This window comes from Candidatus Arsenophonus phytopathogenicus (assembly GCF_056113345.1).
The window spans coordinates 57,672-519,044 of the sequence record NZ_JBUIOB010000019.1 but is presented as its reverse complement, the minus strand read 5'-3'; the positions used below and the strand labels follow the sequence as shown (position 1 = coordinate 519,044).

Genomic DNA, 461,373 nt, shown 5'->3' with positions numbered 1-461,373 from the left:
GTTACTTCTGGTTTAATTAAGGACACATTGCGCCATGCTATTACCTTGGCTAATATTTCTCCCCTTCATCGGTGGTGTCTTATGTTGGCTGTCCGAACGATTCAATAAATGGGCACCACGCTATTTGGCACTGCTTGTGATGGGGTTAACACTGCTCCTCTCTGTATTACTTTGGTTGCAGGGAAATTATTCGTTGCCTGATACGTTGGCATTACCCCAATGGCAGGCGATCTTTTTCATGCCATGGATCACTCCATTAGGTATTAATATTGCCCTAGCCATTGATGGTTTATCATTACTAATGATAGTGCTAACGGCTATTATGGGGATTTTTTCCATATTGAGTTCGTGGAGTGAAAATCAACCTAATCAGGGTGCTTATCACTTCCATTTGATGTGGATTTTAGCCAGCGTGATGGGAATTTTCATGGCGGTGGATCTGTTTTTGTTTTTTTTCTTCTGGGAAATGATCCCGATCCCGATGTATTTCCTAATTACTAATTGGGGGCATAAAAGCTCAGAAGAACGTGCACATGTTAATGCTGCAACTAAATTTTTTATTTATACCCAAGCAAGTGGCTTGATTATGTTGCTGGCGATTGTGGCATTGGCATTGATTCATTATCAATCATCGGGTCATTGGTCATTTGCCTATCACGATCTGTTAAATACCAAAATGCCAGCGCTGACACAGTATTTATTAATGCTGGGTTTTTTTATTGCCTTTGCGGTAAAAATGCCTTTGGTACCTTTTCATGGATGGATGGCAGACGCGCAGGAACAATCCCCAACGGCCGGCTCCGTTGATATTGCAGGTATCATGCTGAAAACGGCCGCTTATGGTTTATTGCGTTTCACTTTACCGCTATTTCCTGAAGCATCGATTCAATTTACCCCTATCGCCATGACGTTAGGTGTGATCAGTATATTTTATGGTGCATGGTTAGCATTTAAACAGACAGATATCAAACGTCTGGTGGCTTATAGTAGTTTGTCGCATATGGGGTTTGTTACCGTCGCCATTTATGCAGGCACCATTCTTGCTTACCAAGGAGCTGTGTTACAGATGATAGCCAATGGCTTATCAGGTGCGGCTTTGATCATTATTAGTGGTCAACTTTATGAACGCGCTGGAACACGTGATATGCGCATGATGGGCGGATTATGGAAACGGATCATGTGGCTGCCTGCGCTATCACTATATTTTGCGGTTGCAACCTTAGGAATGCCGGGTACCGGAAATTTTGTCGGTGAGTTTATGATCCTATTTGGTACTTTTGGCCAATTTAAATTGGTGACCATTATTATGGTATTCGGTGTGGTATTTGCATCTATTTATGCACTTTGGATGATGCAAAAAGTTTATTATGGTACTGCAAAATCGGAAAAAGCACTGCCTGCTTTAAATGGTCGCGAGGTGTTGGTTTTATTGACATTAGCACTGTTATTAGTGGTATTAGGTTTTTGTCCGCAACCGGTGTTAGATACTTCAAAAAATGTGATGGAATCACTCCACAGTTTATATTCCATTTCATTTTCAACATTAAGGCCATAATTCGTCATGACCATAACTTTTGAACAATTTATCGCATTGTCACCACTTTTGATCGTTGGGCTATTAGTGGTGATTGTGATGTTATCCATTGCCTGGCAACGCCATCATTTAATCAATGTCACATTAACAATAACCGGTTTTATTATTGCCCTGCTATCTTGCTTGTTAATTGGAGATAGGTTGCCGATTGAAGTGACGCCATTAATCTATGTTGATAAATATTCACTTTTCTATAGCACACTGATTTTGATTGCCGGTATTGGCACAGCAATTTATGCCTATCGATGGCTTGCAGGGTATCCGGATAATAAAGAAGAGTTTTATTTATTACTAAGTATTGCGGTAACGGGCGGGATCCTGTTATCAATGGCTAATCATTTAGCAATCTTATTTATTGGTATTGAATTGATTTCATTGCCATTATTTGGCTTGGTTGGTTATGCCTTTACTCAGAAGCGTTCATTAGAAGCTAGCATTAAATATATGTTACTATCTGCCGCCGCTTCTGCATTTTTATTGTTCGGTATGGCATTACTTTATGCTGAATCAGGCAGTTTAGCCTTTGCCAAATTAGGTTCAAGCCTAAATGAGCATATTATTCACTATCCAGTCCTTATGGTTGGTTTAGGCATCATGTTGGTTGGTATAGGTTTTAAACTCTCTTTTGTCCCATTTCAATTATGGACGCCGGATGTTTATCAAGGTGCGCCTGCACCAGCTGCGACATTTTTGGCAACTGCCAGCAAGATTGCTATTTTTGCGGTTTTAATGCGTCTACTGATGACATCACCCCTAGCAGAAAGTAAGGCATTATTGTCAGTACTCAGCGTTATTGCTATTGCTTCTATGCTGTTTGGTAATTTGATGGCTATTTCACAACAGAGTATTAAGCGTCTGTTAGGCTACTCATCTATTGCCCATATGGGATATTTGCTACTACCGTTAATTGCTTTACAGACTGATAGTGTTGCAGCACAAATTACAGTGTCAATCTACTTTATTGGCTATTTATTTGCTAGTTTAGGGGCTTTTGGCGTGGTAAGTATTCTATCTAGTCCTTATTGTGGCGATGATAAAGACGATATTAGTGCTTATCGGGGATTATATTGGCGCCAACCGGTTCTAGCGATTATTTTGACTATCATGATGTTGTCGTTAGCTGGCATACCGATTACTTTAGGTTTTATTGGTAAATTTTATCTCATCATTAGCGCTATTAATGCTGAGCTGTGGTGGCTAACGGCTGCCGTTATTATCGGTAGTGCGATGGGTTTATGCTATTATTTACGTTTTATGGTTAGTCTATATAGCCGTCAGCCAGTAGCAAATAATCAATCTGACAAACAGTCAAATGTTAATTTAGCAACTTTATTTGCGCTATTGTGTGCTGTTATTACAATTTTATTGGGATCATGGCCACAACCATTGTTTGAGATTGCGGTTGCTGCCTTGGCGGCATAAATATCAGTATACGTTAATAACCCAGCGCTAATATCGCTGGGTTTTTTACGCTCAATGTTATTAAAAGTGAAAAAACTAACAAATCAAATGGTTTGCTAAAGATACAAATAGCAGAATAAATACGAGGTTAGCCAATTGGCTTGATAAAATGATTTATTGGATGGTAAGTCAAGAGGATAGTAATAGTGGTTAATATTACCGAGTTTCTGGCAAGTGTTCATCAATTTTTATCTGAACAACAAATCGATGCTGGAAGTGTGCGACAATATGCATTCCTTTTACCTGCTGATATCACATTTCCTGCTTTGGATTGGTTAGCCAGTCAGCAATTTTATCCTCAATTTTATTGGTATCATCGCGATGGTCATGAAGAAGCGCTTTTACTCGGTGAGGTAAAATATTTTAGAAACATTGCTGATGCTGAACAATTTTTACAGCAACAAACAGCAATACCAACCATGCGGATCTGGGGATTGAACGCTTGGCAGCCACTGCCGGATAATGAATATTATGCCGATTTTGTTGGTAATGATAGCTATTTGTTTTTACCACGAATTGAGTTTAGTCATTGTCAGAAAAAGTGGATATTGGCTATCAATATTATTGATCAACAAGATCTGCGACATGCCCTGCAATTTTTATCCAAATTGCAATCAGTTAAACCCATCTTGCCGATTAATAGCCGTATTAAGCGAATTCAACATCTTCCTGAATATCAAAAATGGCACGATTTAACCACTCAGGCAGTAGTACTGATCAATAGTGGGGTTATGGATAAAGTTGTGATTGCTCGTCAAACGGATATTCAATTAAGCAAACCGTTAAATCCGGCAATTCTACTGTCGGCAAGTAAAGGGGTTAATGGTCAATGTTATCATTTTATGATGTCCTTTAACGCTCAACATACCTTTTTATCATCAACCCCGGAGTGACTTTATTATCTTAAATTTCAACAACTTTACACTGAAGCATTAGATGGAACAGTAGTTAATTCATCAGACCCCATAGTCAGAAAAGCCAATTCCGATTGGTTAATGCATGATGATAAAAATCAACATGAAAATTTACTGGTGGTGGAGGATATTTGCCAAAGATTGCACAATAATAGTGAAAAAATTGATGTTTCCCCACCTGATATTATTTTATTACGTAAAATTCAGCATTTACGTCGTCTTATCCATGTCACTTTACATCATGCTAGCGATAGCGACTGTCTATACCGTTTACAGCCAACCGCTGCGGTTGCCGGTGTACCGAGAAAAATAGCCAAGCATTTTTTACAGAAAAATGGGCCTATTTGCCGCGGTTGGTACGTAGGTAGTGCCGGTTATTTATCACTAAATCAAAGTGAATTTGTGGTTTCTTTGCGTTGTGCGCATATCAATTATGATCATCTTCGGCTTTATGCCGGCGCCGGGATTGTTAAGGATTCAGACCCGCGGCAAGAATGGCTTGAAGTTGAAAATAAGGCCGCAGGTTTACAAGCATTGCTAAATAGAAAGATATTTTGTTGTGAAAGTTGATATTAACAACAAAAATAATTTTTTAGCGGCATTTTATTGAACTGGAATAAGGAAAATCACGTAATTTTACTTAAAATTGCTATTATTTTATTTCTTATTTCTGCTTTGAGTAATATATGTCGCATAGTGTTTTTAACCGTCAATGGGCGGAAGTCATTTTGGAAGCATTAACCAGACATGGTTTAAGTCATGTTTGTATTGCGCCAGGTTCTCGCTCTACGCCATTGACATTGGCAGCTGCGGCACATAGTAAATTAATTTGCCATACTCACTATGATGAGAGAGGGTTGGGCTATGTTGCTTTAGGCTTGGCTAAAGTTATTAGTAAACCGGTGGCGGTTATTGTCACTTCTGGTACCGCAGTAGCTAACTTATATCCTGCTTTAATAGAAGCCGGCTTGACCGGTGAAAATATCATTTTTTTTAACCGTCGAAAGACCTGCTGAGTTAATTGATTGTGGTGCTAATCAAACTATCCGACAAACGGCTATTTTTGCTGATTATCCGGCACAAACATTAGCATTACCTAGCCCAACACAAGCTATCAATGCACAATGGTTGGTGAGCACTATTGACAATGCGATGAATAATCTTTCTCACGGCACTTTGCATATCAATTGCCCATTTGCTGAACCTTTATATGGTGACAGCTCAGCACAAATTGACTGGCTAGATGGTGGCAATCTTCGACACCCTGGTTGATAGGTTCCAGATCCAGCTCACTAGCATTAGTGGTTGATTGGCATGTTTGGCGACAAAAAAAAGGTCTCGTGATTGCGGGCAGAATGCGGCCTGATGAGGGAGAAAAAGTTGCCCAGTGGGCAGAAATGCTAGGCTGGCCAGTTATTAGTGATGTTTTATCACAAACTGGGCAACCTTTACCATGCGTTGATCTCTGGCTATCCGTAACAGAGGTAAAAAACATTCTGCAAAATGTAGAGCTAGTCGTCCAGTTTGGCTCAAGTTTGACCAGTAAACGTTTATTAGAATGGCAAGCACAATGCCAACCAGAGGAATATTGGATTATTGATAGCATTCCCAGTCGTTTAGATCCGATGCATCATCGTGGTAGTCGGTTGGTTAGTACCGTATCTGACTGGTTAATTGCGCATCCGCCAATTAGCTGTTTGCCTTGGGCACATGCATTAACAGAAATTGTTAATAACGTTCATCGCACGGTCCGTAAACAGTTTGCACAACAATTTTCAGAGGCCGCTATTGCTCATCAACTTGCACATTTGTTACCGACAGATAGGCAACTTTTTGTTGGTAATAGTTTGATTGTCAGATTAATTGATGCCCTCGGCCAATTACCGACCAGTTATCCAATCTATAGCAATCGTGGAGCGAGTGGTATTGATGGTTTGATTGCTACGCTAGCCGGTGTGCAAGCTGCCAATGCAAAACCCACATTGGGGATTATCGGCGATATTTCGGCGCTTTATGACTTAAATAGTCTAAATTTATTAAGTGCTTGCGTGGCGCTCATGGTGTTGATTGTGGTGAATAATAATGGTGGCCAAATATTCTCTATGTTACCTACTCCTGAGATGGAAAGAGAACGTTTTTATTGCCTGCCTCATTATCTGCAATTTAAGCATGCGGCCGCTATGTTTGGACTATCTTACTCCTCACCATCAAATTGGCTTCAGTTGAAAGATACCATCAGCAATTATTGGCAGCAGGGCGGCAGGGCGTTGATGATCGAATTGTTAGTAGCCGGTGATGAAGGTGCGAGAATACTCAATCAGCTTGTTAACCAGATGATGGAATTATAATGCTATATACGTGAAGATATCATGAAAAATGTGCTGGAACATGGTTAGTTTGGTTACATGGTCTACTTGGCAACAGCAGTGAATGGCTACCTATTATAGAAAAATGCGTTAATCGTCCGTCACTTGCAATTGACTTACCGGGACATGGACGTTCACCTCACATTCAATTAACCGATTTTTCTCACGTAAGTCGGCTAATTGAGAAAGCTATTGGGGCTAATCAAATTGATAGTTACTATCTAATTGGCTATTCGTTGGGTGGCAGAATTGCTATGTATTACGCCTGTCAGTTTCAACCCACTAAATTAAAAGGCTTGATTGTTGAGGGGATTAATGTTGGTTTAACACAGCCAACGGATCGCCTGCTACGTATAAAGAATGATCGAGTCTTGGGCAAAACGCTTTCGATGCGAGCCAATGGATAGTGTCTTATCTGACTGGTATCAGCAAGCCGTTTTTGATGATTTATCTGTCGAGCAACGGCAATAATTAATTACTGAACGCGGCAATAACCGTGGTGAATATGTTGCTCATTTATTGGAAACTACTTCACTAGGTAAACAACCTTTTTTAGTCAATAAATTATTACAGCGAAACTACCCTTTCAGCTACCTCTGTGGTGAGTATGACGAAAAATTTTGCTCTATCTCACAACAATTTTCGTTACCGCTTATCCGGATACCTGGAGCTGGGCATAATCCCCATCGTAGTAATCCAGTCGCTTATGCTACAGCAGTGGAGTGTTTTTTAGCATTTTCTGACGGAAGGAATTGAATATGCAATGTCTGAATGAAGAACAACTTTATGCTGCTGCTCAATGACATGATTATTCAGCCCAATTTGAAGATATTCTTTATCATAAAAGCAAAGATGGGATTGCTAAAATTACAATCAATCGTCCACATGTTCGTAATGCATTTCGGCCACAAACCGTCAAAGAGATGATCCAGGCGTTATCCGACGCCCGTTAAGATAATGCGATAGGTTGTCATTTTAACCGGCCAGGGTGGGAAAGCCTTTTGTGCCGGTGGTGATCAGAAAATTCGTGGTGATTATGGTGGTTATCGAGATGATAATGGCATTCACCACTTAAATATTTTAGATTTTCAACGGCAAATTAGGACCTGTCCAAAGCCTATTGTTGCTATGGTTGTCGGTTATGCGATTGGCGGTGGGCATGTATTACATATGATGTGTGATTTAACCATTGCTGCTGACAATGTCATATTTGGTCAAACGGGGCCTAAGGTTGGCTCATTTGATGGCGGTTGGGGAGAGTCCTATATGGCATGCATCGTTGGACAAAAAAAAGCACGCGAAATTTGGTTCTTATGTCGTCAATATGATGCCCGGTCAGCACTAGAGATGGGATTGGTAAATCAAGTTGTGCCTTATGCTGAATTGGAGCGTGAAACGGTAGGCTGGTGTCGTGAGATATTAAAAAATAGCCCAATGGCCCTACGAGCGCTGAATGCGGATTGTGACGGCCAGGCCGGTTTACAAGAGTTAGCCGGTAATGCAACCATGTTATTTTACATGACCGAAGAAGGGTAGGAAGGGAGAAAGGCTTTCAATGAAAAACGGCAACCTGATTTTTTAAGCTTTGAGCGTAATCCATAATGCGCGTAAGGCGGCAATATATCAATTTAGTCTACCTATGGAAGCAGGGATCGTATTAAGCAACAGCGATTAAAAACCCGTGATGGTTTTCTTATTCATTTACAGGAAAATGACTCCCAAGGTTGGGGTGAAATTTCACCTTTACCCGAGTTTAGTGTCGAAACACTGGAAATGGTCAGGCAATCATTGCAAACAGGCTTACATAACTGGTGCCAGGGTGCAACAGTTAAAACGTGCCATATTCCATCATTGGCTTTTGGGCTCAGTTGTGCGCTGGCTGAATTACCTGAAATAAACCATTATCCAAAAGCTCCCCTTTGCACCGGTGATCTGGATGCGCTTATTTTACAATTAAACGGTGCTAGCAGTGAAAAAGTGGCTAAGGTTGGTCTTTATGAGTCAGTGCGGGATGGGATGGTGGTTAATTTGCTACTTGATGCGGTTCCTTTATTGCGTTTACGGTTGGATGCTAATCGAAGCTGGAACCAATCACAAGCCGCCGCGTTTGCCAAGTATATTAAAGCCAGCCAATCGCAGTAGGATTGATTTTATTGAAGAGCCTTGTAAAACCATGCTTGACTCATTAGCGTTTGCTCAACAAACGGGGATCGCTATTGCTTGGGATGAAAGTGTGCGCGAACCTAATTTTAAACTTGAAAAACAGCCAGGTGTTAGAGCCATTGTTATTAAACCTACCTTACTGGGTAGCTTAAATCACTGTAAGCAACTTATTGATGACGGCAGGGCTTTGGGATTAAATACTGTAATTAGTTCAAGTCTTGACAGTAGTTTTGGTCTAACACAATTAGCCAGAATAGCAAGCTGGTTAACACCAGAAACCGTTCCCGGATTAGATACCTTGTCTTTGTTTCAGACTCAACTGGTTCGTCAATGGCCTGAAAGTTCATTGCCATTAATCGGATTAAATGAATTAGAACTAATATGGCAAAATGAATGATATTTAATCAATGGCCTTGGATCTATTGGGCAGAAAAATCGCCTGCTGACATTGCACTGATAACCGAGAATAGACAATATAATTGGCGGCAATTGGTAGCAAAAATTAATTGCGTTGCCGACAATCTCTACCGTCAGTTGCTTGCTCTCAAGCCGATGATTGTCATGCTAAGAGGAAAAAATAGTTTTTCTATGCTGTTATGTCAGCCGGTATTACTGCAGTTGGGGGCGCGTATTTTACCCCTCAATCCACAACTGCCAGAGAGCACAGTAGTAGAATTAATTGGCAGTTTGTCGGTTGATTATATGATTGATTTTACTGATCAATCGTTGTTTTTGCCGAAGGTAAAATTGTTAGACTATCGCGCAGTAATAGCAAAATCGGTTAATCATCAACATGGTGTTACTGGCCCGGTACCTTTTATGCCATTGCTGCCGGCAACATTAATATTAACTTCGGGTTCAACCGGAATGGCGAAAGCAGTGGTGCATAATATTACCGCTCATCTCAATAGCGCTAAAGGTGTGCTTTCGTTATTACCATTTGAACGTGAGGATTGTTGGTTACTTTCTTTACCGCTTTTTCACGTCTCAGGTCAGGGGATTGCTTGGCGGTGGCTATATCTAGGAGCAAGATTGGCAATAAAAGCAAACTATTTCATTACCACATGCATTACAGCAATTCAGCCACGCTTCTTTAGTACCCACTCAATTATGGCGTTTATTGAAGATAAAAGAGGTTGAGCAAAAATTCAGTTTACAAAATGAGTTATTAGGCGGTGCGATGATCCCGCATGAACTAGTCACTACGGCTAAGCAGCATGGCATCCGCTGTTGGCTCGGCTATGGTATGACAGAAACAGCCTCCACGGTTTGCGCGAAACAAGCAGATAGTACTCTAGGCGTTGGTTTACCTTTAATCGGCAAGTCTCTCCGCTTAGTGAATAATGAAATTCATATTCAGGCTGATAGTTTGGCATTAGGCTATTGCTGGCAAGGTAAAATCTTACCCTTAGCATTAGTTAATGGTTGGTTTGCTAGCCGTGATAAAGGTACTTTTGCGAGTGGAGAATGGCGGATCTTAGGTCGATTGGATAATCAATTTTTTAGTGGCGGATAAGGTATTCAACCCGAAGATATCGAATCGATATTGAATAGTCATCCTGATATTAAACAGAGTTTTGTCATTCCAATAGCTGATAAAGAATTTGATCACCGTCCAGTTGCGGTCATTGAGTCTGATAATCAACAATTGGTAACCAGCTTAAGTCAGTGGTTAAATCATCGATTAGCGGCCTTTCAACGACCTATGGCTTATTATTTATTGCCTAGCATGTTAATCGATAATGCCGGCATTAAGCTTTCACGTCGCAATATAAAGCAATGGCTTTTGCAGCATCATAATGATAAGCAAGTGGATTAAGATAATCTGGTGCTGGCTTTAAGGCGATAATAGATAGTAACCATACTTTGGTCAAATCAAATCGGTTGTAAGGCAATTTAGCGGCATCGGCTTCAGGCATCACTTGGATTTGCAATTTCCAACGTGGATAATTTTGGCTGTTAATGGCATTAAACAGATCACGTTGTGAACTTTCACGATCTTTAGCGATAATTTGTTCCGTTTCGTCATCCATCATATTTTCAATACCTTGTTGGCAACAAAAATGAAATTTAATTCAGAATCGCTGATTTTTTTCATTAATAAAACTATAGGTATGACTACCGAAACCGTGCATATGACGGTAGGATTTAGGTATACCTCGGTCACTCATATCAATAGTTAATTGATGAAGAGATTCAGGCAAATGCGAGAAAAAATCCCATTTATAAGCAGGGTTACGTAAATTAGTGTGCGGATCACGTTTTACCACATGATTAAGATCAGGAAATTTTAATGGATCACGTAAATAAAAAAACCGGTGTATTGTTACCCACTAAATTCCAATTACCTTCTTCGGTGTAAAACTTTAAGGCAAAGCCACGAATATCTCGCTCTGCATCAGCAACTCCCCGTTCACCAGCCACGGTAACGGATAAACCATTTGGTTTCCTTGCCTATTTCAGAGAAGATTTTTGCCCGTGTATATTGGCTAATATCATGGGTAACGGTAAAAGTACCAAATGCCCCAGAGCCCTTGGCATGCATACGGCGTTCAGGAATAACTTCACGATCAAAGTGAGCCAATTTTTCTAAAAACCAAACATCTTGTAATAACATCGGGCCTCTAGGGCCTGCGGTGATAACATTATTATCAACGACGGGTGAGCCTGCAGCGGTAGTAAGACCTTCTTTTTTCTTCATTACTCATCTCCAGTTTTAGTTGAAATAGATAGAAAATGTAGTTAAAAACAATTAGCAGGTGTTACATAATTTTTATTAATCTTATTAAAGTCATATCAAATAGATTATCTAAGCTAATAAAGCATATAGCCAATCAAAAATACCTATTGCTGCGATATATTAGAGCAAAAAATGTTTTTTATAAAAAAATAATAATTCGAAAGAAAATAAAATATATTGTTGATATTTTAGTAACCAGAATAATTAGTAGCTTAGGATAACTATTTTAATGAAAAAATTTTTATTACCGGTAACAGTTGGATGTTTTTTATTCTCAGGTCATTCTAATGCCGCTTCTGTCAGTGCACAAGTAGGAAAAGATTTTACTGAACTAGCGGCTGGCATTGGCAGCAAAGGGGCAGGGTTAGGCATAAATGGCAATTGGGCACGTAGCGATCATGATGGTCAGGTAGTTAGCTTAGGGGCAAATTTTGGCTTACCTTTAGGGCCGTTTAGCGCTTATATTGGTGGAAAAGCTTATTATTTATCACCACAAGATAATAATAACGGTTTTGCCTTTGCGGCTGGTGTTGGTGCTAAGTGGCAAATTATGACATCGTTGGCTTTATATGGGGAAATTTATGGCTCACCGCGTGATTTCACTTCGGGCAATTATGCTTATCAGGAAGCGGATGTGGGCATTAAATATGAAGTGATGAAACCATTAGCGATTAATTTTGGTTATCGTTTTATTAAACTGCAAGGCAAGAGTCAGCATCCTAACAATATCATTGCAGATGGTTTTTATCTTGGTGCAGGCGTCAGTTTCTAGCAGCTTAATTGTTCGCACCATATGAATTATGGTGCTTTACTTTTTCTTTATGTTAAAAGTGTTATCCAACAGCAGGTAACATGCCACTAACAATACCAATTTGAATTAAAATCACGGCAACACCACAAATTAGCACTATTAGTAATGCGGGTGTTCCACCTTTAACCTGATAACGATTGGTTTTATTTGCTTCGATTTTTCTGACGCGCATCACCAACAAAGTTGGCAGAATGAGTGCTAAAATCGATAAAGCAACGGCTGCATAGGTTAAGGCTTGAACAAAACTACTGAAAAATAGCGCGCAAACCAGTGGTGGCAGGAAGGTTAATAATCCACTCTGTAAGCGACCGAATGGCGTATTTTTACGTTTAAATATATCGGCCAAATAGTCAAACAAACCCAGCGTAACACCTAAAAAAGAGGTCGCTAACGCGAGATCCATAAATAGGTTAACAGCAATATTTACTTGTGAAGTGGCGACGATATCATTAATTGCACTCAGTAATCCGTTTAAACCCGACTGGTTGGCTAATATACCGATAAAGTTGGTTTGTGGGATAGCCCCTAAGGTGGCTATCTGCCATAAAATATAAGCGAATAGTGGGATAGCACTACCAATAATAAAAATTTTGCGTAATTTATTGATATTACCATCCATATAGCTTACCAGGCTTGGAATACTACCGTGAAAGCCAAATGAAGTAAAAATGACTGGGATCGCTGATAAGACTAATCCTTTTTCTACTGGCATAGCGGTAAGATTAATATTTTCCACGTGGGGCATCATGACGATTAGCATGATGAGCAGAAAAACAATTTTTGCGATAAACAAAATGCGATTTATCAAATCGACTGAATGAGTGCCAATACAGACAATCGTACCGCCAATGATGGTGAATAAAATAATTGCAGAATTGATGCTAATATTTATACCTGTCCAAGATAAAAGGCTATTAGTGATCAAAACCCCTGCACCACCGATATAAGCGGTCGCTAATGCATACATCAGTAGTAGCATGCTTAAACTGGTTATCGCTCTTCCAGGTAAACCAAGATAACGTTTAGCAATAAAGCCTAAACCTAAATGTGCGGGGTTGTATTGATATACTTCGACCAATAATAGCGCGGTATAACTCATTAAAGCCCATAACCCAATTAGCATAAGAGCAATCATGGGAAAACCAACGCCTGATGCGGCAAGTGGCATTGCCAACATACCGGCACCGATTGTTGTGCCAGCAACAATTAAAATACTACCCAGTGTGAGATTTTTCACAAGTAATTCTGAGCCTTATAGCGCTAAATTTAATATGGGGGCAGAGTAAATGATTGATTATTACGTGTCAAATTAATATTACATTTTATGGAATTTTATGTTTACATTATCAGTTTGAACAGTAGTTAATTGAATGATAATCAGGCATAATATAAAAATTCGATTAGAGAGTGATAGTTAAGCTAGTTATATACCAATCCTTGGAATTTAGTTATGAAAGAGAATATTTACGATCAGGATGATTTTTTTATTGCCTATAGCCAGTTTCCTCGTTCTGTTGATGGATTAAATGCCGTTGGTGAATGGCCAGCATTACAAAGTTTATTACCTAATTTTCAAGGTAAATTAGTATTAGACTTGGGCTGTGGTTACGGTTGGCATTGTTTATATGCAGCAGAGCATGGCGCGATAAAAGTGATTGGTACAGATATTTCGCAGAAAATGTTAAAGGTAGCAAAAGAAAAAAATCGCTTTCCTGATATCATTGAATATCGGCAACAAGCGATAGAGGATATTCAGTTTGCTAATGCTAGCTTTGATCTGGTTGTCAGTTCGCTAGCATTACATTATATCGCTGATTTTGCTTAAGTATGCCATAAAATCTACGCTTGTTTAACTGAGAAAGGCCAGTTGATAACTATTTTAACGAAAGTGCGTGTCAGGCAGAATTTCTCGGTCACAAAGTGACTAAGTATCATAAAACCTTAACAACTATATTTAACCAGTTTATTAACAGCTGGATTTTCTATTGAGCGACTCATTGAGCCTCAGCCGGCTGATTATTTGTTAGATAAAATTGATGGGATGAGAGATGAGCTGCGACGCCCGATGATGTTGCTGGTGGTTGCTGAAAAAGCGTAAATAGTCTTACTGTTTGCGCCCGCTGGTGTTATTGGTTGATATCAATATCAATATCGGTGATAGGCCGGCAACTACAGGCTAATATCTCATCTTTATCAATGAAAGCTATTGGTTTATGACGATATGCCACTTTTCCTTTTCGCAGACGAACCCGGCAGGCACCACAAAAGCCTTCCCGACATTGAAATTCAATTTGAATTTTACTCTGTTCCAGAGCATCAAGTAGACTAGTATGTTGTTCGGGATGAAAAGGGATCAGTATGCCCTGCGCGTTGCGCAGGGTAATTTTATAGCTTGCCATAACGGTTATAATTCAAAGTTGCCCAATTCATCGGTATCGACCTGAGCATCAATTTGCCCTACCAAGTAAGAGCTCACTTCTACTTCCTGTGGGGCCACCTGAACGTTATCAGAAACTAGCCAGGCGTTGATCCATGGGATTGGATTAGAACGCGTTTTGAAGGGTAATTTTAATCCAACCGCTTGCATGCGAATATTGGTAATATATTCGATGTATTGACATAAAATATCTTTATTAAGACCGATCATAAAACCATTCGAGAAGAGATATTCTGCCCACTCCTTTTCCTGTTCGGCGGCTTGTACAAACAATTTGTAACACGCTTCTTCACACTCTTTGGCAATGATGGCCATTTCAGGATCATCTTGACCATAACGCATCAGGTTTAACATATGTTGGGTGCCGGTGAGATGCAAAGCTTCATCACGGGCAATCAATTTAATAATTTTAGCGTTTCCTTCCATCAATTCACGTTCAGCAAAGGCAAATGAGCAAGCGAAGCTGACATAAAAACGAATAGCTTCTAATGCATTAATGCTCATCAAACATAAATAGAGCTGCGTTTTCAAATCGTGTAAAGAAATAATGACATTTTTGCCATTAATTGTATGATTGCCCTCACCTAACATATGGTAATAGCTGGTCATCTCAATTAAATCGTCATAATAAGTAGAAATATCTTTTGCCCGCTTTAAAATTTCGTCATTAGTTACGATATCGTCAAAAATAATTGATGGGTCATTAACAATATTACGAATAATATGAGTATAAGAGCGCGAATGAATAGTTTCTGAAAATGACCAGGTTTCTATCCACGTTTCAAGTTCAGGAATTGAAATAAGGGGCAGTAGTGCCACGTTAGGGCTACGTCCTTGAATAGAATCTAATAGTGTTTGATATTTTAAGTTACTGATAAAAATGTGTTTTTCATATTCAGGTAGCGCTTGATAATCAATACGATCACGAGAAACATCAATTTCTTCTGGGCGCCAGAAAAAAGAGAGTTGTTTTTCAATTAGCTGCTCGAAAATAGGATATTTTTGCTGATCATAACGGGCAACGTTGACAGGCTGTCCAAAGAACATCGGTTCTTGCAATTGATCGTTTTTGGTTTGCGAAAATGTTGTATATTGGTATTCCATACGTCCTCACGTTAAATCTTACAAGCGCCGCCATCACAATCGCTGTCAGCTGATTCAATCATCTCTTCAAGATCGGCTTGGCTATCCTCTGCACCATCACGGGTATTATGGTAATAAAGCGTTTTTAACCCATATTTATAAGCGAGTAACAAATCTTTCAGTAATTGATTCATTGGAACTTTATTATTTGGGAAGCGGGTTGGATCATAATTCGTATTAGCAGAAATTGATTGATCAATAAATTTTTGCATAATACCAACCAACTGCAAATAACCGTCATTGTTGGGCATTTGCCATAACAGTTCATAATCATCTTTCAAGCGTTCGTATTCAGGTACAACTTGACGCAAAATACCATCTTTGGATGCTTTAATACTGATATAGCCTCGCGGTGGTTCAATACCATTGGTGGCATTGGATATTTGCGAAGAAGTTTCTGATGGCATCAAGGCGGAAAGTGTTGAGTTACGCAAACCATATTGCTTGATATCTTTGCGTAAAGTTTGCCAATCATAATGTAGCGGTTCAGATGTTAGTGCATCTAATGATTTTTTATAACTATCAATCGGTAAAATACCTTTTGCATAAGTGGTTTCGTTAAACCATGGGCAGGCACCTTGCTCCTTTGCCAGTTCATTGGATGCTTTCAATAAATAATATTGGATCGCTTCAAAGGTTTTGTGGGTCAGATTATTGGCACTACCATCAGAGTAGTGAACGCCATGTTTAGCTAAATAATGAGCATAATTTATGACGCCAATGCCTAAAGTACGACGACCCATAGAACCTTTTTGCGCTGCAACAATCGGATAGTTTTGATAATCGAGCAGTGAATCTAATGCGCGTACCGCTAATACCGCCAACTCTTCCAATTCATCCAATGAGGTAATGGCACCCAAATTAAAGGCGGAAAGAGTACAGAGAGCAATTTCACCATTTTCGTCGTTAACATCATTTAAAGGCCGGGTTGGCAAGGCGATTTCCAGACAGAGGTTTGATTGACGAATTGGCGCAACTTTAGCATCAAATGGACTATGGGTGTTACAGTGATCGACATTTTGAATATAAATACGCCCGGTTGACGCTCGCTCTTGCATCATGAGTGAAAATAGATCGAGCGCTTTAACGCGTTTTTGGCGTATGTTTGCGTCTTGTTCATATTTTAAATATAAACGTTCAAATTCGCTTTGATCAGCAAAAAATGCTTCATATAAGCCGGGCACATCAGAAGGGCTAAAGAGGGTAATGTCTTTACCTTTGATAAGGCGTTCATACATCAGTTTGTTAATTTGTACGCCATAGTCCAGGTGACGAACACGATTACCTTCAACGCCACGGTTATTTTTCAATACTAATAGGCTTTCAACCTCTAAATGCCAGAGCGGATAAAATAGCGTAGCGGCACCACCACGTACGCCACCTTGAGAACAAGATTTTACGGCAGTTTGGAAATGTTTATAGAACGGGATACAGCCTGTATGAAACGCTTCACCTCCGCGAATAGGACTACCTAGTCCGCGAATATGGCCGGCATTAATACCAATACCGGCACGCTGAGAAACATATTTTATAATCGCGCTGGAAGTGGCATTAATTGAATCAAGGCTATCGCCACATTCAATTAATACGCAAGAACTAAATTGGCGGGTTGGGGTGCGTACCCCCGCCATAATCGGGGTTGGTAGTGAAATTTTGAAAGTTGAGATTGCATCATAAAAACAATGAATATAGTTTAACCGCGTCTCTTTTGGATAGCGTGAAAAAAGGCAAGCAGCAACAAGAATATAGAGAAACTGTGCACTTTCATAAATTTCACCGCTCACCCGGTTTTGCACTAAGTATTTGCCTTCTAATTGTTTAACTGCCACATAGGAAAAATTTATGTCACGCCAGTGATCCAGAAAACTATCCATCTGCTCGAATTCTTCAGCTGTATAATCTTTCAGCAGATGCTTATCATATTTACCTATTTTAACCATATGCAAAACATGCTGATATAGTGCTGGTGGTTCAAATTGGCCATATGCTTTTTTGCGTAGATGGAAAATAGCTAATCGAGCTGCAAGATATTGGTAATCGGGTGTATCAGCTGAAATAAGATCTGCCGCCGCTTTGATCATAGTTTCGTGAATATCGGACGTTTTGATGCCATCATAAAACTGGATCTGAGAACGTAGCTCTACTTGTGAAACAGATACATCTTTTAGGCCTTCAGCCGCCCAGGTAATGACTTTATGGATTTTATCAATATCAATGCGCTCTTTATGTCCATCACGTTTAGTGACTAACAGACTTTGGTTCATGGGTAGATACACCTAAAGTTAACTAGCTAAATATTTATCGATCACTGTACTCAATGGTTAATAATAAAATACAAAACGGTGGGCTGTTAATAGCATATTATGTTTGTATTTTGAACTAAAACGGAGAGCAGTAAACACAATATATAGTGTTTGATTGCGTTTATACTAACAAGATAATGGTATTTACTACTTTTATCAAGTCTATAAAAAATGGGGTTTTTAACCATAATCGAGCGCTAAATTTTGTTAATTGACCGATAACTCTGTGTGATAATAGAAGAATATTATAATTTATCTTACCGGCAATGGTGAAAAATAAATTTAATAATGACCTACTGACTGCTGCTTTCTTCAGCAAATGTTAACAATTATTTGTATTTGACAAGTGCAACATATAATTAACATCAACATTCGAGCCTAACGAAAATTTGTCGCTGATCGGATTATAATGTAATCCGATCATATGCTGTTCTTGTAAAGAGGTTTTATCTATCCAACTGAGTAGCTCTGAAGGTCGAATAAATTTTTTTACATCATGAGTACCTTTGGGAACTATTTTTAAAATATGCTCAGCGGCAATAATTGCCAATAACCAGGCTTTTTTATTACGATTAATAGTAGAAAAAAATACATGACCGCCCGGTTTGACTAATTTTGCGCATGATTGAACAACAGACTCAGGATCGGGCACATGTTCCAGCATTTCCATACAGGTAACGATATCATAAGTTTTAAGGTATTTTTCGGCATGAATCTCAGCGGTTTCCTGTAGATAGTTGATCTGCATATTGCTTTCTAATACATGGAGCTTTGCGACTTCCAGCGGCTCTGCCGCCATATCAATTCCTGTCACCAGGGCGCCTTCTTTAGCCATACTTTCTGATAAAATTCCGCCACCGCAGCCAATATCGAGTACTTTTTTACCAAACAGACCATTAGCCTGTTGCAGGATATAGTTTAAACGTAATGGATTAATCCGATGAAGAGGTTGGAATTCGCTCGTTTCATCCCACCAACGAGTCGCAACAGAGCTAAATTTGTCGATTTCAGCTAGATCAATATTTGCCTGGCTGAGCGAATTCTTGTTATTCATCAGAAAATTTACTCCTTAATTTTTTTATTAACATAGACTGTATAATGGCATTAGGTCATTATACATGTTTTATTGATCATTATGTGTTTCCTGTTTTTATAAAATGGCGATTTTGTGGTATAATTTTACTCCTTAATGAATAAGGAGTATGAGGGACAGTGGCTCCATGAGTGACATAGCAAGAGAAATTAGCCCGGTCAATATCGAAGAGGAGCTGAAAAGCTCTTATTTGGATTATGCGATGTCTGTAATTGTTGGACGCGCCCTTCCAGATGTACGAGATGGATTAAAGCCGGTTCACCGTCGCGTATTATATGCGATGAATGTGTTGGGCAATGATTGGAATAAACCGTACAAAAAATCAGCCCGTGTAGTCGGTGACGTCATTGGTAAATACCATCCTCATGGCGATAGTGCTGTTTATGATGCGATAGTACGTCTGGCACAACCTTTTTCAATGCGTTATATGCTAGTTGATGGGCAAGGTAATTTTGGCTCTGTTGATGGCGACTCTGCTGCGGCTATGCGTTATACCGAAGTACGCATGGCCAAAATTGCCCATGAATTGTTGGAAGATTTAGATAAAGAAACCGTTGATTTTATTGCTAACTATGATGGTACAGAGCAGATCCCTGATGTTATGCCAACGCGAGTGCCAAACTTGCTGGTTAATGGCTCTTCAGGTATCGCTGTTGGTATGGCTACCAATATTCCACCTCATAACCTTAGTGAAGTCATTGATGGCTGTCTGGCTTATATCAATGATGAAAATATTAGTATTGAAGGATTACTGGAGTATATTCCAGGTCCTGATTTTCCAACCGCTGCAATTATTAATGGTCGCCGCGGTATCATCGACGCATATCGGACGGGACGTGGTAAAGTCTATATCCGTGCACGTGCTAACATTGAAGTTGATGATAAAAGTGGTCGTGAAACAATTATTGTCAATGAGATCCCTTATCAGGTTAATAAAGCTCGTTTAATTGAAAAAATTGCAGAATTGGTTAAAGATAAGCGTGTTGAGGGGATTAGCGCATTACGTGATGAATCTGATAAAGATGGCATGCGTATTGTTATTGAAGTAAAACGAGATGCAGTGGCGGAAGTGGTACTGAATAATTTGTATTCCCTCACTCAACTTCAAGTCTCATTTGGCATTAATATGGTTGCCTTATGTGATGGCCAGCCTAGACTTTTAAACTTAAAAGAAATTCTTGAAGCTTTTGTTCGCCATCGTAGAGAAGTGGTCACTCGACGGACTATTTTTGAATTGCGTAAAGCGCGTGAACGGGCTCATATATTGGAAGCCCTCGCCGTCGCATTAGCAAATATTGATCCGATAATTGAACTTATCCGCCAAGCATCAACGCCTCATGAAGCGAAATTGGCTTTGATTGCTTGTCCTTGGCAATTAGGTAATGTTTCTGCCATCATGTTAGCCAGTTCAGGTGATAACACAGCTCGTCCTGAATGGCTTGAACCCCAATACGGTGTGCGCGATGGTCAATATTATTTGACTGAACCGCAAGCTCAGGCAATTCTTGATTTGCGTTTGCAAAAATTAACTAGCTTAGAACATGACAAAATATTGGATGAATATAGTGAGCTGCTAAAACTGATTGCCGCATTGCTATATATATTAACCAGCCCAGAACGGTTAATGGAAGTTATCCGTGAAGAGCTCGAAGCTGTTAAAGATCAATATCGTGATGTTCGTCGCACGGAAATTACTGAAAATAGCGCAGATATTAATATCGAAGATTTAATTACCCAGGAAGATGTGGTCGTCACCTTATCACATCAGGGGTATGTTAAATATCAGCCACTATCTGATTACGAAGCACAGCGACGTGGGGGAAAAGGTAAGTCGGCAGCGCATATTAAAGAAGAAGATTTTATTGAGCGTTTGTTAGTTGCCAATACTCATGACACAATTCTATGCTACTCTAGCCGTGGCCGTCTCTATTGGATGAAAGTTTACCAATTGCCCGAAGCTAGCCGTGGCGCACGTGGACGACCAATAGTCAATTTATTACCGTTAGAACAAAATGAACGTATTACCGCAATTTTGCCGGTACGTGAATTTGATGATGGTCATTATGTATTTATGGCAACCGCGAGTGGTACGGTTAAAAAGACATCACTAAAAGATTTTAGTCGTCCCAGAAACGCCGGCATCATTGCAGTTAATCTTAATGATGGCGATGAGCTGATTGGCGTTGATTTGACTGCTGGTAAAAATGAGGTAATGCTTTTCTCTGCTGGTGGTAAAGTTGTTCGTTTTGCGGAAAATGCGGTTCGTCCTATGGGACGTACAGCAACGGGTGTTCGAGGTATTAAGTTACAAGCTGGCGATAAGGTCGTTTCGCTGATTGTACCCCGTGGTGAAGGTGATATTTTAACCGTTACAGAAAATGGTTATGGTAAACGAACCGAGCAGAGTGAATACCCGACAAAATCTCGTGCTACTCAAGGTGTTATTTCCATTAAGGTTAGCGAACGTAATGGTAATGTGGTCGGAGCAATTCAGGTAGAAAAAACTGATCAAATCATGATGATCACGGATGCTGGTACCTTGGTGCGTACCCGAGTTGCAGAGGTTAGCATTGTCGGTAGAAATACTCAGGGTGTCACTTTGATTCGTACTGCTAAAGATGAAAAAGTAGTTGGTTTACAACGCGTTGTTGATCCTGAAGAAGAGGAAGATGATAACCAAACGTTAACAAAAGATACAATCAGCGTAAAAGTAGAGCCTGATATCAATAACGTAGAAAATCTTTCGCTTAATGAGTGATCGATTAGTTTTGTCTGAGCGGGCACAGTAGGTGCCCGTTTTTACACTTTATGTCAATTCATTATTAGTGATAACTTTTTATTATTCCGCTTATCGTATATGCTTTACCATTGATAAACTTCTTTTATAGTTAGGACAGTGTTTGAGATATCTATTTTCATTTAGAACGTCATTGAAAATTTCTCGCTATTTGTGCCGTACTCTAGGCGTTATGCTGTGGGCAATGGGAGCTGTAATCACACTTTTTTATCTATTTAATATCTTTAATGAAGTTAAATCTGATATACATCAACAGTATTCATCTACTTATGACAGTATGGTTGAATATGTGCATTATACGGATAAAATCCTGCGATCAATCCAATATATGGTAGATAGCCATATCGAAAAATTAGCGCAAGATCCTAATTATACGTCTGTCTTGCCAAAACAACTTAATTTCACCTACTTACCCCTAACGGCAGATGCTGATTGTAGAAAATTGCATGAAATATCAAATATTTACATAGTCTCATTTAATCAATTATTCTCTTTTTGGCGAAATAATATTGTGCCACCACAAGGTTTAAAAACGGTTTTTATTGTTGACCCAGAAAGTAATTGCATGATTGATTTGGCTATCCGAAACAGTACTACCAGTCTTCAATCGTTAAAAAAAATAATCCATGAAAATATGCGGACTTATATGAGCTTGAGGGCACAAGGCAGAGAGCAAAATATTTACTGGATCACACCAGCGTCAGGAACTGATAATGGATCTTTCTACATATTAGCGCCTATTTATGATAAAGGGACTTTGATTGGTCTAATTGGTCTAGAACGTTCAATACGCTTGGAGCAATTTAATTTACGCTATGAAAGGTCAATTAGTACCTTCGTTTTAAATGCAAATAATAGATTAGTATTACATTTTCCGTATGATAGTAATTTAAGATCTGATGATTATGTTTATCAGTTAGAAAACTTTCATTTTGGCTATGATAATGATTTTAGTCGATTAATTTATAAAAATCGCTTACTACCTTCGTTATTAAGTGTTGTTTTTTCTGTACCTATTAGTGATATTCTTAATGAATTTAAGCTGTCAATTATAAACTGCATTCTGTTAAATATAATCTCATTTATTTTAATCACTTTTTTGATCTGGCTATTAGAAAGGAAGATGTTATTACCGGCAGAAGATAATGCCATTCGTTTAGAAGAACATGAGCAATTTCATCATAAAATAGTGGCGTCGGCACCGGTTGGTATCATTATTTTACGCCTTGTTGATGGTGTTAATATATTGAGTAATGAACTGGCCCATGATTATTTTCGATTATTAAGCCATGATGATAAAACCCGCATCCTATCAATTATTCAAGATAAATCTAGTAGCTATATTGATGTTGTTACTACCAGTCATACCCATTTACAAATAAGTTATGTTATTTCTCGTTATCAAAATAAGGAAGTGGCCATTTGTGTTTTGGTTGATATTAGTGCCCGTGTTCAGATGGAAAAATCTTTACATAATATGGCGCAGGCATCAGAGCAGGCTAACCAAGCCAAATCTATGTTTTTAGCAACCGTTAGCCATGAATTACGAACACCACTTTATGGCATCATTGGTAATTTAGAGTTATTGCAATCTTATGAATTACCCATTCAAGCTGATCGCCTTTTGACGACAATGGATCACTCTTCATCATTATTATTAAAAATAATTAATGATATTTTAGATTTTTCAAAAATTGAATCTAAGCAACTTAATATTGATCCAGCACCGTTTAATTGTCGTGAAGTTTTCTCATTTATTATTTCTAATTATATTCCGCTGATAGGTAAAAAGGGTCTTTCGATTTATTACTATATTGATCCTAATGTGCCCGATATTATTAATGCCGATTCGGTTCGAGTACAGCAAATTGTTTCTAATATTCTCAGTAATGCGATTAAATTTACAAAAACTGGTTTTATTCTGTTAAATATTTTTATAAGAGATTTTTATATTTATATTGAAATTAGGGATACGGGGATTGGTATGCCTGATAATATATTAATGCAACTTTTTGATCCTTTCTTTCAGATTAAAGTTAATAATGAGAGTTTTTTCCAGGGCACTGGTTTGGGGTTACCTATTTGTGAAAAATTAATTAACTTAATGGATGGCGATATTGAAGTTAACAGCCAGGTTGGTATAGGTAGTAGTTTTACCGTTAGGCTGCCTTTGTTTGATAGTGAATATTTGGTTTGTCGCCACCCAGAATATCGGCAAAATTTTCGTATCGGTCTGTATTTTTTTAATCATCACCTGCGAGATTATCTACAAACTTATTTAGACTACAATGGCTTTAAGATAACGACAGTTTGCAATGAACACAGTAAAGATAAAATATATGATTTGATTATTACTGATTATGAAGGCTTGGTGGCTGAAAGCAAATTTACACTTAGGCTATTTTCAACTTTTATCGGTGAACCCCAGGAAAATGCGAAAAATGATTGGTTTCATAATACTTACCAACTTGATAAATTAGATGGTTTTATTGATCAATTAGTGATGGAAAATGGTGAGCAAGAGGTTGTTAATCCATCTTCAATAATGTCGCTACCAGATAAAAAATTATGTTTTCTAACGGTATTGATTGTTGATGATCATCCAATTAATCGGAGTTTACTGGCTGATCAGCTGAAATCAATAGGCTTTAATATAGTACTTGCTGAAGATGGGCTAATCGCTTTGGATTATGTTCGACAAAATAATATAGATATCGTTTTGACAGATGTAAATATGCCTAATCTCGATGGCTATGGTTTGACAAAGTTAATTAGAGAAGAAGGTTATGCGATACCCATTGTTGCTTTAACGGCTAATGCCATGGCAGAAGAAAAGCAGCGTTGCTTAAGTGTAGGAATGGATGACTGTCTATCCAAACCGGTTACATTAAAAAAATTAAAGCAATCGCTATTGAAGTGTTGCGATGTTAGTATATTAGCAACACAAGAAAATAATAATTAAATACTATTTTAATATTCAAATGATTATTAATTTATAAAAACAGGATGGAAGACCGATTAACCTTATTCATTGCCCATAAGATTAGGATCAATCAGTTTTTTATTTGTATCATATTTAGTTAATTTCTTTCTCAATAGTGACTGAAGAAAGATAATTTAATAATGCTATATCATTTTCAACACCGAGTTTTAACATAGCCGACTTTTTTTGGCTACTAATTGTTTTAATACTTCGATTAAGTTTTTTTGCAATTTTGGTGACTAAAAAACCTTCCGCAAATAGGCGCAACACTTCACTTTCTTTTGGCGATAAACGTTTATCGCCAAAACCATTCGCATTAACTTTCTCCAATAATTTCGATACATTTTCAGGAGTGAATTTTTTTCCTTTTTGTAAAGCTGATAATGCCTTTGGTAAGTCAGCCGGAGCGCCTTGTTTCAATACGATGCCTTCGATATCTAAATCTAACACAGCACTGAGTATTGCGGGATTATTATTCATGGTAAGGACAATTATTGATAGGTTAGGGTAGTGGCGTTTAATGTATTTAATTAGTGTAATTCCATCACCGTATTTATCACCGGGCATCGAAGAATCAGTAATTAGAATATCTGCTTTAAGTTTGGCTATATTATTGATAAGAGATGTGGAATCTTCAAATTGACCAACCAAATTAATTCCCTCGATTTGCTCAAGAGATTTTCGTATACCAAATAGTACAATAGGATGATCATCAGAGATAATGACATTAAGGTTATTCATTTTATTGGTTGCCCTTTGGCATTAGTTTTTTGATAAAGATATCAATATCTCTAATGCTATTTAAAATCTCAAATTCATTATTATCTGCTATGTGTTGTTCTAATTGCTCACATGCTTTTTTAAGAAGCTCAAAGTTCAGCATAGCAAAAACACCTTTTAGTCTATGTGCTATATCTTTTAGTTTTTTTAAGTTACCTTTTTCTTGGTTAGTATACAGCTTATTAATATCTATAGGTACTGTAGTAAGGAATAAATTACGATAGTCACTATTAGAAAGCTCTTTTTTATAATCCTCAAGGATTATAAGGTTTGAATTATTGTTGTGATTGATGATAGTAAAAATTGATTTATCGGTTGATTCTTGCTCCGCAATCAAATTATTTTCGATTAAGATGGAAATTGCATTAATAAGTTCATCATTAAAATTGAAATTACATTTTATCAAATTTTGTTTTACTACTCTATAACTAATAATATTATCAACAAGGTAAATTGTCGGTTTATTATATTCTGTTTTATGATCAGTTATAAATAAATCATAGGATGAATGACAATTATTTTTAGCCATATCAGAATAATTTGCTCCATAAGTCATTAAATGCTGCTGGATAATTTTATGAATTTCAGGATTTCTAATATCAAGAAGTATATTAATACCATCAAGAAGTGGTAATGACTTGGAACTTTGTTCATGTTCTAATTCTAAGGGCAATGTCACTGTATAATGAGAACCGATTCCAACTTTACTTTTTATGAAAAATTCACCTTTCATACGGTAACATAGCTGATGACATAGATAAAATGTCATTCCTGAATTGGATAGGGTTCCGTCATTATTTGTTGAACTAGCAAAAGGCATGTGGATATTTGCCAGATCCATAGCATTAAGCCCTATACCGCTATCAATGATCTCAAGGGATAGACGTTTATTTACATAGTTTACTATGACAGTAATTTTGCCAAAATTAGTTGTATTGATTGAATAACTCAATAGAAGTGAAATTATTTTAAATAAAGCGTTATTATTTGTGGTGATGTGTTGTTCATAATTTAAATTATTATGATAGTAAAGTGAAAGACCTTTGTTGATAAGCAGTGATATTTTTTCTTTTAGTATTTTATTCATCATTTCAGCGATTGAGATAGGTTTAAATTCATTTGGTTGCTCTAATTTCCATTCACCAGATTCAATGGTATTAAGTAAAGCAATATTATCTATCCAGTTAACAATATAATGTGTTCTAATTAATGATTCATTAATTAAATATTTTATGTTGTGCTCATCAGAGGTTTCTTTGATTTGGTTAATAAGACTATTAATTTCTATAATGGGAGTATGGATCTCTTTACACATGTTAGACAACATCGAGCGTCGGACTTGAATATTTTTTTCATGCTCATGTTTAGCCATTAGTAATTTTTTATTTGTTAGTGCTTCTTTATCTTGATCATGAATAAAAAACATATAAGTATTATCTAATAATTGATTATTAAGTAATTTTATTTCATAAATAGTATTTTCAATTGAAATTTGAATAGCCCCATGATGCTGGATTGCCATGTCACGAATACGTATCAAGTCCATATGGGGTAAAAGTAATTCAGCTATTCCATTACTCATAATTTTGCGATTTGTTGTGAAATTATAAAGTAGAAAACCAATAGGAATATTTGAAATAATATAGTTGCTAATTGTGTTTGTAATTTGTATTTCGTGAAACATATTTTGGTTAGGGGCAATAAAACGTGTCCTGATATACAAGCTGCCAACAATAGAAATAGTTGTAAAAAAACAAATGGCGATTATGTCCCACAAATTATTATATAAAAGATCCCACAAGATATCTTTAATTGGTAATTGATATACTAGCCGGTAAGTTGTTCCGGGAATGGGTTGGGTAAATTGTAGTGAGAGACCATTAAGTTCAATATCAACTAGGTTTCCATTGTTGTGTATTATGTCATTTGAAAAGGTAATTGATAAATATTCAGGATTAATATTTTTTGAGAGTAATAAATTTATCGGTAATTCAAAAGTTATAATGGTAGTTAATTGGCCTGGTGAGTTGAACATCGTGCGATAAGTATAATAGTATGAATTATCAGGCCGTGTACGATGAATATTTGACAAGCTTTCTCGTTTGTCTATAGCTGATGATAATGTCAACATCTCAGAGCGTTTTTCTTCTGCTGTTAAAGTTAAATAACTCTCTTTATAGCGAATTTCTGGTTTTAGTATCGAATGGGTAGTTACCAGCAAAAGTATATTATCAGGACCATTGAGATAGTACATCGAGCTGTATTCATTTTTAGCGCCCCAGATTATGCCCATATAGTTAGATAGTTTATAGGCCAGATTAATATTAGTATTATTTTGTCGACCAAAAATAATGGCATCGACATGACGCTCGTAGTTATTGATCCAAAAAATATCAGGGCGCAATTTTATAGGTAATGGGGTATCGCTCTTAGTTTCATCTTTGCCATCGTTTGCAATGTAATAGAGTTGACTTGCGTAATAACGGTAATCTTCAATTTCATATTCAAGTTGTTTAGTGATGTTACTGAGCGCATTTTGACTATTATTGATCCAATTATGAAAGTAATTGTAGGCAAATAGAAATAACAATAATATAAGCGAGCTGATAAACATTATAAAAAAGCGGGTTAGCGATGAAAGTTGTAAGGTTGGTTGTTTATAATCCATTGGTAGAAGAGGCGCCTTTTTATTAAACATGAAGGAAAAAATTAGTATGTTGATTACTATTTAAACAATTCTGTCTTATTATTTTAACAGGTAATTTCAGATAGTATAATTTTAATGATCAAACTTTGAGCAAATGATGAAAAAAATAGTATTTTTTTATATTAAGGTCTAGACAAGGTCATCACATTTCGCCATAATTCCGCGCCATGGAAGGATGGCCGAGCGGTCGAAGGCAGCGGTCTTGAAAACCGCCGATGGGAAACCATCCTAGAGTTCGAATCTCTATCCTTCCGCCAAATTCGCCGGCTTAGCTCAGTTGGTAGAGCAACTGACTTGTAATCAGTAGGTCACCAGTTCGACTCCGGTAGCCGGCACCAATTAAGTCAAAAGCTACTCGGTTTCTCCCACAGTGCCTTTTGGTAAGTGGGATATTTCTTGGGGGCTTTTATAGCATAAGTTCCTATTTATTGCCGCTGTTCTATTTAGTAAACAGACATACCTGTCAAACATTTGGTTTGATTTCAATTTAATCCACATTAGTAAAAATAGTATTTGCTGTCTAAAATAGCTGATCAATCTCTTAAAATCATGTAAATGAAATTTTTTAATATTTAAATTTGATTTTAGGAAGCATATTAAACAATTCTCATTTTTAACCTTGTCACAATAGCGGTATGTTCAAAAGTAATATTGTTATGGTTAATTGTGGTTATTTCACTGTTTGTTTTAGTGCGTAGCTATGATATTTAAATCCTCGCTATCGACAATACCATTTTCATCAAAACATAACTTTTCTCCAATCTTGCTATCATAATGACATACTGTAAGCTGGCCATTTTTGTTATATATATTCATCCGCGACTTTATCGTTAGTACTCCCATTAGCAAAAGAATATGATTGAATAAGAGAGAGACAAATAATGGATAAAATCTTCACGCGATTTTTCATTTTTTTCCTTTTGTTTTAGCCTAACAATAAACAACACATCTCTATCAATAATAAATTATGCATGCCGATTAATTTTAGATTATTTTATTGCTCTTATCTATAAGATAGTTTGCGTTGATTATTTTCTTGTAATTTAAATATCTTACAGAGTGAGATTAATCAAGTTTTATATTTAATATAGTTGATATTGGCAGTGTAAATATTATTGAATAAATTCATGGTAATATACAGTATAGTATTAGAAGTGGGAGCTTAATTTAGAAATCGAATGTGGATTTTTATCGATAAAGGCAAAAGATTAATATAATTAAATAGTTGTATATTTCTAATTTAGTTGGTTTAATTAAAAATAAAAATAAAAATAAAAATAAAAATAAAAATAAAAATAAAAATAAAAATAAAAATAAAAATAAAAATAAAAATAAAAATAAAAATAAAAATAAAAATAAAAATAAAAATAAAAATAAAAAATTTCTTATGTTTGTTAATGTAAAAATAGATGTAAAATATATTTTAGGTTATTTAATTTAATTTTTTAGAAAAATTTTTAAAAATTAATTTATTTTTTTAATTCTAATGGTTTATAGTATTTCTTATGTTAATTTTTTATAATATTATAACCTATGATACTGATTTTTACTCTTAAGGTAAGCCATTCATACGATTTTTATATTTTTGCTACTCATTTTATAATTAATTTTGGTGTTTCTTTTTTCTTCTTCTTTTGCTGCTGAATTATTGACACTATTATAGAGTTTAAAATCAAACTAAGAGATATTTTTATTTGGTTCTTCTTTTTCGTTTGGATTGGATAATCCGCTGATAATGCCAATATAAACCTTTTTTGAAGAGAGGTTTATTAATACTGGACGCTTAGGTGTTGACTCAAGAGCATCAAGTAACATGCAGTCAATAGTACCATTCGATAATGTTTTTCTCAGTACTCTCGCATTTTTAGCTTGGCATATATTATTGTAAGTCGCTAAATGTTTTTTACTGTAAAAATAGCCAAGTATATAGTTTTTTACCCAAACAAAAAAAAACGTATATCCATGAAAATAAAATTGATGTGACTGATAATAATGTTAACAATGCATAGATATGATCATTTTTTTATCACCAGTAAGGGTAAAATTTTTTGCAATCAAATCTATCAGATGAAAGTTTGGTAACAAAAATTTAATTAATACGCGAATTATCGTAGCGCAAAAAAGGCAAAAAGTACCATAAGTAGCTACTTTTAAGTATAAAAGTTGTCCTTCGTGCCTATGTAATCTAAAGTAGTGGTAGGGATTTAGGACTATCATAATATAGCCGCTAACTAAAATGGGAATAAGTAGTAATGCTAACAAGCTATTTCCTTGTACTGGTTCTTTTCTGTTTTACAATCAAGCTAGCCATCTTTTGCATTTCTTTTACTTCGGGTAATGCGGCAATTTCATTAGAGGGGATATAAGCGGCACCGCTTTTGTCAACACGTACAAATGCGGAAATTTTATCATTTTGTCTTTTGCTCATTTTTTGATGATCACTCGGAAAGTATTTGGCAATCCAATTCCGTAATGTTGACATAATAACCACCTATGAACCCAGACTGTTTATCAGTTAATTGATTACTTGTTTGATGGTTTAAGCATCAAACAGTATTATTATACTTTTTGCCGTTAATTTGTATACCGTCCAGTCATGACGGTTAAATTTATAGCAACTTATTAACTCCTGCCGTATTAATAATGATTTGGTGTATTAAATAAAATACTGCAAACAACATATATAATTTTATTGCTGATTGCATAGTAGGATACAGCTAGCAGCAATTGAGTAAAATACGTTGGATTGTTTTGCTTATTAAAATAGCTTGTTAAAACTATCAGATTTGGCAGGGCGTTATTATAAAGCTTTTTCAGTCATAATTTTTCATTTAGCTATTAGTAGGGTGACGATGTTTTTAGTAGCTAATTTATTGCTTTAGCGTTGTTTAATCATGAAATGAGGGGTTGGTTGGCTAAATGGTTAAATGAATAATTTGCTTATGTCGATTAGGTAAGTGGTCTGGTCCAGCAAGTTACTGAAAAGGGCAGAAAATTATTTTCTATATCCATTTTTCGTTTGTTATTTATTGTTTGTCATTAGATCAAATCAATTACATTTTTGTAATTTAGATTATTAAGCTGTGATGGATATCATACTAATTAGTTTTCAGATCAATATTTAAGCAAATTTGTGTTATGTTTCGTTTCTCTCAGCAATTGATTGACTTTATATTTTAGATATTTGTCTTAAATCATTATTTTTTTCCTGTTTGTTTTGGCCAGCTTAGCTGGCTTTTTTTTAATTTCTGTCTTGCAATGGTGGTAGTTTATTTATGGCAATCAAATAAAATAGACCATAAATTAAAACGACTATTCAGCTGGTTATTAACGACTCAGCAGGATTGTCTGAATCAAAATTATTGGTCATTCACTAGCAAGTGAATTTTTTGTCAATTTTATCCTAATTTTACCCATATAAATTTCAGGCACAAAAATCCAATCATAACTAATTGGTTTTATTAGTAAATTATGGTCGGTATTAGAGGATTTAAACCTCCGAATAAATCCTCTGCACAGGTTATATACCATGCTTATTTAAAATTATTTTATTAAAATAAAAAGAAATTAAGGTCTGCTAGCGTGTATTATACATTCAGTAAGTCTTTGAGGATTACTGAATAATACTTCATGGCTTCCTGGTAATTCAGTAAAACGATAAATATTCAGACGATTGCTAAATTTAGGGTGCCAGCCATACTCACCAACAGGAAGATCATTATCTGTTGACGCATATATTATGCTACGAGGAATTGATAGTGATTCAAATGTTTTTAGCGGTACTTTATCGTAATGACTTGCAGCACAACATGGGGACCAAAAATTATCATAAACTTCCTTTGCTTTTTCTAATTCAACATGACTAATAAATCACTCTCTAAAAATCTCAAAAGGGAGCATTATTTTATTATCAATGGTTATTTTTTCCCATATTTCGTGAAAAATAGGTAATAGGTGGGTACATATCATAAAGTGATTCTCCATCACGTAAAATAAATGCATTATGAAAGATCAAACGCTTTATACGAGATGATTCTATTTCTGCTAGCCGTGTTGTACAATAGTTCCACCAAAACTGTGTCCTAAGACAACTAGATTTTTTAAATTGTGCTGTCTTACATATTCAACGATAGAATCGACACAATCAGCAAGGCTTGCTCTATAATCAGCGTGTGCTCCATGTCCTGCTATGGTTGTGGTATGAACATCTAAACCTTGATTACGTAATATTTTTGCAACATCATTCCACGCCCGCCCATCATGCTAAGAACCGTGTATTAAAAGATAAGTATATTGCATAATTTATTACTCCTAAAACTTAAAATCGAATGTGATTAATAATTTTAAATTCAAAAATTCTTTATGTGGATGTAGCAAATGTTTCTATTATGCTAAAAAAAAAATTTTATTGGCGAAGATACTTTATTTAATTATTTTTTATAAATAAAAAGCGGTTAACTAACAGCATTATCATCACTTGCTTGGCAAGTGTGACAATAGATAACCGCTGGGTGGTACGGCATAGAAAATTAACTAACAAACAGCATTTTATTTTTGTGAGATGACTCCACACGGTTATTAGTACTGCTTTTAATCACATCAGGCGAGGTGGTTCTTTAGTTACCATCGCCAAATGAAAAGGATTTATTAATGACTGATAAAAGAGCTGTGACAGAAAGTGTTTCAGAGTAAAAGTATATGCCTGCAAAGGTTGTTAGGCCAACAGAACAAAATGAATTATCCACATCAAAAAACTCACAGAGTGATAATAAAAGTAAGGATTAATAGCGATGAAGCGAGAAGAGCTTACAAACAGAATTCTTTATAGTAATTTTCGGTTCAGCCATTGTGATATCATGTAATCTTTTCTTCTTTGCTGTATTGATAGCTATTCTTTGCGCTATTCAGGTTCAGTGTCTAAATTGCTTTTCCATAAATGAAAGCCAGATACTACTAATGAACAATAGGGACCAACAATTTAATTGAACACTGAAGAAAAATAGGTAACTTGGGCATAACTAGTGGTCCCGTCAGCTTTGGTAATTCCCTTTATATCAGTTTTTGATTAGCTGAATAAGAAAACAAAGAAGCCCCCACAAGGAAAAATGTTATCTTTTTCATTTTATTCTCAAATTAAGCGGTATTAATTTAAACGTTATTTTATTTAATTATAAATTTTGAAAATTGATTTATATGAAGTCTTTGATGCGATCGACCAATGGAAGAGCAGAAAACCACCAATAATTATCGATCATTTTACTCCAATTTTACCATTGGTGAATTTCAGGCACAAAAAACAATCATAACTGATTATTTTTATTAGTAAATATTGGTCGGCATGAGAGGATTTGAACCTCCGCCCCCCGACACCCCATGACGGTGCGCTACCAGGCTGCGCTACATGCCGATATAGGCTCGCTATGCTACCGTTTTTTTGGTTAAAATCAATAGCAAGTACTACGACCGCTTTATTTTTAAGCATTAATTAGTATTAAAACGGGTAGATTCGGCAAAAGCTCTTAGCAGTTGAGTTAAATCAGGTTTTTCATCTGTTATTTTATTGCCTTTATCATCAAAGATATAAACCTTTCCATTTTGATTAAGGTAAAGCGTTTTATTAGTAAAGTTAATAATTAGTACTTGTTCATCACCTGATAAAACCCAGGGTTGGTTATGTTTAGGGGTAAAAAGATCTTCGCCTTGAGAATAGTCTTCTGGTGAATTATCAACATAAAGTAAACGCTGCATTAAGGTGGTCATAATATCTTGATGACTGGTTAGCTGATTAATTTGCTGTTGCGGGGTATTAGGCCAATATACCCATAAAGGTACCTTCATTTGTTTAAGATTAAATTTACCGTTAGTGAGGCATTTTGTTGTTTCATGAGTTTCTGGATTGCTACTATGGTTTGCCGTAATGACGACAACGGTATTGTTTAACATATTTTTTTGTTTTAGCTCATCAATTATACGTTTAATCTCATGATCCAATTGTAACTTATTGTCACTTTTCGATTTATGATTATCAAAACCATTAAGATTGAGAAAAGAAAACCACCGAGTCTGGTTTTCTATGCTATCTAACCATTTTATCCATTCATTGGTAGTTTGATAATCATTACCGGCAGTATTTTCGGGTAACGAATAATCTGCCAGAATTGCATGACGGAATAATGGTGAACTAAAACCATTCGATGAAAACAGACCAAATTGATAGTTTTGATATTTTAATGCTTCAATTAGGGCGGAAGGTTTTCTGCTATTAAGTATACTATCTAAATAACTAGGCGATAAACCGTAGAATAGGCTAAATAGCGCCGGTTGGTTTTGGATACCTGTACTGAGATGTTGATTAAATTGCGTACTGATTGATTTTACAGTATTCAATGCTGGCATACCTTCAGTGGTATCTTGATAGTTAAGATTATTAACGACCAGTAGTAATAAATTATACTTTGGTTCTTGTTTTTGATAGCTAAGTGGTTTGAGTGGATATTCAATAGACAGTGCTGAAGGGTTGCCTTCTTGTTGTATCTTGCGTTGATATTCCACTTGATCGAGATAACCATAACGTTCAAGAAATTTTCTCGCTGTCATTGGATGAGATAGGGGATAATTAGCTCGTTGCATAGTTATTGGGCGATAAAAATTTGCATCAGCCCAAATATACATTAAATGTGAAGCAACAAATGCTGTGATGAAGATACCTGCCAAGGGTTTAGTAAATCGTTGACGGTTTAGACTGCGTAATTTTTGCCAACTCCAGGTAGCAAATAACATCTCAATTAAAAAAATGATTGGCACACAAATAAACATCAACTGCCATTCTCGTGCCATTTCGCCGTTTTTAGGATTTATTAATAACTCCCACAGTAGTGGTGTTATATGGAGATTATAGCGCGAAAAAAATGCAATATCAAAAATGAGAAAAGTCAGTATGGTGGTGGTAAGGATGGTGTATAGAAATCTTAGCAGTCGCTGTGAACCAATAATGAAAGTAATAGGAAAGATGATTAAAAGATAACAGGCAAAAATAACAAAGCTAAAATGCCCAAGCCAGCTAACAATAGCATAAATACGGCCGAATAACGTACCCGGCCAATCAAAAACAAACAGATATCGGCTACTTAATACTAAACTGAGTACTATATTGAATAACGTAAACCAGTGTCCCCAGCTTATCATTTGGGAGACTTTTTCACGATAGTTTCGAGAGTTGGTCACCATGTAATATTTTATCTGCTAAATTAGTGAATTTTTTCTTCATTAACAGAAGCAAGTAACGCCTGAGCGAAAGATTCTGCAATAGTTTTACGCTGAGTCAGTGTAACAGTTGTATTAATTAAGTTTGTCACAATGTTACCTAATACTATCAATGATAGATCAGTTGGAGCTTTATATTTTTCTAATACCTTGACTAATTCTAGGAGTAGATGTTCAATTTGCTCATCACTATAACGGGATGATTGTGGCATAATAAAAATCCTGAATGAATAAAGCTTTATATTTTAGCGTATTATTGTGTTTTTTGCTGTAGCTGTTTTGTCTAATTTAACTGGATAATTTCATTTAGTAACATTTTAAATTGACCGGTTTCCATAAGTTACAAATCTTATTATATGCCCATAATACAAAAATGTTATATCAATAGATATCAATTTTAGTCGCCGGAAAAAGTTATCGATGTTTGAATACCATTGATCTTTATGCCATAAAGAAAATAAGGAGTAAATGATGAGTCTGGATATTTGCCAGATTGCTTTACATCAGTTGATCAAACGTTATGAACAAACACTAGAGGTTGTGCTGCGTGATTCTTTATTAGGCACGGATAATATAGTGCAAGAAATGATGGCAGAATTGCATCGAATTTATGGCGCTAAAAGTAAAGCCTTTGCCACTTTTAATCAAGCGAGCGAATTAGCTGAAGCATTAGTGGCTTTGAGAAAAGGAGATGAAAACTTTTTGGGATTTAGCCGTGCGGCTACTATTCGTTTGCGGGATGAATTGGCAAAATATCCGTTTGCAGAAGGTGGGGTGGTACTGTTTTGTCAATATCGTTATTTGGCGGTAGATTACTTATTGATAGCTGTATTAAATAGCTGTAATAGTATGTTTGTTAATGATAATCTGGAATTGAATACTACTCATTATCTTGATATTCCGCATGTTGATATTGTTGCTCGCATAGATTTGATAGAATGGGAAAGAAATCCTGCTTCTGAACGTTATTTAACTTTTTTAAAGGGTCGCGTCGGGCGTAAAGTATCTGATTTTTTTATGGATTTTCTGTCAGCTAGCGAAGGCATGAATGCTAAAATACAGAATAAAGAATTACTGCAAGCCGTGAATGATTATTGTGATTCGTCTGAGTTAAACCAGGCAGCCACACAAGAATATCGCCAGCAAGTTTATCGCTATTGTAATGAGCAACAACAGGCCGGAGAAGAAATTGAATTAAAGTGTTTATCAAAAGCGTTACCCGCTTTAGGAGAGCAAAATTTTGCTGAATTTACGCAACAAAATGGTTATCAATTGGCAGAAAGTTTTCCACCAGATCGTACGACTCTCAAACAATTAACCAAATATTCAGGTAGTGGTGGTGGCTTGACCATTAATTTTGATGCTTTGTTATTTGATGAGCGTGTTTTTTGGGATCCGGCAACGGATACTTTAACAATTAAAGGTACACCACCAAACTTACGTGAGCAATTAGAGCGTGGCAAGAAAAGGCCTTGATGATGGTAAAAACAAATAACGCCGCAAAAGCGGCGTTATTGATAATGGGCTTGGTAAAAAAGCGCAACTTTGCGTAATTAAACCCGCAAGAAATCGATATCGGTTAGTTTAGGCTTAAACGGATGACGTTGAACTGCTTGTACTTTAACTTTGGTTTTTTTCCCATCAACCACCAGTGTTAATACTTCATAAAACTCTGGCTTGCTTTCTTGGTTGATAATTTCATCATGGTTGAGTTCAATAGAAACGGGTTCCTGATCACCACCATAGACGATAGCCGGTAATTTGTTATTTTTACGCAGGCGGCGGCTCGCACCCTTACCCTGCTCTTTGCGGATTTTTGCATTAATCGTTAGCATGATTTGTTCTCATAATATAAAAAGACTCTGCGACAGGCGACCCAGTGGCAGATCCGATAATAAAAACTTGTTAGTGATTGCTAATCAAGCGGGCGGCATTTTAGCGAAAAAAATGCTCTACAGCAATGAAAAAGATGTCCTAATTTTAGGGCATTGATATTCATTTCAGCAAAAACAGCGATATAGTAAATACAAATGGAAATCATGTTGTTAATAGAGGTCGTCAGCCAGACGATACTTTCCTTGGTAGTTAAAAATTTTTTCTCTTATTTGCCAAAACTGGCTTTTTTTGCGAGCGATAACAAAGTTAGGATGACGTAATGATTCCTTTTGACGTAGAATATCGGCTGCAGTTTGCCATTGGAAGGGAAGGCCTGGAGCTCGCTGGTGGAGCAATAGAAAACGTTGTTCAAATACTTTGCGCTGAGCTGGGGTTGTTAATCGAAACAGTTCTGAGACGCTGCTACCATCTTCATCATAGTAAGATTGCTTAATATTTTTATATTATATATCAATCAATTACATTTATCATATCACTATAATGACTGTTAATTCACTATAAATTATACTTCAATCCATCCTTTGTTTCTATCATCCTGATATTTAGCTGTCATTTCGGCTGATTTATGACCTAGTAATTTGCGGGTAAATTCACTTCCATGTTTTTCCGTATACAATCTTGCAGATAGACTTCTTATTTCATGAAATGATGGTGATGTACCTTCCCATGTTAAATCTGTTTTATTCCTTAATTTTTTAAATCCTCTCGATATTTTTTCTACTGAAACTTTTTTACCTGCATTATTAACAACATATTCTGAATTGTTTTTTCTGAACTCTAATATCGTTGATAGTGGAATATTTGCTATTTCTATATTTAAAGGAATAGCTATTTTTGTTTCGGTTTTTTGTTGAACAATCCATAATTTCCCATCATGAATATCTTCCCATTTTAATTTAGCAATATCAGACACTCTCTGACCGGTGACTAAAGCTAATTTCATTGCTATTGTTAACCAATGTGATTTATCTCCTATTGATTTCAGAATTAAATTAAAATCCTCCAAAGATAACCTTGTTCTTTGTATCTTAACTTTCGGGGATTTTATAGGTAAAGCAGGGTTACTGTTTATGATGCCTAAACAGAATGCTTCATTGAATATATCTTTTAGCGTTATTCTGAAAATTCTTGCTGAGGCAGTTTTGCCATCAATTATGTATGTATGAATAAAGTCTGTAATCATTTTGGTAGAAATATTTTCTATTGGTGCGTCAAGAATTCCTTTTCTTATCGCTAATACTTTACTTTTATAATCTTTTAATGTTTTTTCTCTTAATCCTCTTGTTTTCAATATTTCTTCATATCTATCTAAAAACTCATGGAAATAGACAGTTCCTTGTCCATCAATCCTTTCTGTTAGAGGTTTTACTTTCTCTGTATTGAGTAATAACTGATTAGCACTGATAGCCTCGTTAATTGCATAGGCTTTGTTTCTACCCAAACCGTATTCTTTCCGTGTACGCGGGTCTCTATAGGAATAATACCCGTTTCTTTTGTACAGGTTAGGGGGCAAATCCCGATTTTTTATTTTTCTGGTTCTGGTCATGACCTATCCTTCGTAATAACAAACTCTGATGGCTAATTTCGTTAAGACTGTTGACTTTGACGGCGTATTCTTCGACAAGGTATTCTCTACCGTCCTTGATGGGTGGGGGCTGAATTAGTCCATTTCTTGCCCAAATTCTGACGGTATCCATTCGGCGTGGCCTGTCCCTTCGAGCGTTCCATTCCGCTAAAGTAATCATGTTTATTTATCCTCATTCAAAAACTCACACTATTCTCAGGCGCTTCATTGCCCCACAAAAACAGATAGCCTAAGCACTAATGGTTATATTCGTTCTTTGTTAGGTGAGGGGCATGATTTGGAGGGAGTGCTAGGATTTATTTGCTGCGCCGTTTGATGCTTTGTTTTGGTATTGCCAGGGTGGGTCTGGGAGTATCAGGTCATACTTCACTTCATCTCCTAAACATACCAGCTTTTACTTTTATGCAAGTCGTCTATTTTTTCTAATACAGTGATTTTATTGCCGCCTTTTCCGGTTAATGTTTTACTTTCTCCATCGGTATCAAATTGATATATCAACCCCTTGTTTGTTAATTTTTTCTCCTTCAATCTAATTATTTTCATCATCTCACCATGATAAATAACCTGTATACCAGCTTTTACATGATGTAACGTTGTTCGGTATTGATGGACGTTATTCATAGGATTTCTCCGGTTATTGATTACATGAATGTAAATGTTGATTAAAACATTATTATTTATAAGGTTATTTGTGATAGCATTGTTTCCGTTGTGTGTTGGTTAACAGCAACATTTTCCCTGGTGTTGGCCAGCCTTGCGCTGGTCTTTTTTAATAGTTAAAGGCTTACCTTTCGAATGGTATCGGCATGCGAAAGATGTCCAACTATCAATTCGAAGGCGAACGCTGCACTGATAAATACTAATGTTGTGATTAATAGTTTGATGATGTTAAGTTTCATTGCTTAACCTCCGGTATAATTAGCGTCTAGAAAGGTATGTCTTCGTCTTCAAAATCAGTTTGATGAATAGCGTTACTGTTTGGCTGGTTAGTGGTTGGCAGATTCGGTCTACTTTGACTTTCCTGCGGTTTTCTTTCCTTCCGGTTGCTCAAAATTTCAATGTCATTGACTAAAAATTCGGGGGATATCCTTTGCTGACCGGATTTGTCTGTCCATTTATTTTCCTTGTAGGAGGCAGTGACACGAACAAATGTGCCTTTTTGTGCATAATTATTGATATATTCGGCTATTTGCTTAAATGCCTTGCAATTTATCCATGTGGTGTCATCAATCCATTGGCCTCTGTCATCTTTCCTTGATTTACTGATAGCGAGAGAGAATACGGTGATGGGAATTTTATCCTGGGTATAGCGGACTTCTAATTTTCCGATGCGTCCGGTAAAGTGACACTGATTCTGGTTTGCCATGATGCCTCCACTTTTTGATTAATTCTGTTGATTTCTGATTTCAGCTTTTCGATAAATGCTTGAACGGCCTGTTCAATCTCGTTAACTAAATCATCATCCTTGATAATTCGGGTTTTATAGTAAGCAAGGTTGGGGGGAAGTCTGTCATCATAGCTGACAAAATCGCACCAGTTTCTGCCTGTGCACATCATTTGGCCGTGCATTTGTAACAGGTATTCGTATTTAGGTTTTCCTGTAATAATGGTTTCAATGTGGGTAGTGGTGTTGGGGCATTTAATTTCGATAAGTCCATCATCATTAACCAGGCCGTCAGGACTTGCGCCAAATAGCGCAATAGTCGGGTGGGGAATAAAGCCAACTTCGGTGACCGTGACATCAAACTCATTGAGGCAATATCGTGCTCTGGCTTGAGGTTCAAGGGCAATGCCTCGTTCAATCGCCTGACTGGTTTTAATTTCTTCTCGTCGCCCGGTCAGGGTTTCACAGACTAACTGCATGAGGTAGTTTCGTTGTGTTGTCCCCTTGCCTTTGGATAACACCTTGTGTAAATTGCTGGCGGTGACTTTCCCCAGTCTTGCCTGAAACCACTCGTCCGTTTTCTGCTTCATGATGAGCCTCATTTTTCATTGCAATATTGCGATAAATCGCCATTTTGTTTTCTTCGCCAATAATTTCTTTCTCTTCTAGTGTTAACTGTTGCCAATGGGTTTTCATCGACTCAACACCCCCTTTTGCTGCGGTTTTTAATTCCTTGATTAATTGCTCGTAACGGGCTTTTTGTTGTGCCTGTTCTTGTTGTATCACGACTTTTTCCTGCTCAGGTAAATCTTCACCGGCATAGATATAAAACCCTAATCCAAACATTGAAATGGCTTTAGTGAGGCAACGCATCAGCGCTTTGTTGATATTAATGGCGTTAGGGTTAGAAATCGCCTGATTCCGGTAATCCATAACGGGTAACCACATTTTGCGGGGAAATTCGTTATCACCCTGTTTAATGGTGAGGGTTAATGACACCATGGCACTGCCATCATCGTTATAGTTGATGGGTTCAATGACATAGTAAGATTCTGGGTAGTGCGCCATTAATACGCCCCACGCCCATGCCCATGAGAGATAAGAAAGTCCGTTTTTCTTTTCTATTTTTTCGTTAACATTAATGGCAGAAAGCGTTTCCCAAACTTGCTGTTGAAAACTTTTTTCTTTTTCGGTATGTTGTATTTCGCTCATAGATATTTCCTCTTAGGCGCTCGAATTGCTTTGTATCGATGAATGTGCTCATTTTTGAAATGGTCAAACAGCGCCTGCCAGATATCGTCAAAATCCTCATTACTGAGTTTTCTCATGACGGAGGAAGGTAGGCAGTCATAAACAGGCTGGACAAGTTCGCTGATTTCGTCGTCCAGTCTGTCTTCCCAATAAGCAATTTCTTGCTGTTGTTCGTACCCGTAATCTTGCATAGCGTAAGGGTTCATTTGACCTCCTTGAGCTGGAATAGCATCCTGTTTTTTCTGGCTTTAATCTCTGCGAGTAATAACTCGACTTCATTTTGTGAAAAGGATGAATCCAGTAGCAGGGTGATAATTTTTTCTTTAAGATGGCGTTTTTTCGCCTTTTCAGATTTAAGTGGCATGATGATTTTTCCCATAAGCTTTTAGTTGCAGTGATAAAGCGATTAGCCATATATCTTGTCGTTGGGTATCAATCGCTAACTTTGCTGCCTGTCTTGCCAGTACTAACAGGCTTTTGTCTTTGTACATGGTTCCCCCTTATGCCACCTGATGATATTTGTCGTGAGTGAATTCACCGTTCCAGTCTTTTTTCATGGGTAGCTTACCTTTGAGGTATTGGTGATATAGCCATGAAGCCCCCTTTTTAGCAGAACGATTTTGTAACACTGACGTTGCCCGTAATCGTTTGTCATGATGAAGGGGGATTCGGTTAGATAGGTATCTCTCGCATAGGAATGCACACGCCAGACATGAGATTTGCTGATATCCTTTTCTGCATCGTAGAGAAAATGGCGCGATTCGAGAAAAAGGTTGACCTGGTTAATGTTTACGCTATTAAGTTGTTTGCAAAACTGGACAGGTGACATGCCAACCTGGAATAGATTTTTTAGGCTATCGATTTCGGTTTCAAGTTGTTGAACCTGTATATCTAACAGTTGAACCTTTTTATGTTGCTCAGCCCATGCAATTGCGGATTCAGCAGGGTCAAGGAAATTAGGTAAGCCTAAAGTTGTTGGGTCATTAGATAATTTCGGCTGTAAAATCCGTCTTTCACATTCAATAAAGTACTGTCTAGCCTGTTTCCCTTTTTCGTTACGCTCAACCATTGATAGCTCTTTGGCCATATCGAGGGAAATGTGGTAGTCGATTATAGTAGCGTTGTTGGCTTCCATTTTTTTGTGGAGGCGAATAAAGTCTTTATTTTCAACAAATCCATAATCTGAAATTCGTTTCTTCATCCATGTAGAAAAATCTTGCTTACTTTCCAAAAACGCATGTAAATCACGGGCATTAACCGTCTGGATTAATTCACCACTAAAGTTTTTTGTTTCAATATTGATTAAATTTTGCATAAGGGTATCTCTCAATAGTTAAATTGATGAATGAATGTTGATGTTTGTTAATGTGATGCACGTCTCCGTTTGGAACGGAAGCGTGATAAAGGAAAAATCAGTTATTCAGAGAGTTTTTTGATTAATGCATCTTTATGAATAATCATATAACCAGCTCGAGGGCCAATTTCGAAGAGTGACTCAAGTGAGGCAACATATTCGTTGTCGTGAATAACACGGGCGCTATCTACTTTGCCATTTGGTAGCAGGGTGAGAAGAATTTTGTTGGTATTACCTGTTACGGTAACAGCATTGTGTAATTGTGCTTCCATGCGATTGAATTCAGCAATGTAGGCTTCTTTAAATTGCGCTGCTTTTTTACCTGTAAAACTCATGACTAAAAATACGAAACCATCTTTGGTCATTTCGTAGGTTTTAGAATCACGTTGATTGAAACCCGCTTGAACTTTTACTACGACGGCCGAAAAATTGGCCGTCATAAATTCTCTAGAACAATCAAGGGATTCTATTTTTGCTAAAACATGTTTGTGTTGTTTACCAAAATAATCAGCAACGTCTTGAGATGCAGTAATAGCTTTGCCATTATGAACTGTAACTTTCGGATTAATAGTAGATAATTGAGTAGTCATAGTAATGATTACCTGTTTAGTTAAGAGGATAATCACCACCGAGAGACGCTAACCTCTGATTGGTGGCGAACTGAATGGAGTTAGCGTTACCGGCTAAACAGGACCCGGCGAGCCTTTCGGCTCCCCCATCCAGCCCACCATTGATTCTTTGATATGGCAGACTAACGCATAAAAAAACACGCTCTCGGCGTGCTATGCGCCTGTTTAGTTACAGCGGAACGCTAATCCCGACACCTGATTTATCAGATGCAAATAAACTATAGCGCATAATTTCTTCTTCCGTCAATGGGTATTTAAAATGTCAATGTTTTTATTATGCTGCTGCAATCCCGTTCATCATGACACCTAACAGCCTAGGGAACTGGTTATCATAGAAATGAGGCTGAGTCTGCCGGGGATGATTTGGGTCAGTCAGATTTTTACCAAACTGTAGCCCTTTCTCTGTCAATGACCAAAATAGTTTTTCCTTGTCAGGATGTTTACTGCTAGGGCGCGATTTACGCTCAGCAAGTCCTAGCAGTTGTAGCCGCCGATAACCAGATTGTGCCGTATAGGGTTTGCCATGAAGCAATAAAAGCTCCGTGAAAGAATGCGTCACTTCGCTTGAACCCGTTAAACTCCCTTCTGGTGCATCAACAGCGTAAGCGGGTAATATATCCGGCATACCAAGGGAAGATTGCAGTTTTTTCATTGAGCCAAGTAGACCAGAAGGGGCGATACGTAACTCTTGTTTGTAAAACGCGATCATTGCCAAGCCAGCTTGTACTTTTTCGACCAGTACGCCGTTATTGCTTTTTACTGAATCTCTAAATCGCTCGTAAACCTGAACTTCAAAAGCAGGGTCTATCCATGCTGCATATCGGATGGCGATAATTTCAACTGCCCAGCTGCCAGATTCAAGGCCTCCTTTGATGATATTGACCGAAGCACTCTGCGATGCTTCGCTTACTTTTTGTGCAAAAGTGCTGATACCTTCGCTTCTGAGAAACACAGAAGGCCGTTGCGACTCTGTCGCTTTACCTTGTGCAACGGCGGTACGGTGTAAATCATTAAGACAATAACGCTCGAAAACATCTTGACGAACAATGGTATTTTCGATAACAATTAATTTAGACATAAAAATTTCTCCGTAATTAAACGAATTAAGTTATACATGTGATAGATTTTGCGGATTGAGCCCTAAACCTGTTATACTTACAAAAACAGGAGGATTATCCCTATGGGTCAGGTTGCATTTGATACACTACAGGCATCAGAAGAACTAGAAAGTGCTGGTATTTCGAGAGAACAGGCTAGAGCTATTTCACTTATCGTACGTAAGTCACATGAGGTTGCTGATGTAGCGACTAAAGCTGATATTGCAGAAGTTAAACGTGATATTGCTGATGTCTGCAAAGACTTATCGGCTGAAATCTCAGAAGTTCGTAAGGATATGATTAATCTCTTCGATAAAACTGATTCTAAAATATCAGATGTCCGCAAAGATAAAGATATGGAAATAACCCGTAAAGACCTGCAACTTGAGATGTCAGGAATTCGGGCTGAACAAAAGTTAATGCGCTGGATGTTAGGTGCGGGTATTTTAGGTATTCTTTCTCTAGTGGTGAAAGCCTTTTTGATGCCTGCGTTATAATAAATATTGTGTGTTATTAGCTCAATTCACATGTTAAGGCTATGAAAAATATGAAAACTAGTCATGTACGAACTAATCATCTTATCTCGTGTATGGAAAAACAGAAAGATTATTGGGATATAAAAAGTACTGAATTACGTTTTGTCTATGCTAATAAAGCTGCCTTTGATATTTCTTGTTTGCCAATGAATTTCGATATTGAAGGAAGACTAGCCTCTGAGTGCCCAATATCATGGAGTGAATATGCTGACACAATTGATAGCCACGAACAAATTGTTCACCAATATGGTAAGTCAATATTTTCTATTATTACTCACATCACAGGAACAGAAAAAACATTACAAACTTTTTTAACTGAAACAATCCCGTATTACAGTCAGAATAAAGTTGCCGGGACTATTTGTCACGCGAGAAAAATCCCTCCCGTATTATTGTCAACATATTTCTTTAAAAATCCTACTGTCTCTTCTTTTTTAACAAATCATCCACCGAATAATTTATTTACGACTGAAGAACTTAATGTGCTATTTTTCGCGATGAAACTTATGAGTAATCAAGAAATCGCATTGCGGTTAGGTACCTATTCTTGTGTTGTAGAGCAAATAATACAACAGATATATAAAAAGATTGATATTTACACCCGAAAACAACTGAGAGATTATGGTATCGCTGAAGGTTTTGATAATTACTTTCCACCATTTTTGTTAAAGGGCTTACTATAACAAATATTGTGGATTATTAGCTCAGTTGGTAAAGCAGTGGACTCTTAATCCCTCGGTTGCAGGTTCAAGTCCTGCACAGCCCGCCAATTTCACGATATATCCTCATGAGTCTGCGATTTTCTCTTTTTAGACAATCATTTTCTTTTTTTAAGCACTGTATGATTGTTTTAAAAGTGCGTGTCTCCATGTCGTCGTCATTCCATATATCAATACTGCTTAAGTATCTTGAATCGTTCAAATCACGACTGCCGTTAGTCACCCCAACCAGATTGCCCATATTGGGGTGCTTTGCCGTTATAATGAGTGGATTGTCTAGTTTCATGATGTATATTCCTCCTAAATACAAATAAGTTTTAGTGATGTGTGCTGGGTGCCTCCCAGTGTCCGATTACAGTCATGACGGACGGGTAAATACAATCAAACTACTATATCTAGCTAAAAGTTAGATTACTATATAGCGGTGACTGTCCCACGAGCACAGAGCCGCATTCACACATCTTGAAACTGACTATGGGTTAAAGTAATTTGGCACACAAGAGGGTGTTTCCCAGCTTTGAAGGACGGGGAGGATGTCAAATATGGTAATTAAATTCTCGTTGGCATGATAATAACGGATGCGTTTTCGTCTAACTCGACGATTGAGGTACTGTTATTACCGTTAGGTTTAATTTTTATCTACTGTCAAAATCATTTTTAACACCTTTTAACATTAGCGGTTACTCCAAAACTGGATTTAGGTTTACTGTTAAAAAGTGAGGAGCTATACAAAGCCGCTTTTGGCAGACAGCAATTATCAAATGAGTCATAAACTTTAGTAGGGCGAATTGATATTGCTTTTTCTACACGACTCATCACCTTTCTTTTCAGAGAAAGGAGAGGGCGCTTGGTGTTTGGTGTTGTTTGTTGCTGAGAGGGTTTACTTGGATTTAACGCTGCTTTCAATGCCATATTAAGTGCTTTGTTATAGTTATAAGCTGCTTGCCTGGCTCTTCTACGCTCATGTCGACGACTACGAGCATTATCATAACCATGAAAGTCACACATATTACCTCCTACAATGGGTTTTGGTGGTGTGTGCCGGAGGTATCCGGATTATATTTACAGTCATATTGGTAGTTCCCTGGTGTTGGTTTTTAACTTAATGACTGTATTTTGGTTATTTCACACACCCCAAACCGACTGTTTGGGTGTTTTATGGTTCGCTTTTTTAGCGAAAGGGTGTTAAAGAGCGGTACTGCTTAAGTGTCGTCACTTGCCTTCATGTTCATATGCCTCAGGCTGGCTACTTAGCAACGTTTCAGATAACTCGTGGTATTGTCTGGCGTTTGCCTGTTGCAGTGAGTTGATGGAATATAATCTACAAATTAAAATTTAAATTGTCAATAAATTTTATAATTTAATTTGTAATTATGGGCGTGTGAATTTGATTTGTTTATAAATAAAATTTAAAAAAGAGGGGATGAAAGAGTTTAGACTATATTCTTTTTTGTTTTAAAAGTTCTGCTATTTTCTTTTCATAAAAACTTTTTTTCATTTCTAGTTCTTTTAGAATCAAATCAACATCACTTTCAGGAAGGGATTCAAATAATTGTAATATCATCTTTTGCTTTTCCGTAAGTGCGTTTTTTTTCATAGAAAAAGTTTCATGACTTTTATTTTCTTGATTTGTTAATTTATCGGAGAAGAACCAATCTACAGGTCTTCTTGTTACTTCAGATAATTTCTTAAGCTTATCCATTCTGGGTATTACATTTTTTAACCAACCTTGAACAGATTGGGGCTTAACTCCCATTCTACGGGCCAGTTCTGATTGATTCCAGCCTAGCTCATCTAACACTTGCTGAAGTCTTTTAGGAAAACTCATACTTTTATCCATTAAATAATTATTACTATTAAAGCATACAAAATTTTTTTGGTATTAACATTGCAAATATAATTTTAAATTTAAAATTAAATATGTAATATCATAAAAGCTAATTGGAGGAGTTCGTATGGATATAGATCTACAAAATAAAATATTTGCTATCACGACTCAGTCTGAGTTAGGTCGTAAATTGGGTAAACGTCCTCAGACAATTAGTATTTGGTTTAAAAATCGTGTTCCTGCTGAATGCGTTTTTTCAATGGCTAAAGTTTTAGAGTGGCAGATCACTCCCCACGAGTTACGCCCTGACATTTACCCAAACCCAACAGATGGCATCCCTGCTGATAAGCAAAATGCCATCTAAGTAACCCCCGTTCTTTTACATTTTGACTCGCTCTGAATAAGCGTTAGAGCCACCACAACCTCATAGGAATATCGAGGTAGGGAATTTTATTACTTAAGGATTATAAACATGGAATATTCAAATACTATCAAAATCACCTGCAAACCTGAGCATTTAGAATCTTACTTCTACCAGAAGATAGCTTCGGAAGGCGGTAATAACGGGTTTGCCAAATCACTAGGGATTCACCCCTCAACAGCGAGTCGGGATAAAACCAGAATATTTAAATTAGCCTGTCAGGTTGTTTCAGAATACGGCTTGCCAAGGCATGTGGTGAATGTGCCTGATTCATCGACACAGGAAGTTGTTATTACAAATATCTCAGGTGAAGAAATACGCAAGCTGATTGATATGTTGGAGCATTTGAGATTGCCAAAAAAAGAAGCTCCAGAGTTCAAAAACAATGGAGCCTGCAAATATCATATCGAACTTTGAGTTTAGTTAGTATTTCAAGGAGAAGGGAAACAGAGAATTTCCCTTTTTTCTTTCAGTTTCAACGAAGTCATTATGCCAAAAAAGCGGCGGTTTATCAATAAAAACCATCAAGAAAAAGCCCATCCAGATAGTCCTGATGGGTTATTGGTTGCTGCATCAAAAAATAAAGATTTTGCACGTCGGTTAGTATCAGAATTCAGAAAGTTACAAGGAGTTAAAAATGGCTGCAACAGTCACCCGTCTTGATGATTACAGAGTTAAAAACGAAGTCAGGGAGAATGCCGTGGCTGATATTGAAAATGGGTATACCAGAATAGCCAATGAGTTACTTGAAGCGATAGCTGGCTCTAATTTAACTAAACGTCAATTTAAAGTCGTTTTAGCTATTGTTCGGTTAACCTATGGTTGGCAGAAAAAACAAGATAGAATTTCAAATTCTCAACTCGCTGAAATTACAAATCTTCCTATCAAAAGAGTGAGTGAAACACGAGTTCAATTGATTGAAATAAATATTGTAAGTTCAAAAGGAAAATTAATTGGTATCAATAAAAATATCAATGAATGGGAAGTCCCTCAAAATGAGGGAAAATCCCCTAAAACAGGGGTTTATACCCAAAACGGGGGATGGCTATCCCTCAAAACAGGGGAACACCAAAGATATTATTCCAAATATAATTAAATATAATAATACACCCCTTACCCCTCACGAGGGGGATGATGAGAAATTAATTTCTAACAACCGAAAAACCAAAATCCCCTATCAGGAAATCCTACAAGTTTATAACGAGACGGTAGGTGACAGATTACCCAATGCAGAATCACTGAATGACAAACGTAAACGGGCTATTGGGGTAAATTCTGGAAAGAATTCAAAAATCCTTCGGTTGATGCTGCTAGAAATTATTTTGAAGTATTTGTTGAAACCGCTAATCCTTGGTATTTCGGTGAAAATGACCGAGGCTGGAGAGCAAGTTTTGATTATCTGCTAAGACCTGACACGGTAACCAAAACAAGGGAAGGGGCGTTATGAGTTATCAAGTAGTAATTCAGTCAAGGAGGGCAGAGCGAATGACCGAAGTTAAAATTTAGAATTTTTACCTCAGATTTAAAATTCAATCTCAATTTACCATTCAAATACCCCTTAAAGCGCTCTGTAATCCACCCTAAGCCGTTTTCTAGATTTAAATGTTTATGTACCGCTAAAATTTTATCGTCGCTCAGAATGCGATACGGCGAGTTTTAGATTTAAGGAATGACCCAATGAGATATAGTGTTAATCAAGTACCCAATAACATCGCTGCTGAGCAAAGTGTTATCGGCGGCTTGCTGATAGACCCAATGAGCGAAAATGCCTTGAAGGTATTTTCACTGCTAAGCCCCGATGATTTTTATGCTACGCACCACCGATTGATTTATGCAGAAATGCGCGCGATGAGCCGGAAACGTCAGGCAATCGATATAATCACGGTGGATGAAGCATTATCTAAATCAGGGATGACTCAAAAGGCGGGTGGCTTTGCCTATCTTGCTGAGATAGCCAAAAATATCCCGAGTGCCGCAAACATGGTCAGTTACGCAAAAAGTATCAAAGAGTGCGCGGCAGGACGCTACACGGTTGAGAAAGCCATTGAGATACAAAAACTGTTTATTCAGTCTAATGCGCTAGGATTTACTGATAAAATCGACATGGCGCAACGTCTGATTGATGAAGCGGCAAAGTTTGGCAAAGCGGGTTACAATGCAGGGCTTGGTCGGGTTGATGATGTGTTGGACAATATGTTTACAGAGATTTGTGACCGTCAGGATAATCCTGAGAAATACTGTGGACTCAAAACGGGGTTTAGGGACTTTGACGACTTGCTTAAACCTAAACAAATCGTTAATGGTTCGCTGTTTGTGATTGGCGCACGCCCCAAGGTGGGTAAAACGACAATACTTACTGAAATGGCGAAAAATGTGTCAAATCAAGGGAAAGCGGTGCTGTTGTTTAGTATGGAAATGACGGATAGCCAGTTAGCCGAGCGCATGTTAAGTCAGCAATCGAATCTCAACTCTAATCGGTTTTATGAGAAACTGGAAGAGCATGAATGGGATCAACTGCGTAATGCGATTGCGCGACTCAAGCAATACCCCAATATTTGGATTGATGATACGCCAGCCATGAGCTTACAGCACATTCAGTCAGAATGTCGTAAAATAAAACGTAAAATAAGGGATATTGGATTTATCGGTGTTGATTATTTAACACTGATGCAGACTGAAAAAGCGGATAGAAACGATTTAGCCTACGGAAATATCACCAAAGGGTTAAAAGTTTTGGCAAAAGAACTTAATACTGTTGTCGTGTTACTAACACAATTAAACCGAAGTTTAGAACAGCGCACCAACAAAAGACCCATGCCCAGTGACAGCCGTGATACGGGTCAGATTGAGCAGGATTGCGATTATTGGTTAGGGATTCATCGAGAATCGGTTTATGACCCTGACGCAGATAAAACGCTAACAGAACTCATATTACGGTTAAATCGACATGGTAAAACAGGCACGGTTTACGTTGACCAGAAAGGACTAAGTATTTTCCCTGTTGACCAGCATGTAGCCGCAGCAAAAATCCAACCTCAAAAAGAACCTAAGCGTTATTCAGACAAACAGTTTTAATCAGGACACCCCCAATGAAATACCTCATCGAAGCAACCATTATTAAGGATGGTGGCGCACCAGTGTATTGGCAGCGCTATAGTGGCAAAGAGCTATCAATACAGGATTGCTTGAAAATGTTATCCCAGCCGTCGATGTTCAAAATGCAATTTAGAGAGCTGGATTATTACTGGACTGTTGACAGTGGAAAGGCTGGAGAACGTGACAGCCTGCCAAAAGTGTCAATAGAAAATTTCACCTGTACTCCGCTAAATCCCACCAAATAAAAATAAAATAGGCAAAAATATGAAAATTCAAAGCATGACAAATAGTCCTGAGGGATACTTTTGTGCCCAAAGTGAGGACTTCAATATATTTAACCTCCGAAAAGCGGTTATTTCGGGGAACTGGTCAGTCATTAACAACGGTATCTGTACATTAACGGATTTAGGACTGAGGCACGATGGTAATGGGTTAGTGTGGCTTAATTCGGGGATTTCCGTTCATGAGGCAGATAGTGATACCGGATTCACCGGAGGATATAAAAAATCTTATGAATATCAAGCATCGTTATGCCCAGATAGGCCATTGGAAAATAAGGTTTTTTCACGTGGCGTGCATTCACATAAAGTTGATGATTACTGTCTTTTGATACTTAACCGCTCTGATTCATGGGTTGAATATTGGAATCGTAAAAATGGAAAAGCGTTAAGAACTTTTGCAGTGCAGATATTAACAAATGAAAGACAAGACGCTTTCGATAATTGGGTTATCTATCGACATCCTAGACAACATGATAAATATACAGTAATTAACATTGAACACAATAAGGCATTGGTCAAAGAGTATGCTCGTCATGGCTGGTTATGTGAATCAACCTATGAACTTTCTTTGTTGGTAAAAAGTAATAATGAGTTTAGTCGATTAATGGCACGGCTTGGTTATATTAAAGTTCGTACACGTAAAATTACGGGCCATAAAGAAACATTCTGGGTATACCGAGGTGCAGAGAAGGAAATTAAAGAATCCAAAGCAAGAAAAACGTTATGTCCATCTAATGGATTGATATATAAAGATAATAATAAATTTGTGCAGTATGCAAAACAACCAATGAAAGCGTTTAAGCACATCCTCGTCGACGGAGAATATCGTTATGTTTATGAAGACCATATTCATTTTTTGACGAAAAAGCGTCAACGGATAGCCGGTAAACAGTTAACCGGTTATACCGCTAAAGGGGTGGAGATGAGGGAGGTTAGCTGATGGAAGACAAACTACTCTTCCACGAATCAACGAAACAATCCGTCTGGCAAACACTAAAAGCCATCCTCGCAACAAACCAACCGCATCAACTCATCATTAAGCCTTACCGAAAAACTCGCTCACTCTCTCAAAATTCACTTTTTCATTTGTGGACATCTGAGATAAGTAAATATCTGTGTGCAAATAACGCTAATTTTACACCAGAGCAGGTTAAAGAGATGCTCAAGCACACTTTTCTTGGTTATGAAGTAGTAGAGCGTATTGATGTAACAACACAGGAACCAGAGCGCGTCAGAACGCTCAGGAGGACATCAAAGCTTGATACGGGGGAAATGCATGTCTTTATGCAAAAAGTGGAATGCTGGGCGATTGGCATCGGTTTTTTCGTGACAATACCGGAAAGCTCGGAGTATATGAAATTAAAACAGGAACAAGAGAATTAAATGGCACTAAAAAGAGATAAATACGATGCTGTGTTCTCTGAATTAGTCCGCGAAAGAACCAACTGGATATGCGATTATTGCGGACGATATTTTCAGCATGAACGCGCTAAATTACACTGCTCACACTTCAAATCAAGACGACATAAAGCCACCCGTTATCACCCCTGTAATAGTTTTTCGCACTGCATAGGCTGTCATCGCAAGTTAGGCGAAGACCCTTATGAATTTACTGCGCATGCAGAAATAACGTATGGCGAGATGACCATTGCCAAAATAGCGATGCTGGCTAACACCACTATCAGACTTAAGACGGGTGAGATGGATGAAATCTACTATCAGATGAAAAGCGAACTCAAACGAATGAAAACGATGCGACTTGATGGATTTACAGGGCGCATTGAATTTTTCTTACCGGATTGGTATCAGGCAGGCATTACCTTTCGAATGGGCGAAGAAAAAGCTTACACACTTTAAACCACCATTAGACATTCAACGCAGGGCATTAAGACCATGCCTCTATTCACATTTTGCCGGAGGGGAGATGAGCAGGCACGTAAAAGATTTACTGGAAGCATGGGGAAACTGGAGCATGACCCGCATTGGAACCGAGTACAAAGGTATGTCTACCATTGCTCCTGTTAAATTCGACGATGACGGACCTTGGCTAAGCGATGAGGAAGGCGAAATAGTTGATAAGGCCGTAGCAGGATTAAAGAAATATGACATCGATGGGTATAATATCATTTGCTTACATTATCAGCACCATATTTCATGCCGGATGATAGCTAAAAACTGGAAGAAAAGACCGGATTATATCACCGCTTACATGGGAAGGGCTGAATCCTACATAGCGGGCACGGTTCACACACTCCTTAAAGCAACAAATTGACAACACCGTATAGACTATCGTATGCTGACCGTACTGAACTAATGTGCGGCAACCCGCACCCGATAGCCATCCAGAAGCAAGAGAATTACTAACCGCAGATGACACCTCACATCTTTCTCGTTTAATCTGGACAATGGCCAACGGCTTCCGATTTGAGCGTTCGTGGACACAAGGTATCTGGTATGCGCTACGTCATGCAACGGGGGTAGAGTCACCTCAAAACTTTGACGTTAACCAGATCACGATAATCGCAAAAGAGTGCGAAAAGATTTATAACTTCACCAATGGTGTTAAAGAAGCTATCTATGAGGCTGAGAAACAGGCCGTAAGAAGAGTGCTACGCAAACGTGAGGACGCAGACAAGGTGTTAGCTGAGATGAAACAATTACTTGAAGAGAGTAATCAGGAGCATACCTTTGTTTTGACCGATACATTAGCACGCTGGCAACAAGCAGAGATACAGCAATTTTTACAGCGACGTTAAATACTGATCAAATCATCAGTAAAATGCTTGACTGTCCGTACATTCGTACAGTATTATATGCTATAATAGAGCAGAACTATTGAGTTAGCGCTTAAACATATATTAGAGCCTCGCTTTTTGCGGGGTTTTTATTTTTTGTGCTATTTTGAAATAGATTGATAGCCGTGATTATATGACTCAAAAGCATCTTTATGGCGAACAGCGCCAGCTTGACTATCTGAAATGTTGGCTAATACTGAGTCGTCATAAGCCTTTTGTGCTCCAGTAAGCGCATGTCACAATCAGTCCTGTATATAAACAGGGCTTTACACAGATCACCAAGTGAAATAAACTAAATGGGTGATCACATGTAAAACCTTGTCGTTTTATCTTCTGTCCCTGATAGTTGTCGCTATCAGGGATTCCTATATATATATAGTGTTTAGTATTCAAAATATACACTATATTCTTGAGCAAAAAAGATCAACGAAAAGATCGACTTACGAATTTTTAATCATGTATTATTTATAGGCTGGTTATTCAGCTAAATATTAATGCATGAGGTATTTATGAAGGATGGAATTTATTACGTTACATTTAAAAGTAACATGCAAGATTTTGGGAACGGAACAGTCGTAGCAAAAAGTAATACAGTTAACGGAGGTGACTTTGCTTACTCCTACAAGGGTCATTTTAATAGTAATTCCGTATCATTAACTATTAAGCGACATGATAGCTCAGCAACGTCAGTGTTCGGTAATCTGGATAACTTCAATCTTGATTTATCTATTAAAGAGTCGGCAAAGGGTTATTTATTATCCGGCAATATTGAAGGTATGCCGCAAATGAAAATAACGATTGATGCAAAATACATCGGAGACTTGATAAGTTAAGTTTCTGGGATAAATAATAAAGTCACTTAATGTGGCTTTTTTTTGGAAAATTATCATGAAAAATCTATTCATTACTATTTGTATGAAAATTTCGGGCAAAACCCAAAAAGAGCTATCCAGAGATTGGGCACTCCAATATTTTATGACGCGCTCAAGAATAAGGGCGTATTGGCGAGCCGTTTTTTGTTAATCTTATCGTAAATCCTCATGCAAACATTTGCGATAATCGCGCCTAAGGTGGAGTTGCGCCCACCATCACTTGTCGGTTGAAGATAAAATAGAATTTATCTTCTAGATAGCAGGCTCTCTTGAAAATTTCTACCAATCACAAAAACGAGGTCGCTCAGGCGGCTTTTTTTATGGCTTAAAAAGGGGGCACACATGCACTGGAAAGAGAGACGGGAAAGTGAGCAGGTAGAAGACCGGCGGAATACCGCCGAAGCACAGGAAGCGGATACCCGTCGGGAAGAAGCCTTGAAGCGCCGGAAGAAAAAGGCAAAGAAAAAGAGAAAACCGAAATATAAACCGCTGTTAGCAGAAGGTTTTGTGTTTTCACACTGGCGTGGATGGGCCTGGCTGGCTGTTATCCTGGTGTTGTTACTGGGTGGCTATCGTTGGGCTTTTGCGGCATCTGAACAGGTGAGCGCGCCGTCATCGGTCAATCGTTTTGTGGATGAGAACGAGGCCGCTAAGTTCACCTCTGTCATTCTGGCATCAACTGAAGATGCCTGGCGGAAGATTTTTGCTGAGGGAGGCGGTCATTACCGATTGCCGAAACTGGTGATATATCGGGGAGAGACAGAGACAGGCTGCGGCACGGGCTATACCCTGATAGGGCCCTTTTATTGCCCTGCTGACCGCACTATCTATATCGACCTGTCATTTTATGACGAGATGAAAAACAGACTGGGGGCAGACGGTAAATTTGCCTTTGGTTATGTGATAGCCCATGAAGTGGGGCATCATATCCAACACCTGCGGGATGTCTTGAAAAAAGTAGACCTGGCACAGGCGAATATGTCAAGAAAATCGGCCAATAAGTTATCGGTAAAGCTGGAATTGCAGGCGGACTGCTACGCGGGGGTATGGGGGCATTTTGTGCAGCAGGCAGGCTGGCTGGAGATGGGCGATTTGGATGACGCGCTCAATGCGGCCAAAGCGATTGGGGATGACCGGCTACAGAGGGAAGGTCATGGACGGGTGGTTCCCGAGACGTTCACGCACGGGACATCGGCACAGCGTCATGACTGGTTTAAGCGGGGTTTTGATAGCGGTGACCCAAAACAATGTAATACCTTCAAGGAGATACGATGATTATCAGACAACATTGGGTAATCGGTATCCTGTGCTTGTTGAGTGTGTTAAGCACACCCGCTCAGGCGACTAAGCCGGTTAATACCCCGAAGAGTTTCAGTGAAGCGAAATGGGTTTCCCGTCAGGCCGTTTACCACGACCTCAATCAGGGTGCAGGTGGCACCCTCTATTGTGGCTGTGACTGGCAGTGGACAGGAAAAAACGGGGGGCGAATTGACCTTGAAAGTTGTGGTCAGGCGGTCAGACGGGAAGTTCACCGTCATCGTGCACAGCGGATTGAGTGGGAGCATATCGTGCCGGCGTCGGTATTCGGTCAGGCGTTTGGCTGTAAAGAAAAAGGTGGCCGAAAAGGCTGCCGTCAAGAAGACCCGGAATTTCGAAAAGCGGAAGGCGATTTGCACAATCTGGCACCGGAGTCAGGTGAAGTGAATAACGACCGGGGAAATATGCCCTATGGCGAAGCCGGGCAGGTCCCTTTTGTTTACGGGCAGTGTCAGAGCCGTCCGGATTTTAAACAGCGGGTTTTTGAACCGCGCGATGACGTCAAGGGACTCGTCGCCCGGGTCTGGTTTTATATGTCAGACCGGTATGGTTTTGTGATACCCCCTGAGCAGCAGGCGATTTTGATGCAGTGGGACAGGCAATACCCACCGGATGCGCGCGAACGTGAACGTGACCGGCGTATTGCGGCGATTACCGGTGTGCACAATCCGTTTGTGACGGGTGAAAAGGTATGGGAAAAACATTAATGGACAAACTAACCGGGCCATGGGAGAGCGTTTGCGCTTTCCTGGCGTCGATTAAAGAGCAGGGCGTGGGCGCAACGCTGGCGTTTCTGATGGCGTGGCTGCGCGGGCGATATCAGGAGAAGAAATGGCGCAAGACCCTGATTGATGCCACGATATGCGCGATTATTGCGTGGTTTGCGCGTGACCTGCTGGCGCTTTTCGGGTTAAGTGCGGGTCTGGTCTATCTGGCCAGTGTCTTCATCGGTTACCTTGGCACTGATTTTCTGGGGGAGGCATTAACGGACTCACTGCCTTTTCGGGGGTTGAGGTTGTCGGTCAAAAAACCGGACACAAGGAAGAAAAATGACAACCAGCAATGAATTTACGCTCTGGGTTTATGCGGACGGAAAAGAACGCCCGGGTCTGGTCAGGCGCCGAGCGATTGAACGGTCGGTGTTTTTGTCATGATGCGGGGAACAGTGATGACGTTGCTGGTCGTGATAACGGTGCTGTCTGTTGGCTTGATGCATTATCGCGCAGAGGCCAAGCTCTGGGAAATGAAAGCCGGGCAGGCTCGCCAGCAGGTGGAGAAGACCGAACAGCAGTTACAGACACAAAAAATCCAGTTTGATCAACTGGCTGAGATGAACAGACAGCATTATCAGAGGTTAACCGATGCGAAACAGACGATTGAGGCACTCAGGCTGGATGTTGTTCGGGGTTTTAAGCGGTTGCGGGTCAACGCCACCTGCCCCGAAGAGTCCGGTGCCGCCGCCCCCCGCCGGCGTGGATGATGGCACCGCCCCCCGACTTACAGCAGACGCTGAACAGGCTTATTACACCTTACGAGAACAGATTGCTACAGTCACCGCCCAAACCTTAGGGCTTCAGGGTTACGTCAACACACAGTGTCATTGAATCGGTCATTGGCACATCAAATGACCCAGGTGGTCAACTTGACCTCTTGTAATAAAAACAATGAGTTAAATATATTTATAAGTAATAACAGAATATTTGATAGCAAGAAATCATCAAGTACTCCTTAAAATTAAGGAGTCATCTTATTTCACTGCGTCCTCACCGCGCATCTAAATAAACCCGAGACAATTCACAAAATAGACCTCAGAGAACGTCAGTCAATCATGATGCGTTCGGGGTCTGTACGTTCTGTGTGAGCTGAGGTCTCTTTTTTGAAAGGTTAGCATCATGAAATATCCAAAAGTAAATATTTATGGTATTCCTGTTAGAGTCGATGAAGAAGGACGCTATAGTCTTAATGATTTGCATGCAGCGGCAGTAATAAAAGGCGAAGCCACAGAATCTCAAAAGCCAAGCAAATTTATGAGAAGTTCTCAGATTAAAAAATTTGTTCAAGTATTAAGCGCGGGACAAAATTGTCCTGCGGTGGTTGTAAATAATGGTGGATGTTCCCATGGTGTGTGGGGACTGGAACTTGTTGCTATTCGCTATGCTGCATGGATAAAACCAGAATTTGAAATACAGGTTTATAATACTTTTCGTCACATGGTGATGAATGGATTTGATGCAATGTATAGACTTAATCAACTTGATCTAACAATTAATTCAGAAAGCAAAGAGATTAGTCAATGCGCGAGTAAAATGGGCAAGTGGGGATCTGGAGGAAGAAAAAGGTTGCTAATGACAGCCAGAGAAAAAATGATTGAAGAAGTTCAACCGTTTTTACCTGGAGTAGAGTAATGAAACATTCATTAGTGACACACCCACCACTAAATCAAAATCGGAGGCAGAGGGATTAACGTTTCCATGTAAAAAATATCGCAAGTTACAGCACAATGATTTTTTGAAGAAAGTACGCCTGTTGCCCGTGCGCAAAAGTCAATCCAAAAGGGGAAAGAAGCTTTACTCCTTTTCCAGTAAACCTGGCGAGTAAATTATGGTGAGTAAAAAGAAAATTGGACGCCCAAGTAAATTAGCCGTCAGTCTTGAAAAAGCTAAACACTATTTAAATGGTGAATATAAAACGGTAGGCGATGTGGTACCCAGCGTAGCTGGCCTAGCCTGTTACTTAGGTATTAGCAGGTCTACCGCACAGGAATATGCTAAAGAAAATAAAGAATTTTCAGGTGAGTTTAACCCAACGATTGTTAAATTAATGTTATCCAATCATGGCTACGCAGAAAAACAAGAAACTGCCCTCACAGGTAAAGATGGCGGCGCAATTGAAACGGACAACAAAATTAGTATTGAATTTATAGGAATGACTATAAGTGAAGGTGCAAATTAGTGAAAAGTTCGCGCCAATGTTTAAACCGAAACGCATAAAAGTTTACTTTGGTGGTCGTGGCGGCATGAAAACGGTTTCTTTTGCTAAGATAGCATTAATAACAGCATCGATTAATAGGCGCAGATTTTTGTGTTTGCGTGAATTTATGAATTCTATAGAAGATTCTGTACACGCTGTTTTACAAGCAGAGGTAGAAACGCTGAGGTTACAAAATCGGTTTCGTATTCTTGATAATTGCATTAAAGGTATCAATGACTCTCTTTTCAAATACGGACAGTTAGCACGTAATATTGCTTCTATCAAGTCAAAGCACGACTTTGATGTTGCATGGGTAGAAGAGGCTGAAACAGTATCTGAAAAAAGTCTTGATATACTTATTCCAACCATCCGTAAGTCAGGTTCTGAGCTGTGGTTTTCATTTAATCCGGCAGAAGAAGATGGCGCTGTATATAAGCGTTTCGTTAAGCCTTACAAGGAAAGGATTGATGATCAAGGCTATTACGAAGACGATGAAATATATGTCGGTAAAGTGAGCTATCTGGATAACCCTTGGTTACCAGAAGAACTAAAAAATGATGCTGAGAAGATGAAACGTGAAAACTATAAAAAATGGCTTCATATTTACGGTGGAGAGTGTGATGCTAATTATGATGATGCATTAATTCAGCCTGAGTGGGTAGATGCTGCGATCGATGCACACATCAAGTTAGGACTTAGGCCAAGAGGCATTCGTGTTGTTACCTTTGATCCTGCCGATTCTGGTCAGGATGAAAAAGCATTATCAAAACGCTATGGCGTTCTTGTTGAGGATTGTGTGAGTTGGTCAGAAGGTGATGTGGCAGATGCAACTATTAGGGCTTTTGATGAAGCCTTTGACTATCGAGCTGATGATTTTATTTATGACAACATTGGTTTAGGTGCGGGTACAGTAAAAACCCATCTAAGACATAGCAATGATGGTAATAAGATGGTTGTGACTGGCTTTGGCGCTGGTGATTCTCCCGATTATCCTAATGAAATATATGTTCCAGGGAACGGAGAATATATCCCATCTTTAAATAATGATGACAGAACTAACCGCGATACGTTTAGAAATAAACGCGCTCAATATTGGGTTTATTTGGCAGACAGATTTTATAAAACATGGTGTGCAGTTGAAAAGGGAGAATATATTGATCCTGAAGAACTGATAAGTCTATCATCAAAAATAGAGAAGTTATCACAACTTAAATCTGAATTGGTTAAACAACAACGAAAACGTACACCGGGTAATCGATTAATTCAATTGAGAAGCAAAGAGGAAATGAGATCAAAAGGGATAAAGTCGCCCAATATGGCTGATACCCTCATAATGTCATTTGCTAATCCCATCCGCTTAAAAGAAGACACTGAAATATTCGTCCCCTCATCTTCTAGTTGGTAATTATGGCTGAAACATTACATAAAAGACATGAGCAAATTATGCTCAGATTTGACCGTGCGCATTCATCGCAAGAAGAAGTAAGAAGTAAATGTATTGAGGCGACAAGATTTGCGCGCGTTCCTGGTGGGCAATGGGAAGGCGCAACGGTCGCTGGCTCTGAAGTAAAAAAATATTTTGCGAAATATCCCAAATTTGAAATCAATAAAATATCTAATGAATTAAACAGAATAATTAGCGAATATCGCAATAATCGAATTACGGTGAAATTTAGGCCTGGTGACAAGGAAGCTAGCGAAGAATTAGCCAATAAATTAAATGGTTTATTTCGTGCTGATTACGAAGAAACTGACGGTGGTGAGGCATGTGATAATGCATTCGATGATGCCGCGACAGGTGGATTTGGTTGTTTCAGGCTGACGACAAATTTAGTCAATGAACTTGAACCCATGGACGAAAGACAGCGTATTTGCTTGGAGCCAATATACGATCCTGCCCGCTCCGTTTGGTTTGATCCTGACGCCAAGAAATATGATAAATCTGATGCACAGTGGGCTTTCTGTATGTATTCACTGTCAGTTGATAAATACAAAGCACAATACAATAAAGATCCGGCGACGTTAGATGGCAGAATTGAGAAAACTTGGGATTATGACTGGTTTGATAATGATATTGTTTATATTGCCAAGTATTATGAAGTAAAAAAAGAATCCGTCGATGTTATTAGTTTTAGAAATCCCTTCACTAATGAAACAGTCACCTATGACAGTGATCAACTTCAACTTGTTCAGGATGATCTTGAAGACATAGGCTTTATTGAGGAAGCTCGGCGAACTATAAAGCGCAAACGTGTTTATGTCTCAGTGATTGATGGTGATGGATTCCTCGAGAAAGCTCAACGAATACCAGGTGATCATATTCCGTTAATTCCAGTCTATGGTAAGCGGTGGTTTATCGATGATATTGAGCGAGTTGAGGGGCATATAGCAAAAGCCATGGATGCACAACGGTTGTATAACTTACAAGTGTCGATGCTGGCAGATTCTGCGACTCAGGATACGGGTTCGATTCCGATTGTTGGTAAAAGTCAGATAAAAAAACTGGAGAAATATTGGGAAACCAGGAATAAGGACAGACCCGCTTTTTTACCATTAAATGAGATTGTTGACAAACAAGGCAATATTATTGCTCCACCAACGCCAATAGGATACACCCAACCGCAGCCACTCAATCAGGCAATGGCGGCATTATTACAACAAACCAGTAGTGATATTCAAGAAGTAACCGGTTCAAGTCAGGCCCTGCAGCAGATGCCGAGTAATATAGCAAAAGAAACCGTCAATAATCTGATGCATCGATCAGATATGTCTTCATTTATCTATTTAGATAACATGGCTAAAAGCCTCAAAAGGGCGGGTGAAGTTTGGTTATCGATGGCCAGAGAAGTTTATGGTTCAGACAGAGAAGTCCGTATTATTAATGATGATGGCACTGATGATATAGCGTTAATGTCGGTGGCCATCAAAGATAAGCAGACAGGACAAGTGGTTGCGATGAATGACTTATCGACGGGTCGTTATGATGTCACCGTTGATGTGGGGCCATCTTATACCGCGAGACGTGATGCTACTGTTTCAGTTCTGACTAATCTGTTGGCTGGAATGTTACCGCAAGACCCAATGCGTGCAGTTGTTCAGGGGATTATTCTAGATAATATGGACGGGGAAGGGCTCGACGAGTTCAAAGATTACAATCGCAAGCAGTTATTAACTCAAGGCGTTGTTAAGCCTCGTAATGCAGAAGAAGCCCAAGTTGTTGATCAGGCTCAACAGCAAGCCCAACAACCTAATGCTGAACTTGTCGCCGCTCAAGGGGTATTAATGCAAGGGCAAGCTGAAGTTCAGAAAGCGAAGAACGAAGAGTTGTCTATTCAGGTTAAAGCTTTTCAGGCTCAGACTGAGGCTAGAGTAGCAGAAGCTAAAGTGGTTCAACTTCTTGCCTCTGCTGACAGTACAAAGCGCTCTGAAATTAGAGAAGCGCTAAAAATGTTACATCAATTCCAGAAAGAACAAGGCGACTCATCACGAGCGGATGCCGAGTTAATCCTAAAAGCAACCGATACGCAGCATAAAAAAAATAGGGATGTGGAGAAAACCCTTCAATCTCAACCTAACCTAAAGTCACCTGCGGATCTCTCGCAGCGTTAAGGGGTAGTAGAAAAATGGAAAATGAACTGATTATTGATGGTCAGGCGGTACCTATGTCTGAAAATCAGAAACCACAACAGCTAGAAACAACAGAACAAACAAAACAAGTTAGTGAGAGTAACACCACTGACAATGCAGAAATTGTCAATGGTGAATCATCTGATGAAGAAAAACCAGATCAGAACGTCGATCAGGAGCAAGATTACGCCTTGCAGATCGGCGATGAAGAAATCGCTTTGAGTAATGATTCTGACGAAGATAAGGCTGCCCCAAAATGGGTAAGAGATCTTCGTAGAGGGTTTGAAAAGATACAGAAAGAAAATAGCGAATTGAAACGACAGCTTGAGGAATCAACAGCCAAGCAGTCTCATCAATCGCCAGTTGATCATGATAACGTTATTCCGGCTAAACCCACCTTGGAATCGTGTGATTATGATGAAGAAGTCTATGAAAAAGCACTGACAGATTGGCATGAGAAAAAAAGCCATGCCGAACAAAAGAAACAAGTGCAGCAAAGGCAGCAACAAGAAGTTCAGGAGCGGTTTATTCAACGTTTACAATCTCATCAACAGCGCGCCGCTAAATTGCCCGTAAAAGATTATACGGCGATGGAAGAAGTTGTGCGAGCAGAGGTACCTATATTGCAGCCGGAAATTTTAATTCATGCTGCTGATGAGGGAACGGAACTTATCGCCTATGCACTTGGAAAAAACAAAGCATTACGCCAGCGGCTGACCGCTGAGAATGATCCTATCCGAGCCGCGTTTCTGTTAGGTCAAATTAGCCAGAAAGTAAAACTGGCACCCAAACCTAAAAAAACACCGAAGCCTGAACCTGATCTAAAAGGTGGCGCCGGAAACGTGAAATCTGATGAGTTTAACAAATTGTGCCCAGGTGCAATTATTGAATAAGAGTAAACAAAATGGCAAATAATCTAGACTCAAATATTAGTCAAATCGTTTTAAAAAAATTCTTGCCTGGTTTTATGTCGGATATTGTTTTGTGCAAAACCGTTGACAGGCAATTATTATCGGGGGAGATAAACTCAAACACTGGCGACAGTGTGAGCTTTAAGCGTCCACATCAATTCAAGTCTGAAAGAACAGAAACAGGTGACATTACGGGGAAAGATAAAAATGGTCTTATCTCTGGCAAAGCGACAGGCAAAGTCGGTAAATACATCACGGTGGCTGTTGAATGGCCACAAATTGAAGAAGCGTTAAAGCTTAATCAGCTTGAACAAATTCTATCACCGATTCATGAGCGTATGGTGACTGATTTAGAAACAGAATTAGCCCATTTCATGATGAACAATGGTGCACTATCGCTAGGCTCACCGAATACACCGATAAAGAAATGGTCAGATGTGGCTCAAACGTCCTCATTTATAAAAGATATTGGCATTAAAACCAGTGAAAACTACGCCGTCATGGATCCGTGGTCAGCCCAACGGCTTGCTGATGCACAAACGACTATCTCCGCTGAACCTTTAGTGCGTTCAGCTTGGGAAAACGCGCAAATAACAGGTAATTTTGGGGGGATCCGTGCATTAATGTCTAATGGTCTTGCATCAAGAGAGCAAGGTGATTTTGGCGGAACAATCACAGTGAAAACAGCGCCTAATGTTGATTATCTTTTTGTTAAGGATTCCTACCAGTTTACGATAACATTAACTGGAGCAAAACCCAGTAAGACAGGGTTCTTGAAAGCCGGTGATCAGCTTAAATTTACGTCTACTCACTGGTTAAATCAGCAAAGTAAGCAAACGTTATATAACGGATCGACAGCAATCAGTTTTACAGCAACAGTGCTGGAAGAGACTGACTCTACATCTACTGGTGATGTTACCGTCAAATTATCGGGTGTTCCGATTTATGATGAAAAAAATGCCCAATACAATGCCGTTGATGCAAAAGTTAAGGCAGGAGATGCCGTTTCTATCATAGGAACTGCAAAACAACAGATGAAACCTAATCTTTTTTTCAATAAGTTTTTCTGTGGGTTAGGAACCATCCCCTTGCCAAAATTACATAGCATTGACTCAGCAGTTGCAAGTTATGAAGGTTTCTCTATCCGTGTACACAAATATGCTGATGGTGATGCAAACAAGCAGATGATGCGTTTTGACTTATTACCTGCGTATGTCTGTTTTAACCCACATATGGGTGGCCAATTTTTTGGCAACACTTAATTAGCTTTGTACCAATATGGGAGCGTTGGCTCCCTTTTTTATTTGAGGTTAAGATGGAAAGAAAAAGCGTTTTCGCCTGGTCGGATAATAAAGCTGGATTTGTTCAGGCAGTTATTGTTGCAGCGGATTTCCCTGCCTTCAAAAAAATGGGCTTTGTTTCATCTCTTGATGAAGTAAAGGAACCTAAAAAAACACCTGAAAAATCTAATGAGCCTAAAAAAGAGAAGGGCACTAAAGATGACAAAACCGCTAACTAAAGGTGAGATTGCTCTGTTTGTTTTGCGCAAGGCGGGTATTGACTCAGTTGCCACTAACACAGAGTTAGCACCCCAATCGCTTGAAGATAGTATTACTGACCTTGAAGACTTAATGGCAGAGTTACAAATTACATTTGGGGATTTGGGCTATCAGTTTTCATTAGATGAACAACCCGCACCGGATGATGCAACAGGCCTTCCTCGCAAATATAAGCATGCCATTGGTTATCAATTGATGCTGCGAATGTTATCGGATTATGGCATTGAGCCTACCCCGAGACAAGAAGCGTCGGCCGCCGCATCCTATGATGCGCTTCTTATTGACACGCTCAGTGTTCCATCAATAGAAAGGCGGGGTGATATGCCTGTTGGTCAAGGTAATAAATACTCCTCGTTAGGAGCTGATAGCTATTATGCTGAGAGGGGATTCCATGCCAAAAATGCAGATTCCGCTCGCTAAAGGATTAGCTAAAGATATCAAGACAGCCGATTATATTGATGCCTTACCCGTGAATATGCTGGCAACACCTAAAGAGGTACTTAATGCTGCGGGTTACTTAAGATCATTCCCTGGTATTGAAAAAAACAGGAAGTGAACGGCATATCACGTGGTGTGCAATTTAATACAAAAAACAACACGCTCTATCGAGTCTGTGGTAACAAGCTTTATCTTAATGGCATTCAAATTGCTAATATACCTGGAACTGATCGGGTTTCACTTTCTCATTCAGGAAACAGTCAGGCCGTTTGTTTTGGCGGTAAACTAAAGTTCTATCGATATAACGGAACAGAGAAGGAATTATCAAACTGGCCAAAGGATAAATACCCGCAATATGATTTAGGCGAAGTGATTGATGTCTGCCGCAATCGGGGACGTTACATCTGGCTACAAAAAGGCGGTGAACGATTTGGTGTAACTGATCTGGAGGATGAATCTAAACCGGATAGATATAGACCCTTCTATCGTGCCGAATCTCAGCCCGATGGTATCGTTTCCGTCGACTCATGGCGAGATATGATTATTTGTTTTGGTTCATCAAGCATAGAGTATTTTACCTTGACTGGATCGGATGAAGCTTCTCAACCCATCTATCAGGCTCAGCCAGCTTATATGATTCCGTCGGGTATTGCCGGTCGTGATTGCAAATGTCGTTATCAGGATAAATACGCCATCCTAAGCCAACAATCAACCGGACAACCTGCTATTTATATTATCGGCGCGGGTGAAAAAAACAAAATATCAACCGCTACCATTGATAAAATCATCAGTCATTATTCTGCTGAAGAATTATCTACATCAGTGATGGAGTCCATTAAATTTGATAACCATGAATTATTAATCCTTCACCTGCCTAAACACACACTTTGCTTTGATGCTTCGGCAAATAATCAATGGTCAATCCTCAAAACAGGTTTTTATGACGATCCCTATCGTGCGATTGATTTTATGTTCTATGGAAATCAAATCACAGCGGGTGACAAGAAAGAAGGCATTATCGGTCATTTAGTTTTCGACGCATCAAGTCAATATGAACAATCGACAGAGCACCTTCTTTATACACCCATGATAAAAGCTGACAATGCAAGATTATTTGATTTTGAACTGGAAGCCTCAACGGGTGTTGCCCAAATTGCTGACAAACTATTTCTATCTGCAACAACAGACGGTATCAATTATGGCAGAGAGCAATTGATAGAGCAAAACTCACCCTTTCGTTATGACCAGCGAATTATTTGGCGAAGAATTGGCAGAGTGAGAAAAAACATTGGTTTTAAGATACGTATTATCACTCAATCACCCGTAACATTATCTGACCTGTCAGTAAGGATGGAATAATGCCTAATCAGTCTTATGCCAACTCACGACTGGAAAATCCAATCAGTGTACAAGGTGCCTATATTGCTCCCGATATCCTGCCTCAAAATTTTAGTGAAACCTACCGTCGAATAGTATTAAGCGGTGCTGAGGATATAGGCAAGGTGGTTAATAGGGCTAATGATGCGGGCTATGAAGCCTATTCAGCCCAAATTAAAAATGAAGAGCAGGATATTATTCTTGGTCATCACGAAGAAAGAATAACAAAAACTGAGGAAGGTTTAGCAAGTCTTGAAGTTAGAGTGCTTAATATTGAAAATGATGTAAATGGACTAAAGATAAAGATACAGGATCTTGATGGTAAAGTATCTGAAATCATCGTTGATTACGTCTCGTTGAGTCGAGTCACTCAGCAAAATTTATCATCATCCCTCAATGTCAACACTGCTTATTCTGTTAACGGCACAAAAGTGGTTGGTCAGCGTGTTATGGGATTTACGCCAGCTATCGGTACGCCCTTGAAGAAAAATTTTGATGCCGATCAATCCTTCTCAATTGGAAAAGATTATGACAAAGATGAAATTGATGCATTGGCTAATGCGTTAATCGCATCTCGCCAGCGAATAAAGGCATTAGAAGACGCGTTAAGATCGCACGGGTTGATTGACTGATGAAAATTAAAATTATTGACAATATCCAACAATTCCAGCGGTTCTTTACAGATAAAAGCAAGATTGGTTATGCCATGGAAAATAACGGGGATTATCAATTAAAGAACAATCAGCTTTATGTGGGTGTTTATGAAGGGTTAATGCTGGTTGGTTTTTTTTCAATAGAATTTATTCGCAACCAGTTAATTGAAATTCATCCCGTGTTTGATCCGGGTTTTCGGGGCAAATATGCATTGATAGCAACGAGAAATTTTTCAACATGGTTGGTGGATAATCTCAATTTTTCCACCGTTATTACCTATGTTCCTGAAAAAACGCCGTGGGGGAAAGTTATCTGTAAATTAATGAATATGCGAAGAGTCGGTGTGATTGACAATGCATTAACCGCGGGTAATCAACAAATCAATATGACAATGTACCAGGTCACCAAAGAGGAATTAAAAGATGGGTGGAGGCAGTGGAGATAACGGCGCTAGCGAACAGGTCAGAGCGTCACGTGAAGCAATAGACTTGCAAAGAGAGCAATGGAATCAGGTTATGCAAAATCTGGCACCTTATATGAAAGTTGGCACTCCTGCATTAGGTGAATTGCAGAATCTGACGACATTAGATGGTCAGGGACAGGCATTAAACAAATTTTACCATTCGCAACAGTTTAATGATTTAGCCAATCAAGCGCGATATCAAAGTTTAAATGCCGCCGAAGCGACAGGCGGTTTAGGTTCGACGGCAACCGGTAATCAATTGGCATCTATCGCTCCAGCATTAGGTCAAAACTGGTTGTCTGGACAGATGCAAAATTTCGGTAACTTAGTGGGGATTGGTATGAATGCCACTACTGGACAAGCATCTGCTGGACAAAATTACGCGAATAATGTGGGGCAGTTGTTACAGAATATCGGTGCTGCTAATGCCGCTTCTGCGAGTCGTCCTTCTGGATTTCAACGCGCGTTAGGCGGGGGGATAAACGGCGCAATAGCGGGTGCACAAATTGGTGGCCCCTGGGGAGCGGCAGCTGGGGGTGGCTTAGGTGCATTAGGCAGTTTATTTTAATCTGGAGTTTTTATGGCAACGTTTCAACTGGCTGGATTGCCCAATCTGCAAATAGAAAATCAAACGGCAGGGGGCTTAGGTTTACCCACCGTCCCACAATACGCAGAAAGGCCTAATACAGGAGTGATGTTAGCGCAGGGTTTAGGGGCTATTTCTGAGCGATTAGAGGCGAACAAACAACAGCAGACAGAAGCGGATTTTATGAAATCATTTGGTCAAGCTTATGCGGCTAATGATCGTGATGGAATGAAGCAACTCGCAGCGGCGCACCCTGAACAAATCGAACGCATTCAAAAAGGGATGGGTTTTATTGACCAGGACAGAAATCAGGTTATTGGACAAGCAGCCATGGATCTACGTCTTGCGGCGAAAAGGGGTGATCAATCACTAATGGCATCACTGCAGAAAAATGCACCCCTATTAGGTCAATTCGGTTTGACACCCGAGGAGGCTTTTTCATCCTACAAACAAGACCCTCAGCAGTTTGATAAAATGACCGATTTAATTCATTTTCACGCTGACCCCAATAGCTATTTCGACGTTCAGGATAAACAGGAAGGGCGGGACATTGACAGAGATAAACTGGCGGTAACAGTTCGTGGTCAGAATATTTCTGCTCAGAATGCTGCTTTAGATAGAGAAATAAGGAAAGCAGAACTCGAGAATAAAAAACTGGATCGACAAGCTCAGAATGCAACTGACGACTTACGCAAAGCAGCATTAACGCAACAAATAGCGGCTAATAAACAAAAAATAAATGAAGCAAATGAGAAAAAAAACCAATCCCAAACACAAGCTAAATTAGCTTTAGATAATGGTGTTCAGCAACTAGATAGATTAGCACAAGAAGCTAAAGCTATAAGAGATAATCCGAGCTTATGGAGAACGACAGGCGTTCCTGGGAGATTTTATAACTTTCCTGGCAGTGCAGCTGATGATATTGATGCTCAACTTGCGTCACTAAGATCACAAACGGGTTTTGCTGTTTTGCAGGCAATGCGAGATGCTTCAAAAACGGGTGGTGCTTTAGGTAATGTTAGCAATTTTGAAGTACAACAATTGCAGGCTAATCTGGGTAATATTTCAGGGAAACAATCAACGGAAGTCATGCGTAAAAATCTAGATAAAATAATAAATTATGCACAAGGTGCTAAGAAAAGAGTTAATGATGCCTTTAAAAGGAATTATCCTGATTTTAAACCAGTAGAGACAACTGAAAACAATAATATTGATAGTTCAAATATATCAGATGATGATTTATTAAACAAATATTTATCGAGGTAATCATGGCTATCAATGATTATTCAGAAGAGCAGCTTTTTACTGCTTTAAGGAATGCGGATTCAGCAGGTGATAAGACTGGCGCTCAACGAATTGCTGGATTAATTCAACAAAGACGATCTACTCAAAACCAAGAGAGTAATCCTATTACTGAGGCAGGAAAAGGACTTCTTCAAGCAGGAGTTAATGTAGCGAATATTGCCCCTGAAATCGCAGATGCTTTTATGTCTGGAGCTTCATGGGCGGGTAATCAGTTAGGCATTGGTGATGGGACTTATACGCCATCACCGCGATTGGAATTACCTGATAATTTAACGCCACAAGATCCGTATGCAAAATTGGGTGCTGAAATTGTCCCTTATCTTATTCCTGGTGTTGGAGCAGGAAGAAGAGCGGCCGCGTTGGCTTCTGTTGCTAACGCGGGAAGACTGGAGCGTGGTGCAACTAAATTAGCGGATATGGTGGGTGAAAATATTGTAGGTGCATTAGCGCAGAATAGTCAGGAAAATAATGCAAAAAGTTTAGCGACTGATTTGGGTATTGGGGTTGCTGGTAGTGGATTAGCAAGAGCGATTACTCCGCTATTAGGTAAGGCTTATAATACGGTGGCCGGTAAGTTATCAGGAAATATAGAGCACACTGTATCTGAAGCAAGTATCCCAAGAACCAATAATGAGATAGTTAACGCTGCCAGAACTTCATCGGGTCGTGAGGCGTTAAATAGTGCGTTTTCAGAAGTAAGCCCCTCTGTAGATGATGCTGCCAAGTTAGCAGGCGTAGATATAAACGCATTAACTCCAGGGCAGAGAAGTGGAAATCCAGGACTGCAAGATGTTGAAGGTGTCTTATCTTCTGTTGCTGGTCCTGTTCGTGATGCTCAAGAAAAAGGATTAAAAGAAATAACCGATAGGCTTCAAGCCGATTTAAAAAGACTTGGAGCGGAGAGAGGGGCATCATCAGAAAAAACAGCGTCAATCAGAAATAGAGTTGTTGGTAGTCTAAATACTATTGATAAGCAACAGAAAGATGCATGGAAGGCGCTGAGTAATACCTCCAACCCACTAGCAAAAGAAAAGGCCGCTAATGCTAGGGCGCAAATGCTTGCCGATAATGCTATCTCAAGGGTGGATGATTCATCAGTGAAGAAGTTCTTGGTGGAATCAAAAAAACCGATGACGTTCGAGCAGATGAAGGAGTGGAGAGGTGAGTTATCTGACTCAATAGGCACCGCAATACGTGCAGGGAAAGACAATCGAGCAAGGAAAATTACGTTAGTCAAGGAAGCGCTAACGGAAGATATGAGGATTATGTCTAGTAAGTATGGTTTTTTGGATGATTGGGAAAAGGCAAACGACTTATCCAAGCAATACTTTTCTATGAGGGACTCCGCTAGGGAAGCTTTCGGGAAATCGCTAGATAACGATCAGCTCGTTAAAAACCTAAATTCCGCATTGAGAAATTCATCTGAAAATGGATTAACGCCGGTGCACAAAATAATTAGGTCATTACCCGAGAAAGAAAGAGGAATAATGCTTGCCTCAGCATTAAGCCGTGGAGTTGAGAAAGGTTCTAAAGGAGGAGAATCATTAGGCGCAGGGGCTAAAAATATGGGTGAGATATTGACTCCTCAAAATATTTCAGCTATCCGTCAATATTTACCAAAAGAAGCCGAATTGCTTTCTGCTTATGGAACGTTAGCTAGAAATGCAAGTGCGTATCTTAAAAAAGTAGAGCAAACGGGTAGGACAGCCTCATCGTTAAAGGAGTTGGAGTCTGGGGTTAGTGGTGTGGCTGGTCAGATATTAAAGGCCTCCGCAAATAGAGGTCTTGACCTGTTCATTGGTGTTTCGGCTGCTTCTACGGCAGGAATTGGCGGTGCTGCCATAGCCTCTGGTAAATACTTGCTCAGTAGGCTCATAGAGAAATCTATTGAGAAAAGAAGTGTTAAGTATGTAGTTGAAAAGTCGCTGCAAGAAGGCGTGAAGGCTGTACGGGCTGGAGGGTCAGAAGCAGCAATAACAGCGGCTGAAAAACGTTTAACGTCCAATCCTACTATTAGCAAGATATTAAGACAGGAACTAACACCTGCTGAATATCAAGCTATTAAATCTGCTGGAATCATAGCTATTCTAACTGGGATGAAGGACGATGAAGAAGGGAAGTAGCCCTTCTATCAATCAATTTGAACTGTTACTTACATTTCATATAAAAATTTTAACAATACACCAGTATAACGGGTTAGATTAATCTCATCTGGAGAAAAAATGTCAGATATTATGCCTAATGTTGTCGTGAGTATGCCAAGCCAATTCTTCTCCTTGAGAAGAAAGTTTGCTGCTGCAAGCAATGGTAAAGTTTATATCGGTAAAATCGATATGGATCCCACCATCCCAGAAAACCAGATTCAGGTATATCTTGAAAATGAAGACGGATCACATGTTCCAGTTGCACAACCTATTAGCATCAATCAAGCTGGATATCCAGTCTACAATGGTCAAATTGCCAAGTTTGTCACAGTAGCAGGTCATTCGATGGTCGTGTATGACAGCTATGGTGCGCAACAGTTCTATTTTTCAAATATTCTAAAGTATGATCCTGACCAATTTGCCCAGAGATTTAAAAAAGAACGCCTTTTCACGAACAGGCTATCTGGGCTATCGCTGACTGATATTGTCTCTGTCAAGGATTTTGGCGCCAAAGGTGATGGTGTAACGGATGATTTTGCCGCATTGCAAAAAGTGGCATCATTGGGTTGTGCTATTTATTTTCCGAAAGGAAAATACTTGTCAAAGAAAGAATTATACATAACTTCTGAAAATTGTACCTTCTATTCAGAAGGTGATGCAGAAATGATATTTGATGTTGATATTGACCATGAAGAAGGATGTATCAACGTTCAAGAAAATAACTTTAATTTTTTATGCCTTTCAGTAAAAGCAACAAAAAGGGTGGTTGGCATACAGGTGAAATCTAATTCAGGGATAAGTGATTTAAACGTGTTCGGGTCAACTTTTAAAGGCTTGTTTTACGCGATAAGAGCAATACCAATAAGCAAAGAAGGTATATCCGTCAAAAATATTGTAATAAAATCATGTAAATCCTACGCGCCTGATAAAGTTAATGCGGGTCATTTCTTCGTTATAAATGGCGATGGAGTAAGATACTGTGATAATGAGACATTTTTGGGATTAAACACGTCTGCTTATGGCATCACCTCTTCAAAAAACATCATTATAACAGGAAACAGAGAAAATGGCGTTGCCGATACTATCACGGATGTTGAGGCGGGGATACAGATCGAAGATAGTGAAGAATCGAATGCTATTGTAGCTAATAATATTTGTTCTCATGACATTTGGTGTCGGTGTGGCTTTAGCATTAACGGCTTTGGAAGCAGCCAGTGGGGCAACAGCCATTATTTCTGGTGCTTTGGAAGAAAAAAATCCACAAGCATCAGAGCAGTATGGCTGGGCTTCATTAGGGTTAGGTTCACCTTCTGCAGTAATGGGAATATTTTCATTAGGCAAAGGCGCCGCAAAAGGTATCAGTGTGTTAAAAAGTGCGCCAATCAAATTGGGTGGCAAAATGAGGGAACTGGTTGGTAATGGTTCACAACTGGTTATCAAAATGGCAGGCGGCTTCCGCAATATGGATGTTGATGAATGAGTTAGCATTCTAAAGTCTGAACGTTATAATTTTGATAATTATAGTAATATTAGAACATTAGCCTGCTATTCAGGGGTATGAGAAGAAAATTCTTTTGGTTATAGGCTTGGTCAACAGATGAAAAAGGATGTAAAAAGTTATATTGGACCGATGGCCGGTAATTTTACTCCAGAAGGGGTGTCTGATATTTTTAAAGATGCGGAAAGAATAAAATCTTATGATGCAATGCATAAAATATATAAAGAAAAGTTTTCCTTTACGGTTCATAAAGAAAATCCATATAGCATCTTTCTTAATCCAATAGATTATCTTTCATGGAAATATGAACCGATCAAATTTAAATATAATCAAAAATATTAATAAGCAGTTATAACAAAATGTTATTTCAAAATAATATTACTGGTTAACTGCAACCCATTTGGTTCTGTTGAATCATCACAGAACCAAAATGGAATCAGGTCGGTAATAATTTATTATCAGCTATACTATATTTATTATTGCATAAAAAGGGTAAAATTTTGCTAAAACTTATTTGACTAGATAAAATGATCTGTTCTATTTATCAGCTGGATTTTAAGTAGCATTACTATTAGGAAGTATAAATTTAATTGATATAAGAAATTGTACGTTCATATAATTAATAAAAAATTGAAATATGAAAATAAATTTTATTATTTTAGCTAGTTGATTTTCTTTGTTGTTGCATTAAAGTAAATAAGAATAATTCTGCTCATGAATATTATTACTAATATCACGATATTGAATTCCACTATTAATAATAAGCTATTATCTATGTGTAATCTCAAATTTCCTTCATTAACTAAATGTATTAACTTGTTTTTTGTAGCAATTCTTTGATTGTCATTTCAATAGCATGTTTGATTGCAGGATTGCCTTGTATTAGTATGGTTCCGTTCTTATATAAATAGATGCTTACTCCCTGCGGTAGTAGATAACAAAAGCAATATCCTTTTGAAATTAATTCTATTTCACCTAAACCACATCTCGTTAAAAAATTAGTAAAAGTATCAAGGCTATATGGGTATTTTAACATTATTTTTACTTCCTAATAGAATAATCTAATTTACAAAATAAATTATCATCTGAAGCATGTTATGATAATGAAATGTTAATTTTATGTATTAAATAAATAATATTTTTTTGAGCTAGCTAGATCTAATTGATAAATTGTTAATTAGCTGAACTAGATTATTGTTTATCTAATTCTAACATTATTGTTATTAATTTTATAAGGATCTACTGTAATTAGCTTTTTTTGTTGCATATCGATATTAACTGATAGCGAGAATTTCAATATATGGTATAGATGCTTTTATATTATTTAATAAGATAAAAATTATAAACGGTGATAAAAATAGACGTTTATCACCGTCAACGTTATGTTATTAACTACGTTATTATATTTTGTAAACAATAAAATTAAGCAATGGTTATTTTTTTATTTAAATAAACATCTTGCACGGCATTGATAAAAACTATACCTTCTTTCATCGATTTTTTTAAATGCTTTTCTACCGAGAATTAATCCCATACCACTAGCACGTTTATTGATCACTGCAGTACGAACTGACTCTTTTAAGTCATTTGAACCAGCAGCACCGCCTGAATTAATTAATCCAGCACGACCCATATATCAATTTGCTAATTGATATCTAACTAAATCAATCGGATGATCGGTTGTTAATTGGTTATATACCCGCTCATCCGTATAACCAAAACCAACAGCCTTGTAGCCACCATTATTTTCAGCCATTTTTTGTTTAATAATGTCAGCACCAATCGTTGCCGCCAAATGGTTTGCTTGGCCAGTAAGATCGGCACTAGCATGATAGTCAGTTTTTCCTTTCTGAAAAGCTGAATTGCGTAAATATGCCCATAATACTGTCACCATACCCAATTCGTGGGCACGTTCAAAGGCAGCGGCAATTTCTTCAATCTGACGGCGGGACTCCAATGAACCATAATAAATGGTAGCTCCAACTGCTACCGCTCCCATTTCAAAAGCTTGCTCAACACTGGCATAAAGCGTTTGATCATATTGAGTTGGATAGCTAAGTGTTTCATTGTGATTCAGTTTTACTAAAAAGGGTATTTTGGGTGCATAACGACGTGAAACTGCGGCTAAAACGCCGTAGGTGGAAGCGACACAGTTACAGCCGGCTTCAATAGCCAATTCGACAATATTTTTAGGATCGAAATAAAGTGGATTAGCCGCGAATGAGGCAGCAGCCGAATGTTCTACGCCTTGATCTACTGGAAGAATTGAAAGGTAGCCACTACCTGCGAGTCTGCCGTGATCAAATAGGGTTTGCATCGAGCGTAAAACTGGGTTTGGACGGTTATTATCTATCATAACGCGATCAATAAAATCGGTGCCGGGTAGGTATAATTTTTCTTGGGCGATGGTTTGGCAGCGATGCTGTAATAGATTGTTAGCTTCCGCGCCTAGCAATGTCTCGATATCGGTCATAATTTACTCCCGTTTATTGACGTGGTGATTGATTGTTATCCATTATAGTGTGAAAAACAAGCTAGATTGCTTTAGTTAAGTGAGGTGGATCGCTTCAGTTTAATGTCAGTTTTAGCGTTGGTTAAAGTGATGGATACTATTTTATTAACTATTTATGGTTATTTATTAACAATAGTTTCTGATAAGAAGAGCGGAATTTTATCGGCCATAAAAAGAAAAAGCTAACTCAAGGGAGATTGAGTTAGCAAAGAAGGTGGTTCCTAGTCTTACTATTAATTTTTAGTTCTACATTTTTCACTAACTATCTTATGATAATGAATATTATATTGCTGTGATCTAATACATAAAAATGGAATTTTTCTTTAAATTATGTATTGTTATTATCCCTACTTAAGGTCACTAAAATTGCTTATAACTAAAGCAAACATATTACTGTTTACTTTAGTTTTTGAACTTACTTTATCGTTTGAATTTGTTGTTTGTTATGAGGGTTTCTGGTCGTTGTACCTGCCAAATTGCGAATTAATAGCGCAAACTGCAGATCAACATCCTCAGGGATCGGGAGATAAACTTTATAGCCATTACCTGGTGCAACTTGAATAGGTAGGTTTTTTTTATCAAATAAGTCAGTTAAGGTAAATTGAATATTCCCTGCTGGTGTCATTAACTCTAAATTATCACCCAGACTGAATTTATTTTTCACGTCCACTTCTGCGAGCCCATCTTTGCGTTGGCCGGTGAATTCACCAACAAATTGTTGGCTATCCGAAACAGAATAACCATATTCATAGGTTTGGTACGCATCATGGTTATGCCGACGTAAAAAACCTTCGGTATAACCTCGGTGAGCTAAGCCTTCTAGTGTGGTTAGCAATGAGGGATCGAAAGGTTTACCCGCAACGGCATCGTCAATCGCCCGACGATAAATCTGAGCAGTTCGAGCACAGTAGTAGAAGGATTTGGTGCGACCTTCAATTTTTAAAGAATGAACACCAATTTGAGTTAAGCGTTCAACATGTTCGATTGCCCGTAGATCTTTCGAATTCATAATATAGGTGCCATGCTCATCTTCAAAAGCGGTCATATATTCACCAGGACGTTTGCTTTCTTCAATTAAAAAAACTTTGTCGGTAGGCTGTCCATTACCTAATGTCGGCTGAATATTTTTTATCTTAATCGGTTGATGATGATGAACAATATTACCGATTGCGTCTTCTTTTCCTTCTTGTGCTTTATATTCCCAACGGCAAGCGTTGGTGCAGGTGCCTTGATTGGGATCGCGCTTATTAATATAACCAGATAGTAAGCAACGACCAGAATAGGCCATACAAAGTGCACCGTGAACAAAAATTTCTAATTCAATATCAGGTACCTGTTGACGAATTTCGGCAATTTCTTCAATAGAGAGCTCACGAGACAAAATAATTCTGCTTAATCCTATTTGTTGCCAAAATTTTACTGTTGCCCAGTTAACAGCGTTTGCCTGGACAGAAAGATGGATCTCCATTGCTGGAAATGTTTTTCTCACTAGCATAATTAGCCCAGGATCGGACATAATTAAGGCATCTGGTTGCATTTCGATGACCGGAGTAAGATCACGAATAAAGGTTTTTAATTTAGCATTATGTGGTGCAATATTAACCACCACGTAGAAACGTTTTCCCATTTCATGGGCTTCTTTAATGCCTTTAGCTAAATTTTCATGATTGAATTCGTTATTACGAACACGTAGGCTGTAGCGCGGTTGTCCTGCATAAACAGCGTCCGCGCCATAGGCAAAAGCATAACGCATGTTTTTCAGGGAACCTGCGGGAGAAAGTAATTCTGGCGTAAACATATAATTTCTCAATCTAATAACAAGTCAGTACTTATTCTTAATCGGATAAGTTTTAAGTAGCTAATTCTAACGCCTTATGTGATGAAATCCAAATCAACCGGCGAGCGGATTAGCAAAATTTTAATTAAACTAATTCCCAACGATAACTTAAACTGTATACTGAGCGGATAAATTGCCGCTCTTTATCTAATTGTTGCAGCTTGCGGCGCAAGTTTTTTATATGGCTATCAATGGTGCGATCAGTAACAATTCGATAATCATCATAGAGGTTATTCAATAGTTTATCACGGGAAAAAACTTTACCCGGATGTTGGGATAAATATTTTAATAATCGAAATTCCGCCGGTGTTAATTCAATGTTTTGATTTTGATAATGTATCTGATAGGTGCTTTCATCAATAATTAGCTTAAAGTCACTATTTTCTGCTGTAGTTTGTTGATAGCAAGTGATCATTTAGGACCCCTTGATTTTAAGGAGTCCTCTTACATCAATAAGCAAAATAATGAATAAGTAATTGGCACATTCAAATCTTAATAATCATTGCGTCCCACATGCGTAATTAATTCAAACATCGAGCCCGTTATTTAGGTAATGATCCTTTGAGGTTATCAGTTTTGCTGATGTCACTTCGATGGGCTGATTTCCTATGTGGCAAAGGTTCATTACCTAAGTAAGGATGACATCATGAATAGTGTATTAACATTTAAAACCCACAATATGGTTCCCTTTAATAATGGAGACGGAAAAATCTGGTTTACTGGTCAGCATATGGCCGAATTACTTGAATATGCAGATGTTAAGTCAGTTAACAGGCTATACAACAGAAATAAAAATGAGTTCAGTCCTGAAATGACCCAGGTGGTCAATTTGACCTCTTGTAATAAAAACAATGATATACAGTACAATAGAGTGAGGATTTTTTCACTTAGAGGCGCTCATCTACTTGGGATGTTGGCAGATACAAAAGTGGCTAAATCACTCCGTAAGTGGTTACTGGATTTAGCGGAAAAAAAAAGCCAACCAGCAAATCTTGCTCTGTTAGATATGGAAGGATTGAAATCATTAACGATTGGCGAAATGCAAAACAGGTTGGTTGCTGCGAATAAATGGTCTTTTGACAATTTTGGTAGAAAAGCTAGTGACTTAATGAATTTACGTAAGCGTCATCTGAATAAGATACGTAAAGCAGAAAAAACAATTATGGCACTTTCTCAATTAAGACTACCAGGATTTGATGAGACGCCAAGTGGAGAAAGTCAAGCATGACCCCCGAACAATTCATCGAAACCAATGTGAAGGCCGAGTTAATCAAGCTCGGCTTTTCTTCATCAATAGCAGCAATGGCAATAAGTGAAGCGATCCGCTATTACCGCAAACAGCCAGCGAGTAAACGCGGCAAGATGATAGCGGATTGTCTCAATCAGGCTAAACGCTGGGCGAAGAGTGCGGCTAAACATAAACATTAATTTGAAACAGGTGAAATGATGAAAGAAATAACCGCAGAACAACAAATGCGCCTTGATATTTTAAGGTTGGTATTACTCGATACGGCAGCAGCACAAATCACCATCGATTTTGTGAAAGACGAGAAGTTGAAATTTGAGATATTTAAGGATTTATGGTACGAGTCCGGCGCCGACGAACAATCCCATAATGCCGTAATAACTACTTAATGTTAAAAATGAAATAGCCAAAGCCGGTGATAGTATGGAATAGAAATAGCTGGCACTGATGATAAGGCCGCTATAGGCTACTAACATGGTGAGACGGGAGCCAATTTTATCACTTAAGTAACCCCAAAAAATACAGCCAACGGTTAACATCAACACTGCAAAGCAATTGGCTTGTAAGGCGCTATTCCGATCGATATGGTAGATGCCGCGTAAAATAACGTCAGGCGTCATTAAAATGATCACGATAATTGAGGTCGATAGAGACCAGGTTAGTACCGCGGTGATCAAACAACCCTGCTTATGTGATGTTAAACTGTCTTAACTGGCAACTCATTACAAAGCGCTCTTTGTGCCACTAACTCTTTGAATATTGCGGTTTCCTGTAAAAAGCGTCGCAAATAAACAGTAATAAAGCCAAATAACCCGCCGATAATAAACGGAATGTGCCAGGCGAAATCGACAATTTGTTGTTCGGTAAAGTGATATTCAATGGTAATGGCAATAATCGAGCCGAGAAAAATACCACCAGTAATGCCTGAAGTCAGCGCCCCAATAGTTAAACCATAACGCTGTTTTGGCGTGTGTTCAGCGATAAACGCCCAGGCACCTGCATTTCTCCGCCAATTACCGCTCCCTGCATAATACGCATCAAAAGTAATGACAGTGGCGCAGCAATACCAATCGTGGCATAAGTTGGCAATGCTCCTATAACTAAAGTGGGCAGGGCCATCATAAAGATACTCAAACTGAACATGCGCTTACGGCCTATTTTATCGCCTTAGTGTGCCATAATAATGTCACCTAATGGACGAGCTAGATAACCGGCAGCAAATAACCCAAGGGTTGCTATCAGAGCGAGAAATTGATTACCAGCCGGAAAAAAAGTAGCGAGATGGTTTTGGCATAAAAGACAAAAATAACAAAATCGTAAAACTCAAGTGTACCACCTAACGAAGATAGACCCAGCGTTTTATAATCTTGCCGATTTAGTGGCCTGGCAACAGGCTGACTTTGCGTATTGGTTAGAGATGGCATGTTTTTTAAATCCTTTTTATTAATAGGCAAAATAGTGTATTAATTCGCTGAATAAATCATTCAAACAATAGGTGCAATTTGTTAATTGATTTTATTTTTTAATAATAAAAAATAATGAAATAACAATGATATCTTGATTTAGCGATAATAATTATCTGTTTATCATCAGGCAGTTATAACCAATAATCTGGTTTTTTTCGTCATTGTCTATATAAACATGAAAAGCGGATATTATTTTATCCTACTCTGGATAACCTTTAAACCGGAGAAATATTGGGTTATTTGTTTTTAATTAAATCAATGGTTAGCTAAATCAAGGATGGAATTTAAATAGTAATGCATTCTATTTTAACCATATAAATATATTATAATCTGCTATTTTTCAATTGATAGATAGAGAAAAATTAGGCTATTAATTTAAATATATTAGATAGCAAAGAGGTTTAATAAGTTTTGTTTTAAGGCGCTATTCTAATGTTGCCATGATAGATTAGCGCTGACGATTTAAATTAGAAAAAGAGTGGCTAAACCTAAGAAAATAAAGAAGCCGCCGATATCAGTAATGGCGGTTATCATCACACTTGAGCCAATGGCCGGATCTCGACCCAGTTTGACCATAATTAATGGGATAATCACGCCCATTAATGCGGCCATCATTAAGTTCAATATCATAGCTAAAGTCATCACCGCTCCCATCTCGAGGTTACCATAGAGTAAATAGGTGACGATGCCCATGATCCCGCCCCAGACAATACCATTGATCAGAGCGACGCCTAATTCTCTCAGTAACAGAAATGAGAAATGACCAGTTTGGATTTGATGCAAAGCAATTGCTCGAACAATCATAGTGATAGTTTGGTTGCCGGTATTACCACCAATGCCGGCGACAATAGGCATTAGTGTTGCCAGTGCGACCAGTTGTGAAATGGTATTTTCGAACACGCCAATCACCCGTGAGGTAATGAAAGCGGTACAGAGGTTAACGGCAAGCCAGGTCCAGCGAGTTTTTACTGCTTGCCCAACGGGGGCAAAAACATCTTCTTCAGGACTTAATCCTCCCATGCGCCGGATGTTGCTATCACTCTCTTCATTAAGATTATCAACTATATCTTCAACGGTTAAGCGTCCCATTAATAAACCATTATTATCAACCACAGCAGCTGAAATTAAATCGTATCGTTCAAAAGCACTCGCAGCGTCTTCTGCTTTTTCGTCAGGCAAGAAACTCATCGTGGCAGTTTTCATCACATCAGCCACTATTTTTGTTGGTGATGAGGTTAAAATCGTCGTTAATGGCAATTCTCCTTGCAAGCGTTTTTGTATATCGACAATAAAAATTTTATCGGTTGCTTCAGGGATATTACCGCGCTGGCGTAGATAGCGTTGAACAGTTTTCAGGCTAATGTTAGGTCTAATGGTAATAAATTCAAAATCCATCATTTGGCCAACGCTATCTTTAGGGTATTGCAGTACTTCACGGATCTGATTACGTAAACTGGGATCAAGGTAAGTCAGTAAACGACGCATTGTGTCGCGCGGTAAGTGTTCGGCAATATAGGCTTGGTCATCAACATGTAGATTAGCAACAGCGCGTAGCAACTCTCTATCTGACATGTTCTTGAGTAAACTTTCCCAGACCGAGGTTGAGGCTTCGACTAAAACCTGACCGCGTTTATTATTATTATCAATTAAATACCATAGCGATGAGCGTTCATCATAAGGCAACATTTCTAAAAGATCAGCAATATCGGCTGTATGTAAGGCATGTAATAGTGATTTAATTTGGATGATATTTTTATCGTGCTTTACGATCGATAAGGCTTGTTGTTTGTCATGTTGGGTGGCTAATATTTTAATCGTTTCTTCATTTTCCATGAAAAACGTCAAAATATCTTGCCTAATTTGTGCCAGCTTTTGTGAATGTGGATTAATCAGTGAGGTAATATTCGATGAAAAGGCTGGTTGAGACATGGTTATCCTTAAATACTAATAGTCGTAACCTATTATCAGGTATTATCATTTTTAATGACTTTCGATTAAATGCACACATTATTTAAACAACTACTATCAGCAGCAGGATAGATAAGTTATTGAATATAAAACAATCAGTTAAGTTAGATTTATGGTTGCTAGATTTTATTTTTTATCATACCAAAATATCAAGCAAATTCCTCTTTAATTTTTAGTTTCCAGCTAGGAACATCTTGCCAATATTTTTGTTCTTTTTCTAAATTTAGCAGCATTAACGCATTTTGCTGTAAATAGTGGGGAGGAAAATAGAGTGTCCAATGATTTTGATCGGTTTTCAAACGTAGTGAGTTTGGAGTGGTTGTCGATTGACGTTGATTATTAAGTAGTGTAGCTAACCATAATAGTTGGATCATGGGTAATTTTTCTTAAATAGATTTAACTTAGGAAACTCATCAGCTTTGATATTTTTTTTATGATACCTGACCAATGTTGCCAATAATAACTGTTGCTCTTGGTTAAATTCTGGCAGATTGGTGTTGCATAAAATATAGGCAGAATGACGATGTAAGCCATTATGATTGATATTTAATCCAACCTAATGCAGCATAGCGGCCCAGATAAGTAGCACTTCCAATTGTGGGTTAACCAACTTGGGATTTTGTTTTGCCCATTGTTGATAAAGGATTTCGATGGTTTTTGATACTCGCTGTGTCTGTTCTCGGTCAATATTATAGTGTTCAGCTAAACTTAATGCGGTGCGTTGGCGAATGTTTTGATGACGAAAACGTCCTTCCATTTCATAGAGAACCCCTTCACGTAAAGCACCGTCAGAGAGCGTTAATTGCTTGATTTGCAGACAATCAAATATGCCACATAAAATGGCTAATCCCGGAACAAAAACGTGAGCACGCTCTGCCGATAAACCGGGTAGATCGAGTGACTTAAAATTTTTATACTTTAGTACTAATTTTTTAGTTTAACTAAGCGCTCATGGGTGATGATGCCATCTGAATCACCCAACTGGCAAAGTACTTCATGAATTGCTTTTATGGTTCCTGAAGCACCAAAGGCATATTCCCAACCTTGCATTTGATATTGGCAAGCAAGATTTTCCAGTTTTTGTCGGCTAGCAAAATAGGCGCGCGCAAAATTAGTTTCATTAATTAGATTATTAGCAAAAAATTGGCTGGCATAGCTGATGCAGCCCATTTTACGGCTTTACATTAATAGAGGCTTAAAATCTTCACCAATAATAAGTTCTGTAGAGCCACCGCCAACATCAATCACCAACTTCCGGCCTTTTTCTGACTGGGTATGCTTTAGCCCCATAAAAGTCAGTCGCGCTTCTTCTTGGCCTGAAATAATTTGAATTGGGTAGGGTATAATGGCTTTAGCTCGTTGAAGAAACTCTTTGACGTTAACCGCCTCTCGTAAGGCATGAGTTCCAACTATGCAAACATTATCATCGGTAACCCCTTGTAAACGTACAGAAAAAATCGCTAAGCAGGTCAAGGCACGCTGAATTTATTTTTCCTTAATTTGTTATGTTCATCTAAACCGTCAGCCAAATGAACACGTTTTTTAATGCGGGTTAAAATCTGTAAGGCACCATTAACTATTCGCGCAACAATCATATGAAAGCTATTAGAGCCAAGATCTATGGCAGCAATTTCCATCGGCCTCGATGCTGAAGGTTTTATTAATGGCATAGTGTTAAGCTCTTGTTTCTGGATGTTCTAGTGATTTTAGATAATCGTAGACAGCAAGCTGTGCCTGGATCTTGCGTTTATTACCGCGTGGTACATAACGATTGGTTAACTCTTTATCGATATAACGTGCTTTAACGGTATCATTAAATTGTAATTCAAGAATGTCGAGCACGCGTTGCTTCAGTTGTTGGTCAACCAATTTAACAGCCACTTCAATACGAAAATCGATATTGCGGGTCATCCAGTCAGCTGATGAGATAAAGACTTCTTCGTTGCCATTATTACTAAATACATAAACTCTGTCATGCTCTAGAAAACGGTCGACAATGCTAGTAACTTGAATATTTTCACTAAAATTAGCTTGGCCGGGAACCAGCGAACACATGCCGCGGATCAGCAGACGAATTTTTACGCCAGCATTGGAGGCATCATATAGACGATTAATTAACTCTTTGTCGTCTAAGTTATTAATCTTTAGCAAGATAGCGGCCGCTTTTCCCGTTTGAACGTTGCTAATTTCCCGATCGATCAGTTGCGTCAGCCGAGTGCGTGAATTTTGCGGCGAAACTATTAGATTTTCAAAATTAACAGGTCGGTAAGGGTTTTCAATAAAGTTAAATACCCGCCTTACTTCATTGGTAATTTGTTGATTTGCCGTTAATAAGGAATAATCGGTATAAAGGCGAGCGGTTTTTTCGTTAAAATTTCCGGTGCCAATATGAGCATAACGAATAATTTCACCTTGTTGGAGACGAGAAATAATAAAAAGTTTAGCGTGGATCTTAAGGCCAGGTGCAGAGAAAATGACATGTACTCCGGCTTCGGTAAGATGCTTAGCCCAATGAATATTGGCTTCTTCATCAAATCTCGCTTGTAATTCAACCACCACGGTGACTTTTTTACCGTTGTGCGCGGCATGGATCATCGATTCAATAATGCGCGAATCCTTGGCTACACGATAAATATTGATTTTGATTGTCAATACGTTGGGATCAAAAGAGGCTTGGCGTAATAATTCTATCGTATGCTCAAAAGTGTAATAGGGATAATAGAGGAGAACATCTTTTTCTCTGATCGCATCAAAGCCATTACGGAAGTTATCAAAACGGCGATGACGTAAACGCGGTAGTGGTTTATTCAGTAAATTTTTATTACCTTCGTTTGGAAATTTAATGAAATCTTTAAAGTTATGATAACGGCCACCGGCAATGACTGAATCATCACTTGATAGTCCGAGTTTTTTTCTCAGTAGTTCTACCATTTCATCAGGCATATTACGTTGATAAACAAAACGAACCGGTTCGGCATTAAGACGTTGTTTTAAACTGGATGACATCAACTCTAGCATGCTGGATTCCATCTCAGTAGTTAAATCATATTCCGCATCGCGCGTCATTTTCATCGCGTAGGCGTTTAATTGGTCATAGTCAAAAAAGCCTTTAAATATTTCGTCTAGACAATAACGCAAAATATTATCTAGCAGGATCATTGATTTCCTGCGTTTTGGCATTTCAGGCGGTAAATGAACAAATCGAGGTTGTTTGCCCGCTGGAATTTCTAGTAAGGCATATTGAATATTTTGTCCCTTGATAATTTCAACGGCTAAATAGGTATAATCATCTTTTAAAAATTCAACTAAATCAGTTTCCGGCGTGATCAGGATAGGCGTAATATGTTGACGAAGTTGTTGGCGAAAAAATTGTCGTAACCAAATTTGTTGATTTGGCGAAATTTGCCGTTCATTAATTAGGAAAATTTGGTTACGCGCCATTTCAAGTAATAACTCGTTATATAATGAGTCAAATTCTTGATCCAGTTTGGCAACTTTGCTTTCAATTCGCTTTAATAGCTGGCGTGAACTGGATGCGGTTCCTCGTTCTTCATTAATTAATATACGTCGCTTAACATCAGCAAATCTAATTTTATAAAATTCTTCAAGGTTATTGGAATAAATGCCTAAAAATCGCATGCGTTCAATCAGTGGATTGCGTTTATCTGCTGCTTCTTGCAAAACTCGCTCATTGAATGATAACCAACTGATCTCTTTTTCAGTATAGAGCCGATCTTGAGACATCTTTACTCCATAACCAATATTGTTATTTAGTAATACAGGATATTGATACTTAACAGCTTATCTGATTACTGATGACTTTTCAGGTGTTTTATTGGCCTCTGGTGAGAGTTTTTTTCTCATTTCACTGTATTGATGTTGAAAAATACTCATCCGAATGACGGTACGATATTTACCATTAATGAAAAATTCATCAACCAAATCGCCTTCAATATGAAAGCCTAATTTTTTATAAATATGCAGCGCTTTGGTATTTTCTTTATCCACAATCAAGTAGACTTTATAGAGATTTAACACTGAAAATGCATAATCCATTGCTAGGTTGGTGGCTTTGGCGGCATATCCTTTACCTTGAAAGGCCGGATCGATAATAATGCCAATTTCAGCTCGACGATGAATATAATTTATTTCTACTAATTCAATTAATCCAATTTTAGTGCCTTCATTTTCAATAATAAATCGACGCTCTAACTGATCATGAATGTGTTTGTCATACAGATCACTTAATTCAACAAAAGCTTCATAAGGCTCTTCGAACCAATAACGCATAACACTGGCGTTATTATCTAATTGATGGATAAATGGGAGATCTTCACGTTCTAAAGGTCGTAGTGTAATTGACTCATTTTTTTTGCCAGTCGGCATTGTATACCTCGATTGGGAGTAAAACTTAGCATATTAAAACAGTTACTATGGATGTTCTGTATTTTTAGTCGGTTTGGTTAGTAAAGAATAGCAGAATCAAGCTGAGTGATAAATGAGAGCAATTATATTTTAGCAATAAACTCAGTTTTCGATAACTAATTAGTCAAGTATTGGTTGATTATTACTACAAAATTATCAATTAGAATTTGTATCAATATGGGTTAGCATCAGTATACAAAATTGTGATGCCAATGGCATCACATAGGGACAGATACTGCTAATCTTCATTAGTATAACCGTATTCAGGTAGTTTACAGCCATCCAGGAAGGCTGAATTATTAACCATAGCTAAGCGGCCTTTAACAAACCAATTAATAACTAATGGATAAATACGATGCTCTTGTGTTTGAACGCGCGCAATAATATCTTGCGGTTGATCTCCAGCAAAGATAGGCACTTTAGCTTGTAAAATAATTGGACCTGAATCCAATTTCTCAGTGACAAAGTGAATCGAAGTACCGTGCTCTTTATCTCCGTTTGCTAGCGCTTTACGGTGAGTATCTAATCCGGGATACTTAGGTAATAAGGAAGGGTGAATATTAATTATTTTACCTAAATAATGGCTGACAAAGCGTGGCTTGAGAATGCGCATGTAACCTGCCAGCACGATCAGATCTGGCTTATATCGTGCTATTTCGGTCATCAGTGAAGCATCATAAGCATGGTTATCCGCGTAATCCGTTTTTTGCATCACGACAGTTGGGATCGCGGCTTGCTTGGCCCGTTCTAAACCATAAGCAGTTGGATTATCACTGAAAACTGCACTAATTTTTGCGGCAATACTTTGTTTTTGGCAAGCATCAATAATGGCTTGTAAATTACTGCCATTGCCAGAAATTAATACTATAAAATTTTTCATTAGCTGATTGTTACCTGCGGTTCATCCGCGTTAATCTCGACAATTTTACCAATTTGCCAGGCTTTTTCACCCAGTTGATTGAGTAGTTGTAATGTATCAGAGACTTCTTCTGCGGGTAAAACAATTAACATGGCAACACCACAATTGAAGGTGTGGTACATTTCATGGGTCGATACATTACCGGTTTGTTGTAACCAACTAAATATCGCCGGCCATTGCCAGCTAGCGCTATCGATCTGCGCTTGGGTATTGGCGGGTAAAACCCGTGGAATATTTTCCCAAAAGCCACCACCGGTTATATGGGCAATGGCATGAATATTCTGTTTTTCAATCAACGCTAGAATATTTTTAACATAGATGCGTGTTGGGGCTAATAAATGATCAGCCAGTGACTTATTTTCTAGTTGTACTGTGGCTGGATCTATTTGGTTTAACTGTAAAATTTTTCTAATTAATGAATAACCATTGGAATGGGGGCCACTAGAGCCTAACGCAATTAGGGCATCGCCAGCTTTAACTTTGCTACCATCAATAATTTTTGTTTTTTCGACCACGCCAACACAAAAACCTGCTATATCATAATCTTCACCATGATACATACCAGGCATCTCTGCTGTTTCACCGCCGACTAGGGCACAGCCTGATTGTTTACAGCCTGCTGCAATGCTTTTGATCACGCTGGTCGCTGTATCGACGGCTAGCTTACCGGTGGCGTAATAATCGAGAAAAAAGAGTGGCTCGGCACCTTGAACAATCAAATCATTAACGCACATAGCAACTAAATCAATGCCAATTGTATCATGGCGTTTTAAGTCCATTGCTAATCGTAGTTTTGTTCCGACACCATCTGTGCCTGAAACTAAGATTGGCTCACGATATTTTTGTGGTAAGGCACACAGTGCGCCAAAGCCGCCTAATCCTCCCATTACTTCTGGGCGGCGGGTTTCTTTAACAGCACCTTTAATACGTTCTACCAGTGTATTACCTGCATCGATATTGACACCAGCATCTTTATAGCTGAGAGAAATTTTATCTGTCACAGCAGGCTCCCAAGGCGATTGCATTTAGTAAAATAGATGGAAACAGAAATAATTCTACCAGCCTAAGCAAACGTTTGCGAGATACTTATTTTGGTTTTCATAATAAAACTCAAGAGCCAGCAAAAGTGAATTCCCTGCAAGAAAAACCTTAATATATCAGTGGAACAGCTCTGAAAAAGCGCTATAATCTGATAATTTTTTATTTGTAGATGGTTTGTACTGAAGGAGAGGAGAGTAGCGTGAAAATCGTTGAGGTAAAACACCCGTTAGTTAAACATAAATTAGGCTTATTGCGGGATAAAGATATTAGCACTAAACGTTTTCGTGAATTAGCCTCAGAAGTGGGCAGTCTGTTAACTTATGAAGCAACAGCAAATTTAGAAACAGAAACAATTGCAATAGAAGGATGGTGTAGGCAGGTAAACATCGAGCAAATTAAGGGAAAAAAGTTACTGTCGTGCCAATTTTACGTGCTGGATTGGGAATGATGGATGGGGTGCTGGAAAATATTCCCAGTGCCTGTATAAGTGTTGTGGGTGTTTATCGTGATGAAAAGACGCTGGAGCCTATTCCATATTTTCAAAAGCTGGCTTCAAATATGAATGAATGGATGGCATTGGTTGTTGATCCGATGTTGGCAGCAGGCGGCTCAATGATTGCCACGATAGATTTACTTAAAAAAGAGGGCTGTCATGCTATCAAAATATTGGTACTAGTTGCCGCGCCGGAAGCGATTAAGGCACTGGAAGCTGCTCATCGCGATGTTGAACTTTATACCGCATCTATTGATGATCATTTGGATGAACATGGTTATATTGTTCCTGGTTTGGGTGATGCGGGCGATAAGATATTTGGTACCAAGTGACATTTATTGTTTATGTTATTTTTTATTAATTATAGTTATTGAGAGCTAATAAGATTGGATAGAGATACCAATCTTATTAAGTTTGAATATTATTTTAAATTTAGTCCGTTAATTTTTTCGGCGTTTTTTTCACTCTATTTTTATCTAACCAATGTTTTAGTCCTGCATAGGTTTTATTTAATTCAACTTTGGCATTTTCTACCGTTAGTTTGTTGTGAACAAAAACAAACTGTTGAGTGACATAATTAAAACTATAGCCGGAAGCGGGATTAGAATAGAGACTGTAATAGAATAATTTGGCTTGATCATCTGCTTTTATGATAGGGGTAATAAATTGAATAAAATTATGATCCTCTTCATTAAATTTTACAAAATCTGTTAGATGAGTTGTTAATTCATGGATTAAACTAGCGCGCTCATTATTGTCAATAAATTTATGCGTGGCAATAATGTGTTCAGCTAATTGCTGTGGGTTGGGAGTTTTGAAACCACTTGAACGATTATTAAAATTTGAAATATAGTTACAGTTTCTAATTTGATAAAGATACTCTAGGTAGTTCCGTAAATAAAGCGATGCATTATCTAATGAATTAGTTGGTGCCCATTTTGATTCATCACGGATATTGGTTATAATTGTAGTATCAAAATTTGTCGGTGAAGCTGCCAGTTTCTTGGCATTTGTGTCTAAATCGTTATTTTTATTCCTTTGATTATCATCTTGAATGGCTTTTTCTTTGTCTTGATCAAATATTTCAGCACAGCCTAATAAATGGTTAATATTTTCACCACTATATTTTGACGCATCAATAAAATTATCAATATCATTAAATTTATTTGTATTTATCATAAATATGCCTTGAATTAAAATAATTCATTTTATAATTTATTCAATTTAATTTTTATTAAAAATTTTTGCATTCACTAATTTAAAATATATCGTTATAATTTTATTAAATAAAATCGTAACGAATTTATTTTTAAATATTGACTAAATCACTGTATTGTTATTTAATTTTAATACATCATGTATAATTGCTTGGGATGTAAGAAAAATTATTAGTATTTTTTTATTTTATAATCTGAGTAGTAAAGTGTATTAATTAAAGCACAGCAAATAGTTATTATTTTCTACTTTAGTATTATTTTGTTTTAACCAATCAGAAAGTAGCGTAAATTCAACTTGAAAAAGACTTTTTATATCATCAGATGATAAGTTAAAATCCATAAAGTGAAGTGTTAATCTTGATAAATTAATTTCAAAATTATATTCTTCATCAGGTTTATTTTTTTCTGTTTCTTTATCGAAGCTAAAAGTTACTTTTGAGGAGTAAAGTTGTAGTTTAACTATATTTTTTCTTGAACTTAAAATAGTATGTGTAAATAAAATTGTGGTATTATCTTCATTAACTTTAGCTAAAGAGTTTTTGATTAATTTTTTAGTGATGAATAAATTTCTTGATATTCTTTTTGAGAAGTATATGAATAAAAATCAGTTATTTTTTCAAGTAATTGTTGATAATTATTAGCTTCGTAATTGACTTTGCTGCTAGCGTATTCATCAGTGGCAAACATGTTTGTTTCTTGTAGAGCAGCAATATATTCATAATATTTTTTTCATTGCCTTCATTATCAGGTTCATCAGGCGCCCAACCGCTATAGTCTTTGGCTATGGTTAATAAACAAGTTACCACATGTTGTGGGTAGTCAAGTAATTTTGTAGCAAGATTAACATCATTATATCGATACATATCTTTTAATAGGGATTCTGCCGCTAATGCTTTTTCGATATCGTCCCCCAAGGTCAAAGCGCCACTGGTTACTAACTTTGCTTGCTGGTTAGTATCTTGATTTTTAATATTATTAATAACCTCATATTTTTATTATAGGCTTTATTTAGTAGCAAATATAGCATTTTATTTTTTTTTTGACATAATTTAATTCCTTTGATTATAAATATTATTAATGTAATTTGTCTTATTAAGCCCTAATGATGAATAATTATTATTTTTCTAAACAGGTTACCCAATCATCTTTATTTCCTTTATTTGGTGTTTTTACCCGACATAACAAGCATTTTAGGTCGTTTCTTGTTTCACCAACGATCATTTTTGCCATTTCTATATCCAACATATAAGTATGAAAAGTCATAACCAGGTTATTTAGTTGTACACGTAATTTATATTTATCTGCTGGTGCATTTTTACCGTTTCCGCCACTGTTTCTTGCTAATTCGATATTAGAGGTATTAATATAAAAATTTAAGTCATTTTTACTTTTGGAATCAATGACACCCTGGGTAAATGTAGTATCAGTATTTTTCAGTTCTGCGTGGGATAGTGCTGCCTTGGTCAGATCAGTTACTGATTTTTTAATTTTATTTTTATCAAATCCGGAAATCCCCTCAAATACATTAACGACCTTATCAATCAAATCATTATAATTCCCGTATTGATAATTAACGCCGATAGATCTATCTGATGAAATCATCAAAAAAGGATTCTCTCTCATCAGGTTAGTATAATTAGCATAAGCATGAACATTACCTATTAGGTTGGGTTTTGTCGCATTGTATCCAGCACTCGTCATTGTCATTGTACTCATCATTGCTAGTGCATTAGCGGGTGATTTTACTAATTCTTCTGAGGTTTTATCAGATGAAGCACCGCTACTGTTCATTTCGTAAAGAAGAGCAGAAACGACTACGTCAGAATCTTGCTGTGCGCCAATAATTTCTCCGCTAGAAGCGATAATCTTTGAATAATTATAACCTGTGAATGTTGGTGCTGGTATTGCTTTTAAGCATTTTGAACCAATTAGCAAGTTTTTCATATTCTGTATTCATGTCTATCGTTATTCATAATATTCCTTATTTAAAGTTTAAATATCATTCAAATTAACTTAATTAGAAATGCCGCCGTTAAGAGAAACCATTCCATTCAGTTTTTCAACATCTGTTTACTATGTATGGGGCGACAGTATTAGTCCCCATTTTATTTCACATCAATCCTACAAACGTTCTATTGTTTAATGGTATTGGTACACTACTCTATTTGATCATTTGTCGGGGGCGTATTCCTGCTTATCTGGGCTCAAGTTTTGCTTTTATTTCACCAGTTTTATTGTTATTACCGCTAGGTTATGAGTTAGCATTGGGCGGATTTATTAGTTGTGGGCTACTTTTTTGTTTAGTCGCACTGATTGTAAAAATAGCAGGTAGAAATTGGATCAATATTATTTTTCCCCCTGCGGCAATGGGCGCGATTGTTGCGGTTATTGGTCTGGAATTAGCGCAAAGGGCGGCTGGCATGGCAGGGCTTTTACCTAAAGCGGATATTCCGGTTGATTCAAGCAGTTTGATTATTTCAGTGGTGACGTTGATCGTGACCATTCTTGTTCGGTAGTTTTTCGTAGCTTCTTAGCGATTATTCCTATTTTGCTTGGTGTGATTGTCGGCTATTTACTTGCATTTTTAATGGGAAAAGTGGATTTAACTCCAGTTATTACCGCTCCATGGTTTTAATTACCGACATTTTATTCTCCACGATTTGAGTGGTTTGCTATTTTGACTGCAGCGCTAGTTGTTATTGCGGAACATGTAGGTCACTTGGTTGTGACCGCAAATATTGTTGGGCGTGATTTATTAAAAGATCCTGGTTTATACTGTTCAATGTTTGCTAATGGTTTATCAACTACCATTTCAGGATTTTTTGGTTCAACACCGAATACTACCTATGGTGAAAACATCGGTGTAATGGCGATAACTAAAGTATATAGCACCTGGGTAATTGGTGGTGCGGCAATTTTAGCTATCTTGCTTTCCTGTGTTGGTAAATTAGCGGCGGCAATTCAGCTTATTCCTGTTCCTGTTCCTGTTCCTGTTCCTGTGATGGAGGGGCGTTTCGCTATTACTTTATGGTGTTATAGCGGCATCAGGTATCCGAGTGTTAATTGATTCTCGGGTAGATTATAATAAATCACAAAATCTAATATTGACTTCCGTTATTCTGATTATTGGGGTAAGTGGTGCGACTATCAATATTGGTGCTGCTGAGTTGAAGGGGGATGGCGCTTGCTACCATTATCGGTATTATTATGTCGTTAGTTTTTCGCCTGATTAATATTATTCGTCCGGAAAAAACTTATATAACTACTAAGCTTGAGTCGGTAGAGACGATTAAAAAATAGCTAATTTTTACTGGAATAATAGGTAAATTATTAGTTCCATCGGATGATATTGTTTAAGTTCATCTAATTACAACTTTTGTGTTAAGCTGTATGTGTTTTCTTATCTATTCTATACAGAAAGAGGTGCTTCTGAATACGCCGTCGCAGCTTTCATTACCTTTATCCACGCCTGATGATGAAACCTTTGCCAGTTTTATTACTGGCGAAAATGGTATTTTATTAGCGGCTATCAAATCTGCTATTAATCAATCCCATAGCAGCTATATTTATTTTTGGTCTCAGCAAGAAGGTAGTGGAAAAAGTCATTTATTACACGCTGCATGTAGTGTATTGTCACAAAAAGGCGAGGCAGTTGGTTATGTTCCTCTGGATAAACGTAGCTATTTTGTCCCTGATGTTTTAGACGGTATGGAACATTTAGCTCTGGTTTGCATTGATAATGCTCATTGTATTGCCGATGATGAAGAGTGGGAAATAGCACTTTTTAATTTATATAATCGTATCTTGGAAAACGGCAAAAGCTGTTTATTGATAACCGGTGATAGGCCGCCTAGGTTGATTGATTTAGCATTACCTGATTTAGCATCCAGACTTGATTGGGGGCAAATCTATAAACTTCATCCACTTAGTGATGAAGATAAGATCCAGGCACTGCAATTACGCGCTAAATTACGCGGTTTCGAGTTATCTGAAGAGGTTAGTCGTTTTGTATTAAAGCGTTTGGATAGGAAAACCCGCACATTATTTACTATGTTAGATGAGTTAGATCATGCTTCGATTGTTGCTCAACGTAAATTGACTATTCCCTTTGTTAAGGATATTCTTAAACTTTAATTTAAGAGGTAAACTTATTTTAGCTCTTAAGGATACAGGGTTATTTAAATAACTTTTTTACTTGTTCTGGTGGACGTCCTAGCTGAGCATGGTTATCAACGACAACGATAGGTCGCTCAATCAATATTGGGTTATCATGCATTGCTTGCAGTAATATATCATCTGATAACGAGCTGTCAGATAAATTAAGTGTTTGATAAATTGTTTCGTTGCTTCTCATTAATTGACGCGGTTTAGTGAAACCCAGTTGTGAAAGTAAAGTTTTCAAGTTATTGATACTTGGTGGTGTTTTAAGATATTTAATGATGAGTGGTTTAACCCCCATATCTTCTAAAAGCTGTAGGGTTTGTCGACTTTTTGAACAACTAGGGTTATGGTAAATTGTCACTTGTTGAGACATAAGGTAATTTCCTTAGCGTTTTTGTAATTGTTTATCACGTGTTTGTAACTGGCTTAGTGTATCAATACGGGCATCATATCTTACTTGATCATAACTACCGGTTTTTGTTAGCCGACTGGCATCGGTAAGATATTGAATGGCAGTACCATAATTACCACGCAAAGCCATATCTTCTGCATGAGCTGCTAACTGTTCACTACGCTTGCCTTGCTTAGCTGAAACTTCTGCCAACAAAGTCCAACCATTTAAGTCATTGGGGTTATCGAAGGTGTATTTACGCAATAATTGACTGCCTTGATCATACTGATTATTAGCAATATAGGCATTTGCCAGATTAATTTGTAGAATTGGGTCATTTGGTGTTTTGGTTAGTGCATTTTGTAAACGAGAAATAGCCTTTAGTGGCTGATTTAATCCTATATCTATATCGGTCATTAGATCAATAAACCAGGTATTAGCAGGTTGCTTAGCCAAAAGTAAGCGCACAATGTTGCCAGCAGCCTGATATTTTTTATCTTCATTAAGTTGTAGCGCATGACCATAATCAGCCGCCATTCTTTCTTTAGTATCACCTTGGCTATACTGAGATAAAATTTGTTCAAGGATCGGTTTTTGCCCGTCTGTATACATGGCAAGAATGCGTACCCGAGCTAGCATAAAATCCAATGATGGTGGGAGATCCACTTTCGGATATTGATTTGAACGATTTAGTGCATCCGCTAAACGACTATTTGGTAATGGATGGGTTAATAGCATCTCAGGTGGTTTTGACATATAATGGCTCTGATCGGCTAAAATTTGCATAAAATCAGACATGGCGCGCGGATCGAATCCGGAGCGACGTAAAGTCTGCATACCAATTCGGTCAGCTTCTTGTTCGTTAGATTGAGTAAAGCTTATTATACCTTGTTGCACACCAGCTAATGTTCCTGTCAGTGCCGCAATACCTGCTTGTGGATTAGCCATCACTAACAGTGCTGAACTAATGGCGCCTATCCAGGCCAATGGTGCATTCCGTTCACGATCTTCTAGCATACGGGCAAGATGTCTTTGTGTTACATGAGAAATTTCATGGGCGATCACTGAGGCCAGCTGACTTTCATTTTGGCTATAACGAAACAGGGCAGAATGGAGAACGACGTTGCCACCAAAATAAGCGTAAGCATTAATATTAGGATTATTTATCAGGTAAAAATGGAACGGAGTTTTTACTGAGTGGGCATTTTTTACTAAGCGCATGCCAAGATGATTAATATATTTATTTAACAAGGGATCGTAAATAAGTGGTGTGCTAGCACGTAATTGGCGTGTTAGTGCGTCACCAATAATGATCTCTTGATTAATAGTTAGTGTACCACCTGCTGTGGTACCAATATCGGGCAAATTATCTTCAATAGCGGTATAAATAGGCTTCATAGGAACTGCTAACATTATTGTTATTACAAGAGTAATGAGTGGTTTAGTAAATTTTGTATTCATAAACCGGAAGTATCCCTTACGATTGATTATATTGTTAAATGATATTTTTTATGATAGCAAAGCTTACTGGATAATCTGTCAATTGGTATAATTTCGTGGATTAAAAGACTAATTTACCACATTCAGGAGTGAATATATGCTGGAGATGTTTTTGCAATGGTATCGTCGAAGATTTTCAAATCCTCAGGTCGTTGCATTGTTTATCAGCCTGATTATCGGTTTTTGTATCATATTCTTTTTTCATGATATTTTAGCTCCTTTATTAGTTGCTATCGTGTTGGCTTATTTACTTGAATGGCCAACTCAACAACTGGGTAAGTTAGGTTTATCAAGGCTAATGGCGGCGTCCATTGTACTGACAATATTTATGGGTATTAGTGCCATGGTTTTTTTAATTATTGTGCCCATTGTCTGGCAGCAAGGAATGAATTTATTATTTGATTTACCTTCAATGGTAAATAGCTTTAATGAATATGCCAAGGCATTGCCTGAATGCTATCCCGCTTTAGTTGATGCCGGTATTATTGATATGATAGCGGAGTAATTTACGCGGTCGCTTATCGACTTTAGGTGAATCTGTGGTTAAGTCTTCTGTTGCTTCGCTTATTGGTATTATTACCATAGCAATATATCTGGTTTTAGTACCGCTAATGGTATTTTTTCTACTGAAAGATAAGACTAAAATAATACGGGTTTACAACGTATTTTACCCCGTGATCGGTTATTGGTCGGATAAGTTTGGCAGGAAATGAACCAACAGATCACTAACTATATCCGGGGTAAAGTTATTGAAATGGTTATTGTTGGTATATGTACTTATATCGCCTTTGTTTTTTAGGTTTGCGCTACTCGCTATTTTTGTCAGTAATAGTCGGTATTTCTGTCTTGATCCCCTATATTGGTGCGGTGGTGGTTACCATCCCAGTAGTTTTAGTTGCTCTTTTTCAATGGGGTATTGGACCTGACTTTTGGACTTTACTAATCGCTTATTTAATTGTTCAAGGGCTTGATGGCAATTTATTGGTGCCCATTTTATTCTCTGAAGCGGTTAATTTGCATCCGTTAGTTATTATTTTATCTGTCGTAGTATTTGGTGGGCTTTGGGTTTTTTTGGGTATTTTTTGCCATTCCATTGGCAACTTTAATTAAAGCCGTTATGCATGTGTGGCCGGAAGATAATCTCGTAACTGAAAAATAATTTTTTAATTGTTAATTGCCACCAAAACAGGCAGGGGCAATTAACAATCGATTTTAATCACGGATGAGTATTAAGATGATTTAGTACAATTTGGTGATGATCGCTAGTTTTAAATGTGTCAAACACATGTTCAATCTCACCTTTTGCATTAATCAGAAAACTGATGCGATGAATGCCATCAAACGTTTTTCCCATAAATTGCTTTGCTCCCCATACACCGAATTTTTCCGCTACCTCATGCTTGTGATCCGATAGTAATGTAAAATTTAGCATCTCTTTTTCAGTGAAACGTAATAACTTTTCTGCTTTATCAGTACTTATACCAAAAACTTCAACACCCATTTGTTTTAGTTTATCCATTTCGTCACGTAATCCACAAGCTTGTATTGTACAGCCAGGAGTCATTGCTTTAGGATAAAAATAAATCAAAATTCGTTGACCAAGATAATCAGATAAATTGATTATTTCGCCATCTTGGTCAGGAAGGCTAAATTGGGGGGCCTTATCACCGGCTTTCAATGGGCTCATTAGATTTTCTCCGTTTAATTCTATATGTTATTGCGATTTGCTGATAATGCTAATTGTACATTGGACATTTAATTTTGTGCACAATTGTTTAAATCTATTTTTGTTAATTCACTCATTATTACCAATAAAACTTTGGGCATTCATATCAATTTCAAGTTGTTGATCATATTTGTTTGTCGCTGGTTGTATTTTTGCAACCAGTTTGGCTAGGTTGAAGTTATGAATGATAAATAAACAAGTAAATTGTTCAACTATAGCGGGAGCGACATTAACAATAACATTGGCAATTATTATTGAAAAATATTCTTTATAAACGCCAGAAGTGGTTTTTTGCATAGTAGATAATAATTTTAATTCAGTATCATGCTTAAGCAACATTGCTTTTATTAAAGAAATTGATTGCCTGCTATCTGATAACATCATAATAAAGAAGAATTGTTTGCCAAATATAGCGATAAAGCTATCTTCAATATTACATTGACATTTGTTGACCAGTTGGATACCGGTATTAATCTTACCGGGATAATCTGCCACAAGTACAATAATGATTGATTGTTCACTATGTGACAAGTCGTTTTCCTTATAAATTTATGATTTCTGAATATCTTATGGTAACCATAAAAAAAAGCTCCTGCCAAGATAAAAAAAAATATATCAATATAATAAGTTTACATACTTAGTAGTGATAAAATGATATTTGATGGAATGAAATGGTTACATTTTTGCTGATTTTATAATTATAAAAGATTAATTTGCTGATATAATAAATTGAGCGAGAAAAATAAACTGGAAATAGGATGATAATCATTATGTATTTTTCTTAAAACAGAGTGGTTATTAATAAATTTCATTAAATTTTGTGTATAAGAAGGTTTTTTTCTTTAGACTGAAAAAGTACCATAATTTTAATGTCTCATTTAGGAAAAAGGTTATGGTTAATAATTCTATTAAATATCGGAATTTTTTGCGTGGCAGTCTTGCTGCGATTGTTACCCCAATGGATATAAAAGGGCAAATAGATAAATCCAGTCTGAAAAAACTGATTGATTATCATGTTAATAATGGCACAACTGCGATTGTATCTGTTGGCACTACTGGAGAATCAGCAACACTTGATCATAGCGAGCACTTGGATGTGGTATTGACGACATTAGAGTATGCTGATGGCAGAATTCCGATTATTGTAGGCAGTGGCGCAAATGCTACCAAACAAGCTATTGCATTAACTAAATCTTTGGAAAAAACGGGGGTTGTTGCCTGTTTGGCGGTAACGCCATACTATAACAACCCTTCACAGGAAGGACTTTATCAGCATTTTAAATCCATTGCCGAACAGACAGATTTACCGCAAATCTTATACAATGTCCCTTCGCGCACTGGTTGTGATTTATTGCCCGAGACAGTTGCCAGATTAGCAAAGTTAGGTAATATTGTTGCCCTTAAGGAAGCTAGTGGTGATTTAAGTCGTGTGAATCGTATTCGCAGATTAATTAATGATGAAAATTTTATTTTGCTTAGCGGTGATGATGCAACTGCGTTAGAATTTATGCAATTAGGTGGGCAAGGGGTAATTTCAGTAACAGCCAATATTGCCGCCAAATTAATGGCTGAAATATGCAAATTAGCATTATCAGAAAAGTATGTCGAAGCGCATAAGTTAAATTATCGACTAAGTGAATTGCATCATCAATTATTTATTGAGCCTAATCCGATTCCAGTTAAATGGGCTTGCTATCAGTTAGGACTTATTAATTCTGATACATTGCGCTTACCGATGACACCATTAACACTGACCGGTCAGATAGCGGTACAAAAGGCGCTAAAGATCGCTGATTTACAAAAAATTTAGGGAAATTTAATGGCAACAATATTGCACAAATCAAAGGCTATTAAGCTCGCAGGGCTGTCACTCGCTATATTTTTGGTAGCCTGCACGAGCAATCAACATTATAAGCGTCAAGTCAGTGGTGACGAATCATATTTGAATACACCTCCGTTAAAAAATTTGACGATCCCTCAAGGTATATCTTTACCGTTACAAAACGGTGAATATGATATTCCGCCAGCTAATCAAAATGGTGCTGTAGGTAAAGCATTAGATATTCGTCCTCCTATTCAAACACTTTCGTTACTTAGTGATATCCATACCGAAAATAGCCTAACCGCGAGTCGCTTATTTTTAACTAATACAGCTGAAAACAGCGCCCTTTGGTCGCAAATTAACGCTATTTTGCAACAAAAAATGATTAAAGTTAGGCAAAAAAATGATCCTGACCACTCTTTAATTACCGATTGGATTACCTGGCCGCGCGGAGATGAAGATATTGCGATACAAACCCGACAGAAAATTCAGCTGAACCCACAAAATAATCAAATAGTCATCACGGTAACTAATGAAGGTATAAAGCAGGGTGAAGAGAACATCACCGATCAGGCAGGATTACAGCGCTATAATATTTTAATGTTAAATGAGTTGATTGATTCAATAAATAAGCTGCGCAGTACCGCAACCAGTTCCGGTGCCCAAGGTGGTTATGCCATTATTGATGTGCAAACGGGTAGTGATAGCAGTGGTTTACCTCAAATAATTGTGCGTGCGCCTTATGATGTTGTTTGGGATAGATTACCCTCTGTGCTTGAAAGCATTGGTATGCAAGTTGGTGATCGTAGTCGTTCGACCGGATCAATTACCCTCACTTTTAATGGTATGAGTGATAGTGATTGGAAAGCGATTGGCGTCGATAACCCAACCATGACAAAAGGGGATTATAAATTACAAGTTGGCAATATGAATAATCGTAGTAGTCTGCAATTTATGGCTGTAAAAGGGACAACCTTAACACAAAAACAAAATGATGAAATGGTCTCGGCATTAAAAGCGGCGTTTAGTAAAGTGAGTAGTAATTAGTTAATAAAACTGGGTTTATTACGATTAGCTATAACATTGCTTATATAAATGATGGATGGTTGGTAGTGATTTATTCACTATGGATCATCTGTTTTTTTGTTTTGCTCGGTCAGTTTTTAGGCTAATTAAAATGTTTCCAGTAAAGTAATTTAATTAACATAAATAACCGCTAATCTGTTATTCTCCTTTTCCTAACAAAGTAAACGTTTGCGTCTTTCGTTAAAGCCATACTTAAGCGTTTTTTTTATTAAAATGATCAAATTTCGGAGTAAATAAAATGCAGAAAAAAGCTGGGTTGTATCGTGGAAAAGCGAAAACCGTATATTTTACGGATGATCCTAATTTATTAGTATTAGAATTCCGCAATGATACATCGGCACTAGATGGTGAGCGTATAGAGCAGTTTGAATGTAAAGGAATGATAAATAATAAATTTAATCATTTCATTATGCAAAAACTGGAGCAAGCCGGCATTCCAACCCAAATGGAACGATTACTGTCAGATACTGAATCATTAGTAAAAAAATTAAACATGATCCCGGTTGAATGCGTTATTCGTAATCGAGCAGCAGGTTCTTTAGTTAAACGGCTTGGTATCGAAGAAGGTACGTTGCTTGAGCCACCTATCTTTGATCTGTTTTTGAAAAATGATGCGCAGCATGATCCCATGATTAATGAATCTTACTGTGAAACTTTTGGTTGGGTTAGTAGAACGCATCTAAGCGAAATGAAACGATTAAGTTATAAAGCGAACGAAGTATTGAATGCGCTTTTTGATAAAGCGGAGTTGATTTTGGTCGATTTTAAACTGGAGTTTGGTTTATTTAATGATCAAGTTGTTTTGGGTGATGAATTTTCGCCAGATGGCAGTCGCTTATGGGATAAAAAAACCAAGGATAAATTAGATAAAGATCGTTTTCGCCAGAGTCTAGGAGGATTAATTGAAGCTTATGAAGAGGTTGCTAAGCGCATAGGTGTTTGCTTGGATTAAAAAAAGCTTTTTGTTAGCAAAAGATGTTGAGTAAAGATTGGATTAGAAAAACTTTATTTTATTATCATTAGTTATTAACTTACTTTTATTAAAGGATACCTAAGAGTAGCTTAAATATTAATTAGCCACTCACACAATTTTATTAAATTAAGTCGCTAAACAGACTATATTGTGAATTACTATAGTAAAATTTTGATCTTATTTTATAAAGATGAAATAAAAACAGTTGAATTACATTAATTAAATTCGATTAAGTGAAGTAGATGGTTAATTGTTAAACATATAAAATAATTTTAATATTAAATTATTAACTAAAATACTGGCAGAATTAAATGGCTATTAGATAACTAGATAGTTAATTATGTATACAATAGTTATGAAAAAATGACTTTAACCGATTTGGCTATGATATCGATTGGTTACAATATGATGGCCGCTACAAGAGTGATTATACGGATAATCAATAGAATCGTAGCATTAATCTTTACTGCTTCGCTGTGGCCTGCCAGCGATTTTTGCTAGTTTTTTCTTATAACTATTTTCTATTTAATCAGTAGCATTGAAATGAATTTATTAAATTTTATCACCACTGTGAGTTAATAATTACACCCGAATGACGATGATTCGCTATAATCCCATCAAGGGCTAATGATTCATGTCATATTGGGAGGTTATTATGCGCTGGCGGGATCATCGCAAAAGGGATAATATTGAAGACAGACGGAATCAATCGGGTAGAATGGGATCACCTTTTGGTGGCGGTGGTATGCGATTGCCGTTACGTGGGAAAAGTGGTTTATTCATTTTAGTGGTTGTTCTCGTTGCCGGCTATTATGGTATCGATTTAACCAGCTTTATCACCGGCGGATCCAGCATTAACTCCTCTCACCAAGTAAATTACCAACCGATTAGTGCTAAAGATCAACAATTAGCTGATTTTACCTCAATTATATTAGCGTCAACTGAAGACGTCTGGCAAAAAGAGTTTAGTCGCTCGGGGTGTAGTTATACTTATCCTAAATTAGTGCTTTATCGAGGTTATACTACCACGGCTTGTGGTACTGGTCAGGCAATTATGGGGCCATTTTATTGTCCTGCCGATTAAAAAGTTTATATTGATCTGTCATTTTATGAAGAGATGAAAAATAAGCTTGGGGCAGGTGGTGATTTTGCCCAAGGCTATGTTGTGGCATATGAAGTAGGTCATTATGCTCAACATTTATTAGGCATTGATCAGAAAGTTAGAGAGGCTCAACAAAGTATGAGTCGTACTGACACGAATAAACTTTCGGTTAAGCTTGAATTGCAAGCTGACTGTTTTGCTGGTTTATGGGGCAATAAAATGGATGAGCAAGGTCTGCTAGAAGAAGGCGATTTACAACAAGCATTAGCGGTGGCCCAGGCAATCGGTGATGATCGCTTACAGCAACAAAGCCAATGTACCCGATAGTTTTACTCATGGTACCTCTGAGCAGCGTTATACTTGGTTTAAAAAAGGCTATGATAGCGGGGATTTTAAAAATTGTAATACTTTTGGCGCACTATAGCGCGATAAAAGTTGCCTCGAGTTAGCATAATTTTAGCAGCTAATAGGATCTATTATTTATTTTGATCAGTCATGATTTATTGATAGAATAAATTAATTATATATTTTTATTGGTAAATAATTTTATGGGTAATTTTGATCCAACATTACTTATTTTATTAGTGTTGGCTGGCTTAGGAATAATTAGTCATAACATGACGGTGGCATTGGCAATGCTATTTTTGTTAGTTGTTCGCATTACACCGCTTAATAATTTTTTCCCTTGGGTTGAAAAATATGGCTTAACCATCGGTATTTTGATTTTAACTATTGGTGTAATGGCCCCTATCGCCAGTGGCAAGATCTCTCCGCAAGATGTTATTAACTCTTTTTTAAACTGGAAATCGTTGTTGGCGATTGTGATTGGCATTTTGGTCTCTTGGCTTGGCAGTAGAGGCGTCTCTTTGATGTCTAATCAACCGTCAACAGTTGCCGGATTATTGGTTGGTACATTGATAGGCGTTGCTGTTTTCCGTGGTGTTCCAGTTGGTCCATTAATAGCAGCAGGTCTTCTCTCGTTACTAATTGGCAAGTTTTAGTGACTATTGCAAGCCTGATTAATTTACAATCTCAGTTACGCATTCAGGGGCAACGCCGCTTACTCGTGCTAAGCGGTAATAGCAACTGGATCATTGAACAGCTAATTGCACTTAGGCAGGGGATAATTGGCGATTGGCCAACCATTTCACCACATTGGCCTGATGCTATACCACCACAAAATGCAGTGTCACTATTAGGACAAGAGTTCTTACATGGCGTTTTTGATGCCACTAAGGGTTTTCATACTGAAGGATTGCTGATGTTGGCAGGGACATTAAAAGCGGGTAGTTATCTCATTCTTTGCCTGCCTGAGTGGGGGACTTGGTCTCAACAGCCGGATCAAGATAGTCAACGCTGGAATGAAGTGGCGTCGACAATAGCAGTACCAAATTTTGTCTGTTGGTTAAAGTATCATCTACAACATGATGCTAATGTTTTGCTGTGGTGTGAAGGTAAACCTTTTACGGCTGATAAGCTACCACAATTAACTGCCTGGTATCAGCCGAATGGACAACCAACGATTGAACAACAAAAAATTTTGCAGCGCCTGCTGACTGGTAAGGTGGGAGTTTGGGCATTAGTTGCCCCGCGTGGCCGTGGAAAATCTGCGTTAGCAGGTATGTTAATTGAACGTTGGCAGGGGGAATGTTGGGTTTGTGCGCCGGCAAAATCAGCGTCAATGGTATTAACACACTATACCGACAAAAAAATTCGCTATTGGTCAATTGACCATTTATTGGCTGATTGTCGATTACAAAAACCACGCAAGGTTGATTGGTTAATTATTGATGAAGCGGCGATGATCCCGATTACACAACTAAATCAATTAACGCACTATTTCCCTGGTTTACTCTTTACTACCACTGTTGATGGCTATGAAGGTACAGGGCGCGGATTTTTGCTAAAACTTTGTGCGCAATTAGCTCAATGTCACATTCTAACTTTAACCACGCCAATCCGCTGGGCATCAAATGATCCGTTGGAGTATTGGTTAAATAATAGCTTGTTATTAAAAGAATATTTACCAAAATCTACGATGCTAGCTAAATTAAATAACCATCACATGGCGTTGTTACCTATTTCACAGTCTTTATTAATTGAAAAACCAAAATTATTATCAGCAATATATGGTTTGCTGACTAATGCACATTATCGTACCTCACCGCTTGATTTAAGACGATTATTGGATGCGCAAGGGATGCATTTATTGGTTGCACAGCAAAAGGAAAATTTGTTAGCTGTGTTATGGTTAGTGGATGAAGGTGGATTATCTGTGTCGCTTACACATGAGGTATGGGCTGGACGGCGTCGACCTAAAGGTAATTTAGTTGCTCAATCTGTAGCAGCACATAGCTATTTTCCGCAAGCGGCACAAATGAATTCTCAGCGAATCAGCCGTATAACCGTTGCTGCAGCTTTTCGTCGTAAGGGTGTGGCAACAAAATTACTCAGTTTTTATAAGCAGCAGGCGATGGAAGAGGGGAAAGATTTTCTTTCTGTCAGCTTTGGTTATTGTGAGCAGTTGCAGTCATTATGGCAGCAAAATGGTTTTCATTTGGTCAGAGTTGGCAGCCGTAAAGACGCGACCAGTGGATATTATACCGCTATGGCGGTATTGCCTTTATCAACAGCGGCTAAACAATTGGTGTCACGGGCGCAATATTTGTTAAAGCGAGACGCTTTTTATATAAATCAGCTAACCGGTTTAGCACTAACAGCAATTAGCGATGATCAATTAAATGATGAAGATTGGCAGGTTTTGGCAGGTTTTGCTTATGGTAATAGAAGTTTTTCAGCTAGCTATGCAGCAATCCGACGGTTATTAATGCAGTCGTCACTGGTTTTAACAGCGACTAGAATTCACTGTGAACATAATTTATCTATTGATATATGCTGTCAGCAGTTAAAATTGACAGGTCAACAAATGTGGTTAAAACAAGTACGCAACGATATTGCTGCGGCATTATCAGAATTGGACTGGCAGCGAGCAGAAAAACTTAAATCATGGGTTAATGCTTCTTTTGCTTAGGCCAGTCATCTTCATCATCCCATTTGTCGTTAAAATCACGGTGAGGAGGAAGTTTGGGTTTGTTATCTAAAAAACGTTTAGGATCGATTTTTTGCATCTGTTTGACGGCACTCCAAATGATACCAATCAGAAGCAAAATAATAATCCACCAGTAATCCAATGCATAGCTGTTTTTCCATTAGGAAATGTAGTAAATAAAGTATACTCTTTTTTCCTTTTATAGTATAACTATTATAGATTTAAGTATGCGTTTACAACGAATTTTACTCATTATTGTCGGCTGGTTTAGTATTATCTTAGCGATATTTGGTATACTTTTGTCATTATTACCCACTACCCCTTTTTTGCTATTAGCCGCCTGGTGTTTTTCTCGCTCATCACCACGTTTTCATTACTGGTTACTTCATAACTCATGGTTTGGTAAATATATTCGTCATTGGCAACAACATAAAGCGCTGCCTAAAGGGGTTAAAATTAAGATGATTGTTATTATTTTATTTAGTTTTATTTTTTCGCTTTGGTTTGTAGAAAGTTGGTGGATCAGGGGGCACTCTTCATTATCTTAGCGATATTGCTCTCTTATCTATTAAGGTTGCCACAAATCAATGAGGGAAAAAATTAACCCAATTTATTATTTAGCTAATGATATAGCTAGTGAATTTAAATTTTGGGGTCATAATAATATTTTTTGCATAATTTCCTGATAAACGAGACTTAATTTCTGAAGATCAGCAACACTAACACATTCATCAACTTTATGAATAGTTGCGTTTAAAGGGCCTAATTCAACAATTTGAGCCCCCATTTTAGCAATAAAACGGCCATCAGATGTTCCTCCATCAGTTGACAACTGAGGTTGATAGCCGCAATATTGTTCTATCACCTGGCTGACAATATTAATTAATTTACCTTTTTCTGTTAAAAATGGATGGCCGGATAATGACCACTCAATTTTATAATCGAGTTGATATTTTTCTAGTATTGCTTCAACTTGGTGGCGAATTTGTTGCTTGGTGAGTTCGTTGCTAAAGCGAAAATTGAATTGTATGACTAACTCGCCAGGAATAATATTGTTGCTACCAGTACCAGCATGAATATTGGAAATCTGCATGCTGGTGGAAGGAAAATAAGTATTGCCCGCATCCCATTTTTTATTAACTAGTTCATGTAAAAAAGCTAATGAACTATGTATTGGATTATTGGCTAAATGGGGGTAGGCAATGTGCCCTTGCGTTCCTTCGATGGTCAGTTTGGCGGTGAGTGATCCTCGACGACCATTTTTGATAATATCACCAATTTTAATCTGGCTAGATGGTTCACCAACTATGCAATAATCAATTTGTTCATTGCGTATCATTAATTCATCAACCACTTTTACCGTTCCGTTAGTGGCTTTAGCCTCTTCGTCAGAGGTAATTAAGAAGGCCAATCGGCCAGAATGGTTGGGAAAATCGCTAATAAATCTTTCGGCGCCAATAATCATTGCCGCAAGGGAACCTTTCATATCGGCTGCTCCTCGGCCATAGAGCAGTCCGTTATTTAATGTTGGTGTAAAGGGAGGATAACGCCAATTGTCAGTTGCACCTGGCGGAACAACATCGGTATGTCCAGCAAAAGCTAGCGTTTCACCTTGTTCGCCATGATATGCCCATAGATTGGTGGTATCGTCAAAGGGCATGACTTCAATTGAAAAACCAAGTTTTTTCAACCGATTAATTAAAATTGTTTGACAGCCATTATCATCGGGGCTAACAGAGGGTTGTTGAATAAGTTGTTGCGCAAGCTTAAGAACAGGACAAATCATAGTTAGCCTCTGTGATGAATAAATTGTTGGTATTGGTCTATAGAAAAACCGAGTAGATAATGGCTACCAGTAGTTGTTAATAATGGGCGTTTAATAATTGCTGGATATTTTAACATTAACTCTTTAGCACTAGCGACATCAATAATATTCGCTTTTTGCTCATTGGACAATTTTTTCCAGGTTGTACCACGTTTATTGATCAAGGCTTCCCAGCCTAAGTATTGAATAAAAATTTCGAGTAATTCAATTGATATCCCATCCGTGCGATAATCATGGAATTGATAGATTATATGATGATTATCCAGCCACTGACGTGCCTTTTTAATAGTATCACAATTTTTTATACCATAAAGTATGTAACTTGCTGAAGTTGACATTATAATTTCCTTTTTTGATATGTAGCAAAGATCTCTATAATGCTGCAAAATGCGATAATAATCTATATAAGGCTACTATTAAGTAGAATACTTATTAAATTTATTAGAAATCGATTATAAAAAAATTCAATAAAATATATTCTACATCACATAAAATGATGTGTTAATTAAGCAATGCATATAAATATACTATGTGTTAGATGATGATGTTTTAATAAATCATTTCTTCATCCTTTAATGATATTTTATCTATGTTAAGTTTATTTATAGCGCATATAAACTAGGTTGGCTTCCAAGCGAGAACGCACATTAAGTTTTTTCAGCAAATTACGAATATGTACTTTGACTGTTTCTTCAGAAATAAAAAGAGATTTAGATATTTCTCTATTTTTTAATCCATTAGCAATTTTACGTAATACTTAAAATTCACGTTTGGTTAATGAAGAAAGTGGATCTTGATATCTTGATATTGATGACGATTATTTAAATACTGATGAATTTGATTGCTAAAAACGGGTAAACCATTTTCGGCGCTTTTCAGGCTATTAAGTAACATATCTAATTCGAAAATTTTTAATAAATAACCATTGGCACCAGCATCGATAGCGTTATAAACATCAATTCTATTAGCGGAAAAAGAAAGCATTAATATATAAGATTTAATCCCCTCTTTTCTAATTTGACGAATAACTTCAGGGCCATACATGTTAGATATATTAATATCCATCATAATAATATCTGGCTTTAATTGATTGGCTATATTAATAACATCAACGCCATTACTTACTTCACCGGCGACACTAAATTCATCTGCAGTTTTAATGAGTTTTTTTAAACTATGACGTATTAGGGGATATTCATCAACCAACATTATTGAATGATTAGACATAGTATATTCCTTTTTAAATGCCTGTAGAAATAAATGGGTTTTTACAACTGATTTTCATTATTAGTCTTTAAAGTTTTTTGAAAAAATAAAACATTGCAAAAATATAAGAAAAACAATATTAATGAAATAACCAAAAGGTAATTATCTTAAATAAAAAACACATTGAATTTTATAATTTTAAATTCAATAGTATTAAATTTTATGATTATAAAAAAAATTAATAATATAAAGGTCACCAGTTTTATATTTTAATTTCAATATTATTTGGTTATATTGATTTCGTTGATAGAATGTTCAAGTTTAGCTAGTTTCTGCCGAAATTGTTGTATATGTCATGATTTCATTGATAGAGATTACTATAATGGGGATGTTATTTCTAATAAAAATTCTCTAAGGACACACAATGGATGAAAAATTAAAACAAAGTGCGCTAGATTTTCATGAGTTTCCCCAACCAGGTAAAATTGAAGTTACACCTACTAAGCCATTAACGGCACAACGAGATCTGGCCCTCGCATATTCTCCCGGTGTTGCTTATCCTTGTCTTGAAATTGCAGCTGATCCTCTGACCGCTTACAAATATACAGCTAAGGCTAATTTAGTGGCCGTAGTTTCTAATGGTACCGCAGTGTTAGGACTGGGAAATATTGGTGCTTTGGCTGGTAAACCGGTTATGGAAGGAAAAGGTGTTTTATTTAAAAAATTTTCCGGTATTGATGTATTTGATATCGAAATAGACGAATGCAACCCGGATAAACTGATCGATGTTATTGCCGCATTGGAGCCAACCTTTGGCGGAATCAATTTGGAAGATATTAAAGCACCAGAATGTTTCTATATTGAGAAAAAACTGCGTGAAAAAATGCAAATCCCTGTTTTCCATGATGATCAGCATGGTACTGCCATTATTTCAACCGCCGCAATCTTGAATGGTTTACGCATTGTTAATAAAAAAATTGACCAGGTTCGCTTAGTTGTTTCAGGTGCAGGTGCTGCTTCTATCGCCTGCATGAATTTATTGGTTGCATTAGGTCTTAATCGTAGCAATATTATTGTCTGTGACTCAAAAGGCGTTATTTATCGTGGCCGCGATGAAGTGATGGATGAAACTAAAGGCGCTTATGCAATTGAAGATAATGGTTTACGTACTCTAGCGGATGTTATCCCAGGCGCGGATATTTTCTTAGGCTGCTCAGCGCCGGGTGTGTTGACTGCGGAAATGGTAAAATCGATGGCTAATGCACCGCTTATCTTAGCATTAGCCAATCCGGAACCTGAAATTCTTCCTTCAATAGCAAAAGCAGCACGGCCTGATGCTATTATCTGCACTGGGCGTTCTGACTATCCTAATCAGGTAAACAATGTACTCTGTTTTCCTTTTATCTTTCGCGGCGCGCTTGATGTTGGTGCAACCACGATTAATGAAGAGGTGAAGCTAGCCTGTGTTCAGGCAATTGCTGATTTGGCATTAGCCGAGCAGAATGACGTTGTTGTCTCCGCTTACGGTGATCAGGAGTTAAAATTTGGTGCTGATTATATTATTCCAAAACCTTTTGATCCGCGCTTAATTGTTAAAATTGCGCCAGCAGTCGCTAAAGCGGCAATGGAATCTGGTGTAGCAACACGACCAATTACAGATTTTGATTCTTATATAGAAAAACTTAATGAGTTTGTCTATAGCACCCACCTATTTATGAAGCCGATTTTTTCTCTGGCCCGCAAAGAAAAAAAACGGATTGTATTAGCGGAAGGAGAGGAAGAACGAATGTTGCATGCAACCCAAGAATTAATATCCTTAGGTTTGGCTTATCCGATTTTAATTGGTCGACCCAGTGTGATTGAAAAGCGAATTGAAAAGCTTGGGTTACAAATTAAAATTGGTGAAGATTTTGAGTTGATTAACAATGAAAATGATCCGCGTTTTAAAACCTATTGGCAACAATATTATCAATTAATGAAACGCCATGGTGTTTCGCAGGAAATGGCGCGTAGAGAAGTGATCAATAACCCAACCTTAATTGGTGCGTTGATGATCCGCCAATGTGAAGCCGATGGCATGATTTGTGGTACTGTTGGTAGTTATAATCAACATTTTACCATTATAAAAAATGTGCTTGGCTTCCGGCAGAATAGTTCAGTAGCGGGTGCAATGAATGCCCTGATGTTGCCAACTGGCAATACTTTTATTGCAGATACCTATGTGAATGATAATCCAACCCCTGAGGAGCTGGCGGAACTTACCTTAATGGCGGCACAGGCGGTAAAGCGTTTTGGTATTGAGCCTAAAGTGGCGCTATTATCTCGTTCAAGTTTTGGTTCTTCAGACTGTCCATCAGCACAAAAAATGCGTAAAACATTGGAATTAGTCAAACGTGCCGATCCTGAGTTGGAAATTGATGGGGAAATGCATGGCGATGCAGCATTAGTTGAAAACATTCGGCGAGATATTATTCCGGATAGTACATTAAAAGGATCGGCTAATTTGCTGATTATGCCTAATATGGAAGCTGCGCGTATTAGTTATAACTTACTTCGTGTTACCAGTTCTAATGGCGTCACTGTGGGGCCGGTATTAATGGGAGTAGCAAAACCAGTACATATATTAACACCGATTGTATCGGTACGACGTATTGTTAATATGGTTGCGCTAGCTGCAGCGGAAGCACAAAATCAACTATTGTAGAATAAAATTAACCACAAATTTGGGCCTCTGTTACTCACGACAACAGAGGTTTTTTATATTATGGAAAGATAAAATATAGCCGTTAATTTTGTTGATTCATTGTTTAAATATTTATTTATTAATTTTGTGTTATTAAATAACTAAAAATTTGCCAACAGGATGTTCTAATAAATATGCAATTAACTCAGCGCTTTTTCTATCGACATTTTAACATTATACTATTGATATTATTATTAAATATGATTGCGTTTACCAGTTTGGCAGGAGAAAAAATGATAATTCCAATGGCAGAAAAGCAACCACACAAAATGGTTTTACATGGTGATAGCCGCATTGATAATTATTATTGGCTACATGATGATACGAGAAAAATAAAAAAAAAATTATCAAATAGTTGACTGATGAAAATCAATATATCAATGCGGTATTAAAGTCTGGCATCGTATTAAGAGAGCAATTATTTGACGAGATGGTCGCTCGTATGGAGCAGCAAGATCAATCGGTGCCTTATACCTATAATGGTTATATTTATCGTACCCTTTATCAAGAAGGTAAAGATTATCCTGTTTATCAACGTAAACCTGTAAACCAAAATAGTGATTGGCAGATATTAGTTGATGGTAATGAACGTGCTAAGGGGCATCAATTTTATACCTTGGGTGGTATTGCTGTTTCTGAAGATAGTAATCGTTTGGCAATTGTCGAAGATTTTCAAGGTCGTCGTCAGCTTGAGGTTTCATTTAGACAGTTAGCCAGTAAAAAATGGCAGAATGCAGTAATTAAAAAATACCTCTGGTAATATTGTATGGTCTAATGATAATCAAACTCTCTATTATATTCGTAACCACCCACAAACATTATTACCTTATCAAGTATATTGTCATCAATATGGATTAGAGGGGGGGGGGTGAAGATAAAAAAGTTTATCAAGAGAATCATGACCGATTTTACTTGAGCATGACAAAAAGTAGCTTAAAAGCGTATATTCTACTAGCGATTAGTAGTACAGAAACATCTGAATATCGATTAATCGATGCTAATAACCCCGCTGAATCACTTAAAATATTTTCCCCTCGCCAAACGGGACGTGAGTACGATTTAGATCATTTTCGTGATAATTTCTATATTCGCTCTAACCATCAATGGGAGTAATTTGGGTTATATGCTACTCAATTAATCGACCCGCCATGGCAAACAATTACTGCACCAAATAAAGAGACTGATTTAGAAAATTTTGCACTTTTTAACCGTTGGTTGTTGAAGAGCGTCATAATGGCTTAGTGAATATTCGACAGATAGATTGGTAGACAAAACAGCAAAAAATAGTTCAATTTGATGAAGCGGTATATAGTGCCTGGATTGATTATAACCCAGAGCCTGATAGCTAGACGTTACGTTATGGTTATTCTTCACTAACTACCCCAATATCTGTTATGCAGATAAATATGCTAACTGGGCAGCGTGAATTGCTAAAACAACAACAAGTCAATGGATTTGATAAATCACTTTATACCAGTGAACGTATCTGGGTTCAGGTAAAAGATGGGACAAAAGTGCCAGTTTCGTTGGTATATCGTAAAGATCGATGGCAAAAAAGTAAAAATCCGATTTTGATTTATGGCTATGGTGCTTATGGTATCAATGTGGATCCGGTTTTTAGTTCACCGCGTTTGAGTTTATTGGATAGGGGATTTATCTATGCAATAGTGCATGTTCGTGGTGGTGGCGATTTAGGCAAAGCCTGGTATCAACAAGGGAAGGTTGAAAATAAAGATAATAGTTTTAGTGATTTTATTGATGCAACCAAAATATTGATTGCAAAGAGGTATGGTGATCCCAAACGGGTATATGCAATGGGTGGTAGCGCTGGTGGTTTATTGATGGCGGCGGTAATTAACCAGGCACCGGAGCTCTATCGAGGCGTTGTCGCTCAAGTTCCTTTTGTCGATGTTGTGACAACCATGCTTGATCCTTCTATTCCATTAACAACTGGTGAATATGATGAATGGGGTGATCCCGCTGCGCAAGACGCTTATTTTCGACTAAAATCTTACAGTCCCTATGACAATATTAAAATCTCAACGTTACCCCAATTTATTGGTTACGACGGGGTTATATGATTCACAAGTCCAATATTGGGAGCCAGCCAAATGGGTGGTTAAACTAAGAGAGTATAAAGTGGATAATACGCTCTTATTGCTGGAAACAAATATGAAAGCCGGGCATGGTGGTAAATCGGGTCGATTTAATCGTCTAAAAGATACAGCATTGGAATATGCTTTTATTTTGATGCTAGATGATAATAAAAAATATTTCCTTGATTTTGATGTTCAATATAAATTTTTGTCGCCTTATATGATAATTAATATAAGGCTAATAAATCATATTTATAGATGATAATTTGTTTGGATTAAGCAATTTTATCGATCGATAAGATTTTACTTTCAAGCCAACCGTCTTGTAAGCGAGTTTTTAATGTTTCTCCAATATGTATTTGTTGTGTTTTGGTTAAAACCTGGCCATTAGGTGATTCGCTGATACTATAACCACGGGCTAATGTTGCTAATGGACTTACTGCTTCAAGGCGGGAGCAACTGACACTAAATTTTTCACGATATTGGCTTAGTATTTGAGTAATTAATTGTTTTAATTGAAATTGCTGCTGACTATAATGTTGGCGACAATTTTGTAGTTGTGGCCGCGGATCACATAGTATTAAACGTTGTTCAAGGTTATATTGCTGACGATTTATTTGCTGCAAATATTGTTGTGTGGCGTTAACAAGTTTTTGTTGTAATTGGATCAGATAATTGTGTTGGCGCGTTATCCGTAGTTCAGGATGTTGCTGCTGTAATTGATGTTGTAATTGACCAAAGATACGTAGTTTACGCGCGATGAAATAGTCCATCGCCATTTCTAATCGCTGTTTTTGTTCAAGTAACTGACGGAGTAATTCTTGTTGATTGCGACTCACTAATTCTGCCGCAGCTGAGGGTGTTGGGGCTCGTAAATCGGCAACAAAATCAGCAATAGTTACATCGGTTTCATGACCAACCGCTGCAATAATTGGTAACTGACTAGCAAAAATTGCTCTGGCGACCCTTTCATCGTTAAAAGCCCATAAATCTTCCAATGAACCACCACCTCGGCCGACAATCAGGACATAACACTCTCGGCGATGATTGGCCAACTCAATAGCACGAATAATTTGTTGTGGTGCATCTTCTCCTTGCACGGCGGTGGGATAAATAATGACCGGTAATGAAGGATCGCGGCGTTTTAAGATATTTAAAATATCATATAATGCAGCGCCTGTTGCGGAGGTAATAACACCCAAGCGTTTGGCCGGCATTGGTAGTGCTTGTTTGTAATGTTGTGCGAATAGTCCTTCAGCTGAAAGTTTCTGTTTCAATATTTCAAATTGTTGTTGTAATAATCCATCACCCGCAGGTTGCATATTTTCGATAATTAATTGGTATTCTCCTCTTGGCTCGTACATGGTAACAGTCGCTCGAACTAACACTTGTTGACCATTTTGTGGTCGAAAATTGACGCGAATATTTTGGCCGCTAAACATCGCAGCACGTAGCTGCGCTTTTTCATCTTTTAAGGTGAAATACCAGTGGCCGGAAGATGGCTGAGAAAAATTAGAGATTTCTGCATTAAGCCAAATTCTGCCAATTTGAAGTTCAAGTAATTGCCGAACCGATTGATTAAGTTGGCTAACCGAATAAATTCCACTATTTTCTGAAGTTAACATGTTAAGTTAGTAACACCTTGTAAATAAAATTAATGGCTAAATATTAGCAGCGATTATTTCTATTATACATAGAATCAAAATAGAGCGTATAAGTGATTATCCCGTTCATGTTGTTCAATATTGGAGGTCTTCATTCGAACAGTTAAACTTCTCATTATGGTCAATATAGGTGATAATAAATTCTGTTTTTGGCCAGAATAAGACTTCTTGCTGATCATCTTTTAATAAATCGGAAATATTGGCAACTACTAGAGATTCGGTATGGTGGATTTCATATAATAGGTTAACTTCGTCATCAGCTAATGCTTGGATTTCTTTAAGGAAAGGTATTACACCATTGGGCTCTTTAGTGGTGCTGAAAAACGAAGTGGGTGTGTAAGGTCCATTTACTTTTAAGTAAATCATATCTGACAATTTTCTGACCTCACCGCGATAAAGCATAGTGGGGGTAAATTTATTATTGTAATTATTAAATAGGGATAAATGCATTAGCGCTTGAGCTAGTTGTTTAACTAAAGGATGATGATTGAAACTAGTGCCTAGCTTTAGCATATTATTTAAATAATCATAGCTGCTATATTGATAATTCTGAATAGTATACCAATCGATAAAGCTACATTTTTTATAGGCAGACGATTGATTGTATTCATTCATTGTTGATACAAAATTAATTTTAGATTTATTTTCAATATAATCTTTATCGTAGAGTGGTGTTAAAAGTGCTAAAGCTTCGTCATAAGAGTGTAAGGGGTAACTAATATTTTCATTTGCATAGAGTGAATCCAGGAAATGAATATGTTGTTTTTCGATAGTCGAAAGTGGGGGAGTAGCTCTTTGGGGATTGGATTGATAATTAGGTAATGGATTAAAGTTTATTTTATTGATGGAGAACATAACTTTCCTACTTTTAAGCCGTTAACTTTAACCATATTGTAAGGAAGTAATCAATTTTAAAAAGTGACGGGTTAGTCAGAATAAATTAAGCAAAATACCTCCTAATTCATGTAATATTTATTTGCTTTAAAATTAATTAAATAATTCGATTAATAAATAAATTATTTACAAGCAAAAATCTAAATTTGATCATAGTAGTATGCGTTTTTGTCAGCTAAAAATGAATTTTAGTGAGAAAGTACTGGAGTCAATAAATTTCGTCATGTATAATACGGCGCAATATTTTATCTTTTTCCAAATCCTGCCTGGTGAGATATTGCTTATGCTACGTATTAAGAAAGAAGCACTAACATTCGATGATGTATTGTTAGTTCCTGCATACTCAGATGTATTGCCTAATACTGCTGATTTATCAACTCAATTAACTGCCTCGATCCGTTTAAATATTCCTATGCTTTCTGCCGCCATGGATACTGTGACTGAATCAGATTTAGCTATCGCATTAGCCCAAGAGGGCGGAATTGGTTTTATTCATAAAAATATGCCAATTGAGCGTCAAGCAGAAGAAGTTCGCCGCGTTAAAAAGTATGAAAGTGGCATCGTTATCGATCCGGTTACCGTCACACCCGAAACCACAATTCGTGAAGTTTATGAAATGGCTGAGCGTAATGGTTTTGCTGGTTATCCTGTGGTTAATAATAAAGAATTGGTTGGTATCATTACTGGCCGTGATATCCGTTTTGTGACGGATTTGGATCAGCCGGTTACGGCGGTTATGACAGCTAAACCCCATTTGGTCACGGTCAAAGAGGGTGAATCCCGTGATGTGGTTTTGCAAAAATTGCATGAAAGACGTATTGAAAAAGCATTGGTGGTTGATGATAACTTTCACCTATTTGGTATGATCACAGTAAAAGATTTTCAGAAAGCTGAACGCAAGCCCAATTCATGTAAAGATGAGCAAGGTCGCTTGCGAGTAGGCGCAGCGGTTGGCGCTGGCGCGAATAATGAACAACGTATTGAGGCATTAGTGGCTGCCGGTGTTGATGTGTTGTTAATTGACTCTTCCCATGGACATTCACAAGGAGTTTTACAACGTATTCGTGAAACGAGAGCAAAATATCTTAATTTGCCGATTATTGGTGGTAATGTTGCCACCGGCGAAGGGGCTAAAGCTTTGGTTGAAGCAGGTGCCAGCGCGGTGAAAGTTGGTATTGGCCCGGGTTCTATCTGTACAACGCGAATTGTCACTGGTGTTGGTGTACCTCAGATCACTGCTATTGCCGATGCCGTTGAGGCGCTGAGAGGCATGAATATACCGATAATTGCCGATGGCGGTATTCGCTTCTCGGGTGATATTGCTAAAGCACTGGCTGCCGGTGCCTCTTGCGTTATGGTTGGCTCAATGCTTGCCGGTACTGAGGAGTCACCAGGTGAAACTATCTTGTTTCAAGGACGCTCTTATAAAGCCTACCGAGGAATGGGATCATTAGGTGCAATGTCGAAAGGCTCTTCCGATCGTTACTTCCAAACCGATAATGCTGCAGATAAATTGGTACCTGAAGGCATCGAAGGACGGGTTGCTTATAAAGGATTTTTGAAGAATATTGTTCATCAGCAAATGGGTGGCCTTCGTTCTTGTATGGGACTGACCGGTTGTGCCACTATTGATGAATTAAGAAGCAAAGCAGAATTTGTGCGTATTAGTGGTGCCGGTATCCAAGAGAGTCATGTACATGATGTTACCATTACCAAAGAATCACCTAATTATCGTTTAGGTTAATTATTTTATTAGCGGTTTTTGCTATAAACCGTCAAATTATTATTTGTTTTGGAATTATCTTTAGATGACAACTGACATTCATCAATACCGAATTTTGATTCTCGATTTTGGTTCACAATACACGCAATTAATTGCTCGTCGTATTCGTGAAATTGGCGTTTATTGTGAACTTTGGGCTTGGGATGTTTCCGAGGTACAGATCCGTGAATTTAATCCTACTGGAATTATTCTTTCTGGCGGGCCGGAGAGTACCACTGAACTAAATAGCCCACGTGCACCGGAGTATATTTTTCAGGCTGGTGTTCCGGTATTGGGTATTTGTTATGGCATGCAAACGATGTCCATCCAATTAGGTGGGCAAGTTGAGGTGTCTGGCGAGCGAGAGTTTGGTTACGCCCAGGTGTCCATTCAACAATCCTGTGAACTATTTAGCGATATTTATGACAGCTTAGGTGCAGATGGTAAACCACAGTTAGATGTCTGGATGAGTCATGGCGATAAACTGACGGCAATTCCAGCTGATTTTAAAGTTATCGCCAGTACCGATAGCTGCCCATTTGCCATTATGGCTAATGAAGAAAAACGTTTCTATGGTGTTCAGTTTCATCCTGAAGTGACTCACACTCATCAAGGAGCAGCTATTCTACAGCGTTTTGTATTAGATATTTGCCGCTGTGAAGCTCGTTGGACCGCGGCGGCGATTGTTGAAGATACGGTACAGCGCTTGAAGGCACAGATTGGTGATGATCAAGTTATTCTGGCATTATCAGGCGGCGTTGATTCATCGGTTGCTGCGTTATTACTCAATCGTGCTATTGGTAAGCAGTTTACTTGTGTGTTTGTTGATAATGGTTTGTTACGCTTAAATGAAGCGCAGCAAGTTATGGCCATGTTTGCCGGTAAATTTGATCTTAATATTATTCATGTGGCTGCAGAAGAGCGCTTTCTTAGCGCATTGGCAGGGATTGATGAGCCAGAATTAAAGCGTAAAGCGATCGGCCGCGTTTTTATTGAAGTATTTGATGAGCAAGCGGCGAAACAAACGCAAGTAAAATGGTTGGCTCAGGGTACTATTTATCCGGACGTAATCGAATCTGCCGCTTCAGCTACCGGCAAAGCGCATGTCATTAAATCTCACCATAACGTGGGTGGCTTACCAGCAGGAAATGAAACTGGGATTAGTTGAGCCATTAAAAGAGTTATTTAAAGATGAGGTGCGTAAAGTAGGCCTGGAGTTAGGACTTCCTTATGACATGTTATACCGTCACCCATTTCCTGGCCCAGGCTTAGGTGTGCGGGTACTTGGTGAGGTGAAGAAAGCCTATTGTGATCTGTTACGTCAGGCAGATGCCATTTTCATTGAAGAATTACATAAAGCCGATCTTTATCATAAAGTCAGCCAAGCTTTTACTGTTTTCCTGCCGGCACGCTCTGTTGGCGTAATGGGAGATGGCCGAAAATATGACTGGGTTGTGTCATTGCGCGCGGTTGAAACTATTGATTTCATGACTGCCCATTGGGCCCATTTGCCCTATGATTTTCTTGGCCGGGTGTCAAATAGAATTATCAATGAAGTGGCCGGCATCTCTCGAGTAGTTTACGATATTAGCGGCAAACCACCAGCGACGATTGAGTGGGAATAAAAACGCCGATTGCCAAAATAACTTTATATCAACAACCCAGTAAAAATTTTTACTGGGTTTTTTGTTACTGAGAATTATATTGTTATTTTAATAAGAATATAATTAAATATTTTATTTAAAAATTAATGAAAAATACCAATTCTAATTAATTTGATTAATATTTTTCCATGTTATATAACATGGCTGTTTGAAAATTTATTTTATTTCTTAACTAAACATTAAATATGAAAATCATGTTTTATAAAACTTTAATTAAGATTTTAATAATAATAATAATAATAATAATAATAATAATAATAATAATAATAATAATAATAATAATAATTTATATTTATTAGTTCTTTTTCAAAAATATTGTAAGTGTTTTTTTAAGCGTTAAATAATTAATTTAAATTGATATCGAGCTTGTTCTGGGATGATAATTTTTTGCGCTGTTATTGTGTTTATTACTAATTATTTCTTTGCAGAAATCAAATTTATTGCTTAAGGAGTAAGAAAAATGAAAACCAAATTATTGTTGGCAACGTTAACGTTAATCAGTGCTTCGAGTTTTGCTAGTACCGGCACTGAAATCAAACCTATGCATGGATATATTGATTCGCCGTTCAACACTGCAAAACTAGAGTTGTGGCCCAATTCAGTATGAACCGCAATCAGTTGAAGGTCGAAAAGGTTTTCCACAAAGAGGGCCTGCTGATGGCAAAATAGCCAGTGCTGGTGTGGGGGGCGTTTAAGCAATTAGATGAGCAAACGGCAACTAGTTGGACTAAGGTTAATGTGGTATCAGGTGAAAATATCTTCCATTGGACATTAACGGCTCCACATAGAACCACCGGCTGGGAATATTTTATTACCAAACAAGATTGGGAATCCTAATGCTCCATTAAGTCGTGCTGTATTTGAATTAAAACCCTTTTGTTCACGATTTGATGGTGGATCGGCACCTGCTCGAGAGAGTTACCATGAAATGCCAAGTACCTAAACGTACCGGTTATCAGGTCATTTTAGGTGTATGGGCCATAGATGATACATAATGCATTTTATCAAGTTATTGATGCCAATATGAAAACTCGCTAGTTTTAATCATCTTACAGCGACTTTTCTTTAGTAACTAATGGTATTAAAAAATTTTGATTTAGCTGAAAGCACTACAGTGACTGCGATTGGCTGCTAAATAGTATTAACAAGTAATTTTTTCTATTTTATGATGTAAATAAAACTACTTGTTACTTATTACATTAGGATATTTGATTAACAAACCTGGTTTAAGCTACAGCCAGGTTTGTTATTGGTTATTTTTAACGTTTTCTACCGCCTAAAATGCCACGAATAATTTGATTACTGATTTGACGTACTGCAGATTTCGTTGCCGTTTGCACTAAACCCTCTTTTTTACCCCCTCTAGGGCCAGTTGAACCAAAAAGAAAATCTTTTAAGCCGCCGACAAATCCATTATCTTCGGTATTTTTTGTTGTTTGATTTACTGGGTTGGTCGCCGATATATCATTGCTTGTTTGATTTGTCAGTTTTTCATAGGCTGACTCGCGATCCAGCATCTTCTCATGCTTGCCATAAATATCTGAATGATCAAGTAGCTATTGCGTTCTTCGGCAGTTAATACTCCCATACGTGAGTCTGGCTCAATAACAAAAGCTCTTTGAACTATATTAGGACGCCCTTTTTCGTCTAAGAACGAGATTAATGCTTCACCAACCCAAGTTCAGTTATTGCCTGTTCAGCTTTAAAATCTGGATTTGCTCGCATAGTTTCGGCTACTGCTTTAACTGCTTTTTGATCACGTGACGTAAATGCTCGTAATGCATGCTGAACCCGATTGCCTAACTGTCCTAGAATATTATCGGGAATATCAAGTGGATTTTGGGTAACAAAATAAACGCCAATCCCTTTTGAACGGATCAGTCGAACAACTTGTTCGATTTTTTCTAGTAATGCTGTTGGTGCATTAGTAAAAAGTAGATGGGCTTCATCAAAGAAAAACACCAGTTTTGGTTTTTCAACATCACCCATTTCAGGCAAACGTCCAAAAAGTTCCGATAATAACCATAATAGAAACACCGCGTAGAGCTTAGGCTGATTATAGAGCTTTTCTGCGGCAAGAATATTGACCATCCCTTGGCCATTAGGATCATTTTTGATCAGGTCAACGATATCAAGCATAGGTTCGCCGAAAAAGTAATCAGGGCCTTGTTGTTCAAGGGTTAATAAGCCACGTTGTGTGGCGCCGATTGAGGTGCTGGCAATGTTACCGTATTCAGTTTGAAATTGTTTCGCATTTTCACCAACATATTGAACGGTAGAGCGCAGATCTTTCATGTCCAGCAATAGTAAGCCGTTGTCATCGGCAATTTTAAAAATAAGTTGTAATACACCACTTTACACATCATTTAAATTCATCAACCGTGATAATAGCAATTGTCCCATATCTGAGATGGTTGCCCGCACCGGGTGTCTGAAGTTCTGCAAAAACATCCCAGAAAGTGGCAGGACAAGCAGCTGGGTGCCAGTCTGTTACGCCAAGAGCTTCGAGGCGTGATTGCAATTTAGGCGTTAATACACCTTTTGCACCAATACCCGAAAGATCACCTTTTACATCTGTCATAAAAAACGGCACCCCAATTTGAGAAAAACTTTCCGCCATTTTTTATAGCGTTACTGTTTTACCTGTTCCTGTTGCACCAGTAATTAATCCATGTCGATTTGCCAGTGCAGGTAATATGGCTAATTCAGTTTCATTATTTTTAGCGATGACGAGAGATGTTTGCATCTAAAAATATCCTCTGTAGTCGGCATAATGGGTATAATTTTGTTGCCAGGCTTGATAGTAAATTTTAGTTAAATTTTTAATTACCAGACAAAATAGTAAATGCGATTGTTAAAATAGGCTCAATAAAAAATTATACAAGTGTATAGGGTAAAGATAGCTAATGGTGGGGCATTTGGTATTTTAATAATAAAAAATTCAGTAAATCCGTCCAGATAAAATAACTTATTGGTAAGGAAGAATTTTGTTTGACAATTAATTTAATTGTGACTTAAAAATTCTTCTTTATGATGACTAAAATCGATGTTTTACCGCTTCAGCAAGTATAGTTAGTAATTGTTCAGTGTCTTGCCAGCCTAGGCAAGGGGCGGTAATAGACTGACCATAGGTAAGCGGCTTGCCGGCAGTGACTTTCTGGGTACCTTCTATTAGAAAACTTTCTGCCATAATGCCGGCGATAGCCTTCGAGCCTTTTTGCAATTGTTGAGCAATGTTTTTAGCGACATCGATTTGGCGTTGATGAATTTTTTGGCAATTACCATGGCTAAAGTCGATAACCAATCGTTCCGGTAATCCCAATTTGCGTAACTGACTAGAGGCTATGGCAATATCTTCAGCGCTATAATTAGGTCGTTTTCCTCCCCGCATAATAATATGGCCATAAGGGTTACCTTTCGTTTGATAAATAGTCATTTGGCCATTCTTATCAGGCGATAAAAATACATGGCTGGCACGTGCGGCACGAATAGCATTGATAGCAATATTAATATTGCCGTCGGTACCGTTTTTGAAACCAACCGGACACGACAGAGCTGATGCCATTTGTCGATGGATTTGGCTTTCTGTTGTTCTGGCGCCGACAGCTTCCCAGCTAATAAGATCGGCTACATACTGACCGGTTATCATATCTAAAAATTCAGTTGCTGTTGGTAGTCCAAGTTGATTAATATTAGTTAGTAGCTCACGGGCTAAACGCAAGCCTTTATTAACTTGGCACGAATTGTTTAGGTCAGGATCGGAAATTAAACCTTTCCAGCCAATCACCGTACGTGGTTTTTCAAAATAGGTACGCATCACGATTTCAAGATAATCTTTATATTCGTCGCGCACTTTAGCCAACATTTTGGCATATTCAAGTGCCGCGTGGGTATCATGTACAGAGCAGGGGCCAATGACCACCAATAGGCGTTGATCTTGGCCAATTAAAATTGACTCAATCGATTTTCGTGACGTTGTCACATTTTTGATAATTTCTTTAGATAGCGGAAATTCATCCACCAGTGCTTGAGGCGTAATAAGGCTATCAATAGGTTGAATTCTTAACTCATCGATTTTATACATATTTATCTCATATATAATTCAATAGAGTCGATTTTCTGGCAAATAAATTAGCATTACCATAACTGAAAATAAACTGGATCTAATGGTTGTTTAAGATATCGTTAAAGTAATGAGCGTTTCTCAGCTAATTTTAAATTGTTAAAATATACGACGACTTAGCCCAAATATTTCAATAATTTTGGCTGAAATCTCTTCGACAGAGTAATTAGTTGTATTTAAATAGTTAACATTATGTCTTCTAAATAAAGCCTCTACCTAAGTTAATTCTATCCGACATTGATGCAAAGAAGCATAACGACTTTTTTCATAGCGCTCTTAACGAATAGCGGCTAGACGCTCAGGGCTAATTGTTAGACCAAAAAGTTTATTTATATAAGGTTTTAATGCAAGTGGTAATTGTAAATTATCCATATCATCTGCGGTGAAAGGATAATTGGCAGCCTGGATGGCAAATTGCATGGCTAAATAGAGGCTGGTGGGTGTTTTACCACAGCGCGAAACCCCAAGTAAAATAACCTGATCCTGATCGAGATTTTTTAGTGATATACCATCATCGTGCGCTAATGTATATTTAATCGCCGCAATTCTAGCATCATATTGATTTAGATTAGATAGTCCATGCGTACGGTTGAGCTTTGGTTCGGGTTTTAAGCCGATCTCTTGCTGGATCGGATCAATTAAAGATTGGACAATATCATGACAACAGCCGGCACTATTGGTAATAATTTTTTTTACTGTTGGAGAGATAATCGAGTAGAAAACCAACGGCCGGAGATGGGTTTTTGAATAGATTTGATCAATTTTTTGTTTTATTTCTTCGGCGCGTTTTTCGCTGGTGGCAAACGGTAGTGTGTAAGAAGAAAAATTTAGCGGAAATTGTGATGAAACTGAATGCCCGAGTGTCTTTACAGTAATAGCGGTTCCGTCAGAGATAAAAAATACACAGCGTTCTAAATTTTTGGCGTGATGATTGTCCATTGGTTAATTTTCCTTCTCTTTAATTCTATTTTTAGAAAGTAAAATAATAAAGATCAAATGTAAAAATTTGTTAGCCGAATGATAGATTATCTGGTGTTAAAAAATATTATTATGAGCTTGATCGATTCACCATTCCATTTTTGGTTCAACACTATGTTAGTCTTAATGATGAGATAATTTTTGCCAACTAACTAAAATATTTACACTTCCTATGAATTTATTTTAATAAGGGATCTTTTTCAATGTCCGATAATGGCCGTACTTCATGCAATATACTTTGGTATAACCAGCTTACTATGAATGATGTTGATTTAGTTGGTGGAAAGAACTCTTCTTTAGGTGAAATGATCACACATTTAGCTGATCTGAATGTTATGGTGCCGAATGGTTTTGCCACTACCGCCCGATCTTTCAATGATTTTTTAGAACAAGGTGTGGTTAATCAGCGTATATACCAATTATTGGATGAAATTGATATTGACGATGTAACTCAATTAGCCAAAGCAGGTTGCCAAATCCGGCAATGGATCATCGATACCCCTTTTGGCGATAAATTAGAACAAGATATTCGGCAGGCTTTTTTGCAATTATCCGCCGATGAGCCTGATATTTCTTTTGCTGTACGTTCTTCTGCTACTGCCGAAGATATGCCAGATGCTTCTTTTGCAGGTCAGCAAGAAACTTTTTTGAATGTACAAGGTATTGACGCGGTAATGGTTGCTATTAAACATGTTTTTGCTTCACTATTTAACGACCGGGCTATCTCATATCGAGTTCATCAAGGTTATGATCATCGTGGTATCGCGCTTTCTGCTGGTATTCAACGCATGGTACGTTCTGATTTAGCTTCTTCGGGCGTAATGTTTACTTTAGATACCGAATCAGGTTTTGATCAGGTAGTTTTATATTAACCTCAGCGTGTGGGCTTGGCGAGATGGTTGTTCAAGGAGAGGTTAATCCTGATGAATTTTATGTGCATAAACCGACATTAAAAAGCGGGCCGTCCAGCTATTGTGCGTAGAACGTTAGGCTCGAAAAAAATGCGGATGGTTTATTCTGATAATCATCAACATGGTAAGCAGGTGAGAATTGAAGAGGTAGCCGAAAAACAGCGTAATAGTTTTTCGTTAGCGGATCTGAAGTTGAAACCCTTGCTCATCAGGCATTATTAATTGAGCAGCATTATGGCCGGCCAATGGACATTGAATGGGCTAAAGATGGCCATAATGGTAAATTATATATTGTCCAGGCGCTTCCTGAAACTGTCCGTTCTAATCATCAGGTAATGGAGCGCTATCAAATAAAAAAACCGGTAAGGTATTAGTAGAAGGGCGTGCTATTGGCCAACGTATTGGTGCAGGAACAGTTAAAATTATCCACGATATTAGTGAAATGAGTCGTGTGCAGGCGAGGTGATGTTTTGGTTACCGATAATCCTGATTGGGAGCCCGTCATGAAACGAGCCGCTGCTATTGTCACTAATCGTGGTGGACGTACTTGCCACGCGGGCTCGTGAATTTATTCCGGCTGTGGTTGGTTGCGGTGACGCGACTGAGCGGCTACAAGAGGGCCAATTAGTGACAGCCTCTTGCGCTGAAGGTGATACCGGCTTTGTTTATGCTGATAAATTACCATTTGAAATCAAAAGGGGTCAGGTTGATAAAATGCCACCATTAAAGGTGAAAATTATGATGAATGTTGGTAATCCTGATCGTGCATTTGATTTTGCTTGTTTACCTAATGATGGCGTTGGTTTGGCACGTTTGGAATTTATTATTAATCGCATGATTGGGGTCCATCCACGGGCTTTATTAGAGTTTGAGTAACAAACAGCTGAGTTACAGGCTGAAATTCGAGCGATAATGTTAGGTTATCAGGATCCGGTTGAGTTTTACATTTGTCGCTTAACAGAAGGAATTGCAACGCTAACGGCAGCATTTTGGCCGAAACGGCTGATTGTCCGTTTATCTGATTTTAAATCAACTAAATATGTTAACTTAAGAGTGTGAATCGGTCAAGCGAGTGCAAAATATCATGGGGTTTACCAATGTTGAGATTATGATCCCATTTGTCAGAACCGTAGCTCAAGCAGAAGCTGTTATTGAGGAGTTAGCACATCATGGTTTAAAACGCGGTGAAAATGGTTTGAAAATTATAATGATGTGTGAAATTCCATCAAATACCCTATTAGCAGAATAATTTCTTGCCTATTTTGATGGATTTTCTATTGGTTCGAATGATATGACATGATTAACCCTCGGGCTTGATTGTGATTCGGGTATTATTTCTTCACTATTTGATGAACGTAATGAAGCGGTAAAAGCATTAATTTCAATGGCGATAACAGCCGCGAAACAGCAAGGCAAGTATGTAGGTATTTGTGGTCAAGGTCCTTCTGATCATCAGGATTTTGCCCAATGGTTAATGAAAGAAGGGATTGATAGTCTTTCACTTAATCCCGATACGGTGATGAAAACATGGTTGTCACTGACCGAAAATGATTAGTACTGGTTAATTTTATTAATTAAATTTATTTTGCAAACTGAGTCTGAACATAAAAAAACAGACTCAGTTAGTGGCGATCAATATTTAATATTTATGCTTTTAACTGACTATTATCAATCAAAACCAATTAGTTAATGATGTAAAAATATTTGTGGAACCTTTTTGTCTGGATGAATTTTCACATAAAGATTGGCTCTGTACCAGCGGCGTAAATTGTCTTCTATCATGACTTGTTGCGGCGTGCCGACACTAAGTCGCCCCCGATAAAGTAAATAAATGCGATCTGCATATAATGCTGCTAGGCTTAAATCATGTAATACACAACAGATGCCAATAGATTGTTCTCGATTTAATCGATGTAATAAACGTAAACTTTGCTGCTGATGATAGAGATCAAGTGCCGAGGTTGGTTCATCCAAAAATAAATAGCTATTATTGGGCTCAGGCTGCCAAAGTTGGGCGATAACTCGCGCTAGCTGAACACGTTGTTTGTTCTCCGCCAGAAAGTTGTTGGTAATTTCGATAACGCAATGCCAGGCAGTCTGTTTGTATTAATGCACTTTCGATAGCTTGATTGAAATAATAACTACCATAGGGAGTTCGTCCCATTGGCACAATTTCTTCAACGGTAAACGGAAAGTTGAGTTGGTTATGTTGACGCATTACCGCACGATTACGCGATAATTTATTAATATCCCAGGTTGCCAGCAATTTCCCTTCTAATAAACAGTCTCCAGTATGTGGTGTAAGAAAGCCGGTCAATAAACGTAGTAAGGTCTATTTTCCGGCACCGTTAGGCCCGATAATAATACTTATTTGGTTGTGATAGAGTGACAGTGATAAATCATCAATAATATTTTGACTGTTTACTCTATAACAGAGTCGTTTTGCTGCAATAAAAGGTGGGGAAGAGGGGCACATAATTTTATTACTAACCTTGTGACTGTTTTAAAATAAGATAGAGAAAATAAGGGGCACCAATTAACCCGGTAATTAAGCCTACTGGAATTTCTGCCGGTGTGGCTATGGTACGAGCGATTGGTATCAGCAGTAAGTAGTAAAGCGGCCCCGGCTAAAGCACAAGCGGGTAATAACCATTTATGGTTGGCGCCAAAGCTTATTCTAATAAGATGCGGGACAACTAGGCCAATAAAACCAATTATTCCACTTAGCGCAACAGCACAACCAATTAAAAGTGAGCTAAGTGGTAACAGGATAAATTTTTTTTTACTTTTAAACCGAGATAATGGGCCTCTTCATCACCTAATTGTAATAAATTAAGTTTCTTACTTTGTTGTAAGGTAATAAGTATGGTCAGTGAGATGATGGTGGTGGCAATGGCTAATATGACACCATTATTTTGACTTAAAGAGCCCATCATCCATAATGTAAAGCTCTGTAACTGTTGGTCATCGCTAATATAGCTAAGTACACCAATGAAAGATACGCATAATGTACTAATCGCTATGCCTGATAAAAGTAATTTTGTTAAATGGCTATTTGAATAATGGGTTAATGAAAAAATAACTATTGCAATAATAAAGCCACCAGTAAACGCGGCTATCAAATAACCATAGTCACTTAACAGTGAAGAACTGGGGAAGGGAAGAACAATAAAAAGCGCAACACCAAGGGCTGATCCGCTACTAATGCCAAGTAAGCCGGGATCGGTTAATGGGTTACGAAATAGCCCTTGCATAATAGCACCCGCAACGGCTAATGCACAGCCGACTAATAATGCCAGCAAAATACGGGGTAAGCGAATTGTTTCATCATTTATTGGTTTTTTCCAAAGTATCATGTATTTGTTTCATAACGCTAGGGCGTCGACAAGCCAAATCCGAGCAGCCCTAAATCATTAACGACGAGTAATGCTTTGTTTTTTCCGGCAGGTGTCATATTAATACCCGGTAATCGCCAGACTTTTTCTATTCCACCTAAAGAGCGGAGCCCTTCAAGGGTAATTAAAATCCAATTAGGTTGGCTGGCAATGATGGTCTCTTGAGAAATTGGCAGATAACCATTAAAACCTTGCAGTGCATTTTTGGCCCCGACCGTTGAAATAATACTATCTGCCGCGGTGCGTTGACCGGCGACTAACGGTACAATTCCATTATGGCTAAATATGAAAATGATTTTTTGCTGCAAAGGAGCAGTCTTAATTAATGACAATTGCTCATTAAATTTATCGATGAGTTGTTCACCTTTTTGTGGCTGCTGGATAGTGTTAGCAATGGTGCGAATTTTTCTGGTATGGCTGCCAGAGAAGGTGTTCCTGTTACTTTTATTATTTTCACTCCTGTTTGTTGAATTTGTTTTAGGACTAAATCGGGTTTAGCTTGTTCACTTGCTAAGATTAGTGTTGGGTATAGCGATAAAATGCCTTCAGCATTTAACATACGCATATAGCCTACGTCAGGAAGCTTTAATACCGATTCTGGTTGACGACTGGTACTATCTCGAGCAATAACCTGCTTTCCTTCATTAAGGGCAAAGATAATTTCAGTAATGTCCCCTCCAAGGGTAATAATGCGTTCATTTGTCTGAGAATAAGGAATGAGTAAAAATATGATGATGGAGAGAAGCTCTAATTTCATATTAAGTTTAACTCCTGTCATTATATTTTAGTTAAGGTTGAAATTTGCTTTTGCCAATCTAATTGTTCAGGTTCTCCTTTGGTACGTTGACCAAATAGTTGAATGACTTGATTGCCATAGTGATCAAAAATTTCCAGGCTGGTGACTATACCATCCTTGGTTGGTTTACGTGTTACCCAACTGTTAGCGATGCCAGTTTCAATCACATTGAGGGAGAATTTTGTATTTAAAACATTAATTTTCTGTGGGCACTTTGTTTATCATGATAAGCCGCTAGCTTTTGAATGCATCCGGTAAATATTTGCATGCATCCAAGGTTACCAACGAAGATCATAATTTCATTTTGTTGATTAAAGGCGGAGTGCAGGATGTGATAGAGAGAATGATTATTAACCTGATAAGCAAGTTCGTCGCTAACTGCGGCGAAGATTTGTTGCCGTTTGACATTATGTTTTTACAATAATTGAAAAAATTGATGAACGTTTGTCATATTGCGCCAATCTGTTTCTAGTTGTTTTTTTTACCGCTTCGTTAATATTTGGTGGTTGTTGATAGGCAGTAATAGGACGCAAATTTAATGGTGGATTGGCGGTCATTTGATATTGATTGATTAACTTATACCAAACAGCCATATTGGTTTTTTCAGTGGCATAGATCTTATGTACGGCATTACCATAATGATCAAAAACCTGAATACTGGTGAATTCAAAAATGTTCCTTTAAACAACCTGACTGGTATTGTTCTTAATCCCAGAGAACTGGATTTGCATATTTTTCTTGATCACTACTGGGCAATCAGCTTTGCCTTAACTGAGACATTTTTAGATAATATACAGCACAGTATGGATATGAGTGGCATACTTATTATTGGTAATTGCTTTTATTTCACCTAGATTTGCTAATTCAGGTAATAATAGTGTTGGGTTTATATTTAACTGTTTAGCATCATCAGCATTTGCACATGCATAAATCAATTCTGCTTCTGTGACATTTAAATAGTTTGCCGACTCTACCATTGATTACAGATTATTCTGCTGTTTTGCCTGCTGGTCGCGGTTATAAAGTGAATCGTTCATACTTTCATTTCCTTATTAGGTATATGTATTGATCCATAATTTATTTATTACTATCACTAACCTGCTATGCCTAATGTTGGACATAGGTGTAAATTGTAGGTCTCTCCGATTTATTAAATTTAAAATCCTGTTTGTCATTACTAATAGCTTAAATAGAAATCTTTAGCTCTATAAACCACTTGTTGCTTTAGATTGTCTGATTTTTATTATTTTGTTTGTTTTTTGCTCTAAAAACGTATTTATGACAAAATTTTGATCTGATAGAGAGAAATTTCGCAATAAAATTAATTGTCATTAGTAAAATAAATAATTACTCATGACTTGCTATTACGTTAATAAAAATAATTACCAGCGATAATTAATTTTAAAATGTATATTCCTGCCTTCCTGTGGAATACCTAATGATGAGGTGTAGGACTTATTAAATGCATTGGTTAATGATAGGGTGGAATTTATGCCTCATAACCGCCCATTTCCTTGATAATATAGATAGAAGTCATTGGTACTATAACCCGCTTGTTGAGTGATAGGATTCCAATATTTATCTTTACCTCTATGGTCGCCAGAGCTATTAGTTCTGGTGGCAAACTGTCCAATCCAGCTAAATGAAAAACCGCTATTAGCCAGTGGTACATCAAGTGAAGCCGTCAAACTTTCTGGTCGAATCGATGAAATGCTCATACCAGATGTGGTGTCTTTCGCATGAGTTCGATTGTAAGCGAGAACAGCATTGAACCAAGGAGTGGTATAATTAATTCTACTATCTATACCATGGATAACCACAGATGGTGTATTGATACTTAATGTTTTGCCAATGGGAGGAAAGCCATGAATTTGGGTTTTAATGTAATTAGTCGCTTTAGTATCAAAAATAGCTGTTCGCCATTGTAAGCTATTATTAGCCAGTAACATATTATCAAACTGTAAATTTACACCGTATTCAATTGTTTGATTGCGTTCAGGTTATAGATTAGGGTTTGGCGTAAAATAATTCATAGCGAAGTGTTTTGAATCATTATAAATTTCATTTAAGGTAGGCGTTCTGTAGCCCTCGGCATAAGAACTAAAAATCTCCAACCAGTGTGTGGGAGTAAAGTTAACTGCGCCACGAGATTTCCATTGAGAATCTTGATTGCTAGCGTATCTATCACTATCATTTCTATAGTTAGAATAACGAGTACCGATAGAAAATGTAATTGGTAATTTATTTAATCGAATTTCATCTTCTAACCAAACCGCTATATTGCGCAAGGTTGCTGCAGGAAAGCGATCCGCCAGTTTATTAGACTCTTGCTGTTGTTGATAAAATTCGCTACCAATGTTGAATTGGTGAGCAGCAAACTGGTTATGATCCCAGATAAAATGGTTAATTATCTTGCTTCCTTGGCTAATAAGGGAACGGTTTTCATCATTGTTTTTATTAATAGGTTTTTGTTTGATTATTAGCTTACTGTAGTAAAGATCCCAATCTATAAGCCAATTTTCCGTATGAACCGGATAAATTTTTTGTGTCAATTGCATATCATATCGGCTGGTAATGCGATCGTAGCGGCTAGGTTTGACAACTTCTGGGTTTCTAAGTTGTATTCCATCATTTTGATAATAGCGTAATTGAGCTGAAATCATATATGATGGAGTGATTGCCCAGTTGCCTTTGGCGAGTAGACTGTGAATATCCTCCTTATTAAAAGGAATTGAGCCATCACTGAGATGAGGCGATCCTTTTGATCTTGTACTAAAGGCAATTAATCTATCAGTGTCGTTAGTTCTACCAAATAATAAGCTACCATATTGATATCCTTGATCATTATGGCTATAGCCTAAGGTTAGAATAGCACCATGAGATTGCTCTGGAGCCAGCAGATCTCGTGCATTAACTATTTTTAAGTCGATAGTACCACCAAGGGCTCCACTACCATCTTGTAGGCTATTACTACCTTGAATAGAAATGATTTTTTTATAAACATTGGGTCTAGAAAGGTGCCGGTGATTGTTCCAGCATCAATATCTTGCCGAATACCGTCAATGGTTATGAGAACCCTGGAACTTTCATAACCTCACATGTTTAAATTTTTGCCATGAGTACTACCAAAGCCAGATAGGCTAACACCGGGAATGCTTCTTAATAAATCTAATGCGTTAGATGCATATTGATATTTTGGCTTGCTAGTATCAATTACCGTATATGTTTTAGCGGTAGTGGATATATTTGGCATTGCTTGATCAGCGTATACGGTAATGGTTTTATCGTCTGCTTTTGCCCAGGATGGCTGCGGAATCAGCATTCCGATGATCAAGGTACGCCATATAGTGAATATTTAATATAATTAATTGATTTTAAATAAGTTTTTTATTTAGACCCATAGGTATCCTTCCCTATTGTTATAATAGATTTAAAAATTAGCTGCCTGATAGTAGTTAGGTGGCTTGGTTTTGATTATTTTATTTGGTTAATATTAATTTTCCTGCTCTGGTCTGGCGTAATTGATAAATTTCACCTTGATGTAGATATTAGCAACTCCTTTTTGATCCAATAAATGTTGGCTATTGATGGTATTAATCATCTGGGTTGTAATTTGTTTTATATCTGAATTTAGTAAATTACTTTGTCTGAGTTTGTTCATATCGAAGAGGTATAACTAAATAATGGTAATAGTAATGATAATTATTATTGTTGTTGTTAATCAAGGTTTTTCATCTGCAGATAAACAGTGATAAAGTGAAATAATGATAAATAATTAAGAAATTTATTTTAAAAACAAGAAAATAGAATTATTCTCATAAAGGATGGTTGAAAGAATATAAATAATTTTTATAAAGCAAGATTATTATTTTAGATGGTATTAGAATAATTAGTAATATTTATCTGTTTTTTATAGTTTTTTTATTCATTCTTTGAGCAATAAAATAGATAATAAATATATTTTTTAATCTAAATGCAATTATATAATAAAATGTTATTATTAAATAATAGATTTTATTTGTTTATATTATAGTCAGAATATATCGTTCAAAACTTTTATTTGATTTTCATGGTATTCCATTTACTTATTTATTGTTAACTTTAGGTTATTTTTACTATTTTATTTATATTCAGTGACGTTAAAAAAATAACATAGTTGAAATTTGTAAATTATATGTTTAATTATAGCTGGACGGATGACAGACCAGATTATGATATAGAATAAGGTTTATTTACTGTTATATAATAGAAATCAAATAATAATATATAGTATTAGATAATCAATTGAGTGGTAAATGAATAACAGGTAAGGTTTATGCATGTTTTATTAATCAATATTTGGCAGGCTTAATTAAAAATATGAATATTGATAGGTAAGTATCTTACTTTATAGCAGATACGCTTTAGATTATTATAAATAAAATTCAATAATATCATTATAAATCAATTGATTATCATTAATATTACTATTTACAATAGAAAAAAAAGCCTATCATGGGCTGACAGGCAAAGACTACACACAGCAATATTTTGTAGGTTTCATGATTTTTTATTGCATAATAATGCTAGGAATATTGTAACCAATAATTTATAAAGAGGTTAATCTATAAGCATTATATTAAGATAACTCTAAGGTTTTATCACTAAGAATTATCTCAATAAAAATTTCACTTTATAGTATAATTATATAAGATTATTATTTAATCATACTAATGTTAAAATTAATGAAATTTAATTGTACGGTATTAATCGGTATTCTGGAAAATTTTTAGCGCAACAAATTTCAAATAATTTAAGTATAATGATTAACAAGAATATTAATTAAGTCAATCATTTTAATTTAAGGATCTTTCTTATATAAATTAGATTTGGTTAAATTATTTGATAACTTAGCTGGTTTCGAAACCTCATTCATCCAGGCGGTTAGTAAATTATGTGAGACAGCTAAAACGACTGGACCAATAAAAAGACCAATTACGCCAAATGATAAAATTCCACCAATAACGCCAATCAAAATAAGTATCATTGATAAATTCGCCCCCATCCTTATTAAAATAGGACGTAGTACGCCATCCATTGTTGCGACAATTATGCTCCATACAATCATAATAATGGCCCAGCTGGTATTGCCTGACCAGAATAACCATACTATGGAGGGTACCATAATCAATAATGGTCCAAGTTGGGCAACACAACATACAAATATAAGAATTGTTAATATCGCAGCATAAGGAATATCTGCTAAAGATAAACCAATACCACTGGTAATTGCTTGTATTAATGCGGTAACTACTACACCTAATGCAACAGCGCGAATTGATTGGCCTGCAAGTAGGATCGCGGTATCGCCTCGCGTACCTGCCAGGCGAATGGCAAAATGCCGAATACTTAATATAACACTTTCTCCCTTCAAATAGAGTAATGCACTAAATAGTAACATTACGACAAGATGAAACACGAAACGCCCGGCATTAATGGCTTGTGCTAAGAACCAGCTGGTTGCTTCTCCAACATACGGTTGTAGTTTAGCAATTAATGTATTACCGCCATTAGCGACCAATGTATGCCAACCATAAAAGAGTTTATTACCTATAAAGGGTAGGTTTTTTAACCACAATAGCTCGGGTAATCTAATTTCAGTTGGTGATTTTGCCCATTCAATCAGTGGGCCACTGTTTTGAATAATGCTACCAATTAGTATTGCAAAAGGAATAACAAATAATAATATTACTAATAGAGTCATCGCTATACTTGCTAGCCATTTTTTATGCCATAGTTTACTTTCAATTTTTTTAAATAATGGCCAGGTTGCAATAACCACCATGCCTGCCCAGAGAAAACCAAGTATGAATGGTTTCAATACCCAAAAACATGCAGCTATCATCAATAAAATAGCAATTATGCTAAAAATGAATTTGGGTAAATCATTAGGGGATTGCGCTTTTTCCATATATTAGCCTGATTATAAAGAATGATGGGTGCATATTATCAATTGTCTATTACATGATTAATCATGTTTTTTGTATCTAATAAAAGTAGGGTGATGATGAAAATTGTATTGTTTACAAAATGTTAATTGCCAAATTTTGTCTGGTATGTACTCTCAATCAAAGATAGTACATAAATTGCAAAGTGAACACTAATTAAAAAGATTTACTAGTATAATGATCCCACGTATAGGACGCGCTCATCAAATCAGTCAGCAGATAACAACCTATTTAACGACATTAAAAGACCGAGGTTTTAGCGGAGATTTAACCACCAGTTATGCTGAACGTTTATCAATGGCAACAGATAATAGTATTGATCAACTTACGCCTCAAGCTGTTGTCTATCCACGTTCGACTAGCGATGTTCAATTGTTGGCGAAACTTCCCATTGATAAACAATTTCAGTCATTAATCTTTACACCCAGAGGTGGTGGCACAGGGACCAATGGCCAGGCTTTGACTGAAGGCATTGTGGTTGATATGTCGCGCTATATGCAAAAAATTTTGCAAATTAATGTCGCAGCAAAATGGGTTAGAGTCGAAGCCGGTGTGATAAAAGATCAACTTAACCAATTTTTGGCACCTTATGGTTATTTTTTTCACCTGAATTATCAACCAGTAATCGAGCCACCTTGAGCGGCATGATCAATACTGATGCCTCAGGTCAAGGCTCATTAGTTTATGGTAAAACATCGGATCATGTACTGAGTGTTAAAGCTATTTTACTTGGTGGAGAGGTATTAGAAACCTATTCGATGACAGTTGAGTTGGCGGAGCGTTTTTCACAGCAGCAATCAACTATTGGTCGCATATATAGCATCGTGTATCACCATTGTCGTCAGCAGCGACAGCTAATTTTGGCTAAATTTCCACGATTAAATAGATTTTTAACCGGCTCTGAACGGACGCTGGCTTTTATTACCGAAGCTAAGCTAAATATTACTCCATTACCTAAAATAAGACGATTAGTTAATATAAAGTATGACTCATTTGATTCAGCGTTACGTAATGCACAAGTTATGGTGGTAGCCAAAGCATTATCAGTGGAAACGGTTGATACTAAAATCCTCTCTTTAGCGCGTGATGATATTATCTGGTATTCAGTGAGTAAATTAATTAACGATGTTGATGACAAAAAATTATCAGCATTAAATATTGTTGAATTTAGTGGGGTTAGTGAAGAAAAAATTAATCAACAATTAACTCGTTTATGTTCACAATTGGATAAGTTAATCTAAGCCGGTAATTCGGGGATCCTTGATTATCATATATGCCATCAATTAGCAGATATTGAAAATATCTGTACGATGAGAAAAAAAGCAGTTGGCCTATTGGCTAATACCAAAGGATTAGCAAAACCGATACCGTTCGTAGAGGATACTTGCGTGCCACCGGAGCATTTAGCCGATTACATTGCTGAATTTCGTGCGTTGCTTGACCACAATAATTTAGCTTATGGCATGTTTGGACATGTTGATGCAGGGGTATTACATGTTCGCCCGGTGATGGATATGTGTGATCCTCAACAAGAAGTATGAATGAAACAAATTTCAGGTCAAATTGCTCAACTTACCGCTAAATATGGCGGCTTATTATGGGGGGACACGGTAAAGGTTTTCGCTCCGCCTATGGCCCACAATTTTTTGGTGAAAAGCTTTATCAAATACTCTGTCAAATTAAAACCGCATTTGATCCCTTTAATCAATGAAACCCAGGAAAAATATGCTCATCAATTAATGTAGCGCTCACGTTAATGCCTATCGATTCTGTAAAAAGAGGAACCTATGATCGCACTATCCCGATCAAAGTGAGGGAAACATTTGAGCAGGCTATGGCCTGCAATGGTAATGGCTTGTGCTTTAATTTTGACGTTAATAGTCCAATGTGTCCTTCAATGAAAATTTCCCAGCAACGAATTCATTCGCCAAAAGGCCGAGCAACATTAATGAATGGTTAAGATTACAGGTTAAGCAAGGCGTAAACTTAGCATTATTTGCAGAAGATATTGATAGTTATAAACTCTCTTGGCCGAAAAAAATAACACGCCTATACCATACCTTGCGAGCTAAGAGTAGACAGTATGATTTTTTCCATGAAGTAAAAGAGGCGATGGCGGGTTGTTTAGCCTGTAAAGCGTGTTCAACCCAATGCCCAGTTAAAATTGATGTTCCATCGTTTAGGGCAAAATTTTTAGCCCTCTATTATAGTCGTTATTTGCGACCAATTAGTGACTACGTGGTTGCTAATATTGAATTAACTTTGCCGCTCATGGCAAAACAACCACGCTGGTTTAATTTTATATTACGGCAAGGGTGGATACAAACCCTAGGTCACAAGGTGATTGGACTAACGGATTTTCCTCAACTGTCTACACCCAGTTTACAACAACAATTGGCTGGTCATGCAGCATTGTCTCTGTCATTGCCACAATTAGAAAGCTTACCTGAAGAGAATCGCAGCCAATTTGTTTTTGTCGTCCAAGATCCATTTACTAGTTATTATGATGCAAAGGTAGTTGCGATTTTATCCATTTAATTGAAATACTAGGTTATAGGCCTATATTGTTGCCATTTTCTGCTAATGGAAAAGTGTTGCATATTAAAGGATATTTAACCCGTTTTGCCAAAACAGCGCAAAAAACAGCGGATTTTCTTAACCGCTTAGCGCAATTATAAATTCCGATGGTCGGTATTGATCCAGCCTTAGTGCTCTGTTATCGCGATGAATATAGCCAGATCCTTGGTAATAAACGGGTAAATTCGAAGTTAAATTAGTTAATGAGGCTGATGACAGTATTAGTGCCAAAGCCAGCAGCGAAGTTAACGGCTGAAAAATGGTATCTATTAGGGCATTGTACCGAAATGTCATTGTTAGCTGATAGTGCTCAACAATGGATTAAAATTTTTGCTCAGCTTGGTCGTCAACTGATTAATATTAATGTTGGTTGTTGCGGCATGGCAGGAACTGATGGTCATGAGGTTAAACATCTGGCTAACTCAAAGGGAATTTATGCCTTATCTTGGGGAAATCGATTACAAAAATTACCCAAAACACGTTGTCTAGCAACAGGTTACTCTTGTCGCAGTCAAGTAAAACGAATTGAAAATGAAATAATAAAACATCCTTTACAAGCGTTATTGGAGATGTTTAAATGATTTGGCAACGTTCTTATACCCTCGAAGAAATTAATAGTTGGGGGTGATAACAGCATGTTATCCCATTTAGGGATTGTTATGTTAAGTATCAGTGACGATACTATTGAAGCAACAATGCCGGTTGATCAACGTACCATGCAGCCGTTTGGATTACTACATGGTGGTGCTTCGGTGGTGTTAGCCGAATCGTTAGGCTCGATAGCTGGTTATCTCTATACTCAAGATAATCGAAAAGTAGTTGGCGCCGAAATTAATGCTAGCCATATTAGGCCGGTATATTCAGGAAGGGTACGTGGCGTATGTAGTCCAATTCATCTAGGTCGCCGGCAACAAGTCTGGTCGATAAAAATCTTTGATGAACAATTAAGACTGAGTTGTATTTGTCGTTTGACAACAGTAATCATGTAATTATTAGCACTTAAAGATAACTAAACGACAAAAGCTCGATGATTTAGCGATACTTTGTTCGTCACGTTAAATATTGCTGAATTTGCGAGTTTATTTTATTTTTTTAATGTTTATCAAAATGTTTATATGATTGATAAATTAAAAATCGTAAAAAAACAGTAAAATAAACGCCACTTTTTGCTGAAAAAACACTCTAATAAAAATATTCTGCTTAAAATAAATGGTTGAAGTGAGAAATGTTATCATTACCATATATAATATTAAACAAAAAAAGTCTAGTTAGATTGATAGTGTAATCTAGTCAAAATATTAGTTTCGTGAGGTCAATAATGGCAGAGTATGTTGATACTTTTTCTTTGAATGAAATAACTTGGCAGGGCCTTACCATAACCGATAAAGCAGCTGCTCAAATTCTTAAATTAATGAAAAAAAATCCTGCTAACCAGGGATTATCTCTTAATATCAAGCAATCAGGTTGTGCAGGATTTGGTTATGTCATTGCATTGATAGATAATCCAACTAAAGAATATTTGCTGTTTGAAAATAATGGCGCCAAACTTTTTGTTCCTCTAAGAGCAATGCCATTTATTGATGGTACTGAGGTTGATTATGTTCGTGAGGGACTCAATCAAGTATTCAAATTTAATAATCCTAAGGCTCAACACGCTTGTGGTTGTGGTGAAAGCTTTGGTATTGAAGTGAATTAAATTATGTCACAGCGTAATATAGAAATTGGTGATGATGTTCAACAATGGTTAGCGGAGCATCGTTATAAAGAGGGTTTTTTCACTCAGGTTGCAACGGATGAATTAGCTAAAGGTCTCAATGAAGAGGTCATCAAAGCGATTTCAGCCAAACGTAATGAACCTGATTGGATGTTGCAGTTTCGTTTAGAGGCTTATCAACATTGGTTGGGTATGGAAGAGCCCCACTGGCTTAAAGGCTATTATCCTGATTTAAACTACCAGGAATATAGTTATTATGCAGCGCCATCCTGCAATAGTTGCGATGATACTTGTCAAACTGAAACTGATTCATCGGCAGCGGGTGGGAATGAGCATAGCAATAATTATCTGACCGCCGAAGTTGAAGAAGCATTTAATAAACTTGGTATACCAGTCCGTGAGGGTAAATCGGTTGCGGTAGATGCTATTTTTGACTCTGTTTCTGTTTCAACAACTTATCGTAGCGAATTAGCGAAACTTGGTATTATTTTTTGTTCTTTTGGTGAAGCTATCCAACAGTATCCTGAGTTAGTAAAAAAATATATTGGTACGGTCGTTTCTAATCGAGACAATTTTTTTGCGGCATTAAATTCTGCTGTCGCTTCTGATGGGACATTTGTTTATGTGCCAAAAGGAGTTCGTTGCCCGATGGAATTATCAACCTATTTTCGTATTAATTCGGCTAAGACCGGTCAGTTTGAGCGCACTATCTTGATTGCTGATGAAGGTAGTTACGTTAGTTATATTGAAGGATGCTCTGCTCCGGTGAGAGATAGCTATCAATTACATGCTGCGGTAGTTGAAGTTATTATTCATAAAGATGCTGAAGTAAAATATTCTACCGTACAAAACTGGTTTTCAGGTGGTGAAAGTGAAACCGGTGGCATTTTAAACTTTGTCACCAAACGCGCCTTATGCGAGGGTGAGAATACCAAAATGTCCTGGACGCAGTCTGAAACAGGTTCGGCTATTACTTGGAAATATCCTAGTGTTATTTTGCAAGGGGATAATTCGGTGGGGGAATTCTTTTCAGTGGCATTAACCAATGGTAATCAACAGGCTGATACCGGTACAAAAATGATCCATATTGGTAAGAATACGCATTCCACCATCATCTCTAAAGGGATCTCAGCTGGTCGTAGTCAAAATAGTTACCGCGGTTTAGTAAAGATTTTACCGATGGCAGAAAATGCCAGAAATTATACCCAATGTGATTCTATGTTAATTGGCACTCAATGTGGCGCGCATACTTTTCCTTATATTGAAGTAAAAAATAGTAGTGCACAGTTAGAGCATGAAGCTACAACATCTCGTATTGGTGAAGATCAACTCTTTTATTGTTTGCAACGAGGTATTAGTGAGGATGACGCTATTTCGATGATCGTAAATGGTTTCTGTAAAGATGTCTTTTCTGAATTACCATTAGAGTTTGCCGTTGAAGCACAAAAATTGTTAGCAATTAGTTTGGAACATAGTGTGGGTTGATGGTTCTTATTAAAAGAATACTCAGTTATTCAAAGGCCAATGAAATGTTAAGTGTTAAAAATTTAAATGTCAGTATTGAAGGTAATCAAATTCTTAACGGATTAAATCTAGAAGTAAAAGCGGGTGAAGTACATGCAATCATGGGGCCTAATGGATCAGGCAAGAGTACATTATCAGCGACACTGGCAGGACGTGAAGAATATCAAGTAGAACAGGGTGAAATTCTATTCAAAAATAAAAATTTGCTTGAGTTATCGCCGGAAGAACGTGCAGGAGAAGGTATATTTTTAGCCTTTCAATATCCAGTGGAAATTCCTGGCGTAAGTAATCAACTTTTCTTACAAACCTCGGTTAATGCAGTAAGAGAGTATCGTAAGCAGCCACCACTAGATAGATTTGATTTTCAGGATTTTATTGAAGATAAAATTGAACTACTTGATATGCCGAAAGATTTACTTACTCGATCAGTAAATGTCGGTTTTTCTGGTGGAGAAAAAAAGCGCAATGATATTTTACAGATGGCAGCGTTAGAGCCTGAGTTATGTATTTTAGATGAAACCGACTCGGGTCTTGATATTGATGCCTTAAAAGTTGTGGCTAATGGTGTGAACTCACTTCGTGGCGCTGAAAGAGCTTTTATCATCGTTACTCACTATCAGCGTATTTTGGATTATGTACAGCCTGATTTTGTTCATGTTCTCTATCAAGGCAAAATTATTCAATCAGGTGATTTTACCTTGGCTAAAAAACTGGAGGTACAAGGCTATGGCTGGCTTATTGATCAACAGTGAAAGAGCAGAAAAACAGCAGCAAGTCACAAAGTTAAATCAACAGGCGCTAAAAAGGTTTGCGACACTTTTTTATGCCAGTAAAAGAGCAAGCGAAAAACAAGCTCAGGCCTATTGGCAGCAGGTAGAGAAAATTGGTTTTCCGCCATTTCGTCATGAAGAGTGGCATTATACGCCGTTGGCAAAAGTACTTAACGCTCAATACCAATTAAATAGTGATAAAGTTAACACCATTACTGCTAAGCAATTAAAACAGCTGGCTATCTCCCTTGACGGCTGGAGAATTGTTTTGTTTGATGGATGCCTTATCCCCACCTTAAGTAGCGATAACTTTGGCCCTTATCAAATTCAAATGATGGATGCGCAAGCACAGCTTCCGGCGCCTATCGTGACCGATGAAATATTCCTGTATTTAACTGAAAGTCTGGCCGCTCAACCCCTAATGATTAAATTGGCCGCTAATCAACAGGTACAAAAACCGCTTTATATATTGAATATTACCTCTGGTTCAAATCACCATGATTATGTTAATACTAGTCACTATCGCTATCATTTAGAGATTGGTGCTAATTGCAAATCGCAAGTTATTGAACATTTTGTTTCTGTTGATGATAAGCCGCATCTGACAGGTAGTCGATTGACCGCTAATATAGATGATAATAGTCATTTTAGCCATATCAAACTTTGCGTTGAAAACAACCAAAGTCACCATTTTGCCCATAATGACATCTTGTCAGGTCGAGATAGTCAAATAAACAGTAGTGGTATTTTTATCGGCTCAGCATTACTTCGCCATCATACCAGTGTGAAATTAAATGGAGCGGGTAGCAGATTAACACTCAATAGCTTATTGTTGCCACAAAATAGAGAAATTGTTGATACCAGAACTTATCTTGAACATAGTCAGCCATTTTGTAAAAGTCGCCAGTTGCATAAAACGATCGTGCAGGATGAAAGTAAAGCTGTTTTTAATGGTATGATTAAAGTTGCGCCACAGGCACTTAAAACCGCTGGTCAAATGACAAATAATAACTTGTTATTAGGTAAACAAGCCGAAATTGACACCAAACCGCAGTTAGAAATTTATGCTGATGATGTTAAGTGTAGTCATGGCGCTACAGTAGGCCGGATTGATGATGAACAGCTGTTTTATTTACGTTCACGGGGTATTCATCTCAATGATGCAAATCATATGATTATGGTGGCCTTTGCAGCTGAAGTCATCGAAGCTATTGATAGTGAAGCTGTAAGTAACAAGGTAATGGATATTATTCAGCAGCGCTTGGCAGGGATTTAATATGACATTTTCAGTGGCATCCATTCGCAAAGATTTTCCTATGCTGGCAGAAAAAATCAACAATCAACCGTTGGTTTATTTGGATAGTGCAGCCAGTGCGCAAAAACCGCTCCAAGTGATAGAAAAGCAAAGGTCATTTCTTTGTCATCACTATGCGGCGGTACACCGAGGGATCCATCGCTTGAGTAGTGAAGCCACAGCGATGGTGGAAAATGTTCGTCAGCAAGTCGCTGATTTTATTCATGCAGCTGATTCTGAAGAAATTGTTTTTGTTAAAGGAACAACAGAAGGCATAAATTTAATTGCTAATAGTTATGGACATGGTTTTATCAAACCAGGCGATAATATTATCATTAGCCAAATGGAGCATCACGCTAATATAGTTCCTTGGCATCTGCTTGCAAGCCAGATTGGTTTTGATATTCGTATATTACCTATTGATAATGATGGGAAATTAATTTTTGAACAATTAGATAGGCTAATCGATAGCCGGACTCGGTTACTCTCTTTTACCCACATGTCGAATGTTTTGGGAACCGTTAATCCAGCAAAACAGATTATTGCCTATGCGCGCCAATGTGCAGAGCAAAAAGCAGCACAATTGCATATTTTGCTTGATGGTGCGCAAAGTATTATGCACCAAATGATTGATGTCCAAGATTTAGATTGTGATTTTTATGTTTTTTCCGGTCACAAACTGTATGGACCTACTGGTATAGGTGTTTTATATGGCAAAAAGGCCTTATTAAATGCTTTACCACCTTGGCAAGGTGGGGGAGCCATGATTGATAAAGTGAGTATGACGTTATCTGAGTCAGAGCCAGCAATAATAAATATCACTTACGAAAAGGCGCCATGGCGATTTGAAGCAGGCACACCCAATATTGTTGGTATTATTGGTTTAGGTGAGGCTTTACGTTATGTTAATAATATTGGTTATCAACAAATATCTGCTCATGAAACGGCATTAATGCAGTATGCTAATCAGCGTTTAAGTACGGTAAACTCTTTGCGTCTTTACGGCTCAGATGAGCGCCAGGGAGTTATTGCTTTCAATTTAGGCGAGCATCATGCTTATGATGTCGGTAGTTTTTTAGATAATTATGCAATTGCAATACGGACAGGCCACCATTGTGCGTTGCCATTGATGGATTTTTATCAAGTACCAGCTATGTGTCGAGCTTCGCTAGCGGTTTATACTACTAAAGAAGAGATTGATATTTTGGTTGAAAAACTACAACATATTGAAAAATTACTAACTTAATCTGCTTTAAAGTACATATAAGGGTAGAATGATGTCAGCCTTGCCTGATGAGAATAAATTGTTGCATAATTTTTCACGTTGTCAAAACTGGGAAGAGCGATATCTTTATTTAATTGAATTAGGGGAAAAATTATTACCTCTTAGCGATAGACAAAAACAAGTGAAAAATCAGGTCTCAGGTTGTCAAAGCCAGGTTTGGATTGTTATGGAGCCAGATAGTGACGCAAAGATCCAATTTGCTGGCGACAGCGATGCTGCTATAGTTAAGGGATTGATTGCATTAGTAATAATTATTTTTCAAAATAAAACCGGACAACAAATTTTGACCACAGATAGCAAAGCATTTTTTCAAAAGTTGTCATTGGAGCAGCATTTAACGCCATCAAGAAGCCAGGGATTGCATGCTATGATCAGAACAATCCGTCAGCGAGCTGAAAAAATTATCCAATTAAGCACTTAAACATTTAGTTAACTACTGATATTATTAAAGTGACTCTTATTCACCCGATAAACTTTGTACGTTCCTTAGGAGGAAAAAGTATGAAGAGAATTCTATTTTTTATCGGCTTGTTGTTTTTAAGCGGGCTGACTTTCAATGTCAGTGCTGCTGAATACTCCTTGCCATCCACTACAGCACGCTTAATTGGTGAAAATAGTCATTATGTGGTGCCTAATGATGGGCGTCTACTGGAAGCTATTATAAGTGAATTTCAGATAGGTTTGCTGGGTATGTTGGAAGCTAATCCAGGAACCGATCCATATTTACCTAAAGCGGGTAAAACATTGATTATTCCATCGCAAATGTTATTACCTGCGACTAAGCGTGATGGTATCATCGTTAATTTAGCCGAATTGCGACTGTATTATTTTCCTAAAGGAAGCAATAAAGTCATGGTTTACCCTATTGGTATCGGCCAATTGGGCGCTAATACGCCTAAAATGGTGACGACTGTTAGTCAATTAATTAAAAATCCAAGCTGGACACCAACGCCGAATATCCGTAAACGTTATGCTGCCGATGGCGTTATTTTGCCGGCGGTATTTCCTGCTGGGCCTGATAATCCTATGGGGCTTTATGCCTTGCGATTATCTTATGGTAAGGGACAATATTTGATCCATGGTACTAATGCCAATTTTGGTATTGGATTACGTGTTAGTTCCGGTTGTATTCGTTTAAGACCTGAGGATATACAAGCATTATTCTACTCTATACCGGTAGGAACTCGCGTACAGGTAATTAATGAGCCGATTAAGTACTCTAAAGAGCCAGATGGAAGCTATTATATCGAAGTTCATCAACCATTATCTAAACGTGAATCTGATGATCCGCAAACGATGCCATTAGTATATAGCAATGAGTTTAAGGCATTTTTGCAACAACCTGGTATTGATCAGAGATTAGTTGCTCAAGCCGTAGCACGCCGCTCAGGAATGCCGGTTAGGGTAAATAAGACCTAAATTAATATTAGATGGTGATGTATTATGAGTAGATTTACTCTATTTTATAAAAAATAGTGAATTAATTAATAATCAGATAATGGTATTATTAAAAATTAGTTGTATGTAATAAATAATAAGGCACCCGATGGGTGCCTTATTAGTATATCCAGTGATCCGTTAAATGCAATTGGATTACTTTTTATATCTACGAACTTGATTATCCAAACGTTGATTAGCACGAGCAGCTTCATCTTTAGCAGTCTGAACATCAGTACGTAATGACTGAACGTCATTGGATAGTAGATCGACTTTACTGTTTAACGTTTGTACATCTGAGGACAGTTTGCTAATTTGGCTACTGTTTGAACAGCCTGCTAACAAAGCAGAAGCCAGAACGATAGAGCCCAGTACAACTTTAGTACGCTTCATTATATTACCCTCTAGATTTAGTTAATCTCCAAGTAGCAAGGTAAGTATTGCACATTCCTGGTAAAACAGAGAATAAATTTCTGTCTCTAACTTTGAATTATTAGATTTTTTTCAAATTCAGGCAGAATACTTACTTATTCTTATACTAGTACTTAATTAGAATATTTTTTACTTAAAATCTGACAAGTTGTTTAATAAAATTAAGAAAAGACAATAAATTTATTTGTTTTTTTTTGTTCATTTTGCTTGAGTAGACGGCAATTTTTAATTATTTCATGGCGTTATTTTGTCAATTATTTTTTACTGCAAATATAAAATAAAATTAATGCGATAACAGTTATTTTTTAAATAACATGTCGATTATGATCTTTTGGGCTGGAAATATTAATTTTTGGCTAATAGAATTATAAGATATGGACAGATGAGGTATTTGTTGTAACACTTGGCACTAATGCTCCTGAAACCATAACAACAACTTCACCTTTTTCGGCCATATTATTGGCTAAAGCAACTTGTTTACCAATACGATAGAAATCGTCTGTAGAGGCAATTTCTTTGACTAATTGTGGAATAACGCCTTTAACTAATAATAATTGACGGGCAGTTTCTTCATTAGTTGTTAAAGCAAGGATCGGGGCTGTTGGAAAATATTTACGTACTGATTTTGCTGATTTACCGCCATAGGTTGCCACGATAATCAATTGAGAGTTTAACTTTTCTGCCATTTCAACCGCACCGCGACAAACTGCTTCAGTAATGCGTAATTTTTGGTTTATTTTACTATCATCAATGCGGCTTGGCATAAAACGATCGGTACGATCGCAAATAGTCGCCATAATTTTTACCGCTTCGATAGGATATTTTCCTTTCGCGCTCTCGCCAGATAGCATAACGGCATCTGTACCGTCCAAAATAGCATTAGCAACATCACCGGCTTCCGCACGAGTAGGGCGGGGATTTTTGATCATCGAATCTAACATTTGGGTGGCCGTAATGACAATTTTACGGGCAGCAACGCATTTTTCGATCATCATTTTCTGCGCAAAGATAACTTCTTCAACTGGGATTTCGACGCCAAGATCACCACGTGCCACCATGATCCCATCAGAGGCTTCTAAAATTTCATCGAAGTTATTTAATCCTTCTTGATTCTCAATTTTAGAGATTATTTGGATATTTTTACCACCATGCTGCGCTAGATGGGCGCGGATTTCTTCTACATCAGCGCGTTTACGGATAAAGGAAGCAGCAACAAAATCAACGCCTTGCTGGCAACCAAAAATCAGATCTTGTTTATCTTTTTCTGCCAGTGCCGGCAAGCCGATTGAAACGCCAGGTAAATTAACGCCTTTATTTTCACCTAAATCGCCATTATTAAGTACTCGACAGATGACATCACTAGCGGTAACGGATAAAACTTCCATACCGATTAAGCCATCATCAACCAGAATAGTATTACCTGGTTTAAGATCATCAGGTAAACCGGAGTAGGTCACAGCAACCCGATCTTGATTACCAATCACTGAGGTGTCGGTGGTAAAGGTAAAATTTTGCCCAGCGATTAGCGATACATCGTTTTTAAGCCGCATTGTGCGGATCTCTGGCCCTTTTGTATCTAATAATATCGCAGCCTGTTGGTTTTTTTGGCTACAGACCGCACGTAAATTTTTAATGCGTTGACCATGTTCTTCATGATCACCATGTGAGAAATTTAGCCGCATGACATTCATGCCAGCATTAAGTAATTGTGAGAGTTTTTCTTCAGATTCAGTTTTAGGGCCGATAGTACAAACAATTTTGGTTTTTTTCATGACAATTAATCTACAGGTTTTATAGCAGTATTTTATTAATTAATTGCGGTGTTTATATCAGGTTTTTGTTTTGATATAGGTTATACGCCGTAACGAATAGCTAAAAATCCACTGGTATTTTATAATGATAAAGTAAGTGGCACAAGTATAAATATCATGCCTTATTATTGCAACTGGCCATATATTGCCAGTTGCATCATTTGAATGATATATAACTTATTATGATATTGTAGTTATTACTATTCATGCTATCAACGAGAAACCAATATAAACATAAGCTAATCACCACAATATTTACTAGCAGATAACAGTGCCGTTAGATTTTATCTGAAATGATAAAATTTGACTGATAAACTAAATGTTTATTGTATACTGGAAAGGGAATAATGTTATTTTATATTAAATAAAAAAAATATTTGATATTTAATTTTTTAAAATTGGATTTAGCTAAATATTTATAAGTAAATCAAAGAGGATATTTATGTTTAATCAGATTAATCATACTCAATCGCATAACCGTGTAACGGCTATTCAAATTGGTGAGGTAGGTGATATTACTATTTCTTCATCGCAACCAATTGGGCCCAAATAGGACAGCAGATCCGAACAGTTAGTAATAATCATATCCAATGGCAGTCGGCCGCAATCAATAACGGAACAGGTTTGGGTACGGCGCAATCGACAAGTACAAACCACCAAACGTTATCAATAATGCACTAAGATTCGATCAGAAGATGAGCAGCTAGTGCCTAATATGACCTTGAATATGACTATAGACATTGCTCTTGGAATATCTCTTTATTAGCGGTCGAATATGTCATTCAACACGGATGATAATATTCGGCTTTCACCACTTAGTAATCCCAATTTTGATTTAGCTCAAGAAGTGGAGTGCTTTGAAGAAACATTCTGCGATTTCAGACCCTATATCGAACAATTAGAACGTGCGCGAGCCTTTCAGCCAGCAGGAAGTGAATTTTTATCATTAAATAGCGAAAAAAATAGTACAAATTCTACTCTCAATGTTGATGAGTTTGATAGGTTGCTAGCGCAAAGCGAGCAAGAAAACTTTGAAGAAGCCAATCTTCCTGCAATAAGAGCAGCCGAATATCGGGCAACTTTAAGGGAGAATTCAGCGCTTACTATTAATGATGAAGCTGAAATGCCAAATGAAAGCATTTCTTTAGTTAGAGCGCCAATTGAAGATGATGATCCATCAATTAACTGAGCAATAGACAACTAATTAAGAGAAAAATTCACAGTGATGTAGCGGCTAGATTAATGATAAAATTCGTTTATCTACTAACCCAGTATTATAAATAATGTAATTTACGATGTTATTTAATATTAATTATGTAATTGCTGTTTGTGACAATATTTAATAACAGCCATAGCCAGGAGTCTGTTTGTTGTGGCTGTTTAATTTTTAACATTTTTTCAAATCATATCCAATAAATTATGGCAACACATTTTGTTCGACAAATAGCCAGTTAACCAGCGACCAAAAATTTGTCAAATATTCTGCCCGTGCATTACGATAATTAATGTAGTAAGCATGCTCCCATATATCAACAGTCAGTAATGGTTTATCATCATCGCTGACTGGTGTGGCGGCATTAGAAGTATTGACGATAGAGAGCTTTCCGTTTGCCTGTTTGACTAACCATGTCCAGCCTGAACCAAAACTTTTAATCGCCGCATCGGTAAACTGCTGCTTAAATTTTTCAAAATCAGTAAAATGTTGATTAATGACCTCAGCTATTTGACCTGTTGGTTCGCCATCGGCATTAGGCGCTAAGCAGTGCCAATAAAAGGTATGGTTCCAGACACTTGGGCAGCATTATTAAAAATGCCTCCTTGTGCGGTTCTGATAATTTCTTCTAATGATTTACCCTCAAAGTTAGTCCCTTTAATTAAATTATTTAGATTATTGACATAAGTGCTATGGTGTTTGCCATAATGGTATTCTAACGTTTCTTGAGAAATATGGGGCTCTAAAGCATTTTTAGCATAAGGTAATGGCGGTAATTGGAAAGACATTGCAGACTCCTTTTTATTCGTATCGCGCAACCAGTTGATAAATACAAAATATAAACATATTGAAATTATCATTTTTTATATAGATAACTTAATAATTATGTTAATCAATTTTTATTAAATATGATTGGAACATAATAAAGATAGCAGCAAAGGGTTATCAAGTATTGATAGAAAATGGTATTCTATATCAATGTTATGTTCGCGTAGTGCAAAATAATAGATTTAGTTTTTAAGGAAGTAACAATGACGACAATAGAAAAAATTGAACGACAGGTAAAAGAAAATCCAATTCTTTTATACATGAAAGGCTCACCTAAATTTCCAAGCTGTGGTTTCTCTGCCCAGGCGGTTCAAGCTCTTTCTGCTTGTGGTGAACGTTTTGCTTATGTAGATATTTTGCAAAACCCTGATATTCGTAGTGAGTTACCTAAGTATGTAAACTGGCCAACATTTCCTCAGTTATGGGTTGATGGTGAGCTAATTGGTGGTTGCGATATCATTATTGAAATGTATCAGCAGGGTAAATTACAGGAATTGATCACCGCCACTGCCGATAAATATCGCACTTCAGAACAGCCAGGCGCTGAGTAGCTAAATAACCCTTACAAAATAAATAGTTAATTAGAAGGCAGTAAAATTTATGCGTTACCACTGCCTTTGATAATTAATCGGTTATTAATGGCCAGCCACCTAATTTTTTCCATTTATTGACGATTTCACAAAACAGTAATGCCGTTCTATCTGTGTCGTAAAGAGCGCCATGTGCCTGTTTACCATCAAAAGGGATCCCGGCGGTATAACAAGCTTTAGCTAAAATTGTTTGACCAAAAACCAGCCCGCTGAGGGTTGCGGTATCGAAAGTCGCAAAAGGGTGGAACGGATTACGTTTTAGATTTGCTCGTTGAGCGGCAGCCATAATAAAACTATGATCAAAATTGGCATTGTGGGCAACAATAATTGCCCGATTGCAATCATTATTTTTAATGCCTTTTCTAACCATCTTAAAAATTGTATGTAAAGCGGTATACTCATCGACAGCGTTACGTAAAGGATTAGTTGGGTCGATGCCAGTGAAAGTCAGTGCAGTTGCTTCTATATTTGCTCCTGCAAAAGGTTCAACATGAAAATGGAGTCTTTCATCAATCTCTAACCAACCCCCTTGATCCATTTTTAGCGTCATAGCCGCAACTTCTAATAGCGCATTTTGTTGTGCATTAAACCCACCAGTTTCTACATCGATAACGACAGGATAATAACCTCGAAAACGCTTTGCCAGCGTGTTAACACCATTTTTTTTATTAGACATTTGCTTAAGACTTTATACTTGAGAATAAAGATATTATGCCAAATTTTGGCTAAAATGCATAAATTGGCTTAAGTATAGAAAATGTATGGATAGATGTTCGATCAATGACGAAAAGCGTCAGTTACCTAAAGCATTACTGGCATTTTTATTTTCAATCAATTCAATTTGATAGCCATCAGGATCTTCCACAAATGCAATAATCGTTGAGCCACCTTTTACGGGGCCTGCTTCGCGCGTCACCTTGCCGCCTGCTCGCTTTATACTACTACATGTATCTGCAACGTTATCAACACCTAATGCAATATGACCAAATGCGGTACCCATCTGGTAATGCTCAACACCCCAATTATAGGTTAATTCGATTACGGTACCTTTACTTTCATCATCAAAGCCGACGAAGGCGAGGGAATATTTGTATGTAGGATTTTCACTTGTGCGTAATAGACGCATACCTAATATTTCAGTATAAAAATGAATTGAGCGTTGCAGATCGCCAACCCGTAACATGGTATGAAGTAAGCGCATATAAGCCTCTTTTTAAGTTTAAAAACCATTCATTACTGATATTAATATAACGTGAACCTTACTATTATTTCAATTTATATAGTTGGTTTATTAATTAAAATTTACAATATAATTGATTGCGTTACTTTAGTGTCAACTGTTACGGCTTAAAAATATCGTTCAGTTAACTTTATAGTAGCTATTCAATTATAGCTAATCGCTGATGTTGTTATAAGCTATTTGTTATCATAATATTGTAAACTGAACGGATATTTTTCATTTACAAGTTATGCATTAGTAATGCATAACAATTGTTTTTTATTATTGCTAATAGTCGATGTATTCATTTATTACCGGGCTATAATTTTTTTTAAATTATTTGTTGACTTATTAGCTTATTTTATTTGGTATTATTTATTTAAGATATAATATGGTTTTATTATTTTTTTTCAACTTTCAGGTAATTTATTAAAAATAAATATAGACTTAGTATCTAAGTATAGCTGAATAAATGCTTTTAAGAATATTTATAATAACTTTTTTTATAATGATTTTTATTTTTTTATTGTCTATTTTTTGCAAATTAAAAATAATATTAATATAAAAGCATATAGAATAGAATTTAGATGAAGGCTATTCTTATAAGGATATTTAACTAATAGCCTTTTGTTTTATATGGTACATAAGTGGGTAATGATTAGAACACTAATTAAGTCAACTTAATATACTAATAATGAAATATAATTTTATATATTATTATGTTAAATATAAATATAAATATAAATATAAATATAAATATAAATATAAATATAAATATAAATATTTACCCATTTCTATATTAATATCTTAGTGAATAGAAATGGATATATGTTTCTGGGATATTAATTGGCAATTTAATAATTATAGATGTAGATGGTATTCTATTTTTAAGGAGGAACAATTGGAATCAAAAATAGGAACTGATCTTGCGCGTTTAGTTCGAGTCTGGCGGGCATTGATTGATCATCGTCTGAAACCATTAAAGCTCATCCAAACTCATAGGGTAACCTTATATAACATTAGCCAGTTACCACCTGAGCAATCACAAATTCAATTGGCTAAAGCAATAGGTATTGAACAACCATCGCTAGTTAGAACTCTCGATCAATTAGAAGAAAAGAAATTGATCACGCGTCACACCTGTGTCAATGACAGACGAGCAAAAAGAATTAAATTAACAGAAGAATCGATGCCATTTATTAAACAGGTTGATTATGTAATTGAAAAAACTCGAAAGTAGATATTAGGAGGTATTATACATGATGAATTAAATACACTTTATTTATTGATATTAAAACTCGAGCAAAATATTATTCGGTTACATAATCATTCGTAATAAATGATAGCGCAATAAAAAAAGAACAAATGGCGTTATAATATAATGCATACGCGGCTAATTATCTAAATCTAGTTGCGTATGCTATTTAAGTTGAATTAACGAGATGAAACAGTAATGTTATTTCCACTACCTATAATAGATACACGCTGGCCATTACGGAAGCTGTTTGGATCACCTTTTTGCACCACAGAGATAACTCGGCCATTATCCAACATGATTTCCAGTTGAACGCCTTTTGTTTTGTTAAGTGCCCCTTGAACATTTTGACCGGCAGCGCCACCGGCGATCGCACCGGCTGCCGTTGCAAGGGTTTTTCCTGTGCCCCCGCCAACCGTATTACCCAATAACCCACCCAGAACAGCACCACCCAGTGCTCCTATGATGTTTTCGTCACCACCGGCCTGAATATTAACCGGGGTTACGCGAGTAATGGTACCATAGGTCACAGTTTGTACTTGTTTAGCTTGAGATGCGGTATAAGTGTCCCCAGAAAGACTACCTGTATTTATACAGCCCGATAAAACTGTTACTGTAAAAATACCGACGAGAACTTGCTTTAACATGATTACTCCTTTTGGAAATCTGATTTACAGTGTAATAATAATCATGAATACACAAATATCATAATTTATTGTATATAACCGAACTGGATAATCAGACAAATAGTAAAATTAATTTACTTTCTACAATCTAAATATAGTCTAAACATTAATAATTTTTTCTTAAAGTAATAAATTCAGCTTAATTAATTTATTTTTAATTAAAATATCCTTAAATTTTTATTTTTTATTTTATTTCAATAAGTTAAATGTTTTAAGTGAAAAACTATGCCTATAAGTATATTGAATGACTAAAACGAAGTATAGATAAAATAATCAGAGGTCAAACATGAAAGCAGGTCGCTATATAGGGGGGAGGTCAGGTACCAGTCTTGATGGGGTTGATGTTGTTTTGGCTGAGATTGATGACAAAAATGTGATTCAGCTAGGTGCGATTTCCTTTCCTTTTCCCACTGAATTAAAAAATCAAGTCTTGTCTATATGTCAAGGTCAAGCGGTCACCTTAGCAACAATAGGTGAAATTGATTATCAGCTCGGCTCGTTATATGGTAAGCGATCAATAACCTATTAAAACAGCAATTATTATCGGCCACAGATATTACCGCGATAGGGTGTCATGGGCAAACAGTTTGGCACCAACCTACTGGCCAACGGCCTTTTACTCTGCAATTAGGCGATAATAATAGAATTGTTGCGTTAACTAACATCACCGTAGTAGGCGATTTTCGTCGTAGAGATATGGCGTATGGTGGGCAAGGTGTACCTTTAGTACCTGCTTTTCAGCGCAAGGTACTTAGTCATCCTGATGAAAATCGTATTATTTTAAATATAGGTGGCATCGCTAATCTTACTACTTTATTTGAAAATTCAATAATTAAAGGCTATGATACCGGACCTGGAAATATGCTGTTGGATATCTGGGCCAGTCAACATTTAAATAAACCTTATGATAATAACGGCGATTGGGCGCGCTCAGGACGGTTAATAAGTCGCTGCTGACTGAAATACTAGCGGATCCCTATTTTAAGCGGCCAGCGCCCAAAAGTACGGGTAGAGAATATTTCAATTCTGCTTGATTACAAAAATATCTGACATCGTACTTAAATTTATCAGCCCAGGATGTACAGGCCACTTTGGCAGAATTAACCATCCGTTCAATCGTTGATCAGGTTTTGCTTTATGACAAAGCGGATTGTTTGTTGCTTTGTGGTGGAGGAGCTAAAAAATAGCTATCTTATGGCAAGGTTAAGCGAATTGTTAAACAATATTGTGGTGGCATCAACAGATAAATATGGTTTGAGTGGATATAATGTCGAAGCTTTGGCTTTTGCTTGGCTAGCGGCTCTTGCCTTATCGGGTTTGCCAGGCAATTTACCTTCTGTTACTGGCGCTAACCAGGAAACAGTATTAGGCGCAATTTATCCGGCTAATAGTTAATAACATGATATCTATTGTAACAAGATAGAGGCAAAAAATGGTAGAAAAAATTCAGTTGGATATTGCTAGTTTAAGACGGGAATATGCCCAAGGTGGTTTAAGACGTAAGGATTTAACCGACCAGCCATTAATATTGTTTGAGCGTTGGTTAAAGCAGGCTTATGAAGCAAAATTAGCCGATCCAACAGCCATGTCTGTTGCAACCGTAGACAGCGATGGACAACCATACCAACGCATTGTATTACTTAAACATTATGATAAAAATGGACTGATATTTTATACCAATTTATCTAGTCGTAAGGCACAACATATCGCTCATAACAATAAAGTCAGTTTACTATTTCCCTGGTATCAGTTAGAGCGTCAGGTTTGCTTCTTGGGTGAAGCAGAAAAACTCACTCCACTTGAGGTAATAAAATATTTTCATAGTCGACCAAAAGATAGTCAAATAGCGGCCTGGGCTTCACAACAATCAGCAAAAATTTCTGCTAGAAGTCTATTAGAAAATAAATTTTTTAAATTAAAACAAAAATTTAAAAATGGTGAAATTCCCTTACCTAGTTTTTGGGGCGGATATCGCGTGAGATTTAACAGTGTTGAATTTTGGCAAGGTGGCACTAAACGGCTACATGATCGATTTTTGTATCAATGGCAACATGATCATTGGCAAATTGATCGCTTAGCGCCATAAACGGAAAAAATGATTTTTAACTGGCACTTATTTGACTCGCGTTTTATTCTATTGCGCTTATTTATATTATATTTATCCACAAAATCGATGAAATAAAAAAATTGATGGAGTTATTGATGGTTAGCAAGAACCTAATTGAACAATTGCAAGAGCGGGGTTTAATAGCTCAGCTGACGGATGAAAAGGCATTAATAGAGAAACTATCTCAGGGATCAGTAGCGCTCTATTGTGGATTTGATCCAACCGCTGATAGCTTGCACTTAGGGCATTTGGTTCCTTTGCTATGTTTAAAGCGTTTCCAGCAAATGGGACATCAACCAGTAGCTTTAGTGGGTGGTGCGACAGGTTTAATTGGCGATCCAAGTTTTAAAGCCACTGAACGTAAATTAAATACGAATGAAACAGTGCAGCAATGGGTAGAAAAAATTTGTAAACAGGTTTCGCCATTTCTTAATTTTGATTGTGGTAAAAATAGTGCCAAGGTGGTTAATAATTATGATTGGTTTGGTCAAATGGATGTCTTGACCTTCTTGCGCGATATCGGTAAACATTTTTCTGTTAATCAAATGATCAATAAAGAAGTTGTTAAACAACGACTTGAGCGCGATGATGCAGGCATCTCTTTTACTGAATTCTCCTATAATTTGCTTCAGTCTTATGATTTTGCCAACCTTTGTCACCAACATAATGTTGAATTACAGATAGGCGGCTCTGATCAATGGGGCAATATTACTTCAGGCATTGATCTCATTCGACGTTTACATCAAAAACAGGTTTTTGGTTTGACGGTGCCGTTAATTACTAAATCTGATGGAGCTAAATTTGGCAAGACCGAAGCGGGGGCGGTTTGGTTAGATCCGCAAAAAACCAGCCCATATAAGTTTTATCAATTTTGGGTTAATACTGTTGATGCGGATGTGTACCGTTTTCTTAAGTTTTTTACCTTTATGCCAATTGAAGAAATTGACGCCTTGCAAAGTGAGGATCAAAACAGTGGTAAAGCCCCACGAGCACAGTATGTATTAGCAGAGAAAGTTACTCAGTTAGTACATGGCGATGAGGGCTTACAGGCTGCCAAACGGATAACCGAAAGCTTATTTTCCGATACGATTGCTGCATTAACTGCAGCTGATTTTGCTCAGTTGGCGCAAGATGGCATGCCTATGATCAAATTAAATTCAGGGGCAGATTTACAGCAGGCATTAGTTGAGGCGAAATTGGTCCCGTCACGAGGTCAGGCTAGAACGATGATAAACTCAAATGCGGTCGCAATTAATGGTAAGAAATGTATTGATGCTGAATATGTTTTTACTGCGGAAGATCGTCTATTTGGCCGTTATTCTTTGATCAGGCGTGGTAAAAAACATTACTGCTTAGTTAATTGGCAATAATGGTAGCATAGTAGGGTAAATTTAATCACTATAAGTTTTGTCTAACATAGCGATTAACTTATTGGTATTTATTAGATTAATTATTAATGTGTTAATTGCTTGTTTAGAAAGTAACGACTTTGTTTTGTAAAGCGAGTATTATCAAAAATAAAATGAGTGATATATGAAAAGTGTTCTATCAATTCAGTCGCATGTTGTTTTTGGCCATGCGGGTAATAGTGCCACGGTTTTTCCCATGCAACGGATGGGAATTGATGTCTGGCCCCTGAATACGGTGCAATTTTCTAATCATACACAATATCCACAATGGACAGGTAGTGTTATGCCGCCTGAACATTTAACAGATATTGTTAACGAAATTGCTAAGATCCACCAATTAAAACATTGTGATGCGGTTCTGACGGGTTATATTGGTTCTGCCGAACAAGGTAAAGCGATTGTTGATATTGTTAAACAGATAAAAATAAGTAACCCTGCTGCTTGCTATTTCTGTGATCCGGTAATGGGACATGCTGAAAAAGGCTGTATTGTTGCCCCGGGTGTGGCTGAGTTTTTATGTCATGAAGCTTTACCTATCTGCGACATAATGGCGCCTAACCTATTAGCGCTGGAAACATTAGTTGGAAAATCGATTACTAATGTTGAACAAGCGCTATTAGCGGCGAGAGAATTGTGTCAACAAGGCCCGCAAACGGTTTTAGTAAAACATCTCAGTCGCGCCGGTTATCATGCCGACTGTTTTGAAATGCTATTAGTGACCAAAGCGCATTGCTGGCATATCAGTCGGCCACTTATTGATTTTGGTAAACAGCAGCCGGTTGGGGTTGGCGATCTTACCAGCGGCTTAATGTTGGTCAATTTATTAAGCGGCAAATCGTTATCTAGTGCATTAGAGTATGTAGCGGCAGCGGTTTATGAAGTGGTGTTAAAGACGAAAGCAATGGATAAATATGACTTACAACTGGTTGCTGCGCAAGATAAAATGGTAAATCCAGCTTATCACTTTAAAGCGGTCAAGCTTGATTAACCATTTTATCGCAGGACATTGCTCTTCAAGCTAAATCTAAGACAGGAACTAACACCTGCTGAATATCAAGCTATTAAATCTGCTGGAATCATAGCTATTCTAACTGGGATGAAGGACGATGAAGAAGGGAAGTAGCCCTTAACCAATCCAGCCATAGGCCAAGGGGATCCTTGCTGTCTTTCCATTTTTGTTTTTCCTTTTCGTTATCGATATTTATAAAAATTTTAACAATACACCAGTATAACGGGTTAGATTAATCCCATCTGGAGAAAAAATGTCAGATATTATGCCTAATGTTGTCGTGAGTATGCCAAGCCAATTCTTCTCCTTGAGAAGAAAGTTTGCCGCTGTGAGCAATGGTAAAATCTATATTGGTAAAATCTATATGGATCCAACAATACCAGATTCAGGTATATCTTGAAAATGAAGACGGTTCACATGTCCCTGTTGCACAACCTATTATCGTCAATCAAGCTGGATATCCAGTCTACAATGGTCAAATTGCCAAGTTTGTCACAGTAGCAGGTCATTCGATGGTGGTGTATGACAGCTATGGTGCGCAACAGTTCTATTTTTCAAATATTCTAAAGTATGATCCTGACCAATTTGCCCAGAGATTTAAAAAAGAACGCCTTTTCACGAACAGGCTATCTGGGCTATCGCTGACTGATATTGTCTCTGTCAAGGATTTTGGCGCCAAAGGTGATGGTGTAACGGATGATTTTGCCGCATTGCAAAAAGTGGCATCATTGGGTTGTGCTATTTATTTTCCGAAAGGAAAATACTTGTCAAAGAAAGAATTATACATAACTTCTGAAAATTGTACCTTCTATTCAGAAGGTGATGCAGAAATGATATTTGATGTTGATATTGACCATGAAGAAGGATGTATCAACGTTCAAGAAAATAACTTTAATTTTTTATGCCTTTCAGTAAAAGCAACAAAAAGGGTGGTTGGCATACAGGTGAAATCTAATTCAGGGATAAGTGATTTAAACGTGTTCGGGTCAACTTTTAAAGGCTTGTTTTACGCGATAAGAGCAATACCAATAAGCAAAGAAGGTATATCCGTCAAAAATATTGTAATAAAATCATGTAAATCCTACGCGCCTGATAAAGTTAATGCGGGTCATTTCTTCGTTATAAATGGCGATGGAGTAAGATACTGTGATAATGAGACATTTTTGGGGTTAAACACGTCTGCTTATGGCATCACCTCTTCAAAAAACATCATTATAACAGGAAACAGAGAAAATGGCGTTGCCGATACTATCACGGATGTTGAGGCGGGGATACAGATCGAAGATAGTGAAGAATCGAATGCTATTGTAGCTAATAATATTTGTTCTCATGACATTTGGATGGCTGGAGCACAGGATGTTATTGTTTCCAACAATCGATGCCGAGAACTAAGAGTTTCAGTCGGCAATGATGACGACGAAGGATGCCGCAATATAAAATTTATCGGAAACTCGGTAGGGTCTATACGTTGCCATACCTATGGTAGTAACCCAAAAAATGTATTTTTTGATAATATTGAGTTTTCTCTTAATGACATAGATCCTGAATCATATAAAAGATTGGACAAACCCTTAAGTCAAGCTCTTTATATATCTAACGCTAATGCAGGAAAAATTTTGATAAATGCCAATAAAGTCTTGTCGAAAGGATCAGATGCATGTATCAAGATTGCTAGGCAATCTGAGAAATTAAACCTCACTATATTGAATAATGATTTTGGTGAGCAGGGTCATATTTTTTCAGGTGATAAAGGATATGTGTCAGAAATTGGAAGCATTAATCCTCTTTATAAGAATACTTATTCGGCTGGCAATTATATTAGCTTAGGTTTGAAATTGGATTCTTCCCCTCACTTAAATGAGTGGTTGGATTTTTCTTTTGATGCAAAAATTTTTGATTTGAACGGTGAATTTTCTGGCTCAACGTTTACACCGAAGAAATCCAGGTATTATACCTTGACAGGAATGATAACTGTTGACGCTATAGAAGAAGCTTATGTTGGGTTAAGGCTATCCAAACAGACAACAGGCGAGATAGCTAGGCTTGCCTATACAAAAGTAAGCAAAGGAACAGCATCTATCTCATTAAGGAGCGTTACAATATATATAGGAAGCAACGAGTCAGTATCGTTACAATTGTTTGCAACAAAAAAAATTAAAGTATTGGCGTCGCCGCAATATACAAATATTGATATTGCTATTTGTTGATATCCTCCATGAAATGGAGGACTGGATTGTTCGGCATACTAGATAACTAGTCAATGGATGCTAGTTGGTATCAATAATCCTTTTTTTATCAGTTCTTTCTCTATGTAATTCCATATATATCTTGATCCGTATGCAGAAAAATGACCAGTATCAAAGTACAAGGAATACCCATCGATCGAAGCTTTGCATTTACCATTTGCACACAAAAAAATTGATGGATCAATGAAATATATTCCATGTTTATTAGCCATTTTTTTTAAAAAATTATTCCTATTGATAATTTTAGTGGATATCTCAGGATATTCATTTTGGCAATCGGATAGTTGATTTTTATAACAGTTTAATATTTCTTCATTAGGAAATGGTGGTGTGCCTATTAAAATAATAGGTGATGTACTGTAAATGTTAACAATCTTAGTCAATTGATCATCAAATAACTCATAAAAATTTGATTTATTGTTATTATCACTGCACCGATCATTTTTACACTGATATTCGTTAATTTGGTCATACCCAGACCAATCTTGAGAAATAATTAAGGGTATACCTTTCAGCTTTTCCTTTTCTATAGTGTTATTTTTGCACCGTTCTGCCCAATATTTATCCTGCCATGTGTATCTAGGCTTGCTAAAATAATCTGGTAAATTTAAACAGCTAGAAACCCATTTAATTAGGATAGGAATTTTATTCTCGGATTCGGATATACCAAAAGAGTAATGAGCAGCTTGACTGTCTCCGATTAATACAGCTTGTAATCTGTTGCCTGGCTTGTCATTTAAAATGTTCTCGCTGACATTCATCTCAAGTGAGCCATTGCGTCCAATAATATTGTGTCCCAGATTCATCGATAACATATAGTCAATTTTGTTTAACGTGCTCGATTTTGCTAATCGACTGCTAATACCGTTCATCTGTTGAATAGCAAATAGAAACATTAACGTTATCATTACAAAGGATAAAGCATATCTAGTTTTCCACTTATTAAGTTCAATCAGATAATATGAAATGATTGAAAGAATTAAGGTAATACCAAAAAATAAAAAAAATCCAATATTAAAATCAAATCTATAGCTAATAGCTAAAATTGGCCAGTGATACAAGTAAAGTGAATAAGACCATAAACCCAATTTTTGAAAAATTAAATTATTGGTAACGAGAGAATTGCTGCAAGAAACAATCAATAAAAAAGCGCCAAGTGTTGGTACCAAAGAATAATAACTAGGCCATAGTGTATTTGGAGAATAGATAAAAAATGATAATAAAATTAAAAATAAACCAATAAAACCACACACGTTTTTTTGCCAAAAATTTTTAAATTTTATTGGATACAAAAATGCTACTCCACCAAGCAGTAGTTCCCATGATCTTGTTAAAATTAAAAAATAAGATGCTATTGGCCATTGATAGCTTGCATACACAGCAAAAGAAAAAGAAACCAAAGTAGTAATTAAAATTACTTTTCTTATTACGCAACTGGAAAACAATTTTGACATTGCCAATAAAATAATCGGATATAATATGTAAAATTGCCATTCGATTGAGAGTGACCATGTATGCAGTAGTATTTTGCCAATAGAGGCGGTATCAAAATACCCAGACTCTTTTAAGTAAGTTATATTTGATATAAATAACAAACTACTTTCTGCGTGTTTGGCGAACTCTTTATAGAGACTTGGGGCGAAATAAAAATATCCAAAAATAGTTAGGGCTACAATCATGATCAAAAGAGCAGGAATAATTCTTCTAGCTCTCGATATGTAAAATTTCATCAATAAAAATGTATTATTATTTATACCTTTCATGATGATTGATGTCATCAAAAAACCAGATATAACAAAAAAAACATCAACACCGGCAAAACCTCCTGGTAGCCAACGTGGATTGAAATGGAAAATAATCACAGCCAAAACTGCAATGGCCCTTAATCCGTTTATATCCTTTCGAAACGTCATAGCAGATCTCATCTTAAATTTTATCTTACGAATACAAACAGCCCCATTCAAGGGGCATCATATTAGCAGCGTTGGAGGAAGTTGTTAACTATTAGTTGTTGGTTGCGAGCAAGTGGTTTTTTAAAATTAGAACTCACTATAAGCCGTAAGTAATTGATTTATAGTGAGTGAAATCGCTTGTTTTTACGTGTAAATGCGTATATTAAATGAGCTATATATTTTTAAGTAATTGATATTTATTGTTTATTGTATTTAAAGTCATCTAAAGAGCGTATAGCAGTAGAACAAGCAATGCATGCTAATATTGCAGGAATTTGTGACAAGTTAAATCAATTTATAACGGACAAAAATGTTGAGGGTATTTTTAGAGGAGAGCCGAATAAAGGAATATACAAAGATGATAATAGCAAATTGATTAAGGCATTTAGCAACGAACCACTTCAATCTGAACCCATTCCTTTATCATGGATGGTAAAAACCTTTTTAGGTGAATTTTTCCCCAACGTAGATATGAATGAATTAAAAAATATTTTGTCAATCGATAACAGTAATCCAGAAGCATTGCAACAATTAGACAAGGCCCTGGCGCAAGAGGACTTTGATAGTTTAATCAAGGAAAAAATTAATGCTAGCGGCTCAGAACAAACACAAAATAATCTGCAAGCTTGTTTTGCTTCAATGGCAGAAGCGTTGCGTTTGGTTGACAGTGATCAGGCCATTCAAGGCTTAACAAAATCGAGTATTGTGACATCAATGTTACCTAGGTTCATCGATACACCGCATGAAAATTTTATTAGTTATAACGATCAAATAGGGATAATTACCGATTTGATGGCAAATTATCTTATTCGGTATCATTAATTTGTCTTGCTAATAACAGCAAGCCCGCCGTTAAATTGTATCATTATCAATCAATAGATTTGGCGGGCTGATTATTGTACTAAGGTTTTAACTCTAGTTCGTTCATAGCAGCAATACTGAAGCCACCGTCAACGTGTAAAATTTCACCAGTGACACCCGCTGATAAATTAGAACAAAGGAAAGCAGCACAATTGCCAACATCTTCCGTTGTTACCGTACGGCGAATGGGGGTTACTGATTCACAATGTGATAGCATTTTACGAAAATCTTTTATGCCCGATGCTGCTAATGTGCGGATTGGACCGGCTGAAATGCCATTAACGCGAATAGCTTCAGGCCCCATTGCGTTAGCCATATAACGAACATTTGCTTCAAGGGAAGCTTTTGCTAATCCCATAATATTATAGTTAGGGATCGCACGCTCAGCGCCCAAATAACTTAGGGTAACCAGGGCAGAATGAGGATTTAACATACTTCTACAAGCTTTTGCTAACGCAACAAAGCTATAGGAACTAATATCGTGCGCAATCCGGAAGCCCTCGCGTGTCACTGCATCGACATAATCACCTTCAAGTTGATCGGCTGGTGCATAGGCAATTGAATGGACAAAACCATCAAATTTGGGCCATACTTTCGCCAGCTCGGTAAATAAATTAGTGATACTTTCATCGGAAGCGACACCACATGGCAAAACAATACTAGAGCCAAAGCTGTTTGCCATCTCTTCTACGCGAGATTTCAGTTTATCACCTTGATAACTGAAGGCCAGTTCAGCCCCTTGTTGGTGCATTGCTTGTGCAATACCGTGAGCAATAGATAGTTTACTAGCTAAACCAGTGATTAGAATGCGCTTGCCGCTCATAAAGCCCATAAGCCGTATCCTTGTAAATTTTTAAATAATAACAATAATGTACACAGCATAAATTATCTATTGTAGATGGTATTTATGCATTATTTTTTTGATAAACGGCAGAGAGTTTATCATGACAGAAGAAAATATGTTGTATTACCTCGCTGATCCGAGCAGTTTTAGCTGCCTTTATATTAGCTAACATCTTGCCGCCAGGCATCGGCTGATAAAAGTTCACCAAAATGGCTGGCAATTAAGCGTCGGGTCACTTCATGTAAAGGTGAAGCAAGTACTTCGGCGGTATTACCTCTTTCGACGACAACACCATTATCCATTACCAACACTTTATCGCTGATATGTTTCATCATACCTAGATGTTGAGTAACATAAATATAGGAAATACCTTGTTTTTTTTGTAATTCAAGCATTAAATTGATGATTTGAGAACGCATAGTCATATCTAATGACGCCAGTGCTTCATCGGCAATAATAATCTCTGGTTGCAGGATCAACGCTCTTGCCAGTGCTACTCGCTGTTTTTGACCCGCTGCTAACATATGCGGATAATAGCCAGCGTGATCAGGTAATAGCCCAACTTGGCGAAGAGTCTGTTCTATACGCTCTTCCCGTTCATAAACGGACAGTGAAGTATTTAGAATTAAAGGGATCTCAAGAATTTGCCCAATACGCTGCCTGGGGGTTAAAGAAGCACTTGGATCCTGAAATATCATGCGGATGCGTTGACTGCGATAACTATAATCGCCAAAGTTAAGTTGATGACCATTAATAAAGATTTCACCACCACTAGGTTCAATAACACCGGATAACATGCGGGCCAGGGTTGATTTACCTGATCCATTAGCACCAATAATAGCCAAGGTTTCACCAGCTCTTAAGGTAAAACTTAAAGGTTTTACTGCTTCTAATAGTTGAATTTGAAATAACCCGGTGCGATAATGAAAAATTTTAGTCAGATTTTTTATTGCCAGTAACGGTGTTGTCATGATGTTTCCTCCATATTAAGAGGAAAATGACATGCAAAGGCCCGATTTTTTATGCTGCGTAGCGGCGGTGTGACAATGCACGTTTTTTGTGCATAGGGACAACGAGGGCCAAGACGGCAACCGATTGGCTGGTGCTCTAAAGAAGGGATAGCCCCGGGTAGGGTATTTAGTCGACTTTTATGCGGAAGTGGGCTACCAAAGTCCGGTACAGCACGGATTAATGCTTGTGTATAAGGATGATGTGGGCGGACCACTAACTCTTCAGGTGTTGCACTTTCAACGGTTTGGCCACAATAGAGTACGCTAATTCAATCAACGAGTTTGCTCATCATTTGCATATCATGACTAATTAGTAAAATTGTCATGTTATTGTTTTGGTTTAATCTATCAAGCAGGCGACATATTTGTGCTTGAGTTGTCGATTCCATTGCATTGGTGGGTTCATCTGCAATCAGTAATCGTGGTTGATTTGCTAGCGCAATGGCTATCATCACTTTCTGACATTCACCTTCAGTAAGTTCATAAGGATAGCTGTACATAATATCATCGTGATCTTTAATTCCGGCTCGATGGAGTAATTCAATTGCGCGTCGCCTACGCCAACTAAATCGGTGCCACCAACGACCTTTAAAAGTCCATTGTGGTATTGATTGGATAAGTTGTTTACCAATATTTTCAGCTGGATCTAAACAAGACTGGGGTTCTTGAAAAATCATCGAAATATTATGGCCTATCACTCTACGTCGTTGGCGTGCGGTGAGCTTTAACAGATCAATATCAAGAAAATAAAAACGATCGGCAGTCACTTTTAAGTTATCTTTAGTAACGCCACAAATAGCCTTAGCAATCAAACTTTTACCTGAACCAGACTCACCAGCTAAGCCACGAATTTCGCCTTCATTTAACTGTAAAGAAACATTATCGACGGCTTTCACTGGCCCTTTGGCGGTCATAAATTCAATAGTGAGGTTACGGATATCTAATAATGGCATTATTCCACCCCAGCATTAATGGCGCGATGTAAGCCATCACCAAGTAAGTTAACAAATAAAACGCTGATCATAATGGCTGCACCAGGAAGAAAAACTGTCCATGGTGCTACATAAATCAATTCTAAACTATCACCGAGCATAGTGCCCCATTCAGCAGTCGGTAATCTGGCGCCTAAATCAAGAAAGCCTAACGCAGCCATATCCAGAATGGCCATAGAAAGAGTGCGAGTAATTTCTGTTACCAAGATAGGTGTGATATTGGGTAATACGGTATACCAAAGGATATAAAAGTTTGAAGCACCGTCAAGTCGAGCGGCAAGAACATATTCGGTATCTAATTCATCGCCAACAGCGCTGTAAATTGTTCTAACAATTCTTGGTAATAAGGCTAACCAAATTGCTATCATCGCATTTTCAAGGCTTGAACCGGCAAAAGCGACAATAATAATCGCTAGGAGTAGTGAGGGAATTGATAACAGAGTATCTAACACATGATTTAAAATAGCTGATTTTAACCCATGCGTAATGCCGGCTAAACAACCTAATATTAATCCGACCAGCGTTGTACTAATGGTGATCACAAGTGCAGAGCCAAAGGTAGATGCTGTACCGATAAGTAATCGACTTAAAATATCACGACCAAGATCATCAGTACCCAAAAAAAATGCTACATTACCATAATGCGACCAGGATGGAGGTAGTAGCTGGTAGCCCAAAAATTGTTGGTTAATGGTATAGGGGGCTAAGTAGCTGCCAAATAAAGTGAAAACCAGGAGAAAAGCAATACCATAAAATCCAGTCATTGCCAGAATATCATTAGAGAAAAATCGCCAGACAACCCGGATAGGGGATGGCATCTTTTGTTCACGATAAAAATTATCTGAAGACATACCCATCCTTATATTTAGAAGGGTTCATCATAGAGCCTAAAATATCCGATATGACATTAACGAAAATAACTAAAGTACCAATAATCATTACGCCGGCAGAAATTGCTGAGTAATCATTTTGTCGAATGGCTGTGACTAACCAACGCCCTAAGCCTGGCCAATTAAATACAAGTTCAGTGATCATCGCTAGTGTTATCATAGTAGAAAACTGCAGACCAAGTTTTGGAATAATAGGAGGCAGCGCATTGTGTAAGACATGACGTTTGATAATGGTAATACGAGAGAGTCCTCTGGTTGCTGCTGCTTTAATATAATTTTCACCCATAACAGCTTCAGTACTATTTTTCATTAAACGTATCATTTCAGAAATTGGCGCAATAGCTAATGTAATAACGGGTAAAACCAAATGCTCTAATAGATTAATAAACATTTGGCTACGATAGATTGAATTCGATAACCACACATCGATCAGGGCAAAACCGGTCACAGGTTCAAGATCATACAGTAAATTAATTCGGCCAGAGACCGGTAACCAGCCTAATTTCAATGAACAAAGCAGGATAAATAATAAAGCCATCACAAAAATTGGCATAGAAAAACCGATTAGGGTAAAAATTTTAATAATGTAATCAATTGGTTTATCGCGCCAGACACCCGCAATAATGCCGGTAGGGATGCCGATTATTAAAGCTAAAATAAACGCTAAAAAGCACAACTCCATAGTGGCAGGAAAAGTGGCATTCAGCTGACTGCTAATGGCTTGACCATTAATACTAGAAAAACCAAAATTCCAATGTAATAAGCTGGTTAAATAAAAAATATAGGCATCCCATAATGATAGTCCACTTAACGGAGCATCAGCAGTGAAATAGTTCAAGCTAAAACTAACCAGCGTTAGTAAAAATAAAGTAATAATTAAAAATAATAACCGCCTTAATACGTAAATAATCACCACGCTACTCCTTCTTCGTCATTAAAATAGGAGTCAGCCGGTAGTGGGGTTTTAATCGACCCATCACGATAAACCCCGGCAAAAGAGGAGTTACCAAAGGCGCTAATAACAAGCCCTTTGATATCGTAGCGATAAGCCTGTAAATGTAATGAATAAGCTAGCGGTAATACGGGTAATTCTTTTGCCAGTAATGATTGCGCTTGGTGGTAATAATTAATGCGAGATGAAATACTTTGGCTTACTAGCGCCTTAGATAAAAGTTCATCAAAGTAAGGATTACACCATTTACTCAAATTAGTATGTGATTCCTTAGCAGCGCAACTAAGTAGAGGACGGAAAAAACTATCAGGATCATTACTATCCGTTGACCAACCGTCAAGAATCATGTCATAGTTGCGATCACTTAGCTTATTTTCTAATAAATTGCCTTCTATCGGATGAATATTCATCTTAATGCCTACTTTTGCTAAGTCTGCCTGGATAAGTTCGGCAGTTTTTAACGGGCTCGGATTATAGGATTGAGAAATAACGGGAACCCAAATATCTAATTTAATACCGGACAAACCGAGCTCTTCTAGCATTTCTTTGGCTTTTTCAGGATTATAATCTGTCACTTTAATTTGATTATCATAAGCCCATGAAGCTCTTGGTAGAACAGAAGTTGCTGTTTCAGCGGTGCCATAATAGATAGATTGCATTAATCTTTCATTATTAATTGAATACGCTATGGCTTGTCTAACCTTTAATTGATCAAGCGGTGGTTTGCTAGTGTTAAAAATCAGATAGGCGATATTCATGCCGGCTCGCATCGATAGCCGCAAACGGGCATCTTCACGTAGCACCTTTAATTGACTAGCAGCTGGATAGGCTAAGACATCGCATTCGCCGGTTAATAATTTAGATATGCGTCCTGTACCGCCAGCACCCAGATCAATCACCACTTGCTGCATTAAAGGTTTTCCTTTCCAGTAGTTATTATGCCGATTTAGCTTGATAAATTGACTGGTTTGATAGCCTACCAACATGAAAGGACCAGTGCCAACAGGTTGCCAATCAATAAATTCTTTATGATTAATTTTGTTGAGATATTGCGCATATTCTTGTGAAAGTATGGGTGCATAGCGAGTTGCAAGATGCCAGAGAAATGATGCATCGGGGGTATATAATTTAAATTCAACAGTATAATTATCAATTTTACGAATACTACGGATATTGTTAGCTAATTGCAGGCTATCGAAATAAGGATAATTGCCTCCCCCGACATAGTGATAAGGATGATTTTTATCAAACATACGGGAAAAACTAAACACAACGTCATCGGCATTGAGCGTTCGTGTCGGTGTGAACCAATCTGTTGTTTGAAATGGAATATTAAGTTTTAAATAAAATCGATAAGTTGCTCCTTTATCAAATGATTTCCAGTGCGAGGCAAGTTCGGAATCTAATTTGTAAGTAAATGGATTAACTTCTAATAATCGATCATAAAGTTGAGCGGCTAGCGGATCAATAATCAGCCCGGTGCTGGCAATTTGCGGATTAAATGTAGTGACAATGCCATTAACACAATAGATAAAACTGTTTTGACGAATTTGTGATGGAAGGGTATCTGCTAATGCATTTATTGTCCCTACATTTATTAAAATAATCCATAAAATTAGGTACCGCATATAAAAACCTATTATAAGTGCGAATGGCTTTATTGTAGCTTAACTCCTGTTATACAACAAAATAGAGTTGATAAAATTATCAGTAATTTGTTGATAAAAATTGTCAACCAAGTGCTTTGCTAACGTTATTGATAATTATAGTAACTTTAATTTATTGCTGACACAATATTGCTTAGATTGTTGCCAGTGGTTTAATTTTTTTGCCAGCATCGGATGGCTACTTTCTCGATTACTAATTCTTATTTGTTATTTTGATTCTCTGGCAAGTTATGTTTTTTTCAGTAGTCCCCTTAATTGGTGATAAGTTAATTTTAATTGTGAAGCGGACAAGCGCTGATTAAACTGGCTTATTTGTAATGCCTGTTCGAGCAAATTTTTTTCTGCAACATGCTGCCATTGTTTTAAATCAATGGGAAGTTGAGGTAGCTCATCGTTTTCTGTTGTTACCACCGACATCATTGACTCATTAGACAATCAAATCTAATTGTTCAGCTCTATCGCAATGACGATAGACGGAACGCTCAATAACATTCTTTAATTCACGTACATTACCCGGCCAGGGATAAGCTGACAGGCTTTTTTGTGCTTTAACAGTAAACCCAGGGGAAAAAGAGAGATTGAGCTTACGGCACATATTAATTGCGAAATGTTCAGCCAGTAACATAATATCGGCTAATCGCTCACGTAAGGGCGGAATGTGGATGACATCAAAGGCCAGACGGTCAAGTAGATCGGTACGAAACAAGCCTTTTCTAGTTAATTGGGGTAGACTAGCGTTGGTTGCGCAAATAAGCTTAACATCGACTTTAAGGCTTTGACTACCACCGATACGCTCTAGTTGGGCATATTCGATCACCCGTAATAATGTTTCTTGTACAATCATGGGGGCGGTTGCCAACTCGTCAAGGAAAAGTGTGCCTCGATCTGCCCGTTCAAATCGGCCTAAATGTCTTTTTTGTGCTCCAGTAAATGCGCCTGCTTCATGACCAAATAATTCGGAATCTAATAAATTTTCATTCAGTGCACTGCAATTAAGTGAAACAAATGGTTCTTGCCAATCTGGTGAAAGGTAATGAAGACGGCTATCAATCAGCTCCTTGCCTGTTCCTAGCTCACCTGTAACTAAAACCGGTTTACTCAGTTTGGCAAGTGCAGAAGTTTGCTCCAGTATTTCTAAGAAATTATCTGCAGTGCCAAGAATATTATCTGTAGAGAGTTGCATGGTCATTTTAGCCATTTATTGGTCATTTTAATTAATCTGCAAATTATAACGAAAATTCGAACAAAAGATAATAAAATAAAAATTTAATTATTTCATGTTGTTATATTTTTTTTGTAAAGTTAGTATGAATTTTGCTTACCAATGATTAAGGTTAAAAAAATTTAATGAAAAATCAATCATTCAATATTCATTAAGGGATTTATCGATGGGTATTTTCACACGTTTCGCAGATATTATTAATGCAAATGTTGCTTCTTTACTTGATAAAGCAGAAGATCCACAAAAAATGATCCGTTTAATGATCCAAGAAATGGAAGATATGTTAGTTGAGTCTCGTTCAATCTCGGCACGCACTTTAGCTGAGCAGAAAGGATTAGAGCGCCGTATTGCTAGCGGTGAAAAACAAGTTATACAATGGCAAGAAAAAGCAGAACTGGCGCTAGTTAAAGATAAAGAGGATTTAGCTTGCGCGGCATTAATTGAAAAGCAAAAAGTGGCTACCATTATATTGATACACTGAAAAGTGAGTTAATTATGGTAAATGAAGCATTACTACGTATGAAAGACGAGATTGCTGAATTAGAGCAAAAACTGACTGAAACACGGGCAAAGCAGCAAACTATGGTATTAAGGCATCAAGCCGCGCAATCCAGTCGTGATGTGCGTCGTCAATTAGATAGTGGTAAATTGGATGAAGCATTAGCACAGTTTGAACAGCGGATCGATCATATGGAAAGTGAAGCGCAAAGTTATCATTTAGGTAAACAAAAATTCTTAGACTAACAGTTTGCTGAATTAAAAGCTGATGATGAAATCAGTGAGCAATTGGCTGAGTTGAAAGCTAAACTGAACAAACAAGAGTAATCTATTGGTAGCCAAAATTAATGATGAATAAGGAAATGTGATGGGCTCTATATTTATTGGGTTAGTTTTATTGATCTTTGTTATCTTTATTCTGCCTATTTGGTTATGGTGCCACTATGGTAAAAAAGGAAATAGCCATAGTCAATTAACGTAGAATGAGATCCAGCGACCAACGCAGTTATCCGAGCGAGCACAACGCATGCAGCAACGTATTAAAGCGCTGGAAGATATTCTGGATGCAAAGCATCCAAATTGGAGGAAAATATAATGGCAAAAATGGGCGCGCGAAAACTTTATCGACGTACTGATCAACGATATGATTGGGGGCGTTTGTGCCGGGTTGGCGCATTACTTTGATTTACCGGTTAATTTAGTACGGGCACTGGCGGTTGTGGCATTATTCTTGGGATTTTTTGCCATTACTATCGTTATTTATCTGTTAATGTGGTTTTTTATCGAACCGGCCCCGGCAGGTTATCAGGATGAAACTGATATTAGTGTTAAAGTGACTAAGTTAATGAATGAAATCGATCAGCAATTGAAAGCGGGTGAAAAAAACTGCGCCAAATGGAACGCTATATCACTTTTGATAGTTTCAGTATTGATAGTCGCATCAATAAATTGTAACTAACTATCAAATTACGGTAGAGTCAATGATGCTCTACCGTAAAATTATTTTTCTTATTAATTAAAAATCATCCTATGTATTAACAGAATAATATGCTGATTATCAGACCAAAAATCAATATTTTAAGCGTAAAAATGGCAATAATAGCAATAATTATGGTTATTAATTACGCGCCAGCAGAAATAATTGGACTAATGTTAAAATATACTAGCCGCAAACCTTTGCGATGGTTTATGTTAATAGTTATACAGCTATTGCAACGTCCAGGCATCGCTAAACTTGTGCGTAAGTTGTTATGGGAGAAATATGAAACGATTGCGAAGTGAGCTTAGTGAACTGGTCAATCGAAGCGTAGGTCGTCATGTCCGTTTAGCAGTTACCGGGCTTAGCCGTAGTGGTAAAACGGCATTTATTACCTCGCTGGTTAATCAGTTACTACATGTGCACAGTGGGGGCGCGTTTGCCACTGTTTTCCGCCGAAAGAGATGGCCGTCTATTAGGTGCAAAACAGATCCTGCAGAAACATTTTAATATTCCTCGCTTTGCTTATGACGAAAATATAGTAGCATTGTACCATTCACCTCCTCAATGGCCGACTCCTACCCGTGGGATCAGTGAAATATGCTTGCAACTACGTTATCGATCGCAACAGAGTTTGCTACGCCACGTCAAAGAGACTTCTAATTTATATATTGAAATTATTGACTATCCAGGCGAATGGTTGCTGGGATCTGCCTATGTTGACTCAGGACTATTTTAGTTGGTCACGGCAAATGCAACAGCTATTAAAAGGCCGTGATAAGGAGGGTGCATAGCAATGGTTGCAACTTTGTCAACAGTAAGAGCCCTTTGCAGCGGCTGATGAGAAATTATTAGCTAATATTGCTCAGGCTTACACCGATTACTTGGTTTTTTGTAAACAACAGGGGCAATATTTTATTCAACCAGGGCGATTTGTATTACCTGGTGATCTTGCAGGGGCACCGGTATTGCAGTTTTTTCCTTGGCCCAATATTGATACAACAGATGAATTGAAATTAAAGCAAGCGGACAAACAGTCTAATATTGGTATGTTGCAACAGCGTTAAATTGTTTTAGTTGACTGTTTATCTGCATTAAATAACGGTCCGGCAGCATTTAATGATATGCAGTCCGCATTAACCCAAATTATGCGTAGGTTTTATTATGGTAAACGGACACTATTGCGCCGCATGTTCTCACCACATATTGATAAATTACTTTTTGCGGCAAGTAAGGTTGATCATATAACCCATGATCAACATGCCAATTTAGTTTCATTGCTCCAGCAATTAGTGCGTGCAGCCTGGAAAAATACCGCTTTTGAAGGGATCAGCATGGATTGTCTGGCACTAGCTTCAATTCAGGCGACAGAAAATGGCATGATTGAATATCAGGGAGAACGGGTACCTGCCTTAAAGGGACATCGATTAACTGATGCTCGATTAATGACTTTTTTCCAGGTGAGGTACCACGGCGTTTGCCTAATGCTGATTTTTGGTTAAAGCAGGGATTTGATTTTGAATCTTTTCGGCCTCGCGAAACAGCGACTGATCAACCTGTTGCTCATATTCGATTGGATAGTGCTTTAGAATTTTTACTCGGAGATAAATTGAAATGAGTAAACCGCTAAAATCCCGCATCGATTTTGATGAGTCTTTGCCGGCAAACAAAAAAACAAAGTTAAAAATAAGCCAAAGTGTTTGATCAATTAGCGCCTGAACAATTTGCAACTAGCAGACACGAAACAGAAAATGACGAACGAGAAGGTGAAATTGAGGCATTGGTCAATGCTGCACTCAAACCGCGCTATAGTTTTTGGCGTAAACTGGTGGTTATTGCTTTAAGTTTAATCGTAGTGACTATTTTTGCTCAGATCGGCCAATGGATCTACCAAGCGTGGATAAAGCAAAATTGGGTTTCTTTAGCTATTGTCGCGGCTGGTGGCTTAATTATTATTGCTGCTATTGGCGCCATAATAACTGAATGGCGGCGGCTTTATTATTTAAAAGAACGTAGTCAAGAACGCATCCAGACTAGAGAATTTTTGCAAAGTCATGGTATGCATGGCGGGCGTGAATTTTGTCAAAAGCTAGGCAAACAATCGGCGATAGGCTTAGATCATCCGCCGATGAAACGTTGGCAGACAACAATCCATGATAGTCATAATGATAAAGAAATCGTGACACTTTATAGCCAAATAGTGCAACCTATTTTGGATGAGCAGGCTAGGAAAGAGATTAATCGTTCATCAGCTGAATCGGCGTTAATGATTGCCGTTAGTCCTTTAGTTATTGTCGACATGGCATTTATTGCCTGGCGCAATATTCGATTGATTAATCGCATTGCAGATATTTATGGCATTGAGCTAGGGAATTATAGCCGTATCCGATTATTTAAAATGGTATTACTTAATATTGCTTTTGCTGGAGCAAGTGAGTTGATGCGTGAAATTGGCATGGATTGGTTATCGCAAGATATTATGGCCCGGCTCTCTACACGAGCGGCTCAAGGGATCGGCGCCGGTTTACTCACAGCTAGATTAGGTATTAAAACGATGGAGTTATGCCGTCCTTTTCCGTGGATGGATGATAAACCTAAATTGGCTGATTTTCGTCGTCAATTATTCAGACAGTTAAAAAATATTATGCCAAAAAGCCTTGAGCATAAAAATATTTAACTAATTCACCATCAAGCTTAATTGGGTAATTTTTTAATTAAGATCCCTGTTGACTAAATGGTAAGCAGCAATATTAGATTAATGCTTATCCGTTTATCATTTCTGGTGCTAGTGTTTATGTTATAAAACGTTTTCTATGGTAGCTTAATAAATAAAAATGCATACTTAATTAATTGAATATTAAATTATATAGATATAAGGTTCTCAGTGATGCGATTAGAAGTGATTTGCCAAGATTGAATGGGACTAACACGTGAATTACTTGATTTACTTGTTTTACAAAACATTGACCTTGAAGGGATTGAAATTTCACCAAATCGTAATATTTATCTCAAATTTGTTCAAATTGACACTACGACGTTTCAACTGTTAATGACTGAAATTCGGCGTATTCGTGGTGTTAAAGATGTTAAGACGGTCTCTTTTATGCCTTCTGAGCATGAAAAAAAATTATTATTAACTCTATTAAATACATTTCCTGATCCTATTTTTTCGGTTAATGCTAAAGCTCACATCGAATTAGCCAATTCAGCGATGTTACAATTGTTCGCTATTGATAATAATCAGTTAAAAGAAAAAAAATTTAATCAGCTAATAAATCACCCGCGTTTGGCAAAATTACTAGAGCAAAATAATTTACAATCTTATTCTGAACAAGTGGTGATTAAAGGTAATAAATATTTGCTGCAGGTTACGCCAATTAACAACCATAAAGCAACGGGTTCGATTGAAAATGCAGGCGCCATTATTCTACTAAAAGTATTACCCGCAGAGCAACAGTATCAAGCAGATAAAATAGCAGTAGCAGATAGTTTTGCTCACATCATTGCAGTCAGTCCCAAAATGAGCCAGCTGGTTGAGGATCTAAAAAAAATAGCTTTACTTGATGAACCGCTTCTATTGGTTGGGGACACCGGAACGGGTAAAGATACTTTAGCTAAAGCTTGTCACTTGCAGAGCATCAGAGGCGATAAACCTTTCTTAGGGCTTAATTGTGCATCGATGCCAGAGGATGTGGTAGAAAACGAGCTGTTTGGTTATGCTGCAGGGGCTTATCCAAATGCCATTGAGGCTAAAAAAGGATTTTTTGAGCAAGCGAATGGAGGTACTGTTTTACTTGATGAAATTGGTGAAATGTCGCCACAAATGCAGATCAAACTGTTACGTTTCTTAAATGATGGTACCTTTCGTCGGGTAGGTGAAGAGCAAGAAGTTAAAGTTGATGTCAGAGTGATCTGCGCGACACAAAAAAACTTGCTGGAATTAGTTGAAAAAGGGCAATTCAGGCAAGATTTATACTACCGCCTGCATGTATTAACGGTGAACTTACCCCCGCTGCGTGAACGACAAGCTGATATAATACCGCTTACGGTAGAATTTGTTAGGCAATTTTCACAAGAACAAGGTATTGAAAAACCAAAACTTTCGCCTAAGTTAGGGCATTACCTTGCCAGTTATGACTGGCAAGGTAACGTGCGGCAGCTACGTAATGTTCTCTATCAGGCCTTAATTCAATTGGCAGGACGAGAATTAACGCCACAAGATATTCATTTGCCAGATCTAAAAGATATTTCATTGTTTAGCGCCGATCAATTAAATGGTACGTTAGATGAATTAACAAAACATTTTGAAGCTTCAATATTGGCGCGACTTTATCAAGATTATCCAAGTACGCGTAAATTAGCTAAACGGCTTAATGTGTCGCATACAGCAATTGCAAATAAGTTGCGGGAGTATGGATTAAGTCATAAAAAAGAGAGTGAGGGTGAGTGATAGTGTAATCTGGATCAAGATAGCGATAAGTTTTATCGCTATCGAATTAAAACTAGACAAATAGCTTAATTAAAAAACAGATATTTTTAGTAAGTATTAATATCACTATTTTAAGGCATTAAGAGCGGCATCATAGTCGGGTTCATGGGTGATTTCATCAACTAATTGACTATAAATGACTTTATCGTTTTCATCGATGATAACCACTGCACGCGCTGCTAATCCTTTTAATGGCCCAGAGGTCATTTCTACGCCGTAGTCTTTACTGAAGGTAGGTGCGCGAAAAAACGATAAAGTAACTACATTCTCAAGAGCCTCAGCGCCACAAAACCGGCTCTGTGCAAAAGGAAGATCGGCAGAAATACACAATACAACACTGTTTTCTAGTTGGCTGGCTATTTGGTTAAACTTGCGAACAGAGGTAGCGCAAACACCGGTATCAATACTGGGAAATATATTAAGAATTTTTCGTTTGCCTTGATAATCTGACAAGGATTTTTCTGCAAGATCGCTCGCTACAAGGGTAAATTGTTTAGCTTTATCAATAGGTTGTAAGAAATTACCATTGATAGCAACACCTTCCCCTTTGAAATTTGTACTAGTTGACATCTTATCCTTTCCTTCTTAATAACATTTAGTTCAACAATTCTAAATGAAAATAATTAAGTTTCCTATCTAAATCGTTACAACAACTTGTGTTATATCTAATCGTTTTAACCAAATTATTTTCTATAATTATAATAACATCGGGATATAATATGGAAATCTATATGCTTCGCTATAGAACAGCATTAGCAATATTCTTTTTAAATTGTATCGTCAATACTAAACCTGCCGTGGCTGCGTTGGTGGTTAGAGGGGACTTATTAGCTGAAAAACAAGAGATAGTTAGACAGATTAATGCAGATCCAACTTCTCTTGATCCTGATTAGCAATGTTGGTTTAGCGGAATCGCATGTAATACGTGATTTATTTGAAGGATTAACTAATCAAAATGAAGCCGGTAGTCCGATTCCTGGTGTGGAAAATCGTTGGACAACCGCCGGTAATGGGATTTGGTTTTTTTATTTAAGACCGAATGCCAAGTGGTCAAATTGTGACCCTGTCACGGATGAAGATTTTGTTTATAGCTGGCGTCGCTTGGTTGATCCAGTAAATAATTCACCATTTGCTTATTTTGCCACCCTGGCGGGTATCAAGAATGCGCAAAAAATTATTAATAATGAACTACCAATTGGAAAATTTGGTGTCTAAGCCATTGATAATCATAATTTAAAGGTAACTTTAGAGCAGCCAGCACCCTATTTTCTAAATTTAACTAACCATTTTAGTTTCTTTCCGGTTAATCAGAAAATAATTGCCAGATATGGCCAAAATTGGGTCGCACCAACAAACTTAGTTGGCAATGGTGCTTTTATGTTATCTGAGGGTATTGCTGGCGAAAAAATTGTTTTGAAACCTAACCGACATTATTGGGATCATAAAAATACAATTTTAACTATAGTAACTTTTGTACCGATTAAACAGACAGCTCGAGCATGGCAAAGTTATTTTGCAGGTGATGTTGTCGAAACAGAATTTTTGCCTGAGCATTTAGATAGCAAATTATTGCAGCAAATACCTGATGAATTTTATTTGGCCAAGCAATTGGCAACTTATTACTATGTTTTTAATACGCAAAAGCCACCAACTAATGATAGACGAGTTAGAAGAGCATTATCTGTATCAATTAATAGAGAAGTTATCACTAACAAAATATTAGCTGATGGCGAGAAAGCCGCTTATCGTTTTATACCCGATATCATAGCTGATTTTACTCCGGAAAGAGGTTTTTATGATGGTTATGATCAAAAAGAGTTAGATGAACAAGCTAGAGTTCTATTGCATTTAGCGGGATTTAGTAGCCATAATCCGTTAAAGCTTTCTCTGGTGTACAATAATTCAGAAAATAATAAAAAGGTGGCTACTGCTATCGCTTCTATGTGGAAAAGAAAGTTAGGTGCTGAGATAACTTTGATTAATCAGCAATGGAAAACTTACACAGAGAGTCGTAATGCAGGTCATTTTAATGTGCTGGGTGCTGCCAGAGTTGCTGAATATAATGAGCCATCGAGTTTTTTTAAATGTCATGACATCTTCCAACGCTGGTAATTGGGCCAAATTCAAAAATAATGACTATGACGAAATCATTGCATCGGCCATGATGGAAAAGAATAGTAAAAATCGTAATCGATTTTATAATCAAGCAGAAAAAATGTTATTAACTCAATCGCCTATTGCACCGATTTACTATTATAGTCGTGGCTATTTAATTAAATATTGGTTAAAGGGCTATCCAGTCAACAATCCAGAAAGTGTAAGTTATAGTCATACCCTTTATGTTATTAAACATTAATTCAATGCTAAATTAGCCTCCATAATGCAGGGCAGTGATGAAATTATGCCCTGAATATCATCAAGTGTACAAAATTGTAAATTAGACAACTAGAATCGATAACCTAAACCAATATTAAATCCATTCACTGTAGGATTTGACAGATAGTCATCCTTATTTGCCCCTTCATAGCCTAAATAGAGGCTTAGCATGTTGATTGGGTTGATTTTTATTCCGACTCCCCAACCAAGGCCTGTATTATGCTTCATCGAATTCAGCGTTATATTATCGAATTTTTCGCGATGATGTAGGGTAAAAACGAGCAAATCCGATAGTGCCATATCAAGTTAAGTAATTGTTGAAACGATAACTGGGGCCGGCTTGTAAGCTGAGGTAATCGATATTCACTTTATGTTTAACTGGTTGATAGGAATAATTGTAACTACGCCAATATTGATTGCCTTTATTCCAGCTTATCGACGTTAATACTCCCCAATGGTTGTCTATTTGGTAGTCATAATTAATATTGATACCAGTAAGCAAATTATCATGGTAATAGAGATTAGAGTAGCCTAGACTGAAGGTTTGCGATTGAGGTGAAGTTGAAAATCCTGTTGCTGAAAAAAATAAATTAGTTATTAATGTAAAAATAACGGTTTTTTTCATAACTGTCCCTAGTTTATATTTTGTATGATAAATTATTTTAATTATTTTTCACTTGTGAACAACTTTTTATTAATTTGTTTTTAATTTATTTTAATTTTATTATTTTTTATAATGAATAACGGTATACAGAATCGCTTATTGACATAAAAAATAAAATGTCAGACGCAATTAATCCTAAATTAAGCAGAAATACGACTATTTTAAAAAGGAAAAGAACAAAAATTGACCGTAATAGGGGGATATTTGTTGTGGCTATTTATGGCTCAATCATTCAGGGCTCTGAACTTGTGCATGCTTACCAATTAGATGGAGAGGGTGGATTTATTGCTATCGATGTTAATGCGGAAGCGACACCACAAATGCCATTTTGGCTTCACTATGATTATAGAAATAAAGCCAGTTATCAATGGATAAAGCAAAAGCATTCTGGATTATTCAATTCAACCATCAAAGATGGACTAACAGGAAATATTAATCGGTTGCGTATAATAAGAACTGGTGATGGTACATTGGTTAATTTACAAACGATTAATAAAAATATTGGTGACCGACCTGAACAGCTAGTTGCCTTTCGTATTTATATTAATAATCAGATAATTATTTCTAGTCGACATCGCAAAGTTAAATCTCTTGAGCCTGTTATTGACGATCTTAATCATCATGTTGGCGCAAAAATGAGCGGAGAATGGTTAGTCGAAGTTGCTGATTCGATTAACGATGAAGTGAGTGATTTTACCGATATTTTGCATGATCGTTTAATTAAAATGGAAGAAACGATCTTAACTGAAGAGATCCCTGAACGAGGAAAATTAGCGTTATTAAGAAGACAGGTTATTATTGTGCGCCGCTATATGTCTACTCAACGGAATGTTTTTACTCGTTTAGCGACAGAAAAATTTTTATGGATGAGCGATGATGATCGCCACTGCATGCAGGAAAATGCCGAAAGGCTTCGACGCTGTATTGATGAATTGGATGGTTTTGTTGCTCGTACCGCTGTAATTACCGATGAAATTAATGCGTTGATATCAGAGGCAACAAATAAACGGATTTATACTATGTCAATCTTAGCGATTGTCTTTCTTCCATCAACCTTTTTAACCGGATTATTTGGGGTTAACCTCAATGGTATACCTGGTAGTGAATTTAAATTTGCATTTAGTGTTTTTTGTTTATTATTAAGTTGCTTAATTAGTTTTGTTATCTGGTGGCTAAAAAGAGGGAAATGGCTATAAAATAAAACATTTTTCAATATAAAATTTCCAGTTATTTAGTTTAGTAAAAAAAGAAATTGAGCTATATCAAGATGTTTTAACCTTAACTAGGGCAGAATTGATTTTGCAGGTGAATGCAACGTTAAGCGATGAACGTTGTGCTCCATAATTGTAGTTTTTCTCATATTGAGTTATTATACAGAATAATTGACCACTATCAGCCGATGTTTAATACATCGGCTTTTTTTTGTTTTATTTCAACTATATTATCCCAATCTGGGGGAGAATGATCTTGGTGGGCGTTGATGATGGGAAACCGTTTCTTTATCAAATGCTAAATCGCCACCATTAATAATGTTGCTGGTATGATTAATTTGTTTGAAATTGAATAGGTTGCTATCGCATAAATGCGAAGGAACAATATTTTGCATCGCTTGAAACATAGTCTCAATTAGTCCTGGGTACTACTGTTTATCCCATTCTCTTAGCATATTGCTGATAACTTGCCGTTGTAAATTGGGTTGATAACCACAAAGATTGCAAGGAATAATTGGAAATGCTTTAATTTTTGCGTAGTTGGCAATATCTTTTTCCCGGCAATAAGCTAAGGGACGAATAACGATATGTTTACCATCGTCACTCATTAGCTTAGGGGCATCCCTTTGAGTTTGCCACCATAAAACATATTGAGAAATACAGTTTGTAAAATATCATCGCGGTGGTGGCCTAACGCGATTTTAGTGGCTCCCAGTTCGCTGGCAGTCCGGTAAAAATACCGCGACGCAGACGAGAGCCATAGTGAGCAGGTAGTTTTTCCTGCCGGAATTTTCACCTTCACAATACAGTAGGTATTTTCTTCAACTATTTGGTATTCAATACCGAGTTTGTTGAGATAGGATGGCAAAATGTTGGCAGGGAAACCTGGTTGTTTTTGGTCAAGGTTGACGGCAAATAAAGTAAAATTTACTGGTGCACTTTTTTGTAAATTTTGTAATATTGATAATAGGGTGTAACTATCTTTGCCGCCAGAAAGGCAAACCATAATGCGATCATTTTCTTCAATCATATTGAAATCAGCGATCGCCTGGCTAACATTACGGTGTAACTTTTTTTGTGGTTTATTAAAATTATATTGTTCTTTTTGTTGATTCATATTTATTACTAATGTATTAAAGGTAATCGATTTTATTATCAAAAGAATGATTTTTAAATCCACAGCGATAAGAAAATGCGACCAGTTTAGGCTAGTTTAAAGCAAAAGAAAACTTTTGCTGGCTATTTTAGTTTTACTCCACATACTGGCAATCAACGCTTCGATTATCTTACCATTGTGATGATATAGTTCATATTTAGGAGTATAAATGAACGGATTGGCATATCTATTAATATCGATTGTGGCTGAAGTGATTGCAACCACATCATTAAAGGCTTCCGATGGTTTTACCCGTTTGTTGCCATCGATTATTGTTGTTATTGGTTATAGCATTTCATTTTTTGGTTTATCACAAGTAGTCAAAATGATGCCATTAGGCATTGCCTATGCCATTTGGTCTGGTTTAGGGATCGTGCTGGTGTCTGTGGCAGCGTTGTTTCTTTATCAGCAAAAATTAGATTGGCCAGCCATTTTAGGTATTTTGTTGATTATTTCTGGAGTTTTAGTTATTAATCTGGTTTCTAAAAGTAGTGTTCATTGATAATCATTAAAGGAGCATTAGTTAATAATCTTTTAACCCTAATACTTATTTAGCTATTTGACTATTTTCAGTTGAAAACCTGCACTATTTTCATCAAATCGCCATAGCGAAAGCTGGGCTGATAACTATTAGTTCAGCCCAAATTGTCTTAATGACTATTTTTTCTAAACCATAAAAATTGGCTTAACAAGACAATTATTGCCACCAAGAAATAAGCAATAAAAATAATTAATAACCATACGGGCATTTCAATATTCAAAAATGACCATTGTTTTTGGCTACAGTCACCGTAGGCTTCAAAAACAGTCGGTAACCAGCGGTTAAGTGGCAGCCATGAAGGAAAGTTAACGACAAAATCACATGAATCAAAAGGAGAGGGATAGAGTTGTAGTCGGGTATGTTCGAAGGTTAATTTCAATCCTTCCCAGCTACTATATAACCATAAAATTAGTGCTACTAAGCGAAAAGCACTTTTTGGTGCCATGGCAGCAATTAAACCTGCCGCTAAGATAGTAAATATCGCTATCCGTTCGTAAATGCATAATACGCAGGGTCTAAGTCCCATGCCGTGTTGAAAATAAAGTGCAATAATTTCTAACATACAGTCGCTAATAGCTAGTAGCAACCAGGCTTTTCTGGTTTGAGAGTATGAGTAAAAAAATTTAAACATGTTCATTCTATTCCATTATCTCGATAAGTTAGTTAGGCAAGCATATAATCGTATTTTGTTTAGGACAAAAAAACAGCTAATTTAAATTAGTTAATAAGATAGGATAATGAATTAAATTGTTAAAATGAATTTTCTATTTAGCCGATAGTTTTTGCTTAAAATGACAGGAGAATGCTATTATTTTCAAATAAATAATAGCATTATTAATAAAAAGTTATTAGGCTATATTTATCAAGCCTAATGAAGCGAACCACTCTGTTACCGGGATCAACCATAATTCTACGGCTAGTAAACCGACTAGCGTCATAACAATAGTATAAGGTAAAGCCATTATAACCATTCGGCCATATGAAAGGCGAATAAGTGGTGAAAGCGCTGAAGTTAATAAAAACAGAAAAGCGGCTTGGCCGTTTGGCGTTGCGACTGAAGGTAAATTAGTCCCCGTATTAATGGCAACTGCCAGATATTCATATTGTTGACGTGATATTAATCCCGCTTTTAACGCACTCATCGCTTCATTTATATAGACTGTGCCAACAAAAACATTATCTGAAATCGTAGAAAGTAACCCATTGAATAAATAAAATAAAACAAGTTGCGATGATTCTGAAGACTGTAATACAAATTGAATAAATGGCGTAAAAAGGTGTTGATCGATAATGACTGCCACAATTGAGAAAAATACCGTTAATAAGGCGGTAAAGGGTAAAGCTTCTTCAAATGCTTTGCCAATGGTGTGCTCATCAGTTATGCCGCAAAATGAGGTTATTAAGATTATTACAGATAAACCAATTAAGCCGACTTCTGCAAGATGGAAAGCTAAAGCAATAATTAACCAAACGCCTACTAATGCTTGAGTTATTAGTTGCAATTTTTCTCGCCGATCCCGTTTTCTGCTGGCTTTTTTATCGTGGATTTGCAGAATATGGCGGACACTTTCAGGTAATTCAGCGCCGTAACCAAATAATTTAAAACGTTCGACGCAATAGCAAATAATTAAGCCACAAACAAATACCGGCAACGTCACCGGGATCATATGTAAGAAAAAATTACTAAAATTCCAGCCAACATATTTAGCAATAATTAAATTTTGTGGCTCACCAACCATTGTCATTACGCCACTTAATGCAGTGCCAATGCCGGCGTGCATTATTAGGCTACGTAAAAAAGCTCGAAATTGTTCAAGGATCTGGCCTTTTTCGGTCATGTCAGCGTTATTCTCCGGCGTAAGAAGCTCTTTCTGGCTGGATACATAGCTATGATAAATAGAATAAAAACCAACGGCTACACTTATCACAACGGCAATAACTGTTAGTGCGTCTAAAAAGGCCGAAAGGAAAGCGCTTGCTAAACAGAAAGCCAGTGAGAGTACACGTTTAGAATGAATTGACAGTAATAATTTTGTGAAAGCAAATAATAGCAATTGTTTCATGAAGTAAATACCTGCAACCATAAAAATCAATAGCAGAATTACTTCAATGTTATTAGCAATTTCATGACTTACTTGTTGTGGTGAAGTCATCCCAATTATTACCGCTTCAATAGCAATTAATCCGCCAGGCTGTAGTGGGTAGCATTTTAGCGCCATGGCAAGGGTAAAAATAAATTCAGTAATCAATAACCAACCGGCAATAAAAGGGTTAACCAAAAAAAAGCACAGCGGGTTGATTATCAAGAAGAAAATAATGGTCAATTTGTACCATTCAGGGGAATTACCAAGGAAATTTTTTAACATAATTTGTCTGATATTTATATTCATTATTACTTGCTTTCCTTCACTAGTATATAAGTAAAATTGACTAACCTAGCATACTACGTTTTTTATACCAGAAATTAAAAGAACGATTTCCTAATTAACGACAAATTGCATTAAGTCTTTATGGTCAGATTAGTATTTCTTAATAACTCGGCTACCTCAAACTTTTTCATTCTGATATTATCTTGTTTTATTAATGGCAAAAATTTGTTTTAGGTAGATAAAAATATGATTATTAGAGCGCAAAGTCCGGCTAATTTTGCAGAAGAGTATATTGTTGAAAGTATTTGGAATAACCATTTTCCGCCGGGTTCAATTTTACCCGCTGAACGTGGGCTATCGGAGTTAATTAGGGTAACGAGAACAACATTACGAGAAGTTTTACAGCGGCTTGCCAGAGACGGTTGGCTAACTATTCAGCATGGAAAACCAACTAAAGTAAACAATTTTTGGGAAACCTCAGGACTTAACATTTTAGAAACCCTGGCGCGGTTAGATCACAGTGGAGCACCTAAACTGATTGAAGATTTGTTATCTGTTAGAACCAATATTTCAGCTATTTTTATTCGAACTGCCTTTCGTAAAAGTAAATCAAAATCACTAGAGATATTATCAATAAGAGAGAATATAGAAGATTGTTCTGAAGCATTTAGTACAGTTGATTATAATATTTTTCGTGGACTCGCATTTGTCTCTGGTAATCCTATCTATGGCTTGCTCCTAAATGGTTTGAAAGGATTATATACCCGTGTTGGCCGTTACTATTTTTCTGATCCTAAGGCGCGTCAGCTTGCTTGCCGTTTCTACCATGATTTAGCCAAAATATGTGGACAAGAAAACAATGATCTGGTGTTAGATCGGGTTCGTAGTTATGGTAAAGATAGTGGCAATATTTGGCGTGAGATGAAAAATAAAGACAATATGATAAATAATTTGTCTGAATTACGTTAAACTCGTTGCTAGTTAATGCGCTATCAGCCTATTTTTATTCCCTCATCAAAAATGAGGGCGTTAATTGAGATAGCGGTTATTAGTGTAAGACACTAATAAATTTTAACAATCTTGATTATTATTTCTGCATAAAAATCGCAAAGCTATAACATTACATCTCGCATCTTGATGCTACGCACACCTAAGGTTAAACATGCGGGCTGGTTTTTCACCTGCTGGTTGTATTGGCTGGCTAATATGGGCTGTTTCTAAACATAGCATTTTTTTGTAACCATCGCTGGTCATATCTTTTATGGTACTGGATAGTTCAGCGTCCGGGTTCCAACAGACTATGTCGCTATGATGGTAATGGTGTATTTCTAAAATACGTTGCCAATTTTTATCATACACCAAATTACAATCATCCGATTCAGTATAAATACGATCAGTTCGAGTGGTTATATAAGTTTTTTCTCTTCTGTGTAAACATTACGATCAGCTACTTTATCAATATAATGTTTGCCTAGACCTTCAATATATATATCTTATTTATGTCACTTACTTGTAAATAGGTATGTAATGCACCGGTGGTAGGCTCAGTACATAATATTCAAATTCAATTTCACAGGTCGCTGCTAATACAGCTAAGCTAAACAGTGTCATATCATTCATCATTTCGACCTTTTTATATTTTTTATGATTAGAAATTAGCTAGTTTAAAAATATCGTTGGATTATATGCCAGAATGAAAAAAGCCGCCATTAATGACGGCTTGAAGCGAGTAATTATGCTATTTATTTAGCAATATGGGCAATTAAATCTAAAACTTTATTTGAATAACCGGTTTCATTATCGTACCAGGCAACTAATTTTACAAAACTGTCGTTTAAGGCAATACCCGCTTTAGCATCAAAAATTGATGTTAGTTTGTCGCCATTAAAGTCTGCGGAAACAACATCATCTTCGGTGTAACCAAGAATGCCTTTTAATTCACCATTTGCTGCCTGTTGGATCGCCTGGCAAATTTCTTTATAAGTGGCAGGTTTATTCAAACGAACGGTTAAGTCAACAACTGAGACATTCGGAGTTGGAATACGGAAAGCCATACCGGTTAATTTATCGTTCAATTCAGGAATAACTTTACCAACAGCTTTAGCGGCGCCGGTTGATGAAGGAATGATGTTTTGTGAAGCACCACGTCCACCACGCCAATCTTTAGCTGAAGGTCCGTCAACGGTTTTTTGTGTGGCAGTCGTTGCATGGACGGTCGTCATCAGACCTTCAATGATACCAAATTTATCATTGATAACTTTCGCTAATGGGGCTAGGCAGTTAGTGGTACAAGAGGCATTAGAAACAATATCTTGACCACTATAGGTGCTATGATTAACGCCCATTACAAACATCGGGGTATCATCTTTAGAGGGGCCAGTTAAAACGACTTTTTTAGCGCCCGCCGCAATATGTTTGCGTGTTGTTTCATCAGTTAAGAAAATACCTGTTGCTTCCGCAACCACATCGACACCAACTTCATTCCATTTCAAGTTAGCAGGATCTTTTTCTGCCGTGCAGCGAATAGTTTTACCATTAACCACCAGGTGACCATCTTTAACTTCGACAGTACCGTTGAAGCGGCCATGGGTTGAGTCATATTTCAGCATATAGGCCATATAATTGGCATCTAATAAATCATTGATTGCTACGATTTCGATATCTTTACGCTCTTGGGCAGCACGAAAAACAATACGGCCAATACGACCGAAACCATTAATACCTACTTTGATAGTCATAGTATTTCCACCAGCTATATTTAATTTAAAAGAATTCAATATTGTTTCTATCGTTACCAAAACCTTGTCATCCGTCAAGCGGAATCGTGTCAATTACCAGAAAAATTGACATATAAAGCATCTTTTGTATGTTTGCAACAAGCTTAAGGCCAATGTTTTGATTCACTATTATCGTTCTGGATAAAGAGATTTAAAGTGAATATTGCTAATATATGTGAATTATATCACAAATCAGACTAGAAAGACCCGGTTTACCGGGTCAAAAATAATTGAGATGGTTTAGTGTTAATTTTTGCTCATCATATGAATATAATTACTTTTACTAGAAAATAAGGAAAGGTTTCTTATGACTGAAAAAGAACATAAACGCATTAAGTCAAATAAACTTAATAAAATGCAACATCATGTCACTCAAGAAGCCGGAACCGAGCCGCCTTTTTCAGGTAAATTATTACATAATCAACGAGAAGGTATTTGTTATTGTCTCTGTTGCCATGCGCCGCTTTTTCTATCACAAACAAAATTTGATACTGGCTGCGGCTGGCCAAGTTTTTACCAACCAATTAATGATCAAGCCGTCAGTTATATTGATTTTTTCCCACAGTATGCAGCGGATAGAAGTGCGTTGCCGTCACTGTAACGCACATTTAGGCCATGTTTTTGCCGATCCCACAACCGACTGGGCAACGTTATTGTATTAATTCTGTTGCATTAAGTTTTACTGATCAAGAATCTGGCGAAGTAACTGAGGGTTAAGTAAGGTTTACACGACGATAAAAAAAGAGAAGGGATGAAATATGGAGCTTAATGATCTGGTTAATTTAATGACAGTCGACATTTATCAACGATTGCTGACTGCCGTTGAATTGGGCAAGTGGCCTGATGGTGTTGTGTTAACGCCCGAGCAAAAAGAAAATAATCTGCAAGCTATTATGCTTTGGCAGGCTAGACATAATCATGATGCTCAGCATATGACAGTGGGCACCGATGGGAATATCATTTTGAAAACAAAAGATGAGCTAAAGCGATTGTTTGATAGTGAACAGCAGCAATAAGCAAAATTTATTCAATGTTAATAATAGATTGCAGCTCCTTAGCTAAGAGTATGAGTTACAATCATAGATTGAGTGAGCAAATCAGAAGATGGTATTAATTTAGCACCAGCTAATACCATTTCTTGTAATGCTTTATGACTATCTTCTGGATGAAGATTAACGCCCCTACAACCATCTTGAATAACCGTTACTTAATAACCTAGTTGCACTGCATCAAGGATGGTAAATTTTACGCAGTAATCTGTTGCTAACCCCATAATGTATAGATGTTTGATTTGATATTCTGTTAGCCAACGATCTAACTGAGTCGCATGTTAATGATCATTATCAAAAAAAGCACTATAACTATCGATTGTGGCATTGATCCCTTTTTGAAAAGTTGCCTGAATGGCTGACTGATTAAGTGCTGGATGGAATTGTGCTCCTTTCTGATGTGCACACAGTGAACTGGCCACCAAATTTGGCATAGGCCATTAAGATTCCTCTCGGTGCCTACCTGACTTCCTGAGTTGACAGCAAAACTTAAGTGATCAGCAGGATACCAGTCCTGGCTGGCAATAACAACGATATTTTGTTGCTGGCAGTAGGTGATAACATTATTAGCGGTACTAATAACACTTTCACTATCTAATACTTCTAGGGCGCCCCCTTTACAAAAGTCATTTTGCAGAGCGGCCAGCAATAATGCAGTATTCGTCATTATGTCGTCCTTAATAATTGTCACTATAGCTAAGTTCACCGCGCAAATTTTTTTGCATCAGCGTACGAATATCATTTGAAGATAAAGATTGACTAAGTAAATTTGGCTAATGCGTGCCCGGTTGCATACCCATTCATGTTAACTCGTCCAGAGAGGCATTGTGTCAAATTAATGACGATAATATCGTGTTGACAGGCCTTTTCAAGGCATTTTAACAACTCAGTTTGTGAAGGCGCATTACCAACACCGTAAGAACGGAGAATGAGTGCTTTGGTGGGTTGCAATAAGATGTTTTCGATATTTTGTACCGAAATCCCAGGATAAATAGTAACAACCCCAATGGGTTGAGGGGGGATTTTATGGCTGCTGAAATTGCCGTCATTTTTTGGCAATGGACAGCTTTGTAAACAACGGATATGAATACCAGCATCAATCAATGGTGGACAATTAGGAGAAGTAAAGGCATTAAAACCATCAACATGTGATTTGACGGTCCGGTTACCCCTAAATAATTTGTTATTAAAAAACAGCGTCACTTCATTGATAGGGTAATTTGCCGCCAAGTACAAGGCATTAAGAAGATTAGTTTGGCCATCTGATCTTAGCGCTTCCAGTGGTATTTATGACCCTGTCACGATAATCGGCTTATCTAGATTATCAAACATAAATGAGAGTGCAGAGGCGGTAAATGCCATCGTATCAGTACCATTTAGAATAACAAAACCATCATAGTTTTCATAATTATCACTAATATCATCCTCAATGCACTGCCAATCTTGTGGTGTCATATTAGCGGAATCAATTGAAGGATTATGTTCACGAATAGTAAAATTTGGCATTTCAGCGCTATGAAATTCTGGCATGCTGCTCAGTTGTTTTTGTAGATGGCCGGAGGCTGGCACGTATCCATGGGTTGAATATTGCATGCCAATAGTGCCGCCTGTGTAAACGACATAGATGGATTTTTTTCCATTCTCTTTACCTAACGATATGAATAAGTGAAAATTGATAAATTTAAAGAATTATAAAGTAGTTAGCTAATAAAATCTGTGGGATATTAAATATTAATATAAAATAAAGCGCCCATATGCAGGGCGCTAGAGTTGAACAATGATGGTTATTTATTAATAAACTTCACCACAATTTAAACAAAATGCGTAGCGATTTTGTGGATCATTCATATGCTGGTAAAATTTGATTTGTTGCTGCAGGTCGTTAGCCATTTTTGGCGGAAGTAACAATTGCAGTGTATTGGGCATCATTGCCTCAGCGCTTGAAGTTAATTCAAGTATTAATTGATCAATAAAAGAACGTTCAGGCTGCATCCAGTCAAGTGATGGTGTAGTGACTTTAGCTAACTCAGCCGCTTTATTTACAGCATCGTCAAAATCACCCAGTTTATCAACCAAACCGTTTTGTAGCGCCTCTGAACCTACCCACACCCGACCTTGAGCGATTTTATCTATCTCTGCCGGTGTTTTGTGACGCGCCTGAGCAACATATTTTAGAAAGGTGTTATAGCCATTTTCTATGGTGATTTTCATCATGTCAGAAAATTGTTTATTAATCCCTTTTGTAGCTGAGATATCCGCTAATGGCGTGGTAGAGATCCCATCAGTATAAACGCCAATTGTATCTAAGCTTTTTTCAAAGGTATTTATCACACCGAAAATACCAATTGAACCGGTCAGGGTTGTTGGACTGGCAAAAATATAATTGGCCGGTGTTGAAATCCAATAACCTCCTGATGCTGCCATTCCTCCCATTGAAACTACAATAGGTTTATTGGCCTCGCGGACAGCCACAAACTCATTCCTTATCGCTTCTGAAGCGGTAACACTGCCACCGGGACTATTAACACGTAATACAATCGCTTTAATATCAGGGTTAAGTCTTGCTTTACGTATTTGCGCTACCGTTGTTTCGCTGCCAACCATGCCAGGCTCTTGTGGTCCATCTATAATGGCGCCTTGGGCAATTATCACAGCGATATTTCCAGCTTGCTCATCGGATTCTTTTTGTCGCATTAGCTGATTTTGCTGGGGTTGTTCATTGGCATAATCATAGATACTGATGTAATTAAAATGTTGCTCTTTATCATTCCAGCCAAATTTTTTGCTTAACTCTTTCTCCATAACTGCGCCGGTAAATATATGATCAATGAGTTTTTGTTTAACCGCATATTGCGCACTATCACCATTGACGCTTTTCATTTCTTCAATCAATTTATTGGCACCAGGGAAGATATTTTCTGGTGTCATTTGTCGGTTTTGCGCCACAGTTGATAAATAATGTTGCCATAGTGAACCAATCCAGACTTTATCGGCTTCACGTGCTTCAGGTGACATATTGTCACGAATAAATGGCTCTACTGCTGATTTATAGGTGCCAACACGGAAAATATGGCTATTGACTTTTAGGTTATCCAGTAGCGTCTTATAAAAGAGTTTATTGGTTGAAAAACCGTAAATTCCGACATGACCCTGTTGTGACATATAGATATGATTGGCAAAACTGGCTAAATAATATTGTGATTGATTATAGCCATTACCTACAGCGTAAATAAGTTTTCCCGCTTGCTTAAACTCTATCAACGCCTTACCAATATATTGTAAAGATGGCTGGTTGGAACCAATCAGATTATCCAGTTGTAAAACGATACCGGTAATTTTGTCGTCATAGGTTGCCCGGCGGATAATATTTACAATGTCAAATAAGGAGTTTTCTTGCATGCGTTTGCTTGATGAGCCTAACAATTCGCGGCTCATTTTACCAAGAGGATTAGGGATAGAGACTTGATCAACAATTACACCTTGTAGATCAATAAGTAGCGCACCATGATATTGGCTCGTCGATTTTTTTTCACTTTTATAGGCAAAGTAACTGCTTGCTGCGATAAAGAGCAAAAAAAGACAGATAAAACTGGTGACAAATCGTCTGATAAAATTAAGTAATCGCCAACTAAATTTAAAGCAGGTTGCGATTAAATTCCATGGGTTTCGCATGTGATCTCCAATTATATGATTAACATATTTATCTTAAAAGGACATAAGATAATTGTCAGCCATAACTTATAGAATAATTAAAAATATTATTTTATTGCTATTCAAGCTGATTGAAAATGTTACCTTACTATACTAATGCTGATGATAATATTCTATTTTTGAGAAACATACATATAAAATGGTCATTTCTACGCTATTTGTAGCTATGCAAATAGTTGTAATATAAGTGAATTTCAACAAGGAGAAATCTATGGATGCTTTAACACTATTATTAACCCGTCGTTCCATGAGTCATTTGACAACACCGGCACCTGAAGGTCAATCACTGGATAATATTTTGGCAGCCGGAATGCGAGCTCCTGATCATGGTACATTACGCCCCTGGCATTTTGTGGTGATCCACAATCAAGGGCTCGATAAATTTGGACAGTTACTGGAAAAAGCCGCAATTAATGCTAACTTAGGCAAAGAAGCTGAAGAGAAAGCCAAAAAAGCACCTTTACGAGCTCCGTTAATTATTGCTGTTATTGCTAAAATTGTCGTCGACACAAAAACTCCTGCCTGGGAGCAAGTTATTACTGCTGGTTGTTGTGTTCATGCTATGCAGATGGCTGCTGTTGCTCAAGGATTTGGTGGCATCTGGCGTACAGGCTCTTGGACCTCTGATCCGGTGGTGAGATCAGGTTTAGCTTGCCAACAAGATGATAAAATTGTTGGCTTCCTCTATTTAGGAACGCCAAAATTTAATCCTACAATGAAAAGTTCTTCAGCGGATATAAAGGATTTTGTGACTTATTTTTAAAGGAAAAAATATGCCATCGGAAATCAAATTAACCCAATTTAGTCATGGAGCGGGTTGTGGTTGTAAAATTGCGTAGGGATTATTAGTACCACGGATTTTTTTATGCCAATAGTGGATTCTCCGATTGATTTTGGGCGTATTGCTGCCACTAATGCAATTAGTGATATTTATGCGATGGGTGGTAAACCCATTATGGCGATTGCGATATTAGGTTGGCCCATTAATAAAATCCCAGCTGAGATAGCCCAGCAAGTGATTGAAGGGGGCGGCTGATTTACAGGCAACGGTGGCTTTTTCGCAAATAGCTAAATTACCTCATATTGAAAGTTATATTGAGCAAGAGTGTGTACCAGGTGGAACCCAACGTAATTTTGCTAGTTACGGCCATTTTTTAGGCCAGATGACACCGTTACAACGCAATTTATTATGTGATCCGCAGACCTCAGGAGGATTATTAATGGCGGTGTTACCAACAGCAATTGCTGAAGTTAAACAAATTGCCTGGCAAAATAATTTATCTTTTAGCGCAATCGGTCAATTAGAGCAATCCAAATCTGGCAGAGCGATGATTGAGGTAGTTGAATAACCTATGCGCCGTCTATTTATTGCAGAAAAGCCCAGTTTAGCGCGTGCTATAGCTGATGTTTTACCAAAGCCACATAAACGACAAGATGGTTTTATTGTCTGTGGTGATTCACAATATGTGACTTGGTGTATTGGTCATTTATTGGAGCAAGCTGAACCTGAAGCTTACGATCCTCGCTTAGCACGTTGGTCATTAACTGATTTACCGATCATTCCTGAAAAATGGCAATTAAAGCCTCGGGCGGCAGTTATTAAGCAACTTAATACTATTAAAGCGCTATTAGTTCAGGCCGATGAGATTGTGCATGCGGGAGATCCCGATCGCGAAGGGCAATTGCTGGTGGATGAAGTGTTAGATTTTTTAGCCTTACCGGATGATAAAAAGCAGTCTGTTCAGCGCTGTTTAATTAGCGATCTTAATCCTCAAGCGGTAGTTAAGGCCATTGAACGGTTAAGAAGTAATCGAGATTTTATTCCACTTTGTGTTTCTGCATTAGCTCGAGCCAGAGCAGATTGGTTGTATGGCATAAATATGACGCGGGCTTATACTTTGCTTGGCCAGCGAGGGGGGTACCAAGGGGTATTATCTGTTGGTCGAGTTCAAACGCCAGTATTGGGATTGGTGGTTAGAAGAGACGAAGAAATTGAACATTTTGTTGCTAAAGATTTTTTTGAGGTAAAAGCACATATAATCACGCCGAATAAAGAACGTTTTACCGCTATCTGGCAGCCAAGTGAAGCCTGCATTGATTATCAGGGTGAAGAAGGGCGTCTGATTCATCGCCCCTTAGCCGAGCATGTTGCTGCACGAATTACGCAGCAACCGGCCTTGGTTGTTGCCTATCAAAATAAACAAGAATCAGAAATTGCGCCCTTACCTTATTCTTTGTCGGCTTTGCAAATTGAAGCCGCTAAAAACCATGGCTTAAGTGCCAAGGAAGTTCTTGATATATGTCAACAATTATATGAAAAACATAAAGTTATTACTTATCCTCGTTCTGATAGTCGTTACTTACCGCAAGAGCATTTTGCCAATCGCCATGGGCTATTAAAAGCTATTGCTATGCATCAGCCAGAACTTACACAATTTGAATTGGCTGAATTAGATAAGAAAAATCGCTGTTGGGATGATAAAAAAGTTGATGCACATCATGCAATTATTCCTACCGCTAAAGCAGCAACGGTGCAGCTTGATCAAAACGAAAGCAAAATTTATGCATTGATTGCTGCTCAATATATTATCCAATTTATGGCCAGTGCAAAATTTCATAAACGGATTATTGAACTGGAAATCGCAGGTGGAAAATTTATCGCCAGAGCTCGCTTTTTGGTCGAACCTGGTTGGAGAGCAATTTTAACTACTAAGGAACGGGATGCGGATAATGATGGTATGCCACTTCCTGAGGTAAAGGTAAAAGATGAGTTATTTTGCGAGCAGGGTGAAGTAATAAAAAAGCAGACTCAGCCACCAAAACCCTTTACTGATGCTACTTTGTTGTCGGCTATGACCTGTATTGCCCGTTTTGTGCAAGATAAAGCGCTGAAAAAGGTATTGCGAGCAACGGATGGTTTAGGAACAGAAGCGACCAGAGCGGGTATTATAGAACTGTTATTTAAACGTAAATTTTTGGTTAAAAAAGGCCGTTATATCCATGCTGCGCCAGCAGGCATCGCCTTATATAAAGTTTTACCGCTGGTGGCAGTATTGCCTGATATGACTGCTCACTGGGAGTCTAAATTAACCCAAATCAGTGAAAAACAGTTTCGTTATCAGGATTTTATGTTACCATTGGTAGATACATTGAAGATGTTAATCCAACAAGCGAAACAACAAACTGATTTAACCATATTCCGTACGATATCGGTCATCGAAGAAAAAACGGATAAAAAGTTATCAGTCAAGAAGAAGAGAGCTAGTCAAAAAAGGCAATCAAATGATAGCTAAGCATAAAATAGTACTATCATTTTATTTCAACTTAATTTAACTCAAATTTTGCCCAAATAGGGGCATGATCTGAAGGTTTTTCCATACTTCTAATGTCATAATCAATGCCCGTTTCACCACAGCAGGCAAACAACGAACTAGAGGCCATAATCAAATCAATTCGCAGACCTCGGTTATCAACAAAACCCTTGGAACGGTAATCAAACCACGAAAATTGATCAGTAATTGCTGGATTTTGTTGACGATAAGTATCGGTTAATCCCCAGGATTTCAATTTATTCATCCATTCGCGTTCTTCAGGTAAAAATGAGCATTTGCCAGCACTTAACCAACGTTTTCTATTAATTTCACCGATGCCGATATCATGATCTGTTGGGCTAATATTCATATCTCCCATAAGAATGATATGCGATTGAGGAGAAAGATTATTTTGTAGATAAAGTTGCAAGTCTTGATAAAATTTTGCTTTTGCTGCAAATTTTGTTGGGTGATCACGGCATTCACCTTGTGGGAAATAACCGTTTATTATGGTAATTGTGCCTTTTTCTGTTTCAATATCTGCCATAATAATACGGCGCTGGGCATCAATATCGTCGCCAGGAAATCCCTTTTGAATAGTGATTGGTTTTTGTTTGCAAAATAGCGCGACACCATAATGTGCTTTTTGTCCATGATAGCAGATATGATAGCCTAACTGATTAACCTGCTCTAAAGGGAATGCACCATCATCAACTTTGGTCTCTTGTAAGCCTATGACATCAGGTTGATGTTTTTCGATGATAGCTTCAAGTTGGTGGATGCGTGCCCTTAGGCTATTAATGTTAAATGAGACAAAGTTCATTCGAATTGGTTACCTAATTGTATATTTATAAAAATATTTTATCAGATTTAATATATAAATGTAACCCATTATATAAAACATTTTCTTTTATTTATTAATGAGTTATTTTTTTATATTTAAATTGTTTAGCGTGATTATCAGTGATTAAATTTAAAAAAAATATATAACTTTAAAAAATAATTAATTTAATTCAAATTAATAAACTATAATTAAAAATGCACTATATGAAAATTTGTTTTTTCAGAAAATAATAATTAGATGTAATGATGTCGTTTGCTAAAAATCAATTTATGAAATTAATTAGCGAGGTTTAATTATTTTTCTTTAAATTATTAGCCTAAGTGCTTTTATCTTAAAGAGCTGTAAAAAGGTATTCTTTTTGAATTTCTGTGTCAGCTATAAATTATTAAATAGATATTTAAATTTTTTCTATTTGATATTTAAGATTGCAGTGGAGCAATCATTATGTTTTTCTCAAGAAAGTTAGAAGCTTTTATTGCAGTAGTTGAACAAGGTTCATTATGTAAAGCGGCGAGAATATTGCATCGCACGGCGCCCCCTGTCGCAAAATCAATTAAAGATTTTGAGACCGTATTAGGTAAGACGCTATTTAAAAGGAAAAAATCCGGCATGACTTTAACAAAGGAAGGGCAAGAGCTTTATAATGATTTAAAAAATTTATATTTGCAGGAAAAAGAAATTACCAAAAGATATGTTGGTAATGAATTTCGTAATGTGGTTAATATTTATTATGACTGGGCTAAAAACCATCATTTAATAAAACTTTATCAAACAGCAGGTATTAATAAAATACCAATAAACGTTTTAAAATTTGATTATGATAAAGTAAATGAAATATCAGATTATGTTATGATGGCAATGTTTTAATTTTAAGTTCAGAAAAAATTGTAAGTGAACGTTTTATTTTGTTACAAAAATTACAAAAAGAGGCTATTGGTATATGTTGCCGCAAACAACTTTACGAACATGCTGAAAAGAATCTATTAAAATTATTGAATCAATTTCCTTGGCTATGTGATCCAGTTTTATATAAGAGTCAATTTATTCGAGATATAGAATCAAAAGCGACGATAGGGGCAAATAGTATCAATATCAGGTGGATGGAAAACAGTTGTTTTTGCGATGGATTAATACAAAATGGTGATTACATCGGTTTAACCGATAAATTACCCGAAACCTGTCAATCAACACCTGACATTATTTTTCTACCGCTAGATGAGCTTAGCATGACAAATAGCTGTTATTTTTATAAATCTAAAGCACATGGTAGTATTTTGAATCGATTTATTGATGCAATTGAAAAAATATATTAATCAATAGGTAAAATATGAATTAGGCAAAATTATGGTTGATCTGATGCTAGTAACCACAGGATTGGTAACTTGCAAGTTTCTGCTAGTGAATAAACAGAGCAAGCGTTAACTGCTATAAGTGCCTATCTATTTGAAATTTAATCGATTAGTTAGAAGTGTTATCCTTGTTCATTAGATAAAATTTAAATGTAATAACGATGTCAGTTTTTTTAAATATAGTTAATAATAAATAATCATTTATCATGATAAATAATTAAATAAAATATTTTATAAAAATTAAATTTAATAAAATAATTATGATTGTTTAAAGGTAATATTATGCAATCTGTATAATAATTACCTCTAAAATAAGTCAGGCTATTTTATTAAATAGAGGATAGGTTAAAGAATAATCGTGCGGTTGCCATGAACAAAAACACGTTGTACTAATACCCAGTATAAAGCGTGGCTTAAGACATTTTTTTCAACGTCTTTACCTGCTCGCATCATATCCTCAGCAGTATAACTATGATCAACGTTAATCACATTCTGAGTAATAATAGGGCCTTCATCGAGATCATTATTGACAAAGTGCGCGGTTGCTCCAATGATTTTGACACCACGTTGATAAGCTTGATGATAAGGTTTTGCACCAATAAAAGCTGGCAAAAAAGAGTGATGGATATTAATAATTTTATTGGGATAATGTTGAACGAAATTAGGCATAAGTACGCGCATATATTTTGCTAAAACCACATAATCAGGATCATAATGGTCAATTTGTTCTTTTAATAGATGATCATGTTGTTCTCGCGTTAAATTTTCATGGCTAATGTAGTGAAATGGGATATTAAATTGTTCAACTAGTGATCTTAATGTCTCGTGATTACCAATTACAGCAGCAATTTCCACATCAAGACCATCATAGGCGCTTTTTATTAATAGATCACCTAAGCAGTGTGCTTCTTTGGTTACCATAATAACAATGCGTCGTTGATTTGCTGTACTTAATTCACGTTTAGACCCTGATGGTAAAGCATCGTCGAGATCAGCTAATAATGTATTATCGTTGAAAATACCTTCAAGTTCAGTACGCATGAAAAAACAGTTCGTCTGATGGTCAACAAATTCATTATTTTGAATAATATTTAATTGATGTTTATAACAAATATTTGTGATTTTAGCGATTAACCCTTTTGCATCAGGGCAGATGGTCCGAAGAATTTTTTTTTTTGTGGCTTGTTGCATGAATGGTCTTTTCCTTCAAATTTTTTTGTTACAAATATCGCAAAATAGGAAATTTTAATCTTGCTACGATAAAATGTGGCAATTCTGACGCTTTTAGGACTGTTATGGCAATGTTTTTTTTTCAAAATTTCATTAAAATTATTTAAAAAAATATCTTTTTATTATTGTAAATCACATTTTTATCATTTGGAATATTGATTAATTAAAAGCAAACAAGAGCTATAATAGATAAATATGAGTTATTTATGATTAATTTATCTGAAAACTTTAACAAAGGTTCATTTTATCTTTATATTCACTTTTAATTGGGTAAATAATGTTACTCAATAGTGACTGAATCATCCTCAGTGCTATTGATCATTTATCTACTTTGGTTTACTGATTTGAATTTTAGATATTGATAATAAAGTAATAAATAGTTTTTTAGTTGTTAGATTCAGGATGAAAAAAACATAAGATAATTTTGATTAAAAAAAAGAAACAAAATTAAGAAAGTAATTTCTAATTACAATAACTGTATAAAAGTAACCAATTGATTCCAATAAATGAAAAATAATTATATATTTCAATACAAAAAAATATATAACTTTAAGTGTAAATCCGTAAAATATTTGTTCTATTATAAGTACTATTTTCTAAAAAGATAATATCGTCAATGGCATTTTATGTAATGTAAGGCTGGCATATGAAAGGGAAGAAAATATTAATTGTAGAAGATGAGGTGGTTTTTCGCTCCGTATTGAGAAATTACCTTAAATCATTTGATGTGATTACTTATACAGCCAGCAATGGGCAGGAGGCGTTAGATATTATTAATGCTGTTGAGCGTCTTGATTTGATTTTATGTGATTTAAGCATGCCTGTGATGAGTGGTGAGACTTTGATGCAGAAACTGGTGGAAATGAAGTGTGAAATCCCAGTTATTGTGATTTCAGGAACAAATAGAATTAGTGATTTGGATAGAATGCTGCGACTTGGGGTAAAAGATGCATTATTAAAACCGATTGTTGATTTTGATGATGTTAAAGAGACGATTATCCGTAATTTGTATCCAAATATTGTAGAAACAACCACTCGTTTATCTGCTGAGCTTTCTCATATTCAGCAAATGATACAGCACGAAAAGCATGATATTTTGCCAGTTTTACTTGAGCTGCAGCCCAAAGTAAATCAAACACTGGCAAATTATAAAATTAATTATCGCCAACTAAAAGATATTAATAAAATTGGATTGTTATTTGATTTGGCAGAACTTTCTGATAAACAAATAGGTTTTTATTGCCTTGATATTGAGTATTCTTCGGGTGATGGTGTTATGGCTGCATTATTACTTAGAGTTGGATTTAATGAATTATTGCAAACCTATCTTAATAGCCAATCAAACAAATTATTTAATATTAGTAAAATGCTTGAGCAAATAAACACTTTATTAATGGATTTAGGTATTAAAGGACAATTTCCAATTTTATTAGGTTATTTTCATACTGAAAGTAAAACAATTGTATTAGCTTCAGCAGGACTTAATGTAAAATTAAAAACTGAGAATAAAGAAGTCGAATTGTCATCAAGTGCACCATTGGGTAGCTTACAATCAATTGCTTATCAGCAAATAATGGAAAAAGGAATAGATTGGCAATGTAAAATATGGAATCATAAACATCGAATGACTTTAATGTTTAATTCATTGGTAGAAATATTATAATTATTTACTTTTTACAGGATTGTTAACCTAGGCCAATTTTCTCTAGTCTGCTATTTATTTGGTACATTTTATTGCTATATTTGCTACAAAAGTTGTTGAAAATCTATCTGTCACATTTCATTAGTGTATTGTATTTAGGTAACTTGGTAGAAAAAAATGAAATTAAAAAAAGCGGAAAAAAAAGTTAGCAAAGCGGTTATTCCTGTCGCGGGTTTAGGAACTCGAATGTTGCCGGCAACTAAAGCGATTCCTAAAGAAATGTTACCTTTAGCGGATAAACCACTTATTCAGTATGTAGTAAATGAATGTATATCTGCTGGTATTCATGAAATTATATTAGTCACTCACTCTTCAAAAAACTCAATAGAAAACCATTTTGATACCAGTTTTGAATTAGAAGCAATTTTGGAAAAGCGCGTTAAACGGCAATTATTAAATGATGTACAATCCATATGCCCAAGTTATGTCACAATTATGCAAACGAGACAAGGTATAGCAAAAGGGCTTGGACATGCCATTTTATGTGCAAAACCATTGGTAGGAGAGGAGCCTTTTGCTGTAGTTTTACCGGATGTAATTATTGATCAATATTCTTCGGATTTGAAACAGTATAATTTAATCGCGATGCTGAAACGTTATTATGAAACATCAGCCAGCCAAATTCTTGTTGAGCCGGTACCAAAGGAGTCTGTATCCAATTATGGTGTTGTAGATTGTGACAGTTATGAATTAAAAGCCGGTGAAAGCAAAATTATTAAAGGCGTTGTTGAAAAACCTAAAATTGAACTGGCGCCATCTAATTTATCTATCGTGGGGCGTTATGTATTGTCAGAGAAAATTTGGCCTTTATTAGAGAAAACACCAATGGGGGCAGGTGATGAAATTCAGTTAACTGACGCGATTGAAATGTTAATAGAAGGAGAACCTGTTGAAGCCTATCATTTACACGGTAAAAGCCATGATTGCGGTAATAAATTGGGTTATATGAAAGCATTTGTTGAATATGCTATGCAGCATGAATTTTTAGGTGATGAGTTTTCCGCGTGGGTAAAAAATATCTTAGATTGCTAATTGTCGATAAATTTGATTCAAATCAATAAAAAACCTGCATGGTATTTTTATACAATATTGCCTATTTGTTATTACAAATTTATTTTAATAAGTTCTATTTATGCATAAAATTAAAATGAGATTTATTAATTATATAAGTAGGCAAGGATGTTGTTTAAATGGAGATATTACAAACTATTTTAAATAATAATAATAATAATAATAATATGATTTTGCTGATCATATATCACTTTAGTTGCTAGCTAAAATTTCTTGTGTTTGCGCATGAGTTGCTATCAATAATATTTAAGTTAACACTGATCATAATTATTATAAAAAAGTATAGTAATTATATTTAATTGATTTATCTTGTATCAGATTAGCCGTTTATTTTTTTTGTTTATAAAGTAATCTGTTTATTATTTCTATAGTAAATTTTTTCATAATAAATAGAATGAAATTTAACAACCTCTCCAACAAAATAAAATAGAAAGAAGTCTAATAATGAACATTGAATGCATGACTTTATGGCAATAAAAAACAACGATACTATTTCTTGAAGGAATAATTTGAAAGGTTTAGACAATAAAAATTTACATTACATGGTGTATCGCTGATAACAAGATATTTATATTAATAGAAGTTGTACATTTTTATGCCGGTTTCTTTATTATAGGAAAAGGTATGGTTAGTTATTAGTGAAAAGTGGCTGGTATGTAAATGTATTTAGTATTTATCTTAGCGAGCAGAGTTTTACGTTTTGATATATATTAGGCCTTATTAAGGTTGGTTATTTATTGTGTAATAAATGTTAATAATATGTGTAATAAAAATACCCTTTATATAAAGGGTATTTTTAAAGTAGAGAAGGGACATTTAGATTAAAAAATCATCCATATTTTTACCCTTCGCTAGTGCCTTTTTGATGACAGCTGGTGTACGACCTTGACCGGTCCAGGTTTTGATTTCACCATTTTCATCTTTATATTGAAATTTAGCCGGTCTTGCTGCGCGCTTAGTACGGTTAGATGTTTTTGAAGGAGTTTTTGCAGTAACTAGATCATCTAGACTAAGTCCTTCTCCTTCCAGTAATTTAATATATTTTGCAATTTTTTGACTATGAGCCTCTAATTGTGCTCTCGCTTGATTTTCATCTTCGCGACGTTCTTCTACAACGGTATTAAATTTATCATGTATTTCTTGCAATGATTCTAACGGCATTTCTCTTGCTATCGCACGTAAGGTACGAATGTTATTTAATGATTTAAAATATTTCAATGAATCACTCATTTTCCTGGTCTCGAATTAAAATAAATGTTGGCTGATGTCTACTAATAATAGAATGCTATTTTATTTTCTGCAATAGTGAAGTTACAAAATAAGGTTAAATTTATTGTTTTTTTAAATTTAAATTTCTTTGCAAAAGCAATATAAGCTTTCACTGTAAAAATATTATATATCTTATATTAGATACCCTGGATACTTAAAAATCTATACGAAAATGATAGAACTGCTTTTATATTTGAATTTCATTCAGATGTAAAGATGATGTTTTTTTATTTTTATTCAACTTTATGCTATGTAACATAAACTAAATTTTAACTTAATATGTGTAAAAGAGTTTGCTTATTAAGCTTTTGTTGAGTTATCACTACTAGGTATCTAAGTTTTTTGATGAATGTTAGCTATTAATAATCTTTTCTTATCACATACTTTGTTAAAATAAAGATGTTGTTTGTAGAGCGTGACATTTAAACATACGAACTTTTTCATGACTATAAACATTACTAAAAAATCTGTTATGTTAGTTATCAATATTTATAATCAAATTAAATGAAAAATAATGTTTGATAATGTATGTGGTAAACTTTCAAAATATTTGTCTAAATAGGTAAGAGGAAAGGGCTAATGGCTCAGCTTTATTTCTATTATTCAGCAATGAATGCAGGCAAATCAACTTAACTACTTCAGTCTTCATGTAATTATAATGAACGGGGAATGAATACGCTTATTTTTACCGCTGAGATTGATACCCGATTTGTTCAAGGTAAAGTAACCTCCAGAATTGGTTTAGTTGCAGATGCAATTTTATTTTCGCAACAGACAGATATGGGGAGATTAATAAAAGAAAAAAATAACTGTCAAAAAATTCATTGTGTGCTTGTTGATGAGTGTCAGTTTTTAACGAAAGAGCAAGTTAGTCAGCTTTGTGAAATTGTTGATTATGCCAACATACCGGTTTTGTGTTATGGATTAAGGACAGATTTTCGTGGTGAGTTATTTATTGGCAGTCACTATCTGTTAGCTTCGGCAGATAAACTTATTGAACTAAAAACCATTTGTTATTGTGGTCGTAAAGCAAGTAGGGTTTTGCGATTAGATGATAATGGGCTTGCTGTCTATCAGGGAGAACAGATTGAAATTGGTGGTAATGAAAAATATATCTCAGTCTGTCGTCAATATTATATGTATGCAATTAATCACACAAAATGTATTGAGGCGGGAGAAAAACCTTTTTCCGTTGTTCCATTTAAATAATTTTAACTCCCCATATTAGGTTATTATTCTTAAATGAAAATTAATTACGTAAAATAACTATTTTGGTTTGAAATTATTTTCAAATAAGGATTGGTAAAATATTTTGCGATTAAAAAAGCACCGAATATATTTTTCAGTGCTAATTATTAAATAAATGGTTACAAATAAAATGTTTATTAAGTAGGTTCTTTTACTAGATGACTTTTTTCTTCTGTTTGCAGAAATATATTTTTCTCTTCAGTAAAATTATTACCATAGTATGAATCTAACATAATTTGTTTTAGTTCAGCGATCAACGAAAAGTGAGGATTCGCACCAGTACATTGATCATCAAACGCATCTTAAAATAACTTATCCACTTTAGCTAAGAAATCCTTTTCTGCGACCCCAGCTTCACGAATAGATTTGGGGGTACCGAGCATAGTTTTAAGTGTTGCTAACCAATTAAGCAGTTTTTCAATTTTGTTAGCTGTGCGATCAGCTGGTGAGGTTAGCCCTAAGTGATCGGCAATCTCACCATAGCGAGGACGAGCTTGAGGGCGATCATATTGGCTGAATGCGGTTTGCTTTGTTGGATTGTCATTAGCGTTATAGCGAATGACATTTTCAATTAGCAGCGCATTGGCTAAACCATGGGGTATATGAAATTCGGAACCTAATTTATGGGCCATTGAGTGGCAAAAACCTAAAAAAGCATTAGCGAAAGCAATACCAGCGATGGTTGCTGCATTGTGCACCCGTTCGCGGGCAATCGGATCTTTCGCCCCTATTCAGATAACTGGTTGGCAAATACTCTTTTACCTGATGTTGTGGTGATGGCAACCATTTTGGCTTTAACACCCATTTTAGGGAATTTATGAATACGTTTACGAATACCCATAAAACGTAGAGCAAGCTCTTCAAAATGGGTTTCAGGATGTTCATACATTACCCACATGATTTTAGCTGTATCCATAGGAGAACCAACGCCTAAAGCGATAATCACATCTGGTTTAAAGGTATGCATTAAAGCGACACCTTTACGAATAATATTCAGCGTAGGATCGGCTTCAACTTCAAAAAATACTTCAGTTTCAACGTTAAAAGTCTTCAATACATTAACGACTTCATCAACATAACCATTATTGAATAAGTAACTGTCAGTAACAATAAAAGCCCGATTAGCACCGTCAGTAGCAATTTCTTCCAACGCTAATGGTAGGCAACCACGACGAAAATAAATAAAACTAGGAAGTTTATGCCACAACATATTTTCTGCACTTTTCGCTACTGTTTTAGTATTAATTAGGTGCTTAGGACCCACGTTTTCAGAGATAAAATTTCCACCCCAGGAGCAGCATCCTAATGTTAATGAAGGAGCCAATTTGAAATTATAAAGATCACCAATCCCACCCTTAGATGCCGGAGTATTAATTAAGATACGTGGGGTTTCCATTTTCTCGCCGAAATAATTAACTCGCTCAGTTTGATTGTCTTGATCAGTATAAAGACATGAAGTATGGCCAATCCCCCCCATCTCAACCAATTTTTTTGCTTTTCCAACGGCATCAGCAAAATCTTTACTATGGTACATGGTAAGTAATGGCAAGAGTTTTTCATGGGCAAAAGGTTTGCTCTCATCTGTGGCTTTTTAAAATTTTAGTGTTTAACGGCACTTGTATGCCGGCTAGTTCAGCAATTTTTACCGCAGGTTGAGCAACAGTAGCCGCATTTAAATTACCATTTTTTAAAATAATGTTTTGTGCGGCTTTCAGCTCTTTACCTTTTAATGAGTAACCCCCATGAGTGACAAAACGTTCGCGCACTTGATTGTAAACTTCGTCCACAATGATAACTGATTGCTCTGACGCGTAAATAACACCATTATCAAAAGTTTTTGACATTAAAATTGAAGCAACAGCACGTTTAATGTCGGCAGAACTGTCAATCACGACAGTTGTATTACCTGCGCCTACACCGATAGCAGGTTTTCCTGAACTATAAGCTGCTTTCACTATACCAGATCCACCGGTTGCTAAGATAAGATTAACATCAGGGTGGTGCATTAATGCATTTGAAAGTTCGACTGAGGGTTCATCTATCCAGCCAATGATATCTTTTGGTGCACCAGCAGCAACAGCGGCTTGTAATACGATTTTGGTGGCGTTGTTAGTGGCATTTTTAGCGCTAGGGTGAGGGGAAAAATAATCCCGTTACGCGTTTTAAAACTGATTAAAGATTTAAAAATGGCTGTCGATGTAGGATCAGTTGTTGGAACAATACCACAAATTACGCCAATAGGTTCAGCAATGGTGATAGTACAAAAAGTAAGATCTTCGGACAGAATGCCACAAGTTTTCTCATCTTTATAAGAATTATAAATATATTCCGAAGCAAAATAATTTTTAATCACTTTATCTTCTATAATTCCCATGCCAGATTCTTCAGCTGCTAATTTTGCTAAAGGAATGCGAGAGTCAGCAGCACGAAAAATTTTATCAACTTGATTCTGGTAAAATTTGCAAATTGTTGTTGTGCTTTTTTAACACGCACGACAAGTTCATTGAGTTCAGTAACATTAGTTCTAATAAATGTTAAATTTTTTTAGTCAATTAGCCTAGATTAGGAGCAATATAATTAAATATGAGGTGTCATATATAAATAGCGCAAAAGTGATATTTATAAAAAAAAAAGTGCATACTGAATCAATTCAGTAATAAGTTATATAAGAATAATTTCAATTAGCAATATAAGTAAATATTGAAGAATTAAGTTAGCAAAATTTTGTATGGTATTTAATTTAGAAACTTATTTTGTTATTGGAATTAGTTTTTTAATTTTAGCTAGATAAGTATGCTACGCTAAGATAAAGTGTTTTTCCTGCTAGGCTAAACATTATTTGTTTTGAATAATTAATTTTTAGCTAAGCGTTAATATTTGATTGAGGGACTCAATTGTGGTTGGTACTTTACTGGATCTTCCTAATTATATTAAGTTTTTTAGATCTTTTTGCGTTAGTTAATCCGATAGGAATTTTTCCTGTATTTATTAGTATGACTAATTATCAATCTGTGACAGAAAGAAACCTCACTAATTTATTGGCTAATTTTTCTGCGGCAATTATTTTATGTATTTCGTTATTGGTGGGAGAGGTTTTTTTAAAATCATTTGGTATCTCTATTGATTCTTTTAGTATTGCTGGCGGAATAGTTATTGCAGCCATTGCTATGTCTATGATTAGTGGTCGAATAGGTGAAGATAAGCAGAATAAACAGGAAAAATCAGAAACTGCCATTCGTGATAGTATTGGAGTTGTTCCTTTAGCATTACCATTAATGGCAGGGCCTGGAGCAATTAGTTCATGTATTGTCTGGTCTTCTCGTTGGTTAGGATAGCGAAATTTAGTTGGTCTATCGCTAACGTGTATCTTTTTTGCTTTGTGTTGTTGGTTACTTTTTCGCTCAGTAACAATTCTCGTTAAATATTTAGGTCAAACGGGAATTAATGTTATTACTCGTATTATGGGATCATTATTAATGTCACTTGGAATTGAGTTTATCATTACAGGCACTAAATCTGTTTTCCCCGACTTACTTTAAACGAGTAATAACATCATAAATAATTGATATTTATAACATATTAATGAAATTTTGGGATATTGATATTGTCATAAAAGCTATATTAATAAATTTATTTATCTAATTAATTGTAAGTTTTATGAATTATTAATCCATTATAAAATCAATTTCTATAGGCTAAAAAACACTTTTTTTACCAAGGACCGCAATAGCAATATCCATTTTAATTTATGGTTTAATAGGGTGATTAATAATTTAAAATTGAAATTTTTTCTGTTAGCTAATCCGCTTGATTATAATACATAAATGTAAGTTATGGTGCTGGAAATCTGCTCAATGAATTAATTTTGTTATTAACTATATACACCTAATTTATAAAAATAAGGCTAATTTTTATAAATTAGGTGTATATATGAATATCATTATCTGACAATTATGGGAAATAAATGTTATTGGTTGATTTATTAGTATTGGCTTAATTTAACAAAAATAATTTTTGGCGCTGATAATTTTATAAAAATATTACAATAATGGACTAAAAAAATAGCAAATACGTTCGATAACACGGTTCCATAATGGACGTTTATTCCAATTCTTCTGCATCAAAGGTGTAGAGCGAGCAATGTAATCATATTGAACTAATATTAGATCGCTACCAAAGCTTTTATCATCAATTACAACAGTAATTTCAAAATTAAGCCAAAGGCTTCTCATGTCTAGATTAACAGACCCAATTAAGCTTAACTCACCATCAACAGATAGGCTTTTAGTATGCAAAAGCCCCTCATTGAACTGATAGATCTTAACGCCCGCTTCTAACAATTCAGAGTAAAATGCCCGGCTTGCCCAACGAACTAAAAAAGAATTATTCCGATTAGGAATGACCATTAACACTTCGACACCCCGCATCGCTGCAGTGCAAATAGCATGGATGAGATCATCACTGGGAACAAAGTAGGGTGTGGTAAGGATCAGCTGTTTGCGTGCAGAAAAAATTGCGGTCATTAAAGATTGCTGGATTAATTCTTCCGGAAAGCCGGGCCCTGAAGCAATGACTTGAGTTGTATGTCCACTAGCTTGTTCAAACGGCATAATATTGGTGTCCGGAGGAGGAGGAAGAATGCGTTGACCGGTTTCCATTTCCCAATCAAAAGCATAAACAATGCCAAGGGTTGTTGAGACTGGTCCTTCCATCCGAACAACAATATCCACCCATTGTCCCACACCGGCATTTTGCTTAAAAAAGCGAGGGTCAACCATATTCATACTACCAACATAGGAAATATAATTATCAATAATAATTATTTTTCTATGTTGGCGTAGATCCATTCGTCGTAGAAAAAAGCGGAACAAATTTACTTTTAGTGATTCTATTAGTTCTATTTTGGCTTCACGCATTTTTTTCGGTTGATGGCTGTGAAAAAAAGACCAGCTACCGGCAGAATCAATCATAATTCGGCATTTTACACCACGTTTTGCTGCATTGATCAGAGCTTCGGTAACCTCATCAACTAACCCTCCGTCTTGCCAAATATAAAATACCATTTCGATATTGTAATAGGCTGAATTAATATCGCGTATAATGGTATTTAAAGCGTCTTGATAATTGGTTAAAAGTTGAATTTTATTTCCTTTAACGCCGCCAATTCCTTGTCTTTTTTCGCAGAGTTCAAATAAAGGTTCTGCCACTCGGCTATTGCCTTTGCAAAAAATATGTTTAGATTGTTTGAGTTTTTCAAGCCAGGTTTCAACTGAAGGCCACATATACTTTGCTTTAATTACTCGTCGCTTGCCAAGGTGTAACTCACCAAAAGCCAGATAAGCAATAACGCCAACTAGTGGGATGATGTAAATAATCAATAGCCAGGTTAGGGCAGAAGTCACCGGACGGCGTTTCAATAAAATGCGTATAGTAACCGTGGCAATCATTAGCCAGTACAGAAAAAGCACAGCCCAGTTTAATAGTATATAGAGGGTTGGCATAGGCAAACATGTTCCTATCTTAGAGTTGGTTCGATATTATTGATTATCTGGTTATTCACTATAGCAAAATAAAATTTGTTATGAATATGAAAAGTACGATTTTTAGCTTAAGTGAAAGTAATTTAATGTATTTTATGAATATTTTAATTATTTTTATATTTTTTTTGCTATATCCATGATATGTTAATTTGTCAGATTAAATAGTCACTTATTATTATATACTTCAAATGCTAAGCTTGGTTACTTTAAATAAATTAAATATGTTAATAATTGGTTTGCTTTTATGACTTACTATGTTGATATCGTTAATAAAAAACTAGATCATTACCTAATTTTATCGTCAACAAGATACTTTTTTAAACTTAGCAGACTATCCTTATTGAATATGATTGCTATTTGCATTTAGAATAGAGCTTATTTAATTTGCTTATTTTAAGAAAGAATTTTCTCATGCGTTGGATCCGTTCGGCATCATTTATTGTCTTATCATTATTCCTTCATGCTTCGTTAGCGGTATCTTGGTTTTTATTACAGCCTACATTATTAGCTTCCTCAGCTGAATCTATGTCAGTAACTATGGTTGCTTTAGCTGCACCTAGTCGTATTAGCCAGTCGGTAAATGTTAAACAGCCAGTAACGGAAATCGCGCCTAAAATAGAGCCTGATGCTGAAGCCAAACTGGCGTTACCTATGAAAAAAAAGGTCACGCCAAAAAAATCGATCGTTAAACAAAATTCTAAATCTAAGCAGTTAGTAGAAAATCATATTAAAAAAACTATTACCGAACAGTCAAAGCAATCACAAGCTAATGTCGTGAGCAAATTAGCAAGCGATGATCATGTTGGTGTTAATAACAATCAGCAGACTAATCAAATAGCTTCCTCATCAATTGCTATAGATGGCCCCAGAGCATTAAGAATTCAACATCCAGATTACCCTGATCGCGCTCGTAAACTCGGTAAAGAAGGTTATGTTAATGTTCTATATGATATTGATGAAAATGGTAGAATTGTTCACTTAGAAGTAGTTGATTCATCACCGAAAGGTTTGTTCGAACGTGAAGTTAAGCGGGCGATGAATCGTTGGTATTATGAAAAAATTCCGGCTAAGGGATTAAAAAAGACATTCCTGTTTAAAATCGATGGTTCAATTAATCTTTCTTAAATTGCTTTAGTCATAAAGCTTGCTTAAAGGCCAAGATAAATTGGCCTTTAAAAATAGATTAATTGGGAGATACGTTATCAGAGTTAGATAATTGGTAATGACGTTTTTCTTCAGGTAAACAACGGGGAAAATTATCCTCATTAACAGCAACATAAGTAAAAATGGCTTCGGTGGCTCGATAACGTTGGCCTACTGGCTCACTGGAAACTTTCTTGACCCAAACTTCAATATTGTTGGTAATAGAGGTGTTACCTGTTTTAATACAGCGAGCATAACAACAAATTACATTACATCGCCGCCTGAGACTGGTTTTTGGAACGTGATCCCATTGACGGCGACAGTAACAACACGACCAAGTGCAATTTCTTTTGCTAAAATTGCACCGCCAATATCCATTTGTGACATTAGCCATCCGCCGAATATATCACCATTAGCATTTGTATCGGCCGGCATTGCTAATGTACGGAGAACTACTTCTCCTTGTGGTAATTGTTGTTGTGTCATGAAAAATTTACTTCTGTTATTTGCCACAATATACCTGCTGGAAGTAGGTATCCGTTGTTATCATATCAATTACTTTTGTTCTTTAGGCAGATGTTTATAGATATACACCATGCTAAGTATTGTAAATATTAGTGTGACCGCGGTCAAACCAAAAACTTTAAAGTTAACCCAGACATCCTGAGGTAGCCAAAAGGCAACATAAATATTTACTAGCGCACAGATAGCAAAAAAGATTGCCCATGACAAATTTAATTTATGCCAAATCTCATTAACTAAATGGATCTCTTTACCCAGCATTCTCTGGATTAATGGTTTTTGGGTAAAATATTGGCTGACTAACAGTGCTAATGAAAAAATAGCGTAAATAACTGTCACTTTCCATTTAATAAAAAGATCACTGTGGAAAATCAACGTCAGTCCACCAAAAATGATCACGATGACTAAAGTAATTAACGAACTTTTTTCAATTTTTTTGTAGATAAGATAAATGGCCAGCATCGATAAAGCGGTGGCAATCATTAATGCGCCAGATGCGTAAAAAATATCTACTTTTTTATATACAATAAAGAAAACAATGAGAGGAATAAAATTTAATAGTTGTCTCATGAGCGCACTTATCCTGATCCTTTTTGAGTAAATATGAATTTTTATAATTATTTCATTAATAAATTATAAAATATCCTATTGCCAATTTGTTTTATATTATATTACCTTATTTGATAATAATGTCACACAGTGAGTAGGTGTATATTTTTATCAATAAAATTATCTACTGAGCAATAAAATTCACTATTAATATATTGAAGTAATTAACTTGTTATTACGAATACAGTGCAATTTTGAGTCAGCACGTTGGTTCTGTAATTAATGTTTAATTGTTTAAGTTAATAGTAAATTTTTACCACGCCATCTAATGGTAAATAATAGCCGTGGTATTTTTATTTGGTTAATTTGTTGTTTTTCCAACTAACATGTAAAGGCGGAAAAAATAGATCAATGTAAAAGAGGTAAGTAAATTATTCAATGTAAAAGAGATAATATTATTCACCATACTCGGTAAAAAACGAAACTGTCCAAGTAGCATAGTGAGTAACATTTGCAATGCTAGCCAAAGTAATAAAATTGCTAGAATTAACCACCAATGACGAAATGCTATTTTCCAACTTTGACTCATGGCTCGTAGCGGCATAATGTTTTTGACGGTTATTAAGATGATGGGTGATAAGGAAAAACCGATAGCTAAAATGATACCGGGTAAGATGAATAGCATAAAGCCAAAATAAATTATAATTGTGCATATAACTAACAAAATTAACATGTTAGGTAATATACGTACCGAAAGCACAAAAGCTTGCGATACACTGATACTATTGCCGGTACTGAGTTCTGACAAATAAGTAACTACTGAAGAAACTAATAATATTAATCCGATAAAAACCGCAGTCAATGAGAGTAGTGAGACTCTCATCATTATCGATTTTTCTTCATCAGATAATTGACTTACCCAGGTTAAAAGTGAAGTTGAGTCATTTTGACCACCAAGGGTTTTGACGATAGTTGCCATTTCATCGATGGGAACCAGAAAATAATAAAGTATTAGACTGATGGTAGCTGAAATGAATGACAGGATAAAAAGGCCGCTCAGCTGATTTTTAAAAAAATTAAAGCTATCGCTGATAAGTGAGTTGGCCGTAATGGACATGAACACTGCTCCTATAACTGGTTTTTATCATCACATTTTAATTGTATATTGTAACTGACAGTGAAGAGAGCGTATAGCTTTTCTATGGTAAAGCTATTGCTATATCAGTAAATTTTGTGGTTATTTTTTGTTCAAATTGTACTGTGAGCATTTCTGGATCAATTTGGACGTATTTACAAATGACCTTTAAAATATCACGTTTCATTGTGGGTAGGTAAGCCGGCCCACAGTCATTACGTCGTCGTTGGGCAACAATAATTTGTAGCCTTTCCTTAGCAATATTGGCCGTTGATTTTTTTTCGACAGGATAAAATCTAATAAGGCCATATTTTATCCTCCAAACAAGTACTTTAAGAAGCCTTTTTTTTCTTCTTCAATAAAACGAATAGGGCGGTTTTTACCTAAAATTCGATCAACGCAGTCACTGTATTGTATGCTTTGCCTACATCAGATTTGGCATCGAGAATAACAGGCTTTCCTTGGTTAGAGGAACGTAAAACGGATTGATCTTCAGGGATCACACCAATCAGTGGGATACACAGAATTTCAAGTACGTCTTCCATACTCAGCGTATCACCATGAATGACACGACCTGGATTATAACGGGTAAGCAAAAGTTGCTCCTTGACGGGTTCTTCGCCACGTTCTGCACGGCGTGATTTAGAAGCGATAATACCGAGTATGCGATTTGAATCACGTACAGAAGAGACTTCAGGGTTGGTGGTAATAATTACTTCATCGGCGAAATAAAGTGCCATCAAAATGCACCACTTTCAATACCTGCGGGTGAATCCCAGATAATGAATTCGAAATCTAATTTTTTCAGTCCATTTAGCACTTTTTCAACGCCTTCGCGTGTTAATGCATCTTTATCACGTGTTTGTGAAGCAGGAAGTAAATGCGTGCCATGAAGTCATTCCTGTAATAAGGGCTAAATGATATTATTAATCGTCAATTCATTATTTATCAAACAAAGTCTAGCTGCTTTCCCGATAAAATCTGCAGGAATTTGTTCACTTACCCAAAATTGTCCAGCAATAGAAACTAATTCCGCTTGTAAGTGTGTACAGTAAATTTGACAATCATTATCGCCAGATGCGCCAGCAAGTACTCTACCACGCATCATGCCATAAATATGTATATTGCCATCAGCAATCAATTCAGCACCAGCAGTAACATTAGCGTTAACAATTAAATCACAATTGGCGGCATATATGCGTTGTCCTGAACGAACATAGGTGGTAATAATACGCGTCTTGCCATGTTCAGTGGTAGCGATATTGGCAGTTTTTTTATTTTGTGTTTTTTGATGTTGACCTTCACTAAGTAAAGGTAGGCCAATATCAGTGATAGCCTGGCGTAATTTAGTATTGGTACATCCACTAACACCAACTATCTTTAAACCTGCCTGACTAATAATTTTATAGCAGGATCAAATAGTATTTACATCTAATAGACCAGCAACATTGAAGACAACAGGGTCATTTCTCAAAAATTCAGGCGCTTAGTCAATTTTTTCCTGAATTGCTTTTTTAATAGCTTCAGGATCTTCATTATGAATATGAAGAACAGTGAGAGTGAAGCTACTGCCTTTTAGTTCGATTGGTGATTATACCATCTGCATTCGACTCAGCATGTTTAACTGACCCATAGTGGAATTTTGGACGATGATATAAGGAAATACAATATTATGTTATAATTACTTAATTAGTCAGGCAAGTCAAAAATGTTAATAAAAAAGAGCTAAATTGAATGTTTTGTGTCATTTATTGTAGTCCAAAGAAGGAACAAACTTATCTTTATGTAGAAAAAAAGACAATTTTTCACGCGTCCTCAAACCATTATTACAGCAATTTGGTGCTCCCCGATTTGTCATGACTCTCAGTTTGACAGATTCGAAAAAAATTAGCCAATGCTGATATTGATAGGGTTAAACGGGAGCTTATCGAGGTTGGTTATTATCTCCAGTTTCCGCCTCCGGTTGAAAATATAATGGAAGATTATCGCTATCTGATTGACAAATTGGAAAATCAACTACTGGCAGAGCAAAAATAAGATAATACTGAATTAAAAATTTTTGAGGATTATCGCTATGAGACTCAAACTTATTTATACAGTAATTGGTAGTTTCTTATTGATAGGTGATTTGTTCATCGCAATGCTGCCTAAAGTGATTTTCTTGATATCAGTACCGCAAGCAATAGCGGCGCAATCTAGTGAAGTTTCTTTAAGTAAGGTATTTCCGCATAAAAAACGTAGTTTGGCGCAATCTCCAGCTTATGTTCAATATTTAAAGCAAATGGCAAAACAACAAGGAATAAGCGAAGCAACGATCGCCCGGGCTTTTGCCAATATTTATTTTGTTCAGCGAATTGTGGCCGCAGATCGTAGACAGCCGGAAAAGTGTGCTAACGTCAATTTAGAAAATTATTTACAAAAAGTTTTACCATCATCCCGTATTAGCATGGCAATACAGCAATACCGTAATAATAAGCATCAACTGGATATAACCAGTAAGCGGTTTGGTATTCCGGTGCAATATATTGTTGCACTTTGGGGATTAGAGAGTAAATTTGGTGAAGTTCAAGGGCAAGAAGATGTGATTTTCGCCTTAGTCACTTTGTCCTTTGATGGCCGCACTAAAAATTATGGATAAGGGCTATGTGTCGAAAAACCATTGTTTAAAAGGCTCTTGGGCCGGTGCAATGGGACAAACTCAGGTTATGCCTACCTCTTATCTACAATATACTATAAATGGTAATGGTCAGATTGATATCTGGCACAATAAAGCAGATGTTTTTGCTTCAATTACCAAATTACCTTAGGTATGAAGGTTTGCAAACATATTTATCTTGGGGCACACAGGTTAAGTTACCAATAGGTTTTGATGTTGGTTTCGCAGGGATAAAGAAAAAAGGAAAATCGGTAGAACAATGGAAAAAACTTGGCATAGAAGTTCCTGTGATGGCTAATTTGGCGTTAACTACACAGACTTGGTTAATTATTCCAAAAGATCCGCAAGTCAGGATCTATCTGGTGACTGATAATTTTCGCACCATTATGCACTGGAATCGTTCTTACTATTTTTCATTATCTGTCTGTTTAATGGCTGACGGTATTGCTCAACAAATATAATAAATTGAGTATAAGCAACAATAAATAGGAGTAAGACTATGTATCAACACCATGATTGGCAGGGCGCTTTGCTGAATGTATCTGCTAATAAAGTGGTTTGTGTAGGCAGTAATTATGCCGAACATGTGCAAGAAATGAGCGCAAAGCAGCATAAAGAGCCGGTCATTTTTATTAAGCCGGAAACCGCCCTTTGTGATATTACTCAACCTATTTTGTTGCCAAAAGGGCTAGGCACAGTGCATCATGAAATCGAGTTAGCTATTTTGATTGGCACGACGCTGAAACAGGAAAATGATCAAGAGAGAATTAAATCAGCAATTAAAGGGTTTGCCGTGGCACTTGATTTGACTTTACGTGATTTACAGCAAACATTAAAAGCATCTGGTCAGTCATGGGAAAAATCCAAAGCTTTTGATGGTGCTTGCCCAATATCTGGATTTATTGCTGCTCATGAGTTTGGTGATCCACAAAAAGCGAGCTTAAGTTTATTGGTTAATAACGAAATACGACAGGAAGGAAACACCGCCGATATGCTGACAGCCATATTACCTTTGATCAGTTATATATCGCATTTTTTTACTTTACGCCCTGGGGATGTTATTTTGACAGGCACACCCAAAGGTGTTGGCCCACTAGAAGTGAACGACGAGCTTACCCTTCATTTAAATGATCGAATTTTAAAAACACGAGTTATCTAATAAGAGGATTTTTATTTTATATGTCTCAGTCTTTTTGGCAGCGAAAAACGTTAGAACAGATGACCGATGAAGAGTGGGAATCATTATGTGACGGTTGTGGGCAATGCTGTATGCATAAGTTACTGGATGCCGATATCGATGAAATTTATTTCACCAACGTGGGATGTGATCAATTAGATCTTAAAAGCTGTCAGTGCAAAAACTATGCAGAAAGATTTAGTTATGAACCAGATTGTATCAAATTGACAAGGGATAATTTGACTACCTTCCGTTGGTTACCTAACACCTGTGCTTATCGTTTAATTGCTGAAGGAAAACCGCTGCCATCCTGGCATCCATTAAAAACCGGTTCAAAATTAGCTATGCACCAAGCTAAAATATCCGTTCGGCATATTGCGGTTAGAGAAATTGAGGTGATAGATTGGGAAGCTCATATTATTCATACCCTTTGATCTTAGAGAGAAAAATGGAAAACCATTACTTAGAGCAATATGTCAGATTAGTTAATGATATTGCATCACTTTTTGCTATTCGAACTAGTCTACAAGAAAATCACCTTTCCAAAAAACAACTTATTGATAAAGGAATTACACCTGACGCATTACGCGATATTTTGTCTGCGTCACCTTGTGCCTGGATTGCGGAAATAGCTGGCAATCCTATCGGCTTCTCTATGGTGGATATGGAACAAGGCAGTATTTTTGTTTTATTTGTTCGTCCTGAGTTTGCCGGGCAAGGTTTCGGAAAAATTTTATTAACCAAAGCTGAAACGTTTCTTTTTCAACAATATAAAAAAATTTGGCTAACGACTGATGCTGCGAGTCGTGCCTGCGGTTTTTATCAAAAACGGGGCTGGTTGCCGGTTGAAAATTTGCAAAATGGAGAAATACGACTGGAAAAGTTGATTAATTAATATTATTAACTTGATTATTTTATTAGTCATCTAAAATTGGTTAATAGCATCCGTTGTGATGGTTAATTCACTCAAGTTAACTAAGAAACCAATTAGCAATTATGGCGGTTATATTCAGTAATCGACAACTGGAAGTTACTAGGCCGTTGGCGGAAGTTGTTGGTGGTATTCCACTTTGGATTATTCATTGGTTAATTAGCGATAGTTTTGTGCCATAAGCGCCCTAAAGCACTTATGGCAATCAGCTGCCAGAAGCCCTAGCAATAAATATTGTCTTAATGTTAAAGATTAACCTTCAATTTTATTAGCACACGGCTCTCCTTGAGCAATCTGTTTAATATTTTGTAGCGTTGTTTTGCTAATATTATTGAGCGCTTCTTCGGTTAAAAAGGCTTGGTGTCCAGTGAATAGGACATTATGGCAGGCAGATAAGCGGCGAAAAACGTCATCTTGGATCACATCATTCGATTTATCTTCAAAAAATAACTCACGTTCATTTTCGTATACATCCATCCCTAAGGCGCTAACTTTTTGTTGTTTTAGTGCTTCGATTGCCGCATTAGAATCAATTAAACCGCCGCGGCTGGTATTGATCACCATAACCCCATCATTCATTTTATTGAAAGATTGTTCATTGAGTAAATGATGATTTTCCTTTGTTAATGGGCAATGGAGGCTAATAATATCGGCATGCTTTAATAAAGTATCTAAATCAACATACTCAGCACCAAGCTTTAATGCTGCTTCACTGGGATAGGGATCATAGGCAAGTAGTTTCATACCAAAACCTTTAAGAATACGTAATGTTGCTAAACCGATTTTACCGGTACCGATAATGCCAGCAGTACGATTATGCATGTTAAAACCGGTTAATCCTTCCAGTGAAAAATTGGCATCCCGAGTACGTTGGTAAGCGCGGTGAATACGTCTATTTAGACAAAGCATTAAACCCACTGTATGTTCAGCAACAGCCTCAGGAGAATATGCAGGTACGCGCACAACTTGAATGCACAATTTTTTTGCAGCAACTAAATCGACATTATTAAATCCGGCACAACGTAAAGCTAAAATTTTAACATCCAGCTTTGCAAGCTCTTTAAGTACTGCGTGACTCGCATTATCATTAACAAATATACAAACGGCATCAGCACCTGCAGCATTTTTAGCAGTTTGCGGTGTGAGTGGAAAATCAAAGTACTCGATATCAAAATTAAAATGACCCTGTTTATTGATTTGATCGAAATGAATGCGGTCGTATTGTTTTGTACTATAAGAAACGACTTTCATTGGAGGCTCCAATATAAAATGAGTATAACTTTTGCACCTATAGCGATAAATGTGCTTAGTGTTAATAGAATGGCACAAATAGAGGATTATATGAATCGATGGATAAAAATTTGTTGATAACATCTCTAACGTAGTTGTGGTGTAAATCTATTAATAAGATGGATCAATATTAAAGATCCATTATTATGGTTTTAATGAGGTTGATTAAAACAAAGGAATAGTAGAGTGTCTAAATTAATAAAATATATTCATAATCTTGTTTTTTATTGTTATCACCAGCTGGTTTTCAATCCCGCATTGGTTACCTAGAGTCAGTCAATTATGGCTATCCAAAGGTGCAGGATTGTCAATAAGATTACCGAAAATCACCGGCCAAGGGATTGTTGTAGACGATATGAAAATCGCAATAGGCAGCTGTGAATGGGTGAAGGTGGATCAATTAACTGTTTCTTCGGCTGAATGAAGATACGGTTAATTTAACCGGTAATATCTCGCTACCCTTGAGTTTGACATTAATTCCCCAACAGGGAAAAAGTGACGCGATTTTAACGATTAATCTATATACTAAGTCATTGATTGTACAATTAAATTATACAAATCGCTCAGGGACTTTGCAGCTAACAGAACAACAGTCTCAAATGCCATGACTCTTTTTGCCCTGCAATTAGATGACCAGTATTTGACTATTAAGCAAGGAAACTGGCGTTGTCAAAATGGTGATCAATTATTATCAGGAAAAATCGATTTTCGTCTGGCTAATTGGCGTGATAATTTGGCTGATATGCGTATTAGTGGTCGCGCTAATATGTTGACGACGGGCGGGGAAGGCCAAGCTAATTTGGTGCTGACTGTTGAGCAGGGTAAATTGTATTAGCTAAATAGCCATATTCCATTTCAATTAATGGGACAGGTTAAAATTAATGATCTGATTATTGATATGCGAACCCCAACCCTGATTTCAGGTCCCTTGCTCTCTCCGCGTATTACTTTTTTACCATCATCATTAATTAGAATGTATGGAAAAATAAATAAAACATTAATGCTCGATGAATTACGTCTGCCGTTAGCGGGCACTTATTTGACGGCACAAGGGGTAACTGGGCGTTTTCAGGCAATTGCTAATACAACTGACAGTATTGGGGCCATGCACAATTACCCCCCCCTTAATGCCAATTGGGATCTTAGCGGTGATGGTTACTGGATTAACTCTTTATTGGTGGTAAACAGATTGAATACCGGATTTGATAAAATTCAGTATGGGATGCTTAATATGTTTCATCCCCGTTTAACGCTAGTTATATACTAATGTGAAATTAGCATTAGCTTCTACTTTACCTGGTAAAACAATATTTTCTATTGCAACATATTTTGCAATAAATTTTAAAGTCGCTATTTTATCGATAATAGGATAAACGCCAGTTTTATGGTTTAAAGGAATATAACGTTCACTATTGTTATTATATATTCCAATAGCAACACTTGTTGCATAGCCATCTCCTTCCTTAATAGCTAGCAACTCATTATTTATTTCATCTTTAACACCATCAAATATAACAAAAACCTCTTGACTATTATTAGGTAAATTGTTGATTTAAATATTAAAAACCGTTGGTGAGGCTGTGTCATTTACTTTTTTAAAACTATTTGTTGCCACAGTGCCTAATGATACGGTTTGATCTTTAGTAAGTGCTTTAAACGTACAAGATGATTAAATAATTTCACCGGTGAATTTTATAGTATAGAAATAATTATTGTTTTTTCTTTAAACTGAGTGAAATAAAAAATATAAGATATTAAAATAATATTAAATGCATTGAATTAAAAAACTAATTTCCTAATTATAAAATTATTTTTCTCTGTAGTTATTAAACAATAGTTATTTTATAAAATATGCAAGATAGACATTAATCTATTTTAATTTTACTAAAAAATTATTTTGTTAATACTATTTATAATAAATAGCCAATTTTGTTAGCTACTAATAGCAGGCCTAAGAAATCATGGTTTAATTTATATTTAGTTACAACATACTTTTATAGATAAAAAAATAAACTAGCAAGGTAGAACCTTTAAGTTGAAAATTTACTACATAAATAGAAAAACCAACATAGTCAACTGATTGCAACTATGTTGGTTATTGTTAAATCTCGTTAATTAAATATGAAGTAAATACCAAAATGCGGGGATAGAAGAGAAAATAATTATCATTATTGCATTTCTTTCTAATCGACTGAGTGATTTTTTATTATTTTTTATAGAAAATAGCTAAGTGGGTAGTGAAGAGTGAAAGGTTGGCAATTAGGCATTGCTATTATCATCATGTTGCAGATTAACAACTGCAATGCTGTTTTTTTCTTCTGCGCAAACAATATCATATCCATTCTTAGAGCGACAACACTGGCCTGATAATTTTGATCCTCTGATTATTATTTCATTGATATTAAAAATCAATATAATCTGCTATCCAGTTTAACAATAAATAATATATGTAACTCAGTAAGTGACGCTGTCACTAAAAGGTGTTTAAAACAACAAAAAAATAATATAAATGATAACTTGAACGGTAATTTTATTACCACAAATAGCACAAAGAAATTTTATTTTAATAATTTAAGCCAGTTTTCTAGTCACAAAGAATTAAATAGAATGAAAAATTTTGAGGCTATGGAGATTGAATTTAATATAAATTACAAAATAAATCATAAAATTAGTTTTGGGACGAGATTTCTTAATAAAATAGATGGTATTAATTATAAATTAACTGAATTTGATTTAATTGCGCATGGTATTTCTAATCAAACTATTGTTTTATTTTTTCTATTTTACCAAAATAAAATATTAAATATTGGTTAAATTATTAGAGGAAAATTTTACGGATCTTAAGTAAAATAATTAGTTGATTGACTCAGCAATGGAGTTATTATTGAATGCCGCACCTTTAGAGCCTTTACCAAAAACGATGCTTCTTGCTATTGAAATTATTGAACCTGGCGGGCCGGAAAAGCTAAACCCCACCCAATTACGACTAATAAAACCACCAGAATCACATTTACTTGTTAAAGTTGCCGCCACGGGTGTCAATCGTCTGATATTTTTCAGCGTATGGGGGTTTATCCACCACCAGCAGATGCATCTCCAATACCAGGATTAGAAGTTGCCGGTCAGGTAGTTAGTGTCGGGGCAGATTGTCAGCGTTAGAAAATAAGGTTTGGCCACTGATTAATTCAGGTAAGATAAAACCCATTATTGCTAAAACTTATCCATTAGAACAAGCAGAAAAAGCGCATCGTTTTATGGAATCAGGAGCTTTAATTGGTAAATTAGTATTAGTTAATGAACACTTTTAATATTGGTTTTTTAAGCATTATTTTCACTTTATTTAGAGCTACTCTGTAGTTAAAAATTTATGGTTAAATTATATGAATAAACAGTCTAATTACCTGAAATTACTTCTAATATTATTACCTTTACCAGCTTTAACCTATGATGAACAAGTTTCGTTAGAACAGTATCCGACTAAAGATATTGTGGCTTATTTCAAGCAAGCACAACAAAAAGGTTTAACTGGCATTGCTCAAAAAAGTAAGTCGGTTTATGCGCAACTTGCTGCGCCGGGTGAAATTATTAAGACAATCATTAAAGGCGTTGGAACTGAGGTAATATCGTCGTCCGCTGAGGAGGGTGATTGGGTGGTGGAAAATATTTGTCCTGCCACAGGTAATGAGCAATATTTGGTTGAAAAAGTAAAATTTCACCAGTATTATCATGATCCTGTTACCCTATCAAGCAAGCCAATTATTTACGTTTTATTCCGACCGGTAAAATGATGAATTGTTTTATTGTACCTGAAACCGAATCGGCGTTTACCTATTATTAATAGCTGGGGAAAAAAGCAATTATTGAGTGCCGGTGACATTGTTAGCCAGCCTCAAAGTTTTTATCATGTGCCAAAGCAGTCATTTTTTTGTACTTATAATATTCTGGTCACTGCACATAAATCGTCTAATAACTTTGCCAGTAATTAGTAATGTCTGCGCTGGTGCTTATCATGTTCTAATTGATATTCTTAAAGTTAATTTGACGCATTATTTCTCAAATCAAAATCGATTTATTCATCGGTTTTTTTATATTATATTTATTTACAATAGGTAATACCTATTGAATTAATAGTAAAAAGGAATTAGACGTAATACTTTTATGTTTATATATTAAATACCTATCAAATAGAAGGGAGCAGCAAAATGTCTTTGGTTAATACAGAAATTAAACCTTTTCAAAATACCGCCTTTAAAGATGGAAAATTTATCGATATATCTGAAAAAGATATTAAAGGAAAATGGAGCATTTTTTTCTTTTATCCTGCTGATTTTACCTTTGTTTGCCCAACTGAATTAGGTGATTTAGCTGATCGCTATGAAGAGTTTCAAAAATTAGGCGTCGAAATTTATTCTGTTTCAACGGATACCCATTTTACTCATAAAGAGTGGCATAGTCATTCAGACACGATTGGTAAAATTAAATATACCATGATTGGCGATCCTAGTTGGACATTAACGCGTAATTTTGAAGTGATGCGCAAATATCAAGAAAATGATGAACAAAAAGAATTAGGATTGGCAGATCGTGGCACATTTATTGTTGATCCAAAAGGTATTATCCAGGCAGTTGAAATTACTGCGGAAGGGATTGGGCGTGATGCATCCGATTTATTACGTAAAATAAAAGCTGCGCAATATGTAGCAAGCCATCCAGGTGAAGTATGTCCAGCTAAATGGAAAGAAGGGGAAGCAACCTTATCCCCTTCACTCGATTTGGTAGGAAAAATTTAATTAAAATTTTTTTGTGAGTAATTTTACTGTGTTCGGGTGCATTTAGCACCCGTTTTTTTCGGGGATAAAGCAATGCTTGATAGCAACATGAAATCTCAACTTAAACTATATTTAGAAAAATTGATCCAACCAGTTGAGTTGATAGCAACCTTAGATGATAGTGAAAAATCTACCGAGATAAGCACATTATTACAGGACATTAGTACACTGTCAGATGAAATAACTTTTAATAAAGACAATAATCTAACAGTACGTAAACCCTCATTTTTAATTACTAATCCAGGTAAAGATAACGGATTACGGTTTGCCGGCTTGCCATTAGGTCATGAATTTACCTCATTAGTTTTGGCATTATTGCAAGTTGGCGGCCATCCAGCGAAAGAAGCGGTAGAATTGTTAGATCAGATCCGTCAATTAGAGGGAAAGTTTCATTTTGAAACCTATTATTCATTGTCATGTCATAATTGCCCGGATGTTATTCAAGTTTTAAATCTAATGGCGGTCTTGAATCCTAATATTACTCATACTGCCATCGATGGCGCTATTTTTCAGTCTGAAGTTCAGCAACGGAATATTATGGCAGTGCCTGCTGTGTTTCTAAATGGCAAAGAGTTTGGGCAGGGGCTGATGACTTTAAGTGACATGGTCACTAAAATTGATGTTAATGCTGAAAAAAATACTGTTCAAAAATTAAATCAGCAACTGCCATATGATGTCTTAATTGTTGGTAGCGGACCGGCCGGTGCTTCAGCCGCTATTTATGCGGCTCGTAAAGGTATTCGTACCGGTATTATCGGCGAACGCTTTGGTGGGCAGGTCTTAGATACTATTGATATTGAAAATTATATTTCTGTATCAAAAACCGAAGGACCCAAATTAGCTACTGCACTACGTGGCCATGTCAATGATTATGATATTGATATTATCGACTCACAAATGGTAGCAAAACTCATTCCCGCCGATGCGGCTGATAAGTTGCATAAAATTGAAACAGTATCGGGTACTACTTTGCGTTCCCGCAGCATTATTATTGCCACAGGGGCTAAATGGCGTGATATGAATGTGCCAGGCGAAAAAGAATATCGTACCAAAGGAGTAACTTATTGCTCCCATTGCGATGGGCCATTATTTAAGGGTAAACGAGTCGCTGTGATTGGTGGAGGTAATTCTGGCGTTGAAGCCGCGATTGATCTTGCCGAAGTTGTTGAGCATGTTACTTTATTAGAATTTGCTCCAGAAATGAGAGCAGACGCAGTGTTGCAACAGAAACTAGCGAGTTTAAGTAACGTGGATATTATTTTGCAGGCCGAAACCCTCGAAGTCAAAGGGGATGGTGTAAAAATGACTGGCTTACAATATAAAAATCGGCAAGATGGTTCAATCCATGTAGCGGTTGCTGGAACTTTTGTTCAAATTGGTTTACTACCTAATAACCATTGGTTAGATGGCGTAATTGCACATAATGCAATCGGTGAAATCAAGGTTGATGAAAAAGGTGAGACCAATATAAAAGGTATCTTTGCTGCCGGCGATTGCACAACTGTGCCTTATAAACAGATCATCATTGCGGCAGGAGAAGGGGCGAAAGCATCACTTAGTGCTAGTCACTATCTGATGAATGTAATGGAATCAACAGTTATTTATATTGATAACGATATATCGACTAAATTTAACGATTGCCCCCTCGATGAGGGGGCTTTTTTTATTAAGTGTTTCATTAGCATTTAGCTTTAATAGCATTATCGCCAGGCGGGAGGAATAATTTTTTAAACGTGTCATTACAATGCTGTCTTGCGTAAATAGTCATATTGTCAGATAATATATTGGTACAAGTGGAATTGTTTGCTACTCCGATTCCGAGTAATTGTTTTCTTCCATTCATCAAACCTATCAGATAGTGAAGTGGGATCAATTTGATGGGCTTTTTCCATTAAAGCGTAGGCATAATATCTAAGTATTATTGGGGAGTTATCTTCGGTACCAAAGAATACCTTACTTGTATACCGGCTAAAAACAGTGGCTAATGAGAACAGATGTTCCGCTTTTTCTCTATTGGTACTAGATGTTAAATGAAATAAATTGATAATTTGGTCATAATTTTGCTCTTTTAATTGATACTCTTTGGCATCTATCACACGAGAAAATATTTTATTTAATTCCTGTTGAACAATATCATCTACTAGCTTGGTGCTATGGCTCTTGGAATTGAGCGCATCAAGAAATAGTGGCTTAAAGCGTTCACCTAAATCCAGTGTTTCAATCAGCTTATGCAATGAGGCCTGATAATGCCCATCTTTGAAGGGAATTGAGAACAGCGGAAATTCTTGTTGATAACATTGTGTCAGATTGTATTCAGCCGGGCTTAAACATTTACCATCCTGAAAAAGCACGATGTTATCCCATTTTGTGTACCGGTCAGGGTGTAGCATGTTATTGAGAATATTTTCAGAAACGATTAACGTTCTTCCTGGTTTTGTCGGTGATAAAAGTAGGTAATTTGCTGCATGTTTATCTGCCCAATCGGCATTGCCTTCATAATCACCAAAAACACCTTTAATTTCCTCTTGTTTGACTAGTTGCTGAATTTTTGGTAGGTTTAAATATTTTTCATATAGGCTATCGATTGTGATCCCATTTACTATATTGATTTTTAATTCATTATATTTATCGTCAATACTTGCGATACTGGTTAATAGGCTACCTTGATAATTGAAGTGATTAAGTTTAGCCTCTAGGTTTCTTGCACTCCAATTGTTAGGGAGCGCTAAAGTTAACGTATTGTTTAAGCTAGCACCAGCAAAATTAGTGTTATTAATATTGAGTTCTTCTAAAATGGCCGAATGTGAATCAATATTGCTTAAGTCAACATTAATTAGATTAGTATTAGTTAAATTAGCGTGACTCAAATTTGCTTTTATCATTTTAACTTCAGTCAGGTTAACCTCAATCAAATTGGATTTAGTGAAATCAGAGCGTTATGTAGTCTAGCCTGACAGAAATCTCTTTTGCCTTTTAAGATACGTGCCAAATCAATATAGCTTAAATTTTCTTCCGCCAGATCCATCACGCTATTGGGGGTGGTTAATATCACATGTAATGCCTTAATTCCCTCGAGTCTTGTTCTTCTGTTCACCAATTTGTAGTCCTTTTGCCCAAAAAGGGTAAAAAAACTAGAGATATCAAATGCCCCAGCCACGATAGCTTCTCTAATCTTGCCTTTTTGCGCTTCGGTAATGCAACTATAAAGAGGAATGAGACTTAAGAAAAAAGCCGCTACTTTTTGCTGGGTGGTTTTTTGGTAATCTTCATCATCTAATTTTTTAAATAGCTTGTTAGCATGTAATTCAGCCAGTTTTTCTAATGCCATTTTTTCGGCTGTTCTGTTGCTTTTTTTAGTAAGGAAGGAGAGTGGATCTTCAAAGTAAAATTTTTGTTATAACGGGTATTTTTGTGATCTTTTATCAAGTTAAAGATTAGATCTCGTTTGCGGTCAACTCGCGATAATTTATAGTTCCCCATTTTTTGATCTTTTTCCAGGGCATAAATCCGCTCTTCTCCATTAAACGAACACATCAGCATATCAATTGCCTCAGGAACAGGAATAATCAGTCCATCTTCAGCCACTAGTCCAGCTACGCCAGGTGGCAGAGAATGAATATTATTATCGCGGGCATTATATTCAACTTTGAGTTGATTTATTTCTGCTTGTTGAATAAATCTCATCGATATTGGGTAATAACGTTATTCCATCTCGATTATTGCGATATTCAACCTCTCTATTCTTGTATAAGTAGTCATTTAACCAATCTTCAGCAATATCATGTTGCTTTAATTGCTGGCGAGCGAGCTCAGGCCGGCTTTGCCAGTCTTGCAACAAATGACTGAGTTGAATAAAAGGATTATTCTGGCTGAATTGATTGGGGAGATGTTAGGCAAAAAGGTTGAAAAAAACCTCAGTGTGGCTGACTTATGCCAAATAATAAAATCACAACATAAAATTTTTTAAATTCTGAATAGACGGCAGCAGGGGAGCATTACTAATTTCTGCTTTATTGATAATTTTCCGCATCCAATTTACTAATGTAGTCTGATCTAATGGCATCCAGTTGCCGATTAAATAGGTTTTATTTCTTGGTTTATCTATTATTGCCATGGTGACATCTCTTTTTATTAGTTTAAGTTTAAAATTAAAATGTTTTAATTATCATTAAAAATACTTTGCTAAACAAACCATTAACTGTTTGTTATGTGCAACAAAATCAAGATACTTTGTAAAAAAATTAAATAGGAAGTAGGCGATAGATGGTGAAGTGACACTTTAAAGGACATGGAAATATAATTACTGAAAATAGATTTATATTTAACATAATATTCATTATGCGAACCTTAATGGCAAATCAGTGGTTTCAAATTTGAATCGTCTATATTGGTACAGAAGTTAAACGTTCTTTGGGGAATTGTGATATACTCAAAATAAAAGGAGCCTACCTATGTCTATCAAAATAAATGATGCGACCAACATATTCATCAATAATAACGTTATTAATTTAAAAGAAAATGATAAAAATAGTAAGTTACTCTATATAAAAAACTTTTTCTATCAAATAATAACCCTTGGATTAAAAAGGTCTTTGTTTGAAGCAAGAGCAGAAGAAAAAAAAAATTATTTAATATGGCCTTTTCTGTATTTAAAGCTATGCACCTTTCTTTTAGTGATATAAAAAAAGATTATCAGAGAGACATGTATTTTTCCCCTTGTAGAAAATATAAGATATATCAATGTGAATATAATATATATATTAGTAAGTTAGACAGAAACGGTGATGAAATTACTGATTCACGTATCGAACTGGCTAACCTTAGTAAAAGAGAATATTTTGAAAACTTCAAAAAAAAATTCTCAGAAATTAAAGAATACAATAGCTATAAAGAAATAGTAGATAACAATTACAAAATAATAAGTGAATTAAAATATTTTAATATCAATATATTAGATAATCTCAAAGAAGTAGCTATTCGTTATACGATAGAAAATAGTTCTAACTATTTGAATAATCCAAACAACTTTGAATTAAAGAAAAAACTAGAAAAAACATCACGTTCTTTTAAAGAATACACAGAAAATAAAATAGAAACACTTAATTTGGGAATGGATGATTTAATTCCCATGATTCATTTTTTCCTTGAAAGTAATGAAGAATTACAAAGAGTTTTATTAAAAACAGACATTCACGAAAGTTATATGTTTGACGTTATCGATGAGAAAAATAAACTTTATGATGACCGAAGAGCTGCAAATTGGACACATATATCAACCATTCTTAAACTAATTAACGATAGTAAATCCGTAAATATAACATTACAACAGAATAAAAAAGATGAAATGGCAGATAATAAATATGAAGAATTCAATTTATTAGAAGAAATAGATAATTATATACTACAAAATAGCGAAAAAATATCGTTCAACTTCTGAGCAAATCAGAAAATATATTAAAAATAGATAACAATACCGTGATAATGCGGTATTATTTCACCAGATTCTAGATTGTGCGAACCTTAATGGTATTTTACGGAATATTGATTTAGGAATAATCATTTTATTAATTTGGTATAAAATTAAACAACAAACAAAAGCAAATAAAAAATCAATCATCGCTAAAAAATTCGCTTGTCTTCGACCCTCAAACCCAATCCACAAATTCAGAGATTGGCACATTGGTCATGGCAATTTTTTCAGCAAACGTATTTAATGAAAATAGCAGGATAAAACTAACAAGACACCAACGCATTTTTTCCCCTCCCGTATATTCTGATTTTACAGGCACTCATCACTTCAATATTGTAACCTTGTTGAATAAGCTCACCGGATTCAATCATTTCATTATCCATTAAAAATAAAATCCGCGTTTCATCACCTAATAATTTAAATGATTTTATTTTTAATTTATTTATTTCAAATTGCTTAACGACCTGTGTTTCTAATATTTCTTTTTGAGGATGATGAATAAAAAAATAACCTATAGAAATACCCAATAAACAGCCTAAAATTAATAATCTTAATTTTGAAAAGCGTTTTAAATAAATACGAGTTAACCGCATAATTTTGCTTAATGTTAATGGTTGTTGATAACGCCCATAAATAGAATAAGGCGGTAAAAGACAATAAACGCCCTTATTATAAAAAGAAGAAAACTGTTGTTTGGTATCATAGGCATCATATAAATCCGTACCACGATATATCCAACGTTCAACAACAGGCGATTGAATGTTATCGCCATATTTAACTATCCCTAAATGAATTTTTGGCGCGGATATTTTGGCACCAAAAATAATACTCAATAATGACCCAATCAATGGAACGGCAAAGCGGTCAAGTCTTCGGCAATAAACCACATGCTCGGCTAACGCTTCTCTGGCCTGTTTATCCACTAATGAAATATTTTGCACTAAAAAAATAATATCCCAGCCTAATTTACGGGCATGTAAAAACCAGTCTAAAACAGGTTGACGGCTTTTATCATTCCAGCTGCGGGTATTTAACCAAGTGCCACATTCATCAAGCACTAATAACCCATTTAATTTTTCATCATACGTTTTATTACCACGCCCAATGGCATTTAAATCAAATAACGTCGGTTTATCGGGTAAACGATAAATCATTATTTTCTTCGCTATTTTACCAACAGCGGGCATATTATGGGGTTTTAAATCAATATTTGTCGCCACCGGACAACCCTTTATTAATTTATCCTGAATCTTCGCCACGGAAATTAATGATTTTCCAGAGCCTAATGCCCCTGTGACAAAATAAACCGCCATTTATAAAATCCTGTGGTCATAATAAGCGAAACTAAAGCCGTAACAATTAATCCCGTTCTCGTGATTAATTTAGTAAATAACACCGCGATATAACTTAATACCAAAGGAACAAAACCCGTTAAATAACGTAATACCGCTGCAAGTCCTAATAATACGGGCATTAATCACCTCCCTTGCGTAACAACGAAGTTAACGAAGTGAAAACATACCAAAACGTCAATGCTGCCATTGCCCACGAAAGCAATGATTTTATTGCGGTTAACTTATCGCACCCAATTCTGATTTCATAAACGTCGTCCGCAAAAAGAATAAAATCAGAACACCCCTGACCATTAGGAAAAATAGACACATGACTAAAAATTGAACGCCAAAAAGATCCCTCTTTAACCTCTAACGGACTGGCAATCTTAACCGCTGTATCAAATACCGATTCTCCTTGACCATATAAAGTCGTATCAGGATCAGCAAAATTACCTGCCCCTCTTAATAAATTATCAAACGACCCAGAAATACTTTTTAATGATTCATCGGTTTTTTTAGTCGCCTCTGAAGTATCCTTACCACTATCATATTCTTCAATTAACGATTTTTTTAACGCCGTTTCTACCGCAGAAGCAATATCATCCTCGTCATCTGAACCATTTCCACCCGCACCACCGCCGATACTACCGCTTCCTTCATTCCCGCCGGAACCGCCACCCGCACCACCGCCGCCCTCATGCCCACCAGAACCCTCACCCGGATTACCTCCATGACTGCCAGAACCATTCCAATCTCGAAAACCAGGTTATATACTTCCGGTAACCCTACTGTTGCCATAGCGATTACCTATTCTGCTAAATCAAGGAACATTTCAACGTTATGCCCCGTTAAGGGTTGTCCTGTCTGCTTATCGTGATATCTAAACGAACGCTCAAAGCCAGAAATACGGCAAACCAGTTCATTCACTTCTGAATCAATCGCCACCACACGCCGTTTAGAACGTATTTTTACAACCGGCGGTTTAGAATAAGGGTCAGGCGCGGGTAAAATAACGGTGGTATAAACATGTCCATCATTAGACGTACTGACACGGGTCACTTTTCCACTAATTACCGTTTGATATAAGGGCAATGCAGCCATAATGGTTCACCTTTCTTGATTCAAGCATTTGCCACTTGTTTAAATGGATAAATAGTATTTTGACGTTCAAAAACACTGACTGGCTCGACATACCAGTCAGGCCGTTGTTGAGAAAAATCGATATGAATAACTTTATAAAAAGGAATGACGTTAGATTTATCGCCCGTGAGATTTTGTAATTGTGATTTGCTGATACCAATATTGGTTAATAAAATCAAATTATCATAAAATGTTCTTCTTGCCAGAGAGTTAAAAACATTTAAATAACCTTCATTGACTAAACGACGATAAAAACCAAATATTCGTTGGGCTTTGGCATAGGAAATATTGCCTTTTGGCGTAGTGGAATAATAATGTGATTTTAATCGTTCAAAAATATGTTCATCATCATAAATATTCATTTCCATACCCCTCAGTGCCGTCAGCAAATCATCAAAACTTTTCATCCACAGATCGTAAATTAAATTAGCCCCATCACGTTCATAGTGTTGTTGATAAAAACAAAGCGCCGAAAAATTAACCGGGATCTGATTATCTTTTAAAAACCGTTTTTTTAATCGCCCTTCTAACCGCAACAGGTTATTGGCAAAATCCGTCAGGCGTTTATCATTTAAAATGGCATACTGATTAAGCAACACCTCATCATTGGGATTAACCTTTAATTTTCTTTGTATTTCACCCAAACGTTTTGCCAATTCAGGGGCTTTGTAATAAATACACAATTCCCTGTGTTTAGAGCCACGGTTAAAATAGACGGTTGATTCATAATCGTTTGATTTCGTGGCTTTGGTTTGTCCATGACTGATATTTTTGAAATAAGCAATCACCTGTTTACAAATACTTTCCGTTGGTAATCTCACTGATAACGTTGTATGAAGCTCAGAAACTTCTGTATTTGCTACATCTAACAGATTAAAAAGATGCGGCATGGAAACCGCTAGATTAGTGATTAACTCCAAACCACATAACGCAATATTGGTTGAACCAAACACGTTATGCCCCTGCAAGAGTTTGGCAGGTGAAGCCTTAAGATTGACGCGCGGGAAAATCAAATGGGTTCCCTGATAAATTTTCATCCCCAGACTGGCAAAATGCGTCGAGAGCGATTCAAAAGGATGCGTTAAGCCCTGAACAGATAAATCCCCTTTTATTTCAAATTCCACATCACGAGCAGACAAGCGAATACCGCTTAATTTAGCAATCTGCATAAAATCGATAGAGCCTCCTCCGTGCTCTCTATCACGAGATGTTCTCATTACATACTCATCTTTAAATGGAATCTGAAGCTCAAGAAGATCAATCATAATAACCACTATATGAATACTAATACTGATTATATATAGTCAAACATCTTTAAATAGTCAACTTACTATTCATAAATAAGTTATTATTTCTATAAATGACTCACAAGAGAGAATTTTTATGGCTATAGGTGATAATATACGAACAAGGAGAGAAGCTTTAGGAATGACTAGAGAAGAGTTAGCCGAAAAAACACAAATATCATTCTCTCAATTATCAAAAATAGAAAGAAATGAACAAAAAAATCCAACTATTCAATCAATTATCGCAATCAGCACCGCTTTAAATTGTTCAGTTGATGAGCTTATATATAATAAAAAATCAACTGACACTAATTATTTAATAAAAGTAATAAATAACTTGCCATTAGAAGATCAAGAAGTAATAAAAAAAATAAGTAAAGGTATGAGCCTGATAAATCAAGCTGAAGAAATGTTAAATAAAAATCAATAAATATAATAAAACATGTAAAATAATGCGGAATCCGCACAAGAGTACATAATTTAGTCATGCACTCTTGATTACGCAACATTTAATTAACAAATGGCTGATGTAAATGGAAAAGAAAAAAATAATAAAACAACTAAAAGAACTAGAAATTGAATTTAGAAAAAATAACCCTGACGTCATCGGTTATACCCTGTTTAATACCGTTAATCGAAAATCCCTTATTTGGGCTTACCGTCAAGTCAGGCTATCTAGATTAATAAAGCAAATGTTTACAGCAAACAACTCCAGTATTTAACTGATTGATCGCTTTTGAATATTGGAAGATAAAGGAGTTTAGGTTAACCAAGTACACGCAAAATTATCATATATTTTGCTTCAATGCCTCTTATGAAAAAGGAAAAAATGATGAATGATATTCAATCAACTTTACCGGCTACAAATTCAGTAACTCAATATAATACATCATCATATAGTGATGGTATGGAGAGCATTTCTCAAATCAACGAACTGATGATGATGCTAACTGAAATGCTAAAAAAACTCCGTAATACCTTGCAAGAATTTAACCAGAAACAACAAGAACTAGGATGGAATATCCAGGTTGCTTCAATGGATAAAAAACGTGAAGGCATAGATAACGCAAATTCTGCGGCAAAATGGGCAGCATGGGGACAAATAGCTGCAGGCGGGATCGGCCTAGCTGGAACAGGGGCTGGAGCATTATATGGTCGTTCCGCCGCGGTAGCTGCAAATACAGTTGATAAAGCCAATCAGGCAATGCAAACAAGTTTAACAGTCGGAGGACAGATTGGATCAGGTTTAGGTCATGGCACACAAGGCATTACACAAATACAATCGGCTAACGACACAAAATTAGCAGAACTAGATAAATTGACAGGAGAACTTCAAACAACTAATGCGCAAAATTACGCAAAAAATACTAATGATTTAGCAGACAAAATTCGGCAAGTTTCTGAGCAAATGAGAGCTTTTACGAAAGATTTAGTTGAGTTACATAGTCGAATAAATTCGGCCATTCGCCATTAAAATTTGTTTTAACAATTAAAGTTAATAAACTCACTGTATGTATTTTTTAAGATATGAAAAAAACAAAAGAACCATCATAAATTTAAGAGGATAAATTATGATTACTTCATCAGTGGATTCATTCAGCAGTAATGCTATTTCAGGATCGTATAGTGTTACACATGGCTATAAAGAAGATCCTATATTATCTCAAGGTATAGAAATATTATATACTTTCATGAACTTACTCACAGATTTAGCCAACGCAAAATATCTTGAAATGAGAAAAAGAGCCGATTTTTCAAGAGATTCTCAAGAAATGGCTAATCGAGTTGATGAAATCATCGCTAAGGTAGCGAAGGAAGGCGATAAAGCAAAAGCAGAAATTCCTGACGATGTCAGAATATTTATGGAAAAAAATAATATCACTGTTGACGGAAAAAACATCAACGATTACGCGCCAAAAGGTCAAGCTTTAGATCAAGGTCAATTACAGGCAGTAAAAGCCGCAATCAAAACCGTATCAGACAGAGCTTCTGATTTTGTTTCTCAATCACAATTACAAATTCAAAAAGTCATGCAGACTTACAATGTTACCGTTAGTTTACTCAATAGTATGCAAACTATGCTAGGAGAAATGAACAAATCAATTGCGCAAAATATCCGCTAAAAATGAGAATGATATCAAATACAAAAGGTAAGTAACCGCAGGTTCGCACAATGGCGTTATGTGTAAATGGCCGCCGTCTGCGAGGAGATATTTTCGCAGACGGCTATTCAACATAACGGCGTTGTAGATTATGCGAACCTTAATGGCAAATCAGTGGTTTCAAATTTGAATCGTCTATATTGGTACAGAAGTTAAACGTTCTTTGGGGAATTGTGATATACTCAAAATAAAAGGAGCCTACCTATGTCTATCAAAATAAATGATGCGACCAACATATTCATCAATAATAACGTTATTAATTTAAAAGAAAATGATAAAAATAGTAAGTTACTCTATATAAAAAACTTTTTCTATCAAATAATAACCCTTGGATTAAAAAGGTCTTTGTTTGAAGCAAGAGCAGAAGAAAAAAAAATTATTTAATATGGCCTTTTCTGTATTTAAAGCTATGCACCTTTCTTTTAGTGATATAAAAAAAGATTATCAGAGAGACATGTATTTTTCCCCTTGTAGAAAATATAAGATATATCAATGTGAATATAATATATATATTAGTAAGTTAGACAGAAACGGTGATGAAATTACTGATTCACGTATCGAACTGGCTAACCTTAGTAAAAGAGAATATTTTGAAAACTTCAAAAAAAAATTCTCAGAAATTAAAGAATACAATAGCTATAAAGAAATAGTAGATAACAATTACAAAATAATAAGTGAATTAAAATATTTTAATATCAATATATTAGATAATCTCAAAGAAGTAGCTATTCGTTATACGATAGAAAATAGTTCTAACTATTTGAATAATCCAAACAACTTTGAATTAAAGAAAAAACTAGAAAAAACATCACGTTCTTTTAAAGAATACACAGAAAATAAAATAGAAACACTTAATTTGGGAATGGATGATTTAATTCCCATGATTCATTTTTTCCTTGAAAGTAATGAAGAATTACAAAGAGTTTTATTAAAAACAGACATTCACGAAAGTTATATGTTTGACGTTATCGATGAGAAAAATAAACTTTATGATGACCGAAGAGCTGCAAATTGGACACATATATCAACCATTCTTAAACTAATTAACGATAGTAAATCCGTAAATATAACATTACAACAGAATAAAAAAGATGAAATGGCAGATAATAAATATGAAGAATTCAATTTATTAGAAGAAATAGATAATTATATACTACAAAATAGCGAAAAAATATCGTTCAACTTCTGAGCAAATCAGAAAATATATTAAAAATAGATAACAATACCGTGATAATGCGGTATTATTTCACCAGATTCTAGATTGTGCGAACCTTAATGGTATTTTACGGAATATTGATTTAGGAATAATCATTTTATTAATTTGGTATAAAATTAAACAACAAACAAAAGCAAATAAAAAATCAATCATCGCTAAAAAATTCGCTTGTCTTCGACCCTCAAACCCAATCCACAAATTCAGAGATTGGCACATTGGTCATGGCAATTTTTTCAGCAAACGTATTTAATGAAAATAGCAGGATAAAACTAACAAGACACCAACGCATTTTTTCCCCTCCCGTATATTCTGATTTTACAGGCACTCATCACTTCAATATTGTAACCTTGTTGAATAAGCTCACCGGATTCAATCATTTCATTATCCATTAAAAATAAAATCCGCGTTTCATCACCTAATAATTTAAATGATTTTATTTTTAATTTATTTATTTCAAATTGCTTAACGACCTGTGTTTCTAATATTTCTTTTTGAGGATGATGAATAAAAAAATAACCTATAGAAATACCCAATAAACAGCCTAAAATTAATAATCTTAATTTTGAAAAGCGTTTTAAATAAATACGAGTTAACCGCATAATTTTGCTTAATGTTAATGGTTGTTGATAACGCCCATAAATAGAATAAGGCGGTAAAAGACAATAAACGCCCTTATTATAAAAAGAAGAAAACTGTTGTTTGGTATCATAGGCATCATATAAATCCGTACCACGATATATCCAACGTTCAACAACAGGCGATTGAATGTTATCGCCATATTTAACTATCCCTAAATGAATTTTTGGCGCGGATATTTTGGCACCAAAAATAATACTCAATAATGACCCAATCAATGGAACGGCAAAGCGGTCAAGTCTTCGGCAATAAACCACATGCTCGGCTAACGCTTCTCTGGCCTGTTTATCCACTAATGAAATATTTTGCACTAAAAAAATAATATCCCAGCCTAATTTACGGGCATGTAAAAACCAGTCTAAAACAGGTTGACGGCTTTTATCATTCCAGCTGCGGGTATTTAACCAAGTGCCACATTCATCAAGCACTAATAACCCATTTAATTTTTCATCATACGTTTTATTACCACGCCCAATGGCATTTAAATCAAATAACGTCGGTTTATCGGGTAAACGATAAATCATTATTTTCTTCGCTATTTTACCAACAGCGGGCATATTATGGGGTTTTAAATCAATATTTGTCGCCACCGGACAACCCTTTATTAATTTATCCTGAATCTTCGCCACGGAAATTAATGATTTTCCAGAGCCTAATGCCCCTGTGACAAAATAAACCGCCATTTATAAAATCCTGTGGTCATAATAAGCGAAACTAAAGCCGTAACAATTAATCCCGTTCTCGTGATTAATTTAGTAAATAACACCGCGATATAACTTAATACCAAAGGAACAAAACCCGTTAAATAACGTAATACCGCTGCAAGTCCTAATAATACGGGCATTAATCACCTCCCTTGCGTAACAACGAAGTTAACGAAGTGAAAACATACCAAAACGTCAATGCTGCCATTGCCCACGAAAGCAATGATTTTATTGCGGTTAACTTATCGCACCCAATTCTGATTTCATAAACGTCGTCCGCAAAAAGAATAAAATCAGAACACCCCTGACCATTAGGAAAAATAGACACATGACTAAAAATTGAACGCCAAAAAGATCCCTCTTTAACCTCTAACGGACTGGCAATCTTAACCGCTGTATCAAATACCGATTCTCCTTGACCATATAAAGTCGTATCAGGATCAGCAAAATTACCTGCCCCTCTTAATAAATTATCAAACGACCCAGAAATACTTTTTAATGATTCATCGGTTTTTTTAGTCGCCTCTGAAGTATCCTTACCACTATCATATTCTTCAATTAACGATTTTTTTAACGCCGTTTCTACCGCAGAAGCAATATCATCCTCGTCATCTGAACCATTTCCACCCGCACCACCGCCGATACTACCGCTTCCTTCATTCCCGCCGGAACCGCCACCCGCACCACCGCCGCCCTCATGCCCACCAGAACCCTCACCCGGATTACCTCCATGACTGCCAGAACCATTCCAATCTCGAAAACCAGGTTATATACTTCCGGTAACCCTACTGTTGCCATAGCGATTACCTATTCTGCTAAATCAAGGAACATTTCAACGTTATGCCCCGTTAAGGGTTGTCCTGTCTGCTTATCGTGATATCTAAACGAACGCTCAAAGCCAGAAATACGGCAAACCAGTTCATTCACTTCTGAATCAATCGCCACCACACGCCGTTTAGAACGTATTTTTACAACCGGCGGTTTAGAATAAGGGTCAGGCGCGGGTAAAATAACGGTGGTATAAACATGTCCATCATTAGACGTACTGACACGGGTCACTTTTCCACTAATTACCGTTTGATATAAGGGCAATGCAGCCATAATGGTTCACCTTTCTTGATTCAAGCATTTGCCACTTGTTTAAATGGATAAATAGTATTTTGACGTTCAAAAACACTGACTGGCTCGACATACCAGTCAGGCCGTTGTTGAGAAAAATCGATATGAATAACTTTATAAAAAGGAATGACGTTAGATTTATCGCCCGTGAGATTTTGTAATTGTGATTTGCTGATACCAATATTGGTTAATAAAATCAAATTATCATAAAATGTTCTTCTTGCCAGAGAGTTAAAAACATTTAAATAACCTTCATTGACTAAACGACGATAAAAACCAAATATTCGTTGGGCTTTGGCATAGGAAATATTGCCTTTTGGCGTAGTGGAATAATAATGTGATTTTAATCGTTCAAAAATATGTTCATCATCATAAATATTCATTTCCATACCCCTCAGTGCCGTCAGCAAATCATCAAAACTTTTCATCCACAGATTGTAAATTAAATTAGCCCCATCACGTTCATAGTGTTGTTGATAAAAACAAAGCGCCGAAAAATTAACCGGGATCTGATTATCTTTTAAAAACCGTTTTTTTAATCGCCCTTCTAACCGCAACAGGTTATTGGCAAAATCCGTCAGGCGTTTATCATTTAAAATGGCATACTGATTAAGCAACACCTCATCATTGGGATTAACCTTTAATTTTCTTTGTATTTCACCCAAACGTTTTGCCAATTCAGGGGCTTTGTAATAAATACACAATTCCCTGTGTTTAGAGCCACGGTTAAAATAGACGGTTGATTCATAATCGTTTGATTTCGTGGCTTTGGTTTGTCCATGACTGATATTTTTGAAATAAGCAATCACCTGTTTACAAATACTTTCCGTTGGTAATCTCACTGATAACGTTGTATGAAGCTCAGAAACTTCTGTATTTGCTACATCTAACAGATTAAAAAGATGCGGCATGGAAACCGCTAGATTAGTGATTAACTCCAAACCACATAACGCAATATTGGTTGAACCAAACACGTTATGCCCCTGCAAGAGTTTGGCAGGTGAAGCCTTAAGATTGACGCGCGGGAAAATCAAATGGGTTCCCTGATAAATTTTCATCCCCAGACTGGCAAAATGCGTCGAGAGCGATTCAAAAGGATGCGTTAAGCCCTGAACAGATAAATCCCCTTTTATTTCAAATTCCACATCACGAGCAGACAAGCGAATACCGCTTAATTTAGCAATCTGCATAAAATCGATAGAGCCTCCTCCGTGCTCTCTATCACGAGATGTTCTCATTACATACTCATCTTTAAATGGAATCTGAAGCTCAAGAAGATCAATCATAATAACCACTATATGAATACTAATACTGATTATATATAGTCAAACATCTTTAAATAGTCAACTTACTATTCATAAATAAGTTATTATTTCTATAAATGACTCACAAGAGAGAATTTTTATGGCTATAGGTGATAATATACGAACAAGGAGAGAAGCTTTAGGAATGACTAGAGAAGAGTTAGCCGAAAAAACACAAATATCATTCTCTCAATTATCAAAAATAGAAAGAAATGAACAAAAAAATCCAACTATTCAATCAATTATCGCAATCAGCACCGCTTTAAATTGTTCAGTTGATGAGCTTATATATAATAAAAAATCAACTGACACTAATTATTTAATAAAAGTAATAAATAACTTGCCATTAGAAGATCAAGAAGTAATAAAAAAAATAAGTAAAGGTATGAGCCTGATAAATCAAGCTGAAGAAATGTTAAATAAAAATCAATAAATATAATAAAACATGTAAAATAATGCGGAATCCGCACAAGAGTACATAATTTAGTCATGCACTCTTGATTACGCAACATTTAATTAACAAATGGCTGATGTAAATGGAAAAGAAAAAAATAATAAAACAACTAAAAGAACTAGAAATTGAATTTAGAAAAAATAACCCTGACGTCATCGGTTATACCCTGTTTAATACCGTTAATCGAAAATCCCTTATTTGGGCTTACCGTCAAGTCAGGCTATCTAGATTAATAAAGCAAATGTTTACAGCAAACAACTCCAGTATTTAACTGATTGATCGCTTTTGAATATTGGAAGATAAAGGAGTTTAGGTTAACCAAGTACACGCAAAATTATCATATATTTTGCTTCAATGCCTCTTATGAAAAAGGAAAAAATGATGAATGATATTCAATCAACTTTACCGGCTACAAATTCAGTAACTCAATATAATACATCATCATATAGTGATGGTATGGAGAGCATTTCTCAAATCAACGAACTGATGATGATGCTAACTGAAATGCTAAAAAAACTCCGTAATACCTTGCAAGAATTTAACCAGAAACAACAAGAACTAGGATGGAATATCCAGGTTGCTTCAATGGATAAAAAACGTGAAGGCATAGATAACGCAAATTCTGCGGCAAAATGGGCAGCATGGGGACAAATAGCTGCAGGCGGGATCGGCCTAGCTGGAACAGGGGCTGGAGCATTATATGGTCGTTCCGCCGCGGTAGCTGCAAATACAGTTGATAAAGCCAATCAGGCAATGCAAACAAGTTTAACAGTCGGAGGACAGATTGGATCAGGTTTAGGTCATGGCACACAAGGCATTACACAAATACAATCGGCTAACGACACAAAATTAGCAGAACTAGATAAATTGACAGGAGAACTTCAAACAACTAATGCGCAAAATTACGCAAAAAATACTAATGATTTAGCAGACAAAATTCGGCAAGTTTCTGAGCAAATGAGAGCTTTTACGAAAGATTTAGTTGAGTTACATAGTCGAATAAATTCGGCCATTCGCCATTAAAATTTGTTTTAACAATTAAAGTTAATAAACTCACTGTATGTATTTTTTAAGATATGAAAAAAACAAAAGAACCATCATAAATTTAAGAGGATAAATTATGATTACTTCATCAGTGGATTCATTCAGCAGTAATGCTATTTCAGGATCGTATAGTGTTACACATGGCTATAAAGAAGATCCTATATTATCTCAAGGTATAGAAATATTATATACTTTCATGAACTTACTCACAGATTTAGCCAACGCAAAATATCTTGAAATGAGAAAAAGAGCCGATTTTTCAAGAGATTCTCAAGAAATGGCTAATCGAGTTGATGAAATCATCGCTAAGGTAGCGAAGGAAGGCGATAAAGCAAAAGCAGAAATTCCTGACGATGTCAGAATATTTATGGAAAAAAATAATATCACTGTTGACGGAAAAAACATCAACGATTACGCGCCAAAAGGTCAAGCTTTAGATCAAGGTCAATTACAGGCAGTAAAAGCCGCAATCAAAACCGTATCAGACAGAGCTTCTGATTTTGTTTCTCAATCACAATTACAAATTCAAAAAGTCATGCAGACTTACAATGTTACCGTTAGTTTACTCAATAGTATGCAAACTATGCTAGGAGAAATGAACAAATCAATTGCGCAAAATATCCGCTAAAAATGAGAATGATATCAAATACAAAAGGTAAGTAACCGCAGGTTCGCACAATGGCGTTATGTGTAAATGGCCGCCGTCTGCGAGGAGATATTTTCGCAGACGGCTATTCAACATAACGGCGTTGTAGATTATGCGAACCTTAATGGCAAATCAGTGGTTTCAAATTTGAATCGTCTATATTGGTACAGAAGTTAAACGTTCTTTGGGGAATTGTGATATACTCAAAATAAAAGGAGCCTACCTATGTCTATCAAAATAAATGATGCGACCAACATATTCATCAATAATAACGTTATTAATTTAAAAGAAAATGATAAAAATAGTAAGTTACTCTATATAAAAAACTTTTTCTATCAAATAATAACCCTTGGATTAAAAAGGTCTTTGTTTGAAGCAAGAGCAGAAGAAAAAAAAATTATTTAATATGGCCTTTTCTGTATTTAAAGCTATGCACCTTTCTTTTAGTGATATAAAAAAAGATTATCAGAGAGACATGTATTTTTCCCCTTGTAGAAAATATAAGATATATCAATGTGAATATAATATATATATTAGTAAGTTAGACAGAAACGGTGATGAAATTACTGATTCACGTATCGAACTGGCTAACCTTAGTAAAAGAGAATATTTTGAAAACTTCAAAAAAAAATTCTCAGAAATTAAAGAATACAATAGCTATAAAGAAATAGTAGATAACAATTACAAAATAATAAGTGAATTAAAATATTTTAATATCAATATATTAGATAATCTCAAAGAAGTAGCTATTCGTTATACGATAGAAAATAGTTCTAACTATTTGAATAATCCAAACAACTTTGAATTAAAGAAAAAACTAGAAAAAACATCACGTTCTTTTAAAGAATACACAGAAAATAAAATAGAAACACTTAATTTGGGAATGGATGATTTAATTCCCATGATTCATTTTTTCCTTGAAAGTAATGAAGAATTACAAAGAGTTTTATTAAAAACAGACATTCACGAAAGTTATATGTTTGACGTTATCGATGAGAAAAATAAACTTTATGATGACCGAAGAGCTGCAAATTGGACACATATATCAACCATTCTTAAACTAATTAACGATAGTAAATCCGTAAATATAACATTACAACAGAATAAAAAAGATGAAATGGCAGATAATAAATATGAAGAATTCAATTTATTAGAAGAAATAGATAATTATATACTACAAAATAGCGAAAAAATATCGTTCAACTTCTGAGCAAATCAGAAAATATATTAAAAATAGATAACAATACCGTGATAATGCGGTATTATTTCACCAGATTCTAGATTGTGCGAACCTTAATGGTATTTTACGGAATATTGATTTAGGAATAATCATTTTATTAATTTGGTATAAAATTAAACAACAAACAAAAGCAAATAAAAAATCAATCATCGCTAAAAAATTCGCTTGTCTTCGACCCTCAAACCCGATCCACAAATTCAGAGATTGGCACATTGGTCATGGCAATTTTTTCAGCAAACGTATTTAATGAAAATAGCAGGATAAAACTAACAAGACACCAACGCATTTTTTCCCCTCCCGTATATTCTGATTTTACAGGCACTCATCACTTCAATATTGTAACCTTGTTGAATAAGCTCACCGGATTCAATCATTTCATTATCCATTAAAAATAAAATCCGCGTTTCATCACCTAATAATTTAAATGATTTTATTTTTAATTTATTTATTTCAAATTGCTTAACGACCTGTGTTTCTAATATTTCTTTTTGAGGATGATGAATAAAAAAATAACCTATAGAAATACCCAATAAACAGCCTAAAATTAATAATCTTAATTTTGAAAAGCGTTTTAAATAAATACGAGTTAACCGCATAATTTTGCTTAATGTTAATGGTTGTTGATAACGCCCATAAATAGAATAAGGCGGTAAAAGACAATAAACGCCCTTATTATAAAAAGAAGAAAACTGTTGTTTGGTATCATAGGCATCATATAAATCCGTACCACGATATATCCAACGTTCAACAACAGGCGATTGAATGTTATCGCCATATTTAACTATCCCTAAATGAATTTTTGGCGCGGATATTTTGGCACCAAAAATAATACTCAATAATGACCCAATCAATGGAACGGCAAAGCGGTCAAGTCTTCGGCAATAAACCACATGCTCGGCTAACGCTTCTCTGGCCTGTTTATCCACTAATGAAATATTTTGCACTAAAAAAATAATATCCCAGCCTAATTTACGGGCATGTAAAAACCAGTCTAAAACAGGTTGACGGCTTTTATCATTCCAGCTGCGGGTATTTAACCAAGTGCCACATTCATCAAGCACTAATAACCCATTTAATTTTTCATCATACGTTTTATTACCACGCCCAATGGCATTTAAATCAAATAACGTCGGTTTATCGGGTAAACGATAAATCATTATTTTCTTCGCTATTTTACCAACAGCGGGCATATTATGGGGTTTTAAATCAATATTTGTCGCCACCGGACAACCCTTTATTAATTTATCCTGAATCTTCGCCACGGAAATTAATGATTTTCCAGAGCCTAATGCCCCTGTGACAAAATAAACCGCCATTTATAAAATCCTGTGGTCATAATAAGCGAAACTAAAGCCGTAACAATTAATCCCGTTCTCGTGATTAATTTAGTAAATAACACCGCGATATAACTTAATACCAAAGGAACAAAACCCGTTAAATAACGTAATACCGCTGCAAGTCCTAATAATACGGGCATTAATCACCTCCCTTGCGTAACAACGAAGTTAACGAAGTGAAAACATACCAAAACGTCAATGCTGCCATTGCCCACGAAAGCAATGATTTTATTGCGGTTAACTTATCGCACCCAATTCTGATTTCATAAACGTCGTCCGCAAAAAGAATAAAATCAGAACACCCCTGACCATTAGGAAAAATAGACACATGACTAAAAATTGAACGCCAAAAAGATCCCTCTTTAACCTCTAACGGACTGGCAATCTTAACCGCTGTATCAAATACCGATTCTCCTTGACCATATAAAGTCGTATCAGGATCAGCAAAATTACCTGCCCCTCTTAATAAATTATCAAACGACCCAGAAATACTTTTTAATGATTCATCGGTTTTTTTAGTCGCCTCTGAAGTATCCTTACCACTATCATATTCTTCAATTAACGATTTTTTTAACGCCGTTTCTACCGCAGAAGCAATATCATCCTCGTCATCTGAACCATTTCCACCCGCACCACCGCCGATACTACCGCTTCCTTCATTCCCGCCGGAACCGCCACCCGCACCACCGCCGCCCTCATGCCCACCAGAACCCTCACCCGGATTACCTCCATGACTGCCAGAACCATTCCAATCTCGAAAACCAGGTTATATACTTCCGGTAACCCTACTGTTGCCATAGCGATTACCTATTCTGCTAAATCAAGGAACATTTCAACGTTATGCCCCGTTAAGGGTTGTCCTGTCTGCTTATCGTGATATCTAAACGAACGCTCAAAGCCAGAAATACGGCAAACCAGTTCATTCACTTCTGAATCAATCGCCACCACACGCCGTTTAGAACGTATTTTTACAACCGGCGGTTTAGAATAAGGGTCAGGCGCGGGTAAAATAACGGTGGTATAAACATGTCCATCATTAGACGTACTGACACGGGTCACTTTTCCACTAATTACCGTTTGATATAAGGGCAATGCAGCCATAATGGTTCACCTTTCTTGATTCAAGCATTTGCCACTTGTTTAAATGGATAAATAGTATTTTGACGTTCAAAAACACTGACTGGCTCGACATACCAGTCAGGCCGTTGTTGAGAAAAATCGATATGAATAACTTTATAAAAAGGAATGACGTTAGATTTATCGCCCGTGAGATTTTGTAATTGTGATTTGCTGATACCAATATTGGTTAATAAAATCAAATTATCATAAAATGTTCTTCTTGCCAGAGAGTTAAAAACATTTAAATAACCTTCATTGACTAAACGACGATAAAAACCAAATATTCGTTGGGCTTTGGCATAGGAAATATTGCCTTTTGGCGTAGTGGAATAATAATGTGATTTTAATCGTTCAAAAATATGTTCATCATCATAAATATTCATTTCCATTCCCGTTAACGCCGTTAGCAAATCATCAAAACTTTTCATCCACAGATCGTAAATTAAATTAGCCCCATCACGCTCATAGTGTTGTTGATAAAGACAGAGCGCTGAAAAAAAAGACTTTCCGTCGCTAATCTTACTGATAAAGTTGGGTGAAGCTCAGAAACTTCGGTATTCGCTACATCTAACAAATTAAAAAGATGTGGAATGGAAGCCGCTAAATTAGTGATTAACTCCAAACCACATAATGCAATATTGGTTGATGCCCCTGTAAGAGCTTAGCTGGTGAAGGCTTAAGATTGACGCGCGGAAAAATCAAATGGGTTCCCTGATAAATCTTGATGCCCAGACTGGCAAAATGGGTTGCTAACGATTCAAAAGGATGCGCTAATCCGTGAACAGATAGTATCACCTTTTATTTCAAATTCCACATCACGAGCAGGCAGTCGAATACCGCTTAATTTAGCAATATGCATAAAATCGATAGAACCTCCTCCATTCTCCCTATCACGAGACGTTCTCATCACATACTCATCTTTAAATGGAATCTGCAATTCAAGGAAATCTATCATGTACAAATCTCAATATTTACATCATGCACACATGATATAAGGAATATTTGCATGTTGTAAATACACATGCATAAAATATTGAATAAAAAAAAGATATGATTAATAACTAAAAGGGGAAATTCGTTATGACATCCAAGAGAGCAGATACAACAGTAAGAATAAACGAAGAAAGAAAGCTAGAACTAAAAAGGAAAATACTAGAAATAGGAAATAAAACAGGAGATATACTAAAACAATCAGAATTAGTAAGTTATCTTATAGATAATTATCTTGATGATGCAGTAAAAGATATAATAGCTAAAAAAACTGTCAGGAAAGCATAGATAAAATAGCAATATCATTGTTATTAAATGTGGAAATAAAAAATGAGAATATCAATAAATATACCCAGACAATCATATCAACATAACGACGTTGCACATTATAGGAAATTTTAAGAAGCAAACTAACAAAAGTTATAACCATACTCAAAATACTTCAAGATACAGTCACGTATTCTGCTGATAGAACAAACAGTAAGGTCATTGGTCTTACTGCCCTACATTTCAAGTTAATTCTGCATCTACTGGAATACTGGATTGGTTGTTTTTAGTAAATTGATAAAACGGTCTTTTTTCTTTGACCATCAATTATTGTTTGGTCTATTGAACCTTTCAAGGGGTAACTATAGCTAGGCCCATCCATATAAAAACAACGATACGTACCCGTTGTGACTTTATAGTCATAGTCGATGATTATAGATAAAATTTCATCTCCATTTTTGTCCTTAATATAGAAACTATTATCCTCAAAATATTTCACTCTGTTCAGAAAATTACCTTCCCATTTAGGATGGACTAATTCACTAAGCCTTTCAAAAATATTTTCTACATCATCCGGTGTTGTTCCGATTGGTGGATGGCAAAGTTTATAAATGCATTCTTGTGCTTCAGCCTGATGTGTTGAACAAAAAAAAATCCTTTATTTTCTCCCATAAACTCATGTGAGGAGGCGTATTTTTCTCTAAAATGTCGTTAATTTTTTCATTACTGATGTAAGTGTGAAAATAACCTGAACCGATACTAATAGACATAATTAACTCCTTCTAAAAAATCAAAGTTAATAGGTTTATTCTTAAGTAAACCTTTTAAAATGATAGTCTACAATATTTTAACTCGCTTTATTTGATGAAAATTCTACTTTGTTGGTAACACGATTAAATTTTCCAGCAAGACCAATCGGTCTTGCTTTTGAATCGTTATAAATACGGTCATCTATTATTTTTGTTGTTGATTGATAATTAGCGTTATTTACTCTATCCATTATATATCGTCCTAATGCAAATATTACAACTGGAAATATATTTAATGCTTCCATTGATCCCTGCTCGATAAGTGATTAAAAAACTTTTTCTTTCTTTTCTTTTAGGGCAATCGCATTGGTAGCATCAATTTTTTGATGTTTTTTATGTTCCTGCCCGTTATTTCGTTCTGGTATTTTTTTGTTTAGATCTACTGTAATTTTTTTCGATATGCCAATAAAGAACCCACCAGCCTCAATAGACAGATTTTCACTATAAATCTCACCTTCGATCATGCCATTTTTTTGAATTTCAATTAAATTTGATTCAACACGACCATCAATTTTTCCATCGATAATCGATTTTTTGGCTAATATGCTGCCTGTTACTATGCCAGTTCTTGTCACAATAACCGTGTTTTCTTTACATAAAATATTGCCGATATATTTACCATCAATAAGTATATCTGCGTCTGAGACAATATCGCCGGTGAAGCAAGTTTCAGAGCATATAATAGTTTTCTTGTCACTTTTGCTTTCAAAATTATTTTCTGTACTTTCAATTTCCCGTTTCTTAAACAAAATATTTCTCCTAAAATAATAGATAATTAGCAGGCTAGAGACTAATCCGCTGCTAAAGCAAACCCAAAAGAATCCAATGGAATACATGATGATAGAAAAACACCATGCAATAATTGCTACGTTGATTAATCGCACATAGTCCTCCACCGGATTTTAATTAATTAGCCCAACATTAAATGCAGAGTTTATAATGCGTAAAGTAAAAAATTTTTTTGTCTATTATAAAACAAAATTAATCATTATTCATTATATTAGTTAGTTTTAGTATATTGCAATGCATTTTCGGTCAAAAATATGACTTATGTTACAATTTTTATACTTTTATTCTGATATGCAAAATTTATAAATTATTATTTTATTGTTCAAGTTAATTTTTTAATACTATAAAACATGAACCGTTACTATTTTGATAACAATATAAGCGTTATTTTGTTGTAGTGATATAATGAATTCGATAACTATTTTAAATGATAATTTATATTAATAGCATATTAAAAGCGACTAATTATATATTACTTTAGCCACTTTTTTGTTAATGTTTAAGAATAGAATAGCTTTAATTATTGCTTAATTTACATTGATAATCTTGAATTGTACCCGCTGATCCAAGGTTGAAATCGAGCAATTTTAATCGGCTCGCCAACAAAATAAATTCATTTTTTTGCGAGCTTGGTATCATCGCTAAGCCATAACAGGCAATATTATCACCCTGCTCTTCGGCATATTTTTCTAGATAATTAAATGTTGATATTTTATTTATGTCTGTCGCGGGAATTTTAATAGCTATGTATTGATGACTATTGATTCTTTGTTTTAATGCCCGCCAGCTTTTGGTTATAGTATCTTCATTTTCTTTTATTATTTGATACACTTCAGCTTTTAAACAGGCTAAATGAATATGCAATTGTTCTTGTGATCGACCATATTTTGAGTTTATAGCAAGAGAAAGATATTGATCGTTAATGGGTTTGTTTGCTAATTTAATAAATAGCTGCCGATTTTGTCATGCTAACTTAAATAATTTTCTGTGTTTTTTTGTTGCAAAATATGACTTTCAATGCCAGGGATTTTGTCTAATGGTAATAATAAATCATGTAATGGCCCCTTTATATCCTTATAAATAAGAGATCGGTGTTGTTGATCAACTTTGATACATGGCGATTGTAAGCTGCCATTTTTAAACTCAGGAATACATTGTTGATTAATAGTTTGCCATCACTTATCACTGTTTATTTTTAAATAGGCAAAATAAATTAATATTGATAAGAGTAAAGCAAAAAATATCTTGAGCAGTAATTTGATAGTTTTTTTCATAAAAAATCCTATTATAAAAATTTTCCTTGAAAGCATTTTAGAATGACTGATTGAGTGGCTATCTGCGTTTTTTACTCAGCTAGTATAAGGTATGTGTAAGTTTATTCTATCTATTTGTTAATTTAATGTTATAAATGTTTTTCTTTTTTGACGGAATATAACTTTATTGAGTAGTTCGCACGTTTAAAAGATATCTCTTGACTCTTTTTATGTGAGGTTTTTTTACTTACGTCTAATTAGAATCAAAATAACAAAGAAGATTAATAATGATAATTTTTATCACTGGCGTTACTGCGGATTTCGGCGAAACAATAACGAAAAAATTCATTGCTAATGGCCACATTGTAATTGGTACAGGTCAACGGGAAACAAGGTTAAAAAAATTGCATCAACAGCTAGGAAAAAATTTTCACCCTATCCTGCTAGATATATAAGGGATAAGCAAGATATTAATATTAATGATATAGTGAACAACTTAAATTCCAAAAAAATTGATGAAATGGCTGATACAGATGACTGGGATATTATGATTGATACCAATGTGAAAGGATTAGTTCATATGACCCGCGCAATATTACCAGGAATGGTGGCGGCCAACCATGGTCATATCATCAACATTGGTTCTATTGCGGCTAACTAGCCATATAAGGGAGGAAATGTTTATGGTGCCACTAAAGCATTTGTGAAACAATTTTCTTTAAATTTGCGAGCTGATTTACAAGGTAAAAAAAATAAGGGTAACGGATATTGAGCCAGGTTTGGTATCTGGAACAGAATTCTCTTATATACGGTTTAAAGGTAATGTAGAAAAAGTATCTGAGACTTATAAAGGCGCCGAGACCTTAACAGCAGAAGATATCGTTGAGGCTGTTTTATGGGTTTCAACTTTACCTGTCAATGTTAATATTTTAGAAATAATGCCTGTTTGCCAATCTTTTGCTGGTTTAAGCGTAGATAAAGAATTTTATAATGATAATTGATAATTTTTAAACATATTTTTTTATAATATAGCTTCTCTTTAACCTGGGTAAATATTTTTGTACTAACAAGAAGGTGGTAAATTATATCGATATTAGCCTTATTGGCTTGTTATTTGTGTAGTGGAGCTGTTTCTGCGGTAGAATTATTTCTTCACGATGGTAATAGTGCCTTAACAAAAGAACAAGCGCCTGAACAGAGTGAACAATGGAATGAAACAAAATCGTTACGCAAAAAAGTTAATCAGAGGGCAGAAAGGGAGTTTGATAAAGCAGATAATGAAAGTGAAGCTTGCTATAAAAATGGTAAATTAAATGCTTATTGGGAATCTAAGACTAAGCGTTGTTTGGACAGTAATACAGGGCAACCTAAACGTCCTTAAATACGCGTTAAACATTAAGGTAATGGACATGAAAAAGATATTTTTATTAAGCTTATTGCTATGTTTTGCGGTACCAACGATGGCATTAGCGTCATCTTGTGACGATGTTAAGAAAAATATTTCAGAAAAAATAGTTAAAAATGGCGTTTCCTTGGATGCATTTAAACTAGAAATTGTACCAACTGAACAGCTAGACGTTACAAAAGATGAGGTTGTTGGTCATTGTCAGAATGATAAATTTAAAATTGTTTATACCCGTTTACTGCATCAGTAGTACTTAAATGATTAAGGGTGACATTGGATGCACCCTTTTCTTTAGTATTAGCAGCCTCTTATTATATTTTTTATAAGCTTTTTATCCATATACTCTGATAAATCCTGTTCTTCCGGCCGTAATAAATAAGGGATTTCCCCTAGTTTAGGTGCCGGTATGTGACACTGTAACCTATTAATGATTTGCGCATAACATGTTAATCCAGGATTAATACGATTGGCTATCCATCCAACTAAACTAACGCCGTCTTGAATAATAGCATGCGCTGTTAAAACAGCATGGTTAATGCAACCGGGTTGAATGCCAACAACTAAAATAACTGGCATTTTCTGTTGGATAACCCAGTCGGAATAAAACGTTTGCGGATTCACTAAGTGGCGCCACCCTCCACAACCTTCAATAAGAATATAATTGGCTTTTTGCTTTAGAAGAGTTATTTTTTTATTAATTTGATTAAAATCAATAATAAGTTCTTTTTCATGGCTATTTTGAATGATCGCCGGATTTATTTCATTAGCAGTTGCGAAATTGGTGATGATTGTGAAATAGTACTAGTAAATTTGTTAATTTCATCCAGGACTGACGTCTTTTGACATTTTGTTTTTATAATAGGTTTTAACCTATTGCACTACTCGAGTTATCATTGAGTGATTGTAATAAGGCACGGGTAGCAATTGTTTTACCTACATTGGTATTTGTTCCAGTTATAAATAAACTTGTCAACATATCTTAAATCCTATCTATAATAATAGATTAAGAAATTTTGATGGAGTTTAAGATACTGTAATTTTTAAAAGATTGCGTTAGCTCAATTTTTTACTTAATTAGCGTTTATTAAATTTTATCCCGCCATTAATTTAGCCAGCAGAGAACCATTATATAAGGCATCTTTAATAATAGCGGTCGCCAATATTGTTCCTTCATTATTAAATTTAGTTGCTACTAGGGATACATTATTTTGGTAACAGGGTAAGGATTTTTGTCGAATGTGTTTGCTAATGACAGGAAATAGCTGATTTTTTTTACCTTGTTTAGCGGTGAGCCAATTAAAATTAATTAGTAAATATATAAGAAAAAAGAAGAAAAATAGTATTCAATAAAAAATTTACCAGTTATTTTAATTGGGTTTTATTAAGTTAAATACCGTCAGATTTTTTATGTTGTTATTTTTAATAAGCTTATTCAATTTATATATTGGACAAAATATGCCGTTTTATTTATTCTGGTATCAATTATTAGTAAATAATTATCAGGTATTAGATGAAAATATCTCAACAAGATGACAAAGAGAACGTTTGTTGTCGAAAGGATAATTTTCAGCATCATATAAAATATCGTGATGCCCTTTATATACGGGTGACCTTGTCATTCTTTATGGTGGGATTATCGACTTTTGCTTTACTCTATTTTGTGCAACCGATACTACCCATTTTATCAAGTGAATTTAAAATATCACCTCCTCAATCTAGCATGTCACTTTCACTTTGCACTGCCCTTCTCGCATTGGGATTGCTAGTAACTGGCCCTCTTTCCGATGCACTAGGTCGCAAGAATATTATGGTGATCTCTTTACTAAGCGCAGCTATTTTTACCTTTATCAGTGTTTTTATGCAAAGTTGGGATGGTATTTTATTAACCAGAGCGTTAGTTGGATTTGCTTTAAGTGATGTTGCAGCATTTGCCATGACTTACCTCAGTGAGAAAATTCATCCCAATTATTTAGCACTTTCTATGGGATTATATATTAGTGGTAACTCTATAGGTGGTATGAGTGGGCGCTTAATTACCGGTATTTTAACTGATCATTTTTCTTGGCGGATAGCAACCATTGTATTCAGTTTGTTTGCGTTTATTTTAGAACTTCTTCAGTCCGGCCACTTTTCCTATGGATTAATTTTAGAGTGCATCTTAGAGATAAGGGATTGCCTTTTTTATTTATGATTGGTTTTATCATTATGGGAAGTTTTATAACCCTTTATAATTATATAGGTTATCGATTATTGGAAGCCCTTATAATTTTAGTCAGACTATGACTGGTCTATTAGCTTTTATCTTTTTAGCCGGTACCTATAGTGCTTCTAAAGCAGGATTTTTAGCATTAAAGTATAACTATTCAGATATTTTATTTATTGCAATTTGTTTAATGTTTATTGGTATCGCGATTACTTTTTTCTCTCCAATTTTACTTATTTTATTGGGCATGGTGATTATGACGGTAGGGCTTTTTGCAGCTCATGCTATTGTCAGTAGCTGGATTGGGAAACGTGCAAAGCGAGCAAAAGCCCAGGCATCTTCATGGTATTTGTTCAGCTATTATGGAGAATCCAGCATCGCTGGTACATTAGGTGGTATATTTTGGAGTGATTGGAAATGGAATGGAATTATTGGTTTTATTATATTTTTAACATCTCTAGGATTAATTATTAGTATCAAATTAAGGAAAATATAAACTGCTGGTCTTAATTAAACACAAAATTTTGTGCTTTAATTAAGACTTTTATTTAGATCAGTACTAATTAAATTTAATATCCATACTATATTCGCCCAGATAAAGTTTGGCAGCTTGAGTTTTTTGCTGGAGGTGCAGTTACTGGAAATTTATCATCAGGCGTAATATATACCTGTGTTGTAGCAACATAACCGTCACTAAAAATAGCTTCAATATAAGTAGCTTGCCAACCCATTATTTTTGTATTTATAGCGACCGTTATATTTTTACCTGTGCCAATTTTAATTGATGATGGTAAATACCTGATACCACATGAGTAATTTTGACTGGTTTTTCTGAAAAGTGAACAGTAAGTCTATTTTTAAAAATACAGGTACTTAATTTTGGTAAAGATACATTTCTATTTAAGCGATTAACAAATGATATTAAAGAAGGTACAGTAAAAGCTAATATATTAATATGGTTGGTATTTGGTATAATCCTTAACGATTTAGTACCAGGTAATTTATCGCAATAAAAACGAGAGTTATCTGGGGGTATACATGCAGTACATCCTTGAGCTGACACACCAGAGACAATAAATTTTTTGATGTTTCATTTTTTTAATTCTTGTTTAGTAAACCGAATAGTTTGTGAAACAACGGCAGTCATAGGTATATCTAATGGTAATACCCTTCTCTCAGGATTATTCATTGTTAATTATTTTCATTAAGAAATTTATTGTCATCATTCGATATAAGGTAGTTATTTACGATATTATTAATTGAAATAACAATAATATTAGTTCTTTCAGCAATTTCAATCAGCATTTTTTATTAAAATCTGGTGAAAAATTCTTATTATTATAACTAGCTCCACTATTTATTATAATAAGAGCATATTTAGGCTTCGGTATTGTAGGAATGTATATATCAAGATTATGACGCCGCGTTTGTGGGGAAACTAATTTTTCAGGTGACCACTCTTGAGACACTATTTTGTATTTTATAAGTTCTATGTCGCCTATTTATTCCTGCCCATATATAGAATATTTTAACGGATTGGAAGCTAATAATTGTTGATAATAGATAATAATATTTGAAAACTGAAAAAAGTTTTCTGGTGATATCAAATGTTTCATATTTGAGGCAACGCTTTTAGTACAAAAACAAACGAAAAGAGTAAAAAAATAGTTTTATAAATTTCATTAATTACCTTTTGTTTTTTTTAATCCTGTAGAAATTTTATTTTTTCTTAGTAGGTTAGGTGCTATTATGATTATAATAAAAGCATGTTGTAACTAAATTGAGACTTTTATATGAAATATGATGCAAGATATAAATTATCAAAATGTTTTGATTTATTGAAAGCTGAACTAGCTTATTTTTTAACCGAACTTAATGCCTTATCTCTAACCTCAGCTATTGTATTTAAATTACCTGAAACCAAGAAAGGAGAAGAAAATAATGATATTAACCAAATAGCAATTAGCACTTTGACAGGAAAAGTGGCCTTAAACTTAGCATTAACAAACTACAATCGATTATTTATTCATGATAGCCCGCAACACATTAGTAATAAAATCGCAATAAGGCTACCTGGTGCCCTATGTTTTAATCTTTCAGTAGAAAATTATTTAGGTATAAAACAGCAACTGGAAACAATTAATAAGTTAAAAACAGAATTAAAAAATATTGTCACTCATCAATCAGGGATAAAAAAAGAGCAACGATTTGAATTTATTCACCAACAATTACATGGCTTAATTACTCTCAATGCCTATCGTAAAATCAATTACGTTGAGTCACCTAGTAGCATTAATTTTGGCTGGGCCAATAAAAATATCGTCAATAAAGTAACAAAAGAGCAAATACTTGAGCAACTACATAAAAACTATCAATCTGAAAAAGCAATGTCTGCATATACTAAACAACAGTGGCGTACTTTAATTGAAAAAGAGATCCAAGACTTAAATAGCATCTCTAATGATGCCATATTAAAAATACAACGGCCTGTAAAAGTTCAGCCGATTGCCAGAGTTTGGTACGCGAATGAAAAGCAACAAGTACAATACGCTTGCCCTCTTCCACTTTTATCATTTAGTAGTGATACAAACCATTTGACAAAATTAGGTACGCTTTCTGACTATGATATTAATAATATAAAAATAAAACATAAGCCCAAAAATAAAAAACTAAAATTAATTATTGCTCGATTACATCTTTATCAAGAAATTTAAGTAAAAAAAACCGAGGTTATTAACTCAGTTTTCTCTTTTTATAAATATAAAAACTATTTCTTCATACTACCAACCATATTTTCAGGTCGCACCCAACTATCAAACTCTTCAGCTGTTAAATAAGCCAGCTTTAATGCTGATTGCTTAAGCGTCAATCCTTCTTTATGTGCTTTTTTAGCAATTTCAGCGGCTTTATCATAACCAATATGCATATTTAGTGCAGTAACTAGCATTAATGATTCATGTAATAATTTATCTATCCGCTGGCGATTAGGCTCAATACCTTTAGCGCAATGATCATTAAAACTAAGCATACCATCCGCCAATAAACGAATTGATTGTAAAAAATTATCAATAATCATAGGGCGGAAAACATTGAGTTCAAAATTACCTGATGCTCCACCAATATTAATAGCAACATCATTCCCCATAACTTGAGCACAAAGCATAGTTAAAGCTTCACACTGAGTCGGATTAACTTTTCCTGGCATTATCGAACTACCAGGTTCATTTTCTGGGATCATAATTTCACCAATGCCACAACGCGGACCTGACGCTAACCACCTTATATCATTAGCGATTTTCATTAATGAGGCTGCTAAACCTTTTAAAGCACCATGGGCATGAACTAAAGCATCACAAGTAGCTAAAGATTCAAACTTATTAGGCGCAGTGACAAATGGTAGGCCGGATAATTTTGCAATTTTACTGGCAACTTTAATGGCATATTCAGGATGGGCATTTAAACCGGTACCTACCGCCGTTCCGCCTAATGCAAGTTCAGAAAGATGAGGAATACTCTCTTCAATATGGCGGACATTATGAGCTAGCATTGCTCCCCACCCTGATATTTCTTGCCCTAATGTTAATGGTGTTGCATCTTGAAGATGCGTACGGCCAATTTTGACAATATCATTAAAGGCGTCAGATTTTTGCTTAAAAGTAGTTTGTAGTTCTTTTAATCTAGGTAACAGAAGTTGATGTAAAGCAATAACAGCAGCTACATGCATTGCGGTTGGAAATACATCATTAGAACTCTGGCTTTTATTTACATCATCATTCGGGTGAATTAGGCGTTGCTGACCTCTTTTTCCACCTAAAATTTCACTCGCTCTGTTCGCCAATACTTCATTTATATTCATGTTAGTTTGCGTACCAGAGCCGGTCTGCCAGACTGCTAATGGAAATTCAGCCATATGCTTATCCGCTAAGACTTCATCAGCTGCGGCGATAATAGCATTAGCCTTATCTTTTGCTATCAAACCTAAATCGCTATTTACTTCAGCTGCTGCTTTTTTAGTTAATGCCAATGCATGGTTCAAGGCAACAGGCATTTTTTCCACTGAGATATGGAAATGTTGCAGCGAACGTTGCGTTTGAGCGCCCCATAGCCTATCTGCTGGGACTTTAATTTCACCCATTGAATCTTTTTCAATGCGATATTCTGACATTATTATCTCCTTAGCATAAAATAATTGAATATGCATAATCCATCTTTGCAGATAAACTGATTGTACTTGAAATCATGCACTATTTTTAATTTAAAATGTGAGAGATAAGCGAGTTTATTGCATTACAGTTAAAAATAAATTTTTATCAACTAAGAGCAGTATTATATGTTTAAAATGATCAATAAAATTCAACACTATGATTGGGGAAGTAAAGATGCCCTAACTAAGCTTTACCATATCAAAAATCCTCAGCACTTACCGATGGCTGAATTATGGATGGGAGCACATCCTAAAGCCAGCTCTATGGTTGAAGATTTAAATAGCCAGCAAAAAATATCATTAGATAAACTAATAGCAACCGATCCAAGCTATTATCTCGGTGAAAAAATTGCCCAAAAATTTCATCGATTACCTTTTTTATTCAAAGTGCTCTGCGCGGCTCAACCACTTTCTATCCAGGTACACCCAGATAAAATCGCTGCCGAAGTTGGGTTTAAGCGTGAAAACGCAGCTGGAATTGCGCTCGATTGTCCTAATCGTAATTATAAAGACGATAATCATAAGCCTGAATTGATTTATGCTTTAACGCCTTTCAAAGCACTTAATTCATTTCGCCCTTTAAAGGAGATCGCTAATTTATTGCTGCCGATTGCCGAAGCTTCACCAGTTATTCAACGATTTTTAAAGACCCCAACAGAAACTCAACTGGTACAACTTTTTAAACATGTGTTAAGTCTGACAACAAAAGAAAAGCAACCGCTACATACAGCCTTAAAATCTGTTCTACAGCAGGAAAAAGGGGAGCCTTGGAGCACGATAGAAAAAATGTTGCCATTATACCCTGAGGATAATGGATTATTTGCACCATTGTTACTGAATATTATTGAATTACAACCAGGTGAAGCGATGTTTCTCTATGCCAGAACTCCGCATGCTTATATTGAAGGTGTTGGTTTAGAAGTAATGGCCAATTCTGACAATGTACTGCGCGCGGGATTAACTAACAAACATATTAATATTGCTGAATTACTGGCTAATTTAGATTTCATTGCCAAACCCTGCGGCACATTATTGCTACAACCGAATATACATAATAATGGATTTTGTTATCCTATTCCGGTAGATGATTTTGCTTTTTCCTTATATCTAATTGATAATCAATTGACTACGATAGCAAACAATTCTGCCACAATTTTATTTTGTGTTGAAGGTAAGATATCTATCACCTCAGAAAATCAAACTGCCGAAATCCTATCTGGCGAATCCATATTTATATCTGCATCCGAAGGACAAATTATGCTTAATGGAAAAGGTAAACTGGCCAGAGTTTTTAATTATTAGCAAAAATTAAAATACATGCAAAACTGTATATAATGTATTTTATTAAATTTGATCCCTTTTACCCGCTAAAATCCTTAAGGGATGGATATATGAAGAAATCGTTAGTAACTGTAGGTGTCATTGTAATTGTTGCCGTAATTTGGACAATTGGCTCTTGGTATACCGGAAAAAATTGAGAGAGAGTTTGATACTTTCATTGAACGCACTAATACCAAACTAAAAAATAATGCTCCAGAAGCTGGTATTAATGTTAAAACAGAAAATTATAAGCGAGGAATTTTCACTTCTAACGCGGACATCGTTATTGATATAAAAGAGAATAGCGAAAGAAAAAATACCACTGTTAAGTTTGCCACAGAAATCTTTCATGGCCCCTTTCCTATTAACAAAATAGTTAAACTTAATCTGTTACCAAGATTAGCCTCAACCACTATTTAACTGGTTAAAAATGAAACCACTGAAGAACTATTCAAATATACTCAGGAGCAAGCATTCATAACTAGTGATGTTGACGTCGGTTTTATTTAATGAAGGCCTAGATGCAAATTTAAATTTAAGTCCACTAGACGGCAATCCTTATGGAAAAAATATAACGTTTAGCGGTGGTGCAATTAATTATGTGGGCAATACCGATCTTAAAGATATAAAAATTTCCGGTGTTAGTGATAATTTTGTTATCGGCAATAAAGAGAAAACGGAAAGCATGATAGCTATGACATTAAATTTTCATTTAAAAATTTTGCTATTAACTTAGACTTAGATTCTGTACTAAAAGACGATAGCATTGACGGTAAAATTTCTTATAGCATTAATGATCTTATCGCTAAAGAACAAAACTTAGGTTCTGGAGAACTTACGTTATTAATCGAAAGAATGGATGCTAAAGCGTTTGGTAATTTCCTAAAAAGTTATAATGATGAAATTGCTCACAACTTAGCAAATGGCAACCCTCTTTATAATGCAGATACTATTTTCGCCCAGTCATTAGTTGAGAACTTACCTAGCTTGTTGAAGAATAGTCCGAGAATTGTCATCGAATCTTTTTATTAGAAAAATAGTGCCGGTCAAAGAAATATCAAAATAGATATCGATATGAAGCCTTGGACATTGAATCAACTCTCTGTTTATAGCCAAAATAACCAATATGATCAGGTCATCAAAGCACTATTCAATCATTTTAATATCAACGTTAATTTATCAAAACCGATGTTGATAGAAATGCTTACCCAAACAGAAATACTAAGCTCAGCTGATAAAGTGACCACCCCGGAACAAAAACATTATTTAGTCAGAAAGCAACCGCACAAATTAGTGAATTTGAAAGTTCAGCTAAGCAAAATGTCTTTACATCACCAACAGAATACTTCCTCAGTGATGAGAAAAAAGCACAATTGAATGAAGATAGACCAATTTTGCCATGGATGCTGGTAACCAAAGATAATATAAGGATGGATATTCATTACGCCGGTGACGAACTGAAGATGAATAATCAAGCATTTAAATTAGTTGAGTTTTTAATTAATATTGGCTTGATGGACAATCCATCGTCTCAGCCTGCAACAACGCCGAAAACCACCCCACAATCAAATTAAACCTTAGTAAAATGACAAAAGCCAGTTAAGCTGGCTCTTTTGGATCAATTTTTAATACCGAGGGTTTCTATGTCGAATAAAATTAATATAATAAAAGATCGACCTTTAATAAAACCTAGCCTGCAACATAATCAGCTAAAAACAAACTCATTAATTAGAAAAATAAAAAAATAAAAACCTGTTTTGTAAAAAATAATATTCATATTTCAACTAAAATTGGTTCAAGTAAGGCTAAATTTTATCACCAACTCATGTTATGTCTAAATCTTGACAGTACAATTCAAATAAAGAATTATCATCTCACTTCACGACTTAATCAGGAATATAATTCCACGATAGAAAGTGTCGCCCTACAAGGATCGCCAAAAAACTTACATTCAACTGAAAGCTTGTCTTTACCTGTTTGCCCCTTTCTATTGAGCCAAAAACTACTACAAGTTAAGCAAATGCAATATGAAGAAAAGACACAAAATGAAAGAGTTAAATTAAATGGCTATGTATCATTAATTAAATAAAACGACTTTTTTTAGCATAGCGTTGTGCCAATAGCGCACATACCATTAATTGAATTTGATGAAAAATCATCACTGGCAGTAAAATAATACCAACTAGATGAGCAGAAAAAAGTATATTAGCCATAGGGACACCATTAACTAAACTCTTTTTAGAGCCACAAAATACTATTGTGATCTCATCGGCTTTACTAAAACCAAAATAACGAGCGGTGTAAATATTAAATAAAACCACTATAGCAAGTAAAAAACCGCTAACAATCGCAATTATTAATAGCGACCAGTCATCAACTTTATACCATATCCCTTCAATAACCTCCTCACTAAAAGCGACATAAACCACTAATAAAATAGATGAGCGATCAGAAATAGTAATTAATTTTCGATAGCGATTAATCCATTGTGCCAGTAACGACCTAAATAAATGGCCTAAAATGGCAGCATAATTTGCAATAAAATAGCACCAATATTTGACGACAGATCAATCTGTTGATGATTATCAATATCTATTAAGAAACTGGACTAATATTGGCGAAAAAAAACACCCCTAACAAACTGGAAGCTGATGCGCTACAAATGGCAGCGGCAATATTGCCGCCGGCAACAGAAGTAAACGCAATCGCAGACTATACTGTCGCAGGTAAGGCGCAAAGGTAAAGAAATCCGATATAAACAGTCGGTGACATCTACTCAGGTACTAACGGCTTTAACACTAAGCCAATAATCGGAAACAAAATAAAGGTACTGCAAAAAATTAACAGATGTAATCGCCAATGACCGATACCGGCAAAAATAGCCTGGCGTGAAAGTTTTGCGCCATGGAGAAAAAAAGTAACGCAATAGCTATAGTCGTTAAATGTTGAAAGACGATTTTCACCTTACCTTGACAAGGAAAAAAAGATGCAAGCATGATAGTCATTAACATAAACAACAAAAAATAATCAATTTGTAAACGGCGCCACCAACACATAACGTTTCCTTTAATATTTAAAAATATGAATAGACAAAATGAATAAAATTAAAGCGCCAGCTCTACTGTGTTTTGCATTTTTGTCGACTCGATTCCCACTTCAATCAATTTCATCACCAAAATAGCTTCTTCGGCGCTAACTGGATTAGGTGCACCATTAGTAATTGCCTGACGAATAGCACGATAATAGTGACCATAATTACCTGGTTTAATTTCTAATGGCTTAACGATCAGCTCACCATTTCATGACAACGTCACGTTTTCATCGTGACTATCCTTACCCCAATTTTTTGCTGTTGGTAATTGTACTGCTTTTAAACACTCTTCTTGTGGATCGAGACCATATTTTACATAACTGCCTTCCATACCATGTAGTAGATAAATCGGCGACTCTGCTGCTGCGATGGTGGTAGCATGTAAAACAACCTTTAAGGTTGGATAATTTAAGCAAACATGAAAATAATCAACTGTTTCAGCTTGTGGCCGGATCATAGCTATATCGGCAAAAATAGATTTAGGTTGGCCAAAAAGTTGCAATACTTGATCAAGCATGTGAGGCGCTAAATCATACCATAGACCACTGCCCGCCTCTTTTGACTCTCGCCACCGTTGACGTACATCAGGCCGATAACGATCAACATGTGATTCATAATATTTTAGCTCGCCCAATATTTGATTTTCTAACAACGATTTCACCGTTAAAAACCTGAGTCCCAGCGGCGATTGTGATAAACAGATAATAACTTACCTTTTGTTTTGCGCTAATTGATTTAACGTTACAGCTTCTTGCACAGTCAAGGTAAACGGTTTATCGACGATTACATGTTTACCAGCTTCGAGTGCTTGTTTAGCCAATGGGAAATGGTGTTTTATTTGGTGTTGGAATAACAATCAAAGAGACTTCTGGCTGCTCAGCCAAAAGTTGTTCAAGTGAAGCAAAAACAGGGACATTAGGCCAATCTTTTTTTACTTTTTGTTCATCACTACTTGCAATAGCTGATAATTAAAATCCTTCTATTGTGGTAATAAAAGGAACATGAAAGGTTTTACCGGCAAAACCGTGACCAATCAAACCAACCTTAATCGGTTTATTCATAACTACCCCTTAAAACAATGACATGTCAAACTTAAAACCATATATGACAACCAGACCAGCCGATGCATATTATTTAGCGTACCTTTTTATTTTTTAGCTGCAATCACTATTTTTCATTTTCTTAAAAATCATTAACTGACTAAAATTGACTTTCACACAAGATCGATAACGTATATGACTATCAGTTGCTATCATAGCCGACCATTTAGGTTTACAACTTCAACTGACTAAATAAAAAATTTAGGCGCTCAGATGACAGATTATTTTTTATTATTTATCGCTACCGTTTTGGTAAATAATTTCGTGCTGGTAAAATTTCTTGGCTTATGCCCTTTTATGGGGGTTTCTAAAAAACTAGAAACCGCTATTGGTATGGGATTTGCTACAACATTTGTGATGACTTTAGCATCCATCTGTTCATGGCTAATGGATACATTGGTTCTAATACCGTTAGATTTAATCTATTTACGTACTTTAAGCTTTATATTAGTTATTGCTGTTGTTGTTCAATTTACTGAAATGGTGGTACGCAAAACCAGCCCGACACTATACCGTCTTTTAGGTATTTTTTTACCGTTAATTACCACAAACTGTGCAGTTCTTGGTGTCGCTTTACTGAATATCAATCAATCGCATAATTTTTTACAATCTGCCGTTTACGGTTTTGCGGCTGCAGTAGGATTTTCTTTAGTAATGGTACTATTTTCTGCCATCCGTGAGCGTATCGCAGTGGCAAATGTTCCGACTCCCTTTCGCGGTTCATCGATCGGTCTCATTACAGCCGGCCTAATGTCTTTAGCATTTATGGGATTTAGTGGTTTGGTAAAATTCTAATGAGTACTTTATTAATTGCAATCGGTGTTATTGCCGGATTTGGCCTTATTTTTGGTCTTATTTTAGGAGTTGCCGCGCTTCGCTTTAAAGTAGAAGACGATCCAATAGTAGAAAAAATTGATCATATTTTACCACAAAGCCAGTGTGGCCAATGTGGCTATCCAGGTTGTCAACCCTATGCCGAAGCAATTGCCAATAATGGTGAAACCATAAATAAGTGCGCGCCCGGCGGCGAACAAGCTATGTTAAAAATTGCCGAATTACTTAATGTAGATCCACAAGCGCTTGATGAAGATAAATTAACGCCAGAACGAAAAGTTGCTTTTATTGATGAAGCCAACTGTATTGGCTGCACTAAATGTATTCAGGCTTGCCCCGTTGATGCAATTATTGGAGCAACGCGCGTTATGCATACAGTGGTAGAAGATCTCTGTACCGGTTGTGATCTTTGTGTTGCCCTTTGCCCAACAGACTGTATTACGATGCTACCAATAAAAACCACCATCAAAAACTGGAACTGGGATCTCACCACTATTCCAGTAAAAAATATTACTACATCATCGAACTCAACACAGACCGTTACATTTGCTAGCAAGGAGCGAGCAAATGTTTAACTTTTTCAAAAAACTTACATCAAATAAAGAAAAAATTTGGTCTTTTTCAGGTGGCATACATCCGCCTGAAATGAAAATACAATCAAGCCAAGTTCCGTTAGTTACGCTCCCTTTAGCTGATGAATTGATTATTCCTATTCAGCAACATGTAGGTTCAGCGGGTGATATCATTGTTAAAACCAATGACTATGTTTTAAAAGGACAAGCATTAACTAAAGGCTGTGATCGTCGGATCCCTGTCCATGCTACGACTTCAGGTACTATTACTGACATAGCCCCCCATATAACCGCACACCCCTCCGGCCTAAAAGAGCTTTGTATTCGGTTACAGCCAGATAGTAAAGATCAATGGTGTGAGCGCAAACCTCTCCCCAACTACTTACAATATTCGGCTAAAGTCTTATTGTCACATATCGAGCAAGCCGGTATAGTAGGATTAGGCGGCGCAGGCTTTCCGACGGCAACAAAGTTGAAAAATGGCAATAAATTAATTAATACGTTAATTATCAATGCCGCAGAGTGTGAACCTTATATAACCGCCGATGATCGATTAATGCAGGAGCATGCTGATGAAATTATCGAAGGTATACTGATACTGATACATATTTTAAAACCGAAAGAAGTCCTGATTGGCATTGAAGATAATAAGCCCGCAGCAATAGCCACCTTAAAAGAAGCACTTTTAGGCCAACAAGCTATGATTAAATTACGAGTAATCCCAACCAAGTATCCTTCAGGCGGCGCTAAACAATTAATTAAGATATTAACCGGCAAGGAGATACCCAGCGGCGTTCACTCTTCGTTCATTGGAATATTAATGCAAAATGTTGGTACTGTGTTTGCGACTAAACGAGCCATTATCGATGGTGAACCATTAATTGAACGGGTGGTTACATTAACCGGCGATGCTATACAAAAGCCGGGTAATTATTGGGTTCGTTTGGGTACCCCGATCAATTTTCTATTACAACAGGTCGGTCTGGTGCCCCAATCAGAGCAAATGGTTATTATGGGAGGGCCACTAATGGGCTTTACTTTGTCTGATTTAACCACCCCTATTATTAAAATTAGCAACTGTATCCTTGCTCCTACCATAGCAGAAATCGGTGAACCTAACATTGAAGAAGCTTGCATTCGCTGTGGTCTTTGTACCCAGGCTTGTCCAGCTAATTTATTACCACAGCAACTTTATTGGTTTAGTCGAGGACAGGAGCATGAAAAAGCGGAACAATATAATTTATCCGATTGCATAGAATGTGGTGCTTGTGCTTATGTTTGCCCAAGTAATATTCCACTTGTCCAATACTATCGACAAGAAAAGGCAAAAATTAAAGCCATTACTCAAGAAAAGCAACGTACATCGGATGCTAAGAAACGGTTTGAGGCTAAAAAAAGCCGGCTTGAACGAGAAAAAATTCTGCGTCAGCAACAGCATAATCAAGCTGCGGTTAAGACTGAAGCAACAGACAAAGCTGCAATTAATGCACAAAAAAATCAGGCTGACAATAGTAGAACTGAACCATTGAATAACCAAGCCGCGATTGAAGCGCGTCAAACCAGAAAAGCCCAACTGCGTGCTATTCAAGCTGCCAGACAAGCAGCAGAAAGCCAATCAGTTGTAGCAACAGAAACAACAAGCGAGCAGCAGCCAGCTGATCTACGTAAAGCGGCCGTTGCCGCCGCTATTGCCCGGGCAAAAGCCAAACGTGATGAGCAGAGTAAAACTCCCTAATAATTGAACAATATATGAGCTGAAAAATGAAATTCAGACCAATACCGACTAATAGTCGGGTCAACCGATTAAAAATGACGACTTCACCCTTTACGCATGAAAAACAAAGTACCAGTAAAATTATGCTGTGGGTTGTTATTGCTGCCATTCCCGGTATTGCCTGCCAAATTTACTTTTTTGGTAGTGGAACGATTTACCAAATTTTACTCGCTATCATAACCGCATTTATTTGTGAGGCAGCAGCTTTACAGCTACGAAAATTACCGGTTATAACCCATTTAAAAGATAATTCCGCCTTAGTAACCGCCCTATTGTTGGCTATTAGTATTCCACCATTATCACCCTGGTGGCTGGTAGTTTTAGGTACGGCCTTTGCCATATTAATAGCTAAACACATCTATGGCGGATTAGGCCAAAATTCATTTAATCCAGCCATGGTAGGCTATGTGGTATTATTGATCTCATTTCCTGTTCAAATGACCAGTTGGTTACCGCCGACAGAGCTTCAATCTATCCATGCCGATACTTTAGCTAGCCTACAAGTCATTTTTTCCGGCCATACCGATACAGGAGCAACTTTAAACCAATTAATGTTAGGTTTTGATGGTGTAACTCAAGCGACACCACTCGATAGCTTTAAAACGGGTTTGCTAACACACTCAATTAGCCAAATACTGCAACAACCTATTTTACAAGGTTCCTTAGCTGGCATCGGTTGGCAATGGGTTAACATTGCTTATCTGTTTGGTGGCATTATTATGCTTTATCGCCAAATAATCAGCTGGCAAATTCCGCTGGCATTTTTAGCCACGCTAATATTCTGCTCATTATTGAGCTGGCTTATTATGCCATCACAATACGCTTCTCCTATGATACATCTGTTTTCAGGAGCAACCATGCTTGGTGCCTTTTTTATCGCCACCGATCCAGTTACGGCGGCAACTACACCGCGTGGTCGTCTTATTTATGGGGCAATGATTGGATTATTAATTTGGATCATTCGCGTTTATGGTGGTTATCCTGATGCTGTTGCTTTTGCGGCATTACTGGCCAATATCGCTGTACCGCTCATTGATCACTATAGCCAGCCGCGTGTTTATGGCCATAAATAAGGAGTGGTTATGTTGAAATTCATTAGACATCATGGCTTGATATTAGCTGTTTTTGCTGCCGCTACCGCTGGACTGACAGCAGTGGTTTATACCATCACCAAAAGTACCATTAATAACCAGCTGCTTATCCAACAACAAAAACTGTTTGATCAAATTATTGCTCCTGAATTTTATGATAATAATTTAACCAAAGAGTGTTACTTAGTAAGTAAAAATGGAACATTAGGTAGCGAACTACCCCATCATCTCTATATTGCCAGAAAAGAGGGAAAACCGATTGCTGCCATCATAGAAAGTATCGCACCAGATGGTTACTCAGGAGCAATAAAATTGCTAGTCGCAGCTGATTTTCATGGTAAAGTCCTTGGTGTTCGTGTAACTGAACATCATGAAACACCTGGATTAGGTGATAAAATTGATATTCGTATTTCAAATTGGATCAACTATTTCTCAGGTAAAAAATTTGACTCAGAACATAGTCCCCATTGGGCGGTAAAAAAAGATGGTGGCGATTTTGACCAATTTACTGGTGCCACTATTACACCGAGAGCAGTTATTAATGCCACTAAGCGTGCTGCCTGGTTTATACAGTCGGTGCCGCAAAAATTATCAACTTATCCAGCATGCTCAAATTAATTACCATGAATGAAACTAAGAAACTTTTTATCCAAGGATTATGGAAAAACAATTCAGCACTGGTTCAATTATTAGGTCTGTGCCCGTTGCTAGCGGTTTCTTCGACAGCCACCAATGCGTTAGGATTGGGACTGGCAACAACATTAGTGTTGTTTTTCACTAATATTACTGTCTCAACTTTTCGTCATTGGATCCCAAGCGAAATACGTATTCCAATCTATGTAATGATTATCGCATCGGTCGTCTCCTCTGTGCAGATGTTAATTAACGCCTATGCTGTTGATTTATATCAATCTTTAGGTGTTTTTATTCCGCTGATTGTTACTAACTGTATTGTTATTGGGCGAGCTGAAGCTTACGCCGCCAAAAATAATGTCTATAACTCAGCAATTGATGGCTTAGCGATGGGAGCGGGAGCCACGATAGCACTGTTTTTTTTAGGTGCCATGCGAGAAATTTTAGGTAATGGTACGCTGTTTGATGGTACAGATTTGCTGTTAGGAGAATGGGCGAAAATATTACGTATTGAAGTTATTCATCTTAATTCTCCCTTTTTATTAGCCATATTACCCCCAGGGGCTTTCATTGGATTAGGTTTGATGCTAGCAGGTAAATATTTAATCGATGAAAAAGTAAAAAAATATATTAGTCACAAACAACAGCAATCTGCGGTAAAATCGGCGGCTTTCTCCAATAAAAATCATTTAGCCAAGGATCAAGAGCAAATAAAATATGAATAAACAAAAGCGGATAGACATCCTGACTCGCTTACGTGACAACAATCCAACACCAACAACGGAGCTTGTTTTTAATTCGCCTTTTGAATTACTTATTTCTGTATTACTTTCCGCTCAAGCTACCGATATTAGTGTCAATAAAGCAACGGCAAAACTCTACCCGATTACAAATACCGCTGAAAAAATGCTAGCCCTAGGCATCGATGAAATAAAGCATTACATAAAAACAATTGGCTTATTTAATACCAAAGCTGAAAATATTATTAAAACCTGTCAGATATTAATTGATAAATATAATGGCCAGGTGCCAGAAAATCGCGAAGCCTTGGAATCCTTACCCGGTGTCGGCCGCAAAACGGCAAATGTGGTATTGAACACCGCCTTCGGCTGGCCAACAATTGCTGTTGATACCCATATTTTTCGCGTTTGTAATCGCACAAATTTTGCCCCAGGTAAGAATGTTATCGAGGTTGAACAAAAATTACTCAAAGTAGTGCCGACTGAATTTAAAGTTGATTGCCACCACTGGTTTATACTACACGGCCGTTACACGTGTATTGCTAGAAAGCCACGCTGTGGCTCTTGTATTATTGAAGATTTATGTGAATTTAACGACAAACAATACCCCGCAACCTAACGATTAACAAACGGATTTTCAAGACAACTTGACATATGCCATTTATTGAAGTGACAAATATTATTATTCTGCTTGCCCATAGCACTCAACTTGAGCAAAATGTGGGTAAATTTTAATTTAACGACGCAAATACGGATAGTATGTTTCAAGATAACCCGCTGCTAGCGCAGCTAAAACAGCAACTACATGCCCAAACGCCTCGTGTTGAAGGGATTGTCAAAAGTACCGAAAAAGGTTTTGGTTTTCTTGAGGTCGATGGAACGAAAACTTATTTCATTCCACCACCACAAATGAAAAAAGTGATGCATGGTGATCGAATTATCGCCACCATTCACACAAATAAAGATCGTGAAATTGTTAAGCCAGAACAATTAATTGAGCCCTTTCTTACCCGATTTGTAGGACGTATTCAAAAAAGAAATAATGATAATCGGCTTTATGTCAAGCCCGATCACTCAGTATTAAAAGAAAATATTTTTTGTCGTCCGGCGCAACATCTAACTAATGATTTGATGCAAGATGATTGGGTAATAGCAGAAATCCATCGTCATCCATTAAAAAATCAAGGCGGGTTTCAAGCAGAAATAATCCAATATATTACCCATGGAGATGACCATTTTGCCCCTTGGTGGGTAACATTGAGTCGGCATCAATTAGAGCGCGAAGCGCCGGAAATGAAAAATTGTACCATTGAGGAGCAGACAGCAGAACGCCATGATCTTACTCACCTCAACTTTATTACCATTGACAGTGCCAGTACCGAAGATATGGATGATGCGCTTTATATAGAGCGTATTGGCGATGATCAATTGCGTCTATTTGTTGCTATTGCCGATCCTACCTGTTATATCCCGGTAAATAGTGAGTTAGATACCATTACCCAACAACGTTGCTATACCAATTACCTACCTGGCTTCAATATTCCGATGATGCCACGTGAATTATCAGATAATTTGTGTTCTCTGCGTCCTAATGAGCGCCGCCCTGCACTAGTCTGTCAATTTGATATTAAACAAGATGGACAATTGGCTGAAAATATTCAATTTTGCCTGGCATGGGTCGAGTCAAAAAATAAATTGGTATACGATGATGTCTCTGACTGGCTAGAACAGCAACAAGATAAATGGCAACCCGAAAATGAAATCATCAAACAGCAAATATTATTGCTCAATGAAATGTGCGAAAAACGTGCTGCCTGGCGCCTAACTCATGCATTAGTATTTAAAGAACGTCCTGATTATCGCTTTGTACTTGATGAGAATGGTAATGTCACTAATATATTGGCAGAGAAACGGCGGATTGCTAATCGTATCGTCGAAGAAGCGATGATTGCAGCCAATCTTTGTGCAACAAAAGTATTAAAAGATAAATTAGCAACCGGTATTTTTAATGTTCATAATGGCTTCGAACCCGGTCAAATTGATAACGTTGTTGCCATTTTGCAAGAACATGATATCGAACAAAATGCACAAACACTGTTAACACTTGAAGGATTTTGTCGTTTACGGCGTTTATTAGATGGCCAACCCACTCAATTTCTAGATAGTCGAATACGCCGTTTTCAAGCTTTTGCTGAAATTAAAACTACGCCAGCTGCCCATTATGGTTTGGGATTTGATGCCTATGCAACCTGGACATCCCCTATCCGTAAGTATACAGATATCATCAATCACCGCTTTTTAAAAGCCATAATAAATAATGAGCTGCATAATATCACAAAGCCTTCTGAAACTTTGATGGCAAAAATTACTGATCGCAAGCGCGCTAATCGTTTAGCTGAACGCGATGTCGGTGACTGGTTATATGCGCGTTATCTAAAACCTTTCGCCAAAACTAACACTATTTTTGCTGCCGAAATAACCGACATTACGCGAGGTGGACTCCGGATCCGTTTAACCGACAATGGCGCCAATGCCTTCATTCCGGCACCTTTTATCCATTCTGTACGAGAAGAAATACAGTGTAGTCAAGAAGCAGGCGCTATAATTATTAAAGGTGTTGCTGTTTATAAACTTAACGATGTGATTAATGTTCAACTTGAAGACGTTCGAATGGAAACCCGCAATATTATTGCACGACTGGTATCCTAAGGACTTTCACAGATAGCTCACTGATAATAAGCTATCTGTACAAAATAGCGGCTTTATTATTTTTGCAATTCCATTTAGCTTGCCGAAAAATCTGATTAAAAAAAGTTGCTATCTAGGTTAATTTGAATTTAATTGATTATATCAATAGGATAGAAGAATGAAGGGCTCAAAAAAACACACATTACTGATGTTAATATCTTTCATTTCCCTCATGTCTATTACAGCCTGCTATAATATGTCAAAACGTGACAAAAATACCGCTATTGGTGCTGGCATTGGGGCAGTGGGCGGTACTATTCTGACTGAAGGTAGTTGGATTAGGTACGATAGGTGGTGGTGCTAATGGTGGTCTAATTGGTCACCAAGTCGGTAAGAAATAGTCGCGCCCAACAAACTATAATAGAGCCAGTTAATTATCTGGCTTTATTTATAAATATAATTAACCGCCGGCCAGTTTAACTTTCATTCCCTTAGCTTCTAATAATTGCTTAATAAACTCGCGTTTATCACCCTGGATCTCAATATTGCCTTGTTTGATTGCTCCGCCTGAACCACATTTTTTCTTTAATTCAGCAGTAAGCATCATTAATTGATCTTTATTCAAATCAAAACCTGTAATAACACAAACGCCCTTGCCTTTTCGGCCTGAGCTTTCACGTCTGATACGAACTATACCATCGCCTTTGGTTGGCACTGATTTTTTTTCTACTTCAACTATTCTGCCAGTTTCCGTCGAATAAACTAAACGCGAGTCATTCATTTTATCCATCCAATTGAACGATTAATTTGTGCCAGCGTTAACACTGGATCGGCACTATGGGTAATAGGACGACCAATAACCATATAATCAACGCCAACATTAATAGCCTGCTCTGGCGTCATAATTCTCCGCTGATCATAGGTTTCTGCACCAATGGGGCGAATGCCTGGCGTAATTGATAAGAAATCGCTACCACAAACTGATTTCAGTGTTGCTACTTCGTGTGCTGAACAGACTACACCCTCCAACTCACACTCCTTGGCTAATTTTGCTAGCTGCAAGGCACGATCAGCCGGTTGTTGTGTAATACCAATCTGGTGTAGATCCGCTTGTTCAATACTGGTTAATATGGTAACCGCAATCAATAGTGGAGCATCTTTACCATATTCAACTAGTGCTTCTTTAGCCGCCATCATCATTCTGACCCCACCACTGGCATGTACATTAACCATCCAAACCCCGATTTCCGCCGCTGCTTTAACAGCTTGCGCCACCGTATTAGGAATATCATGAAATTTCAAATCCAAAAAAACCTGAAACCCTCGGTTATGTAAAGTTTGAATAAATAGTGGGCCATATAAAGTAAACATCTGCATACCCACTTTCAGGCGGCAATCCTGCGGGCTGAGATTGTCAATAAAAGATAATGCCTTAGCCAGATCATGATAATCTAATGCAACAATAACCGAGGAATTAGTAGAGACAGGAAGTTTATTTTGCGTGCTGGCTATCATTTTTAACCTTTTTAAATTTAATGAATGCAATATATGTTACGTTGTCATTGACCATCAAGGCCTTTTATTGGTTTGATCGTATCCCAAGAGCGGCATGAAGGACAATACCAATATAAAGAATGGGTAGTAAAACCACATTTGCTGCAACGGTAATCAGGTTTAGAGCGGATTTGCTCGCCAACCATATTGCGCAGTAATTCCAGACTCTCTTTTGCTCTGCCTTCTTCTGCGTCTGCCAAATGATAATCGATCAGTTTATAAAACAATCGCATCGTTGGATGACGTTCAAGTTGCTGTTTAATAAAGATTTGCGCTTTTTCTAGCCCTTTTCTTTTTTCAATTATTTCCGTCAGATAAAGCTGAGCAGTTGCTCCACAATCGCCAGCAACACATTGCTGGATATAAGCTTCCCAATCATGCCAATTCGCTAAATGATGATAACATTCATAAAGCATGGCTAAAGTTTCACTAACTAAATCTCTATCTTGATCAAAAACTTGCCTAAGTACTGAAATGGCTTTTTCATATTCAGCTCGAGCGATATGAATGCGCCCTTTCATAATAGAAACTCGAGTAGCGTTTTTATTTGATTGAGCGGCTTTATTTAGTAAAAGAAATGCGCCATCAAGATCGTCATTACTCAGCTCCAATAGTGCCAGTTCGCAATAAAAATGAGCTATTTCTTGTTTAAATTGAGGATTGCCCATTTTGACCAATTTTTCGGCAACCTCGATTGCTTTATACCAATCGCTAGTTGCTTGATAAATAGTAAGTAAAGATTGTAACGCACTAAAGCGAAAATCTTGCTCATCAACTAGCTGCAAAAAAATATTTCGCGCCCGATCATAAACTCCTGCGGCTAAATAATCTCGGCCAAGCTGCTGTGTGGCTAATAGTTTCTGCTCAAAGGATAATGAGTTACTTTCAAACAAGGATTGATGAATACGGATAGCCCGTTCAATCTCCCCCCTTGAACGGAAAAGATTGCCTAATGTCAGATGAGCCTCAAACGCCGAGCTATTTTCTTTAAGCATATCTAAAAACAGAACAACGTCTTTATCTTGTTGATTAGATAGCAAGAAATTGACACCAGCTACATATTCACGGGATAAACGATCAGCATTTTGTTGTTTATCTTGTTGAGCACTTCTGCGTCCCATATACCAACCATAGGCAGCTGCAATAGGCAGTAGCAGAAATAGCAGCTCTAACATAAAAAATTACCTTTTTTCATTTGTAACAACTGCCACTTTAGTATCGTGTTCACTTTGAGTTGATTCGGTTAATTGACTTTCTAAACGTTTAATCTTACGTCTTGCATTTGATAATAAAATTAATGCCTTAGCGTAAAACACCCCGCAAATAAGCCAACCCAGCAAGAATCCAACCGCAAAAAGGACGGCTAGCAATGTCGATATTGGATAGTCACCTTTAGCAATCAAATAATTAAATGTTACTATCTGATTATTGCTTGAGCCAAGTGTCATGGAAACAATAAAAATAGCTACAGCAAGTAATAAAATTAAAAAATATTTCACATTTTTTCCTATTGTTGCTCAATGATAGAAAAGCGCTGGAAACACTTTTCGTTGCTTAACTTAGCATCTAAACCCAATAAAGAAAGTGAATTATATCAACACTCACCCTTTTATTTAAATAAACATTTCAATGGTAGATAACAGAATGAGTTACCACAAAAATTTTCCTATAACATGTTAATGGTGCAAAATATTTTTAATCAAAAAATTCCTTATTGAATTTATCCCATTCAACGAAATACTAGTGTTGCTGACTATTTTTTTCAATAAATGAAAAAATCTCAGAACATTTATTTATATTAGGCACCGGTCTCAATCAGCAAACCTCAATCTAAATTGATAAACAAAATGTGCTTATAGTTAAAATAGTTAATTTTTTAATAATCATATTGTAGTAATATGAACATAAACTTATCTACTGATGATATCCACTAGCCTAGTAAAATATATAGGTAAAAATAATTTGATAACCATATTTAACTATTTTTTAACGCGCTTTTCCTTAATTTTAAATCCAGAGTTTCGTTCATTATGTATAACACTATGCAGTTAAAACGTATAGCTGAAGCCAAATTACCTACTCCTTTTGGTGAGTTTCTACTTGTTGGTTTTGAAGAAATTGTTAATGGTAATAATCATATCGCACTTATTTATGGTGATATTACTGATAGAAAACCCGTTCTTTCCCGTATTCATTCGGAATGTTTGACCGGAGATGCCTTATTTAGTTTACGTTGTGATTGTGGTTTTCAACTAGAAGCAGCACTTAAACAAATTGCCGAAGAAGGTAGCGGAGTACTACTATACCATCGTCAAGAGGGGCGTAACATCGGATTATTAAATAAAATCCGCGCCTATGCTCTGCAAGATCAGGGGCTGGATACTGTTGAGGCCAATTTAAAACTCGGGTTCAAACCCGATGAACGTGATTTTACTGTCTGCGCTGACATGTATAAATTATTGGCGATAAATAAAGTGAGATTATTAACCAATAATCCTAAAAAACTAGAAATTATGAAAGAAGCTGGAATCAATGTCGTTGAACGAGTTCCTCTCATTGTTGGTCGTAATCCCAAAAATAGTGACTATCTCAATGTAAAAGCCAGCAAATTAGGCCATATTCTATCTGATAATGCGAAAAAATAACCAATCAATTATTATCAAAAACTGTCTGTTTTTAACAGAGCAGTTTTTGATGGTTTAAATCCGTTTATTTTAACATTTGACGAATAACATACTGCAGAATACCGCCATGACGAAAATATTCTAATTCAGTCATCGTATCAATGCGGCAACGCATCGTTATTGTCGTTTTCTGATCATTTTTATCAGTAATGGTTACTGTAATCATCTCGCCTGGAGTAATCGATTGCAAGCCTACAATGTCAATTGTCTCATCACCGGTCAATTTTAACGTTTTACGGTTTACATTAGCCAGAAATTCTAACGGCAAGACCCCCATACCAATCAAATTAGAGCGATGAATTCGTTCATAAGATTCAGCAATAACCACTCTTACCCCTAGTAATAGGGTTCCTTTAGCCGCCCAGTCACGACTAGAGCCGGAACCATACTCTTTGCCAGCAATAATTGCTAAAGGTATCTTTTTTTGCTGATATTGCATGGCGGCATCATAGATTGCTAGCTGAGTCTGTGTTGGTATATAGCGAGTAAATCCCCCTTCAACCCCAGGTAGCATCTCATTACGAATACGAATATTGGCAAATGTGCCTCTCATCATAACTTCATGATTACCTCGCCTCGAGCCATACGAATTGAAATCTGTTGCTTGTACGCCATGGGACTCTAAATAACGGCCGGCTGGACTATCCGCTTTAATATTTCCAGCTGGTGAAATATGATCGGTCGTAACAGAATCACCCAAGATTGCAAGAATATGAGCACCATGAATATCAGTGATCGGCGCCGGAGCAAGCTGCATGCCATCAAAAAACGGAGGATTACGAATATAAGTTGAATCAGGTTGCCATGAATAAGTGGCTGAACTTTTTACATCAAGTGCCTGCCATGCTTCATCGCCATCAAAAACTGCATTATATTCTTTATGGAACATGTCAGATTTTACTAACTGTATTGCATCAGCAATTTCCTGACTGGTAGGCCATATATCTTTTAGTAAAACATCTTTACCATTTTTATCTTGTCCCAACGGCTCATCAGCAAGATTTATTTGCATATTACCCGCTAACGCATAAGCTACCACTAAAGGTGGTGATGCCAACCAATTGGTTTTTACTAATGGATGGATCCTACCTTCAAAATTTCTATTGCCTGATAGCACCGCACCTACAGTTAGATCATGTTTTTTGATTGCTTCCTCTATTGGCGCCGGTAGTGGCCCTGAGTTACCAATACAAGTGGTGCAGCCATAGCCAACTAGATTAAAACCTAACTGATTTAAATAATCAGTCAATCCCGCTTTAGCTAAATAATCAGTAACCACTTTCGAACCTGGTGCTAACGAAGATTTTACCCAAGGTTTACGCATTAAACCTTTTTCAACCGCCTTTTTAGCAAGTAATCCTGCCGCCATTAAAACACTTGGGTTTGAAGTATTGGTACAGGAAGTTATCGCCGCAATAACAACCGCTCCCTCTTGTAACTGCAAATTTTTACCATCATAACTGACCGATGGCGCAGGCTCTTTGGTTGATTTATTTAATTCAAGCTCCACTGAATCTTTAAACGCATGCGGAACCTGGCTTAATTCAACCCGATCTTGAGGGCGTTTGGGCCCAGCCAGACTGGCTTCCACCGATGTTAAATCTAATACTAAGGTACTGGTAAAAATAGGCTCTTCACCTGAATGACGCCATAATCCTTGTATTTTAGTATAATTTTCAACTAAAGCAATTTCATCTTCCGAACGTCCTGTTAACCGCATATAGCTTAATGTAATTTCGTCAACCGGGAAGAAACCACATGTAGCGCCATATTCAGGAGACATGTTGCCAATGGTAGCGCGATCCGCAAGCGGTAAATCAGCTAAACCATCACCGTAAAATTCAACAAATTTACCCACTACGCCATGTTTACGCAGCATTTGGGTGACAGTCAAAACTAAATCAGTAGCGGTGATCCCTTCGTTTACTTTGCCAATTAATTTAAAACCAACTACATCTGGAATGAGCATCGAAATCGGTTGTCCCAACATTGCGGCTTCTGCTTCAATACCGCCCACTCCCCAACCTAAAACTCCCAAACCATTGATCATCGTGGTATGAGAATCAGTACCAACCAATGTCTCTGGATAAGCGAACAATTTTCCTTCTCGTTCTTCATACCACACCACCTTACCCAAATACTCCAAATTTACCTGGTGACAAATACCTGTTCCTGGCGGCACAACTCTAAAACGATTAAATGCCTTTTGTCCCCAACGTAAAAATAGGTAACGTTCATGGTTGCGTTGCATTTCAAATTTTACGTTATCACTAAAGGCTTGAGGAGTGGCAAATTCATCGACCATAACTGAATGGTCAATAATTAAATCGACCGGCGATAATGGATTTACCTTATTAACATCACCACCTAATCGTTGCACGGCTTCGCGCATTGCAGCGAGATCAACCACTGCTGGCACACCAGTAAAATCCTGCATCAAAACTCGGGCTGGTTGATAGGCAATTTCACGCTTGGCATGCCCCGTATGCTGCCAATCAACCATAGCCTGCAAATCTTTTAATACAACAGATTTTCCATCCAGATGGCGCAGCAAATTTTCAAATAGCACTTTAAGTGATTTTGGCAGATTCGAAATATCACCTAACTGTTTGGCTGCAATAGGTAAGCTAAAATATTCATAGTGTTTACTTCCAGCGGAGAGTGTGGATGCACAGTCCGTTCTTAGACTTAACGACATAACTCCTCCTTTTATTATTTTTTATCTAAATACCTAAGATGACCCATCTTATAAAGATAATATATTAGAAATATTTTTAGGTTATGTAACACATAATGATCATTAAATATGATTTTGTTCAAAATAAATTAAAAGTATTAACACTAAATAGCCCTGGCTTGATGTGGAATTAGTACATAAGAAAAAATATAAAATAAAAAATCATGAATAGAAAATAAACTCTAATTTTTATTAAAATTATATTGTTGGTAATTAAATATCTTTAAACATTTCTTCATTTAAACGTAAAGCAATCGCTTTATCAACAACATCAGGCGTTAAATGTGGTGCAAAACGCCAAATAAAATCATACATATAGCTGCGTAGAAAACTATTACGATGAAAACCTATTTTTGTAGTGCTATAGCTAAACTTATCCCGCATATCAATAATAACTAAGTCTTGATCTTGATTAGGGTCAACTGCCATGCTAGCAATAATTCCTATACCTAATCCCAATCTTACATAAGTCTTAATAACATCAGCATCAGTGGCGGTAAAAATAATCTTAGCCTGTAAACCTGCCTTATAAAAAGCCTCATCCAATTCAGAGCGGCCTGTAAAACCATGGGGTATAAGTCACAATCGGGTATTGAGCTAGTTCACTAATGGTAATATTTTTCTTGTCAGCTAAAGGATGATCAGCTTTAACGACAACCGAACGATTCCAATGATAACAAGGTAACATCACTAAATCTTTGTAAAGATGTAACGCTGCAGTCGCAATAGCAAAATCGCTATTTCCTTTACTTACATTTTCCGCAATTTGTATTGGCGAACCCTGACTCATATGTAATGAAACTTGTGGATAATGTTCGATAAATTGTTTAATAACCGGAGGAACAGCATACCTTGCTTGAGTATGTGTGGTAGCAATGGCTAATATGCCACGATCAGGATAAGTATGTTCACCAACGACTGCTCGGATAGCGTGCATTTTCGTCATCACTTCTCGAGCAATTTTAATTACTTCCTTTCCGGCTGGGGTAACATGAGGTTAAGTGTTTACCATTGCGTCCAAAAATTTGCACTCCCAATTCATCTTCAAGCATACGAACCTGTTTGCTTATACCTGGTTGTGATGTGTATAACCCTTTTGCTGTTGATGAAACATTTAAATTATGATTTTCAATCTCTACAATGTAACGTAATTGTTGTAATTTCATCTTATGATGCGTCCTTATAAATTGAATAAAGGATTAATTATTTAATAACTTATAGTAATTTTATTATAACAAAAAGAAATATAAGTATTATATATTATAATCAATAATATACAATATTAACAATATAAAAACAAATAAATCACAAATTAAATATTATTTATATAATACGCTTATTTTACTAACAATTAATTATATGTTTATTAGTTATAATGAATATAAATTTTGGCAAGATTATTAATTAACTGAATGCTAAAATAAAAAGCCAAACAACGCCGTTTACTATTACTAAAGATTTCCTAAACTAACTTTGAATGGCCTAAAATAAATAAATTTAATAATACCGCAAACTACCCTTAAACCACCACCGCCTAATGTTTCTGGATGATCTGAATAATTATCTCCACCTTCATGAATTATTAATGCTCTATGCTTAATTTGACTTATTAATTTTAACCGCGGCGCTAAAATGGCATAGTCAGCACTACCATTAGCATTAACAACTAAACCCGGCAAATCACCTAAATGGCCACTACTACTATATGGACCTTTATGTTGGGCTCTTTTATTAGGATCAAAATGGCCACCGGCTTTTCCTGCTGCAATTAACTTTCCATCTTTTTGCAAAGCATCACAACTAGGATATTCGTGAACATGGAAACCATGTGTTCCAGGCGCTAATCCTTGTAATTTGAGGGTAATAATAAACCAAATTTTGTTTCCGTGACCTCAATTTCACCTACCGATTGGCCGTTATCTTGTTTAGTAACTATGTTCATTGGAACTATCATTGTATTGGCTAGCGATGTTGCAGCAAAAAAGTGCCCATAATTAGTAACATTTTCAATTTTATATATTAATCCAGGTTATGATTTGAAATAGCGACGATATATAAACTAAAAATTAGGCTACTGATTTCAGTAGCCTTGTTTAATTATAAAAATAGATAAATTTTTATTTGTTTTTTTCTATCCATTTGCCATCGATATACAATGCACTCCAGCCAGTGGCTTTACCATTTTTTTCTGAGGAAACATATTGTTGTTTAGTCTTACGACTAAATCTAACAATCGTTTTATTACCCTCAGGATCGACCGATGGCGCCAGGGTTAAATAGCTAAATTTAGCTGGCAGACGATCTTTAAAATGTACCAATTCTTCAACCAGTGGTGCGCGGGTCTCTCTTGATTTTGGAAAAGTGTTAGCGGCTAAAAATATTCCCGCTGCCCCATCTCTTAATACAAAGTAAGCATCAGATTTTTCACAAACTAGTTCCGGCAATGGAATAGGATCTTCTTTAGGTGGAGCCACTTCACCACTCTTCAAGATCTTGCGAGTATTTTTACAAGCCTCATTGGTACAGCCCATATATTTTCCAAATCGACCCATCTTCAGATGCATTTTTGAGCCACATTTATCACATTCAATAATTGGCCCATTATAGCCTTTAATGCGAAATTCACCTTTTTCAACCTGATAACCATTACATACTGGATTATTCCCACATACATGTAATTTACGTTTATTATCAATAAGGTAGCTATCCATCGCAGTACCACATTTAGGGCATCGCCGGCGGGCTCGCAAAGCATGCGTTTCCACATCCTCTTCTTCTGCTACCAGGATATTTGATAATTCATCTTCAGGAATTAAATTAATGGTTTTTTTGCAGCACTCTGTTGCTGGTAAGCTGTAACCAGAGCATCCCAGAAAAACACCCGTAGAAGCAGTTCTAATTCCCATTTGTCGGTAACAGTCAGGACATTCAATCGATGTTAATACCATCGGATTGGGACGCATACCACCTTCCTCGGGTGCTTTATTTGCGCTTTCTAGCTGTTCGGTAAAAGCAGCAAAAAACTCATCTAATACACTCTTCCACTCGATACGATCTTCTGCTATCAAGTCAAGCTGATCTTCCATTCGCGCAGTAAAATCATAGTCCATTAATTCACTAAAATTTTCATCTAACCGGTCAGTAACTATTTCACCTATTTTTTCAGCATAAAAACGGCGATTTTCAATTTTTACATAGCCCCGATCTTGGATAGTTGAAATAATAACCGGATAGGTTGATGGCCGGCCAATGCCACGTTTTTCAAGTTCTCTAACCAGCGAAGCTTCGCCAAAACGTGCTGGAGGTTTAGTAAAGTGTTGGCTAGGACACAATTTATCCAATTCAAGCTGGCTATCAACTTTGACCATAGGTAATATTTTATCTTCATCATCTTTGCGCAATGCGGGCATAACTTTAGTCCAACCATCAAAACGCAAAATACGCCCTTTAGCCTTCAACTCAAAATCTCCAGCTTTGACGGTTATTGTCGTTGAATCAAATTCAGCTGGTGTCATTTGACAAGCAACAAATTGGTTCCAAATCAGCTGATATAGTCTTTTGGCATCCGCTTCCATCTCTTTTAGAGCATCAACACCAACGTCAACATTAGAAGGACGAATAGCCTCATGTGCTTCCTGCGAACTTTTTTGATTGGTGTAAACATTCGCCTGTTTAGGCAGGTATTTGCTGCCAAATTTATGGTCAATATAGTTGCGAGCCATACTTAAAGCATCCTGACTTAAGTTAGTTGAGTCAGTACGCATATAGGTAATATAACCTGCTTCATAAAGACGCTGTGCCATCATCATGGTTTTTTTAACGCCAAAGCCAAGGCGTGTACTTGCCGCTTGTTGCAGGGTTGAGGTAATAAAAGGGGCGCTGGGTTTACTAATTGTGGGCCGATCTTCACGATCTGACACCTGATAATGGGCATTTTTTAATAATGCAACGGCAGCATCAATTTGTGCTTTGGTGACGGGCTTAAAAGGCTTACCCTTTTCATGTATCACTTCCATTCGAATCAATGCCGTATCTACGGTCAGTAACTCAGTATGCAGCTGCCAATACTCTTGCGGAACAAATGCTTTAATTTCCCGTTCCCGTTCTACAATCAGGCGTACAGCGACTGACTGAACACGACCTGCAGAAAGGCCGCGAGCAATTTTTTTCCATAATAGCGGTGAAACCATATAACCAACCACCCGATCTAAAAAACGCCGAGCTTGTTGAGCATTAACACGATCAATATTTAATTCACCAGGATTATCAAAAGCTTGCTTAATTGCATTTTTAGTAATTTCATTAAAAACTACTCGACTAAAGCGCTGATTATCACCGCCAATCACTTCTCTCAAATGCCAGGCAATCGCTTCCCCCTCACAATCGAGATCCGTTGCCAGATAGATATGCTCTGCGTCGGAAGCAAGCGATCTTAATTCAGCAACGACTTTTTCTTTGCCAGGTAAAATTTGATAATTGGCTTTCCACCCATGATATGGGTCAACTCCCATTCTATTTACAAGCGCCTCATGTTCATCTTTTTTTACTTTTTTAACCTTGTTGGCTGAGTTTGTATTCTTTTGTGATCTGGAATCACCATTTTTTGGCAAATCACGTATATGTCCTACGCTACTTTTAACAACGTAGTTATTACCAAGGTATTTATTGATAGTCTTGGCTTTTGCCGGGGACTCCACAATAACAAGAGCTTTACCCATAATTATCTTTACCTAAAATATTGTCTAAGCGTACTGACTTTCCAGCCAGATGGAATGAAATCTCTTTTTATATTGCGTCAGATTCACAATATATCAACTTTTTTTTGCTTAAATACTTTGCCATAAAGATAAAAATCTTTGTTAATTCATACTGTAATCAGATTCAATAGTACAATTTTGTCAGCAAAACAATGACAAAAGTAAAGCATAAAGCATCGTAAGTAATAAAAAGCCTACACTCTACCTGATAAAAAATGATGCGCAACCAATTATTTTATTCATAAGTATTGTTATGACAATAAAAACCACCTCAATAAGTTATGAATAGATTACAAAAAAAATCAATAAAATTATATAAAAAGTAGCAGAAATCTAGTTCAAACAAATATATAAATAAAATTTTCAGAAAGAAATTAATTTCCAAATAAAATAGCTTAATAGTGCTGTATAAAATTGTTTATCATGTTTTTAATTAATTAATATTTTATTTGCAATTAAATAATTAAGTTTTAACTATTACATTATAAAAATACCGGCTTAAAACGCCGGTATGTATTTCTTATTCATAATTTAAAGCAGTGGCCTCTGTCCGCTTTGCCACCAGCGTATCAACAACTTATCTGCCTTTTCTACCATGCTGCCCATTAAACGATCAACAAAACGTCTGGCCGGAGTATAAGTTACCTCAATAATTTCACGAGCATCAATTTGATTGATAATAATGTCATCACTAACGCCTATTTCATCAATTAATCCTTTTTCCTTTGCCTGGGTACCATACCAATGCTCACCGGTTGCCACAGCATTAATATCAAGGGCCGGCCTTTTTTGATGCACAAAATCTTTAAATAGCTGATGTGTTTCATTTAAATCTTGTACAAACTTCTTACGTCCTTGCTCGGTATTTTCACCTAATAAAGTTAGTGTACGTTTATACTCTCCGGCTGTATGTAATTCTACATCAATATCCTTTTTCTTCAATAATCGATGAAAATTGGGTACTTGTGCAACTACACCAATAGAGCCAATAATCGCAAAAGGAGCCGCCACAATACGATCGGCGACACAAGCCATCATATAACCGCCACTGGCCGCCACTTTATCCACCGAAACAATTAATTTAAGGCCTTTTTCCCGTAAACGATTTAGTTGAGAGGCAGCTAAGCCATAGCCATGCACAACGCCACCTGGACTTTCAAGCCTAAGCAATACTTCATCTTTGTTATCAGCAATTGATAAAATTGCAGTAATTTCTTCACGTAACGCATTCACTTCACGAGCATTCATGCTGCCTTTGAAATTAATTACAAAAAGACAAGGTTTTTTTAACGTCGTTTGACCAACTTTAGCATCTGATTTCTGCTTTTTTTCTTCAATTTTACGTTGTTTTTTATAGGTTTTTAACCAAACTTTATATTCAGCGTCACTCATCTTAACCTGTTGCATCTCACGCTGACGTTGACGATAAGCTTCACTTAAATCAATAAGTTTTAAATCACCTTTTTTGCTCTGTTTACGCTGCCCAAAGCTAAAAATAACCAATGAAATTAATATAATAGCAACAACTACTGTTGCTATTTTAGCAACAAATAATCCATACGATGAAAGAAATTCCACAATTCTATCCTTCTTTACAGAATATAAACAATAGGGGTATTGTAACTAAAAACTTGATAAAGTGCTTATAGCTCTTATTAATAAATTTGAATAATCAAAAGTAGGAAAATATCATGCTACCTCACCAAGCTAAAGCTGATTTACTTAAGGAAAAAACCATTTTAATTACAGGCGCGGGCGATGGCATTGGACGTGAAGCGGCATTAACTTATTCACATTATGGCGCCAATCTTATTTTAGTTGGTAGAACAACCGCAAAACTAGAACAAGTCAAACAAGAAATTATTTCTAATAGCAAATTTACCCCTTCAGTTTCTATTTATACCCTTGATTTATTAACAATAACCGAATCACAATGCCATGAATTAGCAACTGACATTAGCCAACATTATCCCTATCTTGATGGTGTATTACATAACGCAAGCATATTAGGAAAAATTGCGCCGATTATTGATCAACCTATAAAACTTTGGCATGAAGTTATACAAATAAACGTTAACGCAACTTTTATGCTAACACAAGCCCTACTACCACTGCAGCTACAAGCACCAAATAGTTCCTTAATATTTACCACTTCAAGCGTCGGCAGACGAGGTCGTGCTAATTGGGGGGCCTATTCAGTTTCCAAATTCGCAACCGAAGGTCTAATGCAGGTATTATTTAATGAATATAAAGATACTAATTTACGTGTTAATTGCATTAATCCCGGTGGCACAAGAACGCAAATGAGAGCCAATGCTTTTCCTTCAGAGGATCCTATGCAACTAAAAACTCCACAAGAAATTATGCCGATATATCTTTATCTAATGGGAGAAGATAGCATTAAGGAATCAGGAGTAAGCTTTGATGCACAGCCTAATCGTAAACCCGGTGTGGCAATTTAATATTTAGCTATAAAAACTAACCGCAATAAAAATTAATAATAAATGATATAGCCAATTATCAAACAAAGTGATTAGTCAATTAATGAGCTTTATAGTTATTTACTGGATGCTGCTTTAATATTCCTGCATTAAAAATCATATTTGTTTGATTGATAAAAGCAGAATACTCATCACGATCATGTTTATTCTGCCCTAAATGGAAAGCGCTATAAATTTTCGCCATATTGTAAATATAGTGGTAATATTCATCATAGATTTGCGCTTTTGATTCTATATTACTGATTTTTTTAAAGTCATCAACAATTTCAACAATTTCAACAATTTCAACAATTTCAACAATTTCAACAATTCTATTAGCATAAAGTTGTAAAGAATAATTATTAAAATTTGCAATTGGTAGTGCATATTCAAACGAATGCGTTACCGTGTTTTGTTCCTTTATTCCTTTATAAACAATATGAATATTATTAACTTTTGATCCTACTACTGACAAAAAATCAATAAACTATTCTTTAGTAAGCATTTTGTTTTCACTTGACCGTCTGATTGTTTACTTTTATTCAAAGCTAAAACATTGAGAAAAGATGCGCCTATAGGGTAATCACATTTAAAAACATTATTATCAATAAATAAGTCATTACTACTTAGTATTGGACCCTGTACTTTTATTCCATCAACAACAATTTGATTATATTTCAAAGAGAATAATTGGTTAGAAATGATTTCTTTAAAAACCGAACTATAAGCATAATAATATTACCGGGTAGGATTAATTATTCCCCCTGGTTACCAGGGTAAATGATAAATTCAGTTTTTTGGCCAATGGGGTATTCAATCGTATGCTTGCCAGCTCGTAAATCAAGTTGTTTAATTTCACCCTGAACAAGTTTAACAGGTTGATTATCAATCTTAAAATAAAGGGCATCTTTATTATTATGACTAACGTAAAATTTCCCATCAGCAGAATGAGTTAATTGCGGCTCATCACAGCCTGCTAACAGCAATATAAATATGCTGCTAGCGATAATTTGCCCAAATTGTGGCATATAAAATTTCAACCTTCTAATCAAACTTAGCCTAATGAAAGTAGCCTATTCTAAGGATCATCTCAATTAAATTAAAAGTATTTATTTATATAGCACTATTTTATCTATTAAAAAAGCATTAGGCAGCTGAATTTGACTATAATATTGCCTTTAATTTTATATTATCCTTTACGCGAAGATGTATTACGCCCCCTGGCAGCCCCTGTTGCTCGTTTATTTGTTACTCGCATCGAAGAAACTTGTGTATGCCGTTTTACAGCGCGACGGATCTGATTTGCTTTAATACGACGTCTATCTCGCTCAACCGATATTTTACTGGCTGTTTCATCTGTAAGACCAGCCAGTTGACGCAAATAATTAATCTGGGTTAAACCTAATTCCGTCCATCCTCCTCTGGGTAATCCCTTTGGTAAATAAATATCACCATAACGAACGCGGATTAGGCGGCCGACTTGTATGCCTACCGCTTCCCATAAACGCCTTACTTCACGATTACGGCCTTCCGTTAAAGTAACATTAAACCATTGATTCATGCCTTCTCCGCCACGAAACTTCAGTGTCTTAAAATTAGCTTCAGCATCTTCAAGTTGAACGCCTTTGGTTAATTGCCGAATTTTAGCATCATTAATTTCACCAAAAACACGAACTGCATATTCACGTTCGACCTCATGACGAGGATGCATCAAACGATTAGCCAGTTCCCCATCTGTGGTGAATAATAATAAACCACAGGTATTTACATCTAAACGACCTATCGCAATCCAGCGAGAGCCGGTTAATTTAGGTAAGCGATCAAATACGGTTGGACGTCCTTCTGGATCATGATGAGTACATAATTCGCCTTCCGGTTTATAATAAGCCAAGATCCGACAAACTGTTTTCTCCGCTTCTTTGATTTTCAAAAGGTGACCATCTAAGCGAATTTTAGTGTTAGATTTAACTTCTATTCGGTCACCCAAGGTCGCTAATTGACCATCAACACTGATCCTACCGGATTGAATAAAACCTTCTATTTCCCTGCGCGATCCATAACCACAACGAGCAAGTACTTTTTGTAACTTTTCACTTTGCTGCTTTTTAACGCTCATAGCGTAAACCTCTTGTGTCACCTTCACAGGCGTCATAATTATAAAAATAACTAAAAAAATAAAGTGTGGTTATTATACACCATTTTTCTATTAACCTCTCATCTGAAGCTTTTTTATTCAAATGGTATCGTGGAACCCATTCCAACTCGGATGATATTTGGCGTACTCTCTGTTAAATCAACTACAGTGGTTGGTTTTTCACTTAAATAACCACCATTTATAATCAAGTCAACTTGTTGGCCAATTAAACTTTCTATCTCATCTGCTGAGGACTGAGCAAAATCTTCACCTGGCAATATTAAACTAGTCGATAGCAAAGGTTCGCCAATTCCGGCAAGCAGATCTCTGGCAATCGGATTATTGGGTAAACGTATGCCTATTGTTTTACGTTTTTTATTCATTATTCGACGTGGTACTTCTTTTGTTGCACGTAAAATAAAAGTGTAATGACCTGGTGTACTATTTTTAATCATTCTAAACAAGTGATTATCTAGATAGGCATATTCAGCTATTTCAGATAAATCACGACACATTAGGGTAAAATTGTGGCGGGAATCCAATTGACGTAGGCGACAAATTTGCATAAGTGCGTTTTTATTATCTAACTTACAGCCAATTGCATAGCCGGAATCAGTCGGATAAACAATAATGCCACCTTTGTTTAATATCTCTATACATTGGTTAATTAATCTAGGTTGCGGATTTTGTGGGTGAATATGGAGAGATTGTCCCATGAATGTTCTCTATATATTTATTTAATCACTATATTATTTAATTAAACTTGAAAATTAAGTTATCAATATACCTAAGCTGCTTACTATATAATATTTAAGCCTAAACGATAATCCCAAATTTTTATTGCCAAGTTTGCCAAATCGGTGTAACACCTGCGGGCAACCAAAGATTTCTACCTAGCACAGTCCAGGCGGAAGGGCGATGAAAATCAGAACCGACCGAAGCATATAAATCATGTAGTCTAGCTAATTCAGTTAAATTTTTTTATTCATCAGGCGATTGTTGGCATTGAGCAATTTCAATCGCATCACCCTGTTGCTGTTTAAAATATAAAACTAACCTTTTTTGCCATTTTGCCATTTTGCCATTTTGCCATTTTGCCATTTTGCCATTTTGCCATTTTGCCATTTTGCCATTTTGCTGATAGCGAGTAGCGACCAGGATGTGCCAAGACAGCAACTCCTCCCGCTTGATGAATAACGTCTATTGCCTCATCAAGCTTACACCAATCAGCCGGGACGTAACCTGGTTTACCTCGGGTTAAATATTTTTTAAAAACATGGCCGATACTTTTTTGTTCAGCATAATCCATAATATAACACGCAAAATGGCTACGTGTTACCTGTTCCACCGGCAGCATAAGCTTTAGCATTTTGCCAGGCATCAGGAATACCGAATTTTTCTAATTTATAGCCTATTTTTTCCGCACGCAGGTTGCGCCGTGCAGTTTGCATTTCCAGTAAATGTTTAAGACAGTTTGCATCCAGGTTAATGTTAAGACCGACGATATGAATTTCAATTTTTTCTCAAATTGTGGAAATTTCAACACCGGCAATTAATGTTAGCCGCTTACTTTTTTTCATTAATATACTGCCATGCTGGCAAAATTCCATTAACTGTATCGTGATCAGTGATAGCTAATACATCGACCCTCATTAATACCGCTCTGTCTACTAATTCTAAGGGGGTGAGATCACCATCAGAAGCTTTTGTGTGACTATGTAGATCATAAATAAAGACAGCTTCTCATTGTCGTGTGCCAAAGCTTTATCCTCATTTACAGCTGACGATTATAGAAAAAATTCATAGTGGGGCATAAAATACTTAACATAATCCGAATAATCTAGTTTACTAGTGCAGTGGTTAGCGATAGAGCTAACCTATCATGACATATTGCGAGGAAGAACAAAAATGAGATTGGTATTTTTTATCATCATTAAAATCCGTTGGTGGCAAAACTCCCTTAAATAGGCGGTTTCTTCCTGCGCGTGAATTAATAACGCAACACCAGATCAAAACCCGCCATGAAGCGGTTTTTTTTATAACCAATTAATATAATATAAAAGGCAACCAATATGGAAAACATAGCAGTCAATCAAACAACTTTTCGCATATTAGAGAATAAAATTAATTATCAGCCTGAAGTTTGTCTGTTATTTCATCATTTATGTAGCAATCCGCCTAGGCACACTATTGTTAGAGTCCGCTACCGTTAATAATAAGCAAAATCTACAAAGTATCCTGATCGTTGATAGTGCATTACGAATTACCGCAACCAACAGCAAGTTACTTTTGCCGCTCTTAGCCCTAATGGAAATGCGCTATTAAGCCATATTTACACCGCTCTACCCAGTGAATTAGAAAAGAGCAAATCGGAAAATCGGATGGTCAATTAGTAGTTAATTATCCCCCAATAGAGCCACATCTTGACGAAGATAGCCGGCTAAAAGCAACTTCATCCTTTGATGCGCTACGTTTGATTTATAATTTAGCCAAACATAACACTATTGATGCAGATAAAATTCTGTTAGCGGGGTTATTCTCCTATGATTTAGTTGCTGATTTTGAAAATTTACCTCCAGTAGCAAAATCAAATCGTTGTCCTGATTACTGTCTCTATTTAGCTGAACATTATCTTGTGATTCAGCACCAAAAACAGTCTGCAAAGCTGATAAGCTGTCAATTTTTAACAAAACAATCTATTACTAATACTATATTAAACCGTCATCAAGCAATTATTACAGTCTGTCAGCAACCACTACCGCCCCCTTACCAATCGCAGCTGAGATAGCAATACCTTTAGTGGTCAATAAAAACGATAATGAATATTGCGAGATTATTGAAAAACTAAATCTCCTGAAAGCGCACTCAAATATGACGCCAAAAGTCGACAAATTGAAATATATTCAATCGCCGGAACTAGGCCAAGAGGGCGTAATAAACTAGGCGAAATAGATGCTGATTTAGATAGTAAAATTGAACTGGCGCTGCGAACTGATCCGAAAGAACTGGCTGAACATATTATGTTAGTTGATTTGGCCCGCAATGACTTGGCGCGGATTTGTCAGCCGGATAGTCGATATGTTGCCGACTTAACCTCTATTGATCGTTATTCCCATGTTATGCACCTCGTTTCCCGGGTAGTTGGCAGTGCATTAAATGGGTGAAGAAAATTTAATGTTAGCTATTCGTCGGCTAATTATTGGTGACAATAAAGTCTGTGGTCTCACTCGCCCACAAGATGCCCAAAGTGCTTATCAAGTTGGAGCGATTTATGGCGGTTTAATTTTTGCAGACAAATCGCCACGCAAAGTAACACTTGAGCAAGCAAGAGCCGTTATTGCCGCAGCCCCTCTTAACTATGTTGACGTTTTTCAACACCAGGTAAATTCATTAATCGCTAAAATTAGTCATCAGTTAAATTTATTTGCCGTCCAGTTGCATGGTTATAAAACAGCTTCTGACATTCAGCAACTTCGTTCTTTATTACTCGCAAATTGCGAAATATGGCAAGCAGTTAATATGCTCAATCACCACCTTGTTTCAACGCAAAAAATATCGATCGCTATTTACTTGATCATGGTGAAGGTGGCACAGGCAAAACTTTTGACTGGTCCAAATTACCTGAGAAACATCTTGATAAAATTATGTTAACCGGTGGATTAAATGCGGGCAACTGCCAACAAGCAGCTGCGTTAGGCTGCTTAGGCCTTGATTTCAATTCTGGTGTTGAACAGCGGCCTGGCATAAAAAGTTGCCATAAGTTACAGATTACCTTTGAAAAATTGTTTGATTATTTATAAGCATAACAATCAAATTAACAATTTAACGATCTATTACAAAATTACGCTGGCCGTCCCACCGCCTTAACGCTATGTCGCAATTTAACCATCGGTACTAAAACTAAACTTTATCTAAAACGAGAAGATCTATTGCATGGAGGCGCACATAAAACAAATCAAGTGTTAGACCAGGCTTTATTAGCCAAACGGATGGGCAAAACTGAAATTATTGTAGAAACTGGCGCTGGACAACATGGCGTTGCTACAGCACTGGCTTGTGCATTACTTGGGCTAAAATGTCGCATCTATATGGGGGAAAAAGATGTCCAACGCCAATTACCCAATGTATTTCGGATGCAATTATTGGGCGCTAAAGTGATTACGGTAAATGATGGCTTAGCAACCTTAAAAGACGCCTGCAATGAAGCCTTGAGAGATTAGTCAGCCAGTTATAGCAACACCCACTATTTACTTGGCACCGCCGCCGGGCCCCATCCCTATCCAACGCTAGTACGCGTGTTTCAACGTATGATTGGCGATGAAGCCAAAGCACAAATATCACTCTATTTTTAGTATTTTATCCTTACTTATAGAAATGATGATATCTCGGTTTTAGAGTTAAATGTAACTTTACCTGAAACGGACGAAAAAAAATAAAATAGCTAATTTTTAACACCAAGTGCCCATCGATTATGGTGGGCTTATGCCATAATGACTTAAATATAAACATTTTTATTTCTTAATTTTAACTATTCCATTTCCTTTTTTTATCATTTCACTAGTAAAAGCATTTCCATTTACAAAATCGCCTGTGATTATTTTTCCGCTATTAACAATAAGATAATTTTCCTGGCTTGCTTTAAGATTTGGTACTCACTTTTTATTTTATTATTAAATTGATAATTTTTGTTATTCGATTAATGACTTCCCTAATATCTCTTACTTTATAAACATTAAAATAAAATAATGAATTAATATCTATCTCAGCAACATTTCTACATGAACCGCCTGTTACATAAACATTCATTTCATTAGCACTTAATTAACTACCTTGTTTTATTTGAAATTTTGAATAACCAAAACCATCAACTAACCAAGGTTTAAAATAAGATAAATTGATATGAGCATTTTTATCATTAATATTATTATACTCTATAAAAAACGGCATATTACCTGTTCGATAAGTTATTCTGTCTGCTTTAATTTGCGTGTTAGTATTAGTAATATTATTATAAGCCAATACTTTACTATAGCTTTTATATTTAGTGATACTAGCAGTAGAATTTTTTATATTATTTTCATCAATAATGATATATGTACCATCATCTTTATATTTATTATTGGTTTTTAATTTTTTATTTTCCGTTGGTAACCTATCCTTTATAAAATGGAGATCATCAGCATAACTATTAAAAATTATTGTTATCGCCATTATAAATATCAGTGTTGTTTTCATTCCAGTCTCTTAATAACCTGGTAACCCGCTATTTTCCATAGATGTTCTTCTCTAACAATAAATTGACCGCTAAATCACGCCGTCGAGCTTGATTAAGACGCCAGGCTGCTAATTGTTTAAGACAGGCAAGCTTTTGAGCCCGCAATTGCCAACTATTTTTAATACTTTTATATGCATCTGCGGGTGATAATATCTCTTGTCGACGTAACAAAATCCGCTGGCATTCATCGGTTACCGCCGGTAAATAGCCTAATATTTATTAATCAACGACAGTTGTTTTTCAGCTAAACATTCACTAAGCTTGCAAACCCCCTAGAAATTGGATGACCAAGAAATGCGGCCATAACCTGGGTATCTAACATCGGCTGTGGAACACAAGCCAAATGATGTAAAAATACTTCTATATCTTCACTACCAGCATGCAAGATTTTAGTCACTTTGCCATCTGTTAATGAATTTCTAAACGGCTCCATATTAGTAATGGCAATAGGATCAATTAATGACAGTTGATCACCGTCATATAGCTGAATAAGACCAAACTGTGGATAATAAGTTTTTACTCGTACAAATTCTGTATCTAAAGCTATTTTGTTAGCCTTCGATGCTGCTTGACAAACTTTCTTAAGTTGAGCATCTCTGGTAATCAACTGATAATTCAAAACGTCTTTCTCTTTGTGATTTATTTTTAACAACATCACTCTTGGCCGTCATTTTAGCGATGCTGTTTATCAAAATTAACTATCTAATGTTTGTGTTACTTGATGCTTTTCTGTCGCTGTCTGATATTTTTTCTGCTCCTCTTCTCTTAATTATCGTCGTAAAATTTTACCTACATTCGATTTAGGTAACTCAGAGCGAAACTCAAAAAACTTAGGCACTTTATAGGCAGTCAAATATTGACGGCAATAGATTTTTAATTCTTCAGCAGTCAAAGCAGGATCAGTAGATACCACAAAGGCTTTGACCGTTTCACCAGTATTTTCATCTACCACACCAATTGCTGCATTTTCAATGACTTTGGGATGATTAGAGATAACTTCTTCAATTTCACTCGGGTAAACATTAAAACCAGAAACTAAAATCATATCTTTTTTGCGATCAACAAATTTAATAAAGCCTTTTTCATCGATCTTGGCAATATCACCGGTCGCTAACCAACCATCTTTCATCACTTCGTCGGTCATAGCAGGAGAGCGCCAGTAACCCTTCATGTTTACTTAAATTGTATGCCGTCACTAATGACGAACACTCAGTTAAACCATAGCCCTCCAGTAAAGACTTGCCCATCAGTTGTTGCCACTCTTCCGCTACTGTCTTTTGTTCCGGCATACCACCGCCAATAGAAACATTCAAATGGGAAAAATCAAGTTTTCTAAATTCTTCATTATGCAACCAGGCATTAAATAATGCATTAACACCTGTAATGCCAGTAAAAGAATAACGCGCAAGTTCTTTAACCGTTGCGGCAACATCCCGCGGATTAGTGATCAGCAAATTAGTACCGTCAATGTTAACAAATAACAAACAATTTACTGTCAAAGCAAAAATATGGTACAGCGGCAACGCCGTCACAATAATTTCTTCACCTAACTGCATAGCAGGCAAATAAGTAGCTCCACCCTGCTCAACATTTACCAACATATTATAATGGCTAAGCATTGCGCCTTTCCCTGAGCCGGTGGTTCCTCCGGTATACTGGAGAAAAGCCAAATCTTCGCCAGAAATATGAGGTTTCACATATTGCATACGATAGCCTAATTGCATAACACAGCGAAAAGAGATCGGTTGTGGCAAATAATATTTAGGTACCAGACGTTTTATATATTTAACAACAAAATCAACAATCGTCCCCTTTGGCCGAGACAGTTGATCGCCTAAACAGGTCAGAATGACATGTTTAACTTGGGTATTAAAAACGACTTTTTCTAATGTATGGGCAAAATTGGATACGATAACAATCGCAATAGCCTCACTATCACTAAGTTGATGTTCTAATTCTCTTGGGGTATAAAGCGGATTAACATTAACGACGACCATACCTGCACGTAAAATACCAAAAAGTGCAACCGGTTACTGTAATAAATTGGGTAGCATCAGCGCAATACGAGCGCCTTTTTGCAAACCTAAGCCATTTTGTAAATAAGCCGCAAACGCTCGACTACGCTCTTCCAGTTTACGATAGGTCATTATTTCACCCATATTAATGAAAGCTGGACGATCAGCATATGCAGTAACCGCATTTTCTAGTAAGTCTGCTAATGATGTTTCAGATACCGGTCCTATTTCTGCCGGTACATCATATGGATAATTTTTTAGCCAGATTTTTTCCGCTGTAACACTCCTGATTTGAAACTAAGTGAAGTAACTGCCAAAAATTAATTTGTTAACAAAATACTAACTCAGCATACTAGTTTGAGAACCGTTTTGTGCTAATGCTGAGATATGTATCACTATTTAATTTCAAATCTCGAATAAGTTTAAACTAAGCTAATTTATCAGCTTCTACATTTTGATTAATTTTCAGTTAGCTATAAAAATTAGCGTAATAATTATATATAAGATTAATTATATATCATTCGACTTTTTTTGAAAAAACAATGCTTTTTATCATATTAGCGCATAACCGCACCTTTTAGCAGCGCAAAATTTGCTCAGCCTAACAACCAATCAGGGTAAATATGGCAAAATATTTACCCTGACTGATTGATAAAACTAATAATTATTCGATTAAATAAGTTCGTATTTCAGCCTCACTAACAGGATAACCCCAAGGGCCCCAATTCCAATAATAAGGCGAATTAGGATAGTTTGGATACCATGGCGATCCATATCCCCAACCTGAAGGTGGTAATACAACTGATTGCATTTGATTCCAACGTTGATAACCTGATACAGCAATCTTGACATACTGGTAGGAAACTAAATCAATTTTGCCTTCTTCAATGCCAGTAATTGTCCCAACGACAGTAATATAGCGACCGCTAAAATCTGATGGATCCAAAAAACGGGCAATATAAGCATAGATACGTCCTACCGATGGTGTGTTTAACCTTGGCGCAGCGTCATATTTGCTTAATGGCATCACTGCTATTTCAAGCCGAGTTTGGTTGTTGTTGTTTAAAACAGAGATCACCTTACCGCCAAAGCGCCCTTCTTGACCAATATAAAGCTCAGGGGCCTTACGCACTGCTGATAAACTTTCAACCGGTGTTTGTGTCGTTCCCTTAATTGACGCGGGAATTGAAACACAGCCAGCTAATAAAACAACACCAGCCAACAGAGCAACCTTTATGGCAGCCTGGTAGTTTAACTTTATTTTCATAAACCAGCCCTTAAAACGGCATAATAATTTTAAACAAGCATCAACGGCCGGGTAATTTTTTCCAACTAACCTCATTACGTAAATAAACCGGCTGGGCTTCTTCAGCGTCAACTGTTTTACCTTGGTGCCACTCTGGTAGAGCTAACATCAACATATCTTGCGCATCAGGTAAAGAAATACCACTTTCCAATAAATTTAAATTTGTCGTTCTTAATATAGGATAGGCTGACCAACCTGTCCCGGCAATAGCCCATTGTCCACTTAAGCCATTTATTTTGGCTAAAAACTGCTCAGGCTTGAGCACTGCCTCACTTTCTGCACCTTGCCAAAACCCATCTGGTTTAATTTCATAACAAGCAGAATAAATTTCGCCCATTCTGGCATCTATCGCTACCAGTACTTTTTTTGCACCTAATTGACGATAAGCGCCTTGCGCCATAGTTAACAGAGAAGAGATACCTATCATCGGTAAATTAGCCCCAAATGCCAATCCCTGAGCAATACTGACAGCAATACGAACGCCAGTAAAACTGCCTGGCCCACGTCCAAAAGCTAAAACATCGATATGTTGTAAATCCAGATGCGCATCAATAAGACACTGCTCTACCATCGGTAATATTTCTTGGGTGTGCTCCCGCCGTGAAACGGCAAATTGAGTAAAAATTTCTCCATCGCGCCATAGGGCGACAGAACACGCTTCAGTGGCGGTATCAATCGCTAATATATGGATTGCCATATTTTAGATCCTGGCTATTTTTATGACTAAATAATTGCTAATACTAACATATTTTGTTCAATAGGAAGGTATAAATAAGAAAAAACTTATATGTTATCGCCACTATTTAATTAATTACTTAAGGACGTTTTTGCTAAAAAATCAATCGCCGCTTGCAAACTACGAGTTCTAGGCGAAGGCGGTAAACTATTTAAAAAAATTTCACCATAAGGTCGCGATACTAATCGTTTATCACAAATAATAATAACCCCAAAATCATTAACATCACGCACAAGCCGGCCAACCCCTTGCTTTAAATTAAGTACCGCATCAGGTAATTGGACATCATAAAATGCATTGCCGCCTTGGAGCTGACAATCTTGCATACGCGCTCGCAATAATGGTTCATCAGGCGACGTAAAGGGTAATCTATCGATAATGACACAAGAAAGAACATCACCTTTAACATCAACACCTTCCCAAAAACTGCTGGTGGCTATTAATAATGCATTACCTGCTGCTGTAAATTGTGACAACAATCGCGCTTTACAGGTTTCTCCCTGCATCAAAACAGGTAAATTCAAATAATCGCGAAACATTGCTGTTAATTCACGCATCATATGAAGTGATGTACATAAAAAGAAACAACGCCCCTGATTATGATCGATAACTGGCTTTAGCATAACGACTAATTGCTGAGCAAAGTCAGCTTGATTAATATCTGGCAAATAACGGGGTACACAAAGTAATGTTTGGCGCTGATAGTCAAATGGACTTGGTAAGATTAAATTATTGGCTTTCTCCAATCCTAGACGCTGGCTAAAATAACTTAATTTATCACTGATTGCTAAGGTAGCTGAAGTAAAGATCCAACTGCCTTTTTCAGTGGTTATCATGTTATGAAATTTATCCGCCACCGTTAATGGTGTTAATGCTAATAAAAAATGGCGGCCAAAACTTTCAAACCAATAGCTAAACCCAGGTATTGTTGTCTCTTTCAACCGATTTAAACGATTACGATAAGTCGTTGTTCGATCAAAAATAGCATCTAACGCGATAGAGCGCCCCAGCGACAGTTTCATCACCTCATAGCTAAATTCCAATGCATCCTCAAGACGCTGCAAAACACTGCTAACCGACTGTTGATTAAGTAATTGCTGCAAATCCCCTCTAAATCCATTTTCACCTAATGCTAATCGAAAATCTAAAGTAGCCTGGCTAATGCTATCGGCACACTTTTGTAATTGTATCTGATCACGAATTTCTGTCCGATATACGAGGATAATATCACGTGCAAGTTCAAATAATTGACGACTACTAAGCTGTTGGCTAAAGTATTGACTGGCAATATCGGGGATCTGATGCGCCTCATCAAAAATAACTACCTCCGCTGACGGAAGTAACTCGCCAAATCCAGTATTTTTTACCACCTTATCAGCCATAAATAGATGGTGATTGATAACCACTACATCGGCTTCTAGCGCTTTTTTACGCGCTTTAAGTACAAAACAACGCTGATAATGGGGGCAATGACTGCCGATACAATTATCATTAGTACTGGTTACTAATGGCCAAACAGCGCTATCTTCGGCTACCTGATGACAATTACTGATATCACCATCTTCAGTCTCTATTGCCCAACTACGTAAACAAACAATATCAGCAATCATTTCAGCGGCTAGTTGCTCTCCAGCTAATGATTGCTGATCAAGCCGCTCCAGACACAAATAATTAGCCCGCCCTTTTAATAAAGCGACATGACCTGAATAGTCTAAAGCCGCTTTAATAATCGGTAAATCACGATAATAGATTTGATCCTGCAAAGTTTTTGAGCCGGTTGAGATCACGACTTTTTTGTTAGAACGTAAGGCCGGCACTAAATAAGCATAAGTTTTACCCGTTCCTGTCCCTGCTTCAACCACAAGCGTCTGTTGAGATTGAATTGCCGCCGTTATGGCGCGAGCCATTTCAATTTGCGCATCACGTGGCCGAAATCCAGGGATGGCATTAACCAATTGGCCATTAATAGAAAAATCGTCTAACACTTTAGTCTCATTATTTTAATTAGCGAAAATATTTTGCTGATGTTTACACTAGCCTAGGTAATAAAAGCTCACTTAGCATTATTCATTATTATATTAAATAACCTATTACCATGACAAAAAATAGATTTTAGTAGACAATATAGCAACGACTTAATATTTAAAAAACCAGGAATAACAATGGCTATTCAATATCTTGATCCAGAAAATCGCTGGTCCGAAGCTACCATATTTAACAATACCCTCTATTACACCAGCGTTCCTGAAAATCTTGAAGGTTATATTCATCAACAAACAACCAGCGCGTTGCTGGTAAAGCCCCCGTTCGCTGTACAGTACAAGCAATTTTAATGAATCCCAAATATAAAATAGAGATCAAAATTGTTGCCGCACTGGCGGATTAATAATCTTAAAGGCATTTATTAGAGCCTGCAAACCGGCTCTAATAGCTTGGTAAAGATAAATGAACAGCTTGCTCAATATAGAAATAATCCTATCTTAGCTATGTTGATAAAAAACAGAGTGAGTGAGTTGTCAATAACCTACTTTTGATCTATTCAGAAATAGGCTTTTTATTGATTTAAGATAAAGTCAGTGAATTTATTAATATAACCATAAATATCAATAGCAAAATCAGATATATCATCATTATTTGTATTAATTAATAGTCTACTCCAGTGACTTACTGGATCGTAAATGATCTTCATTTCTCCTGGCTTTCTGTCAAAATCATTAACAATATTAAGAATATGCTGCCCACTATAGTTATCGTATAAGATTTTATTTAGACAAAATAGGTCAATTTTATCTTCTCCTGTTTGAAAATCCATGATCCTATCCGGGGCACTCGATTTTGAATCTTCAAACGACAGATAAACAAAAATATTTCTTTCTACTAGGCCAGTTCTCAACGGTGAGGAATGATCTACATATTTAAAATCTGTTTGCTGCTCACTATTTTCTACGTCATTGGTATAATAACTTTGATACGAAAACAAATTTGAAGAACTATTATTTGTGCCATCAGTCTGCCTAAATGTTGGACCTCTACCCCACAGTATATCTTGCCCTAAGCAGCCATAAATAACATCTCCGCCAGCACCACCTAATTATATTATCGACATTATTACCAATTATAGTATCTTGCCCATAAGCACCTATCGCGATCAGCCCAGCTATCTAATGCAATTCCTGTGCCTGCTGGTATTCTGTTAGTTGGTCGTAAGCATCATAAAACTCTTACCATCGGCTAAAAGAATAAGTAACTGTTGCAGGTTGCCCAATTTGATGCTCACTATTCCAGGTGGCATGTTGACGTATCATTTGTTGACCGGCTGCATTCTGTTTAAAATTGGTATACGCCCCCTATTACCGACATGATCACCCCCATTTTAACAAATATTGAAAAAAACAAATTATTAATTAAATTTATGCTTATTTTTTATTTTTTCAAATTTTTGTTGTCATTTTCTCTTTGTTGCATTAGAAGTGGCAAAATTATTTTTGAACAATAAATAATTTCTAGCGTTAACAATTAAGGCTTAAGGCGTAAAACATCATAGTGGCGATACTCAACAAATCAGCTAGCTTAATAGCCAATGAACACCACATAAAAGGTAGCTATCTTTAAGCGCCAGAACCTATTATTAATATGTTTCAATCAATTATTCCGTCTCCTTAAATAGAGTTATGAAACAGAATATCTATCTCATTATCATCTAATGTAGAGCCAGTATTAGTAGCAGTAGCCGGTGCCACAATTAGGTTTGTATTCAAACTGGTATTCAACGTTGTACTCGAACCCGTACTTAATGCTGTATTCGAACCGGTATTTAGTGTGGTAACTGATTCAGTTGGCTGAGTTGTTGCTGTTTCAGTCGGTTGGCTAACAACCGGTTTCGTCGGCTGGTTAGTTGCCGTTACTGCCGGTTCTGTGATAACCGGTTCGGTAGGTTGTTTGTTATCGTTATCAGAAAAAATCACATCTACCACTTAATTAAAAACTATTGCTCGTATCAGCAATCTGCCAAACGCCATAAATTACATGATAACCGGTTCGATCTTCAGGTACTTTACAAGTCATAGTAACGTCTGGTTTTGGTATTGCTCCATAATCGTATTGGGAGCAGAAAGGTTCTAAATCAAATGACACACGTTCTAAAGGTACGCTACTATTCCAACCATTTTTAGTAATATAATAGCGCCAGTTTGCTGTACTATGTCGAGCAGTAAGATGCCACAAAAAATCATTGTTTCCTACTTGCATTTCAGTTTTATGCCATCTATCTTTACCCGCTTCATCTAATTTACTAAATCTTACAATAGCCCCACTAGCTAATTTACCATTCTTAGGGAAATTCTCGTTGTCAGGAAATCCGGTGCGTTGTTCTACAATTAAATGAAAAAAAATTTTCTTCTATAAATTAAATAAAAATCCATAATAGAATTTTTATTATAGATTAATATTTTATAGATGTCTGTTTTATAGGGATTTCTTTTGAAACTTTAAAGGAAATATATTAATTAATTTAATGTTTAAATAGGAAAAACCTATGAAATTAAAAAAAATTATTATAATGTGCTTGATATTAACTGTATCTTCAAATCTATTGGCTCATGGATATATAAAATCGCCTGCAAACCGGGAATATAAATGCGTAAAGAAAAAAAACGAAATAAAAGCATTAAATGAAAATTGTGGTGATATAAAATATGAACCGCAAAGTGTATTATAGACTAATTATTTAAATCCGGATCATTAATACTATTTTCCCTAATTAAATAGTTACTATTACTCAATTTATTACTAGGTGATTGTTATTAGCGTGATAATTAGCTGGTTGATGGCATAATTAATTTATTGCATTAAATTAATTTAAATCATCTGCTGATATAAAAATAAATTATCTGTTTTAACACGCTGTTATTGTCATTAAAAAATTCCAGGTAGGATCTTCATCGCTACCTTCAAGCAATGGAGCTAAATCAAGTTTAAGTCCACTATTAGTATCGTATTTGAAATCAATAATTTCAACTTTACCAGTGTTTTTATTTTTTGCAGAGGTATAGCTGCCAGTAATTAAGTTATTACCATTAGGATTATATTGTGTACTAATAGCAAAATCGAAAGATGTAGGTTTTCCGTCCTCAATACTAAACAGTTTAATTTTGATTGGACCGTTATCTTTTTTGGGCTGGGCGAGGAAATCATGTCCAGGTTTATCACTACCATCTCTATGTATTTTTACGTTAAATCCTTGCCAAATATTTAAGGCATGATCATAAACTGCCATACCTACATTATAGTGTTTAAAATTATTATTGCTATATTCTTTTACTTGCGTATATATTTTTTCATCTTTAATATCCTATTATTCATTTATTATTAATTTTATATGTAAGTTACAGAGTAATATAAATAATTGTTTATGACATTCAATTTCATTATTTAAATAACATATTAATTATATTATAAATAAAAAGTTATAAAACATATTATTGCTTATATTTTTGGAATATAAATAAAGAAAAATATCAGCCTCATTTATAAAATATTTTAAAATGAAACTAAATATTATAATAAAATCCCATTATTATTTTTTATAAATATTGAAATATAATCCTAGAGATAAGCATTTGGAATTAGATATAATGCTAAATATAGGTAATATATCATATTGAAATAATAGTAATTACTGTTACTAGCTATTATCATATTAAAAAAAGGATTTTTACTAAATAGGCAGAATAAACAACATTTAAATTTGACATCTGCTGAAACATAGAAAAATATTTAGCTTAAAAAATTGAGAATAAATAATTAAAAATTATTATATCGGTAAACAATTCAAATTTTAACGATGCAATTGATATCTAACAGAACAGAAAATAGTCTATTAAATCTGCATAAATAATCGGCCTGCTGTTATCCTCTCCCAACTATGCGCCAACACTCAGTTTACCTATATGGCATAAACTAATATAAATAACCCCTCATTAATGGGGTTATTTATAGTTAAAAAGGGTCGATACATAGAGCGCGGTAAAAAAATAAATCCTTTATTTTATTCTATTAGCCATTACTAATCAGTGTTATGTCCTAGCAGCTGAAATACAATTATGCCAGCTTGATAACGACCATCCCGGTAATCAATAAAATAATACCGCCCCAACCTTTATAATTTAGCCGTTGATTAAACAAAATCCAACCGGCGGCAACCGTGGCTACAACACCAAAAACCCCCCAAAGTGCATAAGCAATCGAAAGCTCAATACCTTTTACCGCTACAGCTAATGCACTAAAAGCACCTAAAACGGCAATTAAAGATAATACACCTATCCACAGTCGCTTAAATCCATTTGATAACTTTAAAAAAATATTAGCCGCTATTTCTAAAATAACGGCCAGAAATAGAAAGGCACCATGCCACCATTGATATTCCGCTAACATATTATGCCTCCTTAACAACTTTAGTCATTTTATTTAATGGCCTTTTTGGCGTAATTTTTTTCCCCTGTTTTATCGAATATAGTGTGCTAGTTTTTTTAGTACCCGATTTTATTAGCGCTATACCCACAATAAGTAACGCTAATCCAATAAGTTTCATTGGTGGTAATGATTCATTAAATAACAAAACACTAAATGCTGTTATAAAAAATACCCCAATACCTTCCCAAAGAGCATAAGCTACTCCAAGAGCAACTTTTTTTACTGCCATTGCCAATAATATATAAGATGAAGCAATCATAAAATACATTACCAATAAGCCAGTCATATCACCGCTGACGCTAGAATACTTCATTGATAAAGTACCAATGACCTCTGATACAATCGATGATGCTAAAAATATCCAATAAATCATTATATTATCCTGTTATTAACAATCATCAAAGCAATAGATAAATACCTAAATTGGTAATAACTAAGTGATGATTTAAATTACAAGTCCATTTACGGTAAAACCGATTAGCAACAGGAGACGCTACAATGCACCACACCAGTGATGTTCACTAGAAATAATAGATATTTTTGATAAGAAAAGATGATAGCTACTACGTTGATTTTTCACGCTAGACATGATATTTTATTCATGCATCATACGGCCAACCGTATGATATACTATGAATCCTCACTATTGATAGAATAAATACAAAGCTATTTATATCATAACCATTGTATTTACTCAAATAATTATAATAAATTCCAGCAAAAATGCAAAAAGCTACCAAAATAAGGGTGATAAACCTAAACACATTACCCTATTACGTAGACAAAAACTATTCGAACTCATTCCATGAACGACCATCTTTGGCGATCATCGCATCAGATGCCTCAGGTCCCCATGTACCCGCCTGATAAAGTTTAGGTGGCTGATCATCCTTTGCCCAAGCGTCCATAATAGAATCCACCCATTTCCAAGCTTCTTCTACTTCATCCCGACGGACAAACAGAGCCTGAATGCCACGCATAGCTTCTAGTAATAAACGTTCATATGCATCAGCCAAATGGATTTGATTAAATGTTTCAGAAAAACTCAGATCTAATTTTGTCGTCTGTAAATGATGTTTATGCTCAAGACCCGGCGCTTTGTTTAAAATTTTAATATCAATTCCTTCATCAGGTTGTAATCGAATAGTTAATTTATTTTGTGGTAGATCCTGATAAGAATCAGAAAAAATATTTAACGCCGGTTTTTTAAAATAAACCACCACTTCAGAGCATTTTGCCGCTAATCGTTTGCCAGTTCTTAAATAAAATGGTACGCCAGCCCAACGCCAATCATCAATGTCAACTCGAATTGCTACAAAAGTTTCCGTTTTACTGGATTTATTTGCCCCTTCTTCCGCAAGATAGCCAGCCACTTTTTTGCCTTGAATAGAGCCTGATGTATATTGACCTCGGACAGTTTTTTCACGTACATTACGATAATCAATCCGACGTAATGAGCACAATACTTTAACTTTTTCATCTCGTATGCGATCTGCAGTTAAATCCGCAGGCGGTGACATGGCAATCATAGTCAAGATCTGTAATAAATGATTTTGGACCATATCACGCATCTGCCCAGCTTGATCAAAGTAACCCCAGCGTCCTTCGATACCAACCTCTTCAGCAACTGTGATCTGTACATGATCAATCGTTCGATAATCCCAATTATTAATAAATAAAGAGTTGGCGAAACGTAAAGCTAATAAATTGAGCACTGTTTCTTTACCTAAATAGTGATCAATACGATAAATTTGGCTCTCCTTAAAATACTTAGCAACCTCATTATTTATATCTTGGGAAGAGGCAAGATCACTGCCTAATGGTTTTTCCATAACAACCCGGTTAGGCTTCTTATTGAGGCCAGCATGGCCTAAGCCATGGCAAACCGCACCAAAAGTCGTTGGTGGCATAGCAAAATAAAATATAGCGGGGTTACTATCACCCTCAAGATATTTTGCTAGTGAATTAAATTTGTTCAGATCCTGAACATCTAAATTGAAAAAATCAAGGCGCTTACTTAATTTTTGCCATAAACTGGGCTCCATTTCCTCATTTAGAAAAGTCTCTAACGCATCTTTAGTTTCTTTTATATAGGCGGCAGCATCCCATTCAGCCCGACCAATCCCTATAATACGCGTATCAGGGTGGATATAGCCCGTTTTTTCCAATTGATAAAGGGAAGGCAATAATTTGCGGCGAGCCAAATCTCCTTTTGCGCCGAAAATAATTAAATTACATGCCTGAACAGCTTTATTAATTGCCATGATATGGGATTCTCCTTAAATACCAATTCTATAGTGCTATGATAGCTTCAATCGAGAAAATAAATGTACCTTTTTGATTCGACCAGGTAAACAAAGCCACGGTATTTTATTTTGCTCAAAAAATAATTCGCAACAAATTTGATTAGTTATATATAATTTTTAATTCTTCATATTTATTAAACTAAAATGCAAAGTAAATTAGACGCCCGTCATATTTTTAACAAAATTTCAGTTAATAACTTCCTTTTTTTCATTACTGACCAAACAACGCATAGTATATTTTGACTTAAGTAACAAGAATCCCCCTTCGGCAATATTAGTAAAACGGGTAGCTTTTCAGTATGAACACATTAGAACAAATAAATAATAACTTTGAGTATTTCAGTAAATCAGAAAAGAAAGTTGCCAATTCAATCCTTGAAAGCCTGCAAAAAGCGATTCACCTTTGTATTGCAAGCCTAGCTAAATTGGCTAATGCGAGCGAACCCACTGTAAATTGTTTTTGCCGTAGAATAGATACCAAGGGTTTTCCTGATGTTCAATTACGATTAGCACAAAGCTTCGGCAATGGAACATCCTATGTTAATCGTTTGGTTGATCAAGATGATAGTGTCAGTTGCCATAGGCAAAAAGTTTTTGATGCCGCCATCGCGCAATTCGGTATTGTAAAAGATAACCTAAATACCACAAACATTAATCGTGCTATCGATCTATTAACCCAAGCAAACAAGATCGCTTTCTTTGGTTTAGCTTCCTCAGTAGCAGTTACCCATGGCGCTATGAGTAAATTTTTTCGTTTTTATATCCCAGTAGTCTATTTCGTTGATGTCATGATGCAACACATATATTGTATTAACTATCGCTATGGTGACGTTGTGATTTGCATTTTGCCTACTGGGCACACGCAAAACGTGGTTGAATAAGCTAAAGTGGCTAAAGCCAATGATGCTATAGTCATTGCTATTACTACCGCTAATTCCCCTCTAGCACAAATCGTTTCCTTATCTATCGCAATTGCTGTACCAAAATATATCAATATTTACATGCCGATGGTATCACGACTAGCACAGTTGACATTAATAGATGTGCTAGCAACTGGCTTTATTTTACGTCGAGGGCAAAATTTTAGAGATAACTGAAAGCGCGTAAAAGATATATTACATAATGTATATCCTGATAAACTCTAGTGCTATTTACCTTTAGCAAACAGATCAATATCAGCAAGCTATAGATCTGTTCGTTTTACTGCAAAAAATATTCTATCTAGCTAAGGCATTTAAATGATACAACAGCACACTTTAATAAAGGGATTAATTTCATTTCTATGTAATAACCTATCAACCAACAACAATTTTAATAAGTAACGGGGTCATAAATGTCGAGATGACTTAAAAGAACGAAAATTGTTACTACTCTCGGTCCCGCGACTGATCGTGATAATAACCTGGAAAAAGTGATTAAAGCCGGCGCAAACGTTGTTCGTCTAGACTTTTCTCATGGCTCAGCAGAAGATCACTTATAACGGGCAAAAAAAGTACGTGAACTTGCGAAATCATTAGCACAACATGTCGCTATTCTTCGTGATCTACAAGGCCCTAAAATTCGCGTTTCAACATTTAAAGAAGGAAAAATTTTCCTTCATGTTGGCGATAAATTTATCTTAGATGCCAATTTAGCCAAAGGTGAAGGTAATCAAGAAAAAGTCGGCATTGACTATCAAGGTTTACCCAATGATGTGGCATCAGGTGATATTCTGTTACTCGATGATGGACGCGTTCAATTAAAAGTACTTACGGTAAAAGATCAGCAAATTCTTACTGAAGTAACTGTTGGTGGACAACTATCAAACAATAAAGGGATCAATAAACTTGGGGGGCTATCCGCAGAAGCACTAACAGATAAAGACAAAGCCGATGTCTTGCTCGCAGCTCAGATCGGTGTCGATTATTTAGCGGTTTCTTTCCCCCCACTCAGCAGAAGATCTAAATTATGCCCGACGCCTGGCTCAAGAAGCCGGTTGTGATTGTCAAATTGTCGCTAAGGTGGAGCGAGCTGAAGCGGTTGCCAATGACAAAGTTATTGGCGAAATTATTTTAGCCTCAGATGTAGTCATGGTTGCTCGAGGTGACCTAGGTCTTGAGATTGGCGACCCTGAGCTGGTCGGCATACAAAAAAACTAATACGCCGGGCACGCCAACTAAACCGTATTGCCATCACTGCCACCCAGATGATGGAATCGATGATCACTAATCCCATGCCAACCCGAGCTGAAGTAATAGACGTTGCTAATGCTGTGCTGGATGGCACTGACGCCGTTATATTATCAGCCAAGACAGCGGCAGGCCAATATCCTGCTGAAACCGTTGAAGCCATGGCTCAGGTTTGCCTTGGAGCAGAAAAGATGGCTGGCATAAATATTGCGAAACATCACCTCTATGATATATTTGACAGCGTTGAAGAAGCGATTTCGATGTCAGCTATGTATGCCGCCAATCACTTCAAAGGAATAAAAGCGATTATTGCCATGAAAGAATCAGTCCGTATCGCTTGTATGATGTCTCGGATCAGTTCAGGTTTACCAATATTTTCTATCTCCTATCATAAAAGACCTTAAATCAGTGTTCTCTATACCGTGGCGTAACCCCGATTTATTGTAATAAAGAGACTAATACGATTAATGCTGTTAAAAATGCCATTCAATGCCTGCTGGAAAAAATTATATTGAACCAGCTGATTTAGTCTTAGTTACCCAGGGCGATCAAATGGGTCAGATTGGTAGCACCAATACCTGCCGAATATTAAAAGTCGAATAATTTCACATCATAAATACATTTAACCCCGTTATATACACGGGGTTTTTAATTACCTAAAATATTACTATCATTTTTTACCACTTTTTTTTATGACCCAGTCATTATTCTTTCTAATAAATGAATCAGAAAAAAATAATTTCAGCTACTGTTTATTGGCTCTTAGTTTATTATTAACACCAACATTAACAATCAATCAAGGAATAAAATATAACGGAATAATAATTTATTCTACAATAGAAAAAAACAAATAAAGTAAGTTTACAATATCTGACCAAGGTGAAGTTAATACTAATAAAGGCGTAATAGTACAACTTAATAACGATGCAAATCAAAATAAAAATATGCTTGCTCAAGGAGCACAATCAGCAAAATTAATTATTAATCAAAAATTAATTCTAGCAAAAAAACAAATTTACATGGTTTGCTAAATATAAAAGGATCTCCAGCAAAAGTTGTTATTGTCAATCCTAATGGTATTACCTGCGATGACTGTCAGTTTAGCAATACAACCGGAGTTGATTTAGTTGCTGGTAAAATGAATTATGCCAATAACACAATAAACTACCAGACTGATAAGGGAAAATAATTTTTACTGGTTTAGGAGTATGAGGGAATGGAAATTCATCGATAAATGCAAAAAACAAATTTTTATCCAACCTCACTATATACGCAGGAAATGTTCGTTTTAATAATGCTGCCAAAGTTAATGTCGCTAAGCAGTATTATGTTGTTGGTAATGTTAAAACTGAAATCGATGGTTATAATTATAATAATAGAAAAATTTCCGGTTTGACCGGAGATAAAACAACATTTTTACTTGCAGAAAATAGCTATATTTACGCGAATCAATTAAGGATCTTTACCAGTATTTAAATAATAAAGGTACGATTGGCGTTGTAGAAAATAAGGCGGAAATAGGTGTTATCTCGATTAAAGCAGACTATATTACTAATAAATATATAATTTCTGCTTTAGGCGCTATTAAGGATAATGAATATACTATCCCATCTTCAATAAATATTACCACTAAACATTTAATTAACCACCAGGATGCGGGCATTAAAGCATCCGAAGGGATCGTCACACTTGAGACTTATAAAGGAAAAGGTTATTTTGATAAAAATATAAAAAAAATTTTTTTTATAAACTTAATTAATTAGTTGCTTAGCCATAATTTAACTGACTAACAAAATATCTAATTCTTTTTATTAATACGCCTTATTTCACCAAAAATATTATTTTTTTATTACATTTATTATGGGATAAAAAAAGTAAAAATATATTATAAATAATTTTATTGCTATCTTGCGCCGCTTGATTAGCTATCAAGCGGTATTTTTTTATTAATAAAGATCATCGCGGCAATAAGTCTCTATCTCTCCGGCTTTGCGCGTTTTTAATAATTTTAATATCCAGGTATATTGTGCCAGATAGGGTTTAACTAAATATTCCAACTCTTCGTTCATGCGCCTGGCAATATAGTGATTACTTTGCCCGGCAATATCAGCCATTGCCTCACGAATATAGATATGTAATTGGTGAGTTTTATAGTCATAAACCGGAAATAATGGCACAATCTCCGCTTTACAAACCTTCATCAACCGCCCTACTGCCGGTAAGGTTGCTTTATAGGTTGCAAAAAAATCAACAAACTCACTATGTTCTTCACCATGATCTTGATCTGGTAAATAAAATCCCCAATAACCTTGCCTAACACTGGCAATAAAAGGTTTAATGCCCGCTTCACGAGAATGTAAACGACCACCAAAATGATGACGCGCTTTGTTCCATAAATAATCAGCCACAGGATCCTTTTGATGATGAAACATGGCTGCCATTTTTTGGCCTCGAGCCGCTAATAACATGGCTGGAATATCAACCGCCCAACCATGAGGTACCATAAAAATAATATTACGCTGTTGCTCTTTTAATTGTTCAATAATTTGTTCATTATGCCAATGAGTTCGTGCTAAAGTTTTATCTACGCCGCGTAAAACTAATTCGGCTAATATTGCAAAAGATTGCGGTGCTACAGCAAACATTTCATCAACATATTTCTCTCTTTGCTGCTCCGTCAATTCTGGAAAGCAATAAAGCAAATTAATTTTTGCCCGCCTACGCGAGCCTTTTGCTAACTTACCAATTAACTTACCCATTTTTGCCAGTAACAGATCGCGTAACTTAATAGGCAAATAAGCTGTTCCAGCTAATAGCAATGCACCAACCCACATCCCCCAATATCTGGGATGTAGGTAAATACGATGAAAGGTAGGAATATAACCAAGTTTACTATCTGTATCCTGTTTTTTATTCATTAATACACTCAAATACAACGTATAAAAATCTAAAATCTGAGATACATTATAATATTAACCTTATGATTTACAGAAAATAATTATGGCAGTAAATAAAATGCTAGTTCACAACCTAATTAGCTAACAAAAATCATATTAATCGCTTGCCAGCTGCGATTTATTCTCTTTAACGGATGCCAGAAAGAGTTGACGATATTTACCTGTTAATCCACCTGAGTGAGGTAAATTAGCTGTTAATGGGTTAACTGCGCGCTGATTAAACCATAACTCATAATGAAGATGAGGACCGGTAGTACGTCCAGTATTACCTGATAATGCTATGCGTTCACCTCTTTTTACTTTCTGACCTGGTTTAACCAATAATTTACGTAGATGCATATAACGAGTGGTATACTGACGCCCATGACGAATAGCAATAAAATTACCGGCCGCGCCACTATATTTCGCCACAATAACTTCACCATCACCAACCGCTAATATTGGTGTCCCGACGGGCATAGAAAAATCAACTCCCTGATGAATAGCTGGACGCCCTGTTACCGGATTTATACGACGCAAACTAAAAGGAGAAGAGACTCTAAAGGTTTTGGCTGTAGGATAACGTAAGAAACCGCGCTCTAAGCCATTAGCTTCACTATCATAATAGCGCCCATTTTCAGCTCGAAAGGCATAGTAATTCTTACCATTAGTTAATAAATGAACCCCCAACAAACGACTCTGTTCACTGTGACCATCAAACATTTCACGACTTAACAAGACCGAAAACTTATCACCTGACTTTAGCTTACGCAAATCGATCTGCCATTGTAGTGCTTTAGACACTTCACGAGCTTCGTTATATGTTAAGCCTGAATTAACTGCACTAGAGGTAAAATTACCGTTTATTTTACCTTGGATAACCTTATCAGACCAAACACCTTGACAAATTTGCTTCTCTTCATTAAAAGTACTAGAGGCACCTTGGCGAGTATAAACACGTGTTTCACGCTGTGAAATAATCCATGTCAGTGTCTGTAATTCTCCATCTTTATTCAATTCCCAGCTTAACGTTTGCCCTATTTGCAAATTCCGTAACGCTCGGTGTTGATTAGAAAGAGCCGCCACATCACCAGCATCTAAACCATACTGAGTTAAAATACTAGTTAGATTATCACCGTTTGAAACAACATGTTCATCAGGTGTATCAGCTCCCTTTTCATCAGTTACCCCTTCATCAGGTAACTGTTCGCTGCTATCGGTGATAATATCATCAGTATCCGAGTTATCTACTTGGCTGGTATTAGTTTCACTTTTATCTTTACTACCAAGAATAATACCTGGTTTTATTGGCGATGATTCTTGAGAAATATTTTCATCTTTATCATCGGGTTGAATAACAACAGGCCGCCAAATTGCGACAGCCAATGTTGCTATGGTTAATGTGCCTAGCATAATTTTATGCGGTTTAGGCAAATTGCCATATACCTGAACGATAGTCTTCGCCATCTGCTGCACGTATTAAATTCCTTCTAGTTCTTATCCAAGCAGCTTTTAAATTGATTAGATAACGCTGTTAAAAATTCCACATAGCTATCCTTACTTAACCCGATGCCGCTCCCTAATGGATCTAATATCCCCATATATACATCGGTATCTTTTATAACAGCTTTAATCACCGCTGGCCTGAATTGTGGTTCAGCAAAAACACAAACTGCTTTTTTCTGAGCCAACATTGTTCTTATTTGATATAGTCTTTGGGCGCCAGGCTGAATGATAGGATTAATAGTAAAATAACCTAATGAGGCTAAATGATAGCGTTTTTCAAAGTAACCATAAGCATCATGAAAAACAAAATATCGCTTATCTCCAACCGACTGTAACATCTTAGCAATATTTTGATCAGTTTGTGTCAATTTCTCATCGAATTTACGAAGGTTTACGTCCAACTGTTTTTTATATTTAGGATATAAAGCGACTAATCGGTGGTGAATAATGTTAGCAGCAATACCTGCAATGTCTGGTGACAACCAGATGTGCATATTATACTCACCATGTGAATGATGCTCATGATGATGACCATGAGAATTTTTATTATTTACCGCTGTGCTATCTTCGCTGCTTTTCAGTAAGCGTGCTTTTATAGCTGGATCTTCAGCTAATGTGATCCGTTTTTCAGTGGGCAATTGTGCTAATGGTTTCTCTAAAAAATTTTCTAAATTTGAGCCAACCCAAATGAAAAGATCAGCAGTTTTGATTTTTTCCAGATCGGAAGGTTTTAAAGCATAATCATGGGGTGAAACACCATCAGGTAATAATATTTGTACATCAGTAACACCATTAGTAATGGCTGCGGCAATAAAACCTAACGGACGAATTGACGTAACTACATCAGCTTGAGTAGTAGATAAGAAACTGAGTAATAGTCCAGCAAGAATGTATTTTTTTCCATAATTTTTTGAACAATTTTTTTTTGTTTTGTGTAACATAGAATAGTTTCCATAGACTAATTTTGATAATGTTATATTATAACAATTTAATCATCCTGCAAGAATTATTTACCATGCAAACGCTATTAAGCTTAAAAAATATTGCTGTTAGTTTTGGTTCACACCAAATTGTCGAAAACATCTCCTTTGATCTATATGCTGGAGAAATATTAACACTATTGGGGCCAAATGGTGCTGGTAAATCTACGCTAGCTAAAATACTCCTCGGCTTAATTAACCCTAGTCAAGGAGAAATAATTTGCCAAGCCAAATTGCGCATCGGTTATGTGCCACAGAAATTATCGCTGGATATGACAATGCCTTTGACCGTTAAACGTTTTATGACATTAAAACCTGGAGTAAAAACTACTAATATTATTCCTGCTTTAATACGTGTCGGCGCTGATCATCTTATCGAGCAACAAATGCAAAAACTATCTGGCGGGGAAACTCAACGTGTTCTACTTGCCCGTGCTTTACTGAATCAACCACAATTACTTGTTTTAGATGAACCTACACAAGGTGTAGATATCAATGGTCAAGTCGCTTTATATAATCTAATTGATAATATTCGTACCGAATCAAATTGTGCTGTTTTTATGATTTCACATGATCTCCACCTTGTGATGGCAAAAACTGATAAAGTACTCTGTATTAATAAACAAATATGCTGCTCTGGTCGGCCAGAGGATGTGGCTTTAGATCCCGAATTTATTGCTATGTTCGGCCATCGTGGGATAGAAAAGATCAGTATCTATCGCCACCATCATCATAATCATAATCATAATCATCAATGCGATTTAAATAATGAGATTGATGACAAACCTACAGGGAACTGTCATCATGATTGAACTATTACTACCTGGGTGGTTAGCTGGTATGCTGTTAGCCATTGCCGCAGGACCACTAGGCTCTTTCGTTGTCTGGCGGCGTATGTCATATTTTGGTGATACTCTCGCTCATGCTTCATTACTTGGTATCGCTTTTGGTTTATTACTCAATGTTAATCTGTTTTATGCCGTTATTGCTATCACCCTTCTTCTTGCAATTTTATTAGCCTGGCTAGAAAAGCGCCCACATCTGGCCATCGATACCCTATTAGGCGTAATGGCGCATAGTGCCCTATCACTTGGATTAGTCGTCGTCAGTTTAATGGACAATGTTCGTATGGATTTGATGGCTTATTTATTTGGTGATCTATTATCGGTAACCAGCGAGGATGTTTTTTCAATCGCGATAGGTGTTGCTATTGTTTGTTCAATTATTGTCTGGCAATGGCGTAATTTACTGTCAATAACAGTTAATCAGGATTTAGCTTTTGTTGATGGCGTAAAAATACAGCAGCTTAAGGTATTATTAATGCTGGTTACTGCCCTTACCATAGGTATTGCCATGAAATTTGTTGGGGCTTTAATTATTACATCATTATTAATTATTCCTGCCGCTACTGGTAGACGATTTGCCAAAACACCAGAGCAAATGGCAGTAGTTGCTATTATTATCGGTATGTTTGCCGTGACGGCTGGACTTGCTCTGTCTGCCTATTACGATACACCTGCAGGCCCCTCGGTTGTGATCTGTGTCAGTGCTTTATTTGTATTAAGTTTATTTATTAAAATAAAAAACTAATCTATTCATGCGATAAAATAAATTATTTTTAAAATTACCTAAACACCCTATTCCCTAACTACAAATCCATCAATTATGACTTGTAGTGAGTTTTTATTTTGCTAATCAAATTAGAACCGGTAACCGACACCAAGCATCCATGTACCGACTTTTATATTTTTAAATTAGTATGTTCAAAAGATAATTTGGTATGTTCATAAGTAACATCAATAGATAAATTCTCCACCGAATTAATTTGTAAACCCGCACCATAAGCTAATTCAATTTCAGTGTCTTTAAAAGCATTTGCGAATGGTGATTTTACCTCAACTCTACCACGAGCCGCTCCAATTAAGCCATAGGTTTATCCTGAAATTCTTCATCTTTAAATTGTAGATGACTTTGTGCATAATTTAGTGATAGAGTATTTTTACTTGCTGCACAGGCATTCGCAGAAACACAGGCAAATATAGTAGCAATGACAGATCTAATAAATATTTTTTCATTTATCTTCTATTCCTAATAGAATAATATTTAATTCAAAAGTCTTTATAAGATATGAAATAAATCGATTACTCTATATATAAAACTAAATAATTTTTTGTTAAATGTAATTTAAACTAAAAAATAAAATTTGACTGATGATATTTAGTTAGAAGATATATTTAACTTATCATTGATAAATAAGCAGAAATTAAAATAAATCGTCCTGCTCTAGCTATCGAAACTAAAAATAATGTAGAGGCAAGTTTTAGCTTACCTCCAAAAAAATGACAATTTTATTAAATACAATTATGACAATATTTAGCCAGTTAGTGAAAAATAACTAAGGTTTCATATTAGCATCTATCACTTGATAAAATGCATTGCCAGTATCGTAAATTGTCCATACACCTAAAATAACCTGATAACCGGTACGGTACATTACAATCAATTGAGACCTCAAATGAAGGCATTTGCCCCCATCTGTACGACTGCAAAATGGTTGTAGATCAAATGAGCTACGGGCTAACGGCGCATTAGGATCCCAATTTTGTTTAGTGATGAAATACTCCCAACCTGTAGTTCGATGAGGTGCGGTCAACGTCCAATGGAAAGTATTTTTACCGGGTGAAACATCAACTTTAGTCCAACGAGTAGCAGTATGTTCATATAACTCACCAAACCAACGATGTCCCGCACTGGCAATTTTTCCATCAGCTGGCCCACGCCGAGGAAAACCTTTACGACCTTCAACCGATTGGGGTTCAACCATAACCGCACCACAATTACCATTTTTACCTAACGAACACAGATAAGCTCGACTAGTAGGAAAATCGATATAACCATGCATAGGATTGAGGAGAGTATTTTCTCTGGCAAAACTTATAATACTAACATTGCTAATGATAACATTGATAATAATAATTTTATTTTCATTCAGTTTATTCCGTAATTAGCTAATTTTATTTATAAAAAAAATAGTTAGCAGACATAATGAAAACTACCGTAAAATTATTATTTAACAACGGCAAAAACATCAATAAAAATAATATAATTAATATTAAACTATTGCTTATTTTTGAGAGTTAAATATCATCAATTTATATTAATAATGCATTAATTAAATAAAAAGTTCATTGATAATAAAAATGGTTAATAAAAATAACAAATAATAATCATAAATAAATTATTATTTATTCATATATTATAAATAGCAGCCTAACCCGGTGTTAAGCTGCATTGAAAATAATTAGCATGATTATATTAGCGAATTACAAGCAATAAATTTAACCCCATTAATAAACTTAATTAGCATCATCATGATCTTTATTAACCCCAAAATGGCGGTAGGCATGATCAGTCGCAATTCGACCACGGGGAGTACGCTGAATAAATCCTTGCTGAATCAGGAAAGGTTCAAGAACATCCTCTATGGTTTCCCTTTCTTCACCAATTGCAGCAGCCGCATTGTCTAATCCTACCGGTCCTCCCATAAATTTATCAATAATAGCTATCAATAACTTACGATCAAGATAGTTAAAACCGGCTGAATCAACATTAAGCATATCTAATGCCTGTGAAGCGATGTCACCATCGATAATACCATCGCCTTTTACTTGGGCAAAATCTCTTACTCGCCGTAATAAACGATTAGTTATCCGCGGCGTTCCCCGTGAGCGCATCGCAATTTGTCTCGCACCGGCATCAGAAATTTCTAACCCCATAAAGTGAGCACTACGTAATACAATCGTCTGTAAATCATCGACATTATAAAATTCAAGACGCTGAACAATACCAAAACGATCTCTAAGTGGGGATGTCAGTGAGCCGGCTCTGGTTGTTGCACCAACGAGAGTAAAAGGAGGTAGATCAATTTTAATTGAACGCGCAGCAGGCCCTTCTCCTATCATTATATCCAGTTGGTAATCTTCCATTGCCGGATAAAGGATCTCTTCTACAACTGGCGATAAACGATGTATTTCATCAATAAAGAGTACATCATGCGGTTCTAAATTGGTTAGCATTGCCGCTAAATCCCCTGCCTTTTCTAACACTGGGCCGGAGGTGGTACGTAAATTTGCGCCCAATTCATTCGCCACAATACCCGCTAATGTCGTTTTACCAAGCCCAGGTGGACCAAAAATCAGCAAGTGATCAAGTGCTTCAGCTCGTAATTTAGCTGCCTGGATAAAGATTTCCATCTGTTGGCAAACCTGAGGTTGCCCGACATATTCAGTAAGGAATTTTGGTCGAATAGCGCGATCAATCACGTCTTCATCAGGTAAATTCTCAGCAGAAACTAAACGATCAGCCTCAATCATAGTTTGGTCCTTACTTATTATTTATAATGCAGCTCGCAATGCTTCGCGGATCAATGCTTCACAGTTAGCAGCTCCATTAGCAATTCTGCCGATCATACGGCTCGCATCTTGTGGTTTATAGCCTAAAGAAATTAATGCCGAAACCGCCTCGGCTTCAATATCATGACTATTTTGTTTTGCCGCTGATGAGCCCGGTAAATCTATCGCACTATTATTAAATAGATCGCCATTAAGTCCTTTAAAGCGGTCTTTCATTTCAACCACCAGTCGTTCTGCGGTTTTTTTGCCAACACCCGGTAATTTTACCAAGCTAGAAAACGCTTCTTGTTCTATCGCAGAAACAAATTGATAAGCTGACATACCGGATAAAATGGCCAGCGCTAATTTAGGACCCACCCCATTAACCTTAATTAACTCACGAAATAATACCCTTTCTTGCTTATCATTGAAGCCATATAGTAGCTGCGCATCTTCACGCACGATAAATTGAGTCCATAAGATCACTTCCTGACCAATTTCTGGTAATTCATAAAAAACAGGTCATTGGCATATGAACTTCATAACCTACACCATTTAGTTCGAGTAAAACAATAGGCGGCTGTTTTTCCAAAATAGTGCCTCGCAAGCGACCAATCACATCGATTTCCTCTTTTAGGTTATTCTGCTAATGCTTGTATTATAAAAAAATACTGGGTTTATATCTAGTTATTGACGCAATCGTCTTTTAGCCAATGATAGTTCTGGCTCACCTATTTGAGCCAAATTTTGATTAAAATGACAATGCGTGATCACAATAGCTAAAGCATCAGCATCAGCTTGAGGATGCGATAACAATTTCAATATTGAGCAGACCATATGCTGAACTTGTTTTTTTTCCGCCGCTCCCGTGCCAACAACGGATTGTTTTACTTGTCGCGCCGCATATTCAAAAACTGGTAATTGATTATCAACTGCAGCTAAAATAGCCACGCCTCTTGCTTGACCTAATTTTAGAGCAGAATCTGCATTTTTTGCCATAAACACCTGTTCGATAGCAAAACTGTCCGGTCGATATTGGGTAATGATTTCAGTGACACCTGAATAAATACGTTGTAAGCGTGTTGGCAGATCCTCTGCCTGAGTACGTATACAGCCACTACCTAAATAGATCAACTGTCGACCTTGTTGACGAATAACACCATAACCGGTAATACGCGAACCAGGATCAATCCCAAGAATAATTGCCATATTCTTGACTCACTGAGTAGGTTAAACATGCAAAGAAAAAGCATACTGATAATCAGCATGCTATCTCTTAATATAAAAAGTTGATTTAATTATAGCTGAACCGCAACTTCATCTGAAATTTCCCCATTATGATACACTTCTTGTACATCATCAGAATCTTCCAACATGTCGATTAAACGTAAAAGTTTAGGTGCAGTGTCAGCATCTAAATTTGCTTTGGTTGACGGGATCATTGTCACCTCGGCGGTTTCAGCCTTAAAACCGGCCGCAGCTAAAGCATCTTTTACATCACCAAAGCTTTCCAGCTTAGTATAAACATCGATGGCGCCATCATCATAAGATTCGACATCATCTGCACCCGCTTCTAATGCCGCTTCCATTAAATTATCTTCATCAATGCCTGGTGCATATGAGATCACGCCACGTTTAGTAAATAAATAAGCAACCGAACCATCGGTACCTAAATTACCACCGCACTTAGTAAAGGCGTGGCGGACATCAGAAACTGTACGATTACGATTATCACTTAAGCATTCAACCATAACAGCCGTACCGCCTGGGCCATAGCCTTCATAAATGATCGTTTCCAGATTATCATTGTCATCACTACCTACACCACGTGCGATTGCTCGATTTAACGTATCTCGCGTCATATTATTAGATAATGCCTTATCAATCGCTGCACGCAATCGTGGGTTTGATGCAACGTCACCGCCACCTAAACGAGCCGCTGTTACCAGTTCACGAATAATTTTAGTAAAAATTTTACCCCGTTTAGCATCTTGCGCCGCTTTCCGGTGTTTGGTATTGGCCCATTTACTATGACCTGCCATGAAATATCTCCCAAAATACGTCAATAAAAATCATTTTAGAACAAATTGTTCAATCGCCTGACGGTTACTCCATGACTTGGTCAATGCTGCTGCCTGAGCAGCAGGTAACCAACGAAAAGCCAAATGTTCTTTCAATAAAAAATCCTGCTCTTGCGGTAAGGCCAAAGAAAACCAATGCTCTTTGCATTGGGTTATACCCGGAGCATAACGGTGGCGAAATTTTAAAAAAATATCAAAATAGAGACTGTGTTGCAGGTCAACTAACGTCAAATGCTGTTTGATAATATCAATGCCTATCTCTTCTTTAACTTCACGCAATGCCGTCTTTCTGGGAGTTTCGTTATCCTCAAGACTACCGGTAACTGATTGCCAAAAATCAGGATCATCACGCCGCTGTAGCATCAGTACTTGGCGACTCGATTGTACATAAACCACAACTAATACTGATTCAGGCCGTTTATATTGCATAGTATCTATTTAGTTTTTGAAGCAACAGTTATCGCCAATTCCGCTAATGCGGCCGGATTAGCCACACTGGGTGCATCGGTCATCAAACAAGCTGCTGCGGTTGTTTTTGGAAACGCAATCACATCGCGAATATTTTCTGTTCCCGTTAATAACATAACAAGTCTATCTAAACCGAATGCTAAACCTGCATGTGGCGGTGTTCCATATTGTAATGCCTCAAGCAAGAAGCCAAATTTATCTTTCTGATCTGATTGGCTAATATTAAGAATTTCAAAAACAGCTTGTTGCATCTTATTATGGTGGATACGCACTGAGCCGCCACCAACTTCATAACCATTAATGACCATATCATAGGCATTAGCCACGGCCGCTAAAGGATTGGTTTGTAGTTGCTCCGGGGTAAAATCTTTCGGTGCAGTAAAAGGATGATGCATAGCATGAAGCTCACCATTTTCATCCTCTTCAAACATTGGAAAATCAACAATCCATAACGGTTTCCAGCTATTATTTTGTGTGATTGCTAAATCACGCCCTACTTTCAACCGTAACGCTCCCATTGCATCATTGATAACATTTTGTTTACCAGCACCAAATAGCAAAATATCACCCGCTTTAGCTTGGGTACGTGCTAACAAATTATCAATCACCGATGGTGGTAAAAACTTAGCTATCGGGCTTTGAATATCTGCCTGACCTTCAGTCAGCGAATTAACCTTCATCCAAGCTAATCCTTTGGCGCCGTAAATAGCAACAAATTCAGTATAACCATCAAGTTGTTTACGCGTTAATGTGGCCCCGCCTGAAACACAAAGTGCAGCCACACGGCCTTTTGGATCATTGGCAGCTTCAGCAAAAACTTTAAATTCAACGGCATTGACCAAATCAGCAATATCAACCAATTCTAAAGGATTTCGTAAGTCTGGTTTATCTGAACCATAACGTTGCATGGCCTCAGCAAAAGTCATTACCGGAAAAGTGCCTAACTCAATACCTTTATTTTCCTGCCACAATTGACGGATCAAACGCTCCATCACTTCACGAACTTGCTCAGCAGTCATGAAAGAGGTTTCTACGTCGATCTGAGTAAATTCAGGCTGGCGATCAGCTCGTAAATCTTCATCACGAAAACATTTTACTATCTGATAATAGCGATCAAAGCCCGACATCATCAATAATTGTTTAAAAAGTTGTGGTGATTGTGGCAGAGCATAAAACTCACCTTTATGAACGCGGCTTGGAACAAGATAATCACGCGCACCTTCTGGTGTTGCTTTAGTCAAAATGGGCGTTTCAATATCAACAAAACCTTCTGCATCCATAAAACGACGCACAAAACTAGTAATGTTCGCTCGCTCTCTTAAGCGCGTTGCCATTTCCGGGCGCCTTAAATCAAGATAACGATATTTTAATCTTATTTCCTCGGAATTTTTTTGATTTCTATCTATCGGTAATGGTTCAGAACGATTAATAATCGTCAATGCTTGTGCAACAATTTCAATCTCACCGGTCGGTATCTCTTTATTGATTTGTTCACGTTCTCGTACCATACCTGTGATCTGGATACAAAATTCGTTGCGTAACTGTGACGCTTGGGTAAAAAGTTCGGCATGATTTTCCTGCACAAAAACAACTTGAACTAAACCTTCGCGATCTCTCATATCGACAAAAATTAATTTACCTAAATTACGCTGGCGGTTAACCCAGCCACAGAGAGTCACTTTTTGTCCGACGTGAGCAACACCTAATTGCCCACAATAATTTGTCCGCATACGATATCCTTTTACTCATCATACTCAACTTGCAGAGTCGCTTGCACTAGCCGTTTTAGTGCTATTAATTTAAACATAATCAAAAAATATCGCTATTATACAGAAATTTCTACTAGGAAATAAGTACGCCTTATCATATTGGCCAGATAACTTTTAACTTATTCGCAATCTGAAAGCTTTTTATTGATTTAAATACTATATTTATGGTAACTGTTGAAGTTTTGAGATGTATCATTATTTCATATTTCACTGTTTTTCCTAATAAAATTGGGAAAAAATGGTTAGTTCTCTGTACATTGTATTTAGTGCTTTAATATTGTTTAAGTTATCTTTGGAAGTCATTAAACTCAGAACTCAGTATCAAGTTACTTACGGTGATGGTGGTTTTTGTGAATTACAAACAGCATTACGCGTTCAGAGTAATGCGATTGAGTATATTCCTATCTCTATGCTGTTATTATTGATGATGGTGATGAATGGTGCACCCGTTTGGGTTATTCATCTTTGTGGGTTAATTTTCATCATCTCCAGAATTTTTCATTACTTTGGCCTAAAACATAGAGAACGAACTTGGCGCCATTTTGGCCAAATAACTACTTATAGTTCTATGATTTTAGTGATCCTGGTTAACATTTATTATTTGCCTTGGATACAAATTTTTTCGTTTGATCTTTAATACAAGATTTATTTCATTAACATGGTCATCATTATACGCTTTGCCATGTTAATGAGTTTTAATTTATGTCCTAACATAAAATCTGTTAGAATTAATCACCGTTTGCTATTTAATTAATTCACAGGTTATGTCCAACCAAATTTTAGATAAACAGAAAGACACCTTATTTGCCACTCCTATTGCCAATTTAGGTGATTGGCAATTTGATGAAAAAGTTGCCGAAGTCTTTCCTGATATGATCAAACCTTCTGTTCCCGGCTATTCAAATATTATTACTATGATTGGTATGCTCGCGACACGTTTCGTCACAGCCAATAACACTATTTATGATCTGGTCTGTTCTTTAGGCGCAGCGACATTATCAATTCGTCGTAATATTGAGGCTAAAAATTGTAAAATAATTGCTATTGATAATTCAGCGGCCATGATTGAGCGTTGCCAACGAAATGTTCATGCTTACAAAGCGAATACGCCGGTTGAAATCATTAAAGGCGATATTCTCGATATCAACATACAAAATGCCTCAATGGTGGTATTAAATTTTACCCTACAATTTATTGCCCCCAAGCGTTCGACAACAATTAATTAACCGGATCTACCAAGGACTAAATCCTGGCGGTGTCTTAGTGTTATCAGAAAAATTTAATTTTAGCGACGAGAAAATTGGCAATTTACTATTTAATATGCATTATGATTTCAAGCGTGCCAATGGCTATAGTGAATTAGAGATAAGTCAAAAACGCAATATGCTAGAAAATAGCATGTTAACGGACTCGATTAGCAAACATAAATCACGTTTGCTCGCAGCTAGGTTTAATCATTGTGACTTATGGTTTCAATGTTTCAATTTCGGTTCGCTACTCTCTATCAAGGAACAAGTTTGATGATAGATTTTGGACATTTTTATCAACAAATCGCCGTAGGATCACTTAGTCATTGGTTAGAAACGCTGCCATGCCAAATTGAACAATGGAAAAAAACCACTCAACATGGGCAATTTAATTGTTGGCAAAAAATAGTGCAAAATCTTCCCGCTCTGACACCCGATCACTTAGATCTAAAAACCGCAGTAATAGCCAAAAATGAGTTACCACTTTTTTTAAAGATAAGCAACGGATCACTTTACTGCTAAAAAGCCTAATGCCCTATCTAGCCCATTTTCCCTTTACGATATTAATATTGATTGCGAATGGCGTTCGGACTGGAAATGGCAACGTATACTGCCTCATCTGTCACCATTAACAGATAAACAGGTAAACAGGTACTTGATGTCGGCTGCGGTAATGGCTATCACATGTGGAGAATAGTTGGTGAAGGCGCAAAAACTGTCATCGGTATTGATCCTACCCAACTATTTTTATGTCAGTTTGAAGCCATACGTAAATTAATTGGCAATAATCAACAAGCTCATCTATTGCCTCTAGGTATCGATCAACTACCGACGCTAGCTGCTTTTGATACTGTATTTTCAATGGGTGTACTTTATCATCGGCGTTCACCGTTAGATCATCTCTATCAGCTAAAAAATCAATTAGTTTCAGGTGGTGAGCTAGTACTGGAAAGTTTAGTTATTGAAGGTGATGAAAACCAATGCTTAATACCTGAAGAACATTATGCTCAAATGCGTAATGTTTATTTTATTCCCTCAGCCAAAATGCTTAAAATCTGGCTAGAAAAGTGTGGCTTTTGCGATGTGCATATTGTTGCTCAAACAGTAACAACCGTACAAGAACAGCGAAAAACAGCCTGGATGGAAACCGAATCATTAGCAAATTTTCTTGACCCAAATAACATGCATTTGACAATTGAAGGTTATCTGGCTCCTCTACGCGCAACTTTAGTTGCCAAAAAAGGTAAACTTGACGGTATTGAATACCGTCATTGCACTAAACTTATAATCAGTCATTATTAGCAATCGCTAATAAATTTTTCATTGCTTCCACCACATCACTATCTACACAATAATGAGTAAATTCATCCATCTCCATATTGGAACTCATCGTTACCCCTGCTTTGCGGTAGTTCATAGTCGATGGCATTACTCTCCCAGCAGATGTATGTACTTCCGGTAAACCTGCATCAATAAATTTCTGCAAATTTGACAATTTCACCCCAGCACCCGCCATGATTATCGGCCCATTTGAAGTTTTACTAGATAATGCATTTAATTCTTTCAATAATGGTAAACCACATTCCGCATTCTGCTGCTGGCCTGAGGTTAATATACGGGCAACCCCAAGTTCTGTCAGCTGTACATAGGCCTGTTTTGGGCTAATGCACATATCAAATGCACGATGAAAAGTAATCGCCATATCCCCAGATAATGCTTTTAAAATACGCATACGCGGTATATCAATATGCCCTTCTCGATTCAATATGCCATATACCACACCAGGAAAACCTAACTGCCTGATAAATTTAACATCATGTTTAATAATTTCAAACTCACTATCGCTGTAACAAAAATCCCCTCCTCTAGGACGTACAATTGGATGAACGGGGATCTTTATCGTATCTTTAGTCTGTTTTAAACAACCATAACTAGGCGTTAATCCACCTTCAGCTGGACTGGAACAAAGTTCAATACGATCTGCGCCACATTTTTCCGCAATTAGCGCACATTCAGCTCCATAGCAGCAAATTTCCAAGGTTATCATAATACTGCCACCTCTGATTAATTATTGTTATTTCTATTTTTAATTATCAATTAATAAGCATACTATTCTGCAAATAAAATACCCGTTTTTCAAACAGTAATTGAGACAAGTAATTAATTTTAATGGAAAAGGATAATATTTTATTATAAAAGACCATTAACTTTTGATAACAAATTTTCAATATATTTTTAACTTTTCATGAAGATAAATTTTAATCTGGAAAATAAAGAGACTTAACATAGCCCTTTTTTTAAATTAATATTTCTAATCAAAATTGCAATTTTTGCAGTCGTGTAATTTTTTAAAGTTAGATAAATCAAAAATCCTCTATTGTCATTTAGCAAGATGATAAAAAGCGATCCTATCTGATATTATTTTTTACAATAGAGTTATCGATCAAAGAGTTGATAGTAACATGTGAATAGCTAATATGGTATAAAGCCAGCTATTTTTATCACGATCCTCATAGCTGTATCTGGCTAAGTTGAATACGACAGCTATCTTCATCATTAAGGTAATCAGGTGAATATTCAGGCTCTTCTTTCAGAAAAAATTAGTAATGCATTAATTGCCGCAGGGGCTACTAAAGGTAGTGAGGCACATATCCGCCCTTCAACAAAAGCCCAATTCGGTGATTACCAAGCTAATGGTGTCATGTCTGCAGCTAAAAAAATCGGCATTCCTCCACGTCAATTAGCTGAAAAAATGCTGCCGCTACTAAATCTGGAAAATATTGCCAGTAAAGTTGAAATAGCGGGGCCCGGTTTTATTAATATTTTTCTTGATCAGCAATGGATAGCCGAACAAATTGAACTTACCTTGCAACATGAAAAATTGGCAATTAGCACCGTTACGCCACAAACCGTCATTATTGACTATTCCGCTCCCAATGTAGCAAAGCAGATGCATGTTGGTCATTTGCGTTCTACTATCATTGGCGATGCTGTTGCTCGTACATTAGAGTTTTTAGATCATAAAGTAATACGTGCTAACCATATCGGCGATTGGGGTACCCAGTTCGGTATGCTAATTGCGTACTTGGAAAAAGTTCAACAAGAAAATGCTACCGATATGGCTTTAGCTGATCTCGAGACTTTCTATCGTGAAGCTAAAAAACATTATGATGAAGATGAAAATTTTGCTGAACTTGCACGTAATTATGTGGTTAAACTGCAATCTGGTGATGAATATTGTCGGAAAATGTGGCGCAAATTAGTTGATATTACCATGGCGCAAAATCAACATACCTATCATCGTTTAAATGTCACACTGACGGAAGACGATGTGATGGGTGAAAGCTTATATAATAATATGCTGCCTGATATTGTCGCTGATTTAACAGCTAAACAGTTAGCCGTTAAAAGTGATGGCGCTATGGTTGTCTATCTGGATGCATTTAAGAATAAAGACGGTGATGCCATGGGGGTTATCATCCAGAAAAAAGATGGTGGTTATCTTTATACGACAACAGATATTGCCTGCGCTAAATATCGTCATGAAATGTTACACGCTGATCGGGTGCTATATTATGTAGATTCACGACAACATCAACATCTGATGCAAGCTTGGGCTATTGTGCGTAAAGCCGGCTATATTCCCGATACAATGTCATTAGAGCATCATATGTTCGGTATGATGCTAGGCAAAGATGGTAAACCGTTTAAAACTCGAGCCGGCGGAACGATCCGGCTCGCCGATTTACTTGATGAGGCAATTGAGCGTGCCAGTGATCTTATCCGGCAAAAAAATCCAACTATGCCAGAAAACGAGTTACAATCGATTAGTCAGGCGGTGGGTATTGGTGCAGTAAAATATGCCGATCTATCGAAAAATCGTACCACTGATTATATTTTTGACTGGGACAATATGTTAGCGTTTGAAGGTAATACTGCGCCTTATATGCAATATGCTTATACCCGTGTGGCCTCCATTTTTAAACGGGCTAATATTAATCCAACAGCACTAAGCGAGCCGGTGATTTTAGCAAATCAGTATGAACAAGCCTTAGCGACTCGTTTATTACAATTTGAAGAAACAATACTAACCGTTGCTCGCGACGGTTTACCCCATATTATGTGTGCTTACTTATATGATCTGGCAGGTTTATTTTCTAGTTTTTATGAACATTGCCCAATTTTAGGTGCAGAAAATAACGCATCAAAAGAAAGTCGATTAAAACTGGCATTACTGACGCAAAAAACCTTAAAAATTGGTTTAGACACATTAGGGATTGAAACGGTAGAAAAAATGTAATCCCTTATTAGACTATAGGCTGACAGTAGTGCAGCCTGCTGTCCATGATGCTGCTTAAGACAAAATATTCTAGCGATAAAATTCAGACAGTTAAGCCAATATGATGCTCATAAAATAAAAGAAACAAACGATACGATCATTAATAATGCAACTATCGCAGTACATAAACCATACTTAAAATCGGTATCCATAGCCTCACCTCACTATTCTCACTGCCTTAGTCATAAATTAATTAATGAAAAATCATTAAATGTCATAATATCATACAACAATAAAAGCTATTTTCTATTATATCATCTAGTAAAGATTGATTAATACTTTTGTTTTTACTGCAAATCAGACAAAATGATCAGCTTACTGATAACTTAATTATCTATTTTTATAGATCAATAACAGTAATTTTAAACAATAGTAAAGGAATTGGGAATGGCTCAGGAGTCTTTATAATCATGGCAACAATTAAGGATGCGACAAGGCTTGCGGGTGTCTTAACTACCACCGTATCACATGTAATTAACAATACCCGTTTTGTCGCCGAAGAGACAAAAACGATCGTCAAGGCAGCCATTAAAACACTTAATTACTCTCCCAGTGCAGTTGCTCGTAGTTTGAAAGTTAATCATACTAAATCCATTGGCTTATTAGCCACATCTAATGAAGCCCCTTACTTTACAGAAGTCATTGAATCAGTCGAAAACAACTGTTTTAGTCAAGGATATACATTGATCCTGTGCAATTCGCACAACAGCCTAAATAAGCAACAAGCCTATTTACAATATGTTAGCGCAAAAACGGGTTTATGGTTTACTTGTCATGTGCTCAGAATACCGCAATATTCCAATGGTGGTGATGGATTGGGGGCAAGCCCATGGTGATTTTACTGATGTCATCATTGATAATGCAGTTTATGGTGGCTATCTTGCCGGGCGTTATCTTATCGAACGAGGTCATCGTGATTTAGGTATTATCTCTGGACCATTAAAACGCAATACCTGCAATGGCCGGCGACAAGGTTTTCTCAATGCCATGAAAGAAGCTAACATCCAGTCACATAACGAATGGATTGTCGAGGGTGATTTCGAACCAGCTTCCGGCTACGAGGCGATGAAACAAATATTAAGTCACCAACAAAAAATAACTGCCATTTTCTGTGGCGGTGATATTATGGCGATGGGGGCTATCAGCGCTGCGAATGAATTAGGAAAGTGCCACAAGATATATCTATTATTGGCTACGACAATGTGCGTAATGCGCGTTTTTTACCCCAGCATTAACTACCATTCATCAGCCCAAAGAACGTCTAGGTCAAATGGCCTTTACCATGCTGCTTGATCGCATTATTAATAAATGCCAAGATGCGCAAACGATTGAAATACACCCAGAGCTTATTGAACGTCGTTCAGTTGTCGATGGTCCATTTATTGACTACCGAAGATGATCCCTGGATTTAAACGCTATCAATTAGTTAACCATTCGGCATTGAGTGTTTCGCTATTACCTAAATAATCCAGTAGCCAACTCAATCGAGGAACGTTTTTCTTCATTCCATATGATACAGCACGGACTATCAGGTAAGGGTTGCTTAATCTGCAATGTCTTTAATTCATTTTTGCGGCAAAGTTGCTCTATCCGATGTTTAGGCGCAAATCCTAAACATAATCCATTTTTAAGCATGCTAAACCACTTTCCCAATCTGGCACAATAAGCCTTTTTTGGTTATCTAATGCCCAAGTATCTCGTTTTGGTAAGTAGCGAAAAGTATCTTCTAAACATAAACTGGGATAGAGACGTAATTGATGATCGCTAATTAGCCCGCTTATGTGTGCTAAAGGATGATTGATACTGACAACACATGACCAGCGCATAAATCCCATATCACGAAAACTATATCTATCGCCAATCGGTGACGCACGGGTTGCACCAATTGCTATATCCACTCGGCCATCGACTAATGCCTCCCATACACCATTATAAACTTCCTGCTGAATAAAAAGTTCGATATCAGAAAAATGGCGATAAAAATCTAATATTAATTGCAATATCCTATCTGGTTTAACTACCCGATCAATGGCAATACTAAATTGTCCATGCCAGCCATTTGCAATTTGTTGACACTGATCACGAGTTTCACGCATTGTTTTAATAATATTACGCGCATTTTTAACAAAGAATTTACTAGCATCAGTAAGTACAACATCACGATAACGCCGTTCAAATCAAGGAACCGCCAACCACTCCTCCAGTTGCTTTACGGTATAACTGACCGCAGAGGGAACTCTATGTAACTCGATGGCAGCTGCACTAAAACTGCCCGTTCTCTCAACGGCATCAATCACTTCCAGGGAATACTCTGACCACATAGCCCTTCACCTATCAAAATATTTGATAACAATATGCAAATAATAACGCTTCACAACAAAAATTCATCTCTTATACAATAAATAGCGATGTTAGATATTATTTAATTTATTGATACCAATATGAATAAAAATAACCCCAATCAAGCCTATTTTGGCTTTATGCTTTATCTTGCTGGTTTAAGTATGCTCTGCTTTTTGGCCATTGATATGTACTTGCCGGCTTTTAGTATAATGCAACAACAACTCAACACCTCAGCAAATACCATCAGTGCAAGTCTTAGCCTATTTTTTGTGGCTTTGCCTTTGCGCAACTTAGCTGGGGGCCGCTTTCCGACCGTATTGGTAGAAAACCGGTTTTATTAATTGGCTTGTCTCTATTTATTATTAGTTGTCTGGCAACACTGTGGATCACTAACGGCACACAATTACTTATTTGCGATTCATTCAAGGTGTTGGAGTTTGCTCAACCGCAGTAATTTGGCAAGCTTTGGTCATCGATCGTTTTAGCGGTCAATATGCTAAACGGGTCTTTCTACCATAATGCCTTTAGTTGCACTGTCGCCGGCATTAGCTCCCCTGTTAGGTGCCTGGCTTCTAACTGGTAACAACTGGCAAATGATATTTTTTGCATTAGCTATCATTAGGATATTGCTTTTTCTGGCCACAATTTTGTTACAGGAAAAAAATATTCTGAAAAAACTGACAAAATAAAATCCACCACCACATTTATCACCTTTCTACATTCTGCTATTTTTAGCGGTCATGTATTAATTTATGCCGCCTGTAGCACCGGTTTTTTGCCTGGATAACGGGATCTCCCTTTATTTTAACTCAAATGGGACAGGATATAGGCATCAGTTATGTACCACAAACTATCGCTTTTATGTTCGGTGGCTATGGTGGGCATTATTTAATAGCCAAAATAAAAAAACCAAATTTTGCTACCAATTATTCTTATCGGTTATGGAATAAGTGTATTTGTCATTGTTATCCTTGCTATCTATTCACAACCTAATTTATTTGCTCTATTACTGCCTTTCTGTTATATGGCGGCGATGAACGGAGCTTGCTATCCTATTGTGGTATCAAATGCATTAAGTGTCTTTCCTCAAGACAGTGGTAAAGCCGCCGCTTTACAAAATACTCTCCAGCTTGGTTTATGTTTTGCCGCAAGTCTGGCGGTATCTAGCCTCATTGCCAATCCTTTATTAGCAACAAGCGGTGTTATGGTTGCCACTATTATTCCTCTGTTAATTGGTTACTGGCTGCAAAATAGAAAAGCTTCAATTAATACCTAAATCGGGAGCCTTCGAACAGTAAGAAAAGTTTTTAAACAAACCCATGTGAGAATCTCTGACTTCAACTGACAGCGTATATTCTAGTCATGAGTAAAATTTTATTCATTGATCAAATGGGAAAGTCCAACTTTCCCATTTCGACGAAGATTGGTCGGCTTAAAATTACAATATCATCCATATTAAGATATAAAACAAAATATTAAGCTGTTATTTTAAACTGAGATAAAATCAATAACGGTAGGAATTTCTCTCCAACTCAATAGGAAAGAAGTTGATGTGGATGAGGGCCAATAATATCCGTTTTTGAATGCCTTCACGTTACCTTTTTGAATTCTTGTTTTTCTATTGGTCACACTATTGTCATTAGCGTTGCTTATGGTTTTCTATCTTAATGATAAATTCTATTGTTTTTTTGCATTAGCTTGCTGAATGAGGGAATTTACAATTACTATCAATTGGTTATGGAGAAAATGAAATAGCAGTTATTTGACAATTTCATTCAATAGCTCAGTCATACTTCTTCTATAAAGACGCTTTTGAATGAGCAATAGCCTAAGCTAGGAAAGGAAAGATAAAACAATTAGCCAACTTGTCTTGGCGATCCATTTTGAGTGACGCCATTTGATGTTTATCGAAGAGCTTATTTGCAGATATCACTTAGTTACAGATAAGTAAATTAGACATAGGAAACCACTTTTGACATTAACGCTTTTCTAATAAGAAGAAACCTTGGTCGATTGTTTATCAAATCCTGTTTCTTTTTTTAGCTATTACTTAACCTAATTAAAATAGCGTGACGACTATTTAAAATACGCCCTATGATTATATTTTTTGTGCCATCACTCGCTCAACAGTATCAACTACCGCTTGGGTATGGGCATCAATTTCAATATTAACCTTTTCTCCAAGACGCTTTTCTGCAATTGTGGTGCGCGCAATGGTTTCCGGGATAAGATGGACACAAAAACGATTTTTGACCACATCTCCTACAGTTAAGCTAATTCCATCAACGCCGATAAAGCCCTTATGCAAAATATATTTCATTAATTGTTTATCATGCACATAAAACCAAATTTGGAGATTATTTTCAGCTTTAAAAATTTTAGCTACTTCAGCAGTAGTAATGATGTGACCCGACATAACATGGCCACCAATTTCATTACCATATTTTGCTGATCTTTCTAAATTAATCATATCGCCTAATTTTAAACTGCCTAAGTTTGTCAGTCGCAAAGTCTCCTTCATTAAATCAAAACTCACCTTATCGCCATCAATATGGGTAACAGTTAAACAGCATCCATTATTAGCAACAGAAGCACCTCTTTCTAAATCTGCGAGTAATTCAGTGGGAAATTGGACAATATAAGTACGAAAATTAACGCTATCTTCCACCGCAACTAGTGTTCCTTTTCCTTTCACAATGCCTGTATACATATATTGAGTTCCCAATTTTAATAAAAGATTAAAACTCATTCTACGCTAGTTATGCTAGATAAGCACTCTAGAAACAATAAATATGGCAGCTTTCTATCTATTTATAGCTATAACTTCACCAAATCGATACAATAAGCAAATTTTTAAGGGTTCAATTCTTTTCGTTTTCTATTCATTTTCAATAAAGTATATGGTGGGTGAATAAATATTTTAAAGAGGCACACAGCCTATTAGCATTAGGTATTCCAATTATTCTTGCTCAATTATCACAAACCGCAATGGGTTTTGTCGATACAGTAATGGCTGGCAAAGTCAGCAAAATAGATATGTCAGCCGTTGCGGTAGGAACGTCTATCTGGTTACCTGCTATTTTGTTTGGCCACGGCTTATTAATGGCTTTAACACCAGTGGTAGCGCAATTAAATGGTTCAGGCCGACGCCAAGTTATCGGCAATCATATACAACAAGGCTTATGGCTAGCTTTCTTTTTATCACTTTTGGTCATGGCTGTTATTTATAATGCTATAATGCTATAATGCTATAATGCTATAATGCTATAATGCTATAATGCTATAATGCTATAATGCTATAATGCTATAATGCTATAATGCTATAATGCTATAATGCTATAATGCTATAATGCTATAATGCTATAATGCTATAATGCTATAATGCTATAATGCTATAATGCTATAATGCTATAATGCTATAATGCTATAATGCTATAATGCTATAATGCTATAATGCTATAATGCTATAATGCTATAATGCTATAATGCTATAATGCTATAATGCTATAATGCTATAATGCTATAATGCTATAATGCTATAATGCTATAATGCTATAATGCTATAATGCTATAATGCTATAATGCTATAATGCTATAATGCTATAATGCTATAATGCTATAATGCTATAATGCTATAATGCTATAATGCTATAATGCTATAATGCTATAATGCTATAATGCTATAATGCTATAATGCTCACCATATTATAAATAATATGCCTAATATTGATCCTGAACTGGCAAATAAAGCGGTGCGGTTTCTGCGTGCTATTATGTGGGGAGCACCAGGTTATCTTTTTTATCAAGTTTTACGTAGTCAGTGCGATGGGTTATCTAAAACAAAACCCGGCATGTTTATTGGTTTCCTTGGTTTATTTATTAACATACCTATCAACTATATTTTTATCTATGGCCATTTTGGGGCACCGGCTCTTGGTGGCGTCGGTTGTGGGCTAGCCACTGCCTCGGTATATTGGGCTATGTTTCTTTTGATGCGCTGGTATATACGCCATACTCCTTCACAACGTGACATCCATGCTAATAAACAGTTTACATTACCTGACTTTTCTTTATTAAAGCGCCTGTTCGCGTTAGGTTTACCTATTGGTCTAGCCTATTTCTTCGAAGTCACTCTGTTTGCTATTGTCGCCTTACTGGCCGCACCATTAGATATTATCGCTGTCGCAGGACACCGGATAGCATTAAATTTTAGTTCGTTAATGTTTATGTTTCCTATTTCTATTGGTATCGTAGCAACGATCCGGGTCGGTTATAATTTAAACAGCGCTTCAACGGAAAAGGCAAAAATATCCGCCTATGCCAGCATTATGGTAGGTTTAACGGTAGCTTGCTGCACCGCAATTATAACAGTGTCACTTAGAGAGCAGATCGCATTAATGTATAATCGCAATCCGGAAGTCGTCCTATTGGCTTCACAATTGATGTTATTCGCTGCTATCTATCAGATTTCCGATGCTATTCAAGTCATTGTCGCCGGTATATTACGCGGTTATAAAGATACCCGTTCAATTTTCTTTATCACTTTTATTGCTTACTGGCTGCTCGTCCTACCAACAGGTTATCTACTTGGTTTAACTGACTTTATCGTGCCGCATCTGGGACCAAAAGATTTTTGGATCGGTTTTATTATTGGCTTAACGGCATCAGCTATCATGATACTTTCTCGCATAATATTGCTTCAACGCCAGCCAAACGAATTTGTATTACGACATTCCACTCGATAGTTATGTTGTCAAACGGGTATAAGGTATAAAAAATGAAAAATTGCGCTTTTATGCTAAATAGCATTAAATACGAGCAGTTAGACGTAAAATTGCATTTTTTCCCTTGCCAGAATGGCAACTGCCCGTTAATATTCGTTTCCACATTATCGCCATAGCAATTTTTATTGCGTCCGTAGCTCAGTTGGTTAGAGCACTACCTTGACATGGTAGGGGTCGGTGGTTCGAGTCCACTCGGACGCACCAATTGTTAGCGATATTTCTATCTAGTGCGTCCGTAGCTCAGTTGGTTAGAGCACTACCTTGACATGGTGGGGGTCGGTGGTTCGAATCCACTCGGACGCACCAATTCTGTTTATTCCCAATACCGTTTTCAAATTGTAAAGTCAGTCAGCCTGCTTCGATTGGTAATGAAAAAGCGCGTTTACGCTTTTTCATCCAACAAATGATCACTTAACCAGATTTATTTGTATTAAATAGCCCGCTGTGAAAAATCTCGCAAACGAAAACCAAAAATAAATAACGCAGCAAAGTAACTCATTGCACCGGCAAAAACCACCAATAACAGCCGCGTGATCCGCATCAGCATATTTCCCTGCTCCCATGGCGGCATAAAATTTAATAGCAACAACAATACCGCTACCATAACAATTAAAGCGGCGATTAACTTGAGCAAAAATTTTCCCCAACCAGATAAGGGAGAAAAAATTGCCTGGCGACGTAACTGCCAATACAGCATCAAAGCATTAAAGCATGCGGCTAAGCCAATTGATAAGGCCAATCCTGCATGTTTGAGCGAACCAATAAAGGCAAGGTTCATTAATTGTGTCAAAATTAAGGCAATAATCGCGATTTTAACCGGTGTTTTAATATCTTGTCTCGAATAGAACCCTGGCGCTAATACCTTAACGACAATTAACCCCATTAAGCCGACACAGTAAGCAATTAATGCCCGTTGAGTCATTACCGCATCGTAGGCGGTAAAATTGCCATACTGAAAAAGCGATACTGTCAACGGTTCGGCTAAAATAGCCAGCGCAATCGCACATGGTAGCGCTAATAAAAAACAAAGCCGTAACCCCCAGTCCATTAGGCGCTGATATTCTTTATGATCACCGGTTGAAAAACTCTTCGCCAGAGAAGGTAATAAGATAGTACCAAGTGCCACTCCTAAAACACCGGTAGGGAGCTCCATCAATCGGTCAGCATAATGCATCCACGAGACAGAGCCTGATTGTAAAAATGAGGAAAAAATAGTATTAATAATTAATGAAATCTGGCTTACAGAAACACCAATAATCGCCGGCCCCATTAACTTCAATACTCTCCACACACCACTATTACGAAAAGAGATACGTGGTAAAACTAACATGCCAATTTTTTGTAAATAAGGTAATTGATACAGCAACTGTAAAATACCACCGGCAAAAACTCCCCATCCTAACGCTATAATAGTTGGTTCACAATATGGCGCCAACAACAGTACTGACATAATCATACTGATATTAAGTAAAGTAGGCGCAAAAGCAGGAACAGAAAAACGGTTCCAAGTATTTAAAATAGCACCAGCCAACGATACTAAAGAGATCAATAAAATATAAGGAAAAGTGATTCTCAATAAACGAACGGTTAAATCAAATTTATCCGGTGTATCAGTAAAACCGGGGGCCGTAATATAAATAACCCATGGTGCCGCTAATATTCCTGCCAATGTAACGATGGCCAAAATTAATGTTAATAAACCGGAAACATACGCAATAAAAGTGCGAGTAGCCTCATCACCTTGCTGATTTTTATATTCTGCTAAGATAGGGACAAATGCTTGGGAAAATGCGCCTTCGGCAAAAATTCGGCGCAAAAGATTTGGTAATCGAAAAGCAACAAAAAAAGCGTCTGTCGCCGCTCCAGCACCAAAAAAACGCGCGATAATCGCATCACGAATAAATCCTAAGATGCGGGAAAACATAGTCATAGAGATTATCGCTGCTAACGATTTTAGTAAATTCATGCAATATCTTTATTAATGATGGCCATAATAGATTGATAAAGTGTATCAGCGACCTGTGAGCATGACCATGAATTATAATAACTATTTTTACCAAAGCAAAGCGATGTAGCTCAGATTTTTCAATGATATTTTAATTACCCGTTAGATAAAGTTAGTCTGGTAAATTATGCTTTCGGGCTCTGAGATTGATTCTCTTCGAAACATGTATTTATCATCCGATTGGCGCGTTGTATCTGATATATTCCAGTATTGAAGGGTCTGCGGTTTACTAATGCTTAAAATATCACAAATTAGCATTATCATATTATTAAAATCATTTTTATTACCAACAAAAACATCAGGAAATATTTTTAGAATTTCATTGATTTTATCAAACTCCATTTCTAATGAATTTACGTTAAAAAACATTTGCTTATAAGATGATTCAATAATTTCAGCTTGATCCTTACTTAAAACAAAAAAGTGTTCTTTTGTTGGGTTAACTTTTTAATAATAATTATTATTAATATGTTTTAATACTTCATCGCAACATTCACCACAATAACCTTTTCTACTCTTTCCAGCAATATTTTTTCTTCATATGGATTTTGGTGGTAATAATTAAAACCAAACATTTTGTTGTTTTTTACAATGATATCATTTAATCGAGCTTTTACCTTATTGTTTAACATTTCTGCCAGAACATTGTTCGTATGGATATCTAAATGGCAGTAAAACAAATCTTCAATACGACCAATTTTAGTAACAAACGGTTGATGATTCGTGACTTGTCCTATCATATTAATCCCTTCTTTAAAGATAAAAAATAGTAAGCAAATTATGATTAACAAGTAAAATTTAATATATTAAAAGTAAGTCTAAATCTGTTGATTTTTGTCCACTTAGTATTCTGTTTTTATATAAAATAATTCAACTCTGATTATTTTTTGTAATTAGTGACATTAAAATATGATCCTGCCATTCACCATTAATTTGTAAATAAGCTTTTGCATATCCCTCTGGCTTAAAACCTATCTTTTTCAGTAAATTACCACTGCGATGATTATGCGGCATATAATTTGCCATAATTCTATGCATCTGCTGCTGTTCTTGCATAAAATGAATCGTTGGCATTAATGCTTCGTACATCAAGCCCTTTCCTTGCCACATTTCACTGATTGAGTAACCCAGATAACAAGCTTTAAAAGCCCCTCTAATAATATTACTGAAATTAATTACACCAATAACTTCAGTTTGCTGTTTATCTAATAACAGAAAATGAAAAGCACTTTTACGACGATGCATTTCTGCCATAATATGCAAACGTTTACTCCAGGCAGCAGGCTGATAATAACTGCTATCACGAATAGGCTCCCAAGGCTTTAAAAAATTTTCATTCCGGCAATAATAATCAGCCAGACGATAAGCATCGGCTTCACAAGCTAACCGTAGGAGCAAATGTTCAGTAACAGAATAACATTCAGGCTTTCTGGTTCGATATCCAAACATCGCGGCCAACTCCAGAATATTGGGTGCTGAATATAAATATATTTTGTTTTTACAATAGTAAGTATATCTAATTTACTAGTATTATATTTACAAAATATCACTGTATGATGCCAAATGGTGTTCAATGTCTCCGGTAACGCAAGCGCGAAACCTCGGTAAATATTTTCTTTTACTCGATAATATGTTAGTCGTGTTGGGTTTTTTTGTAGTCTTTCCACTGATATCGATCCACTTTGTTGAGCAATTAGGTTGGCCTGGCTTGGTGGTTGGTTTTGCCCTTGCCCTTAGACAATTATTTCAACAAGGTTTAGGCATTTTTGGCGGTGCTATAGCCGATCGTTTCGGCGCTAAGCCAATGATAGTGCTAGGCATGTTATTACGTGCTATAGGTTTCGCCTTAATGGCCATGGCTACCGTTCCATGGATTTTGTGGCTATCTTGCATTCTGTCAGCCTTAGGCGGGACTTTATTTGATCCTCCTCGTAACGCCTTAGTCATTAAACTGACCAAACCACATGAACGAGGTCGTTTTTATTCATTATTATTAATGCAAGATAGTGCCGGCGCTGTTCTCGGAGCCCTGCTCGGTGGCTGGCTTTTACTGTATGATTTTCAGTTTGTTTGTTGGGCAGGTACGATAATTTTCATTATCGCAGCCATTTCAAACGCCTGGCTGTTGCCTGCTTACCGTATCTCGGCTAGCCGGATATCGATTCGTACCGGGATGGGTAAAGTTTTTCGCGATCAACGTTTTTTAAAATATATACTTACTCTGACTGGCTATTTTATTTTATACGTACAAGTTATGTTAATGTTTCCGATTGTCGTTAATGAGATAGCCGGCTCACCGACGGCTATTAAATGGATGTATGCCATTGAAGCCATTATCTCTTTAACTTTACTTTATCCCATCGCCCGTTGGAGTGAAAAGCATTTTCGCCTCGAACAACGGTTAATGACCGGTTTACTTCTGATGAGCCTGGCCATGCTTCCTATTGGTTTTACCCATTCACTGACGCTACTTTTTGCCCTGATTAGTCTGTTTTATTTAGGTACCATCACTGCTGAGCCAGCACGTGAAACATTGAGCGCATCACTTGCAGATCCTCATGCTCGCGGTAGTTATATGGGTTTTAGCCGATTAGGCCATGCCTTAGGTGGTGCAATAGGCTTTATCGGTGGTGGCTGGCTATATGATATCGGACATCGGGGGGGTTTACCGGCTCTACCTTGGCATCTGTTAACCATAATAGGATTATTAACCTTATGGGCTTTGCACCAATAATTTAATCAGCAGAAAAAAACTATCATTTATAACGATAAATAGTTGTGTACAATCTTGCTATCAAAATTACAGGAGAAAAACAAAACATGAAGCACTTTTTTGTCGGAGCACTATTGTTACTATCTGGAATGATAGCCGGATGCGATCAATTAACCGAATTCAATATTAGTGAAGATACCATTAATAACTATCTCAGCAAACATACCCACTATAGTAAAAAAATAGGTATTGCCGGACTTGCTGATGCTAATATCGATCTAGCCAATCTTGCTACTCAAATTGGTCGGACTGAACCGAATAAAATTACCTTAAAAGGAGTAGCTAAAATTAAGCTTGAAACACTATTAGGTTCAACACATGCAGAAGTCTCTTTAGCTATCACTTCACTGCCCTATTTTGACGTAGCTACCGGTGCTATCTATTTAAAAGAATTGACAATCTCTGATCAAAAAATTACACCGGAAAAAATGGCCAGTACAATTGCAACAATACTACCGATTGTTAATAATTCCTTAAAAGCCTATTTTGAAAAAAATCCTGTCTATTTATTGCAACCAGAAAAAAGTAAAGCAGAAGCATTGGCCAAGAAAATCGCTAAAGGACTTGAAGTCAAACCGGGTAAGTTAGTTATTCCATTAGTAGAAAAAATAATTTAGTAGTCAATAAGAAATAACAGGCGCTATATACTCGCCTGTTAGATTTAAAGAATAAGTTACAACGTCACTAATTGTCAGCCAGCTCCTCGCGCAATGCAACTAAAGTTTCACGCGTTATCATAACGAGAATAGGATAAAAATCACTCACTGCATGGGCTTCCACTTGGCTAAAAAATGATTCACTCGCAGGTAAAATAAACTGATCAAATAACTGAATTTGTGTTAATAGCGGATCCTGCGCCGCATTATCTTCCAACCAAGATGCTGCCAATAATAAAGCAGCAAAACGATCAGCTTTTTCCTCTGATAATGGTATTCCATTTGCTACTAAAAATTCATTAACTGCCGTTGCTGATATTTCTCTATATTGACTAATACCGTTAGCAATAGCTGAGGTAGGATCAAGAAACAATTGCTTAAAATCTTTAATTACTAACGCTAAATCCTGGCTACTAGCGGCTAATTGCGTTAATAATTCATCTTGTTCTAAAGGCCAAGATAATTTCAATTGATTTTGACTAATCAATTCAAATAAAGGTTTAGTAATAGGATCCTCTAGGGAGCGATTAAATAGTGTTCCTAGTATTCGGCAAATCACGGAAAATTCATTCATTATTTTTTCCAACTTATGCTATGCATTTAATAATTTTACTTATTCGTAAGGACAATAAAACCCTGACGGTAATATCGAATATATTTTCAACAGATTGTTCTTTATTTATCTTGTTAACTGCAAAAAGAGACAAAAGTTGCAATATATTATTGACGGTTAGTCTGCTTTTTCCTATAGTAGCGCCCCATCATAGTATCCTACTATATTAGAATGATAACCGGTGAGGTGTCCGAGTGGCTGAAGGAGCACGTCTGGAAAGTGTGTATACGTGAAAACGTATCGAGGGTTCGAATCCCTTCCTCACCGCCATATAAAATATCAGCCAACAACCTATTTTAGTTCCCTCCGCAAACTTAAATTACAGAGCCCTGGCCGCCATACTGACAGAGATATTGATATAACGCATTCATGCCTAACCAACGATTTGCACACCAATCTGGCGCGAGTAGAGTCGGCCGACGCGCATTGTCACAAATACGATGATAAATAATATTTTTTGGTGTATGACGGATTATTTCTCCGGCCATTTCAACGTACTCAGTTAATTCAAGTGATAACAAACGCCCAGCACGCCAAGCTTTTGCCATTATACTACCATCAACAATATGTAATGGATGCAATTTAATACCATCAACACCAGTATCGATAACACGAGATATTGTTTGCAGATTTTCGCTAGCTGTTTCACCTGGTAGGCCAACAATTAGGTGAACACAAACATTTAATCCCTTTTTGCCGACAATCTGAGCAATTTTTTGATAACTGGCAAAATCATGGCCTCGATTGATCTTTTTTAGGATTTTATCATGGGATGTTTGTAAACCTAGTTCCAACCAGATTTCATATCTTTGATGCTGATATTCTACTAATAAATCCAATACTGGTTGCGAAACACAATCTGGGCGCGTACCGACACAAAGTCCAACAATATTAGCCTGATTTAATGCCTGTTGATATAACGCCTTTAAAATTGAAACTTCAGCATAAGTATTGGTATAAGCTTGAAAATAAGCCAGATAACGTTGAGCTCGATGGACTTTTTTTACTTTTTGCGCAATCTGTTGCTGGATGGAAAATTGCTGTTGCTGCTCATCGGAAAAAGAGGCAACATTGCAAAAGGTACAGCCGCCACGCCCTAAGGGCCATCACGATTAGGGCAATTAAAACCACCGTGCAAACTGATCTTATGAATTTTTTCACCATAGCGGCGCTGAATATCAGCGCCAAACATAGTACAACATCATTTAACTGCATAAAATAACAATTAATTAGCGGTATCTAATTGGGCAAAACTTTTCACCAAATCATCGATAGCTTTAACCTGTTCAAGAAAAGGCGCTAATTTTGCTAATGGCAGTGCTGATGGCCCATCACATTTTGCGTTAGCCGGATCAGGATGTGCTTCCAGAAATAATCCCGCTAAACCGACTGCCATACCCGCTCTCGCCAACTCAGCAACCTGTGCACGGCGCCCGCCGGAAGCAGAACCAAAAGGATCACAACATTGCAATGCATGAGTAACGTCAAAAATAACCGGAGAACCCTTTGATACATTCATCATGACATTGAAGCCTAACATATCGACAACCAAATTATCATAACCAAAGTTTACCCCACGATCACAGAGAATAACTTTTTCATTACCTGCTTTTTTAAATTTCTCAACAATATTTCCCATTTGTCCAGGGCTTACAAATTGGGGTTTTTTAACATTAATGACTGCACCGGTTTTGGCCATCGCTTCAACCAGGTCAGTTTGCCGGGCTAAAAAAGCCGGCAGTTGAATAACGTCAACCACCTCAGCAACCGGTGCCGCTTGCGCTGGCTCATGAACATCTGTAATTACTTTAACGCCAAATGTTTGTTTGATTTCTTGAAAAATTTTCATTCCTTCTTCAAACCCTGGGCCACGATAGGAATGAATCGAAGAACGGTTCGCTTTGTCGAAGGAAGCCTTAAAAACATAAGGAATGTTAAGCTTGTCCGTTACGGTGACATAATGTTCACAAATCTTCATTGCCAAATCGCGCGATTCAAGCACATTCATACCACCAAATAATACAAATGGTAGATTATTTGCCACTTTGATATCATCAATGGCGACTACTTTATATTGCATGTTTTTACCCTTTCTATGACAGCAAATTAGTGACGATTTTTAATGATCAATGCAATATAATCTGCTGCTCTTCTATTGAATAGATTTGCATTTTTATCATTTCAGAAACAGGATCTTCTGGACATTGCTCAACAAAATAATTTAAATCAGAAATGGCAACATCATTACATTCAAGATGAGCAAAAATGAGTCCTCTATCACGTATTTCATAAGGATCTTTCGGATCAAAAATTAATAATGTTTCACAAACTCTTAGCGCTTGTTCCATTTTTTTCTTCCATCAACGCTGCTTTTATTGTACCAAACATTTTTCGTATGATAATTCTATGCGCAGTTTCTTCTATATCTTTTCGCGTCAGATGAGCAAAAGAGCTAGTTGTTCCCTTGACCCATAAATCAAGCATCTGCTCGGTAAGCGTTTCACCATTTATCGGGTTAATATACCAATCACTACCATCTTCTCGGCGAACACATAGAATAAGCTGAGTCAGAAAAATAATCGGCATCACCGGCAACTGTAATTGAATGGCAACATGGCAAAAAAATCGTCCCCAATGAAACAGGTGCCCCCTGTCTTGCGATTAGCGCTTTATCCAGCCAAAGGGCCTCAGAAAGCGAATAAACCCCGTTACACCGCTAAAAAGCCAGTCTCGATAAAATAACTTTAGTAATATAGATACTTGCGTTTCTATATCATCACCAGCTTGTATTGTTTGTCTTGCTTCGGCAACCAGCAGCCTAAGTTGTGCATTGACTTGTTCAACAGGAAAATCTGGCCGAATAATCCGTGAAACAAGTATAATACCTTCGCTCAGTGGTGCTTTATTAAATTCAAAATCAGCTATGGTTTTCATCACATTGCCATTGACCTACTGTAATACGATCATTACCACCATAATCCTGAAAAGTTACTACCTGTTGATAATGATGACAGGAAAATAACTGCCTTACTTGCCTTCCCTGCAACCACCCGTGTTCGAGTAAAAGCCATCCCTTGTTAGCTAAATAGTTATGCGATTGTTCAATTATCAATTGAATATCAGCCAACCCATGATTAGCCGATATTAATGCTGTTTTAGGTTCAAAACGCACATCACCTTGTTGTAAATGTGGATCACATTCATCAATATAAGGTGGATTACTGACAATCATATCAAATTGCTGAATAGGTAGTGAAGTAAACCAATTACTTTTGCAAAATTGGACATTATTAATTACCAAATTATTTGCATTAAGTTGGGCTAGCGTAATTGCCGCATCACTAATATCTATACCAACTATCTGCGCTTGTGGACATTCTGATGCTAAAGCTAACGCCACAGCACCGGTACCCGTCCCCAAATCTAATATTTTTACTGCTTGCTTTTCTGGTAATAATTGTAATGCTCGCTCAACTAAGCACTCTGTATCCGCACGAGGTATTAACGTAACAGGTGAAACTTTCATTGGTAACGCCCAAAACTCTTTTTCTTCTACTAAATAGGCGATAGGCTCACCCTTAGCCCGACGAGCTAATAGATGTTCAAGCTGTTGTTGTTGCTTAACGGTTAATTCTGTTTCGCCAAATGCAATAAGGAAAGTCCGTGTTTTTCCGGTTATATATTGCAACAAAATTTCAGCATCACGTTTAGCACTATCACTATGGCAAAGTTTATTAGCCGCATAGGCTAACCAATGCTGATAATTCATTAATCCTGCTCTGATAAAGCAGAGAGTTGATCTGCTTGATATTCGTTAATAATCGGCTGAATTAACATATCTAATTTTCCCTCTATCACTTCATCTAAACGATAGAGAGTTAAATTGATACGATGATCAGTAATGCGGCCTTGGGGAAAATTATAAGTTCTGATCCTATCGGAACGATCACCTGAGCCGAGTAAATTACGGCGCTCAGACGCTTCTGCTTCACGGCGTTTTTGCACTTCCGATGCACGAATACGGGCAGCTAAAACTGACAGCGCTTTGGCTTTATTTTTGTGCTGAGAACGTTCATCCTGACACTCGACCACAATTCCAGTTGGAATATGGGTAATACGGATCGCGGAGTCAGTGGTATTAACATGCTGTCCGCCAGCGCCTGATGAACGAAAAGTATCAATTCTTAAGTCACTAGGGTTGATATCCGGTAGCTCTGTTGCTGGAATTTCAGCCAGAATGCCTACTGTACAAGCAGAAGTATGAATACGCCCTTGAGATTCAGTCTCCGGTACGCGCTGGACACGATGTCCCCCTGACTCAAACTTTAGACGGCCATATACACTATCACCAGAAACTTTGGCGATAATTTCTTTGTAACCTCCGTGTTCTCCTTCACTTGCATTCATAACTTCAATCCGCCAGCGACGGGATTCAGCATAGCGGCTATACATTCTAAAAAGATCACCGGCAAATATTGCCGCCTCATCACCACCAGTACCGGCCCGAATTTCTAAAAAGCAATTTTTTTCATCATCGGGATCTTTTGGTAACAATAAAATCTGTAATTGTTGTTCAAATTCCTCATTAAGCTTTTTTGCTTCTTTTAATTCGTCCTGAGCCATCTCGCGCATTTCAGGATCATGCAATAATATTTCAGCCGTCTCAATATCTTGCTGAACAGTGCGCCATAACTGAAAACATTTGGTTACATCTGTTAACTGCGCATACTCCTTAGACAACGCCCGGAAACGCTCTTGATCTGCGATCACTTCTGCATCAACCAGGTGTGCTTGAATTTCTTCGTAGCGTTCCTGCAATGCTTCTAACTTAGCAATTATTGAAGACTTCATTCGTTATGTTAGACCTTACTAAAGGTAGTTTAATTTTGCTCCAGTCCTAAGCTATCTTTTAAAATATTAAGACGGTGAATATCACCATCTGTCGCTGCTTGCTGGAGTGATTTGGTTGGTGTGTGGATCAGGCGATTCATTAACTGATAGGTTAATTGATTGATCACTTGCTCGCTATCTGCACCATTTCGCAGCGAAGCAAGTGCTTTTTCTGCCATTTCAGCCCTAATTTGCTCTGCCTGACTACGATAATCACGAATTGTATTGACTGATGACTGAGAACGCAACCAATCCATAAAATAAGCACTTTCTTGCTCAACAATAAGCTCAGCCTGAACTGCCGCCATTTTCCGTTGTTCGACATTGCGTTCCACAATCGCATGCAAATCATCAACACTATAGAGATAAATATTATTTAATCTGTCAACATCAGGTTCAATATCTCGCGGAACAGCAATATCAATCAGCAACATCGGCTTATTACGGCGGACTTTCATTGCCCTTTCAACCAGCCCTTTACCAATGATCGGTAAAGGGCTGGCAGTAGAACTAATCACAATATCCGCGTCGGCTAAACGGGTATCAATTTCAGCTAAAGTGATAACTTCCGCACCAACTTGATTAGCAAAACGTGCAGCGCGTTCTCGAGTTCGGTTAGCGATAATCAAATGCTTAGCATGATGTTCACGCAGATGGCGCGCAGCCAGTTCGATAGTCTCGCCGGCACCTACCAGTAAAATATGCAATTCAGACAGTGATTCAAAAATCTGACGAGCTAGCGTACAAGCGACAAAAGCAACCGAAACCGCATTAGCACCAATTTCGGTTTCCGTACGAATACGTTTAGCAACTGAAAATGAGCGTTGAAATAAACGCTCCAACTCACTAGATAACTTTGTATAGTGCTGAGATTTAGAAAATGCTTGTTTAACTTGACCTAAAATTTGCGGCTCACCTAAGACTAATGAATCTAATCCACTGGCAACACGCATTAAGTGGCTAACAGCAGCATTATCTTGGTGCCAATAAATACTTGTTCTAACATCATTTAAATTTAAACGATGATAGTTACATAACCAATTAATTAATTGATCTTGTAGGGATTCTTGTGAATCAACGCATAGATAAAGCTCAGTACGGTTACATGTAGAGAGCACAACGCCACTATGAACAAGTGGCTGCTGAAGTAAATTATCCAGTGCGTGTTCAATTCTTTCCGGCCCAAAAATTAACCGTTCACGTAACGTTATAGGCGCGGTTTTATGGTTTATACCGAGTGCAAGTAATGTCATATTCACTAAATCAAGTAACTAAATGGTTTCTAAACATCTGTTAAGCACACAAAAATAAAACCAATAACTTTAATAAGGAAATTTTGAGGTAGTATTCTACTTTATGCAACTAGGCAATTAAAGATGTTAAACTAAGCAAATGAATAATTCGGGCATTTTTTCCCAATTTTAGTTACATTTAATAATTTTCTGATCGATATCAACAAATTAATACCACTTGTGTAAATAGGAAATATTTAATGATACTCATTGCCAAGCAGTTTGCCAGTTTACGTCACTATTGTTGCAAATTTATCCCACTAATTGCTGTTTTTTTGACCGCATGTACATTCAATCAACAATTAACAACTGAAAAAAACGGCTCAATAACCAATCCATTATGGATAAGCCACCAGCAGCAACTGGTCAAATTGACAAAATTTCAAACCCGTGGTGCTTTTGCCTATATTGGCCCAGATAATAAAACCTATGCCAAATTCTTTTGGCAACAATATACGCTGTCTAATTACCGCCTGTTACTGACCAATCCATTAGGGACAATAGAATTTGAGCTCAATGTAACCCCTGGCGTTACACAGCTAATGGATAGAGAAGGTAAAAAATATGTCAATCATCAACCTGCACAGATGATTTATCAATTAATAGGTATGGAAATTCCAATTGAAAACCTGCCCTATTGGTTAATCGGTTTACCCACTAATGCCACATCATTCACATCAGACGAAAATGGGCTGTTAAAAACCATCGAATATAGACAAAATGGCGAAACCTGGCATTTGAACTACCTTGCTTATCATCAGGATAGTCAGCCTAAACTACCTAGCCGGATTGAATTAACACAAGGTAAACAACGTATTAAGTTAAAAATGGACAGTTGGACACTAAACGAATGACATTAACCTGGCCCTCTCCAGCAAAGCTTAACTTATTTCTCTATATTACCGGCCATCGAGCTGATGGTTACCATCAACTTCAGACTCTGTTCCAATTTCTTAACTATGGTGATGAAATTACAATCAAACCACGTGAAGATAATCAAATTCGGCTGCTTACACCCTTTACTAATCTGCCAGCAAAAAATAACCTTATTGTTAAAGCAGCGCGTTTATTACAGCGCTATTACATTGAAGTAGATCGCGCTGATAGTCATCAAGGTGCCGATATTTATGTTAAGAAAAGATTACCCACCGGTGGTGGTTTAGGCGGTGGCTCTTCTAATGCAGCAACCACATTGATTGCCTTAAATCACCATTGGCAAACTCGTATTGATGATAATACTCTAGCCGAGCTTGGCCGTCAGCTCGGCGCCGATGTTCCGGTATTCGTAATAGGTCATGCCGCTTTCGCACAAGGCATCGGTGATCAACTTTTGCCAGCCAGTCCTGCAGAAAAATGGTATTTAGTGGCCCACCCTGGAATAAATATTGCTACCCAACAAATTTTTGCTGATCCGGAATTAAAACGTAATTCCGCAAAACGCTCGTTAAGCGCATTGTTACAAGGGCCATACGCAAATGATTGTGAACCAATCGCAAGAAAACGTTTCCCTGAGGTTGAAGAGCTTATTTCATGGCTGCTAGAATATACATCATCACGTCTTACCGGCACAGGTGCTTGCGTTTTTGCGGAATTCGAAACTGAAGCTGCTGCCCGTAAGGTGTTAAATAAAGCCCCAGAGTGGGTGCAGGGTTTCGTTACGCAAGGCGTTAACCAGTCTCCTTTGCATACATTCCGCGCTGGGATTTCCAGATATCGAGACCATCAATAATAATATTTTTTGGTCGATAATATCTTTATAGACGCAAGCCTGAGGTTTTTTACGTGCCTGATATGAAGCTTTTTGCTGGTAATGCTACACCGGAACTTGCTCAACGTGTTGCCAACCGACTGTATACGAGCCTTGGCGACGCTGCGGTTGGTCGTTTTAGTGATGGTGAGGTTAGTGTACAAATTAATGAAAATGTCCGTGGTGGTGATCTTTTCATCATACAATCAACGTGTGCCCCAACAAACGACAATTTAATGGAGCTTGTTGTCATGGTTGATGCACTACGCCGTGCATCTGCTGGTCGGATCACCGCTGTCATTCCCTATTTTGGTTATGCACGTCAAGATCGCCGTGTACGTTCAGCGCGTGTGCCTATTACCGCTAAAGTAGTCGCCGATTTTCTTTCCAGTGTCGGTGTTGACCGGGTCTTAACTGTCGATCTGCATGCCGAGCAAATCCAGGGTTTTTTTGATGTGCCGGTAGATAACGTTTTTGGTAGTCCGATTTTGTTAGAAGATATGCTACAACAAAATCTAGACAATCCGATCGTCGTTTCACCCGATATAGGCGGAGTAATACGTGCCCGCGCCATTGCCAAATTATTAAATGATACCGATATGGCCATTATTGATAAACGTCGGCCACGCGCAAACGTTTCCCAAGTTATGCATATCATTGGTGATGTTGCTAATCGAGACTGTGTACTGGTCGATGATATGATAGATACCGGTGGTACCTTGTGTAAAGCCGCTGAAGCACTTAAGGAAAGAGGCGCTAAACGGGTCTTTGCTTATGCTACCCATCCCATATTTTCCGGTAATGCCCTCGCTAATATTAAAGATTCAGTCATTGATGAGGTGGTTGTTTGTGACACTATTCCCTTATCAGCTGAAATCAAACAGCTCAACAAGGTTCGCTCATTAACGCTATCAGTCATGTTGGCTGAAGCCATTCGTAGGATCAGCAACGAAGAGTCAATCTCAGCGATGTTTGAACACTAAATAATAAATTACTCTCAGTTAAATTTTTAGCTGCCGTATTTATTAACTTAGTACTACCGAAAACCCTTTGGCATTTATCACGGGGTTTTTCTTTACTGTAAAATAGATTACCGACGATGGCGCTCGTCAAAATTTCGCGGCCACCAATAACGATCAGCAATGCCCTCATGACCACTCACTCTAGCACCAGCTAACCAAATCAAACTTCCAATAAAAAGACTAGTCAGTGATATTTTTGCTAAATATTCGGGTAGTTCTAATTGAAAAACATGATTGCAAATATTATATGCAATACTGAGCACCATAATTGCCATCCCAGTTACCATCAAGCAATTACCTAATAAAAAAGACTGTTTTTTTCATATCATACCCTCCAAAATACTTATCACTATGTACAATATTGAATAATAAAAATACCTACTCTTTTGCTATATTATAGTAATAGTTTTCCGACACAGATTGAGAAAATGATCACATTAGATAATATTTTATTCACAAATCTATACATAAAACTATTTTTATTGAAAAAATAGTAGCCATTATGCAGCTAACCTGATCAACCTATTCTACTGTCATCAAATTTAACTTTTTGTAGTCGGTTGTCAGAAAAGGTAAGCTATGTTCATTAATTAAAACCGCTCAATAGTGAAAGAATATGGTGAGTAACATACAACTGATCGTCGGTCTGGCTAACCCAGGTTCTGAATACGCGTTAACTCGGCATAATGCAGGCGCCTGGTATGTCGAATTATTAGCCAAACAACATAATCAATTACTAAAAGAAGAAAGTAAATTTTTTGGTCATACCGCCAGAATCAACTTGGCAAATAATGATGTTCGCTTACTGATACCGACAACATATATGAATCTTAGTGGAAAATCAGTGTTAGCATTAGCCAGTTTTTATCGTATCAAGCCAGCTGAAATTCTTGTCGCCCATGACGAATTAGATTTAATGCCAGGCACCGCCAAAATAAAATTAGGCGGCAGCAATGGCGGACATAATGGTCTTAAAGATATTCAAAATAAACTAGGCAACAACCCTAATTTTTATCGTTTACGCATCGGTATTGGTCATCCCGGTGATAAAAATAAAGTTGTCGGCTTTGTGTTGAATAAACCCACCCTTCAGGAACAAAAATTAATCGATGATACCATTGATGAAGCAATACGTTGTACACCGATCCTGCTTAATGAAGGCGTTAATAAAGCAGTAAATCAGTTGCACGCTTTTAAGGCATCGAGTTAATACTTATTACATCATATCTTCGGCAAGGTAACTTTTACGTGTATAATCATCGATAAATTCATTCATATTTATCAATTAGCGATACGCGATTGAACAGATAAAAACTAAGGTAACATATTTATGGGATTTAAATGCGGTATCGTTGGTCTGCCCAATGTAGGAAAATCAACGCTTTTTAATGCGCTGACCAAAGCCGGCATCGAGGCAGCAAACTTCCCTTTTTGTACTATTGAGCCTAATACCGGTGTAGTACCGATGCCCGATCCTCGTCTTGATCAATTGGCGCAAATTGTCAAACCACAGCGAGTACTACCGACAACAATGGAGTTTGTCGACATTGCCGGACTGGTAAAAGGTGCATCTAAAGGCGAAGGTTTAGGCAATCAATTTTTAACTAACATCCGTGAAACTGAAGCGATCGGCCATGTTGTTCGCTGTTTCGACAATGATAACATCATCCATGTTGCCGGCCAGGTTGATCCACTAGCAGATATTGATACCATTAATACTGAATTGGCATTAGCTGACTTAGATACCTGTGAACGTGCTATTTATCGCATTCAGAAAAAAGCTAAAGGTGGCGACAAAGAAGCAAAAATTGAATTAGACATTTTGACAAAATGTTTACCGCATCTTGAAAACGCAGAGATGCTACGAACTCTAGCGTTAAGTAAAGAAGAAAAAGCCACCATCCGCTATCTCAGCTTTTTAACTCTCAAATCAACCATGTATATTGCCAATGTGAGTGAAGATGGTTTTAACAACAATCACCACCTAGATGCAGTGCGGGCCATTGCTGAAAAAGAGGGCTCGGTGGTGGTGCCAGTATGTGCGGCCGTTGAAGCCGATATCGCCGACCTGGATGAAGATGAACGCGACGAATTTATGGCTGAGCTGAGTATTGAAGAGCCGGGGCTAAATCGTGTGATCCGCGCCGGTTATAAGTTACTTAATTTACAAACTTACTTCACTGCCGGGGTCAAAGAAGTTCGCGCCTGGACCATCCCTGTTGGTGCCACCGCACCACAAGCGGCCGGTAAAATTCACACCGATTTTGAAAAAGGTTTTATCCGCGCCCAAACAATCGCATTTGCCGATTTTATTCACTATAACGGCGAGCAAGGCGCCAAAGAAGCCGGCAAAATGCGCGCCGAGGGGAAAGATTATATTGTGCAAGATGGCGATGTAATGAACTTTTTGTTTAATGTTTGATCCATTCTGGCCGGCTTTATGACATCTCAACACAATCTATAAAGACCGCAAAAACACTAAAACCCCACGCAAATTGCGTGGGGTTTTTCTATTGACCGTACTCAATTTTTTATGCTAAATCAATCAAAGCCGAGTGCAAAATTGAGTATCACTATAATTACAACCCTTGGTTACCGGAAGCGTGCCAAAAGTGTAACCACTTTCCCACAGTGCATCACAAATTTAAGTAGACACTTTACTGTTATGACCCATAATAATATCGTAATTACAGCTATCGATAAATTGATTGCTGGTTCCAACTTCTTGCACCCCTTCTGATAAATGTAACTTTTCATACAGGTTTAACATCGATTCTGGTTTCAGTAATGACGCCATATCCACGCACATATCGCCATTACTTTCAGCAATCTCTCTTAGTGTGTGGTTAAATAACATCGCCCCACTTTCAAAGCTATTAATTTGTCTCCTAACTTCATCATAAATACGTTTAGCTTTCTTCTCGTTGGTAGACGTTTGATATTTCGCTTTGGCAGAACTAACCATCTCCTGATAACGCGCAGCCGATAGTGGAAGTCCCATATTTATATAAATAAAGTGTGCATTACTTAAACCAACAATTTTAACTAATTCTTCTCTACGCTTATGAGCAATTTTAATTGCCACTTTGTGCATCTCGGTGGCAGGCAAACCTGCCGTGTAAAGGTCGTTAGCGCCAAACCAAACAATAAAAAGAAAGTTTTCATTATTTATACCTTGTAATGAGAAATCTTTCTCGAAAGCCTTCACCTCATTTTTCATAAATGAAATATGGCGCGCTTTTTGCCATTTAGGTTAATCTTGCTCACTATTTTTTATGTCGTATTTACGCTCATATTCTTTATCATGTAAATCATAGATTGATTTCAAGTGTGGCGCTAATCGATCATAATGCAACGGTTTTTTAAATAACTCTTTTTCCGTGCTGTTGAAATAAATACTGCCTTTAGTGGTAATATTGATGACAGGCACATTCAGCATAACTTTATTATCAATTTGGATCTCCTCTCTGGCAATCATATCCAAACGGTTTTTCCCCTCAATCAAGTTATATTTTGATTCTATAGCTATGTAACTAATATCTTCTTCATCCGTAAACAAATCAAATGGCCATAAATCAGCAATATTGTAGCGGTCATATTCAGCACCCTGATAGCTGATAGCTGATAGCTGATAGCTGATAGCACCATTTTTACTTAGCAGCGGCACATTATGGCCAGACAAGCTGCTATCCGTTAGCGCAATGTTATTCTTAGCTATTAGGTTCAGTTCGTTGTTAGCGCGAAGCTGGCTGTTATTGAGCGCAATATTTTCACTCGTAATAGACAGGTTATTATCCGCCTGGGCTGATAATCATGCATTGAGCTGTTGGCTATTTAAAGTAATATTTCTGCCTGCTAAAAGAGGTTCATAATCATACTTTTCATGTAATTCACGCACTGAATTAAGTGCCAGCAGATAGGTTTTATTGGATTCTATTTTATCCGCAGTGATAACCAGATTGTTGCCAGCAGAAAATCTAGCCGATAAAAAATCGTTATCCCGCCAAAGCCATATTTCCGGCTGATTAATGGGTATTAAGGTGTCTTAATGTCAAGAGTAAATGATGCATCAGGTGCTTTGTCTGCCGGTATAAAGGAAAGATATTGGTCCTGATCGATAGAATAACGGATACAAACGTCATCCTAATCATTATCTTGATAAGTATAATCTGGCAGGTATCCAATGCTACAGCTGAGGTAAGGATCCGTACAGTAAAGTATACATCTAGCGCATTTTATAAACCTACCCAGACAAATTTTTCACCCAGTTTTTGATTAATAACGGTAATATGCTTCCTGTGCAAATAATTATCATTGACTAATAGATTACTTTTAATATAGCGATGGTTACTGGCAGAAAGACGACCAAACATCAGAGGGGAAGCTAATGTGTAGGCCGTTTTCTCCAATTGAACAAATTGCGTAAACACAGCATCGATTTCACCAAACCAGCGCTGTTTTCCATTAATCTGATAATTAGGTTTTAGATTTTTGTTGACACTTGTATTCAGGCCACCGCCACTTGCCCTGACAACATACGCTTTAACCTTGTTACAATCCGGCGTTATTCGTTGTTCCATGATTATTGCTTTAGTTAATCACTTGTTTAGCTTTCAGGAACAGGTCACTGGTTTGCGTTGAGATAGTCGCCGCGCTATTTTCAAACCTTTTACTTAAAGTTCACCCTGAGCATTTTTTTGTAGTCAGAGATTATTATAAGCTGTAATTTTAGCGCTTTCACCTTGATTACTGATAACATTACTAAATAGATGAATATAATGTTTAGCCGTTACTTTACCTTGATTAATCAGGCTATCGCTTTCAAGTAATAGCTTTTGCTGAGATAAAATTTCACTGGTTGCCGGAATTATAATGGCTGGCGCTTTGGCGATTAAATGCCTGTTAGTGGTAATATGACCTAGCGTCAGTTCCCCTTTAGCAGAAACAAATAAATCACTTTCGCTGGTTTTAATATTATCCAGCTTAACTTCACTGTCTGGTTCGGTAGCAATGATTTTAATGCGATTAGCATAAATCCCACCAGGCTCTGTAATGTTAACCGCAAATTGGGGTTTTAGGCCCGGGCTAGTTATTTGAGAAACTATTCCAGTCTGATAGTCAATCGCATTCATGCCTAGCAGCAAGCTAATATTTTTGCTCAGAATACTGGCATTGATAGTAACAGTACGGCTGATCATTTCAGTATACTGTTGGCTACCACTATAGAGCCCTTTATTACGGATGGTAATATCACCTTTTTTCACCCTTAAATGAGCGAATTCGCCTCGTTAATTCAGTGTCGGCCGGCCGCTAGTTAAGGTTAATCCACCAATATTGCTGAAACGACAACCATCACAACTGATGCCATTAGGATTAGCGATGATCACATCCGCTTTCTTGCCTGCAATTTCCAACTTGCCATTTAGTTGGGAAGAAGATGAACCTGTTACTTCATTAATAATCAAAGTGGCCGTCTGTTCACCAAGCTGCCCATTTTTAGCCAGCTGTCCGGCTAGTTCACTTTTCGCTGGTTGGCTAGCATTGTTCAGCATGCACCTTGTGGCGGTACATTAAATTGCTGATATAGATTATGAGAAATACCCACCCGATTAGGTGCCGCTATATTGATGACAGCAATTTGATTTTTAACCGTTAGTTGAGTTTTTTCATCCGCTGGTTGGACAGTGGAACTGAAAACCGGTAACAGAGGATAACTGGCGATGAAATAAATTATGTTTCTGCTATAGCGAATCTTTTTATTTTTCATAGCATTACCTATATTTTATTTTTACATAAATATGTGGATGAAAGTTACCTCTTCAAAATAGAAAAGAAAAATTTAATAGGCAATATATAATAATCAATAATTTAATTAGCTATCAAAATATTAATAATTATTTTTTATTTGTAATTCAATATGTTAAATTTAATTAATACTATTTTATTTTTACTCCTAAAATTAAAAATAATTTTATGTTTAATAAATTAAATCGTTGCTGTTTGCTAGCCAAATAAATAGCGCTCAGATCATCTGAGCGCTATTCAAATTAACTATAGATTGTTTATCAAAGCTCGTAGGCTAATAAGACCTTGTGGCAGAGTTCAGAGCGGACACAATCACCAATGGTAAATTTCACGATGGTAACCAAATCGTCACAATCAAAGCGTCGTAACGCATCTTCCAGACCAGAGATGATCCCTAACGGAAAGTCACATTGGGAAACATCCCCATTGACGACGACAGTCACATTGTCTCCTAAGCGAGTTAAAAACATTTTCATTTGATTAGCCGTCACATTTTGGGCTTCATCCAGTATCACAAACGCGTTTTCAAAGGTTCGGCCACGCATGTAAGCAAAAGGTGCAATTTCTACTTTGCCTATTTCTGGCCGTAGACAGTATTGTAGAAAAGAGTGTCCCAATCTTTTGGCTAAAATATCATATACCGGCCGAAAGAAAGGTGCGAATTTCTCTGCCATATCACCCGGTAAAAAACCTAAATCCTCCTCTGCTTGCAAAACCGGGCGAGTTACAATAATTTTATTGATTTCTTTATTAATGAGAGCATCAGCAGCCATTGCAGAACTAATAAATGTTTTACCGCATCCTGCTTCACCATTTGCCAAAATCAATTTTTGCCACTTAATAGCTTCAATATATTTTCTTTGTGATTCACTGCGAGGAATAATGGGGGAACGATCACGAGTTTCACATGCCATACCAATGGTTTCAATACCTGTAAAATCAGCAAAAGATGCCACATTGTTGATCTCTTTTAAACGAGATGAGCGACTCTCTTTTCTTAAAGATCTTCTTAATTCTCGGCGTGCTCTTGTTGCAGCTTTCTGTCTACTCATAGTTTTACCTTTCGATAGTCTATATGTCGATGGTAATAATATTTGAATATCTATACAAAAAAGCTATTTAAAACAGAGGATTGTCTCCAATTTTATGATTTTCATGAAAAAACCGGTTACAAATTTCTCCATCTTGCATGTTATGGATAACTTATAACCGGTTAATGACTGAAGAGTATATTTTAAACATTTTATCATCTATATCCCCTATTCTGAACATCATCAAACACAGAACTACGACTATAAAACATCCTCAAGAGCTTAATATTATTTTATATCCATTAATTCACTATAAAAATATTTTAACATCTCTGATACAAAAAATATTGTCGATTATTGCTTGCCTGTCAACTTTATTACGCAAACAATTACCTCAAGTCACCTGATAATTTATTAATAACCGCAGTTAATTTGAATAGCTTGATAATATGCTATTTATTTGATAATAAGTGTTTTTTTATTGTCGCTGGCAATTTTTGGCTAATCGATAACCCGCAGCAATAGCGGCCTGCTCATTTTCAAAAACAATACTATTTTTGGCTGATAAAACCTTATATCCCTGACAATGAGAAAAGTGGTATATTTGGCTAATTTGATTGCCTTCAATCGCGGCAGTAAGATAATTGCGCGCCATAACGGAAATATTACTTTTTGTTTTAATTGATTTTTTTCTATTTCAGCAGTTGCAACTGACAAACCGGCCGCCTGATTTCTATGACCTAATTGCCAGGTTAATTCACCGGTTACAAACGGGTTATAGCGCCCGATAATTCTGCCAATTCGCTCATTTTGCAACTTTTCCCAACGATTAACCGGAAATTGTCGATCCCAGGCCATTAATAGCTGTTGTTGCTTTGACATAGTAAGATTATATCGGTCATACATATAGAACATTACACGATCAACCTGGCCTTTTACTTCATTTCTAGGCTCAAAAATACGATTTTTAAAATCCACCCGGCTTTGGCATTGGCGATAAGGCGATAAAACTGACGAGGCTAGTTGACCATAATTAAAATTGCTTATATCACCATTTACTTCACCAATAGAAGGCACAATGTTATACAGATCGGCTTCGATGGCGCGAAAAACAGGATCTGTCATTACACAATTCTTTCGTCCCCCTTTTGCCAACATTGGCGCTGATGACCAAATACCCATGCCAGCACAATATGTTCCCACTCTATTCGCTGTGCTCTATTTATTTGTTTTCTTACTTGATAGCCACAGCTAGTTTAATCTACCCTACCACCACTTTTACCCATCCATTGCCATTGACATCCACAATAGAGCGTTCCTTGATTTCCGCTGGTTTGATCAAAGTAAATTTCATTACGGGCAATTTTTTTTTGCTTCATCAAAACTAATCGGTGTTTCTAATAAATTCAATGGCGCACAAAAAACTACCATCACGGTAATTATTACCGTTAAAAAATGTATTAATTTCAAAATTAACATCCTGGTTAAAATTAATAAATAAATCGACTATTTTAGTCATATAATTTTTTCATTATTATCGACAACTGTATGAAAAAATTTAATTTTATTTTCTTATTTTATATGATGAATATCTATAAAAACCTTATCTTTTTTTTGTATAAAAATATAACTAACTATTTAAAAATAAAATGAATACATTAATAAAACATTTAAAAGAAGAATTAATTGATGTGACAAAAAAACATGCTCAAGAAAATGATGTTAAGGTCATTATTGCTAAATATTCAGAAGAAGAACTTAATATTCAAATTATAATATCCGGTGAGCAACAATTTGATATTACCTTAAATTCAATACAAGATTAAACTCGTGGACGTTTACGATATAACCATAGTCCAGGAATAGATAAACCAACCAATAAAGCACCGACAATAAATAAGGTTTTAATGAAATGTGTTACTAATGTCTCAAGTAACTCAGCGTTATAGCCCAAATGAGCAATTTTTACTAACGATATCATCACTATATAAGCACTTATAGCTGGAAACATAGGAATAATCGCCGCAACAGTAAACATTTTGGGATGCGCCAACCACCAGCGTGACCATTGAATACCAATAATGCCAATAAAAATTGCCGCGCAAAAACTTGCCCATTCAATACTAAAGCTCATTTCCATCAGTATCATACAAAACCATAACCAATAGCCCCCAGCAAAGCACAATATTTCAACGCCCATACTAGCACATTAAAGCCCATGGCAAAACCAGCTGCAGGTATGGCAGCTAATAACATTTTTTCAATTAAGGTGAGTAAAAATATTATGCCCAATTTCTTAATCCCCAAACCGCCATAGCCATGGTTATACCGATACAAGTTGCTAATGTCAGCAAACTAGCCATTGCCCAACGCGCTAATCCAGTATTAATATGACCTTTAAACATATCTGTCACAGAATTAATTAATGAAAATCCAGGAACTAACAGTAAAACACTGGCTGCCATTGAAATCGTCGATGCATTGGAAAAATAAGGAATATTTAATACAAAACCAGATACTGTAGTAGCCACAAAGGCGGTAATACAAAAATTAATCAATGGATTCATATATTGGGCTGTAAGAATTTGTCGAATGTACATTGCACAACCGCTGGCAATAAAAGTGACAAAACAACCATCCCAGCCACCCCCATTCAGCTTACAAGAACAGCCACAGGATAATCCGATCATAAGCACTAGTAACCAACGAGGATAACGTAGTGGTTTTATTTCAGCCAGACGCTGCTGAACCTTATCGCAATCTAACAATTTATATTCAGCCAATATCACCGTGTGCTGAACCTTAGTTACCACATGCATATTTATGCCATGATCAATATTTTTACGGGTTGACGTCATACAGCGACCGTTAATTACAGTTGTTAAAACAATCGCATTAGAAGATATTGCGCTATCAACTTGATCCACGCCTAGGCAATACCTAATCGGGTTGATAATTGTTCCACTAAGATACTTTCAGCGCCATATTGAAAAAGGAGCTGAGTGCATTGAATACAAAGGCAAGTAATTTTTCTCTGCCTTTCTGTTTCAGTATGATAATTAGATTCAATATATTCCATTTTATAGCCTATACACCTGCAGAATTTTATTAATAGTAATGATAGCGATTAAGTTATTGTTCAGTAGCAGACAACATAATTAATAGCGCTCTTTTTAAATCAAAATTAGCAATACTTTTCACAAATAATCTGATTCACAACAACGAAATAATTACTACGATTTTTTTCATTGACTATAATTAACTCAACTAACAATCAGGTAAATTAACTAATTTTTTGCATTATAATAATATCTACCGAACTATCAATATCGAAATCGGGGCATTAGAAACATTAGCCGAAGCATTCGAACCTAGCAAATGCGTGGCAATATTTGGTCGACGGGAGCCAACTACTATCAAATCAGCACCTATTTTTTCTGCTTCTGATAACACTTTATCTCTAGGTGACCCCATCTCCACCGAGTAAGAAATTTTTTCTTTAGGATAGTCAATATGCTTAACTATTTGTTTTAATTGTTTTTCTGAACTTTCGAACGTTTTCTTGGCAAAATTAGCTAATAAATCATAATAATAACTATAACTCATTGAATAACGAGACATATCAGGAGCAACATGCAAGAAATGCAATTTAGCATCAGATAATCTAGCAATATAAAGCGCATGTTTGATGATTTTTTTATTAGTTCTTTTTCTGAGATATCAATTGGAACGAGAATTATTTTATACATATTTACTCCTTCAAACGATAAGCACTAAATCTTAATTTCCTTTATCATTAATATAAAATACTGCACACTAAAGCCATAAAATTGATCAAATTAGCTGTTAAAATAATAAATAATTAACTTGTAATTTTGATGATTGATTGTTATCTCACCACCAGTACAGAGGTTTTTGCATAACGTACAACACCCGCTGCTGTCGAACCTAACAGATGAGTTGTTATATTGGGACTTCTTGAACCAAGGATGATGATATCAGCGTTAATTTCTTCCGCGCGACTGACAATTTCATCACGCGGAGAACCAAAAGCAATAGTATAGCCCAGGCGATCAGCGGGTAGATCGATCGGTTCAAGTAGGTTTTGTATATCATCCTCTGCTTTTAGGGTGGCACGATCTTTTATTTGCATATATCCCAAAGCATAAGCATTTATGATTGCCGATGAAATAGGCAATACATGGATAAAATTTAGTTTAGCTCCTGAAACTTTAGCAAACTGTACAGCCTGTCGTATAGCTTTACTCGTTAGTTCTTCTTGAGCAATATCAACAGCTACTAAAATAACTTTATACATACACACCTCCATCTAAAAACTTTTACTCCAACTTTTAAAGTATAAGATAAAAGTGATAAAATAATTGTGAATATCTTTACATGGATAAATTAAATATTTTTACCTAAATGGCAATAATCGCTGCACCTAACAGCAACCCTGTTTTCGATTACCATTCTTCGCCATTTAAAGGTCCGACATAATTGCAATCACAAGATATTATAGAAACTAAAATCAAATAGTTAATATAATATTAAATACATTATTTAAATTAAAAAAATTGTATAAAGACGTATATAAAATTCCACAACTGTGTAAAATACGCCAAATTAATTATTGCTTTATTTTTTAATTCATTGAGGCAAAAAAATGACAAATGATTGCTCGAGTAGACCGGATACGGAAACCATTGCTACTGAAATTAGTTGCTTGAAAACTTTTATAACCTATATATTAAAAGCGCTAAATCAAGCCGATGCGGGAAGAGCTATACTCAATATGGAAAAAGAAATTCTTGCTATGAGATCCTAAACAAGCAGAAGTTTTTCAACGAATAATCGAACAAATCAAAACAGCCTATCGAAGTTAATAAAAATCCCACCTCATCAGGTGGGATTGATTATTGTTTTACCGATTAAGATATGTGCCCATACGTAAAGCTTCAATGCGCTTATCAAGAGGAGGATGGGATAAAAACAACTCACTAAAAGATTTAGAACGTCCGTTGATGCAAAAAGCCATCATACTGCCAGCTTCCTGAGGTTCATAACTTGTTTTCAAATGCTGTAATGCAGCAATCATTTTTTCTCTACCCACTAAATGCGCCGAACCTGCATCTGCACGGAATTCACGATAACGCGAGAACCACATAGTAATAATACTGGCCAAAATACCAAATACAATTTCTAACACCATTGATACCGCAAAGTAAATCATTGGATTACCCTGGCTACTTTCATTGCCATTATTACTATTTGATAAAAATCCAGACGCCAGCTGAGCAATGATACGTGAAATAAAAATGACAAAAGTATTCACTACTCCTTGTAATAAAGTCATTGTTACCATATCACCATTTGCTATATGACTGATCTCATGGGCGATAACCGCTTCGGCTTCATCACGTCCCATACTTTCTAACAAACCTGTACTAACAGCAACCAATGACGCATCACGACGAGCCCCGGTGGCAAAAGCGTTAATATCGGGTGCATGATAAATAGCAACTTCTGGCACTTTTATGCCAGCTTGATCAGCCTGACGCTTGACGGTATTTAACAACCAATGTTCCGTTTCTGTTGTCGGACTTTCAATCATCTGCCCACCAACAGAACGTAATGCCATCCATTTTGACATCAATAATGAGATAAATGAGCCACCAAAACCAAAAAGACCAGCCATAATCATTAGCCCTGGAACGCTTTGTCCCTGGATACCGGTCAAACTCAAAATAATTCCAAATACAAACATTACTGCCAAGTTTGTAAGTAAAAACAAGGCTATTCGCATCATAAAAATTGCTTTCCTTTATTAATTAACAATGATTAACATTAAATTAGTAATATAAATAATGTTTTTTAACTACTTTTCAAGCCCTTTGTTGTGCAGATATGAAAAAAACACTCAACTTTACATTTTTACAAAAAACTAGCACAAACTGGCATTTTTATTATCTCAAAACAACAATTTTCTTATATAACTTATTATTTTCTATAAACCACTATAGTTAAAAACTATACAAAATAACCGTATGCGGGTCAATTATGGCTTATTTTTTTACTCAATAAATTAAAAAAATTGGTTTAGCTAAGCAAAAACGACTTAACTAGTCAGCAAAAAAAATAATATTCATATTTTATTAATTAATCATTAAGTTAATAACAACTCATTAATAATATGCTAAAAAATATTAAATGTTATTATATAAATAAACCCAATTATATACTTTAATATTTTAACTAAATATTTAACTCATAAGTAATAAAATTAATTAAAATATAAAAAAAATTCTACTATTACGAAACAAATTAATTATATAAAACTTAGTATTTTTTCCAAATTGAGAAGCGATTAACTTACATAAACAATAATTTATAAAATAATAAATACAAAATAAAAAAGTGCAAAATTAAAGTAAATTTTTGTTAAGGCAACTATAATGAAAAAATTAATCTATGTAATAATTTTACTATTTATCTTAATTAATTATGCCACAGCAATACCAAATGATAATGTTATAAAAACCTTTAATGGCGCAGAATTCCATTTAACTGGTGATTACTCTCATCCAAATATAACAGATGTTAATCAAAAAATGACACCGGTTATACCATTTGAAGGATTATCTACCCATGGTGGACAACAAATTGTTGACGGCTATAAACAAGCATTCAAACGTGATGTAATGGGGGATTTTATAAATTTGCAGCTTAGTTTAGTAAAAAAAACAAATATCACCCAATGACCAACATACGATTATTCAAAATCTGGCTGTTATAAGCAAACAATTTCCTGAGTTAATTCATTTTTGGCAAGGACTCGCTACCGCAACACACCATACACTGGAGAAAATTTATTTAGTTGCCTGGTCAGAAGACGGATTATTTTATAATAAAATTCAATAAAATACCAATAATTCTCTTGAAAAAATGGCTCAGCATGCACCTCGATAGGATGTTCAAACGGCATTTTAGGTCAAATTCAAGATATGAATGTTGCCTATTCAAGCTGGGGCGCTATTTGGCAGAGTCCAACACTAATTGTGCATGCTCCAACCCCCTTCTTTACCTCAATAGTGATGGGAAAAAACTAACAACCACAACAAATATTATCGAAGGTTTGCGTCAAGGTAGTGGAAAAAATGGCGGGCCTATTAGTGCGGTTATTATGGCAATCGCCGCTAAAATTGATAATGCTTATAAAGTCCCTGCTCTTTTTGCTGCTCTAAAAACAAATGGCGCTTATTCACCTAGCTTTGTCGATTTAAAAAAACAAATTATTACCATAGAAATAACAAATAAAGGTAATAAAGTGATTGATGGAACAAAGAAAGGCTATGTTGTCCATACCAATCACCCAATTGGTGAAGAAAAACGTTTAGTGAAAAAAGATGCCCAAGGTAACAGGCAACTGTTCGATAACTTATCCGCCAATACTTTGTGGCGGCTTGCTACCGCCAAACTGCGCGCTATATATAGCCCGACTAAAAGTGTCGATGTACTAAAAAACTTATTTAGCATTAAACCTATTTTGATGCAAGGCTATAAAGGAAATGCTTTTATTACCACCAATGCCATCATATATGATCTAAAAGCAGGATGTACCTATGGCACGACTTGGTCACCAAACTTACAGGATTTTACTAAAGTCTGCTTTGTAAATTAATTTGTTATTACCAAATATTGTCAGTGAGTTAAAAATAAATATAAACTAATTCCATAAAAGAATTTGTCGCTAATAGAGAGTGAGTATGAAATAAATAATATCAAACATAAATAATAAACCGATATTTTAATATGTCATTTAGACGACTACATTTAGGTCATATCGAAAATGATCTAGTAATCACTTAAATAAGCAAGTTATCTCTTCTGATGAAAAGTGTAAAGATAAATAATATTGAGTTAATGTGAAAATTTTTATTAAACATTTACAAACTCTTTATACTAAAAAACCAGCAATAACCGGGTCATTTAATCTAACTATATGTATGAAATAAAAGGATTTATTTCTATCGATGTCCACATATCGACCACACTGAAAAAATGCCGACTAATTAAGTCGGTATTTTTTTAGAGATTAGGTTAAAAAATATTTGAGAGGTATTGTATCAAAAACGACACACGTTAAATTGTTGAGGTATTTGGATATGATTAAAGCCTGAAACTTTATCTCGGATAAAAAATAAAATCTAATCCTTGCACAGGGTATTTAACTGCGCCTCAGAAAGCCCGGTTGATTGTTGAATAATTTTTTTATCCACCCCATTTTTTAGCAGCTGACGGGCGATTTCGTGTTTTTCTTCAAGTGCTTTCTGTAGGCCTTCTTGCCGTATACCCTGAGGGAGCAATGTCTCAATCCGAGCCCATTGATCATCTCGAAATGCATAGCAACGCGTCATCTCTTACTCTCTATGCAAAAATAGACAATCATACACGCTTATCAAGTATTTGATGACAGGCACTAGCCAACAGTTACTTCTTAATTAAGACTCCCCACATAGTTAACTTCTTTTTCCATGCTAAATATTCAGGCGATAATAGTTTTGTTAATTGCAAATGCTCTGGTTTTACCTGTATTAATAACTGACGAATCATATCATGTACCCAGGGTGCTTCTTTTATATTCTCGTATCCTGGTACTTTTTCAAGCTCTAGTAGTAAATAGTATAAGTTAGTTAATTTCGTTTCAAAATATGAAAGCTTTTCTCTTTGTTTTATATACAAATTTTTAGTGGCGAGTTTCATTAATTTATTCTTTGCAAAAGATGCTATTTCTATAATTGAGTTCTTAAGAATTTCAATAGCATTCTTATTATTTAAGAGAACTAACGTAGTGTCGTCGTGGGTTGTTGGTAATAATAAAAAGTTATTATTTATTATTTTTTGTAAGATAACACTATCATCTTTTAATTTTTCTATATAATCTTTTATTTCCCTTATGTCATAAGCCTCTAAAATTTTTTCATTCAATTTTATTTCCGTTGCTTTAGATATTTTATCTTTATCTATTCTGCTATACATGGTTAATATGTTTTCAGAAAGAGTAGCTAATTTTTTTAATTTATTTAGCTCAAGATGTAAATTATTTACTTCATTTTTTAATTCGATTATTTCTTTAGTATTCCACAACATTGGAAATGTAGTTTTTCCAACTTTTATATAGGATAATTCCTCATGAAAAACTTTTTTTTCTTCTTCGTTAAGATGGTATTTATTCTGTGCAATCTGATAATGCTCTATATTCTCAGTAATAATTCGTTTAAATGAATCAGACTCCTGATCTTCTAATGTATCTTTAAATTTATTATAAACTCCTTCAACTTCCATCATGGTTTTTTTAGCGCAAAAAAACGGTAGTTTAGCTCGTTCTTCGTAAGATTTTGTTTTCTCGAAAACCTTATCACACGAATACAATGTAAAATCATCTATCTTTAATTTATACCCCCAATCATCATTAACATCTTTTTCACTTATTTCTAATGTAAATTTACTTTGATGTTCTGGATCGGCTAATTTTCTAAGTTCTATGAATTTTTCTAAACGATTAAATTCAGGACTAATTGTATCTTCATTTTTAATATCTTGAATAGCAAAGAATAAATCTTTTATTGTTTCATGTTTTACTCCCCCGTTAAACCAGTCAATAATTTTATCAATAAAATCATATAAGTTATTTATCTTAGTCGCTTTTTCTAAGGTATCAGCAGTCAAAACTTGATTAAATTTTGACTTATTCAATGTTAAGTTTATATCTGATGTTAAAAAAGTTATAGACATAAAAATCCTTGTAAAAATGGAGTTATGTAAAAAATCGTTACATAAGTTTATTTTTTGTTATTTAAGTTTTTTGTACAAAAATTGATTGAAAAATCAAAAATTTTTCTCTAATTGCATATTCCCATGCATCTAATCAATTTATCTTTATTTCTCATTATTATTGTTTTATTTTTTATCAGGTGATTACCTGAATTTAATGTACAGAGTGGAAATTACAAATTGGTTATACTTTTGATTTTCGAGATCGTTTCTAAAAAACATGAAAAATTGCAGTGGTAGCCCCGCCGCGCCTGCCCGCTAAAGGTGTCGTTTTTTGTGCAGTTGCACAACGCCATTTAGACTAGGCCAGTACTGGCCTTTTCTGTGATTTCAGGTGAGCAAAAACTTGTGCAAATCCATGCGCTTATTTTTTATTTTTAAATAAGTCGTGTTTTTGTAAAAAAAATAGAGAAAATAGTCCCAAAAAGATATTGTCTCTTAGGAAATTTCAATATTTTTAAGGTGAATACAAATGACGGGCCCTAACAGGCGAAGTTTACAACGATAAAGCAAGTAGGTGCCTAACTTTATCGTCATCTTGCTCAATCATAGAGCTAAACTAGGTAGGACAGTATAAAGTTTATAAACACCAAAGATGATAGAAGGCAATCCAAGGACCCAAAGAATAATTTGCAGTCTGACATCTCTGATTTTTGACTCTGTTTTTTCAGCGGCAATTTTAATTTCGCTCATCACTTCAATAAATTTCACATTATTTTCCATGAAACGCACGTTCATTTTTTCTTCGGTTGGTAATTTCGATAGTCCATCAAGCTTTTGCATAATGAGTGCCATATTTGCTTTTATATCATTGGTTTCAGATACAATGTGCCTGATATTTTCCAGAGACTCATGAACATCTCTCTTGGTATATTCAACATCGGATTATAGTTTAGCTACTATTGATTCCATACCTCCTCCACTTCCGCTGCCACCATGACTGCCTTTAGAAATAAATCCAGGATGAGCTGAGATCGATTTAATTTTTTCCATGATTTAATCTTCTATTAACAATGAAGTTAAATACACGTCAAAATACGTTGATAAAATATCAATGGTTTGTTCTTAATTGTTATACAAATGTAATCTTATATCTACTTTATATATCCCATTCTCAGGTTTTTCAAAAATACTCACTTTTTCAGTCATACAGGCCACAACACGCTCATCGCTGCTCAACGTATTATCAGGTTCAACAACAATCCCTGCATCTGGATTTGGGCTAACAGACAGCCTTGTACTCTTTTTATAAATATTAATCTTAACGATATATCTCGATTTTTTAACTAAATTGATAAATCCTATCGAAATCCAGATGCTAAATTGATGGCTCATATAATCAATATCATCATCTACCACCCATAACAGTATAGATAGTTCAACAAGGCCTTTCTCATCTTCCTTTATCTGACGAGAAGGAAAACAAAATGCTATTTTTTCGGGGTAATTTTGCTTCATGTTTTCCCTTTAGAGTCCTGTTGAGTAAAGTAGACAAGGTTAATACTCTTTTATTCCATTCGTATATCGTGACCTATACCTATTATTCATAATAGAGTGACATTTTTCGAAACAAAGACAGGTAAGAAGCGATCTGTTCCGATATCGGAAGAAGTTAATAAAATGATTAGCGAAGGAAAAACAGACTTTATTTTTCCCACAGCTAATTATATTGAGTTTCGACATACTTTAAAACGCATCAAGCCAACCTTACCCGCAGGGCAAGCTACTCATGTTATGCGACATACTTTTGCGACTCATTTTATGATTAACGGAGGAAATATTATAACCCTGCAAAGGATATTAGGGCATTCTAAAATTGAGCAGACCATGACTTATGCTCATTTTGCACCTGATTATTTGGATGATGCAATAAGGTTAAATCCTTTACATTTAAAGTTTAAATAGGTATCTGAGAGTGACCACATTTGACCACACTACAGTTATTTATAGTCATTAGCAGTAATCTATAGGTCAATAAAAACAATGAGTTAGATTTAACTTATTGTTTTAAAAGTACTAAAAACCCAGCAATAGCTGGATTTTTAGTATAAAAATGAATTTTAATTATTTTTTAGTCTGATGCGACGCTTGCAAATCCGCCAGATCAACTGCAATTTTCACTGTTTCATCAAGATAGGGATCTGGTAATTCATAATTTTTAGGTAAATCATCTATCGTTTTTAATGGTGCTTTCCCTTGCCGAGCAAAGCGCTCATTAATACGACCTAATTTAATTGTGTCCGCTTCTCGATTTTCCTTTTCACGCTTAACATAATTAAGCGAAATAATATTTTTACTCGCCTTCATAACGCGATAACGGGCAATATCTTCCTCAATATATTTAAACTCAGGATTTTTCGCTATGCGTTCCTTATAATTAGCAATTAAATTAACAACGTATTGGTTAATATTACCGACAACACTATAGCTAGCAGGCATAATGCTACCCCAAGGTAAGGCATTATCTTCAAAATTCTCACCCGTTTCAGCTGGATCGATACCCGTTGGCATAACGATATCCGGTGTAACACCTTTGCGCTGGGTACTACCACCATTGATGCGGTAAAACTTCTGAATAGTATATTGGACAGAGCCTACAGCCGGCCAATCTGGACGTAACATATGATCATAGACACGACTTAAAGGATGATATTGCTGAACGGTACCCTTACCAAAAGATGATTCTCCAACAATTAACGCACGACCATAATCCTGCATTGCAGCAGCAAAAATTTCTGACGCTGATGCACTAAAGCGATCAATTAATACAGTAAGTGGGCCTTTATAATAAACGACATCATCATCATCCACATCCTGACGAATTTTACCGTTGTTATCACGTACCTGAACAATTGGACCACTTGGAATAAATAAACCGGATAATGATACTGCTTCGGTTAAAGCACCACCACCATTGCCACGTAAATCAATGACAAGTGCCGTGACATGACTTTTAGCCATTTTTTGTAACTGTGTTTTAACGTCATTAGTTAATCCAACGTAAAAACCGGGAATATCAAGTACGCCCACTTTTTTCTTGCCAACATTTTTGATCGTGAGTTTCACAGCCCTATCTTCCAGTCGAATATGCTCACGAATTAATGTCACGCTATGGGGCTTGGCGCGTTTCGAATCTGAAATAACTTCAAGACGTACCTTACTACCTTTAGGTCCTTTGATAAGGGCAACAACATTATCTAGTCGCCAGCCAACAACATCTGTCATCGACTTACCCGTTTGGCCTACACCAATAATCTTATCGCCGACCTTTAATAATTTACTTTTTGCTGCCGGACCACCCGCCACCATTGAGTTGATAATAATATAATCTTCATCTTGCCGAAGTACTGCGCCTATACCCTCCAATGACAAACTCATTTCTGAGTTAAACTGTTCGGTATTACGAGGAGAGAGATAATTAGTATGCGGATTTATTTCTCTAGCAAAAGCATTCATAATCAACTGAAAAACATCTTCACTTTGCGTTTGCGCAAGACGTTTTAATGCAAAATTATAGCGTTTTGTTAATATTGGCTTAATTTCGCTGTCATTTTTACCTGACAACTTCAGATTCAACCAATCAAACTTAACTTTTGCATCCCACAGCTTATTTAGGTCCTCAACGATTTTAGGCCAAGGCGCTTTACTTCTATCAACTTCAATGACATCGTTATTAGCAAAATCTAGCGGCATATTAAGCCGCGATAAAGCATATTGAAAACGTTCATAGCGCCGCTGTTGAGCTAAATTAAATATTGCATAAAACTCATTTAAATGACCGGTTTCAAGCTGCTGTCCTACTTTGCTTTTCTCACTAGCAAATTTGTCAATATCCGATTGTAAAAAAACATTATGGCTATAATCCAACAGATTTAAATAACGAGCAAAAATCTTACTAGAAAAATTTTCATCCAAATTAAATTGGCGATAGTGAGAACGAGTAAAACGTGAAACAACTCTTTCGCTAATAATGGCATGCTGGCGTTCCTGTTGAAGCTGAGGAAGCTTCTGAGTTGTTATTAGTGTTGGAGGTGCTACAGTATCTGCGAATGACGTAGCCATTGCAGTTATACCAAACACAAAAGCCAGTTTAATATAATTATTCATGCCGTGATTGACCTCCGTATCAGAACTTTAAATGCTCAACGCGTACAATCATTGCCAATCCTGTCGGCAATTGTACCCGAACACCATCCTTAGCTATCTCAAGCACTGACGCATCTACGATACTTTGGCCAACCATAACCTTTAATACTTGACCAACTTTTAATGTAGAAATATCCGTTACAGACTGTAATTTGGCTAGATTGGCCATTTTACTATTATGAGTTTTTTTAGCTTGATTTTTAGAATAAGAATGATCTTTATGTTTTTTATTTATTTCCTTAGTCTTAGTCGTTGAGCGAGAAGACTCACTTTTCTTACTAGAAGTTGCCGATAAGATCTTTTCGTTGTCTACCTTCTGGACTTTCTGTTGAAATTCCCGTTTTCTTAATTTTTGCTCTGTTCGTTGAGCCTGAATACGAGCCTTTGCATTCATTAGCTGCTGACACGCATACTCCACATGTTCTGATTCCAGATCACCACAAGCATTGCCATCCAAATCAACACGTTTAGCACCTTCTTTGACACCATACAGATAACGCCAACTAGAAGTATACATTCGCAAAGCAGATCGCAATTGGGTTTTACTGATACCATCCTCTTCAGTCAGTCTTGCCACAATATCCTGAAAGATTCCAATCTTCAGTGGACGAGCCTCACCTTCAGCAATAAAGCATTGAGGAAAACGCTTAGCCAAAAAAGCAATTATTTCTTTACTACTATTCAACTTAGGTTGATTTTCCATGAAATTTCCTGATTACAACGGTTTTGCCAACCAACGCAGGCATGAACAGGCGATATTATAATAGCGTTGCAGACAATTGCCACGCAAACCAACTGTTAAATTACATTAATTTGTGGATATTTTGGTATAACACACGCTTTCAAGTGGTTACAAAGTATTATAACTAAGGCTTTCAGACCATTTTCATCCTCTTCATCAAAACGATGAAAAATAGGACTATCAATATCTAATACGCCAATTAACTGTCCATTGACTGCTAGCGGCAAAACTATCTCTGAACGACTGAGACTATCGCAAGCAATGTGCCCAGTAAAAGAATGGACATTAGCAATACGCTGTATTCTATTTTCCATAAAAGCAGTCCCACAAACACCTTTTCCTTGCGCAATACGTACACATGCAACCTTGCCCTGAAAAGGGCCAAGCACAAGCGTATCATGACTTTTCAGATAAAACCCTAGCCAATTAATATTATCTAATCTTTCAAACAGCAGTGCACTCGTATTTGCAAGCGTGGCAATAAAATCATATTCACCTGCAATTAAGCTAGTTAAATCACATGAAAGATCATGATAAAAGACTTTTTTCCCATAACATCCCGTTTGTCAAATTCTACATATACTCATCTGGTAGATAAATCACCAATATGGCGATTTTTTATCTCTCTAGGTTAACAATTCGCTATATTAATCGTTATGTTTTTTAACTTATTGTAATTTAACTGGCCGGTCAAATCACACAATAAATGAAAATTAATTCAAATTTTAGCTAATTATTAAATATGAAAAAAGTTTCAATAAAAAAATTATAAGCATTTTCAGTAATAACATATAACAAAAAAACCGGCGATAATCATTTTCGGCTATCTTTTTATTCTATTAACCTAAGCCCTATTTGTATTTAAATTAGCAATATTGATTTATCGCAATTTATTTGTAATTTAGTCGCTTATAATTTCGTCTAAGGTACATTTTTCATTAACATAAAAGTTATTTAAAACTGTTAATTTTCAATGAATAATAGTAAAAAATCCACCCGTTTACCGCCATCCCAATAATTTTGGAAAAACGTTCCATTTATACTATTCTAAAAACTTAAAGTATCTATAGCGATTTGTTAACATTTTAAATAATTAGTGGGGATCACAGATGAAGAGAGCAAAACTAAAAATTTCCACCTACGTTATTGATGATGCACTCTTGGCTGACGCAGCTGAAAACACTATCAGTATTCCTTGTGGATCAGATACTGAATTTTGTATGCAACTTGATGGCTGGGATGAAAATACAAGCATTCCGGCCACACTAGATAATAAACCTGTTCTTCTCTATCGCCAGTACTATGATAAAAAAAAGCATCATTGGATTATGAGAATAGTTTAGTCATATCAGCATTAAAAAAGAGACCGAGCTAATTCCAATACTCGGTCTTGGGAAATCGCTCTAGAAAGCCGTGCGCCAAAATTTGTCATAGAGACGTAACAAAATGCAATTTAATACTAGCTGTCAGTTACAAAATTAGCTAGTGATAAAAATATTTTTATTACATTAAGTTAACATTAATTGTTTTCATAGAATAAAATATTTACTAGCCCGAAATTAAATTTGAATTGCCCTTACTTTCTCTCAAATTCGAAATATATTCGATATGTTTTCTTAATGTTGACAGTCGCCAAAATTAATAATTTTTAATTAGTTTTACAAAGATTTTGCGCGGTTTTGAGTATCGGAGTGATGTCTATTTTCTGCTGTGATAAATCTGCCGGTTTGAGTAATATACTTGAAAGTGGTGATGCGATAATTTCACGCTTTTTCATCTGCTCTGCCGCTATACTATTAAGAGGATATTGCATTAAGGTATTAGGATTTATAACCAATAATGCGCCATTGGTGCGACACTCAAACATTACTTCCTCGCACTTAAAAATCCATTTATCACCAAACTGTTTTTTACTAACCGTTATAATGGGTGGGGATGAAATTACCGGAAAAGAGACTGTTATTGTTAATAGTAATACCAACCTAATAAACTTTACCATATCAATATCTCCTTATAATTTATCATAATAAGATACAATTACTTACAATATCATTCATATTATCAGAAATAATTTTTATAACCGTTTTTTATTTTTGAATTGTTTAAAAAAGATAAAATAAAATGCTAAATGATAGTAGAAAAAATAAATTTCCCACTGGTGCTCAAAGTGGGAAGTTATAAATTAAACATGCACAGCGCTAGACATTGCTTTCAACTCTTTATCTAATAAAAATAGTGATTTACCATCTTCGCCAACTAACTCAAACTTATCCAAAGTTGATTTGAATAACTTTTCTTCTTCATGTTGTTCTGCAACATACCACTGCAAAAAATTAAATGTCGAGTAGTCTTGCATCTCCAATGCCAGATGTACAAGAGCATTAATTTCATGTGTAATATTTTGTTCATGCTGATAGGTTTTTTCAAAAACCTCTTTTACAGAATTAAATTCCGCAGGCGGGGCATCAATTTGACCTAATATCGGCATTTCACCAGTATCGCTAAGATAATGAAATAAACGTTGCATATGCCCCATCTCTTCCTGAGAATGCGTTTTTAAAAACACCGCGGCCCCTTCAAAACCTTTATAATTACACCATGCACTCATTTGCAGATAGAAATTTGCTGAAAAAAACTCTACGTTAAGCTGTTTATTTAATTTTTTAACCATCTCTTGCTGTAACATTGTTCACACTTCCTATGTTTTTAAATAAAGTTCAATTTTATTATCTTCAGTTATACCAATGATAAACGTGTTGTAATTAAAATAAAACTAAAATTAACCATTATTTGATCAAAATAATGGCCTAAAATAGATCACTTTCATTACAATCACTATTAAAATATTATAGAAATAATAAATAGTTATATATTTATTCAAGACAAACTATGTCTCGTTTACTAAAATTAATGTAGAAATCATATTTGATGGGGTCGAAAATACGAGTATGAGTTACAATCTTACCAAATTAGCAAAAGAGGAGAGGGAAAAACTAAATCTTGATCTTGCCGCTGCAAGTGTGGCATTTAAAGAAAGATACAATATGCCGGTTATTTCCGATAGAGTTGAAGCAGAGCAAGCGGTACATTTGCGAGAGCTTTTTCGTAAGCGGCTTTAGCTATTTCGCAAATTTCTCATACTCTGGATCAATTACCTTAGGATCCGCGAAAAGGATAATATAAAAATAACCATAAATGTTAATATGCTGACAACTTTTTGCTGTTAATTTATTAATCGCTAATCGCTTTTAATTTGATAAGTAATGGTTTCATCCTGGCAATTAACAATCACTGATAGCTAAGATATTTTTTCGTACCCCTAACGCTCAAAGGGATTCTATAACCATGACTTTCATTTACTCCTAAACATTTTCTTATGAAAAGTAAGTATAATTAGAGTTGTAAAGGCAATAAAATTCTATCAACAATATGCACAATAACATAAAAAATGTTATTTCTCTTATTTAAGGTCGTTATCAGTTTGCTTTTTAACAGCATGCTTTGCACGGATCTCCTTAGCGACTAAAGCAATCGCTTCCCCACTACTCATTCCATCAGCCATCAATTGATGAATACGTTCAGCAGCTTCCTGTTGCTCCTGATGATTTAACGTTGGCATATCTGAAAACATTTATTTTTCACTCATTTTTTATTTAAACATAATAATCAATATAACATTAGCATAGTTTGACCTATGAAAAACGTTATTTTATGGTAGTATATTCGTTAATAACCCTTATCGTTGCCTAATAAATATGCGCCTGCAAAAAATTCAATTGCCTTATTCATTATATACCGCTTTAAATTATTTTAATGCTATCGCCAACCAGCCATGGGCGATGTTATTACATTCGGGTAATGCAAGCCATCCACATAACCGTTTTGATATTGTAGTCGCTGATCCAGTAACCACGTTAGAAACAAGAGACAGTATCACGCAAATTCACCGTGAAAATGAAAAAATCAGCTCAGAACTTGATCCATTTGAACTATTAAAAAGTGAAATGCAACATTTGAATCTCACTTTCACAGTAAATAGCGATCTTCCTTTCCAAGGCGGAGCTTTAGGTATATGGGGCTATGATTTAGGCCGGCGAATAGAAATTCTGCCGGAACTTGCTAAGAAAGAATTAAGCTTTCCCGATATGGCGATCGGTGTTTATCTTTGGGCATTAATTGTTGATCACCATAAAAAAATAGTAACTTTGCTCAGTTATCAAAATGTTGAACAACGCTTGTCATGGTTAGAAAACCAAACGAAAATACCAACTGAACAGTTTCAAATGTGTGAACCATGGCAAAGTAACATGTCAAGACAGCAATATCACCATAAAATTAGCCAAATTCATCAATATTTACGCGATGGTGATTGTTACCAAATTAATTTAGCGCAACGTTTTAAAGCCAAATATCATGGTAATGAATGGGAAGCGTTTCTTAAACTTAATCAAAATAATCAGGCACCCTTCTCCGCCTTCATACGTTTAGAACAACATTGCGTGCTCAGTGTATCCCCTGAACGTTTTCTTTGGCTGAACGACAATTCAATTCAAACCCGTCCAATCAAAGGCACATTGCCTAGGCTGACTGATGCCCAAGAAGATCAAAAACAGATAAAACGTTTACAATTATCAACCAAAGATCGCGCTGAAAACGTAATGATAGTTGATTTATTGCGTAATGATATTGGTAAAGTTGCAATACCAGGAACAGTCAGTGTACCAGAACTTTTTGTGGTTGAATCTTTTCCGGCTATTCATCATTTAGTTAGCACTATTGTTGCACAATTGCCTTCTAGTTATCATCCCACTGATCTATTAAAAGCCTGCTTTCCAGGCGGCTCAATTACCGGCGCGCCGAAAATACGTTCAATGGAAATTATTGATGAACTTGAACCTCATCGTCGCCATAGTTACTGCGGAGCGATTGGTTATATCAGTTTCTGCGGTACGATGGATACAAACATCAGCATACGTACCTTATTAACTGAAAATCAAAACCTTTATTGTTGGGCAGGTGGTGGAATTGTGGCAGATAGTACCGCCGAAAAAGAGTATCAAGAAACTTTTGATAAACTGAGTAGAATATTACCCGTATTAGAAAATAATCAATGTTAATGAATATGTTAGATAATTTTATTAACCGATTTCAATTAATATTACCTATCGCCACTGGTACCGCTCAACCTGTTAATACCGATAACGCAAAAAAAAGTGCCGCTGTACCATTACACATTATTTGTAAACCTGAGCCCACTCTGCTATTTACCAAAAGAACTGATAACTTGCGCCTTCATGCTAGTCAGATTTCTTTTCCTGGTGGCGCTCGTGAACCCGATGATCATAATTTAATTGAAACGGCCTTACGTGAATCTTATAAAGAAATTAATATTTTTCCAAATCAGGTGCAGATCCTCGGAAAAATGCAGCCAATAAAAAGCCATAGTGGCTATTTAGTGACGCCTATTGTTGGATTACTATCAACAAAGGTTTCTTATTACAAAAATCCAGCCGAAGTAGCCGGTATTTTTGAAGTCCCACTGAAACACGCCCTCACCTTAACCCATCATCATTCCATTATGATCAATAATGCAGGTCATAAAAAGCGTCTGTTCTTTTATCGCTAAAATCAATATCTAATTTGGGGATGAACTGCAACAATTCTAAATAAATTGGCCTTACAACTTGTTTAAAACAGGCAAAAAATAAAAAATCTTTTTATTTTACATTTTATTCACTGCTACTAGTAAATTTCAAAAAAAACGATAAACTGGCAATCCATTATAACACGGTAATATTACAACCATAACATTTAGTCTTAAGTGATTACTTTATCGTTTTTATTTTTCCAGGGGGTTCTTAGTGATCAGTGTTTTCGATATGTTTAAAGTAGGTATTGGCCCATCCAGTTCTCATACCGTTGGTCCAATGAAAGCGGGTAAAGAATTTGTCGATCAATTGGTAGAAAAAAATCTACTTTCCTCCGTCACTCGTATCCCTGTTGATATTTATGGTTCACTTTCATTAACCGGAAAGGGACATCATACTGATATTGCTATTATTATGGGTTTAGCGGGTAATTTGCCAGCAACCGTTGATATTGAATCAATTGCAGATTTTATTGCCAATATTGAGCAAACTGAAGGTTTATCTTTAGCAAATACAAGCCATTATGTTGATTTTCCACGCCAAGGCGGGATAAATTTTCATTATATTATAATAGTTTACCATTACATGAAAATGGTATGACCATTACCGCCTTCAATAATGATAAGCAAATTTTCAGTAAAACATATTACTCGATAGGTGGCAGGCTTCATTGTTGATGAAGAACATTTTGACCAACAAATATCTACTAATAAAAAAGTACCCTATGCCTATAACTCAGCAGCTGAACTGTTACTTCATTGTAAGAAAACCGGTTTATCTGTTTCTAGTCTTATGATGAAAAATGAATTAGCGCTGCATCCGAAAGAAGAAATTGACCACTATTTTGCTAATATTTGGCATACCATGCAGGCTTGTATCGATAGAGGGCTTAATACTGAAGGTATTTTACCCGGCCCGCTTCGCGTCCCCCCGACGCGCGCCGTCATTACATCGCATGCTGACCGCTTCCCAAAAATGTCCAATGACCCAATGGATGTCGTTGATCTGATCAATATGTTTGCATTATCGGTCAACGAAAAAAATGCCGCCAGTGGTCGTGTCGTAACAGCACCCACTAATGGTGCCTGCGGCATCGTTCCTGCTGTGTTAGCTTAACTATGATCATTGTATAGAATCTATTACACCGGCTCTTTACAATCGTTACTTTTTAGCTTCAGGGGCAATTGGTATTCTTTATAAAATGAATGCCTCTATATCAGGTGCTGAAGTCGACTGCCAAGGTGAAGTCGGTGTTGCCTGTGCAATGGCCGCTTCTGGATTAACGGAATTTGGGTAGCAATCCTGAACAAGTCTGTATTGCCGCTGAAATTGGTACGGAGCATAATTTAGGTCTTACCTGTGACCCGGTTGCAGGACAAGTTCAAGTCCCTTGCATTGAACGTAATGCGATTGCGTCAGTAAAAGCTATTAATGCGGCAAGAATGGCATTACGTAGAACAAGTGAACCCCGAATTTCTTTAGATAAAGTTATCGAGACCATCTATGAAACAGGTAAAGATATGAATGCTAAATACCGTGAAACTTCTCGCGGAGATTTAGCTATTAAAGTTCAGTGTGATTGATTTATCACGCATCTTAAAATATATTCCTTATCGTTTATAACCCTTTCCATAAAAAGGGTTATTTTTATTTATTACACATTTTCATAGCCAATTAGTTAAAAATCTTCCCCGTATTAAAGTACAGTTTATATCTATAGAATTACAAATTAAATTCTATTATTATTTCATACAAGATAATAACAACTATCACAAAATCAACTTGCTTGATAAAATTTATCTTTCTCTAAATATATTTATATGTATTTTAAATTTTCTGATCAGCGGCATATTTTTTCTTATATTTAAATGATAATCTATAAACTAATTAATTAGTTTCAATAATGGTTAATGCTTTATAACATGAAAAACTATTCATATTAGTGATTATTTGATTGTATTCATCCGTCAACGGAGAGTACACTCTAATAATCATTTTTATTATTTAACCTACTTCTTAAGGGGAAAAGTAGTGAGAGTAGCTATTATAATTAGCACTCATGGTGTTGCTGCAAAACAGTTGCTCATGACCGCTGAAATGTTGATTGGCGAACAACAAAATATCGCTTATATCGATTTTGTTCCAGGTGAAAACGCTGATACATTAATTGAAAAATATAATCAAAAGCTTAATGAGCTCGATGTTTCTCAAGGTGTGTTATTTTTAGTAGATATGTGGGGAGGCAGTCCATTTAACGCCGCTAGTCGAATTATCGAAAGTAAAGATAAAGACAAATATGATATAGTTACCGGAGTTAACGTCCCCATGTTAGTTGCTACGTTACTATCCCGTGATGATGATCCTACTTTTAGTGAATTAGTCAACACTGCTATTGAAACCGGTCGCAGCGAAATTAAAGCGCTCAACAATCAGCAGACTAGCGATAAATCGCAAAATTCACCGACGCCAACTCCCCCTCCAAAGGTAACCAATTCAGCTACGCAAGGCCATATGTTTATTGCCCTTGCACGAATTGATGATCGTTTAATTCATGGTCAAGTGGCTACTCGCTGGACCAAAGAGACAAAAGTTAAACGTATTATCGTAGTCAGTAATGAAGTTGCTAAAGATCATGTTCGTTCCACCTTATTAAAACAAGTTGCGCCACCGGGTGTCACTGCGCATGTGGTCGACGTAGAAAAATGTATTCGTGTCTACAATAATCCTAAGTATGCCGGTGAACGCGTTATGCTGTTATTTACCAATCCAACAGACGTTTTACGCCTTGTAGACGGCGGTGTCGAAATAAAGTCTGTTAATATTGGTGGCATGGCATACCGTGAAGGTAAAACACAGGTTAACAATGCAATCTCAATCGATAATGAGGATATTGAGGCTTTCAATCAATTATCCAAACAAGGGATTAAACTTGAAGCGCGTAAAGTTTCTAGTGACAACAAACTGGATATGTTAGCTCTTATCAAAAAAGCAAAAAACTGAGTTTCCTTTTTTGGTTATCCATTCACGGCTTAAAAATAGATTCACCAACGTTGTTGGTTACAGGAGATAAACAAATGGAGCTTACCGTTGTTCAAATCATACTCGTTTTCCTTGTTGCCTGTATTGCAGGTATGGGTTCTGTACTAGATGAATTCCAATTTCATCGTCCTTTAATTGCTTGTACACTAATTGGCCTCGTACTTGGTGATCTAAAAACAGGGATAATTATCGGCGGCACGCTGGAAATGATTGCGCTCGGATGGATGAATATCGGTGCGGCCATAGCTCCCGATGCCGCCCTAGCCTCAATTATTTCTACCATTCTGGTTATTGCCGGCGGACAGGATATTGGTACCGGTATTGCACTAGCAATTCCTTTAGCGGCTGCAGGACAAGTATTGACCGTAATTGTTCGGACAATCACTGTTGCATTCCAACATGCATCTGATCGCGCTGCATTATCTGCTAATTTACGTGCATTAACCATAATTCATATCTTAGCTCTGTTATTGCAGGCTATGCGTATTGCTATTCCTTCTTTAATTGTTGCTATCTCTGTAGGTACTTCAGAAGTCCAACACCTACTGGATTCAATTCCTGAGGTTGTCACTAAAGGGTTGAATATTGCTGGCGGTATGATCGTTGTTGTCGGTTACGCTATGGTAATCAATATGATGCGTGCAGGTTATCTAATGCCATTCTTCTACTTGGGCTTTGTAACTGCTGCATTTACCAATTTCAACCTAGTTGCACTAGGCGTGATTGGTATTGTGATGGCTATTCTCTATATTCAACTCAGTCCAAAATACAACCAATCACAAATTGCTGCTTCGCAAAATAACGGCAATAGTGATTTAGATAATGAATTAAATTAATTAAGGAACGAAATAATGGCAGATACAACTTCAGTAAACCAAATAAATCTAAAAAAGCTTACTGCTGGTGATATTCGCGGAGTTTTTTTACGTTCCAATCTTTTTCAAGGATCGTGGAACTTTGAACGTATGCAATCCCTGGGCTTTTGTTTTTCAATGATCCCAGTGATCCGCCGTTTATACCCTGAAAACAGTGAAGAACGTAAACAAGCCATTAAGCGCCATCTTGAGTTTTTTAATACTCATCCTTATGTAGCAGCGCCTGTTTTAGGTGTCACCATAGCTATGGAAGAGCAAAGAGCTAATGGCGCGGATATCGATGATGGGGCAATTAATGGTATCAAAGTAGGTTTAATGGGCCCTCTGGCGGGCGTTGGTGACCCTATTTTTTGGGGCACAGTACGTCCATTATTTGCGGCTCTAGGCGCCGGAATTGCAATGTCAGGTAGTCTACTAGGACCGCTACTATTTTTTATTTTGTTTAATTTAGTTCGCTTATTAACCCGTTATTACGGTGTCACCTATGGCTATAAAAAAGGGCTCGATATTGTTCATGACATGGGGGGTGGCTTTTTACAAAAAATGACCGAAGGTGCTTCTATCCTAGGGCTATTTGTCATGGGCGCATTAGTCAATAAGTGGACAAATGTTAATATCCCTTTAGTCGTATCAGAAATAAAAAATCCCAATACTGGTGAGGTGACAATTACCACCGTACAAACTATCCTCAATCAATTAATGCCTGGTTTAGTGCCATTATTACTAACCTTTGGTTGTATGTGGTTGTTGAGATGCAAGGTTAATCCACTATGGATTATCATTGGTTTCTTTATTCTAGGCATTGTTGGCTATTGGGCCAGATTTTTAGGCTAACAGACTCAATCTCTTCATTGTCTATTGCGGGAGGTTGCAACCTCCCGTTTTTAATTTTATCTTTACAGCAGATTAATAATCGATAGGAGTCTTTGCTTATGAATATGAATAATATTGTATTGACTGTCTTGATCCTACTAATGCTAACTTATGCTATCTATGAAGAATTGATTGTTAACTTATTAAATGGAAAAACAAAATTAAAAATAAAGTTAAGGCGTAAAAATAGAATCGATGCCATTATTTTTATTATACTGATCGCGATTGTTATTTATCGTAATATTATTCAACATAGTAGTCAGCTAACAACCTATTTATTAATGATTACCGTTATTATCGCTGTTTACTTAACATTCATTCGTTATCCTAAGCTTTATTTTAAAGATAAAGGTTTTTACTACAATAATGTCTATATATTGTACGAAAATATTAAAACAATTAATTTATCGAAAGATGGAATATTAATAGTCGGTTTGGCAAAAAGAAAAATTTATATTGCTGTTAAGCAGTTTGATGATTTAGATACAATTTACAATTTTATGATCAATAATAAATATAAATAATATTGTTAATTATTCTTATATATTTAATCAACTAGAATTATTATTTTTATTAAAAATTAAATGATATTAATTTTATAAATTAACAAAAATTTAAATAATTCCTCTTATTATTTTTATGATATCTTTTGTGATAAGTCATTGGGGAGTAGCCTGTTCTAAATAAAATTGTCTATTAGCGATTAATTTAGAAATTTCATGTCAACATACTCATTATGATCCATAACGTGGCATGAATACCTGACAAGGTTGGCGAGACCATAGACATATTTTTACTCTAGGTTGGAAGTAAAAATATGTCTATGGATAACTTTCCAACTGAGACGGTATAATGAACTTATACGCAACCCTAGCTTTATCTCTTGCATTATCGATGGATGCTTTTGCTGCATCTGTTTGCAAAGGTGCTAGCTTGTTTAATCCCTCTATACGTGAAGCAATAAGAACTGGTTTTATTTTTGGTATTATTGAGGCCATCACTCCCATCATTGGCTGGAGTTTTGGGACTATTGGCCAGCCAATATATTATTAAGTGGAATCATTGGATAGCGTTTAGTCTATTATTCATGTTGGGTATCCAAATGATATATCAAAGCTACCATCATGCAAAAAACAATAGCAAACCTCAACCTATTCACTGTCACAATTCTTTTACCCTTATTACTACTGCCTTAGCAACCAGTCTGGATGCAATGGCTATTGGTGTCAGTCTGGCCTTTTTGCAAATTAATATCATCCATACAGCGATGACAATCGGACTAATGACCATGATTATGGCAACACTTGGAATATTATTAAGTCGTTATATTGGTCAATTATTAGAAAAAAAGCCGAAATGATTGGCGGTGTTACACTAATCATTATCGGATTTAGTATCGTTTATCAACACATTTAATGTATTAAATAATTAATACACATCTATGTTTTTAATGCTTTTTTAGGTTAAAAATGATAGCAAACAAACACTAAACAATAAGAGTTTTAACCATTACTAACAAAAATTATTAATTAAAAATCTTTAATGTGTAATATTTACTAACAAAATAGCTAACCATTATAATTGATTACATTATTTTAAAATATATAATATTATAGAATGATGATAATAATTTTTATTAATTACAAATGGCATTTTTTGCCTATCTATAAATATCAAAAATCATAAAATAGAACTTATAAATACATCAATAATTCTTTACAGTTAGGTTATTTACCCACTGATTGTGGAAGGTGAACATGTCGGAAAATGTAATCAATGATATTGTTAATTGGCTAGAAAGCCAATTACAACGAAATGAAGGCATTAAGATTGATACCATTGCTAATAAAAGTGGTTATTCTAAATGGCATTTACAACGGATCTTTAAACAATTAAAAGGTTACACTTTAGGTGAATATGTTCGTAAACGTCGATTACTGGAAGCAGCCAGGTTATTACGAAAAGACAAATTTTCTATTTTGGTATAGCCCTACAATACGGTTTTAGTTCGCAAGCAACTTTTACCCGCATTTTAAAAAAACATTTTAATACTACACCGGCTAAATTTCGCCAAAATGGGCAGTTACCCGACTTTAATCAATTTATGGACTAATCTAGAATTATTAATTTTTAGACTTTGTTATTATATGCCAGTCTAAATGCTGGCTTTACGGCTGTTTGCAATAAAATTATGCTTGAATATATCTCTTTCCAGCAATGGATGCTAATAATTAAAAATCATTAATTTAATTCATGCTATTTCATTGACTAACCAATTTTCGAATTGTATAAGCTGCTGATGAAAATTTGGATATTGAAACTGAATATCAGCGATTAATTGCTTAATTGTCGCTGGTTGGTATTTTTTGCCGATCAACTTTTGACTAAAAAGCTCTAATGGCGATGGATATTAAACTATCCGTATAAATTTTACTAGTTGAAATTTTTCCTTTATCAATATCAAAATGAAGTTCAACACCACCCCAGGCAAATCGGGTTTCAAGTATATGACTAAAAGCTGGCACGTGACCAAAATTCCACTCCCAACTAGATTGTTCAGCATAAATGTCAATAAAACCGGGTAAATCAGGCAAATTAGTTGGTGAAATTATTTCTTCCTTCACTACCTCATCATAATAGTTAAAAAAATTGTTTGCTAAGGCGTTACAAATTGCCTGATGACTAATTTGAACATCAATTTCAGCTAAATTCATTACCCTAGAACGTACGGAGGTAATACCTTTACTAATTAATTTCTTCGGATCCGGATTTAAATAACTGGCTAAACGGTTTAAATCTGTATTAATAAGTAAAGTGCCATGATGAAAACCGCGATCGTGTGTTTCAAAATAAGCTGATCCGGAAATTTTACGCTCACCATGGGCGGAATGGACAACTAGATCATTTCGACCTGAAACTTAAGCCTTTATCCCAACCTCAGCTAGTCCTGCAATAATAATTTGTGTTGAAATAGTTTTATCATAGGCTGGTTTACCCGCCATACAGGTAAAACAGGTGTTTCCCAAATCATGAAAAACCGCACCACCACTGCAGCGGCGAGCTAATTTGATTCCATCTTGGGCCATTTTACGTGTATTACACTCTTTCCATGGATTTTGTGCCCGACCAATAACGACAGTATTATTATTGCGCCAAAGAAACATAATCCGCTGCTTGACTGACATTTGGCGAAAAATAGCCCCTTCAACAGCTAAATTAAACCAGGGATCAAATGATTCAGAAATAAGAAGACGTATTGAAGCCATAAGAATTTTGCCAGCCTATATTCATTTTGTTATAGCAAAAAAACAAAAAGTTATTATAATTAAAAATGACACTTAAATACGGCGAGCCTGCCAGAAAACCTTGCGCCAGTATATATTGTTTAACGAAGAGCGAATAACACCTTTGCTAGTTGAGGCATGAATAAAAGTATTATCCATATCATAAATACCAACATGTAGACCATTTTCACCTGAGCCGGTTTTAAAAAAAACCAAATCGCCCGGCATAAGATCCTTAATATTAATACGGGTGCCATAAGTGGTTTGAGCTATTGTCGTGCGCGGTAATTGAATGGCAAAACGATCACTAAAAGTTCGATAAACAAAGCCTGAACAATCAATTCCACTTGATGCTAAACCACCATAACGATATGGCGTACCATACCATTGTGATAGTTGCTCTTTAAGTTGAGCGATGGTCATAATAGGATCAGAAAGTTGGCTTTTTAACGGCGGATCTGTTCTGCTTACTGAAGAAGAACAGCCAATTAAAGTAAGGTAAAATAAAAAAAGCAGGTGTTTAATTCTTATTAGCATAAAGCACCTTTATCGCTTAATAGGATAATTAAATAGACTTTAATCAGTGTTTAATAAAAAAACAAGTTTTTATTAATCGGTAATCGCTATTTTTGAGCAATACACTCGCTATAAAAATAAGTATTCTGCTCAGTTTTTTAGCTTTATTTTCGCGTTACTTTAGGCCGAGAAATAATCCAAATACCAAGCAAAATAAATACTACACCGACAAATTTAATCAATGTCGCCGATTCATTAAACCAAGGCAAAGTAACTGCGAATAAATAAACTAGTATATAGCTTAAACTAATCAGTGGGTAAGCTTTACTTAATGCTAAAAATCTCAAGGCAAATAGCCAGCAAACCATCGAAAGCACATAGCCAATTAAACCGATAAAAATCAGCCCAAACGCCGGCAGGTTTTCAAGTAACCAATTAACATCCATCCACTGATGATTTAATTTAAACTCAGGTAATATAGTTACTCCAGCTTTTAAACAAAGCTGAGCTAAAGTGATCAATATTACACTACCGATACCCCAAAAGTAGCCTTTCATATATTTAATAAAACTATACCCAACATGATAATAAATACGCCAATCCAATGTTTGATACTGATCTTCTCTTGATAAATAAATTGTCCAATCAGTGTAACGATAACAAAGTTAATACTTAACATAGGATAAGCAATACTAAGTGGTAAAATTTGTAGTAATTTAAGCCAAAATAGCATGCCTAACGCAAGCAAAATAATCGCTATTAGCAGCCATTTAATGGCTAAACTATTTTTTGCCGGCAAACCACTTTGCCAATATATCACCGCTTGCTTTTGGCAAACCTGTCCAATGCAAGTTAACAGGCTAACAATTATCAATAAGAAAAAATGTGTCATGGTTGCTGATAATAGGTCATTATTGCCATTCTTGTATTGCGAACTACATGATTAGGCTTAGGAATATCATCAGGCAGCCCTTCATTTCTACGTAATAAAAGAACCACTGAAATTTGTCCTTCTTTCCGTGACAAGCTAAGCCATTTAGCAAAATTTCCTTGTTTGATTAAGCGAAATTGGCTATCGGGATAATTTAAGCCGTATCTTAATTCACCTGATCTTTCATATAAATAAATATCACCTTGATGTAATTCCCATGCCAAAGCTGCGCCTAATCCAACATTATCTGCTAGCACAAACTTACTTTCTTCCAACAAAGATATATTTTGCCGAATTAATTGCTGCGGTAACTTAGAATCAATAGTATCTTGCGGTAATGCATAACTTATTGATAAACTCAAGGCTAAAGAACATGCCGCGCCCCACAGCCAATACCTGGCATTGGATATCAGACTAAAATAGCCAATAATCAGCCAAATGCAAAAAACCGTTATACCTAATGCCAGTTTTGGCCACTCCAACGGGGTATATAAAGGATGCTCAACAAATAACCCCATAATAATCAAAGTAATAATTGCCAATATGGCAAAAGCGATATTGGTAAAACCGTTAAATTTAATGGCTGTCAAATTGCGATTTTTAACACAATCAACCACATATTTTGCCATCATTAATGCAAGCGGTGCCATCACCGGCAACATATAAGTAAGTAATTTACCCTTAGCGATACTAAAAAATACAAAAGGGACAATAAACCAACAAAGCAGAAAAAACATCTCCGGTTTGATTTTTCGTTCCCGCCAACTTTTTAATAATGTACCAGGTAAAAGCCCTAACCAAGGTATTACACCAAGTAAAATAATGGGAATATAAAACCAAATAGGCGCTTTATGTTGGGCATCCTCTGATGAGAAGCGCTGAATATGTTCTACCCAGAAAAAGTAATGCCAATAATCCGGTTCATATTGATTGACAGCTAATGCCCAAGGAAGGCTTATTAATGCCGCACTGATTATGGCTATCCCACCAAATTTGAGCATCTCAGTAAAACGTTTTTGATACAGCATAATTGGCAGCATGACAATAACCGGGATAGCTAAGGCTAAAAAACCCTTGGTCATAAATGCCATACCACAGGTAAGTCCCATAACCGCCCAGGCAAGTAACTTTGCAGCAACCGTTGATGCTTTTAATAACCAAAAACAACATAGCATACAAGCAGTAAGCCACATGGTAAGCATCGGATCGAGTACGCTATAGGTGCTAACCGCAAAAACCAAAAACATCGAAACATACATCAAAGTAGCAACAAACGCGACATTTCGATTACGCCACATTACCATCGCTAACCAATAAATTAAGCCAGCGCTGATCATAGTTGCAAACACAGCACCAAAACGAACAGCAAAATTGGTATCACCAAATATCATTTGACTGATATTATTTATCCAATATCCGGCCACTGGCTTTTCAAAATAGCGAATATTAAGCAAGTAAGGCACAATCCAATCACCTTTTTGCAACATTTCTCGGCTAATTTCTGCGTAACGCGTTTCATCTGGCTGCCACAGCAGTCGGCCATTCAACGGTACTAAATAGGTAAAAATAAAAAAAAGTGCTAATAAAAAAGCACCTGTTTTTTGTAACTGTTTAGTTAACATCAAGCGCTATACCTCGTGTTGACACCCTAGCCAACCCTCACGACCTGGAAAAGATGAACGAATAATTTTTCCGTGTGGTAAAGAATCAATATCATTAGGTATTAATTCACGCAACGGACAAAATACCATTTGTTCTGCAATCATTCTCGCTAGTAAGCTGTCAAATTGCATCGATTTAGACATACCTTCTAATTTCAGTATGAATAGTATAAACAGGCGTTCCTGCATCTTCCTGCATCGCATTAATAATAAAATCATTAAAGTTTTCATCTTTAACCAAAGTGCCAACAACTTCATCATAAGTCGGTAGTGTTACTGGAATTTGTACAGTACCAATCGAACCATCCGTTAAAATAGGACGAAAAGGGTGGGTACCACGGCAATCACTATTATAGTCAAATTTAAAATTTTCTTTCGCCGTTAATACGTGTTCATCGGCCCGCCAACCAGCGACAGCTGAACATTTCACGGTAGCGCCCGTTGCGTCTTCAAGCGCATCCACGCCTAATTTAATTTGTTCGACTAATTTGGTTCTTGGCCATTTACCTACATTAGCTTGCCAGCCTTGATGATCCCATGCATGTAGCCCAACTTCATGACCTGCATCCAATGTTTGTTTCATTAAGTAACCTAGATCATTGGCTATTTTTTTACCTGACCAGGCTATACCGGCTAATAAAATATCCCAACCATAGAGTGATGTCGCATTCGATCTTAACATTTTCCATAAAAATTTAGGTTCGAAACAGGCGCCATAAATGACGCCCCATGTTATCTGGACCGACACTGAAAAAAAAACTGGCTCGAATTTGATATTTAGCGAGCACTTTAAGCAACTGTGGCACACCGTCTTTGGTACCTTGATAGGTATCCACATCAATTCTTAAGCCAATTTTCTTCATTATTTTTTACCTAATTCTTCCGTCGCAGCTTGCAAAAAGAAATCTAAAGTTTCATCAATAGTCTGTTTCATATCAACAGTTGGCTCCCAATCGAGCAATCGCCGCGCATTTTCAATACTCGGTCTACGGTGCTCAACATCTTGATATCCTTTACCATAATAACTACTATTTTCAATCTTTTTAAGACCAGCAAATGGAGGAAAGTGTTTACGTAACGGATGTTTTTCAAAACTGTCAAGTAGCATATCAGCTAATTGAGCAATGCTTGCTTCATTGGTTGGATTACCAATATTAATAATTTGACCATCGCATTTTTCATCTTTATTTTCAATAATACGAAATAATGCTTCAATACCATCTTTAATATCGGTGAAACAACGCTTTTGAGCGCCACCATCCACTAATTTTATCGGTGAACCTTCGACCAGATTTAAAATTAGTTGGGTAATCGCTCGTGAGCTACCAATACGGGCAGAATGTAAACTATCGAGACGTGGCCCCATCCAATTAAACGGTCTAAATAAAGTGAATTTTAACCCTTCTTTAACACCGTATGCCCAAATAACGCGATCTAATAGCTGTTTAGAAACAGAATAAATCCAACGCTGTTTGTTAATTGGCCCGACAATTAAACGAGAAGTATCTTCATCAAATTCTTTATCATCACACATCCCATAAACTTCAGAAGTTGATGGGAAAATAATACGTTTATTATATTTTACACAATAACGCACTATCTTTAAGTTTTCTTCAAAATCTAACTCGAAAACTTTTAATGGATTGCGGGTATATTCAATCGGTGTTGCAATAGCAACCAGTGGTAAAATGATATCACATTTTTTAATATGATATTCAATCCACTCAGTATGAATACTGATATCGCCTTCAACAAAATGAAAACGCTGATCATCACCAAAATGGGGATCATTAATAAAACGTGCAACAGCAGAAGAACTAATATCCAAACCATAGATATCATAGTGACCATCTTCTAATAAACGTTCGGTTAAGTGATTACCAATAAAACCATTTACACCCAAGATCAAAACACGCTTACGCCGTTTTACCTGTGTCGTCGGTCTAGCACCAACACCCAGGCCATTGACAATTCCCATTTCCGCCGCTAAACGCGATCCTTCAACGTATAATCCAGCTCCACTCTGCCCGGTCAGAATTTCAAGCACACCTTGACCACAAGCTATTTGCAATGGTTCGGTAGAAATGATTGTACCCGGTAATTTATCGTGTGATTTTTCTAGTACACGGGCACGCCAGACAATCATTTTACTCTCAGCCAAATAAGTAAATGCACCTGGATATGGCTCGGTTACCGCTCGTACTAAGTTATTCACTTCGGTAGCAGATTTCGACCAATCAATTAAACCATCTTCAGCGCTACGACGGCCAAAATAGGTTGCCTTACTTTCATCTTGTGGTGTTGCTGAATAATCACCCATTTTAATTAAGGGTAATGTATCAGCCAAAAGCTGTTCAGCCGCCTGACGAATTTTCTCATGTAACACTAATGCGGTATCTGTTGCATCAATAGAAATTTTTTTCTGTGCAACAATATCACCCGCATCCGGCTTGGCTATCATCTTATGTAATGTGACACCCGTTTCTGTTTCACCATGCAAAATAGCCCAATTAATCGGCACACGACCACGATATTTAGGCAATAAAGAACCATGCAGGTTAAAAGCACCTCTAGGGGCTAACGCCAATAACTCTTGACTAAGCATGTGGCGATAGTAAAAAGAGAAAATAACATTCGGTTGCATTTTCTCAATACGCTCAATCCAAAGTGAATGATTGACATTTTCTGGCGCAAATACAGATAAGCCCATCTCAGCCCCCAAGCGCGCAACTGAGGAAAAGAAATGATTCTCTTTAGGGTCATCTGTATGTGTAAAAACAGCCTGAATTTCAAAGCCCGCCTTCTGTAGAGCCTTTAATCCCAAACAACCAATATCATGGTAAGCAAAAACAATAGCTTTCATTACTTTTTTTCCTGATTTTCGTCAGTATCTAGATGAACACCAACTATCTTTTGAATAAAATAACGGGGTCGGGCACGAACATCATTATACATTCTGCCAATATATTCACCGAGTAGTCCCATGGCAATAAATTGCGCGCCAATAAATATGAATAGAATAGCAAACAGCGTAAAAACACCCTCTGCAGCCCACATTGCACCAAAAATAAGACGCAAAATAATTAACAGAACCGCCAGTAAAAATCCACTTGCCGCAATAAAACTACCAACTACACTCAACAAACGTAACGGAGTAGTAGTTAAACAAGTGAGTAAATCAAACATTAAATTTACTAGCTTCATCAAGCTATATTTTGAATCACCAAACTCACGTTCTGCATGGGCAACATCAATTTCGATCGTTCTTTTAGCAAACGTATTTGCTAAAATGGGAATAAATGTACTGCGTTCATGACACTGTAGCATCGCATTAATAATATTACGCCGATAAGCACGCAACATGCAGCCATAATCGCCCATGGTGCGCCCAGTTGCTTTGGTGATCATGGCATTAATGATTTTTGACGCTGTTTTACGAAACCAAGAATCTTGCCGATTCATCCGTCTGGTCCCGACTACGTCATAGCCTTCTTCCGCTACCTGTACCAGATGTGGAATTTCTTCAGGCGGGTTTTGTAAATCAGCATCTAAGGTGATCACAAGATCACCGATTGCCTGTTTAAAACCAGCCATAATGGCAGAATGTTGACCATAGTTACGATTTAAAATCACTACGATAACGTGATTTGCCGGATTTTCAGCAGCATCCATCAGCAATCTAACTGAATTATCAGCACTACCATCATCAACTAAAATTAATTCATATGGCTGTTTCAATCTCTGACAAGCAGCCAATGTTCTTTCCAATAACTGGGGTAAGCTTTGCTCTTCGTTATAAATAGGGATAACGATAGAAACTTTTTTTATTTCTTCAAAATCATTTTGAAAAGACACTATCTCGGCTCCGAAAAATTTCATTAATAGCAGCAACAACGCGATCAACATCTTGAGCACGCATGTCAGGGAATAGTGGCAATGAGCATAAAGTCTTCGAGTTCCATTCAGAATTAGGTAGAGAAAGCGATGGATAATGTTCTCTATAATATTTTTGCGTATGAGCCGCTCGGAAATGTAGGCCAGTACCAATATTCTTCTCTTTTAAGCGTTCCATAAAACTATCACGGTCAATACAACAGACAGCTTTATCGACTCGAATCATAAACAGATGATTGGCATGTAAATGAGGATAATCGGGTACATCCAACATTTTTAACGGCAGATTGGCAAGCGCTTGTCGATAATAAGCAACAAGCTTTGCACGACGTTTATTTATCTGTGTTAACTTTGTTAATTGAACAACAGCAATTGCCGCATGAATATCAGATAGATTATATTTAAACCCGGGTTCAACAACCTCAGCCTGTGGTTTACGGCCCTGTATTTGCCGATCGAAGGCATCCACACCTAAACCATGAAATTTTAAACATCGCAGACGTGTGGCCAAAGCATCATCATCGGTAGCGACTAAACCACCTTCGGCACAAGTGATATTTTTAATCGCATGAAATGAAAAAATGGCGGTGCCCTGTTGACCAATCCATTCACTTTCATACTGAGTACCTACGGCATGAGCCGCATCCTCGATCAATGCGATATTGTTTCTTTGTGCAATCTCACGTAACGCATCAAGATCGCATGGCGCCCCGGCGTAATGTACCGGAATAATCGCTTTTGTCTTAGGGGTAATTGCCTTCTCAACGACATCAGGCTGAACCATTAAAGTGTCACGATCTACATCAATCATGACTGGATGTGCCCCTAACAAGGTGATCATATTAATGGTTGAAACCCATGTTAATGAGGGGGTAATAACTTCATCTCCAGGACCAATTCCTAAGGCCATAAGCGTTATATGCATACCCGCTGTTGCCGAACAAAAAGCAATCGCATGCCGACAACCAAATTTATGGCGAAAGTCTTCTTCGAGTTGATGATTTTGCGGCCCGGTGGTGATCCAACCAGAACGTAATACATTTTCTACCGCCCGGATCTCTTCGTCACCTATTGCTGGGCGAGAAAAAGGAAGAAAATCATTCATGAGATTAACCTACTAGCAATTCATCTAATATTTTTTTTAGAGTCAGTTGTCTATAATATCATAAAATAGCTTAACTACACATCAACATGACAATAACTTTCCAATCTAACTAATCAGAACGGATTAATTTGTTAAATATACTTGGCTAAAGAGAATTTCATATTAGTTAAGTAAATTAAAAAAACAAAATAAAACCCCTAATAATTCTTATCAATAAGAAAGTGAATGAATAAATAATAATAAGTAAATTTAAAGTCAATGTTAGTGCAATTTTGTTAATAAGTGTTTTTGATTAACAGAGCAAAATAACGAATTTTTGTTTAGGATTATATTGATATAATTGAATAATAAAAAAGCCGCTAAAGCGGCTTTTTAGAATAATAATTCATTATTTATGAGGCTTTATCTTTTCAACCCGGCCTTTCAACTTTTGCCCTGGTCGAAAAGTCACCACTCGACGAGCAGTGATGGGAATATCTTCTCCAGTCTTTGGATTTCGACCTGGTCGCTGATTTTTATCACGCAGATCAAAATTACCAAACCCTGACAGTTTCACCTGCTCCCCATTTTCTAATGAACGACGAACTTCTTCAAAGAAAAGTTCAACCAGGTCTTTAGCATCACATTTGCTTATACCCAGTTTTTCGAATAGATTATTTGACATTTCAGCTTTTGTAAGCGCCATAGGTTTAGTCCCTCAAGGATGCTTGGAATCGCCGTTTTAACGCAGCAACACATTTATCAACAGTTGCGGCAATCTCTTCTTCTTCCAGAGTACGATTTGTATCCTGCAAGATTAAGCTAATAGCAAGGCTCTTATAACCTTCCGCTACACCTTTACCACAGTACACGTCAAACAAGTTTATGCCAACTATATGATTTATGCCAATTTTCTTGCATTCAGCTAATACGTCCGCTGTTGCTACCTCTTCTGGTACTACAACAGCAATATCCCGTCGGTTGGCAGGGAAACGTGAAATCATATTTGCCTTAGGAATAACACGCTCTGCAACAGTATCCCACAGCAATTCAAAAACAAGTGTCCGACCATTCAAATCTAGCTTATTTTCCAGTTCAGGGTGAATAACGCCTATATATCCAATATAATCATTATTCAGATAAATCCCAGCGCTTTGTCCGGAATGAAGTGCAGGATCAGAATGAGCCTTATAAATAATATTGTCTAATTTTCCGGTTAATGCCAGTATTGCTTCGACGTCACCTTTGATATCAAAAAAATCCACAGCGCGTTTTTCTTGTGACCAGTGCTCTTCATAACGATTGCCAGTAATCATACCCGCTAACATCAATTCTTGCCGAATACCATGCTCTGCTGTTACATCCGGCACAAATCGTAATCCAGTTTCAAACAGTCGAATGCGATTTTGCTGACGATTTTGATTGTAAATTACTGTCGTTAATAAGCCGGGCAATAAAGAAAGCCGCATTACCGACATATCTGCTGAAATAGGATCCGGTAAAATCATTGCATCAGAATCTGGAAGCAGTAGTTGCTGAATTTTAGGATCAACAAAACTGTAGGTAATCGCTTCATTGTAATCACGATCAATTAATAACGTTTTCACTCGTTTTAATGGCAGCGCTGACTCACAACGGGGGGTCATAACTAAATCTGCATGTAACGGTACACCAGGTATACTATTGTAGCCATAAACACGGGCTATTTCTTCAATCAGATCTTCTTCAATTTGTATATCAAAACGCCAAGAAGGAGCAACCACCTGCCAATTATCTTGCTCACCATTCACTTGGCATCCTAAACGCTGAAGGATCTGGGTAACGTTAATATCTGGAATACAATGACCAATCAAGCGATCCAGTTTTTGCCGAGTCAGGGTTATTGTTGCCACTTTCGGTAAGTTTGTTTGATGGCTAACATCAATAATATTTCCAACCTCGCCACCACAAATTTCAACGATTAATCTAGTCGCACGTTCCATCGCTTTATATTGCAGCTGTGGATCAACGCCCCTCTCAAAACGGTGTGAAGCCTCAGTATGGAGACCATAATTACGTGCCCGGCCAGCAATCGCCAGTGGATCGAAAAAAGCACTCTCTAACAGGATATTAGTGGTTTTTTCATTAACGCTGGAGTGCTTGCCACCAAAAATACCGGCAATCCCTAAGGCATTCTTCTCATCGGCAATGACTAAAGTATCTGGCTTCAAAGTTACCTTGCTGTCATCGAGCAAAACTAATGTTTCATCCTGTTTTGCCATTCGAACAATGATCATGCCATTTAAGCGATCAAGATCATAAGCATGCAAGGGTTGACCTAATTCTAACAACACAAAATTAGTAATATCAACCACCGGATCAATACTACGGATCCCCCCTAGACGTAATTTTTCTCTCATCCAGCTAGGGGTTTGCGCTGTAACATCGATGCCTTTTATTACTCGTCCTAAAAAGCGTGGGCATGCCATAGGCACTTCCACCTGAATAGGAAAAACACTAGCATCAGTGGCTTTAACTGGTTCAATTTCTATCGTATTTAACTCTAGGTTATTGATAGCTGCAATATCGCGAGCGATACCTAAAATACTTAAACAATCAGCTCGATTCGGTGTCAAACTTACATCAAAAATATGGTCATCTAGTTGCAAGTAGTTACGAATATCGGTACCAATAGGCGCGTCCTTGGGTAGCTCAATAATACCAGTATGGTCATCCGAAATGCCAAGTTCAGAATAAGAACAAAGCATACCTTCAGAAAGCTCACCGCGGAGCTTTGTCGCTTTTATTTTAAAATTATCGGGTAAAACCGAGCCAATTATTGCCACAGCGACTTTTAACCCTTGACGACAATTTGGTGCTCCACAGACAATATTCAGTAACTGTTCAGTGCCAATATTGACCTTTGTTAACCGTAACTTATCTGCATTAGGATGTTGAACACATTCAACAACCTCACCGACTACCACATCCTGGAATTGACCCGCAACAGATTTAACATCAGCAATCTCCAAACCCGCCATCGTCATCTGTTCTGATAAGGCTTCACTGCTTATTGCTGGATTTATCCATTCTCGTAACCAAAATTCACTCAATTTCATGTGATAATCCTGCCTTATCTAAATTGTTTAAGAAAACGAAGATCATTTTCAAAAAAAGCACGTAAATCCGTCACACCATAGCGTAACATCGTTAAACGCTCCATTCCCATTCCAAAGGCAAAACCAGAATATAAGTCAGGATCAATGCCAACATTACGTAATACATTGGGATGTACCATGCCACAACCTAAAACTTCTAACCATTTACCATTTTTATCCATCACATCAACTTCAGCTGAAGGTTCAGTGAATGGAAAATATGATGGCCGAAAACGAACGCCGGTTTTTTCTTCAAAAAAATGATTTAAAAAGTCATGCAATGTACCTTTTAAATTGGTAAAACTAATATTTTTATCAACAATCAAGCCTTCTGTCTGATGGAACATTGGCGTATGGGTTTGATCATAATCATTTCGGTACACTCGACCAGGGGCAATAATACGAATTGGGGGTTGTTTACCCTTCATGGTACGAATTTGCACACCAGAAGTTTGTGTGCGTAATAGACGCGTAGTATCAAACCAAAAAGTATCATGTGAAGCACGAGCAGGATGATGAGCTGGAATATTTAAAGCATCAAAATTGTGATAGTCATCCTCTATTTCAGGGCCGGAAACAACAGAAAAACCAAGTTCAGCAAAAAATTCTTCAATACGATCAATGGTACGGGTTACTGGATGAAGACTACCATGTTCGATCTGGCGACCTGGCAATGAAATATCTATTTTTTCTGCCGCTAATCGAGCATTCAATATCGTATTTTCTAACTGCTCTTTACGTATATTCAATGAATTCTGAACTTGTTGTTTCGCCTGATTAATAACTGCTCCTGCTGCAGGACGCTCTTCTGCAGGTAGATCACGTAACGTTGACATCTGTAGTGTTAAATGGCCTTTTTTACCTAAAAACTCAACACGCACTGAATCCAACGCAACAACATCCTGAGCTTTTTCTATGGCTGCTTTTGCCTGCGCAACCAACTCGATGAGATGTGGCATTGTTCCCTCTTCTTACGACCCTTTGGCCTAATCATTGTTGAAAATAAAATTTTTTAGCAATTACTAGCAAAAAAGCCTCCATTTGGAGGCTTATCGCGGTTTTTCGTTTCTTTTCTTAAATGCGCGAAAGCCCCAAATTTTAGGTGCTAAAATAAAAAAAGAAACGAAAAAAAACAATTTTCATCTTTAAGTGGCTATTCATAAAATAACTCTTACTTATAATACAACCGGCCATCGATAATAAAAAAGAGGGAGCTAAGTCCCCCCTTAATTTAACTGATTTAAGCTAACTCGTTTTTTGCCTTCTCGACTAATGCTGCAAATGCAACTTTATCAAAAACAGCAATATCAGATAAGATTTTACGGTCAATTTCAATTGAGGCTTTCTTCAAACCATTAATAAAACGACTATAAGACAAACCATTCTGACGAGCAGCAGCATTAATACGTGCGATCCACAATTGGCGGAACTGACGCTTACGCTGACGACGGTCACGATAAGCATACTGACCGGCTTTAATTACCGCCTGGAAAGCAACACGATAAACACGCGAACGAGCACCATAGTAACCTTTCGCTTGCTTTAATATTTTTTTGTGACGTGCACGGGCTATTACACCACGTTTTACGCGAGCCATACATACCTCCTATCACTTCGAATTAAATTCGATAATCTTAAACTAAAAAATTCAAACTTATGCATATGGCAAACAAGCCACTACCAAACCCAGGTCACCTTTAGAAACCATGGTTTTTGGTCGTAAATGACGCTTACGCTTAGTTGACTTTTTAGTCAGAATATGACGAAGGTTAGCGTGCTTACGTTTAAAACTACCACTGGCAGTTTTTTTAAAACGCTTTGCCGCACCACGTACTGTTTTGATCTTTGGCATTTTAAATATCCACTTCGCATTGTTAATTGTAACTAGCTAGGCGAATAGTTTTCCATCTAGATAGAACGCTATTACTTGGTTGCCTAACTATTTCTTTTTTGGTGCAAGTACCATGATCATCTGACGGCCTTCGATCTTGCTTGGAAAAGATTCGACGACTGACATCTCATCCAAATCGTTTTTGATACGATTAAGCATATCAATACCGATTTGTTGGTGCGCCATTTCACGACCACGAAACCGTAGCGTGATTTTGGCTTTATCACCATCATCCAGAAAGCGAATCAGGTTGCGTAGTTTGACCTGATAATCACCTTCATCTGTACCAGGTCGGAATTTAATTTCCTTTACCTGAATAACTCTTTGTTTCTTTTTTTGCTCTTTGAGCAATTTACTCTTCTGATAGAGGAACTTGCCGTAATCCATGATACGGCAAACCGGCGGCTCGGCATTTGGACTGATTTCGACTAAATCAACACCAGCTTCCTCGGCTTTTTCAAGAGCTTCTTTTAGACTGATAATACCAATCTGCTCGCCATCTAAACCAGTTAAGCGAACTTCAGAAGCACGAATCTCCGTATTAATACGATTCGGGCGCGCCGTTTGAATTCTTTTTCCGCCTTTAATACCTTATTCCTCCAGTTGATAAATATGACGAGTGCGAATTTCATCAAGCACTCTTTCTGCAAATTCTGTGACGTCAAATGTTCCTAAATCTTTACCATTACGGGTTCGAACAGATGCCTGATCCGATTCAACTTCTTTATCACCACAAACAAGCATATAAGGAACACGACGCAAAGTATGCTCACGAATTTTAAAGCCTATTTTCTCGTTTCTCAAGTCCGCTTTTGCACGAATACCAAAATTACTCAACTTTTCTACTATTTTTTGTACGAAATCAGCCTGTGCATCCGTGATATTTATTATAACAATTTGTAATGGCGCTAACCAGGTCGGGAAGAAACCGGCATAATGCTCAGTTACAATCCCAATAAAACGTTCAAGTGATCCTAAAACAGCACGATGGATCATTACCGGTACCTGACGTTCATTATTTTCACCCACATAGGAAGCACCTAAACGACCCGGTAATGAGAAATCGAAGCTGTACAGTACCACATTGCCAAGCCCGATCCAAACAATCATACAGGGTAAATTCAATTTTAGGCCCATAAAATGCACCTTCACCGGGTTGATAATCAAATACAATATCCCCTAGTGCCTTGGCAAGATCGGCTTCTGCGCGATCCCATTGAGAATCAGTGCCTATTCGTTTTTCTGGCCGGGTTGACAATTTGACGGTAATTTTTTCAAAACCAAAGGTTGCATACACATCATAAATCATTTTAATGCAACTTTTTACTTCAGTTAAAATCTGATCTTCAGTACAAAAAATATGCGCATCATCTTGAGTAAAATCACGCACTCGCATCAAACCATGTAAAGCGCCAGATGGCTCATTACGGTGACAACTACCAAACTCTGCCATACGTAATGGTAAATCACGATAAGATTTCAAGCCTTGATTAAATATTTGTACATGCCCAGGGCAATTCATCGGTTTTATACAATATTCTCGGTTTTCCGATGATGTGGTAAACATGTTTTCTTTATAGTTTTCCCAGTGACCTGTTTTTTCCCAAAGAATGCGATCCATCATTAATGGACCTTTTACTTCTTGGTATTGATATTCAGTCAATTTAGTACGGATAAAGGTTTCCAATTCACGAAATATTACCCAACCATCATTATGCCAAAACGCCATACCTGGAGCTTCTTCCTGCATATGATAAAGATCAAGTTGTTTACCTATCTTACGATGATCTCGTTTAGCCGCTTCTTCTAAACGTAATAAATAAGCAGCTAATTGTTTTTTATCAGCCCAGGCTGTTCCATAGATCCTTTGTAGCATCTTATTATCGCTATTACCGTGCCAATATGCACCAGCCACTTTTTGTAATTTGAAGTAATGACAAAAACGCATATTAGGGACATGCGGCCCACGACACATATCAATATATTCTTCATGATAATAAAGTCCAGGGTGATCATTTTTATTAATATTTTCATCCAAAATTTTAACTTTATAATCCTCACCTCGAGTAACAAACGTATCCCTAGCTTCCTGCCAACTAACCCGCTTTTTGATAACATCATAGTTCGTTTCAGCGAGTTCGTGCATGCGCTGCTCAAGTTTTCCTAAATCTTCCTGGGTTAAAGAGTGTTCCAGATCAACGTCATAATAAAAACCATTTTCAATGATAGGACCAATTGCCATTTTAGTCGTTGGCCATAATTGTTTAATCGCATGACCAAGTAAATGTGCGCATGAGTGACGAATAATCCCTAAACCATCAAGATCTTTACTAGTAATAATGGCCAATTGAGCATCATTATTAATTATATCACTCGCCTCAACAAGTTCACCATTAACACGACCCGCTATACAGGCTTTAGCAAGAACTGAGCCAATATCCTTTGCAATATCCATTACTGAAACAGCATGCTCATATTGACGTTGACTTCCGTCAGGAAGAGTAATAACAGGCATTTAAAATCCTTAATTTACAGTGGTGACCCATACGCAAGATCACATGTATAGAAATATATTTTTATTAAAAGTGAGTTAAAGCAATTTCTTACTTCACCTTGTAAGTGATGTACATGATAAAATACCTAAAATAGAGTAAAAGGAATACGTACTTGCATTAACTTAGCGGCGCATATTACCATCATGCAGTTCTAATTAATAGATTAAATCTGGGATAATAAGAATAAAACGCTAAAAAACTAGTGACAAAATAATTGTCAGCTAGTTAAATTTTGATTAATTAACTTAATTTAAATTTATTTTTTATTATACAATGAAATAGCAATAAAAAACTAGTTTAGTCTATCGCTAAAATTTTATTCAGTTCGGTTCGCTATAATTTTTAGTAAAAAATATAGTACGATAAAAGTCATTATCAATTTTCTTATTATAAATCAATAATTAATCCATCATAGCTATTGAGTTGTAAGCGTTTTTAATTTTCCAAAGATAGCGTGGTGCCTGCGCATTAGGGTGTTTTGTTTGAATATGTTGATAAAACTCTTCTGCTGTTAGTTCATTAATTTTATCGATTGCAACATGACGATTTTTATCAAAAATTCGTAATAATGCCCCGGCACCATTAACATAAGCAACCACAGTGGCATAATAAAGTACTTTTGGATCACGAATGCCAACTAAATGATTTTCTTGAATAAAACGAATATAGGCGGTTCCCACATCAATATTGATCGCCGGATCTTTAAGTTGGCTCGTGGTAGGTTGCCCCGCTTTGCCTTGTAACCGATACGCATCACGACCAGCAGTAGAAGCCTTAACTTGCATTAGACCTATTGCATTGGATTTACTCACAGCATTAACCCGAAAATTAGATTCCACTTTAATAATTGCTCTAATTAAATTTTCATCAATCGCATAGCGTTGCGCCGCTTGTTTAATTACACCATCGTAGGGGGTTTTTGACGGTACACTTTCGGTTTGCTCTTCCATGAAATAGCGTAGATAATCGTTATGATAGACTGTTTTGGGGTTATTAGATAGTTTGCTTGAACAGCCGATTAATAAAATAATAAATACGACTCCACAACTTTTAAATTTCACCTTACACCAATCCTCTAGTGGTATGATCTATCTATTTAACATAGCCTAATAAGATAAAAATAAAAAATTACCCTCTTTAGCGCTGAGTTGTGAAGAGGTTCTCATATCTGCTACTTACATTACAATTACAATTACAATTACAATTACAATAATTGATCATATTGACATCTTTCATATATAGTCGACAATCATTCTCATTAAAGTGCAATTTACTACTTTTTTACCGGGAAACCACTTATGTATAAAAGATCCAACCTTTCATCTAAGCACACTTTTACTGGTTCAATAATAATTTCTGTTATTCTTCTTTTTAATTCAATCGCTTACGCAAAAAAATTTACCGTTGTAACAACTTTTACTATTATTCAGGATATTGCGCAAAATGTGGCAGGTAATGCAGCCAATGTCCAATCAATTACCAAACCGGGGGCTGAAATTCATGAATATGAACCAACTCCCAAAGACATATTAAAAGCGCATAATGCTGATTTAATTTTATGGAATGGATTAGGACTTGAAATCTGGTTTAGTCGTTTTTTTGAAAACTTCAAACATACTCCTGCCGTTACAGTTACTAAAGGAATAAAACCGATGCCTATTCGAGAAGGGGAATATCAAGGAAATCCTAATCCTCATGCCTGGATGTCTGCCCAAAATGCATTGATCTACATTGAAAATATTCGGGCAGCACTAGTAAAATATGATCCTAAAAATGCAGATATTTATAACCAAAATGCGAAAATATATGCGGGTAAAATTAGCAAAATTGATGCACCACTACGGAAAAGACTGGCACAAATCCCACAGCAAAAGCGTTGGCTAGCAACCAGTGAAGGTGCTTTTAGTTATTTGGCTAGCGATTATGGTTTTAAAGAAGCTTATTTGTGGCCAATTAATGCAGAAGAACAAGGTTCACCGCAACAAGTTCGTAAAGTTATCGATACTGTGAAAAAACATAATATTCCAGTTGTGTTTAGCGAAAGTACCGTTTCTGATAAACCAGCGAAACAAGTCAGCCGAGAAACCGGGGCTCAATATGGTGGTGTACTCTATGTTGACTCTTTATCTACCCCCGATGGCCCAGTTCCAACATATATAGAATTATTAAAAACTACCGTTGATACTATTGCAAAAGGTTTTGGTCAATAATAATGAGTAACAATATTTTTTACGAAAAACCAAACTTAGTTGTTGATAATGCTACTGTTACATACAGTAACGGGCATACTGCTATTTACGATGCCAGTTTTAATATTACTGGTGGTTCAATTTGTGCGCTAGTAGGCATTAATGGTAGTGGCAAATCAACGCTGTTTAAGACAATAATGGGTTTAGTAACACCAACAAATGGACGTGTAACATTAAACAATGCTGCGATCAAAACAGCGCTTAAACAAAATATTATTGCTTACGTACCACAAACTGAAGAAGTTGACTGGAACTTTCCGGTTCTAGTTTCCGATGTAGTTATGATGGGCCGCTACGGTAAAATGGGTATTTTACGTATTCCAAGCCAGCAAGATAAACAAATTGTTGCTGAAGCATTAGCGCTGGTTGATCTTACCGGTTTAGAACAACGACAAATAGGTGAGCTTTCTGGCGGCCAAAAGAAAAGAGTTTTTCTTGCGCGAGCACTCGCACAAGAAGGAAAAGTATTACTACTTGATGAACCTTTTACCGGCGTCGATGTAAAAACAGAAAATGCGATTATTGAGCTTTTACGCTCTTTACGTAGCAATGGCTATTTAATTTTGGTTTCTACACATAACTTGGGAAGCGTGCCTGAATTTTGCGATCAAGTTATTTTAGTAAACCGAACTATACTGGCTAGTGGTCCGATCGAAACAACCTTTACCCAAAAAAATCTTCAACTCGCCTTCGGCGGTGTACTACGCCATATTAATCTCTCTGGTGCAGAACTTCACGATGATGATGATCCTCGTTCATTAACTGTTATTACTGATGATGAAAGAGCAGCTGTTTTTTATGGCAACCATGAACAAGCATCCGTCATTAAAAAGCAACCAAAGGAATAAATCATGTTGGATCTATTACTTCAACCTTTTGAATATAACTACATGGTTAAAGCAATCTGGGTTAGTGCTATCGTTGGAGCAGTCTGCGCTTTTCTGTCAGCTTATCTAATGTTAAAGGGGTGGTCGCTAATGGGCGATGCCCTTTCCCATTCAGTTGTTCCCGGAGTCGCAGGTGCCTATGCCCTTGGCCTTCCCTATTCTATAGGGGCATTTTTTACCGGTATTCTTGCCGCACTTTCCATGACATTGGTGCGCCATATTTCAAAACTAAAAGAAGATGCAGTAATTGGTTTTATTTTCTCCACCTTCTTTGCCATAGGATTGCTAATTCTTTCATTAAATCCGACTTCCGTTAATGTACAAACCATTATCTTTGGCAATATTTTAGGTATTGCAGATGAAGATGTATTACAGGTTGAAATTATTATTACCATTTCTTTTATTATACTTATGTTTATCTGGAAAGATTTACTTGCCGTATTCTTTGATGAAAATCATGCCCGTTCTATTGGACTAAATCCACTAAAATTAAAAATTATTTTTTTTACCCTATTAAGCTCATGTACAGTTGCTGCCTTACAAACTGTGGGAGCCATACTTGTGATAGCAATGGTTATTACCCCAGGCGCTACAGCTTATTTACTCACGGATCAATTCAAGCGGTTACTTATTATTGCCATACTGATCGGATTTACTTCCAGTGCTCTTGGCGCTTATATCAGTTATTTTATTAATGGTGCGACAGGCGGAATTATCGTTACTTTGCAAACACTGATTTTTCTTTATGCCTTCTTTTTTGCCCCTAAATATGGTTTATTTGCTTCCCGCCGCAAAGCACGACAAGAAATTGTACACCTCAAACAGTTAAAACAAGAGGTAAGCAACAATGAATGATTTGATGGAATTATTAATAACACCTTTTACTTTTCCTTTTATGCAAAAAGCTATCATTACCGCCCTTGTAACCGGAACAGTGTGCGCTATTCTTTCCTGCTTTTTGATACTTAAAGGTTGGTCTTTAATGGGTGATGCTATTTCTCATGCTTTATTACCCGGCATCGTTATCGCCTTTGTTATTGGTATTCCTTTATCAATTGGTGCTTTTATATCAGGAATTTTTTGCGCATTCGCGACCGGTTATCTAAAAGAAAATAGCCGTATAAAAGAAGATACTGTCATGGGTATTATTTTTTCCGGTATGTTTGCCTTTGGATTAGTACTATTTGCCCGTATCGATACAGATCAACATCTTACCCATATTCTTTTTGGTAATATCCTTGGCATTACCAAAGCTGAATTTAAACAAACGCTTTGGATCTCAGCTTTTACTATCGCGATTATCCTGTTAAAGCGCAAAGATTTTATGCTTTATTGTTTTGATCCTAATCAGGCAAAGGTTATTGGTTTACCCGTTAAACTTTTACATTATGGATTACTCTCTTTATTGGCACTTACCATTGTGGCATCTTTACAAGCGGTAGGAATAATTCTGGTCATTGCTATGCTTATTTCCCCTGGAATTATAGCTTTTACACTCTGTCAAAATTTCAATCGAATGTTAATTATTGCAGTTATCGCCTCAACCACATGCTCTTTAATAGGCACTATTTTGAGTTTTCATATTGATGCAGCAACGGGGCCTTGTATTGTAATAACTCAAGCAATTTATTTTATTGCTGCATTAATCCACAGCTATATTAGTAAAATAAAAAAGCGCTCTTCTTTCGATAAAATTTCAATTCATCCTTAAGCTAAGAAATATATTAAAAATAACCAGAAAAAATTAGGATTATCTTATTTATTACAGATGATAATCCTTAGTTTTTCATACAAATTCTATTTATTAACTATAAATTTTCATAATATGATCTCAAGAATTGAAATGAATAATGCAATAACTAGAATGTAAATAGGTAATAATTCATTTCATTATTCAAATTAACATTTTGTCATCATAAAAATCTTTACTAAAGCTAAATTATAAAACAATATATTTAACAATCATAGCAAAATAAATATTCCAATTAATTGATTTAAAAATAATTAATCGGAATTTGGTCAAAGCTGGCTCGCGCAGAAATTGACATTTCCTTGTCAACTTTGATAAGCATTAATTGATATATCAAGGCTATTATTGTTAAATTACTATAATAACATTCAAAACAATAGTTTTATTACTAGATAAGTTATTACTGATGATCTTCATTCAACTGTTCAAGAAAATTATTTTTCAATTGATTATAATATAAGAAAACTACCAGCCTAAATATTCATTATGAAGTAAAGTATTCCTCCTAATATAATCGGTAATATATACAAAATAAAAAACTGCTGGAAAATGGTATGACGAGGAATAGTAATTTTGGCTTCTATCTCTTCTTTTGATACTTCAGTACCTTTCGCTCTTTCAAAAATAAGATGATCTTCAATACTTTTCTTTAATAAATTTCAATTGACGATTCATTCTGTTACCTTAAGCACTCAAAGCTTGACCAACAAACATTAAGAAAAATAGTAAAATAAAACCAAGATTAGCTGTCGAAAGTCCCATATGAGTACTGGTAATTGGTGAATTATGCCAAAAAAATTTAAAAAGACCGTGTTTTACCGTATAATAAGAGCCATAATTTTAATAAAATCATTGGCTACAGCATTTAAGACATCCCCTTGTAAACCTTGCTTTTCTGCTAGCAAAACTAATGAAACTACAGTAGACACCAGCGCTAAAGAAAAAATTATCCATCCTAAAACACACTTTGTAATAGCGATATAAAATGCTGTTTGATAATTCATTAAATCTCCTCATATTTTTTATATTACCATTTATATTAAATGATAAAATGTTATTAAAAACATATAAATGTTATTTTATCACTAACCAAAATAAGACCTCACCTACCTATATTAAAAGATTTCTTTATTTTAAATTGATAGAATTAAGCAACAAATCATGAATAATAGGAGTGCTTTTAATGTCTCATGAGCTATCTATCAAAGCTGCTATTTTTGACATGGATGGGTTATTGATTAATTCTGAACCCCTTTGGAGCCAAGCAGAAAAAGAAATTCTTAGTAAACTTGGCGTTAATACTTCAATTGCTAATCAACTTCCCGACACTCTAGGATTACGTATCGATCAAGTGGTACAACTGTGGCATTTAGCAGCCCCCTGGCAAGGAACCTCATTAGAAGAGGTGGAACAAAAAATTGTTAGACGGGTTATTGAACTTATAGAAGAACAACGACCTTTATTACCAGGTGTTAAACATGCACTTCAACTATGTCGGGATCATAATTTAAAAATTGGTTTAGCATCAGCTTCACCAAAGCACATATTAGAAAAAGTACTTACTATGTTTAATATTCGCGATTACTTTTCAGCCGTAGTATCAGCGACACCATTACCCTACAGTAAACCCCATCCAGAAGTTTATTTACAAACAGCGAAACTGCTAGCTATAGAACCAACACATTGTGTGGCTTTTGAAGACTCTTTTCATGGTATGATTGCGGTTAAAGCTGCACTTATGCGTAGTATCGTTGTCCCGCCAAAAGATCATTTCACTGATCCACGTTGGACATTAGCAGACGTCAAACTCAATACGCTGGCTGAATTAACAACTAAGCATATCGTTTAAATTTGATCAATTGGCAATAATTTAATGCATCAGTATACTGCCAAACTAATGCAATATCACTTATCTTACAAAAAATTGCTCTTATTATTTAATAAATAAGATATTTTTTTCGATTACACTACTCAAACTAAGCCAAAACTATTATACTTTGCAAACTGTATAAATAAACAGTTGGATATTATATGCTATGACTGCCACCGGGCATCTGTTTTTTTCAGTATCATCATTAATACTTGTGCATAAACTAGGAATAACACCTGAGTTTGCACATGGTGATTGGCTTCATTTATTAGCCGGTGCGCTACTTGGCGCATTGCTACCGGATATAGATCATCCATCCTCTTCTCTCGGACCCTTATTTCGTTTCTGTGCCAATGTGTCGTTTATGTGGTCACCGTGGTTTACTCGCATGGCTGCTCATTATGTTATTATCAACTCAATTGCCCAATAGTTACTGGCTTTCTGATGCCCTGATTCAAGCATTCTTATTAGGTTATTTTAGTCACTTAGTCGGGGATATGTTAACCGCGAAAGGGATACCTTTCTTATGGCCAGCAAAAATTTCTTTCTGTTTTCTTATCTTAGGTAATAATTCTAATCAAAGAGCAGAACATCCTATCGCCATATTATTAGCTATTTGTGCGATATTAATTCCATCGAACTACCAATTACCACTACGACCGCTGTTACAAGAAAAAAAAACGTCATTACATATGTAGTTAATGAATTAAACGATTTAATTTTATTCCATTCACGATGAAACATTATGGATATAAAATTGCATTTAGTTATAAGAAAATTATTTTTATTGCTGATAATATATAAGGGAAAATGAGTTTCATTGGAAGTTTTTCATCATCTTACTTCACCAATGACAAAGAATCTTATACCTGGAACAATAAACCGAGCTGGAGAATGGGTATGAATTTCCCTGTAATTCTAAATGTACTTATCTTTATCCTATTATTGCTGTTATTGGCCAAAATAAGCGCAGATGGATGGAGTCTATCAAAAAAAGTTTTTGTGGGTCTTCTTATTGGTACTGTTTTTGGTGTTGTTTTGCATTTAGTATATGGTATTAATAATCAAATAGTGCATGATTCATTATCTTGGTTCAATATTGTAGGCAATGGGTATGTGAAATTACTTCAAATGATTATTATGCCTTTGGTGTTTGCTTCCATACTAAATGCGGTAGCACGTTTGCATCAAACCTCTTCATTAGGAAAAATCAGTTTTTTCACCATTGGGATCCTTCTTTTTACAACAGCCATTGCCGCTCTCATCGGGATTATTATTACATATTGGTTTTGCTTAACTGCAGAAGGTCTGGTACAAACTAGTAGTGAAACTATTCAACTTGGGATAATAGAAAATAACTACATCCACAAGGTTTCTGATTTAACAATACCTCAATTAATATTATCATTTATTCCTAAAAATCCATTTGCCGATCTGGCAGGAGCTAATCCAACATCTATTATTAGCGTTGTTCTTTTTTCTACCTTTTTAGGCATAGCGGCTCTCCAATTAGCTAAAACTAATCCCGAAAAAGGTGAAAAAATATTATCTGCTATTGATATTTTTCAATCCTGGATCATGAAGCTGGTTCGGCTAGTTATACGGCTTACACCATATGGAGTAATGGCTTTAATGATTAAAGTTGTTGCTAATTCAAACCTACAAGATATTATTAAACTTGGCAGTTTTGTCATTGCTTCTTATTTAGCATTATCCTTAATGTTTATTGTCCATGCTATACTTCTTTCTTTCTCTGGCATTAATCCGATAAAATTTTTTAAAAAAGTCATTCCTGTATTAATTTTTGCATTTACTAGTCGTTCAAGTGCTGGCAGTATTGCATTAAACGTTGAAACGCAAACTCAGCAACTGGGCATTCCTGAATCAATTGCTAATTTTTCAGCATCCTTCGGCGCAACAATTGGTCAAAATGGATGCGCAGGTATTTACCCCGCAATGCTTGCTGTAATGGTTGCCTCAACGGTAGGAATCAATCCCCTGGATCCTATATGGATCACTACACTTGTTGGTATTGTGACCATAAGTTCTGCCGGGGTGGCCGGCGTAGGTGGGGGAGCAACTTTTGCTGCATTAATGGTTTTACCCGCGCTGGGATTACCAATTACTTTAGTAGCGTTACTTATTTCGATTGAACCATTGAGCGATATGGGAAGAACTGCATTAAATGTTAATGGCTCAATGGTTGCAGGAACAATTACTAACCAATTGATGCATCAAACGGATAAAAGTATTTTCGATAATAATATTTCAAACTTATAATCTCTATCCAAAAGCCCTATTAGAAATCTCTTTAGGACTTAAAAGCAACTAGTCAACTTTATGAAATAGATTATTTTTATTATTAAATACGATTGACAATAACGATTATTTTGAAACTTAAATAATTCTTTTGTCTATTCATAATTTTCATTTTACATCCACTAGATAACCAATAAATGCATACTATCAAATAAATATCCTGTTTCTGACAATTGTAGAATTATTAACAGTTTTTTACTAGATGAAAAATTACCACCAAGTATAAAATGGTGAACAGGCCCAATTGCTTCTCCAACATTTAATCTATTGGCATGCTTCAAGGTATTTTGCACATAATTTTTAGCTGCAATAATTGTATCGTGCCAGATGTCAAAGTAAGGACGCAGATAATGTACAACCAGTACCATGAGTATTTTGTGCTCTTACTTTCTTACTTTAGGTAATGAATATCGCCATTCACCACTATGTGTAATAAGCCAATCGGGGCTTTCTTTATTATCAAGATGCCCACCCTTCATAAGCACAACCGGGCAGCCAAATGATAATAGTTTTCTTCCTTGAGATACCATCTCCTGTTCATCTCTAGCCATATTGCAATTAAGAAGTACTGCTGCCTCAGGCAAATTGGGGTAATAAGAGACACTTTAGGTAACAAAATATGAATAAGACTATCGATTGCATCAACATCCAATAATGGTACTCCACTTTTCGCAAGCATAACGATATCTAGTACCGTAAAAGATAATGGATATTTTTCTAGTGCCGCTGCTACTATGGATATATTTGTAGCATTTGATAACATACCAGTTTTCACACTATCAATTCGAACATCAGTTAATACTGATTCAAGTTGCGAAGCGACAATTTCGCTAGGAAGATTATGAATTGACTGTACTGCGCAAGTATTTTGCGCAACTAATGCGGTTATCACAGCTGCACCATAATTTACTAATGCGGAAAATACTTTCAAATCAGCATGTATACCTGCACCACACGTTGGATCAGTTCCAGCAATTGATAAGGAATTATAAATCATAAATTTTCCTAATATTAAAATATTAATCAGAATAATTTATGCTACCTTACTTGACTTATTAGATTAAACCAATAGTTATTTTATATCACAACAAATGAATATATTACCTTTACTACCCTATTTCACTATTTTTAAGATATAATAAAAATCATTCTCATTATATATCTTTTCTTAATTTTGTATTTTTAATGAAATAACCCAAATACAACTAATTTTGTAGCACTCAAGCATAATATTTTTCTTAACAAGAGTGACTTTAAAACTAAAAATTTTTATCGTATTTTATAAAATGAAATAATAAATAATTTATCTATCAATAGCTCGCATTTACAATAAATAAAGCCAATGGATATCACAGATTAGTCCCTTGCTTTAGCATAAGATAGTATTCAATATTGGCAAGTTTATTGATAGGAACCAGTTTTATCAAAAATAAAATTAAAATCAATTTTTTTCAAAACAAAAAAATAACACTATTATTGGATTATATCATCTTTCAATCGTGAAATATAATGAATCTTACAAGACTATCTGTTTTTATTAATTTAAATAAAAATTTTATATAGATAATAGTACATTTAAAATTGGCTACCTAATACTAATTAACAAATGCCATTTATAACTAATAAAATTATTTAACTGCATAAAAAATTAATGTAGCGCATAAAATGGCATTTATTATACAGTTTATTAAATGAAAATTGAATAATAAAGCATAAGAAATAAAAAAATGCGACGACAATCTTGTTATTAATACTAATTTTATGTTTATTGAAATGCCAAACTCTCAACAACGCTTTAATATTCAACTTATCTTAATATAAATTTTTTATTACTTATCCTTTGGCTAACTCAACGGCTGTGGAATATAGTTAAAACATTTTCTATACATAACCAAATACTATAGATTTTTGAAGCATAATAAATATTTAACTTTAATAATTCATTCTATCGTGAAATAACTCACTTGAAAGTTAATATATAACAATTCTTTCCTCTATCTAAAAAAATATAACTAATAAACTATAAAAACATTGATTAGATTATTAGCTATGGAATATGGCTCTAGTGACTATATTGCACTAGTAGTTGCGGGCTTACTAGGATCCATGGGTGGTACAGGATAAAAATTACTATACCAAAAAGTTTTCAATTTAAAGGTTGATAAAAAATAATTTACTTTTATAACTGCCATAATTATAGACATTCAATTATAACTAGCTATGTTTTCTTTTCACTTTAATTACCACTAAGGGTAGTGTTGAACTAAAATTCTACTTTTAGTGGATATCTACTATATCATTCTGATAAATAAAATATTGTATTCACAGCTTATTTACCAAATAGATAATTTTATTTAAATGCAATGTTAACTTTATTATATTATGTGTTTTAAAGATAATAATTATTGACTTATTACATTTAAATAGTAGAAAGAAATTATAGTTGTTAATATTATTTCTCCTTTGCATTAATAATACATTATAAATCATAAAATATAAAATTTATCACATGCATTTATTAATGCGTAATAAGCAAAAAAGATAAAATAAAAGTAACATTTATAATATAAAAAATTTATTTTTTATATATTTAATAATATTAATAAAAATTAGTTTCATTTTATTCTGTTGAGAAATTAAAATCCTTAATCATATTTTTGATCATATTAGAAATATAGTAAATAGAATGAATCAGGAAAAAAATGAATATAAAAAAATATGCAGAAAATAGCAAAATAGTACATATCAATCATAACTTTATACAAGATAATCAAAGCTCCTTAATTAGAACTTTTGTTATTGAAGAAGTAAATGTTGAATTTATACGATTGGTATTTACTTTGGCCAATATGCCATCTAGTTCATACATAGAAATTATCAATCGTAAGAGACAACATACACGTATCTTTCCACTAAATGAAGGTTCTACACTAAATGTAACTTTTTATACTAATTGCATTGATATTAAAGTTATTTTACCAAAAAATTATCACTATAGTGATAATCAAATAATGGAGCTTGCTTATTATGAAGCACTTCCGCTTGATCTAACACAAATTCTTGAAGATAGTAATGATGGGCGACAACCCTATATGTGGTATAAAAATACGCCTTTTTTAATCCAGCTCGCGCTGTACATTTTGTCGCATTTAATGGTTATGGTGGAACTTGCTCATTTATAGGTTCAGATAATCACGTATTAACAAACCGCCATGTCGCTTTAGGTCCCAATAGTCAAATTGATCCGGAAGCGATAAAATCCAGTGAAATGTGGGTTAACAAACATAATATCGCCAACGACTTTTCATCACCCGAAACTGATACTATTCATTTTGATGTCGATAAAATATTGACGCACGGAGAATCAAATGGTGGGCTTGGTGATTATGCCTTATTTACTATTGCGGATTTTGATTATCACAATGCTCACGTTAAAATTTTATTTGGCGGTTTAAAACTGCAAGAAACGTTAAATAAAAAACGCGAAAACATCTATATTCCGCAACATGGTGGCGCAAAGCCTTTACAAATTAGTGCCCGACTTAGGGATTCTATGGATCCTTTTGCATCAATAAATCCTGATGTACCAGAGGTAATATTACTCATTCATGGAGATATGGAAGCAGGATCCTCCGGCTCCCCCCTGGTTGGTCGAGAAACACACAATATATTAGGAATTTTATGGGGTCGTTTTATAATTTTCCAACAAGGTATTTCATCACCATATTTGCTCGATAAGCTTAAAGAATTTATTGCTGATAGTAATACTCAAGTCAAAGCACAAGATAATATTGTGTCACTCAACATTGAAGCCACCCCGGTAGATAACGCTGAAATTAAAGTGATATTTGGCGACAAAGAACAATTAATTCCTTTTGATACGGTTCTAGTTGAAAACCATGACGGTTACTCTATTATTGAAATGGCTGGCTTAGATCTAACAACCAAAACAACTTTGCCAGTAAAATATAAAGTATTGGCAATTATGTCTAATAATCAGGCGACACATTTCAATGATCCTGCCTTAACTGGTGAAGTAACTCTGCGATTTATCCCTTATCAACATCCACTAGATACTGTTATTAAAAGCTGGTTTGTTTCTCGAATGGAACGAAATGGTGAAATTGTAAATAATTATATTGCACGTATATTAAGCTATAACTACGATATCTTCGAAATACCATTCGATGTTAAAAGAGCAGATTGCATGCCATTAATATTTGATGCCAAACAAGCTAATACTGTTCTACATCCATTTACTGAAACCAATCCTAATTTATCATTTTATACTCTACGCCATGGACAGGACCAGAAAATATTGGTGAAATTAGCGATGGTTACTCAATTTTAAAAACACAAGTTATCAATGAAAAAGTTGAAAAAGAGTTAGTTACTTTCCAGGCATATCGAATTAAATCCATAACAGAAAGTAAGCTCTACCCTTATATCTCTATACCAAGCAGAATTAATGTGAAATGTAATTATAACATTGAAGGACGATCATATTTAAGAGTCTGTTATTACCCAGAGGATAATCAGAATTTAATTGGTAAAGGAACATTCAAAGGCATTATTGCTCTCCATGCAAGCGATGAAAGCGGTTCTGCTGAGCGATTATGTAAAAATATTCTATTAGATATTACGATAAACGGATAATTTAATAATGTTGTAACAGCAATAAATAGTAACACTCATTTAAATTAACTGGATATTACTCATAATAAAACCATAATAAATAATATTAGATCAATTTTAAGTGGCAAAAATAAGCTATTATCAATACCGCTGAATTCTATTTTTTTCTGTTAATAAAACTAAATATTTAAGATTAATAATAATAAATTAAGTTAACAACATAAAAGTATTAACTTGGCATTTAACTTTTTCATTATAAAATTAAATAGGTCATAATATGAAAGAAGAAAAAATTACTACTGAAAAAAAGATTTAGTTTTTGCATTTCTTCTTTTTCCAGGAATGACACCATTAATATTATTGGTCCTGCCACGCTATTACAAAATCAAGAATTTACAATAGAATATGTTTGGCATGATAAACAACCAATCTCGACAGAAATTAATTGTGTAACACTCACACCTACCACAACATTTGATGAATTAGATGCTGTAGATATCTTATGCATTACCGGTTCATATAATCCTTTTCCAGCACTTAACGATACTAAAATGTTAAAATGGATACACAAAGTTGGCCAAAATTCTAAGTATATTACTAGTGTATGTAATGGTAGTATGTTTTTAGCCGCAGTAAATCTTTTAGATAACTATAGATCTTCAATACATTGGAGTTGCAATGAATTTTTAGCAAAATTAGGTGCTACTGTTTCTAACGAACGGGTTACCATTGATAGAAATAGAATTTCGGGTGGAGGCGTAACCGCTGGTATTGATTTTGGACTGCGCATATTATCAATTATAAAATCAAAAACTGGTGCAAAGGTAATGCCACTACTTACCCAATATGATCCTCAACCTCCCTTTCAATCAGGAAATCCGGCAACAGCTGAACCAGAAATAGTGAATATAGCGTGTGATAATATTAAAACATCATTTAAAACAGAAACACCTGATTATCTTGAAATACTTGAACGTGCTATTGAAAGAAAAAAAGACTTTATAAATAATTAAATTATATATTCAATAATGTTGAATATTATTTAATTGATTGATACATTTAAGTTATTTTTACAATATAGCATCCGGATGTATTATGATTAATAAGCTTAAGCGCCATAAACCCTGTGCAGTTATATTGAAGTACTCTTTATCTACGCTTTTTTCATTTCATTTACGGCTACGGCTAATCAATACCAAGAAATTGCAGCTCTTATTGAGCAACGTCTTTCTTAAATGAAATATGTTGCTAAGTATAAATTTGAAAAACACCTGTCAGTCGAAGCTCGTACTCAAGAAAATAAAGTTATTTGAAACGCTATTAATAATAGCAGAAATTTTAGGCCTGGATAAAAAATCAATAAAGCCTTTTATAATATCCCAAATAAATGCCGCTAAAGCTATTCAATATCGCTATAAGGCAGACTGGCTAGCCGGCTAGCCATGCCAGAAACGATAGTTCAACATGATCATTTAGCAGTTATCCGTTTAAAAATCAGAAAATTAACTGATGACATCATATAATTAATTGCGAAAGAATTAAAAAACAACGGTCAAATAAAAAATCAGATCTGTTCATATATAAATAAAATCCAGCTGCATAATCTTAAAGCCGCTGATAAAAAATAATCTGCTCATCACTTGAGCAAATATCTTTAAAAAATAAAAATACAAACTCAAAAGAATAATCTGGCAATCGGCAAAATTGCCCATTTAGTTAATTTATATTCTTGAGAAAAATTAATATGCCTATATCACCATTAACTTCTGTTCCAGCATTTCCATCTGAGTAATTAAATTATAAAGAATATAATATCGAAAATTGCAATAATATATTATTAGAATTTGATAAAAAATTAATGATTCTACGAATATATCATTGAAACAAAAAATAGAATTTAACAATGAAATTATAGGATTAATTAATGAAATTAAAAAATTGCATGATAGTCATTTGGAATCAAGTGAAAAAACAACGAAAATTTCATAGCAGAGTTACAAATATTAAAAATAAAATTTGGGATGGTCGCCATAAAATATGCTGATACTGACTGGGAAAGTTTTGGCCTTTCCGAAGAAATATTTAAAAATAATCATCAATTTTTGAACTCGCATTTATGTCGATTATCATTAGATGAGCAACAACGGCAAAACATAACCGACAACGATATAAATCAAGTTTGGTATTGTTGTTTATATAATTTTGCCTATGAATTAGCTCACAATAAGGTTACCCCTCCAGCTGATAAAAATCATACTGAATATTATTCCATAGTAGATAAATTAAAAGCAGAAAATTTACCAGAAGATAAGATTTTTACGATAGCAAATGCGCTCAGTGCATTAATTCTTTGTAGGCATTCTTTTGTTACTGAAAGTCCTAAAGACAATGCCTTATTTATAGCACTAAAGGAAATTAATAAGTTTTATGATAATTATTCTCAACATAAATGAAAATACTAATATTGAACAATTAGAGCTCGAATGCGAGGTGCTAATGAAAGAAAAATCACTCTATATAGCCGAATCAATAAAACAAGAACTCCAGGAGCTCAAAAACGATTAGCTCAACCAATCTAATCTTAAATAGCAAAATTCAATATACATAACTACTATATAAGCGAGTACTCCAGCTTATACAACAAAAAAGCAAAATAGTTTAGTTCACTAAAATAGCAGAAATTATTTTATGAAGAATATTATTCTAACTATTTGATGACTATTTCTCCACAAATCATAATTTACTGCTATTGTTGTATTGATATCCTGTAAATTCGGAGTTCTACTATGAAATTGAAAATATTATTTATAACATTAATCAGCCTGTTATTAATAAATCCTGTTTTAGCTGCCGAAAAAATGACACAAAAAGATATGTCAGTGCAACAACGTAAAATGGGGAGTTGTAATTCTAAAGCTAGTGAACAATCATTAACGGGTGAAAAAAGAAAATCCTTTATGCAATCCTTCCTTCGTAATAAAAAAAACCAGCAAAATGAGAGAATGAAAAATTGTAGTAAAAAAGCTAACAAAATGAAATTTAAAAAAGATGAACGGCAAGAATTTATACAAAAATGCCTAAGTAATAAAAATAATTAATTTAATATATCAATAAAGCCACTGTCTTTTTAGTGGCTTATTTTTTATTTCTAGAATATTGTTTTATTTTAATTAAAATAGAAATGACACCATTGAATATTTAATAAAAAATAAAATAGTAAATTATTTATCAAAAATTGCCACTTTTGACATATTAAAAATAATAATTAAAATTTAAAAAAATAACATTATTCATTTTTTTCATACTAATGGCATTATATAAGATTACATTATCGTCACATATCAAGAAAATTTATAAAATAATTTGCTTCATTTAACAGAATTTTTCTTATAAAGTAGCTATATTATATTTTCATCGTCATTTTACTATTCAGAATTATAGATGGTTTACAACGGGAAAGTTGCTAACCTAAAGAGATAAATATAATGCATAATCAATGACAAAAAGTTTTAGATTTCTGGTTTAAGGAATCTACCAATAAACAATGGCTCGAAAAAAAAACCACAATTTGACGCTATCATCCGGGATAGATTTAAACTTACTACTGAAAAAGCGAGTCGTGGTGAACTTGCCCATTGGCGTTGTTCAATAAAAGGGAGATTAGCTGAAATTATCGTGCTTGATCAGTTTTCTCGTAATATTTGGCGTGATACAGCAAAAGCTTTTTGACAAGATAATATGGCGCTTATGTTAGCTCAAGAAGCAATTAAACAACCAGATTATACACACTTACCAATAAAAGAACGTAAATTCATCTTAATGTCATTTATGCATTCAGAATCACCTTTGATACATCAACAAGCTGTTCCTCTTTTTACTGCATTAAATGATAAAATAACACTTGAATTTGAAATGCGGCATAAAGAAATTATTGAGTCATTTTGGCCGCTATCCACACAGAAATGGAATTCTTAATAGAGTTTCTACTCCTGAAGAAATATTATTTTAAAAAAAAATCTGGTTCAAGTTTTTAGCTTATAAGAAGAGAAGTAGAGTATATATTTACAATATGTACTCTATTTTGTGAATTAACAAAACAATGATCTTTTTGCAACTTTTAAATTAAGTTATTGTTCAATTATTTTTTAAATATTACCCTGAAATAACCGCAATATTTAGATAAAAATTCGTCATAACGACCATTTAAACTATTTTATTAATGAAATAGGATTTCTTTAAAATAGATAAGATTGACAGATATTATTTTAACCAAAAACTTGATGAGATTAGCAGACGATCCAAAACAAAATATTAATAACCAGCTACAACATTAGTGGTTTTGGTGGTATGGAAACCGTTTGTCGTGAATTTATTTTGTTATTAAAACAGCGGCGACCAGATATAACTGTCAGTTTTGTCTTTTTTAATGATAAACAAACGCAACCGAATGATGATTGGTTAGATAACATAAAATATAGTCGATTATATTCCAATATTAAAAACGACAAGCTGCGACGTATTCATTATGCTTTGCAGCTACGACAACTACTTAGCGAACAAAAATTAACGCAATTATCTCTTTGGATCCGAATGCCTGTTATAACTCAAATATCAGTAGAAAACTTATCTTAGGCAGACAAATACCGCTAATTTCCTGGCCACACTTTGCCATTAATCGAAGTTATAAAAAAGAATATCTTTTAAAAGCAGATTACTATTACGCGATAAGCTCAGGTATAGCGAGGCAATTAGTTGCCCTCGGCGTCGATGAAAATAATATTTTTACCTTATTTAATCCAATAAAAAACAGGACATTGTTATCCCGCGACCTGAGGACAAAACTGCCTTTCTCTATTTAGGGCGAATATTTTTTGCGGGACAAAAACAACTGGCTTTTCTATTTACTTGCTTGGCAAACATCAGCGGTGACTGGCAACTCAATATTATCGGTAGTGGCGAAGAGCACGAAATCAATCAATTAAAACAGCTAGCTATAAAACTAAATATTGAAAAAAAATTAACTGGCATGGCTGGCAGCCAGATCCATGGTTTTATATACGCAATAATATAAAAACAGTTTCGGCCCTACTACTAACTTCCAGCATTGAAGGCCTTGGCATGGTTCTTCTTGAAGCCATATCCTATGGTATTTATGCAATAAGTTCAGATTGCCCAGCTGGGCCGGAAGATATCATTAAAAACGATATTAATGGAGAATTATTTCCTGTTAATGATCTACCCTGTTTCGTTAATATATTGCAGAGTATTGTTGATAATAAAACCTTACCCTCACAGGTTAGCATAAAAAATTCTATCTCAGATTTTTATGAAGATAGCTATTTTGACAGAGTTAATTCATCCCTTAAGAAAATTCTAGCGTGATAGCATTTATCGGATTAATCATTATGATTAATCCGTGCAAAAACAATATTAGATAGCAACCTCTCAAAACGACATAAACCCTATTTTTGCCAAAAAATTAAACAACGTAAAGCACGCCTTATTTGTAGCAAAATATAAGCTAAAGCAGACTCAAGATTGCCTCGCGTTCTTCTTTTTTCTTTTTTCTTTTTTCTTTTTTCTTTTTTCTTTTTTCTTTAATAACATACTTTCTTCTATCAGCCTCCAAATTGCTATTTTCAACGGAAACAATCGGATGCTTAATAATTTCGGTTAAATAATATCCTTTAATTGCCTGTTTTTTGTATAACAGGCCACACGAATTAGCAACAAAAAAATTGTCTTTCAAATTCAGCGATTATTCTTTTACAGGTGTTACGATGAATTAAGTAACAACAGGCACGAAAAATTTTATCCGGACTATAAGTTAATAGACGAAAGGCCACATTAGCGATGGTTATTTTATTAAAAAAACTTAACAAAATTCGCTTTCTTGAACTCAGCCCTTCTTGACCACCTAGCAAATAAACATAATCTTTTTTTAATAAATCACTTTTACCCTGTTCCAGCGCTTTGATTAGAGCGGATAATTTTTTATCAATGATAACATCGTCCTCTAGGATCAATGCCCATTCGATATCATTTTTTACAATATGTTGATAAATTGATTGATGGCTCAAACTACGAGCAATTTCATTCATTCCGCTTGCTTTCACATCAAGCTTACCTGAATTAGCGGATTCAAACCAAGGTATGTCACCCTGAGTTAACTTAGCACCTTCGATGGCATCAACTATCGTGAAAAGTAAAGCTTATGACGACAAAGCTTTACTAATTTGTCTTCTTCTATCCGTATCCTTTTTTAATGAAACAATAAAAATAGGGCAAGATTTACACATTAACGCCGCCAAAACTTTATATTTAATAATATGTTAACTAAATTATAACTAATCAATTTTATTTTACTACCTATTTTATCAGCTGAATAATATCATTTATTCTAGTATTTATTGTAATATAAGCATAATAATTGCAAAAAACACAAAATAATTTTTTATGTTGAAATTTAATATAAATTGTTATTTACTTTGTGCAAAAAATTAATTAATTTAATCACTTAAATATATTACATAAACATAATATTAATTTAATTACTATATTTACCCATTATGATATTTATCTATCATAAAAATCAAAACAGAAACTAATCCATCTTATATTTTCAAATAATGACTTAATTTGACATAAGAAAAAAACTGATTCGCAACAAATCAGAAACCATTTTAAAACATCTCATCACTAAAAAATATTATATTTACTTTCAATAAGATATAAATTTTTCTTCATTTCTAAAAAATATAATGATTATTAATCAATTTTTATAAAGTATAATGGTTATAGCAATGGTTTTTTCTTTCCACTAACGTTAGAATCAGTAACAAATTAATGCCAGCTTTGCCAAAAGGAAACTTAATGTATTTCAATAGTAAGGAGATGATACTAACAAGCTATGAATTTTCATCTGCTAGGGTAAAAAATTGCCAGTTTTATATTGTTTACGGCGCAGATATAAATTTCTCTCTTGGTACTGCAATCTCTATCTGTTCGATTCTACATTTTAATAAAGATTATACCTTCCACTTTTATATCTTCACTGATATGATTTCTGCAAATGAACTGAAAAAATATGATGAACTAACAAAAATATATAATACAAAAATAACAATATTACTTATCGACACTCTGCAGCTAAAAAAATTACCAACCAATAAATTGTGGTCTCATGCAATCTATTTTCGCTTTATCATTGCAAATTATTTTCACCAAAAAATAAATAAAATATTATATTTAGATTCAGACATTATTTGTTCGGGTGATATATCAGAATTATTCACCATCAATTTAAGCCATCATATTATTGCAGCTGTCGCTGACCGAGACCAATACCTATGGAAAAAACAGGCTGAAATGCTAGCAACACCAGCAATAGCTAATGGCTACTTTAACTCAGGCGTTATGCTGATCGATACCGATAAGTGGTATAAAAATAAAGTAACTGAGAAAACGATAAATGTACTACTTGATGATAAGACAAAAGCAAAATTTATATTTTATGATCAGGATGCATTAAATATATCTCTGGTAAATCAAGTTTTATTTTTAGAGAAAAAATTTAATACCCAATTTAGTATTAATTATGAATTAAAAAATAGAACATTATTCCCTACCATTGATAATGTAAAATTCATTCATTATATTGGCCCAACCAAGCCATGGAATAATTGGTCTGAATATCCCAGTACAGATCTGTTTATTACAATAAAAGAAAAATCTCCTTGGAAAACGACCCCTCTTATTGCGGCATCAACGTCCAACCAATATCGATATGCGGCTAAGCATATGTTTAATAAGAAAAAATATATTCAATGGCTATTGAATTATCTCTATTATTTTGTTATTAAAGTTTTATATAAATAAAAAAATAGCAAATGGCATAAACCATGAAATTGGATAATCGTCATTTGATGATAGACAATCATCCATTTTTATAGCTAAATTTTCAATTTAATTTACTTTCATAATCTATATATTCGAATTGCGCTTTGGTCAATGTTAAATTAATGGCTTTAACAAAACTTTCAACCTGATCAACAGTAGTTGCGCTAGCAATCGGGGCGGTGATCACATTAAAAGTCATTAACCATGCAAGGGCAACTTCGGCTAAGGTAGCTTGATGAACATCAGCAACTACCTGCAACGCCTTAAGAATTCCTTCACCTCTTTGATTAAGATATTTATCGATATCACTTTTTCTAAGACTACTATTTAAATCACTTTGACGACGATATTTTCCGGTTAAAAAACCAGATACCAAACTATAGTAAGTAACAACCCCAATATTTTCTTTGATACAGAGTTTCTTCAACTTATCATCAAAAGCGGCGCGATCGTAAATATTATATTCTGGCTGTAATACCTGGTATCGCGGTAAATTCTGACTATTCGCCACATCTAACGCTGTTTTCAATTGCCCTGCATCCAAATTTGAAACTCCTATAGCACTAATTTTGCCTGTTGTTAAAAGCTTCTGATAAGCGTTTAACGTCTCTTCATAAGGTGTATTGATGTCAGGCCAATGAGAAAAATAGAGTTCAATGTAATCTGTTTGTAAACGCCGTGATGAATCTTCAACCGCGTTTATAATCCAGCGAGCAGAAAGCCCACGCTTACCAGGCGAACCTAAATCTGCGCCCACTTTGGTAAAAATAATTAATTTATCTCTGGCAATGGAATGTTTAGTTAGCCAATTTCCAATGATAGTTTCAGATTCTCCTCCAGGATTACCTGCTGCCCAACTTGAATAAAGATCTTCCGTATCAATTGCAATTAAACAGTTATCATAGAGAGCATCTAAGATGGTAAAACACTCTTTTTCATTGATAGTCCAACCAAATACGTTACCACCAAAAACAAGTGGTGGGATAACAAATCCAGCTGAACCTAACCTACGCAATTGCATATTTCCTCACTTGTTTTTAAATAAAGCGAATGTAATAGCTAGAAGATTTTAGTGGTACTTTTACAGCAAGATTGCATTTATTAAATGTTAAACCCTATTTGACTTACAGATATAGTACACCAATTTAGATATGTTAATTATAACTTACCAATAGACCAATAACTTCCACCATAAACCACCAATGACTAACCAAATTAAAAGATTAACCACACTTAATATAAACCCCACTTTCCACCATTCAGCTAAGGTTGTATAACCAGAACCAAAAATAATCGGCGCAGTACCTGTAGCATAATGGGTTAACGACATCATTAATGATGAAGAGAAAGCCAGGATCAAACCAAGCAAAATAGGTGGCGTGCCCAATGCTAATCCAGCAGTAAAAAATGCTGCAAACATTGCCATAATATGGGCTGTGGGGCTGGCAAAAAAATAATGGGAATAGACATATATTAAAATAAGTAACAACATGCCACCAATCCAACCGATCCCCAGATGATCAATAGCGCTTCCAACTGTTTGAGAAAACCAATTAATCAATCCAAGCTTACTTAGAAAAGATGCCATCATGACCAGTGCAGCAAACCAAGTAATTGTATCCTATGCCCCCTTGGTTTTCAAAATATCATCCCAAGCTAATACCCCGGTACAAAGTAAAACGGAAAGACCGATAAATGCCGCAGCGGTAGGGTTAATAGTAAAAGCGCTACCAAAACAAAAATAAGCGCAGGCACACCAGCCCACATCAGCAAAAGCATGCAAATACCGCTAAAGTAATTTTTTCTGCTACTGAAATAGGCCCTAACTTGTGTAATTTTTGTTTCGCGAAATTTAGTGCATCGGGTGTTACTTTAATTTCAGGTGGATAAATCCAATAGATAATTAATGGCATAATCAATAACGAAATAATACCTGGTATAAAAGCGGCTATTGCCCACATTCCCCAACTTATCTCAAATGGAGGTGTGGTATTTTCCATAATCAAACTAACAATCAGTGGATTAGGGGCAGTAGCCGTAATAAACATCGCAGATGTAATTGGATTGATATTAAAATTAACCAATGAAATATAACGGCCAATTTTGAGTGAGCTACCTGATTCGGGATCAGAGCCGAAACTCTTTGCAATTGAGCACATTATAGGATGAATAATGCCACCACCCCGCGCAGTATTACTTGGTGTAACTGGTGCTAATATTGTCTCTGCAATCGCCAATGAATAAGCGATGCCTAAGGTCTTTTGCCAAATAAATAAAGAAATAAAATAATAACCAATACGGGCACCTAAGCCGGTCTTATTTAGACTAACAGAAATCATTATTGAAATACCTATCAACCAAATAAGTTGATTTGAAAAACCGCTCAATGCATCATTAATGGCTTCCGTCGGATTATTAGGATTAGTTACCCCCGTAATAGCAATTAATGAAATTGCGATAATGGAGATTGCACCATTGGTAAGGCTTTACCTATGATAGCTATTATAGTCCCAATAAAAAGCGCAAATAATTGCCAAGCATTTACCTCAACACCGTCAGGAGTAGGAATAATAAACCAGATGATGAGAGTGATTGTAATAGCAATTATGGTTAGTAAAGGTTTGAATGGGGTCAATTTATCCATATTATATTATCCAATTGGTGAAATATATCTACACAAAAAATAATTAATAACTTATAAATTAAAAAATCACGCTAACAAATCATACAACTACTTATTATATAAATTTATAGATTAGTAACTATTTCTATTAGTGGTTTTCATAATATAGAAAATTAATCAGAATTACTTTATAAAAAATAATATATTTTATATTATAATATAATGTATAAATCTATTTATTTTTTGGATAGATATAAAATTAAAGTCAAAAAAAAGCAGCAAATCAATATGTCCATTTGTGCTAACCCAAAGCCAAGAAAGATGGTCTTTATCGTTAATGATAAAGACCATCCAATATGATTTTATATCAGTTCAGCTAGACCTATTTCTCTATCCATTCAGTATGAAAGATACCCTCTTTATCAATCCGCTTATAAGTATGAGCGCCAAAATAATCACGTTGTGCCTGAATTAAATTTGCCGGTAAAAAAGCAGAGCGATAACCATCATAATAAGAAATTGCTGCTGTAAGCGTAGGTAATGGAATACCATTTTGTATACCAAAACAGACAATATCCCGTAATGATTGCTGATATTCATCAGTAATATTCTTAAAATAAGGCGCTAACATTAAGTTTGCTAAAGATGGGTTTTGGCTATAGGCATCGGTAATTTTTTGCAAAAATTGCGCCCGAATAATACACCCAGCGCGGAAAATCCTGGCAATTTCACCATAATTTAGCTGCCATTGATATTCATCCGATGCTGCTTTTAATTGCTGAAAACCCTGTGCATAGGAAAAAATTTTACCTAAATAAAGTGCCCGACGAACTTTTTCAATAAATTCCTGCTTATCACCTTTAAATGAATTAACAGCCGGTCCAGTCAGGATTTTTGCTGCTGCCACCCGCTGCTCTTTTAAAAAAGAGAGACAACGCGCAAATACTGATTCAGTAATAAGCGTAACAGGTACTCCCAAGTCTAAAGCACTTTGACTGGTCCATTTCCCAGTTCCTTTATTAGCGGCTTCATCCAATATGACATCAATCAAATAATTACCAGTCTGGTCTTCTTTTTTACGAAAAATATCGGCCGTAATTTCGATTAGATAACTACTTAATCCCCCTTTATTCCATTCAGTAAAAAGAATCGGCTAATTCTTCATTATTTAATTTTAATGCGCTTTTAAGTATTGAATATACTTCAGCAATAAGCTGCATATCACCATACTCGATACCATTGTGCACCATTTTTACATAATGACCTGCACCATCGGGACCAATATAGCTGACACAGGGCTCACCATCGGCCTTAGCTGCAATTTGTTGCAAGATAGGTGCCACTAAATCATAAGCCTGTTTCTGTCCACCAAGCATCATAGAAGGCCCTTTTAATGCACCTTCTTCACCACCAGAAACTCCGGTTCCAATAAAGTTAAACCCTTGTGCTGAAAGTTCTTGATTACGTCGAATAGTATCCTGAAAATAAGTATTACCACCATCGATTAGAATATCACCTTTATCCAGATAGGGTGTTAAGGAAGCTATGGTTTTATCTGTCGCCTCACCAGCTTTTACCATTAATAAAATACGACGTGGTTTTTCTAATGAATCAACAAATTCTTCAATTGTATGACAGGGGATTAATTTTCTACCTGGATTTTCTGCGATCACTTCATCGGTTTTTTCTTTAGAACGATTAAAAATAGAAACAGAGTAACCTCGGCTTTCAATATTGAGCGCTAAATTACGTCCCATAACAGCCATACCAACTACACCAATTTGTTGTTTTGACATGAAAAACTCCTGTCTGACAATTGATTACCCACAATTTACGAGCAAATATATTTTTACGCATTGATATATTAACTTACTCTATAGTTTGGTGATAGTGATTTCATCCCTTCATGGATAGGATATTTCGGCTAAAAACGATTAAAAAAACGTTATTATATTGAAATTTTTGTTCAAAGTACCCATTATTCTAAAAGTCGGTATAAGCCGTCATATTAGAAGGTAAAATAAATTTTATGGAATGGATCGCAGATCCTGACGATGTGGGCGGGGCTTTTTACTCTTATCGTACTCGAAATCGTGCTTAGCATTGATAATTTAGTCTTTATCGCTATCTTAGCTGATAAATTACCGGCTAAATTACGTAATAAAGCAAGAATAACTGGTTTAACCTGCGCACTTTTTATGCGCATCATCTTATTGTTTACTCTCACTTTACTCGTTTCACTAACCAATCCTATCATTAATATTTGGGGTCACCCATTTAGTGCGCGGGATATTCTGATGCTTGGTGGCGGGCAGTTTCTGCTTTTTAAAGCCACTATGGAGCTTAATGAACGGTTAGAAGGTAAAGATGAACGATCTGGCAAGCAACGCAAAACGGCTAAATTTTGGGCTGTTGTCGCGCAAATTATTGTATTAGATGCTATTTTTTCACTTGATTCGGTAATCACTGCCGTAGGTATGGTTGAACATATTGGCATTATGATTGCTGCAGTCACTATTGCTATGATCTTAATGATTATCGCTAGTAGACCATTAACCCTATTCGTTAATACTCATCCAACTATTGTTATTCTCTGTCTCAGTTTCTTACTGATGATCGGTTTTAGCTTAGTTGCTGAAGGATTTGGTTATTTGATACCGAAAGGCTACTTATACGCTGCTATTGGTTTCTCTATTATGATCGAATCACTTAACCAATTTGCATTATTTAATCGCCGCCGTTTTTTAAAAGGCAACAAATCAATGCGGCAAAGAACCGCTGAAGCAGTATCGCGGGTTTTAGATGGTCAACATGAACGCGCTGAATTAGATCATCGCACCTCTGATTTAATCGCTGATAATAATGATATTTTTGATCCACAAGAACGACAAATGATTGTTCGTTTATTAGGATTCGCTCAACGTAATGTTAGTAGTATTATGACTTCGCGCCATGACGTTGAATACATTGATATCAACAAGCCTGCGGATAAGCTACTTTCATTGCTAGAAAAAACACCACATACCCGTCTTGTTGTTACGAATGAATCAATAAGCGATGAACCAGTCGGGATTATACACGTTATCGACATATTAAATCAACAATTAAAAAAGCAAAAACTTAACCTACATGCCTTAATTACCCAGCCACTAATTTTCCCTGAAGGCTTATCACTACTTCAGGCATTAGAGCAGTTTCGTAAAGCTCATACCCATTTTGCCTTTATTGTTGATGAATTTGGCTCTGTCGAAGGAATTGTTACGCTGACGGATATTATGGAAACTATTGCCGGTAATATGCCAATCAGCGAAGCAGAGGTGGATTCTCGTCATGATATTCAACAATTAGAGGATAGCCGTTGGGTTGCTAATGGCTTTATGCCTTTAGAGGATCTGATCCTGTATGTGCCAATTACGCTTGATGAAAAACGTGAATATGAGACGATTGCCGGATTATTAATGGAGCATCTACAACGAATGCCTGTGGTAGGTGAACGTATCAAAATTGAAAATTGGATTTTTAAACCGTTGGAAGTCACCAGCCACCGCCTTAAAAAAGTGTTGATTACTCCCCTGAAACTGGCTAAAAATGATGTTAAACAGAATATTACCTTAACATAAAACATAACGCGCTAATCATGGCGCGTTACATTTGTTGAATATTAAGCTAAAACTAATTTTTCGATTTAACTTCTTTTTCTAACCAACTATCTAGTGCTTTTTTAGCTTGCGATTGAAACTCATCACGCAGCAATTTTTCAATATTCAATTGATATTGTAAATTTTTCCACTTACCATAAATACACAGAGGAATGGCCAATTGATTAATTTTATTAATAAAATTATCATTTCCATGCCAGCCTTTATTGATATTAACCAGCAATTTCACGTCTGCTGATTTCCCGGCTACATTTAGCCAACCGTTACCATCGATACTCATAGCGTCTGAAGAAGCAACCAGATTTGAGAACGATAGCATGCCTTTATTAAGTTTTGTATCAACGGTTAAATTTTCAATTTGGGTATTACCGTCAAGATTTTGCGGGGTATCAATTTTATCAGTAAGGCGTGAAAAGGCGTGTTGGATCAGTGAAGCTATATTTAATCCTGTTAACTGTGCCTTGGATAACATTACATTAGCGTTACCGGACCAAAAATTTAGCAGCGCAAATTTATCGTATCCAGACCCTGATAAATTTGCTACTAACATCAATGAACCATCTAGTTTGGTCGGCATGTCAAAGGATTGCAGCAAAGGAGCCAACCTCACATGATTAAATTTGGGCTTAGCCGTGACAATAACCGGACTATTTTGATAATTTAAACTAATAGGTAATTCAAAATTTCCACCTAATAATCCACCTTCTAGCTGACTAACATTTAATAACGCTTTTTTATTGGTTATCTTAGACTTAAAGCTATCAACAACTAAACCTCGATATATAAGTTTATCGGCAGAGATTATTGCTTGAAATGAGAATTGCTTTAAATAACTTAAATCATAACTATCGGTTTCAACCGTCGCAATAACAGGCTTAGGACTTACTTGAGGCGTTATCTTTGTCTCTGTTAAAGGTTGTAATAAAGATTGCCAACCTAAAATCTTATCTAGATCCAGTTTTGTGGAAGTAATATTTAATTCATAATCTGGTGATTTACCTAAATGAGCAACTAAATTTCCAGTTAAATTACTATCATTGACGTCAATAGCTAAATTAGACAGGGTTAATATTGGTTGCTGATCATGCAAATAATCAAACAATAAAGTTGCATTACCGCTAATGCCATCTGTTGGTAAATTAATACCACTAATTTTATATTCTAATTGATTAATTTTCCCAGCAATCTGACGCGGATAATCTGCAATATTTAACTTACTGTTTAAAGAAAAAGTGAGATCTTGCTGATCCTTACTCACATTGCTACTAAAATTAACGCTAATGAAATGATCATCTTCCCTTCTGAGCGACAACATAATATTACGCATATTTAGCTGGGTATCATTATCCAACTGCCAAATTAACAAACTATCAGTTAATTTTACTTTATTAATTTCAAATAACCATTTGCTATCATTATTATTTTTCCTACTAATACGGTTAAGACCTTCTGGAGCAATCGGGGCATCTGGATTTGATTTTGCTTCACTATCTGGAGTAGCGCGCAAAACTGCATTACTGATTACAATCTGTTCAACAGACAGTTGGTGGGAAATTAACGGCCATAAGGAGACATCAAGCCGAATGTTATCTGCACTAATGGCCGGCTTAGTCGCGCCCGGCGCGGTGAGTGAAATCGGCCCAGTGATAATACTTAGTCTAGGCCATACATGCCAACGCATTTCGCCTTGAAAAACTAAATGATAGCCGCTTTTTTGTTCAACTTTATCAATTAAATAGTGACGAAAATCATTGGGATTAACGAGCAACACTAGCGCCGTTAAACCTGCTAAAATAACCACCATCAGAATAGCTAATGTGGTCAAAAATCGTTTCATCACTGTCTCCATCAATGGTATTCAAACAAACAATTAATGACTTCATCTTTAGATAGCTTATTTTCCGTGACCTGAGAAAATAAAATTATTTTAATTATAGCATGATTTCAGCTAAACACCGAATTAATTAACTTAAAATATCACAATTTATGATTACTTTTATCATCTTCACTAATTCTACTCCCTACCGCACCTTGTTGATTTTTATATTTTGCATCCTGACGGCGATTATAGGGGCGCTCAGCTGAACCGGATAAAACTTCAAAACTTAATGCGCCAATAACCATACCCGGCCGTAGTGCCAATGGCAGTTTACCTGAATTATAAAACTCTAGCACAATCTGACCGCACCAACCGGGATCAATACGGTGAGCAGTAACATGCACCATCAATCCCAAGCGGGCAAGAGAAGAACGGCCATCAAGCCAACCAACAGCATTATCAGGCAAAGTGACTGATTCTAAAGTGACCGCCAATGCTAATTCACCCGGATGCAAAAAAAACGCATCATCATGGCTTAAGGTAATTTCATCACTCATCACCCGATCTAATGCAGAATTAACTTCATTTTTGGGCCCACTAAGATCAATATAAGGTGCAGTATAGCCCTGAAATATTCGAAATTTATTGCCTAAACAAACATCAACGGTTACCCCATTGATCCGTTCGATTGATGGGCGTGGTTCAATAACCAATTTCTTTTCATCAAGCCATTTAACTATATCACGGTCACAAAGTCGCATTTTTCCATCTCCTTGCGAGAATTCCTAATCTATTTATAGATAATTATTGGCAGAACTCCTCTATTTTAGCTTTTAGAATATCAATCGCCACTCGATTTTTTCCGCCACGAGGAACAATAATATCTGCATATTGTTTCGATGGCTCAATAAATTGAAGAAACATTGGACGAACAGTTTTAGTATATTGTTCAATAACAGAATCTAATGTTCTTCCTCGTTCATTGACATCCCGTTTAATTCTTCTTACTAAGCAAATATCCAGTGGCGTATCAACATAAATGGCAAAATCCATATTATTACGTAAGCGCTTATCGGTTAATAATAAAATACCTTCAATAATAATCACTTTTTTAGGCTGAAAAAAAATGGTCTCTCGCTTACGCGTATGCTGAGTATAATCATATTGTGGCAGATCAATGCCTTTTCCTGCCTTCAACAATTGAAGATGATGAAAAAGCAAATCATGATCCATTGAATTGGGATGGTCGTAATTTACTTTCACTCGTTCTTCCATCGGAATGTCATGTTGATCTCGATAGTAACAATCCTCAGTAATCACACCAATATTGTGGTCACCCACTTGAGTACGTAATTCATGATAAAGCGTTTTCGCAATAAGACTTTTACCCGATGCTGAAGCACCTGATATACCGACAATAGCGCACTTATGTGCTGGATCAGCCATTTTAAATAACCTGAGTTTAAATAATAGAAATTAATATAATTAAATATTATGAGCGCCGGAATTATAAGGGGTTATTGTAGTATCTGCCAGCATTTAAAATTAGGTCTGGCTAATTTTCATAACAAGACCTAATAATAATTATCACTTCATATTTATTTTCAATCAATAAGCTATTAATCAGTTTAAATAGCTCGGAAAGCAATTTCAGTGGGAATTTTTTCTACTGCCCAATACATCTGAGCAGAAATTGTCGATGCTATTTCCCGATAAATATCAGCGAACTCACCATCAGGATCGCGCATTACTGTCGGTTGACCTTGATCTAAATCCTCACGCAGAGAAATATGTAATGGGATCTTACCTAACAGCTTGCACTGGTATTTTTCAGCCAATATTTCTGCTCCACCTGAACCAAAAATAGGCTCTACGTGGCCACAATTACTACAAATATGTAGACTCATATTTTCAACAATACCCAATACCTGCACTTTCACTTTGCCAAACATCGCGATGCCTTTCATCGCATCAAGCAAAGCAATATCTTGTGGTGTGGTAACGACAATTGCCGCAGTAACGGGTATATTCTGTGCTAAGGTTAATTGAATATCACCAGTTCCAGGTGGCATATCAACCACTAAATAATCTAAATCTGGCCATTCGGTATCCTGTAACATTTGCATCAAAGCCTTGCTAGCCATTGGACCACGCCATATCATCGCATTATCATCATTAATCAAATAACCAATTGAATTAGTCGCTAGCCCATAATAAGCCATTATAGGTACCATATGATGCCCATCAGGTGATGTGGGCCGCTGATTTTTAGTTGCCAACATAGTCGGAATAGAGGGACCATAAATATCAGCATCCAGAATACCTACCTTCGCTCCTTCTTGCGCTAATGCCAACGCCAAATTCACTGTCGTGGTTGATTTGCCAACCCCTCCTTTACCTGAACTGACAGCGATAATATTACGCACTCCATTAATACCAGGCAAATTATTCGCTCTACGTAATGTATTAATATTATGACGTAATTCCCACTCTACTGTTTGCGCGCCAGTTATTTTTCGTAATTGCGGTGTCAGCTGCTCAATTAATAACTTAAAAGGTGTTTTCCAGGCAAAGGGCATGACTAATTCAATATGTAAAACATCATCGAGTAATACACAATGACATAATGCCTTTAATGTACTCAGATTACTTTGCAATGTCGGATGAGAAAATGTGTCTAAAACCTCAGCGACTTGCTGAGTTAACTTTTTTGCTTTTGTTTGTTTGAAGGATCCTGAATTCATCGCAGCTCCTTTTATTTAGTATTAAATTATCAACAATTAATCACTACATCATACCAGAGAACAATTTAATTAAGATAAATAGATAATAAAAACGACGCTTATCAAGCAAAATTACGATAAAATAATGATTGATTATTCATGTTCAGGCCTAGCCGGAAAAAACGCAATCAGTTAACATCAAATTATTGTTCAATTTTTATGGGAATTAGATCCTTACTATGTCTCAAGTCGCGAAAAAACTTTTGGTAACCTGTGCGTTACCTTATGCTAACGGTTCAATACACCTTGGCCATATGTTAGAGCATATTCAGGCCGATATTTGGGTTCGTTATCAACGAATGCGCGGCAAGCAGGTTTACTTTATTTGTGCCGATGATGCCCATGGCACTCCAATTATGCTAAAAGCTCAGCAATTAGGTATAACGCCTGAGGAGATGATTAGTAAAGTAAATCAGGAACATCAACACGATCTTGCTGACTTTGCCATTAGCTATGATAATTACCATTCAACTCATAGTGTAGAAAATAAAACATTATCTGAACAAATTTATTTAACACTAAAAAAGAGTAGCTATATCAAAAACAAAACTATCTCGCAACTTTATGATCCTAAGCAAGGTATGTTTCTACCCGATCGCTTTGTTAAAGGGGATTGCCCAAAATGCCAAGCCGCTGATCAATACGGTGATAATTGTGAGGTATGTGGGGCAACTTATAACCCAACAGAACTTATCAATCCCCACTCGGTGATTTCTGGTGCAACTCCTGAAATGCGTGAAACAGAGCATTTTTTCTTTGATTTACCCGCATTTAGTCATATGCTGCAAACTTGGACACGCTCAGGGGCTTTGCAACCACAAGTGGCAAATAAAATGCAAGAGTGGTTTGAGGCGGGTTTACAGCAATGGGATATTACTCGTGATGCCCCTTACTTCGGTTTTGAAATTCCTAATGAGCATGGCAAATATTTTTACGTCTGGTTAGACGCTCCTATTGGTTATATGGGGACATTTAAAAATCTATGTGACAAACAACCCAATATTGATTTCGATAGTTATTGGCACAAAGATTCTACTGCTGATCTTTACCACTTTATCGGTAAAGACATTGTCTACTTCCATAGCCTATTTTGGCCAGCAATATTAGAAGGTAGTGGTTATCGTAAGCCTACCAATATCTTTGCTCACGGTTATATCACTGTAAATGGCGCAAAAATGTCCAAATCACGGGGTACATTTATTACCGCGCGCGCCTATTTAGATCAGCTGGATACTGATTGTTTACGTTACTATTATGCCGCTAAGCTTTCTTCCCGCATTGATGATATTGACCTTAACTTAGAAGACTTTGTCCAACGGGTAAATAGCGACATCGTGAATAAAGTCGTCAACCTCGCAGCTCGCAATGTTGGATTCATCAATAAACGCTTTGATGGTAAGTTATCATCGCAACTTGCAGCTCCTGAGCTTTACCAGCAATTTATTGCCGCAGCAGACAAAATTGGTCAACAATTTTGTCATCGTGAATACAATAAAGCAATTCGTGAAATTATGTTACTTGCCGATCTAGCCAATCGTTATATCGATGAGCAAGCACCCTGGGTAGTCGCTAAGCAGGAAGGTCGCGAACAAGATTTACATGATATCTGTTCGATGGGTATCAATTTATTTCGCGTACTAATGACTTATTTAAAACCTATATTACCGGGACTCACCAACCGGGCAGAAACTTTTTTAAATATTTCACTCAACTGGGATGATATTAGCGACCCTTTGCTAAATCATGAAATTACGCCATTTAAAACCTTATTCCAGCGAATAGAAATGAACAATGTAACCGCTATGTTAGCGGCATCTAGCGAAAATATAACGGCGAAAACAATGACTAATCAACAAGATTGCGAAAATTCTTTCCAAGATATCATCAGTTTTGATGACTTCAACAAAGTCGACTTACGAGTTGCTTTAATTAAGCAAGCTGATTTAGTCGAAGGCTCCGATAAGCTGCTAAAACTCCAATTAGATTTAGGTGATAGCAGCCGACAAGTTTTTTCTGGTATTCGCGCGGCTTATCCTGATCCGAAAGTACTTGAAGGGCGCTTAACGATCATCGTCGCTAATTTAGCACCACGAAAAATGCGTTTTGCCGTTTCAGAAGGGATGGTATTAGCCGCCGGTCCTGGTAACAAAGATATCTTTCTATTAACTCCAGATGCTGGCGCCAAGCCCGGTATGCAAGTAAAATAGATTAACAATAAAAAGCATTAAATTAAAATGGCGACAATTGCATTTTCGCCATTTTAATCCCAGTGACTACACCAGCCTGGCACATTAAGTGGGCTAATTGTATTATCAGTATGTTTTGTTATAGGACTGGTATGATGTTGTTTTGCAAAAATATCCTTTATATTAATTGGCAATATTTACGCGCTTTTTTACTCATTTATCTCTGCCTAATAATAGGAAACCTAATGTCAAATTTACTGCCTTTTTCTCTGCCAGGAAGTATATGGCATGCTGGTGTTGTTTAGCTTATTAACCGTCCAAATCATACCTGTCCAGTGGATACAACCGGGCTGTCATTTGCTACTCAAAAATATGACATTGCTATTTATTCCAATCGGGGTAGGCATAATGAATTATTATGAGATGCTTAGCCAACAAATTATCCCTATTTTACTCTCCTGCATTATTAATACCTTAATTATTATTGTTGCTTATAACTCACACTGTATTCATCGTGACCCTAATATAAATACCTCGGATGCTGGTAAGCAGCAGAAAAAAACAAATTAAGCAAAAAAATAGGCCAAATAACGAGTAACAACAATGTTAAATCATATCTGGTGGTCACTACCTTTTACCATTATCGTTTTCTTATTAGCGAGAAAATTATCCCAAAAATACCGATTAACTATTTTAAATCCGCTGTTAATTTCAATCACTATCATTATTGCTACTTTACTAATAACACATACTTCATATAGCCATTATTTCTCTGGTAGCCGTATTCTCAATGATTTGTTACAACCGGCAGTTATCGCCTTGGCTTTGCCATTATACGAGCAATTACATCAAATTCGTGCCCAATGGAAATCCATTATTAGTGTTTGTTTTATTGCGAGTCTGATTGCTATGGTCACAGGAACCGCTATTGCGTTATGGACAGGCACAACCGTCGAAATGGCTGCTTCAATATTACCAAAATCTGTTACAACACCGATTGCGATGGCCGTTTCACAAGCGATTGGCGGCATACCAGCCATCAGTGCAGCTTGTGTGATTTTAGTTAGCATTTTTGGTGCTATGTTTGGGCATTTACTGTTTAATTTTTTGCGGATAAAAAACCCTATTGCTCGAGGATTAGCGATGGGAGCAGCCTCACATGCAGTAGGTACTGCGCGTAGCGCCGAGATAAACTACATTGAAGGTGCCTATAGTTCTCTCGCATTAATGACGTATGGCATAATCACCTCATTAATTGCCCCTTTCATTTTTCCTTTAATAATCGATTTATTACATTAAATGATTAGCTATAAAAAATGAATCAACAACATAGTAATCACTTTCTGTCTATTTTATGTAGAAAAATTAATCTCACTGGCGGGCGGTAACTTTAATTTTTAGGTTATTTTGGCTGAATAAATTTAAATCAAATCTAGCCATTTGCCACAGTAGCCTTGAACAATGTGTTAAAGCAACTAATTGGAGGTAATTTCAGCTAGTCTGAATATCGTATTTACAAACTTGCTGCCTTCTGACTATTATAAGTCTTATCTAGCAATAAGCTGTTGAATTAATCAGTGGCCGCGCATGATAATAAGTAAAATAGCCCTTATTAAGCTGACTTTCTCTATCCTGTAATCTATAGGCATAAATGATGAGGAAATTCCTTATTTATAGCTTACTTACCATTATAGTAACAGCAATCTTTGCTACTCTAGCATTCAATCGTTGGATTAGTTGGAAAACTGCTGACTATATCTATGATGATGTAAAAAAATTACCACCTCGCAGCGTTGGTATGATTTTAGGTACATCAAAATATTATTCTGCCGGTTTACCTAATAAGTACTATAAATATCGAATTCAAGGTGCCATTAACGCTTATAATAGCGGTAAAATAAAATACTTACTGGTTAGCGGTGATAATGCCCATTACAATTATAATGAACCTATCACCATGCGTAGAGATCTGATCTTAGCTGGTATCCCTGCGGCAAAAATTGTGTTAGATTTTGCAGGCTTCAGAACATTGGATTCGGTTGTCCGAACTCACCAAGTGTTCGCCACTAACAACTTTACTATTATTACCCAACGTTTCCATTGTGAAAGAGCATTATTTATCGCTATGAAAAAAGGGATAGATGCACAGTGCTATGCAGTTTCCTCACCAAAAAAAATCATTAAAGTTCGTTTACGCGAGGTTTTTGCCCGTATTAATGCCCTAATTGATCTCTATATATTAAAAAGTGAACCCCGCTTTTTGGGACAACAGGAATCTATTCCCGCACCGATAAAAATGCCTGATGGCATCAAAGGATATCCTGCCGTTTTACCTGAAGAGCTGAAATAATTTCAGCTAGCAAGTAGCGAATTTATTGGTTAAATAACGCCATAACCACTCTATAGGCCCTTGCGTAAAATATTTCAACCAGCTGATGGCAAATATAATATTAATGAACCAAATCAGCGGCACAAAGCTAAGTAATACTAAACGGCCAAATTGAGCAAAAAAACCAAACCGATAAAAAATAGTGGTACAGATCAGCGTCTGTAATAAGTAGCTAGTTAAAGCCATGCGGCCAACTGATTGCAGCCATTTAATAATGAAGATATTTTTTATTTGTGTGGCCAAAAACCATAAATAATAGCAATATAGCCAATAACTTGAACCGGAATAATAATCTGATTAATAATAAAACCTAATAACCCAGTTACAATATAACTCCAGTCATAGTAATACTGGATGGCAATAGAACAGAGTTGAATAAAAATAGTCAATGGGATTGTCCAATAAGCAACATAGCGATAATGAAACAAAGAAAAATTTCCCGTTAACCAGCCAATTCTCACTAATGCTGCACCAGCCATCATTAATGCCAATAACTGCCAACCATAATGGATCACTAATATAATTAATCTTTGTGCTACCGATTCAGCCCGATATAAGAACACTTTCCATCCGCCCGCTATTTTAATGTTGATCTCATTAGTAAAATCATTTTCTGCTGGATACCAAAATGACGAAACATTGGTAAAATAACTAAAACTGCAAAAAATAATTAAGCCGGATAAATAAATAACAATAGATTTATAATAGAGCTGCCTAGTGTTATTAAAATGAATAAATTTTATTGCCAATAGCCCCGTCAAAGCATAAGGCAATAGAATATCCCCATCCCATAACCCAATGCCATGCAGCAGACCAATAATAGCCAATACAAACAGACGAATTTGATTTCAATATAAACCCTGCTTAGACAAAAATTCAAAACTTGCACCAAATAACAAACTAAAAATTGCCAGAAATTTTCCCTGCACAAAGATATTCAAAAATACCCAGCACCAAATATCCCCGGCTGTTGTGCTAGCAATATAAACTGGATTCACATAAGCTAATTCAGGTAGCGCAAAAGCAAAAATATTAACCAGCAAAATTGCAAAAATAGCGCTTGCACGCAGCAGATCAATTTGTTCAATCCGCTGCCGTCTGGCTTTAATAACAAACATTAATGGCGGTAACGCAGGCAGAAATATTGCGTAAAAACTCCTGACGGGTATTTTGACTAGATTTAAATAAACCACCTAGCGAGGTTGTCATAGTGCTGCTGCTTACATCACGAACGCCTCTGGCTTTCACACAATAATGAACCGCATCAATTGAAACCGCGACATTACTTGTACCTAATAAAGTTTGTAGCGCAATTAAAATCTGCTGGGTCAAACGCTCCTGAACTTGTGGCCGTTGAGAGAAAAATTGAACAATACGATTAATTTTAGATAAACCAATCACTTTATCCTTTGGAATATAGGCCACTGTCGCCTTACCATCGATAGTGACAAAATGATGCTCACAAACACTCGTTAACGTAATATCGCGAACCGTTACCATTTCGTCGAAGTCCATTTTATTTTCGATCAAAGTAATTTTAGGAAAGTTATTATAATCGAGGCCTGAGAAAATTTCGTCAACATACATTTTAGCAACGCGTTTAGGTGTTTCCACTAAGCTATCATCTTTAAGATCGAGATTAAGTAAACGCATAATTTCACTCATATGCCCTTCAATCTGTTGTTTACGCGCATTTGAGGAAAGAGATTGACCGCAAAGAGGGCTTTCAAGACCACGAGCTTCTAGTGCTTTACGAACAAGATGCGCTTCTTGACTGAGCGATGGCATGCATTTCTCCAACAATAAAATTCAACATTAATTTAACTAAACATTCAATAAATGGATACCATTATCCCATTACAATAGCCTATCCTAACAAAATATTTTTTATATCGCGCTAATTTTCATATCAGAGTCACTATTTATTCTTTGTTTTTTCTGTTCATTTATATAAAAACATCAATTTATATTACTACAAATAATCGATTTACTGACTATAGCCTCATTTTAAACCCATCTAATTGCGACTAAATATTTTATCAAAACAGATGAGCCTGTTAGCTAGCAAAATTGATTGCTTTAATATCACAACACAATAAATAGTCGCCGTCGTTTTTATATATTTATATTGTTATTTATTGTGGGTGGCAGCAAAGAAATTATTTTAACCATAGCGTTCAGATTTTTAATAGCCTATTGTTTAAGCATGTAAAGATTAAAAAATGTTCGGTGAAGGTTTTCCTGTTATGAAAGACTGGCTGATAAGATCATTAAGAGCGCAAAATCGATAAGAACGCAAACAATAGTCGAAATTGAATAATTATTTAAAAAATATCGGCATTATTTAGACTATTTTGTATTTTTGTTAGTATTTCTATCAGATTATTAATTTCTTTTTCAGTTGATCTATAACTGATTTTTTCACATATTGAATTAATTTATCAGAAATAATGGTTTGATTGATTCCATCCTCTTCCGATAAATATTTCATAATTAATCACTGTTCTGGTGATAAATTAAACAGACTCAGTATCTCTTTTATCTTACGTATTTGTAACAGATCGGTTTGATGAATAAATTTATAAAAAACTTTTCGCTTGATGCACGCCTAATATACAAATAATTTGCTGCGGCAAATTTTAATATTAAGCGTGTAATATCAGTCAGCCCTATTTTTTATCTAATATTTTATTATTTTTTTATAGTAGATAACTTCTTTGTTAATAAGTGAGATTGTTGTCATAATGCACTGAAAATATTTGGCAAAATTATGCCAATATCGTCAAAACGGTAGTATTATTTGGAGCCAGATATGGAGCATTATCATACCGACCAATTACTATCGCTAAAGGAAGTATTAAATAATATATTTACCCTAATCACCCCAATTGCAGAAAAAGAAATTATCCCACTAACAGAATCAATTAATCGCATTACTGCCAGAGAAATTATATCGCCAATTAATGTCCCTCCATTCGATAATTCAGCCATGGATGGTTATGCAATACGCTTTAATGATTGGCATGATGCCGCCTCATTGGTTGTTGCGGGTACAGCGCTAGCTGGTTCCCCTTTTCGCGATCCGCTGCCAGCAAAGTCTTGTATTCGCATTATGACAGGAGCGCCGATCCCCTCTGGCGTTGATACGGTCATCATGCAAGAAAACACCCGGTTAGTCGATAATGCCATTAGTTTCATTCAGCCAATAAAACCAACTAGTAATATTCGTTTTGCAGGCGAAGATATTCGACAAGGTGATACGGTCTTGACAATAGGCAGCAAACTTTCCGCCACTCAGATATCCCTTGTTGCATCATTGGGAGTCAGCGAGATTGAAGTTTTTCGCCAGTTGAAAGTGGCTATTTTCTCTACTGGCGATGAACTACAAACTATTGGCCAGCCATTGGCTGCCGGTCAGATCTTATGATACCAATCGGCTGGCAATACTCTTAATGTTAGAAAAAATGAACTGCCAAGTGATTGATTTAGGGATTATTGCCGATGAGCCTGGCAAACTCTATCAAGCGTTTGAACAAGCGGATCAACAAGCCGATCTGGTTATTAGCAGCGGTGGTGTGTCGGTGGGGGAATCTGATTATACCAAGCAGATCCTTAATGAAATAGGCAGCATCAATTTTTGGCAACTGGCAATCAAACCCGGTAAACCATTTGCCTTTGGTAAACTAAAATCTGCCTGGTATTGTGGTTTACCCGGTAATGCTGTATCCGCTATAGTCACCTTTTATCAACTGGTACAACCCATTCTCAATCACCTTTCCACTTTTAGCCAATGGCAAAGAACGCCCTATTTAAAAGCGCGCACCACCAGCCTGATAAAAACATCACCAGGACGCCTTGAGTTCCAACGAGGGGTTGCCAGGGTAAATTCTCAAGCCGAGTTAGAGGTAACCCCTATTCCACGGCAAGGTTCACACATTTTGAGTTCCTTTAACCAAAGTAACTGTTTTATCGTTTTAGAGCAAAATTGTGGCGCAGTTAACGCAGGTGAATTAGTTGATATTGAGTATTTTAATCATTTATTAATAAGTGAATAAATATGGCTATTGAATTATCTGACCAAGAGTTACTCCGTTATAATCGCCAAATTATTTTACAAAATTTCGATTTTGACGGACAAGAAAAATTAAAAGCAGCAAAAGTATTAATTGTCGGAATGGGTGGTTTAGGTTGTGCCGCCGCTCAATATTTAGCCGCAGCAGGCATCGGGCAGCTAACACTATTGGATTTTGATACCGTCTCTCTATCAAATTTGCAACGGCAAATCCTATATAACGACCAATCTATCGGTAACGCAAAAGTTGACTCGGCCAAAACCGCATTACATAAAATAAATCCGCACATAGAAATTTCTACGGTTAATGGAAAACTGGCAGAAATATGAACTGAATACTTTAATCAAACAACAAGATGTAGTTGTTGATTGTACCGATAATGTGACTATTCGCGAACAGCTTAACCGCCTATGTTTAACGTTAAAACGCCCATTAGTATCAGGTACAGATTCGCATGGAAGGACAACTGGTGGTATTAACTAATCAAGATAATACCACCTGCTATCACTGTTTTAAGTTGTTTATTTGGTGAAAATAATCTCTCTTGCATCGAAACCGGCGTTATGTCTCCACTGGTTGGTATTATTGGTAGCTTGCAAGAGATCGAAACACTAAAATTACTTACTAACTATGATAAAATTATCAGCGTAAAAGTGCTATTTTATGATGCTATGTCAACAAAATTTCGAACAATTAATTTAATGCCTGATCCTAATTCTGAAGCCTATCAGGCAGCCACCATATAGAACTAACTTTTATAGCTGTGAAACCAATATATCACTTTTTAATTATTTATTTTATTAGTGCTAACCAAGTGATGGAAACTTAACACAGCTATAGATCATCATAAGTTTTTACTGAAGGTGCCGTATAGTGTAAAAAACGATCAAGTAAATTGGCCGCCTTATCTTCAACAATCGCCATATGTCGATATTTTTCTTGTAAAAACTTTTCATCAGCCATTTTTTCTATCATAGCAACTAACGGTGCCCAATAATTATTAACATTTAGTAAGCCACATGGTTTTGTATGTAAGCCAATTTGACCCCAAGTAAAAACTTCACTAAATGCTTCCAGGGTACCAAATCCCCCCCGGTAGCGCAATAAACCCATCAGCCAAATCAATCATTTTCTGCTTACGTTGATGCATAGTATCGACAATATGGATTTCACTCAGACCAGTATGAGAAATCTCACGTTTAACTAATAAATTAGGCATTACACCAACCACTCGACCACCTTGATCCAATACCGAGTTAGCTAAAACACCCATAATACCGACGCGGCCACCGCCATAAACCAGCGTTATTTTTCTGTTAACCAGTTCGGATGCCAATGCAATTGCCTGCTGTTGATAAATATCACTGGCTCCTACACTAAATCCGCAATAAACTGTTACACTATTTATCTTATCCACATTATCCTCCTTAACTTAAATTTACTAATGTCAGCCTTAGCAGACATTAATCAAATCTAACAAACGCATAAATATTTTTCCTGTCATTTCTTTTTTAAAATTAACAATTATTATAGTGAATATCCTATTTACAATCGGCATTGAAAATAATATTTGTTTACTTATCTTTTATATAATAATTACACAATATCATTAAGCAAATCTTGCTGTTACTGAGTTATTATTTAGTTTTCTAACATTTATTTTGTTCTCTATTTTTGAGGTTACCTCCAGATGTCATTTGTCTTAAATCAAAAGCGTAAAACGCTGTTGCCCGTATTGTTGTTGCTATGTGCAATGATATCAATACAAAGTGGAGCTTCATTAGCAAAAAGTCTATTTCCAACTATCGGAGCACTTGGCGTAACAGCTTTAAGACTATTTTTGGCAACGATTATTCTTTTTATAATTTTTAAGCCTTGGCGAAAAAAGTTACGCGGCCATTCATTAAAACATTTAGTTGTTTATGGTATCTCCTTAGGCTCAATGAATTCGCTGTTTTATCTATCGCTAGAAAGGATCCCATTAGGGATCGCTGTGGCATTAGAGTTCACCGGCCCTTTAGCCGTAGCAATGTTCTCATCTCGCCGCGCGATTGACTTTGTTTGGATATTAATGGTTATTGTTGGATTAGCCTTTCTACTACCTTTTGGAGACAATATTAATAGTTTAGATCCAGTTGGTATTACTTATGCTTTAGCTGCCGGTATTTGCTGGGGAACGTATATCATCTTTGGTCAGCAGGCTGGGGCAGGTTATGGTACAGCAACAGTGGCTTTAGGTTCGTTTATCTCGACATTGATTTTTTTTCCGGTCGGTCTTCTTACCGTTGGCATTGAACCGTTATTTGATCTGTCAATTCTACCAATTGCACTTGCGGTGGCTATTTTGTCAACGGCCTTCCCTTACACGCTGGAAATGTTTGCTCTAACACGTATGCCGGCGAAAACATTTGGTACCTTAATGAGTTTGGAACCGGCAATGGGGGCCTTTATGGGCATGATATTTCTTAATGAACACTTAACATTAACCCAGTGGTTCGCGCTATTTTGTATAATTGGCGCATCAATTGGTTCAGCATCTACCATGAAAACAAAAAACGAAACGGTTGAAATCAATTAAGTCGTTTTTCACGCTTAAACAGTGTGAATTCAAGCCTAAATTCACACTGTAACTTGTTGCTACCTTCCCTTGCATTCCTATTTTTTATCACCATATTTATAATTGTAAGAAATAAAATAACGCTTACATCAATATTACCTATCAATTTAATAAGATCAAATGATAAGACTATTGATTAATAATAAGTTATTGTTTCGATAAAGTATTAATACATTATTTGATATAACGGGAGCGTAATAATGAGCACAGCTAAATTAGTTAAAGTACCGAAAATTGATTTACTTTATACCCGTAATGATATTAGTGATAGTACTAAAAAACACGCTATTTCTGTTTTAAACCCGCTAGTTGCACAACTTATTAATCTGTCATTGATGACAAAACAAGCACATTGGAATCTGCGCGGTAGAAACTTTATTGCTGTTCATCAATTATTAGATGAATTTAATTCCTCTATTTTAGAACATCAAGATGAATTAGCGGAACGCGTGGTACAAATGGGTGGTACAGCTATGGGCACAATAGAGAGTGTTCATGGCCATACACCATTAAAAGCATACCCAAACAATATTCACGATGTACAAGAATCATTTGAAAGCCTTGGCCGATCGTGCTGCGGTGGTTGCCAATAATGTTCGTAAAGCAATTGATGAAGTTAGTGAAGTGGATGCTGAAGATATTCTCACTGGCGCTTCTCGTGATCTGGATAAATATCTCTGGTTTATCGAAGCCAATATTGAAAAATAACCGTTGTATCTCTCGATAACTATATAAAAACAAAATGTCGTCATTTAGCCACACAGGAGTGTGGTTTTTTATGTCTATTTATCCACTTAATATCAATCAATTTTTTACTATAATTGTTAGTATTTTTTGCAATTAATAAGGATTTTCATGGATATTGTCGTTAAAGATGCTAATGGCGCACACTTAAGCGATGGGGATAGTGTGCAAGTTATAAAAGATCTCAAAGTTAAAGGAACATCAAAAACCCTAAAACGAGGCACAGCAATAAAAAAATTCGCCTAACCCAAAATAAAGATGAAATTAAGTGTAATGCAGAAGGAATTAAAGCTTTAATGCTAAAAACCTGCTTTCTGAAAAAAATCAGCTAATTTCAATAAGGAGTAATAAGTAGCAGATAAAAAGGCTTATTACTCCGTTTCTTTAGGAAGTGTCGAGGATATTTCTGGTTCAACTATCGGAAACACCGGTAATGAAGCTAATAAACGAGCACCATAATGCTTGGTTCTTAGTCGTTTATCATAGATAACAATCTCACCATAACAATCATGACTACGAATCAAGCGACCGACTTGCTGAATTAACGTGAACGAGGCAGTTGGCAAACTTTGTACTTCAAATGGATAAATATTTAATGTTTTTAACCATTCATTTTCAGTAATAATAATCGGGTTTGTAATCGGCGGAAAAGAAATTTTTTGAATATGTACCTGCGACAAATAATCACCTTTAAGATCCAAACCTTCAGCAAAGGATTGTAATCCAACTAACACGTTCGTCCAACCAAGCTCCATTCCCCAAAGCGGTAAAGGGAAACCCTTTTTTTGAATATCGATATTGATGCCCGCTAATGCGGTGGAATCTATGCTAATCCAGTTTTTACCGTTAGGATTAGCGCCACTACCTGCTGCAGCAAATCCGGTACGGGTAAAGCTCGAAATTTCATCCGCAATCGAGACATCTTCACGACGTTGAACATCCCGACTGTTGGTGTATTGCACCAAAGGCATATTAATCGTAGGATCTAAACGCTCGAGTTCCCCAATCAAAAAAGCACCGGTTGAGTCAATCGTGCGTTGGTCATATGTTAACATAGTCATTCCTTAAATTTTGTACGAGATTTCAACGTTGCCGTCAGCATCACCCTGACCGGTAAACTCAGCATTCGCCAATATCACAGTATTGGTTTTTCCTGACGCCCCTGACCCCGTTTTTTCTTCAGCAATCAAAATAGCGCCCAGCGGGCTTTTATCCGTTGCTCCTGCCACTCGCACATAGACCTTGGCACCTTTTTTAACCTATTGACTATCCACGCCAACATTCACCAAGACATAGCCGCGTTTTAGCGCATCGCCGGTAAAGTTCTTCTCAGTGCCCACCTGCCGGATAAAATCCTGCGTCTGCGTCGTTGGATAAGGGCGAATATAAATGCCTTTGATGACGTCTGCGGTATCACCCTCACTAAGCGGCACAAAGTAATCGCCGTCATATTTCCCTGCCAGGCCATAGACGGGAAAACCATCTTTAGATTTTAGTAACACCGGTTCGGTAGTTAAATCACGGTAACGGGAGATTGCACCGGCTATGCCAACCGGCATCCGGTATAAATACGGTTGCATCATTTTTTTTATTTCCCTCGTGTTGCCCAGAATTCGGCATTTGATTTATTTAAATCTGCAATCACATTGCCGGATTTTCGGATTGATGCGCTGTATTGCGCCTTAAATGGCGTAACGCAATTACAAACACTTCCTAAAATCGAAGCCTTTGACGTATGCCTAAAAATACTGGCCAATTGGGATAATCTCCTTGGTATTACCGATCGTCGTGAATTTGCCTTGTCATTATTGCGTGAATTGCCTACCCCCGCAGAAGCCAAACCGATTGATTTTAAGGCACTTCGCAGTGAGGCTTCGGCCTGCATTACTCAACTGGTCAAAGGCGGATATCGTAATGAAGCGCTGGATATCCTCGCCTCCTTCAACGCTAAAAAGATGGGTGACGTAACCGATGACAATCTGGTTCAGTTTATCGAGAAAGCCCAACGCGTTTTAGCCGATGATAACGCCGAGGGTAGCGATGGCTAACCATGCAAAATTATCCCCTTCTTCATCTAGTCGCTGGTTAAGATGCGCCGCCAGTCTCGCAGTAGAAGCCACCTTACCCGATAAAACATCGCCGTTTGCGGAAGAAGGTAGTGCGGCGCATACCTTGGCGGAAAGTATCTTAACAATGCGTCAAAACCCGTTTAGTGACGGGCGTAGACGAACACGTGGTTTTGATGCAAAGGAGTATATCGGCACCTATCCGTTGCTAAAAGCCAACTCGCCACCAGTGGATGAGGAGATGATTGAGCACGTCCAGACCTATGTTGATACTGTCTGGCAACTAGCGGACGGGAAAATCTTACAGGTTGAGGAGCGAGTTGACTTTTCAGCCGTCATTGACGTAGATAATTCGTTTGGTACCGCCGATGCAATTATTGTCAACAATGATGAGTTACAAGTCCATGACCTGAAATACGGTAAAGGCGTTAAAGTGGATGCCCCGAACAATGAGCAGCTCATGCTCTATGCGCTAGGGGCGTTACATCAGTTTGACCTTGTTTATGATTTCAAAACAGTTCGTCTTTTTATTCATCAGCCCAGACTTAACCATCTGTCTGAGTGGGCTCTGTCAGTTGACGAATTAAAAGACTTTGGTGACCTGGCTAGATTGCGGGCGCAAAAAGCCATGAAAATGGCAAGCCTCGCTGAGCACAAAGGGCTTGATGCGCTACCAGATAGTGCCTTTTCACCAGGCATCAAGCAATGCCAGTTCTGCAAAGCAAAAGGCGGATTGTGTTTTGCCCAGGCGCAGTTTGTCCATAATGAAATCAGAGGCGATTTTGTCGATTTAACCCAGCCTTTAACACCCCAACTAAGTGATGCACCAAAACGCATTACGCTACTAACCCCTGAGCAAATGGCAAAACTCTACCCGCATGTCGATTTGATAGAGAGTTTTTGCAAAGCCTTACGAAATCGGGTCGCCGAGGCATTACATAGCGGGCAATCGGTGCCGGGCTTTAAACTGGTGACTGGCAAACAGGGAAATCGCACATGGGGTGATGAACGTGAAGCCGAAACGCTGTTGAAAAACGCCAAAATTAAGCAGGAACAAATCTATCACAAGAAAACTATTAGCCCCCCACAGGCTGAAAATTGCTCAAAAAGAACAAACCGCATCACTGTGCAAAACTGGAAGCGCTTATTGTGCGAGCAGACGAGAAACCCGTTATCGCACCCGAGTCTGACCCACGACCTGCCGTTATTAATACCCCCCTGAACGACTTTGACGATGTGACCGAAGCGTCACTTGTTGACAAATCCATCTAATTAAAAGGTAACGTTATGAAAATTAAATTAAGCAACGTACGTCTGGCTTTTCCTGAGTTGTTTGAACCTACACAAGTCAGTGGTCAGGGCGCCTTCAAATACCGAGCAAATTTCCTTATCGCCAAAAGTCGTACGGACCTGATTGAGGAAATCAAAACGGGGATTAAGGCCGTCATTAAGGAAAAATGGGGAGCCAAAGAGGTAGAAAAAATTTATAACAGCATCTGCCACTCCAACAACCGTTTTTGCTTTCGCGACGGAGACAATAAGGAATACGACGGCTATGCCGGAAATATGTACATTACCGCCAGTAACAAAGATCGGCCGCTAGTCATTGACGTAAATCGCACACCACTCACCGCACAGGACGGTCGCCCCTACTCAGGCTGCTACGTTAACGCCACCATTGAGTTTTACGCCTATGACAATAACGGTAAAGGCGTCTCCGTCTCATTAAGAGGCGTTCAGTTTTTCCGTGATGGTGATGCGTTTAGCGGTGGAAGTGTACCGTTGACGAGTTTGACGACCTGAGCATGGCTGAGGAAGAAGAGTTATTGGCAAGTTAAACACCAGGGAACTACCGCCGCCTGAGGTAGTGAAATAATCAGGCACCACGTTAAATTCATTAAGGAGAATTAAACATGAAATTAGATAATATGACTGAAGTCCTTACGCTCACTAATCCCGATAACAACAGCCATTATTTGCTTAACCTGGAGCAACCCGTTAATGCCGATGAGGAAACCAGAACATTAATCAATATGATTCAACTACTGGCAGAAGAAAACCAGTACCTGAGAAAAGAGAATAAGCGATTGGCAAAAAGCCATTGGTAAAATGGTGGGCTATGCAGGACTCGAACCTGTGACCGATGTATTAAGTCCTCTGGGCTACCAACTGAGCTAATAACCCATGATAGTAATTTATAACAATCCCTTTAACAAAAATGGTGGAAAGTAATTATCAAAACCTTCAGCGATACCATAATCTCTCAGTTGTTTTCGGGTGTAAATATCAATCTTTTTATATATCTGTTGTATTATTTGCTCTACAACACAAGAATAGGTACCTAACCGCAATGCGATTTCTTGATTACTCATAAGTTTCATCGCGAAAAATAGCACATTAAGTTCTTCAGTCGTAAATAAATTATTCGGTGGATGATTTGTTAAAAAAGAAGGCGTGGTTGGGTTTTTAAAGAAATGTTCTGATAGTAATCGAGGGGATATTTTTCGTCCATGACAGATAGTTCCAGCGATTTTATTCTGATTATGATAGGAGGTTTTTTTAATGAAAAAAGGTTGCAGTGCTTTTTCTTGCCCTATGATATGATTGGATATAATAAATATTGGCTTATCAGATTGAATAACAATTTGTTCATATGCATCAACTATATCAGCACATTCGCTCCATGATACTGGACATTCAGAGTTTAGTTTCCCCTCTAAGTTATAGTTTAAGGGTATACAAGAATTAACAAGAGCAGGTTTATTGGCGAAGATAAAGCGAGATTCAATATCTTTTATAGCCCATTCTTCTTCTAATCGCTTCTCCATAAACGAAATCAAATGGCTTGTTAGTACATCGCTAGTTTTCATAAATATCCCTATTACAATTTAATTTTTATAATTAAGCTTAGTTTTTTATAAAAAAAAACAAAAATAAATACCGCTTTTTATTAAAGCATCTCGTGTACTGACAACTCCTGATACGAAGGTAAACTGACCCACTTCCTAGAACGTCACTAATTAATCTTAACGCCCCTTTTTATAGGGGCAATCATTCATCAATTTAAGTATTGAGGCATTTTTATATGCAAAATTTACTGTTTTGCGATTTAGAGACCTACTGCGATATCCCCATTAATTGTGGCACGCATCGCTACGCTGAGAATGCCGAAATATTACTTTTTGCGTATGCTTACAATCACACCCCTGTCAAGGTCTGGGATGTGACGCAAGATAAAACAATGCCCACAGATTTAAAAGTTTATCTTAATGACCCAGCCATCTTAACTGTCTGGCACAACGGTGGGATGTTTGATACGGTGATTTTACGCAAAGTGTTCAATATTGACTTACCGTTATCCCGCATTCACGACACCCTGGTACAAGCACTAGCACATGGCTTACCCGGTGCACTAGGTTCGCTTTGCGATATTTTCAAAATCAATAACGATAAAGCCAAAGATAAAGAAGGTAAAGCGCTCATACAGTTATTTTGCAAACCGCGTCCTAAGAATAGCAAAATACAACGCGCCACGGCGTTAACCCATGCAGAGGAATGGCATCGTTTTAAGCAATACGCAGGTTCTGATATTTTAGCCATGCGCGAAATTTATCAACATTTACCGCGTTGGAATATGAATGCTGATGAAACCCAACTATGGCAGTTAGACCAAAAGATTAATCGCCGTGGAATGGGTATGGACGTTGAACTGGCGAAAAGCGCCTTGACCGCGGTTGAAAACGAGCAAAAAAGGTTATCAACCGTCACCCGACAATTGACAGATAATGCCGTGCAAACCGCAACACAACGCGATGCACTGCTACAGCATATCGTTTCGGCATTTGGCATCACATTACCGGATATGCAAGCCAGCACGCTACAGCGACGCATTAATGACCCTGATATTCCACCTGCTTTACGCGAACTACTATCAGTCCGTCTGCAATCGTGTACAACCAGCACCAGTAAATATAAGGCGCTGTTAAAATCGGTAAGCGCAGATGGACGACTTCGAGGGACAAAACAATTCTGCGGTGCCTCACGCACTGGACGTTGGGCGGGGCGGATTTTTCAACCGGATAATCTCCCCAGACCCACGCTTGACCCAAGCACCATTAATGACGGGATTGAAGCGTTAAAAGCCGGTTGCGCCGAGCTGATTTGTGATGACATTATGCAACTGACCAGTTCTGCACTTAGAGGATGTATTATTGCCCCACCCGGTAAGAAGCTGGTTATCTCCGATTTATCAAATATTGAAGGCCGCATGCTGGCATGGCTGGCGGGTGAAAACTGGAAAATCAACGCTTTTAGCGAATTTGATAACGGCAAGGGCGATGACCTCTATAAACTCGCCTACGCGCGCGTTTAATCTTTTACCTGAGAACGTCACTAAAGCTCAACGACAAATCGGTAAGGTGATGGAGCTGGGCTTGGGCTACGGCGGTGGCGTTGCGGCATTTCTGACGTTCGCCCTCGCCTACGGTCTGGATTTAGATGAACTGGCGGAAGCCGCATTACCTAACATACCGCCTGGTGTTAAGCGAGAAGCGATGCGCTGGTATCAAAAATCCGTTGAAACGGATAAAACTTATGGCCTCAGCGAAAAGGTCTTTGTTACCTGCGATTCCCTTAAGCGCATGTGGCGCAATGCCCATCCGCAAACCGTATCATTCTGGTACGACATTGAAGAGGCAGTAAAACAGGCCATTCAGTCACCGGGGATATCGTTTAAGTGCCGTAAACTTAGCGTCCGGCGCGATAAAGGCTGGCTCAGAATTTGTTTACCATCAGGACGTAGTCTTTGCTACCCTTCTGCGCGAATAGAAAATGGACAAATTACCTATACGGGGACTAACCCCTACAACCGTAAATGGGAACGGTTAAAAACCTATGGCGGTAAAATCACTGAAAATATCTGTCAAGCCGCCGCACTCGATGTCCTGGCCTATACATGCTGCCTATTGAAAAGGCAGGTTATGAGATTGTCTTAACCGTCCATGATGAAATTATCAGCGAAGCGCCGGATACCCCACAATTTTCCGCCGAGGGGTTAAGCACACTGTTAAGTCTTAATCCGGACTGGGCTTTCGATTTACAGCTTAGTGCAGCCGGCTTTGAGACTTATCGCTATCGCAAGGAATAACTAACACACAGGATAAAATAAACATCATGGCCTTTATGAAAAACGACAGGCCACTTTATTTCAAGGCGGCGCAGGATGCAGTTCACCTTGAGCAGTCAGGGCAATACCATGAAGCCGCGCGCATGGTCACAGGTAAATCGACTGGCGCGCAATCGTAATAATCCTATCTGGAGTGAGAACCGCGCCGATTTTTGCCTGATGCAAATAAAAAGGGAACATATTAAAAGGATGTATCCATGCGGTTAATCAGGGAAGAGAGCATTGAAAAACATTTGGTGCGTGAAGTGCAAAAAATCGGCGGCATTGCCTATAAGTTTGTTTCACCTGGACGACGGGGTGTGCCTGACCGATTAGTTGCACTGCCCAATGGCAACATTATTTTTGTGGAATGCAAAGCACCTGGCGAAAAACCTACCCCCTACCAGTTACGCGAACACGCACGGCTTTTTGCCCTTGGTCATCAGGTCATCGTACTGGACAGTCAGGATCTAAGTAGCATCTTACCCGGTGCGGGCTGAGAGCTTGTTTTTTTAAACCAGTTTTATAACTAAGGTTACAATCGTTGCCGCTGCACCAACAATAGCTAACATGACACCGCTTAGTTTTATCAGAAGACTATTAGTTAACGCTTCAACATCTTTACGGACTAATGCTATCTCAGCAGATAAGTCTTTACGAACATCGTCTAAATCTCTTTTGGTTGCTACATCAACCGCTTCGTGTGATTCACGGACAGCCAGAGAAATAGCCTTAGCCTGATCTTTAGGTAAACCAGCGCCTTCAAGCGTTTCAACAAATTTCAGTGTATCAAATGCAACCTGACCCATAGGAAATCCTCCTTTTTGGTAAGTATAACGGGTTTAGGGTGCAATCTGCAAAATCTTTCACGTTAACACCTTAATTCGTTTCATTACGGAGAAATATTTTTATGTCTAAATTAGTGGTTATTGAAAATACCGTTGTACGTCAAGATGCTTTCGGGCGTTATTGTCTGAATGATTTACATCGTGCTACCGTTGCCCAAGGTAAAGCGACAGAATCACAACGCCCATCAAACTTTCTTAAATCGGAGGGAATAATCGCATTTGTTCAATCTTTAAGCGAAGCTACAAAAATAGCTTCGGTCAAGATCATCAAAGGTGGTCTTGAATCTGGAAGCTGGGCGAATGAACTTGTGGCCATCCGCTACGCTGCATGGATCGAACCCGCATCTTGATGTTTATTGAATATAACTTCTTTCCCTCCTGAAATAACAATAGTTGCTTGCATATTAGTCATGAAAGGCTTAAAACCAAATTTATCCCAACGCTGGAGTATAAACCAAACACGAAATATCATAAAATAATGAAACTTAACATCCAGGATATCATTATCATCTAATCCAAAATGATCCTGAGCCTTAAAATCAATCGTAGCATAGTATTTTTCTTCTTGAACAATAATCGAACGAATCACAATACACATTGAATGGATTCCGTGGACGGCAAGGCCGAGCCCATTGAAAGTATCTTTTATCCTAGTGAACTCTGGTAATTTAGAAGTCATAATACTTTCAATTATATATTCTTTTTTATCAGACGGGAAAAATCCCTTATCCCAATCAATATATTTACTAATAACAAATTTAATTTTATTAATAGTCCTATTGTTTTTTTCTTCACTAAGGATTAAGTCATTAAAGGCTTTATCTAGAACCGGGTCACAAAAAGGATCACCTTTATTATTTTGAAAGTGTAGTATCATTTTTTGCATCAGATCAGAATAAGAACCAAATGACAATATTTTAGCCCAAGCACGAAACTCATCAAATAACGTGGTAATAACTTGTTCATTGGAAATTCTTTTATTTCTCGCAAAAAAAATGCATTTTTTTTATTCTTGTAAGGGTCAACTCTGCAAGAAACAAATGATAATCCGAAATCATCTTTTAATTGAACTTCCGTAAGATCACCACATCTCATATCCTGAAGCTGAATAATCATTCATTGACCTCTCATTACAAAAGGTTATGAAAGGAAAAACTAAAGAACTTCGCTCTCTCATAATTTATACCCAAGAAATCTATTTCATTATCAACATAAAACATAATAGCTGCGTAAACAATACATTACAAATTTCATATTTCCAGTTAACGTTAGTTGACGAAAGAAGAAATCATGCGTTATAGTTCGTTTAGGTGCTGAACACACCTTTTGATATAGCGGATACCGCGCCCGAAAGTAATGCGGTTTTTTTACGTCCATAGATTATTATGGTCGGGTAGCGAACAGTATATACAACACCCTATTGGGGAAAACTGTTGGCCGTCTATATCCGGTGTTCAAGTACCCGACCGCCCATCCGAACAATGGGTGATATTGAACAATTGATATAGGATGTAAAAATGAATATTCAACTCAGATCATTTTATTTTAACAATATCTACGATGTGCGTGTTCAGATTATTAATTCTGAACCATGGTTTTGCCTTAATGATGTTTGTAAAGCTCTGACAGTCATAAACTCAAGTGATTTACTTTCAAAACAGCTAGATAAAGCTGGGGTAGAAAAAATCTACCTTAGGGCAGATACGGCAATTTGCTTTTGTAAACGAACCTAATCTTTATCGTGTGATTTTCCGTAGCAATAAGCTGGAAGCAAAACAATTTCAGGATTGGGTGTTTAATGAAGTCCCCCCTCGATCCGTAAAACTGGCAGATATGACCACCCTCATCCCCACCCCAAAGCCCCAGAACTGTTAAACGATAACGATACACGCAATCTGGCTCATCTTGTCTGGAGTATGGCGAATGGATTCAGATTTGAGAAAGCATGGACACAAGGTATCTGGTATGCGCTCCTTCACGCAACAGGCGTAGAGTCACCACAAAATTTTGAAGTTAATCAAATAGCAATAATTGCAGAAGAATGTAGACGGATTTACAGCATGACCAGTACGCTCAAATCCGCTATTTTTGATGCTGAAAAACAAGCTATTCGTCGTCTACTCCGCCATAAGGAAAATGTCGAGACGGTACTTCGTGAAATGCAACAACTGTTAGAAGCCAGTACTCACGAACACGATAGCGTCATGACTCAATCCCTTGAAAGATGGCAACAGGCGAACGTCAATCGCTTCCTCCAACGTCACTAATTAATCCTGACGCCCCTTTTCACAGGGGCAATCTTTTATCAATTTAACTATTGAGGAATAACTTTATGTCAAATTTAATAACTTTCCAAAGTTTAACTATGTCAATCCTTGAGATCGCGGAATTAGTTAACAAACGTCACGACAACGTAAAACGAACTATCGAAACATTGGCTAAGAGTAATATTATTCAACTTCCTCAATCTGAGAAAGTTAAGAATAAACAATCAAATAGCCAAAATCGCTACACTGAAGTTTTTATTTTTGAAGGTGAACAAGGTAAACGTGACAGCATTATTGTTGTTGCTCAACTTTGCCCTGAATTTACGGCTCGTCTGGTTGATTGTTGGCAAGAATTGGAACAGAAATTAAACACCCCTTCATTACCCACTAATTACATTGAAGCGCTTGAAGCCCTGGCTATCTCAGAAAAGGAAAAGACTGTTATTACTGACCAGAGAGATGAAGCTATCCGTACCAAATCCCAGATTAGCCGAAAAAGGGAAGCCACTGCACTTCAACGTAATTCCACCTACCAGCGCATCGCTAATCGTGCGATACGGGAACGTGAAAAAATGGCCTCCCGATTCGGTGCAAGTAAAGATTGGGCTTCTCAACAGTCAGTATGGAGAGCGACGGGAAAAATGTTTGGCTGGAAAGTGTTAAATGCCTGGCTCGACAAACACGATATTTACGACACGGTTACCTCTGGGATACCCAACCTGTTTCAATCCTGACCAAAACCGTCGTGAAGTGATATACCCGAGGGAGGCATGGCTTGAAATACACGGTATCGACATCGCTGAATGATTTTAACCGCTGCCAAGAGGTCATTTATGAAAACCTTCACCCCTCGACCTTACCAAAATCTTATTATCAATCACCTGCTCGATATCAAACGCTCAAATGTCTGGACGGGAATGGGTATGGGAAAAACAGCAGCAACGCTGACGGCGTTAGAAAATCTCTATTTATCAGGCAGTGAAACCAAACCCACATTGGTGTTAGCCCCTTTACGGGTAGCCCAATCCACCTGGCCGGATGAGGCGCTTAAATGGAACCACCTCCATAATATCGAAGTGCAACCCATCATTGGCACCGCCAAAGCAAGGATGGCGGCACTCAAAAATGACCATGCCAGCGTATTTACGGTTAACTATGACAATCTCGTCTGGCTGGTTGATGTCCTTGGGAACAGTTGGCCTTTTGGCACGATTATCGCCGATGAGAGCACCCGGTTAAAATCATTCCGGCTACGTAAAGGCGGTAAACGCACCGCAGCCCTCGCCAAAATCGCGCATAAATCGGTTCATCGCTGGGTAAATCTGACCGGTACGCCTTCTCCCAATGGCCTGATGGACTTATGGGGGCAAGCGTGGTTTGTTGACCAGGGCGAACGCTTGGGCAGAACGCATAACGCGTTTACGTCTCGCTGGTTTAATCGTATCCAGTTCCCCGGGCAACAGTTGAGTCGGTTTGAGCCTTTAGGGTTTGCGCATCTACAAATTCAGTTAGCGCTTAGCGATGTCACGTTATCCCTTGATGCATCCGACTGGTTCGATATCGAAGAGCCGATACACAACGTTATTAACGTTGAACTAACTGCAAAAGCACGAGCACACTATCAGGCCATGGAAAAAGAACTGTTTCTTGAGTTGGGCGATAACGCTATTGAAGCGTTAAATGCCGCTGCCAAAACAATAAAAACTTTGCAAATTGCAGCAGGCGCTATCTATAGCGATGACAATCACAACTGGACAGCGGTACACGATGCCAAAATCCAGGCGCTGGAAAGTGTTGTTAATGAAGCCGGCGGGATGCCAGTACTGGTTGCTTACCACTGGAAACATGACCTCGAGAGACTGTTAAACGCGTTTCCAAAAGGAAAAATGTTAGACGCTAATCCACAAACCCTTACCGACTGGAATAATGGCAAAATCCCGTTACTTTTTGCCCACCCTGCAAGCTGTGAACACGGCTTAAATTTACAGGACGGCGGTAATATTCTGGTCTTTTTCTCCCACTGGTGGGACTTGGAGCAGTACCAGCAAATTATCGAACGTATCGGCCCTACGCGTCAAGCGCAAGCCGGACACAATCGTCCTGTCTTTATCCATCATATCGTCGCTAAAGATACGCTTGATGAAGTGGTCATGGAAAGGCGAAATTCAAAACGAGAAATTCAGGATTTATTGCTGGAAGCGATGAGAAGAAAATAACAGCATTTAATTAAAGGAGCCCTACCATGTGGATTTTAATTCTGGCCATGTATGCCAGCCCTTATGCATCAGGTACCTTTGCAAGTGTTCATACTCAGGAATTTGACACAGAAAATATGTGTCAATTCGCTGCTAAACAGTTTGAGCAGGAATTTGAAACTTTCAAGGATATTAACGCCAAAGCGATTTGCGTTAAGAAATAAACTAATTTCATCGAGGTTCAATTATGGAACTTAACATCATTAAATTATTAATCACGACATTATTGTTTATTAGTGTAGCGTTTGCCTTTGAGCTGATAGTAGAACATCTAGCCCATGTTGATACAACACCACCGGCAATATTCCCCGAGATCAAATGGGGTAATGAAGCATTGAGCGGATTACAGTT

401 protein-coding genes, 6 tRNA genes, 1 other RNA gene, 120 pseudogenes and 1 other annotated feature (2 of these 529 running past the window's edge) are annotated in these 461,373 nt (G+C 36.5%); of the genes and pseudogenes, 265 read left to right on the top strand and 263 right to left on the bottom strand.

Going from position 1 to position 461,373, the window contains the following annotated elements:
* From nuoL to AC01GB_RS17360, 10 genes and pseudogenes are all read left to right on the top strand, one after another.
* Window positions 1–16, top strand: a pseudogene (nuoL, locus tag AC01GB_RS17405) (NADH-quinone oxidoreductase subunit L); it begins 1,833 nt to the left of the window's first position.
* 18 nt (window positions 17–34) lie between these two features.
* Complete coding sequence (gene nuoM / locus AC01GB_RS17400; protein ID WP_474452852.1) at window positions 35–1,555, top strand: NADH-quinone oxidoreductase subunit M; 1,521 nt, start codon at window positions 35–37, stop codon at window positions 1,553–1,555.
* 6 nt (window positions 1,556–1,561) lie between these two features.
* Window positions 1,562–3,016, top strand: a complete 1,455-nt coding sequence (gene nuoN, locus AC01GB_RS17395) for an NADH-quinone oxidoreductase subunit NuoN (protein WP_474452851.1) — start codon at window positions 1,562–1,564, stop codon at window positions 3,014–3,016.
* 458 nt (window positions 3,017–3,474) lie between these two features.
* Window positions 3,475–4,539, top strand: a pseudogene (locus AC01GB_RS17390) (isochorismate synthase).
* A 116-nt stretch (window positions 4,540–4,655) separates the two neighbouring features.
* A pseudogene (gene menD, locus AC01GB_RS17385) lies at window positions 4,656–6,317 on the top strand (2-succinyl-5-enolpyruvyl-6-hydroxy-3-cyclohexene-1-carboxylic-acid synthase).
* Window positions 6,318–6,409: 92 nt separating this feature from the next.
* Window positions 6,410–7,091, top strand: a pseudogene (gene menH / locus AC01GB_RS17380) (2-succinyl-6-hydroxy-2,4-cyclohexadiene-1-carboxylate synthase).
* Window positions 7,092–7,165: 74 nt separating this feature from the next.
* Window positions 7,166–7,937: pseudogene (gene menB, locus AC01GB_RS17375) on the top strand (1,4-dihydroxy-2-naphthoyl-CoA synthase).
* A gap of 37 nt (window positions 7,938–7,974) precedes the next feature.
* Window positions 7,975–8,895 (top strand): annotated as a pseudogene (gene menC / locus AC01GB_RS17370) (o-succinylbenzoate synthase).
* A pseudogene (locus AC01GB_RS17365) lies at window positions 8,892–10,014 on the top strand (AMP-binding protein). The pseudogenes menC and AC01GB_RS17365 overlap by 4 nt, the downstream one beginning before the upstream one ends.
* Window positions 10,015–10,044: 30 nt before the next feature.
* Complete coding sequence (locus AC01GB_RS17360; RefSeq protein ID WP_474452850.1) at window positions 10,045–10,317, top strand: hypothetical protein; 273 nt, start codon at window positions 10,045–10,047, stop codon at window positions 10,315–10,317.
* A gap of 40 nt (window positions 10,318–10,357) precedes the next feature.
* Here the strand turns inward: AC01GB_RS17360 and AC01GB_RS17355 are convergent.
* Window positions 10,358–11,199 (bottom strand): annotated as a pseudogene (locus AC01GB_RS17355) (catalase); the annotation flags it as partial.
* Between the two features lie 268 nt (window positions 11,200–11,467).
* On the opposite strand from AC01GB_RS17355, the gene AC01GB_RS17350 reads away from it, so the two are divergent.
* Window positions 11,468–12,010 carry a YfaZ family outer membrane protein gene (locus AC01GB_RS17350; protein WP_474452849.1) on the top strand — a complete coding sequence of 181 codons (543 nt, stop codon included), beginning with the start codon at window positions 11,468–11,470 and terminating at the stop codon, window positions 12,008–12,010.
* A 61-nt stretch (window positions 12,011–12,071) separates the two neighbouring features.
* Here the strand turns inward: AC01GB_RS17350 and tyrP are convergent, their stop codons facing one another.
* The gene (tyrP, locus tag AC01GB_RS17345) at window positions 12,072–13,226 is read right to left on the bottom strand and encodes a tyrosine transporter TyrP (protein WP_474452848.1); all 1,155 of its coding nucleotides are present in this window, start codon (window positions 13,224–13,226) and stop codon (window positions 12,072–12,074) included.
* A gap of 273 nt (window positions 13,227–13,499) precedes the next feature.
* Here tyrP and AC01GB_RS17340 point away from each other — a divergent pair, with 273 nt between their 5' ends.
* Complete coding sequence (locus AC01GB_RS17340; protein ID WP_474452847.1) at window positions 13,500–13,874, top strand: class I SAM-dependent methyltransferase; 375 nt, start codon at window positions 13,500–13,502, stop codon at window positions 13,872–13,874.
* Between the two features lie 301 nt (window positions 13,875–14,175).
* On the opposite strand, the gene yfaE is transcribed toward AC01GB_RS17340, so the two are convergent.
* From yfaE to ubiG, 4 genes are all read right to left on the bottom strand, one after another.
* Window positions 14,176–14,448 (bottom strand): class I ribonucleotide reductase maintenance protein YfaE, encoded by a 273-nt coding sequence (gene yfaE, locus AC01GB_RS17335; RefSeq protein WP_474452846.1) that lies wholly within the window; start codon window positions 14,446–14,448, stop codon window positions 14,176–14,178.
* Window positions 14,449–14,453: 5 nt separating this feature from the next.
* Complete coding sequence (nrdB, locus tag AC01GB_RS17330) at window positions 14,454–15,590, bottom strand: class Ia ribonucleoside-diphosphate reductase subunit beta (protein WP_474452845.1); 1,137 nt, start codon at window positions 15,588–15,590, stop codon at window positions 14,454–14,456.
* Between the two features lie 11 nt (window positions 15,591–15,601).
* A complete protein-coding gene (gene nrdA / locus AC01GB_RS17325) occupies window positions 15,602–17,893 on the bottom strand; it encodes a class 1a ribonucleoside-diphosphate reductase subunit alpha (RefSeq protein WP_474452844.1) in 2,292 nt (763 codons plus the stop codon).
* A gap of 361 nt (window positions 17,894–18,254) precedes the next feature.
* Entirely contained in the window at window positions 18,255–18,986 is a 732-nt protein-coding gene (gene ubiG / locus AC01GB_RS17320; RefSeq protein ID WP_474452843.1) for a bifunctional 2-polyprenyl-6-hydroxyphenol methylase/3-demethylubiquinol 3-O-methyltransferase UbiG, read from the bottom strand.
* 166 nt (window positions 18,987–19,152) lie between these two features.
* Between ubiG and gyrA the strand changes: the two genes are divergently transcribed.
* Window positions 19,153–21,783, top strand: coding sequence for a DNA topoisomerase (ATP-hydrolyzing) subunit A (gyrA, locus tag AC01GB_RS17315; RefSeq protein ID WP_474452842.1), 2,631 nt, complete (start codon window positions 19,153–19,155; stop codon window positions 21,781–21,783).
* Between the two features lie 142 nt (window positions 21,784–21,925).
* The gene (rcsC, locus tag AC01GB_RS17310; RefSeq protein WP_474452841.1) at window positions 21,926–24,784 is read left to right on the top strand and encodes a two-component system sensor histidine kinase RcsC; all 2,859 of its coding nucleotides are present in this window, start codon (window positions 21,926–21,928) and stop codon (window positions 24,782–24,784) included.
* A 114-nt stretch (window positions 24,785–24,898) separates the two neighbouring features.
* Here rcsC and rcsB read toward each other — a convergent pair whose 3' ends face one another.
* Together rcsB and rcsD are read right to left on the bottom strand one after the other, a co-directional pair.
* On the bottom strand, window positions 24,899–25,546 hold the full coding sequence (rcsB, locus tag AC01GB_RS17305; RefSeq protein ID WP_474452840.1) for a response regulator transcription factor RcsB: 648 nt from the start codon (window positions 25,544–25,546) through the stop codon (window positions 24,899–24,901).
* Window position 25,547: 1 nt separating this feature from the next.
* Window positions 25,548–28,253, bottom strand: a complete 2,706-nt coding sequence (gene rcsD / locus AC01GB_RS17300) for a phosphotransferase RcsD (protein WP_474452839.1) — start codon at window positions 28,251–28,253, stop codon at window positions 25,548–25,550.
* 208 nt (window positions 28,254–28,461) lie between these two features.
* Here rcsD and AC01GB_RS17295 point away from each other — a divergent pair.
* From AC01GB_RS17295 to AC01GB_RS17285, 3 genes are all read left to right on the top strand, one after another.
* Window positions 28,462–28,549, top strand: a tRNA-Ser gene (locus tag AC01GB_RS17295).
* Between the two features lie 5 nt (window positions 28,550–28,554).
* A tRNA-Thr gene (locus AC01GB_RS17290) sits at window positions 28,555–28,630 on the top strand.
* Between the two features lie 887 nt (window positions 28,631–29,517).
* The gene (locus tag AC01GB_RS17285) at window positions 29,518–29,733 is read left to right on the top strand and encodes a hypothetical protein (RefSeq protein ID WP_474452838.1); all 216 of its coding nucleotides are present in this window, start codon (window positions 29,518–29,520) and stop codon (window positions 29,731–29,733) included.
* 236 nt (window positions 29,734–29,969) lie between these two features.
* Here AC01GB_RS17285 and AC01GB_RS17280 read toward each other — a convergent pair whose 3' ends face one another.
* From AC01GB_RS17280 to AC01GB_RS17255, 6 genes and pseudogenes are all read right to left on the bottom strand, one after another.
* Entirely contained in the window at window positions 29,970–30,107 is a 138-nt protein-coding gene (locus AC01GB_RS17280) for a hypothetical protein (RefSeq protein WP_474452837.1), read from the bottom strand.
* Between the two features lie 448 nt (window positions 30,108–30,555).
* On the bottom strand, window positions 30,556–30,774 hold the full coding sequence (locus AC01GB_RS17275; RefSeq protein WP_474452836.1) for a hypothetical protein: 219 nt from the start codon (window positions 30,772–30,774) through the stop codon (window positions 30,556–30,558).
* Window positions 30,775–32,336: 1,562 nt separating this feature from the next.
* A pseudogene (locus AC01GB_RS17270) lies at window positions 32,337–32,543 on the bottom strand (alpha/beta fold hydrolase); the annotation flags it as partial.
* 1,079 nt (window positions 32,544–33,622) lie between these two features.
* Window positions 33,623–33,699: transfer RNA gene (locus AC01GB_RS17265), tRNA-Pro, on the bottom strand.
* 74 nt (window positions 33,700–33,773) lie between these two features.
* A complete protein-coding gene (gene yejM, locus AC01GB_RS17260; protein ID WP_474452835.1) occupies window positions 33,774–35,519 on the bottom strand; it encodes an LPS biosynthesis-modulating metalloenzyme YejM in 1,746 nt (581 codons plus the stop codon).
* A gap of 20 nt (window positions 35,520–35,539) precedes the next feature.
* Entirely contained in the window at window positions 35,540–35,767 is a 228-nt protein-coding gene (locus AC01GB_RS17255) for a DUF1414 domain-containing protein (protein WP_474452834.1), read from the bottom strand.
* A gap of 259 nt (window positions 35,768–36,026) precedes the next feature.
* Here AC01GB_RS17255 and yejK point away from each other — a divergent pair, with 259 nt between their 5' ends.
* On the top strand, window positions 36,027–37,031 hold the full coding sequence (yejK, locus tag AC01GB_RS17250) for a nucleoid-associated protein YejK (protein ID WP_474452936.1): 1,005 nt from the start codon (window positions 36,027–36,029) through the stop codon (window positions 37,029–37,031).
* A 77-nt stretch (window positions 37,032–37,108) separates the two neighbouring features.
* Here yejK and rplY read toward each other — a convergent pair whose 3' ends face one another.
* The 15 genes and pseudogenes from rplY to AC01GB_RS17175 all read right to left on the bottom strand — a co-directional run bounded on the left by rplY (window position 37,109) and on the right by AC01GB_RS17175 (window position 44,732).
* On the bottom strand, window positions 37,109–37,390 hold the full coding sequence (gene rplY / locus AC01GB_RS17245) for a 50S ribosomal protein L25 (RefSeq protein ID WP_474452833.1): 282 nt from the start codon (window positions 37,388–37,390) through the stop codon (window positions 37,109–37,111).
* 210 nt (window positions 37,391–37,600) lie between these two features.
* Window positions 37,601–37,885: pseudogene (locus tag AC01GB_RS17240) on the bottom strand (ATP-dependent helicase); the annotation flags it as partial.
* Window positions 37,886–37,953: 68 nt separating this feature from the next.
* Entirely contained in the window at window positions 37,954–38,997 is a 1,044-nt protein-coding gene (locus tag AC01GB_RS17235; protein WP_474452832.1) for a tyrosine-type recombinase/integrase, read from the bottom strand.
* Window positions 38,954–39,196: an excisionase gene (locus tag AC01GB_RS17230; protein WP_474449909.1), complete on the bottom strand. Its 243-nt coding sequence runs from the start codon at window positions 39,194–39,196 to the stop codon at window positions 38,954–38,956. Before AC01GB_RS17230 ends, AC01GB_RS17235 begins: the two co-directional genes overlap by 44 nt.
* Before the next feature lie 218 nt (window positions 39,197–39,414).
* On the bottom strand, window positions 39,415–39,657 hold the full coding sequence (locus AC01GB_RS17225; protein ID WP_474450232.1) for a hypothetical protein: 243 nt from the start codon (window positions 39,655–39,657) through the stop codon (window positions 39,415–39,417).
* Window positions 39,658–39,812: 155 nt separating this feature from the next.
* Window positions 39,813–39,935, bottom strand: a complete 123-nt coding sequence (locus tag AC01GB_RS17220; RefSeq protein ID WP_474452831.1) for a hypothetical protein — start codon at window positions 39,933–39,935, stop codon at window positions 39,813–39,815.
* A gap of 26 nt (window positions 39,936–39,961) precedes the next feature.
* A complete protein-coding gene (locus AC01GB_RS17215) occupies window positions 39,962–40,402 on the bottom strand; it encodes a single-stranded DNA-binding protein (RefSeq protein WP_474452830.1) in 441 nt (146 codons plus the stop codon).
* Entirely contained in the window at window positions 40,354–40,974 is a 621-nt protein-coding gene (locus tag AC01GB_RS17210; protein ID WP_474452935.1) for a lambda exonuclease family protein, read from the bottom strand. The genes AC01GB_RS17215 and AC01GB_RS17210 overlap by 49 nt, the downstream gene beginning before the upstream one ends.
* A complete protein-coding gene (locus tag AC01GB_RS17205) occupies window positions 40,883–41,632 on the bottom strand; it encodes a Sak single strand annealing protein (RefSeq protein WP_474452829.1) in 750 nt (249 codons plus the stop codon). The genes AC01GB_RS17210 and AC01GB_RS17205 overlap by 92 nt, the downstream gene beginning before the upstream one ends.
* Window positions 41,629–41,877, bottom strand: coding sequence for a hypothetical protein (locus AC01GB_RS17200; RefSeq protein WP_474449779.1), 249 nt, complete (start codon window positions 41,875–41,877; stop codon window positions 41,629–41,631). Before AC01GB_RS17200 ends, AC01GB_RS17205 begins: the two co-directional genes overlap by 4 nt.
* The gene (locus AC01GB_RS17195) at window positions 41,874–42,035 is read right to left on the bottom strand and encodes a hypothetical protein (RefSeq protein ID WP_474452828.1); all 162 of its coding nucleotides are present in this window, start codon (window positions 42,033–42,035) and stop codon (window positions 41,874–41,876) included. The genes AC01GB_RS17200 and AC01GB_RS17195 overlap by 4 nt, the downstream gene beginning before the upstream one ends.
* Window positions 42,025–42,162 (bottom strand): hypothetical protein, encoded by a 138-nt coding sequence (locus AC01GB_RS17190; protein WP_474452827.1) that lies wholly within the window; start codon window positions 42,160–42,162, stop codon window positions 42,025–42,027. The genes AC01GB_RS17195 and AC01GB_RS17190 overlap by 11 nt, the downstream gene beginning before the upstream one ends.
* Window positions 42,163–42,224: 62 nt before the next feature.
* Window positions 42,225–42,986 (bottom strand): antA/AntB antirepressor family protein, encoded by a 762-nt coding sequence (locus AC01GB_RS17185; RefSeq protein ID WP_474452826.1) that lies wholly within the window; start codon window positions 42,984–42,986, stop codon window positions 42,225–42,227.
* A gap of 101 nt (window positions 42,987–43,087) precedes the next feature.
* Window positions 43,088–43,615, bottom strand: a complete 528-nt coding sequence (locus AC01GB_RS17180) for a Rha family transcriptional regulator (RefSeq protein WP_474452825.1) — start codon at window positions 43,613–43,615, stop codon at window positions 43,088–43,090.
* Window positions 43,616–43,928: 313 nt separating this feature from the next.
* A complete protein-coding gene (locus AC01GB_RS17175) occupies window positions 43,929–44,732 on the bottom strand; it encodes a KilA-N domain-containing protein (RefSeq protein WP_474452824.1) in 804 nt (267 codons plus the stop codon).
* Between the two features lie 102 nt (window positions 44,733–44,834).
* Here AC01GB_RS17175 and AC01GB_RS17170 point away from each other — a divergent pair, with 102 nt between their 5' ends.
* Both AC01GB_RS17170 and AC01GB_RS17165 read left to right on the top strand, forming a co-directional pair.
* On the top strand, window positions 44,835–45,248 hold the full coding sequence (locus AC01GB_RS17170; RefSeq protein ID WP_474452823.1) for a CCDC90 family protein: 414 nt from the start codon (window positions 44,835–44,837) through the stop codon (window positions 45,246–45,248).
* A 50-nt stretch (window positions 45,249–45,298) separates the two neighbouring features.
* Complete coding sequence (locus tag AC01GB_RS17165) at window positions 45,299–45,970, top strand: helix-turn-helix transcriptional regulator (protein ID WP_474452822.1); 672 nt, start codon at window positions 45,299–45,301, stop codon at window positions 45,968–45,970.
* Between the two features lie 64 nt (window positions 45,971–46,034).
* On the opposite strand, the gene AC01GB_RS17160 is transcribed toward AC01GB_RS17165, so the two are convergent.
* The 3 genes from AC01GB_RS17160 to AC01GB_RS17150 form a co-directional block, all read right to left on the bottom strand.
* Entirely contained in the window at window positions 46,035–46,292 is a 258-nt protein-coding gene (locus tag AC01GB_RS17160) for a hypothetical protein (protein WP_474452821.1), read from the bottom strand.
* Between the two features lie 371 nt (window positions 46,293–46,663).
* Window positions 46,664–47,014: a transcriptional antitermination N peptide gene (locus AC01GB_RS17155; protein WP_474452820.1), complete on the bottom strand. Its 351-nt coding sequence runs from the start codon at window positions 47,012–47,014 to the stop codon at window positions 46,664–46,666.
* A gap of 430 nt (window positions 47,015–47,444) precedes the next feature.
* A complete protein-coding gene (locus AC01GB_RS17150) occupies window positions 47,445–47,834 on the bottom strand; it encodes a helix-turn-helix domain-containing protein (protein ID WP_474452819.1) in 390 nt (129 codons plus the stop codon).
* A 127-nt stretch (window positions 47,835–47,961) separates the two neighbouring features.
* Here AC01GB_RS17150 and AC01GB_RS17145 point away from each other — a divergent pair, with 127 nt between their 5' ends.
* The 36 genes and pseudogenes from AC01GB_RS17145 to AC01GB_RS16970 all read left to right on the top strand — a co-directional run bounded on the left by AC01GB_RS17145 (window position 47,962) and on the right by AC01GB_RS16970 (window position 74,490).
* Window positions 47,962–48,198 (top strand): transcriptional regulator, encoded by a 237-nt coding sequence (locus tag AC01GB_RS17145; RefSeq protein WP_474452818.1) that lies wholly within the window; start codon window positions 47,962–47,964, stop codon window positions 48,196–48,198.
* A gap of 108 nt (window positions 48,199–48,306) precedes the next feature.
* Entirely contained in the window at window positions 48,307–48,672 is a 366-nt protein-coding gene (locus AC01GB_RS17140) for a hypothetical protein (protein WP_474452817.1), read from the top strand.
* A gap of 72 nt (window positions 48,673–48,744) precedes the next feature.
* Complete coding sequence (locus tag AC01GB_RS17135) at window positions 48,745–48,918, top strand: hypothetical protein (protein ID WP_474452816.1); 174 nt, start codon at window positions 48,745–48,747, stop codon at window positions 48,916–48,918.
* Between the two features lie 37 nt (window positions 48,919–48,955).
* A complete protein-coding gene (locus tag AC01GB_RS17130; protein ID WP_474452815.1) occupies window positions 48,956–49,351 on the top strand; it encodes a replication protein in 396 nt (131 codons plus the stop codon).
* Complete coding sequence (locus tag AC01GB_RS17125) at window positions 49,251–49,661, top strand: hypothetical protein (protein ID WP_474452814.1); 411 nt, start codon at window positions 49,251–49,253, stop codon at window positions 49,659–49,661. The genes AC01GB_RS17130 and AC01GB_RS17125 overlap by 101 nt, the downstream gene beginning before the upstream one ends.
* 271 nt (window positions 49,662–49,932) lie before the next feature.
* A complete protein-coding gene (locus AC01GB_RS17120; protein ID WP_474452813.1) occupies window positions 49,933–51,330 on the top strand; it encodes a replicative DNA helicase in 1,398 nt (465 codons plus the stop codon).
* 14 nt (window positions 51,331–51,344) lie between these two features.
* On the top strand, window positions 51,345–51,596 hold the full coding sequence (locus AC01GB_RS17115; RefSeq protein WP_474452812.1) for a DUF1187 family protein: 252 nt from the start codon (window positions 51,345–51,347) through the stop codon (window positions 51,594–51,596).
* Between the two features lie 19 nt (window positions 51,597–51,615).
* Entirely contained in the window at window positions 51,616–52,572 is a 957-nt protein-coding gene (locus AC01GB_RS17110; protein ID WP_474452811.1) for a hypothetical protein, read from the top strand.
* Window positions 52,572–53,015 (top strand): recombination protein NinB, encoded by a 444-nt coding sequence (locus AC01GB_RS17105; RefSeq protein ID WP_474452810.1) that lies wholly within the window; start codon window positions 52,572–52,574, stop codon window positions 53,013–53,015. Before AC01GB_RS17110 ends, AC01GB_RS17105 begins: the two co-directional genes overlap by 1 nt.
* On the top strand, window positions 53,016–53,489 hold the full coding sequence (locus AC01GB_RS17100) for a hypothetical protein (RefSeq protein WP_474452809.1): 474 nt from the start codon (window positions 53,016–53,018) through the stop codon (window positions 53,487–53,489).
* On the top strand, window positions 53,395–53,904 hold the full coding sequence (locus tag AC01GB_RS17095) for an antiterminator Q family protein (RefSeq protein ID WP_474452808.1): 510 nt from the start codon (window positions 53,395–53,397) through the stop codon (window positions 53,902–53,904). The genes AC01GB_RS17100 and AC01GB_RS17095 overlap by 95 nt, the downstream gene beginning before the upstream one ends.
* Window positions 53,905–53,947: 43 nt before the next feature.
* Window positions 53,948–54,388, top strand: a complete 441-nt coding sequence (locus AC01GB_RS17090; protein ID WP_474452807.1) for a hypothetical protein — start codon at window positions 53,948–53,950, stop codon at window positions 54,386–54,388.
* Between the two features lie 548 nt (window positions 54,389–54,936).
* A complete protein-coding gene (locus tag AC01GB_RS17085) occupies window positions 54,937–55,260 on the top strand; it encodes a GrlR family regulatory protein (protein ID WP_474452806.1) in 324 nt (107 codons plus the stop codon).
* Between the two features lie 381 nt (window positions 55,261–55,641).
* The gene (gene ypfJ, locus AC01GB_RS17080) at window positions 55,642–56,574 is read left to right on the top strand and encodes a KPN_02809 family neutral zinc metallopeptidase (protein WP_474452805.1); all 933 of its coding nucleotides are present in this window, start codon (window positions 55,642–55,644) and stop codon (window positions 56,572–56,574) included.
* Window positions 56,571–57,323, top strand: coding sequence for an endonuclease (locus AC01GB_RS17075; protein WP_474452804.1), 753 nt, complete (start codon window positions 56,571–56,573; stop codon window positions 57,321–57,323). Before ypfJ (AC01GB_RS17080) ends, AC01GB_RS17075 begins: the two co-directional genes overlap by 4 nt.
* Window positions 57,323–57,682: a phage holin, lambda family gene (locus AC01GB_RS17070; RefSeq protein ID WP_474452934.1), complete on the top strand. Its 360-nt coding sequence runs from the start codon at window positions 57,323–57,325 to the stop codon at window positions 57,680–57,682. The genes AC01GB_RS17075 and AC01GB_RS17070 overlap by 1 nt, the downstream gene beginning before the upstream one ends.
* A complete protein-coding gene (locus tag AC01GB_RS17065) occupies window positions 57,666–57,770 on the top strand; it encodes a glycoside hydrolase family protein (protein WP_474452803.1) in 105 nt (34 codons plus the stop codon). The genes AC01GB_RS17070 and AC01GB_RS17065 overlap by 17 nt, the downstream gene beginning before the upstream one ends.
* A complete protein-coding gene (locus tag AC01GB_RS17060; protein ID WP_474452802.1) occupies window positions 57,745–57,933 on the top strand; it encodes a hypothetical protein in 189 nt (62 codons plus the stop codon). The genes AC01GB_RS17065 and AC01GB_RS17060 overlap by 26 nt, the downstream gene beginning before the upstream one ends.
* A complete protein-coding gene (locus AC01GB_RS17055) occupies window positions 57,887–58,096 on the top strand; it encodes a lysis system i-spanin subunit Rz (RefSeq protein WP_474452801.1) in 210 nt (69 codons plus the stop codon). The genes AC01GB_RS17060 and AC01GB_RS17055 overlap by 47 nt, the downstream gene beginning before the upstream one ends.
* 40 nt (window positions 58,097–58,136) lie before the next feature.
* A pseudogene (locus tag AC01GB_RS17050) lies at window positions 58,137–58,220 on the top strand (lysis protein); the annotation flags it as partial.
* Between the two features lie 288 nt (window positions 58,221–58,508).
* Entirely contained in the window at window positions 58,509–59,021 is a 513-nt protein-coding gene (locus AC01GB_RS17045) for a KilA-N domain-containing protein (protein ID WP_474452800.1), read from the top strand.
* A gap of 193 nt (window positions 59,022–59,214) precedes the next feature.
* Entirely contained in the window at window positions 59,215–59,568 is a 354-nt protein-coding gene (locus tag AC01GB_RS17040) for a terminase small subunit (protein ID WP_474452933.1), read from the top strand.
* On the top strand, window positions 59,552–60,991 hold the full coding sequence (locus tag AC01GB_RS17035) for a PBSX family phage terminase large subunit (protein WP_474452447.1): 1,440 nt from the start codon (window positions 59,552–59,554) through the stop codon (window positions 60,989–60,991). Before AC01GB_RS17040 ends, AC01GB_RS17035 begins: the two co-directional genes overlap by 17 nt.
* Before the next feature lie 2 nt (window positions 60,992–60,993).
* On the top strand, window positions 60,994–63,195 hold the full coding sequence (locus AC01GB_RS17030) for a portal protein (protein ID WP_474452799.1): 2,202 nt from the start codon (window positions 60,994–60,996) through the stop codon (window positions 63,193–63,195).
* Between the two features lie 14 nt (window positions 63,196–63,209).
* Window positions 63,210–64,106 carry a phage capsid protein gene (locus AC01GB_RS17025; protein WP_474452798.1) on the top strand — a complete coding sequence of 299 codons (897 nt, stop codon included), beginning with the start codon at window positions 63,210–63,212 and terminating at the stop codon, window positions 64,104–64,106.
* An 11-nt stretch (window positions 64,107–64,117) separates the two neighbouring features.
* Entirely contained in the window at window positions 64,118–65,386 is a 1,269-nt protein-coding gene (locus AC01GB_RS17020; RefSeq protein WP_474452797.1) for a P22 phage gp5 family major capsid protein, read from the top strand.
* 53 nt (window positions 65,387–65,439) lie between these two features.
* Window positions 65,440–65,643 carry a hypothetical protein gene (locus AC01GB_RS17015; RefSeq protein WP_474452796.1) on the top strand — a complete coding sequence of 68 codons (204 nt, stop codon included), beginning with the start codon at window positions 65,440–65,442 and terminating at the stop codon, window positions 65,641–65,643.
* Window positions 65,624–66,103: a packaged DNA stabilization gp4 family protein gene (locus AC01GB_RS17010; protein WP_474452795.1), complete on the top strand. Its 480-nt coding sequence runs from the start codon at window positions 65,624–65,626 to the stop codon at window positions 66,101–66,103. Before AC01GB_RS17015 ends, AC01GB_RS17010 begins: the two co-directional genes overlap by 20 nt.
* Window positions 66,075–67,480 (top strand): annotated as a pseudogene (locus tag AC01GB_RS17005) (packaged DNA stabilization protein). Before AC01GB_RS17010 ends, AC01GB_RS17005 begins: the two are co-directional and overlap by 29 nt.
* A complete protein-coding gene (locus tag AC01GB_RS17000) occupies window positions 67,480–68,130 on the top strand; it encodes a phage tail protein (protein WP_474452794.1) in 651 nt (216 codons plus the stop codon). Before AC01GB_RS17005 ends, AC01GB_RS17000 begins: the two are co-directional and overlap by 1 nt.
* On the top strand, window positions 68,130–68,597 hold the full coding sequence (locus AC01GB_RS16995; RefSeq protein ID WP_474452793.1) for a DUF2824 family protein: 468 nt from the start codon (window positions 68,130–68,132) through the stop codon (window positions 68,595–68,597). The genes AC01GB_RS17000 and AC01GB_RS16995 overlap by 1 nt, the downstream gene beginning before the upstream one ends.
* Window positions 68,575–69,183 (top strand): DNA transfer protein, encoded by a 609-nt coding sequence (locus AC01GB_RS16990; protein WP_474452792.1) that lies wholly within the window; start codon window positions 68,575–68,577, stop codon window positions 69,181–69,183. The genes AC01GB_RS16995 and AC01GB_RS16990 overlap by 23 nt, the downstream gene beginning before the upstream one ends.
* Window positions 69,184–69,195: 12 nt before the next feature.
* A complete protein-coding gene (locus AC01GB_RS16985) occupies window positions 69,196–70,467 on the top strand; it encodes a phage DNA ejection protein (RefSeq protein ID WP_474452791.1) in 1,272 nt (423 codons plus the stop codon).
* A gap of 2 nt (window positions 70,468–70,469) precedes the next feature.
* Window positions 70,470–72,629, top strand: coding sequence for a hypothetical protein (locus AC01GB_RS16980; RefSeq protein ID WP_474450121.1), 2,160 nt, complete (start codon window positions 70,470–70,472; stop codon window positions 72,627–72,629).
* Window positions 72,630–72,728: 99 nt separating this feature from the next.
* Window positions 72,729–74,069 carry a phage tailspike protein gene (locus AC01GB_RS16975; protein WP_474452790.1) on the top strand — a complete coding sequence of 447 codons (1,341 nt, stop codon included), beginning with the start codon at window positions 72,729–72,731 and terminating at the stop codon, window positions 74,067–74,069.
* A 178-nt stretch (window positions 74,070–74,247) separates the two neighbouring features.
* Window positions 74,248–74,490 carry a hypothetical protein gene (locus AC01GB_RS16970; protein WP_474452789.1) on the top strand — a complete coding sequence of 81 codons (243 nt, stop codon included), beginning with the start codon at window positions 74,248–74,250 and terminating at the stop codon, window positions 74,488–74,490.
* 1,080 nt (window positions 74,491–75,570) lie between these two features.
* Here AC01GB_RS16970 and fbaB read toward each other — a convergent pair.
* The 3 genes and pseudogenes from fbaB to AC01GB_RS16955 form a co-directional block, all read right to left on the bottom strand.
* Window positions 75,571–76,621, bottom strand: a pseudogene (gene fbaB, locus AC01GB_RS16965) (class I fructose-bisphosphate aldolase).
* 454 nt (window positions 76,622–77,075) lie between these two features.
* Window positions 77,076–78,458: a prephenate-dependent tRNA uridine(34) hydroxylase TrhP gene (trhP, locus tag AC01GB_RS16960; protein WP_474452788.1), complete on the bottom strand. Its 1,383-nt coding sequence runs from the start codon at window positions 78,456–78,458 to the stop codon at window positions 77,076–77,078.
* A 124-nt stretch (window positions 78,459–78,582) separates the two neighbouring features.
* Window positions 78,583–78,903: pseudogene (locus tag AC01GB_RS16955) on the bottom strand (winged helix-turn-helix domain-containing protein); the annotation flags it as partial.
* A gap of 240 nt (window positions 78,904–79,143) precedes the next feature.
* Between AC01GB_RS16955 and AC01GB_RS16950 the strand changes: the two are divergent.
* From AC01GB_RS16950 to AC01GB_RS16940, 3 genes are read left to right on the top strand one after another with little or no spacing between them, the layout of a single operon-like run.
* Window positions 79,144–79,725, top strand: a complete 582-nt coding sequence (locus AC01GB_RS16950) for a BRO family protein (protein ID WP_474452787.1) — start codon at window positions 79,144–79,146, stop codon at window positions 79,723–79,725.
* On the top strand, window positions 79,722–79,925 hold the full coding sequence (locus AC01GB_RS16945) for a hypothetical protein (protein WP_474452786.1): 204 nt from the start codon (window positions 79,722–79,724) through the stop codon (window positions 79,923–79,925). Before AC01GB_RS16950 ends, AC01GB_RS16945 begins: the two co-directional genes overlap by 4 nt.
* A gap of 15 nt (window positions 79,926–79,940) precedes the next feature.
* A complete protein-coding gene (locus AC01GB_RS16940; protein WP_474452785.1) occupies window positions 79,941–80,132 on the top strand; it encodes a DUF2560 family protein in 192 nt (63 codons plus the stop codon).
* Here AC01GB_RS16940 and AC01GB_RS16935 read toward each other — a convergent pair.
* The 7 genes and pseudogenes from AC01GB_RS16935 to purM form a co-directional block, all read right to left on the bottom strand.
* A pseudogene (locus tag AC01GB_RS16935) lies at window positions 80,091–81,167 on the bottom strand (MFS transporter); the annotation flags it as partial. The gene AC01GB_RS16940 and the pseudogene AC01GB_RS16935 overlap by 42 nt on opposite strands.
* A gap of 504 nt (window positions 81,168–81,671) precedes the next feature.
* Window positions 81,672–83,042, bottom strand: coding sequence for a magnesium transporter (gene mgtE / locus AC01GB_RS16930; RefSeq protein ID WP_474452932.1), 1,371 nt, complete (start codon window positions 83,040–83,042; stop codon window positions 81,672–81,674).
* A 284-nt stretch (window positions 83,043–83,326) separates the two neighbouring features.
* Window positions 83,327–84,847: pseudogene (locus AC01GB_RS16925) on the bottom strand (exopolyphosphatase).
* Window positions 84,848–84,851: 4 nt separating this feature from the next.
* Window positions 84,852–86,921 (bottom strand): polyphosphate kinase 1, encoded by a 2,070-nt coding sequence (gene ppk1 / locus AC01GB_RS16920; RefSeq protein WP_474452784.1) that lies wholly within the window; start codon window positions 86,919–86,921, stop codon window positions 84,852–84,854.
* A gap of 57 nt (window positions 86,922–86,978) precedes the next feature.
* Window positions 86,979–87,563: a spermidine N1-acetyltransferase gene (gene speG, locus AC01GB_RS16915; protein ID WP_474452781.1), complete on the bottom strand. Its 585-nt coding sequence runs from the start codon at window positions 87,561–87,563 to the stop codon at window positions 86,979–86,981.
* A gap of 277 nt (window positions 87,564–87,840) precedes the next feature.
* A complete protein-coding gene (gene purN, locus AC01GB_RS16910) occupies window positions 87,841–88,482 on the bottom strand; it encodes a phosphoribosylglycinamide formyltransferase (RefSeq protein ID WP_474452780.1) in 642 nt (213 codons plus the stop codon).
* Complete coding sequence (gene purM / locus AC01GB_RS16905) at window positions 88,482–89,522, bottom strand: phosphoribosylformylglycinamidine cyclo-ligase (RefSeq protein WP_474452779.1); 1,041 nt, start codon at window positions 89,520–89,522, stop codon at window positions 88,482–88,484. The genes purN and purM overlap by 1 nt, the downstream gene beginning before the upstream one ends.
* A 239-nt stretch (window positions 89,523–89,761) precedes the next feature.
* On the opposite strand from purM, the pseudogene upp reads away from it, so the two are divergent.
* Window positions 89,762–90,387, top strand: a pseudogene (upp, locus tag AC01GB_RS16900) (uracil phosphoribosyltransferase).
* A 100-nt stretch (window positions 90,388–90,487) separates the two neighbouring features.
* Here the strand turns inward: upp and AC01GB_RS16895 are convergent.
* The 3 genes from AC01GB_RS16895 to AC01GB_RS16885 all read right to left on the bottom strand — a co-directional run bounded on the left by AC01GB_RS16895 (window position 90,488) and on the right by AC01GB_RS16885 (window position 93,216).
* A complete protein-coding gene (locus tag AC01GB_RS16895; RefSeq protein WP_474452778.1) occupies window positions 90,488–91,234 on the bottom strand; it encodes a hypothetical protein in 747 nt (248 codons plus the stop codon).
* A gap of 646 nt (window positions 91,235–91,880) precedes the next feature.
* Window positions 91,881–92,186 (bottom strand): hypothetical protein, encoded by a 306-nt coding sequence (locus tag AC01GB_RS16890; RefSeq protein WP_474452777.1) that lies wholly within the window; start codon window positions 92,184–92,186, stop codon window positions 91,881–91,883.
* Between the two features lie 202 nt (window positions 92,187–92,388).
* Complete coding sequence (locus AC01GB_RS16885; protein ID WP_474452776.1) at window positions 92,389–93,216, bottom strand: hypothetical protein; 828 nt, start codon at window positions 93,214–93,216, stop codon at window positions 92,389–92,391.
* Between the two features lie 79 nt (window positions 93,217–93,295).
* Here AC01GB_RS16885 and uraA point away from each other — a divergent pair.
* A pseudogene (gene uraA, locus AC01GB_RS16880) lies at window positions 93,296–94,572 on the top strand (uracil permease).
* A gap of 123 nt (window positions 94,573–94,695) precedes the next feature.
* Window positions 94,696–95,406 (top strand): DnaA inactivator Hda, encoded by a 711-nt coding sequence (gene hda / locus AC01GB_RS16875; RefSeq protein ID WP_474452931.1) that lies wholly within the window; start codon window positions 94,696–94,698, stop codon window positions 95,404–95,406.
* 40 nt (window positions 95,407–95,446) lie between these two features.
* Here the strand turns inward: hda and arsC are convergent, their stop codons facing one another.
* Complete coding sequence (gene arsC, locus AC01GB_RS16870) at window positions 95,447–95,806, bottom strand: arsenate reductase (glutaredoxin) (RefSeq protein WP_474452775.1); 360 nt, start codon at window positions 95,804–95,806, stop codon at window positions 95,447–95,449.
* 12 nt (window positions 95,807–95,818) lie between these two features.
* The gene (gene bepA / locus AC01GB_RS16865; protein WP_474452774.1) at window positions 95,819–97,285 is read right to left on the bottom strand and encodes a beta-barrel assembly-enhancing protease; all 1,467 of its coding nucleotides are present in this window, start codon (window positions 97,283–97,285) and stop codon (window positions 95,819–95,821) included.
* A gap of 136 nt (window positions 97,286–97,421) precedes the next feature.
* Between bepA and AC01GB_RS16860 the strand changes: the two are divergent.
* Window positions 97,422–98,483: pseudogene (locus AC01GB_RS16860) on the top strand (AI-2E family transporter).
* 57 nt (window positions 98,484–98,540) lie between these two features.
* Here AC01GB_RS16860 and bcp read toward each other — a convergent pair.
* A complete protein-coding gene (gene bcp, locus AC01GB_RS16855) occupies window positions 98,541–99,011 on the bottom strand; it encodes a thioredoxin-dependent thiol peroxidase (protein ID WP_474452773.1) in 471 nt (156 codons plus the stop codon).
* A gap of 108 nt (window positions 99,012–99,119) precedes the next feature.
* Window positions 99,120–99,581 (bottom strand): ACT domain-containing protein, encoded by a 462-nt coding sequence (locus tag AC01GB_RS16850; protein WP_474452771.1) that lies wholly within the window; start codon window positions 99,579–99,581, stop codon window positions 99,120–99,122.
* A gap of 361 nt (window positions 99,582–99,942) precedes the next feature.
* On the opposite strand from AC01GB_RS16850, the gene dapA reads away from it, so the two are divergent.
* From dapA to AC01GB_RS16820, 6 genes and pseudogenes are all read left to right on the top strand, one after another.
* Window positions 99,943–100,860, top strand: a complete 918-nt coding sequence (dapA, locus tag AC01GB_RS16845) for a 4-hydroxy-tetrahydrodipicolinate synthase (protein ID WP_474452770.1) — start codon at window positions 99,943–99,945, stop codon at window positions 100,858–100,860.
* A 9-nt stretch (window positions 100,861–100,869) separates the two neighbouring features.
* Window positions 100,870–101,919, top strand: coding sequence for an outer membrane protein assembly factor BamC (gene bamC, locus AC01GB_RS16840; protein ID WP_474452769.1), 1,050 nt, complete (start codon window positions 100,870–100,872; stop codon window positions 101,917–101,919).
* A 277-nt stretch (window positions 101,920–102,196) separates the two neighbouring features.
* Window positions 102,197–102,910, top strand: coding sequence for a phosphoribosylaminoimidazolesuccinocarboxamide synthase (purC, locus tag AC01GB_RS16835; RefSeq protein ID WP_474452768.1), 714 nt, complete (start codon window positions 102,197–102,199; stop codon window positions 102,908–102,910).
* Window positions 102,911–103,586: 676 nt separating this feature from the next.
* Window positions 103,587–104,457, top strand: a pseudogene (ypfJ, locus tag AC01GB_RS16830) (KPN_02809 family neutral zinc metallopeptidase).
* A gap of 124 nt (window positions 104,458–104,581) precedes the next feature.
* Window positions 104,582–105,034 carry a DUF441 domain-containing protein gene (locus tag AC01GB_RS16825; protein WP_474452767.1) on the top strand — a complete coding sequence of 151 codons (453 nt, stop codon included), beginning with the start codon at window positions 104,582–104,584 and terminating at the stop codon, window positions 105,032–105,034.
* On the top strand, window positions 105,034–107,064 hold the full coding sequence (locus tag AC01GB_RS16820) for a tRNA(Met) cytidine acetyltransferase TmcA (protein ID WP_474452766.1): 2,031 nt from the start codon (window positions 105,034–105,036) through the stop codon (window positions 107,062–107,064). Before AC01GB_RS16825 ends, AC01GB_RS16820 begins: the two co-directional genes overlap by 1 nt.
* Here the strand turns inward: AC01GB_RS16820 and AC01GB_RS16815 are convergent.
* Window positions 107,045–107,200, bottom strand: a complete 156-nt coding sequence (locus AC01GB_RS16815) for a YpfN family protein (RefSeq protein ID WP_474452765.1) — start codon at window positions 107,198–107,200, stop codon at window positions 107,045–107,047. The two genes, AC01GB_RS16820 and AC01GB_RS16815, sit on opposite strands and share 20 nt — an antisense overlap.
* Window positions 107,201–107,309: 109 nt before the next feature.
* On the opposite strand from AC01GB_RS16815, the pseudogene AC01GB_RS16810 reads away from it, so the two are divergent.
* Window positions 107,310–107,686: pseudogene (locus AC01GB_RS16810) on the top strand (DUF454 family protein).
* 51 nt (window positions 107,687–107,737) lie between these two features.
* Here AC01GB_RS16810 and dapE read toward each other — a convergent pair.
* The 4 genes from dapE to AC01GB_RS16790 all read right to left on the bottom strand — a co-directional run bounded on the left by dapE (window position 107,738) and on the right by AC01GB_RS16790 (window position 110,134).
* The gene (dapE, locus tag AC01GB_RS16805) at window positions 107,738–108,868 is read right to left on the bottom strand and encodes a succinyl-diaminopimelate desuccinylase (protein WP_474452764.1); all 1,131 of its coding nucleotides are present in this window, start codon (window positions 108,866–108,868) and stop codon (window positions 107,738–107,740) included.
* 2 nt (window positions 108,869–108,870) lie between these two features.
* Complete coding sequence (locus tag AC01GB_RS16800; RefSeq protein WP_474452763.1) at window positions 108,871–109,245, bottom strand: ArsC family reductase; 375 nt, start codon at window positions 109,243–109,245, stop codon at window positions 108,871–108,873.
* 260 nt (window positions 109,246–109,505) lie between these two features.
* Entirely contained in the window at window positions 109,506–109,607 is a 102-nt protein-coding gene (locus AC01GB_RS16795; protein ID WP_474452930.1) for a LuxR C-terminal-related transcriptional regulator, read from the bottom strand.
* A gap of 74 nt (window positions 109,608–109,681) precedes the next feature.
* Window positions 109,682–110,134: a response regulator gene (locus AC01GB_RS16790; RefSeq protein ID WP_474452762.1), complete on the bottom strand. Its 453-nt coding sequence runs from the start codon at window positions 110,132–110,134 to the stop codon at window positions 109,682–109,684.
* A 403-nt stretch (window positions 110,135–110,537) separates the two neighbouring features.
* On the opposite strand from AC01GB_RS16790, the gene AC01GB_RS16785 reads away from it, so the two are divergent.
* Both AC01GB_RS16785 and AC01GB_RS16780 read left to right on the top strand, forming a co-directional pair.
* The gene (locus tag AC01GB_RS16785) at window positions 110,538–112,817 is read left to right on the top strand and encodes an NADP-dependent malic enzyme (protein ID WP_474452761.1); all 2,280 of its coding nucleotides are present in this window, start codon (window positions 110,538–110,540) and stop codon (window positions 112,815–112,817) included.
* 272 nt (window positions 112,818–113,089) lie between these two features.
* Window positions 113,090–115,214: pseudogene (locus tag AC01GB_RS16780) on the top strand (S9 family peptidase).
* Window positions 115,215–115,227: 13 nt separating this feature from the next.
* Here the strand turns inward: AC01GB_RS16780 and xseA are convergent.
* Together xseA and AC01GB_RS16770 are read right to left on the bottom strand one after the other, a co-directional pair.
* The gene (xseA, locus tag AC01GB_RS16775) at window positions 115,228–116,577 is read right to left on the bottom strand and encodes an exodeoxyribonuclease VII large subunit (RefSeq protein ID WP_474452760.1); all 1,350 of its coding nucleotides are present in this window, start codon (window positions 116,575–116,577) and stop codon (window positions 115,228–115,230) included.
* 114 nt (window positions 116,578–116,691) lie between these two features.
* Window positions 116,692–117,471 (bottom strand): hypothetical protein, encoded by a 780-nt coding sequence (locus tag AC01GB_RS16770; protein ID WP_474452759.1) that lies wholly within the window; start codon window positions 117,469–117,471, stop codon window positions 116,692–116,694.
* 322 nt (window positions 117,472–117,793) lie between these two features.
* Between AC01GB_RS16770 and guaB the strand changes: the two genes are divergently transcribed.
* The 3 genes and pseudogenes from guaB to AC01GB_RS16755 all read left to right on the top strand — a co-directional run bounded on the left by guaB (window position 117,794) and on the right by AC01GB_RS16755 (window position 121,974).
* Window positions 117,794–119,254: an IMP dehydrogenase gene (guaB, locus tag AC01GB_RS16765; RefSeq protein WP_474452929.1), complete on the top strand. Its 1,461-nt coding sequence runs from the start codon at window positions 117,794–117,796 to the stop codon at window positions 119,252–119,254.
* Window positions 119,255–119,318: 64 nt separating this feature from the next.
* Window positions 119,319–120,897, top strand: a pseudogene (gene guaA / locus AC01GB_RS16760) (glutamine-hydrolyzing GMP synthase).
* Between the two features lie 499 nt (window positions 120,898–121,396).
* Window positions 121,397–121,974, top strand: a pseudogene (locus tag AC01GB_RS16755) (lytic polysaccharide monooxygenase).
* A 221-nt stretch (window positions 121,975–122,195) separates the two neighbouring features.
* Here AC01GB_RS16755 and AC01GB_RS16750 read toward each other — a convergent pair.
* From AC01GB_RS16750 to ppsR, 3 genes and pseudogenes are all read right to left on the bottom strand, one after another.
* Window positions 122,196–123,682 (bottom strand): annotated as a pseudogene (locus AC01GB_RS16750) (helicase HerA-like domain-containing protein).
* Window positions 123,683–123,973: 291 nt separating this feature from the next.
* The gene (locus AC01GB_RS16745; RefSeq protein ID WP_474452758.1) at window positions 123,974–125,020 is read right to left on the bottom strand and encodes a 3-deoxy-7-phosphoheptulonate synthase; all 1,047 of its coding nucleotides are present in this window, start codon (window positions 125,018–125,020) and stop codon (window positions 123,974–123,976) included.
* A 138-nt stretch (window positions 125,021–125,158) separates the two neighbouring features.
* A pseudogene (gene ppsR / locus AC01GB_RS16740) lies at window positions 125,159–125,998 on the bottom strand (posphoenolpyruvate synthetase regulatory kinase/phosphorylase PpsR).
* A gap of 242 nt (window positions 125,999–126,240) precedes the next feature.
* Between ppsR and AC01GB_RS16735 the strand changes: the two are divergent.
* The 4 genes and pseudogenes from AC01GB_RS16735 (at window position 126,241) to AC01GB_RS16720 (ending at window position 128,503) form a co-directional block, all read left to right on the top strand.
* Window positions 126,241–126,909: a PEP/pyruvate-binding domain-containing protein gene (locus AC01GB_RS16735; protein WP_474452756.1), complete on the top strand. Its 669-nt coding sequence runs from the start codon at window positions 126,241–126,243 to the stop codon at window positions 126,907–126,909.
* A 23-nt stretch (window positions 126,910–126,932) separates the two neighbouring features.
* A pseudogene (locus AC01GB_RS16730) lies at window positions 126,933–127,322 on the top strand (PEP/pyruvate-binding domain-containing protein).
* A 148-nt stretch (window positions 127,323–127,470) separates the two neighbouring features.
* Window positions 127,471–127,824, top strand: coding sequence for a hypothetical protein (locus AC01GB_RS16725; RefSeq protein ID WP_474452755.1), 354 nt, complete (start codon window positions 127,471–127,473; stop codon window positions 127,822–127,824).
* Window positions 127,825–128,032: 208 nt separating this feature from the next.
* A pseudogene (locus AC01GB_RS16720) lies at window positions 128,033–128,503 on the top strand (putative PEP-binding protein).
* 131 nt (window positions 128,504–128,634) lie between these two features.
* Here the strand turns inward: AC01GB_RS16720 and AC01GB_RS16715 are convergent.
* The 12 genes and pseudogenes from AC01GB_RS16715 to ydiK form a co-directional block, all read right to left on the bottom strand.
* Window positions 128,635–129,424, bottom strand: a pseudogene (locus AC01GB_RS16715) (heme ABC transporter ATP-binding protein).
* Window positions 129,425–129,434: 10 nt separating this feature from the next.
* Window positions 129,435–130,298, bottom strand: a pseudogene (locus tag AC01GB_RS16710) (FecCD family ABC transporter permease); the annotation flags it as partial.
* Between the two features lie 23 nt (window positions 130,299–130,321).
* Window positions 130,322–131,100, bottom strand: a pseudogene (locus AC01GB_RS16705) (heme/hemin ABC transporter substrate-binding protein).
* 20 nt (window positions 131,101–131,120) lie between these two features.
* Entirely contained in the window at window positions 131,121–131,339 is a 219-nt protein-coding gene (locus AC01GB_RS16700; protein WP_474452928.1) for a ChuX/HutX family heme-like substrate-binding protein, read from the bottom strand.
* A pseudogene (locus AC01GB_RS16695) lies at window positions 131,327–131,536 on the bottom strand (hemin-degrading factor); the annotation flags it as partial. The pseudogene AC01GB_RS16695 and the gene AC01GB_RS16700, both read right to left, overlap by 13 nt.
* Before the next feature lie 10 nt (window positions 131,537–131,546).
* Window positions 131,547–132,116, bottom strand: a pseudogene (locus AC01GB_RS16690) (ChuX/HutX family heme-like substrate-binding protein).
* A gap of 519 nt (window positions 132,117–132,635) precedes the next feature.
* Window positions 132,636–133,088 carry a hypothetical protein gene (locus tag AC01GB_RS16685; protein ID WP_474452753.1) on the bottom strand — a complete coding sequence of 151 codons (453 nt, stop codon included), beginning with the start codon at window positions 133,086–133,088 and terminating at the stop codon, window positions 132,636–132,638.
* 51 nt (window positions 133,089–133,139) lie between these two features.
* Entirely contained in the window at window positions 133,140–134,009 is an 870-nt protein-coding gene (locus tag AC01GB_RS16680) for a TonB-dependent receptor plug domain-containing protein (protein WP_474452927.1), read from the bottom strand.
* Window positions 134,010–134,233: 224 nt separating this feature from the next.
* Complete coding sequence (locus AC01GB_RS16675; RefSeq protein ID WP_474452752.1) at window positions 134,234–134,461, bottom strand: hypothetical protein; 228 nt, start codon at window positions 134,459–134,461, stop codon at window positions 134,234–134,236.
* Between the two features lie 157 nt (window positions 134,462–134,618).
* A pseudogene (gene hemP / locus AC01GB_RS16670) lies at window positions 134,619–134,731 on the bottom strand (hemin uptake protein HemP); the annotation flags it as partial.
* 885 nt (window positions 134,732–135,616) lie between these two features.
* Window positions 135,617–135,725, bottom strand: an RNA gene (gene rprA / locus AC01GB_RS16665) — antisense sRNA RprA.
* 254 nt (window positions 135,726–135,979) lie between these two features.
* Window positions 135,980–137,089 carry an AI-2E family transporter YdiK gene (gene ydiK / locus AC01GB_RS16660; RefSeq protein ID WP_474452751.1) on the bottom strand — a complete coding sequence of 370 codons (1,110 nt, stop codon included), beginning with the start codon at window positions 137,087–137,089 and terminating at the stop codon, window positions 135,980–135,982.
* Between the two features lie 214 nt (window positions 137,090–137,303).
* Here ydiK and AC01GB_RS16655 point away from each other — a divergent pair.
* The 9 genes and pseudogenes from AC01GB_RS16655 (at window position 137,304) to AC01GB_RS16615 (ending at window position 147,709) form a co-directional block, all read left to right on the top strand.
* Window positions 137,304–140,284 (top strand): annotated as a pseudogene (locus tag AC01GB_RS16655) (FAD-binding and (Fe-S)-binding domain-containing protein).
* Window positions 140,281–140,692, top strand: a pseudogene (locus AC01GB_RS16650) (hotdog fold thioesterase). Before AC01GB_RS16655 ends, AC01GB_RS16650 begins: the two co-directional pseudogenes overlap by 4 nt.
* A gap of 329 nt (window positions 140,693–141,021) precedes the next feature.
* On the top strand, window positions 141,022–141,399 hold the full coding sequence (sufA, locus tag AC01GB_RS16645) for a Fe-S cluster assembly scaffold SufA (protein WP_474452750.1): 378 nt from the start codon (window positions 141,022–141,024) through the stop codon (window positions 141,397–141,399).
* A 3-nt stretch (window positions 141,400–141,402) separates the two neighbouring features.
* A complete protein-coding gene (sufB, locus tag AC01GB_RS16640) occupies window positions 141,403–142,902 on the top strand; it encodes a Fe-S cluster assembly protein SufB (RefSeq protein WP_474452749.1) in 1,500 nt (499 codons plus the stop codon).
* 44 nt (window positions 142,903–142,946) lie between these two features.
* Window positions 142,947–143,693, top strand: coding sequence for a Fe-S cluster assembly ATPase SufC (gene sufC / locus AC01GB_RS16635; protein ID WP_474452748.1), 747 nt, complete (start codon window positions 142,947–142,949; stop codon window positions 143,691–143,693).
* Window positions 143,668–144,987, top strand: coding sequence for a Fe-S cluster assembly protein SufD (gene sufD / locus AC01GB_RS16630; RefSeq protein WP_474452747.1), 1,320 nt, complete (start codon window positions 143,668–143,670; stop codon window positions 144,985–144,987). Before sufC ends, sufD begins: the two co-directional genes overlap by 26 nt.
* Window position 144,988: 1 nt before the next feature.
* Window positions 144,989–146,251 carry a cysteine desulfurase SufS gene (sufS, locus tag AC01GB_RS16625; RefSeq protein WP_474452746.1) on the top strand — a complete coding sequence of 421 codons (1,263 nt, stop codon included), beginning with the start codon at window positions 144,989–144,991 and terminating at the stop codon, window positions 146,249–146,251.
* A 31-nt stretch (window positions 146,252–146,282) separates the two neighbouring features.
* Window positions 146,283–146,711 (top strand): cysteine desulfuration protein SufE, encoded by a 429-nt coding sequence (sufE, locus tag AC01GB_RS16620; protein WP_474452743.1) that lies wholly within the window; start codon window positions 146,283–146,285, stop codon window positions 146,709–146,711.
* A gap of 80 nt (window positions 146,712–146,791) precedes the next feature.
* Window positions 146,792–147,709, top strand: coding sequence for a L,D-transpeptidase family protein (locus AC01GB_RS16615; protein WP_474452742.1), 918 nt, complete (start codon window positions 146,792–146,794; stop codon window positions 147,707–147,709).
* A gap of 174 nt (window positions 147,710–147,883) precedes the next feature.
* Here AC01GB_RS16615 and AC01GB_RS16610 read toward each other — a convergent pair whose 3' ends face one another.
* Both AC01GB_RS16610 and pykF read right to left on the bottom strand, forming a co-directional pair.
* The gene (locus AC01GB_RS16610; protein ID WP_474452741.1) at window positions 147,884–148,120 is read right to left on the bottom strand and encodes a major outer membrane lipoprotein; all 237 of its coding nucleotides are present in this window, start codon (window positions 148,118–148,120) and stop codon (window positions 147,884–147,886) included.
* A 404-nt stretch (window positions 148,121–148,524) separates the two neighbouring features.
* Entirely contained in the window at window positions 148,525–149,931 is a 1,407-nt protein-coding gene (gene pykF / locus AC01GB_RS16605; RefSeq protein WP_474452740.1) for a pyruvate kinase PykF, read from the bottom strand.
* An 814-nt stretch (window positions 149,932–150,745) separates the two neighbouring features.
* Between pykF and AC01GB_RS16600 the strand changes: the two genes are divergently transcribed.
* Complete coding sequence (locus tag AC01GB_RS16600; protein WP_474452739.1) at window positions 150,746–151,159, top strand: hypothetical protein; 414 nt, start codon at window positions 150,746–150,748, stop codon at window positions 151,157–151,159.
* Between the two features lie 228 nt (window positions 151,160–151,387).
* Here AC01GB_RS16600 and sodB read toward each other — a convergent pair.
* Window positions 151,388–151,971: pseudogene (gene sodB, locus AC01GB_RS16595) on the bottom strand (superoxide dismutase [Fe]).
* A 243-nt stretch (window positions 151,972–152,214) separates the two neighbouring features.
* Here sodB and AC01GB_RS16590 point away from each other — a divergent pair.
* Window positions 152,215–152,562: a Grx4 family monothiol glutaredoxin gene (locus tag AC01GB_RS16590; protein ID WP_474452737.1), complete on the top strand. Its 348-nt coding sequence runs from the start codon at window positions 152,215–152,217 to the stop codon at window positions 152,560–152,562.
* A 73-nt stretch (window positions 152,563–152,635) separates the two neighbouring features.
* Here the strand turns inward: AC01GB_RS16590 and rnt are convergent, their stop codons facing one another.
* Together rnt and gloA are read right to left on the bottom strand one after the other, a co-directional pair.
* The gene (gene rnt / locus AC01GB_RS16585; protein WP_474452736.1) at window positions 152,636–153,277 is read right to left on the bottom strand and encodes a ribonuclease T; all 642 of its coding nucleotides are present in this window, start codon (window positions 153,275–153,277) and stop codon (window positions 152,636–152,638) included.
* Between the two features lie 117 nt (window positions 153,278–153,394).
* The gene (gloA, locus tag AC01GB_RS16580; RefSeq protein ID WP_474452735.1) at window positions 153,395–153,802 is read right to left on the bottom strand and encodes a lactoylglutathione lyase; all 408 of its coding nucleotides are present in this window, start codon (window positions 153,800–153,802) and stop codon (window positions 153,395–153,397) included.
* A 919-nt stretch (window positions 153,803–154,721) separates the two neighbouring features.
* On the opposite strand from gloA, the pseudogene slyA reads away from it, so the two are divergent.
* Window positions 154,722–155,156, top strand: a pseudogene (gene slyA / locus AC01GB_RS16575) (transcriptional regulator SlyA).
* Between the two features lie 98 nt (window positions 155,157–155,254).
* Here the strand turns inward: slyA and AC01GB_RS16570 are convergent.
* Window positions 155,255–155,722, bottom strand: a complete 468-nt coding sequence (locus tag AC01GB_RS16570; protein ID WP_474452734.1) for an outer membrane lipoprotein — start codon at window positions 155,720–155,722, stop codon at window positions 155,255–155,257.
* Between the two features lie 325 nt (window positions 155,723–156,047).
* Here AC01GB_RS16570 and AC01GB_RS16565 point away from each other — a divergent pair.
* The 5 genes and pseudogenes from AC01GB_RS16565 to AC01GB_RS16545 all read left to right on the top strand — a co-directional run bounded on the left by AC01GB_RS16565 (window position 156,048) and on the right by AC01GB_RS16545 (window position 162,493).
* A pseudogene (locus AC01GB_RS16565) lies at window positions 156,048–157,156 on the top strand (anhydro-N-acetylmuramic acid kinase).
* Window positions 157,157–157,193: 37 nt separating this feature from the next.
* Window positions 157,194–157,847, top strand: a complete 654-nt coding sequence (gene pdxH, locus AC01GB_RS16560) for a pyridoxamine 5'-phosphate oxidase (RefSeq protein WP_474452733.1) — start codon at window positions 157,194–157,196, stop codon at window positions 157,845–157,847.
* Window positions 157,848–157,963: 116 nt separating this feature from the next.
* The gene (gene tyrS / locus AC01GB_RS16555; RefSeq protein ID WP_474452732.1) at window positions 157,964–159,238 is read left to right on the top strand and encodes a tyrosine--tRNA ligase; all 1,275 of its coding nucleotides are present in this window, start codon (window positions 157,964–157,966) and stop codon (window positions 159,236–159,238) included.
* 163 nt (window positions 159,239–159,401) lie between these two features.
* Window positions 159,402–160,265, top strand: coding sequence for a pyridoxal kinase PdxY (pdxY, locus tag AC01GB_RS16550; protein ID WP_474452731.1), 864 nt, complete (start codon window positions 159,402–159,404; stop codon window positions 160,263–160,265).
* Window positions 160,266–160,539: 274 nt separating this feature from the next.
* A pseudogene (locus AC01GB_RS16545) lies at window positions 160,540–162,493 on the top strand (phage head-binding domain-containing protein).
* 50 nt (window positions 162,494–162,543) lie between these two features.
* Here the strand turns inward: AC01GB_RS16545 and AC01GB_RS16540 are convergent.
* Window positions 162,544–164,445: an acyltransferase family protein gene (locus tag AC01GB_RS16540; protein WP_474452730.1), complete on the bottom strand. Its 1,902-nt coding sequence runs from the start codon at window positions 164,443–164,445 to the stop codon at window positions 162,544–162,546.
* 246 nt (window positions 164,446–164,691) lie between these two features.
* Between AC01GB_RS16540 and AC01GB_RS16535 the strand changes: the two genes are divergently transcribed.
* Window positions 164,692–165,306 (top strand): hypothetical protein, encoded by a 615-nt coding sequence (locus AC01GB_RS16535; protein WP_474452729.1) that lies wholly within the window; start codon window positions 164,692–164,694, stop codon window positions 165,304–165,306.
* A 79-nt stretch (window positions 165,307–165,385) separates the two neighbouring features.
* On the opposite strand, the gene fabI is transcribed toward AC01GB_RS16535, so the two are convergent.
* The 7 genes and pseudogenes from fabI to pspF all read right to left on the bottom strand — a co-directional run bounded on the left by fabI (window position 165,386) and on the right by pspF (window position 172,883).
* Complete coding sequence (gene fabI / locus AC01GB_RS16530; protein ID WP_474452728.1) at window positions 165,386–166,177, bottom strand: enoyl-ACP reductase FabI; 792 nt, start codon at window positions 166,175–166,177, stop codon at window positions 165,386–165,388.
* 173 nt (window positions 166,178–166,350) lie between these two features.
* On the bottom strand, window positions 166,351–167,160 hold the full coding sequence (gene sapF, locus AC01GB_RS16525) for a putrescine export ABC transporter ATP-binding protein SapF (protein ID WP_474452727.1): 810 nt from the start codon (window positions 167,158–167,160) through the stop codon (window positions 166,351–166,353).
* A pseudogene (gene sapD, locus AC01GB_RS16520) lies at window positions 167,157–168,152 on the bottom strand (putrescine export ABC transporter ATP-binding protein SapD). Before sapD ends, sapF begins: the two are co-directional and overlap by 4 nt.
* Window positions 168,152–169,042 carry a putrescine export ABC transporter permease SapC gene (gene sapC, locus AC01GB_RS16515; RefSeq protein ID WP_474452726.1) on the bottom strand — a complete coding sequence of 297 codons (891 nt, stop codon included), beginning with the start codon at window positions 169,040–169,042 and terminating at the stop codon, window positions 168,152–168,154. The pseudogene sapD and the gene sapC overlap by 1 nt, the downstream one beginning before the upstream one ends.
* A complete protein-coding gene (gene sapB / locus AC01GB_RS16510; protein WP_474452725.1) occupies window positions 169,029–169,994 on the bottom strand; it encodes a putrescine export ABC transporter permease SapB in 966 nt (321 codons plus the stop codon). The genes sapC and sapB overlap by 14 nt, the downstream gene beginning before the upstream one ends.
* Window positions 169,991–171,661, bottom strand: a complete 1,671-nt coding sequence (gene sapA, locus AC01GB_RS16505) for an ABC transporter substrate-binding protein SapA (RefSeq protein ID WP_474452724.1) — start codon at window positions 171,659–171,661, stop codon at window positions 169,991–169,993. Before sapA ends, sapB begins: the two co-directional genes overlap by 4 nt.
* Window positions 171,662–171,928: 267 nt before the next feature.
* Window positions 171,929–172,883: pseudogene (pspF, locus tag AC01GB_RS16500) on the bottom strand (phage shock protein operon transcriptional activator).
* A 205-nt stretch (window positions 172,884–173,088) separates the two neighbouring features.
* On the opposite strand from pspF, the pseudogene pspA reads away from it, so the two are divergent.
* The 7 genes and pseudogenes from pspA to tyrR all read left to right on the top strand — a co-directional run bounded on the left by pspA (window position 173,089) and on the right by tyrR (window position 178,846).
* Window positions 173,089–173,747 (top strand): annotated as a pseudogene (pspA, locus tag AC01GB_RS16495) (phage shock protein PspA).
* A gap of 40 nt (window positions 173,748–173,787) precedes the next feature.
* A pseudogene (gene pspB / locus AC01GB_RS16490) lies at window positions 173,788–174,015 on the top strand (envelope stress response membrane protein PspB).
* 72 nt (window positions 174,016–174,087) lie between these two features.
* The gene (locus AC01GB_RS16485; RefSeq protein ID WP_474452723.1) at window positions 174,088–174,378 is read left to right on the top strand and encodes a PspC domain-containing protein; all 291 of its coding nucleotides are present in this window, start codon (window positions 174,088–174,090) and stop codon (window positions 174,376–174,378) included.
* 89 nt (window positions 174,379–174,467) lie between these two features.
* A complete protein-coding gene (locus AC01GB_RS18120) occupies window positions 174,468–174,701 on the top strand; it encodes a phage shock protein PspD (protein ID WP_488656433.1) in 234 nt (77 codons plus the stop codon).
* Window positions 174,682–176,014 (top strand): annotated as a pseudogene (locus AC01GB_RS16480) (YcjX family GTP-binding protein). The gene AC01GB_RS18120 and the pseudogene AC01GB_RS16480 overlap by 20 nt, the downstream one beginning before the upstream one ends.
* Window positions 176,011–177,073 (top strand): annotated as a pseudogene (locus AC01GB_RS16475) (YcjF family protein). Before AC01GB_RS16480 ends, AC01GB_RS16475 begins: the two co-directional pseudogenes overlap by 4 nt.
* Before the next feature lie 240 nt (window positions 177,074–177,313).
* A complete protein-coding gene (tyrR, locus tag AC01GB_RS16470; RefSeq protein ID WP_474452722.1) occupies window positions 177,314–178,846 on the top strand; it encodes a transcriptional regulator TyrR in 1,533 nt (510 codons plus the stop codon).
* A 105-nt stretch (window positions 178,847–178,951) separates the two neighbouring features.
* Here the strand turns inward: tyrR and tpx are convergent, their stop codons facing one another.
* Window positions 178,952–179,455 carry a thiol peroxidase gene (gene tpx / locus AC01GB_RS16465; RefSeq protein WP_474452721.1) on the bottom strand — a complete coding sequence of 168 codons (504 nt, stop codon included), beginning with the start codon at window positions 179,453–179,455 and terminating at the stop codon, window positions 178,952–178,954.
* A 161-nt stretch (window positions 179,456–179,616) separates the two neighbouring features.
* Between tpx and AC01GB_RS16460 the strand changes: the two are divergent.
* Window positions 179,617–181,241, top strand: a pseudogene (locus tag AC01GB_RS16460) (peptide ABC transporter substrate-binding protein).
* A gap of 89 nt (window positions 181,242–181,330) precedes the next feature.
* Here AC01GB_RS16460 and AC01GB_RS16455 read toward each other — a convergent pair.
* The gene (locus tag AC01GB_RS16455) at window positions 181,331–181,561 is read right to left on the bottom strand and encodes an Ail/Lom family outer membrane beta-barrel protein (protein ID WP_474452720.1); all 231 of its coding nucleotides are present in this window, start codon (window positions 181,559–181,561) and stop codon (window positions 181,331–181,333) included.
* A gap of 1 nt (window position 181,562) precedes the next feature.
* Window positions 181,563–181,886 carry an Ail/Lom family outer membrane beta-barrel protein gene (locus AC01GB_RS16450; RefSeq protein ID WP_474452719.1) on the bottom strand — a complete coding sequence of 108 codons (324 nt, stop codon included), beginning with the start codon at window positions 181,884–181,886 and terminating at the stop codon, window positions 181,563–181,565.
* Window positions 181,887–182,134: 248 nt separating this feature from the next.
* On the opposite strand from AC01GB_RS16450, the gene zntB reads away from it, so the two are divergent.
* Window positions 182,135–183,121 carry a zinc transporter ZntB gene (gene zntB / locus AC01GB_RS16445; RefSeq protein ID WP_474452718.1) on the top strand — a complete coding sequence of 329 codons (987 nt, stop codon included), beginning with the start codon at window positions 182,135–182,137 and terminating at the stop codon, window positions 183,119–183,121.
* Window positions 183,122–183,366: 245 nt separating this feature from the next.
* Here zntB and ttcA read toward each other — a convergent pair.
* Window positions 183,367–184,259 (bottom strand): annotated as a pseudogene (gene ttcA, locus AC01GB_RS16440) (tRNA 2-thiocytidine(32) synthetase TtcA).
* A 202-nt stretch (window positions 184,260–184,461) separates the two neighbouring features.
* On the opposite strand from ttcA, the gene AC01GB_RS16435 reads away from it, so the two are divergent.
* Window positions 184,462–184,794 (top strand): DMT family transporter, encoded by a 333-nt coding sequence (locus tag AC01GB_RS16435; RefSeq protein ID WP_474452717.1) that lies wholly within the window; start codon window positions 184,462–184,464, stop codon window positions 184,792–184,794.
* 148 nt (window positions 184,795–184,942) lie between these two features.
* Here the strand turns inward: AC01GB_RS16435 and dsbB are convergent, their stop codons facing one another.
* Window positions 184,943–185,464, bottom strand: a complete 522-nt coding sequence (gene dsbB / locus AC01GB_RS16430; RefSeq protein WP_474452716.1) for a disulfide bond formation protein DsbB — start codon at window positions 185,462–185,464, stop codon at window positions 184,943–184,945.
* A gap of 217 nt (window positions 185,465–185,681) precedes the next feature.
* Window positions 185,682–187,223, bottom strand: coding sequence for a sodium/proton antiporter NhaB (gene nhaB / locus AC01GB_RS16425; RefSeq protein ID WP_474452715.1), 1,542 nt, complete (start codon window positions 187,221–187,223; stop codon window positions 185,682–185,684).
* A 225-nt stretch (window positions 187,224–187,448) separates the two neighbouring features.
* Between nhaB and fadR the strand changes: the two genes are divergently transcribed.
* Window positions 187,449–188,171 carry a fatty acid metabolism transcriptional regulator FadR gene (fadR, locus tag AC01GB_RS16420; RefSeq protein ID WP_474452714.1) on the top strand — a complete coding sequence of 241 codons (723 nt, stop codon included), beginning with the start codon at window positions 187,449–187,451 and terminating at the stop codon, window positions 188,169–188,171.
* Window positions 188,172–188,342: 171 nt separating this feature from the next.
* Here fadR and AC01GB_RS16415 read toward each other — a convergent pair whose 3' ends face one another.
* Both AC01GB_RS16415 and gapA read right to left on the bottom strand, forming a co-directional pair.
* Complete coding sequence (locus tag AC01GB_RS16415) at window positions 188,343–188,612, bottom strand: aldose epimerase family protein (RefSeq protein WP_474452926.1); 270 nt, start codon at window positions 188,610–188,612, stop codon at window positions 188,343–188,345.
* Between the two features lie 332 nt (window positions 188,613–188,944).
* Complete coding sequence (gene gapA, locus AC01GB_RS16410; protein WP_474452713.1) at window positions 188,945–189,940, bottom strand: glyceraldehyde-3-phosphate dehydrogenase; 996 nt, start codon at window positions 189,938–189,940, stop codon at window positions 188,945–188,947.
* 346 nt (window positions 189,941–190,286) lie between these two features.
* Here gapA and msrB point away from each other — a divergent pair.
* Together msrB and AC01GB_RS16400 are read left to right on the top strand one after the other, a co-directional pair.
* Window positions 190,287–190,696 (top strand): annotated as a pseudogene (gene msrB, locus AC01GB_RS16405) (peptide-methionine (R)-S-oxide reductase MsrB).
* Between the two features lie 41 nt (window positions 190,697–190,737).
* Window positions 190,738–190,995, top strand: coding sequence for a YeaC family protein (locus AC01GB_RS16400; protein WP_474452712.1), 258 nt, complete (start codon window positions 190,738–190,740; stop codon window positions 190,993–190,995).
* Between the two features lie 38 nt (window positions 190,996–191,033).
* On the opposite strand, the pseudogene pncA reads toward AC01GB_RS16400, so the two are convergent.
* The 3 genes and pseudogenes from pncA to sppA form a co-directional block, all read right to left on the bottom strand.
* Window positions 191,034–191,695 (bottom strand): annotated as a pseudogene (gene pncA / locus AC01GB_RS16395) (bifunctional nicotinamidase/pyrazinamidase).
* Between the two features lie 10 nt (window positions 191,696–191,705).
* Window positions 191,706–192,621: pseudogene (ansA, locus tag AC01GB_RS16390) on the bottom strand (asparaginase).
* Between the two features lie 198 nt (window positions 192,622–192,819).
* Window positions 192,820–194,700, bottom strand: a complete 1,881-nt coding sequence (gene sppA, locus AC01GB_RS16385) for a signal peptide peptidase SppA (RefSeq protein ID WP_474452711.1) — start codon at window positions 194,698–194,700, stop codon at window positions 192,820–192,822.
* Between the two features lie 250 nt (window positions 194,701–194,950).
* On the opposite strand from sppA, the gene AC01GB_RS16380 reads away from it, so the two are divergent.
* From AC01GB_RS16380 to AC01GB_RS16365, 4 genes and pseudogenes are all read left to right on the top strand, one after another.
* Window positions 194,951–195,502, top strand: a complete 552-nt coding sequence (locus tag AC01GB_RS16380; RefSeq protein ID WP_474452710.1) for an NAD(P)H nitroreductase — start codon at window positions 194,951–194,953, stop codon at window positions 195,500–195,502.
* A gap of 81 nt (window positions 195,503–195,583) precedes the next feature.
* A pseudogene (locus AC01GB_RS16375) lies at window positions 195,584–195,775 on the top strand (AIR synthase related protein); the annotation flags it as partial.
* Window positions 195,759–196,088, top strand: a complete 330-nt coding sequence (locus AC01GB_RS16370; RefSeq protein ID WP_474452709.1) for a hypothetical protein — start codon at window positions 195,759–195,761, stop codon at window positions 196,086–196,088. The pseudogene AC01GB_RS16375 and the gene AC01GB_RS16370, both read left to right, overlap by 17 nt.
* A 3-nt stretch (window positions 196,089–196,091) precedes the next feature.
* Entirely contained in the window at window positions 196,092–198,032 is a 1,941-nt protein-coding gene (locus tag AC01GB_RS16365) for a DNA topoisomerase III (protein WP_474452708.1), read from the top strand.
* Between the two features lie 31 nt (window positions 198,033–198,063).
* Here the strand turns inward: AC01GB_RS16365 and xthA are convergent, their stop codons facing one another.
* On the bottom strand, window positions 198,064–198,873 hold the full coding sequence (gene xthA / locus AC01GB_RS16360; protein WP_474452707.1) for an exodeoxyribonuclease III: 810 nt from the start codon (window positions 198,871–198,873) through the stop codon (window positions 198,064–198,066).
* 465 nt (window positions 198,874–199,338) lie between these two features.
* Here xthA and AC01GB_RS16355 point away from each other — a divergent pair, with 465 nt between their 5' ends.
* Both AC01GB_RS16355 and AC01GB_RS16350 read left to right on the top strand, forming a co-directional pair.
* Window positions 199,339–199,761: a helix-turn-helix domain-containing protein gene (locus tag AC01GB_RS16355; protein WP_474452706.1), complete on the top strand. Its 423-nt coding sequence runs from the start codon at window positions 199,339–199,341 to the stop codon at window positions 199,759–199,761.
* 38 nt (window positions 199,762–199,799) lie between these two features.
* On the top strand, window positions 199,800–200,207 hold the full coding sequence (locus AC01GB_RS16350; RefSeq protein WP_474452705.1) for a hypothetical protein: 408 nt from the start codon (window positions 199,800–199,802) through the stop codon (window positions 200,205–200,207).
* A gap of 381 nt (window positions 200,208–200,588) precedes the next feature.
* Here the strand turns inward: AC01GB_RS16350 and purU are convergent, their stop codons facing one another.
* Window positions 200,589–201,434 (bottom strand): formyltetrahydrofolate deformylase, encoded by an 846-nt coding sequence (gene purU / locus AC01GB_RS16345; RefSeq protein ID WP_474452704.1) that lies wholly within the window; start codon window positions 201,432–201,434, stop codon window positions 200,589–200,591.
* A gap of 685 nt (window positions 201,435–202,119) precedes the next feature.
* Between purU and rssB the strand changes: the two genes are divergently transcribed.
* Together rssB and galU are read left to right on the top strand one after the other, a co-directional pair.
* On the top strand, window positions 202,120–203,136 hold the full coding sequence (rssB, locus tag AC01GB_RS16340) for a two-component system response regulator RssB (protein ID WP_474452703.1): 1,017 nt from the start codon (window positions 202,120–202,122) through the stop codon (window positions 203,134–203,136).
* A 156-nt stretch (window positions 203,137–203,292) separates the two neighbouring features.
* On the top strand, window positions 203,293–204,207 hold the full coding sequence (gene galU, locus AC01GB_RS16335; RefSeq protein ID WP_474452702.1) for a UTP--glucose-1-phosphate uridylyltransferase GalU: 915 nt from the start codon (window positions 203,293–203,295) through the stop codon (window positions 204,205–204,207).
* Between the two features lie 855 nt (window positions 204,208–205,062).
* Here the strand turns inward: galU and AC01GB_RS16330 are convergent.
* Window positions 205,063–205,476 carry an H-NS family histone-like protein gene (locus tag AC01GB_RS16330; protein WP_474452701.1) on the bottom strand — a complete coding sequence of 138 codons (414 nt, stop codon included), beginning with the start codon at window positions 205,474–205,476 and terminating at the stop codon, window positions 205,063–205,065.
* A gap of 732 nt (window positions 205,477–206,208) precedes the next feature.
* Between AC01GB_RS16330 and AC01GB_RS16325 the strand changes: the two are divergent.
* Window positions 206,209–206,724: pseudogene (locus AC01GB_RS16325) on the top strand (thymidine kinase); the annotation flags it as partial.
* Between the two features lie 236 nt (window positions 206,725–206,960).
* Here the strand turns inward: AC01GB_RS16325 and AC01GB_RS16320 are convergent.
* Window positions 206,961–209,292: pseudogene (locus tag AC01GB_RS16320) on the bottom strand (bifunctional acetaldehyde-CoA/alcohol dehydrogenase); the annotation flags it as partial.
* Between the two features lie 367 nt (window positions 209,293–209,659).
* Here AC01GB_RS16320 and AC01GB_RS16315 point away from each other — a divergent pair.
* Window positions 209,660–210,302 (top strand): annotated as a pseudogene (locus AC01GB_RS16315) (YchE family NAAT transporter).
* Window positions 210,303–210,803: 501 nt separating this feature from the next.
* Here AC01GB_RS16315 and cls read toward each other — a convergent pair.
* Window positions 210,804–212,264 (bottom strand): cardiolipin synthase, encoded by a 1,461-nt coding sequence (gene cls / locus AC01GB_RS16310; RefSeq protein ID WP_474452700.1) that lies wholly within the window; start codon window positions 212,262–212,264, stop codon window positions 210,804–210,806.
* Between the two features lie 450 nt (window positions 212,265–212,714).
* Between cls and AC01GB_RS16305 the strand changes: the two genes are divergently transcribed.
* Window positions 212,715–213,428 carry a TonB family protein gene (locus AC01GB_RS16305; protein ID WP_474452699.1) on the top strand — a complete coding sequence of 238 codons (714 nt, stop codon included), beginning with the start codon at window positions 212,715–212,717 and terminating at the stop codon, window positions 213,426–213,428.
* Between the two features lie 58 nt (window positions 213,429–213,486).
* Here the strand turns inward: AC01GB_RS16305 and yciA are convergent.
* The 6 genes and pseudogenes from yciA to minC form a co-directional block, all read right to left on the bottom strand.
* Window positions 213,487–213,932, bottom strand: a pseudogene (gene yciA, locus AC01GB_RS16300) (acyl-CoA thioester hydrolase YciA).
* Between the two features lie 69 nt (window positions 213,933–214,001).
* Complete coding sequence (locus tag AC01GB_RS16295; RefSeq protein ID WP_474452698.1) at window positions 214,002–214,538, bottom strand: septation protein A; 537 nt, start codon at window positions 214,536–214,538, stop codon at window positions 214,002–214,004.
* Window positions 214,539–214,878: 340 nt separating this feature from the next.
* Window positions 214,879–215,634: a YciC family protein gene (locus tag AC01GB_RS16290; protein WP_474452697.1), complete on the bottom strand. Its 756-nt coding sequence runs from the start codon at window positions 215,632–215,634 to the stop codon at window positions 214,879–214,881.
* A gap of 124 nt (window positions 215,635–215,758) precedes the next feature.
* Window positions 215,759–215,961, bottom strand: a pseudogene (gene minE, locus AC01GB_RS16285) (cell division topological specificity factor MinE); the annotation flags it as partial.
* A 3-nt stretch (window positions 215,962–215,964) separates the two neighbouring features.
* A pseudogene (locus tag AC01GB_RS16280) lies at window positions 215,965–216,535 on the bottom strand (septum site-determining protein MinD); the annotation flags it as partial.
* Window positions 216,536–216,565: 30 nt separating this feature from the next.
* A pseudogene (minC, locus tag AC01GB_RS16275) lies at window positions 216,566–217,237 on the bottom strand (septum site-determining protein MinC).
* A 149-nt stretch (window positions 217,238–217,386) separates the two neighbouring features.
* Between minC and AC01GB_RS16270 the strand changes: the two are divergent.
* The 7 genes and pseudogenes from AC01GB_RS16270 to AC01GB_RS16240 all read left to right on the top strand — a co-directional run bounded on the left by AC01GB_RS16270 (window position 217,387) and on the right by AC01GB_RS16240 (window position 220,380).
* Window positions 217,387–217,553: pseudogene (locus AC01GB_RS16270) on the top strand (YcgL domain-containing protein).
* Window positions 217,528–217,689: a YcgL domain-containing protein gene (locus AC01GB_RS16265; RefSeq protein ID WP_474452925.1), complete on the top strand. Its 162-nt coding sequence runs from the start codon at window positions 217,528–217,530 to the stop codon at window positions 217,687–217,689. Before AC01GB_RS16270 ends, AC01GB_RS16265 begins: the two are co-directional and overlap by 26 nt.
* A gap of 37 nt (window positions 217,690–217,726) precedes the next feature.
* Window positions 217,727–218,459: pseudogene (locus AC01GB_RS16260) on the top strand (lytic murein transglycosylase).
* A 10-nt stretch (window positions 218,460–218,469) separates the two neighbouring features.
* On the top strand, window positions 218,470–218,769 hold the full coding sequence (locus AC01GB_RS16255) for a lytic murein transglycosylase (protein ID WP_474452696.1): 300 nt from the start codon (window positions 218,470–218,472) through the stop codon (window positions 218,767–218,769).
* A 38-nt stretch (window positions 218,770–218,807) separates the two neighbouring features.
* Window positions 218,808–219,467 carry a fumarylacetoacetate hydrolase family protein gene (locus tag AC01GB_RS16250; protein WP_474452695.1) on the top strand — a complete coding sequence of 220 codons (660 nt, stop codon included), beginning with the start codon at window positions 218,808–218,810 and terminating at the stop codon, window positions 219,465–219,467.
* Between the two features lie 20 nt (window positions 219,468–219,487).
* The gene (locus AC01GB_RS16245; RefSeq protein ID WP_474452694.1) at window positions 219,488–219,919 is read left to right on the top strand and encodes a YcgN family cysteine cluster protein; all 432 of its coding nucleotides are present in this window, start codon (window positions 219,488–219,490) and stop codon (window positions 219,917–219,919) included.
* A gap of 14 nt (window positions 219,920–219,933) precedes the next feature.
* The gene (locus tag AC01GB_RS16240; RefSeq protein WP_474452693.1) at window positions 219,934–220,380 is read left to right on the top strand and encodes a GNAT family N-acetyltransferase; all 447 of its coding nucleotides are present in this window, start codon (window positions 219,934–219,936) and stop codon (window positions 220,378–220,380) included.
* A gap of 288 nt (window positions 220,381–220,668) precedes the next feature.
* Here AC01GB_RS16240 and AC01GB_RS16235 read toward each other — a convergent pair whose 3' ends face one another.
* A complete protein-coding gene (locus AC01GB_RS16235) occupies window positions 220,669–221,667 on the bottom strand; it encodes a 2-hydroxyacid dehydrogenase (protein WP_474452692.1) in 999 nt (332 codons plus the stop codon).
* A 643-nt stretch (window positions 221,668–222,310) separates the two neighbouring features.
* Here AC01GB_RS16235 and AC01GB_RS16230 point away from each other — a divergent pair.
* Window positions 222,311–222,973: pseudogene (locus AC01GB_RS16230) on the top strand (intermembrane phospholipid transport protein YdbH family protein).
* Here the strand turns inward: AC01GB_RS16230 and AC01GB_RS16225 are convergent.
* Window positions 222,959–223,183, bottom strand: a complete 225-nt coding sequence (locus tag AC01GB_RS16225) for a fimbrial protein (RefSeq protein WP_474452691.1) — start codon at window positions 223,181–223,183, stop codon at window positions 222,959–222,961. The pseudogene AC01GB_RS16230 and the gene AC01GB_RS16225 overlap by 15 nt on opposite strands.
* 1,130 nt (window positions 223,184–224,313) lie before the next feature.
* Here AC01GB_RS16225 and AC01GB_RS16220 point away from each other — a divergent pair.
* The 6 genes and pseudogenes from AC01GB_RS16220 to ahpF form a co-directional block, all read left to right on the top strand.
* Window positions 224,314–224,520 (top strand): hypothetical protein, encoded by a 207-nt coding sequence (locus AC01GB_RS16220; protein WP_474452690.1) that lies wholly within the window; start codon window positions 224,314–224,316, stop codon window positions 224,518–224,520.
* Between the two features lie 70 nt (window positions 224,521–224,590).
* Window positions 224,591–224,818 carry a hypothetical protein gene (locus tag AC01GB_RS16215; RefSeq protein ID WP_474452689.1) on the top strand — a complete coding sequence of 76 codons (228 nt, stop codon included), beginning with the start codon at window positions 224,591–224,593 and terminating at the stop codon, window positions 224,816–224,818.
* A 34-nt stretch (window positions 224,819–224,852) separates the two neighbouring features.
* Window positions 224,853–225,014 carry a zinc-binding dehydrogenase gene (locus AC01GB_RS16210; protein WP_474452688.1) on the top strand — a complete coding sequence of 54 codons (162 nt, stop codon included), beginning with the start codon at window positions 224,853–224,855 and terminating at the stop codon, window positions 225,012–225,014.
* A gap of 72 nt (window positions 225,015–225,086) precedes the next feature.
* Window positions 225,087–225,494, top strand: coding sequence for a hypothetical protein (locus AC01GB_RS16205; protein ID WP_474452687.1), 408 nt, complete (start codon window positions 225,087–225,089; stop codon window positions 225,492–225,494).
* Window positions 225,495–225,908: 414 nt separating this feature from the next.
* Complete coding sequence (gene ahpC, locus AC01GB_RS16200) at window positions 225,909–226,496, top strand: alkyl hydroperoxide reductase subunit C (RefSeq protein ID WP_474452686.1); 588 nt, start codon at window positions 225,909–225,911, stop codon at window positions 226,494–226,496.
* 72 nt (window positions 226,497–226,568) lie between these two features.
* A pseudogene (ahpF, locus tag AC01GB_RS16195) lies at window positions 226,569–228,113 on the top strand (alkyl hydroperoxide reductase subunit F); the annotation flags it as partial.
* Between the two features lie 194 nt (window positions 228,114–228,307).
* Here ahpF and AC01GB_RS16190 read toward each other — a convergent pair.
* The 4 genes from AC01GB_RS16190 to AC01GB_RS16175 are packed head-to-tail and all read right to left on the bottom strand — an operon-like array spanning window position 228,308 to window position 230,370.
* Entirely contained in the window at window positions 228,308–229,447 is a 1,140-nt protein-coding gene (locus tag AC01GB_RS16190) for a pentapeptide repeat-containing protein (RefSeq protein WP_474452685.1), read from the bottom strand.
* Entirely contained in the window at window positions 229,444–229,863 is a 420-nt protein-coding gene (locus tag AC01GB_RS16185; protein WP_474452684.1) for a hypothetical protein, read from the bottom strand. The genes AC01GB_RS16190 and AC01GB_RS16185 overlap by 4 nt, the downstream gene beginning before the upstream one ends.
* Window positions 229,854–230,219, bottom strand: a complete 366-nt coding sequence (locus tag AC01GB_RS16180) for a hypothetical protein (protein ID WP_474452683.1) — start codon at window positions 230,217–230,219, stop codon at window positions 229,854–229,856. Before AC01GB_RS16180 ends, AC01GB_RS16185 begins: the two co-directional genes overlap by 10 nt.
* A complete protein-coding gene (locus tag AC01GB_RS16175) occupies window positions 230,176–230,370 on the bottom strand; it encodes a hypothetical protein (RefSeq protein ID WP_474452682.1) in 195 nt (64 codons plus the stop codon). The genes AC01GB_RS16180 and AC01GB_RS16175 overlap by 44 nt, the downstream gene beginning before the upstream one ends.
* Before the next feature lie 616 nt (window positions 230,371–230,986).
* On the opposite strand from AC01GB_RS16175, the gene AC01GB_RS16170 reads away from it, so the two are divergent.
* Window positions 230,987–231,217, top strand: a complete 231-nt coding sequence (locus AC01GB_RS16170; protein ID WP_474452681.1) for a hypothetical protein — start codon at window positions 230,987–230,989, stop codon at window positions 231,215–231,217.
* Between the two features lie 20 nt (window positions 231,218–231,237).
* Window positions 231,238–231,972, top strand: a complete 735-nt coding sequence (locus AC01GB_RS16165; RefSeq protein ID WP_474452680.1) for a hypothetical protein — start codon at window positions 231,238–231,240, stop codon at window positions 231,970–231,972.
* 296 nt (window positions 231,973–232,268) lie between these two features.
* Here AC01GB_RS16165 and AC01GB_RS16160 read toward each other — a convergent pair whose 3' ends face one another.
* The 6 genes from AC01GB_RS16160 to AC01GB_RS16135 form a co-directional block, all read right to left on the bottom strand.
* The gene (locus tag AC01GB_RS16160) at window positions 232,269–233,318 is read right to left on the bottom strand and encodes a zonular occludens toxin domain-containing protein (protein ID WP_474452674.1); all 1,050 of its coding nucleotides are present in this window, start codon (window positions 233,316–233,318) and stop codon (window positions 232,269–232,271) included.
* Window positions 233,288–233,479, bottom strand: coding sequence for a hypothetical protein (locus AC01GB_RS16155; protein ID WP_474452673.1), 192 nt, complete (start codon window positions 233,477–233,479; stop codon window positions 233,288–233,290). The genes AC01GB_RS16160 and AC01GB_RS16155 overlap by 31 nt, the downstream gene beginning before the upstream one ends.
* On the bottom strand, window positions 233,479–233,667 hold the full coding sequence (locus AC01GB_RS16150; RefSeq protein WP_474452672.1) for a hypothetical protein: 189 nt from the start codon (window positions 233,665–233,667) through the stop codon (window positions 233,479–233,481). The genes AC01GB_RS16155 and AC01GB_RS16150 overlap by 1 nt, the downstream gene beginning before the upstream one ends.
* A gap of 254 nt (window positions 233,668–233,921) precedes the next feature.
* The gene (locus AC01GB_RS16145; protein ID WP_474452671.1) at window positions 233,922–234,137 is read right to left on the bottom strand and encodes a hypothetical protein; all 216 of its coding nucleotides are present in this window, start codon (window positions 234,135–234,137) and stop codon (window positions 233,922–233,924) included.
* Between the two features lie 9 nt (window positions 234,138–234,146).
* Window positions 234,147–234,440 (bottom strand): DNA-binding protein G5P, encoded by a 294-nt coding sequence (locus tag AC01GB_RS16140; protein ID WP_474452670.1) that lies wholly within the window; start codon window positions 234,438–234,440, stop codon window positions 234,147–234,149.
* Window positions 234,441–234,460: 20 nt separating this feature from the next.
* On the bottom strand, window positions 234,461–235,744 hold the full coding sequence (locus AC01GB_RS16135; protein ID WP_474452679.1) for a phage/plasmid replication protein, II/X family: 1,284 nt from the start codon (window positions 235,742–235,744) through the stop codon (window positions 234,461–234,463).
* Between the two features lie 118 nt (window positions 235,745–235,862).
* On the opposite strand from AC01GB_RS16135, the gene AC01GB_RS16130 reads away from it, so the two are divergent.
* The 6 genes from AC01GB_RS16130 (at window position 235,863) to AC01GB_RS16105 (ending at window position 239,116) form a co-directional block, all read left to right on the top strand.
* The gene (locus AC01GB_RS16130) at window positions 235,863–236,195 is read left to right on the top strand and encodes a helix-turn-helix domain-containing protein (RefSeq protein ID WP_032116486.1); all 333 of its coding nucleotides are present in this window, start codon (window positions 235,863–235,865) and stop codon (window positions 236,193–236,195) included.
* Between the two features lie 103 nt (window positions 236,196–236,298).
* Window positions 236,299–236,487 (top strand): hypothetical protein, encoded by a 189-nt coding sequence (locus AC01GB_RS16125; RefSeq protein ID WP_474451769.1) that lies wholly within the window; start codon window positions 236,299–236,301, stop codon window positions 236,485–236,487.
* Between the two features lie 107 nt (window positions 236,488–236,594).
* Entirely contained in the window at window positions 236,595–237,239 is a 645-nt protein-coding gene (gene sseD / locus AC01GB_RS16120) for a type III secretion system translocon protein SseD (protein ID WP_474451768.1), read from the top strand.
* Between the two features lie 97 nt (window positions 237,240–237,336).
* Window positions 237,337–237,888, top strand: a complete 552-nt coding sequence (sseB, locus tag AC01GB_RS16115) for a type III secretion system translocon protein SseB (protein ID WP_474451767.1) — start codon at window positions 237,337–237,339, stop codon at window positions 237,886–237,888.
* A gap of 243 nt (window positions 237,889–238,131) precedes the next feature.
* A complete protein-coding gene (locus AC01GB_RS16110) occupies window positions 238,132–238,311 on the top strand; it encodes a hypothetical protein (RefSeq protein ID WP_474452677.1) in 180 nt (59 codons plus the stop codon).
* Window positions 238,277–239,116 (top strand): hypothetical protein, encoded by an 840-nt coding sequence (locus tag AC01GB_RS16105; protein WP_474452676.1) that lies wholly within the window; start codon window positions 238,277–238,279, stop codon window positions 239,114–239,116. The genes AC01GB_RS16110 and AC01GB_RS16105 overlap by 35 nt, the downstream gene beginning before the upstream one ends.
* Window positions 239,117–239,412: 296 nt before the next feature.
* Here AC01GB_RS16105 and AC01GB_RS16100 read toward each other — a convergent pair whose 3' ends face one another.
* The 6 genes from AC01GB_RS16100 to AC01GB_RS16075 form a co-directional block, all read right to left on the bottom strand.
* A complete protein-coding gene (locus AC01GB_RS16100) occupies window positions 239,413–240,462 on the bottom strand; it encodes a zonular occludens toxin domain-containing protein (RefSeq protein WP_474452674.1) in 1,050 nt (349 codons plus the stop codon).
* Window positions 240,432–240,623 (bottom strand): hypothetical protein, encoded by a 192-nt coding sequence (locus tag AC01GB_RS16095; RefSeq protein WP_474452673.1) that lies wholly within the window; start codon window positions 240,621–240,623, stop codon window positions 240,432–240,434. The genes AC01GB_RS16100 and AC01GB_RS16095 overlap by 31 nt, the downstream gene beginning before the upstream one ends.
* Window positions 240,623–240,811: a hypothetical protein gene (locus AC01GB_RS16090; protein WP_474452672.1), complete on the bottom strand. Its 189-nt coding sequence runs from the start codon at window positions 240,809–240,811 to the stop codon at window positions 240,623–240,625. The genes AC01GB_RS16095 and AC01GB_RS16090 overlap by 1 nt, the downstream gene beginning before the upstream one ends.
* A 254-nt stretch (window positions 240,812–241,065) precedes the next feature.
* Window positions 241,066–241,281, bottom strand: a complete 216-nt coding sequence (locus tag AC01GB_RS16085; protein WP_474452671.1) for a hypothetical protein — start codon at window positions 241,279–241,281, stop codon at window positions 241,066–241,068.
* A 9-nt stretch (window positions 241,282–241,290) separates the two neighbouring features.
* A complete protein-coding gene (locus tag AC01GB_RS16080) occupies window positions 241,291–241,584 on the bottom strand; it encodes a DNA-binding protein G5P (protein ID WP_474452670.1) in 294 nt (97 codons plus the stop codon).
* 20 nt (window positions 241,585–241,604) lie between these two features.
* Window positions 241,605–242,888, bottom strand: coding sequence for a phage/plasmid replication protein, II/X family (locus AC01GB_RS16075; protein WP_474452678.1), 1,284 nt, complete (start codon window positions 242,886–242,888; stop codon window positions 241,605–241,607).
* Between the two features lie 118 nt (window positions 242,889–243,006).
* On the opposite strand from AC01GB_RS16075, the gene AC01GB_RS16070 reads away from it, so the two are divergent.
* From AC01GB_RS16070 to AC01GB_RS16045, 6 genes are all read left to right on the top strand, one after another.
* Entirely contained in the window at window positions 243,007–243,339 is a 333-nt protein-coding gene (locus AC01GB_RS16070; RefSeq protein ID WP_032116486.1) for a helix-turn-helix domain-containing protein, read from the top strand.
* Between the two features lie 103 nt (window positions 243,340–243,442).
* On the top strand, window positions 243,443–243,631 hold the full coding sequence (locus AC01GB_RS16065) for a hypothetical protein (RefSeq protein WP_474451769.1): 189 nt from the start codon (window positions 243,443–243,445) through the stop codon (window positions 243,629–243,631).
* Between the two features lie 107 nt (window positions 243,632–243,738).
* The gene (gene sseD / locus AC01GB_RS16060) at window positions 243,739–244,383 is read left to right on the top strand and encodes a type III secretion system translocon protein SseD (protein ID WP_474451768.1); all 645 of its coding nucleotides are present in this window, start codon (window positions 243,739–243,741) and stop codon (window positions 244,381–244,383) included.
* 97 nt (window positions 244,384–244,480) lie between these two features.
* Entirely contained in the window at window positions 244,481–245,032 is a 552-nt protein-coding gene (gene sseB / locus AC01GB_RS16055) for a type III secretion system translocon protein SseB (RefSeq protein ID WP_474451767.1), read from the top strand.
* 243 nt (window positions 245,033–245,275) lie between these two features.
* Complete coding sequence (locus tag AC01GB_RS16050) at window positions 245,276–245,455, top strand: hypothetical protein (RefSeq protein ID WP_474452677.1); 180 nt, start codon at window positions 245,276–245,278, stop codon at window positions 245,453–245,455.
* Window positions 245,421–246,260, top strand: coding sequence for a hypothetical protein (locus AC01GB_RS16045; RefSeq protein ID WP_474452676.1), 840 nt, complete (start codon window positions 245,421–245,423; stop codon window positions 246,258–246,260). Before AC01GB_RS16050 ends, AC01GB_RS16045 begins: the two co-directional genes overlap by 35 nt.
* Before the next feature lie 296 nt (window positions 246,261–246,556).
* Here AC01GB_RS16045 and AC01GB_RS16040 read toward each other — a convergent pair whose 3' ends face one another.
* The 9 genes from AC01GB_RS16040 to AC01GB_RS16000 all read right to left on the bottom strand — a co-directional run bounded on the left by AC01GB_RS16040 (window position 246,557) and on the right by AC01GB_RS16000 (window position 249,701).
* Complete coding sequence (locus AC01GB_RS16040) at window positions 246,557–247,606, bottom strand: zonular occludens toxin domain-containing protein (protein WP_474452674.1); 1,050 nt, start codon at window positions 247,604–247,606, stop codon at window positions 246,557–246,559.
* The gene (locus AC01GB_RS16035) at window positions 247,576–247,767 is read right to left on the bottom strand and encodes a hypothetical protein (RefSeq protein ID WP_474452673.1); all 192 of its coding nucleotides are present in this window, start codon (window positions 247,765–247,767) and stop codon (window positions 247,576–247,578) included. Before AC01GB_RS16035 ends, AC01GB_RS16040 begins: the two co-directional genes overlap by 31 nt.
* Window positions 247,767–247,955, bottom strand: coding sequence for a hypothetical protein (locus tag AC01GB_RS16030; protein WP_474452672.1), 189 nt, complete (start codon window positions 247,953–247,955; stop codon window positions 247,767–247,769). Before AC01GB_RS16030 ends, AC01GB_RS16035 begins: the two co-directional genes overlap by 1 nt.
* A gap of 254 nt (window positions 247,956–248,209) precedes the next feature.
* Window positions 248,210–248,425 (bottom strand): hypothetical protein, encoded by a 216-nt coding sequence (locus tag AC01GB_RS16025; RefSeq protein ID WP_474452671.1) that lies wholly within the window; start codon window positions 248,423–248,425, stop codon window positions 248,210–248,212.
* A 9-nt stretch (window positions 248,426–248,434) separates the two neighbouring features.
* A complete protein-coding gene (locus AC01GB_RS16020; protein ID WP_474452670.1) occupies window positions 248,435–248,728 on the bottom strand; it encodes a DNA-binding protein G5P in 294 nt (97 codons plus the stop codon).
* Between the two features lie 20 nt (window positions 248,729–248,748).
* Window positions 248,749–249,264, bottom strand: coding sequence for a phage/plasmid replication protein, II/X family (locus AC01GB_RS16015; protein ID WP_474452924.1), 516 nt, complete (start codon window positions 249,262–249,264; stop codon window positions 248,749–248,751).
* On the bottom strand, window positions 249,189–249,368 hold the full coding sequence (locus AC01GB_RS16010; protein WP_474452669.1) for a hypothetical protein: 180 nt from the start codon (window positions 249,366–249,368) through the stop codon (window positions 249,189–249,191). The genes AC01GB_RS16015 and AC01GB_RS16010 overlap by 76 nt, the downstream gene beginning before the upstream one ends.
* Window positions 249,359–249,541 (bottom strand): phage/plasmid replication protein, II/X family, encoded by a 183-nt coding sequence (locus AC01GB_RS16005; protein ID WP_474451763.1) that lies wholly within the window; start codon window positions 249,539–249,541, stop codon window positions 249,359–249,361. The genes AC01GB_RS16010 and AC01GB_RS16005 overlap by 10 nt, the downstream gene beginning before the upstream one ends.
* Entirely contained in the window at window positions 249,504–249,701 is a 198-nt protein-coding gene (locus AC01GB_RS16000) for a hypothetical protein (protein ID WP_474451762.1), read from the bottom strand. The genes AC01GB_RS16005 and AC01GB_RS16000 overlap by 38 nt, the downstream gene beginning before the upstream one ends.
* Window positions 249,702–249,826: 125 nt before the next feature.
* Between AC01GB_RS16000 and AC01GB_RS15995 the strand changes: the two genes are divergently transcribed.
* Complete coding sequence (locus AC01GB_RS15995; protein ID WP_026823657.1) at window positions 249,827–250,024, top strand: hypothetical protein; 198 nt, start codon at window positions 249,827–249,829, stop codon at window positions 250,022–250,024.
* A 605-nt stretch (window positions 250,025–250,629) separates the two neighbouring features.
* Here the strand turns inward: AC01GB_RS15995 and AC01GB_RS15990 are convergent.
* The 5 genes and pseudogenes from AC01GB_RS15990 to AC01GB_RS15970 form a co-directional block, all read right to left on the bottom strand.
* On the bottom strand, window positions 250,630–250,773 hold the full coding sequence (locus AC01GB_RS15990) for a hypothetical protein (RefSeq protein WP_474451761.1): 144 nt from the start codon (window positions 250,771–250,773) through the stop codon (window positions 250,630–250,632).
* A gap of 77 nt (window positions 250,774–250,850) precedes the next feature.
* A complete protein-coding gene (locus AC01GB_RS15985) occupies window positions 250,851–251,057 on the bottom strand; it encodes a hypothetical protein (RefSeq protein WP_474452668.1) in 207 nt (68 codons plus the stop codon).
* A 21-nt stretch (window positions 251,058–251,078) separates the two neighbouring features.
* Window positions 251,079–251,561, bottom strand: coding sequence for a bactofilin family protein (locus AC01GB_RS15980; RefSeq protein ID WP_474452667.1), 483 nt, complete (start codon window positions 251,559–251,561; stop codon window positions 251,079–251,081).
* A 556-nt stretch (window positions 251,562–252,117) separates the two neighbouring features.
* Window positions 252,118–252,552 (bottom strand): annotated as a pseudogene (locus AC01GB_RS15975) (CDP-diacylglycerol diphosphatase); the annotation flags it as partial.
* Between the two features lie 17 nt (window positions 252,553–252,569).
* The gene (locus tag AC01GB_RS15970; RefSeq protein WP_474452923.1) at window positions 252,570–252,767 is read right to left on the bottom strand and encodes a CDP-diacylglycerol diphosphatase; all 198 of its coding nucleotides are present in this window, start codon (window positions 252,765–252,767) and stop codon (window positions 252,570–252,572) included.
* Between the two features lie 374 nt (window positions 252,768–253,141).
* Here AC01GB_RS15970 and AC01GB_RS15965 point away from each other — a divergent pair.
* From AC01GB_RS15965 to AC01GB_RS15955, 3 genes and pseudogenes are all read left to right on the top strand, one after another.
* Window positions 253,142–253,855 (top strand): annotated as a pseudogene (locus AC01GB_RS15965) (SDR family NAD(P)-dependent oxidoreductase).
* A gap of 155 nt (window positions 253,856–254,010) precedes the next feature.
* Window positions 254,011–254,235, top strand: a pseudogene (locus AC01GB_RS15960) (DUF1283 domain-containing protein); the annotation flags it as partial.
* A 28-nt stretch (window positions 254,236–254,263) separates the two neighbouring features.
* Window positions 254,264–254,509, top strand: a complete 246-nt coding sequence (locus AC01GB_RS15955) for a DUF1161 domain-containing protein (protein ID WP_474452666.1) — start codon at window positions 254,264–254,266, stop codon at window positions 254,507–254,509.
* 47 nt (window positions 254,510–254,556) lie between these two features.
* Here AC01GB_RS15955 and bioD read toward each other — a convergent pair.
* Window positions 254,557–255,235, bottom strand: a pseudogene (bioD, locus tag AC01GB_RS15950) (dethiobiotin synthase).
* 534 nt (window positions 255,236–255,769) lie between these two features.
* On the opposite strand from bioD, the pseudogene AC01GB_RS15945 reads away from it, so the two are divergent.
* A pseudogene (locus tag AC01GB_RS15945) lies at window positions 255,770–256,958 on the top strand (MFS transporter).
* Between the two features lie 85 nt (window positions 256,959–257,043).
* Here the strand turns inward: AC01GB_RS15945 and AC01GB_RS15940 are convergent.
* The 3 genes from AC01GB_RS15940 to AC01GB_RS15930 form a co-directional block, all read right to left on the bottom strand.
* On the bottom strand, window positions 257,044–257,193 hold the full coding sequence (locus tag AC01GB_RS15940; RefSeq protein WP_474452665.1) for a hypothetical protein: 150 nt from the start codon (window positions 257,191–257,193) through the stop codon (window positions 257,044–257,046).
* 23 nt (window positions 257,194–257,216) lie between these two features.
* A complete protein-coding gene (locus AC01GB_RS15935) occupies window positions 257,217–257,525 on the bottom strand; it encodes a PhoPQ-activated protein PqaA family protein (protein ID WP_474452664.1) in 309 nt (102 codons plus the stop codon).
* A gap of 235 nt (window positions 257,526–257,760) precedes the next feature.
* Window positions 257,761–257,946 carry a PhoPQ-activated protein PqaA family protein gene (locus AC01GB_RS15930; RefSeq protein ID WP_474452922.1) on the bottom strand — a complete coding sequence of 62 codons (186 nt, stop codon included), beginning with the start codon at window positions 257,944–257,946 and terminating at the stop codon, window positions 257,761–257,763.
* A 309-nt stretch (window positions 257,947–258,255) separates the two neighbouring features.
* Between AC01GB_RS15930 and tus the strand changes: the two genes are divergently transcribed.
* A complete protein-coding gene (tus, locus tag AC01GB_RS15925; protein ID WP_474452663.1) occupies window positions 258,256–259,176 on the top strand; it encodes a DNA replication terminus site-binding protein in 921 nt (306 codons plus the stop codon).
* A 53-nt stretch (window positions 259,177–259,229) separates the two neighbouring features.
* On the opposite strand, the gene fumC is transcribed toward tus, so the two are convergent.
* A complete protein-coding gene (fumC, locus tag AC01GB_RS15920; RefSeq protein WP_474452662.1) occupies window positions 259,230–260,627 on the bottom strand; it encodes a class II fumarate hydratase in 1,398 nt (465 codons plus the stop codon).
* Between the two features lie 165 nt (window positions 260,628–260,792).
* Between fumC and manA the strand changes: the two genes are divergently transcribed.
* The 7 genes and pseudogenes from manA to AC01GB_RS15885 all read left to right on the top strand — a co-directional run bounded on the left by manA (window position 260,793) and on the right by AC01GB_RS15885 (window position 264,075).
* The gene (gene manA / locus AC01GB_RS15915; RefSeq protein WP_474452661.1) at window positions 260,793–261,968 is read left to right on the top strand and encodes a mannose-6-phosphate isomerase; all 1,176 of its coding nucleotides are present in this window, start codon (window positions 260,793–260,795) and stop codon (window positions 261,966–261,968) included.
* Between the two features lie 32 nt (window positions 261,969–262,000).
* Window positions 262,001–262,406 (top strand): annotated as a pseudogene (locus tag AC01GB_RS15910) (DUF945 family protein).
* Between the two features lie 64 nt (window positions 262,407–262,470).
* On the top strand, window positions 262,471–262,722 hold the full coding sequence (locus AC01GB_RS15905) for a hypothetical protein (protein ID WP_474452660.1): 252 nt from the start codon (window positions 262,471–262,473) through the stop codon (window positions 262,720–262,722).
* Window positions 262,686–263,018: a DUF945 family protein gene (locus AC01GB_RS15900; protein WP_474452921.1), complete on the top strand. Its 333-nt coding sequence runs from the start codon at window positions 262,686–262,688 to the stop codon at window positions 263,016–263,018. Before AC01GB_RS15905 ends, AC01GB_RS15900 begins: the two co-directional genes overlap by 37 nt.
* 42 nt (window positions 263,019–263,060) lie before the next feature.
* Window positions 263,061–263,363 carry a hypothetical protein gene (locus AC01GB_RS15895; protein ID WP_474452659.1) on the top strand — a complete coding sequence of 101 codons (303 nt, stop codon included), beginning with the start codon at window positions 263,061–263,063 and terminating at the stop codon, window positions 263,361–263,363.
* Window positions 263,360–263,560 (top strand): hypothetical protein, encoded by a 201-nt coding sequence (locus AC01GB_RS15890; RefSeq protein WP_474452658.1) that lies wholly within the window; start codon window positions 263,360–263,362, stop codon window positions 263,558–263,560. Before AC01GB_RS15895 ends, AC01GB_RS15890 begins: the two co-directional genes overlap by 4 nt.
* Before the next feature lie 251 nt (window positions 263,561–263,811).
* Window positions 263,812–264,075, top strand: coding sequence for a hypothetical protein (locus AC01GB_RS15885; protein ID WP_474452656.1), 264 nt, complete (start codon window positions 263,812–263,814; stop codon window positions 264,073–264,075).
* Here AC01GB_RS15885 and AC01GB_RS15880 read toward each other — a convergent pair.
* Window positions 264,068–265,042, bottom strand: a pseudogene (locus AC01GB_RS15880) (bile acid:sodium symporter family protein). The gene AC01GB_RS15885 and the pseudogene AC01GB_RS15880 overlap by 8 nt on opposite strands.
* 48 nt (window positions 265,043–265,090) lie before the next feature.
* A pseudogene (locus tag AC01GB_RS15875) lies at window positions 265,091–266,138 on the bottom strand (oxidoreductase).
* 252 nt (window positions 266,139–266,390) lie between these two features.
* Between AC01GB_RS15875 and rsxA the strand changes: the two are divergent.
* From rsxA to AC01GB_RS15830, 9 genes and pseudogenes are all read left to right on the top strand, one after another.
* Window positions 266,391–266,972 carry an electron transport complex subunit RsxA gene (gene rsxA / locus AC01GB_RS15870; RefSeq protein ID WP_474452655.1) on the top strand — a complete coding sequence of 194 codons (582 nt, stop codon included), beginning with the start codon at window positions 266,391–266,393 and terminating at the stop codon, window positions 266,970–266,972.
* Window positions 266,972–267,586 carry an electron transport complex subunit RsxB gene (rsxB, locus tag AC01GB_RS15865; protein ID WP_474452654.1) on the top strand — a complete coding sequence of 205 codons (615 nt, stop codon included), beginning with the start codon at window positions 266,972–266,974 and terminating at the stop codon, window positions 267,584–267,586. The genes rsxA and rsxB overlap by 1 nt, the downstream gene beginning before the upstream one ends.
* The gene (gene rsxC / locus AC01GB_RS15860) at window positions 267,579–269,318 is read left to right on the top strand and encodes an electron transport complex subunit RsxC (RefSeq protein WP_474452653.1); all 1,740 of its coding nucleotides are present in this window, start codon (window positions 267,579–267,581) and stop codon (window positions 269,316–269,318) included. Before rsxB ends, rsxC begins: the two co-directional genes overlap by 8 nt.
* A gap of 26 nt (window positions 269,319–269,344) precedes the next feature.
* Complete coding sequence (gene rsxD, locus AC01GB_RS15855; RefSeq protein ID WP_474452652.1) at window positions 269,345–270,430, top strand: electron transport complex subunit RsxD; 1,086 nt, start codon at window positions 269,345–269,347, stop codon at window positions 270,428–270,430.
* 9 nt (window positions 270,431–270,439) lie between these two features.
* Window positions 270,440–271,066 carry an electron transport complex subunit RsxG gene (gene rsxG / locus AC01GB_RS15850; RefSeq protein ID WP_474452651.1) on the top strand — a complete coding sequence of 209 codons (627 nt, stop codon included), beginning with the start codon at window positions 270,440–270,442 and terminating at the stop codon, window positions 271,064–271,066.
* A 5-nt stretch (window positions 271,067–271,071) separates the two neighbouring features.
* Window positions 271,072–271,806, top strand: coding sequence for an electron transport complex subunit E (locus tag AC01GB_RS15845; RefSeq protein ID WP_474452920.1), 735 nt, complete (start codon window positions 271,072–271,074; stop codon window positions 271,804–271,806).
* Window positions 271,799–272,440 carry an endonuclease III gene (gene nth, locus AC01GB_RS15840; RefSeq protein ID WP_474452650.1) on the top strand — a complete coding sequence of 214 codons (642 nt, stop codon included), beginning with the start codon at window positions 271,799–271,801 and terminating at the stop codon, window positions 272,438–272,440. The genes AC01GB_RS15845 and nth overlap by 8 nt, the downstream gene beginning before the upstream one ends.
* Before the next feature lie 140 nt (window positions 272,441–272,580).
* Window positions 272,581–274,530 carry an exoribonuclease II gene (locus AC01GB_RS15835; RefSeq protein ID WP_474452649.1) on the top strand — a complete coding sequence of 650 codons (1,950 nt, stop codon included), beginning with the start codon at window positions 272,581–272,583 and terminating at the stop codon, window positions 274,528–274,530.
* A 187-nt stretch (window positions 274,531–274,717) separates the two neighbouring features.
* Window positions 274,718–274,910: pseudogene (locus tag AC01GB_RS15830) on the top strand (YMGG-like glycine zipper-containing protein).
* Window positions 274,911–274,969: 59 nt separating this feature from the next.
* Here AC01GB_RS15830 and yciH read toward each other — a convergent pair.
* The 4 genes from yciH to AC01GB_RS15810 are packed head-to-tail and all read right to left on the bottom strand — an operon-like array spanning window position 274,970 to window position 277,562.
* The gene (gene yciH, locus AC01GB_RS15825) at window positions 274,970–275,290 is read right to left on the bottom strand and encodes a stress response translation initiation inhibitor YciH (protein WP_474452648.1); all 321 of its coding nucleotides are present in this window, start codon (window positions 275,288–275,290) and stop codon (window positions 274,970–274,972) included.
* Entirely contained in the window at window positions 275,287–276,024 is a 738-nt protein-coding gene (pyrF, locus tag AC01GB_RS15820; RefSeq protein WP_474452646.1) for an orotidine-5'-phosphate decarboxylase, read from the bottom strand. Before pyrF ends, yciH begins: the two co-directional genes overlap by 4 nt.
* 44 nt (window positions 276,025–276,068) lie before the next feature.
* The gene (lapB, locus tag AC01GB_RS15815) at window positions 276,069–277,238 is read right to left on the bottom strand and encodes a lipopolysaccharide assembly protein LapB (protein WP_474452645.1); all 1,170 of its coding nucleotides are present in this window, start codon (window positions 277,236–277,238) and stop codon (window positions 276,069–276,071) included.
* A 6-nt stretch (window positions 277,239–277,244) separates the two neighbouring features.
* The gene (locus AC01GB_RS15810) at window positions 277,245–277,562 is read right to left on the bottom strand and encodes a LapA family protein (protein ID WP_474452644.1); all 318 of its coding nucleotides are present in this window, start codon (window positions 277,560–277,562) and stop codon (window positions 277,245–277,247) included.
* 543 nt (window positions 277,563–278,105) lie between these two features.
* Between AC01GB_RS15810 and ribA the strand changes: the two genes are divergently transcribed.
* A complete protein-coding gene (gene ribA, locus AC01GB_RS15805) occupies window positions 278,106–278,708 on the top strand; it encodes a GTP cyclohydrolase II (protein WP_474452919.1) in 603 nt (200 codons plus the stop codon).
* 64 nt (window positions 278,709–278,772) lie between these two features.
* Here the strand turns inward: ribA and acnA are convergent, their stop codons facing one another.
* The 5 genes and pseudogenes from acnA to sohB all read right to left on the bottom strand — a co-directional run bounded on the left by acnA (window position 278,773) and on the right by sohB (window position 287,819).
* Window positions 278,773–281,445 (bottom strand): aconitate hydratase AcnA, encoded by a 2,673-nt coding sequence (gene acnA / locus AC01GB_RS15800; RefSeq protein ID WP_474452643.1) that lies wholly within the window; start codon window positions 281,443–281,445, stop codon window positions 278,773–278,775.
* Window positions 281,446–281,697: 252 nt separating this feature from the next.
* Window positions 281,698–282,650, bottom strand: a pseudogene (cysB, locus tag AC01GB_RS15795) (HTH-type transcriptional regulator CysB).
* A 285-nt stretch (window positions 282,651–282,935) separates the two neighbouring features.
* Window positions 282,936–283,488, bottom strand: a pseudogene (gene sodC, locus AC01GB_RS15790) (superoxide dismutase [Cu-Zn] SodC).
* A gap of 113 nt (window positions 283,489–283,601) precedes the next feature.
* Window positions 283,602–286,202 (bottom strand): type I DNA topoisomerase, encoded by a 2,601-nt coding sequence (topA, locus tag AC01GB_RS15785; protein WP_474452642.1) that lies wholly within the window; start codon window positions 286,200–286,202, stop codon window positions 283,602–283,604.
* A 570-nt stretch (window positions 286,203–286,772) separates the two neighbouring features.
* Complete coding sequence (gene sohB, locus AC01GB_RS15780; RefSeq protein WP_474452641.1) at window positions 286,773–287,819, bottom strand: protease SohB; 1,047 nt, start codon at window positions 287,817–287,819, stop codon at window positions 286,773–286,775.
* A gap of 113 nt (window positions 287,820–287,932) precedes the next feature.
* Here sohB and AC01GB_RS15775 point away from each other — a divergent pair, with 113 nt between their 5' ends.
* Window positions 287,933–288,703 carry a YciK family oxidoreductase gene (locus AC01GB_RS15775; protein WP_474452640.1) on the top strand — a complete coding sequence of 257 codons (771 nt, stop codon included), beginning with the start codon at window positions 287,933–287,935 and terminating at the stop codon, window positions 288,701–288,703.
* Window positions 288,704–288,782: 79 nt separating this feature from the next.
* On the opposite strand, the gene AC01GB_RS15770 is transcribed toward AC01GB_RS15775, so the two are convergent.
* From AC01GB_RS15770 to AC01GB_RS15750, 5 genes and pseudogenes are all read right to left on the bottom strand, one after another.
* The gene (locus AC01GB_RS15770; RefSeq protein WP_474452639.1) at window positions 288,783–289,196 is read right to left on the bottom strand and encodes a hypothetical protein; all 414 of its coding nucleotides are present in this window, start codon (window positions 289,194–289,196) and stop codon (window positions 288,783–288,785) included.
* A 280-nt stretch (window positions 289,197–289,476) separates the two neighbouring features.
* Window positions 289,477–289,749, bottom strand: coding sequence for a hypothetical protein (locus AC01GB_RS15765; RefSeq protein WP_474452638.1), 273 nt, complete (start codon window positions 289,747–289,749; stop codon window positions 289,477–289,479).
* Between the two features lie 161 nt (window positions 289,750–289,910).
* On the bottom strand, window positions 289,911–290,837 hold the full coding sequence (rluB, locus tag AC01GB_RS15760) for a 23S rRNA pseudouridine(2605) synthase RluB (RefSeq protein WP_474452637.1): 927 nt from the start codon (window positions 290,835–290,837) through the stop codon (window positions 289,911–289,913).
* Between the two features lie 113 nt (window positions 290,838–290,950).
* Complete coding sequence (locus tag AC01GB_RS15755) at window positions 290,951–291,571, bottom strand: L-threonylcarbamoyladenylate synthase (protein WP_474452636.1); 621 nt, start codon at window positions 291,569–291,571, stop codon at window positions 290,951–290,953.
* A gap of 121 nt (window positions 291,572–291,692) precedes the next feature.
* Window positions 291,693–292,586: pseudogene (locus tag AC01GB_RS15750) on the bottom strand (PHP domain-containing protein).
* 742 nt (window positions 292,587–293,328) lie between these two features.
* Here AC01GB_RS15750 and AC01GB_RS15745 point away from each other — a divergent pair.
* The 5 genes and pseudogenes from AC01GB_RS15745 to AC01GB_RS15725 all read left to right on the top strand — a co-directional run.
* Complete coding sequence (locus AC01GB_RS15745; protein ID WP_488656432.1) at window positions 293,329–293,643, top strand: hypothetical protein; 315 nt, start codon at window positions 293,329–293,331, stop codon at window positions 293,641–293,643.
* A 61-nt stretch (window positions 293,644–293,704) separates the two neighbouring features.
* Window positions 293,705–294,001 (top strand): annotated as a pseudogene (locus tag AC01GB_RS15740) (chorismate-binding protein); the annotation flags it as partial.
* Between the two features lie 10 nt (window positions 294,002–294,011).
* A complete protein-coding gene (trpF, locus tag AC01GB_RS15735) occupies window positions 294,012–294,506 on the top strand; it encodes a phosphoribosylanthranilate isomerase (RefSeq protein ID WP_474452635.1) in 495 nt (164 codons plus the stop codon).
* Window positions 294,410–294,655: a phosphoribosylanthranilate isomerase gene (gene trpF, locus AC01GB_RS15730; protein WP_474452917.1), complete on the top strand. Its 246-nt coding sequence runs from the start codon at window positions 294,410–294,412 to the stop codon at window positions 294,653–294,655. Before trpF (AC01GB_RS15735) ends, trpF (AC01GB_RS15730) begins: the two co-directional genes overlap by 97 nt.
* An 18-nt stretch (window positions 294,656–294,673) precedes the next feature.
* Window positions 294,674–295,192: pseudogene (locus AC01GB_RS15725) on the top strand (pyridoxal-phosphate dependent enzyme); the annotation flags it as partial.
* A gap of 484 nt (window positions 295,193–295,676) precedes the next feature.
* Here AC01GB_RS15725 and AC01GB_RS15720 read toward each other — a convergent pair.
* The 6 genes and pseudogenes from AC01GB_RS15720 to yoaA all read right to left on the bottom strand — a co-directional run bounded on the left by AC01GB_RS15720 (window position 295,677) and on the right by yoaA (window position 302,172).
* The gene (locus tag AC01GB_RS15720; RefSeq protein ID WP_474452634.1) at window positions 295,677–296,090 is read right to left on the bottom strand and encodes a hypothetical protein; all 414 of its coding nucleotides are present in this window, start codon (window positions 296,088–296,090) and stop codon (window positions 295,677–295,679) included.
* Window positions 296,091–296,110: 20 nt separating this feature from the next.
* Window positions 296,111–296,749, bottom strand: a pseudogene (locus tag AC01GB_RS15715) (HRDC domain-containing protein); the annotation flags it as partial.
* Window positions 296,750–296,899: 150 nt separating this feature from the next.
* Window positions 296,900–298,436, bottom strand: a pseudogene (locus AC01GB_RS15710) (AMP-binding protein).
* 373 nt (window positions 298,437–298,809) lie between these two features.
* Window positions 298,810–299,412: a Slp family lipoprotein gene (locus tag AC01GB_RS15705; RefSeq protein WP_474452633.1), complete on the bottom strand. Its 603-nt coding sequence runs from the start codon at window positions 299,410–299,412 to the stop codon at window positions 298,810–298,812.
* Between the two features lie 40 nt (window positions 299,413–299,452).
* Window positions 299,453–300,148: a tRNA (adenosine(37)-N6)-threonylcarbamoyltransferase complex dimerization subunit type 1 TsaB gene (gene tsaB / locus AC01GB_RS15700; RefSeq protein WP_474452632.1), complete on the bottom strand. Its 696-nt coding sequence runs from the start codon at window positions 300,146–300,148 to the stop codon at window positions 299,453–299,455.
* Window positions 300,149–300,258: 110 nt separating this feature from the next.
* Window positions 300,259–302,172, bottom strand: a complete 1,914-nt coding sequence (gene yoaA / locus AC01GB_RS15695) for a DNA repair helicase YoaA (RefSeq protein ID WP_474452631.1) — start codon at window positions 302,170–302,172, stop codon at window positions 300,259–300,261.
* A 177-nt stretch (window positions 302,173–302,349) separates the two neighbouring features.
* On the opposite strand from yoaA, the gene AC01GB_RS15690 reads away from it, so the two are divergent.
* A complete protein-coding gene (locus tag AC01GB_RS15690) occupies window positions 302,350–302,520 on the top strand; it encodes a RidA family protein (protein ID WP_474452630.1) in 171 nt (56 codons plus the stop codon).
* Window positions 302,475–302,573, top strand: a pseudogene (locus AC01GB_RS15685) (RidA family protein); the annotation flags it as partial. The gene AC01GB_RS15690 and the pseudogene AC01GB_RS15685, both read left to right, overlap by 46 nt.
* Window positions 302,574–302,741: 168 nt before the next feature.
* Here the strand turns inward: AC01GB_RS15685 and AC01GB_RS15680 are convergent.
* From AC01GB_RS15680 to AC01GB_RS15670, 3 genes are all read right to left on the bottom strand, one after another.
* Window positions 302,742–303,227, bottom strand: coding sequence for a M10 family metallopeptidase C-terminal domain-containing protein (locus AC01GB_RS15680; RefSeq protein ID WP_474452916.1), 486 nt, complete (start codon window positions 303,225–303,227; stop codon window positions 302,742–302,744).
* Window positions 303,228–303,846: 619 nt separating this feature from the next.
* Window positions 303,847–304,152, bottom strand: a complete 306-nt coding sequence (locus tag AC01GB_RS15675; RefSeq protein ID WP_474452629.1) for a hypothetical protein — start codon at window positions 304,150–304,152, stop codon at window positions 303,847–303,849.
* A 13-nt stretch (window positions 304,153–304,165) separates the two neighbouring features.
* The gene (locus tag AC01GB_RS15670; RefSeq protein ID WP_474452915.1) at window positions 304,166–304,564 is read right to left on the bottom strand and encodes a lytic polysaccharide monooxygenase; all 399 of its coding nucleotides are present in this window, start codon (window positions 304,562–304,564) and stop codon (window positions 304,166–304,168) included.
* A 157-nt stretch (window positions 304,565–304,721) separates the two neighbouring features.
* Between AC01GB_RS15670 and AC01GB_RS15665 the strand changes: the two genes are divergently transcribed.
* Entirely contained in the window at window positions 304,722–304,904 is a 183-nt protein-coding gene (locus AC01GB_RS15665; RefSeq protein ID WP_474452628.1) for a hypothetical protein, read from the top strand.
* A gap of 177 nt (window positions 304,905–305,081) precedes the next feature.
* Here AC01GB_RS15665 and AC01GB_RS15660 read toward each other — a convergent pair whose 3' ends face one another.
* From AC01GB_RS15660 to zwf, 4 genes are all read right to left on the bottom strand, one after another.
* Window positions 305,082–305,462: a hypothetical protein gene (locus AC01GB_RS15660; RefSeq protein ID WP_474452627.1), complete on the bottom strand. Its 381-nt coding sequence runs from the start codon at window positions 305,460–305,462 to the stop codon at window positions 305,082–305,084.
* A gap of 824 nt (window positions 305,463–306,286) precedes the next feature.
* On the bottom strand, window positions 306,287–306,619 hold the full coding sequence (gene mdtI, locus AC01GB_RS15655) for a multidrug/spermidine efflux SMR transporter subunit MdtI (protein WP_474452626.1): 333 nt from the start codon (window positions 306,617–306,619) through the stop codon (window positions 306,287–306,289).
* A gap of 1 nt (window position 306,620) precedes the next feature.
* A complete protein-coding gene (gene mdtJ / locus AC01GB_RS15650; RefSeq protein WP_474452625.1) occupies window positions 306,621–307,031 on the bottom strand; it encodes a multidrug/spermidine efflux SMR transporter subunit MdtJ in 411 nt (136 codons plus the stop codon).
* A 415-nt stretch (window positions 307,032–307,446) separates the two neighbouring features.
* Window positions 307,447–308,922 (bottom strand): glucose-6-phosphate dehydrogenase, encoded by a 1,476-nt coding sequence (zwf, locus tag AC01GB_RS15645; protein ID WP_474452624.1) that lies wholly within the window; start codon window positions 308,920–308,922, stop codon window positions 307,447–307,449.
* Window positions 308,923–309,263: 341 nt separating this feature from the next.
* On the opposite strand from zwf, the pseudogene hexR reads away from it, so the two are divergent.
* The 3 genes and pseudogenes from hexR to AC01GB_RS15630 all read left to right on the top strand — a co-directional run bounded on the left by hexR (window position 309,264) and on the right by AC01GB_RS15630 (window position 312,321).
* A pseudogene (gene hexR / locus AC01GB_RS15640) lies at window positions 309,264–310,061 on the top strand (transcriptional regulator HexR).
* Window positions 310,062–310,324: 263 nt separating this feature from the next.
* Window positions 310,325–311,735, top strand: a pseudogene (pyk, locus tag AC01GB_RS15635) (pyruvate kinase).
* Window positions 311,736–312,156: 421 nt separating this feature from the next.
* Entirely contained in the window at window positions 312,157–312,321 is a 165-nt protein-coding gene (locus tag AC01GB_RS15630; protein ID WP_474452623.1) for a hypothetical protein, read from the top strand.
* Window positions 312,322–313,078: 757 nt separating this feature from the next.
* Here AC01GB_RS15630 and lpxM read toward each other — a convergent pair.
* The 3 genes from lpxM to znuA all read right to left on the bottom strand — a co-directional run bounded on the left by lpxM (window position 313,079) and on the right by znuA (window position 316,515).
* On the bottom strand, window positions 313,079–314,050 hold the full coding sequence (gene lpxM, locus AC01GB_RS15625; RefSeq protein ID WP_474452622.1) for a lauroyl-Kdo(2)-lipid IV(A) myristoyltransferase: 972 nt from the start codon (window positions 314,048–314,050) through the stop codon (window positions 313,079–313,081).
* 135 nt (window positions 314,051–314,185) lie between these two features.
* Window positions 314,186–315,535 carry a murein DD-endopeptidase MepM gene (gene mepM / locus AC01GB_RS15620; protein ID WP_474452914.1) on the bottom strand — a complete coding sequence of 450 codons (1,350 nt, stop codon included), beginning with the start codon at window positions 315,533–315,535 and terminating at the stop codon, window positions 314,186–314,188.
* Window positions 315,536–315,558: 23 nt separating this feature from the next.
* On the bottom strand, window positions 315,559–316,515 hold the full coding sequence (znuA, locus tag AC01GB_RS15615) for a zinc ABC transporter substrate-binding protein ZnuA (RefSeq protein ID WP_474452621.1): 957 nt from the start codon (window positions 316,513–316,515) through the stop codon (window positions 315,559–315,561).
* A gap of 74 nt (window positions 316,516–316,589) precedes the next feature.
* On the opposite strand from znuA, the gene znuC reads away from it, so the two are divergent.
* The gene (znuC, locus tag AC01GB_RS15610) at window positions 316,590–317,366 is read left to right on the top strand and encodes a zinc ABC transporter ATP-binding protein ZnuC (protein ID WP_474452620.1); all 777 of its coding nucleotides are present in this window, start codon (window positions 316,590–316,592) and stop codon (window positions 317,364–317,366) included.
* Window positions 317,359–318,144: a zinc ABC transporter permease subunit ZnuB gene (gene znuB, locus AC01GB_RS15605; protein ID WP_474452619.1), complete on the top strand. Its 786-nt coding sequence runs from the start codon at window positions 317,359–317,361 to the stop codon at window positions 318,142–318,144. Before znuC ends, znuB begins: the two co-directional genes overlap by 8 nt.
* A gap of 805 nt (window positions 318,145–318,949) precedes the next feature.
* Here znuB and AC01GB_RS15600 read toward each other — a convergent pair.
* The 7 genes and pseudogenes from AC01GB_RS15600 to aspS all read right to left on the bottom strand — a co-directional run bounded on the left by AC01GB_RS15600 (window position 318,950) and on the right by aspS (window position 325,224).
* The gene (locus AC01GB_RS15600) at window positions 318,950–319,456 is read right to left on the bottom strand and encodes a lytic polysaccharide monooxygenase (RefSeq protein ID WP_474452618.1); all 507 of its coding nucleotides are present in this window, start codon (window positions 319,454–319,456) and stop codon (window positions 318,950–318,952) included.
* A 454-nt stretch (window positions 319,457–319,910) separates the two neighbouring features.
* Complete coding sequence (gene ruvB / locus AC01GB_RS15595) at window positions 319,911–320,927, bottom strand: Holliday junction branch migration DNA helicase RuvB (protein WP_474452617.1); 1,017 nt, start codon at window positions 320,925–320,927, stop codon at window positions 319,911–319,913.
* 21 nt (window positions 320,928–320,948) lie between these two features.
* A pseudogene (gene ruvA / locus AC01GB_RS15590) lies at window positions 320,949–321,564 on the bottom strand (Holliday junction branch migration protein RuvA).
* Window positions 321,565–321,632: 68 nt separating this feature from the next.
* The gene (gene ruvC, locus AC01GB_RS15585) at window positions 321,633–322,154 is read right to left on the bottom strand and encodes a crossover junction endodeoxyribonuclease RuvC (protein WP_474452616.1); all 522 of its coding nucleotides are present in this window, start codon (window positions 322,152–322,154) and stop codon (window positions 321,633–321,635) included.
* 89 nt (window positions 322,155–322,243) lie between these two features.
* On the bottom strand, window positions 322,244–322,987 hold the full coding sequence (locus AC01GB_RS15580; RefSeq protein WP_474452615.1) for a YebC/PmpR family DNA-binding transcriptional regulator: 744 nt from the start codon (window positions 322,985–322,987) through the stop codon (window positions 322,244–322,246).
* A 30-nt stretch (window positions 322,988–323,017) separates the two neighbouring features.
* Complete coding sequence (gene nudB / locus AC01GB_RS15575) at window positions 323,018–323,455, bottom strand: dihydroneopterin triphosphate diphosphatase (RefSeq protein ID WP_474452614.1); 438 nt, start codon at window positions 323,453–323,455, stop codon at window positions 323,018–323,020.
* A 5-nt stretch (window positions 323,456–323,460) separates the two neighbouring features.
* On the bottom strand, window positions 323,461–325,224 hold the full coding sequence (aspS, locus tag AC01GB_RS15570; protein WP_474452613.1) for an aspartate--tRNA ligase: 1,764 nt from the start codon (window positions 325,222–325,224) through the stop codon (window positions 323,461–323,463).
* Window positions 325,225–325,501: 277 nt separating this feature from the next.
* Here aspS and AC01GB_RS15565 point away from each other — a divergent pair, with 277 nt between their 5' ends.
* The 3 genes and pseudogenes from AC01GB_RS15565 to cmoB all read left to right on the top strand — a co-directional run bounded on the left by AC01GB_RS15565 (window position 325,502) and on the right by cmoB (window position 327,812).
* Window positions 325,502–325,900, top strand: a complete 399-nt coding sequence (locus AC01GB_RS15565; protein ID WP_474452612.1) for an MAPEG family protein — start codon at window positions 325,502–325,504, stop codon at window positions 325,898–325,900.
* A 127-nt stretch (window positions 325,901–326,027) separates the two neighbouring features.
* Window positions 326,028–326,784, top strand: a pseudogene (cmoA, locus tag AC01GB_RS15560) (carboxy-S-adenosyl-L-methionine synthase CmoA).
* Window positions 326,784–327,812, top strand: a pseudogene (cmoB, locus tag AC01GB_RS15555) (tRNA 5-methoxyuridine(34)/uridine 5-oxyacetic acid(34) synthase CmoB). The pseudogenes cmoA and cmoB overlap by 1 nt, the downstream one beginning before the upstream one ends.
* Here the strand turns inward: cmoB and cutC are convergent.
* Window positions 327,799–328,557, bottom strand: a complete 759-nt coding sequence (gene cutC / locus AC01GB_RS15550; RefSeq protein ID WP_474452611.1) for a copper homeostasis protein CutC — start codon at window positions 328,555–328,557, stop codon at window positions 327,799–327,801. The pseudogene cmoB and the gene cutC sit on opposite strands and share 14 nt — an antisense overlap.
* Window positions 328,558–329,079: 522 nt before the next feature.
* On the opposite strand from cutC, the gene argS reads away from it, so the two are divergent.
* Complete coding sequence (gene argS / locus AC01GB_RS15545) at window positions 329,080–330,810, top strand: arginine--tRNA ligase (protein WP_474452610.1); 1,731 nt, start codon at window positions 329,080–329,082, stop codon at window positions 330,808–330,810.
* Window positions 330,811–330,917: 107 nt separating this feature from the next.
* Here the strand turns inward: argS and cydH are convergent, their stop codons facing one another.
* Window positions 330,918–331,001, bottom strand: a complete 84-nt coding sequence (gene cydH, locus AC01GB_RS18115) for a cytochrome bd-I oxidase subunit CydH (RefSeq protein WP_488656434.1) — start codon at window positions 330,999–331,001, stop codon at window positions 330,918–330,920.
* Window positions 331,002–331,259: 258 nt separating this feature from the next.
* On the opposite strand from cydH, the pseudogene purR reads away from it, so the two are divergent.
* Window positions 331,260–332,248, top strand: a pseudogene (gene purR / locus AC01GB_RS15540) (HTH-type transcriptional repressor PurR).
* A 19-nt stretch (window positions 332,249–332,267) separates the two neighbouring features.
* On the opposite strand, the pseudogene punR reads toward purR, so the two are convergent.
* Window positions 332,268–333,170: pseudogene (gene punR / locus AC01GB_RS15535) on the bottom strand (DNA-binding transcriptional activator PunR).
* A 120-nt stretch (window positions 333,171–333,290) separates the two neighbouring features.
* Here punR and punC point away from each other — a divergent pair.
* Window positions 333,291–334,468, top strand: a pseudogene (gene punC, locus AC01GB_RS15530) (purine nucleoside transporter PunC).
* Window positions 334,469–335,290: 822 nt separating this feature from the next.
* Here the strand turns inward: punC and AC01GB_RS15525 are convergent.
* Window positions 335,291–335,902 (bottom strand): riboflavin synthase subunit alpha, encoded by a 612-nt coding sequence (locus tag AC01GB_RS15525; protein ID WP_474452609.1) that lies wholly within the window; start codon window positions 335,900–335,902, stop codon window positions 335,291–335,293.
* Between the two features lie 197 nt (window positions 335,903–336,099).
* Here AC01GB_RS15525 and AC01GB_RS15520 point away from each other — a divergent pair.
* The 4 genes and pseudogenes from AC01GB_RS15520 to AC01GB_RS15505 all read left to right on the top strand — a co-directional run.
* Window positions 336,100–336,426, top strand: a pseudogene (locus AC01GB_RS15520) (MATE family efflux transporter); the annotation flags it as partial.
* 455 nt (window positions 336,427–336,881) lie between these two features.
* Window positions 336,882–337,937: pseudogene (locus tag AC01GB_RS15515) on the top strand (MATE family efflux transporter); the annotation flags it as partial.
* A gap of 166 nt (window positions 337,938–338,103) precedes the next feature.
* Window positions 338,104–338,180: transfer RNA gene (locus AC01GB_RS15510), tRNA-Val, on the top strand.
* Between the two features lie 25 nt (window positions 338,181–338,205).
* Window positions 338,206–338,282: transfer RNA gene (locus AC01GB_RS15505), tRNA-Val, on the top strand.
* A 124-nt stretch (window positions 338,283–338,406) separates the two neighbouring features.
* Here AC01GB_RS15505 and murJ read toward each other — a convergent pair.
* The 3 genes from murJ to rimJ all read right to left on the bottom strand — a co-directional run bounded on the left by murJ (window position 338,407) and on the right by rimJ (window position 341,430).
* Window positions 338,407–339,942, bottom strand: coding sequence for a murein biosynthesis integral membrane protein MurJ (gene murJ, locus AC01GB_RS15500; protein ID WP_474452608.1), 1,536 nt, complete (start codon window positions 339,940–339,942; stop codon window positions 338,407–338,409).
* Between the two features lie 512 nt (window positions 339,943–340,454).
* Window positions 340,455–340,721, bottom strand: a complete 267-nt coding sequence (locus AC01GB_RS15495) for a hypothetical protein (RefSeq protein WP_474452607.1) — start codon at window positions 340,719–340,721, stop codon at window positions 340,455–340,457.
* Between the two features lie 130 nt (window positions 340,722–340,851).
* A complete protein-coding gene (rimJ, locus tag AC01GB_RS15490; protein WP_474452606.1) occupies window positions 340,852–341,430 on the bottom strand; it encodes a ribosomal protein S5-alanine N-acetyltransferase in 579 nt (192 codons plus the stop codon).
* Window positions 341,431–341,554: 124 nt separating this feature from the next.
* Between rimJ and mdtH the strand changes: the two genes are divergently transcribed.
* Together mdtH and AC01GB_RS15480 are read left to right on the top strand one after the other, a co-directional pair.
* A complete protein-coding gene (mdtH, locus tag AC01GB_RS15485) occupies window positions 341,555–342,715 on the top strand; it encodes a multidrug efflux MFS transporter MdtH (protein ID WP_474452605.1) in 1,161 nt (386 codons plus the stop codon).
* Between the two features lie 86 nt (window positions 342,716–342,801).
* Window positions 342,802–343,371 (top strand): lipoprotein, encoded by a 570-nt coding sequence (locus AC01GB_RS15480; RefSeq protein WP_474452604.1) that lies wholly within the window; start codon window positions 342,802–342,804, stop codon window positions 343,369–343,371.
* A gap of 67 nt (window positions 343,372–343,438) precedes the next feature.
* Here the strand turns inward: AC01GB_RS15480 and AC01GB_RS15475 are convergent, their stop codons facing one another.
* Window positions 343,439–343,984, bottom strand: a complete 546-nt coding sequence (locus AC01GB_RS15475; protein ID WP_474452603.1) for a TorD/DmsD family molecular chaperone — start codon at window positions 343,982–343,984, stop codon at window positions 343,439–343,441.
* Window positions 343,985–344,203: 219 nt separating this feature from the next.
* On the opposite strand from AC01GB_RS15475, the gene AC01GB_RS15470 reads away from it, so the two are divergent.
* Window positions 344,204–344,293 (top strand) — tRNA-Ser (locus tag AC01GB_RS15470).
* A gap of 44 nt (window positions 344,294–344,337) precedes the next feature.
* Here the strand turns inward: AC01GB_RS15470 and mnmL are convergent.
* The 6 genes and pseudogenes from mnmL to hemA all read right to left on the bottom strand — a co-directional run bounded on the left by mnmL (window position 344,338) and on the right by hemA (window position 350,166).
* Window positions 344,338–345,238: pseudogene (gene mnmL, locus AC01GB_RS15465) on the bottom strand (tRNA modification radical SAM protein MnmL/YtqA).
* A 10-nt stretch (window positions 345,239–345,248) separates the two neighbouring features.
* A complete protein-coding gene (gene kdsA, locus AC01GB_RS15460; protein WP_474452601.1) occupies window positions 345,249–346,103 on the bottom strand; it encodes a 3-deoxy-8-phosphooctulonate synthase in 855 nt (284 codons plus the stop codon).
* Window positions 346,104–346,149: 46 nt separating this feature from the next.
* Window positions 346,150–346,957 (bottom strand): annotated as a pseudogene (gene sirB1, locus AC01GB_RS15455) (invasion regulator SirB1).
* Complete coding sequence (gene prmC, locus AC01GB_RS15450; RefSeq protein ID WP_474452600.1) at window positions 346,941–347,792, bottom strand: peptide chain release factor N(5)-glutamine methyltransferase; 852 nt, start codon at window positions 347,790–347,792, stop codon at window positions 346,941–346,943. The pseudogene sirB1 and the gene prmC overlap by 17 nt, the downstream one beginning before the upstream one ends.
* Window positions 347,792–348,874 (bottom strand): peptide chain release factor 1, encoded by a 1,083-nt coding sequence (prfA, locus tag AC01GB_RS15445; protein WP_474452599.1) that lies wholly within the window; start codon window positions 348,872–348,874, stop codon window positions 347,792–347,794. The genes prmC and prfA overlap by 1 nt, the downstream gene beginning before the upstream one ends.
* 29 nt (window positions 348,875–348,903) lie before the next feature.
* Window positions 348,904–350,166 (bottom strand): glutamyl-tRNA reductase, encoded by a 1,263-nt coding sequence (gene hemA, locus AC01GB_RS15440; protein ID WP_474452597.1) that lies wholly within the window; start codon window positions 350,164–350,166, stop codon window positions 348,904–348,906.
* Window positions 350,167–350,405: 239 nt separating this feature from the next.
* Here hemA and lolB point away from each other — a divergent pair, with 239 nt between their 5' ends.
* From lolB to prs, 3 genes are read left to right on the top strand one after another with little or no spacing between them, the layout of a single operon-like run.
* Window positions 350,406–351,059 (top strand): lipoprotein insertase outer membrane protein LolB, encoded by a 654-nt coding sequence (gene lolB, locus AC01GB_RS15435; RefSeq protein ID WP_474452596.1) that lies wholly within the window; start codon window positions 350,406–350,408, stop codon window positions 351,057–351,059.
* On the top strand, window positions 351,056–351,934 hold the full coding sequence (gene ispE, locus AC01GB_RS15430) for a 4-(cytidine 5'-diphospho)-2-C-methyl-D-erythritol kinase (RefSeq protein ID WP_474452595.1): 879 nt from the start codon (window positions 351,056–351,058) through the stop codon (window positions 351,932–351,934). Before lolB ends, ispE begins: the two co-directional genes overlap by 4 nt.
* Window positions 351,935–351,987: 53 nt before the next feature.
* Window positions 351,988–352,935: a ribose-phosphate diphosphokinase gene (gene prs / locus AC01GB_RS15425; protein WP_474452592.1), complete on the top strand. Its 948-nt coding sequence runs from the start codon at window positions 351,988–351,990 to the stop codon at window positions 352,933–352,935.
* A gap of 107 nt (window positions 352,936–353,042) precedes the next feature.
* Here prs and ychH read toward each other — a convergent pair.
* Window positions 353,043–353,282: pseudogene (gene ychH / locus AC01GB_RS15420) on the bottom strand (stress-induced protein YchH); the annotation flags it as partial.
* A 311-nt stretch (window positions 353,283–353,593) separates the two neighbouring features.
* Here ychH and pth point away from each other — a divergent pair.
* Both pth and ychF read left to right on the top strand, forming a co-directional pair.
* Entirely contained in the window at window positions 353,594–354,184 is a 591-nt protein-coding gene (gene pth, locus AC01GB_RS15415; RefSeq protein ID WP_474452913.1) for an aminoacyl-tRNA hydrolase, read from the top strand.
* Window positions 354,185–354,304: 120 nt separating this feature from the next.
* Entirely contained in the window at window positions 354,305–355,396 is a 1,092-nt protein-coding gene (ychF, locus tag AC01GB_RS15410; RefSeq protein ID WP_474452591.1) for a redox-regulated ATPase YchF, read from the top strand.
* 222 nt (window positions 355,397–355,618) lie between these two features.
* On the opposite strand, the gene AC01GB_RS15405 is transcribed toward ychF, so the two are convergent.
* From AC01GB_RS15405 to AC01GB_RS15365, 9 genes are all read right to left on the bottom strand, one after another.
* On the bottom strand, window positions 355,619–356,194 hold the full coding sequence (locus AC01GB_RS15405; protein WP_474452590.1) for a hypothetical protein: 576 nt from the start codon (window positions 356,192–356,194) through the stop codon (window positions 355,619–355,621).
* Between the two features lie 33 nt (window positions 356,195–356,227).
* The gene (locus tag AC01GB_RS15400) at window positions 356,228–356,656 is read right to left on the bottom strand and encodes a hypothetical protein (protein ID WP_474452589.1); all 429 of its coding nucleotides are present in this window, start codon (window positions 356,654–356,656) and stop codon (window positions 356,228–356,230) included.
* A 553-nt stretch (window positions 356,657–357,209) separates the two neighbouring features.
* Window positions 357,210–357,554, bottom strand: a complete 345-nt coding sequence (locus AC01GB_RS15395) for a hypothetical protein (RefSeq protein ID WP_474450790.1) — start codon at window positions 357,552–357,554, stop codon at window positions 357,210–357,212.
* Window positions 357,555–357,677: 123 nt separating this feature from the next.
* Complete coding sequence (locus AC01GB_RS15390) at window positions 357,678–358,238, bottom strand: hypothetical protein (RefSeq protein WP_474450792.1); 561 nt, start codon at window positions 358,236–358,238, stop codon at window positions 357,678–357,680.
* Between the two features lie 24 nt (window positions 358,239–358,262).
* Window positions 358,263–358,526, bottom strand: a complete 264-nt coding sequence (locus AC01GB_RS15385; RefSeq protein ID WP_474450794.1) for a two-partner secretion domain-containing protein — start codon at window positions 358,524–358,526, stop codon at window positions 358,263–358,265.
* Window positions 358,520–358,741, bottom strand: coding sequence for a hypothetical protein (locus AC01GB_RS15380; RefSeq protein WP_474450795.1), 222 nt, complete (start codon window positions 358,739–358,741; stop codon window positions 358,520–358,522). The genes AC01GB_RS15385 and AC01GB_RS15380 overlap by 7 nt, the downstream gene beginning before the upstream one ends.
* A gap of 298 nt (window positions 358,742–359,039) precedes the next feature.
* Window positions 359,040–359,831 (bottom strand): phosphate starvation-inducible protein PhoH, encoded by a 792-nt coding sequence (phoH, locus tag AC01GB_RS15375; protein ID WP_474452588.1) that lies wholly within the window; start codon window positions 359,829–359,831, stop codon window positions 359,040–359,042.
* A 480-nt stretch (window positions 359,832–360,311) separates the two neighbouring features.
* Complete coding sequence (locus AC01GB_RS15370; protein WP_474452587.1) at window positions 360,312–361,013, bottom strand: endonuclease; 702 nt, start codon at window positions 361,011–361,013, stop codon at window positions 360,312–360,314.
* Between the two features lie 53 nt (window positions 361,014–361,066).
* Entirely contained in the window at window positions 361,067–361,189 is a 123-nt protein-coding gene (locus AC01GB_RS15365) for a hypothetical protein (RefSeq protein ID WP_474452586.1), read from the bottom strand.
* Between the two features lie 270 nt (window positions 361,190–361,459).
* Between AC01GB_RS15365 and AC01GB_RS15360 the strand changes: the two genes are divergently transcribed.
* A complete protein-coding gene (locus tag AC01GB_RS15360; protein WP_187290960.1) occupies window positions 361,460–361,636 on the top strand; it encodes a hypothetical protein in 177 nt (58 codons plus the stop codon).
* Here AC01GB_RS15360 and AC01GB_RS15355 read toward each other — a convergent pair.
* From AC01GB_RS15355 to AC01GB_RS15340, 4 genes and pseudogenes are all read right to left on the bottom strand, one after another.
* Window positions 361,633–362,102, bottom strand: a pseudogene (locus AC01GB_RS15355) (threonine/serine exporter family protein). The gene AC01GB_RS15360 and the pseudogene AC01GB_RS15355 overlap by 4 nt on opposite strands.
* Window positions 362,093–362,889 (bottom strand): annotated as a pseudogene (locus AC01GB_RS15350) (threonine/serine exporter family protein). Before AC01GB_RS15350 ends, AC01GB_RS15355 begins: the two co-directional pseudogenes overlap by 10 nt.
* A gap of 233 nt (window positions 362,890–363,122) precedes the next feature.
* Window positions 363,123–363,559, bottom strand: a pseudogene (locus AC01GB_RS15345) (universal stress protein).
* Between the two features lie 140 nt (window positions 363,560–363,699).
* Window positions 363,700–364,128 carry a universal stress protein gene (locus AC01GB_RS15340; protein WP_474452585.1) on the bottom strand — a complete coding sequence of 143 codons (429 nt, stop codon included), beginning with the start codon at window positions 364,126–364,128 and terminating at the stop codon, window positions 363,700–363,702.
* A 348-nt stretch (window positions 364,129–364,476) separates the two neighbouring features.
* Between AC01GB_RS15340 and AC01GB_RS15335 the strand changes: the two genes are divergently transcribed.
* Window positions 364,477–364,638: a DUF2594 family protein gene (locus AC01GB_RS15335; RefSeq protein WP_474452584.1), complete on the top strand. Its 162-nt coding sequence runs from the start codon at window positions 364,477–364,479 to the stop codon at window positions 364,636–364,638.
* 96 nt (window positions 364,639–364,734) lie between these two features.
* Here AC01GB_RS15335 and htpX read toward each other — a convergent pair whose 3' ends face one another.
* Entirely contained in the window at window positions 364,735–365,619 is an 885-nt protein-coding gene (gene htpX, locus AC01GB_RS15330; protein WP_474452583.1) for a protease HtpX, read from the bottom strand.
* Between the two features lie 646 nt (window positions 365,620–366,265).
* Here htpX and AC01GB_RS15325 point away from each other — a divergent pair.
* Together AC01GB_RS15325 and AC01GB_RS15320 are read left to right on the top strand one after the other, a co-directional pair.
* A complete protein-coding gene (locus AC01GB_RS15325; RefSeq protein WP_474452582.1) occupies window positions 366,266–366,571 on the top strand; it encodes a hypothetical protein in 306 nt (101 codons plus the stop codon).
* A gap of 275 nt (window positions 366,572–366,846) precedes the next feature.
* The gene (locus tag AC01GB_RS15320; protein WP_474452581.1) at window positions 366,847–367,491 is read left to right on the top strand and encodes a C45 family peptidase; all 645 of its coding nucleotides are present in this window, start codon (window positions 366,847–366,849) and stop codon (window positions 367,489–367,491) included.
* A 526-nt stretch (window positions 367,492–368,017) separates the two neighbouring features.
* On the opposite strand, the gene AC01GB_RS15315 is transcribed toward AC01GB_RS15320, so the two are convergent.
* From AC01GB_RS15315 to AC01GB_RS15300, 4 genes are all read right to left on the bottom strand, one after another.
* A complete protein-coding gene (locus AC01GB_RS15315) occupies window positions 368,018–368,227 on the bottom strand; it encodes a hypothetical protein (RefSeq protein ID WP_474452580.1) in 210 nt (69 codons plus the stop codon).
* Window positions 368,228–368,300: 73 nt separating this feature from the next.
* The gene (locus AC01GB_RS15310) at window positions 368,301–369,605 is read right to left on the bottom strand and encodes a hypothetical protein (RefSeq protein WP_474452579.1); all 1,305 of its coding nucleotides are present in this window, start codon (window positions 369,603–369,605) and stop codon (window positions 368,301–368,303) included.
* Between the two features lie 585 nt (window positions 369,606–370,190).
* Entirely contained in the window at window positions 370,191–370,427 is a 237-nt protein-coding gene (locus tag AC01GB_RS15305) for a hypothetical protein (protein ID WP_474452578.1), read from the bottom strand.
* 282 nt (window positions 370,428–370,709) lie between these two features.
* A complete protein-coding gene (locus tag AC01GB_RS15300) occupies window positions 370,710–371,102 on the bottom strand; it encodes a hypothetical protein (protein ID WP_474452577.1) in 393 nt (130 codons plus the stop codon).
* A gap of 81 nt (window positions 371,103–371,183) precedes the next feature.
* On the opposite strand from AC01GB_RS15300, the pseudogene AC01GB_RS15295 reads away from it, so the two are divergent.
* Window positions 371,184–371,549 (top strand): annotated as a pseudogene (locus AC01GB_RS15295) (tyrosine-type recombinase/integrase); the annotation flags it as partial.
* Between the two features lie 159 nt (window positions 371,550–371,708).
* Here the strand turns inward: AC01GB_RS15295 and prc are convergent.
* The 3 genes from prc to AC01GB_RS15280 form a co-directional block, all read right to left on the bottom strand.
* Window positions 371,709–373,751 carry a carboxy terminal-processing peptidase gene (prc, locus tag AC01GB_RS15290; RefSeq protein WP_474452576.1) on the bottom strand — a complete coding sequence of 681 codons (2,043 nt, stop codon included), beginning with the start codon at window positions 373,749–373,751 and terminating at the stop codon, window positions 371,709–371,711.
* A gap of 19 nt (window positions 373,752–373,770) precedes the next feature.
* Window positions 373,771–374,493 (bottom strand): RNA chaperone ProQ, encoded by a 723-nt coding sequence (gene proQ / locus AC01GB_RS15285; protein ID WP_474452575.1) that lies wholly within the window; start codon window positions 374,491–374,493, stop codon window positions 373,771–373,773.
* A 95-nt stretch (window positions 374,494–374,588) separates the two neighbouring features.
* On the bottom strand, window positions 374,589–375,035 hold the full coding sequence (locus AC01GB_RS15280; protein WP_474452912.1) for a GAF domain-containing protein: 447 nt from the start codon (window positions 375,033–375,035) through the stop codon (window positions 374,589–374,591).
* Between the two features lie 606 nt (window positions 375,036–375,641).
* Here AC01GB_RS15280 and AC01GB_RS15275 point away from each other — a divergent pair.
* Window positions 375,642–375,875, top strand: a complete 234-nt coding sequence (locus AC01GB_RS15275) for a DUF1480 family protein (protein ID WP_474452574.1) — start codon at window positions 375,642–375,644, stop codon at window positions 375,873–375,875.
* A 305-nt stretch (window positions 375,876–376,180) separates the two neighbouring features.
* Here AC01GB_RS15275 and AC01GB_RS15270 read toward each other — a convergent pair whose 3' ends face one another.
* Both AC01GB_RS15270 and ftnA read right to left on the bottom strand, forming a co-directional pair.
* On the bottom strand, window positions 376,181–376,531 hold the full coding sequence (locus AC01GB_RS15270) for a DUF2511 domain-containing protein (protein WP_474452573.1): 351 nt from the start codon (window positions 376,529–376,531) through the stop codon (window positions 376,181–376,183).
* A 183-nt stretch (window positions 376,532–376,714) separates the two neighbouring features.
* Complete coding sequence (gene ftnA / locus AC01GB_RS15265; protein WP_474452572.1) at window positions 376,715–377,218, bottom strand: non-heme ferritin; 504 nt, start codon at window positions 377,216–377,218, stop codon at window positions 376,715–376,717.
* A 262-nt stretch (window positions 377,219–377,480) separates the two neighbouring features.
* Here ftnA and AC01GB_RS15260 point away from each other — a divergent pair.
* Window positions 377,481–377,648 (top strand): annotated as a pseudogene (locus AC01GB_RS15260) (DNA polymerase III subunit theta); the annotation flags it as partial.
* Between the two features lie 344 nt (window positions 377,649–377,992).
* On the opposite strand, the gene AC01GB_RS15255 reads toward AC01GB_RS15260, so the two are convergent.
* Window positions 377,993–378,163, bottom strand: a complete 171-nt coding sequence (locus AC01GB_RS15255; RefSeq protein ID WP_072012868.1) for a YoaH family protein — start codon at window positions 378,161–378,163, stop codon at window positions 377,993–377,995.
* 124 nt (window positions 378,164–378,287) lie between these two features.
* Between AC01GB_RS15255 and pabB the strand changes: the two genes are divergently transcribed.
* The 9 genes and pseudogenes from pabB (at window position 378,288) to AC01GB_RS15210 (ending at window position 387,080) form a co-directional block, all read left to right on the top strand.
* On the top strand, window positions 378,288–379,649 hold the full coding sequence (gene pabB / locus AC01GB_RS15250; protein ID WP_474452571.1) for an aminodeoxychorismate synthase component 1: 1,362 nt from the start codon (window positions 378,288–378,290) through the stop codon (window positions 379,647–379,649).
* Window positions 379,650–379,654: 5 nt separating this feature from the next.
* Entirely contained in the window at window positions 379,655–380,158 is a 504-nt protein-coding gene (locus AC01GB_RS15245; protein WP_474452570.1) for a CoA pyrophosphatase, read from the top strand.
* 301 nt (window positions 380,159–380,459) lie between these two features.
* A pseudogene (locus AC01GB_RS15240) lies at window positions 380,460–381,763 on the top strand (L-serine ammonia-lyase).
* Window positions 381,764–382,211: 448 nt separating this feature from the next.
* Window positions 382,212–383,180, top strand: a complete 969-nt coding sequence (manX, locus tag AC01GB_RS15235) for a PTS mannose transporter subunit IIAB (RefSeq protein ID WP_474452569.1) — start codon at window positions 382,212–382,214, stop codon at window positions 383,178–383,180.
* A 74-nt stretch (window positions 383,181–383,254) separates the two neighbouring features.
* The gene (locus AC01GB_RS15230; protein ID WP_474452566.1) at window positions 383,255–384,055 is read left to right on the top strand and encodes a PTS mannose/fructose/sorbose transporter subunit IIC; all 801 of its coding nucleotides are present in this window, start codon (window positions 383,255–383,257) and stop codon (window positions 384,053–384,055) included.
* 15 nt (window positions 384,056–384,070) lie between these two features.
* Window positions 384,071–384,928 carry a PTS mannose transporter subunit IID gene (locus AC01GB_RS15225; protein ID WP_474452564.1) on the top strand — a complete coding sequence of 286 codons (858 nt, stop codon included), beginning with the start codon at window positions 384,071–384,073 and terminating at the stop codon, window positions 384,926–384,928.
* Window positions 384,929–385,026: 98 nt separating this feature from the next.
* A complete protein-coding gene (locus tag AC01GB_RS15220) occupies window positions 385,027–385,491 on the top strand; it encodes a DUF986 family protein (protein ID WP_474452563.1) in 465 nt (154 codons plus the stop codon).
* Window positions 385,492–385,819: 328 nt separating this feature from the next.
* Window positions 385,820–386,327: pseudogene (locus AC01GB_RS15215) on the top strand (manganese efflux pump MntP).
* 397 nt (window positions 386,328–386,724) lie between these two features.
* Window positions 386,725–387,080: pseudogene (locus AC01GB_RS15210) on the top strand (helix-turn-helix domain-containing protein).
* Between the two features lie 138 nt (window positions 387,081–387,218).
* On the opposite strand, the pseudogene lplA reads toward AC01GB_RS15210, so the two are convergent.
* From lplA to AC01GB_RS15120, 18 genes and pseudogenes are all read right to left on the bottom strand, one after another.
* Window positions 387,219–388,233: pseudogene (gene lplA, locus AC01GB_RS15205) on the bottom strand (lipoate--protein ligase).
* A 72-nt stretch (window positions 388,234–388,305) separates the two neighbouring features.
* Window positions 388,306–388,788 carry a C40 family peptidase gene (locus AC01GB_RS15200; RefSeq protein WP_474452562.1) on the bottom strand — a complete coding sequence of 161 codons (483 nt, stop codon included), beginning with the start codon at window positions 388,786–388,788 and terminating at the stop codon, window positions 388,306–388,308.
* 143 nt (window positions 388,789–388,931) lie between these two features.
* Window positions 388,932–389,324 carry a 4-amino-4-deoxy-L-arabinose-phosphoundecaprenol flippase subunit ArnF gene (gene arnF / locus AC01GB_RS15195; RefSeq protein ID WP_474452561.1) on the bottom strand — a complete coding sequence of 131 codons (393 nt, stop codon included), beginning with the start codon at window positions 389,322–389,324 and terminating at the stop codon, window positions 388,932–388,934.
* Window positions 389,321–389,659 (bottom strand): 4-amino-4-deoxy-L-arabinose-phosphoundecaprenol flippase subunit ArnE, encoded by a 339-nt coding sequence (gene arnE / locus AC01GB_RS15190; protein WP_310509140.1) that lies wholly within the window; start codon window positions 389,657–389,659, stop codon window positions 389,321–389,323. Before arnE ends, arnF begins: the two co-directional genes overlap by 4 nt.
* The gene (gene arnT / locus AC01GB_RS15185) at window positions 389,656–391,320 is read right to left on the bottom strand and encodes a lipid IV(A) 4-amino-4-deoxy-L-arabinosyltransferase (RefSeq protein WP_474452560.1); all 1,665 of its coding nucleotides are present in this window, start codon (window positions 391,318–391,320) and stop codon (window positions 389,656–389,658) included. Before arnT ends, arnE begins: the two co-directional genes overlap by 4 nt.
* A 6-nt stretch (window positions 391,321–391,326) precedes the next feature.
* A pseudogene (arnD, locus tag AC01GB_RS15180) lies at window positions 391,327–392,222 on the bottom strand (4-deoxy-4-formamido-L-arabinose-phosphoundecaprenol deformylase).
* Complete coding sequence (gene arnA, locus AC01GB_RS15175) at window positions 392,222–394,222, bottom strand: bifunctional UDP-4-amino-4-deoxy-L-arabinose formyltransferase/UDP-glucuronic acid oxidase ArnA (RefSeq protein ID WP_474452559.1); 2,001 nt, start codon at window positions 394,220–394,222, stop codon at window positions 392,222–392,224. Before arnA ends, arnD begins: the two are co-directional and overlap by 1 nt.
* Complete coding sequence (gene arnC, locus AC01GB_RS15170) at window positions 394,222–395,214, bottom strand: undecaprenyl-phosphate 4-deoxy-4-formamido-L-arabinose transferase (RefSeq protein ID WP_474452558.1); 993 nt, start codon at window positions 395,212–395,214, stop codon at window positions 394,222–394,224. Before arnC ends, arnA begins: the two co-directional genes overlap by 1 nt.
* Window positions 395,198–396,358 (bottom strand): UDP-4-amino-4-deoxy-L-arabinose aminotransferase, encoded by a 1,161-nt coding sequence (gene arnB / locus AC01GB_RS15165; protein ID WP_474452557.1) that lies wholly within the window; start codon window positions 396,356–396,358, stop codon window positions 395,198–395,200. Before arnB ends, arnC begins: the two co-directional genes overlap by 17 nt.
* Window positions 396,359–396,746: 388 nt before the next feature.
* Window positions 396,747–397,043, bottom strand: coding sequence for an integration host factor subunit alpha (ihfA, locus tag AC01GB_RS15160; protein WP_474452556.1), 297 nt, complete (start codon window positions 397,041–397,043; stop codon window positions 396,747–396,749).
* 4 nt (window positions 397,044–397,047) lie between these two features.
* Window positions 397,048–399,435, bottom strand: a complete 2,388-nt coding sequence (gene pheT / locus AC01GB_RS15155; RefSeq protein WP_474452555.1) for a phenylalanine--tRNA ligase subunit beta — start codon at window positions 399,433–399,435, stop codon at window positions 397,048–397,050.
* A gap of 14 nt (window positions 399,436–399,449) precedes the next feature.
* Window positions 399,450–400,433 carry a phenylalanine--tRNA ligase subunit alpha gene (gene pheS, locus AC01GB_RS15150; protein WP_474452553.1) on the bottom strand — a complete coding sequence of 328 codons (984 nt, stop codon included), beginning with the start codon at window positions 400,431–400,433 and terminating at the stop codon, window positions 399,450–399,452.
* A 65-nt stretch (window positions 400,434–400,498) separates the two neighbouring features.
* Window positions 400,499–400,621 (bottom strand) — a sequence feature (Phe leader region).
* Complete coding sequence (gene pheM / locus AC01GB_RS15145) at window positions 400,573–400,617, bottom strand: pheST operon leader peptide PheM (RefSeq protein WP_225507512.1); 45 nt, start codon at window positions 400,615–400,617, stop codon at window positions 400,573–400,575. (Overlaps the previous feature by 45 nt.)
* 93 nt (window positions 400,622–400,714) lie before the next feature.
* Complete coding sequence (rplT, locus tag AC01GB_RS15140) at window positions 400,715–401,071, bottom strand: 50S ribosomal protein L20 (RefSeq protein WP_474452552.1); 357 nt, start codon at window positions 401,069–401,071, stop codon at window positions 400,715–400,717.
* Between the two features lie 57 nt (window positions 401,072–401,128).
* Window positions 401,129–401,326, bottom strand: a complete 198-nt coding sequence (rpmI, locus tag AC01GB_RS15135) for a 50S ribosomal protein L35 (protein WP_474452550.1) — start codon at window positions 401,324–401,326, stop codon at window positions 401,129–401,131.
* An 87-nt stretch (window positions 401,327–401,413) separates the two neighbouring features.
* Window positions 401,414–401,953, bottom strand: coding sequence for a translation initiation factor IF-3 (infC, locus tag AC01GB_RS15130; RefSeq protein WP_474452911.1), 540 nt, complete (start codon window positions 401,951–401,953; stop codon window positions 401,414–401,416).
* A gap of 3 nt (window positions 401,954–401,956) precedes the next feature.
* A pseudogene (gene thrS, locus AC01GB_RS15125) lies at window positions 401,957–403,880 on the bottom strand (threonine--tRNA ligase).
* A 441-nt stretch (window positions 403,881–404,321) separates the two neighbouring features.
* Window positions 404,322–404,981, bottom strand: a complete 660-nt coding sequence (locus AC01GB_RS15120; protein WP_474452549.1) for a transglycosylase SLT domain-containing protein — start codon at window positions 404,979–404,981, stop codon at window positions 404,322–404,324.
* Window positions 404,982–405,218: 237 nt separating this feature from the next.
* Here AC01GB_RS15120 and AC01GB_RS15115 point away from each other — a divergent pair, with 237 nt between their 5' ends.
* Genes AC01GB_RS15115 through AC01GB_RS15100 form a run of 4 tightly spaced genes read left to right on the top strand, consistent with a single transcriptional unit; the run spans window position 405,219 to window position 408,767 of the window.
* Complete coding sequence (locus tag AC01GB_RS15115) at window positions 405,219–406,130, top strand: metal ABC transporter substrate-binding protein (protein ID WP_474452548.1); 912 nt, start codon at window positions 405,219–405,221, stop codon at window positions 406,128–406,130.
* A gap of 2 nt (window positions 406,131–406,132) precedes the next feature.
* Window positions 406,133–407,017: a manganese/iron ABC transporter ATP-binding protein gene (locus AC01GB_RS15110; protein WP_474452547.1), complete on the top strand. Its 885-nt coding sequence runs from the start codon at window positions 406,133–406,135 to the stop codon at window positions 407,015–407,017.
* Between the two features lie 3 nt (window positions 407,018–407,020).
* Entirely contained in the window at window positions 407,021–407,911 is an 891-nt protein-coding gene (locus AC01GB_RS15105; protein ID WP_474452546.1) for a metal ABC transporter permease, read from the top strand.
* Window positions 407,904–408,767 carry a metal ABC transporter permease gene (locus AC01GB_RS15100; protein ID WP_474452545.1) on the top strand — a complete coding sequence of 288 codons (864 nt, stop codon included), beginning with the start codon at window positions 407,904–407,906 and terminating at the stop codon, window positions 408,765–408,767. The genes AC01GB_RS15105 and AC01GB_RS15100 overlap by 8 nt, the downstream gene beginning before the upstream one ends.
* A gap of 512 nt (window positions 408,768–409,279) precedes the next feature.
* Here AC01GB_RS15100 and AC01GB_RS15095 read toward each other — a convergent pair.
* The 3 genes from AC01GB_RS15095 to AC01GB_RS15085 are packed head-to-tail and all read right to left on the bottom strand — an operon-like array spanning window position 409,280 to window position 409,810.
* Complete coding sequence (locus AC01GB_RS15095; RefSeq protein ID WP_474452910.1) at window positions 409,280–409,447, bottom strand: YniB family protein; 168 nt, start codon at window positions 409,445–409,447, stop codon at window positions 409,280–409,282.
* A gap of 43 nt (window positions 409,448–409,490) precedes the next feature.
* Window positions 409,491–409,568, bottom strand: coding sequence for a hypothetical protein (locus AC01GB_RS15090; RefSeq protein WP_474452909.1), 78 nt, complete (start codon window positions 409,566–409,568; stop codon window positions 409,491–409,493).
* A 53-nt stretch (window positions 409,569–409,621) separates the two neighbouring features.
* Window positions 409,622–409,810: a YniB family protein gene (locus tag AC01GB_RS15085; protein ID WP_474452544.1), complete on the bottom strand. Its 189-nt coding sequence runs from the start codon at window positions 409,808–409,810 to the stop codon at window positions 409,622–409,624.
* A gap of 179 nt (window positions 409,811–409,989) precedes the next feature.
* Between AC01GB_RS15085 and hxpB the strand changes: the two genes are divergently transcribed.
* The 4 genes from hxpB (at window position 409,990) to AC01GB_RS15065 (ending at window position 412,956) form a co-directional block, all read left to right on the top strand.
* Entirely contained in the window at window positions 409,990–410,655 is a 666-nt protein-coding gene (gene hxpB, locus AC01GB_RS15080; RefSeq protein ID WP_474452543.1) for a hexitol phosphatase HxpB, read from the top strand.
* Window positions 410,656–410,842: 187 nt separating this feature from the next.
* Window positions 410,843–411,106, top strand: a complete 264-nt coding sequence (locus AC01GB_RS15075) for a metal-dependent hydrolase (RefSeq protein ID WP_474452542.1) — start codon at window positions 410,843–410,845, stop codon at window positions 411,104–411,106.
* Window positions 411,078–411,374: a metal-dependent hydrolase gene (locus AC01GB_RS15070; protein WP_474452541.1), complete on the top strand. Its 297-nt coding sequence runs from the start codon at window positions 411,078–411,080 to the stop codon at window positions 411,372–411,374. The genes AC01GB_RS15075 and AC01GB_RS15070 overlap by 29 nt, the downstream gene beginning before the upstream one ends.
* A 202-nt stretch (window positions 411,375–411,576) precedes the next feature.
* Window positions 411,577–412,956 carry an L-cystine transporter gene (locus tag AC01GB_RS15065; protein WP_474452540.1) on the top strand — a complete coding sequence of 460 codons (1,380 nt, stop codon included), beginning with the start codon at window positions 411,577–411,579 and terminating at the stop codon, window positions 412,954–412,956.
* Window positions 412,957–413,205: 249 nt separating this feature from the next.
* On the opposite strand, the pseudogene thiD reads toward AC01GB_RS15065, so the two are convergent.
* Window positions 413,206–413,992: pseudogene (gene thiD / locus AC01GB_RS15060) on the bottom strand (bifunctional hydroxymethylpyrimidine kinase/phosphomethylpyrimidine kinase).
* Window positions 413,993–415,697: 1,705 nt separating this feature from the next.
* Here thiD and AC01GB_RS15055 point away from each other — a divergent pair.
* From AC01GB_RS15055 to AC01GB_RS15015, 9 genes and pseudogenes are all read left to right on the top strand, one after another.
* Window positions 415,698–416,177, top strand: a complete 480-nt coding sequence (locus AC01GB_RS15055; protein ID WP_474452539.1) for a hypothetical protein — start codon at window positions 415,698–415,700, stop codon at window positions 416,175–416,177.
* A complete protein-coding gene (locus tag AC01GB_RS15050; protein WP_474452908.1) occupies window positions 416,174–417,346 on the top strand; it encodes a trypsin-like peptidase domain-containing protein in 1,173 nt (390 codons plus the stop codon). The genes AC01GB_RS15055 and AC01GB_RS15050 overlap by 4 nt, the downstream gene beginning before the upstream one ends.
* Before the next feature lie 583 nt (window positions 417,347–417,929).
* Complete coding sequence (locus AC01GB_RS15045) at window positions 417,930–418,643, top strand: DJ-1/PfpI family protein (RefSeq protein ID WP_474452907.1); 714 nt, start codon at window positions 417,930–417,932, stop codon at window positions 418,641–418,643.
* A gap of 1,008 nt (window positions 418,644–419,651) precedes the next feature.
* Window positions 419,652–420,083: a hypothetical protein gene (locus tag AC01GB_RS15040; RefSeq protein ID WP_474452538.1), complete on the top strand. Its 432-nt coding sequence runs from the start codon at window positions 419,652–419,654 to the stop codon at window positions 420,081–420,083.
* Between the two features lie 333 nt (window positions 420,084–420,416).
* Window positions 420,417–420,728, top strand: coding sequence for a PsiF family protein (locus tag AC01GB_RS15035; RefSeq protein WP_474452537.1), 312 nt, complete (start codon window positions 420,417–420,419; stop codon window positions 420,726–420,728).
* A gap of 402 nt (window positions 420,729–421,130) precedes the next feature.
* Window positions 421,131–421,639: pseudogene (locus AC01GB_RS15030) on the top strand (DUF924 family protein); the annotation flags it as partial.
* Between the two features lie 338 nt (window positions 421,640–421,977).
* Complete coding sequence (locus tag AC01GB_RS15025; protein ID WP_474452536.1) at window positions 421,978–422,262, top strand: hypothetical protein; 285 nt, start codon at window positions 421,978–421,980, stop codon at window positions 422,260–422,262.
* A 277-nt stretch (window positions 422,263–422,539) separates the two neighbouring features.
* Window positions 422,540–422,701, top strand: coding sequence for a hypothetical protein (locus AC01GB_RS15020; protein WP_474452535.1), 162 nt, complete (start codon window positions 422,540–422,542; stop codon window positions 422,699–422,701).
* Window positions 422,647–423,012 carry a glycosyltransferase gene (locus tag AC01GB_RS15015; protein WP_474452906.1) on the top strand — a complete coding sequence of 122 codons (366 nt, stop codon included), beginning with the start codon at window positions 422,647–422,649 and terminating at the stop codon, window positions 423,010–423,012. The genes AC01GB_RS15020 and AC01GB_RS15015 overlap by 55 nt, the downstream gene beginning before the upstream one ends.
* A gap of 139 nt (window positions 423,013–423,151) precedes the next feature.
* Here the strand turns inward: AC01GB_RS15015 and AC01GB_RS15010 are convergent, their stop codons facing one another.
* Both AC01GB_RS15010 and AC01GB_RS15005 read right to left on the bottom strand, forming a co-directional pair.
* Window positions 423,152–423,379: a hypothetical protein gene (locus AC01GB_RS15010; RefSeq protein ID WP_474452534.1), complete on the bottom strand. Its 228-nt coding sequence runs from the start codon at window positions 423,377–423,379 to the stop codon at window positions 423,152–423,154.
* Complete coding sequence (locus tag AC01GB_RS15005; RefSeq protein WP_474452905.1) at window positions 423,354–423,785, bottom strand: glycosyltransferase family 25 protein; 432 nt, start codon at window positions 423,783–423,785, stop codon at window positions 423,354–423,356. The genes AC01GB_RS15010 and AC01GB_RS15005 overlap by 26 nt, the downstream gene beginning before the upstream one ends.
* A 691-nt stretch (window positions 423,786–424,476) precedes the next feature.
* Here AC01GB_RS15005 and AC01GB_RS15000 point away from each other — a divergent pair.
* Window positions 424,477–425,508: a glycosyltransferase gene (locus AC01GB_RS15000; RefSeq protein ID WP_474452533.1), complete on the top strand. Its 1,032-nt coding sequence runs from the start codon at window positions 424,477–424,479 to the stop codon at window positions 425,506–425,508.
* 82 nt (window positions 425,509–425,590) lie between these two features.
* On the opposite strand, the gene AC01GB_RS14995 is transcribed toward AC01GB_RS15000, so the two are convergent.
* The 3 genes and pseudogenes from AC01GB_RS14995 to gndA all read right to left on the bottom strand — a co-directional run bounded on the left by AC01GB_RS14995 (window position 425,591) and on the right by gndA (window position 429,948).
* Window positions 425,591–426,550, bottom strand: coding sequence for an aldo/keto reductase (locus AC01GB_RS14995; protein ID WP_474452532.1), 960 nt, complete (start codon window positions 426,548–426,550; stop codon window positions 425,591–425,593).
* A 144-nt stretch (window positions 426,551–426,694) separates the two neighbouring features.
* Window positions 426,695–428,173 (bottom strand): annotated as a pseudogene (locus AC01GB_RS14990) (DASS family sodium-coupled anion symporter).
* A 361-nt stretch (window positions 428,174–428,534) separates the two neighbouring features.
* Window positions 428,535–429,948, bottom strand: a pseudogene (gndA, locus tag AC01GB_RS14985) (NADP-dependent phosphogluconate dehydrogenase).
* Between the two features lie 233 nt (window positions 429,949–430,181).
* Between gndA and AC01GB_RS14980 the strand changes: the two are divergent.
* Window positions 430,182–431,772 (top strand): annotated as a pseudogene (locus AC01GB_RS14980) (TerC family protein).
* A gap of 52 nt (window positions 431,773–431,824) precedes the next feature.
* Here AC01GB_RS14980 and asmA read toward each other — a convergent pair.
* The 4 genes from asmA to apbC all read right to left on the bottom strand — a co-directional run bounded on the left by asmA (window position 431,825) and on the right by apbC (window position 436,374).
* Window positions 431,825–433,648, bottom strand: a complete 1,824-nt coding sequence (gene asmA, locus AC01GB_RS14975; protein WP_474452531.1) for an outer membrane assembly protein AsmA — start codon at window positions 433,646–433,648, stop codon at window positions 431,825–431,827.
* A gap of 140 nt (window positions 433,649–433,788) precedes the next feature.
* Window positions 433,789–434,391 (bottom strand): dCTP deaminase, encoded by a 603-nt coding sequence (gene dcd, locus AC01GB_RS14970; protein ID WP_474452530.1) that lies wholly within the window; start codon window positions 434,389–434,391, stop codon window positions 433,789–433,791.
* A gap of 43 nt (window positions 434,392–434,434) precedes the next feature.
* Entirely contained in the window at window positions 434,435–435,076 is a 642-nt protein-coding gene (udk, locus tag AC01GB_RS14965; protein ID WP_474452528.1) for a uridine kinase, read from the bottom strand.
* 182 nt (window positions 435,077–435,258) lie between these two features.
* Window positions 435,259–436,374, bottom strand: a complete 1,116-nt coding sequence (gene apbC, locus AC01GB_RS14960; RefSeq protein WP_474452527.1) for an iron-sulfur cluster carrier protein ApbC — start codon at window positions 436,372–436,374, stop codon at window positions 435,259–435,261.
* 218 nt (window positions 436,375–436,592) lie between these two features.
* On the opposite strand from apbC, the gene metG reads away from it, so the two are divergent.
* From metG to sanA, 4 genes and pseudogenes are all read left to right on the top strand, one after another.
* Window positions 436,593–438,620 carry a methionine--tRNA ligase gene (gene metG / locus AC01GB_RS14955; protein WP_474452526.1) on the top strand — a complete coding sequence of 676 codons (2,028 nt, stop codon included), beginning with the start codon at window positions 436,593–436,595 and terminating at the stop codon, window positions 438,618–438,620.
* 134 nt (window positions 438,621–438,754) lie between these two features.
* Window positions 438,755–439,169, top strand: a pseudogene (locus AC01GB_RS14950) (CidA/LrgA family protein).
* Window positions 439,170–439,202: 33 nt separating this feature from the next.
* A complete protein-coding gene (locus AC01GB_RS14945; protein WP_474452525.1) occupies window positions 439,203–439,898 on the top strand; it encodes a CidB/LrgB family autolysis modulator in 696 nt (231 codons plus the stop codon).
* 355 nt (window positions 439,899–440,253) lie between these two features.
* Window positions 440,254–440,949 (top strand): outer membrane permeability protein SanA, encoded by a 696-nt coding sequence (gene sanA / locus AC01GB_RS14940; protein ID WP_474452904.1) that lies wholly within the window; start codon window positions 440,254–440,256, stop codon window positions 440,947–440,949.
* 6 nt (window positions 440,950–440,955) lie between these two features.
* Here sanA and AC01GB_RS14935 read toward each other — a convergent pair whose 3' ends face one another.
* The 4 genes from AC01GB_RS14935 to folE are packed head-to-tail and all read right to left on the bottom strand — an operon-like array spanning window position 440,956 to window position 442,776.
* A complete protein-coding gene (locus AC01GB_RS14935; protein ID WP_474452524.1) occupies window positions 440,956–441,231 on the bottom strand; it encodes a DUF418 domain-containing protein in 276 nt (91 codons plus the stop codon).
* Window positions 441,216–441,815, bottom strand: a complete 600-nt coding sequence (locus tag AC01GB_RS14930; protein WP_474452523.1) for a DUF418 domain-containing protein — start codon at window positions 441,813–441,815, stop codon at window positions 441,216–441,218. Before AC01GB_RS14930 ends, AC01GB_RS14935 begins: the two co-directional genes overlap by 16 nt.
* A gap of 21 nt (window positions 441,816–441,836) precedes the next feature.
* On the bottom strand, window positions 441,837–442,106 hold the full coding sequence (locus tag AC01GB_RS14925) for a hypothetical protein (RefSeq protein WP_474452521.1): 270 nt from the start codon (window positions 442,104–442,106) through the stop codon (window positions 441,837–441,839).
* A complete protein-coding gene (gene folE, locus AC01GB_RS14920; RefSeq protein ID WP_474452520.1) occupies window positions 442,093–442,776 on the bottom strand; it encodes a GTP cyclohydrolase I FolE in 684 nt (227 codons plus the stop codon). Before folE ends, AC01GB_RS14925 begins: the two co-directional genes overlap by 14 nt.
* A 1,024-nt stretch (window positions 442,777–443,800) precedes the next feature.
* Here folE and moeA point away from each other — a divergent pair.
* From moeA to AC01GB_RS14900, 4 genes and pseudogenes are all read left to right on the top strand, one after another.
* Window positions 443,801–445,043 (top strand): annotated as a pseudogene (gene moeA / locus AC01GB_RS14915) (molybdopterin molybdotransferase MoeA).
* Window positions 445,044–445,045: 2 nt separating this feature from the next.
* A complete protein-coding gene (locus AC01GB_RS14910) occupies window positions 445,046–445,390 on the top strand; it encodes a ThiF family adenylyltransferase (RefSeq protein WP_474452519.1) in 345 nt (114 codons plus the stop codon).
* Window positions 445,368–445,544, top strand: coding sequence for a ThiF family adenylyltransferase (locus tag AC01GB_RS14905; RefSeq protein WP_474452518.1), 177 nt, complete (start codon window positions 445,368–445,370; stop codon window positions 445,542–445,544). Before AC01GB_RS14910 ends, AC01GB_RS14905 begins: the two co-directional genes overlap by 23 nt.
* Entirely contained in the window at window positions 445,544–445,807 is a 264-nt protein-coding gene (locus tag AC01GB_RS14900) for a ThiF family adenylyltransferase (protein WP_474452903.1), read from the top strand. The genes AC01GB_RS14905 and AC01GB_RS14900 overlap by 1 nt, the downstream gene beginning before the upstream one ends.
* 88 nt (window positions 445,808–445,895) lie before the next feature.
* On the opposite strand, the pseudogene AC01GB_RS14895 reads toward AC01GB_RS14900, so the two are convergent.
* Window positions 445,896–446,478 (bottom strand): annotated as a pseudogene (locus AC01GB_RS14895) (LOG family protein).
* Window positions 446,479–446,751: 273 nt separating this feature from the next.
* On the opposite strand from AC01GB_RS14895, the gene rhtA reads away from it, so the two are divergent.
* From rhtA to AC01GB_RS14880, 3 genes and pseudogenes are all read left to right on the top strand, one after another.
* Window positions 446,752–447,639, top strand: coding sequence for a threonine/homoserine exporter RhtA (gene rhtA, locus AC01GB_RS14890; RefSeq protein ID WP_474452517.1), 888 nt, complete (start codon window positions 446,752–446,754; stop codon window positions 447,637–447,639).
* A 239-nt stretch (window positions 447,640–447,878) separates the two neighbouring features.
* Window positions 447,879–448,386: pseudogene (dps, locus tag AC01GB_RS14885) on the top strand (DNA starvation/stationary phase protection protein Dps).
* Window positions 448,387–448,533: 147 nt separating this feature from the next.
* Window positions 448,534–448,754: pseudogene (locus tag AC01GB_RS14880) on the top strand (alkylphosphonate utilization protein).
* A gap of 39 nt (window positions 448,755–448,793) precedes the next feature.
* On the opposite strand, the pseudogene AC01GB_RS14875 reads toward AC01GB_RS14880, so the two are convergent.
* Both AC01GB_RS14875 and AC01GB_RS14870 read right to left on the bottom strand, forming a co-directional pair.
* Window positions 448,794–449,168 (bottom strand): annotated as a pseudogene (locus tag AC01GB_RS14875) (helicase C-terminal domain-containing protein); the annotation flags it as partial.
* Between the two features lie 318 nt (window positions 449,169–449,486).
* Window positions 449,487–450,005: pseudogene (locus tag AC01GB_RS14870) on the bottom strand (structural cement protein Gp24).
* A 63-nt stretch (window positions 450,006–450,068) separates the two neighbouring features.
* Here AC01GB_RS14870 and AC01GB_RS14865 point away from each other — a divergent pair.
* The 4 genes and pseudogenes from AC01GB_RS14865 to AC01GB_RS14850 all read left to right on the top strand — a co-directional run bounded on the left by AC01GB_RS14865 (window position 450,069) and on the right by AC01GB_RS14850 (window position 452,596).
* Window positions 450,069–450,470, top strand: coding sequence for a hypothetical protein (locus AC01GB_RS14865; RefSeq protein ID WP_474452516.1), 402 nt, complete (start codon window positions 450,069–450,071; stop codon window positions 450,468–450,470).
* The gene (locus AC01GB_RS14860) at window positions 450,463–451,710 is read left to right on the top strand and encodes a DUF2800 domain-containing protein (protein ID WP_474452515.1); all 1,248 of its coding nucleotides are present in this window, start codon (window positions 450,463–450,465) and stop codon (window positions 451,708–451,710) included. Before AC01GB_RS14865 ends, AC01GB_RS14860 begins: the two co-directional genes overlap by 8 nt.
* A gap of 65 nt (window positions 451,711–451,775) precedes the next feature.
* Window positions 451,776–452,326, top strand: a pseudogene (locus AC01GB_RS14855) (DUF2815 family protein).
* A 75-nt stretch (window positions 452,327–452,401) separates the two neighbouring features.
* Window positions 452,402–452,596 carry a hypothetical protein gene (locus tag AC01GB_RS14850; RefSeq protein WP_474450395.1) on the top strand — a complete coding sequence of 65 codons (195 nt, stop codon included), beginning with the start codon at window positions 452,402–452,404 and terminating at the stop codon, window positions 452,594–452,596.
* An 87-nt stretch (window positions 452,597–452,683) separates the two neighbouring features.
* Here AC01GB_RS14850 and AC01GB_RS14845 read toward each other — a convergent pair whose 3' ends face one another.
* Complete coding sequence (locus tag AC01GB_RS14845) at window positions 452,684–453,358, bottom strand: helix-turn-helix transcriptional regulator (protein WP_474452514.1); 675 nt, start codon at window positions 453,356–453,358, stop codon at window positions 452,684–452,686.
* 215 nt (window positions 453,359–453,573) lie between these two features.
* Between AC01GB_RS14845 and AC01GB_RS14840 the strand changes: the two are divergent.
* From AC01GB_RS14840 to AC01GB_RS14830, 3 genes and pseudogenes are all read left to right on the top strand, one after another.
* Window positions 453,574–455,634, top strand: a pseudogene (locus tag AC01GB_RS14840) (DNA polymerase).
* A 108-nt stretch (window positions 455,635–455,742) separates the two neighbouring features.
* Window positions 455,743–455,880, top strand: coding sequence for an ANR family transcriptional regulator (locus tag AC01GB_RS14835; protein ID WP_474452513.1), 138 nt, complete (start codon window positions 455,743–455,745; stop codon window positions 455,878–455,880).
* Window positions 455,871–456,152, top strand: coding sequence for a PDDEXK family nuclease (locus tag AC01GB_RS14830; RefSeq protein WP_474452512.1), 282 nt, complete (start codon window positions 455,871–455,873; stop codon window positions 456,150–456,152). Before AC01GB_RS14835 ends, AC01GB_RS14830 begins: the two co-directional genes overlap by 10 nt.
* A 12-nt stretch (window positions 456,153–456,164) precedes the next feature.
* On the opposite strand, the gene AC01GB_RS14825 is transcribed toward AC01GB_RS14830, so the two are convergent.
* Window positions 456,165–456,461 carry a CCDC90 family protein gene (locus AC01GB_RS14825; protein WP_474452511.1) on the bottom strand — a complete coding sequence of 99 codons (297 nt, stop codon included), beginning with the start codon at window positions 456,459–456,461 and terminating at the stop codon, window positions 456,165–456,167.
* Window positions 456,462–456,562: 101 nt separating this feature from the next.
* Here AC01GB_RS14825 and AC01GB_RS14820 point away from each other — a divergent pair.
* A pseudogene (locus tag AC01GB_RS14820) lies at window positions 456,563–456,841 on the top strand (KilA-N domain-containing protein); the annotation flags it as partial.
* On the opposite strand, the pseudogene AC01GB_RS14815 reads toward AC01GB_RS14820, so the two are convergent.
* Window positions 456,820–457,595, bottom strand: a pseudogene (locus AC01GB_RS14815) (YPO3983 family protein). The pseudogenes AC01GB_RS14820 and AC01GB_RS14815 sit on opposite strands and share 22 nt — an antisense overlap.
* A 422-nt stretch (window positions 457,596–458,017) precedes the next feature.
* Here AC01GB_RS14815 and AC01GB_RS14810 point away from each other — a divergent pair.
* From AC01GB_RS14810 to AC01GB_RS14780, 7 genes are all read left to right on the top strand, one after another.
* On the top strand, window positions 458,018–458,233 hold the full coding sequence (locus AC01GB_RS14810) for a BRO family protein (protein ID WP_474452510.1): 216 nt from the start codon (window positions 458,018–458,020) through the stop codon (window positions 458,231–458,233).
* Between the two features lie 10 nt (window positions 458,234–458,243).
* Window positions 458,244–458,375: a BRO-N domain-containing protein gene (locus AC01GB_RS14805; RefSeq protein WP_474452509.1), complete on the top strand. Its 132-nt coding sequence runs from the start codon at window positions 458,244–458,246 to the stop codon at window positions 458,373–458,375.
* Window positions 458,376–458,416: 41 nt separating this feature from the next.
* A complete protein-coding gene (locus AC01GB_RS14800) occupies window positions 458,417–458,767 on the top strand; it encodes a hypothetical protein (RefSeq protein ID WP_474452508.1) in 351 nt (116 codons plus the stop codon).
* Between the two features lie 65 nt (window positions 458,768–458,832).
* Window positions 458,833–459,501, top strand: a complete 669-nt coding sequence (locus AC01GB_RS14795) for a Rha family transcriptional regulator (RefSeq protein ID WP_474452507.1) — start codon at window positions 458,833–458,835, stop codon at window positions 459,499–459,501.
* 99 nt (window positions 459,502–459,600) lie between these two features.
* The gene (locus AC01GB_RS14790; RefSeq protein WP_474452506.1) at window positions 459,601–460,983 is read left to right on the top strand and encodes an SNF2-related protein; all 1,383 of its coding nucleotides are present in this window, start codon (window positions 459,601–459,603) and stop codon (window positions 460,981–460,983) included.
* 26 nt (window positions 460,984–461,009) lie between these two features.
* Window positions 461,010–461,186, top strand: a complete 177-nt coding sequence (locus AC01GB_RS14785) for a hypothetical protein (protein ID WP_474452505.1) — start codon at window positions 461,010–461,012, stop codon at window positions 461,184–461,186.
* Window positions 461,187–461,209: 23 nt separating this feature from the next.
* Window positions 461,210–461,373: the 5' portion of a hypothetical protein gene (locus AC01GB_RS14780; RefSeq protein WP_474452504.1), read on the top strand. 91 nt of this gene lie beyond the right edge of the window; 164 of the gene's 255 nt are visible here — the first part of the coding sequence; it begins with the start codon at window positions 461,210–461,212; its stop codon lies beyond the right edge, outside the window.

What these genes read in the sequence shown, in the direction of transcription:
- nuoM (WP_474452852.1), top strand. Translation starts at nt 35, where the DNA reads ATGCTATTACCTTGGCTAATATTTCTCCCCTTCATCGGTGGTGTCTTA.
- nuoN (WP_474452851.1), top strand. Translation starts at nt 1,562, where the DNA reads ATGACCATAACTTTTGAACAATTTATCGCATTGTCACCACTTTTGATC.
- AC01GB_RS17350 (WP_474452849.1), top strand. Translation starts at nt 11,468, where the DNA reads ATGAAAAAATTTTTATTACCGGTAACAGTTGGATGTTTTTTATTCTCA.
- tyrP (WP_474452848.1), bottom strand. Translation starts at nt 13,226, where the DNA reads ATGTTGGCAATGCCACTTGCCGCATCAGGCGTTGGTTTTCCCATGATT.
- AC01GB_RS17340 (WP_474452847.1), top strand. Translation starts at nt 13,500, where the DNA reads ATGAAAGAGAATATTTACGATCAGGATGATTTTTTTATTGCCTATAGC.
- yfaE (WP_474452846.1), bottom strand. Translation starts at nt 14,448, where the DNA reads ATGGCAAGCTATAAAATTACCCTGCGCAACGCGCAGGGCATACTGATC.
- nrdB (WP_474452845.1), bottom strand. Translation starts at nt 15,590, where the DNA reads ATGGAATACCAATATACAACATTTTCGCAAACCAAAAACGATCAATTG.
- nrdA (WP_474452844.1), bottom strand. Translation starts at nt 17,893, where the DNA reads ATGAACCAAAGTCTGTTAGTCACTAAACGTGATGGACATAAAGAGCGC.
- ubiG (WP_474452843.1), bottom strand. Translation starts at nt 18,986, where the DNA reads ATGAATAACAAGAATTCGCTCAGCCAGGCAAATATTGATCTAGCTGAA.
- gyrA (WP_474452842.1), top strand. Translation starts at nt 19,153, where the DNA reads ATGAGTGACATAGCAAGAGAAATTAGCCCGGTCAATATCGAAGAGGAG.
- rcsB (WP_474452840.1), bottom strand. Translation starts at nt 25,546, where the DNA reads ATGAATAACCTTAATGTCATTATCTCTGATGATCATCCTATTGTACTA.
- rcsD (WP_474452839.1), bottom strand. Translation starts at nt 28,253, where the DNA reads ATGGATTATAAACAACCAACCTTACAACTTTCATCGCTAACCCGCTTT.
- AC01GB_RS17280 (WP_474452837.1), bottom strand. Translation starts at nt 30,107, where the DNA reads ATGTTACTTGATGCTCTTGAGTCAACACCTAAGCGTCCAGTATTAATA.
- AC01GB_RS17275 (WP_474452836.1), bottom strand. Translation starts at nt 30,774, where the DNA reads ATGTCAACATTACGGAATTGGATTGCCAAATACTTTCCGAGTGATCAT.
- yejM (WP_474452835.1), bottom strand. Translation starts at nt 35,519, where the DNA reads ATGGTGACCAACTCTCGAAACTATCGTGAAAAAGTCTCCCAAATGATA.
- AC01GB_RS17255 (WP_474452834.1), bottom strand. Translation starts at nt 35,767, where the DNA reads ATGCCACAATCATCCCGTTATAGTGATGAGCAAATTGAACATCTACTC.
- yejK (WP_474452936.1), top strand. Translation starts at nt 36,027, where the DNA reads ATGAGTCTGGATATTTGCCAGATTGCTTTACATCAGTTGATCAAACGT.
- rplY (WP_474452833.1), bottom strand. Translation starts at nt 37,390, where the DNA reads ATGCTAACGATTAATGCAAAAATCCGCAAAGAGCAGGGTAAGGGTGCG.
- AC01GB_RS17235 (WP_474452832.1), bottom strand. Translation starts at nt 38,997, where the DNA reads ATGACCAGAACCAGAAAAATAAAAAATCGGGATTTGCCCCCTAACCTG.
- AC01GB_RS17230 (WP_474449909.1), bottom strand. Translation starts at nt 39,196, where the DNA reads ATGATTACTTTAGCGGAATGGAACGCTCGAAGGGACAGGCCACGCCGA.
- AC01GB_RS17225 (WP_474450232.1), bottom strand. Translation starts at nt 39,657, where the DNA reads ATGAATAACGTCCATCAATACCGAACAACGTTACATCATGTAAAAGCT.
- AC01GB_RS17220 (WP_474452831.1), bottom strand. Translation starts at nt 39,935, where the DNA reads ATGAAACTTAACATCATCAAACTATTAATCACAACATTAGTATTTATC.
- AC01GB_RS17215 (WP_474452830.1), bottom strand. Translation starts at nt 40,402, where the DNA reads ATGGCAAACCAGAATCAGTGTCACTTTACCGGACGCATCGGAAAATTA.
- AC01GB_RS17205 (WP_474452829.1), bottom strand. Translation starts at nt 41,632, where the DNA reads ATGAGCGAAATACAACATACCGAAAAAGAAAAAAGTTTTCAACAGCAA.
- AC01GB_RS17200 (WP_474449779.1), bottom strand. Translation starts at nt 41,877, where the DNA reads ATGAACCCTTACGCTATGCAAGATTACGGGTACGAACAACAGCAAGAA.
- AC01GB_RS17195 (WP_474452828.1), bottom strand. Translation starts at nt 42,035, where the DNA reads ATGCCACTTAAATCTGAAAAGGCGAAAAAACGCCATCTTAAAGAAAAA.
- AC01GB_RS17190 (WP_474452827.1), bottom strand. Translation starts at nt 42,162, where the DNA reads ATGTACAAAGACAAAAGCCTGTTAGTACTGGCAAGACAGGCAGCAAAG.
- AC01GB_RS17185 (WP_474452826.1), bottom strand. Translation starts at nt 42,986, where the DNA reads ATGCAAAATTTAATCAATATTGAAACAAAAAACTTTAGTGGTGAATTA.
- AC01GB_RS17180 (WP_474452825.1), bottom strand. Translation starts at nt 43,615, where the DNA reads ATGACTACTCAATTATCTACTATTAATCCGAAAGTTACAGTTCATAAT.
- AC01GB_RS17175 (WP_474452824.1), bottom strand. Translation starts at nt 44,732, where the DNA reads ATGTCTAAATTAATTGTTATCGAAAATACCATTGTTCGTCAAGATGTT.
- AC01GB_RS17170 (WP_474452823.1), top strand. Translation starts at nt 44,835, where the DNA reads ATGGGTCAGGTTGCATTTGATACACTACAGGCATCAGAAGAACTAGAA.
- AC01GB_RS17165 (WP_474452822.1), top strand. Translation starts at nt 45,299, where the DNA reads ATGAAAACTAGTCATGTACGAACTAATCATCTTATCTCGTGTATGGAA.
- AC01GB_RS17160 (WP_474452821.1), bottom strand. Translation starts at nt 46,292, where the DNA reads ATGAAACTAGACAATCCACTCATTATAACGGCAAAGCACCCCAATATG.
- AC01GB_RS17155 (WP_474452820.1), bottom strand. Translation starts at nt 47,014, where the DNA reads ATGTGTGACTTTCATGGTTATGATAATGCTCGTAGTCGTCGACATGAG.
- AC01GB_RS17150 (WP_474452819.1), bottom strand. Translation starts at nt 47,834, where the DNA reads ATGAGTTTTCCTAAAAGACTTCAGCAAGTGTTAGATGAGCTAGGCTGG.
- AC01GB_RS17145 (WP_474452818.1), top strand. Translation starts at nt 47,962, where the DNA reads ATGGATATAGATCTACAAAATAAAATATTTGCTATCACGACTCAGTCT.
- AC01GB_RS17140 (WP_474452817.1), top strand. Translation starts at nt 48,307, where the DNA reads ATGGAATATTCAAATACTATCAAAATCACCTGCAAACCTGAGCATTTA.
- AC01GB_RS17135 (WP_474452816.1), top strand. Translation starts at nt 48,745, where the DNA reads ATGCCAAAAAAGCGGCGGTTTATCAATAAAAACCATCAAGAAAAAGCC.
- AC01GB_RS17125 (WP_474452814.1), top strand. Translation starts at nt 49,251, where the DNA reads ATGAGGGAAAATCCCCTAAAACAGGGGTTTATACCCAAAACGGGGGAT.
- AC01GB_RS17120 (WP_474452813.1), top strand. Translation starts at nt 49,933, where the DNA reads ATGAGATATAGTGTTAATCAAGTACCCAATAACATCGCTGCTGAGCAA.
- AC01GB_RS17115 (WP_474452812.1), top strand. Translation starts at nt 51,345, where the DNA reads ATGAAATACCTCATCGAAGCAACCATTATTAAGGATGGTGGCGCACCA.
- AC01GB_RS17110 (WP_474452811.1), top strand. Translation starts at nt 51,616, where the DNA reads ATGAAAATTCAAAGCATGACAAATAGTCCTGAGGGATACTTTTGTGCC.
- AC01GB_RS17105 (WP_474452810.1), top strand. Translation starts at nt 52,572, where the DNA reads ATGGAAGACAAACTACTCTTCCACGAATCAACGAAACAATCCGTCTGG.
- AC01GB_RS17100 (WP_474452809.1), top strand. Translation starts at nt 53,016, where the DNA reads ATGGCACTAAAAAGAGATAAATACGATGCTGTGTTCTCTGAATTAGTC.
- AC01GB_RS17095 (WP_474452808.1), top strand. Translation starts at nt 53,395, where the DNA reads ATGGATTTACAGGGCGCATTGAATTTTTCTTACCGGATTGGTATCAGG.
- AC01GB_RS17085 (WP_474452806.1), top strand. Translation starts at nt 54,937, where the DNA reads ATGAAGGATGGAATTTATTACGTTACATTTAAAAGTAACATGCAAGAT.
- ypfJ (WP_474452805.1), top strand. Translation starts at nt 55,642, where the DNA reads ATGCACTGGAAAGAGAGACGGGAAAGTGAGCAGGTAGAAGACCGGCGG.
- AC01GB_RS17075 (WP_474452804.1), top strand. Translation starts at nt 56,571, where the DNA reads ATGATTATCAGACAACATTGGGTAATCGGTATCCTGTGCTTGTTGAGT.
- AC01GB_RS17070 (WP_474452934.1), top strand. Translation starts at nt 57,323, where the DNA reads ATGGACAAACTAACCGGGCCATGGGAGAGCGTTTGCGCTTTCCTGGCG.
- AC01GB_RS17065 (WP_474452803.1), top strand. Translation starts at nt 57,666, where the DNA reads ATGACAACCAGCAATGAATTTACGCTCTGGGTTTATGCGGACGGAAAA.
- AC01GB_RS17045 (WP_474452800.1), top strand. Translation starts at nt 58,509, where the DNA reads ATGAAATATCCAAAAGTAAATATTTATGGTATTCCTGTTAGAGTCGAT.
- AC01GB_RS17030 (WP_474452799.1), top strand. Translation starts at nt 60,994, where the DNA reads ATGGCTGAAACATTACATAAAAGACATGAGCAAATTATGCTCAGATTT.
- AC01GB_RS17025 (WP_474452798.1), top strand. Translation starts at nt 63,210, where the DNA reads ATGGAAAATGAACTGATTATTGATGGTCAGGCGGTACCTATGTCTGAA.
- AC01GB_RS17020 (WP_474452797.1), top strand. Translation starts at nt 64,118, where the DNA reads ATGGCAAATAATCTAGACTCAAATATTAGTCAAATCGTTTTAAAAAAA.
- AC01GB_RS17015 (WP_474452796.1), top strand. Translation starts at nt 65,440, where the DNA reads ATGGAAAGAAAAAGCGTTTTCGCCTGGTCGGATAATAAAGCTGGATTT.
- AC01GB_RS17010 (WP_474452795.1), top strand. Translation starts at nt 65,624, where the DNA reads ATGACAAAACCGCTAACTAAAGGTGAGATTGCTCTGTTTGTTTTGCGC.
- AC01GB_RS17000 (WP_474452794.1), top strand. Translation starts at nt 67,480, where the DNA reads ATGCCTAATCAGTCTTATGCCAACTCACGACTGGAAAATCCAATCAGT.
- AC01GB_RS16995 (WP_474452793.1), top strand. Translation starts at nt 68,130, where the DNA reads ATGAAAATTAAAATTATTGACAATATCCAACAATTCCAGCGGTTCTTT.
- AC01GB_RS16990 (WP_474452792.1), top strand. Translation starts at nt 68,575, where the DNA reads ATGGGTGGAGGCAGTGGAGATAACGGCGCTAGCGAACAGGTCAGAGCG.
- AC01GB_RS16985 (WP_474452791.1), top strand. Translation starts at nt 69,196, where the DNA reads ATGGCAACGTTTCAACTGGCTGGATTGCCCAATCTGCAAATAGAAAAT.
- AC01GB_RS16980 (WP_474450121.1), top strand. Translation starts at nt 70,470, where the DNA reads ATGGCTATCAATGATTATTCAGAAGAGCAGCTTTTTACTGCTTTAAGG.
- AC01GB_RS16975 (WP_474452790.1), top strand. Translation starts at nt 72,729, where the DNA reads ATGTCAGATATTATGCCTAATGTTGTCGTGAGTATGCCAAGCCAATTC.
- AC01GB_RS16970 (WP_474452789.1), top strand. Translation starts at nt 74,248, where the DNA reads ATGAAAAAGGATGTAAAAAGTTATATTGGACCGATGGCCGGTAATTTT.
- trhP (WP_474452788.1), bottom strand. Translation starts at nt 78,458, where the DNA reads ATGTTTACGCCAGAATTACTTTCTCCCGCAGGTTCCCTGAAAAACATG.
- AC01GB_RS16950 (WP_474452787.1), top strand. Translation starts at nt 79,144, where the DNA reads ATGAATAGTGTATTAACATTTAAAACCCACAATATGGTTCCCTTTAAT.
- AC01GB_RS16945 (WP_474452786.1), top strand. Translation starts at nt 79,722, where the DNA reads ATGACCCCCGAACAATTCATCGAAACCAATGTGAAGGCCGAGTTAATC.
- AC01GB_RS16940 (WP_474452785.1), top strand. Translation starts at nt 79,941, where the DNA reads ATGATGAAAGAAATAACCGCAGAACAACAAATGCGCCTTGATATTTTA.
- mgtE (WP_474452932.1), bottom strand. Translation starts at nt 83,042, where the DNA reads ATGGAAAATGAAGAAACGATTAAAATATTAGCCACCCAACATGACAAA.
- ppk1 (WP_474452784.1), bottom strand. Translation starts at nt 86,921, where the DNA reads ATGTCTCAAGATCGGCTCTATACTGAAAAAGAGATCAGTTGGTTATCA.
- speG (WP_474452781.1), bottom strand. Translation starts at nt 87,563, where the DNA reads ATGCCGACTGGCAAAAAAAATGAGTCAATTACACTACGACCTTTAGAA.
- purN (WP_474452780.1), bottom strand. Translation starts at nt 88,482, where the DNA reads ATGAAAAATTTTATAGTATTAATTTCTGGCAATGGCAGTAATTTACAA.
- AC01GB_RS16895 (WP_474452778.1), bottom strand. Translation starts at nt 91,234, where the DNA reads ATGATAAATACAAATAAATTTAATGATATTGATAATTTTATTGATGCG.
- AC01GB_RS16885 (WP_474452776.1), bottom strand. Translation starts at nt 93,216, where the DNA reads ATGAAAAACTTGCTAATTGGTTCAAAATGCTTAAAAGCAATACCAGCA.
- arsC (WP_474452775.1), bottom strand. Translation starts at nt 95,806, where the DNA reads ATGTCTCAACAAGTGACAATTTACCATAACCCTAGTTGTTCAAAAAGT.
- bepA (WP_474452774.1), bottom strand. Translation starts at nt 97,285, where the DNA reads ATGAATACAAAATTTACTAAACCACTCATTACTCTTGTAATAACAATA.
- bcp (WP_474452773.1), bottom strand. Translation starts at nt 99,011, where the DNA reads ATGAGCCCATTGAAAGCCGGTGATAAGGCCCCCCAATTTAGCCTTCCT.
- dapA (WP_474452770.1), top strand. Translation starts at nt 99,943, where the DNA reads ATGGTTAATAATTCTATTAAATATCGGAATTTTTTGCGTGGCAGTCTT.
- bamC (WP_474452769.1), top strand. Translation starts at nt 100,870, where the DNA reads ATGGCAACAATATTGCACAAATCAAAGGCTATTAAGCTCGCAGGGCTG.
- purC (WP_474452768.1), top strand. Translation starts at nt 102,197, where the DNA reads ATGCAGAAAAAAGCTGGGTTGTATCGTGGAAAAGCGAAAACCGTATAT.
- AC01GB_RS16825 (WP_474452767.1), top strand. Translation starts at nt 104,582, where the DNA reads ATGGGTAATTTTGATCCAACATTACTTATTTTATTAGTGTTGGCTGGC.
- dapE (WP_474452764.1), bottom strand. Translation starts at nt 108,868, where the DNA reads ATGATTTGTCCTGTTCTTAAGCTTGCGCAACAACTTATTCAACAACCC.
- AC01GB_RS16800 (WP_474452763.1), bottom strand. Translation starts at nt 109,245, where the DNA reads ATGTCAACTTCAGCAAGTTACATACTTTATGGTATAAAAAATTGTGAT.
- AC01GB_RS16790 (WP_474452762.1), bottom strand. Translation starts at nt 110,134, where the DNA reads ATGTCTAATCATTCAATAATGTTGGTTGATGAATATCCCCTAATACGT.
- AC01GB_RS16785 (WP_474452761.1), top strand. Translation starts at nt 110,538, where the DNA reads ATGGATGAAAAATTAAAACAAAGTGCGCTAGATTTTCATGAGTTTCCC.
- xseA (WP_474452760.1), bottom strand. Translation starts at nt 116,577, where the DNA reads ATGTTAACTTCAGAAAATAGTGGAATTTATTCGGTTAGCCAACTTAAT.
- AC01GB_RS16770 (WP_474452759.1), bottom strand. Translation starts at nt 117,471, where the DNA reads ATGTTCTCCATCAATAAAATAAACTTTAATCCATTACCTAATTATCAA.
- guaB (WP_474452929.1), top strand. Translation starts at nt 117,794, where the DNA reads ATGCTACGTATTAAGAAAGAAGCACTAACATTCGATGATGTATTGTTA.
- AC01GB_RS16745 (WP_474452758.1), bottom strand. Translation starts at nt 125,020, where the DNA reads ATGTATAAAATCGATGAGTTAAGAATTCAACCTATTGATAGCCTTATT.
- AC01GB_RS16735 (WP_474452756.1), top strand. Translation starts at nt 126,241, where the DNA reads ATGTCCGATAATGGCCGTACTTCATGCAATATACTTTGGTATAACCAG.
- AC01GB_RS16685 (WP_474452753.1), bottom strand. Translation starts at nt 133,088, where the DNA reads ATGTTACTGGCTAATAATAGCTTACAATGGCGAACAGCTATTTTTGAT.
- AC01GB_RS16675 (WP_474452752.1), bottom strand. Translation starts at nt 134,461, where the DNA reads ATGCTGATTCCGCAGCCATCCTGGGCAAAAGCAGACGATAAAACCATT.
- ydiK (WP_474452751.1), bottom strand. Translation starts at nt 137,089, where the DNA reads ATGGAAAAAGCGCAATCCCCTAATGATTTACCCAAATTCATTTTTAGC.
- sufA (WP_474452750.1), top strand. Translation starts at nt 141,022, where the DNA reads ATGGCAGAGTATGTTGATACTTTTTCTTTGAATGAAATAACTTGGCAG.
- sufB (WP_474452749.1), top strand. Translation starts at nt 141,403, where the DNA reads ATGTCACAGCGTAATATAGAAATTGGTGATGATGTTCAACAATGGTTA.
- sufC (WP_474452748.1), top strand. Translation starts at nt 142,947, where the DNA reads ATGTTAAGTGTTAAAAATTTAAATGTCAGTATTGAAGGTAATCAAATT.
- sufD (WP_474452747.1), top strand. Translation starts at nt 143,668, where the DNA reads ATGGCTGGCTTATTGATCAACAGTGAAAGAGCAGAAAAACAGCAGCAA.
- sufS (WP_474452746.1), top strand. Translation starts at nt 144,989, where the DNA reads ATGACATTTTCAGTGGCATCCATTCGCAAAGATTTTCCTATGCTGGCA.
- sufE (WP_474452743.1), top strand. Translation starts at nt 146,283, where the DNA reads ATGTCAGCCTTGCCTGATGAGAATAAATTGTTGCATAATTTTTCACGT.
- AC01GB_RS16615 (WP_474452742.1), top strand. Translation starts at nt 146,792, where the DNA reads ATGAAGAGAATTCTATTTTTTATCGGCTTGTTGTTTTTAAGCGGGCTG.
- AC01GB_RS16610 (WP_474452741.1), bottom strand. Translation starts at nt 148,120, where the DNA reads ATGAAGCGTACTAAAGTTGTACTGGGCTCTATCGTTCTGGCTTCTGCT.
- pykF (WP_474452740.1), bottom strand. Translation starts at nt 149,931, where the DNA reads ATGAAAAAAACCAAAATTGTTTGTACTATCGGCCCTAAAACTGAATCT.
- AC01GB_RS16600 (WP_474452739.1), top strand. Translation starts at nt 150,746, where the DNA reads ATGTCATTCAACACGGATGATAATATTCGGCTTTCACCACTTAGTAAT.
- AC01GB_RS16590 (WP_474452737.1), top strand. Translation starts at nt 152,215, where the DNA reads ATGACGACAATAGAAAAAATTGAACGACAGGTAAAAGAAAATCCAATT.
- rnt (WP_474452736.1), bottom strand. Translation starts at nt 153,277, where the DNA reads ATGTCTAATAAAAAAAATGGTGTTAACACGCTGGCAAAGCGTTTTCGA.
- gloA (WP_474452735.1), bottom strand. Translation starts at nt 153,802, where the DNA reads ATGCGCTTACTTCATACCATGTTACGGGTTGGCGATCTGCAACGCTCA.
- AC01GB_RS16570 (WP_474452734.1), bottom strand. Translation starts at nt 155,722, where the DNA reads ATGTTAAAGCAAGTTCTCGTCGGTATTTTTACAGTAACAGTTTTATCG.
- pdxH (WP_474452733.1), top strand. Translation starts at nt 157,194, where the DNA reads ATGGTAGAAAAAATTCAGTTGGATATTGCTAGTTTAAGACGGGAATAT.
- tyrS (WP_474452732.1), top strand. Translation starts at nt 157,964, where the DNA reads ATGGTTAGCAAGAACCTAATTGAACAATTGCAAGAGCGGGGTTTAATA.
- pdxY (WP_474452731.1), top strand. Translation starts at nt 159,402, where the DNA reads ATGAAAAGTGTTCTATCAATTCAGTCGCATGTTGTTTTTGGCCATGCG.
- AC01GB_RS16540 (WP_474452730.1), bottom strand. Translation starts at nt 164,445, where the DNA reads ATGACGTTTCGAAAGGATATAAACGGATTAAGGGCCATTGCAGTTTTG.
- fabI (WP_474452728.1), bottom strand. Translation starts at nt 166,177, where the DNA reads ATGGGCTTTATGAGCGGCAAGCGCATTCTAATCACTGGTTTAGCTAGT.
- sapF (WP_474452727.1), bottom strand. Translation starts at nt 167,160, where the DNA reads ATGACAACACCGTTACTGGCAATAAAAAATCTGACTAAAATTTTTCAT.
- sapC (WP_474452726.1), bottom strand. Translation starts at nt 169,042, where the DNA reads ATGTCTTCAGATAATTTTTATCGTGAACAAAAGATGCCATCCCCTATC.
- sapA (WP_474452724.1), bottom strand. Translation starts at nt 171,661, where the DNA reads ATGCGGTACCTAATTTTATGGATTATTTTAATAAATGTAGGGACAATA.
- AC01GB_RS18120 (WP_488656433.1), top strand. Translation starts at nt 174,468, where the DNA reads ATGCTGATTATCAGACCAAAAATCAATATTTTAAGCGTAAAAATGGCA.
- tyrR (WP_474452722.1), top strand. Translation starts at nt 177,314, where the DNA reads ATGGGACTAACACGTGAATTACTTGATTTACTTGTTTTACAAAACATT.
- tpx (WP_474452721.1), bottom strand. Translation starts at nt 179,455, where the DNA reads ATGTCAACTAGTACAAATTTCAAAGGGGAAGGTGTTGCTATCAATGGT.
- AC01GB_RS16455 (WP_474452720.1), bottom strand. Translation starts at nt 181,561, where the DNA reads ATGGCACTATCGGATTTGCTCGTTTTTACCCTACATCATCGCGAAAAA.
- AC01GB_RS16450 (WP_474452719.1), bottom strand. Translation starts at nt 181,886, where the DNA reads ATGAAAAAAACCGTTATTTTTACATTAATAACTAATTTATTTTTTTCA.
- AC01GB_RS16435 (WP_474452717.1), top strand. Translation starts at nt 184,462, where the DNA reads ATGAACGGATTGGCATATCTATTAATATCGATTGTGGCTGAAGTGATT.
- dsbB (WP_474452716.1), bottom strand. Translation starts at nt 185,464, where the DNA reads ATGTTTAAATTTTTTTACTCATACTCTCAAACCAGAAAAGCCTGGTTG.
- nhaB (WP_474452715.1), bottom strand. Translation starts at nt 187,223, where the DNA reads ATGAATATAAATATCAGACAAATTATGTTAAAAAATTTCCTTGGTAAT.
- fadR (WP_474452714.1), top strand. Translation starts at nt 187,449, where the DNA reads ATGATTATTAGAGCGCAAAGTCCGGCTAATTTTGCAGAAGAGTATATT.
- gapA (WP_474452713.1), bottom strand. Translation starts at nt 189,940, where the DNA reads ATGACTATCAAAGTAGGTATTAATGGTTTCGGTCGTATTGGCCGTATT.
- AC01GB_RS16400 (WP_474452712.1), top strand. Translation starts at nt 190,738, where the DNA reads ATGGAGCTTAATGATCTGGTTAATTTAATGACAGTCGACATTTATCAA.
- sppA (WP_474452711.1), bottom strand. Translation starts at nt 194,700, where the DNA reads ATGCGAAACCCATGGAATTTAATCGCAACCTGCTTTAAATTTAGTTGG.
- AC01GB_RS16380 (WP_474452710.1), top strand. Translation starts at nt 194,951, where the DNA reads ATGGATGCTTTAACACTATTATTAACCCGTCGTTCCATGAGTCATTTG.
- AC01GB_RS16365 (WP_474452708.1), top strand. Translation starts at nt 196,092, where the DNA reads ATGCGCCGTCTATTTATTGCAGAAAAGCCCAGTTTAGCGCGTGCTATA.
- xthA (WP_474452707.1), bottom strand. Translation starts at nt 198,873, where the DNA reads ATGAACTTTGTCTCATTTAACATTAATAGCCTAAGGGCACGCATCCAC.
- AC01GB_RS16355 (WP_474452706.1), top strand. Translation starts at nt 199,339, where the DNA reads ATGTTTTTCTCAAGAAAGTTAGAAGCTTTTATTGCAGTAGTTGAACAA.
- purU (WP_474452704.1), bottom strand. Translation starts at nt 201,434, where the DNA reads ATGCAACAAGCCACAAAAAAAAAAATTCTTCGGACCATCTGCCCTGAT.
- rssB (WP_474452703.1), top strand. Translation starts at nt 202,120, where the DNA reads ATGAAAGGGAAGAAAATATTAATTGTAGAAGATGAGGTGGTTTTTCGC.
- galU (WP_474452702.1), top strand. Translation starts at nt 203,293, where the DNA reads ATGAAATTAAAAAAAGCGGAAAAAAAAGTTAGCAAAGCGGTTATTCCT.
- AC01GB_RS16330 (WP_474452701.1), bottom strand. Translation starts at nt 205,476, where the DNA reads ATGAGTGATTCATTGAAATATTTTAAATCATTAAATAACATTCGTACC.
- cls (WP_474452700.1), bottom strand. Translation starts at nt 212,264, where the DNA reads ATGCCAACCCTCTATATACTATTAAACTGGGCTGTGCTTTTTCTGTAC.
- AC01GB_RS16305 (WP_474452699.1), top strand. Translation starts at nt 212,715, where the DNA reads ATGCGTTGGATCCGTTCGGCATCATTTATTGTCTTATCATTATTCCTT.
- AC01GB_RS16295 (WP_474452698.1), bottom strand. Translation starts at nt 214,538, where the DNA reads ATGAGACAACTATTAAATTTTATTCCTCTCATTGTTTTCTTTATTGTA.
- AC01GB_RS16290 (WP_474452697.1), bottom strand. Translation starts at nt 215,634, where the DNA reads ATGTCCATTACGGCCAACTCACTTATCAGCGATAGCTTTAATTTTTTT.
- AC01GB_RS16250 (WP_474452695.1), top strand. Translation starts at nt 218,808, where the DNA reads ATGTATCAACACCATGATTGGCAGGGCGCTTTGCTGAATGTATCTGCT.
- AC01GB_RS16245 (WP_474452694.1), top strand. Translation starts at nt 219,488, where the DNA reads ATGTCTCAGTCTTTTTGGCAGCGAAAAACGTTAGAACAGATGACCGAT.
- AC01GB_RS16240 (WP_474452693.1), top strand. Translation starts at nt 219,934, where the DNA reads ATGGAAAACCATTACTTAGAGCAATATGTCAGATTAGTTAATGATATT.
- AC01GB_RS16235 (WP_474452692.1), bottom strand. Translation starts at nt 221,667, where the DNA reads ATGAAAGTCGTTTCTTATAGTACAAAACAATACGACCGCATTCATTTC.
- AC01GB_RS16220 (WP_474452690.1), top strand. Translation starts at nt 224,314, where the DNA reads ATGAAAAATTTTGAGGCTATGGAGATTGAATTTAATATAAATTACAAA.
- AC01GB_RS16205 (WP_474452687.1), top strand. Translation starts at nt 225,087, where the DNA reads ATGAATAAACAGTCTAATTACCTGAAATTACTTCTAATATTATTACCT.
- ahpC (WP_474452686.1), top strand. Translation starts at nt 225,909, where the DNA reads ATGTCTTTGGTTAATACAGAAATTAAACCTTTTCAAAATACCGCCTTT.
- AC01GB_RS16185 (WP_474452684.1), bottom strand. Translation starts at nt 229,863, where the DNA reads ATGGCATTAGAAAAACTGGCTGAATTACATGCTAACAAGCTATTTAAA.
- AC01GB_RS16180 (WP_474452683.1), bottom strand. Translation starts at nt 230,219, where the DNA reads ATGAGATTTATTCAACAAGCAGAAATAAATCAACTCAAAGTTGAATAT.
- AC01GB_RS16170 (WP_474452681.1), top strand. Translation starts at nt 230,987, where the DNA reads ATGTCTATCAAAATAAATGATGCGACCAACATATTCATCAATAATAAC.
- AC01GB_RS16165 (WP_474452680.1), top strand. Translation starts at nt 231,238, where the DNA reads ATGTATTTTTCCCCTTGTAGAAAATATAAGATATATCAATGTGAATAT.
- AC01GB_RS16160 (WP_474452674.1), bottom strand. Translation starts at nt 233,318, where the DNA reads ATGGCGGTTTATTTTGTCACAGGGGCATTAGGCTCTGGAAAATCATTA.
- AC01GB_RS16155 (WP_474452673.1), bottom strand. Translation starts at nt 233,479, where the DNA reads ATGCCCGTATTATTAGGACTTGCAGCGGTATTACGTTATTTAACGGGT.
- AC01GB_RS16145 (WP_474452671.1), bottom strand. Translation starts at nt 234,137, where the DNA reads ATGGCAACAGTAGGGTTACCGGAAGTATATAACCTGGTTTTCGAGATT.
- AC01GB_RS16140 (WP_474452670.1), bottom strand. Translation starts at nt 234,440, where the DNA reads ATGGCTGCATTGCCCTTATATCAAACGGTAATTAGTGGAAAAGTGACC.
- AC01GB_RS16135 (WP_474452679.1), bottom strand. Translation starts at nt 235,744, where the DNA reads ATGATTGATCTTCTTGAGCTTCAGATTCCATTTAAAGATGAGTATGTA.
- AC01GB_RS16130 (WP_032116486.1), top strand. Translation starts at nt 235,863, where the DNA reads ATGGCTATAGGTGATAATATACGAACAAGGAGAGAAGCTTTAGGAATG.
- AC01GB_RS16125 (WP_474451769.1), top strand. Translation starts at nt 236,299, where the DNA reads ATGGAAAAGAAAAAAATAATAAAACAACTAAAAGAACTAGAAATTGAA.
- sseD (WP_474451768.1), top strand. Translation starts at nt 236,595, where the DNA reads ATGATGAATGATATTCAATCAACTTTACCGGCTACAAATTCAGTAACT.
- sseB (WP_474451767.1), top strand. Translation starts at nt 237,337, where the DNA reads ATGATTACTTCATCAGTGGATTCATTCAGCAGTAATGCTATTTCAGGA.
- AC01GB_RS16110 (WP_474452677.1), top strand. Translation starts at nt 238,132, where the DNA reads ATGTCTATCAAAATAAATGATGCGACCAACATATTCATCAATAATAAC.
- AC01GB_RS16100 (WP_474452674.1), bottom strand. Translation starts at nt 240,462, where the DNA reads ATGGCGGTTTATTTTGTCACAGGGGCATTAGGCTCTGGAAAATCATTA.
- AC01GB_RS16095 (WP_474452673.1), bottom strand. Translation starts at nt 240,623, where the DNA reads ATGCCCGTATTATTAGGACTTGCAGCGGTATTACGTTATTTAACGGGT.
- AC01GB_RS16085 (WP_474452671.1), bottom strand. Translation starts at nt 241,281, where the DNA reads ATGGCAACAGTAGGGTTACCGGAAGTATATAACCTGGTTTTCGAGATT.
- AC01GB_RS16080 (WP_474452670.1), bottom strand. Translation starts at nt 241,584, where the DNA reads ATGGCTGCATTGCCCTTATATCAAACGGTAATTAGTGGAAAAGTGACC.
- AC01GB_RS16075 (WP_474452678.1), bottom strand. Translation starts at nt 242,888, where the DNA reads ATGATTGATCTTCTTGAGCTTCAGATTCCATTTAAAGATGAGTATGTA.
- AC01GB_RS16070 (WP_032116486.1), top strand. Translation starts at nt 243,007, where the DNA reads ATGGCTATAGGTGATAATATACGAACAAGGAGAGAAGCTTTAGGAATG.
- AC01GB_RS16065 (WP_474451769.1), top strand. Translation starts at nt 243,443, where the DNA reads ATGGAAAAGAAAAAAATAATAAAACAACTAAAAGAACTAGAAATTGAA.
- sseD (WP_474451768.1), top strand. Translation starts at nt 243,739, where the DNA reads ATGATGAATGATATTCAATCAACTTTACCGGCTACAAATTCAGTAACT.
- sseB (WP_474451767.1), top strand. Translation starts at nt 244,481, where the DNA reads ATGATTACTTCATCAGTGGATTCATTCAGCAGTAATGCTATTTCAGGA.
- AC01GB_RS16050 (WP_474452677.1), top strand. Translation starts at nt 245,276, where the DNA reads ATGTCTATCAAAATAAATGATGCGACCAACATATTCATCAATAATAAC.
- AC01GB_RS16040 (WP_474452674.1), bottom strand. Translation starts at nt 247,606, where the DNA reads ATGGCGGTTTATTTTGTCACAGGGGCATTAGGCTCTGGAAAATCATTA.
- AC01GB_RS16035 (WP_474452673.1), bottom strand. Translation starts at nt 247,767, where the DNA reads ATGCCCGTATTATTAGGACTTGCAGCGGTATTACGTTATTTAACGGGT.
- AC01GB_RS16025 (WP_474452671.1), bottom strand. Translation starts at nt 248,425, where the DNA reads ATGGCAACAGTAGGGTTACCGGAAGTATATAACCTGGTTTTCGAGATT.
- AC01GB_RS16020 (WP_474452670.1), bottom strand. Translation starts at nt 248,728, where the DNA reads ATGGCTGCATTGCCCTTATATCAAACGGTAATTAGTGGAAAAGTGACC.
- AC01GB_RS16000 (WP_474451762.1), bottom strand. Translation starts at nt 249,701, where the DNA reads ATGATAGATTTCCTTGAATTGCAGATTCCATTTAAAGATGAGTATGTG.
- AC01GB_RS15995 (WP_026823657.1), top strand. Translation starts at nt 249,827, where the DNA reads ATGACATCCAAGAGAGCAGATACAACAGTAAGAATAAACGAAGAAAGA.
- AC01GB_RS15990 (WP_474451761.1), bottom strand. Translation starts at nt 250,773, where the DNA reads ATGTCTATTAGTATCGGTTCAGGTTATTTTCACACTTACATCAGTAAT.
- AC01GB_RS15985 (WP_474452668.1), bottom strand. Translation starts at nt 251,057, where the DNA reads ATGGAAGCATTAAATATATTTCCAGTTGTAATATTTGCATTAGGACGA.
- AC01GB_RS15955 (WP_474452666.1), top strand. Translation starts at nt 254,264, where the DNA reads ATGAAAAAGATATTTTTATTAAGCTTATTGCTATGTTTTGCGGTACCA.
- AC01GB_RS15940 (WP_474452665.1), bottom strand. Translation starts at nt 257,193, where the DNA reads ATGGGTTGGCAAGCTACTTATATTGAAGCTATTTTTAGTGACGGTTAT.
- tus (WP_474452663.1), top strand. Translation starts at nt 258,256, where the DNA reads ATGAAATATGATGCAAGATATAAATTATCAAAATGTTTTGATTTATTG.
- fumC (WP_474452662.1), bottom strand. Translation starts at nt 260,627, where the DNA reads ATGTCAGAATATCGCATTGAAAAAGATTCAATGGGTGAAATTAAAGTC.
- manA (WP_474452661.1), top strand. Translation starts at nt 260,793, where the DNA reads ATGTTTAAAATGATCAATAAAATTCAACACTATGATTGGGGAAGTAAA.
- AC01GB_RS15895 (WP_474452659.1), top strand. Translation starts at nt 263,061, where the DNA reads ATGAAGCCTTGGACATTGAATCAACTCTCTGTTTATAGCCAAAATAAC.
- AC01GB_RS15885 (WP_474452656.1), top strand. Translation starts at nt 263,812, where the DNA reads ATGTTATGTCTAAATCTTGACAGTACAATTCAAATAAAGAATTATCAT.
- rsxA (WP_474452655.1), top strand. Translation starts at nt 266,391, where the DNA reads ATGACAGATTATTTTTTATTATTTATCGCTACCGTTTTGGTAAATAAT.
- rsxB (WP_474452654.1), top strand. Translation starts at nt 266,972, where the DNA reads ATGAGTACTTTATTAATTGCAATCGGTGTTATTGCCGGATTTGGCCTT.
- rsxC (WP_474452653.1), top strand. Translation starts at nt 267,579, where the DNA reads ATGTTTAACTTTTTCAAAAAACTTACATCAAATAAAGAAAAAATTTGG.
- rsxD (WP_474452652.1), top strand. Translation starts at nt 269,345, where the DNA reads ATGAAATTCAGACCAATACCGACTAATAGTCGGGTCAACCGATTAAAA.
- rsxG (WP_474452651.1), top strand. Translation starts at nt 270,440, where the DNA reads ATGTTGAAATTCATTAGACATCATGGCTTGATATTAGCTGTTTTTGCT.
- AC01GB_RS15845 (WP_474452920.1), top strand. Translation starts at nt 271,072, where the DNA reads ATGAATGAAACTAAGAAACTTTTTATCCAAGGATTATGGAAAAACAAT.
- nth (WP_474452650.1), top strand. Translation starts at nt 271,799, where the DNA reads ATGAATAAACAAAAGCGGATAGACATCCTGACTCGCTTACGTGACAAC.
- AC01GB_RS15835 (WP_474452649.1), top strand. Translation starts at nt 272,581, where the DNA reads ATGTTTCAAGATAACCCGCTGCTAGCGCAGCTAAAACAGCAACTACAT.
- yciH (WP_474452648.1), bottom strand. Translation starts at nt 275,290, where the DNA reads ATGAATGACTCGCGTTTAGTTTATTCGACGGAAACTGGCAGAATAGTT.
- pyrF (WP_474452646.1), bottom strand. Translation starts at nt 276,024, where the DNA reads ATGATAGCCAGCACGCAAAATAAACTTCCTGTCTCTACTAATTCCTCG.
- lapB (WP_474452645.1), bottom strand. Translation starts at nt 277,238, where the DNA reads ATGTTAGAGCTGCTATTTCTGCTACTGCCTATTGCAGCTGCCTATGGT.
- ribA (WP_474452919.1), top strand. Translation starts at nt 278,106, where the DNA reads ATGCAGTTAAAACGTATAGCTGAAGCCAAATTACCTACTCCTTTTGGT.
- acnA (WP_474452643.1), bottom strand. Translation starts at nt 281,445, where the DNA reads ATGTCGTTAAGTCTAAGAACGGACTGTGCATCCACACTCTCCGCTGGA.
- topA (WP_474452642.1), bottom strand. Translation starts at nt 286,202, where the DNA reads ATGGGTAAAGCTCTTGTTATTGTGGAGTCCCCGGCAAAAGCCAAGACT.
- AC01GB_RS15775 (WP_474452640.1), top strand. Translation starts at nt 287,933, where the DNA reads ATGCTACCTCACCAAGCTAAAGCTGATTTACTTAAGGAAAAAACCATT.
- AC01GB_RS15765 (WP_474452638.1), bottom strand. Translation starts at nt 289,749, where the DNA reads ATGCCACAATTTGGGCAAATTATCGCTAGCAGCATATTTATATTGCTG.
- rluB (WP_474452637.1), bottom strand. Translation starts at nt 290,837, where the DNA reads ATGAGCGTTAAAAAGCAGCAAAGTGAAAAGTTACAAAAAGTACTTGCT.
- AC01GB_RS15755 (WP_474452636.1), bottom strand. Translation starts at nt 291,571, where the DNA reads ATGGGACAATCTCTCCATATTCACCCACAAAATCCGCAACCTAGATTA.
- trpF (WP_474452635.1), top strand. Translation starts at nt 294,012, where the DNA reads ATGGGTGAAGAAAATTTAATGTTAGCTATTCGTCGGCTAATTATTGGT.
- AC01GB_RS15720 (WP_474452634.1), bottom strand. Translation starts at nt 296,090, where the DNA reads ATGAAAACAACACTGATATTTATAATGGCGATAACAATAATTTTTAAT.
- AC01GB_RS15705 (WP_474452633.1), bottom strand. Translation starts at nt 299,412, where the DNA reads ATGAAAATAAAGTTAAACTACCAGGCTGCCATAAAGGTTGCTCTGTTG.
- tsaB (WP_474452632.1), bottom strand. Translation starts at nt 300,148, where the DNA reads ATGGCAATCCATATATTAGCGATTGATACCGCCACTGAAGCGTGTTCT.
- AC01GB_RS15690 (WP_474452630.1), top strand. Translation starts at nt 302,350, where the DNA reads ATGGCTATTCAATATCTTGATCCAGAAAATCGCTGGTCCGAAGCTACC.
- AC01GB_RS15665 (WP_474452628.1), top strand. Translation starts at nt 304,722, where the DNA reads ATGAAATTAAAAAAAATTATTATAATGTGCTTGATATTAACTGTATCT.
- AC01GB_RS15660 (WP_474452627.1), bottom strand. Translation starts at nt 305,462, where the DNA reads ATGGCAGTTTATGATCATGCCTTAAATATTTGGCAAGGATTTAACGTA.
- mdtI (WP_474452626.1), bottom strand. Translation starts at nt 306,619, where the DNA reads ATGTTAGCGGAATATCAATGGTGGCATGGTGCCTTTCTATTTCTGGCC.
- mdtJ (WP_474452625.1), bottom strand. Translation starts at nt 307,031, where the DNA reads ATGATTTATTGGATATTTTTAGCATCATCGATTGTATCAGAGGTCATT.
- zwf (WP_474452624.1), bottom strand. Translation starts at nt 308,922, where the DNA reads ATGGCAATTAATAAAGCTGTTCAGGCATGTAATTTAATTATTTTCGGC.
- lpxM (WP_474452622.1), bottom strand. Translation starts at nt 314,050, where the DNA reads ATGAATAAAAAACAGGATACAGATAGTAAACTTGGTTATATTCCTACC.
- mepM (WP_474452914.1), bottom strand. Translation starts at nt 315,535, where the DNA reads ATGGCGAAGACTATCGTTCAGGTATATGGCAATTTGCCTAAACCGCAT.
- znuA (WP_474452621.1), bottom strand. Translation starts at nt 316,515, where the DNA reads ATGTTACACAAAACAAAAAAAAATTGTTCAAAAAATTATGGAAAAAAA.
- znuC (WP_474452620.1), top strand. Translation starts at nt 316,590, where the DNA reads ATGCAAACGCTATTAAGCTTAAAAAATATTGCTGTTAGTTTTGGTTCA.
- znuB (WP_474452619.1), top strand. Translation starts at nt 317,359, where the DNA reads ATGATTGAACTATTACTACCTGGGTGGTTAGCTGGTATGCTGTTAGCC.
- AC01GB_RS15600 (WP_474452618.1), bottom strand. Translation starts at nt 319,456, where the DNA reads ATGCATGGTTATATCGATTTTCCTACTAGTCGAGCTTATCTGTGTTCG.
- ruvB (WP_474452617.1), bottom strand. Translation starts at nt 320,927, where the DNA reads ATGATTGAGGCTGATCGTTTAGTTTCTGCTGAGAATTTACCTGATGAA.
- ruvC (WP_474452616.1), bottom strand. Translation starts at nt 322,154, where the DNA reads ATGGCAATTATTCTTGGGATTGATCCTGGTTCGCGTATTACCGGTTAT.
- AC01GB_RS15580 (WP_474452615.1), bottom strand. Translation starts at nt 322,987, where the DNA reads ATGGCAGGTCATAGTAAATGGGCCAATACCAAACACCGGAAAGCGGCG.
- nudB (WP_474452614.1), bottom strand. Translation starts at nt 323,455, where the DNA reads ATGCAATATAAACGGCCTGAATCAGTATTAGTTGTGGTTTATGTACAA.
- aspS (WP_474452613.1), bottom strand. Translation starts at nt 325,224, where the DNA reads ATGCGGACAAATTATTGTGGGCAATTAGGTGTTGCTCACGTCGGACAA.
- AC01GB_RS15565 (WP_474452612.1), top strand. Translation starts at nt 325,502, where the DNA reads ATGGTTAGTTCTCTGTACATTGTATTTAGTGCTTTAATATTGTTTAAG.
- cutC (WP_474452611.1), bottom strand. Translation starts at nt 328,557, where the DNA reads ATGATAACCTTGGAAATTTGCTGCTATGGAGCTGAATGTGCGCTAATT.
- cydH (WP_488656434.1), bottom strand. Translation starts at nt 331,001, where the DNA reads ATGGATACCGATTTTAAGTATGGTTTATGTACTGCGATAGTTGCATTA.
- AC01GB_RS15525 (WP_474452609.1), bottom strand. Translation starts at nt 335,902, where the DNA reads ATGTATACAGGCATTGTGAAAGGAAAAGGAACACTAGTTGCGGTGGAA.
- murJ (WP_474452608.1), bottom strand. Translation starts at nt 339,942, where the DNA reads ATGAATTTACTAAAATCGTTAGCAGCGATAATCTCTATGACTATGTTT.
- AC01GB_RS15495 (WP_474452607.1), bottom strand. Translation starts at nt 340,721, where the DNA reads ATGATAGGACAAGTCACGAATCATCAACCGTTTGTTACTAAAATTGGT.
- rimJ (WP_474452606.1), bottom strand. Translation starts at nt 341,430, where the DNA reads ATGTTTGGATATCGAACCAGAAAGCCTGAATGTTATTCTGTTACTGAA.
- mdtH (WP_474452605.1), top strand. Translation starts at nt 341,555, where the DNA reads ATGTCTCCGGTAACGCAAGCGCGAAACCTCGGTAAATATTTTCTTTTA.
- AC01GB_RS15480 (WP_474452604.1), top strand. Translation starts at nt 342,802, where the DNA reads ATGAAGCACTTTTTTGTCGGAGCACTATTGTTACTATCTGGAATGATA.
- AC01GB_RS15475 (WP_474452603.1), bottom strand. Translation starts at nt 343,984, where the DNA reads ATGAATGAATTTTCCGTGATTTGCCGAATACTAGGAACACTATTTAAT.
- kdsA (WP_474452601.1), bottom strand. Translation starts at nt 346,103, where the DNA reads ATGCAATATAAAGTAGTCGCCATTGATGATATCAAAGTGGCAAATAAT.
- prmC (WP_474452600.1), bottom strand. Translation starts at nt 347,792, where the DNA reads ATGAATTATCAGCATTGGTTAGCCTATGCGGCTAATAAACTTTGCCAT.
- prfA (WP_474452599.1), bottom strand. Translation starts at nt 348,874, where the DNA reads ATGAAGTCTTCAATAATTGCTAAGTTAGAAGCATTGCAGGAACGCTAC.
- hemA (WP_474452597.1), bottom strand. Translation starts at nt 350,166, where the DNA reads ATGACATTACTTGCACTCGGTATAAACCATAAAACCGCGCCTATAACG.
- lolB (WP_474452596.1), top strand. Translation starts at nt 350,406, where the DNA reads ATGATACTCATTGCCAAGCAGTTTGCCAGTTTACGTCACTATTGTTGC.
- ispE (WP_474452595.1), top strand. Translation starts at nt 351,056, where the DNA reads ATGACATTAACCTGGCCCTCTCCAGCAAAGCTTAACTTATTTCTCTAT.
- ychF (WP_474452591.1), top strand. Translation starts at nt 354,305, where the DNA reads ATGGGATTTAAATGCGGTATCGTTGGTCTGCCCAATGTAGGAAAATCA.
- AC01GB_RS15405 (WP_474452590.1), bottom strand. Translation starts at nt 356,194, where the DNA reads ATGAAAAATGAGGTGAAGGCTTTCGAGAAAGATTTCTCATTACAAGGT.
- AC01GB_RS15395 (WP_474450790.1), bottom strand. Translation starts at nt 357,554, where the DNA reads ATGGAACAACGAATAACGCCGGATTGTAACAAGGTTAAAGCGTATGTT.
- AC01GB_RS15385 (WP_474450794.1), bottom strand. Translation starts at nt 358,526, where the DNA reads ATGCTGAACAATGCTAGCCAACCAGCGAAAAGTGAACTAGCCGGACAG.
- AC01GB_RS15380 (WP_474450795.1), bottom strand. Translation starts at nt 358,741, where the DNA reads ATGAAAAATAAAAAGATTCGCTATAGCAGAAACATAATTTATTTCATC.
- phoH (WP_474452588.1), bottom strand. Translation starts at nt 359,831, where the DNA reads ATGAGTAGACAGAAAGCTGCAACAAGAGCACGCCGAGAATTAAGAAGA.
- AC01GB_RS15365 (WP_474452586.1), bottom strand. Translation starts at nt 361,189, where the DNA reads ATGAAGCAAAAAAAAATTGCCCGTAATGAAATTTACTTTGATCAAACC.
- AC01GB_RS15360 (WP_187290960.1), top strand. Translation starts at nt 361,460, where the DNA reads ATGAATACATTAATAAAACATTTAAAAGAAGAATTAATTGATGTGACA.
- AC01GB_RS15340 (WP_474452585.1), bottom strand. Translation starts at nt 364,128, where the DNA reads ATGTATAAAGTTATTTTAGTAGCTGTTGATATTGCTCAAGAAGAACTA.
- AC01GB_RS15335 (WP_474452584.1), top strand. Translation starts at nt 364,477, where the DNA reads ATGACAAATGATTGCTCGAGTAGACCGGATACGGAAACCATTGCTACT.
- htpX (WP_474452583.1), bottom strand. Translation starts at nt 365,619, where the DNA reads ATGATGCGAATAGCCTTGTTTTTACTTACAAACTTGGCAGTAATGTTT.
- AC01GB_RS15325 (WP_474452582.1), top strand. Translation starts at nt 366,266, where the DNA reads ATGAAAAAATTAATCTATGTAATAATTTTACTATTTATCTTAATTAAT.
- AC01GB_RS15315 (WP_474452580.1), bottom strand. Translation starts at nt 368,227, where the DNA reads ATGACGCGTTGCTATGCATTTCGAGATGATCAATGGGCTCGGATTGAG.
- AC01GB_RS15310 (WP_474452579.1), bottom strand. Translation starts at nt 369,605, where the DNA reads ATGTCTATAACTTTTTTAACATCAGATATAAACTTAACATTGAATAAG.
- AC01GB_RS15305 (WP_474452578.1), bottom strand. Translation starts at nt 370,427, where the DNA reads ATGCAAAAGCTTGATGGACTATCGAAATTACCAACCGAAGAAAAAATG.
- AC01GB_RS15300 (WP_474452577.1), bottom strand. Translation starts at nt 371,102, where the DNA reads ATGAAGCAAAATTACCCCGAAAAAATAGCATTTTGTTTTCCTTCTCGT.
- prc (WP_474452576.1), bottom strand. Translation starts at nt 373,751, where the DNA reads ATGAATAATTATATTAAACTGGCTTTTGTGTTTGGTATAACTGCAATG.
- proQ (WP_474452575.1), bottom strand. Translation starts at nt 374,493, where the DNA reads ATGGAAAATCAACCTAAGTTGAATAGTAGTAAAGAAATAATTGCTTTT.
- AC01GB_RS15275 (WP_474452574.1), top strand. Translation starts at nt 375,642, where the DNA reads ATGAAGAGAGCAAAACTAAAAATTTCCACCTACGTTATTGATGATGCA.
- AC01GB_RS15270 (WP_474452573.1), bottom strand. Translation starts at nt 376,531, where the DNA reads ATGGTAAAGTTTATTAGGTTGGTATTACTATTAACAATAACAGTCTCT.
- ftnA (WP_474452572.1), bottom strand. Translation starts at nt 377,218, where the DNA reads ATGTTACAGCAAGAGATGGTTAAAAAATTAAATAAACAGCTTAACGTA.
- AC01GB_RS15255 (WP_072012868.1), bottom strand. Translation starts at nt 378,163, where the DNA reads ATGTTTTCAGATATGCCAACGTTAAATCATCAGGAGCAACAGGAAGCT.
- pabB (WP_474452571.1), top strand. Translation starts at nt 378,288, where the DNA reads ATGCGCCTGCAAAAAATTCAATTGCCTTATTCATTATATACCGCTTTA.
- AC01GB_RS15245 (WP_474452570.1), top strand. Translation starts at nt 379,655, where the DNA reads ATGTTAGATAATTTTATTAACCGATTTCAATTAATATTACCTATCGCC.
- AC01GB_RS15230 (WP_474452566.1), top strand. Translation starts at nt 383,255, where the DNA reads ATGGAGCTTACCGTTGTTCAAATCATACTCGTTTTCCTTGTTGCCTGT.
- AC01GB_RS15225 (WP_474452564.1), top strand. Translation starts at nt 384,071, where the DNA reads ATGGCAGATACAACTTCAGTAAACCAAATAAATCTAAAAAAGCTTACT.
- AC01GB_RS15220 (WP_474452563.1), top strand. Translation starts at nt 385,027, where the DNA reads ATGAATATGAATAATATTGTATTGACTGTCTTGATCCTACTAATGCTA.
- AC01GB_RS15200 (WP_474452562.1), bottom strand. Translation starts at nt 388,788, where the DNA reads ATGCTAATAAGAATTAAACACCTGCTTTTTTTATTTTACCTTACTTTA.
- arnF (WP_474452561.1), bottom strand. Translation starts at nt 389,324, where the DNA reads ATGAAAGGCTACTTTTGGGGTATCGGTAGTGTAATATTGATCACTTTA.
- arnE (WP_310509140.1), bottom strand. Translation starts at nt 389,659, where the DNA reads ATGACACATTTTTTCTTATTGATAATTGTTAGCCTGTTAACTTGCATT.
- arnT (WP_474452560.1), bottom strand. Translation starts at nt 391,320, where the DNA reads ATGTTAACTAAACAGTTACAAAAAACAGGTGCTTTTTTATTAGCACTT.
- arnA (WP_474452559.1), bottom strand. Translation starts at nt 394,222, where the DNA reads ATGAAAGCTATTGTTTTTGCTTACCATGATATTGGTTGTTTGGGATTA.
- arnB (WP_474452557.1), bottom strand. Translation starts at nt 396,358, where the DNA reads ATGAATGATTTTCTTCCTTTTTCTCGCCCAGCAATAGGTGACGAAGAG.
- ihfA (WP_474452556.1), bottom strand. Translation starts at nt 397,043, where the DNA reads ATGGCGCTTACAAAAGCTGAAATGTCAAATAATCTATTCGAAAAACTG.
- pheT (WP_474452555.1), bottom strand. Translation starts at nt 399,435, where the DNA reads ATGAAATTGAGTGAATTTTGGTTACGAGAATGGATAAATCCAGCAATA.
- pheS (WP_474452553.1), bottom strand. Translation starts at nt 400,433, where the DNA reads ATGCCACATCTCATCGAGTTGGTTGCGCAGGCAAAAGCAGCCATAGAA.
- rplT (WP_474452552.1), bottom strand. Translation starts at nt 401,071, where the DNA reads ATGGCTCGCGTAAAACGTGGTGTAATAGCCCGTGCACGTCACAAAAAA.
- rpmI (WP_474452550.1), bottom strand. Translation starts at nt 401,326, where the DNA reads ATGCCAAAGATCAAAACAGTACGTGGTGCGGCAAAGCGTTTTAAAAAA.
- AC01GB_RS15115 (WP_474452548.1), top strand. Translation starts at nt 405,219, where the DNA reads ATGTATAAAAGATCCAACCTTTCATCTAAGCACACTTTTACTGGTTCA.
- AC01GB_RS15110 (WP_474452547.1), top strand. Translation starts at nt 406,133, where the DNA reads ATGAGTAACAATATTTTTTACGAAAAACCAAACTTAGTTGTTGATAAT.
- AC01GB_RS15105 (WP_474452546.1), top strand. Translation starts at nt 407,021, where the DNA reads ATGTTGGATCTATTACTTCAACCTTTTGAATATAACTACATGGTTAAA.
- AC01GB_RS15100 (WP_474452545.1), top strand. Translation starts at nt 407,904, where the DNA reads ATGAATGATTTGATGGAATTATTAATAACACCTTTTACTTTTCCTTTT.
- AC01GB_RS15090 (WP_474452909.1), bottom strand. Translation starts at nt 409,568, where the DNA reads ATGGGACTTTCGACAGCTAATCTTGGTTTTATTTTACTATTTTTCTTA.
- AC01GB_RS15085 (WP_474452544.1), bottom strand. Translation starts at nt 409,810, where the DNA reads ATGAATTATCAAACAGCATTTTATATCGCTATTACAAAGTGTGTTTTA.
- hxpB (WP_474452543.1), top strand. Translation starts at nt 409,990, where the DNA reads ATGTCTCATGAGCTATCTATCAAAGCTGCTATTTTTGACATGGATGGG.
- AC01GB_RS15075 (WP_474452542.1), top strand. Translation starts at nt 410,843, where the DNA reads ATGACTGCCACCGGGCATCTGTTTTTTTCAGTATCATCATTAATACTT.
- AC01GB_RS15070 (WP_474452541.1), top strand. Translation starts at nt 411,078, where the DNA reads ATGTTATTATCAACTCAATTGCCCAATAGTTACTGGCTTTCTGATGCC.
- AC01GB_RS15065 (WP_474452540.1), top strand. Translation starts at nt 411,577, where the DNA reads ATGAATTTCCCTGTAATTCTAAATGTACTTATCTTTATCCTATTATTG.
- AC01GB_RS15055 (WP_474452539.1), top strand. Translation starts at nt 415,698, where the DNA reads ATGAATATAAAAAAATATGCAGAAAATAGCAAAATAGTACATATCAAT.
- AC01GB_RS15040 (WP_474452538.1), top strand. Translation starts at nt 419,652, where the DNA reads ATGGTCGCCATAAAATATGCTGATACTGACTGGGAAAGTTTTGGCCTT.
- AC01GB_RS15035 (WP_474452537.1), top strand. Translation starts at nt 420,417, where the DNA reads ATGAAATTGAAAATATTATTTATAACATTAATCAGCCTGTTATTAATA.
- AC01GB_RS15025 (WP_474452536.1), top strand. Translation starts at nt 421,978, where the DNA reads ATGGAAACCGTTTGTCGTGAATTTATTTTGTTATTAAAACAGCGGCGA.
- AC01GB_RS15000 (WP_474452533.1), top strand. Translation starts at nt 424,477, where the DNA reads ATGCCAGCTTTGCCAAAAGGAAACTTAATGTATTTCAATAGTAAGGAG.
- AC01GB_RS14995 (WP_474452532.1), bottom strand. Translation starts at nt 426,550, where the DNA reads ATGCAATTGCGTAGGTTAGGTTCAGCTGGATTTGTTATCCCACCACTT.
- asmA (WP_474452531.1), bottom strand. Translation starts at nt 433,648, where the DNA reads ATGAAACGATTTTTGACCACATTAGCTATTCTGATGGTGGTTATTTTA.
- dcd (WP_474452530.1), bottom strand. Translation starts at nt 434,391, where the DNA reads ATGCGACTTTGTGACCGTGATATAGTTAAATGGCTTGATGAAAAGAAA.
- udk (WP_474452528.1), bottom strand. Translation starts at nt 435,076, where the DNA reads ATGGCTGATCCAGCACATAAGTGCGCTATTGTCGGTATATCAGGTGCT.
- apbC (WP_474452527.1), bottom strand. Translation starts at nt 436,374, where the DNA reads ATGAATTCAGGATCCTTCAAACAAACAAAAGCAAAAAAGTTAACTCAG.
- metG (WP_474452526.1), top strand. Translation starts at nt 436,593, where the DNA reads ATGTCTCAAGTCGCGAAAAAACTTTTGGTAACCTGTGCGTTACCTTAT.
- AC01GB_RS14945 (WP_474452525.1), top strand. Translation starts at nt 439,203, where the DNA reads ATGTTAAATCATATCTGGTGGTCACTACCTTTTACCATTATCGTTTTC.
- sanA (WP_474452904.1), top strand. Translation starts at nt 440,254, where the DNA reads ATGAGGAAATTCCTTATTTATAGCTTACTTACCATTATAGTAACAGCA.
- AC01GB_RS14925 (WP_474452521.1), bottom strand. Translation starts at nt 442,106, where the DNA reads ATGTTTGTTATTAAAGCCAGACGGCAGCGGATTGAACAAATTGATCTG.
- folE (WP_474452520.1), bottom strand. Translation starts at nt 442,776, where the DNA reads ATGCCATCGCTCAGTCAAGAAGCGCATCTTGTTCGTAAAGCACTAGAA.
- AC01GB_RS14910 (WP_474452519.1), top strand. Translation starts at nt 445,046, where the DNA reads ATGGCTATTGAATTATCTGACCAAGAGTTACTCCGTTATAATCGCCAA.
- AC01GB_RS14905 (WP_474452518.1), top strand. Translation starts at nt 445,368, where the DNA reads ATGGAAAACTGGCAGAAATATGAACTGAATACTTTAATCAAACAACAA.
- rhtA (WP_474452517.1), top strand. Translation starts at nt 446,752, where the DNA reads ATGTCATTTGTCTTAAATCAAAAGCGTAAAACGCTGTTGCCCGTATTG.
- AC01GB_RS14860 (WP_474452515.1), top strand. Translation starts at nt 450,463, where the DNA reads ATGGCTAACCATGCAAAATTATCCCCTTCTTCATCTAGTCGCTGGTTA.
- AC01GB_RS14850 (WP_474450395.1), top strand. Translation starts at nt 452,402, where the DNA reads ATGAAATTAGATAATATGACTGAAGTCCTTACGCTCACTAATCCCGAT.
- AC01GB_RS14845 (WP_474452514.1), bottom strand. Translation starts at nt 453,358, where the DNA reads ATGAAAACTAGCGATGTACTAACAAGCCATTTGATTTCGTTTATGGAG.
- AC01GB_RS14835 (WP_474452513.1), top strand. Translation starts at nt 455,743, where the DNA reads ATGAAGCCGCGCGCATGGTCACAGGTAAATCGACTGGCGCGCAATCGT.
- AC01GB_RS14830 (WP_474452512.1), top strand. Translation starts at nt 455,871, where the DNA reads ATGCGGTTAATCAGGGAAGAGAGCATTGAAAAACATTTGGTGCGTGAA.
- AC01GB_RS14825 (WP_474452511.1), bottom strand. Translation starts at nt 456,461, where the DNA reads ATGGGTCAGGTTGCATTTGATACACTGAAATTTGTTGAAACGCTTGAA.
- AC01GB_RS14810 (WP_474452510.1), top strand. Translation starts at nt 458,018, where the DNA reads ATGAATATTCAACTCAGATCATTTTATTTTAACAATATCTACGATGTG.
- AC01GB_RS14800 (WP_474452508.1), top strand. Translation starts at nt 458,417, where the DNA reads ATGGCGAATGGATTCAGATTTGAGAAAGCATGGACACAAGGTATCTGG.
- AC01GB_RS14795 (WP_474452507.1), top strand. Translation starts at nt 458,833, where the DNA reads ATGTCAAATTTAATAACTTTCCAAAGTTTAACTATGTCAATCCTTGAG.
- AC01GB_RS14790 (WP_474452506.1), top strand. Translation starts at nt 459,601, where the DNA reads ATGAAAACCTTCACCCCTCGACCTTACCAAAATCTTATTATCAATCAC.
- AC01GB_RS14785 (WP_474452505.1), top strand. Translation starts at nt 461,010, where the DNA reads ATGTGGATTTTAATTCTGGCCATGTATGCCAGCCCTTATGCATCAGGT.